This is a genomic window from Zhongshania borealis, from assembly GCF_039539625.1.
GTDB lineage: Bacteria > Pseudomonadota > Gammaproteobacteria > Pseudomonadales > Spongiibacteraceae > Spongiibacter > Spongiibacter borealis.
In genome coordinates, this window is sequence record NZ_BAABDM010000001.1 from 403,219 (window position 1) to 864,591 (window position 461,373).

The 461,373-nt window shown below is 49.4% G+C and carries 432 protein-coding genes, 11 tRNA genes and 1 riboswitch (2 of these 444 cut by a window edge); of the genes, 216 read left to right on the forward strand and 227 right to left on the reverse strand.

All coding sequences use genetic code 11. The annotated features are described in order from the left end of the window. The 10 genes from ABD836_RS01895 to ABD836_RS01940 form a co-directional block, all read right to left on the reverse strand. Positions 1-3,020, reverse strand: the 5' portion of a protein-coding gene (locus tag ABD836_RS01895; protein WP_344932057.1) for a DEAD/DEAH box helicase. The gene continues 31 nt to the left of window position 1, outside the view; the window shows 3,020 of its 3,051 coding nt (coding positions 1-3,020); the start codon lies at positions 3,018-3,020; the stop codon falls past the left edge of the window. Positions 3,021-3,029: 9 nt separating this feature from the next. Then, positions 3,030-4,220 (reverse strand): restriction endonuclease subunit S, encoded by a 1,191-nt coding sequence (locus ABD836_RS01900; RefSeq protein ID WP_344932058.1) that lies wholly within the window; start codon positions 4,218-4,220, stop codon positions 3,030-3,032. Next, positions 4,217-5,791: a type I restriction-modification system subunit M gene (locus ABD836_RS01905; protein WP_344932060.1), complete on the reverse strand. Its 1,575-nt coding sequence runs from the start codon at positions 5,789-5,791 to the stop codon at positions 4,217-4,219. The genes ABD836_RS01900 and ABD836_RS01905 overlap by 4 nt, the downstream gene beginning before the upstream one ends. Before the next feature lie 59 nt (positions 5,792-5,850). Further along, a complete protein-coding gene (locus tag ABD836_RS01910; RefSeq protein ID WP_344932062.1) occupies positions 5,851-9,303 on the reverse strand; it encodes a DEAD/DEAH box helicase family protein in 3,453 nt (1,150 codons plus the stop codon). A 308-nt stretch (positions 9,304-9,611) separates the two neighbouring features. Further along, positions 9,612-12,113, reverse strand: coding sequence for a MobF family relaxase (mobF, locus tag ABD836_RS01915; RefSeq protein WP_344932064.1), 2,502 nt, complete (start codon positions 12,111-12,113; stop codon positions 9,612-9,614). Between the two features lie 5 nt (positions 12,114-12,118). Beyond that, positions 12,119-13,870 (reverse strand): type IV secretion system DNA-binding domain-containing protein, encoded by a 1,752-nt coding sequence (locus tag ABD836_RS01920; RefSeq protein WP_344932066.1) that lies wholly within the window; start codon positions 13,868-13,870, stop codon positions 12,119-12,121. Further along, the gene (locus ABD836_RS01925; protein ID WP_344932068.1) at positions 13,870-14,151 is read right to left on the reverse strand and encodes a hypothetical protein; all 282 of its coding nucleotides are present in this window, start codon (positions 14,149-14,151) and stop codon (positions 13,870-13,872) included. Before ABD836_RS01925 ends, ABD836_RS01920 begins: the two co-directional genes overlap by 1 nt. 705 nt (positions 14,152-14,856) lie before the next feature. Then, positions 14,857-15,201, reverse strand: coding sequence for a helix-turn-helix transcriptional regulator (locus tag ABD836_RS01930; RefSeq protein ID WP_344932070.1), 345 nt, complete (start codon positions 15,199-15,201; stop codon positions 14,857-14,859). 6 nt (positions 15,202-15,207) lie between these two features. Beyond that, positions 15,208-16,389 carry a hypothetical protein gene (locus ABD836_RS01935; RefSeq protein WP_344932071.1) on the reverse strand — a complete coding sequence of 394 codons (1,182 nt, stop codon included), beginning with the start codon at positions 16,387-16,389 and terminating at the stop codon, positions 15,208-15,210. 647 nt (positions 16,390-17,036) lie between these two features. Next, complete coding sequence (locus ABD836_RS01940; RefSeq protein WP_344932072.1) at positions 17,037-18,284, reverse strand: YncE family protein; 1,248 nt, start codon at positions 18,282-18,284, stop codon at positions 17,037-17,039. A 351-nt stretch (positions 18,285-18,635) separates the two neighbouring features. Here ABD836_RS01940 and ABD836_RS01945 point away from each other — a divergent pair, with 351 nt between their 5' ends. Genes ABD836_RS01945 through ABD836_RS01960 form a run of 4 tightly spaced genes read left to right on the forward strand, consistent with a single transcriptional unit; the run spans position 18,636 to position 23,504 of the window. After that, a complete protein-coding gene (locus tag ABD836_RS01945) occupies positions 18,636-19,175 on the forward strand; it encodes a MarR family winged helix-turn-helix transcriptional regulator (RefSeq protein WP_344932073.1) in 540 nt (179 codons plus the stop codon). Next, entirely contained in the window at positions 19,172-20,749 is a 1,578-nt protein-coding gene (locus tag ABD836_RS01950) for an efflux transporter outer membrane subunit (protein ID WP_344932074.1), read from the forward strand. Before ABD836_RS01945 ends, ABD836_RS01950 begins: the two co-directional genes overlap by 4 nt. Beyond that, positions 20,742-21,938 carry an HlyD family secretion protein gene (locus ABD836_RS01955; protein ID WP_344932076.1) on the forward strand — a complete coding sequence of 399 codons (1,197 nt, stop codon included), beginning with the start codon at positions 20,742-20,744 and terminating at the stop codon, positions 21,936-21,938. The genes ABD836_RS01950 and ABD836_RS01955 overlap by 8 nt, the downstream gene beginning before the upstream one ends. A gap of 12 nt (positions 21,939-21,950) precedes the next feature. After that, positions 21,951-23,504, forward strand: coding sequence for a DHA2 family efflux MFS transporter permease subunit (locus tag ABD836_RS01960; RefSeq protein WP_344932077.1), 1,554 nt, complete (start codon positions 21,951-21,953; stop codon positions 23,502-23,504). A 222-nt stretch (positions 23,505-23,726) separates the two neighbouring features. Here the strand turns inward: ABD836_RS01960 and ABD836_RS01965 are convergent, their stop codons facing one another. After that, positions 23,727-25,259, reverse strand: coding sequence for a fatty acyl-CoA reductase (locus tag ABD836_RS01965; RefSeq protein ID WP_344932078.1), 1,533 nt, complete (start codon positions 25,257-25,259; stop codon positions 23,727-23,729). 469 nt (positions 25,260-25,728) lie between these two features. Here ABD836_RS01965 and ABD836_RS01970 point away from each other — a divergent pair, with 469 nt between their 5' ends. The 8 genes from ABD836_RS01970 to ABD836_RS02005 all read left to right on the forward strand — a co-directional run bounded on the left by ABD836_RS01970 (position 25,729) and on the right by ABD836_RS02005 (position 33,534). After that, on the forward strand, positions 25,729-26,394 hold the full coding sequence (locus tag ABD836_RS01970; RefSeq protein ID WP_344932079.1) for an outer membrane beta-barrel protein: 666 nt from the start codon (positions 25,729-25,731) through the stop codon (positions 26,392-26,394). 232 nt (positions 26,395-26,626) lie between these two features. Beyond that, positions 26,627-27,136 carry a (2Fe-2S)-binding protein gene (locus ABD836_RS01975; RefSeq protein ID WP_344932080.1) on the forward strand — a complete coding sequence of 170 codons (510 nt, stop codon included), beginning with the start codon at positions 26,627-26,629 and terminating at the stop codon, positions 27,134-27,136. Then, a complete protein-coding gene (locus tag ABD836_RS01980) occupies positions 27,136-29,298 on the forward strand; it encodes a xanthine dehydrogenase family protein molybdopterin-binding subunit (protein WP_344932081.1) in 2,163 nt (720 codons plus the stop codon). The genes ABD836_RS01975 and ABD836_RS01980 overlap by 1 nt, the downstream gene beginning before the upstream one ends. 60 nt (positions 29,299-29,358) lie before the next feature. Continuing rightward, the gene (locus ABD836_RS01985) at positions 29,359-30,459 is read left to right on the forward strand and encodes an MBL fold metallo-hydrolase (protein WP_344932082.1); all 1,101 of its coding nucleotides are present in this window, start codon (positions 29,359-29,361) and stop codon (positions 30,457-30,459) included. 53 nt (positions 30,460-30,512) lie between these two features. Then, positions 30,513-30,962 (forward strand): HIT domain-containing protein, encoded by a 450-nt coding sequence (locus tag ABD836_RS01990; RefSeq protein WP_344932083.1) that lies wholly within the window; start codon positions 30,513-30,515, stop codon positions 30,960-30,962. A gap of 213 nt (positions 30,963-31,175) precedes the next feature. After that, positions 31,176-31,337: riboswitch (FMN riboswitch) on the forward strand. Between the two features lie 96 nt (positions 31,338-31,433). After that, positions 31,434-31,901 carry a 6,7-dimethyl-8-ribityllumazine synthase gene (locus tag ABD836_RS01995; RefSeq protein WP_184463651.1) on the forward strand — a complete coding sequence of 156 codons (468 nt, stop codon included), beginning with the start codon at positions 31,434-31,436 and terminating at the stop codon, positions 31,899-31,901. A 238-nt stretch (positions 31,902-32,139) separates the two neighbouring features. Continuing rightward, positions 32,140-33,009 (forward strand): amidohydrolase family protein, encoded by an 870-nt coding sequence (locus ABD836_RS02000; RefSeq protein ID WP_184463653.1) that lies wholly within the window; start codon positions 32,140-32,142, stop codon positions 33,007-33,009. An 81-nt stretch (positions 33,010-33,090) separates the two neighbouring features. Beyond that, a complete protein-coding gene (locus ABD836_RS02005) occupies positions 33,091-33,534 on the forward strand; it encodes a nuclear transport factor 2 family protein (RefSeq protein WP_344932084.1) in 444 nt (147 codons plus the stop codon). 63 nt (positions 33,535-33,597) lie between these two features. Here the strand turns inward: ABD836_RS02005 and ABD836_RS02010 are convergent, their stop codons facing one another. From ABD836_RS02010 to ABD836_RS02020, 3 genes are all read right to left on the reverse strand, one after another. Then, positions 33,598-34,512: a haloalkane dehalogenase gene (locus ABD836_RS02010; RefSeq protein ID WP_184463657.1), complete on the reverse strand. Its 915-nt coding sequence runs from the start codon at positions 34,510-34,512 to the stop codon at positions 33,598-33,600. Then, positions 34,509-35,117 carry a TetR/AcrR family transcriptional regulator gene (locus ABD836_RS02015; RefSeq protein ID WP_344932086.1) on the reverse strand — a complete coding sequence of 203 codons (609 nt, stop codon included), beginning with the start codon at positions 35,115-35,117 and terminating at the stop codon, positions 34,509-34,511. Before ABD836_RS02015 ends, ABD836_RS02010 begins: the two co-directional genes overlap by 4 nt. A 125-nt stretch (positions 35,118-35,242) precedes the next feature. Then, entirely contained in the window at positions 35,243-37,057 is a 1,815-nt protein-coding gene (locus ABD836_RS02020) for a cation:proton antiporter (protein ID WP_344932088.1), read from the reverse strand. Positions 37,058-37,223: 166 nt separating this feature from the next. Between ABD836_RS02020 and ABD836_RS02025 the strand changes: the two genes are divergently transcribed. The 12 genes from ABD836_RS02025 to ABD836_RS02080 all read left to right on the forward strand — a co-directional run bounded on the left by ABD836_RS02025 (position 37,224) and on the right by ABD836_RS02080 (position 52,493). Continuing rightward, positions 37,224-38,861 carry a hypothetical protein gene (locus ABD836_RS02025; RefSeq protein WP_344932089.1) on the forward strand — a complete coding sequence of 546 codons (1,638 nt, stop codon included), beginning with the start codon at positions 37,224-37,226 and terminating at the stop codon, positions 38,859-38,861. A gap of 119 nt (positions 38,862-38,980) precedes the next feature. Next, positions 38,981-39,919 (forward strand): recombination-associated protein RdgC, encoded by a 939-nt coding sequence (gene rdgC, locus ABD836_RS02030; RefSeq protein ID WP_344932090.1) that lies wholly within the window; start codon positions 38,981-38,983, stop codon positions 39,917-39,919. A 243-nt stretch (positions 39,920-40,162) separates the two neighbouring features. Further along, positions 40,163-40,936: an SDR family NAD(P)-dependent oxidoreductase gene (locus tag ABD836_RS02035; RefSeq protein WP_184463668.1), complete on the forward strand. Its 774-nt coding sequence runs from the start codon at positions 40,163-40,165 to the stop codon at positions 40,934-40,936. Between the two features lie 75 nt (positions 40,937-41,011). Then, positions 41,012-41,794, forward strand: a complete 783-nt coding sequence (locus tag ABD836_RS02040; RefSeq protein WP_344932091.1) for an enoyl-CoA hydratase/isomerase family protein — start codon at positions 41,012-41,014, stop codon at positions 41,792-41,794. 55 nt (positions 41,795-41,849) lie between these two features. Beyond that, entirely contained in the window at positions 41,850-42,614 is a 765-nt protein-coding gene (locus ABD836_RS02045) for a crotonase/enoyl-CoA hydratase family protein (protein ID WP_344932092.1), read from the forward strand. Between the two features lie 74 nt (positions 42,615-42,688). Continuing rightward, positions 42,689-43,930 carry an acetyl-CoA C-acetyltransferase gene (locus tag ABD836_RS02050; protein WP_344932093.1) on the forward strand — a complete coding sequence of 414 codons (1,242 nt, stop codon included), beginning with the start codon at positions 42,689-42,691 and terminating at the stop codon, positions 43,928-43,930. 266 nt (positions 43,931-44,196) lie between these two features. Next, the gene (locus ABD836_RS02055) at positions 44,197-45,504 is read left to right on the forward strand and encodes a homoserine dehydrogenase (RefSeq protein WP_344932094.1); all 1,308 of its coding nucleotides are present in this window, start codon (positions 44,197-44,199) and stop codon (positions 45,502-45,504) included. Between the two features lie 106 nt (positions 45,505-45,610). Continuing rightward, positions 45,611-47,008 carry a threonine synthase gene (gene thrC / locus ABD836_RS02060; protein WP_344932095.1) on the forward strand — a complete coding sequence of 466 codons (1,398 nt, stop codon included), beginning with the start codon at positions 45,611-45,613 and terminating at the stop codon, positions 47,006-47,008. Between the two features lie 16 nt (positions 47,009-47,024). Beyond that, positions 47,025-48,752, forward strand: a complete 1,728-nt coding sequence (gene recJ, locus ABD836_RS02065; RefSeq protein WP_344932096.1) for a single-stranded-DNA-specific exonuclease RecJ — start codon at positions 47,025-47,027, stop codon at positions 48,750-48,752. 93 nt (positions 48,753-48,845) lie between these two features. Then, positions 48,846-49,944 (forward strand): peptide chain release factor 2 gene (gene prfB / locus ABD836_RS02070; RefSeq protein ID WP_344932097.1). Its coding sequence is split into 2 segments (ribosomal slippage): positions 48,846-48,920 and positions 48,922-49,944, totalling 1,098 coding nucleotides; the frame shifts between segments, so codons are not numbered across the junction. Between the two features lie 170 nt (positions 49,945-50,114). Next, on the forward strand, positions 50,115-51,611 hold the full coding sequence (gene lysS, locus ABD836_RS02075; protein WP_344932098.1) for a lysine--tRNA ligase: 1,497 nt from the start codon (positions 50,115-50,117) through the stop codon (positions 51,609-51,611). Positions 51,612-51,839: 228 nt separating this feature from the next. Beyond that, positions 51,840-52,493: a Crp/Fnr family transcriptional regulator gene (locus tag ABD836_RS02080; RefSeq protein WP_344932099.1), complete on the forward strand. Its 654-nt coding sequence runs from the start codon at positions 51,840-51,842 to the stop codon at positions 52,491-52,493. 36 nt (positions 52,494-52,529) lie between these two features. Here the strand turns inward: ABD836_RS02080 and ABD836_RS02085 are convergent, their stop codons facing one another. Then, positions 52,530-53,831 carry an OmpP1/FadL family transporter gene (locus ABD836_RS02085; RefSeq protein WP_344932100.1) on the reverse strand — a complete coding sequence of 434 codons (1,302 nt, stop codon included), beginning with the start codon at positions 53,829-53,831 and terminating at the stop codon, positions 52,530-52,532. 148 nt (positions 53,832-53,979) lie between these two features. Between ABD836_RS02085 and ABD836_RS02090 the strand changes: the two genes are divergently transcribed. Beyond that, entirely contained in the window at positions 53,980-54,567 is a 588-nt protein-coding gene (locus ABD836_RS02090) for a TetR/AcrR family transcriptional regulator (RefSeq protein ID WP_344932102.1), read from the forward strand. A gap of 34 nt (positions 54,568-54,601) precedes the next feature. On the opposite strand, the gene xseA is transcribed toward ABD836_RS02090, so the two are convergent. After that, positions 54,602-55,954 carry an exodeoxyribonuclease VII large subunit gene (xseA, locus tag ABD836_RS02095; RefSeq protein ID WP_344932103.1) on the reverse strand — a complete coding sequence of 451 codons (1,353 nt, stop codon included), beginning with the start codon at positions 55,952-55,954 and terminating at the stop codon, positions 54,602-54,604. Positions 55,955-56,064: 110 nt separating this feature from the next. On the opposite strand from xseA, the gene guaB reads away from it, so the two are divergent. The 3 genes from guaB to ABD836_RS02110 all read left to right on the forward strand — a co-directional run bounded on the left by guaB (position 56,065) and on the right by ABD836_RS02110 (position 59,551). Further along, positions 56,065-57,531, forward strand: coding sequence for an IMP dehydrogenase (gene guaB, locus ABD836_RS02100; protein ID WP_344932104.1), 1,467 nt, complete (start codon positions 56,065-56,067; stop codon positions 57,529-57,531). 66 nt (positions 57,532-57,597) lie between these two features. Beyond that, on the forward strand, positions 57,598-59,220 hold the full coding sequence (gene guaA / locus ABD836_RS02105; RefSeq protein ID WP_344932105.1) for a glutamine-hydrolyzing GMP synthase: 1,623 nt from the start codon (positions 57,598-57,600) through the stop codon (positions 59,218-59,220). Positions 59,221-59,365: 145 nt separating this feature from the next. Next, entirely contained in the window at positions 59,366-59,551 is a 186-nt protein-coding gene (locus tag ABD836_RS02110) for a hypothetical protein (protein WP_344932107.1), read from the forward strand. A 60-nt stretch (positions 59,552-59,611) separates the two neighbouring features. Here the strand turns inward: ABD836_RS02110 and ABD836_RS02115 are convergent, their stop codons facing one another. Then, the gene (locus tag ABD836_RS02115) at positions 59,612-62,866 is read right to left on the reverse strand and encodes a mechanosensitive ion channel domain-containing protein (protein WP_344932108.1); all 3,255 of its coding nucleotides are present in this window, start codon (positions 62,864-62,866) and stop codon (positions 59,612-59,614) included. Between the two features lie 977 nt (positions 62,867-63,843). Here ABD836_RS02115 and ABD836_RS02120 point away from each other — a divergent pair. The 4 genes from ABD836_RS02120 (at position 63,844) to ABD836_RS02135 (ending at position 66,051) form a co-directional block, all read left to right on the forward strand. Beyond that, positions 63,844-64,074, forward strand: a complete 231-nt coding sequence (locus tag ABD836_RS02120) for a hypothetical protein (protein ID WP_344932109.1) — start codon at positions 63,844-63,846, stop codon at positions 64,072-64,074. 43 nt (positions 64,075-64,117) lie between these two features. Beyond that, positions 64,118-65,101 (forward strand): permease, encoded by a 984-nt coding sequence (locus ABD836_RS02125; RefSeq protein ID WP_344932110.1) that lies wholly within the window; start codon positions 64,118-64,120, stop codon positions 65,099-65,101. A gap of 9 nt (positions 65,102-65,110) precedes the next feature. Then, a complete protein-coding gene (locus ABD836_RS02130; protein WP_344932111.1) occupies positions 65,111-65,353 on the forward strand; it encodes a thioredoxin family protein in 243 nt (80 codons plus the stop codon). A gap of 146 nt (positions 65,354-65,499) precedes the next feature. Beyond that, positions 65,500-66,051, forward strand: coding sequence for a cytochrome b/b6 domain-containing protein (locus tag ABD836_RS02135; RefSeq protein ID WP_344932113.1), 552 nt, complete (start codon positions 65,500-65,502; stop codon positions 66,049-66,051). Positions 66,052-66,101: 50 nt separating this feature from the next. On the opposite strand, the gene ABD836_RS02140 is transcribed toward ABD836_RS02135, so the two are convergent. Continuing rightward, on the reverse strand, positions 66,102-66,239 hold the full coding sequence (locus ABD836_RS02140) for a hypothetical protein (RefSeq protein WP_344932114.1): 138 nt from the start codon (positions 66,237-66,239) through the stop codon (positions 66,102-66,104). Between the two features lie 161 nt (positions 66,240-66,400). Between ABD836_RS02140 and ABD836_RS02145 the strand changes: the two genes are divergently transcribed. Then, positions 66,401-66,664 carry a hypothetical protein gene (locus ABD836_RS02145; protein WP_344932115.1) on the forward strand — a complete coding sequence of 88 codons (264 nt, stop codon included), beginning with the start codon at positions 66,401-66,403 and terminating at the stop codon, positions 66,662-66,664. A gap of 64 nt (positions 66,665-66,728) precedes the next feature. Here the strand turns inward: ABD836_RS02145 and ABD836_RS02150 are convergent, their stop codons facing one another. Then, on the reverse strand, positions 66,729-67,517 hold the full coding sequence (locus ABD836_RS02150; protein ID WP_344932116.1) for a VOC family protein: 789 nt from the start codon (positions 67,515-67,517) through the stop codon (positions 66,729-66,731). 233 nt (positions 67,518-67,750) lie between these two features. On the opposite strand from ABD836_RS02150, the gene tadA reads away from it, so the two are divergent. Next, a complete protein-coding gene (tadA, locus tag ABD836_RS02155; RefSeq protein WP_344932117.1) occupies positions 67,751-68,239 on the forward strand; it encodes a tRNA adenosine(34) deaminase TadA in 489 nt (162 codons plus the stop codon). A gap of 341 nt (positions 68,240-68,580) precedes the next feature. On the opposite strand, the gene ABD836_RS02160 is transcribed toward tadA, so the two are convergent. Beyond that, on the reverse strand, positions 68,581-70,137 hold the full coding sequence (locus ABD836_RS02160) for a sodium/sugar symporter (protein WP_344932118.1): 1,557 nt from the start codon (positions 70,135-70,137) through the stop codon (positions 68,581-68,583). Positions 70,138-70,179: 42 nt separating this feature from the next. Then, positions 70,180-72,657 (reverse strand): glycoside hydrolase family 3 protein, encoded by a 2,478-nt coding sequence (locus ABD836_RS02165; protein ID WP_344932119.1) that lies wholly within the window; start codon positions 72,655-72,657, stop codon positions 70,180-70,182. Positions 72,658-73,309: 652 nt separating this feature from the next. Here ABD836_RS02165 and ABD836_RS02170 point away from each other — a divergent pair. Continuing rightward, entirely contained in the window at positions 73,310-76,003 is a 2,694-nt protein-coding gene (locus ABD836_RS02170) for a TonB-dependent receptor (RefSeq protein ID WP_344932120.1), read from the forward strand. Positions 76,004-76,238: 235 nt separating this feature from the next. Here the strand turns inward: ABD836_RS02170 and ABD836_RS02175 are convergent, their stop codons facing one another. Continuing rightward, positions 76,239-77,045: a LytR/AlgR family response regulator transcription factor gene (locus ABD836_RS02175; protein WP_344932121.1), complete on the reverse strand. Its 807-nt coding sequence runs from the start codon at positions 77,043-77,045 to the stop codon at positions 76,239-76,241. Between the two features lie 102 nt (positions 77,046-77,147). Beyond that, on the reverse strand, positions 77,148-78,293 hold the full coding sequence (locus tag ABD836_RS02180; RefSeq protein ID WP_344932123.1) for a sensor histidine kinase: 1,146 nt from the start codon (positions 78,291-78,293) through the stop codon (positions 77,148-77,150). A 395-nt stretch (positions 78,294-78,688) separates the two neighbouring features. Between ABD836_RS02180 and ABD836_RS02185 the strand changes: the two genes are divergently transcribed. Beyond that, positions 78,689-81,211 (forward strand): TonB-dependent receptor, encoded by a 2,523-nt coding sequence (locus tag ABD836_RS02185; RefSeq protein ID WP_344932124.1) that lies wholly within the window; start codon positions 78,689-78,691, stop codon positions 81,209-81,211. 185 nt (positions 81,212-81,396) lie between these two features. Here ABD836_RS02185 and acnB read toward each other — a convergent pair whose 3' ends face one another. Then, the gene (gene acnB, locus ABD836_RS02190; protein WP_344932125.1) at positions 81,397-84,024 is read right to left on the reverse strand and encodes a bifunctional aconitate hydratase 2/2-methylisocitrate dehydratase; all 2,628 of its coding nucleotides are present in this window, start codon (positions 84,022-84,024) and stop codon (positions 81,397-81,399) included. 217 nt (positions 84,025-84,241) lie between these two features. On the opposite strand from acnB, the gene ABD836_RS02195 reads away from it, so the two are divergent. Continuing rightward, the gene (locus tag ABD836_RS02195; RefSeq protein WP_344933558.1) at positions 84,242-84,700 is read left to right on the forward strand and encodes a DUF1289 domain-containing protein; all 459 of its coding nucleotides are present in this window, start codon (positions 84,242-84,244) and stop codon (positions 84,698-84,700) included. A 108-nt stretch (positions 84,701-84,808) separates the two neighbouring features. Beyond that, positions 84,809-85,417, forward strand: coding sequence for a MiaE family protein (locus ABD836_RS02200; RefSeq protein ID WP_344932126.1), 609 nt, complete (start codon positions 84,809-84,811; stop codon positions 85,415-85,417). 34 nt (positions 85,418-85,451) lie between these two features. Here ABD836_RS02200 and ABD836_RS02205 read toward each other — a convergent pair whose 3' ends face one another. The 4 genes from ABD836_RS02205 to ABD836_RS02220 all read right to left on the reverse strand — a co-directional run bounded on the left by ABD836_RS02205 (position 85,452) and on the right by ABD836_RS02220 (position 89,400). Continuing rightward, positions 85,452-86,021: an ANTAR domain-containing response regulator gene (locus tag ABD836_RS02205; protein ID WP_344932127.1), complete on the reverse strand. Its 570-nt coding sequence runs from the start codon at positions 86,019-86,021 to the stop codon at positions 85,452-85,454. 8 nt (positions 86,022-86,029) lie between these two features. Further along, positions 86,030-87,328 (reverse strand): CmpA/NrtA family ABC transporter substrate-binding protein, encoded by a 1,299-nt coding sequence (locus tag ABD836_RS02210; RefSeq protein WP_344932128.1) that lies wholly within the window; start codon positions 87,326-87,328, stop codon positions 86,030-86,032. 832 nt (positions 87,329-88,160) lie between these two features. Continuing rightward, a complete protein-coding gene (locus ABD836_RS02215) occupies positions 88,161-88,898 on the reverse strand; it encodes a UDP-2,3-diacylglucosamine diphosphatase (RefSeq protein ID WP_344932129.1) in 738 nt (245 codons plus the stop codon). Between the two features lie 7 nt (positions 88,899-88,905). Further along, positions 88,906-89,400, reverse strand: a complete 495-nt coding sequence (locus ABD836_RS02220; RefSeq protein ID WP_344932130.1) for a peptidylprolyl isomerase — start codon at positions 89,398-89,400, stop codon at positions 88,906-88,908. A 152-nt stretch (positions 89,401-89,552) separates the two neighbouring features. On the opposite strand from ABD836_RS02220, the gene ABD836_RS02225 reads away from it, so the two are divergent. Continuing rightward, complete coding sequence (locus ABD836_RS02225) at positions 89,553-91,229, forward strand: glutamine--tRNA ligase/YqeY domain fusion protein (RefSeq protein WP_344932131.1); 1,677 nt, start codon at positions 89,553-89,555, stop codon at positions 91,227-91,229. 135 nt (positions 91,230-91,364) lie between these two features. After that, positions 91,365-92,768: a cysteine--tRNA ligase gene (gene cysS, locus ABD836_RS02230; protein ID WP_344932132.1), complete on the forward strand. Its 1,404-nt coding sequence runs from the start codon at positions 91,365-91,367 to the stop codon at positions 92,766-92,768. Positions 92,769-92,783: 15 nt separating this feature from the next. On the opposite strand, the gene ABD836_RS02235 is transcribed toward cysS, so the two are convergent. The 3 genes from ABD836_RS02235 to folD are packed head-to-tail and all read right to left on the reverse strand — an operon-like array spanning position 92,784 to position 94,659. Beyond that, positions 92,784-93,152, reverse strand: a complete 369-nt coding sequence (locus tag ABD836_RS02235) for a VanZ family protein (RefSeq protein WP_344932133.1) — start codon at positions 93,150-93,152, stop codon at positions 92,784-92,786. Then, positions 93,149-93,799, reverse strand: a complete 651-nt coding sequence (locus ABD836_RS02240; RefSeq protein ID WP_344932134.1) for a lysophospholipid acyltransferase family protein — start codon at positions 93,797-93,799, stop codon at positions 93,149-93,151. Before ABD836_RS02240 ends, ABD836_RS02235 begins: the two co-directional genes overlap by 4 nt. A 14-nt stretch (positions 93,800-93,813) precedes the next feature. Then, positions 93,814-94,659, reverse strand: a complete 846-nt coding sequence (gene folD / locus ABD836_RS02245) for a bifunctional methylenetetrahydrofolate dehydrogenase/methenyltetrahydrofolate cyclohydrolase FolD (RefSeq protein WP_344932135.1) — start codon at positions 94,657-94,659, stop codon at positions 93,814-93,816. A gap of 170 nt (positions 94,660-94,829) precedes the next feature. On the opposite strand from folD, the gene ABD836_RS02250 reads away from it, so the two are divergent. From ABD836_RS02250 to ABD836_RS02280, 7 genes are all read left to right on the forward strand, one after another. Further along, positions 94,830-94,906: transfer RNA gene (locus ABD836_RS02250), tRNA-Pro, on the forward strand. A 29-nt stretch (positions 94,907-94,935) separates the two neighbouring features. After that, positions 94,936-95,012, forward strand: a tRNA-Arg gene (locus tag ABD836_RS02255). A 38-nt stretch (positions 95,013-95,050) separates the two neighbouring features. Continuing rightward, positions 95,051-95,126 (forward strand) — tRNA-His (locus ABD836_RS02260). Between the two features lie 430 nt (positions 95,127-95,556). Continuing rightward, complete coding sequence (locus tag ABD836_RS02265; RefSeq protein WP_344932136.1) at positions 95,557-97,050, forward strand: OmpA family protein; 1,494 nt, start codon at positions 95,557-95,559, stop codon at positions 97,048-97,050. A gap of 85 nt (positions 97,051-97,135) precedes the next feature. After that, on the forward strand, positions 97,136-98,851 hold the full coding sequence (locus ABD836_RS02270) for a ShlB/FhaC/HecB family hemolysin secretion/activation protein (RefSeq protein ID WP_344932137.1): 1,716 nt from the start codon (positions 97,136-97,138) through the stop codon (positions 98,849-98,851). A 724-nt stretch (positions 98,852-99,575) separates the two neighbouring features. Then, on the forward strand, positions 99,576-101,252 hold the full coding sequence (locus ABD836_RS02275; RefSeq protein WP_344932138.1) for an OmpA family protein: 1,677 nt from the start codon (positions 99,576-99,578) through the stop codon (positions 101,250-101,252). Positions 101,253-101,369: 117 nt separating this feature from the next. Further along, positions 101,370-103,055, forward strand: a complete 1,686-nt coding sequence (locus ABD836_RS02280) for a ShlB/FhaC/HecB family hemolysin secretion/activation protein (RefSeq protein WP_344932139.1) — start codon at positions 101,370-101,372, stop codon at positions 103,053-103,055. Between the two features lie 67 nt (positions 103,056-103,122). On the opposite strand, the gene ABD836_RS02285 is transcribed toward ABD836_RS02280, so the two are convergent. The 5 genes from ABD836_RS02285 to ABD836_RS02305 form a co-directional block, all read right to left on the reverse strand. After that, positions 103,123-103,881, reverse strand: coding sequence for a pyridoxine 5'-phosphate synthase (locus ABD836_RS02285; protein ID WP_344932140.1), 759 nt, complete (start codon positions 103,879-103,881; stop codon positions 103,123-103,125). Positions 103,882-103,909: 28 nt separating this feature from the next. Further along, positions 103,910-104,485, reverse strand: coding sequence for a peptidylprolyl isomerase (locus tag ABD836_RS02290; protein WP_344932141.1), 576 nt, complete (start codon positions 104,483-104,485; stop codon positions 103,910-103,912). A 2-nt stretch (positions 104,486-104,487) separates the two neighbouring features. Beyond that, the gene (locus ABD836_RS02295) at positions 104,488-105,159 is read right to left on the reverse strand and encodes a TIGR04211 family SH3 domain-containing protein (RefSeq protein ID WP_344932143.1); all 672 of its coding nucleotides are present in this window, start codon (positions 105,157-105,159) and stop codon (positions 104,488-104,490) included. An 84-nt stretch (positions 105,160-105,243) separates the two neighbouring features. After that, complete coding sequence (locus ABD836_RS02300; RefSeq protein ID WP_344932144.1) at positions 105,244-105,543, reverse strand: YciI family protein; 300 nt, start codon at positions 105,541-105,543, stop codon at positions 105,244-105,246. Continuing rightward, positions 105,544-106,254 (reverse strand): VC0807 family protein, encoded by a 711-nt coding sequence (locus ABD836_RS02305; RefSeq protein ID WP_344932145.1) that lies wholly within the window; start codon positions 106,252-106,254, stop codon positions 105,544-105,546. 142 nt (positions 106,255-106,396) lie between these two features. On the opposite strand from ABD836_RS02305, the gene ABD836_RS02310 reads away from it, so the two are divergent. The 5 genes from ABD836_RS02310 (at position 106,397) to rluB (ending at position 110,474) form a co-directional block, all read left to right on the forward strand. Then, positions 106,397-107,233 (forward strand): PHP domain-containing protein, encoded by an 837-nt coding sequence (locus tag ABD836_RS02310; RefSeq protein ID WP_344932146.1) that lies wholly within the window; start codon positions 106,397-106,399, stop codon positions 107,231-107,233. A 21-nt stretch (positions 107,234-107,254) separates the two neighbouring features. After that, positions 107,255-107,884 carry an L-threonylcarbamoyladenylate synthase gene (locus ABD836_RS02315; RefSeq protein WP_344932147.1) on the forward strand — a complete coding sequence of 210 codons (630 nt, stop codon included), beginning with the start codon at positions 107,255-107,257 and terminating at the stop codon, positions 107,882-107,884. Between the two features lie 63 nt (positions 107,885-107,947). Further along, the gene (locus ABD836_RS02320; RefSeq protein ID WP_425582998.1) at positions 107,948-108,895 is read left to right on the forward strand and encodes a segregation and condensation protein A; all 948 of its coding nucleotides are present in this window, start codon (positions 107,948-107,950) and stop codon (positions 108,893-108,895) included. Then, the gene (scpB, locus tag ABD836_RS02325) at positions 108,895-109,686 is read left to right on the forward strand and encodes an SMC-Scp complex subunit ScpB (RefSeq protein WP_344932148.1); all 792 of its coding nucleotides are present in this window, start codon (positions 108,895-108,897) and stop codon (positions 109,684-109,686) included. Before ABD836_RS02320 ends, scpB begins: the two co-directional genes overlap by 1 nt. Beyond that, positions 109,686-110,474: a 23S rRNA pseudouridine(2605) synthase RluB gene (gene rluB, locus ABD836_RS02330; protein ID WP_344932149.1), complete on the forward strand. Its 789-nt coding sequence runs from the start codon at positions 109,686-109,688 to the stop codon at positions 110,472-110,474. Before scpB ends, rluB begins: the two co-directional genes overlap by 1 nt. A 75-nt stretch (positions 110,475-110,549) precedes the next feature. Here rluB and rmf read toward each other — a convergent pair whose 3' ends face one another. Further along, the gene (gene rmf, locus ABD836_RS02335) at positions 110,550-110,753 is read right to left on the reverse strand and encodes a ribosome modulation factor (RefSeq protein ID WP_344932150.1); all 204 of its coding nucleotides are present in this window, start codon (positions 110,751-110,753) and stop codon (positions 110,550-110,552) included. A 247-nt stretch (positions 110,754-111,000) separates the two neighbouring features. Between rmf and rlmKL the strand changes: the two genes are divergently transcribed. Beyond that, entirely contained in the window at positions 111,001-113,172 is a 2,172-nt protein-coding gene (gene rlmKL / locus ABD836_RS02340) for a bifunctional 23S rRNA (guanine(2069)-N(7))-methyltransferase RlmK/23S rRNA (guanine(2445)-N(2))-methyltransferase RlmL (RefSeq protein WP_344932151.1), read from the forward strand. Positions 113,173-113,253: 81 nt separating this feature from the next. Here rlmKL and ABD836_RS02345 read toward each other — a convergent pair whose 3' ends face one another. Together ABD836_RS02345 and ABD836_RS02350 are read right to left on the reverse strand one after the other, a co-directional pair. Further along, on the reverse strand, positions 113,254-113,460 hold the full coding sequence (locus tag ABD836_RS02345; RefSeq protein ID WP_344932152.1) for a cold-shock protein: 207 nt from the start codon (positions 113,458-113,460) through the stop codon (positions 113,254-113,256). Positions 113,461-113,662: 202 nt separating this feature from the next. After that, entirely contained in the window at positions 113,663-115,813 is a 2,151-nt protein-coding gene (locus ABD836_RS02350; protein WP_344933561.1) for a YgiQ family radical SAM protein, read from the reverse strand. 174 nt (positions 115,814-115,987) lie between these two features. Here ABD836_RS02350 and ABD836_RS02355 point away from each other — a divergent pair, with 174 nt between their 5' ends. From ABD836_RS02355 to phoU, 10 genes are all read left to right on the forward strand, one after another. Next, positions 115,988-116,458, forward strand: a complete 471-nt coding sequence (locus ABD836_RS02355; RefSeq protein WP_344932153.1) for an NfeD family protein — start codon at positions 115,988-115,990, stop codon at positions 116,456-116,458. Between the two features lie 39 nt (positions 116,459-116,497). Then, positions 116,498-117,346, forward strand: coding sequence for an SPFH domain-containing protein (locus ABD836_RS02360; protein WP_344932155.1), 849 nt, complete (start codon positions 116,498-116,500; stop codon positions 117,344-117,346). Positions 117,347-117,366: 20 nt separating this feature from the next. Continuing rightward, a complete protein-coding gene (gene purU / locus ABD836_RS02365; protein ID WP_344932157.1) occupies positions 117,367-118,221 on the forward strand; it encodes a formyltetrahydrofolate deformylase in 855 nt (284 codons plus the stop codon). 85 nt (positions 118,222-118,306) lie between these two features. Next, positions 118,307-119,014, forward strand: a complete 708-nt coding sequence (phoB, locus tag ABD836_RS02370) for a phosphate regulon transcriptional regulator PhoB (protein WP_344932158.1) — start codon at positions 118,307-118,309, stop codon at positions 119,012-119,014. A gap of 9 nt (positions 119,015-119,023) precedes the next feature. Further along, positions 119,024-120,316, forward strand: a complete 1,293-nt coding sequence (gene phoR / locus ABD836_RS02375; RefSeq protein ID WP_344932160.1) for a phosphate regulon sensor histidine kinase PhoR — start codon at positions 119,024-119,026, stop codon at positions 120,314-120,316. 109 nt (positions 120,317-120,425) lie between these two features. After that, on the forward strand, positions 120,426-121,394 hold the full coding sequence (locus tag ABD836_RS02380) for a PstS family phosphate ABC transporter substrate-binding protein (protein ID WP_344932161.1): 969 nt from the start codon (positions 120,426-120,428) through the stop codon (positions 121,392-121,394). A 122-nt stretch (positions 121,395-121,516) separates the two neighbouring features. Continuing rightward, the gene (locus ABD836_RS02385; RefSeq protein WP_344932162.1) at positions 121,517-123,748 is read left to right on the forward strand and encodes an ABC transporter permease subunit; all 2,232 of its coding nucleotides are present in this window, start codon (positions 121,517-121,519) and stop codon (positions 123,746-123,748) included. A gap of 40 nt (positions 123,749-123,788) precedes the next feature. Next, positions 123,789-125,495 (forward strand): phosphate ABC transporter permease PstA, encoded by a 1,707-nt coding sequence (gene pstA / locus ABD836_RS02390; protein WP_344932163.1) that lies wholly within the window; start codon positions 123,789-123,791, stop codon positions 125,493-125,495. A gap of 37 nt (positions 125,496-125,532) precedes the next feature. Further along, entirely contained in the window at positions 125,533-126,375 is an 843-nt protein-coding gene (gene pstB, locus ABD836_RS02395) for a phosphate ABC transporter ATP-binding protein PstB (protein ID WP_425582999.1), read from the forward strand. A 57-nt stretch (positions 126,376-126,432) separates the two neighbouring features. After that, entirely contained in the window at positions 126,433-127,155 is a 723-nt protein-coding gene (gene phoU, locus ABD836_RS02400) for a phosphate signaling complex protein PhoU (protein ID WP_344932164.1), read from the forward strand. A gap of 27 nt (positions 127,156-127,182) precedes the next feature. Here the strand turns inward: phoU and ABD836_RS02405 are convergent, their stop codons facing one another. After that, the gene (locus tag ABD836_RS02405; RefSeq protein ID WP_344932165.1) at positions 127,183-128,682 is read right to left on the reverse strand and encodes an AbgT family transporter; all 1,500 of its coding nucleotides are present in this window, start codon (positions 128,680-128,682) and stop codon (positions 127,183-127,185) included. 572 nt (positions 128,683-129,254) lie between these two features. Between ABD836_RS02405 and ABD836_RS02410 the strand changes: the two genes are divergently transcribed. From ABD836_RS02410 to ABD836_RS02435, 6 genes are read left to right on the forward strand one after another with little or no spacing between them, the layout of a single operon-like run. Further along, positions 129,255-131,405, forward strand: a complete 2,151-nt coding sequence (locus ABD836_RS02410; RefSeq protein ID WP_344932166.1) for a type IV pilus assembly protein FimV — start codon at positions 129,255-129,257, stop codon at positions 131,403-131,405. Further along, positions 131,383-132,114 carry a TIGR01621 family pseudouridine synthase gene (locus ABD836_RS02415; RefSeq protein WP_344932168.1) on the forward strand — a complete coding sequence of 244 codons (732 nt, stop codon included), beginning with the start codon at positions 131,383-131,385 and terminating at the stop codon, positions 132,112-132,114. Before ABD836_RS02410 ends, ABD836_RS02415 begins: the two co-directional genes overlap by 23 nt. Positions 132,115-132,157: 43 nt before the next feature. Continuing rightward, the gene (locus ABD836_RS02420; protein WP_344932170.1) at positions 132,158-132,472 is read left to right on the forward strand and encodes a DUF2288 domain-containing protein; all 315 of its coding nucleotides are present in this window, start codon (positions 132,158-132,160) and stop codon (positions 132,470-132,472) included. Then, a complete protein-coding gene (locus ABD836_RS02425) occupies positions 132,469-132,765 on the forward strand; it encodes a hypothetical protein (protein WP_344932172.1) in 297 nt (98 codons plus the stop codon). Before ABD836_RS02420 ends, ABD836_RS02425 begins: the two co-directional genes overlap by 4 nt. Next, the gene (locus ABD836_RS02430; RefSeq protein ID WP_344932173.1) at positions 132,762-134,861 is read left to right on the forward strand and encodes a GNAT family N-acetyltransferase; all 2,100 of its coding nucleotides are present in this window, start codon (positions 132,762-132,764) and stop codon (positions 134,859-134,861) included. The genes ABD836_RS02425 and ABD836_RS02430 overlap by 4 nt, the downstream gene beginning before the upstream one ends. 9 nt (positions 134,862-134,870) lie before the next feature. After that, positions 134,871-135,269, forward strand: a complete 399-nt coding sequence (locus tag ABD836_RS02435; protein ID WP_344932174.1) for an HIT family protein — start codon at positions 134,871-134,873, stop codon at positions 135,267-135,269. On the opposite strand, the gene ABD836_RS02440 is transcribed toward ABD836_RS02435, so the two are convergent. Next, positions 135,266-137,200 carry a B12-binding domain-containing radical SAM protein gene (locus ABD836_RS02440; protein WP_344932175.1) on the reverse strand — a complete coding sequence of 645 codons (1,935 nt, stop codon included), beginning with the start codon at positions 137,198-137,200 and terminating at the stop codon, positions 135,266-135,268. The genes ABD836_RS02435 and ABD836_RS02440 overlap by 4 nt on opposite strands. A 222-nt stretch (positions 137,201-137,422) precedes the next feature. On the opposite strand from ABD836_RS02440, the gene ABD836_RS02445 reads away from it, so the two are divergent. Continuing rightward, a complete protein-coding gene (locus ABD836_RS02445; protein WP_344932176.1) occupies positions 137,423-137,848 on the forward strand; it encodes an SRPBCC family protein in 426 nt (141 codons plus the stop codon). Between the two features lie 7 nt (positions 137,849-137,855). Here the strand turns inward: ABD836_RS02445 and ABD836_RS02450 are convergent, their stop codons facing one another. Next, complete coding sequence (locus tag ABD836_RS02450; protein ID WP_344932177.1) at positions 137,856-139,124, reverse strand: CinA family nicotinamide mononucleotide deamidase-related protein; 1,269 nt, start codon at positions 139,122-139,124, stop codon at positions 137,856-137,858. Between the two features lie 145 nt (positions 139,125-139,269). On the opposite strand from ABD836_RS02450, the gene ABD836_RS02455 reads away from it, so the two are divergent. Further along, a complete protein-coding gene (locus ABD836_RS02455; protein ID WP_344932178.1) occupies positions 139,270-139,644 on the forward strand; it encodes a hypothetical protein in 375 nt (124 codons plus the stop codon). 190 nt (positions 139,645-139,834) lie between these two features. Here ABD836_RS02455 and ABD836_RS02460 read toward each other — a convergent pair whose 3' ends face one another. Both ABD836_RS02460 and ABD836_RS02465 read right to left on the reverse strand, forming a co-directional pair. Further along, positions 139,835-140,068: a DUF2789 domain-containing protein gene (locus ABD836_RS02460; protein WP_344932179.1), complete on the reverse strand. Its 234-nt coding sequence runs from the start codon at positions 140,066-140,068 to the stop codon at positions 139,835-139,837. A gap of 130 nt (positions 140,069-140,198) precedes the next feature. Beyond that, the gene (locus tag ABD836_RS02465; protein WP_344932180.1) at positions 140,199-140,972 is read right to left on the reverse strand and encodes a glucose 1-dehydrogenase; all 774 of its coding nucleotides are present in this window, start codon (positions 140,970-140,972) and stop codon (positions 140,199-140,201) included. Between the two features lie 119 nt (positions 140,973-141,091). Here ABD836_RS02465 and ABD836_RS02470 point away from each other — a divergent pair, with 119 nt between their 5' ends. Then, positions 141,092-141,514, forward strand: a complete 423-nt coding sequence (locus ABD836_RS02470) for a hypothetical protein (protein ID WP_344932181.1) — start codon at positions 141,092-141,094, stop codon at positions 141,512-141,514. Between the two features lie 89 nt (positions 141,515-141,603). Here the strand turns inward: ABD836_RS02470 and gltA are convergent, their stop codons facing one another. Beyond that, entirely contained in the window at positions 141,604-142,887 is a 1,284-nt protein-coding gene (gene gltA, locus ABD836_RS02475) for a citrate synthase (RefSeq protein WP_344932182.1), read from the reverse strand. A gap of 520 nt (positions 142,888-143,407) precedes the next feature. Here gltA and sdhC point away from each other — a divergent pair. The 15 genes from sdhC (at position 143,408) to ABD836_RS02550 (ending at position 161,663) form a co-directional block, all read left to right on the forward strand. Then, positions 143,408-143,782: a succinate dehydrogenase, cytochrome b556 subunit gene (gene sdhC / locus ABD836_RS02480; RefSeq protein ID WP_344932183.1), complete on the forward strand. Its 375-nt coding sequence runs from the start codon at positions 143,408-143,410 to the stop codon at positions 143,780-143,782. Next, positions 143,776-144,144 carry a succinate dehydrogenase, hydrophobic membrane anchor protein gene (gene sdhD / locus ABD836_RS02485; RefSeq protein ID WP_344932184.1) on the forward strand — a complete coding sequence of 123 codons (369 nt, stop codon included), beginning with the start codon at positions 143,776-143,778 and terminating at the stop codon, positions 144,142-144,144. Before sdhC ends, sdhD begins: the two co-directional genes overlap by 7 nt. A 3-nt stretch (positions 144,145-144,147) precedes the next feature. Beyond that, positions 144,148-145,920 carry a succinate dehydrogenase flavoprotein subunit gene (gene sdhA, locus ABD836_RS02490; RefSeq protein ID WP_344932185.1) on the forward strand — a complete coding sequence of 591 codons (1,773 nt, stop codon included), beginning with the start codon at positions 144,148-144,150 and terminating at the stop codon, positions 145,918-145,920. A 17-nt stretch (positions 145,921-145,937) separates the two neighbouring features. Next, positions 145,938-146,654, forward strand: a complete 717-nt coding sequence (locus tag ABD836_RS02495; protein WP_008249937.1) for a succinate dehydrogenase iron-sulfur subunit — start codon at positions 145,938-145,940, stop codon at positions 146,652-146,654. 266 nt (positions 146,655-146,920) lie between these two features. After that, a complete protein-coding gene (locus ABD836_RS02500; RefSeq protein WP_344932187.1) occupies positions 146,921-149,755 on the forward strand; it encodes a 2-oxoglutarate dehydrogenase E1 component in 2,835 nt (944 codons plus the stop codon). A 59-nt stretch (positions 149,756-149,814) separates the two neighbouring features. Continuing rightward, positions 149,815-151,020, forward strand: coding sequence for a 2-oxoglutarate dehydrogenase complex dihydrolipoyllysine-residue succinyltransferase (gene odhB, locus ABD836_RS02505; protein ID WP_344932189.1), 1,206 nt, complete (start codon positions 149,815-149,817; stop codon positions 151,018-151,020). 84 nt (positions 151,021-151,104) lie between these two features. Continuing rightward, positions 151,105-152,541 carry a dihydrolipoyl dehydrogenase gene (lpdA, locus tag ABD836_RS02510; RefSeq protein WP_344932190.1) on the forward strand — a complete coding sequence of 479 codons (1,437 nt, stop codon included), beginning with the start codon at positions 151,105-151,107 and terminating at the stop codon, positions 152,539-152,541. A gap of 140 nt (positions 152,542-152,681) precedes the next feature. Then, positions 152,682-153,848 (forward strand): ADP-forming succinate--CoA ligase subunit beta, encoded by a 1,167-nt coding sequence (sucC, locus tag ABD836_RS02515; RefSeq protein ID WP_344932192.1) that lies wholly within the window; start codon positions 152,682-152,684, stop codon positions 153,846-153,848. Then, positions 153,848-154,720, forward strand: coding sequence for a succinate--CoA ligase subunit alpha (gene sucD / locus ABD836_RS02520; protein WP_344932193.1), 873 nt, complete (start codon positions 153,848-153,850; stop codon positions 154,718-154,720). The genes sucC and sucD overlap by 1 nt, the downstream gene beginning before the upstream one ends. 127 nt (positions 154,721-154,847) lie before the next feature. Beyond that, positions 154,848-155,447 (forward strand): TetR/AcrR family transcriptional regulator, encoded by a 600-nt coding sequence (locus ABD836_RS02525; RefSeq protein ID WP_344932195.1) that lies wholly within the window; start codon positions 154,848-154,850, stop codon positions 155,445-155,447. A 19-nt stretch (positions 155,448-155,466) separates the two neighbouring features. Next, positions 155,467-157,146 (forward strand): acyl-CoA dehydrogenase family protein, encoded by a 1,680-nt coding sequence (locus ABD836_RS02530; protein ID WP_344932196.1) that lies wholly within the window; start codon positions 155,467-155,469, stop codon positions 157,144-157,146. Positions 157,147-157,247: 101 nt separating this feature from the next. Then, complete coding sequence (gene htpG / locus ABD836_RS02535; RefSeq protein ID WP_344932198.1) at positions 157,248-159,152, forward strand: molecular chaperone HtpG; 1,905 nt, start codon at positions 157,248-157,250, stop codon at positions 159,150-159,152. 97 nt (positions 159,153-159,249) lie between these two features. Beyond that, positions 159,250-160,266 carry an NAD(P)H-dependent glycerol-3-phosphate dehydrogenase gene (locus ABD836_RS02540; RefSeq protein ID WP_344932200.1) on the forward strand — a complete coding sequence of 339 codons (1,017 nt, stop codon included), beginning with the start codon at positions 159,250-159,252 and terminating at the stop codon, positions 160,264-160,266. A 36-nt stretch (positions 160,267-160,302) separates the two neighbouring features. Next, positions 160,303-160,782, forward strand: a complete 480-nt coding sequence (locus tag ABD836_RS02545; protein WP_344932202.1) for a SixA phosphatase family protein — start codon at positions 160,303-160,305, stop codon at positions 160,780-160,782. A gap of 14 nt (positions 160,783-160,796) precedes the next feature. Next, positions 160,797-161,663, forward strand: coding sequence for an alpha/beta fold hydrolase (locus ABD836_RS02550; RefSeq protein WP_344932204.1), 867 nt, complete (start codon positions 160,797-160,799; stop codon positions 161,661-161,663). A gap of 66 nt (positions 161,664-161,729) precedes the next feature. Here ABD836_RS02550 and folE read toward each other — a convergent pair whose 3' ends face one another. Next, the gene (gene folE / locus ABD836_RS02555) at positions 161,730-162,278 is read right to left on the reverse strand and encodes a GTP cyclohydrolase I FolE (RefSeq protein WP_344932205.1); all 549 of its coding nucleotides are present in this window, start codon (positions 162,276-162,278) and stop codon (positions 161,730-161,732) included. 143 nt (positions 162,279-162,421) lie between these two features. Here folE and prmB point away from each other — a divergent pair, with 143 nt between their 5' ends. From prmB to ABD836_RS02580, 5 genes are all read left to right on the forward strand, one after another. After that, positions 162,422-163,342, forward strand: a complete 921-nt coding sequence (prmB, locus tag ABD836_RS02560) for a 50S ribosomal protein L3 N(5)-glutamine methyltransferase (protein ID WP_425583000.1) — start codon at positions 162,422-162,424, stop codon at positions 163,340-163,342. A gap of 106 nt (positions 163,343-163,448) precedes the next feature. Then, positions 163,449-164,549 (forward strand): chorismate synthase, encoded by a 1,101-nt coding sequence (gene aroC / locus ABD836_RS02565; RefSeq protein ID WP_344932207.1) that lies wholly within the window; start codon positions 163,449-163,451, stop codon positions 164,547-164,549. Between the two features lie 7 nt (positions 164,550-164,556). Then, a complete protein-coding gene (locus ABD836_RS02570; RefSeq protein ID WP_344932208.1) occupies positions 164,557-165,714 on the forward strand; it encodes an MFS transporter in 1,158 nt (385 codons plus the stop codon). A 71-nt stretch (positions 165,715-165,785) separates the two neighbouring features. Continuing rightward, complete coding sequence (locus ABD836_RS02575) at positions 165,786-166,217, forward strand: hypothetical protein (protein WP_344932210.1); 432 nt, start codon at positions 165,786-165,788, stop codon at positions 166,215-166,217. A gap of 48 nt (positions 166,218-166,265) precedes the next feature. After that, complete coding sequence (locus tag ABD836_RS02580; RefSeq protein WP_344932211.1) at positions 166,266-166,490, forward strand: hypothetical protein; 225 nt, start codon at positions 166,266-166,268, stop codon at positions 166,488-166,490. 24 nt (positions 166,491-166,514) lie between these two features. Here ABD836_RS02580 and ABD836_RS02585 read toward each other — a convergent pair whose 3' ends face one another. Further along, positions 166,515-167,033, reverse strand: coding sequence for a glycine cleavage system transcriptional repressor (locus ABD836_RS02585; protein WP_344932212.1), 519 nt, complete (start codon positions 167,031-167,033; stop codon positions 166,515-166,517). A gap of 78 nt (positions 167,034-167,111) precedes the next feature. Between ABD836_RS02585 and ABD836_RS02590 the strand changes: the two genes are divergently transcribed. From ABD836_RS02590 to tusA, 4 genes are all read left to right on the forward strand, one after another. Further along, a complete protein-coding gene (locus ABD836_RS02590) occupies positions 167,112-167,429 on the forward strand; it encodes an MTH1187 family thiamine-binding protein (RefSeq protein ID WP_344932213.1) in 318 nt (105 codons plus the stop codon). A 19-nt stretch (positions 167,430-167,448) separates the two neighbouring features. Beyond that, the gene (locus ABD836_RS02595) at positions 167,449-168,276 is read left to right on the forward strand and encodes a class I SAM-dependent methyltransferase (protein WP_344932214.1); all 828 of its coding nucleotides are present in this window, start codon (positions 167,449-167,451) and stop codon (positions 168,274-168,276) included. Next, positions 168,269-168,493 (forward strand): YheU family protein, encoded by a 225-nt coding sequence (locus ABD836_RS02600; protein WP_344932215.1) that lies wholly within the window; start codon positions 168,269-168,271, stop codon positions 168,491-168,493. Before ABD836_RS02595 ends, ABD836_RS02600 begins: the two co-directional genes overlap by 8 nt. A gap of 74 nt (positions 168,494-168,567) precedes the next feature. Then, on the forward strand, positions 168,568-168,801 hold the full coding sequence (gene tusA, locus ABD836_RS02605) for a sulfurtransferase TusA (protein ID WP_344932217.1): 234 nt from the start codon (positions 168,568-168,570) through the stop codon (positions 168,799-168,801). A gap of 29 nt (positions 168,802-168,830) precedes the next feature. Here tusA and ABD836_RS02610 read toward each other — a convergent pair whose 3' ends face one another. Then, positions 168,831-169,514 (reverse strand): hypothetical protein, encoded by a 684-nt coding sequence (locus tag ABD836_RS02610; RefSeq protein ID WP_344932218.1) that lies wholly within the window; start codon positions 169,512-169,514, stop codon positions 168,831-168,833. A gap of 172 nt (positions 169,515-169,686) precedes the next feature. Between ABD836_RS02610 and ABD836_RS02615 the strand changes: the two genes are divergently transcribed. The 3 genes from ABD836_RS02615 to ABD836_RS02625 all read left to right on the forward strand — a co-directional run bounded on the left by ABD836_RS02615 (position 169,687) and on the right by ABD836_RS02625 (position 171,910). Then, positions 169,687-170,181, forward strand: coding sequence for a gamma-glutamylcyclotransferase family protein (locus ABD836_RS02615; RefSeq protein ID WP_344932219.1), 495 nt, complete (start codon positions 169,687-169,689; stop codon positions 170,179-170,181). Further along, positions 170,174-170,737 (forward strand): elongation factor P hydroxylase, encoded by a 564-nt coding sequence (locus ABD836_RS02620; RefSeq protein WP_344932220.1) that lies wholly within the window; start codon positions 170,174-170,176, stop codon positions 170,735-170,737. The genes ABD836_RS02615 and ABD836_RS02620 overlap by 8 nt, the downstream gene beginning before the upstream one ends. A gap of 69 nt (positions 170,738-170,806) precedes the next feature. After that, complete coding sequence (locus ABD836_RS02625; RefSeq protein WP_344933565.1) at positions 170,807-171,910, forward strand: 4-phosphoerythronate dehydrogenase; 1,104 nt, start codon at positions 170,807-170,809, stop codon at positions 171,908-171,910. Here ABD836_RS02625 and ABD836_RS19475 read toward each other — a convergent pair. Further along, a complete protein-coding gene (locus ABD836_RS19475) occupies positions 171,876-172,061 on the reverse strand; it encodes a PA1571 family protein (RefSeq protein WP_425583001.1) in 186 nt (61 codons plus the stop codon). The two genes, ABD836_RS02625 and ABD836_RS19475, sit on opposite strands and share 35 nt — an antisense overlap. 142 nt (positions 172,062-172,203) lie before the next feature. Between ABD836_RS19475 and ABD836_RS02630 the strand changes: the two genes are divergently transcribed. Together ABD836_RS02630 and ABD836_RS02635 are read left to right on the forward strand one after the other, a co-directional pair. Next, positions 172,204-173,325 carry an ATP-NAD kinase family protein gene (locus tag ABD836_RS02630; protein WP_344932221.1) on the forward strand — a complete coding sequence of 374 codons (1,122 nt, stop codon included), beginning with the start codon at positions 172,204-172,206 and terminating at the stop codon, positions 173,323-173,325. Further along, entirely contained in the window at positions 173,318-174,286 is a 969-nt protein-coding gene (locus ABD836_RS02635; protein WP_344932222.1) for a class I SAM-dependent methyltransferase, read from the forward strand. Before ABD836_RS02630 ends, ABD836_RS02635 begins: the two co-directional genes overlap by 8 nt. Positions 174,287-174,301: 15 nt before the next feature. Here ABD836_RS02635 and ABD836_RS02640 read toward each other — a convergent pair whose 3' ends face one another. Next, the gene (locus tag ABD836_RS02640) at positions 174,302-175,531 is read right to left on the reverse strand and encodes a pyridoxal phosphate-dependent aminotransferase (protein WP_344932224.1); all 1,230 of its coding nucleotides are present in this window, start codon (positions 175,529-175,531) and stop codon (positions 174,302-174,304) included. Positions 175,532-175,735: 204 nt separating this feature from the next. On the opposite strand from ABD836_RS02640, the gene msrB reads away from it, so the two are divergent. The 4 genes from msrB to ABD836_RS02660 all read left to right on the forward strand — a co-directional run bounded on the left by msrB (position 175,736) and on the right by ABD836_RS02660 (position 176,865). Further along, positions 175,736-176,125 (forward strand): peptide-methionine (R)-S-oxide reductase MsrB, encoded by a 390-nt coding sequence (msrB, locus tag ABD836_RS02645; protein ID WP_425583002.1) that lies wholly within the window; start codon positions 175,736-175,738, stop codon positions 176,123-176,125. Between the two features lie 156 nt (positions 176,126-176,281). Continuing rightward, positions 176,282-176,357: transfer RNA gene (locus ABD836_RS02650), tRNA-Glu, on the forward strand. 175 nt (positions 176,358-176,532) lie between these two features. After that, positions 176,533-176,608, forward strand: a tRNA-Glu gene (locus tag ABD836_RS02655). Between the two features lie 181 nt (positions 176,609-176,789). Then, positions 176,790-176,865, forward strand: a tRNA-Gly gene (locus ABD836_RS02660). Positions 176,866-176,970: 105 nt separating this feature from the next. Here the strand turns inward: ABD836_RS02660 and ABD836_RS02665 are convergent. Then, on the reverse strand, positions 176,971-177,363 hold the full coding sequence (locus ABD836_RS02665; RefSeq protein ID WP_344932226.1) for a PA2817 family protein: 393 nt from the start codon (positions 177,361-177,363) through the stop codon (positions 176,971-176,973). 127 nt (positions 177,364-177,490) lie between these two features. Between ABD836_RS02665 and ABD836_RS02670 the strand changes: the two genes are divergently transcribed. Genes ABD836_RS02670 through queF form a run of 3 tightly spaced genes read left to right on the forward strand, consistent with a single transcriptional unit; the run spans position 177,491 to position 180,085 of the window. After that, on the forward strand, positions 177,491-178,405 hold the full coding sequence (locus tag ABD836_RS02670; RefSeq protein ID WP_344932227.1) for an ABC transporter ATP-binding protein: 915 nt from the start codon (positions 177,491-177,493) through the stop codon (positions 178,403-178,405). A 31-nt stretch (positions 178,406-178,436) separates the two neighbouring features. Continuing rightward, on the forward strand, positions 178,437-179,210 hold the full coding sequence (locus tag ABD836_RS02675) for an ABC transporter permease (protein WP_344932228.1): 774 nt from the start codon (positions 178,437-178,439) through the stop codon (positions 179,208-179,210). Between the two features lie 44 nt (positions 179,211-179,254). Then, positions 179,255-180,085, forward strand: coding sequence for an NADPH-dependent 7-cyano-7-deazaguanine reductase QueF (queF, locus tag ABD836_RS02680; RefSeq protein ID WP_344932229.1), 831 nt, complete (start codon positions 179,255-179,257; stop codon positions 180,083-180,085). A gap of 49 nt (positions 180,086-180,134) precedes the next feature. Here queF and ABD836_RS02685 read toward each other — a convergent pair whose 3' ends face one another. Beyond that, a complete protein-coding gene (locus tag ABD836_RS02685) occupies positions 180,135-180,500 on the reverse strand; it encodes a response regulator (protein ID WP_344932230.1) in 366 nt (121 codons plus the stop codon). 192 nt (positions 180,501-180,692) lie between these two features. Between ABD836_RS02685 and ABD836_RS02690 the strand changes: the two genes are divergently transcribed. The 4 genes from ABD836_RS02690 (at position 180,693) to ABD836_RS02705 (ending at position 182,850) form a co-directional block, all read left to right on the forward strand. Continuing rightward, positions 180,693-181,019 (forward strand): hypothetical protein, encoded by a 327-nt coding sequence (locus ABD836_RS02690; protein ID WP_344932231.1) that lies wholly within the window; start codon positions 180,693-180,695, stop codon positions 181,017-181,019. Position 181,020: 1 nt separating this feature from the next. Continuing rightward, positions 181,021-181,266, forward strand: a complete 246-nt coding sequence (locus ABD836_RS02695) for a hypothetical protein (protein ID WP_344932233.1) — start codon at positions 181,021-181,023, stop codon at positions 181,264-181,266. Between the two features lie 127 nt (positions 181,267-181,393). After that, positions 181,394-181,990, forward strand: coding sequence for a dUTP diphosphatase (locus tag ABD836_RS02700; protein ID WP_344933566.1), 597 nt, complete (start codon positions 181,394-181,396; stop codon positions 181,988-181,990). Positions 181,991-181,992: 2 nt separating this feature from the next. Continuing rightward, entirely contained in the window at positions 181,993-182,850 is an 858-nt protein-coding gene (locus tag ABD836_RS02705; protein WP_344932234.1) for a hypothetical protein, read from the forward strand. Positions 182,851-182,867: 17 nt separating this feature from the next. Here the strand turns inward: ABD836_RS02705 and ABD836_RS02710 are convergent, their stop codons facing one another. The 11 genes from ABD836_RS02710 to rne form a co-directional block, all read right to left on the reverse strand. Next, entirely contained in the window at positions 182,868-183,155 is a 288-nt protein-coding gene (locus tag ABD836_RS02710; protein WP_344932236.1) for a 4a-hydroxytetrahydrobiopterin dehydratase, read from the reverse strand. 1 nt (position 183,156) lies between these two features. After that, positions 183,157-184,251 (reverse strand): tRNA (uridine(54)-C5)-methyltransferase TrmA, encoded by a 1,095-nt coding sequence (trmA, locus tag ABD836_RS02715; protein WP_344932237.1) that lies wholly within the window; start codon positions 184,249-184,251, stop codon positions 183,157-183,159. Then, positions 184,248-185,252 carry a glycosyl transferase family protein gene (locus ABD836_RS02720; protein ID WP_344932238.1) on the reverse strand — a complete coding sequence of 335 codons (1,005 nt, stop codon included), beginning with the start codon at positions 185,250-185,252 and terminating at the stop codon, positions 184,248-184,250. Before ABD836_RS02720 ends, trmA begins: the two co-directional genes overlap by 4 nt. Before the next feature lie 24 nt (positions 185,253-185,276). Then, the gene (locus ABD836_RS02725; protein WP_344932239.1) at positions 185,277-185,612 is read right to left on the reverse strand and encodes a TusE/DsrC/DsvC family sulfur relay protein; all 336 of its coding nucleotides are present in this window, start codon (positions 185,610-185,612) and stop codon (positions 185,277-185,279) included. Between the two features lies 1 nt (position 185,613). Next, positions 185,614-185,877: a sulfurtransferase complex subunit TusB gene (gene tusB / locus ABD836_RS02730; RefSeq protein ID WP_344932240.1), complete on the reverse strand. Its 264-nt coding sequence runs from the start codon at positions 185,875-185,877 to the stop codon at positions 185,614-185,616. After that, positions 185,878-186,231: a sulfurtransferase complex subunit TusC gene (gene tusC / locus ABD836_RS02735; RefSeq protein ID WP_344932241.1), complete on the reverse strand. Its 354-nt coding sequence runs from the start codon at positions 186,229-186,231 to the stop codon at positions 185,878-185,880. After that, on the reverse strand, positions 186,231-186,635 hold the full coding sequence (gene tusD, locus ABD836_RS02740) for a sulfurtransferase complex subunit TusD (RefSeq protein WP_344932242.1): 405 nt from the start codon (positions 186,633-186,635) through the stop codon (positions 186,231-186,233). Before tusD ends, tusC begins: the two co-directional genes overlap by 1 nt. Before the next feature lie 39 nt (positions 186,636-186,674). Continuing rightward, complete coding sequence (locus ABD836_RS02745; RefSeq protein ID WP_344932243.1) at positions 186,675-187,346, reverse strand: Bax inhibitor-1/YccA family protein; 672 nt, start codon at positions 187,344-187,346, stop codon at positions 186,675-186,677. A 90-nt stretch (positions 187,347-187,436) separates the two neighbouring features. Beyond that, positions 187,437-188,663, reverse strand: coding sequence for an EAL and HDOD domain-containing protein (locus ABD836_RS02750; protein WP_344932244.1), 1,227 nt, complete (start codon positions 188,661-188,663; stop codon positions 187,437-187,439). A gap of 252 nt (positions 188,664-188,915) precedes the next feature. Next, positions 188,916-189,005, reverse strand: a tRNA-Ser gene (locus ABD836_RS02755). Between the two features lie 150 nt (positions 189,006-189,155). Next, a complete protein-coding gene (rne, locus tag ABD836_RS02760) occupies positions 189,156-191,972 on the reverse strand; it encodes a ribonuclease E (protein ID WP_344932245.1) in 2,817 nt (938 codons plus the stop codon). Positions 191,973-192,505: 533 nt separating this feature from the next. Here rne and rluC point away from each other — a divergent pair. Both rluC and ABD836_RS02770 read left to right on the forward strand, forming a co-directional pair. Beyond that, positions 192,506-193,459 (forward strand): 23S rRNA pseudouridine(955/2504/2580) synthase RluC, encoded by a 954-nt coding sequence (gene rluC / locus ABD836_RS02765; protein ID WP_344932246.1) that lies wholly within the window; start codon positions 192,506-192,508, stop codon positions 193,457-193,459. After that, positions 193,459-194,103, forward strand: coding sequence for an HAD family hydrolase (locus ABD836_RS02770; protein ID WP_344932247.1), 645 nt, complete (start codon positions 193,459-193,461; stop codon positions 194,101-194,103). The genes rluC and ABD836_RS02770 overlap by 1 nt, the downstream gene beginning before the upstream one ends. A gap of 14 nt (positions 194,104-194,117) precedes the next feature. Here ABD836_RS02770 and ABD836_RS02775 read toward each other — a convergent pair whose 3' ends face one another. Beyond that, the gene (locus tag ABD836_RS02775; RefSeq protein ID WP_344932249.1) at positions 194,118-194,717 is read right to left on the reverse strand and encodes a Maf family protein; all 600 of its coding nucleotides are present in this window, start codon (positions 194,715-194,717) and stop codon (positions 194,118-194,120) included. 162 nt (positions 194,718-194,879) lie between these two features. On the opposite strand from ABD836_RS02775, the gene ABD836_RS02780 reads away from it, so the two are divergent. The 27 genes from ABD836_RS02780 (at position 194,880) to ABD836_RS02910 (ending at position 222,183) form a co-directional block, all read left to right on the forward strand. Beyond that, the gene (locus tag ABD836_RS02780) at positions 194,880-195,413 is read left to right on the forward strand and encodes a YceD family protein (protein ID WP_344932250.1); all 534 of its coding nucleotides are present in this window, start codon (positions 194,880-194,882) and stop codon (positions 195,411-195,413) included. Positions 195,414-195,439: 26 nt separating this feature from the next. Then, the gene (rpmF, locus tag ABD836_RS02785) at positions 195,440-195,619 is read left to right on the forward strand and encodes a 50S ribosomal protein L32 (RefSeq protein WP_008250024.1); all 180 of its coding nucleotides are present in this window, start codon (positions 195,440-195,442) and stop codon (positions 195,617-195,619) included. A gap of 8 nt (positions 195,620-195,627) precedes the next feature. Continuing rightward, positions 195,628-196,629, forward strand: a complete 1,002-nt coding sequence (gene plsX / locus ABD836_RS02790; protein WP_344932253.1) for a phosphate acyltransferase PlsX — start codon at positions 195,628-195,630, stop codon at positions 196,627-196,629. 36 nt (positions 196,630-196,665) lie between these two features. Then, positions 196,666-197,610 carry an ACP S-malonyltransferase gene (fabD, locus tag ABD836_RS02795; protein ID WP_344932254.1) on the forward strand — a complete coding sequence of 315 codons (945 nt, stop codon included), beginning with the start codon at positions 196,666-196,668 and terminating at the stop codon, positions 197,608-197,610. A gap of 25 nt (positions 197,611-197,635) precedes the next feature. Further along, on the forward strand, positions 197,636-198,373 hold the full coding sequence (fabG, locus tag ABD836_RS02800; RefSeq protein ID WP_344932256.1) for a 3-oxoacyl-ACP reductase FabG: 738 nt from the start codon (positions 197,636-197,638) through the stop codon (positions 198,371-198,373). 211 nt (positions 198,374-198,584) lie between these two features. Then, the gene (gene acpP, locus ABD836_RS02805) at positions 198,585-198,821 is read left to right on the forward strand and encodes an acyl carrier protein (RefSeq protein WP_008250062.1); all 237 of its coding nucleotides are present in this window, start codon (positions 198,585-198,587) and stop codon (positions 198,819-198,821) included. 130 nt (positions 198,822-198,951) lie between these two features. Continuing rightward, positions 198,952-200,196: a beta-ketoacyl-ACP synthase II gene (gene fabF, locus ABD836_RS02810; protein WP_344932257.1), complete on the forward strand. Its 1,245-nt coding sequence runs from the start codon at positions 198,952-198,954 to the stop codon at positions 200,194-200,196. Between the two features lie 8 nt (positions 200,197-200,204). Next, positions 200,205-201,029, forward strand: coding sequence for an aminodeoxychorismate lyase (gene pabC / locus ABD836_RS02815; RefSeq protein ID WP_344932258.1), 825 nt, complete (start codon positions 200,205-200,207; stop codon positions 201,027-201,029). Next, the gene (gene mltG, locus ABD836_RS02820) at positions 201,022-202,077 is read left to right on the forward strand and encodes an endolytic transglycosylase MltG (protein ID WP_344932260.1); all 1,056 of its coding nucleotides are present in this window, start codon (positions 201,022-201,024) and stop codon (positions 202,075-202,077) included. Before pabC ends, mltG begins: the two co-directional genes overlap by 8 nt. Beyond that, positions 202,078-202,734 (forward strand): dTMP kinase, encoded by a 657-nt coding sequence (gene tmk / locus ABD836_RS02825; protein ID WP_344932262.1) that lies wholly within the window; start codon positions 202,078-202,080, stop codon positions 202,732-202,734. Continuing rightward, positions 202,727-203,716, forward strand: coding sequence for a DNA polymerase III subunit delta' (locus ABD836_RS02830; RefSeq protein WP_344932264.1), 990 nt, complete (start codon positions 202,727-202,729; stop codon positions 203,714-203,716). The genes tmk and ABD836_RS02830 overlap by 8 nt, the downstream gene beginning before the upstream one ends. A gap of 66 nt (positions 203,717-203,782) precedes the next feature. Then, positions 203,783-204,133: a PilZ domain-containing protein gene (locus tag ABD836_RS02835; protein ID WP_344932265.1), complete on the forward strand. Its 351-nt coding sequence runs from the start codon at positions 203,783-203,785 to the stop codon at positions 204,131-204,133. A gap of 41 nt (positions 204,134-204,174) precedes the next feature. Further along, entirely contained in the window at positions 204,175-204,951 is a 777-nt protein-coding gene (locus tag ABD836_RS02840; RefSeq protein WP_344932267.1) for a TatD family hydrolase, read from the forward strand. Positions 204,952-205,057: 106 nt separating this feature from the next. Further along, positions 205,058-206,176, forward strand: a complete 1,119-nt coding sequence (gene gcvT, locus ABD836_RS02845; RefSeq protein ID WP_344932269.1) for a glycine cleavage system aminomethyltransferase GcvT — start codon at positions 205,058-205,060, stop codon at positions 206,174-206,176. Between the two features lie 11 nt (positions 206,177-206,187). Continuing rightward, positions 206,188-207,249: a beta-N-acetylglucosaminidase domain-containing protein gene (locus tag ABD836_RS02850; protein WP_344932271.1), complete on the forward strand. Its 1,062-nt coding sequence runs from the start codon at positions 206,188-206,190 to the stop codon at positions 207,247-207,249. A gap of 118 nt (positions 207,250-207,367) precedes the next feature. Then, complete coding sequence (fadB, locus tag ABD836_RS02855) at positions 207,368-209,515, forward strand: fatty acid oxidation complex subunit alpha FadB (RefSeq protein WP_344932273.1); 2,148 nt, start codon at positions 207,368-207,370, stop codon at positions 209,513-209,515. An 18-nt stretch (positions 209,516-209,533) separates the two neighbouring features. Then, positions 209,534-210,709 carry an acetyl-CoA C-acyltransferase FadA gene (gene fadA / locus ABD836_RS02860; protein WP_344932275.1) on the forward strand — a complete coding sequence of 392 codons (1,176 nt, stop codon included), beginning with the start codon at positions 209,534-209,536 and terminating at the stop codon, positions 210,707-210,709. 186 nt (positions 210,710-210,895) lie between these two features. Further along, positions 210,896-210,980: transfer RNA gene (locus tag ABD836_RS02865), tRNA-Leu, on the forward strand. A gap of 80 nt (positions 210,981-211,060) precedes the next feature. Next, a complete protein-coding gene (gene tig / locus ABD836_RS02870) occupies positions 211,061-212,389 on the forward strand; it encodes a trigger factor (RefSeq protein WP_344932277.1) in 1,329 nt (442 codons plus the stop codon). Positions 212,390-212,509: 120 nt separating this feature from the next. After that, positions 212,510-213,142, forward strand: a complete 633-nt coding sequence (gene clpP / locus ABD836_RS02875; RefSeq protein WP_344932278.1) for an ATP-dependent Clp endopeptidase proteolytic subunit ClpP — start codon at positions 212,510-212,512, stop codon at positions 213,140-213,142. 122 nt (positions 213,143-213,264) lie between these two features. Next, positions 213,265-214,539 (forward strand): ATP-dependent Clp protease ATP-binding subunit ClpX, encoded by a 1,275-nt coding sequence (gene clpX / locus ABD836_RS02880; protein WP_344932279.1) that lies wholly within the window; start codon positions 213,265-213,267, stop codon positions 214,537-214,539. Between the two features lie 181 nt (positions 214,540-214,720). Then, positions 214,721-217,147, forward strand: a complete 2,427-nt coding sequence (gene lon, locus ABD836_RS02885; protein ID WP_344932280.1) for an endopeptidase La — start codon at positions 214,721-214,723, stop codon at positions 217,145-217,147. Positions 217,148-217,293: 146 nt separating this feature from the next. Next, positions 217,294-217,566, forward strand: coding sequence for an HU family DNA-binding protein (locus ABD836_RS02890; RefSeq protein ID WP_008250078.1), 273 nt, complete (start codon positions 217,294-217,296; stop codon positions 217,564-217,566). A gap of 113 nt (positions 217,567-217,679) precedes the next feature. Then, positions 217,680-219,557: a SurA N-terminal domain-containing protein gene (locus ABD836_RS02895; RefSeq protein ID WP_344932283.1), complete on the forward strand. Its 1,878-nt coding sequence runs from the start codon at positions 217,680-217,682 to the stop codon at positions 219,555-219,557. Positions 219,558-219,615: 58 nt separating this feature from the next. Next, positions 219,616-220,419, forward strand: a complete 804-nt coding sequence (locus tag ABD836_RS02900; protein WP_344932285.1) for a 4'-phosphopantetheinyl transferase family protein — start codon at positions 219,616-219,618, stop codon at positions 220,417-220,419. Positions 220,420-220,437: 18 nt separating this feature from the next. After that, complete coding sequence (locus tag ABD836_RS02905) at positions 220,438-221,613, forward strand: phosphoglycerate dehydrogenase (protein ID WP_344932286.1); 1,176 nt, start codon at positions 220,438-220,440, stop codon at positions 221,611-221,613. Positions 221,614-221,640: 27 nt separating this feature from the next. After that, the gene (locus tag ABD836_RS02910) at positions 221,641-222,183 is read left to right on the forward strand and encodes a DUF1285 domain-containing protein (RefSeq protein WP_344932288.1); all 543 of its coding nucleotides are present in this window, start codon (positions 221,641-221,643) and stop codon (positions 222,181-222,183) included. A 78-nt stretch (positions 222,184-222,261) separates the two neighbouring features. On the opposite strand, the gene ABD836_RS02915 is transcribed toward ABD836_RS02910, so the two are convergent. Continuing rightward, the gene (locus tag ABD836_RS02915) at positions 222,262-223,917 is read right to left on the reverse strand and encodes an electron transfer flavoprotein-ubiquinone oxidoreductase (RefSeq protein WP_344932289.1); all 1,656 of its coding nucleotides are present in this window, start codon (positions 223,915-223,917) and stop codon (positions 222,262-222,264) included. 385 nt (positions 223,918-224,302) lie between these two features. Between ABD836_RS02915 and ABD836_RS02920 the strand changes: the two genes are divergently transcribed. The 3 genes from ABD836_RS02920 to ABD836_RS02930 all read left to right on the forward strand — a co-directional run bounded on the left by ABD836_RS02920 (position 224,303) and on the right by ABD836_RS02930 (position 226,722). Further along, positions 224,303-225,052, forward strand: coding sequence for an electron transfer flavoprotein subunit beta/FixA family protein (locus tag ABD836_RS02920; protein WP_344932290.1), 750 nt, complete (start codon positions 224,303-224,305; stop codon positions 225,050-225,052). Next, the gene (locus ABD836_RS02925; RefSeq protein ID WP_344932291.1) at positions 225,052-225,981 is read left to right on the forward strand and encodes an electron transfer flavoprotein subunit alpha/FixB family protein; all 930 of its coding nucleotides are present in this window, start codon (positions 225,052-225,054) and stop codon (positions 225,979-225,981) included. Before ABD836_RS02920 ends, ABD836_RS02925 begins: the two co-directional genes overlap by 1 nt. A 171-nt stretch (positions 225,982-226,152) precedes the next feature. Next, on the forward strand, positions 226,153-226,722 hold the full coding sequence (locus ABD836_RS02930) for a YceI family protein (RefSeq protein ID WP_344932292.1): 570 nt from the start codon (positions 226,153-226,155) through the stop codon (positions 226,720-226,722). A 24-nt stretch (positions 226,723-226,746) separates the two neighbouring features. On the opposite strand, the gene ABD836_RS02935 is transcribed toward ABD836_RS02930, so the two are convergent. The 3 genes from ABD836_RS02935 to ABD836_RS02945 all read right to left on the reverse strand — a co-directional run bounded on the left by ABD836_RS02935 (position 226,747) and on the right by ABD836_RS02945 (position 230,167). After that, positions 226,747-227,913, reverse strand: a complete 1,167-nt coding sequence (locus tag ABD836_RS02935; RefSeq protein ID WP_344932294.1) for a cation:proton antiporter domain-containing protein — start codon at positions 227,911-227,913, stop codon at positions 226,747-226,749. A 138-nt stretch (positions 227,914-228,051) separates the two neighbouring features. Next, entirely contained in the window at positions 228,052-228,531 is a 480-nt protein-coding gene (locus ABD836_RS02940; RefSeq protein ID WP_344932295.1) for a DUF934 domain-containing protein, read from the reverse strand. Then, positions 228,524-230,167 (reverse strand): nitrite/sulfite reductase, encoded by a 1,644-nt coding sequence (locus tag ABD836_RS02945; protein ID WP_344932296.1) that lies wholly within the window; start codon positions 230,165-230,167, stop codon positions 228,524-228,526. Before ABD836_RS02945 ends, ABD836_RS02940 begins: the two co-directional genes overlap by 8 nt. Before the next feature lie 294 nt (positions 230,168-230,461). Between ABD836_RS02945 and ABD836_RS02950 the strand changes: the two genes are divergently transcribed. Together ABD836_RS02950 and ABD836_RS02955 are read left to right on the forward strand one after the other, a co-directional pair. Then, complete coding sequence (locus tag ABD836_RS02950) at positions 230,462-230,593, forward strand: hypothetical protein (protein WP_344932297.1); 132 nt, start codon at positions 230,462-230,464, stop codon at positions 230,591-230,593. A gap of 269 nt (positions 230,594-230,862) precedes the next feature. Continuing rightward, positions 230,863-231,714, forward strand: a complete 852-nt coding sequence (locus ABD836_RS02955; RefSeq protein WP_344932299.1) for an amidohydrolase family protein — start codon at positions 230,863-230,865, stop codon at positions 231,712-231,714. 22 nt (positions 231,715-231,736) lie between these two features. Here ABD836_RS02955 and ABD836_RS02960 read toward each other — a convergent pair whose 3' ends face one another. Further along, positions 231,737-231,970 (reverse strand): DUF2970 domain-containing protein, encoded by a 234-nt coding sequence (locus ABD836_RS02960; protein WP_344932300.1) that lies wholly within the window; start codon positions 231,968-231,970, stop codon positions 231,737-231,739. A 99-nt stretch (positions 231,971-232,069) separates the two neighbouring features. Beyond that, on the reverse strand, positions 232,070-235,768 hold the full coding sequence (gene metH, locus ABD836_RS02965; RefSeq protein WP_344932301.1) for a methionine synthase: 3,699 nt from the start codon (positions 235,766-235,768) through the stop codon (positions 232,070-232,072). 149 nt (positions 235,769-235,917) lie between these two features. Between metH and nfuA the strand changes: the two genes are divergently transcribed. The 4 genes from nfuA (at position 235,918) to ABD836_RS02985 (ending at position 238,285) form a co-directional block, all read left to right on the forward strand. Beyond that, a complete protein-coding gene (nfuA, locus tag ABD836_RS02970) occupies positions 235,918-236,520 on the forward strand; it encodes a Fe-S biogenesis protein NfuA (RefSeq protein WP_344932302.1) in 603 nt (200 codons plus the stop codon). Between the two features lie 78 nt (positions 236,521-236,598). Continuing rightward, positions 236,599-237,015 (forward strand): acyl-CoA thioesterase, encoded by a 417-nt coding sequence (locus tag ABD836_RS02975; protein ID WP_344932304.1) that lies wholly within the window; start codon positions 236,599-236,601, stop codon positions 237,013-237,015. Positions 237,016-237,018: 3 nt separating this feature from the next. After that, the gene (locus ABD836_RS02980; protein WP_344932305.1) at positions 237,019-237,486 is read left to right on the forward strand and encodes a YchJ family protein; all 468 of its coding nucleotides are present in this window, start codon (positions 237,019-237,021) and stop codon (positions 237,484-237,486) included. A 55-nt stretch (positions 237,487-237,541) separates the two neighbouring features. Continuing rightward, on the forward strand, positions 237,542-238,285 hold the full coding sequence (locus tag ABD836_RS02985) for an endonuclease/exonuclease/phosphatase family protein (protein WP_344932306.1): 744 nt from the start codon (positions 237,542-237,544) through the stop codon (positions 238,283-238,285). 177 nt (positions 238,286-238,462) lie between these two features. Here the strand turns inward: ABD836_RS02985 and ABD836_RS02990 are convergent, their stop codons facing one another. Beyond that, on the reverse strand, positions 238,463-239,542 hold the full coding sequence (locus tag ABD836_RS02990; protein WP_221301721.1) for a 3-deoxy-7-phosphoheptulonate synthase: 1,080 nt from the start codon (positions 239,540-239,542) through the stop codon (positions 238,463-238,465). Between the two features lie 132 nt (positions 239,543-239,674). Between ABD836_RS02990 and ABD836_RS02995 the strand changes: the two genes are divergently transcribed. Beyond that, on the forward strand, positions 239,675-239,959 hold the full coding sequence (locus ABD836_RS02995; RefSeq protein WP_344932307.1) for a hypothetical protein: 285 nt from the start codon (positions 239,675-239,677) through the stop codon (positions 239,957-239,959). After that, entirely contained in the window at positions 239,959-241,290 is a 1,332-nt protein-coding gene (gene rlmD, locus ABD836_RS03000) for a 23S rRNA (uracil(1939)-C(5))-methyltransferase RlmD (protein ID WP_344932308.1), read from the forward strand. Before ABD836_RS02995 ends, rlmD begins: the two co-directional genes overlap by 1 nt. Positions 241,291-241,436: 146 nt before the next feature. On the opposite strand, the gene ABD836_RS03005 is transcribed toward rlmD, so the two are convergent. From ABD836_RS03005 to ABD836_RS03075, 15 genes are all read right to left on the reverse strand, one after another. Continuing rightward, positions 241,437-242,093, reverse strand: coding sequence for a peroxiredoxin (locus ABD836_RS03005; RefSeq protein ID WP_344932309.1), 657 nt, complete (start codon positions 242,091-242,093; stop codon positions 241,437-241,439). Positions 242,094-242,212: 119 nt separating this feature from the next. Continuing rightward, entirely contained in the window at positions 242,213-242,809 is a 597-nt protein-coding gene (locus ABD836_RS03010; protein WP_344932310.1) for a Tll0287-like domain-containing protein, read from the reverse strand. Between the two features lie 98 nt (positions 242,810-242,907). Then, a complete protein-coding gene (locus ABD836_RS03015) occupies positions 242,908-243,699 on the reverse strand; it encodes a sulfite exporter TauE/SafE family protein (protein WP_344932311.1) in 792 nt (263 codons plus the stop codon). Continuing rightward, positions 243,686-243,880, reverse strand: coding sequence for a cbb3-type cytochrome oxidase assembly protein CcoS (ccoS, locus tag ABD836_RS03020; protein WP_344932312.1), 195 nt, complete (start codon positions 243,878-243,880; stop codon positions 243,686-243,688). Before ccoS ends, ABD836_RS03015 begins: the two co-directional genes overlap by 14 nt. Further along, positions 243,873-246,323 carry a heavy metal translocating P-type ATPase gene (locus ABD836_RS03025; RefSeq protein ID WP_344932313.1) on the reverse strand — a complete coding sequence of 817 codons (2,451 nt, stop codon included), beginning with the start codon at positions 246,321-246,323 and terminating at the stop codon, positions 243,873-243,875. Before ABD836_RS03025 ends, ccoS begins: the two co-directional genes overlap by 8 nt. Then, positions 246,320-246,877 (reverse strand): FixH family protein, encoded by a 558-nt coding sequence (locus ABD836_RS03030; RefSeq protein ID WP_344932314.1) that lies wholly within the window; start codon positions 246,875-246,877, stop codon positions 246,320-246,322. Before ABD836_RS03030 ends, ABD836_RS03025 begins: the two co-directional genes overlap by 4 nt. Before the next feature lie 6 nt (positions 246,878-246,883). Continuing rightward, positions 246,884-248,341 carry a cytochrome c oxidase accessory protein CcoG gene (ccoG, locus tag ABD836_RS03035; protein WP_344932315.1) on the reverse strand — a complete coding sequence of 486 codons (1,458 nt, stop codon included), beginning with the start codon at positions 248,339-248,341 and terminating at the stop codon, positions 246,884-246,886. A gap of 25 nt (positions 248,342-248,366) precedes the next feature. Beyond that, positions 248,367-249,260: a cytochrome-c oxidase, cbb3-type subunit III gene (gene ccoP, locus ABD836_RS03040; protein ID WP_344932316.1), complete on the reverse strand. Its 894-nt coding sequence runs from the start codon at positions 249,258-249,260 to the stop codon at positions 248,367-248,369. Further along, a complete protein-coding gene (locus tag ABD836_RS03045) occupies positions 249,253-249,444 on the reverse strand; it encodes a cbb3-type cytochrome oxidase subunit 3 (RefSeq protein ID WP_344932317.1) in 192 nt (63 codons plus the stop codon). Before ABD836_RS03045 ends, ccoP begins: the two co-directional genes overlap by 8 nt. Before the next feature lie 16 nt (positions 249,445-249,460). Beyond that, entirely contained in the window at positions 249,461-250,069 is a 609-nt protein-coding gene (gene ccoO / locus ABD836_RS03050) for a cytochrome-c oxidase, cbb3-type subunit II (protein WP_344932318.1), read from the reverse strand. Then, a complete protein-coding gene (gene ccoN / locus ABD836_RS03055) occupies positions 250,066-251,499 on the reverse strand; it encodes a cytochrome-c oxidase, cbb3-type subunit I (protein WP_344932319.1) in 1,434 nt (477 codons plus the stop codon). Before ccoN ends, ccoO begins: the two co-directional genes overlap by 4 nt. Positions 251,500-251,608: 109 nt before the next feature. After that, positions 251,609-252,220: a Yip1 family protein gene (locus ABD836_RS03060; protein ID WP_344932320.1), complete on the reverse strand. Its 612-nt coding sequence runs from the start codon at positions 252,218-252,220 to the stop codon at positions 251,609-251,611. 207 nt (positions 252,221-252,427) lie between these two features. Continuing rightward, positions 252,428-253,180, reverse strand: coding sequence for a fumarate/nitrate reduction transcriptional regulator Fnr (fnr, locus tag ABD836_RS03065; RefSeq protein WP_344932321.1), 753 nt, complete (start codon positions 253,178-253,180; stop codon positions 252,428-252,430). A gap of 146 nt (positions 253,181-253,326) precedes the next feature. Then, a complete protein-coding gene (hemN, locus tag ABD836_RS03070) occupies positions 253,327-254,742 on the reverse strand; it encodes an oxygen-independent coproporphyrinogen III oxidase (protein WP_344932322.1) in 1,416 nt (471 codons plus the stop codon). 2 nt (positions 254,743-254,744) lie between these two features. After that, the gene (locus tag ABD836_RS03075) at positions 254,745-255,314 is read right to left on the reverse strand and encodes a hemerythrin domain-containing protein (RefSeq protein ID WP_344932324.1); all 570 of its coding nucleotides are present in this window, start codon (positions 255,312-255,314) and stop codon (positions 254,745-254,747) included. Between the two features lie 169 nt (positions 255,315-255,483). Here ABD836_RS03075 and ppk2 point away from each other — a divergent pair, with 169 nt between their 5' ends. Then, positions 255,484-256,236, forward strand: coding sequence for a polyphosphate kinase 2 (ppk2, locus tag ABD836_RS03080; protein ID WP_344932325.1), 753 nt, complete (start codon positions 255,484-255,486; stop codon positions 256,234-256,236). 21 nt (positions 256,237-256,257) lie between these two features. Here ppk2 and ABD836_RS03085 read toward each other — a convergent pair whose 3' ends face one another. The 11 genes from ABD836_RS03085 to gloB form a co-directional block, all read right to left on the reverse strand. Continuing rightward, complete coding sequence (locus tag ABD836_RS03085; RefSeq protein ID WP_344932326.1) at positions 256,258-256,770, reverse strand: low molecular weight protein-tyrosine-phosphatase; 513 nt, start codon at positions 256,768-256,770, stop codon at positions 256,258-256,260. A 27-nt stretch (positions 256,771-256,797) separates the two neighbouring features. Then, positions 256,798-257,943: a class I SAM-dependent methyltransferase gene (locus tag ABD836_RS03090; RefSeq protein WP_344932327.1), complete on the reverse strand. Its 1,146-nt coding sequence runs from the start codon at positions 257,941-257,943 to the stop codon at positions 256,798-256,800. 1 nt (position 257,944) lies between these two features. After that, complete coding sequence (locus ABD836_RS03095) at positions 257,945-258,838, reverse strand: tyrosine-protein phosphatase (RefSeq protein ID WP_344932328.1); 894 nt, start codon at positions 258,836-258,838, stop codon at positions 257,945-257,947. An 18-nt stretch (positions 258,839-258,856) separates the two neighbouring features. Continuing rightward, a complete protein-coding gene (locus tag ABD836_RS03100; RefSeq protein ID WP_344932329.1) occupies positions 258,857-259,996 on the reverse strand; it encodes an AraC family transcriptional regulator in 1,140 nt (379 codons plus the stop codon). Positions 259,997-260,122: 126 nt separating this feature from the next. Further along, a complete protein-coding gene (locus tag ABD836_RS03105) occupies positions 260,123-261,130 on the reverse strand; it encodes an ABC transporter ATP-binding protein (RefSeq protein WP_344932330.1) in 1,008 nt (335 codons plus the stop codon). Beyond that, complete coding sequence (locus tag ABD836_RS03110) at positions 261,127-262,110, reverse strand: ABC transporter ATP-binding protein (protein ID WP_344932331.1); 984 nt, start codon at positions 262,108-262,110, stop codon at positions 261,127-261,129. Before ABD836_RS03110 ends, ABD836_RS03105 begins: the two co-directional genes overlap by 4 nt. Next, entirely contained in the window at positions 262,107-263,909 is a 1,803-nt protein-coding gene (locus ABD836_RS03115; protein ID WP_344932332.1) for an extracellular solute-binding protein, read from the reverse strand. The genes ABD836_RS03110 and ABD836_RS03115 overlap by 4 nt, the downstream gene beginning before the upstream one ends. Then, entirely contained in the window at positions 263,902-264,954 is a 1,053-nt protein-coding gene (locus ABD836_RS03120; RefSeq protein WP_344932334.1) for an ABC transporter permease, read from the reverse strand. Before ABD836_RS03120 ends, ABD836_RS03115 begins: the two co-directional genes overlap by 8 nt. Continuing rightward, positions 264,951-265,982, reverse strand: coding sequence for an ABC transporter permease subunit (locus tag ABD836_RS03125; RefSeq protein ID WP_344932335.1), 1,032 nt, complete (start codon positions 265,980-265,982; stop codon positions 264,951-264,953). The genes ABD836_RS03120 and ABD836_RS03125 overlap by 4 nt, the downstream gene beginning before the upstream one ends. Before the next feature lie 53 nt (positions 265,983-266,035). Beyond that, the gene (locus ABD836_RS03130; protein WP_344932337.1) at positions 266,036-267,727 is read right to left on the reverse strand and encodes a lytic transglycosylase; all 1,692 of its coding nucleotides are present in this window, start codon (positions 267,725-267,727) and stop codon (positions 266,036-266,038) included. Positions 267,728-267,799: 72 nt separating this feature from the next. Continuing rightward, positions 267,800-268,573: a hydroxyacylglutathione hydrolase gene (gloB, locus tag ABD836_RS03135; RefSeq protein WP_344932338.1), complete on the reverse strand. Its 774-nt coding sequence runs from the start codon at positions 268,571-268,573 to the stop codon at positions 267,800-267,802. 90 nt (positions 268,574-268,663) lie between these two features. Between gloB and ABD836_RS03140 the strand changes: the two genes are divergently transcribed. The 7 genes from ABD836_RS03140 to gspG all read left to right on the forward strand — a co-directional run bounded on the left by ABD836_RS03140 (position 268,664) and on the right by gspG (position 274,734). Continuing rightward, positions 268,664-269,443 (forward strand): class I SAM-dependent methyltransferase, encoded by a 780-nt coding sequence (locus tag ABD836_RS03140; RefSeq protein WP_344932339.1) that lies wholly within the window; start codon positions 268,664-268,666, stop codon positions 269,441-269,443. Then, entirely contained in the window at positions 269,436-269,888 is a 453-nt protein-coding gene (gene rnhA / locus ABD836_RS03145; protein ID WP_344932340.1) for a ribonuclease HI, read from the forward strand. The genes ABD836_RS03140 and rnhA overlap by 8 nt, the downstream gene beginning before the upstream one ends. Before the next feature lies 1 nt (position 269,889). Next, positions 269,890-270,621, forward strand: coding sequence for a DNA polymerase III subunit epsilon (gene dnaQ / locus ABD836_RS03150; protein ID WP_344932341.1), 732 nt, complete (start codon positions 269,890-269,892; stop codon positions 270,619-270,621). Positions 270,622-270,770: 149 nt separating this feature from the next. After that, the gene (locus tag ABD836_RS03155; RefSeq protein ID WP_344932342.1) at positions 270,771-272,492 is read left to right on the forward strand and encodes a FimL-related protein; all 1,722 of its coding nucleotides are present in this window, start codon (positions 270,771-270,773) and stop codon (positions 272,490-272,492) included. Then, the gene (locus ABD836_RS03160) at positions 272,489-273,136 is read left to right on the forward strand and encodes a hypothetical protein (RefSeq protein WP_344932343.1); all 648 of its coding nucleotides are present in this window, start codon (positions 272,489-272,491) and stop codon (positions 273,134-273,136) included. Before ABD836_RS03155 ends, ABD836_RS03160 begins: the two co-directional genes overlap by 4 nt. Before the next feature lie 60 nt (positions 273,137-273,196). Continuing rightward, the gene (gene sohB / locus ABD836_RS03165; RefSeq protein ID WP_344932344.1) at positions 273,197-274,225 is read left to right on the forward strand and encodes a protease SohB; all 1,029 of its coding nucleotides are present in this window, start codon (positions 273,197-273,199) and stop codon (positions 274,223-274,225) included. Between the two features lie 11 nt (positions 274,226-274,236). Further along, a complete protein-coding gene (gene gspG, locus ABD836_RS03170) occupies positions 274,237-274,734 on the forward strand; it encodes a type II secretion system major pseudopilin GspG (RefSeq protein ID WP_344932345.1) in 498 nt (165 codons plus the stop codon). A gap of 130 nt (positions 274,735-274,864) precedes the next feature. Here the strand turns inward: gspG and nhaB are convergent, their stop codons facing one another. From nhaB to ABD836_RS03205, 7 genes are all read right to left on the reverse strand, one after another. Then, a complete protein-coding gene (nhaB, locus tag ABD836_RS03175; RefSeq protein WP_344932346.1) occupies positions 274,865-276,370 on the reverse strand; it encodes a sodium/proton antiporter NhaB in 1,506 nt (501 codons plus the stop codon). 271 nt (positions 276,371-276,641) lie between these two features. Beyond that, positions 276,642-277,346, reverse strand: a complete 705-nt coding sequence (locus ABD836_RS03180; protein WP_344932347.1) for a phosphatase PAP2 family protein — start codon at positions 277,344-277,346, stop codon at positions 276,642-276,644. Then, complete coding sequence (locus ABD836_RS03185; protein ID WP_344932349.1) at positions 277,333-278,964, reverse strand: phosphoethanolamine transferase; 1,632 nt, start codon at positions 278,962-278,964, stop codon at positions 277,333-277,335. The genes ABD836_RS03180 and ABD836_RS03185 overlap by 14 nt, the downstream gene beginning before the upstream one ends. Before the next feature lie 195 nt (positions 278,965-279,159). Then, on the reverse strand, positions 279,160-279,840 hold the full coding sequence (locus ABD836_RS03190) for a 4'-phosphopantetheinyl transferase family protein (protein WP_344932350.1): 681 nt from the start codon (positions 279,838-279,840) through the stop codon (positions 279,160-279,162). 89 nt (positions 279,841-279,929) lie between these two features. Beyond that, positions 279,930-281,258: a glycosyltransferase gene (locus ABD836_RS03195; protein ID WP_344932351.1), complete on the reverse strand. Its 1,329-nt coding sequence runs from the start codon at positions 281,256-281,258 to the stop codon at positions 279,930-279,932. Continuing rightward, positions 281,259-285,371 carry an amino acid adenylation domain-containing protein gene (locus ABD836_RS03200; protein ID WP_344932352.1) on the reverse strand — a complete coding sequence of 1,371 codons (4,113 nt, stop codon included), beginning with the start codon at positions 285,369-285,371 and terminating at the stop codon, positions 281,259-281,261. Positions 285,372-285,909: 538 nt separating this feature from the next. Beyond that, positions 285,910-286,887 carry a sulfotransferase family protein gene (locus ABD836_RS03205; RefSeq protein ID WP_344932353.1) on the reverse strand — a complete coding sequence of 326 codons (978 nt, stop codon included), beginning with the start codon at positions 286,885-286,887 and terminating at the stop codon, positions 285,910-285,912. A 437-nt stretch (positions 286,888-287,324) separates the two neighbouring features. On the opposite strand from ABD836_RS03205, the gene ABD836_RS03210 reads away from it, so the two are divergent. After that, positions 287,325-288,227 (forward strand): LysR substrate-binding domain-containing protein, encoded by a 903-nt coding sequence (locus ABD836_RS03210; RefSeq protein ID WP_344932354.1) that lies wholly within the window; start codon positions 287,325-287,327, stop codon positions 288,225-288,227. Positions 288,228-288,348: 121 nt separating this feature from the next. Next, positions 288,349-288,600, forward strand: a complete 252-nt coding sequence (locus tag ABD836_RS19480) for a helix-turn-helix domain-containing protein (protein WP_425583015.1) — start codon at positions 288,349-288,351, stop codon at positions 288,598-288,600. Positions 288,601-288,737: 137 nt separating this feature from the next. Here the strand turns inward: ABD836_RS19480 and ABD836_RS03215 are convergent, their stop codons facing one another. Beyond that, positions 288,738-289,019, reverse strand: a complete 282-nt coding sequence (locus ABD836_RS03215; RefSeq protein WP_344932355.1) for a hypothetical protein — start codon at positions 289,017-289,019, stop codon at positions 288,738-288,740. A 376-nt stretch (positions 289,020-289,395) separates the two neighbouring features. On the opposite strand from ABD836_RS03215, the gene ABD836_RS03220 reads away from it, so the two are divergent. The 5 genes from ABD836_RS03220 (at position 289,396) to ABD836_RS03240 (ending at position 292,382) form a co-directional block, all read left to right on the forward strand. After that, positions 289,396-289,983, forward strand: a complete 588-nt coding sequence (locus ABD836_RS03220) for a hypothetical protein (RefSeq protein WP_344932356.1) — start codon at positions 289,396-289,398, stop codon at positions 289,981-289,983. Positions 289,984-290,046: 63 nt separating this feature from the next. Continuing rightward, positions 290,047-290,460, forward strand: a complete 414-nt coding sequence (locus ABD836_RS03225; protein WP_344932357.1) for a hypothetical protein — start codon at positions 290,047-290,049, stop codon at positions 290,458-290,460. Between the two features lie 115 nt (positions 290,461-290,575). Continuing rightward, complete coding sequence (locus ABD836_RS03230; RefSeq protein ID WP_344932358.1) at positions 290,576-291,493, forward strand: hypothetical protein; 918 nt, start codon at positions 290,576-290,578, stop codon at positions 291,491-291,493. A gap of 157 nt (positions 291,494-291,650) precedes the next feature. Continuing rightward, positions 291,651-291,980: a hypothetical protein gene (locus ABD836_RS03235; RefSeq protein WP_344932359.1), complete on the forward strand. Its 330-nt coding sequence runs from the start codon at positions 291,651-291,653 to the stop codon at positions 291,978-291,980. 78 nt (positions 291,981-292,058) lie between these two features. Beyond that, a complete protein-coding gene (locus tag ABD836_RS03240) occupies positions 292,059-292,382 on the forward strand; it encodes a ssr3402 family protein (RefSeq protein ID WP_344932360.1) in 324 nt (107 codons plus the stop codon). A 422-nt stretch (positions 292,383-292,804) separates the two neighbouring features. Here ABD836_RS03240 and ABD836_RS03245 read toward each other — a convergent pair whose 3' ends face one another. Further along, the gene (locus tag ABD836_RS03245; protein WP_344932361.1) at positions 292,805-293,299 is read right to left on the reverse strand and encodes an AP2/ERF family transcription factor; all 495 of its coding nucleotides are present in this window, start codon (positions 293,297-293,299) and stop codon (positions 292,805-292,807) included. A gap of 281 nt (positions 293,300-293,580) precedes the next feature. After that, positions 293,581-294,321: a lipoprotein intramolecular transacylase Lit gene (locus tag ABD836_RS03250; protein WP_344932362.1), complete on the reverse strand. Its 741-nt coding sequence runs from the start codon at positions 294,319-294,321 to the stop codon at positions 293,581-293,583. Positions 294,322-294,502: 181 nt separating this feature from the next. On the opposite strand from ABD836_RS03250, the gene ABD836_RS03255 reads away from it, so the two are divergent. Further along, positions 294,503-295,372, forward strand: coding sequence for a CPBP family intramembrane glutamic endopeptidase (locus ABD836_RS03255; protein WP_344932363.1), 870 nt, complete (start codon positions 294,503-294,505; stop codon positions 295,370-295,372). A gap of 47 nt (positions 295,373-295,419) precedes the next feature. Here the strand turns inward: ABD836_RS03255 and ABD836_RS03260 are convergent, their stop codons facing one another. The 3 genes from ABD836_RS03260 to ABD836_RS03270 form a co-directional block, all read right to left on the reverse strand. Next, positions 295,420-296,154, reverse strand: coding sequence for a glutathione S-transferase family protein (locus tag ABD836_RS03260; protein WP_344932364.1), 735 nt, complete (start codon positions 296,152-296,154; stop codon positions 295,420-295,422). 87 nt (positions 296,155-296,241) lie between these two features. Continuing rightward, entirely contained in the window at positions 296,242-296,850 is a 609-nt protein-coding gene (locus ABD836_RS03265; RefSeq protein ID WP_344932365.1) for a glutathione S-transferase family protein, read from the reverse strand. Positions 296,851-296,934: 84 nt separating this feature from the next. Further along, entirely contained in the window at positions 296,935-298,092 is a 1,158-nt protein-coding gene (locus ABD836_RS03270) for an iron-containing alcohol dehydrogenase (RefSeq protein WP_344932366.1), read from the reverse strand. A 518-nt stretch (positions 298,093-298,610) separates the two neighbouring features. Here ABD836_RS03270 and ABD836_RS03275 point away from each other — a divergent pair. Continuing rightward, positions 298,611-299,063: a hypothetical protein gene (locus tag ABD836_RS03275; RefSeq protein ID WP_344932367.1), complete on the forward strand. Its 453-nt coding sequence runs from the start codon at positions 298,611-298,613 to the stop codon at positions 299,061-299,063. Positions 299,064-299,193: 130 nt separating this feature from the next. Here ABD836_RS03275 and ABD836_RS03280 read toward each other — a convergent pair whose 3' ends face one another. Continuing rightward, positions 299,194-300,372, reverse strand: a complete 1,179-nt coding sequence (locus tag ABD836_RS03280) for a TMEM143 family protein (protein ID WP_344932368.1) — start codon at positions 300,370-300,372, stop codon at positions 299,194-299,196. A gap of 140 nt (positions 300,373-300,512) precedes the next feature. Between ABD836_RS03280 and ABD836_RS03285 the strand changes: the two genes are divergently transcribed. The 3 genes from ABD836_RS03285 to ABD836_RS03295 all read left to right on the forward strand — a co-directional run bounded on the left by ABD836_RS03285 (position 300,513) and on the right by ABD836_RS03295 (position 302,811). Next, a complete protein-coding gene (locus ABD836_RS03285; RefSeq protein WP_344932369.1) occupies positions 300,513-301,400 on the forward strand; it encodes a cation diffusion facilitator family transporter in 888 nt (295 codons plus the stop codon). Between the two features lie 159 nt (positions 301,401-301,559). Then, positions 301,560-302,504, forward strand: a complete 945-nt coding sequence (locus ABD836_RS03290) for a sodium-dependent bicarbonate transport family permease (protein ID WP_344932370.1) — start codon at positions 301,560-301,562, stop codon at positions 302,502-302,504. Between the two features lie 4 nt (positions 302,505-302,508). Then, positions 302,509-302,811, forward strand: coding sequence for a P-II family nitrogen regulator (locus ABD836_RS03295; protein ID WP_344932371.1), 303 nt, complete (start codon positions 302,509-302,511; stop codon positions 302,809-302,811). A gap of 267 nt (positions 302,812-303,078) precedes the next feature. On the opposite strand, the gene ABD836_RS03300 is transcribed toward ABD836_RS03295, so the two are convergent. Next, on the reverse strand, positions 303,079-303,858 hold the full coding sequence (locus ABD836_RS03300) for an SHOCT domain-containing protein (RefSeq protein WP_344932372.1): 780 nt from the start codon (positions 303,856-303,858) through the stop codon (positions 303,079-303,081). A 313-nt stretch (positions 303,859-304,171) separates the two neighbouring features. On the opposite strand from ABD836_RS03300, the gene ABD836_RS03305 reads away from it, so the two are divergent. The 7 genes from ABD836_RS03305 (at position 304,172) to ABD836_RS03335 (ending at position 311,037) form a co-directional block, all read left to right on the forward strand. After that, entirely contained in the window at positions 304,172-304,534 is a 363-nt protein-coding gene (locus ABD836_RS03305; protein WP_344932373.1) for a TOBE-like domain-containing protein, read from the forward strand. Between the two features lie 74 nt (positions 304,535-304,608). Continuing rightward, entirely contained in the window at positions 304,609-304,881 is a 273-nt protein-coding gene (locus ABD836_RS03310) for a heavy-metal-associated domain-containing protein (RefSeq protein ID WP_344932374.1), read from the forward strand. A gap of 11 nt (positions 304,882-304,892) precedes the next feature. Then, the gene (locus ABD836_RS03315; RefSeq protein WP_344932375.1) at positions 304,893-307,358 is read left to right on the forward strand and encodes a heavy metal translocating P-type ATPase; all 2,466 of its coding nucleotides are present in this window, start codon (positions 304,893-304,895) and stop codon (positions 307,356-307,358) included. Position 307,359: 1 nt separating this feature from the next. Beyond that, positions 307,360-307,776 carry a Cu(I)-responsive transcriptional regulator gene (cueR, locus tag ABD836_RS03320; RefSeq protein WP_344932376.1) on the forward strand — a complete coding sequence of 139 codons (417 nt, stop codon included), beginning with the start codon at positions 307,360-307,362 and terminating at the stop codon, positions 307,774-307,776. A 95-nt stretch (positions 307,777-307,871) separates the two neighbouring features. Next, the gene (locus tag ABD836_RS03325) at positions 307,872-308,306 is read left to right on the forward strand and encodes a hypothetical protein (RefSeq protein ID WP_344932377.1); all 435 of its coding nucleotides are present in this window, start codon (positions 307,872-307,874) and stop codon (positions 308,304-308,306) included. An 83-nt stretch (positions 308,307-308,389) separates the two neighbouring features. Then, complete coding sequence (locus tag ABD836_RS03330; RefSeq protein ID WP_344932378.1) at positions 308,390-310,315, forward strand: copper resistance system multicopper oxidase; 1,926 nt, start codon at positions 308,390-308,392, stop codon at positions 310,313-310,315. After that, positions 310,312-311,037: a copper resistance protein B gene (locus ABD836_RS03335; RefSeq protein WP_344932379.1), complete on the forward strand. Its 726-nt coding sequence runs from the start codon at positions 310,312-310,314 to the stop codon at positions 311,035-311,037. Before ABD836_RS03330 ends, ABD836_RS03335 begins: the two co-directional genes overlap by 4 nt. 18 nt (positions 311,038-311,055) lie before the next feature. Here ABD836_RS03335 and ABD836_RS03340 read toward each other — a convergent pair whose 3' ends face one another. From ABD836_RS03340 to ABD836_RS03375, 8 genes are all read right to left on the reverse strand, one after another. Beyond that, a complete protein-coding gene (locus tag ABD836_RS03340) occupies positions 311,056-313,458 on the reverse strand; it encodes an efflux RND transporter permease subunit (protein WP_344932380.1) in 2,403 nt (800 codons plus the stop codon). A 12-nt stretch (positions 313,459-313,470) separates the two neighbouring features. Continuing rightward, positions 313,471-314,310 carry an MlaA family lipoprotein gene (locus tag ABD836_RS03345; RefSeq protein WP_344932381.1) on the reverse strand — a complete coding sequence of 280 codons (840 nt, stop codon included), beginning with the start codon at positions 314,308-314,310 and terminating at the stop codon, positions 313,471-313,473. A 163-nt stretch (positions 314,311-314,473) separates the two neighbouring features. Next, complete coding sequence (locus tag ABD836_RS03350; protein ID WP_344932383.1) at positions 314,474-315,460, reverse strand: D-Ala-D-Ala carboxypeptidase family metallohydrolase; 987 nt, start codon at positions 315,458-315,460, stop codon at positions 314,474-314,476. Beyond that, complete coding sequence (locus ABD836_RS03355) at positions 315,461-317,089, reverse strand: L,D-transpeptidase family protein (RefSeq protein WP_344932385.1); 1,629 nt, start codon at positions 317,087-317,089, stop codon at positions 315,461-315,463. 43 nt (positions 317,090-317,132) lie between these two features. Further along, positions 317,133-318,629, reverse strand: a complete 1,497-nt coding sequence (locus ABD836_RS03360) for a sensor domain-containing diguanylate cyclase (RefSeq protein ID WP_344933568.1) — start codon at positions 318,627-318,629, stop codon at positions 317,133-317,135. Between the two features lie 105 nt (positions 318,630-318,734). Continuing rightward, positions 318,735-319,541: an acyl-CoA thioesterase gene (locus tag ABD836_RS03365; protein ID WP_344932386.1), complete on the reverse strand. Its 807-nt coding sequence runs from the start codon at positions 319,539-319,541 to the stop codon at positions 318,735-318,737. 74 nt (positions 319,542-319,615) lie between these two features. Further along, positions 319,616-321,241, reverse strand: a complete 1,626-nt coding sequence (locus ABD836_RS03370) for a long-chain-fatty-acid--CoA ligase (protein ID WP_425583004.1) — start codon at positions 321,239-321,241, stop codon at positions 319,616-319,618. Positions 321,242-321,587: 346 nt separating this feature from the next. Beyond that, the gene (locus ABD836_RS03375) at positions 321,588-321,959 is read right to left on the reverse strand and encodes a nuclear transport factor 2 family protein (RefSeq protein ID WP_344932387.1); all 372 of its coding nucleotides are present in this window, start codon (positions 321,957-321,959) and stop codon (positions 321,588-321,590) included. Positions 321,960-322,129: 170 nt separating this feature from the next. Between ABD836_RS03375 and ABD836_RS03380 the strand changes: the two genes are divergently transcribed. Beyond that, a complete protein-coding gene (locus ABD836_RS03380; protein ID WP_344932389.1) occupies positions 322,130-324,253 on the forward strand; it encodes a carboxy terminal-processing peptidase in 2,124 nt (707 codons plus the stop codon). 47 nt (positions 324,254-324,300) lie between these two features. Here ABD836_RS03380 and gorA read toward each other — a convergent pair whose 3' ends face one another. Genes gorA through ABD836_RS03415 form a run of 7 tightly spaced genes read right to left on the reverse strand, consistent with a single transcriptional unit; the run spans position 324,301 to position 333,138 of the window. Next, complete coding sequence (gene gorA / locus ABD836_RS03385; protein ID WP_344932391.1) at positions 324,301-325,671, reverse strand: glutathione-disulfide reductase; 1,371 nt, start codon at positions 325,669-325,671, stop codon at positions 324,301-324,303. Between the two features lie 52 nt (positions 325,672-325,723). Next, positions 325,724-327,127, reverse strand: a complete 1,404-nt coding sequence (gene cysG, locus ABD836_RS03390; protein WP_344932392.1) for a siroheme synthase CysG — start codon at positions 327,125-327,127, stop codon at positions 325,724-325,726. A 2-nt stretch (positions 327,128-327,129) separates the two neighbouring features. Beyond that, on the reverse strand, positions 327,130-328,434 hold the full coding sequence (gene serS, locus ABD836_RS03395) for a serine--tRNA ligase (protein WP_344932393.1): 1,305 nt from the start codon (positions 328,432-328,434) through the stop codon (positions 327,130-327,132). A gap of 42 nt (positions 328,435-328,476) precedes the next feature. Next, positions 328,477-328,854: a fluoride efflux transporter CrcB gene (gene crcB / locus ABD836_RS03400; protein WP_344932394.1), complete on the reverse strand. Its 378-nt coding sequence runs from the start codon at positions 328,852-328,854 to the stop codon at positions 328,477-328,479. A 44-nt stretch (positions 328,855-328,898) separates the two neighbouring features. Continuing rightward, on the reverse strand, positions 328,899-330,161 hold the full coding sequence (locus ABD836_RS03405; RefSeq protein WP_344933571.1) for a replication-associated recombination protein A: 1,263 nt from the start codon (positions 330,159-330,161) through the stop codon (positions 328,899-328,901). A gap of 35 nt (positions 330,162-330,196) precedes the next feature. Further along, on the reverse strand, positions 330,197-330,799 hold the full coding sequence (lolA, locus tag ABD836_RS03410) for an outer membrane lipoprotein periplasmic chaperone LolA (RefSeq protein WP_344932396.1): 603 nt from the start codon (positions 330,797-330,799) through the stop codon (positions 330,197-330,199). Positions 330,800-330,810: 11 nt separating this feature from the next. Next, entirely contained in the window at positions 330,811-333,138 is a 2,328-nt protein-coding gene (locus tag ABD836_RS03415) for a DNA translocase FtsK (RefSeq protein ID WP_344932397.1), read from the reverse strand. Between the two features lie 216 nt (positions 333,139-333,354). Here ABD836_RS03415 and trxB point away from each other — a divergent pair, with 216 nt between their 5' ends. The 4 genes from trxB to infA all read left to right on the forward strand — a co-directional run bounded on the left by trxB (position 333,355) and on the right by infA (position 336,100). Then, positions 333,355-334,305, forward strand: coding sequence for a thioredoxin-disulfide reductase (gene trxB / locus ABD836_RS03420; protein WP_344932398.1), 951 nt, complete (start codon positions 333,355-333,357; stop codon positions 334,303-334,305). Between the two features lie 17 nt (positions 334,306-334,322). Further along, positions 334,323-335,048 carry a leucyl/phenylalanyl-tRNA--protein transferase gene (gene aat / locus ABD836_RS03425; RefSeq protein ID WP_344932399.1) on the forward strand — a complete coding sequence of 242 codons (726 nt, stop codon included), beginning with the start codon at positions 334,323-334,325 and terminating at the stop codon, positions 335,046-335,048. Next, a complete protein-coding gene (locus ABD836_RS03430) occupies positions 335,045-335,749 on the forward strand; it encodes an arginyltransferase (RefSeq protein WP_344932400.1) in 705 nt (234 codons plus the stop codon). Before aat ends, ABD836_RS03430 begins: the two co-directional genes overlap by 4 nt. Positions 335,750-335,881: 132 nt before the next feature. After that, the gene (infA, locus tag ABD836_RS03435; protein WP_008247839.1) at positions 335,882-336,100 is read left to right on the forward strand and encodes a translation initiation factor IF-1; all 219 of its coding nucleotides are present in this window, start codon (positions 335,882-335,884) and stop codon (positions 336,098-336,100) included. 12 nt (positions 336,101-336,112) lie between these two features. Here the strand turns inward: infA and clpA are convergent, their stop codons facing one another. Continuing rightward, positions 336,113-338,392 carry an ATP-dependent Clp protease ATP-binding subunit ClpA gene (clpA, locus tag ABD836_RS03440; RefSeq protein ID WP_344932401.1) on the reverse strand — a complete coding sequence of 760 codons (2,280 nt, stop codon included), beginning with the start codon at positions 338,390-338,392 and terminating at the stop codon, positions 336,113-336,115. A gap of 31 nt (positions 338,393-338,423) precedes the next feature. Beyond that, the gene (gene clpS, locus ABD836_RS03445; protein ID WP_425583016.1) at positions 338,424-338,750 is read right to left on the reverse strand and encodes an ATP-dependent Clp protease adapter ClpS; all 327 of its coding nucleotides are present in this window, start codon (positions 338,748-338,750) and stop codon (positions 338,424-338,426) included. Positions 338,751-338,963: 213 nt separating this feature from the next. Between clpS and ABD836_RS03450 the strand changes: the two genes are divergently transcribed. Continuing rightward, positions 338,964-339,179 carry a cold shock domain-containing protein gene (locus ABD836_RS03450; protein ID WP_344932404.1) on the forward strand — a complete coding sequence of 72 codons (216 nt, stop codon included), beginning with the start codon at positions 338,964-338,966 and terminating at the stop codon, positions 339,177-339,179. A gap of 48 nt (positions 339,180-339,227) precedes the next feature. Here the strand turns inward: ABD836_RS03450 and icd are convergent, their stop codons facing one another. Then, positions 339,228-340,484, reverse strand: coding sequence for an NADP-dependent isocitrate dehydrogenase (gene icd / locus ABD836_RS03455; RefSeq protein WP_344932406.1), 1,257 nt, complete (start codon positions 340,482-340,484; stop codon positions 339,228-339,230). A 152-nt stretch (positions 340,485-340,636) separates the two neighbouring features. On the opposite strand from icd, the gene ABD836_RS03460 reads away from it, so the two are divergent. The 7 genes from ABD836_RS03460 to ABD836_RS03490 all read left to right on the forward strand — a co-directional run bounded on the left by ABD836_RS03460 (position 340,637) and on the right by ABD836_RS03490 (position 346,999). Then, a complete protein-coding gene (locus ABD836_RS03460) occupies positions 340,637-341,287 on the forward strand; it encodes a pseudouridine synthase (RefSeq protein WP_344932407.1) in 651 nt (216 codons plus the stop codon). A 46-nt stretch (positions 341,288-341,333) separates the two neighbouring features. Next, positions 341,334-341,657 carry an NUDIX domain-containing protein gene (locus ABD836_RS03465; protein ID WP_344932409.1) on the forward strand — a complete coding sequence of 108 codons (324 nt, stop codon included), beginning with the start codon at positions 341,334-341,336 and terminating at the stop codon, positions 341,655-341,657. A gap of 122 nt (positions 341,658-341,779) precedes the next feature. Then, a complete protein-coding gene (mnmA, locus tag ABD836_RS03470; protein WP_344932410.1) occupies positions 341,780-342,895 on the forward strand; it encodes a tRNA 2-thiouridine(34) synthase MnmA in 1,116 nt (371 codons plus the stop codon). Continuing rightward, complete coding sequence (gene hflD / locus ABD836_RS03475; RefSeq protein ID WP_344932411.1) at positions 342,892-343,545, forward strand: high frequency lysogenization protein HflD; 654 nt, start codon at positions 342,892-342,894, stop codon at positions 343,543-343,545. Before mnmA ends, hflD begins: the two co-directional genes overlap by 4 nt. A gap of 58 nt (positions 343,546-343,603) precedes the next feature. After that, entirely contained in the window at positions 343,604-344,968 is a 1,365-nt protein-coding gene (purB, locus tag ABD836_RS03480; RefSeq protein WP_344932412.1) for an adenylosuccinate lyase, read from the forward strand. 5 nt (positions 344,969-344,973) lie between these two features. Next, positions 344,974-346,107 carry a JmjC domain-containing protein gene (locus tag ABD836_RS03485; RefSeq protein ID WP_344932413.1) on the forward strand — a complete coding sequence of 378 codons (1,134 nt, stop codon included), beginning with the start codon at positions 344,974-344,976 and terminating at the stop codon, positions 346,105-346,107. Beyond that, positions 346,085-346,999 carry a GNAT family N-acetyltransferase gene (locus ABD836_RS03490; RefSeq protein ID WP_344932414.1) on the forward strand — a complete coding sequence of 305 codons (915 nt, stop codon included), beginning with the start codon at positions 346,085-346,087 and terminating at the stop codon, positions 346,997-346,999. Before ABD836_RS03485 ends, ABD836_RS03490 begins: the two co-directional genes overlap by 23 nt. A gap of 15 nt (positions 347,000-347,014) precedes the next feature. Here ABD836_RS03490 and ABD836_RS03495 read toward each other — a convergent pair whose 3' ends face one another. After that, positions 347,015-347,332 carry a Rieske (2Fe-2S) protein gene (locus ABD836_RS03495; protein WP_344932416.1) on the reverse strand — a complete coding sequence of 106 codons (318 nt, stop codon included), beginning with the start codon at positions 347,330-347,332 and terminating at the stop codon, positions 347,015-347,017. 152 nt (positions 347,333-347,484) lie between these two features. Between ABD836_RS03495 and ABD836_RS03500 the strand changes: the two genes are divergently transcribed. From ABD836_RS03500 to fusA, 3 genes are all read left to right on the forward strand, one after another. Beyond that, entirely contained in the window at positions 347,485-349,515 is a 2,031-nt protein-coding gene (locus tag ABD836_RS03500; protein WP_344932418.1) for a beta-propeller domain-containing protein, read from the forward strand. 425 nt (positions 349,516-349,940) lie between these two features. After that, the gene (gene lpxD, locus ABD836_RS03505) at positions 349,941-350,996 is read left to right on the forward strand and encodes a UDP-3-O-(3-hydroxymyristoyl)glucosamine N-acyltransferase (RefSeq protein WP_344932420.1); all 1,056 of its coding nucleotides are present in this window, start codon (positions 349,941-349,943) and stop codon (positions 350,994-350,996) included. Positions 350,997-351,107: 111 nt separating this feature from the next. Beyond that, positions 351,108-353,198: an elongation factor G gene (fusA, locus tag ABD836_RS03510; protein WP_344932422.1), complete on the forward strand. Its 2,091-nt coding sequence runs from the start codon at positions 351,108-351,110 to the stop codon at positions 353,196-353,198. A gap of 90 nt (positions 353,199-353,288) precedes the next feature. On the opposite strand, the gene ABD836_RS03515 is transcribed toward fusA, so the two are convergent. Together ABD836_RS03515 and ABD836_RS03520 are read right to left on the reverse strand one after the other, a co-directional pair. Further along, positions 353,289-354,077, reverse strand: a complete 789-nt coding sequence (locus ABD836_RS03515; protein ID WP_344932423.1) for a crotonase/enoyl-CoA hydratase family protein — start codon at positions 354,075-354,077, stop codon at positions 353,289-353,291. A gap of 241 nt (positions 354,078-354,318) precedes the next feature. Further along, complete coding sequence (locus ABD836_RS03520) at positions 354,319-354,924, reverse strand: TetR family transcriptional regulator (RefSeq protein ID WP_344932425.1); 606 nt, start codon at positions 354,922-354,924, stop codon at positions 354,319-354,321. Positions 354,925-355,123: 199 nt separating this feature from the next. Between ABD836_RS03520 and ABD836_RS03525 the strand changes: the two genes are divergently transcribed. Together ABD836_RS03525 and ABD836_RS03530 are read left to right on the forward strand one after the other, a co-directional pair. Further along, positions 355,124-356,290 carry an alkane 1-monooxygenase gene (locus ABD836_RS03525; protein ID WP_344932427.1) on the forward strand — a complete coding sequence of 389 codons (1,167 nt, stop codon included), beginning with the start codon at positions 355,124-355,126 and terminating at the stop codon, positions 356,288-356,290. A 64-nt stretch (positions 356,291-356,354) separates the two neighbouring features. Then, a complete protein-coding gene (locus ABD836_RS03530; RefSeq protein ID WP_344932429.1) occupies positions 356,355-358,904 on the forward strand; it encodes a TonB-dependent receptor in 2,550 nt (849 codons plus the stop codon). 73 nt (positions 358,905-358,977) lie between these two features. On the opposite strand, the gene ABD836_RS03535 is transcribed toward ABD836_RS03530, so the two are convergent. The 5 genes from ABD836_RS03535 to ABD836_RS03555 all read right to left on the reverse strand — a co-directional run bounded on the left by ABD836_RS03535 (position 358,978) and on the right by ABD836_RS03555 (position 365,300). Beyond that, on the reverse strand, positions 358,978-359,502 hold the full coding sequence (locus tag ABD836_RS03535; protein WP_344932430.1) for a hypothetical protein: 525 nt from the start codon (positions 359,500-359,502) through the stop codon (positions 358,978-358,980). Positions 359,503-359,728: 226 nt separating this feature from the next. Continuing rightward, a complete protein-coding gene (locus ABD836_RS03540) occupies positions 359,729-360,487 on the reverse strand; it encodes a VIT1/CCC1 transporter family protein (RefSeq protein WP_344932431.1) in 759 nt (252 codons plus the stop codon). A 51-nt stretch (positions 360,488-360,538) separates the two neighbouring features. Beyond that, positions 360,539-361,633, reverse strand: a complete 1,095-nt coding sequence (locus tag ABD836_RS03545; RefSeq protein WP_344932432.1) for an ATP-binding protein — start codon at positions 361,631-361,633, stop codon at positions 360,539-360,541. 10 nt (positions 361,634-361,643) lie between these two features. After that, a complete protein-coding gene (locus ABD836_RS03550; RefSeq protein ID WP_344932433.1) occupies positions 361,644-363,902 on the reverse strand; it encodes an ATPase, T2SS/T4P/T4SS family in 2,259 nt (752 codons plus the stop codon). Between the two features lie 165 nt (positions 363,903-364,067). Next, positions 364,068-365,300: an APC family permease gene (locus ABD836_RS03555; protein WP_344932435.1), complete on the reverse strand. Its 1,233-nt coding sequence runs from the start codon at positions 365,298-365,300 to the stop codon at positions 364,068-364,070. 487 nt (positions 365,301-365,787) lie between these two features. On the opposite strand from ABD836_RS03555, the gene ABD836_RS03560 reads away from it, so the two are divergent. After that, positions 365,788-366,687 (forward strand): DUF808 domain-containing protein, encoded by a 900-nt coding sequence (locus tag ABD836_RS03560; protein WP_344932436.1) that lies wholly within the window; start codon positions 365,788-365,790, stop codon positions 366,685-366,687. 36 nt (positions 366,688-366,723) lie between these two features. Here ABD836_RS03560 and ABD836_RS03565 read toward each other — a convergent pair whose 3' ends face one another. From ABD836_RS03565 to ppsA, 3 genes are all read right to left on the reverse strand, one after another. Beyond that, positions 366,724-367,029: a chaperone modulator CbpM gene (locus ABD836_RS03565; protein ID WP_344932437.1), complete on the reverse strand. Its 306-nt coding sequence runs from the start codon at positions 367,027-367,029 to the stop codon at positions 366,724-366,726. Continuing rightward, positions 367,029-367,985 (reverse strand): DnaJ C-terminal domain-containing protein, encoded by a 957-nt coding sequence (locus ABD836_RS03570; RefSeq protein ID WP_344932438.1) that lies wholly within the window; start codon positions 367,983-367,985, stop codon positions 367,029-367,031. Before ABD836_RS03570 ends, ABD836_RS03565 begins: the two co-directional genes overlap by 1 nt. A gap of 237 nt (positions 367,986-368,222) precedes the next feature. Next, complete coding sequence (gene ppsA, locus ABD836_RS03575; RefSeq protein ID WP_344932439.1) at positions 368,223-370,595, reverse strand: phosphoenolpyruvate synthase; 2,373 nt, start codon at positions 370,593-370,595, stop codon at positions 368,223-368,225. A gap of 129 nt (positions 370,596-370,724) precedes the next feature. On the opposite strand from ppsA, the gene ppsR reads away from it, so the two are divergent. Both ppsR and ABD836_RS03585 read left to right on the forward strand, forming a co-directional pair. Next, complete coding sequence (ppsR, locus tag ABD836_RS03580) at positions 370,725-371,543, forward strand: posphoenolpyruvate synthetase regulatory kinase/phosphorylase PpsR (RefSeq protein WP_344932440.1); 819 nt, start codon at positions 370,725-370,727, stop codon at positions 371,541-371,543. Beyond that, complete coding sequence (locus ABD836_RS03585; RefSeq protein ID WP_344932441.1) at positions 371,543-372,742, forward strand: patatin-like phospholipase family protein; 1,200 nt, start codon at positions 371,543-371,545, stop codon at positions 372,740-372,742. The genes ppsR and ABD836_RS03585 overlap by 1 nt, the downstream gene beginning before the upstream one ends. 87 nt (positions 372,743-372,829) lie before the next feature. On the opposite strand, the gene ABD836_RS03590 is transcribed toward ABD836_RS03585, so the two are convergent. The 6 genes from ABD836_RS03590 to ABD836_RS03615 all read right to left on the reverse strand — a co-directional run bounded on the left by ABD836_RS03590 (position 372,830) and on the right by ABD836_RS03615 (position 381,721). Next, on the reverse strand, positions 372,830-373,276 hold the full coding sequence (locus tag ABD836_RS03590) for a YiiD C-terminal domain-containing protein (protein ID WP_344932442.1): 447 nt from the start codon (positions 373,274-373,276) through the stop codon (positions 372,830-372,832). Positions 373,277-373,293: 17 nt separating this feature from the next. Further along, entirely contained in the window at positions 373,294-374,265 is a 972-nt protein-coding gene (meaB, locus tag ABD836_RS03595; protein WP_344932443.1) for a methylmalonyl Co-A mutase-associated GTPase MeaB, read from the reverse strand. 84 nt (positions 374,266-374,349) lie between these two features. Further along, complete coding sequence (gene scpA, locus ABD836_RS03600) at positions 374,350-376,509, reverse strand: methylmalonyl-CoA mutase (protein WP_344932444.1); 2,160 nt, start codon at positions 376,507-376,509, stop codon at positions 374,350-374,352. A gap of 98 nt (positions 376,510-376,607) precedes the next feature. Further along, the gene (gene mce / locus ABD836_RS03605; RefSeq protein WP_008247763.1) at positions 376,608-377,021 is read right to left on the reverse strand and encodes a methylmalonyl-CoA epimerase; all 414 of its coding nucleotides are present in this window, start codon (positions 377,019-377,021) and stop codon (positions 376,608-376,610) included. Between the two features lie 55 nt (positions 377,022-377,076). Further along, positions 377,077-379,920, reverse strand: coding sequence for a biotin/lipoyl-containing protein (locus ABD836_RS03610; RefSeq protein WP_344932446.1), 2,844 nt, complete (start codon positions 379,918-379,920; stop codon positions 377,077-377,079). A 67-nt stretch (positions 379,921-379,987) separates the two neighbouring features. Then, positions 379,988-381,721 (reverse strand): acyl-CoA carboxylase subunit beta, encoded by a 1,734-nt coding sequence (locus ABD836_RS03615; protein WP_344932447.1) that lies wholly within the window; start codon positions 381,719-381,721, stop codon positions 379,988-379,990. 335 nt (positions 381,722-382,056) lie between these two features. On the opposite strand from ABD836_RS03615, the gene ABD836_RS03620 reads away from it, so the two are divergent. Continuing rightward, entirely contained in the window at positions 382,057-383,400 is a 1,344-nt protein-coding gene (locus tag ABD836_RS03620; RefSeq protein ID WP_344932448.1) for an anthranilate synthase component I family protein, read from the forward strand. A 14-nt stretch (positions 383,401-383,414) separates the two neighbouring features. Here ABD836_RS03620 and thrH read toward each other — a convergent pair whose 3' ends face one another. From thrH to ABD836_RS03640, 4 genes are all read right to left on the reverse strand, one after another. Further along, positions 383,415-384,032 (reverse strand): bifunctional phosphoserine phosphatase/homoserine phosphotransferase ThrH, encoded by a 618-nt coding sequence (gene thrH, locus ABD836_RS03625; protein WP_344932450.1) that lies wholly within the window; start codon positions 384,030-384,032, stop codon positions 383,415-383,417. A gap of 192 nt (positions 384,033-384,224) precedes the next feature. Continuing rightward, positions 384,225-385,199: an HTH-type transcriptional regulator CysB gene (cysB, locus tag ABD836_RS03630; RefSeq protein WP_344932451.1), complete on the reverse strand. Its 975-nt coding sequence runs from the start codon at positions 385,197-385,199 to the stop codon at positions 384,225-384,227. An 88-nt stretch (positions 385,200-385,287) separates the two neighbouring features. After that, positions 385,288-386,199, reverse strand: a complete 912-nt coding sequence (locus ABD836_RS03635) for a 5'-nucleotidase (RefSeq protein WP_344932452.1) — start codon at positions 386,197-386,199, stop codon at positions 385,288-385,290. 46 nt (positions 386,200-386,245) lie between these two features. Continuing rightward, a complete protein-coding gene (locus ABD836_RS03640) occupies positions 386,246-387,790 on the reverse strand; it encodes a trypsin-like serine peptidase (RefSeq protein ID WP_344932453.1) in 1,545 nt (514 codons plus the stop codon). Between ABD836_RS03640 and alr the strand changes: the two genes are divergently transcribed. After that, positions 387,785-388,861, forward strand: coding sequence for an alanine racemase (gene alr, locus ABD836_RS03645; protein ID WP_344932454.1), 1,077 nt, complete (start codon positions 387,785-387,787; stop codon positions 388,859-388,861). The two genes, ABD836_RS03640 and alr, sit on opposite strands and share 6 nt — an antisense overlap. A 22-nt stretch (positions 388,862-388,883) precedes the next feature. Here alr and ABD836_RS03650 read toward each other — a convergent pair whose 3' ends face one another. From ABD836_RS03650 to ABD836_RS03665, 4 genes are all read right to left on the reverse strand, one after another. Beyond that, the gene (locus ABD836_RS03650; protein ID WP_344932455.1) at positions 388,884-390,233 is read right to left on the reverse strand and encodes an alanine/glycine:cation symporter family protein; all 1,350 of its coding nucleotides are present in this window, start codon (positions 390,231-390,233) and stop codon (positions 388,884-388,886) included. A gap of 32 nt (positions 390,234-390,265) precedes the next feature. Continuing rightward, positions 390,266-391,318: a 1-aminocyclopropane-1-carboxylate deaminase/D-cysteine desulfhydrase gene (locus ABD836_RS03655; RefSeq protein WP_344932456.1), complete on the reverse strand. Its 1,053-nt coding sequence runs from the start codon at positions 391,316-391,318 to the stop codon at positions 390,266-390,268. Positions 391,319-391,369: 51 nt separating this feature from the next. Beyond that, entirely contained in the window at positions 391,370-391,708 is a 339-nt protein-coding gene (gene yajC, locus ABD836_RS03660; protein ID WP_344932458.1) for a preprotein translocase subunit YajC, read from the reverse strand. Positions 391,709-391,806: 98 nt separating this feature from the next. Further along, on the reverse strand, positions 391,807-392,577 hold the full coding sequence (locus ABD836_RS03665; RefSeq protein WP_344933573.1) for an exodeoxyribonuclease III: 771 nt from the start codon (positions 392,575-392,577) through the stop codon (positions 391,807-391,809). Between the two features lie 163 nt (positions 392,578-392,740). Here ABD836_RS03665 and ABD836_RS03670 point away from each other — a divergent pair, with 163 nt between their 5' ends. From ABD836_RS03670 to ABD836_RS03680, 3 genes are all read left to right on the forward strand, one after another. Then, complete coding sequence (locus tag ABD836_RS03670; protein WP_344932459.1) at positions 392,741-393,223, forward strand: nuclear transport factor 2 family protein; 483 nt, start codon at positions 392,741-392,743, stop codon at positions 393,221-393,223. Between the two features lie 23 nt (positions 393,224-393,246). Then, positions 393,247-394,935, forward strand: coding sequence for a class I adenylate-forming enzyme family protein (locus tag ABD836_RS03675; protein ID WP_344932460.1), 1,689 nt, complete (start codon positions 393,247-393,249; stop codon positions 394,933-394,935). An 80-nt stretch (positions 394,936-395,015) separates the two neighbouring features. Further along, positions 395,016-395,444 carry a YkvA family protein gene (locus ABD836_RS03680; protein WP_344932461.1) on the forward strand — a complete coding sequence of 143 codons (429 nt, stop codon included), beginning with the start codon at positions 395,016-395,018 and terminating at the stop codon, positions 395,442-395,444. A gap of 56 nt (positions 395,445-395,500) precedes the next feature. Here the strand turns inward: ABD836_RS03680 and bcp are convergent, their stop codons facing one another. The 9 genes from bcp to ABD836_RS03725 form a co-directional block, all read right to left on the reverse strand. After that, entirely contained in the window at positions 395,501-395,977 is a 477-nt protein-coding gene (gene bcp / locus ABD836_RS03685; RefSeq protein ID WP_344932462.1) for a thioredoxin-dependent thiol peroxidase, read from the reverse strand. A 35-nt stretch (positions 395,978-396,012) separates the two neighbouring features. Beyond that, the gene (locus ABD836_RS03690) at positions 396,013-397,473 is read right to left on the reverse strand and encodes a DNA recombination protein RmuC (RefSeq protein WP_344932463.1); all 1,461 of its coding nucleotides are present in this window, start codon (positions 397,471-397,473) and stop codon (positions 396,013-396,015) included. A 70-nt stretch (positions 397,474-397,543) separates the two neighbouring features. Continuing rightward, entirely contained in the window at positions 397,544-398,461 is a 918-nt protein-coding gene (locus tag ABD836_RS03695; RefSeq protein ID WP_344932465.1) for a PhzF family phenazine biosynthesis protein, read from the reverse strand. Between the two features lie 133 nt (positions 398,462-398,594). Next, the gene (locus ABD836_RS03700) at positions 398,595-399,176 is read right to left on the reverse strand and encodes an NUDIX hydrolase (protein WP_344932466.1); all 582 of its coding nucleotides are present in this window, start codon (positions 399,174-399,176) and stop codon (positions 398,595-398,597) included. A gap of 22 nt (positions 399,177-399,198) precedes the next feature. Continuing rightward, positions 399,199-399,675 (reverse strand): flavin reductase family protein, encoded by a 477-nt coding sequence (locus ABD836_RS03705; RefSeq protein WP_344932468.1) that lies wholly within the window; start codon positions 399,673-399,675, stop codon positions 399,199-399,201. A gap of 128 nt (positions 399,676-399,803) precedes the next feature. Then, positions 399,804-400,265, reverse strand: coding sequence for a molybdopterin synthase catalytic subunit MoaE (gene moaE, locus ABD836_RS03710; protein ID WP_344932470.1), 462 nt, complete (start codon positions 400,263-400,265; stop codon positions 399,804-399,806). Position 400,266: 1 nt separating this feature from the next. After that, a complete protein-coding gene (locus tag ABD836_RS03715; RefSeq protein ID WP_344932471.1) occupies positions 400,267-400,527 on the reverse strand; it encodes a MoaD/ThiS family protein in 261 nt (86 codons plus the stop codon). Next, the gene (moaC, locus tag ABD836_RS03720) at positions 400,524-401,018 is read right to left on the reverse strand and encodes a cyclic pyranopterin monophosphate synthase MoaC (protein ID WP_344932472.1); all 495 of its coding nucleotides are present in this window, start codon (positions 401,016-401,018) and stop codon (positions 400,524-400,526) included. Before moaC ends, ABD836_RS03715 begins: the two co-directional genes overlap by 4 nt. A gap of 37 nt (positions 401,019-401,055) precedes the next feature. Then, positions 401,056-401,706 (reverse strand): MBL fold metallo-hydrolase, encoded by a 651-nt coding sequence (locus ABD836_RS03725; RefSeq protein ID WP_344932474.1) that lies wholly within the window; start codon positions 401,704-401,706, stop codon positions 401,056-401,058. Positions 401,707-401,901: 195 nt separating this feature from the next. On the opposite strand from ABD836_RS03725, the gene ABD836_RS03730 reads away from it, so the two are divergent. Continuing rightward, positions 401,902-403,719 carry an amidase gene (locus ABD836_RS03730; RefSeq protein ID WP_344932475.1) on the forward strand — a complete coding sequence of 606 codons (1,818 nt, stop codon included), beginning with the start codon at positions 401,902-401,904 and terminating at the stop codon, positions 403,717-403,719. A 65-nt stretch (positions 403,720-403,784) separates the two neighbouring features. On the opposite strand, the gene ABD836_RS03735 is transcribed toward ABD836_RS03730, so the two are convergent. Continuing rightward, the gene (locus ABD836_RS03735) at positions 403,785-404,180 is read right to left on the reverse strand and encodes a hypothetical protein (protein WP_344932476.1); all 396 of its coding nucleotides are present in this window, start codon (positions 404,178-404,180) and stop codon (positions 403,785-403,787) included. A 378-nt stretch (positions 404,181-404,558) separates the two neighbouring features. On the opposite strand from ABD836_RS03735, the gene ABD836_RS03740 reads away from it, so the two are divergent. Then, positions 404,559-404,648, forward strand: a tRNA-Ser gene (locus ABD836_RS03740). Positions 404,649-404,725: 77 nt separating this feature from the next. Here ABD836_RS03740 and ABD836_RS03745 read toward each other — a convergent pair. Beyond that, complete coding sequence (locus ABD836_RS03745) at positions 404,726-405,889, reverse strand: Arm DNA-binding domain-containing protein (RefSeq protein ID WP_344932477.1); 1,164 nt, start codon at positions 405,887-405,889, stop codon at positions 404,726-404,728. Positions 405,890-405,981: 92 nt separating this feature from the next. Between ABD836_RS03745 and ABD836_RS03750 the strand changes: the two genes are divergently transcribed. Further along, entirely contained in the window at positions 405,982-406,335 is a 354-nt protein-coding gene (locus tag ABD836_RS03750; RefSeq protein WP_344932480.1) for a hypothetical protein, read from the forward strand. 41 nt (positions 406,336-406,376) lie between these two features. Here ABD836_RS03750 and ABD836_RS03755 read toward each other — a convergent pair whose 3' ends face one another. The 18 genes from ABD836_RS03755 to ABD836_RS03840 all read right to left on the reverse strand — a co-directional run bounded on the left by ABD836_RS03755 (position 406,377) and on the right by ABD836_RS03840 (position 415,292). Beyond that, entirely contained in the window at positions 406,377-406,730 is a 354-nt protein-coding gene (locus tag ABD836_RS03755) for a phiTE_015 family protein (protein WP_344932481.1), read from the reverse strand. A gap of 18 nt (positions 406,731-406,748) precedes the next feature. Beyond that, positions 406,749-407,183 (reverse strand): nucleoside triphosphate pyrophosphohydrolase family protein, encoded by a 435-nt coding sequence (locus tag ABD836_RS03760; protein WP_344932482.1) that lies wholly within the window; start codon positions 407,181-407,183, stop codon positions 406,749-406,751. Positions 407,184-407,241: 58 nt separating this feature from the next. After that, complete coding sequence (locus tag ABD836_RS03765; protein WP_344932483.1) at positions 407,242-407,508, reverse strand: hypothetical protein; 267 nt, start codon at positions 407,506-407,508, stop codon at positions 407,242-407,244. A gap of 12 nt (positions 407,509-407,520) precedes the next feature. After that, positions 407,521-407,769 carry a hypothetical protein gene (locus tag ABD836_RS03770; RefSeq protein ID WP_344932484.1) on the reverse strand — a complete coding sequence of 83 codons (249 nt, stop codon included), beginning with the start codon at positions 407,767-407,769 and terminating at the stop codon, positions 407,521-407,523. Continuing rightward, positions 407,766-408,044, reverse strand: a complete 279-nt coding sequence (locus tag ABD836_RS03775) for a hypothetical protein (RefSeq protein ID WP_344932485.1) — start codon at positions 408,042-408,044, stop codon at positions 407,766-407,768. The genes ABD836_RS03770 and ABD836_RS03775 overlap by 4 nt, the downstream gene beginning before the upstream one ends. Then, a complete protein-coding gene (locus tag ABD836_RS03780) occupies positions 408,041-408,391 on the reverse strand; it encodes a hypothetical protein (protein WP_344932486.1) in 351 nt (116 codons plus the stop codon). Before ABD836_RS03780 ends, ABD836_RS03775 begins: the two co-directional genes overlap by 4 nt. 1 nt (position 408,392) lies before the next feature. Then, positions 408,393-408,866, reverse strand: a complete 474-nt coding sequence (locus ABD836_RS03785; RefSeq protein WP_344932487.1) for a hypothetical protein — start codon at positions 408,864-408,866, stop codon at positions 408,393-408,395. A gap of 62 nt (positions 408,867-408,928) precedes the next feature. Beyond that, positions 408,929-409,129: a hypothetical protein gene (locus ABD836_RS03790; protein WP_344932488.1), complete on the reverse strand. Its 201-nt coding sequence runs from the start codon at positions 409,127-409,129 to the stop codon at positions 408,929-408,931. Between the two features lie 10 nt (positions 409,130-409,139). Continuing rightward, positions 409,140-409,364, reverse strand: coding sequence for a carbon storage regulator CsrA (gene csrA, locus ABD836_RS03795; RefSeq protein ID WP_344932490.1), 225 nt, complete (start codon positions 409,362-409,364; stop codon positions 409,140-409,142). A gap of 28 nt (positions 409,365-409,392) precedes the next feature. Then, positions 409,393-409,533, reverse strand: coding sequence for a hypothetical protein (locus ABD836_RS03800; protein WP_344932491.1), 141 nt, complete (start codon positions 409,531-409,533; stop codon positions 409,393-409,395). Then, positions 409,533-409,757 carry a hypothetical protein gene (locus ABD836_RS03805; protein WP_344932492.1) on the reverse strand — a complete coding sequence of 75 codons (225 nt, stop codon included), beginning with the start codon at positions 409,755-409,757 and terminating at the stop codon, positions 409,533-409,535. Before ABD836_RS03805 ends, ABD836_RS03800 begins: the two co-directional genes overlap by 1 nt. Beyond that, the gene (locus tag ABD836_RS03810) at positions 409,754-412,408 is read right to left on the reverse strand and encodes a toprim domain-containing protein (protein WP_344932493.1); all 2,655 of its coding nucleotides are present in this window, start codon (positions 412,406-412,408) and stop codon (positions 409,754-409,756) included. Before ABD836_RS03810 ends, ABD836_RS03805 begins: the two co-directional genes overlap by 4 nt. A 10-nt stretch (positions 412,409-412,418) precedes the next feature. Further along, positions 412,419-412,706: a hypothetical protein gene (locus tag ABD836_RS03815; protein ID WP_344932494.1), complete on the reverse strand. Its 288-nt coding sequence runs from the start codon at positions 412,704-412,706 to the stop codon at positions 412,419-412,421. 42 nt (positions 412,707-412,748) lie between these two features. Then, positions 412,749-413,795, reverse strand: a complete 1,047-nt coding sequence (locus tag ABD836_RS03820; protein ID WP_344932495.1) for a DNA polymerase III subunit beta — start codon at positions 413,793-413,795, stop codon at positions 412,749-412,751. Between the two features lie 9 nt (positions 413,796-413,804). Next, the gene (locus ABD836_RS03825) at positions 413,805-414,149 is read right to left on the reverse strand and encodes a hypothetical protein (protein ID WP_344932496.1); all 345 of its coding nucleotides are present in this window, start codon (positions 414,147-414,149) and stop codon (positions 413,805-413,807) included. Positions 414,150-414,194: 45 nt separating this feature from the next. Further along, the gene (locus ABD836_RS03830) at positions 414,195-414,410 is read right to left on the reverse strand and encodes an Ogr/Delta-like zinc finger protein (RefSeq protein ID WP_344932498.1); all 216 of its coding nucleotides are present in this window, start codon (positions 414,408-414,410) and stop codon (positions 414,195-414,197) included. Next, a complete protein-coding gene (locus ABD836_RS03835) occupies positions 414,407-414,970 on the reverse strand; it encodes a hypothetical protein (protein WP_344932500.1) in 564 nt (187 codons plus the stop codon). Before ABD836_RS03835 ends, ABD836_RS03830 begins: the two co-directional genes overlap by 4 nt. A gap of 58 nt (positions 414,971-415,028) precedes the next feature. After that, positions 415,029-415,292, reverse strand: a complete 264-nt coding sequence (locus ABD836_RS03840) for a hypothetical protein (RefSeq protein ID WP_344932502.1) — start codon at positions 415,290-415,292, stop codon at positions 415,029-415,031. Between the two features lie 120 nt (positions 415,293-415,412). Between ABD836_RS03840 and ABD836_RS03845 the strand changes: the two genes are divergently transcribed. Beyond that, positions 415,413-416,207, forward strand: coding sequence for a helix-turn-helix domain-containing protein (locus ABD836_RS03845; RefSeq protein WP_344932503.1), 795 nt, complete (start codon positions 415,413-415,415; stop codon positions 416,205-416,207). A 3-nt stretch (positions 416,208-416,210) separates the two neighbouring features. Here the strand turns inward: ABD836_RS03845 and ABD836_RS03850 are convergent, their stop codons facing one another. From ABD836_RS03850 to ABD836_RS03885, 9 genes are all read right to left on the reverse strand, one after another. Further along, positions 416,211-417,191 (reverse strand): contractile injection system protein, VgrG/Pvc8 family, encoded by a 981-nt coding sequence (locus ABD836_RS03850; protein ID WP_344932505.1) that lies wholly within the window; start codon positions 417,189-417,191, stop codon positions 416,211-416,213. Then, a complete protein-coding gene (locus ABD836_RS03855) occupies positions 417,188-417,634 on the reverse strand; it encodes a phage tail protein (RefSeq protein WP_344932506.1) in 447 nt (148 codons plus the stop codon). Before ABD836_RS03855 ends, ABD836_RS03850 begins: the two co-directional genes overlap by 4 nt. 9 nt (positions 417,635-417,643) lie before the next feature. Beyond that, positions 417,644-420,019, reverse strand: coding sequence for a phage tail tape measure protein (locus ABD836_RS03860; protein WP_344932507.1), 2,376 nt, complete (start codon positions 420,017-420,019; stop codon positions 417,644-417,646). Between the two features lie 12 nt (positions 420,020-420,031). Next, positions 420,032-420,166, reverse strand: coding sequence for a GpE family phage tail protein (locus ABD836_RS19485; protein ID WP_425583005.1), 135 nt, complete (start codon positions 420,164-420,166; stop codon positions 420,032-420,034). Positions 420,167-420,198: 32 nt separating this feature from the next. After that, positions 420,199-420,468 carry a phage tail assembly protein gene (locus ABD836_RS03865; RefSeq protein WP_344932508.1) on the reverse strand — a complete coding sequence of 90 codons (270 nt, stop codon included), beginning with the start codon at positions 420,466-420,468 and terminating at the stop codon, positions 420,199-420,201. 35 nt (positions 420,469-420,503) lie between these two features. Beyond that, entirely contained in the window at positions 420,504-421,016 is a 513-nt protein-coding gene (locus ABD836_RS03870) for a phage major tail tube protein (protein ID WP_344932510.1), read from the reverse strand. Between the two features lie 55 nt (positions 421,017-421,071). Continuing rightward, the gene (locus ABD836_RS03875) at positions 421,072-422,577 is read right to left on the reverse strand and encodes a phage tail sheath subtilisin-like domain-containing protein (RefSeq protein ID WP_344932511.1); all 1,506 of its coding nucleotides are present in this window, start codon (positions 422,575-422,577) and stop codon (positions 421,072-421,074) included. 125 nt (positions 422,578-422,702) lie between these two features. Further along, on the reverse strand, positions 422,703-422,975 hold the full coding sequence (locus ABD836_RS03880; RefSeq protein ID WP_344932512.1) for a hypothetical protein: 273 nt from the start codon (positions 422,973-422,975) through the stop codon (positions 422,703-422,705). 11 nt (positions 422,976-422,986) lie between these two features. Beyond that, positions 422,987-424,375 (reverse strand): phage tail-collar fiber domain-containing protein, encoded by a 1,389-nt coding sequence (locus ABD836_RS03885; RefSeq protein ID WP_344932513.1) that lies wholly within the window; start codon positions 424,373-424,375, stop codon positions 422,987-422,989. 177 nt (positions 424,376-424,552) lie between these two features. Between ABD836_RS03885 and ABD836_RS03890 the strand changes: the two genes are divergently transcribed. Further along, positions 424,553-425,221 (forward strand): DUF2971 domain-containing protein, encoded by a 669-nt coding sequence (locus ABD836_RS03890; protein WP_344932514.1) that lies wholly within the window; start codon positions 424,553-424,555, stop codon positions 425,219-425,221. A gap of 252 nt (positions 425,222-425,473) precedes the next feature. Here the strand turns inward: ABD836_RS03890 and ABD836_RS03895 are convergent, their stop codons facing one another. From ABD836_RS03895 to ABD836_RS03970, 16 genes are all read right to left on the reverse strand, one after another. Next, a complete protein-coding gene (locus ABD836_RS03895; RefSeq protein WP_344932515.1) occupies positions 425,474-427,570 on the reverse strand; it encodes a hypothetical protein in 2,097 nt (698 codons plus the stop codon). A 10-nt stretch (positions 427,571-427,580) separates the two neighbouring features. Further along, complete coding sequence (locus tag ABD836_RS03900) at positions 427,581-428,159, reverse strand: phage tail protein I (protein WP_344932516.1); 579 nt, start codon at positions 428,157-428,159, stop codon at positions 427,581-427,583. Continuing rightward, the gene (locus ABD836_RS03905) at positions 428,152-429,054 is read right to left on the reverse strand and encodes a baseplate assembly protein (RefSeq protein WP_344932517.1); all 903 of its coding nucleotides are present in this window, start codon (positions 429,052-429,054) and stop codon (positions 428,152-428,154) included. The genes ABD836_RS03900 and ABD836_RS03905 overlap by 8 nt, the downstream gene beginning before the upstream one ends. Further along, positions 429,054-429,383, reverse strand: a complete 330-nt coding sequence (locus ABD836_RS03910) for a GPW/gp25 family protein (RefSeq protein ID WP_344932518.1) — start codon at positions 429,381-429,383, stop codon at positions 429,054-429,056. Before ABD836_RS03910 ends, ABD836_RS03905 begins: the two co-directional genes overlap by 1 nt. Beyond that, on the reverse strand, positions 429,380-430,021 hold the full coding sequence (locus ABD836_RS03915) for a phage baseplate assembly protein V (protein WP_344932519.1): 642 nt from the start codon (positions 430,019-430,021) through the stop codon (positions 429,380-429,382). Before ABD836_RS03915 ends, ABD836_RS03910 begins: the two co-directional genes overlap by 4 nt. A gap of 76 nt (positions 430,022-430,097) precedes the next feature. After that, entirely contained in the window at positions 430,098-430,550 is a 453-nt protein-coding gene (locus ABD836_RS03920) for a phage virion morphogenesis protein (protein ID WP_344932520.1), read from the reverse strand. Positions 430,551-430,553: 3 nt separating this feature from the next. After that, complete coding sequence (locus ABD836_RS03925; protein ID WP_344932521.1) at positions 430,554-431,021, reverse strand: phage tail protein; 468 nt, start codon at positions 431,019-431,021, stop codon at positions 430,554-430,556. Then, complete coding sequence (locus ABD836_RS03930) at positions 431,022-431,291, reverse strand: hypothetical protein (protein ID WP_344932522.1); 270 nt, start codon at positions 431,289-431,291, stop codon at positions 431,022-431,024. 8 nt (positions 431,292-431,299) lie between these two features. Further along, positions 431,300-431,854 carry a hypothetical protein gene (locus ABD836_RS03935; RefSeq protein WP_344932523.1) on the reverse strand — a complete coding sequence of 185 codons (555 nt, stop codon included), beginning with the start codon at positions 431,852-431,854 and terminating at the stop codon, positions 431,300-431,302. Next, positions 431,847-432,488, reverse strand: coding sequence for a lipase family protein (locus ABD836_RS03940; RefSeq protein ID WP_344932524.1), 642 nt, complete (start codon positions 432,486-432,488; stop codon positions 431,847-431,849). Before ABD836_RS03940 ends, ABD836_RS03935 begins: the two co-directional genes overlap by 8 nt. Continuing rightward, positions 432,475-432,984: a glycoside hydrolase family 108 protein gene (locus ABD836_RS03945; protein ID WP_344932525.1), complete on the reverse strand. Its 510-nt coding sequence runs from the start codon at positions 432,982-432,984 to the stop codon at positions 432,475-432,477. The genes ABD836_RS03940 and ABD836_RS03945 overlap by 14 nt, the downstream gene beginning before the upstream one ends. 4 nt (positions 432,985-432,988) lie before the next feature. Then, entirely contained in the window at positions 432,989-433,195 is a 207-nt protein-coding gene (locus ABD836_RS03950) for a tail protein X (RefSeq protein ID WP_344932526.1), read from the reverse strand. Further along, positions 433,195-433,677 carry a head completion/stabilization protein gene (locus ABD836_RS03955; RefSeq protein WP_344932527.1) on the reverse strand — a complete coding sequence of 161 codons (483 nt, stop codon included), beginning with the start codon at positions 433,675-433,677 and terminating at the stop codon, positions 433,195-433,197. Before ABD836_RS03955 ends, ABD836_RS03950 begins: the two co-directional genes overlap by 1 nt. Before the next feature lie 105 nt (positions 433,678-433,782). Then, entirely contained in the window at positions 433,783-434,433 is a 651-nt protein-coding gene (gpM, locus tag ABD836_RS03960) for a phage terminase small subunit (RefSeq protein ID WP_344932528.1), read from the reverse strand. Positions 434,434-434,479: 46 nt separating this feature from the next. After that, entirely contained in the window at positions 434,480-435,523 is a 1,044-nt protein-coding gene (locus tag ABD836_RS03965) for a phage major capsid protein, P2 family (protein WP_344932530.1), read from the reverse strand. Between the two features lie 56 nt (positions 435,524-435,579). Next, positions 435,580-436,443 carry a GPO family capsid scaffolding protein gene (locus tag ABD836_RS03970; RefSeq protein ID WP_344932531.1) on the reverse strand — a complete coding sequence of 288 codons (864 nt, stop codon included), beginning with the start codon at positions 436,441-436,443 and terminating at the stop codon, positions 435,580-435,582. A 155-nt stretch (positions 436,444-436,598) separates the two neighbouring features. Between ABD836_RS03970 and ABD836_RS03975 the strand changes: the two genes are divergently transcribed. The 3 genes from ABD836_RS03975 to ABD836_RS03985 all read left to right on the forward strand — a co-directional run bounded on the left by ABD836_RS03975 (position 436,599) and on the right by ABD836_RS03985 (position 440,200). Then, a complete protein-coding gene (locus tag ABD836_RS03975; RefSeq protein WP_344932532.1) occupies positions 436,599-438,347 on the forward strand; it encodes a terminase large subunit domain-containing protein in 1,749 nt (582 codons plus the stop codon). Then, positions 438,347-439,345, forward strand: a complete 999-nt coding sequence (locus ABD836_RS03980) for a phage portal protein (RefSeq protein ID WP_344932533.1) — start codon at positions 438,347-438,349, stop codon at positions 439,343-439,345. The genes ABD836_RS03975 and ABD836_RS03980 overlap by 1 nt, the downstream gene beginning before the upstream one ends. Before the next feature lie 99 nt (positions 439,346-439,444). Then, entirely contained in the window at positions 439,445-440,200 is a 756-nt protein-coding gene (locus ABD836_RS03985; protein ID WP_344932534.1) for a WYL domain-containing protein, read from the forward strand. A 752-nt stretch (positions 440,201-440,952) separates the two neighbouring features. On the opposite strand, the gene ABD836_RS03990 is transcribed toward ABD836_RS03985, so the two are convergent. The 4 genes from ABD836_RS03990 to ABD836_RS04005 all read right to left on the reverse strand — a co-directional run bounded on the left by ABD836_RS03990 (position 440,953) and on the right by ABD836_RS04005 (position 444,617). Beyond that, positions 440,953-442,536, reverse strand: a complete 1,584-nt coding sequence (locus ABD836_RS03990) for a recombinase family protein (RefSeq protein WP_344932535.1) — start codon at positions 442,534-442,536, stop codon at positions 440,953-440,955. Between the two features lies 1 nt (position 442,537). Then, positions 442,538-442,732 (reverse strand): hypothetical protein, encoded by a 195-nt coding sequence (locus tag ABD836_RS03995; protein ID WP_344932536.1) that lies wholly within the window; start codon positions 442,730-442,732, stop codon positions 442,538-442,540. Positions 442,733-443,004: 272 nt separating this feature from the next. Further along, positions 443,005-443,259 carry a zinc-ribbon domain-containing protein gene (locus ABD836_RS04000; protein ID WP_425583007.1) on the reverse strand — a complete coding sequence of 85 codons (255 nt, stop codon included), beginning with the start codon at positions 443,257-443,259 and terminating at the stop codon, positions 443,005-443,007. Positions 443,260-443,654: 395 nt separating this feature from the next. Continuing rightward, positions 443,655-444,617: a calcium/sodium antiporter gene (locus ABD836_RS04005; RefSeq protein WP_344932539.1), complete on the reverse strand. Its 963-nt coding sequence runs from the start codon at positions 444,615-444,617 to the stop codon at positions 443,655-443,657. Positions 444,618-444,874: 257 nt separating this feature from the next. On the opposite strand from ABD836_RS04005, the gene ABD836_RS04010 reads away from it, so the two are divergent. Then, positions 444,875-445,840 (forward strand): calcium/sodium antiporter, encoded by a 966-nt coding sequence (locus tag ABD836_RS04010; RefSeq protein ID WP_344932540.1) that lies wholly within the window; start codon positions 444,875-444,877, stop codon positions 445,838-445,840. Between the two features lie 282 nt (positions 445,841-446,122). Here ABD836_RS04010 and ABD836_RS04015 read toward each other — a convergent pair whose 3' ends face one another. The 4 genes from ABD836_RS04015 to ABD836_RS04030 form a co-directional block, all read right to left on the reverse strand. Then, positions 446,123-446,731 carry an exopolysaccharide biosynthesis protein gene (locus ABD836_RS04015; RefSeq protein WP_344932542.1) on the reverse strand — a complete coding sequence of 203 codons (609 nt, stop codon included), beginning with the start codon at positions 446,729-446,731 and terminating at the stop codon, positions 446,123-446,125. 526 nt (positions 446,732-447,257) lie between these two features. After that, on the reverse strand, positions 447,258-448,751 hold the full coding sequence (locus ABD836_RS04020) for a hypothetical protein (protein WP_344932544.1): 1,494 nt from the start codon (positions 448,749-448,751) through the stop codon (positions 447,258-447,260). Between the two features lie 682 nt (positions 448,752-449,433). Beyond that, positions 449,434-450,291, reverse strand: a complete 858-nt coding sequence (locus ABD836_RS04025) for a sterol desaturase family protein (RefSeq protein ID WP_344932546.1) — start codon at positions 450,289-450,291, stop codon at positions 449,434-449,436. Between the two features lie 70 nt (positions 450,292-450,361). Next, on the reverse strand, positions 450,362-451,117 hold the full coding sequence (locus ABD836_RS04030; RefSeq protein WP_344932547.1) for a helix-turn-helix domain-containing protein: 756 nt from the start codon (positions 451,115-451,117) through the stop codon (positions 450,362-450,364). 1,214 nt (positions 451,118-452,331) lie between these two features. On the opposite strand from ABD836_RS04030, the gene ABD836_RS04035 reads away from it, so the two are divergent. Together ABD836_RS04035 and rrtA are read left to right on the forward strand one after the other, a co-directional pair. Further along, positions 452,332-452,577 carry a helix-turn-helix domain-containing protein gene (locus ABD836_RS04035; RefSeq protein WP_344932548.1) on the forward strand — a complete coding sequence of 82 codons (246 nt, stop codon included), beginning with the start codon at positions 452,332-452,334 and terminating at the stop codon, positions 452,575-452,577. A 278-nt stretch (positions 452,578-452,855) separates the two neighbouring features. After that, positions 452,856-453,470: a rhombosortase gene (gene rrtA, locus ABD836_RS04040; RefSeq protein ID WP_344932550.1), complete on the forward strand. Its 615-nt coding sequence runs from the start codon at positions 452,856-452,858 to the stop codon at positions 453,468-453,470. Here the strand turns inward: rrtA and ABD836_RS04045 are convergent. From ABD836_RS04045 to murB, 10 genes are all read right to left on the reverse strand, one after another. Then, complete coding sequence (locus tag ABD836_RS04045) at positions 453,459-454,010, reverse strand: RNA polymerase sigma factor (RefSeq protein ID WP_344932552.1); 552 nt, start codon at positions 454,008-454,010, stop codon at positions 453,459-453,461. The two genes, rrtA and ABD836_RS04045, sit on opposite strands and share 12 nt — an antisense overlap. Continuing rightward, a complete protein-coding gene (locus ABD836_RS04050) occupies positions 454,003-454,863 on the reverse strand; it encodes a hypothetical protein (protein ID WP_344932553.1) in 861 nt (286 codons plus the stop codon). The genes ABD836_RS04045 and ABD836_RS04050 overlap by 8 nt, the downstream gene beginning before the upstream one ends. Then, complete coding sequence (locus tag ABD836_RS04055; RefSeq protein ID WP_344932554.1) at positions 454,860-456,614, reverse strand: vWA domain-containing protein; 1,755 nt, start codon at positions 456,612-456,614, stop codon at positions 454,860-454,862. Before ABD836_RS04055 ends, ABD836_RS04050 begins: the two co-directional genes overlap by 4 nt. 250 nt (positions 456,615-456,864) lie before the next feature. Then, positions 456,865-456,938 (reverse strand) — tRNA-Cys (locus tag ABD836_RS04060). 132 nt (positions 456,939-457,070) lie between these two features. After that, positions 457,071-457,146: transfer RNA gene (locus ABD836_RS04065), tRNA-Gly, on the reverse strand. 134 nt (positions 457,147-457,280) lie between these two features. Next, a complete protein-coding gene (gene pgsA, locus ABD836_RS04070; protein ID WP_344932556.1) occupies positions 457,281-457,841 on the reverse strand; it encodes a CDP-diacylglycerol--glycerol-3-phosphate 3-phosphatidyltransferase in 561 nt (186 codons plus the stop codon). Positions 457,842-457,882: 41 nt separating this feature from the next. Further along, the gene (gene uvrC, locus ABD836_RS04075; protein WP_344932557.1) at positions 457,883-459,724 is read right to left on the reverse strand and encodes an excinuclease ABC subunit UvrC; all 1,842 of its coding nucleotides are present in this window, start codon (positions 459,722-459,724) and stop codon (positions 457,883-457,885) included. Between the two features lie 20 nt (positions 459,725-459,744). After that, positions 459,745-460,389, reverse strand: coding sequence for a UvrY/SirA/GacA family response regulator transcription factor (uvrY, locus tag ABD836_RS04080; protein WP_344932558.1), 645 nt, complete (start codon positions 460,387-460,389; stop codon positions 459,745-459,747). Between the two features lie 73 nt (positions 460,390-460,462). Next, positions 460,463-461,056 carry an alpha-ketoglutarate-dependent dioxygenase AlkB family protein gene (locus ABD836_RS04085; protein WP_344932559.1) on the reverse strand — a complete coding sequence of 198 codons (594 nt, stop codon included), beginning with the start codon at positions 461,054-461,056 and terminating at the stop codon, positions 460,463-460,465. After that, a protein-coding gene (gene murB, locus ABD836_RS04090; protein ID WP_344932561.1) for a UDP-N-acetylmuramate dehydrogenase crosses the window boundary here: on the reverse strand, positions 461,046-461,373 show its 3' portion. Its footprint extends 707 nt past the window's final position; only the last 328 of its 1,035 coding nucleotides appear in the window; the start codon falls outside the window, past its right edge; its stop codon occupies positions 461,046-461,048. The genes ABD836_RS04085 and murB overlap by 11 nt, the downstream gene beginning before the upstream one ends.

Below are 461,373 nucleotides of genomic sequence, written 5' to 3' on the forward strand. Positions count from 1 at the left end.
TCGGCGCTGGAACATGTTGCCATCCAACCATCTATGAGCTGATACGCTTGCAGAGATATGCCAGCGGCTTGATTACCTTGACTCATTTGATGTACAAAGTGACCCCTAGAGAACGCTCTACCAACTACGATCCATATTTCTTTTCGAACAGCGGCAGAACTCCTTCTAGAAGTAATAACTGCCAGGGCCTCATCTAACCGTTTTTCGCGAGCTGCTTGAATATCACCAGGGTTATCAAACCTGGATTTTAGAATTAATCTAACCCGTTCTTGTAATGCATTTGGTGTTGCTGTTGATGGCCATTTTCCCAGCATATTGGTTCTATTTGCAGGCAAGAGATCTGGATTGTGAGAAACTAGCATTTCAAGGTTTTTAATAGCCTGCCCACCAACCTCTGCTATCGCACCAGCTGATGATTGTGGGTTAGCACTTGATCCACACTTAACGTGAACAAAAACCAATTTATTAGGAGACGACAAAATAAAATCTGCTGGTTCTGTCCCCATATCTGAGCAGAGCATAAAGTCGATGTTTGGTATATAATCATAGAAAACACCCATCTCATTTCGTGTAGGGTTTTGTAGTGACGCTGATTTTAGCTTATCAATGAGATAGAAAATTGAAGATACACCAAAGCTATCCTGTTGAACCGCCGCATCATCTTTCTCCGTCAATCCGTTGACCTGCAACTCGGGCACAGATATTATCGCGCCTCCTAGTTTAGTTTCGCCAATATCAACTCCTAACTCACTGGGAAGAGAAACCCTATAAAACTCGCCATCGAAGTATGACAAGCCACCAGGGTAAAGTACTTTCATATTTGCATTGTTGAAGATATCTAACAGCAGACCATCATGACCGCCTTCCTGCAAGGTGGCTTCGGAAAATGCGTAAGGAAGGTCAATCTCACTGGTGAATACTAGGCACTTTTCCTTTTTGTCATATTCCAGCGACAGCTTATAGTCAGGACTCGCTGGCAGTGGGGAAATACCATTATCATAAGAAAACAGAACAAAACGATTATCGATCACAGAAACTTGATCATTATTTGTAATAAAAATTTCATGATCTAAACCACTAAGGTCAACTAGTACACTCAATGGCTCATTAGTAGGCTGCTCTTTAACAGGTTTTGCGTACGAGTTTATTAACCCACTTCTATTCGTAAGGTTTGAGCTTAAGGCAGTGTCAATGTCATCAATCCATTCACATAATTCCTTCAGCGTGAAATTTCTCTTTTTCTGGTCAGATACTCGGCCTGAACCTACGCCTAAATAATAACTACTTTGTTTTACATCCTGATTATTAATATTGTCTACAGTTAGGGTCGTAAGCGTATAAGATGCATTACCTTGCGAAGTAATCATACGTTCCAAGTCATTGCCCTTTATAGAAACACCTTCTGGCCTTCTATCGGCTGTACTTATAGCACGTGTATGAGCTTCTTTTGTACGCGTCTTATCTGATCTATTAGCAAGATTAAGAAGTTTATCCACATCTACAGCGGCACCCAAAAGCAAATCAGTTTCATATGAAAAGTCTCTGCTTCTACTATCAAATACCGCAACATAATCGCCGGCGGCCTTAGCTATAAACACTTCAAATGACGGCTGAAAAAACAGTTCATCCTTAAGGAATTTAGAATTCCTGAACGATATAGACAGTATTAACTCAGCACCTAAAACATCTTGCCTTCGTTCAACAAGCTCTCCAGCCTTAGAAAAATCCCAAAAAACCCTGTCCATCATAGAGTCTAGAGTAAAGCCAACTTTTTTCTGAACAAAACAAACAGAAGCCAAGGGGATTTTAAGCGATCGTTCAGGATCGAATGACTTAAGGTCAAATTTCTTCTTATACCCTGACTCAAAGTAGCTAACATCCGGAAAAGCTGAAAGATAGCTATCGATCAATCCTGCGGTATCAAGCGAAGAAAGAAATTTCTTCGCATTATTGGCCCTAGAGATGTAAGTATCAAACTCTCGATAATTCTCCCACATTCGTTTGTTTGATTCAGTATTAACCTCAAGAACGCTTGCCGTTGTATTATCGTATAGACGAACCACACGCCCGACGGTCTGGACTAACTCTCTACCACTAGACACTGGATATGTAAGAACCAATACTTTGGCCTGAGGGATATCTACGCCTTCATCTAGCTTCTTCTGGTGTACGATAACTTGGCAGTCAGACTCTGCAATAGTCTTGGATACAATTGCCTTTACATTTTCTCTGTCATCGCCTGTGTATCTGTCATGGATGCCCAATGTTCTGAACGATTGCGAGAATAAATCAACATATCCCTCTACATCCGCAAACTCTTTGCATTTAACGATACACTTTGTGCCAGGCTGATCTTGTAATAAAATGGACACCTGTTCAATGATTTTTTCCCTAGGGACATTCGTAAATTCTGGATCCACTAGGATTCCATCTGAAAGAGCTTTTTCAAACGTGAATACATAACTTGATAAAGGGTCGATATCGAATTGAAACAAATCGTTTCTATAAGGTGTTGCTGTAATAATGATCTTATGAGCACCAAGTCCACGGGCTATTTGACTCCAAACAGGTGAAGGCTCAGAGTGCCCCTCATCAATAATTAGAAGATCGATATCGTCTTTTAATCTCTGAAGTTCAGCCGCGCCCATGCTTTGTAATTTTTGAAAGGTAGATACATAGACGCCTTCAGCTGAAGTGTCATCAACGCTTGAAAATACTTCTTTAGAAGGAATTTTCTCACCGCCAGCAACTAATTCAAAGAACAAACCTGACAACTGCTTTATAAGCTGATCACAGACTGCTCGCCTATGACAAAGAACTAAAACTTTTTTATGTTTAGAAAAGTGAGAAAGTGAGCAAATAACACCACTTTTACCAGCACCTGTTGGAAGGGATAATAGGCACGATTTTTCCTGTACAGGCGCCTTTAAATACTTCAATCCTATTTTAATGCTATCTTGTTGGCACCCGCGTAAACCAGTCCATAGTGTGTCACTAATTGTAGAGCCGTGTACTTTCAACTGATTTTCCTATAAATTACCTGAGAAGAATTTTTGGCTTAAAGATTCAATTAATGAAAAATCGCTAAACTTGATAAGGTTAGTCTTAATTTTTTGGTGCTTTTCCTTTGCATCAGAAAAATTACTTAATACCTTATCACTTGGAACAGGAATTTCTATGTTACCAACAATTGTTTTATTCAGATTGGCCATAGTTGCACCCTGAGACTCTGACTCTAAATGTCGTTTAACAGCATCGCTTGAAAGCAACTTGTTTAAATATTCTGAAAACACTCCAGCCTTATTTGGTCGAATATACAAACTTCCAGTGCCGCACATCCATCCACTTTCTTTATCTCCTACGATAGCGCATCGTCCCATCTCTCCACGACGCCCCATAACAATATCACCAGCTTTCAGGTGGTATTCAGGAAGACTAGCATGTTTTTCTAAGCCAATGGTTAGGTTTGATTTGGGTACAATATTTCCTTTCACAATATGGGTAGGATTAATAAGAGGGATACCTCCCTCTATGTAATCTTCTTTATGTAATTGAGTCCCAAAAGGGCCGATTTGTATTCTCGCGACTTCCTTCAGAGGTTTAACTTCCCACCCTTTCTGATTAGTAACCGGGTCCCCAAACATATCCAAAAAAATCGCCCTGATGAATTTGTCGGCAAGCGCCATGGCTTCCTTTCGCCTGCGGCGTAGGTTGTCGGTTTTCTCGAGGATAGCGACGATTCTTTTTTGCTCTTTTAAGGGTGGCAGGGGGATTTCCAAAGCCTTAAGGATTTTAACTGACGCAACATTCTTTATTGCAGCACCATGTGTATTATCACTAAGAGTATTTTGGAAGGTATTACTTTCCATCCAGTATTTTAGATAATTTATATCAATCAAAGATGTCGGCGTTATTTTCAATAAGGCCTGATTTATAATCCCATCAGGGATGCCGTCCGGGACTATTGCCACTTTTCCCATAGTGCCAGAACAACTCATTATTAAATCACCAGGATTTAATGCAAACCTCGCCATATCTCGATATTTTGACTCTTCAACAAAGTAACGAATTTTCTCAAACTGATTATAAATTGCATGTTGCTGCTCATAAACCGCATAGCCTTCACTAACAAAATCATCCTTTTTTAACGCCCCCCCAAACGGCCCTCTAACAAACTCACAAACATCACCTAGCGGAACACTTTGACATACCAAGCTCACAACATCCCCTCCAACTCAAACAGGCCAGCCATGATTTCTTCTTCCAACTTCTGTAACTTCTTCAAGATAACCTTTGGAGATTCATACTGCTCTTCTTCGTAAACAACTTCCTTGTAGCGATTAATCGAAAGATCATATTTATTACTTGCGATATCAGTCTTATCCACCTTAAAAGCTTTGGCTGTTTTATCGGCCCAGAATTTCACAGACTTACCTGCAATCGCCTTGGAAGAATAATCTTTCCACTGTGCAATCAAATCTGGCAGATCATTATTACCTTTGCCTTTCAGTGGTGTGCGCTTGTCATCCAGCGAATATCCATCGGCCTGTAAATCGTAGAACCATACCTTGTCGGTCTCACCGCCTTTGGTAAATATCATCACCGCCGTACTAACCCCGGCATAGGGCTTAAACACACCGGAAGGTAAGCTGATAATTGCTTCTAACTGATTGTCTTCAATCAAGGTTTTACGCAGTTGCTGGTGAGCTTTGGAGGAACCGAACAACACACCATCAGGCACGATAACTGCCGCACGCCCACCGACTTTCAGCATGCGAAGTATCAGCGCTACAAATAGCAGCTCGGTTTTTTTGGTTTTAACGGTGCGCAGTAATTCTGGGTCTACGTCTTCTTCATCCAAGCTGCCTTTAAAGGGAGGATTGGCTAAAATTAAATCAAAACCTTCTTTAGCCGCTTGTGGGAAGCGCTCGATAAAGCTCTGGCTTAAAGTATCCTGATAGTGAATGTCAGGCTGAGCAACACCGTGCATCACCAAGTTCATGGCTGCTATGCGCAACATTGTGGCATCGAAATCAAAACCGTGAAACATATCGGTATCGACATGTTTGCGGTGTACAGCCAACAGATCACCGGTATAGATCGTTTGCTCTTCTCCCTCACCTTTTTCGTTTGTTACTACTTCAGTAAATGTGCCTTCAGGTGAGCTGTATTTTTGCAGCATGAACTCGTAAGTAGTGTTTAAGAAGCCTGCTGTACCACAGGCAGGGTCACAGATACGATCCGTTACGGATGGGTTCATTAAATCGACAATGGCGCGAATGATGTGACGCGGAGTGCGGAACTGGCCATTGATACCGGCTGTAGTGAGCTTACTGAGTAAGTATTCGTAGAGGTCGCCTTTGGTATCGCCTTTGTCTAACGGCAATTCATCCACCATGGTAACGGCCTTGACCAACAGTGATGGCTTTTGAATCATCAGCTGAGCGTCTTTCATAAACTCGGCAAATAAGGTGCCTTCATTACTCTCGGCACTACTCAATTTAAAGTAAGGAAATAATCCATCGCGAATAGTCACCATTAACTTATCAGCCGACTCGATATGCTTGAGGTTTTGCCAGCGGATATGCTGCTGCTCGTCGTTAAAGCGGCGCTTAAAAGGCTTTTTTGTGCGCAGGGATTTTTTCTCGTCGCTGGTTTCGTTCATATCCAGCAAGCGGGCGTACATGAGGAAGGTTATCTGTTCGATGACTGTTAATGGGTTGGTAATGCCCCCGGTCCAAAACTCTTCCCAGAGTTTATCGATATTACTTTTTAGTGCGCCTGTGATCATTCAGTGTTCTCAATTTGTTAGTTACTGTACCCCGACCATGCGGGGTACAGATTAATTCGTTAGGACTCAGTAATCGGCTTGGCCGTGGCGAGTGTTACTTGGTGATTAGTTTTGTTTGCGTCAACGGTAAAGCCCGAGACAAATTGGGCGATGAGTTCAGCCTGCTTATCTTGAAATAGGCCATCGATACCATTCTGGTGTAAAACTTTAAACGGTTGCTCATACAAATCAGCAATGGTCATTTGTCCTTTGCGACAGATCTCGCTTTTTAATAAGCCAAGAAAACGCTGCTGTAATGAGTCGAGGTTGATATGGTGCTCTTGAACAAAGGCCATAAATTGTTTTTCAATAGCCTCAATATCCAAACCAATAATGGTTCTTAATAGCTGATCTACCCCAGCACTGGATTCTGGAAAAAACTCCGCCAGCAGGCCAAGATCCACATTCGGGTTTTGCGTATGCACCAGAGCATTAAGTGCTACTAGCTCAGCCTCAGTGACTGGCTCGCCCGCGCGAATTTTTTGTAACACCGGGTCTTTTTCAAATAGCGGCGTTAATGTTTTCTCCACTTCTTGACGATATATTTCGTAATCCACGGTGCGAATATTGCTTTTACGCTCATCAACTTTGTATTCAGCGGGGTTTTCTTTGATATCAAAAATCAAAATCGGTTCCGGTGGTGGCTTGGGGCCTTTGTCGCGTAAATGGATAACTGACCGTAGACTTTGCCGAGTTTGTTCGAACTCATCATAGGTGGCAGTTGGCCAGTAGTCGTCTTGCTGAACGTCATTGATTTCGTTGGCTTTGGCTCTTACCTGGTTAAGATGCATGGAGAGCTGGCGCACTTTCATCAATACTTGGTCTTTGACTGGCTCTAATAAGTCAGGTTTACAGAGGCGAGCATATTGGGCAGTGATTAGATCCAGATCCCACTTTAGCGCTTCGCTCTCGCCCTGAATGTTACGCCACTGCATCAACAGTGCCATTTGTTCGTAGAGCTGATTTTTAGTGACCGGTGCAAACTGGTGAAGCACATCGATTTGGCTGAGTTGTTGTTTGAGCTTCCAGTTATCTTTGATGGCAATACTGTTGTCATCCAGCGCATCAATATCTTGCTTGATCAGCACGATCATTTTTCCAAAACTATCCATCTCGCCGCGCTTGAGTGCTTCTTCTGCATAGGTAAGGCGAGCTTCAAACAGTTTTTGGCTAAGTGATTTACTTTGGCGGGGCTCCTCCTCTTCGGGCTCCATCTCGAAGTACTCGAAATTACCCCAGTGATCGAAGATTAAAAACTTCTCTTTATCTTTACCGGGGCCAAACAGGTTTTCACAAAGGCGCGTACCACGGCCTACCATTTGCCAGAATTTCACTTTTGATTTTACTGGCTTGGCGAAGACTAAATTAAGCACTTCGGGCACATCGATGCCAGTGTCGAGCATGTCGACTGATATCGCTATGGTGATTTCTGAGTCTTTGCCATCGGTAGCTTTGAAGTCATCGATTAACTCTTCAGCACGTTCGTATTTTGAGTGGATAACTCGGCAGAAGTTACCGCCGTATTCCGGGTACATCTCAGTGAATAATTCGGCCAGTAATTCTGAGTGCTGAATATTGCGGGCAAACACCATGGATTTACCCAGGGTTTGGCCGTCCGCCAAGCGTTGGCCGCTTTCCATTAGGTTGCGCAAGATGGCGCGGTTGGTATCTTTGTTGTATACCGCTTTATCAATAGAGGTCGCATTAAAATCTAAATCATTGGGGTCTAAACCTTGCTCTTCTAACTCTGCGATTTGGTCATCGGTAAGGCTATGACCTTGAATGCCATCGCGCAGAAACTGCGTAGTATGCGTGATCACTTTGAAGGGCACTAGATTGCCTTCTTCCACCGCTTGTTCCAGTGGGTAGTTAGCGGTGGGCATTTTGTAATCACAACCAAATAGCTGACTGGTGGAACGACTAATCATTTCAACCGGTGTGGCGGTAAGGCCCAGCTGTAGGGCATCAAAATATTTAAAAATATCGCCAAACACGTTGTAGATTGAGCGATGCGATTCATCGGCAATAATAAGATCAAAGTAGCCGGGATCAAAATCTTCCATGATGGTCATCATGCCCGGATAGGTGGAAACGTAAATACGCGCCTTGGAGCGATCTTCTTTTTTGCTTTTACCCACCACATATAACGGTTCACTCAGGAACTCGTTATAGGCTTTGCCCGCTTGTTTACGTAATTCTTTCCGGTCACAGAGAAATAGCACACGCTTAGCCCAACCGGCATCGATCATGCGTTTACTTAGGGCAATTGCCACACGGGTTTTTCCGGTACCCGTGGCTTGAACGACTAAGGCTTTACGATGATTTTTTGAGTACCGCTCACAAACACGAGTGATTGTTTCAATTTGATACATGCGGCCAGCAATATCAGTATCAATAGGTGTGGCGCTGAGATCCTTACGTTCTGACCGCTGGCGAATCATGTACTGCAAACTTTCTTTCGCGTAGAAGCCGTAGATTTTGCGAGGAGCAGCATTCTGGGCATCATCCCAGATATAGATGTCGTGACCATTGGTGTAGAGAATGACGGGGCGTTGGCCGTATTTCTTCTCTAGGGAATCTGCATAAAGTTTGGCTTGTTGGCGACCTTTTTCCGCATTCTCTCGAGTACGCTTGGCTTCAATAACTGCGAGTGGTTTGCCGTTGTCATCCCAAAGCACATAATCACAATAGCCAATACCCGTATTGGTCGGCTGGCCATTCACTTCTTCTTCAAGCGTAACCTGCTCAGTGTTTTTGCCATTGACCAGATCGATGTCCCAATTACGGCTATGCAGCTCGGTATCGATTAATCGGCGACGGGTTTGGGCTTCGTTCAGTTCGAGAAGGTTAGTAGCCTCATCACTGGCTTGCTTGTAGGACTTGGTGGCTGATTCATCAATTTGCTGCTTGAGCTTGGCGGCTTGGCGCTGGGCTTCCAATTCCGCTTTTTGCGAAGTCTCTAATTCTTCTAGTGCTTGCTGTAATCGAGTTTCGTGCTCGTTTAATCGCTGCTGAAGAGCCTTGGCTTCTTTGCCTGTATCACCGGCAGGCTTAGCTTTGGCTGGCTCTACAAAGGGTTGAAGATCGGACTTGGAACCTTTTTGAAGTGATAGCAGCAACCAGGAGGCAAGGATGTGGGCTTCTTTGAGAAGCCAAAGACTACTGCCGTTACTAAAGCGACCTTCGTGAGCGGCTTTATTTCCTTCTTTGCGGATAGCATGGAGCTTATCGATAATCGCCTGATCAACTACAGAGGCAAAGGCATTATTCTCAAGACGGTCAATGAATTTTTCGTTGGGGTAGCTGGGGAGCCGCCATTGCAGGTAAACAATACCGACCAACTTCTCAGCATAGCAACGGAGCTTGATTAAGGCACTTTGGGGGTCTTCGAAGGCATATTGCTCTGCATGGGCACCTAAGTCTGCCAGCTCTGGCCAATGGGGCCTGAGGTGCTCAAAATTCTGTGAATTCATACAAAACGCTTCCATTCGTTGAATTGGTTGTTATTTGTTCTTATCTGCCTCGAAATACTTATTATCTACCGCCTAATGAACCCCCCGATCTTATAAGGAAAACAGGGTATAAATCCATTACTAAACAGGATTTGCAATTATATTGAGCTAGAATCGTCAACGAACGATAGATATGGCTTTTTGCTGGGAGGTGAGAGGGTATCAGGGCCTAGTGAAGCGAAAACCGGCAGCTACGGATACCCAATCTAAATTTCAGCCTTATCGGCACGATCAGTTGGTGCGTTGGGGTCACAAGCGCAGTCCGATATCTACGCTATTTCTAGCGTCTCCTGCTGTTCATTCTTGTGCACATAATCTAGCGTCATTTGCGGCTGACTATCCCGATTCATTAAAGTTGCTAGCGTGTTGAGCCGCTCCTGATCATTGCCGTGCTCTTCCAGTAAATCGATTGCTGTACGGTCTGCAAACCAATGGCAATAAAATTTATGGCGCGAGCCAGCGACATAGCAAGAGGCTCTGTCCATCTGTGGGTTGTACAGTACAAATGTGTTGCCATTAACCGTTGAGCCTTGGCTTGAGTACACAGTCATGGCATATCCCAACGCCATATAAACTTTACCGTGATCATCACAATACTCATCTGTGCGGATACTTAAATCACGCCCATCATCGGCCTTGATGCCAATCTGATAGGCGCCATTCCTTAGCCGCTCTATCCCGGTAATCGAGCCTAAAGTGCCATTGGTTAAATTCCGGCGGTAATCGTTGCGAGTCAACTTGATTCTATCGCCGGTGGAGAAATCAAAATCCATTGGCCGGTCAGCAACCCAACACTTGAGCGGAATATTCTCTTGGCCCACTTTTCCTTCGGCTTGGTAAAGTGCGCGGGCGCGGTTAGATAGTTGGTTGACTTGCTCCCATGTGTTAGCAAGCATCAAGCCTTGCTTGTTCGGGTTGAGTTGCTGGTAGCTATGCCAGTGGTTCACCACATCCACAATACAGCCAAGCTTTGAGTCATGCCAATGTATCAATTTGTGCTGGTCATGAGCCTGCAGGGCGGGCAGGGCATTGCCTACGCGCAGTTGCTGGACGGCTTCACGCGCCCATTTATCGCGCTGCCGCCGGATCGTTTCAATCCTGGCTGTGCCTAACTGCTCTGACAAGAACCTGAGCGAGCCGCCGTGATTGATGGCATTAAGTTGCTTGTCTTCGCCAACCAAAATCAATTTAGCGCCAGCCTTTATGACGTATTGCATTAGCTTGTGCAGGTCTTTAGAGCCAATCTGGCCGGCTTCATCCAGTACCAATACCGTTTTAGCTAAATTGGTTTGTCCACGTTCCAGCTGGTCGAAAAGCTTGGCTAGGGTGCTGCTCTGTATACCGGTTTCTCTTTTGAGTTGGTTAACAGCAGACTTTGCAATGCAGGCTCCGCGCACCTGAAATCCGGCGTGCTCGTAAACGATTTTAATTGCCTCCACTGATGTCGTTTTACCTCCCCCGGCAACACCCTGTAAAACGTCCAGTCCTGTTAAACACACGGCATGAACCGCTTGTGCTTGTTCTTTGCTAAGTGGAAAACCATTGCGAGCTTCGATTTTATCGATGGCCGGCTGCACCTGTTCCGTAGGAATCGCAAAGTTGCTTTGCTGCTGTAGTTGTTGAGCTTGTGTAAACAGTTCCTGTTCTAGTCGTATCATGGCCGGTGTGCTAAATAGCAGATTTTTAGCTTCGTCCCTGCCCAGCTCGACCAGCTGGCCATCAGTGAGTAATTGCATTACTGTCTGCTCAATAGAGTCTCGGTCATGGCCATGTTGTTGGGCCGATCGTGCTACCGCAAGATAAGCATCCTGCAAGCGAATCACGGATTGCTCAGCGACCGCATTCTCTAAAATAGCTTGGATTGGTAACGGTGTAGTGGGTTCGCGTTTGTTCTGTCGAGTGGCCTGCAAGTCCTCAAACGTAAACCCAAAATCATCCAGTTCCTGCGACCATTTCTGGAACAGCGCGGGGCGGTCTACCGCCTGTTTATGCTCGCGGGTGCTGAGCTTAATCGCATCACCGATAGCACTGGCGCTGCTGTCTACGCCCACTAGGGCTAACGCTACCCCAATGGCGGCGGCACGTTTGCTGTAATACTCACAAATGTGCTGAGGGATACCCGCTATCTCAAATGCATGTTGATTAAACTCTAGCTTGAACCCCAGGGTTTTAAGCTGTTGAGCCAGCGCATTTTGATAAATTCCATCCGCAGCCTTGCGCCAGGAAAACAAATAGCGTGACTCAATGGTGCCCCAGCTGTCATCAAAACGCGGAGCAATATTGGCGATGAGGCAGTGTGTATGAAGCTGCATTTGTTGTTCTCTGCTCGAGGAATGTTCGAACAAACTTGCTACTAAACCGGCCGATTGCTCGTGATACACGCCGTCTTTACCTCGACGGCTAATAGCCGCATGAGTTTCCATAAAGGAAATTGCTTCTCTTACCGCGTGTAGCTGGGCTTGCTGTAGCTGTCGGCGTAGTTCGAAATTTCCACGGGCAAACGCCACCGATACGGATTTGCTGGGCGAGAAGCAAAAATCGAAGCCGTGACGGTGATTTTCGCCTGCGCGTTCACATAAGGGGCTGCCGTCGGGCGCAAAGCCGGTGTAAATGTTTTGGTAATCAGCTGTATCAATCTGGCCACGTAAGCCGAGCATGGTGGCCCCTGTGCCTGCCCACAATCCAGGCGGTTCACCGCCAGCAAGATAGTAATCCTCCTTCGCGAGGTTGCTGTAATACGTAAGGTCATTGATTTTATTGACTGATAACATACGCCTTACCGCCTGCGGCCACGGCGAGCCGTGTCATTTTCTGGTGATGTGACCTTGGGCTTAGCTGAAAGCCATACAGCCGGGATATGTTCTTTAGCTACCTGTGGCAAGGGGTTAAGCGGCCAGCGCAGCTTGTACACGCCCCAGCCGGGAACCAGTAAAAATCCATGCACACCACGCCTGCCGGGTTGAGGTAATTTCTGTATCAGGTCTGCTGATGTAACCAGTGCCTGTGAGTCACCGTGCCAGTTATCGATGGGAGTGTTCTGTGGGCCTGCAGAGCTGTTTGGGCGCTCTACTTGTCGTGCATCAAAGGCTTCGGCACAGTATTTGGCGGATTTTCCAATACCAGACATGCGCAGGGCAATGAACAGGCCGAACAAAGAGAGCAGGGCATCAGTTCCTTTTTCGCCATACATCTCGTCGGTCTGCAGAGCACTGACAGACTGGGTGCCGGCGATGCAGCGGCAGCCTTTGGATCTCCCTAAACTTAACCACTCCAAGAGGTATGGGGTGGGTTTTAGGTTTGCTAGTTCATCCAGGAATAAAAATAGTTCACGTGAAAAACTGTTCTCTTGTGACAGTATGGTTGCGGTCATTAGTCCAATCATAGCGGAGCATAGAGGTGCGCCGATATGCCGAAAGCGCTTATCAGCTTGTACAATCACAGTGCGTGTTGTGCTACTCTCATTTGCTGCCCACAGCGTGATAGAAAAACCGTTTACATAAGCGGTGGGCCATGCTTTGGACAGCTCGTGAATGAAATCAAGTTCGGTAGCAATATCGATGAAAAATCCTTGGGTGGTGCGGCTATTTTCCATAATAAACGAGCTGGTGCGTGGGTAGTGCTGTTCTAACAGCTTTAGCAGATCTGTTTCTGATGTAGAGAGCAGTTCGGCCAGTTCTTCCCAGCCCCATTGGGTGCGGGTGGAATTAAGAATAATGATCATGCCGCAGAATAGAAGTCGTGCACCTTTAGAAAACACGGCATTATCACCTTTGGCTAACGTGATCATGCACTCGGCAATCAACATTGCAGCTTGGCTTGTGGTGGCATCTGCTGCGATATTCCACGGTTTGGAGCGGACATCCCAAGGGGCAATCAGGATGGTATGCTGATCGAGGAACCAACTGGTAAACTCTTTTTTCTCATCATAAATAAACATACGCGCATTGCGTTCACGTACCTGTTTAATGAGTGGCCGAACCAAGACTGTTTTACCGGCGCCTTGGCCGCCGACAAGAAGCAGGTTCTGCTCTTCAGCACCACGCCTGGGGATAGCCAGTTTAGGGTGGAGAAATAAACCTGGGGCAGTGGCATTGACTTTACAATCTTCCTTAAGCTTTCGTTGGGCATGCTTGATTGCCTGTTTATACTCATAGCGGCGTGCTCCTGCTATGTGGCGTATCAGATCGTAGCCCCCCGGCACGTAAGCAAATCGAGCACAGAAGATGGCGGGTATGAGAGCCAACAGAGCAGGGATACCCACATGCCCGGCGAAATGTAACTGTAAATCATGGTGAGCAATATAATCCTTCCAGTAGAGACGCGCCTGGTGTTGCCACATCTGCATGACACGGAGGTCTTTTACTTGGGTGAACGGCCAGTGTTCCTGGAGGCTACCCCAGCCAGTGACCCAATCCCACGACCAGATCGATAAACCAGAAAAAATGGTGGTAAACACGATGCCGAAAATAACCCAAATAGACGCCCAATGTTGTCGTCTTTGAGTCGGTGCTAGATTTTGATTGGTCATTAATAAGTTACTCCTATCATCGCCAATTTTTGTTTGCAGTCCGCTTGCTCTTCGGTGTTGAGGTTGCAGGCAAGAAAAACGGTCTCAACTATGTTGCGTGTTAAGCGTTGCTCCATAGCTAGAAGTTGTTGCTCAATTTTCATGGCTTGATGGTGCTGACGCCACGATCGCCTAAGTGTTTCCGAAACGTTGATGTTTTGGTCTTCGGCTTCTTGGCATAATGCGGCATACTCAGAGCCAGGAAAGCGCACTGATACGGTTGGTGTTTTAGAGTATCCCATCAGTTATACCTCTGTAGTACCATGTAAACACTGATGGTTATCATGTCTGCTGGTGGTGGTAGAAGGCGCTTGTCCGACAGCGTGTGTGCTGGCGGCAAAGCCAGTGGGTGTTAGCGATGACCTGCTTGCAGGTCTAGGATTGCATCCAATCGGATGCGTAGTGTCTGAGAAATAACAAGACGGTATTTTCGGATGTGAGTCATTGCGCGAAAAGTACATTTCTTGCTGCTGGGGAAGTTGCTCGATGATATTGATTATGGGTTCAAAATTTGGCTCACCAAACCCATTAATCGTAATGGCAAAGGGTAGTGCTGTAGGGCAGTGTGGGGTATCATTAAGGTCGTGTTCTGGCTTGCAGGTTGTTGGTTCTTTTTTTTCAGACACAGTAGTGCCTCCCGTCTAAATGCAAGGTAGAGCGTATCCACAGCGTATAATCGGAAGTATGAAATCCAAATTACTTCGTGAATTTCGGGCTAAAAAATCTTAATGCATAGCTAAAAAACTAGCGTCTCGATTAGATTTGTAGTCAATATAATTGACTCTTAAAAAACTAGTTGATCATGATAATTTCTCCTTGATATTATGTGTTCTGATGCCTTTTATGGTGTAGGTTTATTCTTGCGATGCGAATCGGTTCCTTTTTTTGAAATTCTAGCCTTGGTGTTTAGCTCATTTGGACAAATAACTATTCGCCATGTCTGTCTTTTAACGCTTTAGATATTCAGTCTTTATGGTTGCAGTACTAGATATTTTCCTTGGTCGGCCAATTTTTTTCTTTGCTGATATTTCGTCGTCGGTCAAGTAAGATTTTTCCGCCCATTCAACTACCTCGTCAGACCTCCAGCGCGGCTGGCTAATACATGAAGATAAGAGGGCCTTTCTAGCTTTCGGAAAGGCACCGTCTTTTGATATCCTGTCCCTCACTTGTCTCTCACCAATATCCAAAAAAGCAGCAATCTTAGATGTGCTCCACCATTCGTATGAGATATGACTCATACCTAATTGCTTGTTGTCAGCCATTCTTTCACCTAAATCGATAAGATTTTTCATCTTGATTTATCTGTGCATTGGAAATAGGGATTCATTATTTTTTGATGTAAGATTTACTTCAGGGATATCTTCCTTTAGAAGTTCTTCAACTCTGACTATCATATTAATCAGGCGCTCATGGTTATTTTCTAATCCCTGGCCTTGGTAGAATTCAAGTAAACCTTCGCATGGATTTCCTTCGTTAAGATATTTTTCATCTAGTCGCTCCATAAGACCCCTTATTCTTTTATCATTCACATTGTCATAGCCTGATGAATTTATCTTATCCGAAACCATGCGGGCTAAAAGATTTCTTTCTCTGCTGAGGTCATCAAGCTTGTAGATAGCAGCTAATAGTTTTAGTAAAGCCCGTTTTCTTTTCTCAATTCCAGTACTGCTGATTCGCTGATTAAAGGCTTCAAAAACTAAAATACGAAACTGCTCAATGACAAATTCTTCCGTTTCAGGATTGAAAGGTTTGGCTATGTGATCCATGATTCGACTAATTGCGTAACTCTTGTTTGATGCATATTTTGATGCTTGTAAACCTTTGGCTAGATCTGTAATAGCAATTTCCGTCATTTCATCTAGGTTTGAATTGAAGAGCCGTTTGAGTATCACTCTAAAATGGCTTCGAGCTTCTTCGTATCTGTTTATCTCACTAGTTACTCGGTCTTTTCCCCGCGATGCCATTACAGATGGGTCTAGGTCTGCTATTAAATACATCGCGTCACTTATATTGAGGACTGGTAAGGCGAGGTAGTCATCAACCACTGTTTTACTTGGCGTAATAAAGCTTTCACATGCAATTTCAAATAGTATCAAGTCGTGTTCTTCGAATTCATATTTATAGAAAAGATGCTTTATTTGATCGTCGTTTAGAGTGTCAGCGACGGCAATGGATTCATTCCTGACAAATGCTGAACGGGCTTCTAACCTAACCGCCTCCCAAAATACTTCCTGTTCATCCTCAGGCAAAGAGGATAGCTTAGTCCTGGAATTGGTTAGACCTTGTGTTTCGCTCCAAAGCCTTTCAATCGTTATCCTTCGTTTTTCAGCGGTCGATGAATATGTGTCTGGCTTATGAGGTAACACAATCATCTTGCTTGCTTCAAGAGAAGTAGATCCTTCACTGGCTTGTTCAGTTGTCAAAATATTATGGTTTTCTGATGCCAATGGAATCATGCGTGCTAGTATTTTTTTAAACATTGTGCGCTCCGCTTTACGTCTTGAGCTTATTCAAGACTATGACCGGTGAAATAACAATGCTTACGCGCTACGTAATTGCAATAATAATCAGATAGTTACGGGGTATTGATTAAATGGTAGAAGGCTACGTGTCACGTAAGAGATTTGCTGGTAATGGTCGTCTGAAGGCTCATTTGGTAACCCAATATATCGATTGATTTTTGATCAGGTATTTGATTTTTAGAACTGGTGGGTAAGATAATCTATATAGTGGCCAAACTATTGAAAGCAGGGTTTGCTACATTAAGTGGAAATGAGGACTTGGTTGCGGATAGTATTCTAAGGAGAATAAAAATCGTTGATTTATATAGAAGATTATCACTGCTAGATAAAATTGATGCATCCATCTAATGCCCCGTTAATGCCCCATAAGCCACGTAACTTATTGATATATATGAGCGTAAAAGTCCGGCCCCGGCACCAGCTTATCGTTTTATCTCTTCGCACTGAACCTATACTATTTTCTTGATACCAATCCTTGCCTTTATTTTGGTGGGTTTGTGTCTTTCGTTCTAATTTTTTATTTTATCCTCGGGATTAACCCGCGGCGTCATAAGTAGCTGATGATACGCTGGCCGCGGGTTGTTGCTATGCGTTGTAAATTTAATTTACTTAATAAGCAGTTTGCCGTTGCGAACGCGCTGTGGGTGGTTGCCGACCGGCACGCTTGCCACTTCTCGCGCTTCTTCAAATGATATGACTGAGACTCTGTCCTGTTCGCTGACTGATACATAGCAATATTTGCCGTCGTGACTCTCTGTCGCCCAGTAGGGTTTTGCGCCTAGGGGGTGCTCGGAAAGTTGGACGACTTTATAGTCAAAGCTTTCGCGATCGATAATAGCGACGTAGCCTGACATGGTGGCAGCGGCGCAGAGCTTGGTACCGGCTGAGTTGATCGCCAGGCCGTGGTGGGCGGAATTGAGCTGGTAGTCCCAGTACGACATGTCTTTAATCAGCTGGGGTATTGGCAGTTCGAGTTTGCGGGTGATGCGCTCGCTTTCGAGGTCGTATTCAAATAGGCCGTGAAAGAACGACACCTGCAAATAAAGGTGCTTGCCATCGGCGGGTACTGCCATGGGGCGAACGGCGGAATCGATCCAAGGGAAACCCGCTTCTTCGAGTTTCTCGCCAATGTCGACGCGCTTGAGTACCTCTAAAGTGTTGGCGTCAACAATTTCTAGCCAGCGATCACCCTTTATCCAATCTAACCAAGATGCCGTAGTCGGTACAAAGACTTTGCCGATACTGGCGTGGTAGATCAGTTTTCCGTCGGCGGAGTAGGTGTTTTCATGGGGCTGGTCGCCGGATTCAAATTCGCCAATTATCTTGCCAGTGGCTGTGTCGATGGCCTGAACTTTTCGCGCCGTAGAAGCCGACACCATAAAAGTTTTGCCGTCAGGGGATATAGCTGCGTGGTCGGCGCGGTAGCCCGCGATTGGTGTGCGCCAAACAATCTCGCCACTGTGCATGTCGATGGCGACAACATCGGCAAAGCTCGGGCGCGATACATAGACAAACCGACCGTCGTGGGAGGTGAACAGGTCGTCGACCAGCTGGTCATTGCCTTCGCCTGGCACGTGGCGAACAAACTGGAACATAAAGCGGCGCAATAAACCGCCGTCTTTGATCTCTTGCATCCGCTCGGCGCGGTCAGGTACTAGGTTGATTGTCTTTAGCGTTTCAAAGGTGTGGGGGTCAAAAATTTCAGCGGTACCGTCCCAGTTGCTGCCTACGATGACGATATCTTTCACTGAACTCGTGGTGGTTTCTGCGTTTAGGGGTAGCGCTACGGCTAGTAAAAATAAGCTGGCTAGACGTTTAATCTGTGGCGTTGTAATTGACAATATCTGCAGCATTAAAGGCCTCGCGAGTAAGTAATGCAGTTAGTTTTATTAGGGGCGCCCATTCTCTCACAGTAAACGGGTAACGGTTGAACGATTTAGATTAGCGGTATTATTTGCTGCTATCTCCGTTAAATATCAACTCTTATTCATATTTTAGCGGTTTTGGCTATATTCGCCTCAGTAGATAATCTTGTTATGCGGCACTGAGGTTAGGGTCATTCTTTGGGTATAAAGCTGGCCCGAGCTTTGGATTTTTCTTCTCGCGCTACTTGCATTTTTCTTGTTGCGAGCTCATATTAGCTGCCTAGGCAGTTATTGTCGTAGCAGCTACTGCTGTGACACCTATTTTGACGGGCAAAATTTATGACTCCCCAGAATATTCTCGATCTTGTCGTTGATGACCCCGATGGCGCTTACAATTTGGCCAATTACCAGCAAAACGAAAGTATTGGATATTTGTTAAAGCGCTGTTTTGGTGTTTTGACGACGGCTATTGATAAGCAATTAGCTCCCTACGATTTAACCCACCCGCAATTCGCCTTTTTAATGACACTTAAACAGCAGAATTGCACGACTGCGGCGCAGTTGGCGCGTGAATCTAATTTAGATACTGGCGCTACAACGCGAATGCTTGACCGTCTTGAGGCCAAACAGATTGTGCGTCGTGAACGCAGTCTCGAAGACCGCAGGGTGGTAAAAGTGGTGCTCAGCGACTATGGCAAGCTGGTGGTAGAGAAGATGCCTGTTATTGCAGTAAATGCACTTAATCAGCATTTGCGAAATTTCGACGCTGATGAGATTGCAGTGTTAAAAGGGCTGTTGGCGAAATTAATTTTTGAAGCCGATGCGATTGCCAGGGCTGATAATGACGAACGCGGCAACGGCGGGGAGGGCGGCGCGTGATACTACATAGTCCATCGTTAAAACTTCGGATCGGCGTGACCTTATTGATCGCGAGTCTTAGTGGCTGTGTTAGCTACGGCGGTATTAATAGTAGTCAGTCGATGCTTAATGCAACTGAGCTTGCCACTGAAAAAAGCTATGAATCGGTAGCTCCGGAGATTGACGAGTGGCCGACACTGTCGTGGTGGCAAAGCTTTAATGATCCGCAGCTCGATGCGCTTATCAGTGAGGCGTTGCAAAATAGTCCCAGTCTAGCATTGGCGGCAGCCAAGGTCGGGCGTGCTAGTGCCGCGTTGCAAAATGCCCGTGCACGGGCTTTGCCTGCGGTGGCGTTATCTGCCAACGCGAATCGCCAGCGATATACTGAAAACGGCATGTATCCGGCGCCACTGGGTGGCTCAATTCAAACCAGTGGGAATATTGGCCTACAGGCGCAATACGAACTTGATTTTTGGGGGCGTAACCGTGCAGCAACGGCGGCTAGTCGGTCGCGTATTGCCGCTGCACAAGCCGAGTCAGCGAGCGTGGAGTTGTTGCTAGCGAGCGCGGTTGCTAAAACGTATTTTCAATTGGCGCAGTTACAAATGTTTTTGCGGATTGGCGAAAGTGCGCTCGAACAGCGCCAGCATATTTACGCCTTAACAAAACAGCGGGTCGATGCCGGCCTCGATACCCAAGTTGAGCTGAAACAAGCCGAAACCCAGTTACCGCTAACGCGTACAAATATTGCGATGGTTAACGAAAACATTGTTAACACACAGCATGCGTTGGCGGCATTGCTCGGCGCTGGTCCAGATCGCATGTTGACTTTACAGGCCTCGCTTGTCGACGTTGGCGGCAGTAGTGATCTTTATTTGGCACCGCAAGATTTACAGATTGCCTTAGTCGGTCATCGGCCCGATTTGGTGGCGGCGCGCTGGCAGGTTGAGGCGACCTTGCAGGACGCGGATGCCAGCAAGGCGGCGTTCTACCCCAATGTAAATTTGCTAGCCTTTGCTGGGCTTTCTAGTATCGACTTAGACCAATTACTGCGTGCAGGGAGCGAAAATTACAGTGCGGGCCCGGCTTTGTCGCTGCCCATTTTTGATGGTGGTCGTTTGCGTGCGGCTTTAAAAATGCGTTATGCCGACTATGACGCGGCGGTTGCCAACTATAACCAAACCTTGGTGGCGGCGCTGCGTGATGTAGCTGATCAGCTAAATAGTTATCGTTTTTTGCAGACTCAAATTGAGCAGCAGGCCCTGGCGCTCGATGCCGCGAGCGAAGCCTATGATTTGGCCTTGGCGCGATACGATGCTGGCCTCGGTAATTATCTAACTGTACTCAACGCGCAAAGTATGGTCATTCAGCAAGAGGCGTTTCGGTCGCAATTGCTGATGCTCATACTGACGAATCGTATTGAGCTGTCGCGAGCGTTGGGTGGCGGTTATCCCAATCTTGAGGTCCGCGCCGACGTTACCACAGAGCAATCGGCAAGGTCTGAAACCAAGGCGCAACTAGCTGCTGGCAAGGTGATTACTAACAACAATCTTTTAACCCCAGGGAATGCCCGTGTTGGAGCCGAATATGACTAATTCAAGCGCCGTTGAGGCAGGAAACCCAAGCGGCGTGCGCCGCCGACAAATACTTATTGCCGCTACGATTTTTCTTTTGATTGGAGCGCTGTGGTTTGCATATTGGATGCTGCATGGTCGTTACCACGAAGACACTGAAGATGCCTATGTGTCCGGAAATATTGTGCAGGTTACGCCGCAAATGTCGGGTACCGTCGTCGCAATTTATGCCGATGACACCCAACGTGTTAAGGCCGGACAAATCCTCATTAAACTTGATGATAGCGATGCCCTAATTGCTTTAGATCAGGCGCGGGCCGAACTGGCGCAAACGGTGCGCAAAGTCCGTTCGCTGTTTACCGGCAATGATGCTCTTAACGCGCAAATTGAATTGCAGCAAACCTCCTTGAGTCGCGCGGTGGCTGATCTTAAGCGTCGCAGCGGTTTGGGTAAAACAGGTGCTGTGTCGTTTGAGGAATTACATCATAGCGAAGTAGCGGTGAAATCTGCGCGGGCAGATTTACTTGCCGCTCGCGAGGCGCTTGCCGGTAACGAGGCATTGACTGAAAATACTGTGATTGACACCCATCCAGAGGTGTTGGCGGCCGCGGCAAATGTGCGTGCCGCGTATTTAAGCCTGCAGCGCACGCGCATACCCTCGCCGGTAGATGGGTATATTGCAAAGCGCGGTGTACAGCTGGGGCAGCGTATTGCTCCTGGGAAGCCGCTAATGGCGGTTATCCCACTAGACCAAGTGTGGGTAGATGCCAATTTTAAAGAAAGTCAGTTGCATCATATTCGCATTGGTCAGCCTGTTGCTTTGGCTGCGGATATGTATGGTAGCGATGTGGAGTACCAAGGCGTTGTAGTTGGACTCGGCGCTGGTACCGGCAGTGCGTTCAGTTTGCTGCCTCCGCAAAATGCCACCGGAAACTGGATTAAAGTTGTGCAGCGTTTGCCTGTGCGTATTTCACTAGACCCAAAGCAACTTGAGCAAAATCCACTGCGTATTGGTTTGTCGATGACCGCTAATATCGATATCAGCGATGATAGCGGCGCGCAGTTAACGCAGTCCAGCGATATTCTGCAGGCTGCCTATGTAACCACTGTTTATGAACATGCTGGTCACGCTGCAGAGGATTTGGTGGAACAAATTATTAAAGCGAATATTGGCACTCACTCTAGTGTTGCCACCGTGACCGCACACTAAGAGGATTTGCTTGTGGCTACCGCCAAAGCGACTTTGCCACCCTTGCAGGGCGCAGTACTAGCAATTGGTGCTGTTTCGGTTTCGCTCGCGACCTTTATGAATGTGCTTGACTCGTCTATTGCCAATGTTGCAATACCGACGATAGCTGGCGACCTTGGTGTGTCTGCAAACCAAGGTACTTGGGTGATTACCTCGTTTGCCGTATCGAACGCTATTGCCATCCCATTAACGGGATGGCTGTCGCAGCGCTTTGGCCAGGTGCGTTTGTTCTTAGCGTCTACCTTGCTGTTTGTGTTCGCGTCCTTTCTGTGCGGCACAGCCCAAAGTATTGAAATGTTAATTGCCTTTAGAGTTCTCCAGGGCGCAGTTGCTGGGCCGATGATACCGATGTCGCAGTCGCTATTGTTGGCCAGTTTTCCGCGCGCCAAGGCGGGTACGGCGATGGCGGTGTGGAGTGTAACTACCTTAGTGGCGCCCGTGGTTGGGCCAATATTGGGTGGTTGGATTTCAGATAATTATTCTTGGCCGTGGATTTTTTATATCAACGTACCACTGGGAATTTTAGCTGCTTATTCGACATGGACGATCTATCACAAACGGGAGACGGTAACCAAAAAACTCCCCGTTGACACCATCGGCTTGTCGTTATTAGTGTTGTGGATCGCCGCCCTACAAATCATGTTAGACAAGGGACGCGAACTCGATTGGTTTAACTCAGCGCAAATTGTTGCCTTGGCTGCAATTGCGATTGTTGGATTGGTGTTTTTCTTGATTTGGGAACGCAATGAAAAACACCCGATTGTGGACCTGTCGCTATTTCGTAATCGCAACTTTACCGGCGGTGTCATCGCGCTGTCGTTGGGCTATGGCGCGTTCTTTGGTAATGTGGTGATTTTGCCGCTGTGGCTGCAAACCCAAATAGCCTACACCGCGACCTTAGCGGGATTGACGATGGCCCCCGTCGGTTTGTTCGCAATTATGCTTTCGCCATTTGTAGGCCGGAATATACACAGAGTAGATGCGCGCATTGTGGCTACCTGTGGCTTTTTGATTTTCGCCCTGGTTTTGTATATGCGCTCACTGTTCACTTCTGGTGTCGATAATTGGACTGTGATGCTGCCGGCTTACATACAAGGATTTGCAATGGCGATGTTTTTTACGCCGCTGTCGATGCTGATGTTCTCTGGTTTAAAACCAGAACAAATACCCGCTGCCAGTGGCTTGAGTAATTTTGTTAGGGTGCTCTGTGGCGGATTTGGTTCGTCCATTGCCACGACTGCATGGGACAACCGCTCTGCGCTGCATCATAGCCAGTTGATGGAGAACGCCAACCCCTATAACCCTATTTACACTGATAACATGGACAGCTTACGGCAACTTGGCTTTAGCGCTGACCAAGCTAATGCGGTGTTCGAGCGAACGCTGTCTGTGGAGGCTAGCACTTTGGGGGCGAACGATATTTTCTATTTTTCATCGATGATGTTTCTTGTTCTGATCCTTGCGATCTGGAGCACCAAACCTGTTCACGGTAAGCACGCGGCCGTAGATGCGGGTGGTACGCACTGATCAGCTTGGCAATCGCTGCAATATTAATTTGGAATTCAGTGTTGAATTCTCCGGCTACACTAGGATTAGTGCGCGGTGGTGACGGAGCGAATAGCTGAGTGGTGGTGCCTGAAGTCATGGTGAGGCTTGGGTAAATGGTGCTAGTGAGGGGGCGCTAGGCAGCTGCCTGCATTGCATGAAAATAGCGCCGGCAAAGCGCGGCTGAGCCGCGCTGTATTGTGATTAAGCCGCTTGCTCTTGGGCGGTTGCTATTACGGTTCTAGTCGTAGTTTGTTTTTTGCCTTTTAACGCGTAGCAGTTGAGGCCGGCCATATGCACTTTGCGCAAATAATGCTCCCAATTTATCGCGCGGGCATCAACCGGGAATAAGGCTTGGTCGGCTGGACCCATACGTTTCGCCAAGTTGATGAGTTTGTCGTTGTGGAAAATATATTCGGGCTCGGTGTAGAACGAGAAAATAGTCGACAAGGCGATGGCGGCGTCTAGATTGCGGCGTGCTTTCAGTTTGCGCTTTAAACCCAGTTTAGACAGGGTTTCGCTAACAATAAGCAGCGCAAAACGCATACACATAGTGATGGCATTGAAGAGTCTCTTATTTACCGCAATAAAGGGTTTACGTGGCCGCCGTAAAAAGAGCTTGTCGTAGGCGGCGTGATTCTCTTTGGCCTCAGCCATAAGGTGGTCGATAAAAGTACCCAGTGTGAGTGGGTTCGCCGCACCGCTGCAGCATTGATAAACATGGTGGCTGCCGGGGGATTTAAACTGTTCTGCCAATGACAGCAGAATGCTATTGGCGACTAAGTCGGCGGGAATAACGTCGATAACGCCACTGCGCTTGCCGGGGAAAAACGTCACTTTTTCTTTGGCATAGGCCAGTAAAATAGCATCGGCGACTTTAACGCCCTCAATCCAGCCCGGTGATGGTTCATTTAAGGTGCTTTCAACGATCGATGGCCGAAGAAGGGTGAGCGAATAGCCACGCAATGATTTGAGTAGAATTTGTTCGCCTAACCATTTGGTAAAGGTGTAGGTGTCGTTCCAACCCAGGGCATTGGCTTCACGAATGCCAAGATCGATAAGCTGGGCTTTGAGTTCTTTTCCTTGGTATTTGCTGTAAACGTCGGCGACTTTCAGCTCTAATTCTTCAATTAAGCTACCAACCTCGAAATAGCCGTCTTTGTGTAATGGGAGTTCGCCAAGTGCGGGTTTAACCAGGCCTTCGTGAATTTGGCCTTTGTTAAAGCCATTAACATAACAAGTAGAAACTTGAATGACCGGAATATTGCCAGCGACGTCGGAGAGCTCAACAATATTGCGCAGACTGTAGGTGTTTATGGTGAGTGCGCGGTCTAGCTCCTCACGGAAATTGACGCTGGCGGCGCAGTTTACAATGGCATCGAGTTTACCGGCGAGGGAGTGGAATTCCTGACGCGGTAGGCCAAATTGTGACTCGCTAATTTCGCCGCTAATGCAATGCACGCGGTTATCACAGAAGTCATTAAAGTAGTCTGGGGAATTTAGTTTTAGGTGTTCGAAAACCGACGAGGTGGCAATTTCGTTGGCGAAGCGGCTACCGGCATTGGCGTGCTTTTTATTGCCGCGAATGACTAAATAAACTCCGCCGATGTCGGGTACGGTGCGCATGATTTTTTCTAGCATGACTTTGCCAACAAAGCCGGTGGTGCCAGTAATTAAGATGTGCTTTCCCTTGAGGAGTGGCAGAGTCTGAGAGACAGTGCTACTAGAAATATCCATGTTTGCGTCCTCGTTAAGTATAGATGTGTTGAAATAGCGGTTAAGGTGCTCATCCTTTAAGCATCCTAGCGGTAATACTTGACCCTAGTGTTACAGCTAGGTTTTAACTCATTACCTGCGCAGTTAATTCCATTAATGCATCAAGTAAGCCAAGTCGTTATGGCAGTGTTTTATTTACTTAATCCGCGCTGCGGAAGTAGTGGTAAACGTTTGTTTGCCCGAGTTGGCAGGCAAATTCGTCGAAAACAAAGTGACTGTGAATTAGCGGTAACAAAGGTATATTTTGTCTCGCACCACTGTTAGGCGGGGGATGCTAAATTGGTGCACGATACTGCACTCAGATGTGGAGCTGGGGTGGCACTCACTGGCTTTACTGTTTTTTAATTTACCGACAAAGCTCAAATAACTGTTCAGGCGGGATTAAGTTAGCAGTGAGCATACTGCGGCCATACTTAAATGGAGTACGGCCATGAAAATACTGTCTGTTGTTACGCTTACCACCCTCGTAGTCTTGCCTAGTTTAGTGCATGCGGAACATGGCGCTAGCAATCGTTACCGCAGTGGGCCAAGCATGTATATGTTTGGTGGTCTGAGTGCATCTGAATACGATTTTGAGGCTTCGGACTATCGCTATAGTTTTGGTGATGGGTCGCTGTCGGATGTGCAGGTCGATAATGAAAGCTACGGCCTGCGAGCGGGTGTCGGCTTCGGGTTTAGCCCCCAGTTGGCTCTGGAGATGGGGTTTGTCGATTTAGGTAAAATAACCTCTACCAGTATTTCTGACGGCTCGCAGATAGCAAATAAGGGTTTTGCTGCGGGTAGGGTTGATATGGATGCTGATGTTGACGGCGTTTTCTTTGGTGTAAAAGTCCATACTCCCATTGAAGACCCAGTGGGCTTGTATGCGCGCTTTGGTGTGTATTCTTGGGAATTTTCTGGCACGTTAGAAGACAATAGTCACCAAGGTGAGTTTTCGGTAGAAGGTACCGATCCCTATGTGGGCATCGGTCTGCGTTTTGCGGTAGCGCACAATGCTGATTTACAAATCGGATACGACCACTATGTATTAGATGACGATGAATCGGTGAATATGTCGGCCAATACCTTGTCTGCGGATTTGGTTTTTCGTTTCTAATCTGGATAAGGCCTCGGTACGGCGGCAATCTTTGTGATTGCCGCCTTTTTTTTGCCCATGTATTGGCGCCGGTATGCTGTTTGTGGCGGGAGGGAACATCTTTGTGAACAAGAATTAATAAGTGTAGCGGCCAACATTGGTCATAATCTATGACCTTTGCGATTCAGTGGCGGGACATTGTTTTTGCAGATCGGTATAGTGTGGCATATTGCGAGATGTATTCGGAGATAACATGGCAGATTTAGAATTTACCTTAAACGGTCAGCAGCAAACCCTGAACGTTGATGATGGCACACCGCTTTTATGGGTGTTGCGTGACCATCTGGCCATGACAGGCACCAAGTTTGGCTGTGGAATGGGCCTCTGTGGCGCATGCACCGTGCATCTAGATGGCAGCCCTATTCGGAGTTGCAGTTACCCTGCGGAATTCGTAAATGGCAAAGCCATTACCACTATTGAAGGCTTAGCGAGTTCGGATGAGAATTTGCATCCGGTTCAGCAGGCGTGGCTAGAGATGAATGTGCCCCAGTGTGGCTACTGTCAGTCAGGTCAGATTATGTCCGCAGTGGCCTTGCTCGCCAATAATAGCGCGCCGAACGACGCAGAGATTGATGCCGCGATGGCGGGCAATATATGCCGGTGTGGTACATATCCTCGTATTCGCAAAGCGATTCATCGTGCTTCTGAACTTGCGGTGGTGCAACACTATCAGCCGGCCAATACCGTCAAGGAGAATGTGTAATGACTATCTCCAGACGTAGTTTTATTAAAGGTGGTGCTATTTTTGGCGGTGGCTTGGCGATTGGCTTTAATCTTAGCGGTTGCGCCCAAACTGAATACCCACATTTCTCGGCAACTGATTTACAGCCAAATGCCTATTTGCAGGTTACCCCGACTGGGCAGGTGATTCTTCAGCTCTACAAATCAGAAATGGGTCAAGGTGTGTACACTGGTATGGCAACCATGGCTGCTGAAGAATTGAATATGGATCCGAGTCTGATTGTTGTTCAACACGCTGAATTTTATCCGGATTTTCGTGACCCAGAATTTTATGTGATGATCACCGGCGGCAGCTCCTCGATTAAATACGGCTACACAATTTTGCGTGAGGCGGCGGCCACCGTGGCGGCAATGCTAAAGACTGCGGCTGCACAGCATTTATCTATAGCAGAGTCGGCGCTTAATCTTAAGGATGGCAAAGTGGTGTATGCCGGTGGTGAAGTAGATTTTGCGACATTGCTGCCTATTGCCCGCAGTTTAGCGACGCCGACTGAAGTGACGCTAAAATCGCCACAAGACTTTCAATATATTGGTCGCCACAGACAGCGTTTAGACGCTTTAGGCAAAGTCACGGGTAAATCTGAGTTTGGTATTGATGTTCAGTACCCCGGTGCGATGACCGCTGTGCTGCTACGTTGCCCGCATTTTGGCGGCAAAGTAAGCAGCTTTGATGCGAGTAACGCGCTGAAAAAGTCGGGTGTTAAGTCTGTCTTTGAAGTTGACGGCGCAGTTGCGGTTTTGGCAGAGACTTATTGGCAGGCGCGCCAGGCCGCGGGCGTTGTGAACGTCGTTTGGGATAAGGGCCCGTTGGCGGGAGTTAGCAGTGAGTCGCTGCGGGTTGAGCGCCACGGCATGTTGACTAGCGAAGCCGGCAAAAACGTTGAGGAAAAAGGCGAGGCGAGCGCAGCAACCGGCGAGTTGTTCGAGGCCGTTTACGATGTGCCTTACCTCGCCCATGCAACGATGGAGCCGATGAATGCGGTGGCGGTAGCCACTAAAGAAGGTATTGAAATTTGGACTGGCAATCAGTCGCCCGACATTGCATTGTCAGAAATCGCTGATGCGACAGGGTTTAAACGCGAGCAAATCCGTATTCATAACCATATGCTCGGTGGCGGTTTTGGTCGGCGTATCATGCCGGATTACTTGGTTGAGGCGGCGCGTATCGCGCAACTTAGCGGTAAACCAGTGAGATTGGTGTGGAGCCGCGAAGACGATATGCGCGGCGATTTTTATCGGCCTAATGCGACTGTGGCAATGAGCGCGATGATAGATCAGTCAGCCGTAACCAGTTTGCAGGCCAAAATTGTTGCACCAAGTATATTGGGTGGCTTTGTACAATTTGTAACCAATACGTTGCTGCCCCAGTGGCTCCCTAACGGGCTTCATAAAAAGATTGGCGGTATGGCCAGCGGATCTGACCCCGCGGCGGCTGAAGGCATAGCGCATTCGGATTATGAGTTTCCCTATATGCGCACCGATTATGTGGAGCAAAAGACCACTATTCCGCTAGGGTATTGGCGCTCGGTGGGGCATTCCCAAAATGGCTTCTTTATAGAAAGTTTTATTGACGAGCTTGCTCATCAAACCACCCAAGATCCGGTTGCCTTCCGTCTGGCGCATATGGCCAAAGACTCGCGTCGTCGTCAAGTTTTGGAATTGGCGGCGGCCAAGGCGAACTGGGGCAATCCTCCGCGGGGCCAATTTCAGGGCGTTGCCGTACATGAATCCTTCTCTACCGTCGTGGCTCAGGTTGTGAATGTGTCGATAGCCGACGGCAAAATCAAAGTGCATAAAGTGGTTTGCGCCGTGGAATGTGGTATGGCGATTAACCCGGATATTGTTGTTGCGCAGATGGAAGGTGGTATTGTATTTGCCTTAACGGCGGCCTTGAAAGGCGAGATTACCATCGAAGATGGTGCTGTTCAGCAAAGTAACTTTCATGATTATGAAGTTTTGCGAATCAATGAAACGCCGGAAATCGAAGTGTATCGTGTCGACAGTGCTAACGCGCCAACCGGCGTAGGCGAGCCGGGAGTGCCGCCACTGGCACCTGCGCTTGCGAATGCGGTATTCGCGGCAACCGGCCAGCGCCTGCGCAAATTGCCTCTGCGTTTAGCTTGAGTTGCCCAAGGCAGCGGCCTCTGGGCTGTTGCCTTTCTGCACGTCTAATATGGAATACCTATGAGTAGTGATGCCAAAGCAGGAATATCTTATCCTTTTCCGGATGCACCGGAAAAAGGCCAATGGTTAGAAGTTGCCAAAGGGATCTATTGGCTGCGAATGGTTTTACCAATGGCACTGGATCACATCAATCTGTATGTGCTTGAGGATGATGCCGGTTGGTGGATAATTGATACGGGCATAAATCTTGGCGACACGCGCGAGCGCTGGGAGCTGCTACTTGCTGGCCCAATGGCGGCAAAGCCGGTGCTAGGGGTGATTTGTACGCATATGCACCCTGATCACGTTGGCCAGGCGGGCTGGTTGTGCGAGCATCTGCGGGTGCCGCTGTACATGAGTTACAAAGAGTACTATGCGGCACGTACATTTACCGGTGCGAGTACCGACCGTGTCAGTTGGACGACAGAAGAGTATTTCAGTAGGGCCGGCGTAGATAAAGATTATCAGAAAGAAATGGCGTCACGTTTTAAGGGCTTTGGTTCGGTTGTTGCGCCATTGCCTACCGCTTATCGGCGCTTAGAAGAAGGGCAGACTTTACGCATCGGCGGCCGGGACTGGCTGATTATGACTGGTGCCGGTCACTCTCCTGAGCATGTGTCACTGTATTGCGCTGAAGATAAGCTGATGATGTCTGGCGACCAGATTATTCCTCGTATTACGTCGAATGTTAGTGTTATGCCCTCAGAGCCAGAGGCGAACCCGTTGGCAGATTGGTTTAGTGCACTGCGGCGTTTCCGTGCCGATATCGATGCCGATACGCTGGTTATGCCTGCGCATAATGCGCCGTTTTATGGTGTGCATGCGCGACTAGATTATTTGATAGCTCACCATGAAGGACATTTAGAGGAAATTGAAAAGGCCTGTGTTGAGCCGAAAATTGCCCTCGATTTGTTTGGTATTATGTTTGCTCGGAAAGTGGGCATGGATCAACTCAGTTTGGCCCTAGGTGAGGCGGTTGCCCATCTTCATTATTTGTGTGCGGAAGGGCGAATGCAGCGAGAGCTGGATAGCGAAGGCGTGTATCGCTATCGGAGCATTGACCCGTCAAACTGTCCTTATCATGGCGTGTATGAACCCGATACCGGGCCGATGGAAGTGTAGCTTGCCGCCGGTTTTACGCGTTAAATTCAAAACTCGACAAGGGTAGGGTAATCATGCAGCAAGGCTTGTTTGGCGATGAGTCAGTGGCACAAAATTGTATTTTTTGTAAAATCATTGCCGGCAAGGCGCCTGCTCATATTCTTTACCAAGACGAACAGGTTCTGAGTTTTTTAGATATATCGCCAGTCAGTGCTGGCCACAGTTTGATTATCCCCACCAATCATCATGACAATATATTTTCCCTCAGCGGGGAGGAGATCACCGCGGTAGCGCTGCATGCCAAACGTCTTGCCCCAGTGGTTAAGCGCGTTACCAAGTCTCCAGGTTTGGCGATCCACCAGCTCAATGGCCGCGCCGCCGGGCAGACGGTATTCCACTATCATATGCATTTAATTCCCTGCCAACATGATACTCCTAAACAACTCCACGGCCGTCGCGCAGCGTCTCAAAGTGCATTGGCTGAACTGGCGGTGGAAATACGGCAAGCTTTAACTAAAGCTTGAGTGTCGCGTGACAGAGAGGTGGTAGTGTTAGGCTTCGCCAATACTCTGTATTCCGAGTGCACGAAACAACTCACTGCTGACGCCATCTCAGCTAGCCGTTTTTTTCGTCATTGTTCGTTCAAATATAATGTAAATAACCGCCTCAATTGCGCCAGCTCGTATACAAAGCTGTGGCAGATTTGCTAGTATCTGCACCCTCGAACAATCGATCGTCGAGGTTCTCAGGGCGGGGTGTAAGTCCCCACCGGCGGTAATCATGCGTAGCATGTAGCCCGCGGGCGCTTGGTCAGTATCTTTTTGCAATGATGTGACTAAGGACAGCAGATCTGGTGAAATTCCAGAGCCGACAGTGAAAGTCTGGTTATGAGAATAAAGAGGGTTACATGCTATCGGTCGCTGTTTCTTAACGGTGTTGCCAGACGGTTTGTTACTCACTTTTGCCGCCCTGTTTTATTCACTCGGGGCTAAACCATGATATCGAAAACTACCGCATCAACTGATACACAAACCATCGCGTTTATCCAAGCCTGTTGGCACCGTGATATCGTTGACCGCTGCAAAGAATCCTTTCTGGCTGACACAGCCAAGCATAGCAATCTAAAAGTCGAATTATTTGAAGTGCCCGGTGCCTTCGAAATTCCACTGCACGCTAAATTGCTTGCCCAAACAGGTAAATACGCCGCCATCGTCGCGGCGGGCTTAGTGACTAATAGCGGCATTTATAAACATGAATACGTCGCGCAGTCCGTTATTTCTGGCCTTATGCAGGTACAGTTAGAAACCTTGACGCCGATCTTTTCCGTGGTTCTAACACCGCACAACTTCCACAGCAGCGAAGAACATGTCAGCTTTTTTCGAGAGCATTTCGTCGTTAAAGGTGCAGAAGCAGCATCAGCCTGTATTAGCACGCTAGAGAGCCTTGGCAAACTAGGCGATTAACCTCTCTACTTAGCCCGCGATGTCAACATGGTGGGCTAAGTATCTCCTAAGGCCGTGTGCGCTATCGCGGACTTCGTCGTCGCGCGCTATTTAGACGCCGCCATTTCGATTTACTATTGACCGTTTTTGCTATCCCGGTGACGCCTTATGTTATTGAGGGCAGCTGGTATATCGTGAAGAATGCTAAGTCTTAACTGGTGTACACGGCCATAGCGAAATAATTAATAGGAGCCGATTCATGGCAATGCCCGACGACATTAAAGTAATAGACCTGATGCTTAGCGTACCGGGCGAAGACAATAGCCAGTGGTATGAGTTTATGAAGCCACTGCTGATGGATGAAGAAAGCCGCACTATGTTTAAAATGCCTGCTCAATATATGTTTAAAGACATTCCTGAGAGCGGTAAGAAAGAAGACTACATTGCCTATACCATTGAACAAATGGATAAGCACAATATTGAACGCGCCATGCTGGGCATTGACGACCACAATGAGATTGCCAAAGAAGCGCTACGCCGTCATCCAGATCGGTTTTTTTGCTCGCTTGAAGTCAATCCGAATAATGGCATGGACGAAGTCAGGAAAATCGTGCGTCTGCACAAAGAGTTCGGCGTTAAGGCAATAACCGGCTTTGCCTCAGGTCTTTGTCCACAAGTGCCTTACGACGATAAAAAATGGTATCCAATTTACGCTAAGTGCGTTGAACTCGATATTCCATTTTGCCCTTGCGTCGGCGTTCCTGGCCCACGTCTACCAATGGCGCCGCAGAAAGTGGAACTGCTTGATGAGGTATGTTGGTTTTTCCCCGAACTCAAAGTTGTTATGCGCCACGGCGCCGAGCCTTGGGAAAAATTAGCGTGGAAACTGATGCTGAAATACCCGAATCTGTATTACATGACCAGTGCGTTTGCGCCCAAGCATTACCCCGAAGAGATTGTGAAATTTGCGAACAGCCGCGGCGCCGACAAGGTAATGTATGCGGGCTATTTCCCGATGGGCTTGTCTTTAGATCGTATTTTTAAAGACATGCCGAATGTGCCGTTTAAAGATGAGGTGTGGCCGAAATTCCTTAGCGAAAATGCGCGCAGGGTTTTTAAACTCGATTAATTTTTGCAGTTAGCGGTAGGGCTGCAGTTCAAACGGTAGAGTAGTAAAACAACAATAAGAACCTTAACAAGGAGATATGCCATGGCCCTATCTTTAGAAGAAATGTCGGATCGTTTTGAAATTCAAGACATGCTGTACCACTACGCCGATATTATAGACCGACAGGCGGCTGAGGAATTGAGCGATATTTTTACCGCTGACGCGCATATTGATTACAGTGCATTTGGCGGCACGATTGGTGACTTACCGAGCACCATTGCGTTTCTCAAGGAGGCTCTGCCTGCGTTTAGTGCGACGCAGCATCTTAATGCCAATATTCAAATTACGGTTAGCGGTGATACTGGCACTGGTCGCGTAATGTGTTTCAACCCGATGGCGATGCCACTGGGCGACGAAACACAGGTGTTTATGCTCGGTCTTTGGTATGTGGATACGTATCGACGCACTGATACGGGCTGGCGTATAAGCAGTCGCAAAGAAGAGAAAAGCTGGGTATTTAATGTACCGGACTTTATGGCGTTATAGGTAGGTGCTGCTAGAGGAAAAGTGAATGCATTGGGGAGGTTTGCGCCTCCCCGTAAGTGTCGCTTAGCTATTGGCTGTTGCCGCAATGAATTCTAAAATAACCTCAACCAAACGCTCGCTTTGGTCTTCTTGTAAAAAATGCCCTCCGTCCTTAATCGTTGTGTGAGCTTGGTCTGCACAACCGGGAATCATCTTTCTGAATATTGGCTCGCCACCTGAGGTGATCGGGTCTTTATCGCTAAATGCGGTTAGAAAAGGTTTTTGCATTTTACCGAGGGTTTCCCAAGCGCGTCGATTCGGTACTGCCGCGGGGTCTTCAGGCGAAATGGGGACTAGCATTGGAAACTGGCGTGCGCCGGCTTTATATGTTTCGTCAGGGAAGGGCGCATCGTAGGCCGCGATCGTCTCTGCAGATAGCTTTTTAACGCAAGCGCCGGCAATCAGTTTACCTACGGTAAACGTTGGTATGTTTTGCGACAGCTGCTGCCATTGTATAAAGGCTTCACCGGGATGATGGTCGCCCGTTGGTAGCATGGTGTTCGCGGCGACGGTGCGGCTAAAACGGTTATTTTCTTCGGCCAGTAAGCGCAGTCCAATCAGTCCGCCCCAATCTTGGCAGAACAGGGTGATGTCTTGTAAGTCGAGTTGATCTAACAGTGCACGGAGCCAATCTACGTGACGCTGGTAGGTGTAATCACTGCGCTCGCTTGGTTTGTCTGAACGGCCAAAGCCAATTAAGTCTGGGGCGATAACTCGGAACCCTGCTGCAGCCAAGCCTGGAATCATCTTGCGGTATAGGTAACTCCACGTTGGCTCACCGTGCATCAGCAAAATCGGCGGTGCGTCTTTTGGGCCTTCATCAACATAGTGCAGGCGCAAACTGCCGCCTTCGGTATCGTCAACGTTGATGTAGTTCGGTGCAAAAGGGTAGTCGGCTAAGTTCGCAAAAAAACTATCGGGTGTGCGTAGTGGTGTCATTCGTTCGCTCCAGTTGTTGCTGTTATAGGTAGGGTGGCGATAATGTGCCTGGCTTTATCGGCCAAACTATGGTGTTCGTTGTTTAAGCGGCTACTCACGAGTAAGCCGAACAATTGCAATTGCAGATTATCAGCAAGCTGGTCGATCTTGGCATTAGGTGCCAATAGATGCTGAGCTTGAAGTCGTAATAAATTGCTGCGCAGCGCCAAAAATATTTTGTGGGTGCCTTCATGCAGGCAAGCTTGTATTTCCTCATCGGCTGATGCGCGTTCAAGGCTAGTGTTAACCAGTAAACACGAACTAGGCTGCTGGAAGCGCTTGGCATTTTGAGGAATGGACTCAAAAAATGCGCATAAGCCGGTCAGGGCATCCTCAGCGTCAAGATAGTGGCGAATACGCCAGTCAATTACGCTCTCAATATAGTGACGAAGGCTGGCACAAAACAAACCGTGTTTAGAGTGAAAGCGGTGGTAGATGGCTGGGGACTTTAGCCCAAGGGCGAGTTCAATCTCGCGGGTTCCGGTCGCGGCAAAACCTTGCCGCCAAAATAGCTGGGTTGCGGCGTCAAGTAACTGCTTGGTGTCTTGTTGTCTGGGACGGGCCATGTGAACTCTATTTTGTATCGATTGATACAAAATAGAGTGTGTTGATTGCTAGGTCAAGTTTTTGGATAACGTTTAGTAAAGGATTTGCGCGGTGATTGCTTGCAATGCACCGCGCTTGAACAGGTTTATGCCGGTAGGGAAATTGGTTTCTCGACAGACTCGTCGCTTGGTTCTGGCGGCACAAAACTAATGACGATATCGCCAGACTGCAGTTTGCGGGCTTTTTGGCTTAGCCATTCCAATTTGCCGCTTTCGGGAATGATGGCCAAGCGCACTGCGTCGTCTGGTAGTTTGGCCAGAAAGTCAGCTTCGGTATAGGTGTCGGTAATACTGGTTTTGCGAATTGCCCAGCCGCGAATCATTCGCGTCCATAACTCAGCGTAAGATATATTTGCAGAGAAGGCGGTAATCCCGCGCCGGGTTTCTGAAACTACGCGGTTGTGGCGTTCAATGCCGCTGTCATACGGCTGAAATACCCTGTGACGGCCAAGGTGTGGGGCAAAATGGTTGCAGACCATTGAGTTGTAATGGTTGTTGCCGGTTGCCGCGAGCACGGTGTAAATATTGTCTAAGGCCATTGCTTCCTCAGCTAGGTCAGAAAGCACCTCACCAAACCATGTATCGATACCCTGTTGACGGGCAGATTGCAGACGACCCCATTCAGTGTCGGCAATGACCACGTCTTGATTGATTTTTTTCAAGGCACTGGCGAGTTCAATGGTCCAGGGCGAGGCGCCAACAATCAGGATTCGGCCTTTACTCGCGGAGCCCAACTTTAGCAATTTGGTCAGTGGCCCGAGCGAGAATCCGTGGGCAATGATGGTGGTAAATATCAGCATAAACACCGCGGGCACTAAATATTGCGCGTCGCTAAAACCCGCGTCGATTAACGCGGGTGCAAAAGCGCCAGCTGATGCGGCGGCGACCACTCCGCGCGGCGCAATCCAGCCCATCAATACGCGATCTTGCCAGCTGCAATCCGTGCGGATTGTGGCGAGGAACACCGCAAGCGGCCGCACCACAAAAACAAAGCCAAGCACCATGGCAATCAACGGCCAGTGAATGGCGCGTATCGACTCCATAGTGAGTGACGCGGTAAGCACCACAAACAAAAACGACACCAATATGATGGTGATGTACTCTTTGAATCGACGCATTTCGTCCAAGCTGCGCAAACGCATATTGCCCATTACCACGCCCATTAGGGTGGTCGCGAGCAATCCAGACTCATGTTGGGCAAGGTCGGAGAGGGCGTACACCGCGAGAACCGCCGCAATAACTGATGGCGCTTTTAGGTATTCAGGAATCCAGCCTTGTCGAAAGCTATAGCCCAAGCCGTAGGCAACACCGCCCCCGAGTACCGCAGAAACGCCGAGTGCTAAGGCGAGGCTGGCAATAACTGACTGTATGGCTGGACCTTCGCCGGAATAAAGCAAGTATTGATAAACCAGTACCGCCAATAACACCCCAATAGGATCGTTTATGATGCCCTCCCATTTTAAATAGGAGGCCGTACGGCGGTTGAGTTTGGCGTGTTTAAGCAGCGGCATAATGACCGTTGGCCCGGTAACCACCAAAATGGCGCCGAGTAGGGCTGACACGGCCCAGCTTAATCCGCCAACCCAGTGCGCCATCGCGATACCAATGCCCCATGCTAGGATTACGCCGATTGATGTTAGGCGCCGCGTTACTTGCGCTGTTTCGCGCAATTCATGGAACTGAAGATTGAGTCCGCCCTCGAAGAGGATGATGGCGACAAATAATGAGGTTACCGCGGTGAGCCCGGTGCCAAACTCAACGGCGGGGTTAATCCAGCCGCTTATTGGCCCGAGTATTAAGCCGCAGGCCGCGAGAAGTACAATTGCCGGTAGGCGAAACCGCCATGCCAGCCACTGACAAATGATGCCAGCGACTAAAATACTTACTAAAGCTATGGTCATTGTTAAACGGTTTCCCTTGCTAATTATTTGCGGAGCTGAAGATGTCATGGTCAGCCCTGTAAAGTAAAGCTGGGAACTGGGTCAAATCAAATTAAACTGCTTGGGTTATGATTGTTTTCCGCGCAAACTTGCGCTTTTAGGGGTCATTAGGGGTATGGGGAAGTGAATGTTTAAGCAATTCAGCGGCATCGTTTGGGGATGTTTACTTGTGCTCGGACTAAGCGCCTGCGCGCAACACGCCGAACAGCGTCGCTTTAACGCCGACGGTCAGCCTTCGCCGCTGTTCAGTGGCAAATACCGCAGCGGAATATTTCAAGAGGGCGAAGTGAGTTTTGGCGACGCCGCTCAAACCACGTTTACGGGTAGTTTTGACCGCGCTGGTTTTCCCCAGCACGGAGAATTGCGCCAGTCTTATCGCGATCGCAGCGGCGAGTGGTTACAGTTGGTGCTCAGTGGCGATTTTTCGCTGAACCCGACGACAAGGCGTTTTGGCTTTAGCGGTGGCTTTGCCATTTTGGATACTGAAGCGCGCGTTTTAGCCAGCGCCGAGCGCAGCCATTGGCAGTCCGACTATATTGAGGTTCACCCGTTTCAGGCGCCGGCGCAATTGATGATGCAAGGTGAGAATAGCTACACTCAGTACCGGCGCGATATTAGTCCGGCGGTATCTCCGAGTCCGTTCGTGAAGATTTATCGCCCCCTCGCTGGGCCCTTTACTGTGGACCTTAATTACCAAGGTGGTATGCCGCGCGGCATCGTTAAAATATCGGCTGCCACCAGTGACGGCAGTCAATACGTGGTTGAGCGCCAATATTATAATTACCAAATAGAGAGTGAGCCGGTTCATTATTTTTACTACGAGCCAGGCAGCTATAGCGACGTTGATCTATTAAGTGGTTGTGATTCGATGCCGAATTTAACTGCACCGCAGCAGATGCTGAGCGTGTATGCCTATGATTGCGAGAAGGCCTTGTTTTATGCCCTAAGCGATAATTTTCCCGCTTCTGTGTTGGCGATTTCCGTCGGTGATATTGATAATGGCGGTGCGTTTCATCGTTTTACCCTCTATCACCACGGTGAAGTGAGTCATATTAGTATCAGCGTTGATGCGCTTTACGACGGTCAATGGGTGCGTCATGGTGACGTTCGGCAAATGCATTACGGTAGTCTTAAATCCTTTGCTCGCTATCAGCTCGGCACACCAATCGGCATTGGTATTGCGGTCGACGATCGCGGTGGGCGATATACCCGGTTTGATAATCCAGCAAATGAATCGGAACAGCTGCCGAGCGCAGAGTTGTTTGATCGCATTAATGCCCGTCACGAATGGCAGGTATCGCGTTTGAATAGTCATTTTTCGGCATTGCTCAGCGCCCGCATTGTCTCGGCAGAGGACTTCGCCACTCTTAAAGCAACCTTGTTAGCTGATCTAACAGATAACAAAGCGATTGCCCAAGATGGTCAGGTGCCTGGATTAACGGAGCTTTGGCAGAGCTGGCAGCGGCAGAGCCGCGCGCGAGTTGTTAGTTGGAAACTCCATGGTATTGATACACGCACGAAAACTCTCGCGGCCATGCATCTTCAGTTGAAGGCTGACATAGATAAGTGGGCCGCGCAGAGTCAATCCTTATTGACCGATGAGGCTGCGCGCCGCTGTGAACTCGGCGGGCAGAGCTTCACGAGTGAAACCTGGCAATGTGATAGGCAGCCAGATGTTCGCCTCGCCGCCTTGTGCGCCAAGTATTTAGGCGAGTCTACGTGCGCGACGATGGCTGCGCAATACACTAGCGAAACGGCACACTGAACGCGATCGGGTCACTTAAAAATCGGCAGTAATTTTATCTTCTTGGGTTTCTCCCCAGACAGAAAGCACTACAATGTCCGGGGACAATTTCTTTTATCGTTACATAGGCAACACGATACATGTGGTTTAAAAATCTACTTATTTACCGTTTTACCAAGCCATTCACCCTTACTGCGGACGAGGTTGATGAAAAATTAGGCGAGAACGCATTCACGCCCTGTAATAGTCAAGATCCTGCCAGCTATGGTTGGACGATGCCGCTAGGAAGCCAAGGCAGCCAGTACGTTCATAGTGCTAACGGCTATATAATGATTTGCGCTAAAAAGCAGGAAAAAATCCTGCCAGCAGCAGTTGTAAATGAAGTGCTGGCCGACAAGCTTGAAGAGATTAAATCCCAAGAAGATCGCAGACCCGGACGTAAAGAGCGGACTGACTTAAAAGAAGAAATTATTTTTTCCTTAATGCCTCGCGCCTTTACGCGCTCGAGTCGAGTTTTTGCCTATATTGCGCCAGCTGAGGGCTTATTGATTGTGGATGCGGGCTCTCACAATAAGGCGGAGGAGCTAATGGTACACCTGCGCGAATCGCTGGGGAGCTTGCCGGTTATTCCAATTAAGGCCAAAAATGTTGCTCAGCACGCAATGACCGAGTGGTTGACTAATGGCAGCGCGCCGCAGGGCTTTGAATTGGGTGGCGAGTGCGAGCTGCGCGATAAGGCCGACGACAGTGCAGTAATTCGTTGTAAGAACCAGAATTTGTGTTCAACTGAAATCAATAATCACATCCAAGCTGGCATGTTCGTCAATAAATTGGCCTTACACTGGGTTGGCGATATCGACTTTATTGTTGATGATCAACTCACCATCAAACGCTTAAGCTTTGGTGATCTCGTTCAGGAAAAAATAGGCGAAACCAATGCCGATAGTGCCGCCGAGCAGTTCGATGTGGACTTTAATATCATGACCGGCGAGTTCGCTAAATTCATTCCGGCGGTATTAGACGCGTTTGGCGGTGAAGACACAGCGGAGCAAGACCCAGTCATCTCTAGCGCGGCTTAATTGCCGCGCTCCTCCAATCGTTCCCGTCTTGCCCTGCGAACCCTCTCTATAGCCTTAACTTATGGGGTTTCGTGGCGGTAGTGTAAGAAAATGTCATATTTTTTGTTCTGAAGTGACATGTCGTCTCGATTAGCTATGGCACAGAATATGGCCAATTTCGAATTCTGGGTTCAATCCCACTGTTACGGTGTGCTTGGGTCTAGGGGTTTTGAAAGTTCATTTAATAATACTGGGAGTGAGATAATGGATATTACTGGCAAAATTGCAGTGGTTACTGGTGGTGCATCTGGTCTGGGCGAGGCCACTGTGCGTGCCTACGTTGCTAAAGGTGGCAAGGTTGCTATTTTTGATATGAACGCCGATCGCGGCAATGCCATTGTCGCTGAGTTGGGTGCCGACAATGTCAGTTTTCATAACGTCAATGTTTCTGACGAAGAGTCAGTAAGCACGGCCATTGCCGAAGTTATGGCCAAGTTTGGTGCTATTCATATTTGTAATAACTATGCCGGTATTGGCAACGCAGTAAAAACGCTAGGTAAAAACGGCCCGTTTCCATTAGATGCTTATAAGCACGTAATCAACGTGAACTTAATTGGTACCTTCAACGTTGCCCGTTTAGCGGCTGAGCAAATGGCCAAAAACGAAGCCTACGACGGCGCGAATGCCCGTGGCGTAATTATCAATACGGCCTCAGTAGCGGCTTACGAAGGTCAAGTCGGTCAGTTGGCTTACAGCGCATCTAAAGGTGGCGTGGTCGCTATGACCTTGCCAATGGCGCGTGATTTAGCGTCTTACGGTATTCGTGTTAATACTATTGTACCGGGTTTGATTCACACGCCGCTGTTCGAAACACTACCTGAAGAAGCCTATAAGTCTTTAGAAAACAGTGTGGTAAATCCGCGCCGTCTTGGCCGTCCGGAAGAAATCGCGCACCTCTCAGTCATGATTGCTGAGAACGAATATATGAATGGCGAATGTATTCGTTTGGATGGCGCAATACGCATGCAGCCGCGTTAATTATTGGCCTGCACACTCAGCCCTGTGTCAGACGGGGCTGAACGATGTACCGCATAATAAAAGTAGAGGCGCGCGATGAACGTAAATTCCACGGTTGAAATGACCATCAATGGTCATGTTGCCACTATTTGCTTAAATAGACCCGATTCCCTGAATGCCTTCAACCGCGAGATGCGGGCAGCGCTACTTGCGTGCTTTACGCAAGTGTCAGCAATGCCTCAAATTCGTGTTGTTGTGCTTGGTGGTAATGGGCGTGGTTTCTCGTCTGGTGCCGATTTGTCACAAGGTCCATTGGACGGCCAAAGCGTCGAGCGCCAGTTGCTCGATGAGTACGGCCCCATTTTGCGCTTGATTGAAACAATGGATCAAACTGTGATCGCTGCGATTCCGGGTGTTATGGCCGGAATCGGTGCCGCGTTTGCCATGCACTGCGATTTAGCGGTAATGGCCAATGACGCAAGCATGGTGATGGCCTTTACTAATGTGGCGCTGGTGCCGGATGGTGGGGCGACGTGGAATTTACTGCAGCGTTTGGGCTATCAGCGTGCTTTTCAGCTTATAGCCGAGGGCGGCAGGCTAGACGCGGCAAGTTGTTTGGAGCTGGGTCTGGTTACTAAGCTCGCTAATGCGGGTGAGGTTTTAGTAACAGCTCAGGCCTGGGCTGAAGCATTAGCCCAGCGTGCGCCAATAGCGCTGCGCGAAGCAAAAACCCTGCTTCGCAATGCTGGTACACAGTCCTTTAGTGAAACCATGGCCGCCGAGGCGAAAGCCCAGAATCAGTGCTTTGCTAGCGAAGACGCGGCCGAGGCAATTTCGGCGTTTATGGCGAAGCGCAGCCCGATTTTTAACGGGCGCTAGTGATCGATTTGGGCCGACATTAAATATTCAAATAATTGATTAGGAGATTCTGCAAATGAGCGACGAAGTATTAGTAAGTGTTGAAGACGGCGTAATGCTTATAACGTTAAACCGTCCAAAGGCAAAAAATTCAGTAAATTTGGCTGTTGCCAAAGGTGTCGCTGCGGCAATGGACGAACTCGACAGCAATGACAGCATTCGCTGCGCAATTATTACTGGCGCGGATAATACTTTTTGCGCGGGTATGGATTTAAAAGCTTTTGTCACTGGCGAAATGCCAGTGATTCCTGGTCGCGGTTTTGCTGGCTTGGTTGAAGCCCCCCCGAAAAAGCCACTGATTGCTGCGGTAGAGGGCTATGCGCTGGCGGGTGGTTTTGAAATTGCAATTACCTGTGACTTGGTTGTTGCTGCTAGCAATGCCAAGTTTGGTATTCCTGAAGTTAAGCGCGGCTTGGCTGCAGCCGCTGGCGGTTTAATGCGCCTGCCTCGTCAAATTCCCTCACGTATTGCTAAAGAAATGGCACTGACCGGCGAGTTTATAGATGCAGCTCGTGGCTACGAGCTCGGCTTGATAAATAGAGTGGTTGAGCCAGGCAGCGCACTTGAGGGCGCAAAGGCCATGGCTAAATTGATCGCAGCCAACGGTCCTTTGGCTGTTATTAAGAGTAAGCAGGTTATCGACGAGTCTCAGGACTGGACTAACGAGAATATGTACACCAAACAAACCGAAGTGGTTAATGCGGTATTTACTAGCCATGACGCAATTGAAGGTGCAACGGCCTTTGCCGAGAAACGTGCGCCCAATTGGCAGGGTAAATAAAATCCCCCTAGCAAACTAGGGTAAATATAGCGCGGCGGGGACTCGTTTTCTCGCCCACAAAGAGAGTTTTGAATATGAACGAAGCATGGATTATAGATGCCTGCCGTACCCCACGCGGTATCGGTAAAGTAGGAAAAGGCGCATTGGCGGGAATTCACCCTCAGCAGTTGGGTGCAACAGTATTAAAAGCGATTGCCGAGCGCAATAATTTAAACACAGCCGATGTCGACGATATTATTTGGGGTACCAGTGCCCAGCGCGGCACGCAAGGCGGCGATTTAGGACGCATGGCGGCACTCGATGCAGGCTACGATATTCGCTCCAGTGCGGTAACCCTAGACCGCTTCTGTGGTTCAGGTATTACGGTAGTCAGTATAGCTGCGGCCAGTATCATGTCAGGTATGGAAGACGTGGTGATTGCGGGTGGCACTGAAATGATGTCGACCTACGCAGAGAATAGTAAAGGCATGTCACCGTTTATGGATGCAGGCAATACGCGTTTACGCGAGAGCCACCCGCAGCCCCACCAGGGCGTGTGTGCGGATGCGATTGCGACGCTGGAAGGTATTAGCCGTGAAGCCCTTGATCAATTGGCGGTCACCAGCCAGCAGCGCGCAGCCCATGCTATTGCAAACGGCCACTTCGATAAAAGTTTGGTGCCGGTTTACCATGAAGATGGCACTTTGGCATTAGATAAAGAAGAGTTTCCGCGTCCAAGTACTACCTTGGAAGGCCTGTCTCAGTTGAAACCGGCATTCCCAGACTTGGCGAATTATCCATTGAATGAAGAGGGTACTACTTACGCAAGTTTGGTTGCTAAGGTGTATCCGGATTTAACAATTAGTCACGTTCACCACGGTGGTAATTCTTCCGGTGTGGTAGACGGCGCTGCGGCTCTTTTGCTGACTTCTCCAGAGTATGCCAATGCTCATGGTTTAAAGCCTCGCGCTAAAATCGTGGCCATGGCCAATATGGGCGACTCGCCAACCTTAATGCTTAACGCACCCGTGCCTGCGACCCTAAAAGTACTGAAAAAAGCGGGCTTAACCATCGATGATATCGACTTGTTCGAAATCAATGAAGCCTTTGCCGTCGTTGCTGAAAAGTATATTCGAGACCTGAAACTGGATCGCGACAAGGTAAACGTGAATGGCGGGGCAATGGCCTTGGGGCACCCTATCGGCGCAACTGGTGCGATCTTGATTGGCACATTGTTAGATGAGTTAGAGCGCCGCGGTCTTAAGCGCGGTCTGGTGACCATGTGCGCAGCTGGCGGTATGGCACCAGCGATTATCATTGAGCGTATAGACGGCTAAATTTACGCTGAGTGATACTTAGTCAAATGGAAGGCCGCATTCGCGGCCTTTTTTAATTTTGCGTAGCTAAAAAGCGCTATTGCGGCGTCAAAGTGACATTGACAGAGAATAAACCCGTTTGAATCCCTCCAGACCATAGCCTTAGCGCCTCAGCTTGACTAAAATGCACTCCTTTCGGCTTGGAATTTAACAGTTTCCCTGCCTGTCCCAGTATTGTCGGGCGTTTAGTGCTCGAGATATTGCCTGATGTATTCAAAGGAGCAATAGTGGATTCGGTCAAAGTAGGAATATGTGGTTTAGGAACCGTGGGCAGCGGTACGTTTGCTGTATTGAAGCGCAATGCAGCAGAAATCTCTGCTCGGGTTGGCGCCGACATCGTGGTGGCCCAAATTGGCTCGCGCCGCGATAACCCCAAGTGCGACACCGGTGATGTGGCGATTAGTCGCGATGTGTTTGCCGTGGCTGAAAATCCTGAAATCGATATTCTCGTTGAATTGATTGGCGGCACTACTATTGCTAAAGAGCTGGTCTTAAAAGCGATCGCCAATGGTAAACACGTGGTCACAGCGAACAAAGCGCTGATCGCTGAGCACGGTAATGAAATTTTCGCGGCTGCAGCAGAGCAGGGTGTGACCGTTGCCTTTGAAGCTGCCGTTGCCGGTGGTATTCCCATTATCAAGGCGCTCCGTGAAGGATTGGCGGGCAATAAAATCCAGTGGCTAGCCGGGATCATCAACGGTACTGGTAACTTTATCCTTTCTGAAATGCGTGAGAAGGGCCGTGACTTTGCCGATGTGTTGGCAGAGGCGCAGGAGCTGGGCTATGCCGAAGCGGATCCCACGTTTGACGTAGAAGGCATTGACGCCGCGCATAAGCTGGTTATTCTGGCTTCCTTGGCTTTTGGCATTCCCCTGCAATTCGACAAAGTCTTCACTGAAGGTATTAGCCGTATTGCCCAAGAGGATGTGATTTACGCCGAAGAACTTGGTTACCGCATAAAGCATTTGGGTATTGCCCGTGATACCAGCGAAGGTATCGAGCTACGAGTTCATCCGACCTTGATTCCTGAAAAACGCTTAATCGCGAATGTAAACGGTGTCATGAACGCGGTGCTAGTGCAGTCAGATGCCGTCGGGCCGAGCCTTTACTACGGCGCTGGCGCTGGTGGCGAGCCTACTGCTTCAGCAGTGGTCGCTGATATTATCGACGTGGCGCGTACCTTGAGTTCGTCGCAGAGTAGTCGCGTGCCTTATTTGTCGTTCAAAACAGAATCACTCAGCGCCCATCCGATTCTGCCAATAGACGCCGTAGAAACCGCTTATTACTTGCGGATGGCCGCAGTTGATAAGCCCGGTGTGCTGTCGAAAGTGGCTCAGATTCTCAGTGACGGTGGCATTAGCATTGAAGCGCTGATTCAGAAAGAACCCGCCGACGGCGCGAACTTGGTGCCGATGATTATTCTGACCAACCGCACCATTGAAGCCAAATTGTCGGCTGCAGTAAGCCAAATCGAAGGTCTGGAAAGCATCGTAGGTGAAGTGACTCGGATAAGAGTGGAGTCATTGGCGGGTTAAGGCCGCCTTACGCGGCACGGGAGACGCCAGTGCGGCTTTTGCGTCTTCCGTCTTCAATCAAGCGTTTAACTACTATAATTTAACGAAAATTGAGAGCTAAAAGCACGTGAAATACATCAGCACCCGCGGCAAAGCGCCCGCCCTGAATTTTGAAGACGTCCTGCTAACTGGCTTGGCGCCAGACGGTGGTTTGTATGTGCCAGAGTCTTTGCCTAAATACAGCAAAGAGCAGATAGCATCGTGGTCTTCACTCTCCTATACCGATTTAGCGTTTCAGATCATTCATCCCTTTATTGGCGGCTGTATTCCCGATGATGATCTCAAAGCGATCATTGACGATACCTATGTGGATTTTCGTCACCCTGCGATTGCGCCGTTAGTGCAGTTGGATCGCAATGAGTGGGTGCTGGAATTATTCCAAGGGCCGACCCTGGCCTTTAAAGATTTTGCCCTGCAAATGCTGGGTCGTTTACTGGATTATGTGCTTGAGCGGCGTCAGCAGAAAGTGGTCATCATGGGCGCGACCTCAGGTGATACTGGTTCAGCTGCGATTCAGGGCTGTAAACGCTGCACCAATATCGATATTTTTATTTTGCATCCTTACCAGCGCGTATCAGAAGTGCAGCGCCGTCAGATGACGACCGTGGTGGGTGACAATATCCACAATATTGCGGTGCGCGGTCACTTCGATCACTGTCAGGCAATGGTTAAGGCTAGCTTTGCCGATCAGAGCTTTCTGCCAGAAGGTCGTCAGCTCGTGGCGGTTAACTCGATTAACTGGGCGCGGATTATGGCCCAGATCGTTTACTATTTTTACGCTGCCTACGCCGTTGGTGCGCCAGATCGCGCGGTAAGCTTCTCTGTTCCCACCGGCAACTTTGGTGATATCTACGCTGGTTATTTGGCTAAGTGCATGGGCTTGCCCATCGAACAGTTGGTTGTGGCAACCAACCAAAACGATATTCTGCATCGCTTTATCAGTGGCAATAAATTTGAGAAGCACGAGTTGCAGCACACCTTGTCGCCGAGCATGGATATTGTCGTTTCTAGTAACTTTGAGCGCATGCTGTTCGACTGCTACGATCGCGATGGCGCTGCCATAGATGATTTAATGACGCGCATGAACACGGAAACGGTTTCGATTCCCGACACTGCTTTTGCCAAGGTGCGCGGGCTGTTCGACAGCTACGGTGTTAATGACGAAGAAACTGTGGCCATGATCGCCTCGGTTTATGAAAACAATGAGTACCTACTTGATCCTCATTCTGCGATTGGGGTTAAGGCCGCGCGTGAATGCCGCCGCGATACCGCTACGCCAATGATTACCTTGGCCACGGCGCACCCTGCCAAATTCCCTGAAGCGGTGATGAAGGCGGGCTACCCAACGGCGCCGGCGCTACCACATCATATGAGCGACCTCTTTGATTTGGATGAGCGTTATGAGGTTGTCGATAATAAGCTTGAAGACGTGCACGCCATGATCGCCGCGAATATTCGCGCATGATCAGCCTTTAATTTCAGTGGCTGATTTTCCCAAAATAATCCTCCGTGAACCCGCCGCCGCAGAATTTTCTGCGGCAGTGCCAACTCTCCTGCAGCGACTCTACGCCAGCCGTGGTTTGTCTCGTGATGCCGATCTGGAATCTGGCTTAGAACATTTACCCAAGCCAGAAATGAAAGGTATGCCAGAGGCCTGCGCTTTGTTGGCTAGCGCCCTAGAAAAGCAGCACCGTCTATTGATCGTCGGCGATTTTGATTGCGACGGCGCCACCAGTACTAGCCTTGCGGTATTGGGCTTGCGCGCTTTGGGCGCGGTAGATGTCGATTACCTTGTGCCGAATCGCTTCGAGTATGGCTATGGGCTTACGCCTGAGATAGTCGCCGTCGCCGCGGAGCGTCAGCCAGATCTGATCATTACCGTGGATAACGGCATCTCCAGTATCGATGGCGTTGCCGCTGCGGCTAAACTCGGAATTCCAGTACTGGTCACTGATCACCATTTGCCAGGCGACACATTGCCCCGAGCCGCAGCGATTGTGAATCCCAATCAGTATGGCTGTCCCTTTGTCGGGAAATCCCTGGCAGGGGTAGGTGTAATGTTTTATGTCTTGCTCGCGCTACGCAGTGAATTACAGCAGCGGGGCTGGTTTAACGCTGAGCGAGTTAAACCCAACTTAGCCGAATTCCTCGATTTGGTGGCGCTTGGCACCGTTGCGGATGTAGTTCCATTAGAGCAACTCAATCGCATTCTCGTCGAACAGGGCTTGCGCCGAATTCGCGCTGGTCGCTGCCGCCCGGGTATTCAGGCCTTGTTGCAGGTTGCGGGGAAAGAGTCAGGACGCTTGGTGGCCTCAGATATGGGTTTTGCCATCGGCCCGCGCTTGAATGCAGCGGGGCGGCTAGATGATATGAGCTTGGGCATACGCTGCCTGCTGACTGATGACGCCGACACGGCGCTTAGTTTGGCAGCCGAGCTAGACGACTTAAATCGTGAGCGTCGTGCTATTGAGCAAAGTATGAAAGACGATGCCATGCGGGTATTGGCGCACCTACAGCTTGACCCTACAGCGGTGCCGAACGGGATTTGCCTTTACGACCCCACGTGGCATCAAGGTGTGGTCGGGATTTTGGCGTCACGGATTAAAGACCGTTATCACCGGCCCGTGATCGCCTTTGCCGACGCCGACGATGACGAGATTAAAGGCTCGGCGCGTTCTATTCCCGGCCTTCATATGCGTGACGCTCTCGACTTAATTGCCAAGCGTAACCCCGGCTTGCTCAACAAATTTGGTGGCCACGCTATGGCCGCAGGAATGAGTTTAGCCAAGGCTGATTACGGTCGTTTTACCGAGGCCTTTGACGCTATTGTGGCGGAGCTAACGAGCCCTGAACAATTGACCGCTGCGGTCTACAGCGACGGTGAGTTGACCACGCAGGACCTTTCATTAGAACGCGCAGAATTGCTGCGCAGCGCGGGCCCTTGGGGGCAGAGCTTTCCAGAGCCGCTTTTTCACGGGCGCTTTAAGCTAATGCAGCAGCGTATTGTTGGCGCGCGCCATCTGAAAATGGTCTTGGCGCCGGAGCAGGGCGGTGAGCCAGTTTTTGATGCAATCGCATTCAATATCGACACCGATGTGTGGCCGAACCCTGCTACCGAGTACGTCGAACTGGTGTATAAACTCGACAGTAACCTGTTTCGTGAGCGACTTAGTTTGCAGCTTATGGTTGAGCACCTGCGCCCACTGTGACGCCCTTGTTAGTAATTGCCGTCGCGAAGCTTTGCGGGAGCTGGTGCATCAGGTAAAATGCCGCCCTTTCCACGAGATACCGGATAATCGTCAATGTTAGAAGTCAATGCCATACGTCAGTCCCTAAAAAGCATGAGCGATAGAACCGACGTGCTTCGGGGGTATCTTTGACTACGCTAACAAGAAAGAGCGCCTATTTGAGGTAGAGCTTGAGTTGGGCGATCCAAAAGTGTGGGATGACGCTAAGCGTGCCCAAGAGCTGGGTCGCGAGCGTGCCGCACTCGAAGCGGTCGTGGCGACAATTGATGAGTTAGACAGCGGCGTTTCTGACTGCAAAGAGCTGCTGGACATGGCGGTTGAAGAGGGTGACGAAGAGACCATTAGCGGCATGCAAGTTGATGTTGACCGCATGGAGGCGTCTCTCAGTGCCTTAGAGTTTCGCCGTATGTTTTCTGGCGAAATGGATCCAAACAACTGTTATCTGGACATTCAGTCTGGCTCTGGTGGCACAGAGGCTCAGGATTGGGCCAATATGGTCTTGCGCATGTATTTGCGCTGGGCGGAAGCGAAAGGCTTCAAAGCAGAGTTGGTGGAATTATCTGACGGTGAGGTAGCCGGTATTAAAAGCGCGACCATTCATATTCAAGGCGAATATGCTTTCGGTTGGCTGCGCACCGAGACCGGCGTGCATCGCCTAGTTCGCAAATCACCCTTCGACTCGGGTAACCGCCGTCACACCTCATTCTGTTCAGTGTTTATTTCGCCAGAAATTGACGACGATATTGAAATTGATATTAATCCGTCGGACGTGCGTACGGATACTTACCGGGCCAGCGGCGCCGGTGGTCAGCACATTAACAAAACCGATTCTGCGGTGCGTTTAACCCACGTGCCCACCAATATTGTGGTGCAGTGCCAAAACCAACGCTCCCAGCATCAGAACCGCGACAGTGCGTGGAAAATGCTAAAAGCAAAACTCTACGAGCTTGAAATGCAAAAGCGCAATAGCGCAGCGCAGGAGCTGGAAGACAGCAAATCGGATATCGGCTGGGGCAGTCAAATTCGCTCCTATGTGCTCGACGATCAACGCATTAAAGATTTGCGTACCAATGTGCAGACCAGCAATTGTAATGCGGTGCTGGATGGCGATTTAGATCAGTTCATTGAAGCGAGTCTTAAATTTGGCCTGTGAGTGGCGAGTCGGACGTCTGGTGTCGGACGTCTGACGCAAAATCCCGCCTTTAGGTTTGTGAGTGTGAATTAAGGTGCAGAGGTCTGCGCTTTAATTTAGAAATGTTATGTGCAGAAATCTGCTTTTAATGTCCGACGTCAGACCTCCGACGTCCGACCCAGGAACTAAAAATGTCTGATAACCACAACGAAGTTGAAAGTGCCCAGGAAGAGAACCGCTTAATCGCCGAGCGTCGTGCCAAGCTGAGCGCGATCCGCGAAAAACGCAATGCCTTCCCGAATCACTTTCGTCGTGAAGACTATGCTCAGCGCCTGCAGGAAGAGCTCGGTGACAAAGACAAAGAATCGCTAGAGACCTTGGGTCGTCAGGCAAGCATTGCAGGTCGTATTATGGCCAAGCGTGGGCCGTTTATGGTGTTGCAAGACATGACCGGGCGTATTCAGGTCTATGTTGATAAAAAGCAGTTTCCTGCCGAATTGGCAGAAGAAATTAAAACGTGGGATATTGGCGATATTATTTCGGCGACCGGCCCAGTGCACAAATCTGGTAAAGGTGATCTCTATGTAAACATGACAGAGACCTCGCTGCTTACCAAATCTTTGCGGCCGCTGCCGGATAAATTTCACGGCTTAACAGATCAAGAGACACGCTATCGTCAGCGTTATGTCGATTTGATCATGAATGAAACCTCGCGTCGAACGTTTGCAATTCGTTCAAAAATGATCAGTTCCATCCGCAATTTCTTGCAGCAAAAAGACTTTGTGGAAGTTGAAACCCCAATGATGCAAGTCATTCCTGGTGGTGCCAGCGCGCGTCCCTTTGTGACTCACCACAATGCCCTGAGCATGGATATGTATTTGCGTATCGCGCCAGAGCTGTACTTGAAACGTTTAGTTGTTGGCGGCATAGAGCGGGTGTTTGAAATTAACCGTAACTTCCGCAATGAAGGGCTTTCGACTCGGCATAATCCAGAATTCACCATGATTGAATTCTACCAAGCCTATGCCGATTACAAAGACATGATGGATTTGACCGAAGCCATGTTGCGTAATACCGCGCAGGAAGTTTTGGGTACCACCACTATCACCTACCAGGGCAGCGAATACGATTTCGGTAAGCCATTTACTCGTCTGTCTGTATTTGACTCTGTATTGCAATACAACCCCGAAATCACCGCTGAGCAGTTAAGTGATATGGCGCAGGCCACTGCGATTGCCGTAAAACTTGGCGTGAAGGTTAAAGACACTTGGGGGCTTGGTAAGATTCAGATTGAGATTTTTGAAGAGACCGTTGAGCATAAACTTGATCAACCGACCTTCATTACTGAATACCCGACCGAAGTCTCGCCACTCGCGCGCTGTAGTGACGGCAACCCCTTTGTGACTGACCGCTTTGAATTCTTTGTCGGTGGTCGCGAGCTGGCTAACGGCTTCTCGGAGCTTAACGACCCAGAAGATCAGGCTGAGCGCTTTATGGCTCAGGTTGCAGAGAAAGAGGGTGGCGACGACGAAGCCATGCACTACGACGCCGATTACATTGCTGCGCTGGAATACGGCCTACCGCCAACTGCAGGTGAAGGTATTGGTATTGACCGCCTAGTGATGTTATTCACCGACTCACCATCGATTCGGGATGTATTGTTGTTCCCACATATGCGGCCTGAGTGACGGGAGAGGCTTGACGGGAGACGGGAAACGCTAAGAAAAGACGCCGCAGCGATTTTGCTCTCTTGTCGTGCCTGCGAAGGCAGGTACCCAAATGAGCGAAGCGATTGCCCTAGCGTCTCCCGTCTCCCGTCTTCCGTCCAGCAATATGCTTCTTTCGTTGCTAGACAGTCACTTACGCAACTATGCTATAGTGACCTCCACGTTTTATCGTCCTTGGGGAATGTGGTAATGAGTATCGAAAACGTCGATTTATTTGACGGCCTGATGCCGGAAGAAATCCAAATTTTGCGCGACACCAGTGTGTTGAGAGACTTCGCCAAAAATACGGTTTTAATTCACGAGGGCGATGTCGCTGACTCTCTGTATGTCGTGGAATCAGGCCGCGTTAAAGTCTATTGCAGCGATAAAAGCGGCAAAGATTTCGTGCTGAATATTCTGGAAGACGGCGACTATTTTGGTGAGCTAGCACTGCTGGATGACGACAAGCGATCCGCCTCGGTACGCGCGATGGAAGCCACAAAGGTGCGTATAGTTTACAAAGAAGATTTCAAAGCTATTTTGGATATGCATCCAAATATTACGCGTATCCTCAATAAAAACTTAACTCGCCGTATACGCAAACTCACCAATGATGTGAAAAGTTTAGCGCTGCAAGATGTTTACGGTCGCGTGGTTAAAGTTTTGACGAATTTGGCCCAGCCTGCCGGTGAAGATGGCTGTATGCGGATTGATGAAAAGCTCACCCAGCAGGAAATCGCTGACCGGGTAGGCTCCTCTCGCGAGATGGTTGCTCGTATTCTAAAAGACCTAACAATCGGTGAATATATCGATGTTGAAGGTCGTCATATTGTGATTAGGCGCAAGCTTCCCGAAAGCTATTAGACCGCGCGTCTGGTAAAGAGCGGCTCCCGCCGCTTTTTACCAGTGATAATCTAACTCCAAAACAAATTGATAACTGTTAAAGCCCACTTCGGCTTCGCTGCCGAGGGGTAGGCTGGTGTTGGTGTATTTGCGCGAATTCTCTGGGTTAGCGATGAATATGATGCTTGTTTGCCAATGTTGATTGATGCGGTGTTCAATACCCCCGCCTAGGTGGTATTTGGCGGTGAGGTTGTTTAAGGGGTTACTCGCACCTTTTTCTACCGCATAGCCAACGTGGTTTATGCCGCTGTAAATGGTGGTGGTCTCGCTATAATCATATTCAAGACCAATCGATTGCATATATTGATCTTGCCCGCCGAAATCATTCACCGCGACAACGTGTTCAGGCGCTAAGAGATTGTTTGGGCCAGAAAGTGTTGTTGTGATTTCACCGAGTGCCTTGCTCCATTGGTACCAATTAATGTCGGCGCCGATAGTGAGTTTGGGGCTAATTTGCCAAGCAATGCCTACTCCAACTTCTTTGGGAAGGGATAAACCCTTTATTGCCGCAGACTGATAGTTGACGCGTCCGATGCCGATTGCTTCGAAATTAACGCTCGCTTTACCGTCATTTAATTTTAATTCTGTGCTATGGCCGTATGCCACGCCAAGGTGCAATGTGTCGGTGATTTCATATTGAACGCCGCCGCGCCAAGAAAAACTTGTGCCACTTACATCCCATAGCGCGAGGCCATAAAAACCGGTGGCAAGATCAGAGGTGTTCGGCAAGATGTTTTGCTCTGCTTCGGCGTAGTTGATGGACGCGCTCAAGCCGAATCGAAGCTTATCGCTGGCTTGCCAGGCGATGGCCGGCGCAAATCGAAAAACCCCAAACATTGCCGACAATTCGTCGCGATTGCCGTAGGTCGTTTCAAGTTCTTGATAATCATAACCGACACCACCCTGCGCGAACAAACCAAGGCCAACGGTGATATTGGGTGCACTTGCGAGTGGTTTTGACCAGCCTAGGCTCACTAAGAGCATGCGGTCGAGTTGGGAGTCCTGGGAGTTGCCTAATGAGTCGCGGTAGTTAAGACCGGTTAACAGATGAGGCTCAAGCGCTAAATATAGTGCAGGGCCGTCCACTTTAGTGAGTCCGGCCGGGTTGTTGTTGATGCTCAGCGGACTGTCTGAAAATGCCATGTCGGTGCCAAGCATGCCTATGGATTTGGCGCCGTAGCCTATCGGCATAATGGCAACCCCGGCAGCGGCGGTAAAACTCATACTGGTTAGTAGGCTTAACAGTAATAGCTGGTTATGGATGCGGTGATGTAGGTCGCATTTAAGCTGGGTGATCATGACTAACCTCAATAAAATATACCAATTGGTATGTTAGCAATAAATATACCGGATAGTATGTTATTTTTTCAATGAAGCAGCCGTGGTGTATTGATTGTCGCATCGGCATTGCCTTATAAAGGCCATCTAATAACGATCGGGAAGGGCTATGACAGTAAGTTCCGGGAAGCGAGAACGTACTCGCGCCGCAATTTTATTAGTTTGCGCGCAGCAATTTGCTAAATATGGATTTAACGGCGTCAGTATGGATTCCTTGGCGAAAGCAGCGAAGCTAACGAAAGGGGCGCTTTATGACCACTTTTTGGGCAAAGAAGATATTTATGTGCAGAGTACGGCACATTATCTTGAGCAGGCGATGGCGGATTTAATCGATGTCCCAGATGTTGATCAATCGAAAGAAGAAGCGCTTTTCACCTTTCTAGCTAAATTCTTAGACCGTTTAAATGAAAAGCCGGTACTGAGTAGATTAATACTAAGGGTATTAACAGAGGAGACCGGTAAGAATACTCGTGAAATTGCTGAAAAAGCCTTATATCTGCCCTTTAAGCACACTATCGAATTGGTGTCAGCGTATCGGCCGGATGTGAATGCAAGTGATTACGTCTACTCGTTTTACTGCAATGCGATTCTTAGCGAAGACCTTAAAAATGTGGTCGATGTACTGAGTCCGAATAGCCCCTCACTGTCAGTGCACACCTCGCTGTTACAGCATTTTCGGGGTATTTTGGCGGCTTGAGCTAAAGCGCGCCAGCGCTACATTTTTTTATAGGCTAGCCGCTTTTCGGTTCAACGCGGAGTTCGGCTTCGCCATGGCCGAATTTTGCGCGTAGTAACTGCCCCGGATCGAGCTGCTTGGTGTCGCGAATAATGGTCCCGTCGACATTTTGCACAATGGCGTAACCTCGGTTTAGCGTTTGTTCTGGACCAAGGTTGCGTAGTTGGTGCTCAAGGCTTTGGCTCGCTGCCTTGCTCTGCTTCATGTTTTGTCTGATCGCGTTGAGCATGCGTTTGCGCAATTGGCTCAGATCCCGCTGTTTATTGCTTAGCTGCCGTTGTGGGTTGAGCAGAGCCAGCTGCTGATTGGCCGCGTTTAGCCGCTGCTGGCGACGGCGTTGGCTCTGTTGCCACTGCCGGTGCAGGCGTAGCTCTAAATCATCTAGGCGCTGACTTTGCTCGCGTAACTGGCTGCGGGGATCGCGAACGCGACGGGTCAGAGACAGTAATTGTTCCTGCCAACGGCGTAGTCGCAATTGCTGGGCCTTGGCGAGGCGGCCTTTCAGAAGGTGGAGCCTTGATATTAATTCCGCTTGGTCTGGGCTGAGAAGTTCTGCCGCTGCCGACGGCGTGGCCGCACGTATATCGGCAACAAAGTCACTGATACTGAAATCCACCTCGTGCCCCACGGCGCTGATGACCGGTAGCTCAGAGTCGTGAATTGCCGCTGCAACGATTTGTTCGTTAAATGGCCATAAGTCTTCTAGCGAGCCACCGCCGCGGGAAACCAAAATAACATCAAAGTCCTGCTGCTTTGATCGCGCCCAATGGTTTGCCCAGGCAATGGCGTTGGCGATTTGGCCCGCAGCGTTATTACCCTGAACTAACACCGGCAGTACGCTGATCCGCATGGCGGGCCACCGGCGGTTAAACACGGATAAAATATCGTGAATCGCTGCGCCGGTGGGGGAGGTCACTACGGCAATGTGTTTAATGTTACTCGGTAAGGCCTTTTTGTGTTCGGGGTCAAACCAGCCCGCGGCAAGCAGCTCTTGTTTGAGTTTCTCAAAAGCCAGAGCCAGTGCGCCGGCGCCCGCTTGCTGCATGCTGTCGACAATCAGCTGGTAGTCGCCGCGGCCCTCATAGAGACTCACTTTGCCGCGCACACTCACTTGTTGACCGGGTTCAGGATTAAAATTGACCCGCATATTTTTCCCCTTAAAAAAGGCGCAACGGATTTGGGCGCGATCGTCTTTAAGGGTGAAATACCAGTGGCCGGAGCTCGGCCGGGACAAGGTCGACAGTTCGCCGGTGACATTGACCTGAGCAAAGCAGTCTTCGAGTAATTGTTTGGCCAAGCCGTTTAATTGGCTGACAGTAAGGGATTGTGGCGGTTCTTGTGTAGTCATCGCGATATTATAGCAAGATATAGGGGTTTGTTCGCCAAGAATCGGTTTACTAAGCGTCGCCCATCGCTTAAAATTGCGAGGATTCTAGCCACCGGCATTGGAATCTATTTATGCTACGTATTGCCCAAGAAGCACTCACATTTGACGACGTACTTCTGCTCCCAGGTTACTCCGAGGTTACCGCTAAAGACGTTAGCCTAAAAACTCAGCTGACTCGTAATATTTCGCTGAATATTCCCCTTGTGTCCGCCGCAATGGATACCGTCACTGAAAGCGCTCTGGCTATTGCCCTCGCTCAGGAAGGTGGTATCGGCATCATTCACAAGAGCATGACCATTGCCCAGCAAGCTCAAGAAGTACGTGCGGTTAAAAAGCACGAAAGCGGCATTGTTAAAGACCCGATCACCATTGAAGCCAGCGCGCCACTTAGCGAATTGTTTGAGCTACGTCGTCGACACAAAATCTCCGGTGTTCCGGTGCTGGATAAAGGCGAGCTGGTTGGTATTGTCACTAGCCGCGACGTGCGCTTTCAAGAAGAATTAAACGTTCCTGTTGCCAGCATGATGACCCCGAAAGAAAAATTGGTCACGGTGAAAGAGGGCGTTGACATGGCAGTGGCACGAGAGCTGTTACACCGTCACCGCATTGAAAAAGTCTTGGTGGTCAATGACGACTTTAAATTGACTGGCATGATTACCGTAAAAGACATGAATAATGCCCAGACTTATCCGCACGCATGCAAAGACAGCTCCGGTCAGTTGCGGGTTGGTGCATCTGTAGGTACAAGCGCCGACACCGATGATCGTGTAGCAGCGCTGGTTGCCGCTGGTGTCGACGTATTGGTGGTGGATACTGCTCACGGTCATTCCTTGAATGTATTGAACCGCGTGCGTTGGATTAAAGAAAAATACCCACAGGTTGACGTGATCGGTGGCAATATTGCCACCGGCGCAGCGGCTTTGGCCTTGCTCGAAGCCGGCGCCGATGCGGTAAAAGTTGGTATTGGTCCGGGTTCTATTTGTACTACTCGTATTGTGACAGGTGTTGGTGTTCCGCAAATTAGCGCCATTGCTAATGTCGCCGAAGCCCTCAAAGGCACAGGTGTACCTCTCATTGCTGACGGCGGCATTCGCTTCTCGGGTGATTTGTCTAAGGCTGTGGTTGCTGGTGCAAACTGCATCATGATGGGTTCAATGTTCGCGGGTACCGAAGAGGCGCCGGGCGAGGTTGAACTATTCCAGGGCCGTACCTACAAGTCCTACCGTGGCATGGGCTCACTCGGCGCAATGACCAAAACACAGGGTTCGAGCGATCGCTATTTCCAAAGTGCCGACGACGGCGCGGAGAAATTAGTACCCGAAGGCATTGAAGGCCGCGTTGCCTACAAAGGCCCGCTGGCTGCGATTGTTCACCAGCTAATGGGCGGCTTGCGCTCAGCAATGGGTTATACCGGTAGCCTCGACATTGAAGCCATGCGTAACAACCCAGAGTTTGTGCGGGTGACCTCGGCGGGTATGAACGAAAGCCATGTGCACGACGTGAGCATCACCAAAGAAGCGCCTAATTACCCTACCTAGGGGGCAGTGGCCGTTATTTTTTTGAATTAACAAACCCGCTACCGCAGCGGGTTTGCTGTTTTATTTATGTTCACATTTACCGTGAACCTTGTTGAGAGAATTGCCGTGTCAATCCCAGATATCCACGCCCACCGTATTTTGATTCTAGATTTTGGCTCTCAGTACACCCAGCTGATTGCGCGGCGTATTCGTGAAATTGGCGTGTACTGCGAGATTCGCGCCTTCGATATCAGCGATGACGATATTAAGGAATTCAAACCCTCAGGCTTTATCTTGGCGGGTGGTCCGGAGTCGGTAACAGAGGCAGACTCGCCACGGGCGCCACAGCTGGTGTTTAATCTCGGTGTACCGGTGTTGGGTATTTGCTACGGCATGCAGACCATGGCCGAGCAAATGGGCGGCAAGGTAGAAGGCTCGCCAGTTCATGAATTTGGCTATGCCCAAATCAAACTGGAAACCGCTGGCGCGCTAACTGCAGACATTGCTGACCATATCGACAGTAAAGACGGCAGGGCGTTACTTGATGTGTGGATGAGCCACGGCGACAAAGTTATTCGTTTGCCTGAAGGCTTTGAAGTTTTGGCCTCCACGCCATCGTGCCCAATTGCGGCGATGCAGTGTGAAGCCAAGAAATTTTATGGTGTGCAGTTCCACCCAGAAGTGACTCACACGCTACAAGGTCAGCGCATATTCGAACATTTTGTACTGAAACTATGTGGCTGCGAAGCACTGTGGACACCGGCCAATATTGTTGAAGATGCGATTGCTAAAGTGCGCGCCCAAGTCGGCGATCAAAAAGTATTGCTAGGTCTTTCCGGCGGCGTAGATAGCTCGGTAGTGGCGGCCTTGCTACACAAGGCCATTGGCACTCAGCTTACCTGTGTTTTTGTTGATAATGGCCTGCTTCGTAAAAACGAAGGCGATCAGGTGATGGAAATGTTCGCCAAAAACATGGGCGTGAAAGTGATTCGCGTCGATGCCGAAGAAGCGTTTCTAAGCAAGCTGGCCGGCGAAGCCGACCCCGAGAAAAAACGCAAATCTATTGGCAATACCTTTATCGAAATCTTCGATCAAGAAGCCACCAAACTAAAAGACGTAAATTTCCTTGCGCAGGGCACAATTTATCCCGACGTGATTGAATCTGCGGCCTCTAAAACAGGTAAAGCCCACGTCATAAAATCGCACCACAATGTCGGCGGCCTGCCAGACGATATGGCCATGGACTTGGTTGAACCACTGCGTGAACTCTTTAAAGACGAAGTGCGCCGCATCGGTTTAGAGCTAGGCCTACCTTACGACATGGTCTATCGCCATCCTTTCCCTGGCCCAGGTTTGGGTGTGCGGATTTTGGGTGAAGTGAAAAAAGATTACGCCGATATTCTTCGCGAAGCTGACGCCATATTTTTAGAAGAACTGCATCGCGCCGACTGGTACCACAAAACCAGCCAAGCCTTTGCCGTGTTCCTGCCCGTGAAATCGGTCGGTGTCGTAGGGGATGCGCGTCGCTATGAATACGTGATTGCACTGCGTGCCGTAGAGACTATCGACTTCATGACCGCGCGCTGGGCGCACCTGCCTTACGAACTGCTAGAAACCGTATCTAACCGCATTATCAATGAGATAAAGCAGGTTTCACGGGTAGCCTACGACGTAAGCAGCAAGCCGCCAGCCACCATTGAGTGGGAGTAAGCTGGTTTGAACTAAGGTTGTTCTGTATTTGATTCAGAATCCAGTATTGCAGTTTCTGGGTGCCGGCTTGAGGCCGGTATAACTGAAGTTCATGATTTGTTATTTTGCGGCCAATTTTGTATAGGACAGCAACTTGATATTAATCATGAAAACCGAGTTCGAAAACCTGCAGAAGAATGATGCGCATTCTTATGATGTGGATACGAATTCCGATAAGCAGGTTGTAAAAATCTATTGCGGTGAGGTGTTGATCGCCAAAAAGATCAAACAGAAAAAATCGATTCGCTACTTTGGGGTTCGAGATTACCAGAAGTACCTAAACTCCGTTTGATCGCTGCTTTTCTCTAGCAGGAAATCGGGTAGCCGTCCTTGACCGCTGCCATCGTATTGTCTATTTTTCTTCCTTAGAGCGAACCCATATATCCCGTTGTGGAAACGGAATTTCTATTTCGTATTTTCTCAGCGTTGCTTCTATTTCGACGTGAATCTCGTGAATTACGGGCATGATATCCAGCATGCTGGGCACAAACACGCGGAGTTCGAAGTTGAGACTGCTGTCGCCAAAGCCGACAAAAAAGACCGATGGCGGCGGGTCTTTGGTAATTCGACGGTTGTCTTCAATCACTTTAGAGAGCAATTTATGCACGGCAATCACATCAGAGCCGTATGCAACACCAACTTTTATAATTTGCCGGGTAATAGAGTCGCTTAATGTCCAGTTGGTGAGCTGCTGGGTAATAAAGGTTTTATTGGGAATTATCTGTTCTTTACGATCCCAGTCAGTGAGCGTTGTTGCACGTATGCGAATGCGGGTAACCGTGCCTGTGTGATCGCCTACAGTGACGGTATCGCCGACGCGAATGGGACGCTCGAATAAGATGAGTAAGCCGGAAACAAAGTTCGCCACAATTTCCTGCAATCCGAAACCAAGGCCGACACCTAGCGCGGCGACGAGCCACTGTAGTTTTGACCATTGAGCGCCGATTATATTCAGCGAAACGATAATGCCGACCATCACGATAATATATTTCACCACCGTGGTGATGGCATAGCTACTGCCGGCTTCGAGGCGCAGTTTACGTAGGATCGAAATTTCTAAAATACCGGGTAAATTGCGCGCGCCCAAGTAGGTTAGTGTCATCATGATGATGGCTATTATACCGTCGGCAAGGGTGATCGCCTTGTTACCCATCGCGGGGTTGTCGCCTGTTACATGCCAAAGTTCGAAAGTATTTAGTATGCTCAGCGCCGGTAGTATTTCTGCCCATAGCCCCCAGACCAAAACAATTGTCGCAACGCCCGTTAATAAACCTAAAAACCCTCTGGTTTGCTGGGTAATCGTGTCCATATCATATTCGGTGGCGTCTATGGACTCCGGCATCCCTTCACCCGCCGTATCAGCCGCTTGGCGATTCGCGTTTTGTGCTTGCTCGGCTTTGCGCCGTACGCGCAGTCGCTCAAGTGTCATACGCCGTTCAACTACCGAGAATATGCGTAAGGTTAGAGAGTAAAGTATAAACAGTACTGCCATTAAGCATGCAGTTATAAAGAGCTTGTTTTGTATCATGAGTGCTGAGAAATGATAGCCGTACCACGACAGTCCGAGCAGTATCAAGGGTATGCAAACCGCGAATGCGTGAACAATATATTTAAAACTTATTTGACGGCTAGAGACGTGATTTCTCAGTAGAAAGAGTTGCCATAATACTCGGTGTGTCACGTAGGCAAGTGCTAGTGACGATACGCTGAACAGTAGACGGCTAATAATGGTATTGCCGCCTGCACTGTGGTCTGCAATGGGTATGAAAAGTGATACAAAAACCAGTGTTAAGGTGAGCCAGCGTAGATTTTTTCTGGTGACATTAATGATGTCGAGACGCCATTTAAAGTGGAATTCGGCAACCCCGTCTGGCCGGCATATTTCGCGAAAAACATTTAGCAGAAGCCATAGGGCGGTCGCATTCTTCAACCCTTGGTGGATCTGCTCTGTAAAGGCGCCGCCGTCAGATGTTAAGGCGGCAAGAAAGGCAAGTAATAAGGGGCCGGGCGAGGCCAGTAGTAAAGAGATTAATAGTGCTAGCGCTGTATCGGAAAATCGGTCTCGGTTTACTTTGCCGACGTTAGTGGCGAGAGTTTTTAGTAACCTGAGTAAACGCGCCTTTAGTAAAAGTATTAGCCCCGGAATGGCGAGTAAAATCAACTGCCACTTATTATGCCACTGTAGGTTTTGCGATAAGGTGTTTGCTTGCCATTTTGGCAGACGCTCTGACCAAGGCGCGTCTTGTTCTATTGCTTGTCTTAGCTGAGTCCATAGTGGCGTTGTACTGGGAATCCAAAGAAGTCTACTATTCAGTAGCTTCATGTATTCCGCAGTTTTTGTTTTTAAAGCAAGGTTTTCACTTCGGGTAGTCATTATTGTTTCAATGTACCGTCGGTAGATTTTAGTGGCGTTCTGAAGCATTTGGCCTTGTTCTTCACGTAGCTTATCGCGCTGTGATCCGAAGCCGGTGATATCGGCCTTGGTCATTAAATACTGATGGTCTTCTAGTCGAAGCTTGGTCAATTGGGCGCGAGCGAGCTCTTCGTCTAGGTCTTTTGTATTAAGCGTTAGCGCTGAGCGCTGAAAAAACTGTTGGCGCTGCTCGAGTAGATCGACACCTAAGGTCGATAGGCGATCGGCGCCTGTAATGGCAAGTTGCTGTGCCATGCTGTTGGAGTAGCGCTCAACAAAAGATCGTTCATCTCGTAGTACCGCTAGTTTACTAAGTAAATGGTCTGTGCGTGCGGTGATACTGGCGATATCGCTCGCGAGCTCAGCATTGTCTTTGGCAATTTTTTTAATGTCGTCATCCGCATGGTCCAACTGATCAAGGCGTTGTTGGGCTTGTTCGGCGATGGCATTCGCTTGATCGCGGCGGGCGCTGCTTACTGCCTCCTGTAGCTTTTCGGTAGATTGATTGGCAATATTGATTTTTCGTACGACCAAACGCTGCTGAAGGTCTAAAGTTTCAAGTCTTGAATCCCTTGAAATTAATCGTTGGCGTAGCAATTCAACTCGTGCGCCTGCGGCATCGCTTTCGCTCTCGTTAAACGCCCTGCGTGCTTTGGCTAGGTCTGTCGTTTGGCTTTCAGGACTCTCTGCCAATTGCGTTTCAGCATTCGACTGTTTCTGTAAGGCTGCCTCAATCAAAGGGGAAACGTCTTGTTGCGCAGTTAGAATTCCAGTGTTTATAGCAGTTTCTTCACGGTGCAGTTCTAGCAAGGTGGCCTGCTGATTGAGCAAACGCTTTTCGAGAAGACCAAGCTTGCCGTTAACATCGACGTCTGAGAAGCCTTGGTTAAGTTTTTGCTGTAGCTCCGCCTGGCGAGATGCGGTGTTGGCTATCTGATCTATATACCCCTTCGCTTGATTTCGATCTGCTGTTGCTTGCGCAAAATTGTCTAGGGCTTGCTGGTAGAGTTGCACGACAAAATCACGCTGTTCAGGACTGATTTTTTCTGAGGACTGCACCGTATTCAGCCGCAGTTGGATGTCATTGACCGCTTGCTGGCTTATTGCGGGAGCAGCATAGCTTGGGCTTGCAGTAAAACTCAGTAATAAGAAAATTGCGCGTATCGTGCTTAAAGGCCAGCCCGATTGACGCATTGATTGTCTAGACTTGTAATGTTCGTTGAACGCTAAGGTGTTTAGTCTATTTAGCGCTGAGGTAAGCACGTGAGCCCTCCTTGAAACGATGAAGGCGTGTGTAGTTATGAGATGATTTTGTGGATCACAGAACATGTGTTGCCTTTTCGATGTGCAGAGCGCGTTCTAAACGCTGCGTTAGCTTAACGGGCATTATGAGTTGATATGGCCATCCAGCCTGGCAAGGGACGTTATGTTGAGCGATTGCAAAAATGCAAGATCCGACGTTACCAGAAATATCGCTGACGCGTACAAATAAAGTGTGGCGCCGCACCAAATATACTATTGGAAAGGATCGGTGGGTGTGAGTCGCTCTGTATAAATAGTCCGCCAGCGTGATCCCGTCCTGTGTATGGTGATTTATTGTTAATTTTCAATGCCTTAATCTTAGGCTGTGCGTTCGAAGTGGGCCGTGGTCTTGTGCTTGATCACATAAGGGCATATGTCACCGACCTGTACGCTGCCGAACAGATCGCATTCATCTATTCGAGATACGGTTCCTCGCCGGATATTACTTATAGATAAGTGGTTAGTGGCGCGGAATATACAAGACGTCACTGTTGTTATCGCTAACGCGAATTTGATATTTGAAGCGGAAATTAAACACTGTTGAGTAATAGCAAGCGACGCTTGATCTGCATCAATCTTGAAAGAAGTTTATTGGTGTAGAGTTTAGGCTACTTGTGCTGGGTAGATTTTGGGCTTGCTATACGCTTAGAAAGTTGATTGTGTCTTATAGGCCTACGGTTGCTTCACTTCTAAATCTGTAGGTTGGTTGCTGGTGCGTTTGATGACAATGGAAAATGTCTGGTTGAAGCGCGCTCGCCGTTAACCGCGTATGCACTTGCCACTTATAGGGCCGAAGCCTGTGTGGCGGCGGTTGAACCTAGTATACCGGTTCTGCAGGACGTCTGTATCGCTTGATTGTTGAGTCGCTCATGGGACTTAGTCGCGAGGTCGCCAGGCTGTTTATCGAGCCCTGCTTGCCCGCGGAGTGGTATCACTGCGCGATTGTCTATCGCTTTGGTGAAACGGTGTACCACATCAAAACTGAACAACGTCACGCAGCGGGTAGATTAGTGCAGCAAGGATTTGCCTTAATGGCGTTGATGTTCGCGCAGCGGCTGGTCTTGAACGCGAGAGTGTGCCTCTGGTTGACGATCAACTAGCGCATAGCATTGAAGTTTTTATATCAACGGAGCAGACCATCTGATGCTTGCGATCTTTACACAGTTAGCTAACTTTATTGCTTATACGCTTTTCGGCCTGACGCCGCATTCAAAACTAGGCGATGCTGTTCAATTTTTTATAGAAGATACCAGCAAGATATTTTTCCTGTTATTGGTAATGATTTATTTTATCGCACTTTTTCGCGCGTCTCTCAATATTGAAAGGGTTCGCGATTATCTTGCAGGCAAAAATAAATTTATCGGCTATTTTATGGGGTCTATTTTTGGCGCCATCACGCCGTTTTGTTCATGCTCAAGTATTCCGATTTTTTTAGGCTTCACCTCAGGTGGAATTCCCGTGGGTATCACGATGGCATTCCTCTTGACCTCGCCGCTCATTAACGAAGTCGCAGTACTGCTTTTGTTAAGTCTAGTGGGTTGGGAGATAACCTTTATTTATGTCTTAGTTGGTGTGACGATTGGTGTTGCAGGCGGAATTTTTCTGGATCTTATCCACGCCGAAAAGCTGTTGCAGCCCTTTGCACGCAAGGCTTATGAGGCGGCAAGTTCGGTCGCCGGTAGCGAAACGATTAAAGTCAGGATGTCGTTTAACGAACGACATGAATTTGCCAGGCAAGAGTTAGGGGAAATTTTCGGCCGCGTTTGGAAGTGGGTCTTTATTGGTGTTGGTCTAGGTGCCGCTTTACATGGTTTTGTGCCGGTTTCTTGGATAGAAAATAATCTTGGCGACGGTCAGTGGTGGTCGGTGCCACTGGCAGTTGTGCTAGGTATTCCGCTCTATTCAAACGCGACAGGTGTTATCCCTGTCATGGAAAGTTTGATCGGCAAAGGTCTGCCGATAGGGACCACATTGGCTTTTTGTATGAGTACCGTCGCCGCCAGCTTTCCTGAGTTTATACTGCTAAAACAAGTGATGACCTGGCGCTTACTCGCGACTATTTTCACGCTGCTACTTGTGTCGTTTACCGTAATGGGATGGGTTTTAAATGCAATTAATGTTAGCTAGGAGACGTGTATGAAAGAAATTAAAGTTTTAGGTAGTGGTTGCGCTAAATGTATAAAGACCGCCGAGTTTATTGATGTGGTTGCTAAAGGCTGCGGAGTTTCCGTCGACGTGCAAAAAGAAACCAGTCCAGAAGTGATGATGAGTTACGGTGTAATGAGTACGCCGGCGGTGGTTATTGATAATGTCTTGGTGCACTCAGGGTCGATTCCTAGCCGAGAAAAAATAGAGAGTTGGTTGAGTGCCGTGGGTTGATCATGATCGAAATCAATTCCTGGCGCGGTGATTAGCGTTATGGTCAAGGCTGAATTTAGCAGCGAACGCGTGCGAAATTCATGTCACGCGACGAGCGTCGCGTCAGCAAGAATAGACCTAGACCTCTTGGCTACTTGGAATTAATCATGGTTGAGCATGCGCACTCTTACCCAACGTACGCAAAAGTCATTCACTTGGGGATTGCGGTATTCGGTATCACAGCGTATCTAACCGGCGACTGGGCGGACGGAGACGGAACGTCGCTAGGCTATCTAATGCATACCTACTTAGGACTTTCATTGGCCGCTTTTATGCTGGTTCGCATCGCTGTAGGGCTGAGCGGGAGTCAATCACTTTCTTTCTGGGGGCGGTCGCCATTTTCGCGGCAACAGTGGCGATTTGCCTTGGAGGATATTAAAACCGTTGCGAAGCTAGGTCTGCCTGAACGTGATCCGCATCAAGGCTTGGCCGGTATTACCCAAACATTTGGCCTAATCATATTCACGTGGATGGGCATTACGGGAACAGGTATTATTCTGTTAGCGAGCGAAGAGGAGAGCAATGTCTTTGAATTTGTTGAAGAGGCTCACGAACTGGGTGAGTCATTAATACCAATTTATTTGGTTTTGCATGTAGGCGCGGTGGTGCTCCATACGCTTAGCGGTAACCCAATTTGGAAAAAAATGTTTATGCGATAAAAGTCAGGCATTCAGCTGTATTGAAAGGTTTTCAAAAAATATTTCTGAGTTTAATTAAAGCTCCGTAAATTATTTCTCTCCGCAATAATATCGAACATTTCTGCATCAATTCCGGCTTGCCTTAGTCGGTGATAATTTCGCTCCAGCTCGATCAGTAATTCGTCGATATTTTTGTTGGTTCGTTGCATGGCGGTTTTCTGTGGCGAGTTGCAGGAATTTGCTATGCGGATGATTTTGTTTTGAAATGCCTCTGTTGTTAGTGTTTACTTGATTTGAATCAATTCACTTTTATCTAGGATCGATAATATCGACTTAGCGCATTTTCGCAGCCTTGCCGTATGGAGAATGGATGATGAGTACTAAGCAAAATGTTAACGATATGATCGAAAAATTGCGCGAGCAGCGTGATGATATTAACGTGAAAATTCATTTGGCTAATATGGAAGTGCGTGACGAGTGGCAGGAACTAGAACAAAAGTGGGGCCAGCTCGTGGATAAAACCAAGCGCCTCAATAAAGAAGTGGAACCGGCTGTCGAGAGCGTGCACGCCGCAATATCCCTTTTAGGCGAGGAGATTAAAGAAGGCTATCGTAAGGTTAAGCGCGCTTTGTAAGGTAAGTCTAAGAAGGCGACGACGGTGATTTGAGGCCGTCTAGTTTCGTCAACAAGTTACTGACTTATGCTCCGGCTTTCCGTTGACCTACGAGTGAAAATACCGCGCCCTGTGGGTCGAGTCCTTGAATGGTGTATTCGTTGCCTGGAATTGGGTCTGGGCCAGTTAATATCGTTCCGCCGCCAGCCTTTACTTTTTCGACCGCGATATCAATGTCTGCAACTCTGAAATAGTAATTCCACATTGGTCGTGGCATAGCGTCTGGACTTGGCATTATTGCGCCGATCATGTAATCGTGACGTAAAAACTCGTACGTACCCATTGGCCCCATATCCATTTCGCCGTCTTTAATCCAGCCAAATTCCTTGCCATAGAATGAGCGCGCCCCAGCGGGGTTGCTGCTCATTAACTCGTTCCACGCGCAGTGTCCGTCCCTAGGGTAGTCAGCGGCAAAGGCAAGACTGGCTTCGTCGCTAAGCCCCCGCATAATATAAAACAGCGCGCCCTGGGGGTCGCTTACCATCGCGATACGGCCAACATCAGGAATGTCAGTTGCCGGCATTATCTCTGTGCCGCCGGCGGTGATGATCCGCTCAATACAGGCGTCAACGTCGTCTGCGGCGAGATAGCCTAGCCATATTGGTTGTGCGCCGCCTGCTTTCATCTCTGGCGTAATCTGTAGCATGCCACCAATGTCGGCGCTGGCTTTGGCGGTGATAATCGTATAATCCATCTCGGCTTGGCCGCTATCGTTGAATTCCCAGTCGAGTACATTTCCGTAGAATAATTGCGCGAGATCAGTATTGTCTGTTAGCAGCTCGTACCAGATGAAATCGCCGTGTTTGTTGGCCATGCTTATTCTCCTTATAATTTAGTCCATTGCTTAATGCTACTCGTCGCCGACGCGAGGGCCGAGGGCTAAATCGACATTAGCACAGAATTTTTACAGTTTTTAGTATGTTCTCGGCTAACAGTGGTACTGTCATTTATAGGCTAAAATAGCGAATGCATATAATTTGGGGTGAAACCCGTGGAGGCGAAGAATGCTGGGCAGTAAGCGCGAGGTTTTTCAGTGGCGTAGTATGCATGTCTGAATTTTCCGACGAGTATTGGATGCACCATGCTTTGGGATTGGCGCAGCAGGCTGATTTGGCGAACGAGGTGCCAGTTGGCGCGATTATCGTTAAAGATAATGAGCTTATTGCCGAGGCATTTAATCAGCCAATCAGCAGCGCAGACCCAACAGCTCACGCGGAGATTGTTGCGTTGCGCAGTGCAGCGCAAAGGTTAAAAAATTATCGCCTGCCGGACACGACCCTCTACGTGACGGTTGAGCCCTGTGCGATGTGCGCTGGCGCGATTATTCACAGCCGTATTCAACGGCTTGTATATGGCGCGGCCGAACCAAAAGCGGGGGCAGTGTGTAGTCATTTGCAGCTGTTCGATCAGCCACAGATGAATCATCGCGTGGAATGGCTTGGCGGTGTGCTGGCTGGGGAGGCCACGGCTGTATTGCAGGCATTTTTTACGCGCCGCCGTGAAGAAAAGCGGGCTTTGAAGAAGCCGACTGTTTAGCTTCTATATGGTGGCTTAGTTTGCTCCGGCTAGGCCACAACGGTTTGATTCTTTCATGCAGTATGTGGGATACCGCGTTTTGCGGGGGTGAGGACTAGATTTACGACGCAATGAGTTTTTCGGCCTTGGTGATGCGAATGATAAAGCTGGTGGCCTTGTAGGTAGCGTGAGCGGAGTCGAACATTGCGCGGAGCGTATTCAGTTTTTCGTCGCTCCTCAGTTAGTACAACGTTGAGGTTTTCTGGTGATGGCAGCGGCTTTATCGAAGCCGCTGCCATGTATTTAGGCCAATTATTTAGCCAGTTGGCCATGATATGACGAAATGATCTAGCTAAAAAGGCCTACCACCATGTTACATATAATCCCGCCAGTATTAATATTATTAATAAGGCCGAGAGATTAAAGCTAGAAGTGGTTTCGGTGCTGATACCCGCTAGGTCAATTACTTTATCCTGATGTCGTGGCCACAGGTGAGAAATAATCAATGCCAGTACTGTGCAGAGCAAAAATACCAAACCAACTCGATCGATAAATGGGAGGTCCGGAAGCGCAAGCTTAAACGCGAGTGATAAGACGGCTGAGCCCACGCCTGCGGCCAGTGCTGCCTCCGCAGTGGTGCGTGAATAAAATATCCCGAGGAGAAAAATGACCACAATGCCTGGTGTGAAAAAGCCAGTGAATTCTTGAATGTACTGAAATGCTTGGTCAAAATTCCCTAGCAGCGGGCGCGCAATTACGATGGCTATTAACATGGCGGAGATCGATGCTAAACGGCCGACTAGGACAGATTTTTCTTCTCTGGCGTTGGGTATTAGGTGGCGGTAGACATCCATCGTGAAAATAGTTGAAATGCTGTTGGTCATCGATGCAAGTGAGGACACAATAGCAGCCAGAAGTGCAGCGAAAACCAATCCTTTGATACCGGTAGGTAGCAGCATCATGGCGTGTGGGTAGGCTTGATCTGGTGAAGTTAGCTCCGAATTAAGGACAAACATAGCAATGCCGGGCAGCACTACTATGATCGGCATTAAAAGTTTGAGAAAGGCAGCTAAGGCGATACCTTTTTGGGCCTCGTCTACGCTTTTAGCGGCGAGCGCTCGTTGGATAATATATTGGTTAAAGCCCCAATAGGATAAGTTCATGATCCACATTCCGCCAATCAACACTGATATCCCTGGAAGGCTCGCGTAATGAGGGCTATCTCTGCTTAGAATCATGTCGAATTTTTCGGGCGCCTGCTCCATTAGTGTAATGAATCCGGCAAGTACTCCCTGGCCGTCACTTACTTGTTGTAGCAAAATCCACGCGATGAGCACGCCACCTAACATCAATAGTACAACTTGTATAATGTCGGTAAGTGCTACTGCTTTAAGGCCGCCATATAAAGAGTAGGCGAGGGCGAAGAGGCCTAGAAATGTCAGCCCATAGAATAAATCGAGACCCGTAATAGTGTTGATCGCGAGTGCACCTAACCAGAGTATGGATGTTAGATTTACAAACACATATACACCTAGCCAAAATAGCGCCATTACCATGCGAACGCGGTGATCGAATCGATGCTCCAAAAATTGCGGCATAGTATAAATACCGACCTTAAGAAATACTGGTAATAAATACTTACCCACTAGGATCAAGGTGATGGCGCCCATCCATTCATATGACGCAATGGCCAAGCCAATTGCGTATCCTGAACCAGACATACCTATAATTTGTTCAGCCGAGATGTTGGCGGCAACCAAAGAGGTGCCAATTGCCCACCAGGGTAGTGATTTGCTGGCGAGAAAATAGTCGTTGGCATTTTTTTCGTGACCGACTTTTTCTCTTGATACCCACTGCGCTAGTGCAAGCAGTGAAACTCCGTATATAAAGACAATACTTAAATCCAAAGTAGCTAGCATAAATAACCTCTTATTAGAAAAATTAGCAGTTGATCGTGCGACTTAGGATGGGCAAATCAATAATGCTTCAGCTGGTACATTGGTTATAACGGCGGCTTCGCTCAACGTCATTTTGAAGTGACCGTCTGCGGAAAGAACAAGGGGGCTATCAATTTTACTTAGTGCGGCGCCGGCAGATTCTAAGCAGGCCATTGGCACGGCTATCTGTACCCACTCACCAATTGAAAAACTGTTTACGATCGATGTAATGTCAATGGCGGCAGTGCAGGGCAGGCCGCAGTCCATTTGCAGAATAACCTTGCTGGTTGCAGCCTCGTCAACTCGCATTTTGAGTGAGAGGGCGCCATCCATGTCGCGAAGCTCTGTAAAATCGACCGGTGAATCTGATTGCCAAAAGACCTTGTTGAAACTCCCTATTTGGCTTTTCCATGTAAGTTGGCGCGCGTCTTCCTGCACTTTGAAATCTACCGCGATCACCGATAGCTTACCTGAGGCCAATTCTGCGCGGCCGGCTTCGACCATTTGCGGCGGGTTTTGCGCGTCGGCAATCAGCATTCCCCAAGGTGCCTTAGAGCTTCGATGGAACACCACCTTGTCTACGTTTTCTACTTTGCCAACAGGGGTTTCATTTAAATTGTTCGCGAGTTGGTGCTTACTACTGTAGTCAAGGCCGTAGCCAAGTGGGAATAGCTGCTGGTTTATAGGGGCATCATGATTGTCGGTATTTAGGTCAATGGCCGGCCAATCAAAGCTTAATCTACCGCGGAAATCGTAGCGGGCTTTGCCATCTGAGTCGCTAAACAAAACATCGGCAACGCCTGCGCCTTCGCTGCCAGGTAGCCATGCGACCACAAATGCATCTGAGGCATTTAACTCGGCATTAACCCACATCGGCCGGCCCGTTAACAGTACCGCGACTACTGGAATTTTAGCCTGCTGTAAGCTTTGCAGTAATTTTAGGTCGGTCTTGTGCCCCTGCTGCCAAGCTAACGAAGGTACGTCACCTAGCCCTTCAGCGTAGGGCTTCTCGCCAAAGACAACCACCGCAACATCTGGCTTGTTTTGAAATTGACCTGACTCGCTGAGGATCGCTTTACCGCCGGCCTCAACAACAACGTCGCTAATACCTTGGAAAATTGAGGTGCCTTGGGGGAAGTCATCGTTGCTATTCCCGGTACCCTGCCATGTAATGGTCCAGCCGCCGTTTTGTTGACCAATGTCGTTTGCACCACTACCGGCAACAAGCACTTGTTGATGTGGGTGAAGCGGTAAAAGCCCTGAATTATTTTTCAGTAGAACTAGGGATTGGCGTACTGCCTGTCGAGCAAGTAGCCGGTGGGCTTCGGAGGCGATCAATGCGGATGAATTCGCGACGCGTAATGAGGGTTTAACCGCGTCTAGTAGTCCGCTACGGAGCTTCACGCGCAGGATACGACGTACCGCGTCATCAATACGTGCGATTGGAATCAGGCCAGTTTCTACTTCGCGTACCATATTGTTATGCAGGGCGCGCCAGTCGTCTGGAACCATTACCATATCAATGCCGGCGTTAATTGCCTGGGGGCAACTATCATTTGTACAGCCGGGCACTTGGCCTATGCCATTCCAGTCGCTAACCACAAAACCGTCGAATCCTAATTGGTTTTTCAGTACATCCGTTAGTAGGGTTTTGTTACCATGGATTTTGTCGCCGTTCCAGCTATTGAACGAGGCCATTACGGTCATCACACCAGCGTCGATGGCCGTCTGGTAGCCTCGGCCGTGCTGTTCTAAGAGGGCGTCTAAAGTGAGGCGAGTGTCACCTTGATCCACGCCGCGAAGGGTGCCGCCGTCCCCAATAAAATGTTTAGCTGTTGCCACAATGCCTTGGTCTTGAATGCCATGGACAATCTCGCCGGCATAGCTCGCTACGAGTTCTGCTTGGTCACTGTAACCTTCGTAGGTTCGGCCCCAGCGATCATCTTTTACAACGGCAACCGTTGGCGCAAATATCCAGTCGATACCTGTTGCCGCTACTTCTACAGCAGTCGCTTTTCCAATGGCACCTACTAGGGCCGGATTATTAGCCGCGCCTAAACCAATGTTGTGTGGGAATAGGGTGGCGCCTACAACGTTGTTGTGACCGTGAACAGCGTCAGTGCCCCAGCTGATAGGGATTCCAGCGTTGCCGCCAGACTGGTCGATAGATGCCTCAAAATAGGCATCGGCCAATTCAAGCCATTGCGCTGGCGATGCATGCTTGTTATTGAATGGGAAGGAGCCGCCGCCATTGAGAATGCTGCCTAGTCCGTATTGGCGGACGTCTTCGGGGGAAACATGCTTAATTTCGCCTTGGATCATCTGCCCAATTTTTTGCTCGAGCGTCATGTTTGCCAAGATCGCGTTGATTCTATTTTCTTGAGTGAGAGCCATACTGTTGGCAGTGTCTTTCGGCAGTGTTTTATCGCTCATACAGCCAGCGATTGCTATGGCAACAGCTGTTAAAGTCCCTAGGCGAACAATTGCTTTCATGTTTTTCATCTATGACGCTAAGCCTCTTTTCGATTATTGTCTTTTTACAGTCACCACCCTAGATGGGTGTCCACTTGTGGGGCACCTTAGAAAAAATATCGTATATATTGAACTCTAATGCGATGAGGCGGGGTTAAGGTGCGATGAATAGGTCTTAACGGCATATTTAGGCTTATAATTATAATGTTGCACTTCTCATCTAGTCGCATCGATGCAAGCGCAAAGTTGCGGTAATTTTATAATGGGAGTCTTTGTGCAAGAGCTGGCTTATTTTCCACCGTTCCTTGGTGTGATAGACGCGGTGAATCTGCCGATAATTGGATTTCGGCTTTGGTTATGTCAAGGTGCGGAGTAGTGCATTTATTCAAACGCCGGCGATTAAATCTAAGTTTTTCTCGTATATGGGAGTCCACTATGCATGTTGATATATACTAATTTCGTTAAATACGTATAGCGTTTGTCCTGTTCATCTCAATGTTGATCCGCTTTGCCGCATAATCCTATTTTGCTTTCGCCGTTTTTGAGATTGTATGCTCGAAGTCTATTGCGATAACTATTTTAAAATTCTGCAATGGTCTTTTCGAGCTAGAAAATAAAAAAGGAAGACAGTTTCCGCAATTGGAAAAAGTTTTCGCAATGATCCAAAATCTGGAGATAGTAAATGATAATGCATAAACCACTCGCTTTAGCGGTGAGTTTAGCAAGTACGGCATTGGCGATGCCTGTATTTGCTCAAGACACTACCGACGAAAAATCAACATGGGCGCTTGAAGAAATTATTGTCACCGCGACCAAACGCGAAACAAACTTGATGGAAACCCCTGTAGCGATATCAGCCTTCAGTCAGAGTGAGCTCGATCGGCAGGGTATTACCAATGTTAAAGATATAGCCAATTTAGTACCAAACTTAGATATCGCATATGACCAGGATCAGAGCTCGCCTGTTATCGCAATGCGCGGCGTTCGATCTACAAATACATCTGAGCTAGGGGACCCATCAGTCGGTCTACACATGGATGGGGTCTACTCTCCACGTCCACAAGGCGCGATGGCGTTAATGTTCGACGTTGAACGTGTCGAAGCCTTGCGCGGCCCGCAAGGTACTCTGTTCGGCCGAAATTCAACGGTTGGCACGATTAATGTAATTTCAAAACGCCCGGTTATAGATGAACTGGAGGGTTCGCTCGGTATCGAAATTGGTCGCTGGAATCAACGGCAAATTAAAGGAATGATTAATATTCCAGTCTCTGACACGTTTGCACTGCGGGCGTCTGCAATGAAAGAGACCCGTGATTCCTACCTGAATGGATATTATGACGCAAATCAGTGGGATCGCCGCCGGCTTCCTGCAGAAGCGCAAAATGCGCCGCTTCTCACCGGCGAACCACAGACCTTAACCCAACGCGCGAACTCGTGGACGGCCCCGCGCGAGTTAGTCGCCGCTGATCCTGAAACGTTTTATAACAATTCAGACCAATATGCCTACAGATTGTCGGGTTTATGGGAGCCTAGTGATACGTTGTCATGGATGCTTACTTATGAAAAATACCAAGACAGCAGTGCGGGTGGCATAAACACCATTGACTGTGATAAGGCGGATCAACGGCTATCAGAAAATGCCGATGGCGATATGGTTCCTGGCCTACTTGGTTGCGAATATATTTATGGTCCGGGAGCAGATGAATATACAGTCGCGGTAAATACACCTGGAAAATTAGATTTGTCTATCGATAGCGTCCGTTCTAATCTCCGCTGGGACTTTAGCGATACGCTGTCTTTTATTTATAACGCCGGATATGCGAGCCAGCAGCGATCGGCTTTGATGGATATTGATGCCGGCGTTACCGATTGGGATATGGCACTGAATTTTATTGATACTGATTATGTGTCGCAATCCCATGAATTCCAGTTGCAATCGATGACTGATGGACCGCTACAATGGATTGCGGGGATATTCTATTTTAAAGAACAAAATGGAATGGAAGGGTACTTTAATGCCGCGATGAATGACTCCACCTTTTGGGACCAGCCTGATCGCACGCTTGAATCAATTGCATATTTCGGTCAAGGGACTTATGACCTGAGTGAAAAACTGCATTTAACGTTGGGGTATCGTTGGAGTAAGGACACAAAACAAGATAAGGGTGGGCATAATAAAAGTTGCTTGCGAGACTATTCGCTTGGGCCTGACGACGAAGGCTATCCGGGATGTTACCCAGCTTGGGTTTCTGACGCGCCGGGCTATGAAGATGACCCGAATGGATACTTTAATTCTTACTCAGCGGATCATTTTGATGACCCCTCTATTTATACAGATACGACCAATAATGACACAAAAGGTAGCTGGGCGTCCGCTACCTATCGATTTGGGTTTGACTACGATCTAAGTGACGAAGTAATGCTGTATAGCTACCTAGCCAATGGCTTTAAGTCTGGTGGTATTGGCGATGTGGTAGTGGAGTATGAGCAAGATCCTACCACGGCAGAGTACCCGCTAGATGCGGATGGCAACCGGATCGTTAAGACAACGCATGCGTCGGATTATGATCCCGAGGAAGTAGTAACGTTTGAAATTGGCGCGAAGGGCGATTTTTATGATGGAAAATTGAATCTATCAGGCACATTCTTCTTGTCTTCATATAAAGATATGCAGTTAGCGGCGCCAGAATCGGTTTATAACGTTTATGCGGTACAGATGAACCCGAACGAAGAGCACTATGGGGAGGTGGAAACAAACGGATTTGTAGTCTATCGAACTAAAAATGCCGCAAAGTCTGAGATAAAAGGTGTCGAGTTTGAGTTTGACTGGGCCCCTTATCGCAATGGTCATGTCAGTGGTTTTGCTACGTGGCTAAAAACCGAAATTACTTCTGATTTTGTAACCCGATTTGATTATGCTGCATCGGATCTCTTTGAGATGGATTATGGCCCAGCGCATGATAATGAAAATCCTGATTTGTACAGAAATCTGAAAGGGAACGAGTTAGCTGCAGCACCTGAATTTTCGGTCACAGTGAATTACGATCACACCTTTAACATTAAAAATGGTGCTAAAGTCATTCCATTCATAGGGATTCACTGGGAAGACGAGTCATATTTGACATACTGGAACGTTGATAAACATGAATTCCCAGTTGGAAGTACTGGGGCGTATGATGATACGCGGGCTGCATTTCATGTTGTGAATGTGTCAGTGAAATATTTGAGTGCGGACGAGAGCTGGAATCTGGAGGCGTTTGGCTATAACGTTACAGATGAATCAATCCCTTATTGGGCTGGCGGCAGTGACGGCGTGGTTCGCGGGTCTCGGTCAATGCCTGCAAATTACGGTGTTCGCCTTAATTATAGTTTCTAAATATATTCCCTGAGTCTCGTGGGTTTTGGCTGAGAAATTTATAATTTGTCAGCCTTTTTTTTGTAAAAGGAAAAATGATATATTATTTATTTTGTGAGGTTAAATAAATTTATCTTTAGCACTTTTAATTAAATATACGTTTTTGAAATTGCATTATTGAATCTAAACAATATATATAATATAAGTTTTGTAATATATTTTATTATACTTTCTGTGCTTTTTATTGAGTGTGTCGCTAGTTAGTATTTGCAATAAATGATTTTATTTCGTCTCGAAAATTACGACTTACCTTTAGCTGTTCTCCGCAATCTAAGTAAAGGAAGTACTCACCTTTAGTATGGGACTTAACTTGTTCTATTTTTTCAAGATTCACAATAGTGGATCGATGAATTTGTTTGAATATTGTGCTATCAAGTTTTGCTAGTAATACCTTTAGCGTACAGCGCATGATGTGGGTTGTGCCATTAACATGAATACACATGTAATCACCTGCGGCATCTACCCAGTCGATATCCTTCTCTTGCACCATCATTATGGTGTCTGAATCTTTAATAGCTAATTTTTTAATATCAGATGTTGTGCTTAGTGTGCCTTCGGTAACCTCTCTCGCGTGGATTTTTTCCGCGATCTCTTCAATGGCGCTTAGCAGGGGTTGCTTGGACTCCTGAGCTTGTGTCGCTAGGCGCGCTCGAGCGCGATCAACCGCTAGAAGCAAGCGCTCTTCGTCTAGTGGCTTCAGTAAGTAGTCTACTGCGTGTACGTCAAATGCATGTAAAGCATACTGTTCATAAGCAGTTGAGAATATAACCATCGGCATTGCATCTGACTGTAGCGCCTTTATAACATCAAACCCGTTCATTCCGGGCATTTGGATGTCTAGGAAAATGAGGTCTGGGTCAAGCTCCATAACCGCGCGCACGGCATCGCGGCCGTTGCCACATTCCCCAAGTATTTCAATGTTGGGTATGCTGCCTAGACAGGTGCGTAATAATTTTCGGGCGAGTGGCTCATCGTCGACAAGTAAAACGCGTAGATTTGTCATTTTTTTACCATTATTAAAATATGATTCTTATTGTTGGCGACGCTTTTTTCTAATATCAAAATGGATGCTAATAGGATTCTGAACTCGAGGTAAGTAGATAGATTAATTTGCCGGCAAGTAGCGGTCGGGAAGCGCTCGCTCGGCCTTAAATGGAAGGCGCATCTTTATTCTCAAACCAGAGGAGTCTGACTCGAGTAGGTCTACTGTTTGGCGGTCACCGTGTAAAAGTTGTAGTCGCTCCAAGGTGTTACGTAGGCCGATGCCACGACCTTGTGGTTGCTTACGCATGTGGTCTTTTAGGCCTGGACCGTCATCCCAGACCTCGAGAATAAGTAAGTCCGCCTCAATTTGTGCCTCAATGCCAATGGTTCCACCGAGTTCGTTCATGGAAATGGCGTACTTAATTGCATTTTCTACCAAGGGCTGAAGAAGGAAGCTCGGGATTTGAGCTTTACGGGCCGCAGTGGAGACATCGATTATAAGATTTAGGCGGTCTCCGAAGCGCGCTTTTTCGATATCCAGATACAGCATTACGGCGTCGAGCTCTTTTTCAAGATTGACAAGGTGGCTGGGGTCATTGTCTAAGGAGTAACGTAAAAACTTACTCAGCTTTTGTATCATAAGTTGCGCGGTAGCGTTGTCGCTGGTGCGGATCAGCGCATATATTGCATTGAGTGTGTTAAATAGGAAGTGTGGGTTGAGTTGGTAGCGAAGCATTGCCAGCTGGGCTTCTCTGGCGGCAGCTTCTGCGTGTAATCGTTTGTTTTGTTCTGATTGAATCTCTGCTTCACGTTGCAGGACTTTTCTGTGTTCAAGCTGCATTAAGTTGTAATATTTGGCGCAGTAATACATTGCTGTCCAGCAAAAGAATATGAAAAAACTCCCGAAATACCATCCTCCAAAATCCAGCCATACGTTCTTCTCTTCATGGACGATCCAAACGAATGTGATCATGCGCATTCCGGTCCATGCGGCAGAGGTGAACACTACTGCGAGCACGGTCACAATAGTGCGTAAGGGAAAGCTCCTTGCCCAAATAAAAGTATAAAGATTGCGTAACGGAAATGAGATTATCACTCCTAGTGCAGCTTGCACGCTGGTGTGGAGGATGTAGGTGTGCTCTGCGGTGTTATACCACAGCGTCAAGGAAAAGAAGGTAAATAGCATTAGCCCTAACCAGAATATTAGCTGGAATAGGTAAAACATCGCGTTAGGACTGCTGTAAAATGCTTTTGCAATCGGGTTCATTCGGGTACCCCGTTGTAATGAGCCGCGCATAAACTGTAATTGTATGTGATCTTGGTTTCTTTGCGTAGTACCGTTTAGCTCGTTGGGGGCGTACTGTCGTGAAATTCGTCCCTTTGGCCGCATTTGCTAAGCTCAGGCATGAGTTCTGCTTGTTCTGTGCAAATATCGAGAGCTAAAAACCGAGTTACGCTGGTGCGGTAATATGCGAGCGATCTATTTGATTGTTAAATTTATTGCGATGACGGTTACCATAGGTTAAATTTATCGCTGTTGGCTGTGCTGGATGTGGGCTCGTTTGGCTGTTTAAATGTTTTACATACGCTCCGAGACGACGTAAAAAATCGTTTAATTTGGTAAGCAGTTTTCGTTGCTATGATTCGATCGAAGAGGCTTGGATGAATCTCCTTCAAATTATAATCCGTTCAATCGCTTTTTTGTGTCTGTTAATTATTTTTACTACACCCGCTGTGACTGCTGCAACGATCTCGGTACATAAAAAGCTCCAGAAGAAAAAGGGGGCTGACGAGATTGCGTTATTTTCGAAAAAGCGTAAGCCAGCTTCAGCTTCCGAGCTGATTTCGATTGATTCTACTCGCATTAGTCAAGAGCTTGTCGAGCCGACTCATGACGCAGATTTTAATAATAAATATCTACCGGTATTTGGTGTTGGCAATGACAATGAGATTCGCCCCACCTCGCTCAGAACCCGTGGGCTTAGTCAGTTTGCAAACGCGATCGGCTTGCGTTCTTCAAACTTGATTGTCGTTGATGGTGAGGTATTACCGCGGCAGTCCATGAAAAACTTGTCGATTGCCGACGTTGTTCGCGTGGAAGCTTGGCGTGGCCCTCAGGGTACTTCGTTTGGTCAAAATGCCTCAGCAGGGGTTATTCAGTATGAGACTAGGCGTCCTGAAATTGGGGAGTTTCTAGCAAGGGTTTCTGTGCAAACCAGCCAGTACAACGATTTTGAAACAAAGCTTGCAGTTGCTATGCCTCTTGGCGAACGGTGGGCTGCGCACCTAAATGCTCAGCGTCGCGATGTCGAGGGGTGGATTCGAAATGTATTTCCTGGTGGCGAGGATGTGGGTGCCGAATCGGCGCAAGGGCTGCGTTGGCAACTGCTGTTTGATAGCGATGAGAATTATAGCTTTCTGTTCCGTATGGACTATTCTGAGGGCGCGAGCAATTGCTGCGGATCTGTTGTTGACGAGGTTGATTTCGATTTTGGGCCGAATCCCGTCGTTCGTATTGACGACGGCGTAGTTTCTGCGTCGTCTTATAATAAGATTGATCCGGAGCCAAGTTTTCAAGATTATGGTTATTTGGTGACATCTAAAAATACAGCGGCAAGCTACCAATATTTTGAAAATACTGGCTTTTCGGCAGAGTTAAATTACACCTTTGGCAATGGAATACCACTAAACTATTTAGCAAGTTATCGTGATTATGAAGTGCACAGTAATCTTGCGTCATCCCCTTTTAAATTCCCGCTAGAGAGGGAGTCGAGGGCTGGTGCTGAAGGGGTTGCTGTCATACAGCAGGAACTCAGTTTAAGTTCGATAGGTGATAAAGTCCTGAGCTGGGTTGTCGGGGTCTTTTTTCATGGCATGTCTGGCAGCCGCTCTGAAATTACTGATGCCTGCGTGAGCGGTGCGGGCGCTTCAGCTCACGGGGTGATAGAGGACGGTCAATTAGTTGGCTGTGTAACGCGTGATTCTGCATTGGCGTTTATTGATGATTATGAATTGAATGGGCGCGAGGATCGCAGTCTGCTCCGTGCCGACCGTAATTTATCTTCCGCATATTTCACGTCTGATTTTATGAATACAGCGATCTACGGGCAATTTGGCTACCAAGTTACGCCGCGGTTAAGTGCGACATTCGGATTGCGCGCGCTATACGAGAAAGGGGCCGCGAGTTTTGCATCGCTGTGGCTGCGTCCTCCTGAAGACGGAACTGGCTTAGAAAGTTTCGCGGAGGTAAGTGATATGGCAAGCGAAGATTGGTCACTAATACGTAGAGATTTACTTAGCGCTGAATTTTCCGACGCTAATAGCAGTTTCGTTTACAAGTCTGTTTTAGGGTATCACTTTAGCGATGGTGTTCGAGCTTATGTTAATTATTCCACTGGTTATAAAGGCCCATCGTTTCATGTAACGAGTAATACGAATGTGGACGAAGTAGTGGCTTTTCCGACGCGACCTGAAATATCGACTAACTTTGAAATGGGATTGAAAACGGCTTTGTTTGCTGATCGTGTTCTCTTTGATATTACCTATTTCGATATGGCAATTGAAGACTATCAGGTTCAAGCGCAATTACTTGCCGGTGACTCGAATGCGGCTTTCGGCGGCTACACCAATGCTGAGGAAGTACGCTCGAGAGGAGTTGAGGCTGATATGGTTTATAAATTTACCGATCGCGTGAAGTTGATTGGTAGTTACGCCCAATTTGACGCAGCATATGAATCATTTGTAGGTGTCGGGCTGGCTTGCCCCGCTGGTGATTTGCAGAACCGCTGTAGTGTGGAAAATGGCAAACATGTGTTTGATCAGACCGGTCTGCCATTAGCGAATAATTCTGAAGAGCAGCTGCAGATGACAATTAATTACAAGAAGGAGTTGGGGTGTTCTGGTTGGAATGCAGACGTGCGTAGCGTATGGCGTTATGAAAGTGAAAAAACGCCAAATACGTCATTGCTCGCACTAAATACTGCACCAAATCCCGCCTTTAGCGTGTGGGATCTCTATCTTGGGTTGGGCAATGCCAAACTGCGGTTTAATTTGTTTTTAAAGAATTTACTAGATGAACGCTTTACAACATATAAAGGTGTTTCTTCCGATGGCGCACGCGTAGCTTATGGCTATTCACGCGACTATCAGCGTTATCTTGGTGGAAGTGCGAGTTATATTTTTTAATCCTTGTATTAGCGGCTTGCTACTTTAGTAAATTTTGGTTTTTGGTGCGATTACCATGTGAAATAGTTACTGTGGGGCAGCGGCAAGTTTCACTAACACGATGCAATTTTGAGCGCATTACAGATACAAAAAAGCCGCCCGAAGGCGGCTTCCTCAACAATGTAAGTCTAAGACTTACATTGTTCTTACATGCTTACTTCAGTAATTTCTACTGATGCAATGCGCTTACCTTCTTCTGCGCCGGCCTGGAACGACGCGATCTGGTCGAAGTTCATGTAGCGATAAATCTCGCCAGACATGGCATCCAGATCTTTACAGTATTCCATATACTCAGCCGGCGTAGGCAGGCGGCCCAAGATCGCACCAACCGATGCTAGTTCAGCAGAGGTCAGGTAGACATTGGCGCCATTACCAAGACGGTTAGGGAAGTTGCGGGTAGAGGTAGACAACACAGTGGCGCCGTCGGCGACACGCGCTTGGTTACCCATGCACAGTGAACAGCCTGGCATTTCGGTGCGTGCACCAGAAGCGCCGAAGATGTTGTAGTAGCCTTCTTCCATCAGGGTGTGCTGATCCATCTTCGTCGGTGGCGAGATCCACAGGCGGGTATTCAGCGTGCCTTTGTTGGCGTCGAGCAGTTTACCCGCGGCGCGGAAGTGACCGATGTTGGTCATGCAGCTACCGATGAAGACTTCGTCTACTTTGTCGCCAGCAACTTCAGACAGCAACTTAGCGTCGTCTGGGTCGTTAGGGCAGCAAACTACAGGCTCTTTCAGTTGGTCTAGGTCGATTTCGATAACCGCAGCGTATTCGGCGTCGGCATCGCCTTCGAGCAGACTTGGGTTAGCCAACCATGCTTCCATATTGGCCGCGCGGCGCTCTAGGGTACGTGGGTCGCCGTAGCCTTCGCTTACCATCCAGCGCAGCAGGGTGATGTTAGAGCGCAGGTATTCAGAGATCTCTGGAATGCCTTGTTTGATGGTACAGCCAGCAGCTGAGCGCTCTGCAGAGGCGTCAGACAATTCAAATGCCTGCTCAACAGTCAGACCAGCCAAGCCTTCGATTTCAAGAATACGGCCAGAGAAGATGTTCTTCTTGCCCTTTTTCTCAACGGTCAAGTGACCTTCTTTAATCGCTTGGTAAGGAATGGCATGAACCAAGTCGCGTAGGGTAATACCAGGCTGCATTTTGCCTTTAAAGCGAACCAATACAGATTCAGGCATATCCAGTGGCATAACGCCGGTGGCCGCAGCGAAAGCAACCAAACCAGAACCCGCAGGGAATGAGATACCCATTGGGAAGCGCGTGTGTGAGTCACCACCGGTGCCGACCGTGTCAGGCAGTAACATGCGGTTCAACCAGCTATGGATGATACCGTCGCCGGGACGCAGTGAAACACCGCCACGGGTCATGATGAAGTCTGGCAGGTTGTGCTGGGTGTCGATGTCGATTGGCTTGGGGTAAGCCGCAGTGTGACAGAACGACTGCATGGTCAGGTCGGCAGAGAAGCCGAGGCAGGCCAAGTCTTTCAACTCGTCGCGGGTCATTGGGCCAGTGGTGTCCTGTGAACCAACGGTGGTCATTTTAGGTTCACAGTAAGTTCCTGGACGAATACCGGTACCTTCGGGCAGACCACAGGCGCGACCAACCATTTTTTGCGCCAAGGTGTAGCCTTTGCCAGTATCGGCGGGCTGCTCGGGCAAACGGAATAGGGTAGACGTGGGCAGACCCAAAGATTCACGGGCTTTCGCGGTTAGGCCACGACCAATGATCAGGTTGATACGGCCGCCAGCGCGAACTTCGTCAAGCAGTACGGGTGACTTCAGTTCAAAGGTGCTCAGGGTAGCGCCAGTTTCAACATTTTTAATCACGCCGTCGTAGGGGCGGATTTCAATCACGTCGCCCATGCTCAATTCGTCAACTGGGGCTTCAAATACGAGAGCGCCAGCATCTTCCATGGTGTTGTAGAAGATGGGAGCTACTTTACTACCGATACAAATGCCGCCAGAGCGCTTATTAGGCACGCCAGGCATATCGTCGCCAAAGAACCAAAGTACTGAGTTGGTCGCAGATTTGCGCGAAGAGCCAGTACCAACAACATCGCCAACGAAGGCAATGGGGTGGCCTTTTTCTTTCAGGGTGTCGATCAATTTAAGTGGGCCAACACTGCCTTGTACGTCGGGCTTAATACCGTCGCGTTCCATTTTAAACATCGCTAATGCGTGCAGCGGGATGTCTGGGCGTGACCATGCGTCTGGCGCAGGTGATAGGTCATCGGTATTGGTTTCGCCGGTGACTTTAAATACTGTGTTAACAATGCTTTCGGCAACTTCAGGGCGGTTGGTGAACCACTCTGCATCGGCCCAGCTTTGAATAACTTCTTTAGCCAGAGCATTACCGGCTTTAGACTTTTCTTCTACGTCGTGGAATGCGTCAAACATCAGCAGGGTGTGCTTAAGCTCTTCTGCGGCGAGTTTGGCTAGATCCGCGTGGTCGAGGAGGTCAACCAGAGTCACAATATTGTAGCCGCCGTGCATATTGCCCAGCAGTTTAACTGCTTCTTCTTTGCTCAGAAGTGGGCTGCTGGCTTCGCCTTTAACGATAGCTGACAAGAAGCCGGCTTTAACATAAGCGGCTTCGTCGACACCGGGTGGTACACGGTTGGAGATCAGGTCAACAAGGGTTGCTTCTTCGCCTGCAGGCGGATTTTTGAGCAACTCGATTAGGCCCGCGACTTGTTCAGCGTTGAGTGGCTGGGGAACAATGCCTTGCGCGGCGCGTTCGTCGACGTGTTTCCGATATGCTTCAAGCACAGTGTAACTCCTCTTTTCAGTTTCGGTACCCGCATCCGCCGGGATCGCCGGGGCCGGGGCTATCGATGCCCATCATCGATGCGAAATAGGGGGCAGCAAGTATACTGAAAAACCACACGGAGGTTAAGCTTATTACCGCGCTTGCCAGCCTATGCGGTGCTGGCTTACTCTTTACGCCCTATATTTGCCGCTTTCTTTGGAGTCTAGTTTGGCTGTTGTGCGTCCGCGTGTTGTAACTCCTTGTATCGGTGTCTGTTCAACGGCGCTGGGTGATGAGGTGTGCCGTGGCTGCAAACGTTACAGTCACGAGGTGATTGACTGGAATAGCTACAACGACGACCAAAAGGCGATTATTGATGCGCGTCTGGACGGTTTTTTGGTTCAAGTCATGGAAAATAAACTCCGCATTCACGACGTAAAGCTCTTGGAGTGGCAGCTGCAGACTCAGCGTATTCGCTACCCAGTGCATAAAAGCCCCTATGTTTGGTTGTTTCAGCTATTGCGAGCGGGGGCTGGGCAGATCAGTGATAGTGCCCAATTTGGCTTTAGCGTTGATGCTGAATACCGGACGGAGCCATTAATATCGCTACGTGAGATGATTGATCAGGAGTTTTATCTGCTGTCAGAGGCGTATTACCAGCGCTATATCGGTCGGTATTTACATCGCGACGTTTAATTTTTCTGCCGTGTGTGGTTATTCAGTTGTATTGCGTCTGAAATACGCTGCGATTTTGCTATACTGCGGCCGTTTTCTTGCCCCGTTTTAGATTGGATATGCATTCTCATGGCCGTTGATATCAGTGAAATACTCGACTTTCTTCCTTGCGAGACGCCACAGGGCTGGGTCGATGCCGCCTTGCGTTTCCCGGAAGAAATGCTGATTGATCACGCCAATTGCGAGAAGAAAGCGGCGGGTACCGCGCTTAATCTTATGTTTCGCTACGTGGATAAGCCTGATTTACTGATGAAAATGTCTAAATTGGCACGGGAAGAGCTGCGCCATTTTGAGCAGGTTATGGGGATTATGAAAAAGCGCGGGGTTGCGTATCGTCATTTATCGTCCGCCAATTACGCAAACGGTTTACGCACTGGTGCTCGGACTAGCGACCCCCACAAATTGGTCGATATTTTAATTATCGGTGCGTTGATTGAGGCGCGGTCCTGCGAGCGCTTTGCGCGTATAGCGCCTTTGTTAGATGAGGAGTTGGGGGCTTTTTATACTTCCTTGTTGAAGTCTGAAGCGCGGCACTTCAAGGACTATCTGTCATTGGCTGAACGCTATGCGGTGGAGCCAATAGCCCCGCGCGTGGCCTTTTTTAAGGCCAAAGAGCAGCTCTTGATTGAGACCGTAGAACAGGAGTTTCGCTTTCATAGCGGGCCTATCGCCGCTTGACGTCCTCCTTCGCAATTTGACCCTGTGGTAGCGCTTAAATAAATGAGCCGGTATCCAGTAATTGGCGAGCTATCTCGGTAACCGGCCGGCGCTGGCGATCTGCATTTTTACTGAGTAAGTCGCTGGCTTGGTCTTCTGCTAAGCCGTAAGTGTCCATAATGAATCTTTTGGCTTTGTTTAGCACTTGCCGTGCGTCGGTAGTGGGCTTGAGACCCTCGACTTCATTGCGCAGCTGGTCAATGCTATGAAAATAGCTTATTGCAATGTCGATTAAGGCTTGTAACAGAGCGGTAGGGACAGCATCGATGGCATACAAGCTAATACCTGCTTCAGCGGCAAGGCGGTTGATGCCTTCGGAGCGACTGTTCTCTAGTTTTATCACGGTGCGAGGCGCACTTTTCTGCAGTTGGGCTAGGTGCTCGAGCGTGTCGCGATTGGGGGAGTTAGTGTCAACTAATATGATTTCTGGGTGCATTTCGCCGACTAATTGATAAATATCCGCGTTGCTATCATTAACAGTAATAACCTCAATTCCCGCCCAAGCGATGATTGGCTCGACCTTATTGGCGCGGGTGTCGTCAATATCAATCAGTAGCATTTTCATGAAGCGGCTTAAACCTCTTTTTGAATATTAATTAGCCGTAGGGCTGGGATGTCGGCCTTGGAAAGGTTCTGTTTTTCCAGGTATTTAATAATGCCGCCAACGCTAATAACCTGGCCGTCCAAAAATTGATTGGGGCCGATATGTTGCGACTTCGTCAAAATCATCTTTTCGTGCAAATTACCCTCAGTTTTGCGGTCGATACTGGGGCTTTCGAGGCCAAGGGCTGACGCCGCAGTGCGGAATAGCCCCGGTTTGTAAACAGCGGCTACGGTCTCTTCAATATTGACAGGTGTTGTTAGCTGGCCCCAGCGATACATTTGTGAAATAAACCACTCGGCGTGATTCAGCCAGGGAAAATTAGCCGAGTAGCGGTGAAATACATGGAAGTCTTCGACCTTTTCAGGGGGCAGGCCATAGTGTTTTAGTGACGAGCCCATGAGTGATAAGGCAACGGTTTCTTCGGGCAGTGCAATATACGCCGCTTGGCTAATGATTTTAGCGGTGATTCGGCGGTTATCATTTTTGTCTAACCAAATACAGGCTTTAATGAGCGCTCTAAGCAGCGCTTGGTGGGTGGCTGGGTGTTCCTTTGACCACGCCTCGCTGACGGCGAATACTTTTTCCGGACTGTTATTCCATAGCTGGTATTTGGTGGCCACCACGTGGCCGATTTGTTGCTGAACTGCCAGGGTGTTCCACGGTTCGCCAACGCAGAAACCATGGATGTCACCATCGGTCATGGCGGTCACCATTTTAGGGGGCGGTACAACGACGATCTCAATGTCGCGGTCAGGGTCGATGCCGGCGCTTGCCAGCCAGTAACGTAATTCGTAGCTTTGGGTTGAGCAGGGGTAAACTATTCCAAAACGCAATTTAGGACGCTTGCTACGTTTATTTTCTTCAATAAAACACTGCAATGCTTGTGCGGCTATTAGCGGGCTGAATTCACTGCGTGAATCAATCTCATATAGGTGGTTGTACAGGTGGTTGTTCAATGTAATGGCATTGCCATTTAGGTCGAGCACCATCGCGCTGACTAGATCAATTTTTGGGCCGCCTACGCCTAAGCGCGAAGCCACTGGGATCGAGGCTAACATTTGCGCGCCATCAAGAATGCCCAAGCCTACCTTGTCGCGAATACCGGCCCAAGACACCTCTCTAGAGAGGGTAACGTTAAGCCCTTCGCTGGTGAAATAACCCTTTTCTTGTGCGATGACCAGCGGTGCACAATCGGTTAGTGGAATAAAACCGAGGGTAATATCTGTTTTTTCCAGTTCGAATCCGTTTCGGTTATGGGTAGCCGCCATATTATGCTCCTGCCGTCTGTTCTGTGTCTGCTGCGGGTTAGTGTTCCCGCTTTGATTGAATGAGTTAAGACTCGGTTTGTATTTCTTTTTTTCCCGTGACGCTGGATCTCGCTGCGCGATAAGGGCCGGGACTCGCCTTTTCTGCTAATGCCGCGGGACTTATGTTCCCAAAGTGCTTGAAACTAGTGTCTTTCGCTGCAGCGGTGTTGCTAACATTGACTGTAATAAGAAGCTTGGTGCTTTGGCCGTAATTCTTTTGGATTCTGCTGGTAAATTTAATGAAGTTTGCTGAAGCGCTGTGAAAGGGTGCGTACAAATACGCGCTGCGGAATACAAATAATGCACCAAAAGGCATCGCCATTGATCGAACGTTAGGCTTCCATCTTGGTGCCGTGTGAGTGTTTAGTTGTGGGTTCATATCGCAAGAATCTCAGTCGAATGGCTGCAAAGGGCATGGCGCATCCGAGCTGACGGGAGCTTGCAAGCCTCTTTTTGATCCACATTAAGGCATGATTTTATTGCTGCTATGGGCATGTTCAATTGCCAATTCGACATTTTAAAAGTACCGATTACCGCGGGAATAGAGGTGTTGCTGTAAACTAAAAGCACGATCTGGGCCAGATGCGCCAAATTTGCGGATTTTAGTATAACTAATCGAAAATGGTGTGCGAGTGCGCGGGGGAGCTCGATGCGCATAATTACTTGACGTGTTCGTGGTGGGACCGCTGAAAAGCATGGCGAGGCAGGTCTAAATTGAGCCCACATGCTGGCAGTGGCAGTTAATGCTGATTCTGCTGTGTGGGCTGTGTTGCAGTGCGATAAACTTTTGGCGCTATTCGGCGGTGATAGAAAAGGGGATTTCTTCGAGTTTTAGGCCGTCTTGATTCGCAATTAATACCCACATTGCGCGATCCCAGTCGCCGAGTACAATTCGCTCCGCCGGGCGCCCTGCAATATTCAGTGGGTGCCGCATTGGGCGGTGCGTGTGGCCGTGGATCAAACGGTAACAATCGTGAGCCTGCATTTCATGAAGTACATCGTCTGAATTCACATCCATGATGTCTTCGGCTTTATTGCTATTCGCCTCGCTGCTTGCCATTCGCAAATGCTGAGCAATGGCGCGTCGCTCTTCCAGAGGCTTGGCTAGCGCCTCTTTTTGCCACGGGGCTGACCGTAGCATTTTACGAAACTGCATGTATTCTTTGTCGTCGCTACACAGGCTGTCGCCGTGCATGAGGAGGGTTGCTTCGCCATTTAATTCAATAACTGTAGGGTCGTTGAGTAGCTGGGCGCCAACGGACTCGCAGAATTGCGTGCCAATCAAAAAATCGCGATTGCCATGCATGAGATTCAGCGTCACACCGTTGTCAGTCAGGGCTTTTAATTCCTTGCTCACTGCGTCGAGCAGTGGTGATTGGTCGTCGTCGCCAATCCACGCTTCAAAAAAGTCGCCAAGGATATACAGCGATTGCGCATTCCGGGCATGATTGTGTAAGAAGTCAAAAAACGCCTGGGTAATATCCGGGCGTTTTTCATCCAGATGGAGATCTGAGATAAAGAGGCTAGTCATGGGGAGATCAGTCTACCCAAACAGCTTTTTCGATGATCACATCTTCAGCTGGCACGTCTTGGTGGCCGGCGACGCTTGTGGTTTTCACCGCTTTGATTTTGTTGACCACGTCCATGCCGTCAGTAACTTTGGCAAAAACCGCGTAGCCCCAGCCCTGCATAGTTTTGCTGCTGTGGTTAAGAAAGTCGTTGTCTTTAACATTGATGAAGAACTGTGAACTGGCTGAGTGTGGATCGGAGGTGCGAGCCATAGACAGGGTGCCAACGTCATTTTTTAGGCCGTTGTCTGCTTCGTTTTCGATGTTAGCGCGAGTGGTTTTCTGCTTCATACCTGGCTCAAAACCGCCGCCCTGCAGTACGAAGCCGTCGATAACACGATGAAAAATAGTGCCATCGTAGTAACCATCTACAACATACTGCTTGAAGTTCTCGGCGGTTTTAGGGGCCTTTTCGAAGTCCAATTCAATATTGATGTCGCCAAAATTCGTTTTGAAGATAATCATTTACGCTGATCTCGCTTATAACCGGAAATTAAAGCCGCTATAATACGGCTTTTGGCCCCGAGGCGAAACCAGCCTAGCACTTGGGGCATCAAATCCGTCAGCGAGGTGTTTGCATCCGCTTGCAGAAAAATGACGATTAACGGAATGAATCAATGACTGACACAGCAGTAACCGGCAATAATTTTCTGCGTACTATTATTAAAGAGGATATCGCCAGCGGACGTTTAAGTGGTGAGCTGGTAACACGGTTTCCACCCGAGCCTAATGGCTTTCTTCACATTGGCCACGCTAAATCAATTTGTTTAAATTTCGGCTTGGCCGAGCAATTTGGCGGTCGCTGCCATTTGCGCTTTGATGACACCAACCCCGCAAAAGAAGAGCAGGCATATATTGATGCAATTCAGGAGGATATTCGCTGGCTGGGATATGAATGGTCGGGCCCGATTCGCTACGCCTCGGATTATTTTGATACCTTATTTGAATATGCCCTGCACTTAATAAGCACTGGCAATGCCTACGTTTGTGATTTGTCTGCCGACGAGGCGCGTGAATATCGTGGCACATTGACCGAGCCTGGTCGGAATAGTCCCTACCGTGAGCGCAGTCCGGAAGAAAACCTGGCCTTGTTTACGGCCATGCGTGACGGCGAATGCGATGAAGGCAGCCGGGTCTTACGCGCAAAAATCGACATGGCAGCGCCGAATATTAATTTGCGCGATCCGATTATTTATCGTATCCGCAAGGTCAGTCACCATCAGACGGGTGATAAGTGGTGTATCTATCCAAACTATGACTTCACTCATGGTCAGTCCGATGCACTAGAAGGTATTACCCACTCAATTTGTACCTTAGAGTTTGAAGATCACCGGCCATTGTACGAGTGGTTTTTGGTTAATTTGCCAGTTCCGGCTCAGCCCAAACAGTATGAATTTGCGCGCTTAAATATCAATTACACAGTGACCAGTAAGCGTAAGCTGAAGATGCTAGTTGATGAAAATGTCGTTGATGGCTGGGACGACCCACGGATGCCGACCATTGCGGGTATGCGTCGCAGGGGTTACACGGCCGCAGCACTGCGTAATTTCTGCGATATGGTTGGTGTCGCGCGCAGCGAAGGCGTGGTGGATATGGCTATGCTGGAGCATGCGATTCGCGACGACCTCGACAAGAATGCACCGCGCGCCATGTGTGTTATGGATCCGCTTAAGTTGGTGATATCGAACTATCCTGAAGATAAGATTGAAAGCTTGCTAGCGCCAGGTCACCCAAATCGCGATGACCTCGGTGAGCGCACCTTGCCGTTTAGTCGGGAAGTGTATATCGAGCGTGACGATTTCCGTGAAGAAGCCAATAAGAAGTTTAAGCGCTTAGTTCTAGGTAAAAAAGTGCGGTTGCGCAGTGCTTATGTGTTGCAGGCTGAGTCTGTTGTTAAAGATGCCGAAGGGAATATTACCGAAGTACATTGCAGTTACGATGATGGCACCTTGGGGGAAGATCCCGCTGATGGCGTAAAGCCAAAAGGGGTTATCCACTGGGTTTCGGCCAGCCACGGTAAGCAGGCAGTGGTGCGCTTATACGATCGTTTGTTTACGCACGAAGCGCCGGACCGTGGCGGTGAAGAGTTTTTAGACCATGTGAACCCGAGCTCGCTCACCGTATTAAACAACTGTTGGATTGAGCCTGGGCTTGCAGATGCTGTTCCTGAAACTTGCTTTCAGTTCGAACGCACCGGCTATTTTGTTGCAGATCGTCACGAGCACCGCAGTGAAAAACCCGTGTTTAACCGCGCTATTGCCTTGCGGGATACATGGGGTAAAGCGGGGGAGTGATGGGGCGAATGTCGGGCGTCTGACGTCCGACGATTACTCTAGCGCGCAGTATTGCGCGCATCTGGAAAACTAAACTTATACCACGGGTCTTGGCGTTTGTTCTCCCGTCTCCCGTTCAGCATTAAGCGATAAACTATGAGCATACAAATCTACAACACCCTAAGCCGCAGTAAGCAGCCTTTAAAACCGTTGCAAGATGGCAAAATTAGTATGTACGTATGCGGTATGACGGTATATGACTACTGCCATTTGGGGCATGCGCGGGTGTTGGTGGCGTTTGATGTCATTACCCGATACTTGCGTGCTAAGACGTTTGATGTGAATTACGTGCGTAATATCACCGACATTGATGACAAAATTTTGCGTCGTGCTGCAGAAAACGGCGAGGCGTATGAGGCCTTAACCGAGCGTTTTATTGCGGCAATGAACGAAGATGCAGGACGTCTTGGTATTATTGCGCCGAATAGCGAACCGCGGGCCACCGCGCATATTGGCGATATTATTGCCATGGTTACGCGTTTAATTGCCAGTGGGCACGCTTATCAGGCAAGTAATGGCGATGTTTATTATCGCGTCACGGCCTTTGCTGACTATGGTAAATTATCTGGAAAGAATCCGGATGAGCTTTTGTCTGGTGCGCGTATTGCGGTTGATGAGGCCAAAGACGATCCCCGAGATTTTGCTTTGTGGAAGGCGGTGACTGACGGCACAACCAGTTGGCCTTCACCGTGGGGCGAGGGCCGGCCGGGTTGGCATATTGAATGTTCCGCGATGTCTACTTGCTGCTTGGGTGACACTTTTGATATTCACGGCGGCGGTCCCGATCTCGTTTTTCCGCATCATGAAAATGAAATTGCTCAGTCTGAAGCGGCGACGGGTAAGCAGTATGCGCAAACCTGGATGCACGCGGGTGCGGTTCGGGTTGATAATGAAAAAATGTCTAAATCGCTGGGCAATTTTTTTACGATCCGTGAAATTCTCGATAAATATCATCCTGAAGTAGTGCGCTATTTTTTAATCTCTAGCCACTACCGCAGTGCCATTAATTATTCTGAAGAAAACCTGCAGATAGCCAAGCAGAATCTAGAGCGTTTTTATCACGCCTTTAAAGGCCTGCCCGCGGTAACACCGATTCCCTACGCGGAATTGCCTCAGAGTAATGATTTTGTGCAGCGCTTTGATGCGGCAATGGCAGATGATTTTAATGTGCCACTTGCCGTGGCGGTACTCTACGACATGGTGCGTGAACTGAATACGGCGAAGGAAGCTGGCAGCGCTGAGGCGATAACGTCACTTGCGCAGATATTGAAATCACTCGCCGCGGTATTGGGTGTTTTGCAGCTGGAAGCTGATGATTTTTTACAAGCTGGTAGTGCAGATCAATTAGATGCCGCGAGTATTGAGCTGTTAATTGCGGAGCGCGTGCAGGCTAAGAAAGATCGCCAATTTTCACGTGCCGATGAGATTCGTGATTCACTTAAAGCGCAGGGTGTTATTTTAGAAGACAGTCGAGAAGGCACTACCTGGCGGCGGAATTAGGCCGGTAGTTTAGATCTATGGCTGTGCTTGGCGTTTGCGCGTTACAAAATACATCATAATCCATGCGAGCAAATAGCCGCTAATTACGCCTAGGCTGTTGGCAAACACATCTTCAATGGAGGTGTGTCGCCCAGGTGAGAGCCGCTGTGCATATTCCACAGCGCTGCTGTAAAGGATAATGCCAATACCGCTGGCCAGGCGCCATCGGTGGTTATGAAATAAAGGGAAGGCCAGCATCATAAAAAGCGAATAGGCGCAAAAGTGCTCCAGCTTATCCCATATATTCAATGTTGGCCCTTGGTCGGCGGGCAGCAGTGATAGAACGGTAATGACGATGGCGTAGGCCAAAAACAATAAAATACGATAGCGGCGGCTTAAGCTCATTTAGTGCTGCCGTAATCGTCTACCTGTAATGCAAGTAGCCGCTTTTGGGCTTCAGCAACCACAATGTTTATATCCGTTTCATCGGCATAGTCTTCCATGGGGAAGCGTTCATAATTAAAACTGATGTCAGTAAATGGTTTTGGTAGCTTGGTTTTATCCCAGGTGTTTTCTAATCTCACGCCGCGGTATTCCGCACGTATCAAATAAAGGGGAAGTTTGGTTTTGCGTGCCAGCATCACAGCGCCCTGTTTCATTTCATGGCGTGGGCCGCGGGATCCATCGACGGCAAACGCAATGGTTTTGCCTTTGCGCGCCGCTTTTAATAATTGAAAAAAAGCATCCATGCCGCCGCGACTGCGCGAGCCTAGCGCCACTTCGTAGCCATAGCGCTCCATGACTTTGGCAATGGAGTAACCGAAGTGATTCTGCGAGGCGATGGCAGTGACGTCTTTGTCGCGGAAATAATGAATCAGCGGCAATAATTCATCGTGATAAACCGCCATTACACAGGGCCGTTCAATCTCGAGCTGATTCTTAAAGCGCAGGGTATTCATTACCCAGAAAAATAACTGCAGGATCTCGCTTAAGATTCTGCGGGCTATTTTTTGGGCTGTACCTATCTTTTTGGGGGGTTTAACGCGTCCCATGATTCAAGTCCGGCTTAGGCTAGGGCTTTTTCGCCGGAATCGACACTCTGAAAGATCAGGGTGTTAATGGTCATTGGGCCGACGCCGCCGGGCACGGGCGTGTAAGCGCTAACGCGGTCGACTAAGGGAACAAGCTCGATGTCGCCAACGCCACCGGGGTGGTAGCCGGCATCAACTACAACGGCGCCATCTTTAATCCACTCGGCTTTTATGAATTCGGGTTTGCCAACGGCGCCAACCAGAATATCGGCCTGTTTTATAAGCTCGGGTAAGTTCTGGGTGCGTGAGTGGCAAATGGTGACGGTGGCATTGGCCTCTAATAGCATCATTGCCATAGGCTTGCCGAGAATGGCGCTGCGTCCGACGACCACGGCATGTTTACCCTCAATATCTATATTGTAGTGTTCAAGGATGCGCATAATGCCTTTTGGGGTGGCGCAGCCGTAAGCATCTTCGCCCATTGCCATACGGCCAAAGCCAAGGCAGGTGACGCCGTCGACGTCTTTATGCAGGGCGATGGCATCAAAGCAGGCGCGCTCGTCAATTTGCTCAGGCACTGGATGCTGGAGCAGAATGCCATGAATGTCGGGGTTGCTATTCAGTTCGGAGATTTTGGACAGCAATTGCTCTGTGGTTGTTGAACCTGGCATTTCGACCGCAAGCGACTCCATGCCAACGCGGCGGCAGGCATTGCCTTTCATCTTTACATAGGTGGCAGAGGCGGGGTCGTCGCCCACTAGTATCGTTGCTAGGATTGGCGTTCTGCCCGCAGAGCTATTCTTAAGGGCAGTAACCCGCGCCGCCAGTTGTTCTTCCCAGCTTGCCGCCAGTGTTTTGCCATCTAAGATCAGAGCTGCCATGTCAAGTCGTCTCGTAAAAAAGGTGATTCAAATTAAGGTGTTATTGTCGCATGGCGCGAAACGGCAGGCCAACAAATGAAATGAAATAATTTCTCTAAAAGCGTTGACGGAAACGGGACTGCTGCGTATTATGCCCACCTCCTGTAGCGAGGCATACGGGAAACGAAAAACGGGGTATAGCGCAGTCTGGTAGCGCGCCTGCTTTGGGAGCAGGATGTCGGGAGTTCGAATCTCTCTACCCCGACCATTTTTCGTATCTCAGTTAAGGCGATTTTTGCGCCCGTAGCTCAGCTGGATAGAGCAACGGCCTTCTAAGCCGTCGGTCACAGGTTCGAATCCTGTCGGGCGCGCCACTTACAGGTTTGTAGTACCCTCTAGTAGTACCCCAATGGTGGCCGTAGCTCAGTTGGTAGAGTCCAGGATTGTGATTCCTGTTGTCGCGGGTTCAAGCCCCGTCGGCCACCCCATTATTTTGTCTAGCTCCTCTGTTTAAGAAAATCCTCAGTGGTTACTGCGTAACGTTGAGAAGTATTTCCTCCAAATTAAAGCGTCTTTCTGAATTCCCCTGCATCAAGTTTATTCGCCGCCCTTGGTCTTTTCTCCTACGTCTTTAGCTCTATGTAATATTCACACTTTATATCGTGATTGGGCCTCTTGTGTATTTTAGCGCTTAACCTATGATGTTCGCATTCTGGCGACTGTGTGTAAAAGGCGCTAGGGCTCTGTAAATAGCGCATTCGTCGCTGTAGCTTGTCATTTTTGTAACTGTTTTAGGGTATCAAATAACCGTTTTTATAACGGGAGTTTGCGGTGCCTAGCGTTCCTGTGTGAGTGGCGGTCTTGGCTAAATCTCAGCAAGAACTTTATCGGTGTGGGTTTTAGGGTATGGAGTTTGGCATGAGCGCTTTCCGTCGGTATCTAATAGTTTTGCTTGTGAGTGTTTTCTTGCTGGGGCCAATATTGCTCAGTGCAAATGTGGCCAAAGCAGATGCAATGACTGATTTTTTAAATTCTCTGGGCATTTCTGCGCTGTTTTCTGAATTTGGTAAAACAGTCGGCACCGTTGGTGGGTCGGTCTTAGACCCAGTGGGTACCGGCGACAATGATTTCTTAGGCATTGATGTGCTCAACCCAGAAAACGATTTTGGTTTGACTGCCAATTCTGCTGAGTTGACGGGAACTGGGAATAAAACGGGCTCAGACACCGCGATACCCTTGGATGCGCTCGGAGTTTCTGATGCCGCGGCTGAGCACGGTTTAAATTACGAAAGCGGCAGCGCAGATCAAATTCGCGGCGTAATTGGGCCGAATGGTTCGGTGACTACTGCGGCGGTATCAGCCGTGAAGGAAGGCAGTGGCCAACTCGGGTCAGCGGTGGGGGCCGGTGCGCCATTGCCAGGCCTGAATGATCAACCGGTTGGGCTATCGGTGTTGGGTACGAGTTCTTCGGGTAATGGCGATGCAATTGGCGTAGCTGTTTTATCTGGTGACAACTCGGGTAATGGCGGCAGCGCTGGCGTGGCGGTGTTCTCGGGAAACGGTTCTGGTAACGGCGATAGCGCCGGTATTGCCGTGCTTAGTGGTGCAAATTCAGGGAATTCCGAGTTTAGCAGCGTGGCAATATTAAATGGCGACAATTCGGGGAATTCCGGCACCATCGCATTTGGCGTTTTAAATGGCGCCAATTCTGCTAATGGCGGGGTTGTTGGTGCCGGGATTTTAAACGGACCGGGTTCTGGGGCGGGTGGTTTGATCACGCTTGCGGTTGCTAACGCGCCGGCGGGCCCCAGTAATACAGGCAATGGCGCTGCTAATAATGCTAGCTGCACGGCTTCTGGCGGTGTTGGTTGTAGCGATATTACTGCATTGGCATTGCTGGATACCTGTAAAGATGCCGACCTTGATGGTGTCTGCGATGAGCGAGACGAGTGTTTAAATACACCTGCCGATATGCCGGTATTTTTAACCGGATGCCATCTGTCCGAAGATGCGCCGTTGGTGTTGCGCGGTGTTAATTTCGAATTCGATAAGTGGGACTTAACTGCGGAGTCTTATCCAATTCTGGCGCATGCAGTCAAGGTGCTAAATGCTCAGCCTGACTCCCTTGTGGCGGTGGACGGTCATACCGATTGGATGGGCAGTGACAGCTACAATATTCGCTTGTCTTATAAACGAGCGCGAACGGTTTATCACTATTTAATCGATGCGGGAATACATGAAAATCGATTGGTTTTCCGTGGTTATGGTGAAAGTGTGCCGGTGGCGCCGAATGCAAATGACGATGGCAGCGACAATCCCGCGGGTCGAGCTGAAAACCGTCGGGTGGAGTTAAATGTATTGCAAGTCGATGTTTTTGAGGCGGTAAAGGAAGAGAATTTGGCGCAACGCTGAAGTGAGTATCAGCGCTAGGGTGAAGCCCTAGCGTCTATTTTTCGGGATTGGTCTCCCTTGGCTTTTATTGTTTAGAGACGATGATATGGCAATTGATTTTCCTTCAGCACTTCCTCCGCAGCAAGCGACAGTCGTACAGATTGCCGAATGGGCGGGCGCGAGTAATATTTACCAAGGCGTGGTAAATGGCTATCAGATACGGGTTTCTGGCGATCACTATTTAAGTCGCGAGCAGTTGGATAAAATTTTTAAATCAGCAACTACACCGTCACAAGCAATTTTTCTAATGAGCTCGGCAGCACTTAGAAACGGGCATATGTTGGTGTCCATGCAGTATGCCCCGGACGGGGAGGCGATTTATGTGCACGCACTTCAGGCCCGTGTTGTGGAATTAAAGGGCGGCGAAATAAGTACGTTTTTTACTGATCTAAAAGATAAACCGAGTCTTAGCCGTGCTGAATTCGACCGAGCCAGAGTGATGGCTAACGTTCGCAGTGAGCGCACGGGTATTGATTATTCTGTTAGTTATACAGTAGATGAAAACACACCAGAGCGTGTTGCTATGGTCTTTTCTGGCGAGCCACGTGAAGATCATGATGCGACGGATTTGGTCTTTAAATTTGGTAACCAGGGTAGTCGGTATGTGGGCCGGTATTTTGGGGATGTAGGGCTTAGCCACAACTTTGACGATGGTAGTCGTGCGACCGCGATGGTTGAAACGGCATTTACTGATCTCGGTGAGTCACGTGGTGGGGAAGATTACTACCGTGTTCAATTAACTGCAGATCGGCCTTTTGCGGCGGGTTTGTATGGCGTGAGCGCCGGGCATACTGAATATTCACAAGACCTCGGTAGCAGTAGCACCAGCTCAACAACGACAGCATCAAACTCTGGTTTGATCTGCGATGTGTTGGGCGTGCTGGGTTTATGTAGTCCAAGTTCTACTGCAACGATAAGCACTCAGAGAGTAGGCCTGGACGCTAAAATTAATACCCTGGGTATTTCCGGCGAGCAGGTACTCTTTAGTGATCTAAGTTCTAGGCTAAATGTATTCGAACGACTCGACTATATTGATTCACAAATTGATGTCGGCGTTTTCGGGAATTTACAAGACGAAAAATACGCCACACTTGAGCTAGGTGGGAAGTATTTCTCTGCAGATTTACGTGGACCAAAAGCGTTGCGTTGGTCGGCGCAGTTGTCATTAAAGGCTGGAGTGACAGGGGATACCGGTAGTTTAGGTACTTACAAAGAGTACCGCGCTCAGTATTTGGCCAACAATGCTGGCGCGACAACTGCACCCCAAGTTGTGCCAAGTGCTAGGACCGCAGAGTTTATAAGCCTTATGCCGCGTTTTACGGCAAAACTGCCGATAGCGGGTGCTGGCGATCTACGCTTAAATGCCATGGCACAATTGGCAAATGAGCAGTTGCCCCAGCAGCAGCAGTGGGTGTTGGGCGGTATGGGGTCGATCAGTGCGTATTTACCTGGCGTTTTGGCGGGTGATTCTGGCTACTACGGTAAATTAGACTACGCCCAATCCCTTAGGGTTCTGAGTATCGATATCGAGCCTGAGGTTTTTGTTGAATACGGCGCTGCGTGGTTTGAAAATGCGGCGGGTGACGACGGTGAAGCCCGCAGTATTGTTGATGCTGGCGTAAAATTTAGTGCGGATTTAGCGTGGGGCGTGCAAGTTGATGCGGTTATCGCACGCGCCATAGCCGATGATGGCTTTGCCAATTCGTCTACATTAAAGCCCTATGAAACGGATTTCTATTTCTCCCTCAAAAAGATATTTTAAACTTCCTTGCGATGAAAGGAATAGCTAGTGCGTTTAAACGTGCTGGCGATTCTGTTCATCGCATTCGGCGCGACTTAAATCTATTGATGGCTTGGCTATAACGCCTTACGATTCCCTTTTCCCGCCAACTCAGTGTAAGTGTTAGTGCCTCTTTGTAATCCCGATTAGAGTAGTAACCTTTCTGGTAATAATTAAAAATGCCAGTGCGTAATTATTACGTCTCATAATTATCAGCTTGGGAATTAGTCAATAATTTCACTGAGTTTAAATGTGACCTCTGTCACAATATTTGTTTTATTTTGTAATTAAATGTGTCGTTGGCTGGATTCTTAATACAGAGGACTTAATATGCCGCCAATATCGCAATATTAAGCTAAGTACTCGTTTCTGATTGAGACTGTTCGGAGGTTTTGTCGTCATTGAGTAGATATGGAAGCACATGCTGCATCGTAAAGTAATGCTGTGTACTCGGAAGCTTGTAATGGATTGCGAAGGCAAAAACACACAAATTCTCCCTACGTCCTGTTTGCTTATCTTGATGTCCGTTGAGACGGAATTTATGTGACGTTTTGTACCTACTTTTTCCAGAAAATTAATTGTTGGCCACCGTGCTGTTTCGCACTGGGTGAAATTCCCTTGTTGCGAGTTTGTGATCTCTGAGCACGGTGGGCAAGAATATGAAATATAAATTGTAGTTTACTATCTTTACAAATGGAGTTGCCAAATGAAGTCTATTCGCAGGCTGTTGTCTGTTTCGCTTATTATCTCGGCAGTAATGTCGGCATCATTTGCGTCTGCAGATGCCTTAACAGATCTACTGAATTCCCTCGGTTTACCGCAGTTGTTCTCTGAAGTTGGATCGACTGTGGGCACGATAGGTGCGTCGGTGCTTGACCCTGTCGGTACTGGGGATAACGACTTTCTTGGGGTGGATTTATTAAACTCGGAAGATGATGTTGGCGCTACCTTGGGTGGTTCTGACGAACTCACCGGGACCGGCAATAAAACCGGCTCAGAAACGATGCTACCGTTGGATGTGCTCGGTCTAAGCGAGCTGTTGAGCGCATTGGGTTTAACTTATGATGCCGGTTTTGCTACCCAGCTTCGCAGTTTGGTCGGGCCTGACGGCGTAATAACTGAAGGCTTGGTTGACGTGCTTGGAGGTATACCGGCGGGTTTTGAACTTCCTGGTTTAGAACAAAGCTCTGGTCTGGTGATTGACGGTGCTGAGAACGGTTTGCTCGGGCTGTCTTTGCTTGATTCGGGCTCTGGCGGTAATGGCGGCGCAATTGGCGTGGCGGTATTGTCGGGCGACAATTCAGGTAACGGCGAATACGCTGGGGTTAGCTTGCTGGGTGGCTCAGGCAGCGGGAATGCAGGCCTTCTTGGTCTAGCTGCATTGTCTGGCAGTAACTCTGGAAATAGCGGTGCAATCGCGGCTGGCGTTTTGGGTGGTGATAATACTGGTAATGGTGGCAGCGTTGGTATTGGCGCCTTGAATGGTGACAACGCAGGTAATGGCGAAAGCGCCGGTATCGCGGTGTTAAATGGTGCAGATTCCGGTAATGGCGACACCGCAGGCATCGCGGTTTTAAATGGTGATAATTCCGGTAATGCGGTGCTTGCCGGCGTTGGCGCCTTGAACGGTGATAACTCAGGAAACTCAGATACGATTGCGGTCGGTGCGCTCAATGGCGAAAACTCCGGAAATGGCGGTGTTATTGCTGCTGGGGCGTTAAATGGCGCGGGTTCAGGTCAAGGCGGATTAGTTTCCGTTGGTGCGCTAAATGAACCTGCAGCTGAAGCGAATGGAAATGGCGATGATAACAACGGAAGTTGTACTGCGGCGGGTTCTGTTGGCTGCGCGGCGCCACTGCAATTGGCGATGCTAGACGCGTGTGCAGATGTTGATGGCGATGGCGTGTGCGATGAACGTGATGAATGCCTTGATACTCCCGCAAATATGCCAGTATTTTTAACCGGCTGCCATCTAACGGCGGATGCTCCGCTGGTTTTACGCGGTGTTAATTTTGAATTTGATAAAGCGGACTTAACGTCTGCATCTTTACCAATTTTGGAACACGCGGTACGTGTTTTGGCGGCTCAGCCTGCGGCACTCGTTGCAGTAGACGGACATACCGACGCGAAAGGCAGTGATGAATATAATATGCGTTTGTCGTACCTGCGCGCACGTACTGTATATACCTACCTGATTGATGCTGGAATTGATAACAAGCGCTTAACTTACCGTGGCTTCGGTGAAAGCGTGCCTGTCGCGCCAAATGCCAACGAAGATGGTAGCGATGATCCGGTTGGCCGGGCAGAAAATCGTCGTGTTGAACTTAATATACTCGATGTGGAAACCTTTCAATCAATCAAGCAAGAAAATCTAAGTAAATAGACGATAGGGACGAATTAATTGAAGCTGATGGTAGGGGGCGTTCGTCGCTCCCTGTTTGCATGGCAGGCTTCCTTTGTTAATAAATACTTAATTCAAAGCATATTTAAGGAATAGATTATGGCTATTGATTTTCCGCCTGCGTTACCGCCGCATTTGACGACCGTCACCGAGATTACAACTGCGGCCGCTGGTGCAAGTGCGCCCTATGTTGGCTTGGTAAATGGTTATGAACTGCGGGTAACTGGGGATCACTATTTGAGTGAGGCGGAGCTAGAAACAATTTTTAGTACCGCTAAAACGCCGTCACAAACCATCTTTTTGATGAGTTCTTTGGTACTGCGTAAAGGCCACTTATTGGTGTCGATGGAATACGCGCCAGAGGGTAGTGTGGTTTATGTTCATGCTGTTCAAGCCGCATTGACTTCGGTAGAAGGCGAGGGTGTTGCTCAGTATTTTAAAGGCTTAGAGGGTGATGGCGATTTAACCCGCGCTGAATTTGAGCGCGCTCGCGTAATGGCAAATGTAAAAAGCCAGCGCACCGGCGTGGATTATTCTGCACGCTTTGTTGTAGATGAAAATCAGCCAGACGTTGCTAGCCTGGTATTTGATGCAACGCCAGTTGAAGATTTTGATGCCACCGACGTCTATCTGCAATTTGGTAACCAAGGTAGCCGCTATGTTGGCCGTTATTTTGGCGACGTTGGCGTAAGCCATAATTTTGATGACGGGAGTCGCGTTGGGCTTGGCTACCAAACGGCTTTTACTGATTTGGGTGAGTCGCGTGATGGTGAGGATTACCATCGTATTCAAATTTCCGCGGACAAACCGTTTTCTTCCGGGCTTTATGGAATAACGGCGAGCCACACAGAGTATACCCAGCAACTTGGTTCTAGCTCAGGCAGTTCGACGACTGGCGGCACCGGTGCGATCTGTGACTTACTTTCAGCTTTGGGCTTATGCGCTCCCGGGGCATCTACCCCAGGGCAGAGTTATGATTTGGAAGCAGATATCAATGTTGTTTCGCTGAGTGGCGAGCAAGTATTAGCCAGTGACTTAACGTATCGCATAAATTTGTTCGAGCGCCTTGAATACATCGATTCTCAGCTTGATGTTAGTGGTGTCGGTAGCTTACAAGATGAGAAATACGGCACGCTCGAATTGGGTGCTAAGTATTTCTCCGCGGAAACGATGGGCGATACTAAATTTCGCTGGTCAGCGCAGTTGTCGGTAAAAGCGGGGATCACTGGCGACAGCGGCACACTCGGCACTTACCCGGAATATTTAGCAGCGAACCCAACGTCATCATCTGTGGTTCCTGCAGCACGCACCGCTGAATTTGTGACGATTCTGCCGCGTATTGCCGCAAAGCTTCCCTTGTCAAAAGAGACTGAGCTGAACGCCAGTGTTTTTGCCCAGTATGCCGATGAGCAATTACCTCAGCAGCAGCAGTGGGTTTTAGGCGGCATGAAGTCTATTAGCGCCTACTTGCCCGGCGTAATGTCAGGGGACTCGGGTTATTTCGGTGACCTGAGCTTGCAACATAAAGTGGTTGTTGCGGGTATTGATGTAACTGCCGCTGTATTTGCTGAATACGGCGCAGCATGGTTTGAGAATGCGGCAGGTACGGCAGGTGACGAGCGCAGTATTGCCGACGCCGGTGTACGTGTTTCAGCTGATTTGGGCTGGGGCGTTAACTTGGATGCCGTTGTAGCGAGACCGCTGGCAGATGATGGTTTTGTGTCCGATGATGAACTTGAGCGCTTAGAAGCAGACTTCTATTTCGTCGTGAAAAAGGTCTTTTGATCTTAAACTTCGCTGCAGCTACGCATTTTGCTGGTAGCTGTAGCGAGGTTGTTTTACCGAGTACGATTTAATACAGGCAGCGTAAATAAGCTTTAATGCAGGCATCCAGGCCCATTTCAATGGCGTCTACGGTAAATGCATGGCCAATAGACACTTCGCTTAATTGGTTTACGCTGTTTTTAAATAATAATAAATTGTGTAAGTTTAGGTCGTGACCTGCATTCAATCCGAGGCCGATATCGCCGGCCAGAATGCTCGCATCAATGAATTTCTGTAAGACCGCATCTTGTTGTTTTGTGCCGAAGGCTTCAGCGTAGGGGCCGGTGTAGAGCTCTATTCGGTCTGCGCCCACGGATTTCGCTAAGCGGATTTGCTCTAACTCTGGATCCATAAATAAGCTAACACGCACACCGAGGTCTTTCAGCTCCTCTATTATTGGGCTTAGCCGTTCACCGTCACGATGCAAATCAAAGCCATGATCGGACGTTAATTGCGCGTCGCCATCGGGTACGAGTGTGCATTGTGCGGGGCGAATTTGACGGACTATTTCCATAAAACCCGGGTAGTCGCTAATGCCTTGGCGGGAGGATTTCATCGCCGGGGCAAATGGGTTGCCTTCAATATTAAATTCAACGTTTAGTGTTTCAGCTAGCTCAAAACAGTCGCTGACCCGAATATGACGTTGATCGGGGCGAGGGTGCACTGTAATGCCGTGGGCGCCTGCGGCAACGCAGCGGGCGGCGTGCAGTGTGACACTGGGGTAGTCGGTGTCTCTGGAGTTTCTGATTAGGGCTATTTTATTCAGATTAATGCTTAGGGCTGTCAAATTAGACCTCTTGCGCTAAGCGCATGGTTTATTGCTGATCGACGTGGGCATTAATAAGTAGAATAGGTTCAACTGGAACATCGTCGAAGTGACCAACGCTGTGAGTGCGGCTTACAGAGATGTCACGGAGTACATCTTGGCCTTCTATTACTTTACCAAATACTGCGTAACCGGCTTTGCCCATTCTGGCGTCGAGACTCAGGTTCATGCCCATATTAAAGTAGAACTGGGAGCGAGCACTGTCTGGCTCATTCGTTCGCCCCATGGCAATGGTCCAGCGTTCATTGCTTAATTTGCTGGTTCTGGCTTCATTGATTATCGGCTCGCCGTTTTCTTTTTCGACCATGTCAGCTGTCAAACCGCCTCCTTGTACGGCAAAGCGACGAATAACACGGTGAAATATGGTGCCATTGTAAAAGCCGCTATGCACGTAGCCTAAAAAATTCGCAACGGTTATTGGTGATTTGTCGGGGTATAGCTCAACTGAGATATTGCCTTTGCTGGTCTCTAGAATTACAACCGGATTACTGACGGCTTCCTGTGCATAGCTGCTTGCAGGGAATAGCCATGCGAGGGCAATAATGAGTGAAAGATAACGTAGCATTCTTAGCCCCAATCTGAACGTCGTTTAGGCATCATTTTCGGAATAATCAATGTGATCATAACGCCGATTAAAACAGCAAAGGCGCCGTTAAGGAAAAACTCGTTTTCTTTGTCTTCACGCAAGCGGGTGTTGTCGGTTTTTAAGACGTCTACTTCGCTGCTAAGCATTTGATTAGATTGAAGCAAGCGGCGATTGTCCTCGTCGAGCTTTATCGCGCTCGCGGAAACGCGTTTAATTTCCGCCAGTTCTTCGCTAAGCGCGGTATTTTCCTGTTCTAGGTCGCTGACGGTGTTGCTGGTTTCTGTGCTGCTTTGGGTGGTGCTTTTAAGTTGTTCGCGAAGTTCTTTATTCGATTTGGATAATTCAGCGACTTCCTGCTTTGCAGCGTTTAGCAGCGAACGCGCTACTGGGCTTTCGACTAAATAATGGCTCGGCAGCCAACCTTCGACGCCGCGATCCGTTTTTACTCTTGAATAGCCGCTATCTTCATTTGTTTCGAGTAGTTCCAGCTTTTCACCACTGGGAAGGCCACGATGGATAATGCGGTGTTTAGTGGTATCGCCGACGCGCAGAGGCACATATATTTTGTCGCTGATATAGCGAGTTTCTGCGAAGGCCATGCTACCTAGGCTAAGTAGGAGGATCGATGTGCCGACAAGAATCGAATTTTTCACTGGATTTTCCACGTTAATAAGCTGCGATAAACGGTTAAAAATTAAGAATAAAGCACTTGACGGCTTACTTCAATTTTATTGCTTTTAGGGCAAAACCTTTTTATAGGGTTTTACGCAAACTTTGGCGTAAACCCCTGCGTCAATATAGGGGTCGGCGTCGGCCCACCGTTGTGCCTCTGCGAGGCTGGGAAATTCCGCAATAATTAGGCTGCCAGTGAAACCTGCTTCGCCGGGATCATTGCTGTCAATTGCCGGGTGCGGCCCTGCCATAACTAGCCGACCTTGGCTTTTTAGTTCTTCTAAGCGGGCAATATGTGCTGGTCGTGCTTCAAGGCGCTTGGCTAAGCTGTTTTCGACATCTTCGCTGATTACGGCGTATAGCATTTAGGATTCCTGATTGATTTTAAATATATCTTCGAAGCTGAGTGCGGTGAGTTTTTCAATGCGCTTCACAAGGTAGAACATGGCGCCCAGCATGACGATTGTGCAGGGCAGGGCAATAACGGGAAAGCTAAGACCGGTCATTTTGCCCAATTCCGCGCTGTATTCGGCGCTCCCCGGCGGACTGACAAGCAGAATTTTTGCCAAGGCATAGTTAAGTGTGGCAGACAGAAAGAATGAAAAAGCGATCATATAGGTGGCTGTCTGCAACGCTTTTTGGAACATGGCGCCGCTATTGTGCTTGTTTAGCGCGCTGGTGACTTTTTCGGTATCAATAATTTCATCGTTAAAGATAAAGGTTTTTATCAATGGGTAGGGGGTATACAGTGAAATTAATGTGGCAATGCCAATTAGAGCCGGAATGCTGGCTTCTTTAATAGCTATATATTCAGCGTCGAGTTCTAATAGGCTTATACCGCCTGTTAGCAAGACGCTAATAAAACCCAAGATCGCGAACATATTGGCGCGACGGGTTTTTACGAAGTCGTAGACACCGAAGCCGAGTGGGAAGGCTAAGGCAATCACGATACTATAGCTAGGGCCGAGGTAGGCTTCGCTGCTGAGTTTGGTCAGTATCAATGTGGGAATGATGATATTGAACAGCAGATTAACGATGACACTGTGTCGTGGTTTATTTGGCGCCTGCTCCGGCATATTGGATCCTATTTGGCCTTGCTGTCGATGGGAATGGCTGATGTTAGTCAGTGTACTGTTGCACCACTACGACGCGGCAGTGATAATCCGCCCCACTATACCTATTTTCAAAATTCATCACTAGCCTCCGAGGGGAATAGCCTTGATTGTTGATTTACACACTCACACGACAGCGTCTGATGGTGGTCTCTCTCCATTTGAGTTGGTTCAGCGTGCTCGTGAGCGGGGTGTGCAACTGATGGCGATTACCGATCACGATACGGTTGCAGGTTTTGCAGAGCTCCAAGCCGCTGCGGGGGATGATTTACGTTTGCTAGCGGGAATTGAGCTTTCGTGTACGTGGTCTGGCGTCAATATTCATGTTTTGGGCTTGGGAATTGATATTGCTGCTCCAGCCTTTGTTTCTGAGCTGGAAGGGCAGCGCAGTGCGCGCGATTCCCGAGCGAAGCTTATCGGCCAGCGTTTAGATAAACTGGGTTTTGCAGGCAGCTATGAGGCCGCTGCAAAATTAGCAGAGGGGCGGGCAATTGGTCGTCCGGATTTTGCGCGTGTTTTGGTGGCAGAGGGTCATGTAGACTCGATGGCGACGGCATTTGATAAATACCTTGGCGCTGGAAAAGTCGGTGACATCAAGGCGGTATGGCCGTCTTTAAGTGAAGTGGTTAGTTGGATTCGCGGCGCCGGTGGTGTCGCGGTCATCGCGCACCCGCTTCAGTATAAAATGACCAATGCTAAACTACGCCGTATGTTGACGGAGTTTAAGGAAGCGGGCGGCGAAGCCTTGGAAGTGTGCAATGGTCGGCCGTCACCGCAAGATCTAGGTTATTTGCGCCAGCTTTGTCAGCAGTTCGAGCTAGAGGCTTCTGCGGGCAGTGATTTTCATCACCCAAGTAGCTGGTCTGAGTTGGGTTGCGACGCCAAGGTTGTTGCCCCTTGCACACCGGTGTGGGCGCGTTGGCAAGCCAGCGAGCCGCTTTAAAATTATTAACGGAGGCTTCACGTGAGCCAGCTCTTTCAGATACACCCAGAAAACCCCCAAGCCCGCCTCATAAAGCAGGCGGCAGATATTATTCGTGGCGGTGGTGTGATTGCCTACCCGACGGACTCGGCTTACGCCTTGGGTTGTCATTTAGGGGATAAAAACGCCCTCGAGCGGGTGCGCGCAATTCGCCGCCTTGATGACAAGCATAATTTTACCCTCATGTGCAGTGATCTCTCGGAGTTGGGGGCCTACGCGAAGGTAGATAACACCGCATTCCGTTTGCTGAAGGCACTGATTCCTGGGCCGTATACCTTTATTTTGCGCGCCACACCCGAAGTACCTAAGCGCTTGCTCCAACCTAAGCGCAAAAGTGTGGGGCTGCGAGTGCCGGCCAATCAGATTTGCTTGGATTTACTGGCTGAGCTGGGTGAGCCCCTAATGAGCGTTAGTCTCATCCTGCCGGGCGAAGAACTGCCAATGACGGACCCCTATGATATTCGAGATACCTTGAGGGGCTTGGTGGATTTAGTCATCGATGGCGGTTATTGCGGCATGGAGGCGACTTCCGTCATCGATTTGGTTGACGAAGTTCCGGTAATAATACGCAGAGGCCTCGGCGACGTCAGTCAATTCGAGGATTCGCTGTGACCGGCGGCCAGATGCACGTATAATCTCGCCCTTGGTGAATGATATCGTGAGATCTCAGTAATAGTGCAAGACGAGCAGACAGAACAGCAGCCCAATGTGGCGGCGCAAACCGCGGCAGACGATGTCTCAATAGCGGCAGAACTCCGCACTGGGCGATTAGAGCCCGTTGTCGAGTTGCCCGCTGCACCACTCGAAATCGTCAGTTTGAAAGCCATTCGCCAGCAACCACAGCAGGGCGAAATGCCTTTTGCCGTGGTTCAGGGCAAGGCGCTCACCGAAATTCCCAAAGACCTTTATATTCCCCCAGAAGCCCTTGAAGTATTTCTGGAAGCTTTTGAAGGCCCGCTGGACCTGCTTCTATACCTCATCAAACGTCAAAATCTGGATATCCTCGAGATTAACGTCGCGCAAATTACCGAACAGTACATGCAGTACGTGAATATGATGAGCGCGATGCAGTTTGAATTAGCGTCGGAATATTTGCTGATGGCGGCTATGCTCGCGGAAATTAAATCGCGAATGCTGTTGCCGCGTTCGGCGGAAGCCCTAGACGATGAGGAAGACCCTCGCGCTCAGTTAATACGGCGCCTGCAAGAATATGAGCGGTTTAAACAGGCCGCAGAGAGTATTGACCAACTGCCAAGGATTGGTCGCGACACCTATATAGCCCAAATTGATCCGCCAGCGGCCGAAAAGCGCCGTGCCGAGCCCGACGTTGATCTCAAAGAGTTGATGTTGGTGCTTGGTGACGTACTGCGGCGCGCTGATTTATTTGAAAGCCATCAAGTTCAGCGTGAGAAGCTATCAACCCGTGAGCGTATGTCTGAAGTGCTGGCTGTTTTGCGCTCAGATAGCTTTGTGCCCTTTGTAAGTTTGTTTAGAGCCGAAGAAGGCCGCTTGGGTGTGGTCGTGACATTTTTGGCTATTATGGAATTGATTAAAGAGTCGCTGGTTGAGATCGTTCAATCCGAGGCTTTTGGCCCCATTCACGTGAAAGCGAAAGTAATCTAATGCTCGAACAATCACAATTAAAACGTATTTTAGAAGCCGCGCTAGTGGCGGTCGGTCGGCCGCTTTCGCTGCAGCAGTTAAGCGAGCTATTTGACCCGGAAGATCGTCCCATCACAGGCGATCTGCAAGACGCATTAAAAGCCATAGGCGAAGATTGTGAAGGACGGGGCTTTGAACTTAAAGTCGTGGCCAGCGGTTACCGCATACAAGTTTGCGAAGATCTTGCTCCGTGGGTCGGGCGGCTCTGGGAAGAAAAGCCCCAACGTTATTCCCGCGCCATGCTCGAGACCTTAGCCTTAATCGCTTATCGCCAGCCGATTACTCGGGGCGATATCGAAGATATTCGCGGTGTTGCGGTAAGCTCTCAGATCATTAAAACCATGCTGGAGCGGGAGTGGGTGCGTGTGGTCGGCCACAAAGACGTGCCTGGCCGTCCGGCCATGTATGCGACTACGCGTAAATTTTTAGACTATTTCAATTTGCGCAATTTAGATGAACTCCCCAGCCTTGCTGATATTGCCGATTTAGATACCCTTAATGGCGAGTTAGATCTCGATACCGGTGAATTTAGCCCGAATGCAGATACGGCCGAGGGTACAGAAACAGACGCGGAGATCAGCGCAAGTGAAGACCGTGGCGACGAAGTGCTAAGTGATTTAGCCCTGGAAGCTGACACTGAAATTGATAGCGACGCAGAATTTGAATTCGATACCGCTGAAGACCAAGACCAAGACCAAGACCAAGACCAAGACAGCCGCGACCTTAATTCCTCCTCCGAGACCCTTCTTTAATGATACCAACTGATGAAAAACTACAAAAAGTACTGGCCCGTGCCGGTTTAGGTTCGCGCCGAGAAATGGAGAAAGTCATCAGCGAAGGCCGGGTGACAGTTGATGGTCGTGTTGCAGGTTTGGGCGATCGCGTTACTGCTGGCGTTAAAATTCAACTCGACGGCAAGCCGCTGCGTATAGAAGGCGCCGCGGCAAAACCGCGTATTTTATTGTACAACAAGCCCGAGGGCGAAATTTGCAGCCGGAAAGACCCGGAGGGCCGGCGTTCAGTATTTGATCGTTTACCGCGGCTGCAGGGCGAGCGCTGGATCTCAGTTGGCCGACTCGATTTTAATACGACAGGCTTGTTGTTGTTCACCACCGATGGTGATCTCGCCAATAAATTGATGCATCCATCGACCACCATTGAACGCGAATATTTGTGCCGGGTAATGGGTACGGCTACGCCGGCAGTTATGCAGCAACTGCGTGATGGCGTGCAGCTAGAAGATGGTTTGGCGCGTTTTGCTGACATCGTCGATGGCGGCGGAGAGGGTTTCAATCATTGGTATTACGTGGTGATTATGGAAGGCCGTAACCGCGAGGTAAGACGCTTGTGGGAGTCGCAGGACCTGCAGGTTAATCGCTTGAAACGGGTTCGTTACGGCACGGTATTCATTCCTTCTAAAGTCAAAGTCGGGCAGTGGACTGAATTGAACGATGACGATATTGCCAGTGTTTATCAAATGGCTGATTTGCCTGCGCCCCTGAGCGCACCGGCTGGTGGTCGAGGCCGAAAGTCGCGTTAAGTTTTGTGAGGTGAGGCAAAAATCAAAAAGGCCCTTACGGGCCTTTTATAGTAGAAAATTTGGATTTTTTGAGGGTCAATGAATCGCTTGTTTCTCAAGCGCGGTCGCGGTGTCGATGCCATCCCAGTGGTCGGTTCGGCCTTCTCGCCAGCCTGTGAGCCATTCTTGTTTGAGTTGATCTTGATTATGCGGGCAATTGTCTTTCTGTTTTCCAGCTATACCAGCTTGATATCCGCGTTGGTAAGCTCTTTCAGTCATGTCGCGTTTCTGTCTTCTCATTGGGCATACGCCTCCAGCAGTGTAGTCAACATATCGCTCCGGGCTTTGATAAGTGCGTCTAACCCGGTTTTCTGGCACCATCGCGTGACTTACCGCGATAGGAACTCCATGTAATCAAACTTTCATAGTGTTCGTCGAAGACCTATTGCTTATATGTATCCAACTCTTTAGATGCATGCCGTATAAGGCGGTATGCTATTGTTTATAAACAATTTTAAATTTAACACTAGTTCTCCCCAGAGGTTTTATGAGTCAAAAGCGTTCTTTTATCGCGACCTGTCCTAAGGGATTAGAGCAATTACTTGCATCTGAAATCGCCAGTTTAGGAGGCGAACCCCTTCGGGAGACCGTGGGTGCGATGATGTTTAATGCCGATTTAGCAACGGTGTATCGCCTTTGTTTGTGGTCCCGTCTGGCTAACCGAGTGTTATTGATTTTGTCGGAGTTTCGCGGCGAAAGCGCAGAGGACTTATATCAGGGCTTGTCGGCGATTGATTGGCAGGCGCATATGCTGGCCACGAATAGCATTAGCGTGGATTTTAACGGCCAGACAGACGAAATTCGCAACAGTCATTTTGGGGCGTTAAAGAGTAAAGACGCCGTAGTTGATTATTTCTTGGCCCGGGGCGAAGCGCGGCCGAGTGTTGATAAAAGTGCACCAGATATCCGTATTAATATTCGCCTCAATCGAGGCCAGATTACCGCTTGTCTCGACTTGTCTGGGGAGAGCCTACATCGCCGTGGTTACCGCAGTAGTGGGGCAATGGCGCCATTAAAAGAAAATTTGGCGGCGGCATTATTGCTGCGCGCCGATTGGCCGGGGATTGCCAGTCGCGCAGGTGCTTTGATCGACCCCATGTGTGGCTCCGGAACATTGCTTATCGAAGGCGCGATGATGGCAATGAACATTGCGCCGGGTTTGCTGCGCCAGCGCTGGGGTTTTCGGGGCTGGTTGGAACATGATCAATCGCTGTGGGAAAGTATTGTCGACCAAGCTGAAGCTCAGCGTAGTTTGGCTTTGACGCGCGAGTGGCCAGAAATTCGAGGTTACGATGCAAATGGTAAAATCGTCGCACAGGCGCAGGAAAATATTGAAAACGCAGGCTTAGAACGTTTTATTAAAGTGTCGAGAAGGGAGCTGGCTCAGCTGGCTAAACCAACTCACCGAGAGTTGGATCACGGCTTACTCATCACCAACCCGCCTTATGGTGAGCGATTAGGAGAGCAGGCGGAGCTGTTGCATTTGTATCGTCATTTGGGGCAGTCGATGCTGGCGCATTTCAGCGGCTGGCAGGGTGCGGTGTTTACGGGTAATGCCGATTTAGGTAAGCGCATGGGGATTCGTAGCTATAAGCAATATCAATTGCTCAATGGCACCATAGCCGCGAAATTATTGCTGTTTAATATTGGCCCCGACGCGCAGGTACGTGAACGCCGTCCTGATGTTCAGCAAGAGAGTGCAGCTGAATCATTACAGCTCACTTCTGGTGGGCAGATGTTTGCCAATCGCCTGCGTAAAAATTTAAAGCGCTTATCTAAATGGCGCAGCAAGAATGGTATTGAGTGTTTCCGGGTATATGATGCCGATATGCCGGAATACGCTGTAGCAGTCGATTGCTACGGGAGCGCAGTGCATATTGCGGAGTATATGGCGCCGATTTCTGTGCCGGAAGAGGATGCTGAGCGACGTTTACGCGAGGTTATCGAGGCGGTGAGTCAAGTATTCAATCTCTCGGCTAATAATATTGCAGTCAAGGAGCGGCGTAGACAGCGCGGCAAAGATCAGTATCAGCGCCAAGCGCCGCGTAATACCGTAATGGAGCTTCAAGAAGGGCAGGCCAAAGTCTTAGTCAATTTGTATGACTATTTGGACACCGGCTTATTTTTGGATCACCGTCCTGTGCGGCTGGATATTGCAGCGCGCGCTAAAAACAAACGTTTTTTAAATTTGTTCAGTTATACCGCAGTCGCATCAGTGCAGGCGGGAATTGGTGGCGCTAAGGTGACCACCTCTGTTGATATGTCGCATACCTATTTGCAGTGGGCGCGGCGCAATCTGTCGCTCAATGGTTTAAGTGAGTCTCGGCATCGTACTGAGCATGGTGATTGTCGGCGGTGGTTGAAGGAGTGCAAAGATCAGTACGATCTCATTTTGCTTGATCCACCAACATTTTCCAATTCTAAGCGTATGGACGATGTGCTGGATATTCAGCGCGATCACGGCGAACTAATCAACGATGCGATGGCATGTTTGGCGCCCGACGGATTGCTGATTTTCTCGACGAATAAACGTGATTTTATATTGGATCAAGAATTGACGAGCAAATATAAAATGGAAGACCGTACCCGCTGGTCGCTCGATGAGGATTTTTCGCGCGGTGGTAAACCAATTCATTATTGCTGGTATATCACGCGTTAAAGCTGCGTACCTTATTTTTGTTTTGCGTATAAAAAAGCCCGCCGTGATCGTACGCGGCGGGCTTTTTGCTTTAAGCTTTTCTTAAAGAACGGTGACGTTAGCTGCTTGTGGTCCTTTCTGGCCAGTTTGCACGTCAAACTCAACTGCTTGACCTTCAGCTAGCGTTTTAAAGCCGGTGCCGCCAATAGCGCTGAAGTGTACAAAAACATCTGGGCCCGAATCTTGTTCAATAAAACCAAAGCCTTTTGTTTCGTTGAACCATTTTACTTTTCCGGTGCTTCTAGACATAACATGTGCCTCGTTGTGTTAATAAATGCCTTTTATGGTGCTTGAGCTGAGATAGGCAGGGACTTATGAAACAGAACGAGGTACTTAAAACGACTTCGTGGTGCTTATACATAAAACCAAGCTGCATCCGTAGCCAGCATGATTATTATATACATATAAAAAAGCCGCTTTGGAAGAGCTTAGCGTTGCGTAGCGCGATTTTTTATTTCGTTCGCCGTGGTGGTAAACCCGTGTGCTGAGTTAAAACTCTACGACCTTTGCCGTGCTTTGGCGTCCAATTGACGGGCTGCCGGGGCGGAACCAAATGTTTTTTACCATAGCCAATCAAGTCCTTACGTCCCATTGCTAGCAATGCTTCACGTATCGATGGCCAGCCTTCAGGGTCGTGGTAGCGCAATAATGCTTTGTGTAATCGACGCTGTTTCAGGCCCTTGGCACTCACCACATCTTCGCTGGTCCGCGATACTTTCTTAAGCGGATTTTTTCCGGAGTAATACATCGCCGTGGCATTCGCCATTGGCGAGGGGTAAAAAGCTTGCACCTGGTCGGCGCGGAAGCTATTGCCTTTTAGCCACATGGCTAAATTCATCATGTCTTTATCAGTAGTGCCGGGGTGGGCGGCGATAAAGTAGGGAATTAAATACTGCTCTTTACCCGCCTGTTTGGAATATTTATCAAACATGGCTTTGAATTTGTCATAGCTGCTCATGTCCGGCTTCATCATTTTCGATAGCGGACCCTCTTCAGAATGTTCTGGAGCAATTTTTAAGTAACCGCCAACGTGGTGGGTCACTAATTCTTTGACATATTCAGGGGTTTCGATGGCCAAGTCATAGCGCAGCCCCGAGGCGATTAATACTTTTTTAACGCCTGTTAACTCGCGCACATCGCGGTATAAATCAATGAGAGGTGTCTGATCGGTATTGAGGCTTTTGCATATGCTGGGGTAAACACAGGATAGGCGACGACAGCGGCTTTCGATTTCAGTACTTTTGCAATTTAAGCGCCACATATTGGCGGTGGGGCCACCTAAATCCGAAATCACGCCGGTGAATTCCGGGGTTTTATCTCGGATTTTTTCGACTTCTTTTACAATTGATTCGTGGGAGCGGCTTTGAATGATCCGCCCCTCATGCTCGGTAATTGAGCAGAAGCTACAGCCGCCAAAGCAGCCGCGCATGATATTGACCGAGAAACGAATCATCTCGTAAGCGGGAATCTTGGCATTGCCGTAAATGGGGTGCGGCTTGCGTTGATAGGGTAGCTCAAATACCCAGTCGAGTTCTTCCGTTGTCAAAGGGATCGGCGGCGGATTTAGCCAGACCTCTTGATCACCGTGCCGTTGCACTAAGGCTCTAGCATTGCCAGGATTGGTTTCTAAATGTAGAACGCGCGCAGCGTGGGCATAATTCACTGGATCGTTTTTGACGACATCATAATCGGGTAAGCGGATTACGGTTTTGGCAGCATCCGTTCCTGATTTGCGGGCTTGTAGTGGATCGACAATTCTAACGGTCTGCACGACGTCGGTGGCACTTTCCGTGTCGGGATTTTCCTCGTTCTTTTTGCAGCTCTCGGTGGCGCTAGTGTCAACGTAGGGGCTGGTGATCTTGTCGACCTTGCCGACTTGGTCAACACTGGAGGAATCGATGACAGTCCAGCCGTCAGGGACATCACGGGTAACAAACGCGGTGCCCCGTAGATCGCGAATACTGTGGATGGTGTCGCCGCGGCCAAGGCGGTGTGCCACGTCGATAATCGCCCGCTCGGCATTGCCGTAGAGCAATAAGTCCGCTCTAGAATCGAGCAATACTGAACGTCTAACTTTGTCGCTCCAATAATCGTAGTGGGCGATACGGCGCAAACTGGCTTCAATCGAGCCAATTACAATGGGTGTGTCTTTATAGGCTTCGCGACAGCGCTGAGAGTAAACGATAACGGCGCGGTCTGGGCGTTTGCCTCCTTCATTGCCGGGCGTGTAGGCGTCGTCATGACGTAGGCGACGGTCGGCGGTGTAACGATTGATCATGGAGTCCATATTGCCAGAGGCAACCCCAAAAAATAGATTGGGTTGCCCAAGGGCTTTAAATGGTTCGGCGGATTGCCAGTCGGGCTGGGCAATGATGCCGACACGGAAGCCCTGCGCTTCCAGCACGCGGCCAATAACGGCCATGCCAAAACTGGGGTGGTCGACATAGGCGTCGCCCGTCACAATGATGATGTCGCAGCTATCCCAGCCGAGCGCGTCCATCTCTTCCCTCGATGTCGGGAGATATGGCGCGGTGCCGAAACACTCAGCCCAATAGGGGCGGTGGCTAAATATGGTTTTTGGGGTTTGCATAGCTGAAGACATGGCGATAACGCAGTAATCCGAAAAAAGGGGCATTATACTTGATAATGTGCCCACTTGCTGGCTGTAAAGCGCCTGCTGGTAAATATAAATAGACGGACTAAGTGCTTGAATTTTTTAAGGAATAGAGAGTAAATGAGTGCCTGCGGCGCAATCGATTATTAAAAGGGACTACAAATGGAATGGTTGAACACGAATATAGCGTACTGGCACTGGATGGTTTTTGGTATTTTGCTGGTTGTGAGTGAGATATTTATTCCCGTTTTTGTAATGATTTGGTTTGGCGCCAGTGCGATTGCCGTTGGCTTGATACTGTCCGTGGTAGAAATGCCGCTCAGTGTTCAATTATTATTTTGGCTCGGTTTGTCGATTGCTGATTTGGTGGTGTGGTTTAAGTTTATTCACCCCAAAATGAAGAACCGAACTTTATCTGGTATGTCGCGGGAGCAGGCAATTGGTCAAGAAGGTATGGTAATTCGGCTTGGGCCAGAATTGGAACAGGGTACAATGCGCTTTTCCATACCGCTGCTGGGGAGCGACGAATGGCAATTTATTTGCCGAGAGCCGATTGCTGTCGGTGACCGTGTAAGCGTTGAAGAAATATCAGGCAATACCTTAATCGTTCGTGCCGCAAGTAAAGCCGCGTAATGTTTAATATAAACTGATTCAAAAAGCAGGGAGTTTGCGATGGATGGTTTGGCAGTAGTAATAGCGCTGGCAATTTTAGTGATCGTTACCTTATTTAAAGGGGTACGAACCGTTCCCCAGGGTTATAAGCATATTGTTCAGCGTTTGGGGAAATACCACGTTACCCTAAATCCGGGTTTGAATTTTATTATTCCCTATATTGATGATGTGTCATACAAACTGACCACGAAAGATATTGTGCTGGATATCCCGTCGCAGGAAGTGATAACCGAAGACAATGCAGTGATCATTGCGAATGCGGTTGCCTATATCAATATCGTGGCGCCAGAAAAGGCCGTGTATGGTGTAGAGAACTACACCTTTGCAATTCAAAACTTGGTGCAGACGGCTCTCCGCTCGATTATTGGTGAAATGGCTTTGGATTCGGCGTTGTCATCGCGGGATCAAATTAAAGCTAAGCTCAAAGCGGCAATTTCTGAAGATATTGCGGATTGGGGCATTACGCTGAAAACGGTTGAGATTCAGGATATCAATCCATCGCAGACTATGCAGGCGGCGATGGAAGAACAGGCGGCGGCCGAACGCCAGCGCCGCGCTGCTGTCACAAAAGCAGAAGGCGAAAAACAGGCCGCGATCCTAGAAGCCGATGGCCGCCTGGAGGCATCGCGTCGTGATGCCCAAGCTCAAGTGGTTTTAGCTAAGGCCAGCGGCGCAGCAATTTCCCTGATTTCTGAAGCGGTAGGAAGTGAAGAATTGCCGGTATTGTATTTACTGGGCGAGAAATACACTGATGCCTTATTGCAGCTATCTTCGTCAGATAATGCCAAAACAGTGGTATTACCTGCTGATTTACCGCAAGCACTACGTGGCATTTTAAATAAAGTTTAAGTCGGAGTTGAGCGTTTTACATGGATCATACTTATCGTTTAGTGATCAGCTGCCCAGACCGCGTGGGCATTGTTGCGCGGGTTAGTCAATTTGTTGCAGAGCAGGGCGGTTGGCTCACCGAAGCCAATTACCATGCCGATGCGGAGAGTAACTGGTTTTTTATGCGCAATGAAATTCGCGCTGAATCCTTAAAAGTCAGCGCCGAGCGCTGTCGGGACGCTTTTGCACCAATCGCTGCCGAATATGGCATGCATTGGGCATTGGTCGATTCCGCAGTAAAGCGTCGGGTAGTGATACTGGCCAGTCATGCCTCGCATTGTCTTGCAGATATACTACACCGCTGGCATAGCGGCGAATTAGACTGTGATATTCCCTGTGTTATCTCCAATCATGAAAATTTGCGTAGCATGGTGGAATGGCATGGTATTCCCTTTGAGTACGTGGCAATTGATCCAGATAATAAAGCGCCTGCACATGCAAAAATTATGGCGATGGCACAGTCTTATCAAGCCGATTGCGTGGTGCTAGCGCGCTATATGCAAATTATTCAACCTGAGTTTTGCCAAGCCTACGCCGGCCGAATGATTAATATACACCACAGTTTTTTGCCTTCGTTTATTGGTGCAAACCCTTATCAGAAGGCATTTGATCGTGGTGTTAAGCTGATTGGCGCTACTTGCCATTACGTCACTGAGCGGCTAGATGAAGGTCCGATCATTGAGCAAGACGTTATTCGGGTATCTCATCGGCATAGCAAAGATGATCTTGTACGTTTGGGCAAGGATGTAGAAAAGTCTGTGCTAGCAAGAGCCCTACGTAATCATCTTGAAGACCGCGTACTGGTTCACGGAAACAAGACTGTAGTGTTTGATTAAACAGGCAAAATTTAAACTGTCATAAAATTGTCACTAAAAATGGTTTTAATGCAGCTAACAAATTTTGCAAAAAAAGGTTAATGGAATGACGTCAGCCACCATATTGATTGTCGATGATGAGAGTGCAATCCGCGAAATGATACGGGTTGGGCTTGAACTGGCGGGTTATAACTGTCTAGAAGCGAGCAATGCCCAGGACGCACATGGGATTATTGTCGATCAACGTCCTGATCTAGTCTTGCTGGATTGGATGATGCCAGTGACCAGCGGCTTAGAGTTATTGCGCAGGTTGCGCCGTGATGAGCTGACTAAAGATTTGCTGGTAATTATGTTAACCGCGAAAGACGATGAAGATAATCGTGTGCAAGGCCTTGATGTCGGCGCAGATGACTACATTACTAAGCCATTTTCATCGCGGGAGTTAATGGCCCGCATAAAAGCCATCATGCGGCGCTCTAGTAGTCGTGACGAGGAAGTGAGCATCGAAGTGGCGGGCCTGAAACTCGATCCTAGCAGTCATCGCGTGTTTGTTGACGCAACCCCCTTAGATATGGGCCCCACCGAGTTTAAATTACTAAAATTCTTTATGACCCACCAAGAGCGAGCTTATAGCCGTGGTCAGCTTCTAGACCAGGTTTGGGGAACCAATGTGTATGTTGAAGAACGCACAGTAGACGTACATATCAGACGACTTCGTAAGGCTTTGCAGACCGAACTCCGCGACTGTGGGCTATTAATTCAAACCGTTCGCGGAACCGGTTACCGGTTTTCAACTACAGGTGTCTGCGCGTAGCGCAAAATAATGCGGTATTACAGTTGGAAGGCAGAGTTATTGCGGGTTGGCGTGCCACTCTCATTGGTCGCCGGAACGTGTGCACTATTTGATCTTGGGGTTTTACCCCTATTGGTAGCGGCCGTGCTTGCCTGTGCGTGGTTATTGCGACACTTACAGCGCTTATCTGACTGGTTGTACGGCGGTGCCAAGGATGATCCACCAGAGGCTGTAGGGATGTGGGGACAGGTTTTTGACGTAATTTACGAGCTGCAGCGGGATTCTTCGCAAAATAGCGACCGCTTGCAAGCTATGATCGATTATTTACATTCGTCATTTGCATCCATGTCAGATGCTGTGGTGATGCTTGATCCCCATGGCAATATTGAATGGTGTAATTCGTCGGCTCACGACTTGCTGGGACTGCGTGAAGTAGACGACAAAGGCCGGCAGTTGGTGAATTTGCTCCGAAGTCCCGCCTTCTTGCGCTACTTTGAGGCAGAGCGTTATCAAGCCCCCTTGGAGATGGTGTCACCCGTCAATAGCTTGATTAATTTGAGTATCAGCGTCAGCTTTTTCGGTAGGCGTAATCGACTTTTGTTTGCCCGTGATGTTACTCGCACCCACCGGTTAGAACAGATGCGCAAGGATTTCGTTGCGAATGTTTCCCATGAATTGCGCACACCGCTTACCGTTATCAATGGTTATCTGGAAACCTTTGCCGAGTACGGTGGTGAAAATGGTCGTTGGGATCGAGCCGTAGATCAGATGCTGCAGCAATCTCGACGTATGAATCTATTGATTCAAGATCTTATGCTGCTATCGCGCTTAGAGTCTGTGCCCAAGCTGGCCGACGAAAGCCTTATTCGCTTGCGGCCATTAATGGAAATGATTAGAGAAGAGAGTGGTACCGCCGCAAAAGGCCAGCGCCGTATAGAAATCGAATGTGACGATAATATTGCAATCAATGGTAATGCCAATGAATTGCGCAGTGCATTCTCTAATTTAGCAGTCAATGCCGCGCGATATACCGCTGAAAATGACCGAATAATTCTGCGCTGGTATCAAGATGATTATCATGCGTACTTCGAAGTAGAGGACACGGGCATTGGCATTGAACCTCAATATATTCCCCGTTTAACCGAGCGCTTTTATCGCGTGGATCAGAGCCGATCCCTTGATACTGGTGGCACTGGCTTGGGTTTGGCAATTGTGAAGCATGTGCTAATTCGTCACCGAGCTGAATTGCGTATTCGTAGCGCGCCCAATCAAGGCAGCGTCTTTACCTGTGTTTTTCCGAAATCTGCCGCGGTTGCTGTCTAGCCTCAGCGGGCTCTCTTCGCCAGTAATTACAGTACTGTCACAAAGTTGTCATAATTCGCCTATAAAGTGGCCTCACTGAAGTAGCTTATATTGGTTTAGGAGTATCGAAGTGAAGATTAAACACATAGCAGTAAGTGCACTTATGACTATCTCTGCAGCGGTCGCTGTAGCTGAAGCCAAGGTTGATAGCGCCTTACCAGACTACGCTATCGTTTCCGGCGTATCAGGTAATTTGTCTAGTGTTGGTTCAGATACCCTAGCCAATTTAATGACATTGTGGGGTGAAGATTTTAAGCGCAATTACCCCAATATAAATATCCAGATTCAAGCCGCGGGCTCGTCTACAGCACCGCCAGCATTGACCGAAGGCACGTCGAATATTGGGCCTATGAGCCGGAAGATGAAGGATAAGGAGTTAGAATCTTTCGAAACTAAGTTTGGCTACAAACCTACTGCTGTGCCGGTTGCGATTGATGCCTTGGCGGTGTTTGTTCATAAGGATAACCCAATTGAAGGCCTGACCATGGCACAGGTCGATGCCGTGTTCTCTAGTACTCATAAGTGTGGCCATAGTGCCAATGTTGATACCTGGGGCGGCCTCGGTATGACAGGAGCTTGGACTGCGCGCGATATTCAAATGTTTGGCCGTAACTCGGTGTCAGGGACTTACGGCTACTTCAAAGAAGAAGCGCTATGTAAGGGTGACTTCAAAAACGGTGTGAATGAGCAACCAGGCTCTGCGTCAGTTGTGCAGTCTGTTTCAACCTCTATTAATGGTATTGGTTACTCAGGCATCGGTTATAAAACTTCGAGCGTACGCGCGGTGCCATTGGCAAAGGATGAAAAGAGCAAGTTTGTTGAAGCTAACGCCGAGAACGCGACTAAAGGTAGTTACCCGCTGTCACGCTTCCTCTATGTATACGTGAACAAGGCACCGAATAAGCCCTTAGCGCCTTTGGAACGTGAATTCATTAAGCTCGTACTGTCTAAGCAAGGCCAGCAGGTTGTGGTCAAAGATGGCTATATCCCGCTACCGGCAAGTGTTGTAGCAAAGATCGAAGCTAAGTTGGCCCTTTAATAAGCTGTAGGTGCCGTTGATGAATGCCGTAGATTCAAATCGCGGCATTTTTTGCTGCAAGTGTCATATTAATGTAACAAATTTGTCATATTGTGTGCGCAGGTTTTAAGAGAGCGAAAGAAATGAGTCAGTCCGAGGTTCGAGCTACCGCTTCCGCCTATCGTCAGTGGCGAAAAGTCAAAGACGGTATGGCTACCGCGACCATCACCGCCGGTGGTATCAGTGTACTGTTTGCAATATTGCTGATTTTTTTCTACCTGCTCTTTGAAATTATGCCGTTGTTTGAGTCGGCATCGTTGGAAGATGGCCAGCAATACCCCGCGACGAGCGAGGCTCCAAGTATCTACTTGGCAATGGAAGAGCAAGCTGAGGTTGGTTTTAGCTTAGACCGATCCGGCCGGGCTGACTTTTTTCAGGTAAGCGATGGCAAGTTATTGCTGAGCAATGCACTTCCACTCGATGGCGCAGAGATTAGCAGTTTTGCTTTGGACTCTGAGGTAAGCCGAATTTTCGCGCTGGGCTTAAGTAACGGGCGAGTATTGATTGCCAAGCATGATTATCGAACTAGTTACCCAGATGATAAACGTTTAATTAGCCCGGAGCTTCGTTTCCCCTATGGTGAACAAAGCTTAGTGCTTACTGAAAATGGTCCAATAGACCAGTTGGCGATCAGCGACAGTGATGATGAACTGCTTTTGATTGCGGTGAGTCAAGGCAAGCTTATTGGCCGTCGCTGGGTGAAAGAAGAAGACTTCCTCAGCGAAGAAGTTAGTCTAGTCGAAGAGCCCGTTGAGCTACCAGTTTTAGACATTAGTGCTGATCGCGTAGTGGTAGGCCCTGATCAGCGCTGGCTGTATGTCTTAAGTAATGACGGCGGCTATCGTCTGATCGATCTTGGCCGAGTGAATGTGGCAGATCGAGGCTACCTTTTTGACAGCGGTAAGCTGAATGAGGCGCGGTTTTTATTGGGTGGAATTTCTTTGCTGACGGCTAGTGATCAGGGCGAGGTCGGTCAGTGGTTTGTGGTTCGCGATGGCGAACGCGAATCGGGATATCGTTTGCAGGCGGTTAGGCAATTTGACGTGCCGAAAGGCAGTGGCGCCACACTCGTCACCGAGCATCGCCGCAAAGGCTTTGCAAGCGTTAGTAAACAGGGCCACCTGGATCTTTTTTACACCACCTCACATCGGCGTTTGCTCAATGCTGACCTAGATATTGGCCTTGTTAGTGCGATCGCGATTTCGCCACGGGCTGATAAGCTGCTGATCGAAAATGAGAGTGGTACGCGGTACAGCTACGAACTCCACAACGAACATCCCGAGCTTTCGTGGTCGGCATTGTGGAGTAAGGTATGGTACGAAAGTTACCCCGAGGCCGATTACGTTTGGCAGTCATCTGCCTCGAATAATGATTTCGAAGCAAAATACAGCTTTGCGCCACTGGCTTTCGGTACCTTAAAAGCGGCATTTTACGCGATGTTGATCGCCGCGCCGCTAGCAATATGCGGCGCAATCTACACCGCTTATTTTATGGCGCCAGCACTACGCAGAAAAGTTAAGCCACTTATCGAATTAATGGAAGCCTTGCCGACGGTTATCCTCGGTTTTCTCGCGGGCTTGTGGTTAGCGCCATTCATTGAAAAAAACATGCCTGCGGTTTTCTCCATGTTTTTGGTGATGCCATTTGGAATTCTGCTATTTGCCTGGGCTTGGTCTCAAGTACCCATCGGCATACGACGCCTTGTGCCAGACGGCTGGCATCCGGTGTTGCTAGTCCCGATTATTCTTGGGATTGTGACGGCCTGCGTCGCGCTCGGCGCGCCGATGGAACGAGCATTTTTTGGCGGCGATATGCGGGCGTGGCTAACCAGTGATATGGGTGTGTCATTCGATCAGCGCAATGCCTTGGTGGTAGGTATCGCCATGGGCTTCGCGGTCATTCCCACCATTTTTTCGATTGCCGAAGATGCCATATTTTCTGTTCCCAAACACCTCAGTTACGGCTCTTTGGCATTGGGTGCAACCCCTTGGCAGAGTCTTGTTGGGGTAGTGATGCCGACTGCGAGCCCAGGTATTTTTTCAGCGCTGATGATTGGTATGGGTAGAGCCGTTGGTGAGACGATGATTGTACTGATGGCAACGGGTAATACGCCGATTATGGATGCAAATATATTTGAAGGTATGCGGACTTTGGCGGCTAATATCGCGGTTGAAATTGGCGAGACCGAAGTTGCTAGTTCCCATTATCGGATCTTGTTTTTGGCAGCCTTTGTATTGTTTATGTTTACCTTTTTCGTTAACACAATTGCGGAAACAGTGCGTCAGCGGCTGCGCATGCGTTACGGAAATCTTTAATCTTGCTGTCGCATTGGGCTGAAATACAGGAAATTTAACAATGTCTTTGCACGATGATAACAAGCAGGGCCTAGTCGAGTGGTGTAAGCGCGGCGAACCAATGATTTGGTTGAACGCCGCCGCCGTTACCGTGAGTACGCTTGCCGTTATTGGCTTGTTGCTGCTGTTAGCGGTTAGGGGCTTTGGCCATTTCTGGCCGGCGTCGGTGGTCCAAGCGCAATATAATTTGCCTGGTGAAACCTCGGTGCCGATTTTGGCTGAGCGGGTGGAAGAAGAGAGTGTACCCATTGAGCAGCTTTTAAGTGCGGGTTTTAAAATTAACGCCGACGAGCCATTTGTAAAGCGTGAGCTTGTTAAGGTGGGTAATCGTGATGTCGGTGGTGCAGATTTTCAGTGGGTGATAACCCGGCATTTAGAAGATCCAAGCTACCCAATCGACGCCGTGGTAGTGGAGCGCCGAGAGTGGGGTAATTTTTACGGCTTTTTGCGTGAGGTAAAAGAGCAGGGGCAGGTCGTTGCAAATGCTGAGCAAGACGGCGACAAAGCCTGGTCTGCGTTTATTGATCGAATTGAGCGCGCCAGCGATATACACGATAAAATTGCGAAGATTGAGAAAAAAGACATTGGCAGTATTAATTATCAATTTGAAAAACTGCGTTTGCAGGAGCGCGGCTTAGCGTTAGACACAGATCTTGATGCGTCGCGCCGGCAAGAGATTGAAGCGGATATTGCGCTTTCGCGAGCGGAGTTAGACATTCAATACAAGGCATTGCAAGCGCAGTTGGCCGATCTCTACACGCAATGGAATCGCGATAGCTTTACCATAGAGACCAGCGGTGGACAGTTACGCGAGCAAGCTTTAGCGACAGTAGTCAAAGCCTATCGGCCCAACGCCATGCATCTTGGGCAGAAAGTAGTATTTTATTTCCAAAAATTTGCTGAGTTCCTCACCGATGAGCCTCGCGAAGCTAATACTGAGGGTGGAATTTTCCCGGCGATATTCGGCACGGTGATTATGGTGTTGATTATGTCTGTTCTGGTAACGCCCTTTGGTGTTGTTGCAGCAGTTTATCTGCGTGAATACGCCAAGCAAGGATTAATGACGCGCATAGTGCGAATAGCGGTAAATAACCTCGCCGGGGTACCGTCGATCGTTTACGGTGTATTTGGTTTAGGCTTCTTTATATATTTTCTTGGTGCAGAAATGGATAAGGCGCTGTTTGCTGAGGCGCTGCCTGCCCCTACTTTTGGCACGCCGGGCTTGCTGTGGGCGTCGGTTACATTGGCGTTGTTAACTTTGCCTGTGGTCATTGTGGCGACGGAAGAGGGCTTGGCGCGCATTCCTCGGAACTTACGTGAAGGCAGTCTCGCTTTAGGTGCAACCAAGGCTGAAACGCTATGGCGGGTTGTACTCCCTATGGCCAGTCCCGCAATGATGACCGGGTTGATTTTGGCAGTGGCCAGAGCAGCGGGCGAAGTGGCGCCACTGATGTTGGTGGGGGTGGTGAAATTAGCGCCGTCGCTACCTGTGGATGGCAATTTTCCGTATTTCCATCTAGATCAAAAGTTTATGCATTTGGGTTTCCATATATATGATGTGGGTTTCCAAAGTCCAAATGTTGAGGCAGCGCGGCCATTGGTATACGCGACGGCGTTGCTACTGGTAGTGATTATTGCGTTACTTAATTTGAGTGCGGTGGCTTTGCGTAATCATTTACGTGAAAAATACAAATCACTGGAAATGTAAGCGCGTGAATAAAGTGAATGAAAAGGCGGCGAATTTTATGACGACAGATAAAGCGGCAGTGAAGTCACATGCCATCAATATGGAATCACTGGGTCGCAATCGGGTAGAACAATCTATTCACGATGAAGATATTACCCTGTCGGTGGATAACCTCGACCTTTATTACGGCGAAAAACAGGCGCTGTTTGATGTCAATATGGTCATTCCGCGTAAAAAAGTGACAGCCTTTATCGGGCCTAGCGGCTGCGGTAAATCGACACTATTGCGCTGCTTCAACCGCATGAACGATTTGGTTGATAGCTGCAGAGTAGAAGGGGGCATCTCACTCGATGGTTCCAATATTTACGATAAACGCGTGGATGTCGCTACATTGCGCCGCCGGGTTGGTATGGTGTTCCAGAAACCCAATCCCTTTCCAAAATCGATCTATGAAAACGTGGCTTATGGCCTGCGGATTCAGGGTATAAATAAAAAACGTGTTCTGGATGAAGTCGTTGAACGCTCATTGCGCGGCGCGGCACTGTGGGATGAGGTTAAAGATCGTTTGCATGACAATGCACTTGGTATGTCGGGTGGGCAGCAACAGCGTCTTGTTATTGCGCGTACTATCGCTGTAGAGCCAGAGGTGCTGCTATTGGATGAGCCTGCTTCGGCACTGGATCCAATTTCCACATTAAAAATAGAAGAATTGATTTACGAACTTAAAGATAAATACACCATTGTTATTGTCACACACAATATGCAGCAGGCGGCGCGAGTATCTGACTATACGGCGTTTATGTACATCGGCAAGCTAATTGAATTTGATAATACCGATGTACTGTTTACTAACCCGACGAATAAGCAAACCGAAGATTACATTACCGGACGCTATGGTTAAGCTGGCGCTGGCTGATTCTAGCTTGCTGTTTGCTCGTGCATTAATGGGAGAACTGAGATGAAAGAAAAAAATTCGCATACCCACCATATATCCCAGCAGTTTAATACTGAGTTAGACGATATTAAAACTCGGATGCTGGAAATGGGTGGCTTGGTTGAAAAGCAGGTCGCGGATGCAACGAATGCTTTTATGAGCCTCGACACCGGTTTGGCCGAAGAGGTTAAGAAAGGCGATAAGTTGGTTAACGCCTTAGAAGTATCCATTGATGAAGATTGCACAATTATTCTAGCGCGCAGGCAGCCTGCCGCCAGCGATCTGCGCTTGGTTTTGTCGATCAGTAAAATACTGAGCGACTTAGAACGCATGGGCGATGAAGCGAGTAAAGTTGCAGAGAGCGCTATTAAGTTGACTGAGCTTGGTGGCTTGCCACGCAGTGTTCTTGAGATTCGCCACATCGGTGATCATGTTGCTGGCATGGTGAGGGGATCATTGGATGCATTCGCACGCTTTGATATTGATCTCGCTCTTGAAGTAGCTGAAGAAGATAAGGCGGTTGACCTCGAATACGGCACCGCGATGCGTAGTTTGGTGACCTATATGATCGAAGACCCACGCACTATTTCGTCTGTACTACAGGTAATGTGGGCGCTTCGTTCTTTAGAGCGAGTAGGTGACCATGCCCGTAATATTGCCGAACACGTTATTTATTTGGTGAAGGGTGCTAACGTTCGCCACGTTAATATTGAAGAAATGGCGGCCACTGTCCAGGATCAGTCTTAAGCTGTTTGGGGGGGATGCCCCCCGCGCTTAACTTGGCCCCAGCGGCAGCCCTGCCGCTAGCCACACTCCTAATAATACCGACCAACCGAGCAAAAAACTCAGCGAGTAAGGCAGCATAAGGGCCATCAGTGTGCCCATGCCGGCAGTTTTGTCGTGTCGTTGCACAAACGCGACAACCACCCCAAAGTAGGGCATTAGTGGTGTAATAATATTGGTGCTTGAATCACCAATACGGTAGGCCATTTGCGCTGATTCGGGGTCAACACCGAGTAGAAACAGCATTGGAACGAAAATCGGCGCCATAAGCGCCCACTTTGCCGATGCGCTTCCGATCAATAAGTTAATCATGGCGCTAATCAGTATAAAACTGATTAACAAACTGGTTTTTGATAAGGCGAGTCCGGCGAGCCAATGCGCACCATTGATGGCGGCAATTGCCCCTAGGCCCGTCCAGTTAAAATAATTAACAAATTGCGCAGCAAAAAACATCAATACTAAATAGCTCGCTAGACTGCCCAAGCCCGTTTCCATGGCGGTTATCCAATCGTGCTGGGCTTTGAATTTGCCCGTGCTGTAACCAAAAATGACCCCGGCAATAATGGCGTACAGCGCGATAAACACCACAATGCCGTTAAGCAAAGGCAAGGCTGCGAGGCCATTGGGGTCAGGGTTGCGCATAATGCCGTCAGCGGGGATCACTAAGGCGAAGAGGATTGCGATAAAGATCAGACTAAAGATACCGACCCTGCGCAGCGCTTTGGTGTGCAGCGTGCTGTCGATTACCGGCAATTGCTCAGCGTCTCCCTCCGGTTTCGGTAGTCGAGGCTCGACGATTTTTTCATTTATCCAAGCGCCAACTACGGTGATGAATAGAGTAGACGTGAGTGTGAAGTAATAGTTAGCGCTAGTGAGAACTTGCCGGTCTGGCGCGACTAAGCTAATGGCCTCGCTGCTAATGCCAGATAAAATGGCGTCGACAGGACCGAGTAACAAATTGGCGCTGTAGCCACCCGATACGCCGGCAAAGGCTGCGGCGATGCCAGCCAGCGGTGAACGGCCGGCGGCACGGAAGATTAAGGCGGCAAGTGGGATTAGCACAACGTAACCGGAGTCAAAGCCGATGCTCGACATAACGCCAGCGAACACCACAAAACTGCTAAGAAATGCTTTAGGCGCCTTGCTTGCTAATGAGTGGAGGACACTGGCGAGTAGTCCTGACTCCTCGGCTACGGCAATACCGAGTATGGCAACAATAACTGAGCCGACGGGCGCGAACTGAATAAAATTATTTACCGAACTGCTAACCATCCAGCGCAAGCCATCGCCAGACAGTAATGATTTGGCGAGGATGTTTTCACCGCTAATCGGGTGCTCGGAATTTACGCCAAATAGGCTGCTCACTGCCGAGGCTGCAATGACAGCAAGGCAGAAGTAGATAAACAGCATGACGGGATGGGGGAGGCGATTTCCTGCGGCTTCAAGCCTATTTAGCCAACGTTGGCTGCGGGTATTGCTGGTATAGGACATTGAAAGTGTTATTCCTGGCTGGTTTTTGGGGTAGAGTTATTTCAGCGGCTTTATAAAACCGCGAGCAGCGGCCACGGGTGTGAGTGTATTACTCTGCCAGATTCAAACTGTGATAGGAATGCTTTACTACTGTGTCACTTGCTAGAAAGCGGCGTATCCGGTGGTTGAGAGGCGTTGTTACTGTCATGTTTATAGGCGTTTAGAGGCGTTTCCTTGGCGCGAAGTCAAGACAATTTGCTAGCGGAGTGAGTTTGGTTAATTTTTATCCGTAAGCTGGCAGTGCCCATGAATACTCGTTCAAGGTAGGCCTGTACAATGTTATCCACAAGCTTATTCACGTGAATTGGGGAAAACTTTTACCGCTGAGGTGCTTGGCTAGGTTTTGCCTATACTTACCAACACGCATTTAAATCGAGTGTGGAATAGCCGATTCAGGTGTTTTTGCCATTGTTTTCATGTTTTTACCGGCATTTAATGGCAAGTGTTAGAGTTTCTTGCTAAAAATTAAGAGCAATAAGGTATTATACTAATACTTGCCCGTAGGGGCATGACGCACTGAATGAGATGTGAGTATGGCTAAATACAAATTGCCGGCAATGTTGCCGCTGTGTTTCGCGGTCTTAGTTGGTCAGAACGCCATGGCGTTAGGACTTGGGCCGGCAAGTTTGGACTCTGAGCTGGGTGAGCCGCTGTTCGCGCGCGTTCCAATCTTTCGTGCCGATGGCCTCGGCAGCGAACAGTTGTTGGTAACATTGAGCCCGGTGAAGGATGGCGATAGCGGTATTGACGTCGGTTCGGTGGATACGCGTTCTATTTCTGCTGTTGGCGAAGTTGATCTCAGCGGTAATGGTACGATCTATTTGCGTAGTGACCGACCATTAATAGAGCCATTTTTGCATTTCATGCTGACTGTGCGTTGGCCAAATGGTAGTTTGAGCCGCGCTTATACACTATTGTTTGATCCGCCAATTAACGTCGCCCAAGATTCGCAGTCCGGCGTTACCGCGCTGAAAAATATCAATCTAAGTTCGAACTCCTCAATTACAAGTCGCAGTGAGCCTCGCGCGACTCGGTCTGTTTCAGTTGCTGAAGTCATTACCGCTGACTCGAGTTTGTATACTACGGTTCGTGGTGACAGCTTGTGGAGTATTGCGCTGCGCCTAGCCAAAGTTAAAAACGGCTCGATTGCTGTTTGGATGGACCGCCTGTACGCCAATAACCCCAAGGCCTTCATACGGGGAAATCGCAATCTACTCAAAGAACGCATGACCTTGGACTTATTTGAGAGCATTCCAGAGCCACTTGATACCGACCCAGTTGCGATGCCTGCGGTAAAACCTAAAGCATCTAAGACCGAGGTTGTAGCGACCAGTTCTGCGGGGCAGCCTGGCAGAAAACTTGCTCAAGACAAGGTTATTTTAAATCGTCGCGAGGATGATGCTGAAAGTTCGACATTGCCGGACAATAGCGACGAGGTCTTAAGCGAAAAGCAATTTTTGCAGCAAAGCTTGGGTGAGGTTCGGAGCGAAGTAGATCGGGTTTCCGAAAATATTACCGCGATGACTGAGCGCCTTGCGGCCCTGCAGGCTCAGCTTGAAGGCCTGAATAACCAATACCGCGAGCTCCAAGCCGTTGATATTAGCGGTAATACATTACCGCCAGAAAGTGATGCTACAACTGTTGTTGCACAGCAGAGTGATATTGCTGTGGCTGCAGATACTGTAGTTGACGGCGGCGAGCAAGCGTCTTCGCCGGAAGCCGATGTGGCGACAACAGCTGTGGTTCAAACTCCGGCATTGCCGGTGCCTAGCGTGAGCAAGACGTCGTTAGAAAGCTCCCTGATCAGCTGGCGTTGGTTATTACCGCTTGGGGTAATAGCGCTGGGTTTGTTGTTCTGGGTGCGTCGCCGTCGGGAGCAAAAAGACGCGGCGTTTAACGTTGATTTGAGTGACGTGAATGCGGCAGTTGCCGCCAGAGCCACAACAAAGGACGCCTTTAACGATGTGTTTTCGTCATTGGATTCTAATGCGGCTGTAGCTGCAAAATCTGTTGTGCAGCCTAAGGTCGATCCAGTGTTGGCAAAAGCGGCTGACGAATCTGAAATATTTGGTGCGGAGCATCCGCCCACTGAGGTAGCCACGACACTTAATAAGCGGGGCTCGGTGTTAGATGACGAACTTATTGCGGCGTTAAACCTGCAACCGAATGATTCATCTGCAGGCCACACTGACGAGTTATTTATTGATTCAAATGGTACTGCAGGCGATAGCGCCATTGATGAAATTGAATTTGATGATGAGCTTTTCGCCAATTTAGATGACAAGCCAGACACCGCGTCTGACGAAGTTGAAACGATGGATTTCGATTTGGCCGCTATCGATGATGGGTGGCTATCAGATGACGCCGATGACGGTTTACATAGCGCTGAAATAGTTGATGAGGCTAATGACGTAAGTCATCGCGCTGCAGCGGCGCTTGAGCTAGGCGATTATACTGGCGCTAAGTTGATACTCGAAACCGCGATTGTTGAACGTGACGAGATCGAGCTTAAGATGCAATTACTCAACGTTTTAGCGCGTAGTGGAGACGGTGAGGCGTTTGAGGAATTGGCAATACAGTTAGAGTTCGCCGAATCTGATGATGAAGTACTCCGCGAAGTTGATGTTTTACGCGGGCTACTTGATGGCGCGAGTCTTGATCATGGGAAACGCCGCGCTGATTAATATGAGTGGCGTAGATTCGCAAGATAGCTATACCTTAATTGAAGCCTCCTCGGATTATATAGTCATTGATAAAAGCCCCGGTGTTAACCTGCATCGCAACTATGCCAAACAAAGCTTGGTGGATATTCTTAATGCTGATTTTCCGGGTATAAATCTGCATTTAGTGCATCGATTAGATGACGCAACGTCGGGGCTGTTGTTACTTGCCAAAAACCCGGAAGCAGCGGCAGAGTTGGGTGCACTTTTTGCCAATCGCGAAATAGAGAAATACTACCTAGCTCTTGCCGACGGTAAGCCAAGTAAAAAGCAGGGTAGCGTGGTGGGCGATATCAAAAAAAGCCGCAGCGGTAGTTATCTGCTTAGTCGGACGCGCAGTAACCCCTCTGTTACACAATTTTTTAGTTACAGTCTGGGGAGCGGCCGGCGAGCGTATTTACTCAAGCCCCATACGGGGAAAACCCACCAACTGCGTGTCGTTATGAAAAGCTTGGGCACGGCAATTATCGGTGATAATCGCTATGGCCCCACAAGCCAAGAAAGCGATCGAATGTATCTCCATGCCACTGCGTTGCGTTTTCGCTTTCGCGGCGAACAGCGTGTTTATGTTTCGCTACCCAAATTCGGTGAGTTATTTGCAGATGGAGGCTTGGCGACAGCTTTGTTAGACTGCCAATCACCTTGGGCCTTGCCGTGGCCTAGTCTAAATTAACCAATAACCTTGGTATATTCTTAACGGGGTATGGATTGTAAAAATGAGCGATTTGCCCTCTGAGCTAATGATTAAGCTCAATCGAGAAACTTCAAAAATTGACTGGCAAGCCCTACAACGCTTCTATGCTCAGGGGGCTGTGTTAGTGGTTGCGCCAAGCTTAGATTTGGTCGCCACAGCTGCTGCTGTAGCAGAAGATAATAGCGCGTATATTGCGGACTTACTTAAGCAAGACCTACTCAAGAAAGCAGATGAAGCGCAGGCCGCAACGTGGCTTGCTGATAAGTGCGAGGTATGGGCCGTTGTGGTTGCGCCTTGGGTTCTTGTGCAGCGCGAACGTAAATTGGCGGATGAATGACGTCTGCAGCGGATTACCGTGCAGAGTTGTCACAGAAAATAGCGCAATTTTTTAGTGATCAGCAGCAGGGTTTAGATATACCTCCTGCACTCTTGTACCGCTTTGAGGGCTTTGTTGAGGCGGGGCTGTTGATGGGTTATATCACTGAAACTGAGGTGAAGCGCGAACTCGTTGACGGTGCCCAGTACTATATCAGCACCGCGATCGCTGAGTTCTATCAGCAGGATTTCCGTTTAATATTACATATGCGCATGCGTGAGGCGCCGGTTTACGCTAGTAGCCCTGAGTCGTGAATACCACCGTAGAAACCAGTCTGTCAGTGCCTGAGCTATACGCGCAGTTGCGCGCTACGGGCTTGCTTAGTGGTCACCGCAACTTAGTGTTTGTTTCTGGCTCAGCGGCGTGGTGCGAGGCGCAGCTGTTGAGTTTACCCGGCGCGCTAGATAATGCTCTGCTGGTTGCGAATCAAGGGTTGTGCGGTTTAGCGCCGTGCCAGTCAGAAAACTTTCTTGGCGATGAGTTTTCGTCGCTGATCATTAATGCTCACAACCATCAAAACCTCAATACCTGGCTAGCGGCTGCGGGGTGTTTAACCGCTGGCGGTGTATTGCTGCTTATGTGTCCTCGTTATGATGAATGGCCCGGGCAATTTAGCGTCCGGTCACGCTTCGAAACAACGTCCGTGTCATACTTTATTTCTCGACTGCAGCGTATTGCGGCGGCGCTTGATGGCGTCTATCGCTGGTGCCAGGAAGATGGGCTCAGTGGTCGTGCTGCCGTTAATGCGCCGGCTTGGTCGCAAACACTGCCAAGTAGCGACCAACAGGCGACTATCGCCGCGATTAGAACCGCTGCGATCGGTCGAGCGAAACGGCCCCTTATTATTCGCTCGGATCGCGGACGGGGTAAAACCAGTGCATTAGGCTTGGCTGTCGCGGCCCTAATTAAAGATCAAAGGTTTTGCAGTAGCGGTTACCGAGTATTGATTACTGCGCCTAGCTTTGCTGCAGTAAAAGCGGCATTTGCGCACCTGGTTACGGAATTGCCCGAGGCACAATGGTTCGAGGATGTTTGTCAGTTCGATTCTTCCCGTATGCAGTATTTGCCCTTTGAAAATGCGTTAAAAAGTCGTGATCAATGGGATTTGGTTTTGGTAGATGAGGCCGCTGCACTGCCGGTGGCGGGTTTGCATAGTTTATTGCTTCGTCATTCTCACATCGTCTTTTCCACCACGGTTCATGGTTACGAGGGGAGTGGGCGTGGTTTCGATATTCGATTTAAAGCTATTCTAGACGCCGAGCGCCCACAGTGGCGACGTCAAGCTTTGCACGAACCGATTCGTTGGGCTGCTGGTGACCCTTTGGAAAAAGCGCTAAATAGGCTTTTTTTACTGGATGCGGAGCCGCGAAATACCTGTGTGGACCGAAATGAATTAAGTGTCGATATCGTAAGTCGTGACGAATTAATTGATGAGGATTTACTGGCACAAGTTTTTGGTTTACTTGTGCAAGCCCATTATCAGACGACACCCCAAGACTTATTGTATTTACTTGATGGCAATGCGGTCTTGGTTGTGGCTCGTCGCGGCGACTGCGTTCAAGGTGTTTGCCAATTATTACCCGAGGGCGGATTTGCCAAGGATTTATGCACAGAAGTTGTTGCGGGCCGGCGGCGCCCACGTGGGAATTTGGTCGCCCAGCGTCTGGCTCAGCAAACCGCTGAAATACAGTATTTATCAGTGAATAGCCTGCGCATAAACAGAATTGCAATCGTGGGGGGAGCTCGGAGACAAGGGCTGGGTTCCGCTTTGTTGAAGACCGCAGCAGTTTATGCCAAGAGTAAGGGGCTGGCGTACTTGTCATCGAGTTTTGCGGCCGACCCGGGAGTTATCGACTTTTGGTTGAATCAGGGCTTTTCCCCAGCGCTGCTTGGCAGTCGTCGGGATAGCGCTAGCGGCTTATATTCGTTAATTGTATTGAAAAGTCTTAATCCAAGTCTGGCTGCTAATGTTAATCAGCTAGCACGTCAGTTGAATAGCGATTTGGGCTTTAGTTTAGCGAGTGTTTATAGCGAGATTAGTCCTGAATTACTGCTTAGGCTTTTGGTCGCTAGCCGTGATCCCGCGTCGATAGTGGCCGAATCTACGATTGCAAATGTGCAACGTTATTGCGACGGTGAACTGTTTTTTGAGCAGGCAGCGGCGAGTTTGGCACGTCTTTGTTTAACTTGTGATTTAACAAGTGTTGATGGCGCGGGCTTGGCGATTGCGCGGGTATTGTTGGCGTATAGTTGGTCAACATTAGCGGAACAATACGATTTAAGCGGCAGGGCCGATGTTGAACTGGCTTTGAAGCGTATTTTTCGAAATTTAATTGCTACTTTAGAGTGAGGATTAATTGTGTCGACTCTTTTTACTAAGATTATTCAGCGTGAAATACCCGGGCATTTTGTGTGGGAAGATGAGCAAGCGGTAGTCATTATGACAATAGCGCCGATACAGGCCGGGCATGTATTAGTTATTCCGCGCCAGGAGGTGGATCACTGGGATGATTTGCCAGATGTGCTTGCGGCGCATTTGATGACCGTTGCGAAGACTGTCGCCAAAGCTCTCAAGCAGGCATTCGCCTGCGAGCGGGTTAGTCTTATGATTGTTGGTTTGGAGGTGCCGCATACGCATTTGCACTTGGTACCGATCAATACCATGGACGATGCGCATTTTGGTAATGCCAAGGTGGCTGACCAAGCCGATCTAGCCGCAGCGGCAGAAAAAATCCGAGCAGCACTCGCCGTTGCCTAGGTTTGCAAACTGACTTCCTCGCTAAACTGCGGTTTGACGTTTGGGTGCATAATTCGCACGGTTTGCAGTTCGACAGTTGGGGTGACGATTTCGCCCCGTAACCAGCCGCCACCATCGGGATCTTTGAGGATAGTGCCGACACCGCCGGGACTTTTTACGGTGAAGTGTTGGGCTTGGGGTAAGAAGTCTTCCGGTGCTGGTAGGTTAAGGCAGTCAAGTGCGCTCTTGCTGCTAAGAGCATCAAAATTGAAGTGGTAATCGGTTTGACTTGGCCCGCCAGTACGCGGAGAAAGAGCTTGGTCAAGATCAATAATATTGCGAATTGCCGGGATATGCTGGGGGCAATTGTCAGTTTCTAAGTACGCGAAAATGTGTTCCCGAAGTAGGGCGTATAGACGTTCCGGGTCTTGCAATATTACGGTGTACAGCCGCGCTCTATTTTCGTAAACGACCATTCGGTCATTTAAATCAATATCCTTGAATTCGCTCTGGTAGGCCGCGCAAACTGCGCGGAGTAAATTTCGTAGGAGTGGCGCGGTGGTGATGTTGTCTTGCAATGCCAAATAACGAATGGACAAGGGTAGTAAATGACCGTGAGCAAAAAGGATGTGTGCGGTTATTAAGAAGTAGCCTTCAATACCTTGGTCGCGATCAAAGGTATGGCAGGCGACCACGTACTCACCTTTGGCTTTGCCATAACCGGCGACCGGAATTGTTTCAATTTTGTATTCGTCCCGCCGTTCGTAGAACTCAGTGCCCGGCAGCAAGGTGTAGGCAAAGATATTAAGATTAGGAAATGTGCGTAGTAACTGGTCTAGATTACGCTCAAATTCTGGAAGATTGTCGCCGGGTAGCCCCCAAATTAACTCCGCAGCAATAGGTACCCCTTCGCTTGCCATTTGCTTTGCTATGGGCTCATATTTATTAGCCCCCATGTTTTTGCGATTGCTTAATTCTAGCGCCAAGGGCGTGAGGGTTTGTAAGGCGAGCTGGTAGTGTGGGAGCAGACCGTTGCGGTGCAGTAGCAAAACAATATCTTGAACTCTTGGGCTATGCTTTTTAGACCACGAGGTCGCAAAACTATTGGGTAATCCGGTCTCTGCTTTTAGTTCACAGATCAGCTGGGCTTTTTCTAAATCTTCCTTTAACGCGCCAAAATTTGAGTCGGCTAACCATATATCTTTGATTCCCGCATCAACTATACGGCGCCAATCACTGCGAACTCGGTCCATCGAGAATTGGTACATTTTGGTCCCAATTGCGCCTGTGCCCCATTCGCAAAAAGCGCACTTAAACGGACAGCCACGACTGGTCTCATAGGATATAGAGTCGTAGAGGCAATTGCCCTGGGCGTCGACCAAATCGATGACATCGAGAGCGGAGGGCAGGTCGTCTAAATATGTGCGGCGCTGACGTTCGGCTGTTTTGTGTAGCTCGTCATCGCGTAAATAAGCAAGGCCAGAAATATTTGCCCAATCGGCGCTAGCAGGTGCGTCGAGAATCTCTTGAAATGTTGTTTCACCTTCGCCAAGAATAATGAGATCGATCGGGTCGTCGTACAGGTAGTCTTCGGCCTGCTGAACATGGGGGCCACCAGCGATACATAGAACCTCTGGGCAGGCAATTTTAATTTGGTGGATTAAGCTTAAAAACTCGGCGGCATTCCATGTGTACATACTGAAGCCGACCACGGGCCGGAGACCTTGACTTAACGCGGCCTGCATTCGTGGTAACACCGTTTCTTGCCATTGTTGTTGCCATGCATTGACTGCTTCGCTATCCCGGAAATGAACCAGCTCTAGTTGGTGTTGTGATTGCCGTTTACCGTAGGTTTGGTAGTAGGCTTTGAGGCCGCCTGTGGTTGTTGGTGCGGCCCAAAATTGGTCGGAATCCATGCTAAACAAGAATACGGGGCAGGGTAATACATTCATTATTATTTGATTCCGGCAACGGCCTTGAGTGGATCATGGCACGGCGTAATTAGACGTTACAGATGCTTAACTCTACACAAGAGTAGCAGCCTTTTGAATCCTGACCTATTAAGTATTTTCATAAAAGCCCCTAGCGGAGCTAAGCCATTCGGGTGAGGTGGTTGCGCGGTTATTCCGGCATGATTGCCGGAATAAATAAATGCTAAAGGCTGGGCTAATAAAATGGTAAACGTACATCTGGCGCGTGATTTTGATATTTCAGCGGAACGGGTTTGGGCTCTGCTGGAAAATTTTGGCGATATTAACTGGGCGCCGGGAATTGATCGAATTGAAGTGATTGGCGACGGCATAGGTATGACGCGGCGCCTTCATATTGCCGGAATGGACCCGATAGATGAGGTCTTAACCGCCATGGATAAATCTGCTATGACGTTCGCGTACGACATACCTAGGGGAATTCCAATGCCGGTTACGCAGTACTCCGCGAATGCCAAAGTCACTTCGCTAGGTGAAGGCCGCTGCCATGTTGACTGGTACGGCCGCGCAGAACCCGCTGGCGTGAGTGAGAAGGATGTGGCAGAGATGATCAGTGGTGCCTATGAAATGTTACTGCAATGGATTAATGATCATTTGTCAGTGCCAGCATAAATGTGAATTAACGTCGGTACCTTTTTAATAAGTCAGGGCCCTCGGGGAGTCCGAGCACATAGCGTCGAACTAAGTCGAGACTTAGTGCAGCCACCCAGTTTTGAAAGCCATTGCGTTCAAAGGGGAGGTGAAAGCGCTGCGTTTTTAGATTTTCGGCACTGCCCCAGGCGATCCAGACTGTGCCGACGGGTTTGTCGTCGCTGCCACCGTCGGGACCCGCGACACCGGTGACAGCGATGGCTATGTTAGCGCCGGTGCAATCGAGTGCGCCGAGTGCCATTTTCTTGACTACCGCTTCGCTCACCGCGCCTTCCTGCGCTAAGAGCGCTTCCGGTACCTTAAGTATATTGGCCTTTACTGCATTGGAATAACTGATAATTGCGCCGGGAAAAACCTGAGAGGCCCCGGCAATACTGGTCAATTGGGAAGCGATAAGGCCGCCAGTACAGGACTCAGCCGTACAAATCTGTAGGTTGTGCTGTTTTAATGCATTGATCGCTGCTGAGGGAAGGTTAATTGGAAACTCCCCGAGTAGGTGGTCGCCCATGAGGTTTTCGACTTTTTCACGCCACAGCTGCAGTTTCGCGTCGGAGTGTGCGCCTCGGGTGGTGAGTTTTACCTCTAGCACTGGCATTGATGCTCGGAACCCTAATTCGATATCGTCAGGCCAGTCGGCTAAGTGTTCGTTAACGAGTTCCTGAATACTTGATTCGCCTAGGCCAAACACGCCTAAACGAATGGTTTGAATGTGGTCTGAATGGAATAGTTGTTCCAGTTGGGGAATGATTTCATTGGCGAGCATGGGTTTTAACTCGCTAGGGACCCCAGGTGTTGCCATAATCAGGCAGTTGCGATGTTTTAGTTGTATGCCGACGGCGCTGCCGCGTGAATTCGCAATGATTTCACAATTTTTTGGCAGCATAGCTTGTTTGTGGTTTGATGCGTTCAGCGCAAAGCCGCGCGACGAGCACCACTGATGGAGGTGCGCTAATGCCAGCGGGTGCTCGGTGATGTCGGCGTTAGTGACCTTGGCTAAAGCGACGGCGGTAAGGTCGTCAACGGTCGGACCGAGGCCGCCGTTGATAATGAGTACGTCTGCATCAATGCAGAGTTGATCGATTTCTTCGCAAAGCATGGCAAGCTCGTCACCGACAGCGACTTTTTTGTTAATGCGCCAACCAAAATGTTTAATTTGTTCGGCGATCATGGCTGAATTCGAATCAATAATATCACCAGCCATTAGTTCATTGCCGGTAAGGAGTAGGTTTAACTTCATTCAGGTATTATCCAGTAAGGGCGTTGATGGACGTAATCGCGAAACTATATATTTAGCGACTTTGCCAGTTTAGTCATTAATAGCATAGTAATGTTTTTTGGAAGCATGCTCTAATAATTGTCAAAGTTTTCCTTGGGGGAGTGATATGAAAATATCGACTGGTGAGTTTCTCGCTGGATTTCTTGTGCTGGTATTGCTTGTTTTTGAGGTTTGGCAATACTTTGATGCTAAGGCCTACCGCGAGACTATGAATGCCCAGTTAGTGATGCTCTCAATTCGCGTTGATGAGGTTGATGAGCGGGTGCAGCAGGCTAAGCAGGAAATGGAGAAATTAGAAGGCGCCTCCATAGGCGGTTTGATCGAGAATGCTAACGACGCCCTAATTCAAGGTTGGTCTGCAATGCTCAACTCGGTTGAAAAGGAGTTGCAGCGCGCAAAGAAAGGTTTTGAAAAACAGGGTGACCCCGGCGCAGACCCACAAGCAATGCCCGCTACCCCCGATGGCACTGGCCCGCTTTAGCCGTGGTGGTAATGCTGGATATTATATTTGATCCCGTAAGTCTTACGTGGTTTGGCTGGTATGGCGTTGCGGTCTCATCAGGGAGCTTGAGCTAGCAAAGCAACACGAACAAGGTCTTAAGGGTGCCGGTAGTAAGCTGGGCTTTAGACCTAGGTCAGCTTAAGTCCTGTTCGTGCTGAAGCTCGTGACGTTAGTATCGTAGGCGAGCATCCAGTTCATCGACTAATTCTGCCCACTCGGCATCAAGGTCGATGGACTCTTTGAGTAATTTCGCCTGTGCCGGTTTCCAAAAACTGGCTTCATGAATCATGAGCCCGCGGGGCAGGGGGCGGTGGCGAACAATGAAACGTTCCACTTCTTCGTCGCTGTCGGGCAAGCCGAGCTGCTGAAAAAGCGTGTTCATTGTGTGTAATTCGGTTTCCATTTTGTCCTCCGTAAGTGAGAGCCGTAGCTACTGTGCAATATAGAAGACCCCGCGCTGGCTTTCCAGTATTTGCGTAAAGCCTTATAGATTAAGTCTCACGTCGATTTCCTTTGTGTCGAGTTGAGCTTAATTAAGAGGTCGGTAGCATGTCTAAGCGCATTCCCGCGCTCCAGCCGCCATCGACAATAAATTCGGCGCCAGTTGAATAGCTGCTGTCGTCGGAGGCAAGAAAAAGGGTTGTGTTCGCGACCTCAATTGGCAGGCCAACTCGTGGGAGGGCGTGATTCGCGTAAAAGGCATTATCTTGCTCAGTTGGTGTGGTTTGCCCTTCTGCACCATGCATTGCGGTAAATACGCCACCAGGATGCACTGTGTTGACTCGAATTTTGTAAGGGCCGAGCTCTAGTGCTGCAGATTTGCTCATGCCGCGCACCGCCCATTTACTTGATACATAGGCCGATAAGCCGTTTTTAGCCTGCAGTCCATCGATGGATGAAATGTTAATAATAGACCCGCTTCCTGCGCGTTTCATGGGTTCAATTACCGCACGAATACCGAGGTAAGTACCTAGCTGATTTATTTGAATGACGCGCATATAATCCGCGGCGTCGGAGTCTTTGATCGCGGCAATATGAAGAATACCGGCGTTGTTTACCAGTGTGGTGAGCGGGCCGATGGCTTCGGCGCGTTCAATTAGTGTGGCCCAGTCGGCTTCACTTGAGACGTCGGTGTGAACGTAGTGAGCATTGTTGCCAAGTTCCTTGGCAAGTTGTTCGCCAGCTTCATCGAGAATGTCGGCGATAATCACACTGGCGCCCTGTTCAATAAAAAGCTTAGCGGTGACGGCGCCCATGCCCCTTGCTGCGCCAGTTATAATAGCAACTTTTCCTGTGAGTCTTTTCATGGTTTCAGTATCTAATTTTGAGTGGTTGAGATTAGTTACTTTAGCGGTGGAATTTTATATAGACCATGCCTCATGTGGACGATGTTGGGTCGAGCATTTAGGTTTCTTGGGGTGTTTGAATGCGTTTGCTAGCAGTGGTATTTCTGTTTGGCGGCTTGCTCGCCTGTCAGTCGCGGGAGTCGCCGCCAAGGGACTTAAATGCGCTAGCGATATCGTCAAAAGTTGAAAAACCTGAAGCGGCTAATATAGCCGAATCTACTGAAGGCAGTTTGTCTGCAGGTCATGAAACACGGGCTTTGAACTTAAGCTTGGACTTGCTGGTTCCCCTATATAATGGTGGTGCGGAGGCTTGGGACGATGAGACTCAAAGCCGTTATCAGGTGGGGGAGTGGTTTAAAAGTAGCGCTGGCGGGGAGGAATCCCGTTTGAAAATGAAACCGAAATTGCTGCTAAAAGAAGAGAGTAAATTTAAAGGGTCTGTTAGTGCTTATGCCGATAATGTGAGCGGCGCCGAAGTTGGCTTTGAGTACAAAACTCGATGAATACACTTCTAGTTTTGTTTCGTTATACAGGCAAAAATTGGTCAATAAAAAAGGCCGCCGAGGCGACCTTTTTTAGTAATACCAGCAGGTTAGCGTTTGTCTAAGCTGACAAAGTCACGCTGAACTGGACCGGTATAGAGCTGGCGCGGACGGCCGATACGATAGCTGCCGCTGATCATTTCGTTCCAGTGTGCGATCCAGCCTGGGGTGCGGCCTAGCGCAAAGATTACGGTAAACATGCTGGTCGGGATGCCAATAGCTTTAAGAATAATGCCTGAGTAGAAATCAACATTTGGATAGAGTTTACGCTCAATGAAATACTCATCTTCAAGTGCGAGTTGCTCTAAACGCTTGGCAATTTTCAGCAGTGGATCATTCTCAAGGCCAAGCTCCGCTAATACTTCATCTGCTGCTTGCTTCATGACTTTTGCGCGCGGATCAAAGTTTTTGTAAACCCGGTGACCAAAGCCCATTAAGCGGAATGGGTCATCTTTATCCTTGGCTTTAGCAACAAATTCGTCGATGCGTGATGCGTCGCCGATTTCATTAAGCATGTCCAGTACCGCTTCGTTGGCGCCGCCATGCGATGGTCCCCACAGTGCCGCAATACCTGCTGAAATACAGGCAAATGGATTGGCGCCTGTAGAGCCGGCTAAGCGCACGGTTGAAGTGGATGCATTCTGTTCGTGATCTGCATGCAATAGGAAGATCTTGTCCATGGCTTTTGCCAGGACAGGGTTTACATTGCTCGGTTCGCAGGGATTGCCAAACATCATATGCAAGAAGTTTTCTGCATAGCTCAGATGATTCTGAGGGTACATAAACGGCTGACCGATGGTGTACTTGTAAGTCATTGCGGCCAGGGTGGGCATTTTAGCTATTAGGCGGATTGCAGAGATTTCGCGGTGCTTTTCGTCAGTAATGTCGAGTGAATCATGGTAGAACGCAGATAGCGCGCCGACTACGCCACACATAATGGCCATCGGGTGAGCGTCGCGGCGGAAGCCTTTGAAGAACGTGCTCATCTGGTCGTTGACCATGGTGTGCATGCGTACTTTGCTGAAAAATGCTTCTTTCTGATCTGCATTCGGCAGTTCGCCGTACAGTAATAGGAAGCAAGTTTCGAGGTAGTCAGATTGCTCTGCTAACTGCTCAATTGGGTAGCCGCCGTGCAGCAGAATGCCCTTATCACCATCAATATAGGTGATTTTTGATTCGCAGGCTGCAGTAGATACAAAGCCTGGATCGTAGGTGAAGTAACCATTACCCGTCAGGGCGCTGACTTCGATGACGTCAGGACCGATGGTGCCGGAGTGGACCTTAAGGTCCAGCGTTTTACCATCGATACTCAGACTTGCTTTCTTATCGCTCATTGTGACGGGCTCCTGTAACTTTTAGCTAGCTTTTGGCGTTAGCTTCCAATATCTAGCATTCTGCATGGTATTGCGTGAATGTAACATCGGAAGGTCCGCTTACGCGGGAGTGACAAATATAGAGAGATGAAATGGTTTGTCAACGGTGATGACATTTTAACGTGCAATTAGCTTAGATGGAATTCTAATTATTACTCGGATTGATTATTCGTCGCTTTGATACCTCGAATTGCAATATTTTTGTGCTGCACGAGCTGGATAAAACAAGTTATATGGCGCCATAATGGTGCGAAATGGTGCCTTAAGCCCTTGATATTGGTGTTTTTTGCCGGCGTTGATGGGCACTTGCTAGGGTTTGTAATTGCACTGGCTTGGCCCTATAATGCGCGGCGTTTCTTGTTGGGTTTATGAACCCTGTGAATACTGAAGCACAGCCGAATGATAGATTCGGAGATTGATTGATCCACTCCCTTTAAACCCGCTCGTTAATTCGGGCCAGAAATTAAAAGTGTGGCAAACCGTGAACGATAAACGACCTGTAAACCTGGATATCGGGACAATCGCTCTGCCGATTACCGCATATACCTCAATTTTACACCGCATCAGCGGTGTGTTTCTTGTGGCTGGCGTAGCTCTGCTATTTTGGTTGCTTGGTACTAGCTTGGACGGTCCCGAGGGTTTTGCTCAAGCAAAAGCTTGCTTAGCTTCGTTCTGGGGTAAATTAAGTATTTGGGCCGTATTAGTTGGCTTGATCTATCACTCCGCTGCTGGCGTTAAGCATTTGGTAATGGATGCTGGGATTGGCGAGTCGATGGAAGGCGGTGAGACTGGAGCCAAATTGGTGTTAGCCGTTTCGGCTGTGTTGGCGGTGCTTGCGGGGTTGTGGATATGGTAAATTCAGTAACGAATTTGGGCCGGAATGGCTTGGCTGACTGGCTCATTCAGCGTGTTAGTGGCGTGGTTTTGCTGGCATATATGCTGGTGGTTGGTTTCTATTTGCTGTGCAGTGGCTCAGAGTTGAATTATCAGCAGTGGAGTGGCTATTTCGATAGTACTTTTATGCGTGTGTTTAGCACTGCAGCAGTTTTGTCCATTGTGTCTCATGCATGGATTGGTTTGTGGTCAGTATCAACTGACTATTTGACCGAACGATTGATGGGTGGCCGCGGCACCGTGTTGCGCTTGGCTTTTCAGGCGGCCTCGGCCGTTGTGTTATTCACCTACCTCGTTTGGGGCATCCAGATTCTTTGGAGTTAAGCAATGGCTAATATTCGTACAATTTCTTTTGATGGTGTGATTGTTGGTGGTGGCGGCGCAGGTATGCGTGCGGCATTACAGTTAGCGCAATCAGGCTATAAAACAGCAGTAATTTCTAAAGTATTCCCTACGCGTTCACATACTGTGTCGGCGCAGGGCGGTATCACCTGTGCAATTGCTAGCTCAGATCCACAGGATCAGTGGCAGTGGCATATGTATGACACCATTAAGGGCTCTGATTACATCGGTGATCAGGAAGCCATTGAATATATGTGTCAGGTTGGACCTGAAGCAGTTTACGAACTGGATCATATGGGTATGCCATTTTCGCGTACCGAAGAAGGTCGTATTTATCAGCGCCCCTTTGGTGGTCAGTCTAAGAATTTTGGTGAGGGCGGTCAGGCTGCTCGTACCTGTGCTGCTGCGGACCGTACCGGTCACGCGCTGCTGCACACCCTTTATCAGGGTAACCTGAAAAACAATACTGTATTTTTCAATGAGTGGTACGCCACTGATTTAGTGAAAAACGAAGACGGCGAAGTCGTTGGTGTTATCGCCATTTGTATTGAAACCGGTGAAGTGGTTTACGTTAAGTCAAAAGCGACGGTATTTGCCACTGGTGGTGCAGGCCGTATATATGCCTCTACTACCAATGCGCACATCAACACTGGCGATGGCGTTGGTATGGCTCTGCGTGCGGGTTTCCCAGTACAAGATATCGAAATGTGGCAGTTCCATCCCACCGGTATTGCCGGCGCGGGTGTACTTGTTACTGAAGGCTGCCGTGGTGAGGGTGGTTACCTCGTCAATAAAGACGGCGAGCGTTTCATGGAGCGTTACGCGCCAAACGCGAAAGATTTGGCCGGTCGCGACGTTGTTGCCCGCTCAATGACTTTGGAAATTCTTGAAGGCCGCGGCTGTGGTCCCAATGGTGATCACGTTTACCTGAAACTGGATCACCTTGGTGAAGAGGTTCTTGAAAGCCGTTTGCCAGGTATCTGCGAGCTGTCTCGTACTTTTGCTCACGCCGATCCAGTAAAAGAGCCAGTGCCAGTTGTTCCTACTTGCCATTACATGATGGGTGGTATCCCCACCAATGTTAACGGTCAGGCATTGACTGTTGATGCAGATGGCAACGATACCGTTATTCCAGGCTTGTTTGCCTGTGGCGAAGTGGCATGTGTATCAGTACATGGTGCAAACCGTTTGGGCGGTAACTCACTGCTGGATCTTGTGGTATTTGGTCGCTCTGCTGGTTTGTTCATTGAGAAGAGTCTGCGTGAAGGCGTTGAAATGCGCGATGCTTCAGAGGCCGATATTGACCGCGCAATGAGCCGTTTGAACAAAATCAACAACACTACCGGTGGCGAAAGTGTTTCGGCGCTGCGCACAGAATTGCAGACTATCATGCAGAATCATTTCGGCGTTTTCCGTCGCGGTGACTTTATGCAAGAAGGTATCAAAAAGCTGGCTGAGCTGCGGGTGCGTATTGATAACGCGCATCTTGAAGACAAGAGCAACGCCTACAATACTGCGCGTATTGAAGCACTTGAGTTGCACAACTTGTTTGAAGTGGCAGAGGCTACAGCGATTGCTGCTGAGGCGCGTACCGAGAGCCGCGGCGCTCACGCTCGCGAAGACTTCACTGATCGCGATGACGAAAATTGGTTGTGCCACTCGGTCTACTTCCCCAATGAGAAGCGGGTAGGTAAGCGGGCGGTTAACTTCACGCCTAAAACCCGTGAAGCATTTGCACCAAAAATTCGCACGTACTGATTCAGGGGAAAACGAATATGTTGAAAGTTAGTCTCTATCGTTACAATCCTGAAGTAGATCAGGAACCGTATATGCAGGAAGTGGAGCTGGATACCGGTGGTAAAGACCTCATGGTATTGGATGTTCTCGAACTGCTAAAAGGCAGCGATCCGTCGCTGGCTTACCGCCGCTCATGCCGTGAAGGCGTGTGTGGTTCTGATGGTATGAATATCAACGGTAAAAATGGCTTAGCCTGCGTTACGCCGATTTCAGAAGCCCTGAAAAATGGCAAAGGCGGCAATAAGCTGGTTTTGCGTCCGTTGCCGGGTCTACCGGTTATTCGTGACCTTGTTATCGATATGAGTCTTTTCTATAAGCAGTATGAAAAGATTAAGCCTTTCTTGCTGAATGACACGCCAGCGCCAGCCATTGAGCGTCTGCAGTCCCCAGAAGAGCGCGCTAAGCTTGATGGTTTGTACGAGTGCATATTGTGCGCGTGCTGCTCTACAGCTTGCCCGTCTTTTTGGTGGAATCCAGATCGCTTTATCGGCCCAAGCGGCTTGCTGCAGGCTTACCGCTTCTTGGCGGATAGTCGTGACACCGCAACAGAAGAGCGCCTAAGTGATTTAGATGATCCATTTAGCGTGTTCCGCTGCCATGGCATTCAGAACTGTGTGAACGTTTGTCCTAAGGGGTTAAACCCAACGAAGGCAATTGGTCACATTCGGAATATGTTGCTAAGCAGAGCAACCTAAGTATTCCCCCGGCCTTGGCCGGGTATAACACTCTGCGAAAAGTAAGTCCTAAGGCGCTGTTCACGAGCAGCGCTGGAACAATACAACTCGGTGCTTACCGGCACTTTACGAGCTAAAAAACGTATTAAGAGGGAAGGGACGTTCCCTGTGGTGCGAGTCGGTTCTGCGGCGTACACTGAATGCTGCAGGACTTCACAGGATGAAAAAAGCCTTATCGGGCAATGATCATTCGGACTGCCACTTCCCTTGTTACTAGGTGGACAGGAATGCAGAAAAACTCAATGGAGCTGCTTTGGAAAAGCTCCCATATATCTGGCGGAAATGCGACTTACGTAGAAGAGTTGTATGAAGCCTTCCTCACTGATCCAAACGCCGTTTCTGATGAATGGCGAAGTTATTTCCAACAATTGCCCCGCGTAAGCGAAAGCTCAACTCACGATATTCCCCACTCGCCCATCCGCGAACATTTTGCGCAATTAGCAAAGACCCCAGTTCGTTTTAATGGCGCAGTCAATAACGAAGTTAGTGATCACGAACGCAAGCAGGTTCGGGTAATTCAGTTGGTTAGTGCCTACCGGCAACGCGGCCATCAGGAAGCTCAATTAGACCCATTGGGCCTTTGGCAGCGTCCTCGAGTACCTGATCTCGAATTGCAATATCACCAGTTAAGTGAAGCCGATTTCGATACTGTGTTTCAAACCGGTAGTCTTTACATCGGCAAGGACCAAGCGACGCTGCGTGAAATCTATGACTCCTTGCGCGCTACCTACTGTCGTTCAGTAGGGACTGAGTTTATGCATATTGTGGATACACGTGAGCGTACGTGGATTCAGCAGCGCATGGAGAGTGTTCGCTCTCAACCTCAATACGGCTTAGATACACGCACCCACTTATTGGAGCGTTTAACGGCCGCAGAGGGTTTGGAAAAATCGCTGGGCTCTAAATACCCTGGTACCAAACGCTTCGGTCTGGAAGGCGGCGAAAGCCTTATCCCGATGATGGATGCTATGATCCAGCGCGCTGGCGCGTATGGCGCGAAAGAGATCGTCATTGGTATGGCCCACCGTGGTCGTCTTAATCTCTTGGTCAATATCCTCGGTAAAAGCCCTGCAGAGTTGTTCGACGAGTTCGAAGGCAAAGTTAAATACCAGGGCTCGGCTGACGTTAAATACCATCAAGGTTTCTCGTCAAATGTCATGACGCCCGGCGGTGAAGTGCATTTAGCGCTGGCGTTTAACCCGTCGCATTTGGAAATTGTTTCTCCGGTCGTTGAGGGGTCCGTGCGGGCTCGCCAAGATCGCCGAAATGACCCTATTGGCGACAAGGTTGTGCCAATTGTTCTGCACGGTGACGCGGCATTTGCCGGTCAGGGTGTGGTCATGGAAACTTTTCAAATGTCGCAGACTCGGGCATACAAGACCGGCGGCACCGTTCATATCGTTATTAACAACCAAGTTGGTTTCACCACGAGCTTGCAGGAAGATGCCCGGTCAACCGAATACTGTACCGACGTCGCGAAAATGGTTCAGGCGCCGATCTTTCATGTGAATGGCGATGATCCAGAAGCGGTGCTGTTTGTTAGCCAAATGGCTGCCGACTACCGTCAGGAATTCAAAAAAGATGTGGTTGTTGATCTGATTTGTTATCGCCGTCGTGGACACAATGAAGCTGATGAGCCGTCAGGCACGCAGCCGTTGATGTACAGTAAAATCAGCAAACAAAAAACGACTCGCGAACTTTACGTCACCAAGCTGGACGCTGAGGGCATAATAGAAAAAGCCTTGGCGGATAAAATGGCCGAGGACTATCGACAGGCCTTAGATAACGGCGAGCATGTTGCCAAAAGTTTGGTGATGCAGCCGAATTCTGAGATGTTTGTTGATTGGACACCGTACTTAGGTCATGCCTGGGATGTTGCTGGCGACACCTCAATAGACGCCAAGGTACTTAAAGAAGTTTCGGAAGCGGTTAATGCAGTTCCAGAAGGCATTGTTGTTCAGCGGCAGGTCGCGAAAATATACGAAGATCGCCGCAAAATGGCCGTTGGCGGTATGCCAATAAACTGGGGTTTTGCTGAAGTGCTTGCTTACGGCTCGCTAATTAAGCAAGGGCATAAGGTCCGCTTAACTGGTCAGGACGTAGGACGGGGTACTTTCTCTCACCGCCATGCCGTGTTGCACAGTCAGAGCGATGGTAGTCGCTATGTGCCACTGCAGAATATGAGCGCCGATCAGCCGAGTTTTTCAATTTTCGATTCGCTGTTGTCGGAAGAGGCAGTGCTGGCTTTTGAGTATGGTTATTCCACCACACAACCTGACTCGCTAGTAATTTGGGAAGCGCAGTTTGGCGATTTTGCCAATGGTGCCCAGGTTGTTGTTGACCAATTTATTAGCAGTGGTGAACTAAAGTGGGGCCGTTTATGCGGTCTTACCATGTTATTGCCCCACGGATATGAAGGTCAGGGGCCTGAGCACTCCTCGGCTCGCTTGGAACGTTTCCTGCAGTTATGTGCGGAGCACAATATCCAAGTTTGCGTTCCTTCGACGCCAGCTCAGGTTTACCACATGATACGTCGCCAAGCGATTCGCCCGCTTCGTCGTCCGCTGGTGGTTATGTCACCTAAGAGTTTGCTTCGTCATAAAGAGGCCGTGTCGACGCTTGAGGAATTAACCACAGGTCAATTCCAAAATGTGATTGACGAGACCGACGATATTGATAAGTCGAAGGTTACGCGGATGTTATTGTGCAGTGGCAAGGTCTATTACGACTTGCGTGCGGCCCGTCGTGAACACGGTAAGGACTCCATTGCGATTGTGCGTTTGGAGCAGGTATATCCTTTCCCGTACGACGATTTGCGCAATGCGATTGCCCAATACCCTAATCTGAAAAAGGTGGTTTGGTGTCAGGAAGAGCCGCGTAACCAGGGTGCTTGGTATAACAGTCGTCATCGTATGACTCGCGTAATTCGCAGCTTTAAACCTGAGAAGAATTTATTGCTGGGGTATGTAGGGCGTGAGCCTTCAGCGTCGCCAGCAGCAGGTTACATGGCATTGCATTTGGCGCAGCAGGAAAAATTCATCACGCAGGCACTGAAGCTTTAATAGTGTCTGGAAATTTTAAAGACTGTCTCGTACAGCGACATTAATTGACAGGAAAGATAATGAGCATAGAAATTAAAGCGCCAACATTTCCAGAATCCGTCGCCGATGGTTCGATTGCGACATGGCATAAGCAAGTAGGCGAAGCAGTAACGCGTGACGAGCCGCTGGTAGATATTGAAACCGATAAAGTGGTTTTAGAAGTTGTTGCACCCGCTGACGGGGTATTGAAAGAAATTTTGAAACCTGAAGGCGATACCGTATTAAGTGATGAAGTTGTCGCCTTGTTTGAAGAGGGTGCCGCAGCGGCGCCCAGTGCGGCAGCTCCAGCTGACGCGCCTGTGGAGCAAAGCAGCCAAGACTTAAAAGTAAGTCCGGCTGCTCGCAAAATGCTCGAAGAGAAGGGCATTGACGCTGCAGCGGTCACTGGTACAGGCAAGGGTGGCGTTATCACCAAAGAAGATGTTGTCAACTACACCCCAGCTGCGGCGGCTAAAGCAGCTCCAGCGGCAACTGCTGCAGTGGCCAAAGCCGCACCGGCTGCGGTTGAAGTGCCGGCCGGCGAGCGCGTAGAAAAGCGCGTAGCAATGACGCGTTTGCGTAAGCGTATTGCTGAGCGTTTGCTTGAAGCGACCCACACAACGGCGATGTTGACTACCTTTAATGAGGTCAACATGAAGCCGGTTATGGATCTTCGTAGCCAGTATAAAGACCTATTTGAAAAGTCGCACAATGGCACACGCCTCGGTTTTATGGGCTTTTTTGTGAAAGCCGCCTGCGAAGCCTTAAAACGTTTCCCTGCGGTAAATGCCTCTATTGACGGCGATGATGTTGTTTATCATGGCTACCAAGACGTTGGTGTCGCGGTTTCTACCGAGAAGGGTTTGGTCGTTCCAGTATTGCGCGATGCAGAAAACATGAGCATGGCCAAGATCGAAGAGAAAATTCGTGAATATGGTCTGCGTGCAAAAGACGGCAAACTTAGCATGGAAGACATGACTGGTGGTACCTTCACCATCACAAATGGCGGTGTGTTTGGTTCGCTACTTTCTACCCCAATCCTTAATCCTCCACAAACCGCGATTCTGGGTATGCACAAAATCCAAGATCGCCCTATGGCGGTAAATGGTGAAGTCGTTATTCAGCCTATGATGTATTTGGCGTTGTCCTACGACCACCGCCTGGTCGATGGCAAGGATGCTGTTCAGTTTTTAGTGGCGATCAAAGACCTAATTGAAGACCCGGCGCGGATTTTGCTCGAAGTATAACGAGCATTACGCAAAATTCAGGCTATTTGATAGTTGGGCGCGGTGGATGCTTGCGCTCAACAAAAAAGGAAATAGGACAAAGCAATGTCAAAATTTGATGTGGTAGTTATTGGCTCTGGCCCAGCGGGTTATGTTGCCGCCATTCGCGCAGCGCAGCTGGGCTTAAAAACAGCGTGTATCGAAAAGAATCGTAATAAAGAAGACAAAATAGCATTGGGTGGCACTTGCCTAAATGTTGGTTGCATTCCATCTAAAGCGCTCTTGGATAGTAGCTATAAATACCATGAAGCCAAAGACTCGCTCGGCGTTCACGGTATTTCTACTGGCGATGTTGGCATTGATGTGCCAGCGATGATCAAGCGTAAAGATGGCGTTGTAGCGCAAATGACAGGCGGTATAGGTGGTCTGTTTCAAGCAAACGGCGTGACCGCGATTGAAGGTGCCGGCAAAGTTTTAGCGGGCAAAAAAGTGGAAGTTACTGCCGCTGACGGCACTGTTTCTATTTTGGACGCTGACAATATCATTATTGCTGCGGGCTCAGTACCCGTTGCTATCCCACCCGCGCCAGTTGATCAGAACATTATCGTCGACTCCACTGGTGCATTAGATTTTCAAGAAATTCCTGGTAAGTTGGGCGTAATCGGCGCCGGCGTAATTGGCTTAGAACTAGGTAGTGTTTGGTCACGCCTTGGCAGTGAGGTCGTTCTGTTAGAAGCCCTAGAAAGCTTCCTGCCTGCTGTTGATGGTCAGATCGCGAAAGAGGCTGCTAAGGTCTTTAAGAAGCAAGGTCTAGATGTACGTTTGGGTGCCCGGGTTACCGGTACTAAGATCGTTAAAAACCAAGTTGAAGTTAGCTATACCTTTAAGGATGAAGAGAAATCCGAAACCTTTGATAAGCTGATCGTTTGCGTTGGTCGCAAACCACTTAGTAGTGGCTTATTAGCGGCCGATTGTGGCGTAAACCTCGACGAGCGTGGTTTTATCTTCGTTAATGATTACTGCGAGACCGATGCTGCGGGCATTTACGCAGTGGGTGATGTTGTTCGCGGCCCAATGCTCGCACATAAGGGCTCCGAAGAGGGCGTTATGGTAGCCGAGCGTATCGCTGGCCACAAAATAGCGATGAATTACGATTGTATTCCCTCGGTTATCTATACCCATCCTGAAATTGCGGGTGTAGGTAAAACCGAAGAACAGCTTAAAGCTGATGGCATTCCTTACAAAGTGGGTACATTCCCCTTTGTTGCCATCGCCCGTGCAGTAGCGGCTAATGACACTACTGGTATGGTGAAAATGCTGGCCCACGAAGAAACCGACCGTATTTTAGGTTGCCATATTATTGGTGCGAGCGCCGCTGATTTGGTGCAACAGGTTGTAATCGCTATGGAATTCGGCTCGTCAGCAGAAGACATTGGTCTGACCGTATTTGGTCACCCAACGCTTTCTGAAGCTGTCCATGAAGCTGCTTTAGCTGTTAATGGCCACGCTATACATATGCCTAATCGCAAGAAGCGTAAATAGATTTGCGGTAGTGCGCGAAATTCGGGAAAATACGCATCCCGATTTCGCGTTGTTATTGCAATGTGCAGAGGGAACGGGCCAAGTCACTGACAGGATTTTACTCGTTTAACACTTCCACAGACCGAGATGGTAATTCCAACATGAACCTTCACGAGTACCAGGGCAAACAACTGTTTGCTGAATATGGGCTGCCTGTATCTTTAGGATATGCCTGTGATACCCCGGAAGAGGCTGCAGCTGCAGCTGATAAAATTGGTGGTGACAAATGGGTTGTTAAAGCCCAAGTTCACGCCGGTGGCCGCGGTAAAGCTGGCGGCGTAAAGCTGGTTAGCAGCAAAGAAGAGATCGCGGCATTTGCTGAAAAATGGCTGGGTAAGAATCTGGTAACCTATCAGACTGATGAGCACGGGCAGCCAGTATCGAAAATTTTGGTTGAATCTTGCACTGATATCGATCAAGAACTGTACCTAGGTGCCGTAGTCGACCGTTCGTCACGTCGCATCGTTTTCATGGCATCTACCGAAGGTGGTGTTGAGATCGAGAAAGTTGCAGAAGAGACTCCAGAGAAGATTCTCAAAGCAATTATCGATCCCATGACTGGTGCGCAACCCTACCAAGGTCGCGAACTTGCGTTCCAGTTGGGCTTAAACCCAACTCAGGTTAAGCAGTTCGTTAAGATTTTCTTAGGCTTGGCGCAATTATTCCAAGACAAAGATTTAGCCTTAATGGAAATCAACCCTCTGGTTATTACCAGCGAGGGTAACCTTCACTGCCTAGACGCTAAATTGGTTGTCGATGGCAATGCCATGTACCGTCACCCTGAATTGAAGCTGATGCACGACCCTTCTCAGGAAGACGAGCGCGAAGCGCGTGCGGCAGAATGGGACCTTAACTACGTTGCCCTGACCGGTAATATCGGTTGCATGGTAAACGGTGCTGGCTTGGCCATGGGTACCATGGATATCGTTTCCCTGCATGGCGGTTTCCCGGCTAACTTCCTTGACGTTGGTGGTGGTGCGACGAAAGAGCGTGTTACTGAAGCCTTTAAAATTATCCTCGAAGATCAAAATGTTAAAGCCGTACTGGTTAACATCTTTGGCGGTATTGTGCGCTGTGACCTAATTGCCGAAGGTATTATCGGTGCAGTGAAAGAAGTGGGCGTTAGCGTACCGGTTGTGGTTCGCTTAGAAGGTAACAATGCGGAGCTGGGTACTAAACTGCTGTCAGATTCTGGTCTCGATATCATCGCGGCAACCAGTCTAACCGACGCGGCTCAGCAAGCTGTTAAAGCAGCGGGGGGCAAATAATGTCTATTCTTATCGACAAAAATACCAAGGTAATCTGCCAAGGTTTCACTGGCGGTCAGGGTACTTTTCACTCTGAGCAAGCTATTGCTTACGGTACGCAAATGGTTGGCGGTGTAACGCCAGGTAAAGGCGGCACTGAGCACCTTGGCCTGCCTGTTTTCAACACTGTTAAGGAAGCAGTTGACGCTACCGGTGCAGATGCATCTGTGATTTATGTCCCTGCCGCTTTTTGTAAGGACTCTATCCTTGAAGCCGCTAATTCCGGTATCAAACTGATCGTATGTATCACTGAGCACATTCCTGTAATGGACATGCTTGAGTGTAAAGTAAAATGCGATGAGAACGGTGTACGTTTGATCGGACCTAACTGTCCTGGTGTAATTACACCCGGTGAGTGCAAGATCGGTATCATGCCTGGCCACATCCATTTACCTGGTAAAGTTGGTATCGTTTCGCGTTCAGGTACCTTGACCTACGAAGCGGTTAAGCAGACTACCGATTATGGTTTTGGCCAGTCTACCTGTGTTGGTATTGGCGGAGACCCGATTCCTGGTTCTAACTTCATCGATATTCTCGCGCTATTCGAGAAAGACCCAGCGACTGAAGCGATTGTAATGATCGGTGAAATTGGTGGTTCGGCTGAAGAAGAAGCTGCAGCCTACATTAAAGATCATGTCACTAAGCCTGTCGTTTCTTACATCGCTGGTGTTACTGCACCTGCTGGTAAGCGGATGGGGCATGCTGGTGCAATCATCTCTGGTGGCAAAGGTACTGCAGATGAGAAGTTTGCTGCCTTACAAGATGCTGGCGTAAAAACTGTTCGTTCACTTGCGGACATCGGCAAAGCACTTAAAGAAATTACCGGCTGGTAAGTTCTGCAGGCTTTGTTAGAAAAGGCGGCTTCGGCCGCCTTTTTGCATTCTGTTGTTTTATTTTTGGAATGTTCTTGTTTAAAGAAGTGAATAATGATTCACTTCTTTATCTGTTTAGGTAAATAATATGGCATACCGGGAAACGGATTTAGTTAGGCAGCGTAAAGTCGCGCAAAAATCGGGATTACTGCACGCCGCGGAAACCTTGGTACGGGAGGGCGGTTTTGGCGCGCTCACTATACAGGCTGTGGCAGAGGGCGCCGGGGTTGGAGTGGGTACGGTTTACCGCTATTTTAGCGGCAAGGACGAGTTGGCGACTGAAGTATTTAAACGGGCGACCACCCGTGAAGTTGCCGCTGTAAGAGAGGCGCTGAGTGGTCCCGGTGGCGCAGCGACTCGATTGGCCGTTGCCACAGAGGTCTTTGCGCAGCGGGCTTTTAGTGCGCCAAAGTTGGCGTGGGCGCTGATCGCAGAGCCGGTTGATCCGGCTGTGGACGTAGCTAGATTGCAGTATCGCAAGACCTACACTGCGCTATTTGAAACGGTCGTTGCGAATGGCGTGGCGACTGGCGAATTTGCTCCGCAAAACCCAGGGTTATCGGCTGCAGCACTGGTTGGCGCGATGGCTGAAAGTATACTGGGACCGCTTGCGAACCCTGTCTGTAACGCTGAGACGATCGCGGCGTTGCGATTATTCTGTATGCGTGCCGTTGGTGCGCAATGTTGATGTTATAGAGGATTAAATTATGTCAGTGACTGATTCAAATGTGGATATCAATAAATTAATTCCCGTTGAGACCCACGAGGTGTTTAATCAGTCTCTGGCCCTAGAAAATTACAATCTTTACCACTGTGACGTGGCTTTGCAGGAGGCCGTAACCGTGAATGGCGGTGTTGACGACGGCGCGCTAAGCCACCATGGTGAGCGCTGTGGCCGCGCTGATGTCATCAACTGGGGCTTTGAGGCGAATGAAAACAAACCTCAGCTCGACACCCACGACCGCTTCGGCCATCGAGTGGATCTGGTTAAATTTCACCCAAGCTACCACAACTTGATGGATATGGCTTTGCGTGCGGGGGTTCATTCAGGTCCCTGGCAGGTAAATGCTAAGCACGCGCATGTGCAGCGCGCTGCGCTCAGTTATATGCAGTCGCAAGTTGACGCCGGTCATGGCTGCCCTTTAACGATGACCTTTGCTTCAGTGCCGACCTTGAAGCTAACGCCAAGCTTGGCGGATACATGGCTGCCAAAAATTCTTGAAAACGCTTACCAGCCGGAAAATATCCCTTATTTTGAAAAACGAGCATTGACGATTGGCATGGGTATGACCGAGAAACAAGGCGGCTCAGATGTTCAAGCAAATACGACTTATGCGACGCCGTTGTGTGACCGTGGGAGTGGCGCTTTGTATGCGCTAAATGGCCATAAATGGTTTTTGTCGGCGCCGATGTGTGATGCCTTCTTGATGTTGGCGAAAACAGATGGAGGGTTGAGCTGTTTTCTGGTGCCGCGCTGGCGTGAAGATGGTCAGAAAAATGGCCTGTATTTGCAGCGCCTTAAAAACAAAATGGGCAATGTTTCGAATGCTTCATCCGAGGTCGAATTGCGCCAAGCTCACGGCTGGATGGTTGGTGAAGAGGGGCGCGGGGTTCCGGCAATTATCGAAATGGTCGCGCTAACTCGCTTTGATTGTATGGTTGGCTCTAGCGCTGGGCAACGTCAGGCGGTGGTGCAGGCCGTTCATCACGCTCGCAGGCGGCAGGCCTTTGGCGCGCGCTTAATTGAACAGCCATTGATGCGGAATGTCTTGGCGGACTTGCAGCTGGAGATTGAAGGCTCCCTTGCGTTGACCATGCGTATGGCGCGTGCGCTTGATAGCAGCCAGGATCCCGCCGAGCAATTGTTAATGCGTTTGGGTACGGCTGTAGGTAAATTCTGGATCTGTAAACGTACACCGGGCCATGCTTACGAGGCCATGGAATGCTTGGGTGGTAATGGTGTGATTGAAAATTGCATACTACCGCGACTGTATCGCGAGGCCCCAATCAATGCAATTTGGGAGGGGTCAGGGAATATACAGGCCTTAGATGTTTTGCGCGCCATCGCTAAAACCCCGGCGGTATTAGCACAGTGGTTTACGGAATTGGGGATGTCTAGCGGTCTGTTCGCTGATCTAGACCGCGCGGTAAGTCAGTTACAAGACGCGTTTAAAAATCTGGGTGACCCCGCTTATCAAGCGCGGCAATTGGTCGAGCAGCTCGCGTTGACCATGCAGGCCTCGCTATTGGCTCGGCACGCCCCCAGCGCAGTCGCTGAAGCCTTTGTGCGCTCCCGGTTAGGTGGGCGGCAGGCGATATATGGCTGTCTTCCAGAGGGGGTTGATCTGGCTGCTATTTTAGATCGAGTGCTGCCGGAGCAATATTAAGTCTGCTTATCTCTTGAAAAGCGTCTAAAAGTCCCCATCTTTCAAACACTGTCCGTCTAAAGCGGCGGACATACTTAATTCAGTGTAAAAAGGTGGAAATAATGTCAACAGCAGAAAAAGAAACTCTGGGTTTTCAAACCGAAGCTAAGCAAATGCTTCAGTTAATGATTCACTCAATGTATAGCAATAAAGAAATCTTTCTTCGCGAGCTGGTTTCTAATGCCTCAGATGCCGCAGATAAGCTTCGCTATGAAGCGCTTGCCGATGGCGCACTTTACGAAAATGACCCCGATTTACGCATCCGTATCACCCTCGATAAAGAAGCGAACACCCTGACGCTAAGTGATAACGGTATTGGTATGTCCCGCGAGGAGGTGGTTAATAATTTGGGCACCATCGCTCGCTCTGGTACAGCCGAATTTCTGAAGAACCTCAGTGGTGACGGCAAGAAAGATTCACAATTGATCGGCCAGTTTGGTGTCGGTTTCTATTCGGCATTTATTGTTGCCGAACGGGTTGAGGTGTTTACTCGTCGGGCGGGATTAACTGCTGCAGATGCTGTGCACTGGGAGTCAACTGGTGAAGCAGATTTCTCCATTGAATCGTGTGAAAAGGCCGATCGCGGCACCACCGTCGTTCTGCATTTGCGTGAAGAAGATACAGAATTCGCGGATGACTGGCGTGTGCGCTCAATTATCAAAAAATATTCTGATCACATCAGTATCCCCGTGCAGATGCTGGAAAATGTTCCAGCGGATAAAGACGTTGAAGAGCAGAAAGTCGCTGAGTTTGAAGCGGTAAATAGCGCTACTGCGCTGTGGACGCGTTCGCGTAGCGAAGTGACAGATGATGAGTACCAAGCTTTTTATAAGCACGTAAGTCATGACTTTAGCCCAGCGTTGCACTGGAGCCACAATAAGGTCGAGGGTAAATTAGAGTACACGAGCCTGTTGTATCTCCCCGGTCAAGCGCCGATGGATTTGTGGAATCGCGATGCGGCACGGGGTTTAAAACTCTATGTGCAACGCACTTTTATTATGGATGACGCCGAGCAGTTTTTACCGCTGTATCTGCGTTTTGTAAAAGGCGTTATCGACTCTAATGACCTGTCGTTAAATGTCTCGCGTGAGATTCTTCAGCAAGACCCCGCCGTTGATGCAATGAAGAGCGCTTTAACTAAGCGTGTGCTAGATATGTTGGGTAAGCTGGCCAAAAGCGATGCCGACAAATACCAGCAGTTCTGGAAAGCCTTTGGTCAAGTCTTGAAAGAAGGCCCGGCTGAAGATTTTAGCAATAAAGAGAAAATCGCCAAGCTGCTACGATTTGCCACCACCCACGACAATAATGCTGAGCAGACACATTCGCTCGAAGATTACGTGACGCGAATGAAAGAGGGGCAAGCCAAGATCTACTACGTTGTAGGCGAAAGTCATAGAACCGCTTCGAGCAGCCCTCATCTTGAAGTGTTCCGCAAGAAAGGCATTGAAGTGTTATTGCTATCTGAGCGGGTAGATGACTGGTTAATGAATCACCTTTCAGAATTTGACGGTAAGGCCTTCCTTGACGTTGGGCGTGGTGAGCTGGATCTTGGTGATCTTGAGGGCGAAGAAGAGAAAAAAGCTCAGGAAGTTCTCGCCGAAGAGCATAAAGATTTGGTTGAACGCGTAAATGCGGTTTTAAGTGAAAAGGTTGAAAAGGTGCGGGTAACGAGCCGATTAACGGAATCGCCAGCGTGCCTAGTCGTTACCGAAGACGATATGGGCGCTCAAATGCGTAGGATGTTAGAGGCCGCTGGGCAGGCGCTGCCGCCGAGTAAACCTATTTTTGAGCTGAACCCAGAGCATCCCTTGGTGCTTAAATTGGACAAGGAGGCTGATGAAGACCGCTTTGCTGACTTGGTTGATGTTCTCTTTGATCAGGCCCATTTAGCTGAAGGCGCTCAGCTGGAAGATCCGGCGGGGTATGTCCATAAACTGAATAAGTTGCTTTTAGAGTTAAGTACGTAAACAATGATTTAAGGCGGCGAAAGCCGCCTTATTTGTATTAGGGCCTATTACAGCAGTGGTAGACTCACACATAATAAATCGTGAGTAGAAGTAAGCTATGGCTAAAAAACATAAGGTTGCCATTATTGGCGGTGGTAGTTTTGGTACGGCAATTGCCAATATTATCGCAGATAATGGTCACGATACTTGTCAGTGGATGCGCACGCCAGAGCGGGTCCAAGAGGTTAACGAACAACATACCAACGAAGTCTACCTGCCGGGTATTAAGTTAAATCCAGCGCTCCATGCAAGTGCTGACTTACGTGAAACGGTGGCCGGTTGTGACACGGTGTTTTTCTCTATTCCCAGCAAATCTAGTCGTGACGTGGCTCGGCAACTCGCCGATTGTATTGCGCCAGGAACGATATTAATCAGTACCACCAAAGGTATTGAATTCGAAACCAATAAGCTAATGAGCGAAGTGCTGCAAGAGGAGCTGCCGCAGGTTCGTTTAGGTGTCTTGAGTGGACCAAATTTAGCCAAAGAGCTCGCGGCGCGAACGATTACGGGTACGGTGGTCGCGAGTAAAGATCCGGATGTAACCAGCACGATTCAAGACTTGCTTCAGTGTTCGTATTTTCGCGTTTACGCAGGTAATGATATGTACGGCGTTGAGTTGGCTGGGGCGCTGAAAAATGTTTACGCGATTACCGCCGGTATGGCGGCAGCTTTGGGTTGTGGCCATAACACCATTAGTATGTTGATTACCCGCAGCCTGGCCGAAATGAGCCGTTACGCCGTAACCAAGGGGGCTGATCCGCTAACCTTTCTTGGTCTAGCCGGCGTTGGTGATCTATTTGTTACCTGTACATCGCCACTCAGTCGCAATTACCGCGTGGGTTTTGAGTTGGGTAAGGGGCGTGATTTAAATGAAGTAGTAGAGAGTCTTGGCCAGGTCGCCGAAGGTGTCAATACGCTTAGGCTCATGAAGGAACAGTCCGAGCTTCTCAATATTTATATGCCGCTGGTACATGGGCTATATGACATTATTTACAATGGCTGCAAGGTTGGCGATGTCATTGGCACAATGATGTGTGCGGAGCAAAACCGCGATGTAGAATTCGCCTTGCAATAGGTGATCAAAACTTAAAAGGCGCATGTTTAGATTCTTATGGAAATTTTGTTAGTTCGCCACGGCGCCGCGTCGTGGGATACCAAAACCGATATTGAACGAACCTTAACCGACCTTGGCAGGGTAGAAATTAATGCTGCTTCCGCATGGTTGACAGCCTCAGAGTGGCAGCCAGATGAATTATGGGTAAGCCCTTACAAGCGCGCCGCTGAAAGTGCAAAAATTCTTAATCAGCAATGGCAGCTCCGACCACGTTTAAAGTCTTCGCTTACCCCAGATACGCCGCTGTCAGAATTAGAGGCCATGTTGGCTACGTTTCGCGGTGATCGGCTAATGTTGGTTTCCCATAATCCGTTACTGAGCAATGCCATAAATCATTGGCATGGCGGTGAAGCTCAGAGTTACTGGGGTATGCAAACGGCGAGTATGGCGATGTTAGACGCGGATGTTTTTAGTCAGGGCTGCGCTAGTCTGCGGTGGCTGCGTCACTATCCGAATTACGACCACAACGGTCGCTGAGCTAAGTTTATTACATGATGAAATTTGAAGAGCGCCAGTTTACCGTTGATGGCATGACAATATGTGCAAAACAGTGGGGTGATAGCGGAATGCCAGCCATCGCCTTGCATGGCTGGCTCGATAATGCAGCGAGTTTTGATGCGCTAGCGCAGACGCTACCTGAGCTTCAGTTACTGGCACTGGACATGGCTGGCCACGGCCTGAGCGATCACAAACCGGCCTCGGGGAATTACGCCATTTGGGACGATTTGCGCTTTGTTATGGCTGTCGCTGACCAAATGAATTGGCGGCAATTTGTGCTTATTGGTCACTCGCGCGGCGCGATTATGGCGACCTTGCTCGCCGGTGCAATACCTGAGCGAGTGTCCCATTTGATTTGTGTGGATGGTTTCATCCCAGAGCCCGAGGACCCGGCTAAGTTTCCTGAGCAGCTCGGTCAATATTTGCAAGATTTTGCTAAAGCCGGGCGTGGCGATAAGGGGCATCCTGACTTGGCGGCAGCAGTTGCTGCGCGGCGGAAAGCGACACCGATGACCGAGCCGGCCGCTAGGCTGATTGTTGAGCGCGGCAGTTACCGTGATGCCAGCGGCCGGGTATTTTGGCGAAGTGATCGTCGCCTAAAATTGGCGTCACCAGTAAAGTTAAGCTTTCCGCAGCTGCAGGCCAATATGGATGCGATACGTGCGCCTCGCCTTTTAATTATTGCTGATCAAGGCTTTGGTCGCTGGTTGCCAAAACTACCCGAGGCCTTGGTGTCAAAGTTCGAGCTTAGACATATCGAAGGGGAACATCATTGCCATATGGACGAGCAGGCACAGCAAATAGGCCAATGGATTAGCCGCTTTATTGCTTTGGAAGCAGAGCTAGGTGGAGGGCGGTGAACTAATAAGGTCACTTCGGACACAAAAAAGCCCCTTTCCAGGGGCTTTTTTGTGTCCGAATCAGATTTAGCTGGGCCGATTAATCAGCGCCAAAAATTCGGTGCGAGTCGCGTTATTGTCTTTAAACACACCGAGCATAGCGCTGGTCCGCATCACAGAATTTTGCTTTTCTACGCCGCGCATCATCATGCACATATGGCGGGCTTCAATAATAACGCCTACACCTTCAGAGCCAGTGACGTCCATAATAGTTTTAGCGATTTGGGTGGTTAGGCCCTCTTGAATTTGCAGGCGGCGGGCGTACAAATCAACGATGCGCGCTACCTTAGAGAGTCCAAGCACCTTGCCGCTTGGGATATAGGCAACATGGCACTTTCCAATAAAGGGCAGTAAGTGGTGCTCACACAATGAATAGAGCTCAATGTCCGAAACAACGACCATTTCATTACAGTCGGACTCGAAAAGGGCGCCATTAACAACGTCGTCGACATTGCGGCGATAACCTTCGGTCAAAAATTCAAAGGCCTTGGCAGCGCGGGCAGGGGTGTCGATCAAGCCGTCTCTGCTAGGGTCTTCGCCAATTTTTTTTATGATATCTGCAAACGCTTGTTCCACAGGACTTCCTTCGCGCGTTGTCGGGGAGCGAATAGTACCAAACAGACCCTCAGCTGCCAAACGCTGTGATTAAGCCGATTACACTATGGGCAGGATTATTCGTGCGAGGCAGTGTAAAATTGCTTTTTGTCTACAGGTACACCGTGGTGAGCAACAGGAATGAAATAAGTGGCGAACTCTATACGCTTCGCGACTATTTACGTTGGGCTATCAGTGAGTTTGGCCGTGCCGGTCTGTTTTTTGGTCATGGTACCGATAATGCCTATGACGAGGCTCGGGTATTGGTGCTGCATAGTTTGAACTTACCCCTCGATATTGATCCCGCACTGCTTGATGCGCGCCTCACGTTAGCTGAGCGAGAGGCAGTTCTGCTGCTTATTAAGCGACGCGTAGATGAGCGTGTGCCTGCGGCCTATCTTACCCATGAGGCATGGTTTGCCGGACTCTCGTTCTACGTCGATGAGCGTGTATTGGTGCCGCGTTCGCCAATTGCTGAACTTATTGCTCAAGACTTTGAGCCTTGGCTTGGCGGCATGCAGCCGCGGCGGATACTGGATTTGTGTTCGGGTAGTGGGTGTATTGGTATTGCATGTGCCTACCAGTTTCATGAGGCCCGCGTTGATTTGGTGGATATATCTCTCGACGCCTTAAATGTTGCCGATATCAATATTGCGCGGCACGAGCTCGCGGATAGAGTTAGTGCGGTTCAGTCAGACGTGTTTGATTTGTTGGCGGACCAAAAATACGATCTGATTGTAAGTAATCCGCCGTATGTGGATGCTGAGGATCTCGCCGCCATGCCTGCGGAGTATCAGCGCGAACCGGCGCTGGGCTTAGCGTCTGGCCCAGATGGCTTGGATATTACACGCCGTATTTTGCGGGATGCAGCCGACTACCTTAGCGAGGACGGTGTATTGATCGTTGAAGTCGGCAATAGCTGCGTAGCGCTAGATGATGCATTTCCGACAGTGCCTTTTATGTGGCTTGAATTTGAACACGGTGGGCATGGTGTCTTTGTGATGAGCCGTGAGCAATTAATTGAAAATGCAGAGAGTTTTAGCTGAGCTTCTGACGCTGTCAGGACTTTGCCGTATAATTGGCCTCTGGGTAAATTGGCCTGCGCGATCAAATTGCGTTGCAGGTATGTAATGAACAGTGTTGGGATATTCAATGTCAGGAAATAGCATCGGTAAATTGTTCTCTGTCACCACCTTTGGTGAGAGTCACGGCCTGGCCTTGGGTGCAGTAATTGACGGCTGTCCGCCGGGCTTGGCCTTGTGTGAAGAGGATTTACAGATCGACCTTGATCGCCGTAAACCGGGTACCTCGCGGTATACAACGCAGCGTCGCGAAGATGATGTGGTTAAGATCTTATCTGGTGTGTTTGAGGGCAAAACGACAGGCACCTCAATTGGTTTGTTAATTGAAAATACTGACCAGCGCTCTAAAGATTACGGCAAGATCAAAGACCGATTTCGGCCAATGCATGCAGACTACACCTACCAGCAAAAATATGGCGCGCGGGATTACCGTGGTGGCGGTCGGTCGTCGGCAAGAGAAACGGCTATGCGCGTGGCGGCCGGGGCTGTCGCTAAAAAGTACTTAGCCAGCCAATGCGGAATTGAAGTGCGCGGGTATTTATCGCAACTCGGGCCCATCGCTATTGATACGGTGGATTGGGCTGTTGTGGAAAACAATCCCTTTTTCTGCCCAGATCCCGACAAAATCCCACTTATGGAAGACTATATGCAGAAGCTGCGTAAGTCTGGCGACTCCGTTGGTGCCAAGCTAACGATTGTGGCTAGCGGCATGCCGGTAGGTCTAGGTGAACCTGTATTTGACCGTTTAGACGCAGATATTGCCCACGCCTTAATGGGCATCAACGCAGTGAAGGGCGTTGAGATCGGCGCCGGCTTTGATTGCGTTGACGCGCTTGGGAGTGAACACCGCGACGAACTCACTCCAGAGGGCTTTACCTCTAATAATGCCGGCGGTATTTTAGGGGGCATATCGAGTGGCCAAGATTTGGTCGCGCACCTCGCTCTGAAGCCCACTTCGAGTATTTTGGTGCCGGGTAAAACCGTTGATATCGACGGTAATCCCGTTGAAGTTATTACCACGGGTCGTCATGACCCCTGCGTAGGTATTCGCGCAGTGCCTATTGCTGAGGCCATGGTTGCGATTGTGTTGATGGATCATCTTTTACGTAACCGTGGTCAGAACGGTGGCGTGCACTCGACTACCCCGGTTATTCCCGCAGCGCAATCTTGATCCTGGCATGAGTGCCGCGCTGCCGTATTGGCGTCTGTCGGGCTTTTACTTTTTTTACTTTGCGCTATTGGGTACATGGGTTCCGTATTGGACCTTGTATTTGAAGTCATTGGGCTTCCGCTCCGAAGAAATAGGTGTTTTAAGTTCCTTGGTGATGCTCACTAAGATCTTGGCACCAAGTCTTTGGGGCTGGCTTGCAGACAGCTATGGCTACCGCAGTCGAATTATTCGGCTTGGTGCATTCATGGCCATGCTCGCATTTACCGGAGCGTATTTGCGATCAGATTTTTGGTGGCTGGCTGGGGTTATTATTAGCTACAGCTTCTTTTGGAATGCGGTGTTGGCGCAGTTTGACGTGCTAACTCTCTCGCATCTTGCGGGTCGCTATGGGCGCTACAGCCTTATTAGGGTATGGGGCTCGGTCGGTTTTATTGTCGCGGTACTTGGCGTTGGCTGGTGGCTGGATCATCATCCGATAGCGCAGCTTCTGTATCTCATCTCGATCTTACTCAGTGGCATATGGCTGGCTAGTTTGCTGGTTGCAGAAAAGCCGGGGGGACTGCGCCAAGATGCGCAGCGGCAATCACTTAAGGGTATTTTGCAAAAGCCGGCGGTGATCGCCTTTTTTGCAGTAAGCTTTTTTCTGCAACTGTCGCACGGTCCGTATTACACTTTTTTTAGTATTTACCTCGAAGCACAGGCTTATTCGCGAACTTTGATTGGCGGTCTGTGGTCTTTGGGGGTAATTGCCGAAGTGCTCCTTTTTCTGTTTATGCATCGCGTGCTCGCGCGCTTTAGTCTGCGTGTTATCGTGCTGTGGAGCTTAGGGTTGTCTGTGCTGCGGTGGTTGCTCATCGCCTATTTTGTCGAGTACCCAGCCGTGCTAGTGCTCGCGCAGTGTTTACATGCAGCCAGTTTTGGTAGCTTTCATGCTGCCGGTATTGAGATTATTCGCCATTGGTTTACTGGTCATCACGGCCAGGGCATGGCCTTGTACAGTGGTTTAAGCTTTGGCTTGGGCGGCGCCTGTGGTGCGCTGTTAAGCGGCTGGGGGTGGGACTTCAGTGCGCAGCAGTGTTTTCTAGCTGCCGCAGTGGCTGCCGGGGTGTCGTATGGCGTAGCGTGGCGTTGGTTTGACCTAAAAACCGAGCCAAGTCCGGTTTAAGTCAATAATATGCTGGCTGCAGAGCCGGACCTTTTGTAGACTCGCTGAGAGTTATTAATACAGGTAAGACCATGGCCCAGGAATCCGTCGTTTACGGTTGCATTACCGATATGCTATTTGCCCGTGACCTCAGCGAGCTCGATAATCGCCGGGATAATAACCAGCTGGTCACAGCGCTGTTGCCGGCCGCTGAAGATTGGCCGCTGTTGTGTAGGGAAATGTTTTCGGCGCCGCGGCCAGCGTTTGATTTTGGTGATTGCCAGACCGACGTTATTCATTTTGGTAGTTCCTATAAAGCGATTGAACACGAGTGGGACGAGTGGCTCCGGCAATTTGAAAATATGTTACTCAAAATGTACTGGGTTAGTGCTACGGTGCACTTACAAACGGCCTATAACGGCAGTCACACCTTTGTCTGGCAAGCTGAAGAAGATTTTCATGCGCCGGGGCAGGGCACTGGCAAATTGCGTTGTGAGTGGGTGCGCGAAGATACTTTGGGGTGAATTTTCGCATTCGCGCCGATTCAGAAACTTCTAAATAATAGGCTCAGTGTGGATAGCAGTTTACTTCAGGATTATATAAAAACCGCCAAGCGTTACCGCACCCCGGTTTTGGCGGTACTGGCAACGTTGATGTTGGTCTGCTCTGCCGTGTGGAGCTTTGATGTACCCTGGCGGGATATTGCCGAGTACTTTTTACTCTGTGTGCTTGGGGTCGGTTTTGTAGCGATGCTATCCGCTGTCTTGGTATTTATTCTAAAACGTCTGCGGGCGTAGCGTGTTAAAGCCAGCCACAGGCCCTCAGCTCAATACGATATCGACACTAAGTTGCTCGGCAATTTGATCAAGGCTGTCCTCTAGTTCGTCCAAGTCACAAGCTGCAGGCATTTCTGCACTGACGTGGGCTTCAAATAGCGGGTCACCGCTCATCGCGGCACTTGTGATATTTGAACTCATTTCAATCACGTTAATTTGCTGCTGTTTAAGTGCGCGACTGACCTCACGAACAATGCCGGGTCGATCATTGCCCAAAATGTGCAGTTTGCATAATTTATTATTCGCACTGGGTGCAGTGGAGCTCGCACCCGGCTGAATGTGAATGGTTAAGCCCTCAATATTTAAACTACTAAGGGCGTTACTGAGCTCGTCGATATCGGCTTCAGCGACGGCGACTCTGACTATCCCCGCGAACTGTCCCGCGAGCTGGGTCATTCGACTTTCGAGCCAGTTACCTTGGTGGTCAGAAACAATATCTGCTAAGCGTTCAACGAGGCCAGGGCGATCCTGGCCGAGAAAAGTAAAAACCAATGAGCTATTCACGGCGTACCCTTATTCTTTATTGGAGTGTTAATACTAGAGTATAGTCTGGCCAGATTGCGAGTGTAAGTGAGGATTGCGATGAAGGTAATTGTGGATTTTTGCATCATTCCCCTTGGCGGGGAGATATCGTTAACACCTTATATTGCAGCGTGCCAAAAAATTCTTGCCGGAGCGGGCTTGCGGCATCAATTGCATGCCTATGGCACCAATATTGAGGGAGAGTGGGACACGATAATGACAGCGGTTAAGCATTGCCATATGCGTGTGCATGAGATGGGCGCGCCGAGAATATCGACTCAGTTAAAGATTGGCAGTCGCTGTGATCGTGAACAAAGCATGATCGACAAAGTCGAACATGTGCAGGACTTTTTGGCGCAGTCCAAAACCGAATATTAATCAATAGAGGGATCAGTTCATGGCAAAGAAGCGAGTATTACTTGGTGTAGTCGGCTTATTGCTTATTGGCAGCGTGCAGGCTGAGGTGCTTAATGATGACGTTAATTGGCTTGGGGTGGTGGATGGCAGTCACCGCAGTGCAGAGAATCGTGCGCGAGACCAATATCGGCACCCCGTGCAAACCTTGACGTTTTTCGGCGTGCAACCCTGTGACCACGTCGTTGAGTTGTGGCCAGGTGGTGGCGGTTGGTATAGCGAAGTATTGGCTCCCTTAGTACGCGATTGTGGCAAATTCTACGCCGCGCAATTTTCAGCGAACAGCGATATTGGCTATTACGTTAAATCACGGCAGTCCTATGTGGACAAATTGGCTGCTAGTCCTGCAGTCTACGACCAGACTGTAATTACCACTTTAGAGGCTCCCGAATATCTTGCTATTGCGCCAGAGGCAAGTGTTGATAAGGTTCTGACCTATAGGAACGTCCACAACTGGCTTAAAGCGGGTGTCGCCGAGCAGGTGTTTGCTGCGGCCTTTACCGCGCTGAAACCTGGCGGTGTATTCGGCGTGGTGGAGCATCGCGCGGATAGCGATGCGAGCATGGCAGAGATGGTGAAAAGTGGCTATGTCAGTGAGCAGGCCGTTATAGCGCTTGCTGAAGCGGCTGGATTCTTGCTGCTTGATAGCAGTGAAGTCAATGCAAACTTAAAGGATAATCACCATCATCCTGCGGGCGTTTGGACATTGCCGCCAAGTTTACGTTTAGGCGAGCAGGACAGGGCAAAGTACTTGGCGATTGGCGAGAGTGATAGGATGACACTTAAATTTGGTAAACCTGTACATGAATGATAATGATTACGTTGAAATCCCTTGGCAAAAGCTCAGCCCTGAAGCGTTTCAGGGCATGCTAGAGGAGTTGGTGAGCCGAGACGGTACTGACTACGGAGAGCAGGAGCTTAGTACTGATGCCAAAATAAGCCAGTTGCGAAATGCACTGGCGCAAAAGCGCGCTGCGATTGCTTTTTGTCCAGACAGTGAGAGCTGGACGGTAATTGATAAAACTTAGCATGCTGATAGGCGCTTTTTATTAAAATTACAGCGACGATTTCGTCGCTTTTTATGTTTCATTTGGACGTGTTAATGACGATAGCCGTAGATCACACCCTGGATACCTGCGGATTGTTCTGCCCGGAACCAGTGATGATGTTGCACAATAAAATCCGCGATATCGCCTCGGGCGAGGTGCTGGAAATTATTGCCACGGACCCTGCGACGACCCGAGATATTCCGAAGTTTTGTAATTTTCTCGGTCATACCTTGCTGGGCAAAGAAGAGACCGAGAAACACTACCGCTATTTTGTACAAAAAGCCTGAGGCGTTGGCCGTTTATTCACGCTAGCTAATTACGATTGCAACAGTTGCGAAAGGGCGCGGGTCGCAACTGGGCCGCCAGCTTTTATCTGGTTGGCGATGTGATATTGGAAAAAGTAACGGAACGTCGGGTTTTTCTGTACGGCAAATAGGCATGGGTCGCCGGCAAGGATGGGCGAATGCCTTGCGAGGCGAATATTTGCCACCATAGCGTCTAAGTGTCCATTTTGCTCCAGGCGCCAACTAATTACCGGTTGAAGCTCAAATTCCTTGTTCTCGCCAAGTAGTGCGGCGTGGCTGCCGATAAAGTCGGGGAATTCCTGTACAAAGTCATCTGCGGCAGGCTTAGGGTAGGTCATCATTATATCTAAGGCGGCTATATGGTGTGGCGGTACTTCATTAAATCGGCGCTCCTTCGCTGGGTCGTAATAGCCTTGGGATTGACCGGCCTCTGGATCAACTAAATCAATACAGCGTGAAATCGTGTTCAGCCAGGGAAGTAAGGCAACGTTTTCGCCACTGGCGAGTCGAGCCCAGCCTAGAATTTTTACGGCGTAGAGCTTGTCGCGACTCAGCGCGTGGTGGGCATAGAGTAGGCAGAGGCCTTCGTATTCGGGGGATACGCGGAGAATTCTATGTTGCTCAACGCGAGAGGGGCGTTGAGGAAACGGGATAATCTTCGCTGAAGAATATTTGCCAAAGTTACGTGGAGCCATAACATCATTCCTCACGTAGCGGGCGGTACATCGCGCGGCTATGGTCTGAAACATGTGGCTTGAGGCGCAAAATCCACCTCATTGCTCGTCATGCTTTTTCGCAAAGACGGTGCGTGGATGTCCCTTTCTGTTAAAATTACTCTCTGTTTTCGGTTTTGCCAAGTGCTATGTGATGAGTCTTTGTTATTTTGCTTATGGTTCCAATATGAATCCTGCCCGAATGAAGGCGCGGGGTTTATTGTTCAGTAACGCAGAAAGCGCACGTTTGCTGGGCTACCGTCTTACGTTTAATAAACGCTCTCACTGTACCCCCGGCGTTGCCTATGCCAACGTAGTCCATAGCAGTTTAAGTGCAGTAGAAGGGGTGTTATATACCTTGGAAGACCACCGAGCGCTGAATGTTATGGATGGCTTTGAAGGTACGCCTGTGCGCTATAGTCGAGAGTGTATGTTATTGCATACGGCATCGGCCCCAAAGTCGGCGTGGATTTATGTCGCCAACCCCGCTTTTGTTGAGGACGACCTTCTGCCTGAGAGTAATTATTTAGCCCATTTAATGGCTGGCGCACAGTATTTGTCGCCTGAGTATTTGGCTATGCTGCATGCTCAGCCTTGCCGACCGTCTGTTGTTACACTTGGTGATAGTGGGTTGCTATACAATGCCTGAGGCGTGCAGGGTCACTGCGAGCTCTGAGAGTGAGGTGATCAGCGCGGTGTTTGCCGACTACTTTGCCGAGACCTACAAGACCATGCTGGTTGGTGGCGGTGATGAGCCATTTTACCAGCCGTCTAGTGCAGGCCATGAATTCCATCAAATTGTCTACCGCGCTGACTACGCCGCAAGTGCGCTACATGAGGTAGCTCACTGGTGTATCGCTGGGCAGGCTCGGCGGCAGCTTGCTGATTATGGCTATTGGTATGAGCCGGATGGTCGCAATATTGAGACTCAGCGAGTATTTGAGCGCGTGGAAGTTCGTCCGCAAGCTTTAGAATGCTTGTTTAGCATTGCTGCAGGGCGCTCCTTTGGTGTCAGTATAGATAATCTTGGCGGCGATGAAATTGACCCATTTCCCTTTCAATTGGCAGTTTGGCAGCAGGTGCAAGTGTATTTGCGACAGGGCTTGCCGGCCCGCGCCGAACAGTTTCGTTGCGCATTAGCTGACTACTTTGGCACGGTTCGCATACTTCGGGAGCTAGAGGTACCTCTCATTTATATTTTATAAATCTTATTAATTTCAATTAGTTGTTTAGTATTTGCTTGGTAAATTCTATAGGGTTTTTCATTGAAAATAGTGGTGGACGAAAATATTCCCGGCGCGGTGCAGTGCTTTGGGCAATTTGGTCAGGTAGTGACTCGCAGTGGTCGCCAGATTGGTCCAGAGGATGTATTAGATGCGGATGCCTTGATTGTGCGGTCGGTCACCAAGGTGAATCAGGCCTTATTAAACGGCTCGTCTGTTAAGTTTGTTGGCTCGACCACGATCGGCAGCGATCACCTCGAGATCGACTATTTGCGCGCGCAGGGTGTTCGTTTTTGCACTGCGCCGGGCTCCAATGCCGAATCGGTAGTGGACTATGTTCTCAGCGCGATTTGTCGACTTGATGGCTTATTAGAGAAGCTTTTAGCTGGCGGCCGTGTTGGTATTGTTGGTTATGGGAATGTGGGGAAGCGATTAGGTCACCGGCTCAGCGCTCTCGGTATTCCTTGGCTAGCCTATGATCCGCTGTTGGATCCTCAGTTGTACACCTGCCTGCGGCCACTTGACGAGGTACTTTGCAGTAGCATGCTATGTCTACATGCGCCCTTGACGGTTTCTGGGCCGTTTCCGAGCGTTCATATGCTCGACGCCTGTGCTTTGCAAACAATGCCGAAGAATGCCGTGCTTTTAAGTGCGGGCCGCGGTGAGGTTGTTGCCACCGCCGAGTTGTTGGCTTTGATCGATAGTCGGCCAGATATTCGTTTAGCTTTGGATGTGTGGGAAGGCGAACCGGAGTTCGCGTCAGCGTTGGCTCAGCGCTGCGCGATAACGACACCCCATATTGCAGGGTATAGCGTTGACGGCAAAAAGACTGGTTTACGCATGGTTGCCGCCGAGCTGGCTGATTTCCTTGGCCGGGACTTGAGTTTGGATGATGGGGGGGAGTCGCCAGTGCCCGTTGTCAATTGTGTGGGTGATAGCGCCGCGATGGTGATTCGCGAGGCGGTTTTGGCCGTTTATGATGTAGCGGAGGACAGTAAACGTTTCAGCGAGATAATTCATGCTGCTGAGCGCGGTCGTCAGTTTGATTTGCTACGTAAGCACTATCCACCGCGCCGGGAACTTGCCTATTGTGATCTGCGCGCTGCAAATCCCGCGATGGCTAGTCTGCTGCGCGCCGTGCAAGGTGGCATATAAATTCGGCTGGAGTGTCTTGTAAATCGTGTAGCGAGTTTTCGATCATGTTATTGCTAATCGGAATTTCACGTCCATTTTCGTCAATAATTGCGCCGAGGTAGTCAGTGTTTCGGTCGGATTGGCAGGTGTTTCCCGTGTTTTGGCGACTCACAGCGTTTTCCCTCAGTTTTAAAGTGTATTTATGCGTTCATTTGGCCACGACGGAAGGCTGCTGTCCCTAGGTATTTTACGAAATAGAATTTTTCTTCTTGCGGTGGTCGATCCATGCGCGCGAGTTACTAGAAAGGACGATCATGTTTAAATTGGGCTTAATTGTTAATCCGGTAGCTGGCGCGGGCGGCCCCCTTGGTTTAAAGGGGAGTGATGACCTAAAGGGTAGCGATGGCCGTTCGGAGGCACGGGCTTTACGCTGTTTGGCGCATCTTGCTAAGTGTGGGCAAGATCAACTATGTATTTTTGGCTATAGCGGCGCCATGTCCGCGCAAAGTAAGGAAAGCAAAGAGTTAGCGGGATTCCCCTTTGTGTCGGTGGGAGCACCGTTACCCGGTGCCGCGACTCAGGCTGCTGATACGAAAGCTGCAGCGCAGGCCCTAATGGCAGCAGGGGTGGATTTACTGTTGTTTGTCGGTGGTGATGGTACAGCGCGCGATGTCTTTGCTGCTATTGGCACTGGTGTTCCGGCGTTAGGTGTTCCTGCAGGCGTGAAAATGCATTCTGGAGTCTATGCGGTGAGTCCAGAGAGCGCAGCGGAGATCGTACTGGCGTTGATTAATGGCCGCTTAGTTGATGTCGATTTAGCGGAGGTTCGCGATATTGATGAGGCGGCCTTTCGCCAGGGTCGCGTGAGCTCGCAATACTATGGCGAATTACTGGTGCCTCGTGTCGGCGGCTATTTACAGCATGTTAAAGCGGGTGGCCGCGAAGTTGAGGAGTTGGTGGTGGCTGATATTGCTGAAGAAGTCATTGCCGAGATGGACCCCAAGGCCTTGTATTTAGTGGGACCCGGTAGTACCACTCAAGGTGTCATGTTGGCCCTTGGTTTAGACAATACCCTCCTAGGGTTCGACCTGGTCTGTGATCGGCAGCTGCTGGCTAAAGATTTAAACGCCAATGCTATTACTAAGGCGATAGCAGGTCATAGTGGTCCGGTTAAAGTGCTGATCACGGCAATTGGTGGTCAGGGGCATATCTTGGGTCGCGGCAATCAGCAGCTAAGTCCAGAGTTGATTCGCAATATTGGTCGGGGAAATTTTATGGTGTTGGCGACTAAAACAAAAATCAGCGGCTTGGCCGGGCGACCGTTGTTGGTGGATAGCAATGACCTAGCGCTTGATAAGTCCTGGGAGGGCTATATTCGTGTGGTTACTGGTTATCGCGATTCCATTATGTATCGAGTGAGTGCGTCTGGTGAGTGATTTTAATAGCTTTGCTCGGTTCAGCGAATTTGCAGGGTGGCCTGAAAAGATTCGGCAGGCGGAAGGCGCTGTGCGTCTCTTTCATGGTCGGGGCCAGTGTTACGCAGGATTTGAATACTTCAGCGTCGACTACTTTGCGCCGGTGTTGTGGATAGTCCTGTACCGGGAGCCTGAGCCTGAATTTTGGTCGGCATTTTGCGCGGCGCTAAAGGCAGAGGTTGGCGCTGATTGCGCTGCGGCAGTTGTTCAGAGTCGGTATCATGACTCACCAGCAAGCTATTGTTTGTGGGGAACTATTCCGAATAATTTTTCTGTTCGCGAGGGCGCTGCGGAGTATTTGGTCGACCTAAGTGCCAAACAGAATATTGGCTATTTTATGGATATGCAGCCTGCCCGTCGGTGGCTAAGTGAGCGGGCTGAGGGTAAGCGAATTCTAAACCTGTTTGCCTACACCTGCGCATTTTCGGTAGCGGCAGAATTAGCTGGCGCAAAAAGGCTTGTAAATATCGATATGAGCAAGGGCGCACTGCAAGTTGGCCGTGAAAATCACCGTCGCAATGGGGCACGATTAACCATCAGCGGCGAAGACGCCGAACTTAAATTTTTAGGCCACGATATTCTAAAGTCGTGGGGACGTTTACGAAAATTAGGTCCTTACGACATTGTGATTTGTGACCCACCTTCCCTGCAGAAGGGCAGTTTTAATGCGGTGAAAGACTACCCAAAGTTAGCGCGGCGATTCGGTCCGCTGCTGCCGGATGGCGGGGACCTATTGGCTTGCTTAAATGCGCCGTATTTAGATGAGGCCTTTTTACGTGAGGTAATGGCGGAGTATTGCCCAGAGGCTGAATTTATCGAACGATTGGCGGGGCGGCTCGACTTCCCGGAGCAAAATCTTGATCGCTCATTGAAAGTATTGCATTACCGGCTCAAGCCGCACTCCAAGGGGGGAGTGGTTTGAGCCGGTAATGTCTGGTTAGCTTGTTTTGAGTTGCTTGCGGTAGCGCGCGAGGAAGTTACCTAGGCGCTCAATAGCATCCGCTAGATCGAGTTTGTTAGGCAAGAAGACGAGGCGGAAGTGATCGGCGTCCGGCCAGTTAAATCCTGAGCCAGGCACCAATAATATTCTTTCCTGGTTCAACAGCTCAAGAATCATTTTTTCATCATCTTTAATTGGATAGACCTCTGGGTCTAGCCGCGGGAACATGTAAATTGCGCCCTCGGGTTTAGTGCAGCTAAGCCCGGGTATCTCATTGAGCATTTTATGAGCTAAATCGCGTTGTTCTAGCAGGCGGCCGCCGGGCAGGATTAACTCATTAATACTTTGATAGCCACCCAATGCGGTTTGTATCGCGTGCTGTGCGGGAACGTTGGCGCAGAGGCGCATAGAAGACAAAATATTGAGGCCTTCAATATAGTCGGTTGCGCGGTCCTTGGCGCCTGACACGATCAGCCAGCCACTACGAAAACCCGCCAAACGGTATGCCTTGGATAGGCCGTTAAAAGTCAGGCATAAAATATCTGCTTTTAAGCTGCCAATGGGGATATGCACTGCCTCGTCGTAAAGAATCTTGCTGTAGATCTCGTCGGCAAATACCACCAGATTGTGTTCTTCGGCAATAGCGACGAGTTGTTCTAGCAATTCCCGACTGTAAACTGCGCCCGTCGGGTTGTTAGGATTGATAATAACGATGGCTTTTGTGTTTGGTGTTATCTTGCTGAGGATATCATCAATTGATGGTTCCCAGTTTTGCTCTTCTTGGCAAAGATAGTGCACAGGCGTTGCGCCAGATAGGGACACAACTGCTGTCCATAGCGGGTAATCTGGCGCAGGAATCAAAACCTCATCGCCTTGGTTTAGAAGGGCTTGGGTCGCCATACTGATTAATTCGCTGGCACCGTTACCTAGGTAAATGTCGCCGACTTCAACGCCGGGTATGCCAATTTTCTGGCATTCTTGCATAACCGCTTTGCGGGCGCTGTATAAGCCTTTAGAGTCACTGTAACCCTCGCTGTCGGGCAGCATTCGAATAACGTCTTGAATGATTTCATCTGGGGCGTTAAAGCCAAAAGGGGCGGGGTTACCGATATTGAGCTTGAGGATACGGTAACCTTCCTCTTCTAATTCATTGGCGCGCTCTAAGACTGGGCCGCGAATGTCGTAGCACACGTTATTTAATTTTTTAGACTTATGGTAGAAACTCATTTCCTGCCTTCTTAATAGGCTGCAATGCCTGATTTTTTACTTGGGTTGGCCAACGCACTCGGGCGTCGCGCGGACTGTGCTAATTCTAGGGTGCTAATTTTGTTTCGGCGATGTAATACTGGTGGCGTATCGCTTTCGAAACATAATAGATTGATTATACGGCGTTGTAGTGCACAAGGTGGAGAGGTTTTCGTGGAAAAAATAGTGAAATCAGATCAACAATGGCAGGAACTTCTCTCAAATGAGGAGTTTCAGGTTTGCCGCCAGAAGGGAACCGAGCGCGCATTTAGCGGTGAGTATGACGGGGAAAAAGCTGAGGGTGTCTATACTTGCCGGTGCTGCGGCTTGGCATTGTTTAGATCCGACACAAAATATGATTCGGGATCTGGGTGGCCCAGTTTTTACCAGGCTGCCGACGGCGAAGTGGTTGCAGTGAATAGGGATGTTAGCCACGGGATGGTGAGGGAGGAAGTGGTTTGCGCCCGTTGTGACGCCCATTTAGGTCACGTTTTTCCGGATGGTCCGGCGCCAACCGGACTGCGGTACTGTATTAATTCGCTATCGTTAAAGTTAGACAAAGACAAGGTTGGCTGATTGTCGTGCAGATTGCTTATTAAATAACCATTATTGGGCTCTATTTTGATTTATTTCACTTTAGAGTCAAATGCGACTTGACGTCGGCGCCTAAGGTTTTTAGAATTCGCGCCACTTTCAGACAACAAGTGACTCGGAGTCTGGAAGGTTTGCGGCGTCCCCTTCGTCTAGTGGCCTAGGACACTGCCCTTTCACGGCAGTAACAGGGGTTCGAGTCCCCTAGGGGACGCCATTATTCCACTGTGTTGATGCGTCGACACGGTTAAAAAAGAGAAGCAGAAATGCTTCTCTTTTTTTTTGAAAAAATTTGATATTGGCATGAAAATATCCTTGACGGGGTGGGGTAGTCGCTCTAGAATGCGCGCTCTTTCAAGGACAGCAGCATTGTTCTGGAAAGAGCTCGCGGCGTCCCCTTCGTCTAGTGGCCTAGGACACTGCCCTTTCACGGCAGTAACAGGGGTTCGAGTCCCCTAGGGGACGCCAATTAATTTGCGTCACAGCGCGTAAATTTGTCAGTTTGCAGAGTAGTCTGTTTATTGACAGCTTGATGAAAACTTTTTATCATGCAGACCGCATTGGTTTGAGATAAAAACTCTTTTTAATCAAGGCTGTACGGCATATGTGGAATTGATTTAAGCTTGGTTTAAATCTAATGTCGTGATTTGCGGGAATAGCTCAGTTGGTAGAGCGCAACCTTGCCAAGGTTGAGGTCGGGAGTTCGAGCCTCCTTTCCCGCTCCAAATTCTAAAAAGCGAAGCATCTGCTTCGCTTTTTTTTTGTCTGAGGTTTTTGTGTCGACCGATAGATTACACACTCGCGGTAATGCGCGAATGTGTGGCTAGCCCTTAATGCAGACCAAATTGCTGAGCCCTGATGTTTCGATAAGATGCCTCAGGTGTTTCAACGCATTGCTCGTAGTACAGCTCTTCAATTGTTTGGTAGCGTTGTAACTCATCATCACCCAGGTAATGCAGGCAGTCGCCACCAAAGAACCACAGTAAATCGCGGTGTACCTGCGGGGTAATATCAGGGTAGTGGCTGATAATGTGGGTTATGATGTCTTGGCCAAGCGCAATGTAGTCGTCGCTTTTGGCAAAGCTGTCGGTAAGGCGGCTTATTTTGTCGAGCAATTCAGTACTACTTTCTTCGCTGTGCGCGGGGTGGTTTGGCAGTATTTTTGCGCAGTGCCCGTGTAATTCGGCACAGAGCTGGAAGTAGTAGTCATTTCGTTTTGTCACGGGGTCTCCAAAGCGGATTAATGCAGATTGCTTCTGCGTACTGTCGTCTCTGCGCTAGTGTATTCCATCACGCTAGCGTGGCAAAATAGTCGGCTTTTCACACGATGACCAAATTTAGGGAACTATTATGGCGATTGCCTTAGAAATTAAGGGATTACGCAAGGTTTACGACAATGGTTTTGTGGCGCTGAAAGGTATTGACCTTGAGGTACAGCAGGGTGATTTTTATGCGCTGTTGGGACCGAACGGCGCGGGTAAATCCACCACAATAGGTATTGTGTCATCACTCGTTAAAAAAACGGCCGGCGAAGTGCGTATTTTTGGCCATTCGATCGATGATAATTTGGCTGCCGCGAAACGCGAAATTGGTTTGGTGCCGCAGGAATTCAATTTTTCGAACTTTGAATCGGTCTGGGATATTGTTGTAAATCAGGCTGGCTATTACGGTTTAAGCCGGAAAGTGGCTAGCGAGCGCGCCGAAAAATACCTTAAAAAGCTCGGTTTATGGGATAAGCGTCAAGTCGCTTCGCGGATGTTGTCTGGTGGTATGAAGCGGCGTTTAATGATTGCGCGCGCTTTAGTGCATGAGCCGCGCCTCCTTATTTTAGATGAGCCGACGGCAGGTGTGGATATCGAATTGCGGCGTTCTATGTGGGAATTTCTTACAGAGATTAACCGTAGTGGCACAACAATTATATTAACCACCCATTATCTGGAAGAGGCGGAGAGTTTATGCCGCCACATTGCGATAATTGATGCTGGCAATATTGTCGAGAACACGACAATGAAGTCATTGCTCAAGCAGTTGCAAAAAGAAACTTTTATCCTCGACGTTCGCGATGGCATTAGCGCTGACGCTACGGTTCCTGGTTTTGAAACGCGCGTGGTTGATGATCATACGCTTGAGCTTGTGCTTAAGAAGGGTACTTCGCTCAATGAGGTGTTTGTTGCGCTAAATAGTTGCGGGATTGAGGTGAGCAGTATGCGGAACAAGGCTAACCGGCTTGAAGAATTGTTTGTGGCGCTATTGGCAGCAAAGTAGCTGACTCCATATTTAAAAGGGTGAAACAGGAATGACAGTAGCAGAGCAGTGGATAGCGTTTTACACAATTGTCCGAAAAGAAATTAGGCGCTTTCTACGTATTTGGATGCAAACCTTGTTGCCGCCGGCGATTACAATGTCCTTGTATTTCGTGATCTTTGGCGCCTTGATTGGCTCCCGCATCGGTCAGATGGGTGGCTTTAGCTATATGGAGTTTGTGGTTCCCGGCTTGATTATGATGTCGGTGATCACCAATGCATATTCCAATGTGGTGTCGTCGTTTTTTGGGGCTAAATTTCAGCGATTTGTAGAAGAGATCTTGGTGTCACCCATGTCCAATAACACGGTGCTTTGGGGCTTTGTTCTCGGCGGTGTGACGCGGGGCTTATTGGTTGGCTTAATCGTCACCGCCTTGTCCTTGTTTTTTACCACGTTGCATATTCAGCACATTGGAGTAACGATTGCGATCGTACTGATGACCTCGATTATGTTTTCGCTCGCCGGTTTCATAAACGCTGTTTTTGCAAATAATTTTGATGATGTTTCTATTGTTCCTGTATTTGTACTAACGCCGCTTACCTATTTGGGTGGCGTATTTTATTCTATCGATTTACTGCCGGATTTTTGGGCAGGGGTGTCGCGCCTTAATCCGATGCTTTACATAGTCAATGCCTTCCGCTACGGCGTGCTAGGCGTGTCTGATGTCAATGTTGTTACGGCGTTTGTAATGGTTGGGGTGTTTACCTTGGCGGCTTACGCATATTGTATGTATTTATTACGTAGCGGTACTCGACTGCGTCAGTAAGGGTATTTTGGCGCCACCAGTGAAAATAGCTAGGACTGGATAGTATGAGCAAACACCCGGGGCATGGCCCGCTAGGCGAGCAGGTTAGTTACCCTGGTCAGTATGATCCTGGCTGTCTCTATCCTATTCCTCGGCAAGCGGGGCGAGATAGTTTAGGTATTGGCGCGGCGTTACCGTTTAGTGGTGTTGATATTTGGAACGCTTATGAATTGTCTTGTTTAAACGAAAAAGGCAAACCTTTGGTGGGCTGCGCCGAGTTTCGCGTTCCGGCAGATTCGCCAAATATCATCGAGTCAAAGTCCTTCAAGTTATACCTAAACTCCTTCAATCAAACGCGGCTTAGTGGCCTCGATGCGATGGCGCAGATCCTAGGTCAAGACTTGAGCCGAGCAGCGGGTGCCGATGTGGAGGTGGTGATTTACTCCCCAGATTCCTGGTGTGCTGGTTACGGTATTGCGCCGCCACAGGGTGAGTGTATCGATAATTTAGACATCAGTCCCGACGCGTATCAACCGAGCCCCATGCTGCTATCAACAAATGCCAAGGAAATCGTCACTGAAACCCTCTATAGCAATCTGCTGCGCTCGCGCTGCCCAGTTACCTCTCAGCCGGATTGGGCGAGTATTGAAATTCAATATCGTGGTTCCCGCATTGATCGTGAGGGCTTATTGGCTTACGTGGTGTCTTTTCGGGAGCATGACGATTTTCATGAGCAATGCGTAGAGCAAATTTTCTGTGATATCAGCCGGTATTGTCGGCCAGAAACCTTAAGCGTGTATGCGAGATATTTGCGGCGTGGTGGTCTGGATATTAATCCTTGGCGTAGTAACGACTCGTCCGCGCAGGCTGAAAACAGCCGTGGAGCCCGGCAGTAAGGGAGGATTAGGTGCTAGCCTGCCATTCAGACACAACCGAGGAGAGTTTTTAAAGGTAGGCGTCGAAATTGGTGGATTTGCTTATGAAGGCGTCCGCGCCAAGGCTAATGCATTCATTCATTTCGCGGTACGAGACTGTTTGCATAACGATATAAATGTGACTGTATCTCTTGTCCTTACGGATTTTCTGCAGAGCAGTTTTGCCATTCATACGCCGCATACTAATATCTAAAAAAATGACGTCAGGAAGTTCAGCTTTCTCCTTTCGCTGAAGCTCCTCTATTAATAGCTCGCCGTCTTCGATTTCGCACAGCTGTGATTGTGTGCCAATGCGATTGAGGGTTTCTTTAAAAATGATCCGGTCGGCCGGAGAATCATCGACAATCCAAAAGTTAGGGTTTCGGCGCTCTGTCATGAAGGTTCTCACTCACTACGATGTTTCATTTAGGATAAAGGTGGTGGAAATATTGAGATGTAAGTGTTTTCCCGTATGCAGCTGATGTGTTTTCTGCCGATATTTACGTGATGGTAGGTAGTTGAACGGATTTCACTGGGCGTAGTGGGGGGGCATAATTGCGAACATAATTCATGCGCTCAGGAGTATTGCATGCTTATCGCAAGTTACTTACTTGGCTACGATGACGATGACAACGTATGTCATTTAGCAGTTGATAATATTTTGCCGGATGCAAAGCAAGGTTTTGATTATACCCTCTATCCTCGAAAATCAGGATCGGGGCAGGAAATTCAGGATTTAGTCTTATTGTTTGGCCAAGAAAATGCGCCCAACAAGCTGGTTTGTCTTCCAAATATCCCGCCGTCGGTGATTGCCCATTTACATTCAGGCGAGCCATTGCAGATTATTGACTTTGCTTATGGCCGTGTTATCCGCCTGCGTTTGGCGGTTCCTTTATACCAGCAGCAGTGTGCTTAATATGAGTTTTTGGCGTAAAAGTAAATCGAGCGCGTTGGAGGCCAAGCATTATTCCATGCACGGCCCCCAGTCAACGATCACATTGTGCCCCATTAGCCAGCGCATGAGCTATTCGGCTAATTTTTCTGCACAAACTCCCGAATCCATTGCGGACCGTATTCAAGCGGACTACCGCTTTTCGCCCGACACTGAAATGCTGAATTATTTCAGCAAGCTGTCCGTGCGCCTTTCTAAAGCGGAAGAGTAGGTTCTAAGCCCAGTTAAACCATAAATTTCCGCTGCACTCCTTAGCTTCCTTGTTTATTATGTCCCCCAGATTTTCATTTGCTGGGGTTACTGTGTCAGATATAAACAATCGCCAGGCATTTATCACAATGCTTGGTTTACAAGACCGAATGAATGCTAAAGTTCACTCCGACTGGAGGAATCAGGGTTTTGCTTGGTGTCGTGCTGCATGGATAGAATGCGCCGAGTTGATGGACCACTACGGCTATAAATGGTGGAAAAAACAAGACGCTGATATCGAACAGGTTCAGCTTGAAATTGTAGATATATGGCATTTTGGCCTGAGCGCCATGTTTAGACCGGGGGCGGATATTGACACCCTGGCCGGCGAAATTGTCAGCGAACTCAGCAATTATGAGCCGTCTAATAAAGGTGTGCTGGAAGCTACTGAGTCACTTGCGGCTTATTGCTTACGCTCGAAATCCTTCTCAGTGACGCTGTTTTGGGACCTAATGGCTGCGGCTGAACTTAGTTTTGATCAGCTGTATAAGCAATATGTCGGGAAAAACGTACTTAATTTCTTCCGGCAAGATCATGGCTACAAGGATGGCAGCTATATTAAGGTTTGGCAGGGCGAGGAAGACAATGTGCATCTTGTTGAGATTCTTGCGAGTGCAGATATCGCGTCGCCGCAATTTGCCGATGACGTATACCAGCGTCTTACTGCTCGCTACCCTGCGGCTTAATTATGCCTTCAGATAAAGTCTCTACTTCTGCACTTGCCAAACTGGGTGAAATACCGGTTCAGCAGCTCTTTTCGGTGTTAAAAGACTATACGTGGATACGTAAAACCGACGACGGCTGGGCTTTAACGGCCAAGGGTGAGTTTGAAGGCGGGAGCTATGTGAATAGTAAGCGTTATGGCCGCTATATCGTGTGGCCCACATCGTTACTTGATCACCCGCTTTTTCAAGCAATCGATAGCAATAAGTTATTGTCGGCGGCGGCATTGGGACGGGCTGAGGGGTTTAGCGGCCGCGAGATCAATAGGATGTTGGTCGAAATCGCTTGGCTAAAGCCTAGCTCGCGTGGGTGGGAGTTGACTGCGCAAGGCGTAAAAGAGGGTGGTCAGGTTTTTGAAAGCCAGCAAAGTAGCCTGAGTTACGTACTTTGGCCGGAAGATATACGTCATCGGCCTGGTTTTAAGGATATTGTTGCAGCATGCCGGGGTGATGAGATAGAAGTCGGGGGGCTGTTTGCAAACAGTGGTAATGAGCTGCTGAGTATTGACGGCAAGGCCTGTAAAAATCGCGCGCATTGGTCACTTGCACAGTGGTTGTATTTAGCCGGTATACGCTATGCGATTTACCGGCCGTTGCCGGTCGGCGAGTGTTTGATTAGTGATTTTTATCTACCAGATAGTGGTGTGTATATTGAGTACTGGGATGCTGAAGATCACTCGGATGCAATCTCGGCCCGTATGCGGCGAGCGGAACTGTGTAAAAAGCTCGGCTTTAGTGTGCTTGATGTACATCCGGAAGATATTGCCAATTTAGACGATTACCTTAATCGTCACCTGCAAAACTTAGGTGTCGATTTTTTCTAAGATTGAAGTTCAACAGGCTAGCGGCCGAGCTCCTGATCAATGGCATGGGCCAATGCGAGGTCTTTGGCGCTTAGCCCCCCAGCGTCATGCGTGGTTAGCGCAATGCTTAGGTTCCTGTATACATTGCGCCACTCGGGATGGTGGTCTATTTTTTCGGCGTGCATTGCAATTTTAGTCATAAAGGCAAAGGCGCTGATAAAGTTTTCAAACTCCAGGTCGGCGCAGAGTTTACCCTCACGTAACTCCCATCCTTTTAGCTGCGCTAGTGCATCGCTGATTTCTTGATCTGTTAGCTTAATAGTCATGTCAGGCCCTTTTTGTCAGAAATACACCAGATTCCATATGGTGAGTGTAAGGGAACTGATCAAACAACGCGAAGTCCTGCACCACATGTGATTTTGTTAGTATTTCCAAATCCCTGTGCAAGGTTTCGGGGTTGCAGGAGATATATACGATGCGTTGGAAGCCGGCAATAAATTCACGGCTCGCCTCGTCTAAGCCCGCTCGCGGCGGATCAACTAATACGGTGTCGATTGCGTAACTGTCTAAGTCGACGTTGGCCAAGCGTCGGAAGCTGCGCTCTTTGTTTAAGGCAGAGGTGAGGTCCTCGCTGGACATACGCAGCATAACTGCGTTGTGCACCGCATTCATGGCAAAGTTCTCGTGAGCGGCCTTTACCGAGGTTTTAGATATCTCAGTGGCTAGAACCCGGCGGAAATGGCTGGCCAACGGAATGGTGAAATTGCCGTTGCCACAATACAGTTCTAACAAATCAGTTTCTGGATTCTGTCCGCAACGGGCCTTTGCCCAGCTCACCATTTTTGCGTTCACTTCGCCATTCGGCTGCGTAAATCCGCCTTCGTATTGATGGTAGGCGTAATGTTTGCCATCGACGGGTAATTGCTCGAGAACATAGTCCCGGTCGAGTACTATTTTTTGCTTTTTACTGCGGCCGATAATTTGAATTTTAAACTTTGCGGCGACTGCTTCGGCGGCGACTTGCCATTCGTCATCTAGGCGGCGGTGGTAAATAAGGGTTACCAGCATGTCGCCACTGAGCGTGCTTAAAAAATCAATTTGGTACAGGCGGGTACTTAAGATCGCTTGCTCGCTTAAGGCTTGGCGCAGCGGCTCCATAAGCGTACAAATAGTTTGTGACGCGGTAGGGAAATGGTCGATCCGAACGGGGACTTTCGGCGCTGCAGGGTCAAACATGGCGTAAAAGAAATTCTCGCCCTCATGCCAAATGCGGAACTCGGCTCGCAGTCGATAGTGCTCTGGCGCGGAGGGGTAAATCTCGGCTTGGGGTAGCTGTAGGTCTTCAAATCTAGCGCTAACCGTATCAACCTTCTCTGTTAATAATGTGGGGTATTCTGCTGGGTTTAGCGGGCTAAAACTCATACATTTTCCGTAGCTGTGGTATTGAGTCGCAGGCGATTGCGCTGTTGCCAAATGGCGTCGGCGCGGGCGAGGCACTGCTCTTGGCTTAATTCTGGGCTTCGTAGCTGCAGGGTAATGGCGATTGTGCCTTGTATGGCAAGGCGGCCGTAGTCACTGATTTTGTCATCGCACCAAGCGCTGAGTAGATCTTTTATTGGCAAGAGGTCTAGTTTATCTTGGCGACCATCCAGCATTCTCGGCCATTCGGTTTCCGCCAAAACGCCGTTATGCACAGTTTTTACGCGGCAGGTAGCCTCGGGTTTGCGTTCAGCTTCCCCGGCTTCTCCTTTAAAGACGACAGCATGTGCCTGCCCTAATAAGGCGGCTGCTTGTTGGTGATTGTCGGCATAGGCGGGGTGAAAAATACTTTGAATGGAGTAGTCTGCCGCCAAGGGGTTTAGCAGCCGCGACAAGGTGTGTACTGGTGATCGTAGGCCAAACTGCGCGCGCAGATCGATCATGCGCTGCAGTGGCGTAGAGAAGCAGCCTAGCGGCAAATAGGCAAAGTTGCGGCTATTTAATCTGTCGCTCACCGTGTGCCAGTCGCTGGCGCAGGGTTCGCCCAGCGCATCGAGCACCTGCTCACTATAAACACGCTCCGCGGTATGGCCGGCCGCGCCGTGCATAAACACGCGCAGGCCACTGTCTGCCAGTGCCAGCGCCGCCAATAAGTACCAAGGCTGCTGGCGACGTTTTCCCGCGTAGCTAGCCCAATCTAGATCGACCGCAATATCTGGGGCATTGAGGGTTGTGCGAATTGCGCTGACAAATCCGGCGAGCTCTTGGAAGCTTTCCTCTTTGACTCGCAGCAGCATAAGGAAAGCCCCTAACTGCACATCTTCTACTTCGCCGCGCATAATCATGCCCATCGCGTCGTAGGCTTCATCTTGGCTGAGGGAGCGCGAGCCAGTCTTACCTTTGCCGAGAATGCGGACATATTGCGCAAATGGATGTTCGGTCATAGTGCGATTAACTCGGAAGTAAAATTACAGGCAGTTGTCGGGGCGAGGTAGGCCAGCGATTTTACTGAGTGACTTTGCCGGGCTGTCGGGAAAGTACTTAAGAAAATAGAGGCTGTTGCCTTTGTCGTCGCCGAGCTCTAGCTTGGCGTATTTTACCAGTGGGCGCATCGCCGGGGACAGGCCAAATTGCTGGTAATAACGTTGTACTAGGTGAATTAACTGCCAATGGCCATCACTCAGCTGAATATCGCAGTTAGTCGCGAGCTGTTCGGCAACGGCTGGTGACCAGTCATTTAAGTCTTTCAAGAACCCATCTGGGTCGGTGGCAATATCAAGGCCATTTACGGTGATGCTAGCCATATCACCAGCTCAAACAGTGGGCGTGTTGCGCGCAGAGATTCACAAAGCCGGCGTAGTCTACGGTGTTGATTTCAGGTGCTGGGGTTATGCCGCGGCGATCTAGGTCATCTTGCAAAGCGGACGTCGTTATATTGGTATGCGCTAGCGGTAGTGAAGACGCAGCGAGCAGGACAGCGTTCTCGATAAGAATAATGGCATCACCGTCGTTTAGGCTGAAGCGGCAGCGGTTGAGGCTGGCGGGACTATTTAAGATATGTAGGCTCACCTAAAAACTCTGTATTCGGTCAGCGCTGCGCAATAAGTCAGCGAGTTGTGTGGAGGAAAGTGCTTTTGCATGGGGTACCAGCATCGCCGGTGAAATATTACGCGAGCTGCAATCCTCGCTGATGAAATAAAGGTCTTCGACTTCATACAGCGGCAGCGCGTTAATAACCCCGATATGGGGCTTCTTCTCTGTATTACCGCGATTTTGCTCGCTGAGCAATTGGTAAATTGCGTCTTGGGCAAAAACGAGGCCGACTTGTTGGTCAAAAGCCGCGGTTGCCAATGCCATGTCAAGCGCCTCCCTAGCGATGCTTTGGCCATAGGATGCTTGTGTAAACAGATATAGGAACTTCACTAGGCGATACCGCCAAAGCGAATGATACGGTCAGCGTGGAGGCAGGCATCAACCCACTGGCCTAGGCCACCGATTGTGAAACCCTTGGCCAGATTGTGACCGTCGAGTTCATAACGCGCAGCTTCTTTGTCGTCAACTATACCGCGCCGCAATGCGCTGGATATGCAGACCACAAGATCGAGTTCATAGCGTTCTTGTAAGGACGTCCATTGAATTGGCACTGCGATTTCATCTTGCGGGGGCGTGATAAATCGATTGGCACAATGCACGCCATCATTGAAAAAAAAGACTCGGTAAATTTGATGGCCACTATCAAGTGCCGCTTGGCAAAAGCGTAGGGCGGTTAAACTGGCTTGATCGGTGCAGGGTTGTCCGCTTACGAGTAAGGCGAAACTAAGGCTCACAGGAGCCTCAGTTTCGTTGCGGAGGTCATCGCTTGGTATTTAATCATCGCTACCGAATATGCCGAGTAAATGCAGAAGGTGGACAAATAAGTTGTATATGTCTAGGTAGAGCGCAACCGTGGCACGTATGTAGTTGGTTTCCCCGCCGTGGATGATTCTGCTAGTGTCAAACAGAATTAAACCAGACATGATAAATACCGCTGCCGCCGATATGGCCAGTGATGCTGCGGGAACTTGGAAAAACATATTGGCGATGCTAGCCACGACCATAACCAACAAGCCGATCATTAAAAAGCCGCCAAGAAATGAGAAGTCTTTGCGGGTAGTAAGCACGTAGGCAGAAAGACCAAAGAAAACCAGCGCCGTACCGCCAAGCGCCTGCATCACCAGTTCGCCTCCGTTTGGTAGTGCTAGGTACATTTTCAACATTGGCCCAAGAGCGGCACCTAAAAGACCGGTAAACACAAATATGGCAATGATGCCTTTGCTTGAATCAGCCGTTTTATGCACCACGAATAACATGACAAAGCCAAGTATCGACAAAACTAGGCCAGTGCCGTGGCCGATGTTTAGTGCCATTGCTAAGCCAGCACAGAGAGCACTAGTGACAAGGGTCATGCCAAGCAGCATGTATGTGTTACGCAGCACCTTATTGGTTTCGAGAACGGGCTGGGCGTGCGCGCCTGTCTGAAAGACCGATTTGTCTTGCATGGATAACTCCGTAGTAAAAGAAGGGTTTAATCTTGGCAATCATACTTCGGGGGGTGTGACGACTGCAAGCTTGTGCATTGGAAGGTTAAATTAGTTTAATCCCGACAGAATTAGTTGCTGGCTGACTTCCGAAAAGGCTTTACTTTGAATGTCGGCAAGGTCGGGGACGCTTATATTTTGCGGTAGCGTATTTATTTGTGTCCAATTGCCTTTGTTGATGGCTATGGCCAGCTGGAGTATTTGGCCATAGCCGCCTTCGTGGTTTAAGAGCGCGTCGGTCATTGTTGTCGATAGTTCGAGTGTCGTGCAAACCTCGGCAAGAGGTAGGTCAATAAAAGCATCTAGTAGAGAAAACATACCGGTAGTGTAGGCGGTGTGTTGGTCGAGAATATTCTGTTTTTTTACTAACATTTGGCAAATATAGGCCCGAGAAAGGGCTTGTTCTAGCAAGGCGCGCGGTTTGTTGTCTAATCGCCCGAGCGCCAACATATTTGCCCAAGATTTTATGCGATCGACGCCGGCCATGGTGGCTGCATGATGCACCGAGGTGATCTCGGTGATTTTGGCGACACTGGCCGAGTTCATGAACTGCAGGATTCGGTAGCTTAGCTGTGGGTCACTTTGGATAGCATTGCTGATATCCAGCATGGTGTTTTCTTCGTTATTTATGGTTTTCAATAATCGCATTACCGCAAATTGGCTATCATTTTTACGGGTGCCAAAAAGTGGCGCTGGGCGGCTGAAAAAATATCCCTGGAATAGGCTGTAACCTTCCGCTGCACAGCGTTTAAATTCTTCAAGCGTTTCAACTTTCTCTGCTAGCCAGACTAATGTGTCGTTTTGGTGGCGCTGAATAAGCGAGGCAGAGCTTTGTCCTTCGACGATGTCGCTAATGTCGACTTTAACGATATCAACGTATGGTAGCCATTTACTCTGCTCGGCGTCGCCAGTGTAGTCATCTAGCGCAACCTTAAATCCCTGGGCTCGTAATTGTTGCACAGCTTCAATGTTGGTGGTGTTGGGAGGGATATATTCCAATACTTCGCAAACCAGTTTGTTGGCTTTCACTGGCGGCGGGCTGCTCAACCACGATTCAGTAAGGTTTACAAAAGCCGGCAGACCGCTAGTGATGGTGTCGATGCCGAGGTCATGAAAGGCGCCAATGATGACTTCGCCAGTAGCCATGGTGCCGTCGGTATCTTGTGATTCGAGTGAATTGATTGCAACAGACCTGCAAAGCAATTCGTACGCGACTGTTTTACCTTTGCTGTTTAAAATTGGTTGGCGGGCCATTAACAGGGTGGGGGTGTCGCTCATTGATGGCTCTCTGGAGGCTGTTTTCTTCGTTTTGTTGTCCGTACTTTCAAGTTTTGCGAAGCGCGGCGGGTGCGCAGGTGAAAAATTAGGCCAAGTGCATCCAGCTCAAAGCTTAAAGTCTTAAGCACAGCTTAGTGTGATATTGGGATATTGCGAGGGGAGGCAGTAAAAACTTGGTTTTTCAGATAGCTTTAGGAGTTGCTAAGTATTAGCAAGAGTTTACTCTGATGTTTTTGCGGCGAGCAATTAAAGTGGCGGAGGGGCAGGGATTTGAACCCTGGGTTGGGATAAACCAACGCCGGTTTTCAAGACCGGTGCATTCGACCACTCTGCCACCCCTCCGCAGCAGTTGCGAATTATACATAGCTTGTTAGGCGAAACAAGCGCTATTAAGAAAAAGACTTATAAATCAGCTTGATGTACCTGTAGTTGGTTGAATTTTAGACAACAAAAAGCCCGGCACATGGCCGGGCTAGTAACTTTACATATTGCTTAGTTGCGCGGATCGTTCGCCGCGCGTGGCATACTCGGGCGATCCGGGCTTGGCTGAGCAATAATGCTTGGGTCCAGTTGCGGTGCCTGTGGGTTCCCGTTAATGATTTCAGGAGCCTGCAATGCCTTAGGCGCAATCCGGGGGTCGTTACTAGCACGACCAACGGGACGCGGCTTCGCTACGCTAGGTTCTTTAGCGGCTTCTTTTTTAGCTGCTGGCTTTGGCGCTGCTTTCGGGGCAGGGGTAGCTGCAGCTTCTACTTCAGCTGCGGCAGGCTCCGGGCTTGGCTGGGCCAATGTAGGTGCTTCTTGCGTAGCTTCTACTGCAGTGACAGGTGGAGTTGCTTCTGCTTCCGCTACAGGTGCGCTTTCTTCGGCAGGTGCGGGCTCATTGTTCGCCGCGGCCTCCTCTTGCACCTGGGTTGGCCTGCTCACTGCGTCAGCTGTGCTTTCGGCAGTTTGAACGCTTTTGGGTGCTGCAGTCTCTGTCGGCATTTCGGTAGGTGCAACGTCGATGATTTCAGCTTTTGGGCTTTCATCTGCCGCTGTAACACTCGATGCAGGAGTTGGCTCCGGCGTGAAGCTGGCTGTGGTGGTTGGCGTTATTGCGGTAAATTCGCTTTCCTCCGCCGTTGGCTTCTTCGCAGCAGGCGCCACATTTGCAGGCTTGTTCGCTTGCGGTGCGGGCACAGTGTCTTTTGCAACGGCTGTTTTTTCCCCCTCGTTGGTGTTTGTCGCTACCTGGCCTTCAGTAGAGGCGGTATCACTCGGTGCTGGCGTACGGCGACGTTCTTGCTGGTTGCGTGGGCGGCGATTACCGGGACGACGCTTTGGTCTCGCTTGGCCGTCATTCTCAGTATTGGCCGGAGCGTCAACGGGCTCTGCTGACGCGTCCTTCTTAGGTATATCGTTATCAGCACGATTGCTTCGGTTGTCAGTTACCCGGTTGTCGTCGCGAGTTTGACGTTGGTCTGGGTTCCGGCGGCCGCGGCCGCCACGATTATTGCGGTTACCCTGGCGTGGGTTGTTACCGTTGCGGTTGCCCTCGTTGCGACGCTTAGGTGCTGGCTTTGGCTCTGGCTCGGGTTCGGGCTCAGGGGATTGAAATAGGGCGCTTAGGCTTTTGCCAAGTTTGCTGAAGAAACCTTCGCCTGCAGGGGCAGGGGCTTGCGCTTTTGGTGTGGCGGCCTCGGCCTCGGCCGGTGCAGGGGCTTTGGGTGCCAAAGTACGCACTACAGCCGCGGCAGGGGCCGGTGTTGAGACTACTTCGTCAGAAATTTCTTTCTCGGCTTCCAAATCCGCGACAATTTTGTAGCTTATTTCTTGTTCGTCACCCAAGTCGCTTTCGCGTAGCCGAACCACTTCAAAATGAGGCGTATCTAATGCTGGGGTGGGGATAACCATCACCCGAACGCCGCTGCGCTGCTCTATATCGTAGATCGCAGTGCGTTTTTCGTTGAGCATATAAGAAGCGACATTTACTGGCACGATGGCGCGTACTTCTGCGCTTTTCTCTTTGTTGGCTTCTTCTTCAACTAAGCGAAGAATCGACAGTGCGAGAGAGTTGGTGTCGCGGATAGTGCCTTGACCGCTGCAGCGTGGGCAGACTTTGGCGCTGGTTTCGCCCAATGATGGACGCAGGCGCTGGCGTGACATTTCCAGTAGGCCAAAGCGAGATATACGCCCGATTTGAATACGGGCGCGATCTGGCTCCATTGCGTCACGGACCCTGTTTTCGACTTCGCGCTGGTTTTTTGCCGCTAGCATATCGATGAAATCGACAACAATGAGGCCGCCGATGTCGCGGAGGCGCAGTTGTCGCGCTATTTCGTCTGCCGCTTCGAGGTTGGTTTGCAGTGCTGTTTCTTCAATGTCGCTGCCTTTGGTGGCGCGTGCAGAGTTAATATCGATAGAAACCAGTGCTTCGGTAGGGTCAATAACGATTGAGCCACCCGATGGTAGCTGAACTTCGCGCTGGAATGCTGATTCGATCTGGCTTTCTATCTGGTAGCGATTGAAAAGCGGAACTTGATCTTTATACAGGCGTATTTTGTTCTTGAAGTGCGGCATGACCTGCTCAACGAAGTGCATTGCCTCGTTGTAGGACTCTTCAGCATCGATTAATACTTGGTCAATATCGTCGCGGAGATAGTCGCGAATAGCGCGGATAATGACATTGCTTTCTTGCAGAATCAGAATTGGCGCTTTGCGCTCTTCTGAGGCTTGTTTAATAGCTGACCAGAGGTGTAGTAAATAATCCAAGTCCCACTGGAGCTCTTCTGAGCTACGGCCAACGCCGGCGGTGCGCACAATTACGCCCATTGCGTCGGGAATATTGATTGCGTTTAACGCATCACGTAATTCACTGCGTTCGTCGCCTTCAATGCGTCGGGAGATGCCGCCTGCACGGGGATTGTTCGGCATTAACACCATGTAGCGGCCAGCGAGGCTAATAAAAGTAGTAAGGGCGGCGCCTTTATTGCCACGCTCCTCTTTTTCAACCTGAACAATGACCTGGGTGCCTTCTTTTACTAGATCTTTAATTTTTGCGCGGCCACCACTGCCGTCAGCAGGGTTACGGTAGAAGTATTCTTTAGAAATTTCTTTGAGGGGCAGAAAGCCGTGGCGCTCCGCACCAAATTCGACGAAGGCAGCTTCTAGGCTTGGTTCTACGCGAGTTATGGTACCTTTGTAGACGTTAGCTTTCTTTTGTACGCGTGTGCGGTTTTCTATGTCCAGGTCAAACAGTCGTTGGCCATCTACGAGGGCAACGCGCAACTCTTCTGGCTGAGTCGCGTTAATAAGCATTCTTTTCATGAGCTAAAATCCCAAAAGCCGGGATTTGTTTGGCCGCTCATGCGATCGAGCATCTTTAAGCGTTCTGATATCGGGCGCTTTACCTTGTGGGTGCTGACGCAAATCTCGTCAGCTAGCCGCCGTTGTCAGTGTGGCCGGGTTGCCTGGCCGTAATATTCCAGTTCGCTTAGTCTGGCCGCGAGGCCGTCTGCGCTGGGCGTCTTTCATCTATTACTGTTGGGCGCTAAATTGATGCGCCAGTATTGGTAACGTTCTGTACGTCGCTTTCTCAGAGTTCTATCGCACTAGCGGTGCTAACAAATATCGGCAGCACTATTATTTAATGTACCGACACTACGGTAGAATGCCCGCCGGTACACTGCTATTCACTTATGTAAATAAGGCTATGCGAATGTGTCGCAATCTTTGCCTTAGTATTAAGCCGGCGGTCTTCCCTCTCGTCACAGCCCTGCTGTGGTGGGAACCGGACCCGGTTGCTACCGGGCGACTATATCAGTATTCAATAACTAACTCAATGAGTTACAGGAGTGTACGTGGAATCAGAAAGTGTCATCAATCCAGTGGTGCGTTTGGTGGCGGTCGAGGCTGATTATGTCGGTCAGCGGATCGATAATTTCTTGATGCGGGAGTTAAAAGGCGTTCCTAAGTCTCGGATTTATAATCTTTTACGTCGTGGCGAAGTGCGGGTGAATAAATCCCGCGCCAAGCCGGATTACAAGTTGCAGGCGGGCGATGTCGTGCGGGTGCCGCCGGTGCGAATTGCGGTCCGGGAGGAGGTCGCGGTTTCTGTCGGTTTGGACGCTGGATTGCGCTCAGCGATCCTTTATGAGGACGCAGGCTTAATTGTCATCAATAAGCCTTCAGGTTTGGCGGTGCACGGCGGCAGCGGGATTTCTTTGGGTTTAATCGAGGCGCTGCGGCAAATGTACCCAGAGCAGCGTCACTTGGAGTTGGTTCATCGTCTTGATCGCGATACCTCTGGCTGCGTTATGGTGGCTAAGAAGCGTAGCGTTCTGAAACAGTTACATGAGCTGTTAAAGGCGCGAAAGGGTGTCGATAAACGCTACCTTGCATTGGTCGGAGGCAAGTGGCCGGCGCGCAAGCAACAAGTTAACGCGCCGCTGCAAAAAAATGTGTTGTCATCAGGTGAGCGAATGGTGCGGGTTGAGCTAGAAGGTAAAAAATCGATTACCGAGTACACCTTGCTGCGCCGAGTGGCAGGGGCGAGCTTAATTGAAGCGCGGCCGGTCACTGGGCGCACGCATCAAATTAGAGTGCACTGCCAATATGCGGGTTACCCCATTCTGGGTGATGACAAATACGGAGATGATCAGGCGGATGCGCATTTTCGTAAGTTAGGATTGAAGCGTTTGTTTCTGCATGCTCACTCGCTGGCGTTTAGTTTGGACGGTAAGCGTGTTGAGGTGGTGGCGCCGTTGCCGCCCGAGCTAGAAAAGGTCTTAGAAAATGCAGGTAGTGAATTGTAATGCTTATAATATTTGATTGGGATGGCACGATATTAGATTCGAGTAATAAGATTGTTGCTTGTGTGCAGGCTGGTGCGCTTGAATTTGGCGTGGAGCCGCTTGCGGCGGAGGAAATTCGCAACATAATCGGTCTTGAGTTAAGTGTTGCAATAGCCTCCTTATATCCATCGTTAAATGCTCAGGAAGTGGAGGGGTTCCGGGCGGCGTACGTGCGTAACTTCATTCTAGCCGATCGAGAACCTTGCAAAATGTTTGTTGGCGTTGACGATAGTTTGCGTGCGCTGAAGGCGGCGGGGCATGATTTGTGTGTGGCGACGGGGAAGAGTCGGCGCGGCTTGGATCGCGTATTCAGCGGTTTGCCTATAAGTAGTCTGTTTAGTGCAAGTCGTTGTGCTGATGAAACCGCATCAAAACCCAATCCTATGATGCTTGACCAGCTTTGTACTGAGCGCGGCGTAGTGCCGGAATCGGCGCTAATGGTTGGTGATACTGAATATGACCTTGAGATGGCGCATAAAATAGCCATGCCGAGTGTGGGGGTTTCCTATGGGGTGCACAGTGTGGAGCGGCTGCAGCGTTGGCAGCCAGTAGCGGTTATCGATCGGTTTGCTGAGCTATTGTCTGTGGTCGAAAGTCTGCGCTAGGTGTTTTGTGTGGTTTAAAGCAGCGGGAATTTCTCGTTAATTAAAAAATCAATTAATCGGATGAGAGGGAGGCCGATCAAGGTATTGGGATCGTCGCTGCGAATGTGGCGAAATAGGCTGATACCTAGGCCCTCCATTTTAAAACTGCCGGCACAGTCGAGCGCTGGTTCTCTGTGTACGTAATTTTGGATTTCGGTGCTACTTAGTGAGCGAAACGCAGTAGTTACTGTTTCTACGCAATCTTGCATGTGCCCAGTTTGGCTATTTAATAGGCATAGGCCGGTGTGGAATATCACTTCGCGGCCTGAGCATTGGCTGAGTTGTTGTCGAGCTCGCTCTGCAGTGCCGGGTTTGCCGAGGATCTGTTGATCTAATTCTGCGCATTGGTCGCTGGCAATAATAAGCGAGTTTGGGTGTTGGCTTGCCACTGCGTAGGCCTTGGCGATACTTAGGCGGCGCGCCAGTGCTGATGCGCGTTCGTTCGCTTGCGCAGATTCGTTAATATTTGGCGCTTGGCAAAGCGGTCGTATGCCTATTTGTTCAAGTAGTGCTAGGCGGTAGCGTGAACTCGATGCTAATACCAGGCGAGGTTTGTTTACCGTTGTTTTCGGCATATTGAATATTTCACTTTGTACTTGCGAGGTTCGCAATCTTAGCTTTTGACGGCTTGCCTGGCCAGTCAGTGCGCGACTCAGCTTAGTTAGCCCATGCCTTGGGCTTGTGGGCGTTGTTTTTGCTTTGACAATACGGGGTGAAGTCCCTATTATTGCGCGCCTATGCAAAGACAGCCCCTACCTAAGTTCGTTGATGCTCGGAAATTTGTTACTGGCGGCATGGAAATTCACGCCTTCAAGCAGGTTGCTGATCTCAGCCGGTTTACTGCCGGACTCGCTAATACTAGCGGTTCAGTAGATGTAGACTTGCGCTTTTTTCGAAGTGAGCAGGGGTTTAAGTGCATAGAAGGCACGGCTATCGGTCAGGTTGATGTTCTTTGTCAGCGCTGTATGAAGCCTATGCCTATATGCATTGAGGCTGAATTTAATTTAGCCATTGTGTGGACAGAGGAGCAGGCCAAAGCGCTGCCGAAATCATTGGATCCTTTGATTTTAGGCGAAGACGAAGATTTGGTTTTAGCTGATTTGCTGCAGGATGAGCTAATCATAAATACTCCTTTCGTCAGTTATCACGATGACGCTGTATGTAAAGTGTTTGAGCTGGAGTCAGAAGCTGAGCCAGTTGACGTGGTAAGTGGCACCGAGGAAGGCGATACGCGGTTTGCTATTTTGGGGCAGTTAAAGCCCCGCGATTAATCTCTATTATGAGGAATTTTTAGGCCATGGCTGTTCAAAAAAGTAAAGTGACACGTTCACGTCGGGGTCAGCGTCGTTCGCATGACGCATTGACTGGTCCAACTTTGTCGGTGGATCAGACCAGCGGTGAGAAACATCTCCGTCACAATATCACTGCGGATGGTTTTTTCCGTGGTCGCAAAGTTGTTGCTGGTAAAGACGACTAAGTATTTGCGTGGCATCGCTGCGACTCGCCGTTGATGCAATGAGCGGAGACCACGGTCTCCGCTCTTCTATTCCTGCCACTGTAAGTGCGCTGAATCTAAATTCAGACCTTCATATTCTATTGGTTGGCGACAAGCCCTCCATTACGCTGGCGCTCGCCGGTGAAAAATTCGACTCAAGCCGCTTAAGTGTTCAGCACGCCCCCGACGTGGTGGCTATGGATGACCAGCCGAGTCGTACTTTACGCACCCGTAAATCCTCTTCAATGTACCTTGCTTTAGAATTGCTTCGCGATGGTCAAGTGTCGGCTGTTGTTAGCGCCGGTAATACTGGCGCGCTCGTTGCTATGAGTTGTGTGGTGCTCAAACGTTTGCCCGGGATTAAACGTCCGGCTATCTGTGCGCCTGTGCCAGCCCTGAACGGTTATACCTACTTGCTTGATCTTGGTGCCAACATTGATTGTGATGCACAACAATTGCATCAGTTTGCGCAAATGGGTTCGGCTTTATGTAGGGTGTTAGACGGTCGCGCGGCTCCGCGATTGGCACTGTTAAACATCGGTTCTGAGTTGACAAAGGGTACTGCTGCCGTTCGCGACGCGGCGGTGCGTATCGCCGCCGATGCAAAACTAAATTATTGCGGTTTTGTTGAGGGGGGTGACCTTTTTTCTGCCGATGTGGATGTGGTGGTGTGCGATGGATTTGCGGGTAACGTTGCATTAAAAGTATGCGAGGGTACCGCAAGCTTTATTGCTAGCCAGTTACGAGCGCGGTTTAAAAAGACCGTATATGGCATGTTGGTTGGTTTTCTTGCGCGTCCGATTATTGCGGCGTTTCAGCGGGATATTAATCCTGACCGCTATAACGGCGCTGCACTCCTGGGTTTAAAGGGCGTCGTCATTAAGGCACACGGCGGGTCAGCTGCGCTTGGATTCCAGTCGGCAATCAGGCAAGCGGCTAGCGCTGTACGATATGACCTGCAGGTACAAATTGAAAAGCAGTTAGAAATCTAATCATCTTATAAAACTTACTGATTAAGGAATAATGGAATGAATAGCCAGCAATTTGCCTTGGTTTTCCCCGGTCAGGGTTCGCAAAAAGTCGGCATGCTCGCTGACCTTGGTGCGGCTTTCCCCACTGTCAAATCCACTTTCGCAGAAGCTTCTGCGGCATTAGGCTACGATATGTGGGACTTGGTGCAAAATGGTACACAGGAGCAGCTTAATCTTACTGAAACGACTCAGCCGGTATTATTAACCGCGAGTGTTGCTGTATGGCGCTTATGGTGTGAGCAGGGTGGTTTGCAGCCGTCATTAATGGCGGGTCATAGTCTTGGCGAGTTTTCTGCGTTGGTTTGCGCCGGTGCGCTGGATTTTGCTGATGCTGTTCGCCTGGTGAGGGCCCGTGGCCAATTTATGCAGACTGCGGTACCGGTTGGCGAAGGCGCGATGGCTGCCGTATTAGGCTTGGATGATGCGAAAATAATTGAAATATGTAATCAAGCTTCGGCAACCGGTGTTGTAGAAGCGGTGAATTTTAATTCTCCAGGCCAGGTTGTTATTGCGGGTAAGGTTGCTGGAGTAGACAAGGCTATTGAATTACTTAAAGCGGCTGGCGCGAAGCGCGCCTTGCCATTGCCGGTAAGCGCGCCTTTCCATACCTCATTGATGCGGCCTGCGGGTGAAAAATTGGGAGAGGCATTGGCGGCACTGAACTTGCAGACACCCGCAATTCCAGTGGTTCACAATGTTCACGGTCAAACCGAACGTGATCCTCAGGCAATAAAAGCCTTATTGGTTGAACAAATTTACAGTGCAGTAAAATGGGTGGCCTGTGTCGAGACCATGACGGAAGCCGGCATTACGGCAACCTTAGAAGCGGGGCCTGGCAAGGTTTTGAGTGGTTTGAATAAGCGTATTGATAAAAGTTTAAACTGCTTAAATATCGAGTCACCAGAAACATTGGCAGCGGCACTGGACGCCGTTGCCCAATAAATTTAATTGAATTAGGAGCGGGATAATGACAGAGAAAGTAGCATTGGTTACTGGTGCGAGCCGAGGTATCGGTCAGGCCATCGCGATTGCCATTGGTAAAATGGGCTACCAAATTGTGGGTACTGCAACCACAGAGGCTGGCGCAGAAGCGATTACCGCACATTTTCAGCAAAGTGGTATTAGCGGCGTTGGTATGATGATGAACGTCTCGAATACAGAGTCAGTTGATGCGACTTTAAAAGCGATCACTGAACAGTTTGGTGCGCCCGCGGTATTAGTTAACAACGCCGGTATTACTAAAGACAATTTAATGCTGCGCATGAAAGATGATGAGTGGTACGACGTAATCGATACCAACCTCAATTCGCTGTATCGCTTGAGTAAAGCCTGCTTGCGCGGCATGACTAAGGGTCGCTGGGGCCGTATTATTAATATTAGCTCGGTGGTTGGCGCGATGGGGAATGCGGGTCAAACCAACTATGCTGCGGCCAAGGCCGGTATGGATGGTTTTACGCGTGCATTGGCACGTGAAATCGGTTCACGAGGCATTACCGTGAATGGCGTGGCACCTGGTTTTATCGACACTGATATGACTAAAAAGCTCGGTGACGACCAGCGCGACGCCTTGAAATCGCAGATACCACTGCAGCGTCTAGGGAGTCCAGAAGAAATAGCCGGTGTCGTGGCTTTCTTGGTAAGTGATGCTGCAGGCTATGTAACGGGCGAAACTATCCATGTTAACGGCGGCATGTATATGGCGTAAACATATGTTCATTAGAGGGTTTTTCCTTTTTTGACGTGAATTTTTCATAATTTTCTATGCACAAGCGGTGTCAGTCGCGGTAGAATGACCGCCGAAGTGCTGGCGATATGAAACACAATTTCGGTGGTCATGCATTTGGCTAAAGTTTTAAATCTGCGGCCATCGAAAGCAGGCCCAAAATTTTAATATCAACTAGGAGTCACCAACGACCATGAGTAGCATTGAAGAGCGCGTCAAAAAGATTGTTGCAGAGCAACTGGGTGTTAAGGAAGAAGATGTGTCTGAGTCTGCATCATTCGTAGAAGACCTCGGCGCAGATTCTCTGGACACGGTTGAGCTGGTAATGGCTCTGGAAGAGGAATTTGAAACTGAGATTCCTGATGAAGAAGCCGAAAAAATCACTACTGTTAGACTGGCAATTGATTACATTAAAGCCAATCTTCAGTAAGTAGTATAACGGCCTAGCCGTTTAAAAAGCCGTCTCTATGTAATGTAGAACGGCTTTTTTTATGCCTGTACGTGTGGCATCCGTATCTGAAATAGAACGTATAATGCGTACTTAGAGTCGGGAGAATAGGATGGATAAGAGAAGAGTTGTCGTTACGGGCATGGGAATGATAAGCCCGTTGGGAAATTCTGTGGCAGAAACATGGCGCCAAATTCTTGCAGGGAAGAGTGGCATTGCGGCGATAGACCGCTTTGATGTCAGTGAGTTTTCGACCCGGATTGGCGGAGCCATAAAAAACTTCGACATCAATGAATATATGTCGGCCAAAGAATCCAAGCGGTTTGACCCGTTCATTCATTATGGTGTAGCGGCTGCGGAAGAGGCTTTGCAGGATTCCGGTATTGCCGTGACTGAGGCGAATGCGCATCGTATCGGTACTGCCATCGGTTCCGGAATTGGTGGAATTGGCCTGATTGAGAATAGTCGGCAAATATTGAATAACGGCGGCCCGCGTAAAATATCGCCGTTTACGGTTCCTGGAGCGATTATTAATATGATTGCAGGGGTGCTCGCCATCAAGCACAACCTACAAGGCCCGAGTATCGCAATTGCGACTGCCTGTACCACAGGTACACACAATATTGGCATGGCGGCGCGGATGATCGCCTATGGCGATGCCGATGCGATGTTGGCCGGTGGCTCAGAGATGGCGACAACCCCTGTTGGTTTGGGCGCATTTGCTGCGGCGCGCGCCATGTCGACCCGCAACGACGATCCTGAACAAGCAAGTCGTCCATGGGATAAGCATCGAGATGGCTTTGTCTTGGGCGACGGTGCCGGTATGTTGGTGCTTGAAGAATATGAGTTTGCCAAGCGTCGCGGCGCGCATATTCACGCTGAGTTACTTGGCTTCGGTATGAGTTGCGATGCATTTCATATGACCTCGCCACCGGAAGATGGCCGCGGCGCCAGGGCAGCGATGCAGTGCGCATTGGATGATGCGGGGATAAATGCAGAACAAGTCGACTATATCAATGCCCACGGTACATCGACTCCCGCAGGAGACATTGCCGAAAGCCGCGCAATTGAAAGTCTGCTAGGTGGCAATGCGTCAAAAATCGCGGTGAGCTCCACCAAATCAATGGTTGGTCACTTGCTTGGTGCATCGGGGGCTGTGGAGGCGATATTTTCGATTCTCGCTCTGCGCGACCAAGTTGCACCGCCGACCATAAATCTAGATGAGGTCGATGAAGGCTGTAATCTAAATTACGTGCCGCATACCGCGCAGCCGCGCAAGCTGCAAAAAGTATTGTCAAACTCATTTGGTTTTGGTGGTACTAATGGCAGCTTATTGTTTGGTCAGCTCGATAATTGAGCCACGCAATGATGCCGAGTAGTTTGCTTGACGGTCAATTAGCCCCCGGTGTTGCGTTTGATAACCGGGGCTTGTCCTATGGTGATGGGCTGTTTGAAACGGTATTGATTCGGGGTGGTAAGCCGCTTTGGCTTGATGAACACCTTCAGCGCTTGGCGCAGGGTGCGCATCGTTTGGCAATTCCATGCAATTTGGCATTGGTCAAACGGGATTGTTCGCGTCTTTTGGCAGATTTGGGTCCTAAAGATGCTATTTTAAAAATAACCCTGACGCGTGGTTCGGTTGCTCGTGGTTACAGTCCTTTGTCTGCCGATTCACATCGAATTGTAAGCGTGTCGCCGACTTCACCTAGTTCTAAGGAGCAATGGCAGGAAGGCGTGGCTATTGGTCTGTGTAATACTAAGTTAGCGCGACAGCCATTGTTGGCGGGTATCAAGCACCTCAATCGTTTAGAGCAGGTACTGGCCGCAGGTGAGATGCGGCGCCGTGGTTTCGTCGAGGGTTTAGTGCAGGACGACGCCGGTAAAATCATTGAAGCGACTCGCAGCAATGTGTTTATTGCTAGGGCTGGCAGTATAGTTACCCCTTTGTTGAATGATTGCGGCGTTGACGGCATTATGCGCCAGCAGATTATTCTCGCAGCGAAGCGTTTGGGTTTAAAAATAAAGGTGGCTGCCGTAGAAATGTCGGCGCTGCGCAATGCTGACGAAGTGTTTATTTGCAATAGTGTTATCGGTATTTGGCCAGTAACAAAAATAGAATGTATGCACAAACATATTGGGCCACTATGCCGACAATTACAGCGGGAGTTTGAGTCACATTTCTATGCTTAAAATATTTAAGGCCATAGTGGCACTTATATTTCCCATTATTCTCACGGCATTAGCCGCCGTTTGGTACATCAATTCCCATCTGAATAAGCCATTACCCCTACTTGAAAGTACCGAGTTGTTTGTATTGCCGCAGGGAACAGCCTATTCAAGTATGGTGAATCTTTTGGCTGATCGCGGCTGGGTGTCAAAACCTATAATTTTGAAACTGTACGGCCGAATAAATCCACAGGCCACAGATATCAAAGCGGGAGAATATCGTTTTGAAGAGGGAATGACCCTCGCTGAAAGTCTGGCAATGATGCGTTTGGGTGATGTAGTTCGACATCAGTTGACGCTCGTAGAGGGGTGGACCGTGGCGCAATTGCTGCGGTATTTGGACGCTCAGGAATTATTAGAGAAGCAGGCCTTGAGTCAAAATGAAGCGCTTTGGGCTGAGCTAAATATCGCTGAGCCAATGTCGCAAGAGCCGGAAGGTCTGTTTTTCCCTGATACCTACGATTATTATCGCGGCGATAAGGCGAGTCTGATTTTGACCCGTGCTTATCGGCGTATGCAAAGAGTGCTGGCTGAGGAATGGGAATCTCGCGCTGAAGATTTGCCTTATGCTAACGCCTACGAAGCATTGATTATGGCGTCGATAATTGAAAAAGAAACCGGCGTTGTCGAAGAGCGTGCCGAAATTGCGGGGGTATTTGTCCGGCGTTTACAGACTGGTATGCGCCTGCAGACTGACCCAACCGTTATTTATGGTTTGGGTGACAGTTATCAAGGTAATCTGCGGGGCTCCCATTTGCGTGATGACAGCAATACATACAATACCTACCGTCAAAACGGCTTGCCTCCCAGCCCAATTGCCTTGGCTGGTCGTGAGGCAATTCATGCGGCACTGCACCCAGCGCCCGGTAAGGCGATATTTTTTGTCGCAAAAGGCGACGGCACGCACTATTTTTCGGCCACATTGAAAGAACACGAAGCGGCAGTAAGACGCTATCAAATACAGAAACGTCGTGCGGACTACCGTTCGGCGCCGCCGCGTCAGGAGAAATAAGTGAGTTTGCCAAGAAAAGGGCGATTTATTACCGTTGAAGGCACTGAAGGAGTGGGTAAGTCGACGAATATGAATTTTATTCGCGAACTGCTCGACACAGCCAATATCCCCCATATTGTCAGCAGGGAACCCGGTGGGACACCTTTGGCTGAGGAAATTCGCAATGTATTGGTGGTACCCCGCGAAGAGAAAATGTGTGAGCTGAGCGAGCTACTCCTCGTGTTTGCAGCGCGCGCCCAGCACATAAATCAATTGATTAGACCGGCTTTGGAGCGTGGTGAGTGGGTTTTATGCGATCGATTTACCGACGCAACCTTCGCGTATCAGGGTGCGGGACGTGGTTTGTCGACCGCAGTTATTAGCAGTTTGCAAGATATGGTGCAGGGGGAGTTACGGCCGGATTGCACGGTGCTCCTAGATGCGCCGGTGGATGTGGGTATGGCGAGGGCTGGGGCGCGCGGTGAGCTTGACCGATTTGAACAGGAAAAACATACTTTTTTCGAAAAAGTGCGAGCAGGGTATTTGGAGAGAGTCGCGGCCGAGCCTGAGCGTTTCCGCTTAATTGATGCCAGCGCAGAGCTGGCCAGCGTGCAGCGTGAAATCGCTGCGGCACTGCAGCCGCAAATTACCGCTTATCAGGCCGGCAGTCATGTCTGAGCCACAACACGCCTATGCGTGGCAAATGCCTCAATGGCAGGATTTGCAGCGCTTGATTAGTGTTGAGCGCCTTCCTCACGCGCTGTTGCTGAGTGGCCCAAGTGCGATCGGTAAGTTGCGCTTTGCTCAGGCATTGGCTGGGTATTTACTCTGTGAGTCGCCGGGTACGTTAGCGGCTTGTGGGGAGTGCCGTAGCTGCCATTTTCAGGGCGAGGGTGCTCACCCGGATTTTAAAGAAATCTGCCCGGAAGAGGGCAAACGCCAAATTGGTGTTGATCAGGTGCGCAGCTTGCACCAATTTTCCGCCCAACATGCGCATCGCAGCGGTGGCCGAAAGATCGTGCTGATTCACCCCGCAGAAGCGATGAATGCGAATACCGCCAACGCATTATTGAAAACGCTAGAGGAACCGGCAAGCGGTACATTGCTAATACTCGTGAGCCATAGCAGCAGTCAGTTGCTGCCTACTATTCGGTCCCGTTGTTTACAGCTTAGCTTTGGGGTTCCTCGGCCTGAACTGACCGAGCCCTGGCTGCGCGATTACGTTGGCGACCAAGTAACAGCGCTGCGCCTTTTGGCAGAAACAGGCGGGCGGCCTCTCGCCGCACGGCAGGTTTTTGACGACGACGGTTTAGCGAGTCGGGAGCGTTTTGATCAGGGTTTGATCGCGCTAGTCGACGGCCAGAGTAGCCCTTTGCAATTTGCTAAAGAGATGCTCGATGCCGATTTGCTGGGGGTGCTGGATTGGTGGGTGGCGCGTTTGCTGTCGTTATCTCGCCACCAATTAGCGGGACAAGCACTGACCGCACCGAGCTGGCAGCGCTTTAAGTCGCTTCCTGAAAAGAGTGTCATTACTGGCTTAGAGCGTGCGTTAAAACTACGGGCAAGTTTTTCGCGCGGAGTAGGCTTGAATAAGCAGTTGATATTGGAGAGCTTATTCTTAGAGTGGACACAATTGTGCCAAAATCGTGCGGTCGCTTAAACATATTGCTATGATGCCTGTATTAAAGGTCAGTTACCTTTTAATCCGCAGTGTGGAGTTCGGTTTATGAGTGGTGCGCAAGGTGCACGCAACGGTATTTTGTCACTGACAATTCGTGATAAGGCCGTGTTGTATGCGGCGTATATGCCATTTATCCGCGATGGCGGTCTATTTGTGCCGACCACCAAGCCCTATAAAGTCGGCGATGAAGTTTTTATGCTGCTGACCTTAATGGATGAACCCGAGAAATTGCCAATTGCCGGCAAGGTGGTGTGGATTACCCCTCGTGGGGCGCAAAGTAACCGTGCCGCAGGCGTCGGCGTTCAATTTGTGGGTGGCGACGGAATTGCCAATAAAAAGATAGAGTCTTATCTTGCCGGCATTTTAGAGTCAGACAAACCCACGCACACCATGTAAAACGGCGTATTGCGCCAATCTTCCCCCCAAGCGAGAATTTCATGCTTGTAGACAGTCATTGTCATCTTGATCGTATTGATCTAAGCCCCTATGAAGGTAGCCTTGATGCAGCCGTTAATGCCGCCACTGCCCGCGGTGTAGAACGTATGCTGTGTATTGGTATAGATCTATCTAATGCACCGACCGTGGTGGCGATTGCTGAGAAGTTTCCACAAATATACGCCTCGGTTGGCATTCACCCGCTCGATATTGCCGATGAGATTTGTTCTAAACAAACCCTATTGGAATTGGCAGATCATCCAAAAGTTGTCGCAATTGGCGAGACTGGTTTGGACTATTACTACAGTAGTGAACGTAAAACCGATCAGCAGCAAAGCTTTGCGCAACACCTTCAGGTTTCGGCCAGCTGCGGTAAACCGACAATTGTACATACGCGCGACGCTCGCGCTGATACCTTAACACTGATTGCTGAACATGGTGCACCAGAGGTCGGCGGCGTTTTGCACTGCTTTACTGAGTCCTGGGAGATGGCGGAAGCTGCACTGGATATGGGCTATTACATTTCCTTCTCGGGCATCATTACGTTTAAAAATGCCGCTGAGCTTCGTGAAGTTGTCCGCCGTGTACCAATGTCACGCATTCTGGTTGAAACGGATTCCCCTTATCTTGCTCCGGTGCCATACCGAGGCAAGAAAAACGAGCCGAAGTATGTCGTTGAAGTTGCCGAGTGTGTGGCTGAATTGAAGGGCATGTCATTTAACGAGGTTGCCCAACAGACCACGGCGAACTTCGATCAATTGTTTTTTTCAGGGCGTTAATCGCCCTGAGTATAAATAAATGAGTTTGTTCAATTAGTAACGTGGTTATGTACTTATAGAATCCTGCCCGACCACGCGTAAGTCTACTACCTGTCCGGAGTTGTCAATGACCGCCGAAGTTTTAAAAAATACCGCATTAAACGCACTGCATCGCGAGCTTGGTGCCAAGATGGTGCCTTTTGCGGGATACGATATGCCTGTTCAATACCCGCTTGGTGTAAAGCAAGAGCATCTGCACGTGCGCAGCGCTGCAGGTTTGTTTGATGTGTCGCATATGGGGCAAATTCGATTGCGCGGTGACAATATTGCGCAAGCGTTAGAGGCTCTAATGCCGCAGGACGTAATTGGCTTAGCGGTTGATCGTCAGCGCTACGGCTTGTTGACGAATGAGCAGGGTGGTATTCGTGATGATCTAATGTTCGCGAATTGCGGTGACAGCTTTATGTTGGTTGTGAATGCGGCCTGTAAAGATCAGGATTACGCTTGGTTACGGGAGAACCTGCCCGAGTCTATTCAGATGGAAATGCTGGTTGACCGGGGTTTATTGGCATTGCAGGGGCCTGCAGCGCGTAAGGTTATGACGCGCTTGGCACCAGAAACCGCGAATATGGTTTTTATGGATACCCGGTCTTGCGAAGTGGCGGGAATTGACTGCTGGTTAAGCTGCTCTGGTTACACCGGTGAAGATGGCTTTGAAATCTCAGTTCCGGCTGCCGATGCTGAATCCTTGGCGCGCAGGCTGCTGGCTGAGGCTGAAGTGGAGTTTATCGGCCTCGGTGCGAGGGACTCTCTGCGTCTTGAGGCGGGTTTGTGTCTTTACGGACATGATATGGATGAGAATATTTCGCCCATTGCTGCGAATTTGCTGTGGGCAATCTCCAAGGTTCGTCGGCCAGGTGAGGCGCGAGCGGGTAATTACCCCGGTGCTGACGTGATCGCGAAGCAGCTGACTGAAGGAACCGCTGAAAAACGCGTATTACTTGACGTAGATGCCCGTGCTCCGGTGCGCGAGGGCGTTAATATAGTCAATGCAGACGGCGGGGTGCTTGGGCGGGTGAGTAGTGGTGGTTTCGGCCCTAGCATAGGCCGTCCTTTGGTGATGGCTTATGTGGCAACGAGCCCACTTACTAAAAATGAGCCGCTATTCGCTGATGTTCGCGGTAAATTGCTGCCTTTGTCGCTTCGGCAAAAGCCATTTGTCGAGCAACGCTATTATCGCGGCTAAAGGGAAAAATTATGGCATTTTCGCTCGGGGTTATTGAAGGCTTTTACGGTCGGCAGTGGACTTGGGCACAGCGCTTTGCTTTGCCTAGTTTGTTGAGACAGTGGTCTTACGGTAGTTACGTCTATGCGCCAAAAGCGGATGTCAGTTTGCGCAGTGATTGGCGTAGCGAATTTTCGGCCAGTCATCGAGATAATTTACTCGCACTGGGAACTGAGTGTCGTCGGGCTGGGGTTTCATGGGGCTTGGGTTTATCCCCCGTTGGGCTTCAGGCGGATTACACGGCCGCAGATAAACAAGCTCTGGAACGGAAAATTGCTGCAATTGGCGAGCTCCGGCCAGATGTTCTTTGGGTGTTGTTTGATGATTTGCCCGCCGGCAACCCACATCTCGCGAGAAACCAACTGGCTGTCGTTGCGGATATACGTCGTCAGTTGCCCAATCTTCAGCTCGCAGTTTGCCCAAGTTACTACAGTTTCGATCCAATTCTTGAAGCACTCTTCGGTGCATGTCCAGATAATTACTTTGCGGATCTCAATGCCGGTTTAGATGCTGATATCGATGTGCTGTGGACCGGAAATCGGGTAATCAGTGATGCTTACACTGAAAGCGATATGGCTCGTGCGACCAAGCTGCTGGGTCGTAAGCCCCTGTTGTGGGATAACTACCCGGTAAACGATGGTCGTAAAACCAGCCGGTTTCTACATTTAGCACCCTTTGATGGTCGCCCGAGACAGCTGGCGGCTTGGTGTACTGGCCATATGATTAACCCCATGAACCAGTTTCATTTATCGGGATTGGTCTTGCCGACGTTAGCAGAGCTCTATACTGGCAAAGGAGACTACAAGTCTGAACAAGCGCTAGAGTCAGTTTTGAATACGCTGCCGTCCGTGCTAAAGGTGTTATTGCAGCGCGATATGGTGCAATTTCAGCTGAAAGGCCTCGACGGCATAGCGGATGAAGAAAAACAGCATTATCTTAAAGAGTATGGCGCGATATCTCACCCAGTCTCGGATGAGATTTGCGATTGGCTGAACGAGGGCTACCGTTTTGATCCGGCCTGTTTAACCGATTAAATAGCGGCTTCGCTTGCCAAGGTTTTGTGAATAAGGTAGTTTTAGCGCGCGATGTTTACATGGAAAACATGGGCGTACGGCAAATGCCGTCGTCACAATCTCAATTTGAGGAACAACGATGATTTATCAAGGCAAGGCGTTAACTGCAAAATACCTAGAAGATGGGATTGCAGAGCTCTGTTTCGACCTTGAAGGCGATTCAGTTAATAAATTTAACCGTCTGACTTTGCAGGAGCTGGGTGAAGCCACTGCAGCGCTTGCAGGTGAAGCCGGCCTTAAAGGCGTGTTAGTCACTAGCGGCAAGTCGGTTTTTATCGTTGGTGCTGATATAACCGAATTTACCGAATTATTTAAGTTACCAGACGCGGAGTTGCGCGGCTGGGCAACGCAGGCAAATGACATTTTCAATGCCTTTGAAGATTTGCCGGTACCGACCGTTGTTGCGATTAACGGCGTTGCTTTGGGTGGCGGCTATGAAATGTGTTTGGCCTGCGATTTTCGCGTGATGTCGACTGCAGCTATTGTTGGTCTACCAGAAGTGAAGTTGGGTATTAATCCAGGTTTTGGTGGCACGGTACGTCTGCCTCGCGTAATTGGTTGCGACAATGCTATGTTGTGGGTCGCGACGGGTAATCAGCAAAAGCCTGACGCTGCCTTAAAGGACGGCGGTGTTGATGCAGTGGTCGCGCCAGAAGTTTTAAAAGACGCTTCGCTCGAGTTGCTTAAGAGCACTATTGCAGGCGAGTTCGATTATAAAGCGCGTCGCGTAGAGAAAACCTCACCAGTTAAGCTGAATGACATTGAGCGCATGATGTCCTTTACCACAGGTAAAGCGATGGTTGCTCAGCAGGCCGGTCGCCATATGCCTGCACCGCTGACCGCCGCTAAGTCAATGGAGCGCAACGCTGGCCTTAGTCGTGCCGAAGCAATTGAAGTTGAGATTGATCACTTTGTTAAGTTGGTGCGGACGCCGCAATCTGCTGCATTGGTCGGCTTGTTCTTAAGTGAACAGGCTGTCAGTAAGGCTGCGCGCGGTTTTGCAAAAACAGGTGGTGACGTTAAACAGGCCGCCGTTTTGGGCGCAGGCATTATGGGTGGCGGTATTGCTTACCAATCCGCCTACAAAGGCACGCCTATTCTGATGAAGGATATCGCTGAAGCGGGTATCGAGCTAGGCATGAAAGAGGCTGGCAAGCTGCTTGCGAAGCGCGTGTCTCGTGGTCGGATGACGGCAGATAAAATGTCTGCGGTATTGAATAGCATTCGCCCTTCGCTTAGCTATGACGGTTTTGACAAGGCAGACGTAATCGTCGAGGCCGTAGTCGAAAACCCGAAAGTGAAGCGCGCAGTACTTGCTGAGACTGAAAAGCACATTCGCAACGACGCGGTTTTGGCCTCAAATACTTCTACAATCTCCATTACACATTTGGCCGAAGCGCTTGAAAGACCAGAGAATTTCTGTGGTATGCACTTCTTTAATCCAGTGCATGCAATGCCTTTGGTTGAGGTTATTCGCGGTGAAAAAACCAGCGAGTCAACTATTGCTAAAGTTGTGAAATACGCACTGCAAATGGGTAAAACCCCGATTGTTGTTAACGATTGCCCAGGCTTCTATGTAAACCGCGTGCTGTTCCCTTATTTTGCGGGCTTCGACATGCTTATTCGCGATGGTGCGGATTTCCGCAAAGTCGATAAGGTGATGGAAGGCTTCGGTATGCCAATGGGTCCCGCTTACCTGATGGACGTTGTTGGTATTGATACCGGCTACCACGCAGCTGAAGTTATGGCGGATGGTTTCCCTGATCGTATGCGTCACGACTTCACTGGCATTTCTGAAATGATGTATGAAGCTAAGCGCTTTGGTCAAAAAAATGGCATTGGCTTCTATCGTTATGAAGAAGACAAGAAGGGCAAGCCTAAGAAGTGCGAAGATGACACTGCGCTGGAAATGGCTGCTAAAGCCAAACAAGCTAGCGTTGAACTGAGCGATGAGGATATCCAGGCGCGGATGATGATACCGATGTGTATCGAAACTGTACGTTGCATTGATGAAGGTATTTTGCGCGATCCAGCTGACGCCGATATGGGCTTGGTGATGGGTATTGGCTTCCCTGTATTCCGCGGTGGCGCGCTGCGCTATATCGACCAGATGGGTGCTAAAGCATTCTGTGAAATGGCTGACCGCTATGCAGATCTCGGACCCTTGTACCAGCCAACTGCCAGCCTTCGGGCTATGGCGGCTAATGGCGAAACTTTCTTTAAATAATCGGGCGGAGATACCACAATGACTTTTAAAGCAAATGATGTAGTAATTGTCGATTGCGCCCGTACTCCAATGGCGCGCTCTAAAAACGGCGTGTTCAGGAATGTACGTGCTGAGAATTTATCGGCTGCCTTGATTGATGCGTTACTTGCGCGGAATCCTGGTATTGACCCAGCCAGTTTTGAGGACGTGATCTGGGGTTGTGTCAACCAGACCAATGAGCAGGGTTGGAATATTGCTCGGATGATTTCCGTGTTAACCAAGCTTCCCCATGAAGTTGCAGGTCAGACAGTGAGCCGCTTGTGTGGTTCTTCAATGTCTGCGTTGCACACGGCAGCTGGCGCAATAATGAGCGGTTGTGGCGACACTTTTATGGTCGGTGGCGTTGAGCACATGGGCCATTTGGCAATGAATCACGGTGTTGATCCTAACCCACAGGCCAGTAAATATGTTGCGCGCGCCGCAGGTATGATGGGTATGACCGCCGAAGCCCTTGGCATGATGCATGGCATTAGCCGGGAGCAGCAGGATGCTTTTGGTTTACGTTCACATATGCGTGCAACTGAGGCCCAAGCCAATGGCCGTTTTGATAATGAAATTTTCGCGATGGAAGGTCATGGCGAAGATGGTCGCAAGATTTTAGTTAAGGCAGATACCACTGTTCGCCCAGAAACGACGCTTGAGAGTTTGGCGCAGCTGCGTCCAGCATTCGATCCTCGAAACGGTACGGTAACAGCAGGTACTAGCTCTCAGATCGCCGATGGTGCTTCTGCGATGATCGTAATGTCTGGCCAGCGTGCGATGGATCTTGGTTTAACGCCGCGTGCTAAGATCACTGCGATGGCCGTTGCTGGTGTTGATCCTTCAATTATGGGTTATGGTCCGGTACCGTCCACTCATAAAGCGCTTAAGCGCGTTGGTATGAGCATGGATGATATTCAGACCGTAGAGCTTAACGAGGCTTTTGCCGCGCAATCTCTGCCTGTGCTTAAAGATTTGGGCTTGCTTGATAAAATGGACGACAAGGTTAACCTTAATGGCGGCGCGATCGCCTTGGGTCACCCCTTTGGTTGTTCCGGTACCCGTATCGTCACCACGCTGTTGAATGTTATGGAGCAGCGCGACACGTCAGTGGGCTTGGCGACCATGTGTATTGGTATGGGGCAGGGCATTAGTACTATTATTGAGCGCGTCTAAGCGCTCATATGGTGTGTTCTGAATGGTTGGATTGTCATTAATTTAGGATACATCTGAAATTGTGTCACAGCTTCGCTTGATCGCGGTCATAGGCTGTGGCACAATCTCGTTCCTCGCGGGACAGAGCTCCTGCGATTTTGTTTGTAAACCGAGATAATTCAATACCTTAAGTCGGTTTACGGGTGTGCGGATGTGGTGAAATTGGTATACACGCCAGATTTAGGTTCTGGTGCCGCAAGGCGTGAGAGTTCGAGTCTCTCCATCCGCACCATTTCAAAGAATTCTTATGAATGGCCGCTTCGATGCCGAAGTGGCCATTTGTGCTTATAAGACCTGTTTTGAGGATCATCGATGCAAGTTTCCGTTGAAACGACTTCTGGCCTAGAGCGCCGTCTGATTGTAGGTGTTCCTGCTGCCCGTGTAGATGGCGCAGTTGATAGCCGTCTGCAAAAAGCTGCAAAAACTGTAAAGCTTGATGGCTTCCGTCCCGGTAAGGTGCCAATGAGCGTTGTGCGTCAGCGTTTCGGTGAATCGGTGCGTATGGAAGTACTTGGTGAAGTAATGAATGAGTGCTTCTACGAAGCCATTCAGCAGCAAGAACTTAAGCCTGCAGGCCGCCCTGAAATTGAGCCAAAAAGCTTAGAAGCGGGCAAAGATATTGAGTTTGTTGCCACTTTTGAAGTTTTTCCGGATATTGAAGCCAAGGATTACAGTTCGATTGTGGTGAAGAAGCCTGTCACTGAAATTACCGCGGCTGATGTCGATAAAATGATTGAAAACCTGCGTACTCAGCGAGCTAGCTGGGATGTGGTTGAGCGTGCAGCAGCGGATGGCGATAAGGTTAATATCGATTATCTTGGCACTAAAGACGGTGTTGAGTTTGACGGTGGCAAGGCTGAAGGCTCCGATTTAGAACTTGGCTCTGGACGTATGATTCCTGGCTTTGAAGCCGGTGTTGAAGGTATGTCAGCCGGCGAAGAGAAGGTTGTCGCGGTATCATTCCCTGATGATTATCACAGCGAAGACTTAAAAGGCGCTGCAGTTGAGTTTAAGATCACCTTGAATTCTGTTAGCGCAAAAGAATTACCTGAGTTGAATGAAGAATTGTTTGAAGCTTTTGGTGTAAAAGAGGGCGGTATAGACGCTTTTCGCACTGAAGTTGAAAAAAATATGGCTCGGGAGTTGAAAAACGCAACGAAGTCCCGCATTAAGAATCAAGTCATGGAAGGTGTGCTGAAAGTACACGCTGATTTGCAGGTGCCTAAAGCGCTTGTTAGTCAGGAAATCGAAGCGCTTCGTGGTCAGCAAATGCAGCAGTTTGGTGCAATGGCTGAGAAACTGAATGCTGCAGACATCCTTCCCGATGAGCTTTTTCGTGATAATGCGGAGCGTCGTGTGAAATTAGGTTTGGTGCTTAATGAGCTGATTAGCGCAGAAGGTATCAAGGCTGACTCCGACAAAGTTCGCGCTGCTCTAGAGGAGATGGCCGCTAGCTTCGAAGACAAAGACGAGATTATCAATCACTACTTGAGTAATCCACAGCAGCTTCAGCAGATCGAAGGAATGGTCATTGAAGAGGAAGTTGTTGAAAAATTGCTTGAAAAATCTAAGGTTAGCGAAGAAACTTTAAGTTACGAAGAAGTTATGTCGCCACCGGCGGAAGAGGCAGACGAGTCTTAATTTGCGAGACAACTCTGGTTATCTGCGAACAAGCGACTGAACCTTTGGTTCCGTCGCTTGTTTTATTTCCGGTAGATGAAAAATCTGCTTACTAATTTACGATACGGAAGAGTGTTTACTATGTCGCGCAACTCGATTGACGGTATCAATAATAGTTCTATAACCAACCTGGGCTTGGTGCCTATGGTCGTCGAACAGACGGCGCGGGGCGAACGCTCCTATGATATCTATTCCCGGCTGTTAAAAGAGCGAGTGATTTTCTGTGTTGGTCAAGTTGAAGACCACATGGCGAATCTGATTGTGGCTCAGTTATTGTTTCTTGAGTCTGAAAACCCCGATAAAGATATTCACCTGTATATAAATTCACCAGGTGGTTCTGTCACTGCGGGCTTGTCTATTTACGACACAATGCAGTTTATTCGCCCGAACGTCAGCACGATGTGTATTGGTCAAGCGGCCAGCATGGGTGCATTTTTACTAAGCGGTGGTGAAAAGGGTAAGCGTTTCATCCTCCCAAATGCCCGTACCATGATTCATCAGCCGAGTGGCGGTGCTCAGGGGCAAGCAACCGATATTGATATTCAGGCGCGTGAAATCCTGATTATCCGTGAGCGCTTGAACCATCTGATGGCGCAGCACACAGGTCAAACCTACGAAACCATTGCCAAGGATACTGAGCGTGATAACTTCATGAATGCTCAGCAGTCTTGCGATTATGGCCTTGTTGATCAAGTATTGACTGACCGGAAATAATAGCCCGACATTTATAGCGGCAGCTTTGCACAGAGTGCGCAAACTTGCAAAAACAGCGAAAAGGCGTCATCTTTAGTTATAAGGTGGGTAATCGCCATGCAAATTGAACAAGGTAGGTATTGATGAGTAGTAAAGATGGCACAGATGACAACGGCAAACTGCTGTACTGTTCCTTCTGTGGTAAAAGCCAGCACGAAGTCCGCAAATTAATTGCTGGCCCGTCTGTCTTTATCTGTGACGAATGTGTCGACCTGTGCAATGACATTATTCGCGAAGAAGTTCAGGAAGCTGCTAGTGAAGCGGGTCGAGATAAACTGCCAACGCCGCAGGAGATAAACCATACGCTAGATCAATATGTTATTGGCCAAGTGCGGGCTAAGAAGGTTCTGGCAGTAGCGGTATACAATCACTATAAACGGTTGCGCTTTGGCGACAAGAACAAAGACGAAATCGAGCTAGGTAAGAGTAATATTCTTCTTATTGGTCCTACTGGTAGCGGTAAGACCTTGTTGGCGGAGACTTTGGCGCGGTTGCTAGATGTACCTTTCACTATCGCTGATGCGACGACGCTAACCGAAGCTGGTTATGTTGGTGAAGACGTTGAAAATATCATCCAAAAACTGCTCCAGAAATGCGATTACGATGTAGAGAAGGCCCAGATGGGTATTGTCTATATTGATGAGATCGATAAGATTTCCAGAAAATCTGACAACCCATCAATTACTCGCGATGTGTCTGGTGAGGGCGTTCAGCAAGCCTTGCTGAAGCTCATTGAGGGGACGGTTGCTTCTGTGCCGCCACAAGGCGGTCGTAAGCATCCGCAGCAAGAGTTTTTGCAGGTTGATACCTCGAATATTTTATTTATCTGTGGTGGCGCATTTGCTGGCTTAGATCGTGTTATTCGGGACCGTTCTGAAAAAGGCGGTATTGGATTTAGCGCTGAAGTGAAGAGTAAGAGCGAAGCTCGCAATGTTGGTGAAATATTAGCCGATGTTGAGCCGGATGATTTGGTGCGCTATGGCTTGATTCCGGAGTTTGTTGGTCGTCTTCCAGTGATCGCAACGCTTGAAGAGCTAGATGTGGATGCCTTGGTAAGCATTTTAACCGAGCCCAAAAATGCGCTGACTAAGCAGTACTCCAAACTTTTCGATATGGAAGGTGTTGAAGTGGACTTCCGTGAAGATGGCTTGCGTTCTGTTGCTGAAAAGGCAATGACTCGCAAAACCGGCGCCCGTGGTCTGCGTTCGATCTTGGAGTCAGTGCTGCTTGATACGATGTACGATCTTCCTTCAATGGAAAACGTCAGTAAGGTCGTTATCGACGGCTCTGTAATCAAGGGCGATTCAGCGCCAATTTTGGTTTACAGCGAGCAACGCAAAGTCGCTCCAGAAGAATAAATCCTCGCTTCAAAGCCACCGCGGGAGTTATTTTCGCGGTGGAATCCTTTTTTGTCACAATCTTTATAGTCAAGTCTTGTTTTTACCGCGCTAAGTCCCCATCTTTGGCTTAAGCTGTCTGTATTGCAGGCGAATCGTCCGCTGTGTGCGGATTGTACAAAAATTATGCGAGGCAATTTTAATGGCCGATAAGCGAGAAATACAGGAGCTACCACTGCTTCCTCTGCGCGATGTGGTGGTTTATCCCCATATGGTGATACCGCTGTTTGTGGGGCGTGACAAGTCAATTCGTGCCCTAGAGCTAGCGATGGCCAGCAATAAAGAGATTGTACTGGCGGCGCAGCGTAATCCAGATTTGGATGAGCCGGGTACCGATGATCTATACGATATTGGCACTGTGGCAAATATTCTGCAGCTGCTGAAACTTCCTGATGGCACTGTAAAAGTCTTAGTTGAGGGCAGCTATCGCGCCGTACTCAATGCTGTTACTGCCGAAGAAGATTACTTCAGCGCTGAGATTGAAGTTCTGGAAGAGAGTAAAATTGGTGAAGAAGAGTCCGAAGTGATGTTGCGCTCGGCTATCTCGCAATTTGAAAAATACATTAACCTTAGTAAAAAGATTCCTGCCGAGGTGCTAACGTCGCTGTCTGGTATCGATGATCCGGGCCGCCTTGGCGATACGATTGCTGCGCATATGAATATGGCGCTTGAGCAGAAGCAGGCTGTCTTAGAAATGGTTGACGAGCGCGAGCGACTCGAGCACTTAATGGGGCTTATGGAATCCGAAATCGACTTATTTCAAGTTGAGAAGCGGATCCGTGGTCGTGTTAAGAAACAAATGGAGAAAAGTCAGCGCGAGTACTACCTCAATGAGCAAATGAAGGCTATTCAGCGCGAATTGGGCGAGTCGGAAGAGGGTGTCAACGAACTCGAAGAGCTTGAGAGTCGGGTAGATAAAGCGGGCATGAGCAAAGAGGCGTTAGACAAGGCTAAAGCGGAGCTGGCTAAGCTTAAAATGATGTCGCCAATGTCTGCAGAGGCCTCAGTCGTGCGTGGCTATATCGACTGGCTGGTGAGTATACCTTGGCAAAAACGCTCGCGTGTTAAGCACGATTTGGCGCGAGCTGCTGAAATTTTAAATGAAGATCATTATGGCCTTGATGAAGTTAAAGACCGGATTTTAGAGTATCTTGCCGTTCAAAAGCGCGTTAAAAAGGTTAAAGGTCCCGTATTGTGTCTTGTGGGGCCGCCGGGCGTTGGTAAAACCTCATTGGGCGAATCAATCGCGCGAGCCACTAATCGCAAGTTTGTGCGTATGGCACTTGGCGGCGTGCGTGATGAGGCTGAGATTCGTGGCCATCGTCGAACCTATATAGGCTCGATGCCTGGAAAAGTAATTCAGAAAATGTCCAAAGCGTCGGTTCGCAACCCCCTATTTTTGCTCGATGAAATCGATAAAATGGGGATGGATCACCGCGGCGATCCGGCATCAGCGTTGCTGGAAGTGCTCGACCCGGAGCAAAACCACGCGTTTAATGACCACTACCTTGAGGTCGATTACGATCTTTCAGATATCATGTTTATCTGTACATCTAACTCGCTGAATATTCCGCCGGCGTTAATGGACCGTATGGAAGTTATCCGGATTCCTGGTTATACCGAAGACGAGAAAATCAATATTGCGCGTCGCTACCTAATACCGAAGCAGCTAAAGAATAATGGCCTAAAAGAGACTGAGGCCAGTATCGATGAGGATGCTTTGCAGGATATCGTGCGGTATTACACTCGTGAGGCTGGGGTGCGAGGCCTTGAGCGGCAAGTGGCGAAAGTCTGTCGTAAAGTCGTAAAAAATCTCGCGCTGAATGGTGAAAGCGGTGCAATTGAGGTTGGTTCTGCTAACTTGGAAGACTACCTCGGTGTTCGTCGCTATAACTACGGTAAGGCTGAAGAAGAAAATAAGGTGGGTCAGGTTACTGGCTTGGCGTGGACACAGGTGGGCGGGGAGTTGCTTACCATCGAGGCGGTGTCTGTTGTTGGTAAGGGGCGGCATATAAAGACTGGTTCGCTCGGTGATGTCATGCAAGAGTCGATTCAAGCGGCTACCACTGTCGTTCGAAGTCGTTCGAAGCGGCTTGGTATTCCTGCGCGGTACCACGACCGCCACGATATCCACATTCATATGCCAGAGGGTGCTACGCCCAAAGACGGTCCATCAGCTGGCGTCGGTATGTGTACTGCGCTGGTTTCGGTTATAACGGGTATTCCAGTGCGCTCTGATGTCGCCATGACGGGGGAGATTACTTTGCGTGGTCAGGTATTGGCCATTGGTGGTTTGAAAGAAAAACTACTCGCGGCGCACCGCGGCGGTATAAAAACCGTTATAATCCCATCGGAAAACGAGAGGGACCTTAAAGAAATACCTGAAAACATAAAGGCTGATCTTGAAATCCGTCCTGTAAAATGGATTGACGAAGTGCTGAATATCGCACTGGAAAGTATTCCTAAGGAAATTTCGGAAGAAGCTTATTTGGCAGGTATTGACGACAACCACAAAAGTGTCGACGGTAACGATGATATCTTAGGCGAAGCGCGTGCAAACGCACACTAGACGCAGAGATTTCTTGACCATACCTAGCGCAGTTGGTATAAATCCCACTCTTTGCGCACGCGGCCGTCACTGCCGCAGCGCAGGTTTGTGACTGCCAGCAGTGACACGTTTAAATTTTTTTATAACAATTTGAAGGGGAAGAATAAGTGAATAAATCTGAGCTAATCGACGCAATTGCAGAATCAGCAGATCTGTCCAAAGCAGCAGCTGGTCGTGCTCTGGATGCAACAGTAGAAGCCATTACCAATGCATTAAAGTCAGATGATTCTGTATCACTAGTCGGCTTTGGTACTTTTAGTGTAAAAGATCGTGCAGCTCGCACTGGCCGTAATCCACAAACTGGTGCGCCAATCGAAATTTCAGCTGCTAAAATTCCAAGCTTTAAAGCAGGTAAAGCGTTGAAAGACGCCTGCAATTAAGAGTTATAGCCATTCCCGCGTTGCTGGGAAGTCGCTATAGGGGTTAAAGCCTCTTACAGAAGGCGCATCGAGAGGTGCGCTTTTTTTTATGATTCAGAGTCGGATTCGCGTCAATGCTGCAAAATATTCGCAATAACATCCAGGGAGCGGCGGCCAAGTTCATTATCGCGCTCATCATAGTGCCGTTCGCACTGTTTGGTATCGATAGTTTGTTTGGTGGTTCAGGGCAGGTGCCCGCTGCAGTCGTTAATGGTGAAAAAATATCAGAAGCTGAGCTACAGCAGGCTATTAGTCTCCAAAAACGGCGTCTACTGGGAATGATGGGTGATCAAATTGATCCCGCTATGCTTGATGATGCTATTTTACGCAAGCCTGCATTAACTACCTTGATCAAACAGCAACTGCTGCTACAAGCGGCGGCTGAAACCGGTATTGAAATATCGACAGCGCAATTACATACAACTATCGCTGCAATGCCCCAATTCCAAGAAGATGGTCGTTTCTCTCAAGCACGCTACGAGCAGGTATTGCGTGCACAGGGTTATAGCGGCGCCTTCTTTAAGCAGCTTCTTAGGTCAGATCTGACGATCCAGCAGCTTTCGAGTGCTGTTGCAGGGTCCGCATTTGTAGCGGGACCTGAATTGTCACGGGCCATTGGTTTGCTCCACGAGATGCGCGATTATCACTTTATTACAATCGCACAAGCGCCGTATCGCGATAGCGTTAAGGTTAGCGACGAAGAAGTTGAATCCTATTATCAAGAAAATGCTCAGAAATTTCTTAGCGAAGCAGCCGTTCGCTACTCTTACATCGAAGTTTCTGAAGAAGACTTCTTTGAACCTGTCTCGGAAGATCAAGTAGTTGCTGAGTATCAGCGCCTTGTTAGTGCTAGCAATGATCAGGTTGAGCGAGAAGCTGCGCACATTCTAGTAGAAGTTACTGACGATATGAGCCGTGAAGACGCTCTCGCAAAGCTAGAGGGTATTCGTCAAGTGATACTGGGTGGCGCTGATTTTGCCGAACAAGCTCGGCAATATTCTGCCGATGCCGGTTCAGCCGCTGACGGTGGTGCTCTTGGTTTTACTGCCGGAGAAAGTTTCCCTGCCGAGTTTGAGGAAGCTTTGGCTGCTTTAGGCGATGGCGAGGTTTCGCAAGTAGTAGAAACTGAAGCGGGCTTACATTTAATTAAGTTGCTGAGTGTGCGTCAGCCTGATGTCCCCAGCATTGATAGTGCGCGATTGGAAATTACCGAGCGTCTCCGTCGCCAGCAAGCAATGCCGCGTTTGATTGGTGCGGTCGAAGATTTACGCGACCTCGTGTTTAACGCGGAAAATCTGACGATGCCGGCGAAGGAGCTGGGGCTTGAAGTTAAGCAAAGTGAATGGCAAAAACAGTCTGATGAAAGTGGGCTGTTTGCGCACGCTGCGTTAAAGGCGGCTGCTTTTAATGGCGAATTACGCAGTCAGGGCCTCAATAGCGAAGTATTTGAATTAACCCCTGAACGCTTTGCTGTGATTCATGTCGAAGAGCACAAGGCTCCGCAAACACTGCCCCTTGCTGAAGTGCGTGCCGCAATTGTTGCAGATATAGAGCAAAGCAAGGCTGAGTTGGCTGCTGCGGAAAAGGCAGCGGTAGTCCAGGCAGAGTTGAGCAGCGGAAGGCGTGCTGAAGAGGTCGCTAAAGCTGAGCAGTTAACTTGGAATGCTGTTGCCGCGGGTAAGCGAAGTGATATTGCTGTAGATGCGCAAATTCGTAATCGTGCCTTTGCAATGGCCCGCCCAGAGGTTAAGCCCAGTACAAGTGTTCTTCGCCTGAATAATGGTGACCGAGTTGTTGTGCAATTGCTTGATGTTAATTACGGCAGCCAATCTGGCTTAGATGTAGCTCAATATAAAGAGGCTGAAAGTAGCTCCTACAGAAGTCGCTCATCACAAGATTTTTCCGCTTACTTTAATGGCTTGTGGAAAGACGCCAAAATTAAGATTAATTGATATAGGCCCCAGCTGTCATCAAGACAGCTGGGGCTGATTAACTGGATATATAAAAATAATGACTTCCGTTTTACGAAGGTCGCTTGATGAGGGCATTGTCGATGTTTGGTTTAGTTTTACCAATGACAATCGCCTAAAGTCCGCGAAGAAAGGTTACGAGGATATGCTCTCGGTAGCCGAAGTAGAGCAATACCAGCAACTAAAACACGTTGATAATGGTTGGGATTATTTGGTGAGCCGTGCGTTGTTACGCACTGCCTTAGCTGAATATTGCGAACTGGCGCCTCAGGTGCTTGAGTTTCGTGCCAATGATTTTGGTAAGCCAGAACTCAGTAATTCAAGCGTATCGCCAATTATTCAGTTTAATACTGCGCATACCAATGGTCTTACTGTGTGTGTTGTAACACGGGATCACGCAATTGGTGTTGACGCTGAGAGTCGGGCCGAAACCCCGGGGATACTTGACGTCGCTGAAGATTATTTTTCGGCCCTAGAATTACAGGCGTTGAAAAGTCGCGAAGAATCCCAGCAGCTTGATTATTTTTATCGTTACTGGACCTTGAAAGAGGCCTATATAAAAGCCCGTGGCGAAGGTCTTTCAATTCCCTTGCATGATTTTTCGGTAACGCTCGGCGATGACGGTGAGTTCCGTGAGTTTGTGGGTCCAGAAGCTGAGTCCTGGGATTTTCGCTTGCTTGGTCAAAATTCTGCGTACACCGCCGCAGTAAGTATGAATGCGCAGATTGCGGGTTTGAAATTTATCCATAGCGTGCCATTGGGGCCGCAGTCAGAGCAACGTGCTGCGGATGCCTTTAATCAGGGTGCAATACAGGCCGATGAACGTCGCCGCGACATCGGTTAACAATAATAGGAGTAGACCTTGTATAAAGTATTAACGTTGAACCAAATTTCTACTAAAGGCTTAAGTCGTCTACCCGCTGACCAGTATGAATTGGCGACTGATATTGCGGCGCCTGACGCAATCTTGCTGCGTAGTCATAAATTGCAAATTGCAGAGATATCGAGCAGTGTTAAAGCCATAGCCAGAGCGGGTGCGGGTACTAACAATATTCCTATTAGTGCTTGCACCGAGCTGGGTATCCCCGTTTTTAATAGCCCTGGCGCCAACGCCAATGCGGTGAAAGAGTTGGTTATTGCTGGGCTTGCGCTAGGCTCGCGCGGTATTTTGGCAGGGGTCTCGTATGTAAATACCCTTGCTCATATGACAGACGCCGCTGAAATGGCTAAATTACTTGAAAAAGAAAAGAAGCGTTTCAAAGGCAATGAGCTGGCTGGCCGCACCCTCGGTGTTGTTGGTCTAGGGGCGATAGGCTCAATGATCGCAAATGCTGCGTTGAACTTAGGGATGGAAGTTATAGGCTATGATCCTGCCTTGTCGGTTGATGCCGCTTGGCGCCTGCCCAGTTCTGTTAAAAAGATGGATAACTTAAGTACGCTGTTTGCGAAAGCCGATTTCATTACCCTGCACTTACCTGTACTGGACTCGACGCGTGGCCTAGTTAATTCTGAATTGCTTTCCAGCTGTAAACCTGGTTGCTGCTTGCTTAATTTTGCCCGTGAAGAAATTGTTGATGTCAGTGCGGTTATTGACGCTTTGGACGGCGGTAAGTTGCGTCAGTTTATTACTGACTTTCCGGTTCCCAGCTTGATCGGCCGCAGCGATGTGATATTAATGCCGCACATTGGCGCGAGCACTGATGAGGCAGAAGAAAACTGCGCGATTATGGTTGCCGACCAGCTGAACGACTTTCTTTCGAACGGCAATATCATGAACGCAGTAAATTTCCCTAATTTGCATCTTGAGCGCAGTGGGCAGTGCCGTTTAGCGATTGCCAATAATAATGTGCCTAAAATTTTAGGTAGCGTGCTGGGTATACTTGCCGACGCAGATATCAACGTTGTTGATATGTTAAATAAAAGTCGGGACGAAATAGCCTACAATCTTATTGACCTTGGTAGTGAAGCCTCACCTGCGCTTTTAGAGCAGTTGCGTGCACTCGAAGGTGTTATCAATGTTCGCTTGATTCAGTGGTAAAACGGGCGACTTAAGCGAGTAAGGCTAATGACTAGCTTGGATCAATTGCAGGCACACCTGAAAAATCAGCCCAGCGCGCCGCCGATAGAGGGCTGGCACCCAGAATTAAGTGGCGATATTGATATTGTCATTAAAGCCGATGGTCGTTGGATTCACGAAGGTGGGGAGATAAAGCGTCATGAACTCGTCAAGTTGTTTGCTTCGATCCTGCGCAGGGAGGATGACGGGGAATACTACCTGGTGACACCAGTTGAAAAATGGCGAGTGCAGGTTGAAGACCTTCCATTGTTGATTATTGATTTTGAAATTGAAGAAGGAAGTGATTCGCGGCGTCTAATTTTCAAAACGAATGTCGATACCTGGTTTGAATTGGGGGGGCGGCACCCGATATCGATAGATACTGGGGAGGATGGCAGCGAGCCGCAACCTTCGGTATTAACGCGTCATGGTTTAGCGGCAAGAGTGAGTAGGGCGTGTTTTTATCGCTTGGTGGATATTGCTGAGCCTGTTGGCGATTCTATTGTTCTTCGCGCAGCCGGCGAAACCTTTGTGCTAGGTAAATCTGTATAGTTGTTTCAAGCACTTAAAGAACAGTAGTAAAAACGCAAAAAGGGCAGCTTTCGCTGCCCTTTTTGCGTTTTTACTTAGCTACATATTTGGATAGTTGGGGCCGCCTAGGCCTTCTGGTGTTACCCAAATAATGTTTTGCGCCGGATCTTTAATGTCGCACGTTTTACAGTGAACACAGTTCTGACCATTGATCTGGAACTTAGGCGTGCCCTCAGCGTCCTCTACAACTTCATACACGCCGGCAGGGCAATAGCGCTGCGCGGGTTCTGCGTACTTGGGTAAATTGTCGCGGATTGGCAGCTCTGGATCTTTTAACGTCAGATGGCAGGGCTGATCTTCCTCGTGGTTGGTATTAGATAAAAACACCGAGGTCAGGCGGTCAAAGGTGATTTTATTATCCGGTTTTGGATAAGTGATTTTCTTTGATTCGGCAGCTGGTTTCATTTCTGCGTGGTCTGGGTGATCGTCACCTAAGGTCCACGGTAGTTTGCCGCCGAATAAATTGATGTCGACAAAAGCGTAAGCAGAACCGAAGAAATTGCCCCATTTGTGTTGTGCTGGACCAAAATTACGCTGGTCGTAAAGCTCTTTATAAACGGAGGAGTTTTCGAAGGCTGTAGTGTATTCGCCCAGCTCTTGACCAGTTGCCTCATTTTCAGTGATGGCTTTGTGAACCACTTCGGCGGCGATCATGCCAGATTTCATGGCGGTGTGACTGCCCTTTATCTTGGCAAAGTTCAGGGTGCCTGCATCACAGCCAATCAATAGGCCGCCGGGGAAGGTCATTTTAGGTAATGATTGCAGGCCGCCCTTGGCAATGGCGCGGGCGCCGTATGAAATGCGCTCTCCACCTTCCAGGTACTGCATAACAGTTGGGTGCTTTTTAAAGCGTTGAAATTCTTCAAAAGGCGACAAATACGGATTGTCGTAGCACAGGTCAGTTATCAGGCCGATTGATACTTGGTTGTCTTCAATATGGTAGAGGAAGCTACCACCGGCGGCGCCATTTTCGGCCAAGGGCCAGCCCGCGGCGTGCATTACCTTGCCTTCAACGTGTTTGGCTGGGTCGATCTTCCATAGCTCTTTAATGCCGATACCGTAATGCTGGGGGTCTTTTCCGGCATTTAGGTCAAATTTTTCCATTAGGCGTTTGCCTAGGTGGCCTCGGCAGCCCTCTGCAAATAATGTGTACTTGGCGTGCAATTCCATGCCGGGCATGTAGCTGTCTTTTTGGCTGCCGTCCGCGGCAATGCCCATGTCGCCAGTTACAACGCCTTTTACGCTGCCGTCGTCGTTGAACAAAACGTCTGCGGCGGCAAAGCCTGGGTAAATCTCAGCGCCCATGCCTTCTGCTTGTTCGGCCATCCAGCGGCATAAATTACCAAGGCTAATAATGTAGTTGCCTTCGTTGTGCATGGTTTTTGGGACAGCAAAACCGGGGACCTTTATCGCTTTTTCAGCGCTGGTCATATAATAAATGTCGTCGCCAGTAACGGGCGTATTGAGCGGGGCGCCTTTTTCTTTCCAGTCAGGAAAGAGTTCGTTAAGTGCCGTGGGCTCAAATACTGCGCCAGAGAGAATGTGGGCACCAACCTCAGAGCCTTTTTCAACAACGCAGACACTGATGTCTTTGCCAGTGCTTTCGCTCAATTGACGGATTCTACAAGCTGCCGCTAATCCGGCGGGGCCAGCCCCGACGATCAGGACATCAAATTCCATTGATTCGCGTTCCACAGACGTTCTCCTATTTATGCTGAGTAGCATTGCCCCTAAAGAGGGCGCTTTACGGCTAATTAAAACGATGAATTATAAAACTACGGGCGTTAAAAGGCTACTTTAAGCGGGGTTTTATTGCATGTTGCCTAACGGTATTTGTTTTTAACAAAATTCGAAAAGTCATTAAATAACAATTAGTTGTGATATGGTCTTGGTGGGGAGCATACTTTGCCTATAGGCGATATTCGCACTGTGAATACCCCACTTTTATTGACCTTGGCGCTCAGACACGTCAATATAACCGCGCTTTTTACCGAGGCATTGTCTGCTTGAATCTGAATGCAGGTTCGCTGCGTAGGGACAATAGCCATTTCATTCCATTTACGCGAGTACTGGGGAATCCATGAAGGTTCTGGTTGCTGTCAAACGAGTAGTTGACTACAACGTCAAAGTGCGTCCGAAATCGGACGGCACAGGCGTTGATCTGAATAATGTCAAAATGGCGATAAACCCATTTTGTGAAATTGCGATTGAGGAAGCTGTTCGCCTTAAAGAAAAAGGCGTAGTGACTGAGATTGTTGCCGTGTCTATCGGTGCAAAAGTCAGTCAGGAGCAAATCCGTACAGCTCTCGCTCTCGGCGCTGATCGCGGTATTCTGGTAGAAACTGACGTAGAAGTTCAGCCACTGGCTATTGCCAAGCTGCTGAAAGCCGTTTGCGATAAAGAACAGCCACAAATGGTTATTCTTGGTAAGCAGGCTATAGACGGTGATAACAACCAGACCGGCCAGATGCTCGCTGCCTTAACAGGTATGTCTCAGGGTACTTTCGCCTCTGAAGTTGTTGTTGAAGGCGACAGCGTCACGGTAACCCGTGAAGTTGATAGCGGTTCACAGGTTGTTAAATTGTCACTCCCGGCGGTTGTTACCACCGACTTGCGCTTAAATGAGCCTCGTTACGCATCGTTGCCTAACATCATGAAGGCCAAGAAAAAGCCAATGGATGTGCTGACTCCTGAAGAGTTGGGCGTTGATGTCACTCCTCGCGTCACTACGTTGAAAGTAGAGCCGCCAGCAGAGCGTAAAGCCGGTATTAAGGTTGCGGATGTCGCTGAACTTGTTGAGAAGCTGAAAAACGAGGCGAAGGTAATCTGATGAGTATTTTAATTCTTGCAGAACACGATAACGCCTCTATTAAAGGCGCTACGCTAAACACCGTTACTGCTGCTAAAGCAATCGGCGGAGATATAGTTGTATTGGTTGCCGGTGAAGCCTGCGGCGGCGCAGCAGAAGCTGCAGCTAAAATCGACGGTGTTAGCAAAGTATTAGTTGCTGATAACGCGGCTTACGGCCACCAGTTGGCAGAGAACGTCAGCTTGCTCGTTGCTGAACTAGGCAAAGATTTCGCCTACATTCTGGCGCCTGCGTCTACTTCTGGTAAAAACACCTTACCACGCGCCGCGGCGCTGTTAGATGTAGCCCAGATTTCAGAAATTATCAGTGTTGAAAGCGCGGACACATTTAAGCGTCCAATCTATGCTGGTAACGTTATTGCGACTGTTCAATCTTCTGACGCCATTAAGGTGATCACTGTGCGTACTACCGCATTTGATGCCGCTGCAGCCGAAGGTGGCAGTGCCACTGTTGAAGCTGTTGCAAGTGCGCATGACGCTGGTACTTCAATCTATGTTCGTGAAGAAGTGGCGAAAAGTGATCGTCCTGAACTGACTGCTGCAAGCATTGTGGTATCCGGTGGTCGCGGTATGCAGAATGGCGATAACTTTGCCATGCTGTACTCGCTAGCAGACAAACTCGGTGCTGCTGTTGGTGCTTCGCGCGCAGCAGTTGATGCGGGCTTTGTGCCTAACGATATGCAGGTTGGTCAAACAGGTAAAATCGTTGCGCCAGATCTATATATCGCCATTGGTATCTCTGGTGCAATCCAGCATTTGGCCGGTATGAAAGACTCTAAAGTCATTGTTGCCATCAACAAAGACGAAGATGCGCCTATCTTCCAAGTTGCCGACTACGGTTTGGTTGCCGACTTGTTTAATGCAGTACCTGAGTTAGATTCCAGCCTGTAAGCTGTAATTTACTCAAAAAAGCCCGGTTCTTACCGGGCTTTTTTTTGCCTGTATATTTTTTGGCTATCTGGAATCATTGTCTGTAATACTTGTCTGGTCTATAGCAGAATGTAAAACTCGAATTCTGGCCGCATGGCTCACATCACAAATGACATCGAAGAGGGTAGGGATATGAAACAGTTGGTGTATGCATTAGCACTTTTTATGCAAATCGGCGCACTTAACGCACTGGAGTTAAATACCGATAGCTCCGCCCTGAGCTTTGTCGCGGTGAAAAATGATGCCTTTGCTGAGGCCATGACCTTTTCTAGCCTCACAGGCAATATCGATACCGAAACGGGTAAGGCCGAAATCATTGTCGGTTTAAATAGCGTTGTTAGCGGTGTGGATATCCGCAATGAAAGAATGCGTAAGTATCTTTTTGAAACTGATAAATTCCCCGCAGCAGCTTATACTGCACTGGTGGATGTTCCCGCGTTATCGGCAATGGCAATTGGTGAGCAAAGCGCGGTTAAACTGAAAGGCGCGCTCGTTATGCATGGTGTTAGTTCGCCGCTTAGCTTCGATGTTATTGTTACTAAGCGCGCCGACGGTGCCTTTCATGTAATGACGGTAGCGCCCGGTTTTGTAGATGCGCAGCGCTTTGGTTTGGTTGCCGGCATTGGTAAATTGCGCAGTTTGGCTGGTTTGAAAAATATCGACACAATAGTCCCGGTCACTTTCTCGGTAATATTTCAATAATCTGAGATGACGTTGTGCGACGGTTTAATCCCGTCGCAGTTTGTCGGAGATTCCAATCGGCGTGGGATAGTTTAAAACCACGATATACGATGACACGACAAAGCTGATAATCGCAGTGGCCTGAATTAAATGAGAGGCTTCTCGACCGATTAAGGCCATCTCTGTAGCAACGTAGGCAATAAGTAAAGAAAACTCGCTGATTTGCCCCATCCTAAAGCCCAGATCCCAAGCCAGTTTCTTGGTCTCGCTCATACCATGGATTAAGTAGCGGAAAATGACGGGCTTGAGCACCAGTACTAAGGCGGCGAGAATTAACGCAGGGGCGATGATCTCGCTCAGTAAACCTAAGTCGAAGCGCGCCCCGAGTGAAAAGAAAAACAAGATAAGGAAAAAATCCCGCAGGGGTTTAAGGTTAATCGCAATGTATTGCGAAATAGGGCTAGTTGCCAGACTTATGCCGCCAAGAAAGGCGCCAATTTCTGCCGACAGTCCAAGCGCGTGGGCAGCCTCGGTCATTCCTAGGCACCAACCTATCGCGAGCAAGAAAATATATTCGTGAAACCGGTCAAAGCGACTTATAAGTGGCAGCAGAACAAAGCGAACCGCTAAAAAGGCAAATGCAATTAAGGCTGGGAGCGCGATAAGTGCCTTAAACAAGTTGGTGCCGGAAAATTCGCCTAAGCTCATGCTGAACAGGATCATCAGCACGAAAATCGCGATTAAATCCTGTAGCAGCAGTAAACCGACCATTAGCTCACCGGTGTGGCGGTGATGTAGGGCTGTGGTTGGCAGTAACTTGATGCCAATAATCGTGCTGGAAAACATCATCGCCGCGCCGACGACCAGACATTCATTGCGATTAAAGCCAAAGCTTGCAGCGAGTGCGTAGCCGATTAAGGCAAAGGCGAATGAGCTAACCAGGGCGACTACCGTGGCTTTTTTTAAAGTTGCTAATAGCGCTTTAGGCTGCATGTCTAAGCCGAGCAGAAACAACAGGAAGATAATGCCAAATTCGGCAATTTCAGCTAGTAAATGAACGTCGGTGACCCAGCCGGTGCCGTGGGGGCCAATTATCGCGCCCAAGGCAATATAGGCAATCAGTAAAGGTTGGCGAGTGAACAGAGCAATAGACGCGAGGACGGCGGCGCCGCTAAATATGAGAAAAAACGATGACGTTAAACTCGCTTCCACGGCTTAAACCTCATAGTGGGCCGGGTGGATGTTTATAATCACATAAGCGCCTGTGGCTAAACAATAGATATGCTGGCTATTAGCCCCTATAACGCAAAATGCCGCCAGATTGGCGGCATTTGTACTTCCTACGTAGCCTTAGCGACGACGGAAAGCGGGTAGGGCCTGATCAATTGATGGCTGGTAGGCATCGCTAAAATCATTAAAACTGGCCAGCGCCTCGTCAAGTTCATCGCTTTCAAGTGCAAAGCTGTTAAAGCCGCAGCGCTTGAGGAAAAATAGTTGGTCGCGCATAAAGTCACCAATAGCACGCAGCTCGCCGGTAAATCCGTGCTGTTCACGCAATTCGCGACCATAGCTAAAACCGCGCCCATCGGCAAACTTAGGGAAGTCCACCGCGATCAGGGCGAAACGATTAATGTCTGCGCCCAAGAGCTTAGGCGATTGGTCGCTTGCCAAAAATACCGCGATTTCGCCCAGTGCTTGCAGTGCGTCTTTGTGCGTCTGCCAAAGTGCTAAAGGCACTATGCAACCGCCAGTGCTTGGCAGGTTTTCGGTGTCGCGCCAAACCTGCCAGCTATCCTCGACAACATTGAGGTCTTTAATGATCTTAGGCATATGCACGCTCCTTGAATGGGTCCATACCAACGCGGCGGAAGGTGTCTAAAAAGCGCTCTTCTGGCTGGCGAAGCGATACGAAGGTTTTTAGCACGTTCTCAATAATGTTAGGTACTTGATCTTGGGCGACAGATGGCCCGAGTATTTTACCGATTGATGCATCTAAACCTTGACTGCCGCCGAGCGATATCTGGTAAAACTCCTGGCCTTTTTTATCGACACCAAGAATACCGATATTGCCAATATGGTGGTGACCACAGGCGTTCATGCAGCCGGAGATGTTTAGCTCTATTTCGCCTAGGTCGTAAACATAGTCTAGGTCCTCAAAGCGACGCTGAATGGCCTCCGCAATCGGAATAGACTTGGCGTTCGCTAGGGAGCAAAAATCGCCGCCGGGACAGCAAATAATGTCATTTAATGTGCCGACTACCGGCGAGGCTATCTCTAATTCAACTAACTCTTTCCAAAGTGCAAGCAAGTCTTGTTGACGAACATCTGGGAGTACAATGTTTTGCTGATGGGTGCTGCGAATTTCGCCAAAACCATAGCGCTCGCCCAAATCTGCGATTGCTTCTAGTTGTTCTGCAGTAACGTCACCAGGCGCGACGCCGGTGGTTTTTAGCGCCAAGGTCACGATGCGGTAACCTGTTACTTTATGCGCGTGAGTGTTGTGCTGCAACCAGCGGGCAAAATCGGCATTTTCTAGCGCGAGAGCCTGCATATCTTGTTGCGGTAGTGACTCGTAGGCCGGTGGCTGAAAGAAGGATTGAGCGCGAGTGATTTCTTCGTTGGTCAAACTCAGTGCGCCATCTTTAATGTGCGCCCATTCTTTTTCGACATCGGTTTTAAACGCTTCAGCGCCCATAGCGCGCACTAGAATTTTGATCCGCGCCTTAAACTTATTGTCGCGGCGACCAAGTTGGTTATAAACTCGCAATATCGCTTCAAGGTAGGTCAGTAGGTGTTTTGGTTCAAGCGCTTCGTTAATCACGCTGCCAATAACTGGAGTGCGGCCTAGGCCGCCACCGACAATAACTTTAAACGCGGTATTGCCTGCGGCATCTTTAACAATTTGCAGGCCGATATCGTGAACCATCACTGCTGCGCGGTCAGCTTCAGAGCCGCACACGGCAATTTTGAATTTGCGGGGCAAAAAAGCAAATTCAGGGTGGAATGTCGACCACTGGCGAATAATTTCGCAGTAGGCGCGCGCGTCTTCAACTTCATCAGCCGCGACACCTGAGAACTGGTCGGCGGTGACGTTACGAATACAGTTACCGCTTGTTTGTACCGCGTGCATTTCAACTTCGGCAAGCTCTTCTAAAATATCGGGTACTTCTTCCAGTTTGGGCCAGTTAAGCTGCACATTCTGACGGGTACTAATGTGCGCGTAACCTTTGTCGTACTTGCGCGTAATAGAGGCTAGCTTGCGTAGCTGCTCGGCGTTTAGCGTGCCGTAGGGCACTGCAATTCGCAGCATGGGTGCTAGGCGCTGAATATAGAGGCCATTTTGTAAACGCAAAGGCAGAAACTGCTCATCGCTAATTTTACCTGCGAGATAGCGCTGGGTTTGGTCGCGAAATTGCGCAACGCGCTGACTGACAAGCTGACGGTCAAATTGGTCGTAAGCGTACATAGGAACCTTTGTCGTAAGTGTTTTGGCTGGTCAAGATGCTATCGGGTGCAGTGAATTCCGTGCCTTTGGCGGGCAAATAATTGCGGGCTGCTAGTTGTAGCGCGGTAATGGTAAAGGCAGAAAGGGGTTTTCGCTAACGAATTTTCTGGGTAATGCTTACGCGCAGCGTCGATAAGCTCGCGCTTTGGGAATAAATTAGCTCAACGGCGCCGATAAATCTTGCTACAATGCGCGCTGAATTCAGCTGCCGGATTTCGGCGTCCAGTAACCAATCATTAAATCTAAGAGGCCTACATGTCTGATCATACGTCTGAGCAAGTTGAAGAGCAACGCGGCGACGATTTCGCAGATGCCTGCGCGGCAATCGCTATTTTGGCTATTGTAGTGGGCACCGCAGTATATTGGTTGTCGGGCATGCCGACCTAAGTCGGTTTTGTATTGCGGGTCGCCGTCCTTATAGGCTTTCCCGAATCCGATAAAATCCTCGCTGGTTAGCGGGGATTTTTTGCTTCAGGGGTGGTGTAATACCTTAATCGAATATTACGAATCTAATTATTTATTCCGAGCTTCAATGATTTTTTGTCGTGTCTTTAAAATATTATGCTTCACGTAAATTTCTGTTGGTGTGATTTAACTTGGGGTGTATTTCCTGCAGGTGAATCTAAGCAAGGATTATTGCGGCGGAGCTGAAAAATATGATTGAACGAAAATTATGCGGTGATGTGCCCCTAACTGCTTTGCCACCAGGGTCGATTGATACCCATGTTCATCTCTTGCATGACGGATATCCCGCTGTTGCTGGTGGCCCTGGATTACCTCCAGCACCGTTGCCAACGCCTGATATGTATCGCCAACTTATGGCATGGCTGGGTATTGATCGTCTTGTCATTACCCAGGCGAATGCCCATCAAACGGATAACAGTTGTCTTTTGCATTGTTTGCGGGAAATGGGCGATATCGCCCGTGGCGTGGCGGTTATTACAGCGGAAACAAGTACCGCTGAAATTGCCGAGCTAAGCGATGCCGGTGTCGTCGGCGCGCGCATTATGGATTTGCCGGGCGGGGCAGTTGGCTTGGACGCACTTGAAGACATCGACGCACTCTGCGCTGACGCAGGTTTGATGATGGCAGTGCAGTTTGATGGTTCAGCTTTACCGCAACTAGAAAGTCGATTGGCGCGCCTGCAATCACGCTGGGTTTTGGACCAACACGGTAAAATCTTCTGTGGTGCAAATCAAGAGCATATAGACAGCCTGAAGCGACTGCTTGATCAAGGTGAAATGTGGTTTAAATTTGCAGGCTGCTATGAAAGCAGCCGCGAGGGCGCACCGTATGCAGACATCGCCAAGGTAGCGCGTGAAATTGCCAACTATGCGCCAGATCGCATCGTCTGGGGTAGCAACTGGCCGCACAATCTTGCAAAAACCACGGCAGATTACCCTGATGATGGTGAACTGATGGATACCGTATTGGCTTGGTTGCCCGACGACGATGTTACACGCTACAAGGCCTTGGTCACGAATCCTGTTGAGTTGTATGGGTTTTAAGAATTAGCGACCAGGTGCGGCGTTAGCCGGCTTGTTTTAGCACTAGCTGTACGATTGTCACCACGCCGCCGATAAACAAACCGACGAATATAAGGGCAGTAATGATGTAGTTGCGTAGGCGCCCGTGCTTAAAATCGCGCTCGCGATTGCGGCTACTTTGTACCCCAAATGCGCCGGAGAGAATACTGCCTATGATAGTGATGGTGCTTGGTTTGCTTTCCTGCTGTTCGTCGTCTTTTTTGTGTTCGTCGCTCATGGTTTATATCCTTTAAAGCCGATTCGCTCGATGAAAATTCTGGGCCGCCTAGAGGGTTTTGGAAAACCGATCTAGGCGACAGTGAGAATTTCTACGACGCTATGGATCGTAGTCCAGGTTAGGTGACAACCAGCGTTCCATCGTTTTCATTTCCATGCCTTTGCGGGCGGCGATGTCTTCCACTTGGTCTTTGCCAATTTTGCCCACCGCAAAGTAGCGTGAATTTGGGTGCGAGTAATAAAAACCACTCACTGCTGCCGCGGGGTGCATTGCCAAACTATCGGTTAGAATGATGCCGGTTTCACTCGTCGCATTGAGTAAGCGGAACAGGGTTTCTTTCTCCGTGTGGTCTGGGCAGGCAGGATAGCCTGGCGCGGGCCGTATACCACGGTACTTCTCTTTGATTAGCTCCTCATTGCTTAAGTCTTCGTCACTCGCGTACGGCCAGTATTCTTTACGCACACGCAAATGCAGGTGTTCTGCAAATGACTCGGCCAAGCGGTCCGCCAGTGCTTTAACCATAATCGCACTGTAATCATCATTGGCCGCAACAAACTTCTCAGCTAGTTCATCGGCGCCTAAGCCGGTGGTCACGGCAAAGCCACCGATATAATCGGTTTTGCCGCTGTCAGCGGGGGCTATATAGTCGGCCAAACTCATGTGCGGCTTGTCGTCGGGCTTCTGCGCTTGCTGGCGAAGTTGGTGCAGTATCTCTAGTGGCGCGGTGCCCTCGGTGTTCATTACAGTAATATCGTCAGGGCCACTGCGTTGCGCAGGCCAAAAGCCAATAATACCGTTAGCTTGCAGTAGCTTTTCTTTAATGATGCGGTCGAGCATACGCTGGCCATCATCGAATAGATTGCGCGCGGCTTCACCGACGGTTTCATCGTCAAATATTTTCGGGTATTTACCGGCGATGCCCCAGGAAATAAAGAAGGGCGTCCAGTCAATGGTTTCACGCAGTGTTTCGAGCGGGTAATCCTCAAAAGTCCGCGTGCCTAAGAAGCTTGGCGCTGGCGGCGTATAGTTGGCCCAGTCGGTAGCAAAGCCGTTTTCACAGGCCAGCGGGTAGGTAAGTAAACGTTTTTTACCCTGACTACCGGCGCGGCGAGCGCGAACTCGCTCGTATTCGTCTTTGCGCTCGGCGACAAAGTTGACTTTCATGTCTTCGCTAATGAGCTGGGTAGCAACAGCTACACTACGCGAGGCATCAGGCACATAGACCACTGCATCGTTTTGGTATTTGGGCTCAATTTTAACCGCGGTGTGGGCCTTGGAGGTGGTTGCGCCGCCGATCATCAGTGGAATGGTAAAGCCTTGGCGCTGCATTTCGCTGGCGACGTGCACCATTTCGTCAAGCGATGGTGTAATGAGTCCGCTTAAGCCAATAATATCCACCTTTTCGCGTTTGGCGGCTTCTAAAATTTTGTCACAAGAGACCATGACGCCAAGGTCGATAACCTCGAAGTTATTGCACTGTAGTACCACGCCAACGATATTCTTACCGATATCGTGAACATCGCCTTTTACCGTGGCCATTAGCACCCGGCCGTTGGCCTTGGCACCAACCGCTTTACTGGCTTCAATATAGGGGTTTAGGTAGGCCACGGCCTGTTTCATTACCCGGGCGGATTTAACCACCTGGGGTAGGAACATTTTACCGTCGCCAAATAAATCACCAACCACGTTCATACCGTCCATCAGTGCGCCTTCAATGACGTCGATGGGTTTCACTGCAGCGGCGCGCGCCACTTCAGCGTCTTCTTCGATATAGGTGGAGATCCCTTTAACGAGTGCGTGCTCTATGCGTTTTTCTACCGGCCATTCGCGCCATGTCAGGTCTTCTTTGTTTTCTGCGGTAGAACCGTCGCCGCGGTATTTGTCGGCGATATTTAGCAAGCGCTCGGTGCTGTCGTCTCGGCGGTTGAGAATAACGTCTTCAACGTGGTCGCGCAGTTCCTTTGGTAAATCGTCGTATATCGCCAATTGGCTCGCGTTTACGATGCCCATGCCCATACCAGCTTTAATAGCATGGTAGAGGAATACGGAGTGGATCGCTTCGCGTACCGGGTTATTGCCTCGGAAGGAAAAGGAAACATTGGAAACGCCACCAGAGACCATGGCGTAGGGCAGCTCTTTCTTGATAAAGGCAGTGGCCTCTATAAAGTCGACAGCGTAATTGTTGTGTTCTTCAATCCCAGTGGCCACGGCAAAAATATTCGGGTCGAAAATGATGTCTTGCGGCGGAAAGCCAATTTCATTAACGAGAATTTCGTAGCTGCGTTTACAAATTTCGGCTTTGCGCGCAAAGGTGTCGGCCTGGCCGTCTTCATCAAAGGCCATAACCACTACAGCGGCGCCGTATTTCATGCAGGCCCGAGCACGGTCGCGAAACTCAGCTTCACCTTCCTTCATCGAAATTGAGTTGACGATGGGCTTGCCTTGAATGCACTTTAGGCCAGCCTCGATTACGTCCCACTTCGAGGAGTCGACCATAATCGGTACCCGGCTTATGTCCGGTTCCGAGGCGATTAGGTTCAAAAAGGTGACAATGGCGTGTTCGGCGTCGAGCATGCCCTCATCCATATTGATGTCGATTACCTGAGCGCCGTTTTCAACTTGCTGACGCGCAACGGAGAGGGCGGCGTCATAGTCGTTTTCTAAAATCAGACGCTTAAACGCGGCTGACCCGGTGACGTTGCAACGTTCGCCAACATTCACAAATAAGGAGCTGCCATCAATGTGGAAGGGCTCTAAGCCAGATAGACGGCAAATTGGTTCCCGCACAGGGAGTGGACGAGGAGTGATTCCGTCCATTGCCGCGCCGATAGCTTCAATATGTGCTGGGGTGGTACCGCAGCAGCCGCCGACTAAATTCAAGAATCCACGCTGGGCAAATTCTTTCAACTCGCCGTGCATGTCCTCAGGGGTCTCGTCGTATTCACCAAACTCATTCGGCAAACCGGCGTTAAAGTGACCGCTAAAATAGCAGTCAGACGCTTCACAAAGCTCTTCAACAAAAGGTCGTATCTCACTGAATCTTCTACCACAATTGGTGCCAATGATTAGCGGTTTGGCATGCGCTATGGAGTTCCAAAATGCGGTTGGCGTTTGTCCTGACAGGGTGCGACCGCTGGTGTCGGGAAAGGTCACCGAGATCATTATGGGACGCTCGTCGCCGGTATCTTCAAAGTATTGGAGTACCGCGTAAACGGCCGCCTTGGCATTAAGGCTGTCGAATACGGTTTCAATCATTAGGATGTCGGCGCCGCCCGCAATAAGCCCTCGGGTGGCGGCATAGTAGTTTTCTACTAGCTCATCGAAATTGGTATTGCGCGCGCCCGGATCGTTTACATCGGGTGAAATAGAAGCGGTGCGTGGGGTGGGTCCGATAACCCCGGCAACGAAACGGGGTTTGTCTGGGTTGAGTGCGGTTGCCGCATCTGCAACCTCCCTCGCCACGGCTGCGCCAGCGCGGTTTAGCTCCTCGGCAATTTCCTGTAGTTCATAATCGCCTTGGGCAATGGCGGTAGAGTTAAAGGTGTTGGTCTCAATGACGTCGGCACCAGCGTCGAGGTAGGCCTGATGAATCTCCCGAATGACATCTGGGCGGGTTAGGGTTAGCAGGTCATTATTGCCCTTGAGGTCGGTATGGAAGTCGGCAAAGCGGGCGCCGCGGTAGTCGGCCTCTTCTAGCTTGTAGCTTTGGATCAAGCTGCCCATCGCGCCGTCAATCACCAGAATGCGGTTTTTGAGGGCGGTAGTAAGTTGGGCGATGCGGGAAGTAGACTGACTCATGGATATCCTGATAATTTTAAGCGTAAGAATCAAAAGCGCTGCGCGGACTGTGGCGGGCATGGGCTTCGTGGTAAACTACGCAATTCTACCAGATACTCGGCCTTGCATAGAAATTGTTTGGCAAAACAGCGGGATATACAGAGGTTATTATGTCTACAGAACAAACAGCCGTTAATTTGACGATTACAGAGTCCGCCCAGGACTATCTGGCCGAATTGCTTGAAAAGCAAGACGACGTCATTGGGGTGCGGGTGTTTATTACGCAGCCAGGCACGCCCAAAGCGGAGACGTGCATCGCTTATTGCCGAGAAGGCGATCTAAATGAAGCCGATATTATTCGGGATTACCCCAAGTTTAAGGCTTATTTTGACGGTCGGAGCGTACCGTTTCTCGATGAAGGGTTTATAGATTACGCCAGCGATCGCATGGGTGGCCAGTTAACTATTAAAGCGCCAAATGCACGCCTACCAAGGGTTAACGAAGACAGTCCGCTTGAAGATCAGATCAACTACGTGTTGTATAACGAAGTAAATCCCTCTTTGGCGGCCCACGGCGGTGAGGTGTCTCTACTCGAAATTACGGAAGACAATCTAGCGGTGTTGAAGTTTGGCGGCGGTTGCCAAGGTTGCGGCATGGTGGATGTCACGCTTAAAGAAGGTGTTGAGAAAACTTTGCTGGAGAAAGTGCCCGGCCTTGCTGGCGTCAAAGACAGCACAGACCACAGTAATACCGATAATGCTTACTTCAAATAGTCATAAGTCTGTCGACTGATTCTGACTTTGCAATGCCTAACTCGACCCTCATGGGTCGAGTGTCTTAAGGATACCTCAATGAAACTTAAACACGCTCGCACTGAAATTCAGGTGCGCTTTTCTGACCTTGACGTACTGGGTCATGTTTCTAATAGCTATTATTCCCAGTACTTTGATCTCGCGCGGATCTCTTTCTTTAAAGGTGTTGCCGAACAATATACCGGCGAGATTCCTAATCATGTGGTCGCCAGCGTGAAAATGGATATGTTGAAAGAAATTCGCTTCGATCACACGGTCATAGTTGATACCTGGTGTTCACGGATGGGCAATAAAAGCATGACGATCGAACATTGCATTTATGGCAATGGCATTAAAGCGACCACCTGCCAAACCGTGTTGGTTGGCTTTGACCGCGAAAGTCGCAGTGCCACTGCGCTGCCCAGTGAGTGGGAACCGAGCGATATTAGCGCCGTAACACCGCCAATTCATGGTTAAGCATTGAGTTGTTATTGCGGAAGCGGGCTGAGCTTCCAGAGCTGCTGCGAGCCGTATATTAAGGGGCACAAAACGGCGCCCACGGCAGAAGCATTGATGCGGTCGCGCTACAGTGCCTTTTCTATTGGTGATGCCGACTACCTTTTGGCTAGTCGGCATCCCAGTAAACGCAGTTCGGAGAGCCGCGAGAGTTTAGAGCAGAGTTTCTCTAATACTCGCTGGTGTGGTTTGAAAATCGTGTCTTGCCGCAATGGCGGGCTGGGTGATACCGCGGGTGAAGTCGAATTTGCCGCCTTTTATCGCCATGATGAAAACCTTGGCCAGTTGCATGAGCGCTCACGCTTTGTCTACGAGAACAATCAGTGGCTATACTGTGACGGTGATATGCTGCCCGCGCTAAAATTAGGCAGAAACGATGCTTGCTGGTGTGGCAGCGGCCGCAAAATAAAGAAGTGCCATCCGGAATCCTGAACCTCCAGTCATAACAAGGGGCTGAATAAGTCCCTTGCGACAGAGTAGCGAATTGATGACAGTAATAAGAGTTTTATCTTATAACGTTCACAAGGGCTTTTGCTCAGCAAATCGGCAGTACTTACTCGATCAAATCCGAGAAAGTATTCGCAGCGTCGACGCTGAATTGGTCTTCCTGCAGGAAGTGGTTGGCGAAAATAGCCAGCACGCGGCTCAGCTCGATGATTGGATTGACGAGGGCCAGTTTGAATATCTTGCCGACACTGTGTGGCCTCATTTTGCCTATGGCAAGAATGCGGTTTACGACCACGGTCACCATGGCAACGCGATTCTCAGTAAATACCCCATTATAAGTAGTGAAAACATCGATATCTCGCTATACAAACGCTCCCAGCGGGGTTTGTTACTCAGCGTCATTGAGCCGGGTATTTACGTAATTTGCGTGCACATGGGGTTGTTGGGCTGGGAGCGCCATCAGCAATTTAATTTACTTACCAAATTAATTAGAGAAAAAGTCCCCTTAGACGCGCCGTTAATTATTGCTGGGGATTTTAATGATTGGAGTGGCGCTCTGCATTTACGTTTTAAACACGGCCTTAAATTGCGCGAGGCATCGCTGCAGGCCAATGGCAAACTCGCCAAAACATTTCCGGCCAAGCGGCCAATGCTGCGTTTGGATCGTATTTACTTTAGGGGGTTTCAGGCACTATCGGCTAAGCGCCTAAGCGGCGAGCCATGGCGGTCGCTGTCGGATCACTGCGGGCTATACGCCGAGCTCAAACTGCACTTGCCAATATAAGAGTACAAACCCAAGTCAAAAAAAAGCCCCGACAAGTCGGGGCATAAAAGCCTTGAGCATCAAGGTGTAGAAGCACCTGTCTTACGCTTCGATGCTTATCTTGGATCACCTAGATGACGTAAAAATGAAAAAAGCGCCCGAAGGCGCTTTTTATACTGCTATGTGTGATCGTTGCTATTAACGTGCGCGTTTTGGCAGTACGTCTTTCAAACGCTCGCGCATAGTGCGCAATGCGGTTTCGGTTTCGTCCCAGCCAATACAACCATCGGTAACCGACACGCCGTAAGCAAGCTTGGACAAATCTTCAGGGATACTTTGATTGCCTGCGTTGATGTTGCTCTCAACCATCAAGCCAACAATCGAGGTGTTGCCCTCGATTACTTGGTTAGCCACATTTTCGATAACCAGCGGCTGTAATTGCGGCTGCTTGCTTGAGTTCGCATGGCTGCAATCGACCATAATGTTGAGCGGAATGCCGGCCTTGGTCAGTTCTGCTTCGCATAATTTAATATGCACAGAGTCGTAGTTGGGGCCTTGGCTGCCGCCACGAAGTACTATGTGGGTGTAGGCATTGCCGGTGGTGTGAATAACCGCGACCTGGCCTTCGCCATTAATGCCCAGAAAACGGTGGGGTTTAACGGCTGAGCCAATCGCGTTAACCGCAACGGTTAAGCCACCGTCGGTGCCGTTTTTAAAGCCAACCGCAGAAGACAGGCCACTGGCCATTTCGCGGTGGGTTTGTGATTCGGTAGTGCGTGCGCCAATCGCTGACCATGCAATACAGTCTTGCAGGTATTGAGGCGAAATTGGGTCTAGGGCCTCAGTTGACGTAGGTAGGCCAAGTTCACTGATGTCGAGCAGTAGTTTACGACCAATATGTAGACCTTCTTCAATTTTGAAGGTGTCATTCAAGTAAGGATCGTTGATTAAACCTTTCCAGCCCACAGTAGTGCGGGGCTTTTCAAAGTACACCCGCATAATAATAACCAAGGTGTCGCTAACTTCATCTGCCAGCGCTTTTAAGCGCTTGGCATAATCCATGGCGGCGTCGACATCGTGAATTGAGCAGGGGCCAACCACCACAAACATGCGGTGATCTTTGCCGTCGAGAATATCTCTGACGGTATCGCGGCCCTGATTAACAACCTCTTTGGCGAGATCGCTCATGGGTAACGCGGCTTTTAAACGTGCTGGAGTAATCAGCACTTCCTGTGCGGTGACGTTTACATTTTCAATTTTTTTTTCGATGCTAGACATAAGCCTTCCGGTTAGGCGGAGAGTATAAAATACGCTAAGCCGCGTATTCTAACCGAAAAGAGTGGTAATTGAATATCCACAGCGGACGTGCCTAGGTAAAATACTTCGAAATTCAAGGGAATATAATTGCTGATGCGAAAATATAGCCGTGTCTGTCTATTGCGCCTTTTAGCGGTGGTGCTATTTGCCAGTCCTTTTCAATTGCTGGCAGCGGAGGAGTCTGAACTCCCGGTAGTGAAATTGTCGCCGCAAATACGCAGTAGCGCAGCGCAAGACGAGGAGTATTCCGAGCTGGGCTGTGAGCAGCTATCTGGTGTAAAAGCGGAATCAGCAGTCCAACAGCGTGCTTTAGCGACCCGAAAACAACAGTGTCTGCAGCAATATCGGCAGTTTATTCCCAATACAGGTTTGCGTTAATGAGTAAGCAGCGTCACCACATCAACACCTTTAAACCGGCTAAAAAGCCCAAGCCTGCCCTAGATACCGCCGTACTAAAATTGCATATCGACAGTTTGGCCGATGACGGCCGCGGTGTAGCCCGTCACGATAATAAGGTGGTTTTTGTTGGCGGCGCCTTGCCCAATGAAACCGTAGACGCCCAATATGTTCGCCGTCATAAGCGCTATGACGAAGCTAAGTTACTTGCCGTATCTACGCCGGCCGAGCAGAGAGTAGACGCGATTTGCCCGGTTTATCAGCGCTGCGGCGGCTGCCAATTACAGCATTTAAACTACCCCAACCAAGTGAGCTTTAAGCAAGAGCGTCTGCAGCGGGTATTGGCGGCAGCGTCTGCGAATACCGAGACCGCTACCTTGCCTGCGGCAATCACCGGCTCAGAATTTGGCTATCGTCACCGCGCACGTCTTAGCTATCACAATGGCATTTTAGGGTTTAAAGCCCAGGCCAGCCACAATTTGGTCAGCGTTGAGAGCTGCCCCTTATTGGCTGCAGAGTTGAATGCCGTGTTAAGCCAAAGCACCGCAGCCATCGCCGAGTTTTTGGGTGACAAAGCCACCGCCGAGGTGGTGTTAAGCCTAAGTGACGATGGCCGCGTTGCCCTAAAAATAAAGAAAGAAGGCTTTGTTGACGCAAAGCGCAGCGCGGTTTTGGCGGAGAAACTCGTCGTCCCGGCGTTTTTACACAGCATTGAAGGCAGCAAAGGCGCAGCGTGGCGGGGCGATAATGCACCCTTAAGCTACCCAGTGAGTGAGGCGCTGTCGCTGCCATTTCAGCCCAGCGATTTCACTCAAGTAAATATCGCGGTGAATCAACAAATGATTCAACAGTGCATGGCATGGCTAAAGCCGGAATCTGGCGAGCTTATCAGCGATTATTTTTGCGGCTTAGGTAATTTTAGCCTGGCTTTGGCCAGTGCCAGTGCGCACGTTATTGGCGTTGATGTTGGCGAGGCCATGTTGCGGCGCGCCAGCCAACAAGCGGAAACACTGGGTTTAGCGATTGAATACCGCAACGCCGATTTGTTTGATGCAGAAAATATTGTATTAGATGTCGCTAGCCACAAGGTGCTTCTCGATCCACCCCGCGCTGGCGCCAAGGCGCTGTGCGAAGTGTTGGCGCAAAGCAAAATCGTGCAAACCATTGTTTACGTGTCTTGCGACCCAGCAACCTTGGCGCGAGATTTAGCGATATTGCAGGAGGGCGGTTTTGCAGTGGCAGATGCCGTAATGGCAGATATGTTCCCGCAGACCTATCACTTGGAAAGCTTGGTACATCTCGTCCGGAGTTGAACGGCATTTGCGGTGGTGGTCGGGTATATACTAGATTGTTTAGATGCGAAACAGTGATCTGTAGCGCGCTGATTAGTCCCAGCTAAGCCGGTGCGCTACAGGTTGTGTTGGCGTGGAGCGAATATATTCTCGACAACTGTTCAGCCTTAGTTAGTTGGAGCTTTGGTTAGTCTCAAGTAGGGCAGTTTTACATCTAAGGCGCCAAATTTTTCTTTAGCCTGCTCATCATTTAAGCTTAGCCCGACAATCACATCTTGGCCTGGAACCCAGTTGGCTGGTGTCGCAATAGGGGCGCCATCAGTAATTTGGATAGCATCTAGGGCACGTAGAATCTCAGCGAAATTACGACCTACAGACATTGGGTAGGACATGGTTAGGCGAACTTTTTTGTCAGGGCCGATAATAAATACTGTTCTTACCGTAGCGCTGTTCGCAGGCGTGCGATTGTCGCTTAGATAGGCACCAGCAGGCAGCATGTCGTAAAGTTTAGAGACCGTTAGCGATGTGTCATCGATTATTGGGAAGTCTGCTGGGGAACCCGAGAAAGCCTCAATATCGCGTTTCCATTTCAGATGTTCTTCAACATTATCAACAGAGATGCCCATGACTTTTGTCTTCCGTTTAGTAAATTCTGGGGCAAGCTGGGCGACTGCGCCAAATTCTGTGGTGCATACTGGCGTGAAATCCTTTGGATGTGAAAACAGTATGGCGTAGCTATCACCGATCCAGTCGTGAAGATTAATCTTCCCAGCAGTAGAGTCCACGGTAAAATCCGGTGCGATATCATCTATGCGAATTGACATAATATATTCCTCGGTTGTGGTTGGTTTAGCGGTGTAAACCATTATGTGCTGTCAGTATTGAATAACAGCTGTTGATATAAGGCAGTTTTCAGTATCGAACTTCCGTAGTGGAAACTGCTCTAATTTTCGCTTGAAACCTTAAGACTCTTTTGAAATGTGTAGGCGCCGCGAATATCGCCAACATTAAATCCAGTCGCCTTATCATCTGGGTATAAAACCTGTAGTTTTTTTGTCACTTCACTATTTAAGTTACTGCCGTGGCATGAGACGCATAGTCCGGCAGTGATTATTGGCTTCATGTAGCGGAAAACGGCTTCATCGCCATCATTAACCACTTCTGAGTATTCCGCCTTGCTTAGATCATTTCCTGCAGATCGTTGTTCTTCAAATTGTTGTAGTATCTTTCGCTCCCAAGCGTCGGGGGCATTGTTAGTATTTCTGACTTTTAGCGAAGTTCTTGCCACACGCCAGCCAGATGCTATTGCGTTACTTTCAGTAATTGCTTGCGCTTTAATATTGCACTCTTGCAGGGCTGCAATTGGTCCACCAGTTTGCATGGCGCTTACTAGAACAGACTTTAGGTCTGCGCCAAATTTTTGTGTTAGCAAGCGGGCTTCTTGTACGTTGTTGCTAGATTCTGGTTCATGGGCATGTAAATTTAGTGCTAACAATAGTGATGTGCCAAGGAGTAGCACTTTTATATTTAATAAATTCATAATCCGCCTCGGGAGTTACTTATAACTGTGTATTATTTTTGATTAACGCAGGGGTAATTTCTCTTCAGTAAAAATGTGCTCATTGGAGTCGATTGCCCTTATGGCACGGTAGAGTGATCTTGGTGATTGTGCATTGTTTGCCCGTGCTCACGGCTGTGTGAGGACATGGTGTATAGAGGGTAGAGTGCTAATAAGATCAACAGGCTGGCAAAGCCGTAGCGGGTGAGGGGTTTTTTAATTGCGCTGCGCAGGCCGCCACTCAAACTTCCTATGCTTAATACCGCTGGTGCAGTGCCCAAACCAAAACAGGCCATGAGTATGGCGGATTGGATGGCACTGCCGCTCAGTGCCGACCATGCCAGCGCACTGTAAATTAGTCCGCAGGGCAGGAAACCCCATAATCCACCGATCGCGATCGCTTTTGCTGGCGAGTCGATTGGAATAAGTCGTTTGCGCACAGGTTGTAATTTCTGCCAAACACGGCCACCTAATTGTTCAAGGATCGTTGCAATGCTGCTCCAGCCGGCAATGGACAGCGCCATAATGATGAGCATCACACTGGCGAGTATTCGCAGTGCTTGGCTTATAGGCATAAGTTGCGCGGTGGACAATGAACCTGCGGCCGCCACTGAGCCGCCGAGAATTGCGCCGAGTAGGGCATAACTCGAAATACGACCGAGCTGGAAGAGTACGCTGTAGTAGATATGCTGAAGATTCGCGGCGGTTTTTGTGCTGCTAATGATGGCGCCGCCTGGGTGTAGTGGCTGCGGTGGCGTAGTAGATGCGCCCAGCAGCCCCGCGATTCCGCCACACATACCGACACAATGCGGGCTGCCGATTAAGCCCAGTAAAAATGCCGCAGAATAGCTAAGCACTTCAGGCATCATCATGTGTGTCTCGCTTTATAAGCTGCTCTGAATCGCGAGATTTATTTTCTTCGTCGAATAATATGCGTTGTCCTTCGCGATCTAAATCGTCAAATTGTTTGTTGCCGACCGACCACCAAAACAAAAATATCGCTAAGCCGAAAAAAATCAGCGCAATGGGTAACAGAATAATTAAGCTAGCCATTGTAAGCCCCACTCGTTGTAAGTGTATTGCGTATTGGTGTGGCCTCAGCGGCATGTAAGGTGGAATCTGTTTGCTTTGCACCAATTCGCAGTGCATTTAATACCACAACAAGTGAGCTGGCAGACATGCCCAGTGCCGCCAACCAAGGTGGCACCAAGCCCATCGCCGCTAAGGGCAGTGCCATCAAATTATAGAGCAGTGCCCAGCTGAGGTTTTGTATCAAGATGGCTCTACTGAGTTTTGCTTTGCTAAACAACACAGCGATATTGTGAAGTTTATTATCGAGTAGTACCACGTCTGCTTGGGTGCGTGTTAATTCACTGGCGCTGGTCATGGCAACCGAGATGTCGGCGCTGGCAATGACTGGCGCGTCGTTAATACCGTCGCCGACCATCATGACAACAGCACCCTGTGCTTGCAGGTTTTTAACATGGGCGAGCTTTTGCGCTGCGCTACACCCAGCCTGATAAGCATTTATGCCGAGTGCGCCGGCGACTTCGGCAACTTGTCCGGAGTTGTCGCCGCTGAGAATTTCAAGGCTAAGGCCGCTATTTTGCATGGCTTGCACCAACGACAGCGCGTCGGAGCGAATTTCGTCAGCAAGTTGAAAGTGGGCTAGGACGTTACTGTCGTCGGCGAGGTAAACATTCAAATGGGCGCTATGGTGTTGGCGGGGCACGTTACAAAATGCAGCGCTGCCAATGCGGTAGACCTTGCCGTTGATGCGGCCGCGAATTCCGGCGCCGCTGACCACTTCGCCGTTTTCCACGTTATAGCGGGTACTTGCTACTTTACTGCTTTGTTTAAACGCATGGGCAATGGGGTGGTGAGACAGCTGTTCTAGGCTAGCCGCAATTTCCCGCGCGGTTTCGTCGCTGATACCACCGAAGACGCGACACAACAAGATATGTGGGCGCCCCTCTGTGAGGGTGCCCGTTTTGTCAAATACAAGGTGACTGACGTTACGCATCTGTTCGAGAACGCGGCCATTTGTAAGCAAGACGCCTTGTCTACTAAGTGCTTTGATTGCGGCGGTATAGCTTGTTGGGGTTGCGAGTGATAGGGCGCAAGGACAGCTAACAACCAATACCGACAAGGCAATAATAAACGCTGATCCACCCTCGTGACTGTACCAGTAGGCATAGCTGACACCGGCTAATAGCATAACTAACATCACAAAATGACTGGCCATTCTGTCTGCTAGCTGCGCCACGGCGGGCTTGCTGGCTTGAGCTTGTTCTAATAATTCGGCTATTTTGGCCCAGGCGGTATCGCATGTCGTTTGGGTAATTTCAATGTCGAGGTTACCATCGATATTGCCGCTTCCCGCCATCACGCTATCGCCAATACCACAGTGAATGGGCAAAAACTCGCCGCTAAATGCACTGCTTTCGATACCGCTTGTTCCGCGGCGAATAATGCCGTCAACCGCTAAGGTTTCCCCTGGTTGCACGCTTATAAGGTCGCCGACCTTGAGCGATTTTACGCCCACCCATTCAAATTTGCTGTCGCCAAGCCGCGTGATTTTTCGGGCAGATGTCGGCAGGGATGTACCACGATGCTGATACTGGCTTACCCGCAATTGCAAGTAGCGGCTCAGCAATAAGAAAAAGGTAAACATACTTATGGTGTCGTAGTAAACGTGGGCGCCTTGGCTAATAGTGGATACAACACTCGCGGTATACGCTGCGGTTAAGGCAATCGAAACGGGTACATCCATGCCAGGATGGCCACGACGCAAAGAGCGCCATGCATTTTTAAAAAAGGGTTGTGCGGCGTAGAGCAGTACCGGCGTGGTAATGATTAAGCTAAAGACCCTGAGCAGGGTGCGGCTACTATCGTCGATCCCCTGAAAGTCTCCAGCATAAAGACCAATGGCAACCATGCCTACTTGCATCATGCCGATGCCGGCTACACCCAGCCTGCGTAGAAGCCCCGTCATTTCTTCCTGCAGTTGAATGTCGCGGGTGGTCGCGGACCAGGGTAAGGCTTGGTAACCGAGTGCGTTAAAGGCCTTAAATATAGCGCTGGGGCTGAGTTGTTGCGGATTCCACCTTACCGTGGCGACAGCATTTTGAAGATGTACACTGACCGATTCAATGCCGTCTATGCGCAGTAGATGTTGTTCGATCAGCCAAGCGCACGCGGCGCAGCGCAAGCCACCAACACTAAAGCGGCTGACCCACGAGGAACCGTCTTGCGTGGAGAAATCTTCGAATAATTCTTGTTGATCAAAACGGCAGTAATCGTCAATGCCTTCGCTGGGGGTAATAGCGGCGGCGGAACGCAAACGGTAGTAGTCGTTTAAACCTGCTGTAAGTATGCATTCGGCAACGGCCAGACAGCCGCCACAGCACATATTGCGTTGGGTGCCATCCACTAAGAGTTGGAAGTTGGCGCTGGCGGGAATAGTTTCGCCACAGTGAAAACAGGCATTTGTCATGGCGTCTGCGCGCCTTGATTGTTGGCCTGATCGTCCATGACAAATTGCTGAGTGTGGTCAGTGTCAAACTCAGTTTTTAGACGCCAGTCACTCGCTTCATTGTTGTTGAATGACGCTAATGTAAGATACCAGCGCCCGGTAACACTCTGGGTGAGTTGCGCGCTGTAATGGTTTTCGCCGTCGTTGATAAGAACGGTTTGGAAGTCTAACTCTTCACTGGTCGGGTGCTGCCATTGCAAAAGCAGATGACTGTATTCGCTTAGGGCAGTGCCATTAAGGGTGATTTTGATATTGTCACCAGCTAGCTGCCCGCCAGCGCTGAGTTGCATTTGGCTCGCAAAAGCATCTTGCTCAAGGTAGCGATTTATCGCCAAGCCGTCTTTGTAATAGTCGTCGCGCACCAAGTTGTCACTGTGGATAATTGCAATGACCAAGGTGATGATGCTGGCAATGACGACGGTGCCAGGCAATACAATTAAAAACCAAGGCCAGAATTGTCGATACCATTTTTCTGACGCGCCGTGTTTGATCTGCATAGATACATTCGCTGTCATGGTGGATTACTCGGCAGGCGCAAAAAAGCGACTTTCATGGCTAACAATGTCATTCTCGGCATCTAATCGCTGGGCGCGAAATTCAATATTAAAAGAACCGTGAACCTGCTGCTGGGCGTTAAGACGTAGGGTTATGGGAATATCAACAACCTCGCCACTGAGTATTTGAAATTCTACCGAACCAATGATGTCGACCGGGTAGGGGGCAGACACAGACAGTTGGTAGCGGTGATTCGCTTGTGTTTTATTTGCGACTTTCAGAGTGAAGCGATTGTCGATGGCGCCTTGCTCGTTTTGATAGTACAGCGCTTGGCGATCCCTTAGCACACTGACCTCAATCGTTTCACGGTCGATTATGCGGTAGGCTAATAAACCGCACATCACCACAACCGCAAGGATGTAGGCTAACAGTCGTGGTCTAAAAATCTGAGAGGGCTGGCCATTTAACGCGTTTTCAGTGGTATAGCTTATCAAACCTTTGGGATAGTCCATTTTTTCCATAACAGAGTCACAGGCATCCACGCATAGGGCGCACCCGATACACTGATATTGCAGGCCGTCACGAATATCGATCCCGGTTGGGCAAACCTGAACGCAGAGTTGACAGTCAATGCAGTCACCTAAGCCAACATCGGCTGACTTTTCATTCCGTTTGCGCGAACCGCGTTGTTCACCGCGCTTTGGGTCGTAGGAAATGATTAAGGTGTTTGGGTCAAACATTGCCGATTGAAAGCGCGCGTAAGGGCACATATACAGGCAAACCTGTTCGCGCAAATAGCCGGCGTTACCGTAGGTCGCTAAGGTAAAAAAGCCGATCCAAAAAACTGCCCACAGGTTTACGCTGAGCGTAAAAAAGTCGTAGCTAAGATCCAAAATTGGCGTGAAATAGCCGACGAAAGTAAAGCCAGTATAAAAAGCCACCGCAAGCCACATGCTGTGTTTGACGAATTTTTTGGCAAACTTGCTCGCGGTATAGGGCGCAGCATCTAACTTGATACGCTGATTACGGCTTCCCTCAACTTTTTGTTCAATCCACATGAAAATGCTGGTCCACACCGTTTGCGGACAGCTGAAACCACACCATACCCGGCCAGCAAAATTGGTTACCGCAAATAGCATAAACGCCGCAATGATAAGCACCCATGCGAGCATGCTTAGATCTTGCGGCCAGAAGGTGATGCCGAGCACATGGAATTGACGGGCGGGAAGGTCAAACAGAACGGCTTGCCGGTCATCCCATTGTAACCACGGTAACAGGAAATACCCCATTAACAGCGGCCATCCGGTTAAGGTACGAATGCGTTGAAAAAAGCCCTCGATCTTTCGGGTGTATATTTTCTCTCGCTTTTGATACAGGTCGAGTTCCGCAACTTCTGCAGGAACAAATTCCTCGACCGGAATGCGATCAGGGTCGACGCCTACTGGGTTCCCACTGCTTTGCGAACCGGCCGATTCAGCACTCATGCTATTAATGGCTCCATCGCTGCTTTCAAGGTTTGTTCGTATTTTCAGCCGACGACAATTGGTAGACGTAGGCTGTCAGTAGATAGATCTTCTCTTCGCTGAGTTTGTCGTGATGGGCTGGCATTTGTCCGTTGCGACCTTTGGCGATGCTTTGTTTTATACGACCGGCGTCACCACCATATAGCCAAATATTGTCACGGAGATTTGCTGCGCCCATCATTTGATTGCCGCTGCCATCTGCGCCATGGCACGCTGAACACATCATCGCAAATTGCTTGGCGGCGGGGCTGTCATCTGCGGTTGTCGCCTTGCTCAAGTTAACAACGTAATCAGTCATGGCAGTCAGGCCATCATGGCTGAGCATACTCTCCCAAGCAGGCATGCTGCCGCTGCGTCCATTGGTAATTGACGTGCGTATCTGCTCGGGCGAGCCGCCGTATAGCCAATCATGATCGCTGAGGTTAGGGAAACCATATGAGCCTTCAGCGTTAACGCCATGGCAAATTGCACAGTTGTTGGCGAAGATCCGCTTTCCGAGGCGCATGGCTTTTTTGTCCTGGGCCAGCGCAGGAATATCTTTGTTCATAAAGTCTTGATATAGCGACTCGGTTGCCTGTTCAGCTTGCTGAACTTCGTTTTCCCATTTGCCTACGGATGTCCAGTTAAGTAGGCCTGGGAAATTCCCCATGCCGGGATACGCAATCAAATACCCGACGGCGAATACAATACTGGCGACAAACATCTTGAACCACCAAGACGGAAGCGGGTTGTCGTATTCTTCTATGCCGTCGTAGACGTGCCCAGTGGTTTGGTTCTCTTTTGTACTTTTAATCTTTCGGTTGCTAAAAAGTAACCAGGTAATAAGGACGATAGAGATGGTCGTTAGGACGACGATCCACATACTCCAAAAACTACTCATTGTGGCTCTCCACATCTTTTGCGTCAGATTTGCGTTTGCGGCTGATGTCGTCGTCGGCAAACGGCAGCAGGGCTGCATCTTCGAAATAGCTTTTACGGCTCTTGCGGAAAACACTAACGCTGAGGCTTATAAACGTAATAAATACTAACAGTGTTGATATTGCTCTTAGGCTGTCTTGATCCATGGTTATCGTCCTTTGCCTAGCGCTTGTACTTAAGCAATGTGCCAAGCTGCTGTAAGTACGCCACCATGGCATCAATCTCTTTTTTACCCGCCACTTGCTCTGCGGCACCCGCGATGTCGGCGTCGGTATAGGGCACGCCGACTTTACGTAACGCTGCCATATTCCTGCCGACCATATCGCCGTCAATGTCATTGTTAAATAACCAGGGGTAGGCGGGCATGATCGACTCCGGAACCACCGCTCGGGGGTCGAACAGATGGGCTCGATGCCATTCGTCGCTATACCGCTGGCCAACGCGTGCTAGATCTGGTCCGGTGCGTTTTGAACCCCACAGGAAAGGGTGTTCATACACACTTTCGCCAGCAACAGAATAGTGACCGTAGCGTTCAGTTTCTGAACGAAGCGGGCGAATCATTTGTGAATGACATACATGGCAGCCTTCACGTATATAAATATCGCGACCTGTTAACTGCATAGCGTTAAGCGGCTTTAAACCCTTAATTGGTTCGGTGGTCTCTTTTTGAAACGCTAAGGGTACAATTTCAACTAAGGCGCCAAAGCTAATGGCAATGATTATGAAAATAATCATTAGTCCGATATTTTTTTCAACGAGATCGTGATTCATGCCGCTACCTCCGCTGGGCTGCTAGCCGCTGCCAGTTCTTCGCCGTTGCGAATGGTCTGCCAAACATTCCATGCCATCACCAGCATGCCGAACAGGAAGATACTGCCGCCGATGAAGCGAACAATGTAGCCGGGATGACTCGCAACCACAGATTCTGCAAAGCTGTAAGTCAGGCTACCGTCACTGTTGTAGGCGCGCCACATTAACCCCTGAACAATGCCGTTAACCCACATGGAAGCGATATACAGTACTGTGCCAATGGTCGATAGCCAAAAGTGCAAATTAATCGCCGGAATGCTGTGCATTTTTTCTTTTTCGAACAACACCGGGATCAGGTGATAAATGGTCCCGATGGAGATCATCGCCACCCAGCCAAGCGCACCTGAATGCACGTGACCAATCGTCCAATCGGTGTAGTGAGAAAGTGAATTGACGGTTTTAATCGCCATCATTGGCCCTTCAAAAGTCGACATGCCGTAGAAGGACAGTGACACTACTAAGAACCGCAAAATCGGATCAGTGCGCAATTTATGCCATGCGCCCGACAAGGTCATCATGCCGTTGATCATACCGCCCCAAGAAGGCGCTAGCAGAATCAATGACATTACCATGCCTAGGCTTTGCGCCCAGTCAGGTAGCGCGGTGTAATGCAAATGGTGTGGGCCCGCCCAGATGTACACAGACACCAGCGCCCAAAAGTGAACGATTGATAAACGGTAGGAGTACACGGGCCGACCAGCCTGCTTAGGGACGAAGTAGTACATCATTCCCAAGAAGCCCGCTGTTAAATAAAAGCCGACAGCGTTATGGCCATACCACCACTGCACCATGGCATCTACTGCGCCGGAGTATATGGAATAGGATTTGGTCAAGCTAACCGGTACCGCTAGGCTGTTCACAATGTGCAGTACGGCCACGGTGATGATAAACGCACCGTAAAACCAGTTGGCCACATAGATGTGCGACATCCGCCTTTTCATGATGGTGCCAAAAAAGACAATGGCATAGGCCACCCAAACGAGGGTGATCAGAATATCAATTGGCCATTCTAATTCCGCATATTCTTTTGTACTGGTATAACCCATTGGTAAGGTTATGGCCGCCAGCACAATAACTAACTGCCAGCCCCAAAATACAAAGGGGATCAGTGGACCGCCAGCGAGACGGGCTTGACAGGTGCGCTGCACCACATAGAAAGACGAACCCATTAACGCACAACCGCCAAAGGCAAAGATTACTGCGTTGGTGTGCAAGGGCCGAAGTCGGCCGAAGCTGAGCCAAGGGGTGTCAAAATTGAGTACCGGCCAGATCAGCTGGGCGGCAATCAGCACCCCGACAGACATGCCGACAATACCCCAGACAACAGCCATAACGGTAAACATTTTCACCGCGTGGTAGTCGTATAGGGGTTGTTGGGTTTGCGAGTCCATTTGGATTCCTTTAAACGTAAAATTAAAAGTCTTATAACGGTTTAATTCACCGTATTTTTTGGGGGATGTACGGGTGCTGCTAGTCTTTGCATCGTTCAGCTTTGTAGCGTCAACCGTCCACAAATACCGGCGCTAATCCCATTTCCCACAAAATGACCACGCCGCCCATAAGGGCCATAAAAATCACCATGCACACACCAACCACTGCGGAGGCATAGAGAAATCCGCGCTCAGCGGGAATGTTCATTACAATGGGAATGCCGACATAAAGTAGGTAAACCGCCCAGCTTAAACTGGCGATACCGACGAGCATGTCTAGCCAAAAAATAGGAAAGAAGCCGGAGAGCCCCGCAATGAAGAGGGGGGTAGCGGTATAGCTCGCCACGACCATGCCTTTGACCATGGTCGATTCGCTGCCATAGGTTTCGGCCATCCAATGAATGAAATAGCCGATAATGGCGAGGGCGCCCAGCATGGCGAGGTAGAAAGCAATCACAATGCGCAAGGCACTGGCGGATGTAAGCAATACTTGTTCGCCATTGCCGATGCTCCAGCCGATGACGGTGGTACCGTAATACCATGCGAGACAAGGCCCAATTGCGAGAACAATCGCATAAAGCAGTTTACTGGGCAGTGCGTTGGTAGGCACGCAAGCAACGGCATGCCACTGTTTATGGGGTGAAAATAGGAATCCCAGGGGATTGCTGACAAAATTAGCCACGGTTTGCTCGCTTGCGCTCATCCAATGATAATCGGCAAGATAGCAAAGCGATACCGGTAGCTAATTGATCTACGTCAACTAAACTACGCTTTATGAAAAATTTGGGAAGCTGGGGCGAATTTAAGCCCAATATAGAATTTACGAGTGCAGGCAGCGTGAATAAAAACGCGGCGTTTAAGTAGCGTTGAAATATTTTATAACGCTAAATCAATGTCCTAGAGACGCAATGTGTTTTAGCGCGTCGATATCAAGTACCACCAACTCTTTCTTATCAATTTCAATCAAGCCTTGCTTTGCAAACCGACTAAACACGCGACTGACTGTTTCTATGGTCAGACCAAGGAAGTTGCCGATATCGGTGCGTGACATAGGTAAACGAATGTTTAGGGGCGATAAATTGCGGCGCGCATTGCGGGCAGAAATACTCACGATGAGTGAGGCTAAACGTTCCTCGGCAGTGTGCTTGCTGACGAGCGTGATATGGCGCTGATCCTCTACGATTTCTTGGCTAAGTAACTTGAAAAAGTGCTTTTGCATATTTGGGAGCTTACCGCTGAGGTCCTCGATATTTGCGAAGGGGATTTCGCAAATTGCCGATACCTCCATAGCGACGGCGGAGCTGGCGTAACGATTGTGGCCAATGCCGTCCATGCCGAGGATTTCCCCTGGCAGATAAAAGCCGGTTACTTGCTCTTCGCCGCTATCTGACATGCTATAGGCTTTCACTGCGCCGGAGCGCACGGCAAAAACCGAGGAGAAGTGATCATTTTCGCGATAGAGGTGTTGGCCTTTTTGCAATGGCCGGCCGCGTTGGACAATTTCATCTAATTGCACAATTTCGTCTTGGGCCAGCGCCAGAGGCAAGCATATCGCGCTTAATCGGCAGCTTGCGCAATTGATTGCGGCGTTGTGCGGACAGTGCTTGTCTGACGGCGCGTTGTGCTCACTGACAGCGATCATGCTAGGCATTTCCTTATTGCGTGTTTAATAACACCGGATAATACCTACTCTTACTCACATTGTGGTCATATTTCAAGTGTTTGGCATGACTTGCTAATAAGGTGTCATAGTCTAAAAGCGGGGGAATCTCAGGTATGCCAGCTTTGTTAAATTGTTTTTGAGTAGCTCTGGGTATGTGCGTTGAGATATTGGTCAAACACCATGCAAACATTGCGCAGCATCATTCGCCCTGTTTCAGTAATGGTGATGCCGTCGTGTTCGATGATGACGATACCGTCTTGTTGCATCTCCTCGAGCTTTGGCTGAACATCGGCGAACTTTTCCCAGAGCGATATACTAAATTTGTCGGTGAAAGCCTGAGCGGAAACCCGGAGATTACAGGCGAGTTGCATAATGACATAAGCCCGTATTTGGTCCTCAGTTGATTTTATGACCCCTCTATCGATGGGGAGCTGGCCAGCGTCTAATTTCTTATAGTAGTCACTAATGTCGCGACTGTTTTGGGCATAGCTGTCACCGATGGCGCTGATGGCAGATACGCCAATGCCAAGCACATCCGGCGCCAAGGTGTTGGAATAGCCCTGAAAATTGCGCTGTAAATGCCCCTTTTTTTGGCACTGGGCTAGCTCATCCTCGGGTCGGACAAAATGGTCCATGCCGATGTATACATAGCCAGCCTCGATTAAACGCGTGGTCGCTAGGCTGAGCATGGCAAGTTTTTCACTGGCGCTGGGTAAATTGTGCCTCTCTATTGCCTTTTGCGCGGCAAAGCGTGCGGGCAAATGAGCGTAGTGGTACAAGGCGATTCTATCGGGCAATAGCGCAATAACGTCATCTAGTGTGTGGTTAAGCGTCGTGCAGTTTTGTCGTGGTAACCCATAGATGAGATCAAAACTGATGGAGTTAAAGCGGTAAGCTCTTGCCGCGCCGACAAGTGCGATAATTTCCTCGGTATGCTGCACTCGATTAATAGCTTGCTGCACATGTGGGTCAGTGTCTTGAATGCCAAAACTTAGACGATTAAAGCCCAAGCCGCGCAGTAACGCCAGGCGATCGGGGCTTACTGTGCGTGGGTCAATTTCGATTGAGTACTCTCGTTCTTGATTGGCGTCCAAATTAAAATGACTTGCGAGCAAATGTACTAACTCTGTTAATTCTGCGTCGTCTAGATAGGTAGGGGTACCGCCGCCAAAATGGAGCTGAGTTACTGGCCGCGTTGCGCCAATTTCCGTTGTCAGTAATTCAATTTCTATTGCTAGGTGATCGAGATATTCCCGCGCTACGCCGGGCTTTTTGGTGACAATTTTATTGCATCCACAGTAATAACACAGCCAGCGACAGAAGGGTAAGTGCACGTATAGCGACAAAGGGGCCGCAATCGATCGCGCTCTTAATAGGTGCCGCTGGTAATCGTCTGCGGTGAATTGATCAGTAAATTGCAAGGCGGTGGGGTAGGAGGTGTAGCGTGGCCCCTGCGTACTGTATTTAGCAATCAAGCCGGCATCTAGCGCTAGCGGAGCAGTGCGCGGCTTTACAGCGGTAGTTTGTATAAGTGTTGTCATGGTCAGTGTAAGTCGCTACTTGTCAGAATGTGGCTTTGGTTTAGCGCTTTGGATCGTGAGATATATTCAAACTGAGCCAGATCATCGTTATTGGCTGTGTTTCTGCGAAGGGCATTCGCCACGGACTGCCAGTCGGCTTCGTCGAAGCGCGAAGTAATGGCGGAAAAAACACTCCGCTCGTCGTGAATATGGGAGATTTGCTTGCTGCAGTAATGCCTGCTTAAGCGCAGAACACTTGTTGTAGGTGCCGTCGCCGTTGCGCGTAGTTCGCTGTATATCAGCGAAAGCTGACTGCTCAGCGCCTCGAGGCTAGGGTGATCACGTAATAAGCTTTGTACGGCAACAATGTTGACATTGTCTTTGCGTAAAAGCTGATGGAATAGAATATCTTCGGTCGGATGGTGCCATATTTCAGGATAGACTTGTATGTAGTCCAGAATCTCGAGAATTCGATCGCAGTTGGGCGTTCCTTTATCAAGACCTGTCAGTAGATTGATCTCTTTACTCAGTAGATACATCATTTTCAAAATGCGCTGGTGGTCTTGTTCTAGCTGACTCAGTAGATATTGCATGGCCTTTGCTCTCGGGTGTTAGCGATACTTGGCTGCGGTGATTAAATAATGCGTATAGAATCTATCAACTTACAGCCCACTCGAGTTTGATGTGAATCAACAAGCCGGTATTTAACGTTGCGCTATAATCTGCTTTTAATGCTAATTCGCGCCGAGGGTCGAATGGTCTATGGATGACTACAAAGAGATATTACGAGCCCTGCAAATTGAGTTAGTCAAACTACAGCGTCATTTTATTGCCTGTGAACACCGTATTTTGGTTATTGTTGAAGGTCGAGACGCCGCTGGTAAAGATGGTGTTATAAAGCGCTTGGTTCAGCATTTGAGTCCCCGCGAGACAAGGGTTGTCGCTCTGGGTAAACCTAGCGCGAGAGACGAGGCGACATGGTATTTTCAGCGCTATGTGCCTTATTTTCCCGCGTCTGGCGAATTCGTGATTTTTAACCGTAGTTGGTATAACCGCGCCGGCGTTGAACGCGTTATGGGCTTTTGCAGCGAGGAAGAATATCAGCGTTTTTTTCGGATGGTTGCGCCGTTTGAGCAGATGCTGATTGATTCAGGCATTCAATTGCGGAAGTATTTTTTAGATATAGACAAATCTGAACAGCAGCAACGATTTCTAGCGCGAGAACAAGATCCGCTCGCGAATTGGAAAATTAGCCCTATTGATCGCGAGGCTCAGGTAAATTGGGCTAATTACAGCCAAGCGCGAAATGAAATGCTGCGCCGTAGCCATAATGATATTGCGCCTTGGGTGATTATTCGGGCCAATAATAAAAAGGCGGCGCGCATCAATTTAATTAAAAGCTTGTTGTCTAGTCTGGACTATGAAGGCAAAGACGAGGCGCTTTTAAAAGCGGATTCAAAAATTATTCAGCGCTATAAACCGGAAATGCTCGATACCGGATTTTTGGCCGATTAATTTTGCCTTGGACCTGGGTAATTAAATACCGTGGCGGTCTATAATTGTGTCTAACAGGCCTTTTGCTGCGATTTCAATTTGCTGGATGACGCGATCAAAGCTGTGTTCGTCGTCGTAGTAGGGGTCCGGAATCTGACTATTTCCACTGTGGCCACAGTAATCCATAAGCAACTTAATTTCGCCCTCAAAGCCAGCCGGTGCCCAGGCTAATACATTGGTGAGGTTCATTCGGTCCATGGCAATAACATAGCTAGCCCGGTGGTAATCTTCGTCATTAATTTGGCGCGCGATTTGCTGAGTTATATCGTAGCCCGCTCGGCCAGCCGCCGCGATTGAACGTGGATCGGGCGATTTACCAATATTGAACGCGGCTGTGCCACAGGAATCGACCGTGATTTCGTCCGCTAACCCGGCGTCATTGATGTATTTTTCAAATACACCTTGGGCTGCAGGAGATCGGCAGATATTGCCAAGGCAGACAAAAACGACATGGATAGGCATGTAAAACTCGGGCTCAAGATATTGAGCTGCCATTAAAACACGCGGCGCCTTCGCGCAGTATCACCCGTTTGACGGGGTGGTCTTACGGGCGAGAAGGACAACAAATTTACTGTCGGAATTGATGGTCTCACAATTACCAAACAGCTTTTTCAGCAAAATATGGTAACCGAGGTGACGATTGCCGACCACACATAACACGCCGTCAGTCACTAAGTGCTCGAAGCTGTCTCGGAACATTTGCCGGGCAATATGATCGCCAACGTGGTGGTCTTGGTGGAAGGGTGGATTGCACAGAATTAAATCAAAACGTTCACCTTTATAATCAAATAGGCAGTCACTGGCGGTAAACCTAGCCGCCTGAAGGGCTTCACTTAAGTTGTGACTTACATTGCGCTGGGCACTGTTAATGGCGAGAAAGGAGTCGTCAAAATAGTGAAACTGCGCGCTAGGCCAGCGTTTTGCGGCGCTTATGCCAATAATGCCATTGCCGCAGCCTAAGTCGGCGACATGCTGAGGGGCGTCCAGTTTAGCTAAACTGTCGAGCAAGATCCGACTGCCTTGATCGAGTTTGTCCCGGGAAAACACATTGGCGCGATTCGCTAGCACCATTTCATGGTCTGCTAGTGTGATTGTTTTTGTGTCGGATTGTGCCGACCCGCTAAAAATCTCTCCGTCTAGGTGCATTAAGCGAGCTTTTTTCCTCGCTAAGCTGGGTTTAACCGTGGCGATATTTTTAGCGAAGGCAGCGACAATATGCTGGTCAATATGGCGGGCCATGGCTGCGCCAATAAATACCGCGCCCGCCTGGCACAGCGGCGCCAGACTTTGCAGTTGGTAATTGAGCAGGGAACGGCTTTTTGGTAAGCGGTATAAAATTACGTCAAAATTACCCTCAGGCACTTGTGTCGCCGGGATAAACTGCGGGGGGCGCTTGTCATTGCGCGCGGCGTTTTCAGCGCTGCACAGCTGGCTTATGGCAGAGTCTGCCCAAAGTGTGCAGGCATAATCTGCCAGCGCAGTCGTTAAGCTACCAAAGCTGTCATTAACAATGAGAACGCGGGCGTTGGCGCCGAGATCATGCTCCGAGAGATAATGGAGAAGGTAGTCGTCGGCGGCATCCCAAGCTTGTAAAGTCTCTCTTGGCCGAAAGGGTCGACGGAACAAGGTAAGTTCGCCGTAGGGGGAATTAAATAATCGCGTTTCCATCTTAGCGCCCCGGAGCCGGTTCAAGTAATAGTGCTCGTAAGCGGTTGCATTCTGACTCACCAAAGCCTAGACCAATCTCAATATACCCCGCGAAATCACCGTAGTGTTCGTCGATGCTTTTATACGCTTCATTTAAAAAGCGCGACTGAACTTTAAACAGCATACGGATCACGTCCTCGTTAACTTGGTGCATGGTCATTTCATTGATGTGATGTACGATTTGTTCGACCCGTGCGCCGGTGTAAAGGTTGGTGGCAAGGTAGTCGTGCATCACCTGATCAGGCGCTACGCCAAGTATCCGCAATAATAGTGCTGCAGCTAAACCAGTGCGGTCTTTGCCCGCAGTGCAGTGAAACACTTGCGGGTGGCTGTTTTCGGCCAGCAGGGAGTGCAGCCATTGTTTATAAACCGGGGTGAAGCGTTCGATCATTTCACGGTTAGCTTCAATCAAAAACAAGGCGATGTCTTCGGCGGTGACGTTTTCTTGCTGGAGCCGAGCCGTAACCTTTTCTATTTGAGCGGCCTCGACGGTAACAGGGTGAGCTTCGATGGTGATGCCTGTCTCCGGCAGGAGGCTATGGGGGGCTTCATAGCGCTCTTCGTCTGAGCGAAAATCGATGATTTTTCGCAAATTTAGCCGCTCAAGATAACGTTGATCTTGCAGAGATAGGCCGGCAATTTTGTCGGCGCGGTAAATTACGCCCCATTTCACTGCACGTCCGTCTGCTGTGGTAAATCCGCCTAGGTCGCGGAAGTTATGCATATTATCAAAGGGCAGCTTGCGAAGATCTTCACGATCAGAGAGGGGTACTTCGGCGGGTATTGGCCTTAACTCAGCGTCAATCGATTCAGGCTTTACGGTGGGCAGGGATCTTATAATATCGATGGGATTCATAAAAATGGGGTGCTGACCTTAAGGTGCTTCACTGCGCGCGGCATTTGCTAACGGGCTTTCGGGAATAGTATCTGGTTGACGGCTAGCGCGGTATTCTCCCGGCGTCATGCCAGTCCATTTTTTAAAAGAGCGATGGAATGCACTCGGCTCGTCAAAGCCGAGCAGGGCTGAGACGGCATTAATTTTAAGCTCGGGCTGGTTTAACCAGCGACAGGCGTGCTCTTTTCGTAGCTCATCTTTAAAATGCTGATAGGTGGTGTCTAGGTCCTTGAGGCGTCGGCGCAAGGTGCGCACAGACATGTGCAATTGCTCCGCCATGGCGACGACACTGGGGAACTCGTGACTGAGGTCGGTGCCAATAATGCGCTTCATTTGCGATAGCAATGAACTGTCTTCGTTCTCTTGTGCGACCAAAAGATGGTATGGCGCATTGCGAAGGAATTTTCGTAGCGAATCTTCGGTGTGAATCAGTGGGCAATCGAGATTGTGCTCCGCGATAAGAAACGCATTGTGTTCGCTGCCATAGTATATTTCGCAGCCGAATAGCTGTTCAAAATAATTATTCTTATCCGGTGACTGTACCTGCAAATAGACGCCGAGTAGATCGAGTGGTTTACCGATCAGCCATTGGCAAAAACGCCGCCAAATCGCCATCATCCGGGCGGTAGTGTAGCTTGCATCTAAGTCTGAAATTGCTTGGTCGGCGGTGTCGACGAGATCGGCACTCTGCGCAAAACGGTAAATAGCCGTGCCATTGCCGAGGCGCTCTACCGGTCGTTTGGGTGCAGTATGCATATCGCTGAGGCTGCGGCAAAAATTAATAAACTCCGAGGCCCGTTGCAGCGCTTGTCCAAGGGTTTCACAGTGAATGATAAAGAGGCAGAGCATTCTAAAACTGCCGGCTGGCGTGCGCCGTTGCAAGCCTAGGCCAAAGGACTCGTCTTGCAGCAAGCACATTACCCGATTGTAGATTTGGCTGTAGTCACGGCTGTCGATCAGCGTATTTAAATCGGTGCCGGGGGCCATCGGGTTGAAGGGCAATTGCAGGGTGCGCAGCAGTTCATCGCAGCTATAGCCTTGGGCTTCGGCCACCTGCAGCATACTGCGTGCATATTTTAGGGGGACACGATCTTTGTAAGGAGAGTAACTATTACGCACACGTCGCCTGCTGCAAGGGTTAGAACTTACTGACACTGAACGTTAAGTTTACCGTGTATCACCCTAAAATTGGATAAAATCTCCCCGGTAAGGCAAAAGTGGTAATGAATATGTCCGCGAGTAAATTTATGAATTAGCCTGTTTTGCCGCGATTTCGGGCCAGAAGTGACAGGCAGTTAAGTGCGGGCCGTCGTCGCCTGCTTGTAAGCTAGGTGCCTCGTGCTCACACCGTGCTTGGCGATGCTGACACCGCGTGTGAAAACGGCAGCCTGAGGGCGGTGCCATGGGTGAGGGAAGGTCACCGCTAATTTGCGCTTCAATTGGCGAGGCTTCACCTAGTCGCGGAATTGATGCCAGTAAGCCTTGGGTGTAGGGATGCCGAGGCGAGCTGTAAATGGATTCTGCATCGGCAATCTCAACAATCTGACCCAAATACATTACGGCAATACGATCGCTCATATGGCGAACGACCGCCAAATCATGAGAGATGAAAATAATACTCAATTTTAATTTTTCTTGAATATCTAAGAGCAGATTTAGGATCTGCGCTTGTACCGATACATCCAGCGCCGACACCGCCTCGTCGCAAATCAGGATTTCTGGCTCTAAGGCAATGGCGCGGGCAATACCAATACGTTGACGTTGCCCACCAGAGAATTCGTGGGGGTATTTGCTGGCCGCAGACGGCGGCAGCCCAACCATGGCCAGTAACTCGGCCACGCGCTGGAGCCGACTGTTTTTGTCACCAACCTTGTGGATGAGGAGGGGTTCTTCGAGGATAACCTCCACAGTGTGGCGGCTGTTTAATGACTCAAAGGGGTCTTGGAAAATCATTTGTAGGGCGCTGCGATATTGCCGCATTGCTCTATCTGAGAGGCCCGCAATATCGGTGTTTGAGTAGATCACCGCACCGGCGGTAGGTCGGTGTAAGTTTAATATGGCTTTAGCTAGGCTGCTTTTGCCGCAGCCCGACTCGCCGACTAAGCCCAGGGTTTCGCCCGCGTATAATTCAAAGCTCACACCATCGACAGCGCGTACTTTTGCGGCTTTGCCACGAAATACGCCGCCGCCCTGGGAAAAATGTAACTCGAGGCCGTCAATACTCAGAATTGCCTTGTCATTACTTAATGTCATGGCGTGATGGATCTCCATAAATGGCAAGCGACGGTACGCTGTTCGTCTTCGGTTTCTGATATCGGGGCGGTATTCCGGCAAATGTCTTCGGCAAATCGGCAGCGGTTGGCGAAGCGGCAGCCTGTTGGCATATTTTCGATTGAGGGTACTTGGCCTTCAAGACTGAGCAATGGCGACTTAGGCGGATGATCGGCGCCAGGTAAGGCGGCAAGCAAGCTTTGCGTATAGGGGTGGCGCGGCTGGCTAAACACATGCTTAGCCGGCCCATACTCGACTATTTTACCTGCGTACATGACCGCAATATGGTCGCTAACTTGAGATACCAAAGCGAGATCGTGGGTGATAAAGAGCATTGCCATGCCATTTTTAGCTTGGAGTTTCTTTAATAGGCGGACGATCTGCGCTTGTATGGTGACATCCAGCGCGGTGGTAGGCTCATCGGCAATTAACAGTTCAGGCTCACAGGCCAAGGCCATGGCAATCATAACCCGTTGCCGCATCCCGCCAGATAATTGATGCGGGTAGGCATTTAGCCGTTCGGTTGGCGCTGGAATGCCAACCTCCGTTAGTAATTCTAGGGCTCGCGCGCGCTGAGCAGCGATAGTCCGCTGCGGAAAGTGCAGTTTGAGTACTTCCAGAATTTGCTTGCCAATCTGCTGTACGGGATTGAGTGCGCTCATTGGGTCTTGAAATATCACGGCGATTTTGTGACCGCGAATTGCGCGCAGGGCTTTGGGGCTCAACTGGGCAATATCGCTGCCGTTAAAAACAACCTTGCCGCCACTGCGCTGGGCCTGTGGTTTTGGTAATAGGTCGAGTATTGCCATGGCTGTTAGGCTTTTACCGCAGCCCGACTCACCCACTAGCCCCATGGTTTGGCCGGTGGCTATGGCGAAGGAGATTGCGCTCACTAATTCGCGTTGAACGCCGTCGTCACCACGTATTGACACGCTGAGCTGGTCTACAGATAACAAGCTCATGGTGTGACCACCCAGGTTTTATCGATAATTAATTCTCGGGGCATGGCATCGCCATTGCTCTTTGCCTCGAGAATGTTGCGGCGAGCATCTTGATCTATCCAAAACAATCCACCACTGCCGCCGAGCGGGTCAAACAGGGAATCACTGGTGCGGGTACCGTAGTGTTTGGGTAATTTGAGCCAGCGCCAATAGGCCTCACGGGTATATGGCACCTTGAATGTGGGGATAAAAGAACCTTGGTCATGGATCATTTGCTCAAGTTCATGAGCGAGCTGCACCCGTTGATTTTTTTCGGTCCCTTTACGGTAGGCCATTATTTTGGCATCCATCAAGGGGTTGTCTGTATTGGTGACATTATTGGTTTGGGATTTATGGGCGTTTTCTGAATGGTAAAACTCCCAGTATCTAGGCGATAAGCCACCGCCGCCCCAGCCCATCCATGCGGCTTGGTGCTTGTTTTCCATGATCTGTTTAAAGGCCGCAGAGGGGTCGAGTAATTGCAGTTTGAATTCTATTCCAGCCTTGAGGGCTTCTTGGCTCAGTATCACTAAACGATCGTTGTGGCCGCTGTTGTAATAGGTAATGCGAATACTCAATGGCTTGCCGTCTTTAACGCGAATACCATTTTGATTACGTTGGCCCCAGCCGGCCTTGTCGAGGTAATCACCGGCCTTTTTTAGATCAAATTCGCGGGCGCGTATCTTGGTATTGGTGTAGTCGCCGTAACCGTCGTGGGCGCTTTGTAAGCGCTCGTAATCGCCGTGTAATACTGTGTTGATTACTTTATCGACATTGAGGGCGTGGCCGACGGCGTAGCGAACATTAATGTCGTCAAAGGGCTTGGCATCCTCGTTCAAAAACAAGCCGCTGATGGGTTGCGGTACGTCATTGTAGAATTTGATTTTACCGACGTATCCTTGCTCGTAAATATCGCCTTGGGCCTTTTTATGCCAGAAACGCGGCATGAGTAGCGGGAAGTTGTCGAGTTCGCCCTTGCGGAAATATTGATAGGCAATGTTAATGTCGCGGATGAGTTTTACACGCAAATGGTCCGGGTTATAGCGGTATTTAAAATAGCGTTTGTCGTTTGCCCACCAGTCTTTTTTGCGGCTGAACTCGATGTATTTACCTTTGCGAATCTCGCTGATGATATAGGGCCCCGTGTTCGGCTCAATTCGCCAGTTATAATCCTTCACCCAATTTTTGTCTAAGGTGTGGAAGTGCTTTGGCACCGGTGATACGCCGTACTCAAATAGCATCTCATCTTGGGGCTTCGCCACGGCGCCTTCGATACCAATAGTGTGATCGTCATACTTCACGACGTCAGTGATCACCTCGGTAAAATAGTTGTTATACCAAGGCGCTAAAATAAATTTAGAGCGCATAAATTCAAGGCCGAACACATAGTCATCGGCGGTGACGGGCTTGCCGTCTGACCAACGGGCATCGGGATCAAGCCGGAAATAGATGCTGTGGCCGTCTTCGCCAAATGCCCAGTGTGTTGCTAGCTCAGGGATGGGTTGCAGGGTGTTCGGGTGAATGCCAACGAGTCCGAGATTGTTTGCCCGCATGTAGCCGGCAAAGCTGCCATTTGAGTCGGGGCCTACTAGTCGCAATGTTAATGGAAACGTCGTGACAAACGTGCGGTAGCGGCCGCCGCGTTTTGCAGTAGGGTCAGCAAAAATTGGGTCACTCAAGTTGGTTTGCCAGTTAAGCCCCTCAGGCAGTGTTTTTGGCATGGCTTGCGCTAGCTGCGCGCTTAAAAGTAAAAATAGCAGCGGTGCTAAAAATTTATTCATAGTAACTAAATTGCCTTGGGTCATAGGCGTCACGAATGGCTTCGCCGATGTAGGCGACAAGCATTAAAATAACGGTCATGGCAATAACGACTGAGCCGACGAGCCACAGCGACTCCATGTTTTCGGTTCCTTGCTTTAGGAGCTCGCCCCAGCTGGATACTGGCGGCGGGAGGCCAAAGCCAAGATAGTCTAATGCGGTTAGTGAGGTAATGCCGGAAGCAACGGAGAAGGGCACGAAGGTGACCAAGGTTGAAACACTGTTTGGCAAAATATGCCTAAACACGATCCGGCTGCTAGATGCGCCGATGGCTCTGGCGGCCATAACATAGTCTCTGGCTACCTCTTTGTAGGTCGCAGTACGCATATACCAGGTCATGCTGGTCCAGCCAAAAAAGGCCATGATAAACAACAGTGTCCAAAACCCCGGCGTAATGACCGAGGCGACGATCATAATCACATATAGAAAAGGAATATTGGACCAAATTTCGATAATGCGCTGAAAGACTAAATCAAACGCGCCGCCCCAAAAGCCCATCATGCAGCCAATAGCGACGCCGATCGCGTAATTAAAAAATAAGAGCAACAAGGAGAATACGATCGCCGTGCGAAAACCGTAAAGCAGGCGGGCGGCCACATCTCGGCCACTGGTGTCAGTGCCAAGATAGTGGTCTTTGCTGAGTGACGGCGCGTGGGGAGGAAAATCGCCCGCAATTAAATCGGTTTCTAAGGGGCTAAAGGGAATGATGGGCATGAGCACCCAAGCGTCATCACGTTCGGCAAGAAGACTTTGTAGCTCACGGTAGTTCACCTCGTAACTGTAATCGAGGCCGAATTCCTTGCCACTATTAACATCGCTGTACGTTGGGAAGTACCACTGATTTTCATACACGACGATCAGCGCGCGATTATTGGCGATAAGTTCGGCGCCGAAGCTGCAAAGTGTTAAGGCCAACAGGATCCATGTGGAATAAAATCCCCTGCGGGATTGACGAAAGCGCTGCCAGCGTTTTTTGGCGACGGGGTTACGCAAACTAAAAAAACTCATGTACTGCTTCCTCCACCGAATCGAATTCGAGGATCAACCAGCGCCACACAGATGTCAGAAAGGATATTTCCCAGTAAATACAGCAGTGAGGAGATAACCAAGATACCCATAACAATCGGGTAATCCCGCTCAATAATGGCCTCGTAGCCAAGCAAGCCGATGCCGTCGATGTTAAAGATCGTTTCTATCAAAAATGAACCGCCCAGCAGCAGCGATATATTGTTACCAAAAGAGGTCGCGACGGGAATCAAACTATTGCGTAGCGCGTGACCACGGACACTGGCGCTGCGGCTGAGGCCTTTAGCCGTAGCGGTGCGCATATAGTCGGCAGACAGATTGTCCATTAAGGCATTTTTCATCATCAGCGTGGTAACGGCAAAACTACCTGACAAATAGGCGATGAGCGGCAACGCGGCGTGATAGAAAATATCGCCCGCTTTTCCCAGTGGCGAAAGGTCGTCGTAGTTGTCGCTGATAAATCCGCCCAGGGGAAACCAGTCCCAATACCCTGCAAATAAGGAAATCAATGCGATACCAATTACATAGCTGGGCAGGGCATAACCTAAAAACACCACTGCGGATGACCAGCTATCTAGGGTGCTGCCGTGGTACATACCTTTGGCAAGCCCCAAGGGTATACATACTAAATAGGTGAGGACGAGGGTGCATACTCCATAAAATATGGAGACGGGGAAGCGCTCTTTAATGATTTGCCATACGGGATCTTGATAGCGGGTAGAGGTTCCTAAATCAAACTGGACTACCTGTTTTAGCCAGCGCACATAGCTGCTGAGCATTGGCTGATCAAATCCGTAATAGTGTTTTAAGTCGGCGAGCTGTTCGTCGGATAAGGTTCCGCCGCCTTGACTGCGTTGTAACGAGCCAGTTTCACCGCCTAGCTGGGCTTGGATCATTAGCTGCTCGATGGGACCACCCGGAACGAGCCGGGTGATCGCAAACACCAATAGCGTTATGCCAATGAAGGTGGGGATAATGAGTAGAAAACGGCGTACAAAATAGCCTGTCATAAATGCAGCAATAACCTAGGTCGCGCAAGAGAGCGTGTACTATATCAAACCCATCACAGGTCTGCGTGGGTAATGTCTACATACAAGGTTAGAGATTGACCGGGACGCAAATACTGGCTGGTTTTAATTGAATTCCATTCTGCGATATCACGAATTCGTAGATTAAAACGGCTGGCAATGAGTGACAGCGAGTCGCCACTACGCACCTTATATCCCACTTTACGAATAATACCTTGTTTACTGGTATTCGCGGCCTTACCCCAAATTACTAACTTTTGCCCTGGACGAATGGTGGCGTTGCTCGCCAGTTTATTCCAAGTATTTACCTGTGCGCTCTTAACGCCGTATTTACTGGCGATACCGCTGATAGTATCGCCACTACTAACAACGTGCTGAAGGCGGCTCGCTTCGTTGACGGCTTGTCCGCGGTTTAGGCCACGCATAGGAGATATGCCGTTGCCGGCATCTGGGATGAGTAGCACTTGACCAACTTTTAGAAGGTCTTTATCGAGTTGGTTACTGGCCTTAAGTGTAGCCACGTCGACATGGTGCTCACGAGATATGCCAATGAGATTATCACCGCGCTGAACGGTGTAGCGCTGCCAGCGCACGCGATCTCGTGGCTCGACCTTGGCTAGGCGCTGCTTGAAAACCTTAGATTTTGTTTTCGGTATCAATAAACGGTGAGGGCCGTCTGGTGCAGTTACCCAGCGGTTAAATCCGGGATTGAGCCGGTATAGCTCATCAACGCTAACCTCGGCCAGTTTTGCCGCTTGGGCTAGATCGATCTGGCTGCCCGTGTCGACGGCAACAAAGTGCTCGCTATTGGCCAGGGTTGGTAGTGTTAGGTTATAACTGGCGGGATTTTGGAAAATTTTAACCAGCGCCAGCATTTTGGGTATGTAATTTTCCGTTTCTTTGGGCAGTTTTAAGGACCAGAAGTCGGTGGGCAGGCCTTTTTTGGTGTTTTTGTTAATGGCTTTGTTAACCGTGCCGGCGCCGGCGTTATACGCGGCGAGCGTCAGTAGCCAATCGCCGTCGAAGCGGCGATTAAGATCGCTTAAATAGTCTAAGGCCGAGTCGGTGGCAGTGATAACATCGCGGCGACCGTCATACCACCAGTTTTGCTCAATTCCCAAGTGCTTGGCTGTATTGGGAACAAATTGCCATAGTCCAGAAGCGCGGCCGTGGGAGTATGCGAAAGGGTCGTAGGCGCTTTCAACAAAGGGTAGTAACGCAAGGTCTGCGGGCATGCCTCGCGACTCAAGATTCTCAAGAATATAATAGATATATCGCGATGCACGTTTGCTGATTTTGGCGAGATAATACGCGTGTTCGGCATACCATTCTTCACGCTCTTCAACTGCTTCTTGCTTGGTTAAATCGCCAAAACTAAGGTTTTGCGCTAATCGAGTCCAAAGTTCTTCGGTGCTATCAGTCTTTGGTTTTTGTTCTGCGCTTGAAGATACTAATGCGGTGGGTATTTGTGTTTTCTTTGCAGCGGGCTCAGAGGCGCGCATCGGGAGTGCTTTGGTTTTACTTGAGTTGCTGCTGTAATACTTCGGTAATCCTCGGAGGGTATAGTTTGCGGGGTCTCCGGTCTGTTTTTTACGCTCAACCTCGCGTTCGTACTTGCACATACTTGCCGATTGATTTTCGGGCTTATCGCAGTAGCGCACATCACTTTGCGCTCGAACATAGCGACGCTGTGGTGTTTGGGCGCACGCAGCTACAAGTGATAGCAAAGTCGCACCAATAATGAACTTGTAAATGTTATTCGATATTCTCATATTAGTGCATTTAATCTGTTGTGGTATTCAAAAGTCGTCCTTCCATTTACGTAAGTTGGCAAAAATATCCTTTTCTTCCCGACACTTAAACGCGGCATGGGCATTTACACTAGCCTGCACTGCGCTTTTTCCCGTTCTCATGAACGGATTGGTCAGCAACTCTAATGCCAATTCGGACGGTACGGTTGGGCGTCCTTCTGCGCGACGCCCTGTGTCTGCTTCAATTCTTTCTTGTAAAGCCCGATTTTCGGGTTCCACCACTTGCGCAAAACGGAGGTTGCTCAGCGTGTATTCGTGGGCACAATACACCTCAGTGTTGGCCGGTAAAGCGGAGATTAGTCCTAGCGATGTCAACATTTGTTCCGCAGTGCCCTCAAACAAGCGACCACAGCCGCCGGCAAACAAAGTGTCTCCGCAGAATAACGACGGGGCAGGGCTGCTTTGTGCAATGTAATAGGCAATATGGTCTAAGGTGTGTCCCGGTACCGCGATCACATCAATTTTGTGGCCAAACAGCGTGATAGCGTCGCCGTGATTTAGGCGATGGTTAATGTCGGGGCATTGATTTTGCGGGCCGTAGACCGGCGTTTGCGGAAACCGCTCACATAGCGCTTCAATGCCGCCAACATGGTCATAATGGTGATGCGTAATAAGAATTGCGCTAAGCTTAAGGTGGTGCTGATCTAGGTACTTTAATACTGGCACAGCGTCGCCGGGGTCGACAATAATTGCCTCTCCGTCGTGGGCGACACACCAGATATAGTTGTCGCTAAAAGCAGATATGGGTGATATTGATAGCATAATCATTATCGTATAGTCGATTGCGCAGCTTAAACATTCTGTTCACCGCCTGCAATAGTTGCGGTGTAAATGTTGTGGGGGATATATAGCATGGCAAAATGGCGAGCACAGCACTCTCCAGAGGTTTTATTACCGGCACTTCGCGGCTGGTTTCAGAGTGATGTCGGGCGAACGATCCTGCTTGAGGAGCGCGCATTAATCGCGGCGGCGATCAGTGACACCAGCACCGCGAAATACAATCTGCTTAATTTGAGTGTTATCCCCGATCGCTGCCCGATTGACGTCAATGTGTATCAGCGCCAGTTCTGTCTGGGTGGAATAGGCCACTATGGGCTGAGCCAAGTGCTTGATGTGGTTTGCGATTTTGATGAGCTTCCGGTGGCAAATGAGTCGCAAGATGTTGTTTTACTTCATCATTTACTTGAATTCGTTGGTGATCCGCATCGCGTGCTACGGGAGGTCGAGCGCGTGATCGTGCCCCACGGCAAGGTGGTGATCTGCGGTATTAATCCCTATTCGCCGCTGGCAATGCGGGGATACCTTGGCCGTCTTAAACGTAGCGCCATGTGGCAAAATCACTACTTAAGCCTACACCGTATTAATGATTGGCTTTCGCTATTGGGGTTTGATGTGAATTTAGTGGAATACGGATTTCATCGCCTGCCGATTAACAGTCCTGGTTTTTTCATGACGCATAAACCCGCACCAAAAAATCTGCCAATGGGTGGTGTTTTTGTGCTGAGCGCGACAAAATACCGCGCGCCGATGACTCCCGTTCAAGAAAGACCAATGCGTCGCGCTAAAATTCTTCGCCATCCGACGATGGTCGGAGCAACTCGAACCATAAAAGCACGAGCAGACTATGAGTGAAGCCCCAGAACATGTTGAAATTTTTACCGACGGCGCCTGCCGTGGTAATCCTGGCCCGGGCGGCTGGGGGGCGCTGTTGCGCTACCAGGGTAAAGAACACAATTTGTTTGGCGGTGAACCACAAACAACCAATAACCGTATGGAATTAATGGCTGCAATCGAAGCTTTGCGGGCCTTAAAACGGCCCTGCGACGTAGTGCTAACGACCGATTCCCAATATGTCCGCCAAGGTATTACCGAGTGGATGGTGAATTGGAAAAAACGCGGCTGGAAAACAGCAGCCAAACAACCGGTTAAAAATGCCGACCTTTGGCAGCAGTTAGACGCGGCCGCCCAGCAGCATAAGGTCGATTGGCGGTGGGTGAAAGGCCATAGCGGTCATAGAGAGAATGATATTGCGGACGCCTTAGCGAATCGTGGCATAGACGAATTAAAGGCATCTTAATATGCGGCAAATAGTACTCGATACTGAAACCACCGGTATTGATCCCTCGCAGGGTCACCGGATTATTGAGATCGGTTGTGTTGAATTGATTGATCGCAAATTGACCGGCCGGCACTACCACCAATACATAAACCCTGAGCGAGAGGTCGAGGCCGGTGCGATCGAAGTTCACGGTATTACCAATGATATGCTCAAGGATAAGCCGGTATTTGCCCAGATCGCCGACGAGTTCCTGGAGTTTGTTCGCGGTGCGGAGTTGGTCATACACAACGCGCCATTTGATATTGGCTTTCTAGACGCTGAGTTTAAGTACCTTGCGCGTAACGACCCGAAAATGGCGACGATCTGCGGCGTAGTCGATACGCTCGTCATGGCTCGGCAGAAGCACCCCGGGCAGCGTAATAGTCTCGACGCCCTGTGTTCGCGCTACTATGTAGACAATTCCCAGCGTGATTTACACGGCGCACTGCTTGACGCTGAAATTCTTGCCGACGTCTATTTGTTAATGACCGGCGGGCAAACGGCCTTGTCTTTAGCGGGTGATGATGGCTCTCAACAGAGTGAGGGCGGGGTGGCTGGCGAACATCGCCGTATAAGTCGTGCTTCGCGGCGTTTGCGAGTGGTAATGGCGACCGACGATGAGCTAGCGCTGCATCAAAAACAACTGGCCGAAATCGATAAAAGTAGCGGGGGCAACTGCCTCTGGCAACAGTTACCGAGCACTGATTCCTAACCTTTTTAATAAGTCGATATATGAGAATTTCCTTAATAGTGCTGTGCTTCTCAGTTGTTTAATGCTAAATAGTCTATAAATAACCGCTAGTTAAACGACTAAGTCAAAGCAAAACTTGATGACGGCCCGGCGGGCTATAAGGAAATTAAGTGGCACTGAAAGTTGAAATAAATACCAGCTCATATGCTGTAGTGGCCGAGGAACTCGGCAAAACGCTGCAGCAGGCCACCAATGTCTTTGAAACATTTTTGTCCGAACGGCATAACCTCGGTCTATTGGAACAGTGTGAAATAGACCTTCGCCAAGTTGGCGGTACTTTGCGCCTGTTGCAGATTCCTGGTGCGGCGCTGCTGGCCGATGAAATGCGCTCCCTGTGTCACTCAATTTTACATAGTACCGAAGCAGTGCCTGAAGGGCAGTTGAACGCCTTGAGTACCGCGTTTTTTGTGGTGCCTCGGTATTTGGAATTTGTGCAGTCAAGGCATTCGGACATTCCGCTAATGGCCTTATCACATGTCAATGAATTACGCGCCGCTCATGGCCAACTGCTGTTACCAGACAGCTATTTCGACTCGACAACAAGGCCTTTGTTTAGTCGGGATTCTAATATCCGCCTGCGCAGTTCTACGCTTAGTGGTGCCGACCTTGAAAGAGACTTAAAGCGAATTGCTCATTTGTTTCAAACCGGCTTATTAGGCTTACTACGCGACGCCCAAGTTCCGCTGCAATTGACGTTGATGTCCCGTGCAATTCGTCGCCTGCGCAATTGCATTGAACCCGGACCGCAGCAGCGTTTTTGGCTAATCGCAGATGCCGTGCTGGAGGCGTTTGTCAATAACGGTTTGGAGCTTAATAGCCATCGCAAAAAAGTGCTCGCGGGCCTAGAAGGTCAATTGCGAGGGCGGTTAAAAAATCGTTTAACCCTAAATGAAGTTCTAGAACAAGAATTGAGCTATTTATTGGCCTTAAGCTCTTATCACGGCGGGATGACTGGAAAAGTCATGAAAGTGGCGAAAATCTACCCCGCAGAAATTAATGATGAGCAAATATGTTCGCTGCGCAAGCTCATGCTGGGTTTAAGCTATGACACCGTGTCCTCGGTCATCAACGAGCTGCGCGGGGAGTTGCGTCATGCTAAGGATGTTTTGGAGCTACTCGCTCAACATCAACGTAGTGACGAGGAGGAAATACGCCCTCTAATTGCGGTATTGAAGCAAAGCGCTGATATTCTGATGGTCCTGAATTTGCCTGCCTTTGCGGGCAGTTTAAATGAGCATGCTGTGGTACTTGATGGATTAATAGGTCGAGATCTTGTTAAGGAGCGCGGTCAGCTCGAGGATCTGGCGGAGACACTGTTATTTATTGACGGCAGCCTCGCGCAGATTGACCGCAGAAAATTAAATTACGAAGACCTTGGTGACCTTACGATTGAGCGCCGTGACGCGATCAGTTCAGACAACCAGTTAAGTGAAGCGCGTAGCATTGTTATTGAAGAGTCTACGGCGGCGATCGGCATGGTTAAACGGGCGATTTCCGCTTATATCGAGTCCGATTTTGATAGCAGCCATATTTCGAACTTACCTCAGCTACTGAACTCAGTACGCGGCGCATTTTACATGATGGGTGTCGCTAAGCTACCTGAAGTAACTGGTGGCGCAACAGAGTTTATGCGGAGCTTTGTTGACCGTAACAAGGTTAACCCCATTGAGGATGTGCAATCCTTAGAAACCCTTGCGGATGCCATGATCAGTATTGAATATTTTCTTACCGAGCTAGGCCGTCGTCATATTGCCGATGAACGAATTCTGCAGGTCGCAGAAGATAGTATCGCGCTCCTTCGTGCGCCACCAAGCGTCAGCGTGCAGCAATGAGTCTCGATCATACCCTTATCCTTATATCGGCAGGCGGCGTTCTACTATGCATGCTAGCGGTTTTACGCCTGCGCAAGCATCTATTTAGTGGCGCACTGGCCGTCATCATTACTTTTGGTTTTACTGCTGGCGCGGTTATAGTCAGCAAAGATGTACTGAGTTACCGCAATCTGGCCGATGAAACCATGGTGGCGAGGGTGTTTGTCGGTGCTCATAGTGAGGCGCAGCAGTATTTAGTTAGCGTCGATACGCTAAATGGCGAGCCATTACAGTCGTATTTATTGATGGGCGATCAGTGGCAAATTGACAGTCGGGTAATGCGTTGGCAGTTGCCAGCAGCGCGATTGGGTTTTGATAATCTATACCGTCTGGAGCGTCTGTTGGGGCGCTACGCTGATATTGAAAATGAGCGCAATGCACCGCGTACGATTTATCTCATCAGTCTCTCTGAACCGTTTGACGTTTGGGCGTGGCTGCGCAGTAATTCCGTGCTGAATGAATGGCTTGAAGCCAATTTCGGGAATGCTGTTTTTGCACCGATGGTCGATGGCGCCCAATATAGTGTTTATTTGGGCCGCAGCGGACTCTTTATACGTGCCGAAAACCCAATAGCAGTCAAAGCCTTACGTAATTGGTCTGCTTGACTTAGACCACCTTGCCGTATGAATATGTGGCACTTTTTAAACCTCTCTAGGAGTATGTTTTTGGAATTTCTATTGGAATACGGCTTGTTTTTAGCCAAATCCATTACGGTGGTCGTTGCCTTTGTTGTTATTGTCAGTGCCATTGCGGTGGCAAGTCAGCGCAACAAAAAAGAAGGTACTGACGGTCATATTGAAGTGACAACCCTCAATCACCGATATGAAGATTGGGAAGATTTGCTTAAATTTGAAATTCTTGACGAAGATAGCTTTAAAAAGGAACGTAAGGCCAAGAAAAAACAAGAAAAAGCCGATGCCAAGAAAAATGCCGACCAGCATCGCAAACGCTTATACGTACTGGATTTCGACGGTGACGTAAGTGCCTCTGAGGTTGAGTTCTTGCGCCATGAAATTTCAGCGATACTGACCGTAGCTCGGCCAGAAGATGAAATTTTGCTGCGTTTGGAAAGTCCGGGCGGTATGGTGCACAGCTATGGCTTGGCGGCATCACAATTGCAGCGTATTCGCGCGCATGGCATTCCGCTCACGATTGCGATAGATCGTGTCGCCGCGAGTGGCGGGTATATGATGGCCTGTATTGGTAATCGCATTATGGCTGCACCTTTTGCGGTTATTGGCTCGATTGGTGTGGTTGCACAGCTCCCCAACTTCAATCGTCTGCTTAAAAAGCACGATGTTGATATTGAACTTCACACCGCCGGCGCACATAAGCGCACGCTTACCATGGTCGGCGAAAATACCGACGAAGGGCGCAAAAAGTTCATTGAAGAACTCGAAGAGACGCATGTTCTGTTCAAAGAATTTGTCAGTGAAAATCGTCCGCAATTGGAAATTGACAATATCGCGACGGGTGAAGTTTGGTATGGCTCTAAGGCTCTTGACGTAAAACTGGTTGATGAAATTCGTACCAGCGACGACTACTTGCTGAGCCAGCGCGCTGATAGTGATATTTACGCGGTGAGCTACCGCCAAAAACGCAGCTTACCAGAGCGTTTAGGTTTTGCTGCGGAAGGCGCGATAAATCGCACACTGACGTCCCTGCTGGCTAAATTGAGCCAAAACCGTTTTTAAACGGTAGCAATTTGAGATTATTGCCATTGAACGGTCTGCTTAATGCTACTTCCTGGGGTTCTCCGGCGTCGAAAATACGCCAGCGGGGCATAAAACTTTGGGAAGTTGTCTTAGTGTTAGCGATTTCTAGTGTAATAGTTATCGTCATTAGTGTGATTGTTATGAAGCGAATCGACACGGCGCTTAAAGAGCAGGTCGACACGGATATCCGCCGCCTGTCCATGGCCTTGCACCAATACAAACTTGACAATAAGCGGTACCCCAGCAGCGAGCAGGGTTTAATTGCATTGTATGTAGTGCCTTCTATTGAGCCCGTTGCCGGCAAGTGGAATGGACCCTATATCAATCGCGAAACCTTGTTGCTTGATCCCTGGAAGAACCCCTATATCTATATTAGCTCCGATGCACCGCCAGGATTTGAAATATCCTCACTTGGTGCAGATGCAAAACTTGGCGGTAAGAATCAAAATGCCGACGTGCATATCAGTTACCAGAGTGACGAACACTAAGCAGCTTAAACATTCGGTTTAAACTGGCCTAACGCGTAATTCCAGAAACAACAAACCCCGGTTAGACCGGGGTTTGTTGTTTCTATCGCGGCGGCCAGCGAGTATTTAGCCTCGCCTACCAAGCTCGGGTTTAATCAAAGAGCCATACGGACATTAAGGCAACTCCACTCATTACAATGGTATAGGGTAGAGCCATAATCACCATTTTACCGTAAGAGAGGCGAATGAGTGGTGCGAGTGCCGAGGTCAACAAAAACAGGAAGGCCGCTTGGCCGTTAGGTGTCGCAACACTGGGGATGTTGGTGCCAGTGTTGATCGCAACGGCTAGACGCTCAAGCTCCTCGTGAGTCAGATTACCGGCATCGAAAGCCGCCTTCACTTCGTTGATATACACCGTAGCAACAAACACATTGTCGCTGATTACACTGAGTGCGCCGTTTGCGATAAAAAACATAACGGTACGCATTTGGCCTTCCATTGCTAATACGTAGTCAATGACGGGCTTAAACAAGTGCTGTTCATGAATAACGCCAACGATCGCGAAGAACACCACTAATAAGGCGGTGAAGGGCAGCGCTTCTTCAAATGCATGACCAATACGGTGTTCGTCTACAATACCGTTAAAGGCTGTTTGCAATACAATAATCGTTAATCCAATTAGCCCGACAGGCGCGAGGTGGAACGCGAGACCGATAACCAAAAACACCGCAACAAGGCCCTGCACAATCAGCATGGCTACGTCAGAAGGGGTACGTTTACGATCCTGCTCTGCGGAATACTCCTCGAGTACGGTACGCACTGAGCTCGGCAACTTAGCGCCGTAGCCAAATTTCCCAGTAACTTCCAGTAGCATGCAGGTCAGGAGGCCGGCAAACAATACAGGCATGGTGATGGGTGACATGACGCGCAAGAAATCCATGAAATCCCAGCCCATTTTTTCTGCAATCAACAGGTTCTGAGGTTCGCCAACCAAGGTACAAACGCCCCCCAGTGCGGTACCGACAGCGCCGTGCATTAGCAAGCTACGTAAAAAGGCGCGGAACTGTTCAAGATCTTCGCGGGAGTTATCGGTGACCTTATCATCGTCCCCGTGGTCGTGATCGCTGTGGGAGTGATGCCCCCCCGATGCGACGCGGTGATACACCGAGTAAAAACCGATTCCCACGGCAATTAAGACCGCTGTTACCGTTAGGGCATCTAGGAAAGCGCTTAACACTGCGGCCATCAATGAGAACACCAGTGATAAGGCTATTTTTGACTTTACGTTAAGGAGTAATTTTGTGAACACAAAAAGCAACAAATTCTTCATGAAGTAAATGCCGGCAACCATAAATACCAGTAGTAGAATTACTTCGAAGTTGTTGCGTGCTTCCATGTACACCGTTTCGGGTGAGGCCATGCCAATGATGATCGCTTCGATTGCGAGTAAGCCACCTGGCTGTAATGGGTAGCATTTTAGCGCCATGGCTAGAGTGAAGATAAACTCCGCGATCAGTGCCCAGCCAGCCACAAACGGCCCAGCGGTAAAGAAAAGAATTGGGTTAAGAATAAGAAAACCGATAATGGTTTTTTTGTACCATAGAGGCGCATTGCCTAAGAAGTTGCCAGCAAATGCTTGAACCATGCTCTGATTCATATAATCACTATCCTTAATAGTTGTCATTGGGCTCGGGGCGACCGCACGGCGCAGTCGGGTAATGACCGGCGGTAATGATAATACAGTCAGCAGCTCAGAACCATGAGAGTGTGGCAAACTATCTTAATCTATGGATAATTGTGTCTAATTGTTAAGTGCTATAGCGGGTTGTCAGTGCACTCACGCTGATAATAGTGGTCGCTCAATGAGTTTGGAGTGCGGCAACGTATACGCAGCGGTTTAATCAATCGCTCTCTGCGCTGCCACCTTTTTATGGTGGCTGCCGTGCGTTTGGGGGTGTCGCCTTATGCGGTGTCACCATTAGGGCAATGCAATTAACGACCAGCCAACAGAGCACCATGGATATTATGGTATGACTAGTAAAGTGGTGGCCGAGTAGCATTTTGTATGCGCCCATACTCCAGCCTATGGCGAGGGCGAGACCGAGCATTTGGCGACGCCGCCGCGGGGCTTTGGGTAAATAGTACAGAGCTAATAAAGCGAAGCCGCCGCTGGCATGGCCAGCGGGAAAACAGCGCTGCTGCTTTTCTGGTATTTCACCTAGTGGATAAGATTCAAAAATCTTTATATAGGGTATTTCGCCGCCGTATTGGCTTAGCGCATAGGGGCAGGCTACGTTCGTAGTGGCTTTTAGCGATGACACCACAGCAGGGCCAAGGGGGAGGGCGATCAATACAATCAGCAGGCCTTGGTGATATTGCTGTATTAGTCGGTGTTTGCGGAAAAACAAGAGACTTACGACCAGCGCAAGTTCAAGTGCCGGCAAAAGTCTTTTGGGGCCGTTGTAGAAGAAAAAATGCCGCCAAGGGTGGCCGTCGATCTTAAGTAGCCATTCCTGGCTGCTGCGGTCGTATAAAAAATTTTGAACCCATAAATCGAGGTTGCTAAGCTCAAAGCACAGCGTAATTACTATGAGCGCGCACAGTGACCACAGCACATGCTTAGTGGGTGACATTGTGGTCTTCGTTATCGTCCTCGTCTTTTAGCGCGACGAGTTTTTTGTCGGACGCGGGTAAAAGCTCAGTTGTCACTTCAAATACCGCTAAGAGCGTATCAAAGACGGCATCGTGGGAGTTAACTTGGTCTTTTAAGGCGAGCGATTGTGCAAAATCAATATCGGAAGATTCGCCGATCCAGGCAATTACGGGCACATGGGTCTGGGCTTTAGGTGCAAAGCTGTATGGCATGCCGTGAAGGTAAATACCTGACTCCCCTAGAGACTCACCGTGGTCGCTGACGTAGAACATGGCTGTTTCGTATTTTGGTGAATTGGCTTTTAACAGTCCGATGACCTTGGACAAGAAATAGTCGGTATACAAAATCGTATTGTCGTAGGCATTAATGATCTCTTGTTGCGTACAGTCTGCTAATTCTCCCGATTGGCAAGCGGGGGTAAATTTCTCAAATTCTTTCGGGTAGCGACGGTGGTAAGCCGGGCCGTGGCTGCCCATTTGATGCAGTACCACTAATATGTCGCCACTTTTGCTGTCAATATACGTTTGTAAGCCGCTAAGCATACCAATGTCACGGCACTCCTCGTCGCACACTGGGTTCAGGTCAGAGCTGCGGAAATTTTCAAAGGGCACGCGGTTGGCAACGCCTTTGGAATCGGAATTATTGTCTCGCCACAAAACGTTTACACCGGCCGCCTGTAATAAATCTAAACCGTTTTCGGTGTTGCGTGCGCTTTTTACATCGAAGCGGTCGTGAGCTGAATACGAGAACATGCAGGGTACTGAAATAGCCGTTGAAGTGCCGCAGGAGTAAATGTTGCTATAGCTAATTAAATTGGGCTCAGCTGCAAGGTGTGGGTTGGTGTCGCGCCGGTATCCATTTAAGGAGAAGTGATCAGCACGCGCCGTTTCACCGACCACGAGAATAACGAGCTCCGCGTGAGCCGCTGGGGTCTCTAGTATATTTGCAACCGCATTTAATTCCACAAATTGACGCGGTGCCGATGTAGGCGCAAAACTAGCAGCGAACTGTAGGGCTGAGTAAATCGGGTATGCGGGGCTAATATAGTAACGAACCGTTTTATGCTCCCGGAAAAAACTGGCGTATTGACTGCTGAATGAAAATACACACGCGGCCATAAGACCCGCTGCCACCAAGCCCGTAAATGCATGAGCTAACTTACCCTGTACAAACGGTTTACGACGCGACGGCAGCCACCAAATAAGCGCTGTTGGGAGCAAACCGAGGAGAAGCATCCGCAATGCCAAATTAACACTAAGTAAATCTGTAGATTCTGCCGCGTCTGTCTCAAAAATATTGCGGATCATTTCAATATCAATGACAGTGCCAAACTGGTCTGAAAAGTAAGAGCTTGCCGCCGCGATCAGCAAAAATAAACTCAGTGTTATTCGCCAGGGAAGGACCATGCTGATAACGGCCATTAATAAAACGAGGCAGGAGACCACCAGTACTGCCATCGAGATTAAGAATCCGGAATTACTGGTAAGTGGGTAGAACTCAAGGACCGCGCTAAAGAAAGTCAGATTCGCTGTCGCGGTTAGGAATACTGCGGTAAGGATAAAGATTTGATACGGTCGTAAGCGGTAGGCAAATGACATAAGGTTTCTCAATGGATCGACAAGCTGGCTTCGGGGTTGAAAATACGAGGCCATAATTGAGTTCAATATCGACAAGTGGCGTAAATAAGATTACGGCAAACAGTATCGACTAATAATTAAGAAACACTTAAGGGGAGTTAAATAAGGCATATTGCGCAGCCACTGTTGTGGCTATTGAACGGCGCAATTACCGCTTCAGGCTTGCTGCCCGATTTGGTCGTGATTGTTGGCACAGTGCAGAATCCAGGTGAGCACGCTGTTATCAATTGTTTGCCAATAGACCTTAAAACTGCAGCCGCGTTGCAGGTGTCGTGTTAGATTGCACAGTAAGCTTAGTTCTAACTCTCGGCGCGATATATTAATGTTTGACACGTTTACGTCGAGAAAATCAAAATACCGGCCCACTTCGGGATAGAGAGCCTTAAACAGCGATTCTTTCGCTGAAAAAACCACACTTAAGCCCTGCTCTGGATGCTGGAAATGCGTTGTGATCAAGGCCAATTCCGCTGGATTGACAATACTGGTGGCGAGTAATTCGAGATCTTGTGCGGGGATAAAAGATTCATAATCAATGCCGGGCCGAAGACGAGAAGGGCTGTCCACTAATTGCTTTGCCAACATACAATAAACCTGACCGCGATGGTGAGTGATCGCGCCGGCCACGCCGCTAGGCCAAACCGGGCTACGGTGACGACCGATACTAATGTTTGCTGGGGGCATACCAAGCGCGGCCATGGCGTGATTTGCCGCTATTCGGCCTGCGAGATATTCAGCCTTACGATGAGATACTATTGAGGTTAACTGCGGCGGAAAGTTAATGTCATAGTGTTTAAAAAGTGCGTCGCTGTAGTTTGCGGCATCAAAGCTACAATGCATGCAAACACCAGTAAAATTAGGCAAGGGGATGGACCGCGGCGCACTAACAAACTCTGACGTGAGCGATTTATTCGCCTTCGGTGCGGTACTTAAAACGGTGTCACCAGTGTGTCGGTGTGGGTGTTTTTAGTCGCTGGTGCGGTGCTCCTCGTAAATTTCTCTAGAACACCCCATTCTTCGAGCGTTGCAATTGCCGTCTTTACGCCGTCTTCTTGTGCTATTTTGCTGGCAAGTAGGGCTGCTGCAGTTTGCATTTCGTCAGCGCTTGCTGCGTTGATTGCTGCGGCTAATTGCTCTGCCGTTAGCGTTTTACGCATAAGTGCCGCGGGTGCAACGCCGTTTTGCTTTAGTCGCCATGCCCAGAAGGGTTGGTCGCCAAAAAAAGGAACGATCACGGACGGTATGCCAGCTCGAATGGTTGCCGCGGTGGTTCCTGCACCGCCATGATGTACAGCGAGTGCGACCTGAGGGAAGAGCCAGTCGTGGGGCGCAGCATCGATAAATAAAACGTTTGGATTGCTGTGATCTTGAACGGCCAATCCGCCCCATCCGGTAGCTATTATCGCGCGGCGACCTGTTTTCGCAATGGCTTCATTGATTATAGTGCTTAGGCCGTCGGTATCGTCACTGAGCATGCTACCAAAGCCAATGTAGATTGGTTTATCTCCGCAACTGAGAAATGCATTTAGCTCAGCCGAGGGCTGCCATTTGACTTCGCCTTGTAGGAACCAGTTTCCGGTTACTTGCACACCCGGTGGCCAGCTCGGTGACCGTGGAAGCAATGCGGGGCTATAGCCATATAAAATACGTCGGTCTTGTTTCTTCTGACGATAATACGGTCCGTACCAAGGCAGGGGGTTTAAATTTAAAGATTTACGCACGGGACCATAAGCCGCGCTGAGCATGCGCCAAGTTACGCCGCGTAATACGTGGTACAGGATTTCATTCAGTGTGCCGTTTCGCGGCCGGGCCGGGGGCGTTAACATCATCGGTGGAATATCAGGGCAGGGGGTTACCGGTTGCAAGTGGGTTTCGATCGAGGGAATGCCAAGCGCTTCACCAAGGGAGTTTGCTAGCACTGCCATCATGCCGTTGCCTAAGAGCAAATCGGCGCCCTCGGCGGCAGTAAGGCCTTCACTTGCCCAATGCTGCGACATGTCTTTAAGATGACGACGCGCGGTACTCATTAATGCCAGCGGGTTTAATCCCCGCTGAATGGCACGCGGGTCTTTTGCCATGACCTCCAGAAAATCTGCGGTGAGCGGTGAATATCGCAAGCCGTGGCTGCGAACCAATGTCGCGCAGGTTTGGCCGCTGGCAATACACACTTTGTGGCCGACAGATTGCAGCCCAAGCCCCAAAGCAATGAAAGGGCGAACGTCGCCTTGGGTGCCAATACTAAAGATTGTGATATTCATTTATATCCCGTGTAAGACCTTAGCGGATGGCTGAGCCATAAGCGTGTCTGCAATTAGGGGACCGATCAGTTCTAATGGCTGGGCATCAAACATCTGCTGGTGATGGCAGTCCACGGTATGCACACTCAATTCGCCTACATAGTCTTGCCATACCGCGGCGTTGTTCTGAATTACATCGCTAATCGCGCATTCGGCAGTTTGATTCGCAGCAACAAACAACATGTCAGCCTTGATTTTACCGGGCACAAAGTCGCGTGAAATTGCCAGGTTGTTTTCGATAATCTGCTGCACGCTAGCAATGATTTGCTTATTGCTTTGCTGCATTTCTTTTACAAATGGCAGATTGTATACATCGTATTCTTGGCATAAGAAGGCGCTGAGTTCGCCCATGTTTTGCGAATCAGCAGGTAGCGCGTTAGGGCTTAAGCCCATAAAGCTGAGGGCACTTTGTACTAGCAGGCGTTCATCGGTTGCGCGTTCTTCACCTTGTAAGTAAGGGTAGGCGTCGAGCAGCGCTAGGTATTCAATTTGTTCGCCGTCAGCCTCTAAGCGTCTGGCAACTTCGTGAGCGAGTAATCCTCCCATTGACCAACCCAATAGTTTGTAGGGTCCGGCGGGCTGTACCCGACGGATATGCTCAATATATTCTTTTGCCATTTCTGCGATGCTCTGCGGCAGTCGGCTGCCGGTGCTATGCGGATTCTCAGTTGTTAATCCTCTGGCCTGAATCCCGTAAAGATTTTGCTCACTATTCAAGTAGCGACCTAAACCGGTATAGGCCCAGCTCAAACCAATAACCGGATGGATACAGAATAGCGGCGCTACGGTACCGGCTGATTTTAGTGGCAACATGACACCAAGTGGGTCCACGGCTTTCTGTGATTGCAGTTGCTCGCTCAGCTCGGCAATTGTGCTGGCTTCAAATACTGCCGCGAGGGGAATATCCCGTTTCATTAATTCGCGCAAGCGTGAAATCATTCGTGCAGCGGTCAGTGAGTCGCCACCTAGGTCAAAAAAGCTATCATGAATGCCAATCTTTTCGAGTTCAAAAACCTCACACCAAAGGTCGACCAATTGATTTTCTAGCGCATTGCGCGGCGCCACATAAGTTTGGGTCAGCTGCCAGCTTGGTTCGGGTAGGGCGTTACGGTCCAGCTTGCCATTTACGTTGGTAGGCAGGCTATCAACACATACAAATACCGCTGGAATCATATAATCCGGCAGGGTTTGCTCCAGCTGTTTGCGCAGCGCGGCCGTATCGATATCCACTTGATTGCCGTTGTCATCGCTTACCGCAAGGATATGGGCAACCAGTTTTGGATCACCGCGGGGATCTTTACGTAGGGTGACAACGGCCTGTTTGACGGCCGCGTGTCGCTGAATATTGGCCTCAACATCTTCGGCCTCAACCCGGAAGCCACGGATCTTAATTTGAAAATCATTGCGGCCGAGGTATTCCAATACCCCGTCTGCTCGCCAGCGCGCAAGATCGCCGGTCTTGTAGAGCCTTCCTTCGCCAAAGGGGTTGCTAACAAACCGTTCAGCAGTCAATTCCGGCCGGTGTAAGTAGCCTTTCGCCACGCCGCTACCGCCGATAAATAACTCGCCGATTGCACCCAGTGGGACGGCTTGCATAGTTTGATCAAGGACATAAACCTTAGTGTTGTTGATTGGACGACCTATTGGTGGCATGTCTAGGTCGTCGCCGTCTAAGCGCATAATCGTAGACCAGATCGTAGTCTCAGTTGGCCCGTAAAGGTTAATAATTGGGTGGCCAAGCTTGCGCATTTTTTGGGCTAATTGTGCGGGAAGTGCTTCGCCGCCAACGAGTGGGCGAACGTTCTGGAGCTGGTCGGCATGGTCTGCAAGAAGAGCCTGCCAATGGGAGGGGGTTGCCTGCATCACGGTAATATTTTGATCAGTAATTAGGCGTGCTAACGCCGACGGGTCTTTGGCGACGTCACGACTTGCCATAACCACTTGTGCGCCAACAATTAAGGGCAGGTAGAGTTCAAGGGCAGCAATATCAAATGCCACGGTGGTGAGGGCAAGTAATTTGTCGCTGGCCGTAATGTGTAGCTCGTCTTGCATAGCCAAAAGGAAATTGAGCAAACCGGTATGGCTTATCTCAACGCCTTTGGGGCGGCCAGTCGACCCAGAGGTGTAAATGACATAGGCGCTGGTATCGCCGCCAATGATGGCTGCAGTATCGGCGGTATAAGTCTCAGCGATATCCAAATCAATGGTATCGAGATTGAGGACTGCGGCATTGTCGCTGAATTGCTTGTCGCTTATGGCCGTGGTTGACAGCATGAGCTGTGGTTTGCCTTCCTCTAAGACCATAGCTAAACGTTCAGCCGGCGCGTTTGGGTCTAAGGGCAAATACGCTGAGCCGGTTTTCATTATTGCTAGCAGGGCGGTAAGCATTGATTCGTCGCGGGGCAGGGCAATTGCAACAAGGTCACCTTCACGAATATTGCGTGAACCCAGTAAATTCACCAGATGATTCACACGCCGCGACAGCGATTGATAAGTGATCTTTTGCTCACCAGACACAAGCGCAATCGCATTTGGTGTCTTCGCAACTTGTTGTTCAAACAGCGTAATTAAATTTGTATCCGGTAATGCTTTGTCGGTGTTATTCCATTGGTTGAACAGCAGGTGCTTCTCCGTTTCAGCAAGCAACTCTAACTGAGAGATCGATGTTGTCGGATTGCTCAAAACAGCGTTAATAAGGCGCACGAAGCGATCTCGATGTTTGTCTAAGTCTGTTTGTGTGTAGAGAGCTGGGTTAGCGTCGAAATCAATTCGCAGCCCTTCGTTATCACCACGGTCGTAAATAAATACGGTTAAATCTTCTACTGTGCCATTGCACACGTTTTGCGCGAGGCATTTATGGCCGCCAAAATTTAAGTCGTAGTCAAAAGGCTCAATGTTTACCCCAACCCAAGAAATTTGCTGGCCTTGGCCGAGTAAACCCAGCTCACGGCGCAGATCTTCGTAGCGAAATTGCTGGTGGCGTAATGACTGGCGAACGGTCTTGGAAACTTGTTTGAGTAAGCTGGTTAAATTTAAATCGGCATTCATAGTCAAGCGGATTGATACCGCGTTGGCCATCATGCTCGGAATATTGCGCATTTCACGGTTTGCCCGCGCTGTAACAGGCATACCAAACACCAAGTCGTCAGAGCCCGTCATCCTATAAATGTATGCAGCGAATAGGCTTATTAACACCTGAGGCAAACTACCTTCCGCTTCCTTGCCGAGCTGCCGAAGAGTGCTGCTAGCGCTAGAAGATAGACGGGCAGTACTTCGGCGTAGGCCCCCAGCACGAACCGCTTTGTGCGTGGTCAGGGACACGGGGTCGGGTAGTGATTTCAGTTCTTCTAGCCAGTATGCGCGGTCACGCAGATAGCGGCTGGATTGCAAATATTTCGTTTCAAGCTCGTGTTGTAGCTTTAGCGGTAAAAATGGGCTGGGGCCAATATCCCGATCTTCGAGTAAGGCGTTATATATTTCCGCGCAACGGCGCGAAATAATACCGGCTCCAAAGCCATCTAACACGACATGATGGCTGCGTTGGTACCAGAAGAAACAATTTTCACTGATCTTAAAGAGGGCACAAACCCAAAGTGGATCGCAGGCAAGGTCAACGGGCTGGCTGAGTTCATGCATCATCCATGCTTCAGCCGTCGCCCGCGGATCATCGGCATGGGTCATATCAATATAAGGAAATGTCCCCTTATAGCTGTCGAGTATTATTTGTCTTGGGCCGTCGTCAGTATCAAGTATTTCAACGCGAGTCGTCTCTGCCTCAACGGTTATCTGATTTAACGCAGCAATGAAAATATCGGGCTGTATAGCACCAAGAATTTCGCAGTACTCAGCAATATTGTAAATCGCATTTTTAGGACCTATTTTCTCGCCAAACCAAAGTCCACGTTGCGATTGTGCTAAGGGGAGAATCCCCACATCTAAACTTGCCTTCTCCGCTTCCTTTTTAAGAAGCGCCTTAGAATTTTGATAAGCATCTTGCTCAATGGATAAATACACGTCGTTCTCAGATACAAGGGCTACTGTAGGGCGTAGCTTTGCAGTGATACTTTCGGTCATGAGCTTGATCTCTATAGCAAATTTACAATTCGAATCAGTGACACAAATTAACAAGTGAATGTTGTCGCGGTAGGCTTACGGCGAAAAGCGCGGACAAATGTTTTTCGAAAACGTTGAGTTCAAATTTATGTTCGAGCAAAACTATTCTCACTGATGGCGCGCTATTCGCTTGCCTAGCCCAAATTAAAATAGGCTTACAGCCCTAAAAATGCCCTACACCGTTTTCGTGTTCCTGCCGTAGGCTGTAAAGGTATCATACGTATTATTACTTATCATGTAGTGTGACATAGTGCTCATGAATTAATATCAATGCATTAGAAATCGATATTTCTCGCCAGTAATACACGGCATCTAAAGAGTGTGAACTTTTGGTAATGCAAGGTGGCAAATAGTGTGTATGTGTCGTAGCGAAGTATTTTGATGAGGATTTAATCTGAACAGCTAGCATAGGTAAGCGCCCCGGCTGAGGCGCTGTATACGAGAAAGAGTGGGAAGGGCTGTTCTATAAGGGTGGTGCGAGGGGCCGAGGATATCGGTATTAGGCCACTTCAGCCTTTGCGATCAAAATGTCTAACTCTTGCTGATAGTTGCGTAAAACCGGATTTATATTGTTACGCTGTTTAACTTCTAATTCGCCGAGCTTTTCGGTAATCGGCAAGTTTAAAAGCGTTTTCAGTGTTTCCATTGTAGCGGAGGGGTTGGCCACGAGGCTTTTATAGTCGATTTCGATAGCACGATCGCCAGGCATTTCGGCTATCTCATTGCGGTACGTCACAACTTGCCGGGCGACGTCCTTTGCTAATAAGCCCCTTGTCAGGCGGGCGCTATTATTACGGCCGATAGCTTTGCGTACACCGCGTAAACCCATCCACGCAATATAGCCCACTCGGTAGCCACTGCGGCCTTTACCGTTATCGAGTAAGGTCTCGAGGTAGTGTTGTGGCCCTTCTATATAGGAAAGTAAGGCATTGAGCATACTATTGAGCACGGAAATCGGCTCACGAGAAATATAAATGAAGCGGGCGTCTGGGTAGTAGCTCAGAATCCGCTTGGCGTTACCTGTGTCCCAAGGATTTTTTAATAGTACCGCTTGTTTGTCCTCTTGCACTGCCAATAGCTTCTGGCACATGGTCGAGAACAATGCTCGGTTCTTATCACATAGCTTAAATGTACCTGTTTTTTTCCGAAGCAAGAATCCATATTCCTCTACGGCATCGGCGTTAATTTCAGTGCCATCAATATTGCGATCTTTAATCCCTAAGTCTGCAAAATAGTGGTTGAGCCGATCTTTATCTTGCTGTTCAGTCCCATTCGCCTTATTGGTTAGAAGACGATCAAAATACATTAAGTGGTACAAACTCAAGTGCGCTAATGGGAATGACTTGGCAATACAATCGTATAAAAATGTTGTGCCTGAACGGTGTAAACCCATTATAAATACTGGCCTGACAGGGAGGTGTTTGATCTCGTCAAGCTTGGTAAGGTCTTCATTTGTGTTTGGGAATTGTGCAGTCATAAAACGACTCTTAAATTTAATATGCTACATAGCTGGTGTAGCTAAATGCGGAAACGCCGGAGTAAATCTTAGATGCGTAGTTTACCCAGAAATCGCTATTTAATATCAGACTGTGTTAACAGTTTTGTTTTAGCAGTCAAAGAATGGGGCGGCGGAGTCTACTGACGCGAGTACACGGTCGCCTGCCAGAAGCCCGCTACGACTGGACATAACCCCAAATGGCATCTATTCTTCGTGACGCATTGAGTCGCCAATAAAGCCAAATACACACTGTTAGTAATGTGAGTATATTGTCGTTAATTCTACTCGTTTGTATTAACGTAGGATGCCGGTCTGGTTTCTGTAAACCTCGTGAGAGTGTGTTTTGGTATCGTTCATCACTGCGGCTGTGTTGCTTTAAGCTCGCCGCTTTATAATTCACTTGAGCTTGCCCAATAATGTCCAGCCAGCATTTACCTTCTCTAAATCTGATTCGTGTATTCGAAGTAGCTGCACGCCGAATGAGCTTTAAGGACGCCGCCGAGGAATTATTTGTATCGCCACCGGCGGTCAGTCACCAGATCAAAATTTTAGAAGAAAATCTAGGTGTCGCCTTATTCAAACGAGAAAACCGGAAAATTTCCCTTACTGGAGACGGAAAGCGCTATTACCTCCACGTAAAACGGGGTTTAGATTTAATTAATAGCGCGACGTTAGCCGTGCGCAAGGAAAAGAAGAAGCGGCGCTTCATCATTAATACCTTACCGAATATTGCTAGCCTAATACTGTTTCCCAATATTCACGAATTTCAAGCTAAGCATCCAGAATTGAATATTCAGATCGATTCCGATGTGTCCCGAATAGATTTAGAAAACTCCGAGGCGACCGTCGCCATTCGCCATGAATGCGGTACCGAGCCGGAATTGACGTATCATCCACTGGTAAAAATTGCCTTAACACCAATTTGTCATCGCAGTTACCTTGAGCAGCACCCCGGCATAAAAAAAGGCGATTTCAGCAATTGTCGTCTTATTAAGATCTCCGGCGACACCTATCAATGGCCGCGCTGGCAAACGGAGTGGAATTTACTCCCAGATACGCCGAATGAGATCGTTGTTAGCACTGTGCAGGCGAGTATTGAGGCCGTAAAAAACAATATCGGTGTTGCCATGGGGTATCTGCCCACGTCATACCAATTTATGCAAAACGACGATGAACTGGTACTGCCTTTGGCTGACATGGTCACCGCGCACGGCGAATGTTTTTTGGCTTACCGCAATAATAACGCCGACGACGAGGTGATCATGGCATTTCATGAATGGTTGGTCGCTGTTATCGCTGAAGAGTGGTCGGATAAGTAAAACTAATCCGAAGTGCGGTATTTTTTCATTTGTCAGCCCCTTATTTGAGGGGGAAGATACTCGGCAGTCGCAACGGAATAGTGATAGCCAAATGCCTTTAGATAGCCCCAACCATCAGCCAATGTACCCAGAATCGCTGCCGCTTACACCCCGAGAGCTTCAGGTTCTAAAGGAACTTGCTCTAGGTCACAGCAATAAGACGATTGCTAAAATCTTATTCATTAGCACCTACACAGTGGATGGATACGTGAAAGATATTTATCGAAAATTAGGGGTTCGTAACCGTTCAATGGCCGCGGTATTTGCTTTCCAATATGGAATATTGGACATGACATCGTCGGGACTAGGCGGTTTCCGGAGTCAAAGTGCGTAAATTGCTAAGGTGGTAAGAGAGTTTAGGTGATTTCCCTAGTCGCTACAGCGATTAGGCCATGCCTCCAAATATACAAACTTTAGTTAGTGCCCTCAAAAATGAAAATCCTTCTTAACGGCAAGAGTTCAGCGTGTCAGCTATTTGATAGTTGAGTACGCTTTAAACGACGCTAACATCAATAGCCAGAACGTGAGCGACGCATGTAGCCAGTTATCGGCCATTTCAACGATCAAATCATTGGTCATCATTCGGTAAAGGCAACCTAGAATGACCGCTACCGACGCCAGAATAGCTAAAAATCTAAGCTCACCTTCATTCGATGAATACCCGAGTAAAAATGCAGGGATGCCGATGACAATATCGTTGGTTACCATCGAGTACGCCATGGTGCTCGCAAAAATAATGATGCTAAAAACCACCTTAAGTCCTATGTAGAATCGAAACACATTTCAGTATCGACATATTTTCATCTTTGTAAAGAGCGTGTTTTGGCTGTTAGATACGCTTGTTTCTGTAAAATAAACGGATAGCTTCGCAATAAGCAGCAACTCATTACCGGAGGAATTACCAAGAAATATTTGAAAATCACATGACGTTGAGTCCACGCAGCGGCGATACATTATCACCTAGCTATGGGGGTAAGGGTGCAGCGCAGGATGAGGAATAACGAAATCACGAAGTATTGTGCAGTAATGTGGATGTTTAATAATCACGGTAAACTATTGCTAGCGACGTAATGGATTGGCTAAGCTGGTCCTAACTATTTGTATCGGCAAGATTAAGATGAGCAGAATTATGAAGTATTGCATCGTACTACTCGGCATCTTGTTACCCACATTCAGCTATGCACTCGACAGTATTGAGCTATTAACCAGCGCTGAAGCCTCGCCTCAGAAAACAATCAAGTACTCTGCGCCACTCAAAAAGGCGATAGACGATTCTCTCGACATTGGCGACAGTCTGTCGAAAGGCACCTTAATATTGCTTAGTAAAAATAGGAATAACTATCGCGCTACAATTCAACTAGAAACCAGTATGTCGGTTACTGGGGAAGGCCCTCACCTCGATCTAACTGATTGGAAACACTGCACATCTGACTGGTTCAGCATTACGGAAGCAAAGGGCCGGGAGTTTTCACTGCCTGATTTCGATGCAATTAACGTCGATTGTTTTCCGACGATATCCGATGAAGAACTTAAAGCTGAGGTATTACGTGTGGGCGGCGAGGAGTGGGTAAGTATATTAGAGGGCGAGGGCTGGCCGGACGGTTATAAGCCTGTAGAAATCTCATCTAGTACCGTCCGTCTAAAGATTGAGGAGAAAACGGCTACTGGTTGGAATGTGGTAACCGTAATTAATATGAGTATTCCTATGGGGTGCTAGCGGGTGTTAATCGTGCTGCATCAGTTATTTCTTTTAAAGTACATTCTGTCCAGGGTTCATACCATGCACGTTAAGATAATTATATTACTTGTCATCAGCGTATTACTGCAGGGCTGTGCTGGCAGTAGAGCCAGTTATGAATCTCTTATAGAGACAAAAAACGATACTACGGCTATTTACCTGTCACTTGGTGAAACCAAAGAAATATTAGCGGTAAGTAATGGTTTTCCGGGGTGGTGGGGATTTTACCCCGGCGTCAGCTCGATCTCTCCCCAAATTGCGAGTATAGCCTGCAAGGATGAGCGTAGTTTGATACCGTTTCGCTCTCCTGGCGTTATTTTTGGTGGTGAGGTTTGCTATATAACGGCCAATAGCCTAGGCGAAACATGGGTATTCCCTGACAATAAAATGTCCCGAGGTATGTCAGGGCAGATCCCTCAGGAGAATAAAATAAAAATTGTTGTTACGAAGCCCTGATGGATATATTGAGATAGTGGCGCTCATTTTTAAGGCCTATGCTGCCAAAGTGCGATATGTTTTTCTTTGCTGGCTTGTAATTTCATTAATGATGCATGTCTTAGGTGATAGCTAGATGGTATTCACAGAACTGGCGAATCGCATATTGGTATTTCATTTTTTGTTTTTTGCCGTTCAATTCGGCCACGCACTAGAGGCTTCTAACCGTAATTGGCAGCTGTCCGCGCTGGGCGAAAAGGCAATGGTGATTAGCATTTCTAGTGGATTTGATGACCCCGGAAGCTTAACTCTCAGTATTGATCAAAATAATGTTTTTGAACGACCAATGAATCGCGGTGAGTTATACGATGTATGTCTTGAGAAAAGTACTCGTTTTCCAAGTTTCATCGTGACAGAAGTCCTAGAGGGAGTCGGGATTGAACAGGGCTATGTTCTGAGGAAAGACGCTAGTTGGCAATTAATAACACTTCCGAATGTAGACGGTGTAGAGAGCATTGATGAGCTTGAAGGCTGCGCTACTGCTGCCAGTAATTGGAGTTTGGATGGCGCGGCCGTTAATTGCGAATGTGATTTTAGCGGTGCTATCCGACAGCAATTGCGAGGGAATAATTGGCGTGATTTACTTGGCGAGTTTCAAACTGGCCTGTATCTAAATACATCAGCAGCTCAGCTTGATCCAAGGTTAATTGAGGACACCGCTCAGGTGGATCAGTTAGTCGCAGAAGCCCGCGCTAACGAGGTTATTGCCTTTGAGGAAACTGTAAAAAATCGTCGCTGGGTAATTATTGAACATAGAAACCCCATATACGGTTCGTTTTCCCTTGGAATGTTTAAACAGGATAAGCATTGGGCTGTTTGGTATTACGTACTGGGAAATAGCAAATCCTTTAATGCGATTAGCAATATTGACCGGCCAAGTGAAAATGTACTTTCCGGGACGCTTTGTATTACGGGCTGCGATTGGTGGGGCCGCTTAGTAAACGTTGAAATTAGTCTTGATACATTCAAGGTTGACGTTATCGAGCGCGAATGAGTACGACTTATTGCCCTTCACCAAATACAATTATCGATAGACTGCATTAAAAGGGAAGCCTGTGAATCGCTGGACTAAGCTAAAATTGAAACTAACCTTGAGTTATCTTCGATTTATGTTCAAGGCATCTTACTTTTTTAAGGCCAAGAGGGCGCTGATGGCCGAATCTCGGGCGAATAAAATATGCGTGCAACTTGAAATGAATGCGATACTCGTTAAGCAATTTGAGGATGCGAGCCGTAAACAAAAAAAATCATTCCACTGGGGTGATATTGGCTGGCAGGTTGAAAATGCAGCAACTGCCTGTGAAGTCATATTGCGGTCGCCTGAATCGGAGGATTTAGACCAATATTTTGGCCGAGTTTTACCCGCGATTTCGGAGCTGGCCAGCAGTTATCGCCAAAGTAAGCTGGACGAAAGTGGTTATGCCTTAGGGACCGTCCGTGAAATTGAACGCGCGCTGATTGAAACGTCACAACACCTATAATAATTGCTTTAGACGTGATTTTAGTTTGGAGATTAATTGTTCGGCAACTCGACACATTAAATGTAGGAACATGGAAATATGAAGTTTGTTAAACGGGTATCTATTATCATTTTACTCGGCTGGAGTAACTTCGGGTATTCAGCATTGGCACCGTCGGCTGTTCATCTAAGAGATTTAGATACGATGGTTGATTTTGTTCGCGAACACCAATTTGTCGCAATCACATTAGAAAGCATTAATCTGGTTTCGCTAACAGTTTTCTACAACAATAATTGTGAAGCGAAATTTGAGCGAAGCAAACCTAGTTTATTAAGCCTGGGACGCCCAGGCCCGCAACCGGGCGTCGAGTTTAAAAGTAGTACATGTCCATTGCGCGAGATGAGCGACGGCTCGCATGAATAATCATCGTTAGGCATATATGGCCACAGATGAGATGGATACATGAAAAAATGGTTTTTGTTTGGGCTCAGCATAGCACTCGCTGAAATATTGATAGCGACAATGTTGATCGTATTTTTCTTGTGGGTTGAACGGGATTACTGTGCGCCGTATTTTCGTGCCTCAGGCCATTGTTATGCTAATTGGTTTTCCTCGTTTGAGTTAGTATTTTATGGCATTTCGGCAGCACTAATGAGTAGCGCGGTTGGTTTAATATGGCGTTATTTCTTTCGACGTTGATATAAGCTATTAGATTCTACTTGATAGTTTTCAATCCAACCCCCTGACCCTCAGAGCTAGTTTCGCATAATGTATATTATGTTAAATAGAGTATTTTGTTTAGCTACCTGATTTCTAAAAATTACCAGGTAGCTGTTACATAGTATCTATGCGACCTTAGCGCCGCCGCGCTCGCAGGCCCAAAACACACCTTCTAATTGCTGAACACCAGTTTCGCGCGCCGCTATCGCCATTTGCTTCGCTCGTTGCTCGCCAAAACGTTGGATAGAAAATGTTGCTTTACCGAACTCACCTGGCTTTTTGTCCGGCCAATGGGCTTCCCAATACCACAATTCTTTAACACAGCCGTCTTTTAGCTTGTAACGTTTCGCGTATCGATAGACGCCCGGTATGCCTGACGTGTTGTGGCGCCTAGGGGTGCTGCAAAATTGTTGGCGGGTTGTTGGGGGGTATTGGTCAATCATTTCGTCCCGGTAGGCTTTGCTAGCGATCAGGGCTTTGCCTTTGCCACCGTAAGATTTGTCAGGGAAGTTTTTAACTATTAGTGAGTTTTGACGCCGGAGGCTAACTCTCCACGCGTGGGTTCGATAAACCTCGTCGTCGATTCTGGAAATGCCGTACATCGTTTTACTTTTAGACATGGGCCCCGATTGTCTCTATTGCTGTGGTATTTATTTGACTAAAGCAATATTGATACCAGTACCAGCTTCGTTTTGGTAAACCGACCTTAAACTCTAGTCATAGGGAGGCTTAGGGCTGCTTTGTAGAAGTTTTTTATTGCTGAGTAATATTTTTTGCGCTGTTTTGAGTGAGGATGACAACGGAAGAAATACTAGGGCGCATGAAGTTAGTGCGCGCAATTTTAGTGCTTTTGATCTGTGGGCTGGCAGAATAAGACACGGTGGTGCCTCTACTCGGCCGCCTACGTCGTTCTCGAGACCGCTAGGTGCTCGGCGATTCTCCGTATTGCTAAATGTAAGAGTGTATATATGAGTATGGTAACGGCGCCTAAAGATAAGCCTATATAAAGAAATAAATCGGGTGCTTTCATCATGGTCGACATCAGCGATTCACGGTAATAGAAGAACCATTGGTGATTATCAGGAAATATAAGTTCGTGGAGCTTGTAGAAGACGGCTACCCACCCTACTGCCGCTATGAGTACGCCTGCGGCAGCAAGCCAAATCGCATTGGAAAGCAATATCTGACGGTAAGTGGGTGTCGGCCATGACTTTGCCAAAAACAGCGCAATCAGCCCGGTCCAGAGCATAAATAGTGCGGGCTCCCATTTTTGCAGGGCGGTAATTAAATTGGCGACGTCTTGTAAATGAATGATTTCCGCCCGATGCAGAAGTGGCGCCTTGATTCCGGTGCTTGCGACCACATAGCTGATGTCGGCCAGGCCGGCGCCGTGGTTGCTAATGGCGTGGCAAATCTGCGCGAACAGCTCGATACGCTCTGCGCGACTGGTATCCGCAAAGCCGCTACGATAAATGTTTTCTGGTCCGAATTGGCGAATATTCTCTGCAATCCCGATGTTGTCGTGCCAAAACCCGTATAAAAAATTACAGGCTAACAACAAATGCCACGCTATGAATAGGCTTACACACAGTGTGAGCAGGTTGTAGATGGTGGTCCGACTAATAGTTGCAATGTTTAACACGGTATTGGCGCCATTAGGCTTGGTCTCTGCATTGGTTCGCCCGCAAGCTTAGCTGATCTTGTCGATGCTTTGTATACTCTTTGCCAGATGAAAATTGATTTACGGCAGCGCTGACCGTTGTGATTAAAACCCTTGTAGAATGGTCGCGGTATAGCGCTAAGCAAATTAATTGAGACCTTTGATGAATAAGCAAATAATGAAAGCTGGCTCATTTTTCAGTAACCGCCTTCACCCTAAGCAAATTCTACTGGCCTTAGATGACATTGACGCCACCTCACCCAGTTACACTCTAAACCGGCCTGAGGCCTTGCGCCGGGTGTTTACGGTCTTAGCTTGTGTATCGGTTTGCTTGCTAATGATCCACTATTTAAAGTACTCGTCGGTTTTTTTGGCTATGTTAAAGGCCTTGAGCGAGTTTATTGATCAACCAGCCAACTATTTTTACTTAGCTCTTCGCCAGACCGGTTTTGTGGAATTGATTAGCTACGCATGGTGGACGGCGTGGCATATCGTTGGCTATGTCTTGATCCCCTCGCTCGTTATAAAGCGATATATTAAGTTGCCCGTGGCTGATTTTGGATGGCGTTGGAATGCAACAACTGCGCATTGGCGCGGTTATGCACTGCTACTATCACCGATTTTGGTGTTTATTTTCATTGCCTCCTCGAGTCGGGACTTTGTAGCTCACTACCCTTTTTATCGCTTGGCTGGCCGCAGTTGGTTCGACCTACTCGCGTGGGAGATTCTTTACCTTACTCAATTTATTTGCTTGGAGTTCTTTTTTAGGGGGTTTTTCCTGCAAGCCCTGCGGCCCGCTGTCGGCGCTAATGCGGTTTGGATAATGTGTGTGCCCTACTTAATGATTCATTTCCCAAAACTGTGGCCAGAAGCCGGTGGCGCAATTTTATTTGGTTTGTTTTTAGGTATTTTGGCCCTGCGATCCGTATCAATATGGGGTGGTTTTTTTGTGCATGCGGGTGTGGCGGTAGGAATGGATCTGGCATCGCTGCTAAAACAAGGACGTATGCCCGAGGTGTTTTGGCCTTTCTAAACTGAGTGTAAAAAGAGAGGCCCAGCAGATTATAGGGAAGTATTCGCCTAGCGGTATTGCCGGTATATTTCGTTCACCCAAAGGCTAACAGAGTGTTCCCGGTAGCGCTCGCAAAATGCCTGTGCCTCAGGGTCAGGGATGTCTCCCCATGGAAAAGGATGCTCTGGTGGTTGCGTTAGCAGCGACAGCATAGCCGCGACAGATAAGTCGGCACGACTAAATTTGTCTCCCACCAAGTAAGGTTTTTGTTCAATTCGCTTTGCCATGATATCCATGGCAATCTCAAACTCATGGTGGGCTTTGGCAACTTTCTCGGGCGAGATGACATAAATTTGGTAAATCGCTTTGTGCAGTTTGGGCGCTAGAAACCGATAAGCGAGTTTCTTGTGGCTGGGCATTGAGTGTGTAAAACATTTACGAATGAACGCAGGGTAATCCAGTAGACTGCTGTACAAAATACGACGAATATTCACGCCCAGCTGTACGTCCATCGTTTTTTCGATTGCAGCGCAAGCCTGCCTTTCTTCCTCGGTAGCTGGGCTCAATTGACGGTCTGGGTAATTTGCATCGAGCTGGTCGATTATTGCGCTGGAGCCTTGGATTACTGTGCCATCATCATTAACCAGCACTGGTACGGAGGATTCTGCTGCAATTTTGCGTACCGTCATTAAATGAAGTCCGGGAACAATTGCAACAGCGTCATGGCCAATGCCTTTGTAATCCAGCGCCCAGCGCGCTTTCTCGCAAAAATGTGAGTGTGGGAAAATCAGCAATTTTGGCATAGGGCATCTTATTTTTAGTTTGACGCTATATCATGGCAATAATTCACCGAATTACAAGGATCAGCGCGCTGAAGTTGCCCTACGCCTTTAGCCGTAGCTGGCCGATTTAATATAGGCCGCTCGATTTTGTAACTTGTTTAAATAGGCCAATGTAGCCGTTTTGGTACTAAGTAAACAGTGATGGTCGGCGATTTCCAAAATCATACACATCATAATATCCGCTGCGGTGAACATATCGCCGGCAAAGTAGGCGCGGCTGTTCAACGTAGCTTCTATATAATTGAAATCGAGTGCTAGCTCTTTGCCTATATAGCCGTCTAACGGCTGGTTACCCGCCCGCTCCTCTTTTTTCATGATCATATTGATAATAACGGGCATTGCTAGTGAGCCTTCAGCAAAATGCAGCCACTCAAGGTAGTCATAGTAGTTTTCATCGGTTTTGGCTGGGCGTAGCGACTGTTGCGCGGCGTGATCCAGCAAGTATTCCATCACCGCAGCTGATTCACACAGGGTGCGGTCACCATCAACAACAACAGGCGATTTTGCTAGGGGATGGATTGCCGCCAGACTTGCCGGCGCGAGATTGGTCTGTCCGTCGCGTTGGTGGTGCACCACTTCGTAAGGCATCTTTAATTCTTCTAATAACCAGATAATTCGTTTTGAACGCGATTGATTTAAATGATGGACGGTAAGCATCGTTTGGCCTCGGTTTAGTGGGCTAAAAATAGTTGCAAGCTATGCCTTGGCGCGCCTAAGGCGCGCACGCAAAGCCAGCTCGATTTACAAAGCTGTTTCGAGTATTTGTCGGCTGATCTCCGGCGTAACAGCGCCTTGCTCACCGAGTTTCACCATCCCGTGTTGAACAAGATTGTTGAGCAGTGTATCAATGTGCTCCTGGCCCAATTTGATGTCGGCGAGTCGTATAGGCATGCCCATCGCAATGAAAAAGCCTTCAGTCGCCGCGATGGCTTTATCAATCGCCGCTTCCTCATCGGTCGTGTCAATGGCCCAGACACGTGCCGCATATTGCAATAGCTTATCGCGCTTAACCTCACGTCGAATTTTTAATACCGCTGGTAACATAATGGACAATGTACGAGCGTGGTCTATACCGTGCGCTGCTGTTAGCTCGTGACCAATCATATGGGTGGTCCAATCTTGAGGAACGCCCGCGCCAATTAAACCGTTAAGCGCTAAGCTCGCTGCCCACATAATATTGGCACGAACCGCTATGTCATTCTTGGTTGCTGGCGTAAGTGCTTTGGGGCCCTCCTCTATTAGGGTTTCCAGTAGTCCTTCGGCAAATCGATCTTGCACCTTGGCATTAACGCTGTAAGTGAGATATTGCTCCACGGTGTGAACGAAGGCATCGACAACCCCATTGCCTATTTGGCGGTCTGATAAGCTCAAGGTTACCGTTGGGTCAAGTACCGCGAATTTTGGTCGAACGTGCTGGCTCGCAAACGCGCCTTTATGACCATCGCGGGTAACCACCGAGCCGGTATTGCTCTCAGAACCTGTTGCCGGCAAGGTTAAGACAGCGCCAATGCTTAACGCCGCTTTTATTCTTTGGCCCTTCGCAATAATGTCCCATGGATCATCGCCTTCGTAACAGGCTGCGGCGGCTATAAATTTTGCGCCATCAATTACCGAACCGCCGCCTACCGCCAAGATGTAGTCAACTTGGTGTTCTGTAATCAAGGGCTGCGCTTTCATCAGCGTTTCATAGCTGGGGTTTGGCTCGATGCCTGAGAATTCCACTACTGAATGGTTAACGAGTACTGCGGTAAGTTGATCGTAAATCCCGTTGCTTTTTATCGAGCCGCCACCGTATAGCAATAGCACCTTTGCATCAGTTGGAATCTCTTTGGCGATTGCCTTGATTTGACCTTCGCCGAAATGAATACGGGTGCTATTGGCAAAACTAAAATTTAGCATGTAGTGATCCTTGGTGATGATACCTAAGTCAAATTTAGGTGGGTGTGATCGAACTCGTACAGATTCGTTAGCTTAGCGTATGCGGATTGCGAACGCAGCCATGAATATCTTGTTAGGTTGTTGCGGCCTGTGCTCAGGCTCTACGCGGCTTAAGGGCTGACCGTGCGCTGTATTAGCACACATTTCCTAGTGTTTGGTAACTTGCAAAGTGCCCCTCATTGGTTCAAATACGTATTGATTGCGCCAATGCATTGCGATTGTGATTTTTGCTATTTCACACTGTAATTTTGCGGTGTTTTAGGGTTTTGCGAACCCAATCACAATAAGCGATGTCGATTGTAATCATAGGAAATCGCAGAGTACCGCTATGCCTAAGTATAAAGCGTGTTATGACTTCTTTTAGGTGTATAAGGCTATCCGAGCGAGGCGATGGAAGCTTCATTGGCATTGTACTTGCTCTAACTAGGGTAGGCGCACCGGATGTGTCATAGGGATTTAAACTACACGAGGAAGTTGCAATGAAAGTACATAGTCTTATCCTAGCTTCAATCTTATCAATGAGTACCGCAAGTCAAGCTCAAACACTGGTTGGAATACTTGGCAGCCCGCTTAGCACTGGTGGTCTACCAACACTCGACATACTCGGTGGTGGTCTCCCCTCAGCTGATCTACTGGGCTCGGTAACCCCTGTTGTACTTGGCTTAGTAGACACTGTAATACCGCTGGTAGGGCAATTGCCGTTAGATTCGGTATTGCCAGTAGTTACCGATTTAACAAGCAGTTTGTTAGGCGGTGGCACACCTGTTGTTTTTAGCCTAGCCGACACGGTATTACCCATGACTGGCCAGCTACCGCTGGATACGGTCCTGCCCGTTGTTATGACAACGAGCGGTGGCGTACTCGGCGGTGTATTACCCGTTACACTTGACCTACTGAACTCTGGTGCACCCTTAATTGGTGGTGTTCTCTAGTATCAGTTTGGAGGTTCTATATTACTTTCACCGCAGTTTATAGAACCTCCAAAACACCTTGAACGGCCAAGATCATATTTTTATTGTTGTGTCATAGTGAAACTGTTTATTGGTTTTTCTGCCTTCAATCTTAGTCAGTTTGATGAAATGTCCGCCATGCCCCCTCTTCTAAATAGGCCAATTTCAATTGACTGAGTTTTTGTAAGGCATCGTCAACATCAAAGTCGAGCTGGCATTGCCAGCGTTGCGAAAACCATACTTCAATCCGCTGGTCCAATTCCTTGGCTGATAAAGGCTGATGTGCGGCCAATAAAAAATAGTACGCTAGCAGGCTTTCTTTACATTCGGATTCTTCAGCATCATCAAGCAAGCGGTATAAAACGCCGGCATTATTGTCGAGTAATTTGAAGTAGAGATTCCGCGTTAGTGCTTCTGTAAATCGTAATTTACGATTTTTAAAATTACTGAATTGCTTCCATAGGTAGGCGCCTATTGTGCCGGCACCGGCCAATAGCACTATAATCGCATTGCGATCTAATTCGACCGCCTCGCTTTGCCAGCCCAACCAAAACCCGAGTAACGAGGCGGTTAATACAAGCGTCGCGCCGAGTTTAGTGGTAAGCACGATTCCGCCGCTTACCAAGGCAGGTACGCCAATCATGAGTTTGTCCCGCAGGCGCATTCCAACCTGGGTATTGGGAAAGAGCATTTCGAGATCAGCATCAGGAACATTTTGAAATAACTTGAGCATCGTTGAACCAGGGCGGCAGCCGGCGGGCGTATCGCCTTCAGTCAGTGAAGTTTTGAACCGTAGGAAAAGTACCACTCGGTCGTAATTGATAAAATTAACGGTCCTGCGCCACAGATTAAATGGCCCCTGTATTTCCTCCTGGCGTTCACTTGCGCCGCGGGTATAGAGCAAAACCTCAGCGAAATCATCGAGGTTAACCACCAGCCGAATATCGAATAGCGACGCGGAGTCCATGGCCTTGGAGAGTATTTCTGGTGTGACTTTGTCGTAGTTTGCTCGATTCAATAATTCGGATACTTGGCTGGCAAGGTCACCGGTGTTTTCTTGCTCATTGAGATCGACAAGACGTGTGTCCGCGTCGGGATCTAGGCTTGCATAGGCATCTTTCAAGGCATGTTTAGCGCGATGAAATTCATCGCGGAAATAGCGTTCAATATGCGCCGCGCCGACTTTAAAATGGGCAAGCGCTGCGGCATCTAACTGCCCTTCTTGTTCGCACATTTGCAAAATATCTGCGCGACGGAATGGGATAAAACGGAGTAAAGCCAGTTTCGGCATGGCGACAACCCTTTCTCTTTGTATTGTGATTCTGAATTAGTGTTAAGAACTTCCTCTCTCGACATTGCCACGCAGCATAGGCTATTGTTTTTCTGAGGCCTAATCTTTTTGGCTAGGCATTTCCAAATCTAGGGTGAAATATGCACGACCACCATCATCATAGCGCCTCAGAACGCATCGGCTGGGCATTCGCTTTAAACCTTGGCTTTACCGTTATTGAATTTATCGGTGGTTATTTAACCAATAGTACTGCGATTATGGCCGACGCTGTCCATGATCTTGGTGATTGTTTGGCAATAGGCTCGGCATGGCTGCTGAATAAAGTCGCCGACAAAGAGGCCAGCCAACATTATAGCTATGGCTATCGCCGATTTTCCCTTCTTGGCGCATTAATAAATGGGGTGGTACTGATCGTTGGCGCCATTTGGATATTAAGTGAGGCTATCCCGCGCTTGGCAAACCCCCAAATGCCCAATGCAACCGGAATGCTAGGTTTGGCCGTATTGGGCGTCGCGGTAAATGGCTATGCCGCCTATAAATTAAGCGAGGGCAAAACGCTCAATGAACGAATGCTCAATTGGCATTTGTTGGAGGATGTCTTGGGCTGGGTGGCAATATTAGTATTGTCGTTGGTATTGATGGTCGTCGAAATGCCAATTTTGGACCCCCTACTCTCTATCGGATTTACCTTGTTTATTTTGTTTAACGTAGTGAAAACGCTACTTGAAACTCTTCGTCTATTCCTACAGGCAACACCAGACCCCGCCTTACGTAGTCAAATCCAAGCGGATCTATTGGGTATCGCTCAAGTCCATGACATCCACCACCTTCATCTCTGGTCGCTAGACGGCGAACACCACGTACTCACGGTCCACCTGCTCCTCAATCAGCATTACGCGCAGCCCGAGCTGGTATTACTTAAAACGGATATTGCGGCTGCAATGGCAAAATACCAGCTTAGTCACACCACTATTGAATTGGAGTTCCCTGACGAGTTTTGCCGGGATCGAGTTGAGCACTCACACTAAGCTTTTTACTTTAGGCTGCGGTGCGCCTGTGTGAATATTCCCCTGGGACAATATAGATCCGCGCCATGGAAATCATTAGCTTATTTCCCTGGCTTTCGCTAGATTGCGCGCAATCACTAAGCTACTGAGCTTGGTGTCTGCTGAGAGGCTAAGTGTGACATGCTGGATCCCGTCATTTTATTTTTCATCTTCGGACTTAGCGCCGGTTTACTGCGCTCTGAGCTGAGACTTCCCCCCGCGATTTACGATCTAGTCAGTATTATGCTGCTGCTCACTATTGGCATGAAAGGCGGTATTGAACTTGCCAAACAGCCATTCTTAGAACTCCTACCGCAAATGTTGGCGGTAATCGGTCTAGGCATCCTTTTACCCTTAATCGCCTTTCCCCTTCTCCGATACCTCGGACGCTTTAGCCGCGTGGACGCGGCGTCTATCGCTGCACACTACGGTTCGGTGAGTATGGGTACTTTTGCGGTTGCGGTGGCTTATATGAGTGCGAGAGGAATTTATTATGAGGAGCAAATGCCGCTTTTTGTGGTGATGCTGGAGATTCCGGCGATTCTGGTGGGAATTGTCATCGCCAAAGGCTTTTCGAAGCAAACCAACTGGGCCCAAGTTGGCCACGAAGTGTTACTTGGCAAGAGCATTATTCTCATGATCGGCGGCCTGCTGATTGGCTGGATTGCTGGTGCAGAGCAACTCGCATCTATCAAACCCCTGTTCTTCGATTTATTTAAAGGGATATTGGCGCTCTTCCTCTTGGAAATGGGCTTAATTACATCTAAGCACGTGGGCAGTCTTAAGAAATATGGCCTTTTCCTGATTGTTTTCGGGATCAGCATGCCGATGTTGTCGGCGGTTCTTGGTGCGGCCACTGGCTGTTTACTGGGATTCTCCGTGGGCGGCACCGCAATGCTGGCCATTCTCGCCGCCAGTGCGTCGTATATCGCTGTGCCAGCCGCAATGCGGATCTCGGTGCCAGAGGCCAATCCAACCTTGTCCTTGGCCGCATCATTGGGCATCACCTTCCCTTTCAATGTGGTGATCGGCATTCCAATTTATTACGCGATGGCTGAATACATCCACGCCTTTTTTGGAGCTTGAATAAATGAGCGACAACATAAAAAAACTCCTGACGATTGTGACGGAAGCGGCCTTAGAAAATATTTTAGTCAAAGATATTGAACGCCTCGGTGCTCAGGGCTACACCATTACCGATGCACGGGGCAAAGGCGGCCGCGGCGTGCGCAATGCGGCTTGGGATGCCAACGGTAATATTCGGATAGAAGTGATCAGTGATGCTGCTATTGCCGGCCAGATTGCCAGTCATCTTAAAGAAACGTATTACGCTAATTACGCGATGATTCTTTTTATGAGCGACGTAGAAGTGATAAGGCCTGAAAAGTTTTAGTTTTAACCTTCAGGCATATAGCTGGGTTGCGAAAAAGCGAGGAATGACATCCTGCTTTCCGCTCCTTATTATACTCCTGGCTGACAAGTGCCGATGCCATCGACTGCCAGTTGATTAATAAATAATTGCCCGCCGGTAGCACCACTTATACGACTTACGCAGTCATTAATGCTGACTTTGTCAGTAATTAAGCCAGTAACTGGATCGAGAAGATCAAGAAAGACAATATATTCAAAAAGAGGGCGCCATTTGGCAATCGAAGAATTGCTAAATGCGGCTGAGCAACTGCGCCTTTTTAGTATTAAATTCGTCTTCTGACAAGGCGCCAGCATCACGCAGTTGCGCCAATTTACTAAGCAAATCCAAGGTTTGATTGACATCGTAATTGGTGTTGTTGGTATTCGAATCACTGTTATTAGCCGCCTGGATATTTTGCGGCGCAGGCGGATTTTGCTTAAATTTATTTGGCTGCGCGAAATTTGTCTGGGCCGGAGTCGGCGCGCCTGGCCCAGAAATTAAGGGCAGGCTAAGAGTAGAGATATTGCCAAACTGGCTGCTAAATGTCAGTGTTTGGCTGCCACTTTGCTGCTGACTCACTCCACCAATATTGTGATTAAGTGTATCGTATACCGAGACTTGGCCATTTAACTCGACTGCTAGACGATTGGGGAAAATCGCATAACGGTTATTATTTTGTGCCCCGCTGCTAAACGGACTGCCCAGCTCCGCTGGCCACCATTGATTACTCCCAGGTGTGCCCGCAGGGATAACCGGAAACATCTGATTATTGGCCAGCACGCCTGCCAGCTCGTTGCATAAATTATTAACCGTTGTTTTGAGGCTGTTATTAAACATATCTCCAACCATGGTCATGCCACCGCGCATCCACTGTCCCGAGCCACCGAGTTCTGGGCAATTGAATTGGGCCATGGAGCTACCACCGTTATTAACGGCAACGAGCATATGCACAACCGCGCCATAACTAAGGCCGTAGCGCGAAGCGATACCGTTAACTAGGTTTTCGCCGACATCGGTGAGCTTTTGCATAAAAACAATCCTATTGGATAATGAGCGTATTTGACGCTTTGGTGGCAGCAAACGTGCTTGCAGCGATAATCAGTTTAATATGGCAGGCATTGAGTATAGCGCTGCAAATATGACAATCATGAATTGGGCGGTGCAGTGATAAGCCCTAGCTTTGGCAAGGCCGGAGTCAAAAATCGACGTAAAGAAAGTATGAACAAAGAAATGAAATGATAGGCATTTACTTTGCATAAAGCTATAAGAGTCGAACAAATATTGTTCAGCTCTGTATTCCGCCATAGCCTCGTCAATACGCGCTCTTTATCACCTAACTACTGTGCAGAAGATTGCCGCACTTGAGGATGACGCTGTCGATGTTTATGCTCGCCCCAGCGATTTACGCATTGCCGACGCCGAGCAAGTGGGCATTGAAGTGGTGGTAAATAGCATTCAACGCACCGGGCCGATAGTGCGCGCCGAGGTCAGTTTTGCGCATAGTACTTTTGGCCAAAGCCATTCTACGCTTCGTGTCGAGCTGCCCCATTTACACCACGATGTGCCCCGCTTTCAGATTGGCGCAACCTTGCGGCTGCGCTTAATGCAGTTCAGCGTATTTGCCCCGCAAACAATCACGCCAGTAAGGGAGCAGCTCAGCGCGCCGATACTCATTGGCAGAGAGCGTGAGCGCCTCGCCGGATAATTTCAAATTAAACCCTTGACCTTGCCATTGTGGTAAGGTCGATGATCAAGCCTCGATCAACTGAGGGCTTAATCATGAGCGTATCTACAAGTAACACCGCGAGTATTGTTCACCATAAAGCAGCTTTGCAATTGTCGATTCAGGGCATGAACTGCGGCGCCTGCGTAGGCAGAATCACTCGGGCGCTCGGTGACCTTGACTGTATTGATGGGGTCGAGATTAATTTGGCCGCTAAATTAGCAAACATCCAATTTAACGACGCCGATATAGATACTGACACCATCATCGCCGCCATTGCCGAGGCGGGCTATCAGGCTTCACCGCTAGCACTCGGCAATGCTGAGTAAAGGAGCTCGCCATGACCGCAGCCGTATCAAACACGCACCCAGCTCAGCAGGAACTTCGTTTTGGCATAGAAGGCATGAGCTGTGCATCCTGTGTTAGTCATATTGAAAAAGCCTTAAACGCCGTTGATGGCGTTAGCAAGGTTAGCGTTAATTTGGCCACCGAAACGGCGCAAATTACCCTAGCCAAAGCGGTGCCCAGCGAACAACTGAGCGCGGCCGTTAAGAACGCGGGCTACCACGTAAGCACCAGCACGATTCGCCTTAAGATTGGCGGCATGAGCTGCGCCTCCTGCGTTGGCAGAATAGAAAAAGCCTTGCAAGCAACGCCCGGTGTGCTTGCGGTGAGCGTGAATTTAGCAACAGAAATCGCCAATATTGAGTTTGCTCAAGACGCGATTAGCAACGCCGAATTAATCGCCGCCGTCAGCAATGCGGGTTACCAAGCAACGCTAGACACTGAGCAAGCCAAGGTAAAACCAGACACAAAAACCAGTGCCTCTAGCAAAGAAGCCCGCGCTGTTATTATTGGCGCGATTTTATCGGCGCCCTTATTTTTGCCGATGGTTTTCAGCGTGTTTGGCAGCCAGTGGATGGCGCCGGGCTGGCTGCAATTTTTACTCGCCACACCGGTACAGTTTTGGCTGGGCGCGCGCTTTTACCGCGCTGGCTGGGCCGCACTTAAAGCCAAAACCGGCAATATGGATTTACTGGTCGCACTCGGCACCAGTGCCGCTTACGGCCTGAGCGTATTTGAATTAATGCGGCCGTATTTTGCGGAGCAAACACATAGCGGCGGCCATGCTAGCGGCCACTATTACTTTGAAGCCTCTGCGGTTGTTATTACCTTGGTGCTATTGGGTAAATGGTTAGAGGGCCGCGCCAAACGCCAAACCACTGCAGCCATTCAGGCCCTGCAATCCCTGCGCCCCGCTACTGCGCGAGTTCGTGGTGAGAACGGTGACAAAGAAGTGGCCGTCGAAAATATCCGCAGCGGCGATTTGGTCATTGTAAAACCCGGTGAACAAATCCCAGTCGACGGTGTAATTAAAGAAGGTGCCAGCCACATCGACGAGTCTATGCTCACCGGCGAGAACCTGCCCGTTAGTAAAGACGTGGGCGATAAGGTCACCGGCGGCGCGATCAATGCCGACGGTGTCTTACTGATTGAAACCACCGCAATCGGCAGCGAATCCACCCTGTCGCGGATTATTCGCATGGTCGAAAATGCCCAAGCCGCCAAAGCGCCGATCCAGCGTTTGGTAGATCAAGTCAGCGCGGTGTTTGTGCCGGTGGTATTAGTCATTGCCCTCGCCACATTGGTCACTTGGTGGCTTTATAACGGCGATATTCAAGGCGCGATAATCAATGCCGTGGCGGTATTGGTTATCGCCTGCCCCTGTGCCCTTGGCTTAGCTACCCCCACTGCGATTATGGCCGGAACTGGGGTGGCGGCAAAATACGGCATATTGATTAAAGACGCTGAAGCGCTAGAAATTGCTCACAAAACCACCACGGTAATTTTCGATAAAACCGGCACCTTGACCGTGGGCAGGCCGACCCTAACTGCCACCAAGGCCGTGAACGGCGATGAGCGCGAATTAATTCGCCTCGCGGCCGCCGTGCAATCCGGCAGCGATCATCCGCTGGCAAAAGCGGTTATGACCAGGGCTGAAGAACAAGGCATTTCGGTAGGCCAAGCCAGCAATGCCAAAGCATTGGCCGGTCGCGGTGTAAGCGCCCTTGTCGACGGCCAGCAACTATGCCTCGGCAATACACGCTTAATGAAAGAGCTGAATATTGAGCTTGGCGATTTAGCGAAAACCGCTGAAGACTTAGAAGCGCAAGGCAACACCCTGTCATGGTTGGCCGTTGAAGGTGATAGTTCAAAACTGATTGGCTTACTGGCCTTTGGCGACGAGATCAAAGCCTCCGCTGCCCAGGCCATCGCGCAACTGCGCGAGAAGGGAATAGAAACTATTATGCTCACCGGCGATAATCAAGGCAGCGCCAGCGCGGTTGCCGCAAAATTAGGCCTGAGCGATTTTGTCGCCAATGTTTTGCCCGACGACAAGGCAAAGAAAGTTAGCCAACTGCGCAGCGAAGGCCGCGTTGTCGCCATGGTCGGCGACGGCATAAACGATGCCCCCGCCCTCGCCGCGGCCGATATTGGCATTGCCATGGCCACAGGTACCGACGTGGCCATGTACACCGCGGGTATTACCTTAATGCGCGGCGACCCTGCGCTGGTGGCAGATGCGATTGCCATTTCCCAGCGCAGCTACCGTAAAATTAAGCAGAATCTGTTTTGGGCCTTTATCTATAATGCGGTCGGTATACCGCTGGCGGCGTTTGGCTTATTGAACCCCGTTATTGCCGGTGCGGCCATGGCCTTTAGTAGCGTGAGCGTGGTGAGTAACGCCCTGCTCTTAAAGCGCTGGAAACCCGATAGCGCAAACAATCCCCGCGAGGACAACTAAAATGAATATCGGTGAAGCCGCCAAAGCCAGCGGCATATCGGCAAAAATGATCCGTCACTACGAGGGGATTGGTCTTATTGAAGAGTCCCGCCGCAGTCCGGGGGGCTATCGCATTTACTCAAACAACGATCTGCACACCCTAAGCTTTATAAAGAGTAGTCGCTCACTGGGCTTTTCTTTAGACCAGATCAAACAACTGCTGTCGCTATGGCAAGATCGGGGCCGCGCCAGCAGTGATGTGAAGGCACTTGCCTTGCAGCATATTAAAGAACTCGATGATAAAATCGCTGAACTCAGCGCCATGCGTAATCTTTTGCAAAATTTAGCGACAGAGTGCCACGGTGACAACCGCGCCGAGTGCCCAATACTGCAGGGCTTAGAGCAGCAATGTGGTGAAGCAAAAGCCAAAAAGACGTAGTATGAAAAATATCTGAGATTCACTGCATTCCTAAGGCGTCGAACTTCACGCCGACAAATGAGCCAGATCATTAAGAGATTATTAGCCCTTAAAATATGAAAAAGCTTCTTAACATTCCCCTGCTGAGTTTACTGATACTGATTTATTTCAGTAAGTCGGTGCTGGCTGCGGTGCCGATGTTAGGAATGACCCACGCGGCGAATTACGCACCAATGACGTCTGCTGCAAGTCACTGTGTTAGTGAAAACCACAGCGAACACAACAGTTCCCATCATCATTCTAGCCATAGCTCACACGCTGAAAACACTACAGATATAGGCCTGCACTCAGCGTCTCATGATTCGACCAGCAACAGTGTTCACTGCGACGCCAAATGCCAGTGCTGTATAGGTAGTTGCAGCACTCTTGCACTGCTCGCCGCAAACCTAGCTAAGCAGACCATTAAACCTTATTTCTCTGTAGCCGAGTTTGACCTTCAACTGCTGCCTCAACACCCCTCCTCACTGATTAAGCCACCCATTTTTAGTTGATTACAAGACAACTGCGCCTGTCGATTGGGAAATCAACCCTCTAGACGACCAGCGCTAATAGCAATTAATTATGGAATATGACGATGAAATACAAAATAAATCCCACTATCGCCGCTGGCGACTCGCTTCCACAGCCAAGCGTGTCACGACGTCAGTTTGTAATGGGCGCAGCCAGTGCTGGCGCGCTAATTGGTTTGAGCGGCAGCCCACTGAGCTGGGGCGCGGCCAATTCGCCAAAACTTACGGAACGCCAAACCCTCAGCGGCAAACATTTTGATTTAGACATTGGCTACCAGCCGGTTAATTTTACCGGCAAATCCAGAATCGCTACCGCGGTGAATGGCAGCGTGCCCGGCCCCATCTTACGTTGGAAGGAAGGCGACGATATCACCCTGCGGGTGCGCAACCACCTTGCCCACGACAGCTCGATTCACTGGCACGGCATGATACTGCCCGCTGAAATGGACGGCGTACCCGGTATGAGCTTTGCGGGCATTAAACCCGGCGAGCATTTTGACTATGCCTTTAAAGTTCAGCAAAGCGGCACGTACTGGTATCACAGCCACTCTGGTTTTCAGGAGCAAACCGGGGTTTACGGCGCCATTGTGATCGAGCCTAGAGATTCCGACCCAGTGAGCTACGACCGCGACTACGTGGTGCAGCTTTCAGACTGGTCAGATGAGGTACCAGAAGATATTTACGCCAAGCTTAAAAAACGCGGCGATTATTATAATTTTAATGAGCGCACTGCCGGTGATTTATGGCGCGATATTAAAGAAAAGGGGCTGAGCAATACCTGGTCTGAGCGCAGCATGTGGAACCAAATGCGCATGAGCGAGCGGGATATTGCCGATGTTACCGCCTATACCTACACCTATCTAATGAACGGCGCAACGCCGGAACAAGGCTGGACGGGACTTTTTAAACGCGGCGAGAAAATCCGCTTACGATTCATAAATAGCGCCGCCATGACTATGTTCGATGTGCGTATTCCCGGCCTTAAAATGACCGTGGTCGCCGCCGACGGCCAAAACGTTGAACCCTTCACCATCGATGAATTTCGCATTGGCGTGGCGGAAACCTACGATGTTGTTGTGGAACCCAGTGACGACAGTGCTTACTGTGTATTTGCGCAAAGCATTGACCGCAGCGGCTTTAGCCGTGGGACCCTTAGCGCCAACCCAGCCTTAAGTGCGGCCATTCCTAATATGGATCCCGCCCCCGTCCTAACCCACCGCGATATGGGCATGGCTATGGCAGGTATGAACCATGGCGACCAAAACATGGGCGGCATGGCGGGAATGGATCACAGCCAGCACAATATGGGCAGTATGAAAGAAATGGATCACAGTGGCCATGATATGAGGAATATGAAAGGCATGGATCATAGTCAACACGATATGGCCGCCATGAGTATGCCGATGCCAGCGCCTCTGGGCAAAGCGGGGTTTGGCAGCAACAGCGAAATCGCCCATGTAAAAACCGAATTTGGCCCCCAGGTTGACGCCCGCGCCAACAGCCCCCAAAACGGACTCGATGATCCAGGAATTGGCCTACGTGATCACCAGCAGCTTTATGGTCGTAAAGTGCTGCGCTATAGCCAGCTGCGCAACTTGTACCCTACCCAAGATCGCCGCGAACCCAGCCGTGAAATTCAATTGCACCTTACCGGCAATATGCACCGCTATATGTGGTCGGTAAACGGCATTCCCTTTGCCGATGCCAAGCCCCTTGCCCTTAGTTTTGGCGAGCGCGTGCGTATTACCCTAGTGAACGATTCCATGATGACTCACCCTATTCATTTACACGGCGTATGGAGCGAGCTAGAAACTGGCGATCCCGAATACATTCCTCGAAAACACACCATTATGGTTCAACCGGGTTCAAAAATTAGCTACCTCGTCACCGCCGATGCCCTCGGCCGCTGGGCTTACCACTGCCACTTGCTCTACCACATGCCGGGCATGATGCGGGAAGTGCGCATTAGCCATAAAGGAGGTGTAGCATGAAAATGACTAAGCGCGGATTCACTGTGAGCCTATTGGCTATCGCCGTAAACAATATGAGCTTCGCCCACGAAGCCGCCGACCCACTCATTAGCATGGTGTCGATAAACCAATTAGAGCAGCGCCTTAACAACGACTCGCAAAGCGACGATCTCGATATTAGCAGCTGGAATGCCGATGTTTGGCTGGGCAAAAACCTAGGCAAATTATGGTTAAAAACCGAAGGCGAATTTGTCGACGGTCAGCGCGTAGAATCTGAACTGCAAGTGCTTTACAGCCACGCTATTGCCCCCTACTGGGATCTGCAAATAGGTTGGCGTGGCGACTTTAACCAAGACCAAAACCAACACTGGTTTGCAGTAGGCTTGCAGGGCTTGGCACCGTATTTTTTCGAAATAGACAGCGCGCTGTATTTTGGTGAAGGCGGCCAAACCGCGCTGCGTATCGATGCCGAGTACGAGTTAATGCTCACCCAGAAACTCATTCTCAGCCCTGAGCTAGAAACCACCCTTTATAGCCGCAATGCCCCTAAATATGAGCAAGGCAGCGGCCTCGCGAAGATCGACGCTGGCCTGCGTCTTCGTTATGAAATTCGCCGGGAATTTGCGCCTTATATTGGCGTTAACTGGTCGAAAAAATATGGCAATACCGCCGACTTAGCTCGACATGCTACCAGTGACGTGGAAACGATGGAGTGGCTAATTGGCGTAAAGCTTTGGTATTAAGCCGCTTAGGGATTACGTCTAGGCACAATTTTTCGCTACCGGCTCGCGAACATATTTCTGTAATAGCGCCGGGAGTAAGGTTAAGTCCGCTATTAAGGCGATGAATATCGCCAGGCCAGTGAGGAGTCCGAACAGAATACCCGGCACAAAATCAGAGAATGCTAACAAGCCAAATCCTACGGCGATGATAAGGGACGTATAGATCAGGGCCAAACCAACACTGTGGTGGCTGCGCGCAATGGCCTCTTCTGGAGTATTACTTTTTAGCTCTTGTAGGTAACGGTGGGTGTAGTGGATTGTGTCATCCACTGCAATCCCCATTGCGATCGCCGCAATTGTCATCGTCATAAAATCCAGTGGAATTCCCATCCAGCCCATAACGCCGAGTACGGCAATCGCGGAGATTATATTCGGCACAATCGTGATCAGTGCGATACGCAGCGACTTAAAAATCACCCAAAAGGCAATGCCAAGGGCGAGAAAGACAGCCCCTAGGCTCAGAATTTGCGAGGTGAACAATTGATCGAGCATTGCCTGATACAGAACAAACAAGCCACTAAGCTGGTAGCTTTCAGGCGCGATTCCGAGAGCCTGTATATCTTTGTGGATATTGGCGAGTAAAACGCCGCGATCCAAATCTTTGGTGCTGTCTTTGATTCGACCACTAATGCGCAACTGGGCTGGCGGTTCTATAAAATAACTGCTTAGCAGATCCTGGCGCATGCTTTTGTCCAAGGTCCAATAAACCGCCGTAAGCTCATATTCAGTGAGCGGCTTATTGTTGTTTAGCTGTTTCGCCAGTTTTGTAAGATTAACGACAGAGAGCGTGGTACCCATCGCATCAAATTCATCCAAGGATTTCTGGATGCCGTGCACGGCTTGGATGTCCGCTGCTCGCAAAACTAAATTTTTATTGGGCCTATCGGCTTTCGGTGGCGTGTAGATCACGTCCAGCTGGGTTGTTCCGCCAAACTCAGTGTCGATGAAACTCAGTTCCTTGTGTACCGCAGTGTCACTGGCAAAGTAATTAATAAAGCTGTTTTCAACATCTAAGCGCAGTGAACCGAGCACACTCGCGGTAAAAAACACAAGGCTGAATACGATGATTAGGCCACTACGTGCGGCGCAGAAAGCCTGCGTCTTGTGCATGATAGCGCTGAATATACCGGTCGATTGAGTGGCGCGCTCTTTAGAAAACAGTAGTAACAATGCGGGGAACAACAGCAACGTACAGGAAATGGTAACTACCATGGCGATGATCATCATTAAACCAAAAGTACTTACCGGCTCAATATCACTAAGCAGTAGAGATGCAAAACCTAGGGAGGTAGTGAAACCCGCGAAAAAGCACGGTGCAACTTTCTCTCTGAGTGTTTGTAGTACCAAGTCGTTTTGGCTTAAATCCGGCGTCTTGCTGAGTTCTTCGCGATATTGAACAATCAGGTGAATGACAATCGCGAGGCTAAGAATAAGCTGCAGCGAAATAAAGTTCGACGAAATAACCGTTGCCTTTAATCCGAGTAGGCCAAAGGCGCCGACCGTAATAAATAGGTTACTAGCACAGCAAAGCACGGTAATTAGCACCCAGCTCAACCGCCGAAAAATGGCATAGATCAATACACAAATCAGTAAGCCAATTGCGGCGCCAAATACTTTTAGGTCGTGCTGAATTATATTGATGAGCTGATAGCCCAATACGTGTACCCCGCCAAGATAGAGGTCGGCATCACCGCGGTATTTTTCGATGATTTCCCTAAGCTGTTCAACCTCTTTGTTGCGGCTATCCCGTAGCGTATTTTCTAAGGGCTCGGCTTGGGCTTTTAGGTGTTTGAGCTTGGCTTGTTCTTCGTTGGTTAAGGGGCTATTAAGACGCTTCTCTTGAAGACGGAGAATTTGGGCGTCCAAGGCTTTCAGCTTTAAGTTGGGTTTAAACAAAAGCTGGATGCCGGTCGCGGTTTGCTCGTGATTGACTATAAGACCATCATAGATTGGGTGGTTCCTAAATAAGTCTTTGAGCGCTTGCTCACTGAGATTGAGCTTGCTTTGGGTGAGTTCGCTGGGATTGGTATTCGCACTCAAACTCTCTCCGCCCTTGCCCAGTAACGGTACATTCATTATCGAGCGCACAGACTTAACCCGCTCCAACTGGCTAAGTTCTTTACTTAGCTTGGCGATATTGTCGAGGCTTTGCGGAGAAAATATTCCCGTGTTTTTGGGTTTATAGGCAACAATCAAAAACTCTTCTGGAGCAAATTTTTGACTGATTTTTTGGCTATTAATAAAGTCCCGGTTGTCTTCAGAAATCAGGGTGTCAGCGGAGGCATTGATCTCAAAGCTACGGCTGTGCCAGGCAAAAAATGCAACGAGAAACGCAAACACCAATAGGATGAGCTTATGACGAGAAAATAATGACTCAAGCATTGACGGTTTCCTTCATCGAATACTCGACTGCGTGTCATCTAGGGACTTTTCATATTCCTGGTCACGTAAAATGCCTTGTAAGTACATATTCCGGAAAAACAAATAAGGATCGTCACTTTTTGAATGGAGGGTCTCGTAGCTTTCGGCCTGTGGAGCAAAGGCTTGCAAATTATCGCCAGTCATAATGATAGTGGAATCGGGTTGTTGAGCGAGATAAGGAATGGGATTAAGGAAGTAATCAGCAATCAGCCCTGTACCGCTTCGCAAATCTGCGGGCCCGACAAAAGGCAGTACAAGATAGCTACCGTAGCCGCTGCCGTATTGGACAAGGGTGTCTGAAAATCCGGTTTCGTCTTTCTTAAGGGAAAACCACGCATCAGCCGGATCAAAAATTCCAGCAATGCCAATCGTCGTATTAATCAGAAATCGTGCGGTCGTCGTCCCTGCTTTACTTGGTTGCAGTTGCAATAAGTGATTAACAATATGGATCGGTGCTTTGATATTGGCAAATATATTGCTAATTCCGCTTTCGACTGGATCTGGCGTGATGTAGCGGTAGCCTTTGGCTAAGGGAATAAGTGCGTAGCGATAACTAAAATCGTTAAACGCGAAAACAGCGCGATTAAACGACATTAAGGGGTCGTTATATTCACTCTCTTCGTAACTAACGACCGTGATTTCATCGGCGCTCAAATGTGGCGGTTGCGTATCATCTCCGGCGTGAAGTCTTGTAGCGCCGATGAATAGACACAAAAAGATCAGCGCGACCACGATAGATTTGTAGCCGTCGACGACCGATGTGTCGGCGTTATCCCTTGCTTTAAGCAAGGGAGGTAGTTTCAATAACTGCATTCATTCACCGCGCCTTATTCTCGTAGTTGCTGATATAGGGTGTACTCAGCGCTCAAATTTAGAAGGCGACGGGGCTTAATCGTTCCCTGCTGATTTGTTGATCCCGAGTTTCAGTATTTTGTCTTAAGGCTTAGTTATTAAACTAGTTAACTCAGAAACTGTATTATTGATGGCCCCAGCGGGCAGGCGTGCCGCGAACATCGACATGGACAAAGGGCCCGTGAGCCGACGTCTTATCGTATAGCCCTACTCCACCCACTAGCTCGGGATGTTTGCTATGGCTTACCAATTTATCCGCAATATTGTAAAGATACTCGGCATCCTTTAGATTTTTCATTCCTTCTTGATTAATGTCGTCCATAAAATTGTCAACTGGGCGGACATCAATAAAGATATCCGCGGCGCCGCCGTAGATATGGCGACTATTGGTGACATTGCCGATGGCCTTATTATAATAGGGGGTGCGGTACCCACTCATCACCACAAAACTGTTGGTCGCGATACCCTTGCTGTTTACCTTGCGCAGTAATAACTCGAGTTTATCTAGCAACCGTGAATCCAAGAGTAAATACTTGGGATAGGCGCTTTGCTGCTTACATAAGAACTGCCCTAAAGTGAAATGTGGTGATACGCGTAGGTTTTCCAGCTCAGCTTGAATCTCAATAAACCCTTTGGGCGGCCGGTAGCTTGCAAGCCCCTTGAGCGGGCTTGGGTAGCTGCCAATTTGATAGCCATTTAGCTTACCGTTGACAATGTGACTAGCTGGAACCAACACAAACACTTTAAGTTCAACTACTGCCTTATCTTTGTTGCGAACTACGATTATTGGGTAGTAGCCTGACTTGTTGGGGGCGACCCAGGCTATATGCCCCGCCCCGCTTAATTTGAGATTTTGCGGGCCTAGACTGACCGTAAACTCCCCTGGCTTATGCTGCTTAAGCTGGATGTTTAAATTTTCGCCTGGCATTAGGGTGCGTAAATTAATAACGTGGTGTAGCGGTTTTTTATTCGCTTCGACGCTAAACGGCGCAAGTCCAGGGTCAAAATTCAGTTTTTCTCCGGCGTGGAGCGGCGAAATAAAGAGGCTAACAACCGTGAATGCCGTTAAGACGAACACGCGATATTTACAGCCTACACGTTTCAAGAACATTTAGAGCTCGACTCGACTCAGAGGTTTATTTAAGGCTTGCCACAATGGCTGGTCACGTTCATAGATGTCGTTACGAAAATTAAGAATACCCTCACGGTCGACCCAGCCAGTCCAATATTCGATATGGATCGGCAGTGGTGTTTTTAGGCTGACCGTCGTCGTTTCACCCTTGGCAATAACTGCGGCGATTTTACTGTTATCCCAACCTTGATCTCGGAGAAGATATTCCGCGAGTTCGAGCGGATCAGACACACGAATACAGCCAGAGCTGAAGGCCCGCTCAGCTTTTTTAAACAGTTCCCGCGATGGCGTGTCGTGAAGATACACATCATGAGGATTCGGAAACATGAATTTGACCTGACCGAGTGCGTTTTGTGGCCCCGGCCCCTGTACTAGCCTAAACGGAAAGTTGCGCTTAGTAATCTCGTTCCAATGGATTGAGAAGGGATCGATCGGGCTTGTCGAATCACCGCGATAAACGCGCATACCAAGCCGATTTAAATAGCCGGGGTCTTTTTGGATTTCTGCAAGCTTGTCTTCTACCGCCAATTTAAAAGGGACAGTCCAGGTCGGATTCAGTACCAAATAGCGGATTTTATTACTGAAAACCGGCGTTTTACGGTAATTGCGACCGACCACGACCGGCTTAACTAACACTGTTTCGTTGTTGTCGATGATTTTGAGCTCAAAAGCCGCAATATTGACAAGCAAATGCTTATCACCCAAATCTTGTGCTAGCCAGCGCCAGCGTTCCATATTGACAACAATCTGTTTGGCGCGTTCCTTGGGTGAAATATTTAAGGCTTTTATGGTTTCCCGGCCAATAACGCCATCTGCGTCAAGTCCATGGCGGCGCTGAAACACCACAACAGCTTGGGCGACTACATCGGTATATACATCGGGTGAGTCTGCAAGGGTATTATTGAGCGTGAAAGCAGGGAGATCCCCCCAAACTCGCAGTCTGTCGGCAATGATGGTAACGCGGCTATCGATCGCCTTAAGCTTGATCGCGGGCGTTTCCGCGAGCTTCTGTTGCCACGGCGCGTTTGACAATCCTTCCACTTTGGCTAAGGCTATTTTTAACCGGTAATAACGGCTTTGCTTGGGCCGCAAACTGTCTAATGCAGTTGCGACATCACTACCATCCACTACCCGCTGGAGAAGCAATTGTAGGTCGCTATGTCGCCTGTTCGCTTCCCACTCTGTACTTAGCGTGAGCGGATCCACTTTGCCTGATTGCAAATGACTGGCCAAGCTAAGGAAGGCGTCGCTTAGTAGGAGGTCAAAACTGGCGATATCCACTGCCGCCAGGTCAGCGGTCAATAACGGCAGAATTTGCCGAGAATGGTAGTCGTCAGGGAGCAAGCCTTCCCGTTCAATATCGTTGATGGTTTTAAGCAGGGCACGCCCTCCACTAGACAAGACTTCCCTGTTAAACCACGCCGACTTGAAATTACGCTGAGTATAAAAATTACTGAGTATTTCTTTGTTAAGAATGAGCTCGCTTTTCACCACTGCGGGGTAGCCGCCAGTCCAGCTTTCGATGCCCTGTCTTAACTGGTCGTTTGCATGCGCGGTATTCAGCGGTAAAACGCTGAAGATTAGAATAAAAACCTGAAGTAATTTCATGAGATGAGGGGTGTCTCTAGTGTGAGTGAGGTCGGTCTCGGTCTCAATCTGAATCTTCTTCAAATTCTGCAATTCGACTCGGCGTTTTTAGTTTAGCCGTATAGAGCGCAGCCTGGGCAGCATTGAGTAGCTCTTCAGCACTACGAAACTCATGGGCTTGGCTATGCGTCGCAACCCCAATACTTGCGCTAATACTGATTTCAGTAATACCGCCCAGTGGTCCTTTTTTACTTGGGCTATGCAGTAAGCCGATCGCGTCGTATATACGCTGGCTAACCATATTTGCCTGGGCTGGCGTCGTGCCGCCGAGGATTATGAGGAATAGATCGTCGCTATAGCGAATCAATACATCGCCTGCGCGGACGTTACTTTCAAGAGCGCGAGCCATTTCGGCAATGAATGCATCCGGGTCAGCAAGGCGCTTGCGTATGTCTTTTAAATTACCCACTTCCAGCAGCGCAAAACTGATATTGCGATCTGTCCGGCAAGCAATATCAAAAGCATCAGGAATATAGCCGTCGGCAAATTTACGAGAAAATATCTTCGTATGCGGATCGTAGCGCTCTTCCCTACTTAACTTCTCTGGTCCGTTCTGGCTGGCTTTCTGTGGCGTGCGCTGCAAGCTAGCGATGTTCATGGCAGCCAGGGTAGCATTGGCTTCTTCTAGTAAGCTGGATTGGCTCGCACTTTCTGTCAGTCTGATGTCAAACAACTCTTCCATTTCTGGAATTTTGTCATGCATACGGTCAATGAGCGTGTCGATTTTGTTGTTGCTTAGCTCAAGTATACGCTGACATTGTAAAATCAACTGATTTCGCGCGTCGCTGGTTTCACCGAGAATCAAAAAGTCAGCGACCACACCAGATACAGCCACGCAGCGCACAAATAAACCGTCGCGATCGCCCTTGGCAAACGTTCCGGGCCGATGACTATTGGCGATAGCCAAGGTCGTTCGGTCGGCTAAGCCCCAGTGCTTGCTTAGCCATGCGCCCGCCTCGGCGTGGTCACCGCCCATATGCTCTATTTCGTATTCGCGAACGCGCTGATGAAATACTTGATCACTTTGCAGGGACGCATAAAAATCAGCTTGGAGACGATCGATTGCAATCATCCCTATATCTTGCAATAAACCGGCTAAGAAGAGTTCTTCAAGAGCGCGCTCCCCCGTAAGGCGGCCTAGTTCCAGCGCGGCACTCGCAGACAATAGGGATCGCCGCCAGAATAAGGGATAGTGTAAACCAGAGCCCCGAGGCTCCTTAATAGACGAGGTTAAAGAGAAGCTTAACGCAAGATTGACTGTGGTGTTTAGTCCAAGCAAGACGATGGCGCGACGTAGGTTTTCAATTTTATGGTCATTGGCATAAATCGGTGAATTGGCATATTGCAGAGTCTTAGCGGCGAGTGCCGGATCGCTGGCCACAAGGTCAGCGATATTTTGCATATCGATATCACCCTGTTGGGCTAGGGTAACGATACGGGTTACCACCCTAGGAATCGACGGTAAACGCGCGTTATTTTCGATAAACGGACTGAAATCCATTGCCACGTTCGTGTCCCCGTATTTAAACCTAACTAACTACAGATGGTATTATTTGCGGCTGCACCGCCACATAAACGCAGCGCAACTGTCGCAGTGAAGTCCGTTTCAGTGTTTTTCGAAAACCGTCGCAATTTGCCGGCTAAACATGACAGCCTGTCCATCAGGTCCCCAAATTGTCGCATTATTATGAAAATAGCCGTTGCCAGCGGCGGCGCAACGGTAATCACAATACCACCAATCCGACGCGTCGGCGGTGGGTAACTCACAGGGAAATTCCAAATACCAGCTCAGTGAGCTCCCAATACCCGGTGGTTTTATCATATTTAGACCAGGCATGGGTGGTACATCTGCCAGTGCGATTAATGCGGCTATATCAATAGGCCGGTGCTTTGGGAAACGGAGCCACACGCCGAAGTCAGCGGAGCTTGATCCACTAAAGGGTTTAGCGCCGTACTCAGTTCGCATATCAAAATGCTGAGTGAAACTCGGAGTGACACCTTCTATATAGGGTAGACGCGCCAAAGCTTCGGGATCGCTCAGTTTCGGCATTTTTGGCGAAGCAACGGTCACGGCTGACGGCCGGTCTTTGCCGTAAGCTGCGCTGACATTAACAACAACGTCGCCTTGACAGATAAGATCACCCTGCAAATGGCTCACAGAACCACCAACACGCAATTCGCGAAGTTGGATATCGTGCTCCCCGGCGGGAACTGGCCCCACAAACAGTACCGACAAAGACCGCAACCGGCGGTCGGGGGCGACGATATTATTCATCGCGGTCGCCACTAGCGCAGCACTTAAACCGCCAAATGCCGTTCTACCTTGTAGCCAAGACTCATCAACGGTGGCTTTAAACCGATTCATGTCTGCGGTTGCGGTGACACTGTTGATCACCGCTTGAAAATCCCTCATTGCATATCCTTTAGGGCTTGCACATTTTTACATTACAAAAACAGAGCCGACCTCGACTCTGTTTGAAGGCAAGCTCACGCGGGCCAGCTGTAATCTTTATAAGTTTCACGGATATCTTTCTTACTTAGCTTGCCAGTAGCGGTATGTGGCAGTGACTCAACGAATAAACAGTCTTCTGGGATCCACCATTTGGCGACCTTACCGTCAAACCAAGCAAGCATTTCTTCGCGACTTAGGTCTTCACCTTCCTGTAAAATAACTAACAGTAAAGGCCGCTCGCTCCAGGTGGGGTGTGGCATACCAACCACTGCCGCCTCGGCCACTTTAGGATGATTTACCGCACAGTTCTCGAGTTCAATGGAGCTGATCCATTCGCCGCCCGATTTAATAACATCTTTAACCCGGTCGGTAATTTTCATGTAGCCGTATTTATCGACACAGGCCACATCGCCAGTTTCAAACCAGCCATCGTCATCAAGAGTCTGACCATCGTAGCGATAGTATTCGGCAATAATCCAAGGACCACGAACTTTTACGGCTCCGGCACTTTCTCCGTCCCAAGGCAGTTCTTTGTTCTCTGCATCGACAATTTTCATCTCAACACCGAAAACCGGCCGACCCTGTTTTAGGCGCATTTTGTCGTACTCTTCAGGGGCCAGTGCGGCCACTTCTGGGGCGACAATGCCATTAAATGTTCCAAGTGGGTTCATTTCGGTCATGCCCCAACCTTGCTGAACATCTACACCGTGTTTGCGGCGGAAGTCATCAAATATCGTGAACGGACAAGCAGCCCCACCAACCGTCAAACGGTTCAGGCTTTCCACTGTCTGCTTGGTTTTTTCTAAATAATTCAGTAGCGCCAACCAGACTGTTGGCACACCCGCTGATACGGTGACTTTTTCTTCGTTAATTAAGTTGCAGAGCGTTTCGCCATCGCCCATTTTAGGACCAGGCATGACCAGTTTTGCACCGGTCATCGGCGCGCTGTACACCAATCCCCAGCCGTTTACATGGAACATTGGCACAATTGGCAGCGCAACATCTTTAATAGACAGGCCAAACACATCCGGGGCTATGCTCGCATAGCAATGCAGTAGCGTTGAACGATGGGTATACATCACGCCCTTGGGATTACCTGTTGTACCAGATGTGTAGCATAGCGCCGACGGGGTGTTTTCATCCAATTCGGGCCATTCAAACTCATCGCTTTCTGCTGCAAGTAAATCTTCGTAGCACAGTACATTTCGCAATTTTGTGTCAGGCATATGCGCCGCATCGGTCATCACGACAAAACCTTTGACCTCGGGCATGGTGTGCTGCAGCCCTTCCAATAGGGGTACAATGGTCGCGTCGACAAATACCCATTGGTCTTGGCCATGGTTAACAATGTATTCAATTTGCTCTGGAAATAAGCGTGGGTTGATCGTATGACAGATCATGCCGCTGCACGACACCCCGTAATAAATTTCTAAGTGGCGGTAATCATTCCACGCAAAAGTAGCGATTGTATCGCCAGGTTTTAGCCCAAGCTTAACCAATGCGTTTGCGAGTTTTCTGGCGCGGGCAAACGCCTCGCTGTAGGTGTAACGGTGGCGCGGATTGTCTGCGGTCACCGATACGATCTCTACCCCGCCATTCACTTTGTCGGCATGTTTCATTAAAGACGTAATAGTCAGCTGAGTGTTCATCATGGCTTGCATTATTATTACTCTCCTTGCGAAGGCTTGAAAACGATCGCTTTTATATAAAGTGTCGCGGTAGGCTTGTGCTGGGGGGCAAACGCCAAATTGTGTTCTCAGGTGTTTAGCGCCTAGGATCTATGTTACCGAAGCGCTCCTGCCGTTATTTTAATTGTGAGCTTCATCGCCGCGCAGACTTAGCGAGCACGGCACTTAGCGTCAAACTCTTTTACTCGGTATCGCTGAGCAAATATTTATAATATATATGCTCAGCTAAGTCCAATAACTTGCTGTAAATAAAGGATTTATAAGTAGGCCACCAGCCCTATCAGCAGCCGCGGCCGTGCAGGCAATTGCCGGAGCTGCCTCAGGGCGTACTCATATTCGCTTCGCTCCAAAATGCCTTCATCGCGATCACTTTGTCCTCGTCGTTGAAACTAAATTGATCAATGATCTCCATGCGGACTTCACCATTACCAGGATTCAATTCAACGACAAAGGGAAATACGGCATGATTGGCAGCTAAGCGAACAGCGCCTTCTAGTCGAGCAGATATCCCGGAACTAAATGCCACTTCATAGAATCGAAGAATGGCAGCTTTACCGACAATTAGCTCACTACCTACGGGATCTTCAATGGTGGCATTGTCAGCAAATAGATCATTGATCGCCGACATGTCGTGGTTGGTTAGAGCTTGAATGTATTGCTCCACGGCAGCAATTTTGGGGTTTTTACGCACTTTACTAACTCCAGAGGGTCAATTAGTAGACCTTTTCAGTGTAACGCGGTATATCAATTAGGAATATGTCATTTTTATTAATAAACCTCGACATGTGGCTCCGCGCTGCAATCAGTGCCTCAGCGGTGTAACATACTTAAGATCACTCGACTTATTAGACGCGGTATTTGATGCTAAATAAAAGATTTCCCCGCAGTATTTGTATTGTTTTCGCCCTTGTTCTGCAAATGAGCACAGCTTGGGCTTCAACTGAAGTAATTAAGCCCCTGTTGCCAGAACCCAGCCATATCACCGCCATTCGCGACATGGTTAAGCAGCTTGATACACGGCACTATGTGAAAATGGCCTTAAACGACGATTTATCGGCGCATTTACTAGATTCATTTTTAGATGACCTAGACCCGAATCGCCAGTTTTTGCTTCAGAGTGATATTAAAGAATTTCAGAAGTATCGAACGACTTTAGACAACGAGCTTAAGAAAGCACAGCTCGACGCCGGTTTTGCGATATTTAATCGTTACCGTCAGCGCATGATTGAACGACTTCAAAATGCACTTGATACCCTACCAGCAACTGTCGCGGCGATGGATTTCAGTGTTGATGAGGATATTCAGCTAGATCGTGCTAAAGAAGCCTGGCCCAAAGACAGTGCCGCCGCCGATGAAATCTGGCGCAAGCAAATAAAAAATCGCGTGTTGGGCTTGCAGCTCGCCGGTAAAGATAAAGAAGGCATTGTCGACTTACTGAGTAAGCGCTTTAAAAACCAGATAAAACGCATGACGCAGCTGGAATCTGAAGACGCCTTCCAGTTCTATGCGAATGCCTTTGCTTCACTATACGACCCCCACACCGACTATTTCTCGCCGCGTTTGTCAGAAAACTTCCAGATTAATATGAGCCTTAAACTAGAAGGTATTGGCGCGGTATTACAGATGGAGGACGACTACACCAAGGTCGTTCGACTAGTACCCGCTGGCCCAGCCGATAAACAAGGTCAATTACAGCCTGCCGATAAGATTATTGGCGTTGCTCAGGGTAAATCTGGGGAAATGCAAGACGTCATTGGCTGGCGTCTTGATGATGTTGTAGACCTAATTCGCGGTGCCGCAGGATCTTTTGTCCGCTTAGACGTTATTCCAGCTGTTGCACAAAGCGAGGAGGCGCGCCGTGAAATCACTATTGAGCGAAACGAGGTTAAGCTTGAGGACCAAAGTGCTAAGGGCGAGCTAATCGAGTTTAAAGACAGCCACGGCATGAGCCACCAGGTTGGCGTTATTGATGTACCGACGTTCTACTTAGACTTTGAGGCTTACCGCTTAGGCGATACCGAATATCGCAGCACGACGCGCGACGTACATCGCATTCTTGGTGAGCTCTTAAGTCAAGGCGCCGAAGGTATTGTAATTGATTTGCGCGATAATGGTGGCGGCTCCTTAGCCGAAGCCAATGGCATGGTTGGCTTATTCATTGAAGCGGGCCCTACGGTGCAAATTCGCCAGTCAAACTCTCGGGTAATTCGAGAAGGTAAGCGGCGCAGTACGCCCTACTATTCTGGACCATTGGCAGTCTTAATCAATCGCATGAGCGCGTCAGCCTCTGAGATTTTTGCGGGCGCCATTCAGGATTATCAGCGCGGTATCGTGATCGGCACCCAGTCGTTTGGTAAAGGGACGGTGCAATCGGTTAATCCGTTGAGTCACGGTCAACTCAAATTAACAGAATCAAAGTTTTATCGAGTGTCTGGGGACAGCACTCAGAACCGCGGTGTTATTCCAGATATCGCTTTCCCCCCATTATATGATCAAGACAAAATCGGTGAGAGTATCCTTGATAACGCTTTGAGCTGGGATCGTATTGCGCGTGCAAACCATCGTTACTACTTCGACCTCAAATCAGGCTTGCAAACGCTACAACGTAAGCACGACAAGCGCATTGCCAAAGACCCTGATTTTGTATTCTTACAGGAGCAAATAGGGGTTATTGAAAAAATGCGCAGCAAAACGCATTTATCCTTAAATATCGATAAGCGCCGCAGTGAGCGGGACGAACAAAAAGCCTTACAGTTGGCAATGGAAAATCGGCGGCGGGTTGCCAAAGGTGAGGAACCTTTGAAAGAACTTGATGAAGATAAGGACGATGACGAGACCTTGGCCCTGAGCGGTGAAACCCCGGTAGACGAAAGTGATGAAAAGGATAAGAAGAAAGATCCTGATCCACTGTTAATCGAAGCAAGCCATATTCTTGTTGATGCTATGCCCTACTTTCTGCCTGAACGACTGGCCAATCGACCCTAGTCAATAATTACCCTAGGCTATTTTGGCCTAGGGTAATTTCAATACTACTAGCGATTTGCTTCTCTCATCGTAACAAACTCCTCAGCAACCGTCGGGTGAATACCGATTGTGGCGTCAAAGTCAGCCTTGGTTGCACCGGCTTTAATAGCGACTGCGAGCCCCTGAATGACCTCCCCCGCCTCGTCGCCCAACATATGAGCGCCAACTACTTTGTCACTGCTCTTATCGACGATCAGTTTTAGCAAAGTCTTGGTTTTGTTGCCGCTGAGTGTGTGCTTTAAGTGCGTGAAGCGCGAAGTGTATACGGCGATGTCTGCAAATTCTTCCCTAGCCTCCTCTTCGCTATAGCCAACCGTTGCGAGGTTTGGTTTGGAAAAAATAGCCGTTGGAATAAAATTATAATCTACAGTCTTGGTTTCACCGCGATACAGTCGTTTAGCCAAGTTCATGCCTTCGGCTAAGGCAACTGGCGTTAATTCCATACCGCCGGTGACATCGCCAACAGCGTAGATAGACGACTCCGCAGTCTGGAACGTCTCATCCACGGCGATGTAGCCTTTATCATTGAGCGTGACGCCAGTGTTCTCCAGCCCTAAACCGTCTAACAAAGGTTTACGGCCGGTGGCATACAATACTTGGTCGGTAACTAGGCTTTCACCGCTTTCTAAGGTGAGCTTGTAGCGATCGCCATGCTTTTCGATGGCCATCACGTTTTCATTAAAACGCAGTCCTACACCTTGAGTACGCATGTCTTCGGCAAGTTGTTCGCGCATCTCCATGTCGAAACCGCGTAGAAACAAATCACGGCGATAGATCTGGTCTACCTCAACGCCTAAGCCATGTAATATCCCAGCAAATTCAGTTGCGATATACCCGCCGCCGACCACGACCGCGTGTTTGGGCAAGGAGTCGAGGTAAAATAATTCATTCGAGCTGATCGCAAATTCACGACCGGGTATATTGGGAATGAAGGGCCACCCCCCAACCGCAATTAGAATACGTTTCGCGGTATAGCTATTGCCGTCTACGCTGATGGTGTGGGCGTCGACAAAACGGGCATGGCCATTTATCAGCTCCACCCCAGCGTTGCTCAAGAGATTACCGTAGATGCCGTTTAAACGTTCGATCTCACGGGTTTTATTGTCGCGGAGTGTTGGCCAGTGCAGCGGCTCTACTTGGCTGTTCCAGCCAAAGCCTTGCGCGTCTTTAAAGTCTTCACCGTAGTGGGCAGCGTAGCTAAAAAGTTTTTTCGGTACGCAGCCCACATTCACACAGGTACCACCTAAATATCGCGATTCGGCAATGGCGACTTTTGCGCCGAAGCCCGCGGACATGCGCGCTGCACGAACTCCGCCTGAACCCGCGCCAATAACAAATAAATCGTAGTCGTAATCGGTATCTAAACCTTGCTGCGTCATTTTGACTCCAGTTAATGGTGTTTAGCGATGAGAGTAGATTCGACGGCGTTTGTTACATACCGCCTTTGCTGAGGTCGTGCTGTTCGAACCAAGCGAGCTTTGCCCGCAAGTTAACAACCTCGCCGACAATAATTAAGGTTGGCGCCTGCACAGGTTCCGCGGCAAGGCGCGCAACCATTGTAGCGAGGCTTGCAACGACGACGCGTTGCTGGGGTGTTGTCCCCTGCTGTATTACGGCAATAGGCGTATCAGCGTCACGACCATGGGCAATTAATTGCTCACATATACTCGGCAGGCCGACCAAACCCATATAAAACACCACGGTTTGGCTGGAATGAACTAATTCGGACCACGGGAGGTTTAAACTGTGGTCCTTCAAATGACCAGTAACGAAGCGCACAGACTGCGCATAATCCCGGTGTGTGAGTGGAATGCCTGCGTAACTGGCGCAGCCAGATGCGGCAGTAATGCCCGGCACCACTTGAAAGGGAATTTTTTCTTGGGCGAGTTCTTCAATCTCTTCGCCACCACGACCAAATATAAAGGGATCGCCGCCCTTCAAACGCGCGACCTTCTTGCCTTCTTTGGCGTATTTGACCAGGAGCTTATTGATGTCTTGCTGTGGAACTGCATGTTCAGCGCGGGCTTTGCCAACATAGACTCGATCAGCGTCTTTGCGGCACATATCGACAATAGCAGGCGCGACCAAGCGATCGTATAGAACAACGTCAGCGCGCTGTAGCAAACGTAATGCCTTGAAAGTCATTAGGTCCGGATCACCTGGACCGGCGCCAATTAAATACACCTCGCCGCCAGAATCGATGTCCGCTTTGTCGATCGCAACGGCTAGCATATCTGCCGCAACAGCGTCTTTTCCTGCAAACACCATTTCAGCAATAGGTCCTTGCAGGGTTTTCTCCCAAAAATGGCGGCGGTCTTCTATGTCGCTAAAACGTGCTTTAACGGCATCGCGAAAATCCCCGACCAATTTGGCTAAACGGCCATAAGATGCTGGTATGCTTGCTTCTAGGCGTGAGCGCATCATGCGCGCTAGTACCGGGCTTTTGCCGCCGCTGCTTACCGCAATAATCAGGGGCGAACGATCGATAATCGCGGGTAAAATCACACTGCATAGATCGGGATTATCTACAACATTAACGGGGATATGCCTTGCATGGCACGCCGCAGATACGCGTTTATTTAATGCTTCGTCGTCTGTGGCAGCTATAACCAAAAACACATCATCAAGGAGGTGATCACCGTAGTCACCGCGGATACATTCGCCACCGGCGTTAGTACACAGGGTTGAAAGCTCCGGCAATATATCATGGGCTACGAGACGTAATTTCGCGCCGGCTTTACACAATAAATTTGCCTTGCGTAGCGCGACCTGACCGCCGCCCACTAACAAACAGGGCTTATTGCGCAGGTCCGTAAACAGCGGCAAAAAATCCATACTTAGCAATCTCCGGCTTCGAGGCGTTCAAGGCCGCCCATATAGCCACGGAGTGCTTCGGGAACAGTTAGGGAGCCGTCGGCCTGTTGGTAGTTTTCAAGGATAGCCACGAGTGTACGGCCGACCGCTAAACCGGAGCCGTTTAGGGTATGAAGTAACTCGGCTTTGCCGGTTTCCGGGTTTCGCCAGCGTGCTAACATTCTGCGCGCTTGGAAATCACCAAAGTTACTGCAAGACGAGATCTCACGGTAAGCACTCTGCCCAGGTAACCACACTTCTAAATCATAGGTTTTCCGCGCAGAAAAGCCCAAATCGCCACCACATAAAATAACTTTGCGATACGGCAATTCCAGTAATTGCAGTATGGCCTCGGCGTGACCGGTTAGGCTCTCGAGCGCATCATCAGACTGATCAGCGCGAACAAACTGTACAAGCTCGACTTTTTCGAACTGGTGCTGGCGAATCATACCGCGTGTGTCACGGCCGTAGCTGCCCGCCTCACTGCGGAAACAAGGAGTGTGACAGGTGAAACGCAGACCTTTGTCCAGTTCACTGGCGTCAACAATGGTATCCCGAAACATATTGGTTACCGGCACTTCAGCGGTTGGAATGAGGTAATATTCAGAATCGCCCTGAAGCTTGAATAAATCAGCTTCAAATTTTGGTAATTGACCGGTGCCACGCAAGGAATCGGCATTCACCAAGTAAGGCACATACACTTCTTTGTAGCCGTGGCTGCGGCTGTGAGTATCAAGCATAAGCTGGATGAGTGCTCGGTGCATCCGAGCCAAGCCGCCGCGCATCACCGAAAAGCGACTACCGGTAATTTTAGCTGCCGTATCAAAATCCAATCCGCCGAGACTTTCACCCACATCAACGTGATCTTTCGCCTCAAAATCGAATTCACGTGGCGTACCCCAACGCAAGACTTCGATATTGCAGCTTTCGTCTTTGCCCACGGGGACATCGTCCGCAGGCAAATTCGGCACGGCCATTAACAATTGATCGAGTGCCTCATTAGCCTCTTTCGCCTGCTGCTTGAGTGCCTCTAACTCTGACTCAATTTTGGCTAAGGTTTCATTCACTTTGGCCTTGGCATCGTCAATACTCAGACCGGTTTTGATCAGTTCACCGATTTGCTTTGATGCTTTCTTTCGTTCTGCTAAAAGGTTTTGACTGTTCATGTCAGCTTGTTTGCGGCTGGCATCGAGGGCTTCGAATTGCACAGCATCAAAACTGTAATACTTTTTCTTCAGCGCTTCGGCAATTGCCTGTGAGTCCTGCCGAACCTGCTTAATATCTAACATTAAAATAAATCTCCAAGCATCTGTATTTATTCAAAAAATAATTCAAATAGCGCGTAAAACGACAATTCCTAACCAACATGCAATCACGCAACTGACCACCGTACTCAGCATATATGTGAGTGCCAGGAGTACTTTTCCTGCCTCAAGTAGCGCCACAGACTCCAGAGAAAACGTAGAGAAAGTAGTGAACGCGCCTAAAAAGCCCACCATTAATACGTAGCGCCAATCCGCGTGCAGTGACGATTTTTCGGTAATGAGCACATATACTGCGCCAATCACGAACGAGCCAATAAAATTCACCGCAAAAGTGCCTAAGGGCCAGTAAACCTGCGCCAAATAATGACTGACGACTCGGCCAACGCCATAGCGACTGAGCGCACCAGAAGCCCCGCCTAGGGCAATCAGTAGATAAATTTGCACGTGTAAAGGTCTCCGGACTGGGTCGCTATTCTACCCCATTCAATTCAACGATAGCGCTTGTGACTGGCACTATCATCAAGCTCTTGCAAATATCGTAGCTTTTCAGCGATTTTTTTCTCAAGCCCGCGGTTAACTGGCTGGTAGTAAACCCGGTCTTGGATCTCTTCGGGCAGATAATTTTCCCCTGCGGCGTAGGCATCCGGCTCGTCGTGAGCATAACGGTAGCCGCCGCCAAAGCCCTGATCCTTCATCATATTTGTTGGTGCATTGCGCAAATGCATGGGTACGTCATAACTCGGTGAAGCCGCGATTTCTTTGCGCACGGCATTATACGCAGTATAAACCGCGTTGCTTTTTGGGGCCGCAGCGAGATAACACACCGCTTGGGCCATCGCGAGTTCGCCTTCTGGGCTGCCCAGCCGCTCTTGGGTCTCCCATGCGTCTAAGCATAAACGCAGCGCTCGGGGATCGGCATTGCCAATGTCTTCGCTTGCCATACGCACTAAGCGACGGGCCACGTACAAGGGTTCGCAGCCGCCGTCGAGCATTCGCGCAAACCAATACAAGGCGCCGTCAACCGAACTCCCCCGCACAGACTTATGGAGCGCAGAAATCTGCTCATAAAATAAATCGCCGCCCTTATCGAAGCGCCTCGGCTGACCACTAAGAACTTGGTCGATAATGCCCGCATTTAACTCAGTGCTGCCCCTTCCCTTGCCGAGCATATCCCCCGCGATTTCGAGTACATTGAGTGCACGGCGGCCGTCGCCGTCGGCGTGCTGAGCAATGCGCTCTATTTGGTCCTGAGCGAGCTGCCAGCCTTCAGTGGTTGCGGCGTGCCGAACAATATCGACGATTGCGCCGTCGCTAAGCGCATTTAGTTGATACACGCGCGCACGCGACAGCAAAGCATTGTTGATTTCGAAAGAGGGGTTTTCAGTTGTCGCGCCAACAAAAATGACTGTGCCATCCTCAACATACGGCAAGAATGCGTCTTGTTGAGATTTGTTAAAGCGATGAACCTCGTCGATAAACAAGATAGTGCGACGCTGGAAAAATTGCTGTTGCTTGGCCTCTTCCACCGCTGCACGTATATCTTTCACGCCGGCCAAGACCGCTGAAATACTGATGAAATGGGCATCGGAAAGCTGTGCAATGAGTTGCGCTAAGGTGGTTTTCCCAACGCCAGGCGGGCCCCAAAATATCATGGAGTGCAACTGGCCTGAATCAAGCGCCCGCCTCAGCGGTTTATCGGGCGCGAGCAGGTGATCTTGCCCAAGGTAGTGCTCAAGGCTCTGAGGCCGCATTCGCGCTGCTAGCGGCGCCTTGCTAGGCGTTTCGGTCAAGACTTTTTCGCCTCAGCCTCATTGAACTCAAAATCGCGATCGCTGAAGCGGTTATTGTATTTTGGATTAACAAACTCAATTTTGGTGGTTTGCTCAAGCGTATCGGTTAAACGCATCGCGGTGAGCTTGCCCCAAGTGAACATCAGCACCATTTCCGTGAAAGAACCTGGCACTTTGGGACTTAAGATAAATTCTCGGGAATTGCCGTTCTTTTTCACGTCTACATCATATTGCGCGGCAAGTTGTTCAATGCTCATACCAATGATCATTGCAGGCGTTTGCGCGAGATTCGCGTCGAAGGGCTCAGTGTTTAGCTGCTCTAAATCTGCATCATAGCGCCACACGGTTTTACCGTTACTCACCAACAGATAATGGAAGGGCTCGGTGCTCTCCCAACGAATTTTATTGGGTCGCTTAAGAGCAATTGTGCCCTTACTCTCTTGCAGCAGCTGACCATCGATGTCGCTAACTTGTTGGATAAATTTGGCGTTAAGGCTTTGTGCGCCAGAGAGATGCAAGTGTAGCTGTGCCACGTCGCCCTCGGCGGTGGCAGCGAGTGTAAGTATCGACAAGCATAAAAATACAAAAAATTGACGCATAGATTCTACTTCTATTCAAATGGAGGTGGAGCCAGTACTTCACGACTACCGTTGCTGGCCATCTCAGTTACGACACCGGCAGCCTCCATTGTTTCAATTAATCGGGCGGCGCGATTATAGCCGATTCGCAATTTACGCTGCACAGACGATATAGATGCCCGCCGGCTTTTAGTTACATAGGCAACCGCTTCATCATATAAGGCGTCGGATTCACCGTCGTCGCCACCAGCACCTTCCGCTGGCATCCCGGGCATTGCATCGGTGGTACTGCCCTCTTCGAGCAAGCCATCGATGTATTGGGGCTCGCCACGGCGCTTCCAATCAGCCACTACGCGGTGAACTTCTTCGTCTGACACAAAGGCGCCGTGAACACGCATTGGAATACCTGCGCCGGGCGGCAAATACAGCATATCGCCGTGACCGAGTAACTGCTCTGCCCCGCCCTGATCCAAAATAGTTCGAGAATCTATTTTGGACGAAACTTGGAAACCGATACGGGTCGGTACGTTGGCTTTAATCAATCCGGTAATAACGTCGACCGAGGGCCTTTGGGTCGCAAGTAATAAGTGGATACCTGCCGCACGCGCCTTTTGAGCGATACGGGCAATAAGTTCTTCAACCTTTTTGCCGACGATCATCATCATGTCGGCAAATTCATCAATAACGACAACGATTGAAGGTAGTACCTCTAAATCCGGTGCTTGAGCCTCTTCCAGACCGGCTTGGTAGTGCTCTTCAGGTTTCCACAGGGGATCTTTGATTGGCTCCCCTGCAATAATGGCGTCTTTCACTTTACGGTTAAAACCCGCGAGATTACGCACACCCATTTTTGACATGAGTTTGTAGCGCCGTTCCATTTCAGCCACACACCAGCGCAGACCGTTGGCGGCGTCCTTCATGTCGGTGATAACTGGGGTAAGCAAATGAGGAATACCGTCGTAAACCGATAATTCCAACATTTTCGGGTCAACCAGCATCAAGCGCACTTCTTCCGGCGTCGATTTATACAGCAAGCTGATCAGCATGGCATTAACACCTACCGACTTACCTGAACCAGTGGTTCCCGCAACTAATAAGTGCGGCATCTTCCCAAGGTCGGCGCATACCGGCTCACCGGAAATGTCGTGGCCTAGCGCTAATGTAAGTGGCGATTTACAGGCATCAAAAGCTTCTGACGCGAGTACGTCGTGGAAATTAACAATCTCGCGGTCTTCATTGGGAATTTCAATCCCAACGTAAGGTTTACCGGGAATAACCTCCACTACGCGAACACTGACAACCGCCAATGAGCGCGCAAGATCTTTGACTAGATTAGATATCTTACTGACCTTTACACCGGCGTCCGGCTCAAGCTCAAAACGCGTGATCACAGGGCCGGGGAATACAGAAATTACTTTTGCCGAGACACCGAAATCGAGCAACTTTATTTCTAACAACCGCGACATAGCCTCCAGTGTTTCCGGCGAATAGCCCCGTTCTGGGTTATGAACGGCTTTATCAAGCAGGCTTAATGACGGCAAAGTGCCGGTCACAGGGCCGTCAAACAGGGATTTCTGACGTTCCTTGTCGGGTCTTGCAGACTTAACCACGGGCTTAGGTGGCGGCGCAATTTGTGGCGGCACCCTAGTCTTTTGAATTTCGGTTTTTTTCGCTACAGACTCATGGCGCTGCTGCTTTGCCGCATTGGCTTTGCGGCGTTCGTGGCGCGCCAATTTATAGCGATACAGCGCTTCACGACTGCGATCAAAAAACCGCAGCGTAGCCGCGCCAACGGAATCCATTAGCAGAATCCAAGACAAATCAGTAAAAACGGTTAAACCAAACAACAAAATGGCGATCAGCAGTAATCGGCTACCAAACTCATTAAATGACGTCATGGTGGCATTGCCAACAGCATCGCCGAGTACACCGCCAGCGCCAAAGGGCAGACCGCTATTGCCAAGATCGCCATTGGCGGCAAGTCCAGTGCTGGAAATCATCACCAGCACTAAGCCTATAAGGCGCAGCACAAAGATAAGTGTGTCGAATCCCGCAGGCCGGTAACGCTCTTTAAAAAGCCGCCAAGCCCTAAAACCAAGCATTGCTGGAAATAAATAAGCCATGTAGCCAAAAAGGGCGAAAAACACGTCAGCTAGCCACGCCCCAACAGGCCCCCCAGTATTCACAATGCGATCGCCATTGCCGGTGCGCGACCAGCCGGGATCATTACCGCTGTAGCTCAGCAGCGACACAAATATATAAATACAGACGGCAACAAAGGCAATCAATAAACCTTCGCGCAAGCGCAAATTCAAAATCTCACGGTTTTCTACCGTGGCAGCTGATGTCGGTTTTGGCAAAAGAGAACAGTTTCCTTAATTTGCACGTAAAATACACAAACCCTATATGGGCCGTTGAAATAGCGATAAGTGGCCCAATATTAGCACTATGTCATAAGACTTGTCGCCGCACACAGCTTTTGCCGCGCCTATGGAATTACCCTATGATATGCGTCTATTTTCAGTCATCCCGGTTTGAACAAAGTTCAATCCCCCTGCTTGGAACACAGTGAATCTATGAGTGACAGCCAACACCACCGCCTGATTATCCTCGGCTCCGGCCCTGCCGGTTACACTGCCGCGGTCTATGCCGCTCGCGCAAACCTAAATCCCGTGGTTATTACCGGTATTCAACAAGGCGGCCAACTGACAACGACCACCGATGTCGACAACTGGCCCGGCGACCAAAACGGCGTTCAAGGCCCTGAGTTAATGCAAAGAATGCAAGAGCATGCCGAGCGTTTTGATACACAAGTGCTTTTTGATCACATTGAGTCTGTCGATTTAAAAAACAAGCCGTTTACCTTAACTGGCACCCAGACGTATACCTGCGACGCGCTAATTATAGCCACCGGCGCATCAGCTCAGTATCTCGGCCTGCCGTCAGAAGAGACATTTATGGGCAAGGGCGTATCAGCCTGTGCCACCTGCGACGGTTTTTTCTACCGGGGCAAAAAAGTTGCGGTCATTGGTGGTGGTAATACCGCTGTTGAAGAGGCGCTTTACCTGTCAAACATTGCGTCCGAGGTAACCTTAGTCCACCGCCGAGACAGTCTGCGCTCTGAGAAAATTTTGCAAGATAAATTGCTGGAGCGCGCGGCCAACGGCAATATCAATGTGCTATGGAATCACCAGCTAGACGAAGTCCTTGGAGACGATAGCGGTGTGACGGGCCTGCGCTTAAACAGCACCAAAGGTGAAGGCAGTCAAGAAATCGACGTAGCCGGGGTCTTCATCGCTATTGGACATAAGCCGAATACCGATATTTTTCAGGGCCAGCTTGAAATGAAAGACGGTTACCTGAAAATTCACAGCGGTACCGAAGGCAATGCGACCAGAACCAGTATAGAAGGTGTCTTTGCGGCGGGTGATGTTGCTGACCACATCTACCGCCAAGCGGTAACTTCTGCGGGTTTTGGTTGCATGGCGGCACTGGATGCCGAGCGCTACCTCGACGATTTGGTCTAGCGAGCACAGATTAGCAAATGTCCGGCATCCCCTGGCTTGACCCAGCTGATCTGCACTTTCCGCCTATTGAGGCGGCTCTAGATGACCCCAACGGTTTGCTCGCCGTTGGTGGTGATCTTAGCCTGCCCCGCCTACTCAACGCCTACCGCGCCGGCATATTTCCATGGTTTGAAGAATCGCAGCCAATATTGTGGTGGTCGCCGCAACCTCGGGCTGTGGTTTATCCCGAACGCTTATATATAAACCGGAGCCTCCGTAAGGCGCTCCGGCGGAATGACTTTGAAGTCAGCTTCGATCAAGATTTTGCCGGCGTCCTTGACGGCTGTGCGCAACTTAGCCCAAAGCGACCTGGAACATGGATTACTGACGATATGCGTACTGCCTACCAAAATTTGCATAGCGCAGGCTGGGCACACTCTGTAGAAGTATGGCGCGACAAAAAATTGATCGGGGGCCTATATGGTGTGGCGATCAATCGCATGTTTTACGGCGAATCAATGTTTAGCCGTGAAGCCAATGCATCGAAGATTGCGTTCGTTCATCTCTGCGGCCAATTGCAGGAATGGGGCTACCCGCTCATTGATTGTCAGGTAAGTAACGATTATCTTGAAAGTATGGGCGCGGAGGAAATGGATCGTGCAAGTTTCAAGAAATACCTACAGTCATTTGCCAGCGGCGATGGCCACCCTCAAAAGTGGGCACTGGATTGGTATTATGGCAAGCCACTGGTATCAGCGTTATGACTGACGCCCAGCAACTGAAGCTTTATGCGACCCACCCACATCCGTGTAGCTATTTTGCTGATCGCGAAGCGAAAACAATATTCATTGATCCAGACATTAAAGTATCTAGTCCAGTCTATAGCGAATTGTCCCGCAGAGGGTTTAGACGCAGCGGAAATCATCTTTATCGGCCCGAATGTGAGGGTTGTAAGTCCTGTATTGCGAGCCGCGTCCCGGTAAATCTGTTTAAAGGGTCGCGAACCCAGCGTCGCGTAGTAAAGCGCAACAATGATTTGCGCGTGGCAATTCTGGACGCACCAAACAGCGATGCTTATCCGCTTTATGAGAAATACATCAATGGACGTCATCGAGACGGCGATATGTTCCCGCCATCCAGAGACCAATTTGACAGTTTTTTAGGCGCAGGGACCGATAGCACTCAATATATTCATTTTTATTTGGGCGAGTCATTGCTCTCAGTTGCAGTGACTGATGTATTAGACGATGGCCTATCGGCGATATACACCTTTTACGATCCAGATTACCCCCAAAGAAGCCTCGGCGTTTACAGTATTCTTTGGCAAATTTCCCGCTGCCGCGACCTCGCGTTGCCCTTTCTTTATTTAGGCTACTGGATACGCGATTGCCAAAAAATGGCTTATAAAACCGATTACAAGCCCATTGAGCTCCTTATGAGCAATCGTTGGGTGCGTTTAACGTAGCAATATTCCCGCTTTCGCCTCTGCAAATTGCCAACACGATGAAATTAGGGCAAAATGCGCGCAGTTTTGACGGCCTACTAAGGCTTCAGTGCGTAGCACTTAATTTTAAAATCTCTCGAGGATAGTTGCCGAATGGCGAAAGAAGACCAGATCGAAATGGAAGGCGAAGTCATTGATACTTTGCCAAATACAACTTTTCGCGTACGCCTAGAAAACGGCCACGTCGTGACCGCTCATATATCAGGCAAAATGCGTAAGCATTACATCAGAATTTTAACTGGTGACAAGGTCAAAGTTGAATTAACCCCTTATGACCTAAGCAAAGGCCGCATCACTTTCCGCGGCCGTTAATAAAATACCTGCTTAATCGCAGGTCTGGCCCGCCTCTTCCTCTACTGTTTCTGCAGCAAGGGCCAGTTTGTCACCTTTAACGCTGACATTAACCACTCCGCCGCACTTCTCTAAGCTGCCAAACAATACCAGTTCAGCTAACGGCTTTTTGATATGCTCTTGGATAATTCTTGCCATAGGCCGGGCACCCATGTGCTTATCGTAGCCGTGCTCAACTAACCAGCTTCGCGCTTCATCATCAACATGCAAGACGACTTTCTTGTCATCTAGCTGGGCCTGTAATTCCACTAGGAATTTATCGACCACTGTCAGTACAACGTCAGGCTTCAGCGGCTCAAAGGCAATAACGCTATCAAGACGGTTACGGAACTCCGGCGTAAACAAGCGGTTAATGGCTTCGGTTGAATCCGTTTGATTATCCTGCTCTGTAAAACCAATGGAGCGGCGGCTAATACTTTCAGCCCCAGCATTCGTTGTCATTACAAAAATAACGTTACGGAAATCTGCCTTGCGGCCATTATTGTCTGTCAGTGAGCCATGATCCATTACCTGCAGTAGCAGGTTAAACAGGTCTGGGTGAGCCTTTTCTATTTCATCAAGCAATACCACTGAATGCGGATGCTTGGTGACCGAATCTGTTAATAAACCACCTTGATCGAAGCCAACATAACCAGGAGGTGCACCAATTAGACGGGAAACCGTGTGGCGTTCCATATATTCTGACATATCGAATCGAATCAGCTCTAAGCCAAGTAACTTAGCTAGCTGACGGCAGATCTCGGTTTTACCAACACCAGTAGGCCCAGCCAGCAAAAAGCTGCCAATGGGCTTTTCAGGGGACTTAAGGCCAGCGCGAGCGAGCTTGATCGAGGCGCTAAGTTCTGACACTGCTTTGTCTTGGCCAAAGACAACCATTTTCAGATTATCTTCAAGTTTCACTAAGGATGCGCGATCGTCTGAAGACACGCTCTTAGGCGGAATACGGGCAATTTTTGAAATAATGGCTTCGATTTCAGGAACGCCAATCTTCTCGATGCGATTTTCTGGTTTTTGCAGGCGCTGGTAGGCACCCGCCTCATCAATCACATCGATTGCTTTGTCTGGTAAAAAGCGGTCATTGATATACCGTGCAGACAATTCCGCAGCTGAGCGCAAAGCACCATCGCTGTATTTTAAATCATGGTGGCTTTCAAAACGTGAGCGCAAACCCTTCAAAATCAGGTAAGTGTCCTCAACCGAGGGCTCTTCTACGTCTACCTTTTGGAAGCGGCGACTCAGTGCGCGATCCTTGTCGAATATGCCGCGGTATTCTTGGAAGGTCGTTGAGCCAATGCAACGCATCTGGCCGGAGCTCAGTAAGGGCTTTAAGAGGTTAGATGCATCCATTACGCCGCCTGAGGCCGCTCCTGCACCTATTATGGTATGAATCTCATCAATAAACAGAATGGCACCGGGACGCTTTTTAAGGTCTGCAAGCAGGCCCTTTAATCGCTTTTCAAAATCGCCGCGGTACTTGGTGCCTGCCAACAAAGCACCCATATCCAATGAGTATACAACGCTACCTATCAGTACATCAGGTACCTCGCCATCAACAATACGCTTGGCCAAGCCTTCTGCGATCGCGGTTTTACCCACGCCAGACTCACCCACTAACAGAGGATTGTTTTTGCGGCGTCGGGTTAAAATCTGAGCAACCCGCTCAACTTCTTCTGCCCGGCCTATAAGGGGGTCAATGCGACCCGCCTTGGCTTCGGCATTCAAATTGGTGGTGAAGTTATCTAGAGGCTTCTGTTCTGGATCGCCGCCCTCGCCTTCAGCATCTTGATTTTGATCGTGCTCAATTCCTTCCGCCCCTGACACTTTGGAGATACCATGGGTAATGTAATTGACCACATCAAGCCGGTTAACGCTTTGCGATTTGAGAAAGTAAACCGCTTGGCTTTCTTGCTCACTAAAGATCGCCACCAATACATTTGCGCCAGTGACCTCCTGCTTGCCAGAAGATTGAACATGAAATACCGCACGCTGTAATACGCGTTGAAAGCCAAGTGTCGGCTGTGTATCACGCTCGACATCGGTCTCGGGGATTCTGGGTGTCGTGGCCTCGACAAATTCTTTTAACTCACCCTTTAGCTGTAGTAAGTCTGCACCGCAAGCGACAAGCACCTTAACGGCGGCCTCGTTGTCTGCCAGTGCAAGTAATAGATGCTCGACGGTCATAAATTCATGCCGACGACTACGGGCCGATTTAAAGGCCTGGCTCAGAGTTGTTTCTAGGTCTTTGCTCAACATAGACTATGTTCGCCTTCTGCAATTACCAATTTTAATCATCACTCTCTTCTGTCTCAGCAAGTAGCGGATGACCGTTATCTCGTGCGTATTGATTCACCAGCGCCGCTTTTGTCTCGGCAATATCTTTGGTGAACACTCCGCACACACCCTTACCTTTGGTGTGCACTGCCAGCATAACTTGTGTTGCACGCTGGCGGTCCAAGTAAAAAAAGTCTTCTAAAACTTCAATCACAAACTCCATTGGTGTGTAATCGTCATTTAGTAGGACCACAGCATACATACGAGGTTTCTTGAGTTCTGGTTTTGATTCCTGAACCGCAATACCGCTTCCGTGATCTTCGTCAGCCTTATCAGCCATGTTTTCAATATTAATCGTCATTTTCACTTACTTTACCTGAGCTTAGCACCACTGTAACCCGACGCAATAGGGAAATTCACCAACACCTATCTTACACACCTTTACTTGACGTAGTGACCGGACTGTTTTAAAAATGGGGGCGGGTATTACCATTTACAAGGTAGTTTACGTTAACGCTAAAATAACTATAAAGACAATTAAGGAAGAAAGGCTATGCAAAGCGGTGTTGTAAAGTGGTTCAATAACGCCAAAGGATATGGATTTATCGTTTCCGAGAGCGGCGACGATGAAATTTTTGCGCATTATTCAGCTATTACAATGGAAGGTTATAAGACCCTTAAAGCTGGTCAAACCGTGATATTTAAAGCTGAGCCGGGCCCAAAGGGCTTGCACGCAACCGACATTAAATCTGCCGAAACAGCAGAGTAAAGACTACTAGAAGAAACGCCACCCGCATACGCAGGTGGCGATGGTCTTTTACGCCATGTGTTTAACGATAGCATCACCGAATTCAGAACATTTAAGCAAGGTCGCACCTTCCATCAAACGCTCAAAATCGTAGGTTACTGTTCTCGCCTGGATTGCACCGTTCATACCAGTGATAATCAGGTCTGCAGCTTCATTCCAACCCATGTGACGCAACATCATTTCGGCAGACAGAATCAAGGAACCGGGGTTCACTTTGTCTTGGCCAGTGTACTTAGGTGCAGTACCGTGAGTTGCTTCAAACAGCGCGATATTATCGCTTAGGTTTGCACCTGGCGCGATACCAATACCACCAACCTGAGCAGCCAGTGCATCAGACAAGTAGTCGCCATTCAAGTTAAGCGTAGCGATAACGCTATACTCGTCAGGACGAAGCAACACTTGCTGAAGCATTGCATCGGCAATTACGTCTTTAATGACGATTTCTTTGCCCGTGTTTGGGTTTTTAATGCTGACCCATGGGCCACCGTCGATCAATGTGCCACCAAACTCTTCCATCGCCAGCTCGTAAGCCCAGTTTTTGAAAGCGCCTTCGGTGAATTTCATGATGTTGCCTTTATGCACGATGGTCAGTGACGGCAAATCTTGATCAATTGTGTACTGGATCGCCTTACGAACAAGGCGCACGGTACCTTCTTTAGAAACCGGTTTGATACCGATGCCGCATTCCTGCGGGAAACGGATTTTGGTAACACCCATTTCTTCTTGGAAGAACTCGATGACTTTGTCCGCTTCTGGCGTACCCGCCTTCCACTCAATGCCTGCGTAGATATCTTCGGAGTTCTCACGGAAGATAACCATATTGGTTTTGCCAGGCTCTTTAACCGGTGAAGGCACGCCTTCGAACCAGCGCACTGGACGCTGACATACGTACAGATCCAATTCCTGGCGCAGGGCAACGTTCAAAGAACGGAAGCCACCACCAACTGGTGTAGTTAACGGGCCTTTAATCCCAACTACGTAGTCTTTAATTGCATCCAGCGTTTCAGCAGGGAACCAGTCGCCGTCGTAAAGCTCAGCGGCTTTTTCGCCTGTGTAAATTTCCATCCAGCTTATTTTTTTCTTGCCTGAGTAGGCTTTTGCTACGGCTGCATCAACTACGTTGATCATCACCGGAGTAATGTCGACCCCGATGCCATCACCTTCGATAAAAGGTATCACTGGCCGATCGGGTACGTTCAGGGAAAGATCCGCATTAACGGTGATTTTCTCGCCCTCTGCAGGTACCTTGATATGTTGGTATCCCATTTTTGACTCCATGGTTTATCAGTTAGTATCTGTGCTCGCACTTGCTCACAATACGAAGATTGACTGTATTAGGTACAATACAGCTTCGGTAAAAAGCGCGACATTGTAACACTTTATACCGAGATTTCTTCTATGAATGAGCCTATTTTCACGTGAGCGACATTTTTATTTTTAACAAGCCCTTCCAAGTAATGAGTCAATTCACTGACTCAGATGGTCGCGCCACCCTCGCCGATTACATCAGGATCCCCGCCATTTATCCAGCGGGAAGACTTGATTACGACTCCGAAGGCCTGATGATTTTAACCGGCGACGGTGAGCTTCAGCACCAAATTAGCCACCCTCGCCATAAATTAAAAAAGACCTACTGGGTTCAAGTTGAGGGGGATATCAGCGACGACGCCTTAACGCAGCTGCGTAACGGCATCACGCTAAAAGACGGGCCTACCCTGCCCGCCCAAGCCGCGCGTATCGATGAACCGGAGGAATTATGGTCAAGAGATCCACCTGTACGTTATCGTGCCGCTATCCCCACATCATGGCTTAGCTTACAAATAAGTGAAGGTCGCAATCGGCAAGTTAGGCGAATGACGGCGGCAGTGGGATTCCCTACCCTGCGCCTGATACGCGCCGCTATTGGTGAATGGACGATTAACGGCTTAGCCCCCGGTGAATCACGCAAAATCACCCTTGGCGCCGATTTTAAACGCTACTCTCGCCCAAAGAGGCCTGCAAACAGAACCGTAAACCACACGCAGAGAAGTAAAACTCTAAGCCCCAAGCCGCGCAAACGTAGTCCTTGAGTCGTGGCAGCTGTTACAATTCCGCTTTTTAAGGTTCGGACATCCTATGGATTGGCAGCCCCACGTCACCGTGGCGACTCTCGTCGAGAATGACGGCAAGTTTCTGTTTGTTGAAGAGATCAAAAACGGTCAGCGCGTCATAAACCAGCCGGCGGGTCACCTAGAGCAACACGAGAGCCTCATTGACGCTGCGCGGCGGGAAACCTTAGAAGAAACCCAGTGGCGGGTCGAGATACTCGGTGTCGTCGGATTCGGCCTATACACCGCACCGGCAAATGGCGTGACTTATCAGCGGACCAGTTTTTATGCCCGACCAGTGGCATATTGCCCCGAACAGCCACTGGATAACGATATCGAACAAGCCATTTAGCTCACACTAGACGAACTTAAGGAGCGCCGGGCCATGTTGCGCAGCCCGCTGGTTTTAGAATGCCTTGAACGCTATCTCGACGGCCACCGCTATCCCTTATCTATGATTTACGGAACCCGCTGATGCACACAAGTACAACTCAGGACAATAGCAATACCAAGGTCATTGTCGGCATGTCAGGCGGCGTCGACTCTTCGGTATCTGCGCTGCTCTTATTGCAGCAAGGTTACCAGGTCGAAGGCCTGTTCATGAAAAACTGGGACGAAGACGATGGTACCGAATACTGTACCGCCAAAGACGATCTCGCCGACGCCGCAGCGGTTTGTAAAACCTTAGGGATTCACCTTCACACAGCCAATTTTGCCAGTGAATATTGGGATAACGTTTTTGAGCATTTTTTGGCTGAATACCAAGCCGGTCGCACGCCCAATCCTGACATTCTCTGTAATCGCGAAATTAAATTTAAAGCTTTCCTCGACTACGCGTTGGTTTTAGGGGCAGATTACATCGCCACTGGCCACTACACCCGCCGTCGAGACGTTAGTGGCTGTAGCCAATTACTTAAAGGTCTAGATCCCAATAAGGATCAAAGCTACTTCCTGCACGCCGTTGGCAGTGAACAACTAGCAAAAACCCTATTCCCGGTGGGCGAAATTGAAAAGCCAGTGGTGCGCGCCCTAGCTGAAGAGCATGGCCTTGTCACTCACAACAAAAAAGACAGCACTGGCATCTGCTTTATCGGCGAACGGCGTTTTAAAGATTTTCTTCAGCAGTACTTACCAGCCAAGCCGGGCCGCATTGAAAGCTTAGATGGTATTGATATGGGTGAGCACAGTGGATTGATGTATCACACCATCGGCCAGCGGCAAGGCCTGGGTATCGGCGGTGTGAAAGGCGGCGGCGAGGAGCCGTGGTATGTTGTTGATAAAGATTTAACACGTAACGTCTTATTGGTTGCCCAAGGCAGCCAGCATCCAGCGCTGTTTAAACAAGCGCTGCAAGTGGGCGAAATTCATTGGATTACCGGCCAAGCACCGCAGTTCCCCTATCTATGCAAAGCCAAAACCCGCTACCGGCAGGCGGACCAAGACTGCGAAATTTGCGTTACCGCGACCGGTTTTGAGGTTCGCTTTAGTGACGCTCAACGCGCAATCACCCCGGGCCAGTCCGTTGTCTTTTACGACGACGATATCTGCCTCGGCGGCGGCATTATTGAATCAGGGTTTAATTATTTATGAATAGCGCTGCGAGCAAACCAGACCAACTTGCCCGCCAGCAAACGCTTGCCTTAGCGGCCATTGTGCAAGGCACAGTGCTGGTTGATCAAATAGCCCGCACTGGCCAAGCTGAGCCACAAGCCATTGAAGCATCAATCAACAGCCTATTTGCCTTTTCGGCAACCACAGTTGAAGAAGCTTACGGTGGCATCGAAAACCTGGAGGTCGGCATTCGCGGTCTTCGCGACCTTCTGAGCGGCAATGATTATGGCGAACGCCGCGCTGTAATGCGCTATTGCCTAGGTGTTTTACATCTCCATAAAAAGCTAAGGGGCGACGACACTACGGCGTCCTTACTCCGTAACAGGTTACAACATACAGCCAAAAATAAAGACATGAACAATATTGATATCAGTAGCTTAAGTTCATCTCTTTCTTCAATTTATCAAGATACAATTTCAAAATACAACTTCCGCATTCAAATTACTGGCAGCGCCCAAGAGCTGCAGAATACCAATAATGCGGCTCGTATCCGTAGCCTCCTTTTGGCTTCAATTCGCGCCAGTTATTTGTGGCGTCAAGCCGGTGGTAGCCGCTGGAAGCTGATCTTTCAGCGCAACCGAATTTTTGCCCAGACTAAACAGCTACTCGGCACTGAAATCCCCCGTTAACTCGTGTATTATTGCGCGCTTTCCGCAATAGCCGCCCCGCACAAAAAAGGTATTGAACATGGACTTATCCGCGCTTTCCGCCGTCTCCCCCGTAGATGGCCGTTACGGCAGTAAAACCGCGCCACTGCGCCCCGTATTCAGCGAGTTTGGCCTTATCAAATACCGCTTAATCGTTGAAGTTCGTTGGTTGCAAGCCCTCGCCGCCAATCCCGGTGTGGTCGAAGTACCGGCACTCAGCGAAGCCGCAAATACCGCGCTAGAAGCCCTTATCAGTGGCTTTAATGAAAACGGTGCACAAAAAGTAAAAGACATCGAAGCAACGACCAACCACGATGTCAAAGCCATTGAATATTTCATTAAAGATGCAATCAGCGGCAACGCGGAGCTGGCAGCAATATCTGAGTTTGTGCACTTTGCCTGCACGTCAGAAGACATTAACAACCTGTCCCATGCTTTGATGCTGCGTGAAGGCCGCGAGATTTTGCTTGCCGACGCCGACGCCATTATTAACAAGCTCGCCGAGCAAGCCCGGGAATTTTCAGCAGTACCGATGCTCGCGCGTACCCACGGCCAAACTGCGAGCCCGACTACCATGGGCAAAGAATTCGCTAATGTTGTCGCCCGTTTGCGCCGCCAGCGGGCCGCCATTGCGGACGTAATGCTCCTGGGCAAAATCAACGGTGCAGTGGGTAACTACAACGCTCACCTATCCGCCTACCCTAATATCGACTGGGAAGCCCACGCCGACGCATTTATCAGCAAATTAGGCATTAACTGGAATCGCTATACGACGCAGATTGAACCTCACGACTATATTGCTGAGCTATTTGACGCCATCGCGCGCTTTAACACCATTTTGATCGACCTTGATCGTGACATTTGGGGCTATATCTCACTGGGTTATTTCAAACAGCGCACGATTGCCGGCGAAGTTGGCTCCTCTACCATGCCGCACAAAGTAAACCCCATTGACTTCGAAAACTCCGAAGGCAACCTCGGCTTAGCTAACGCCGTACTCAATCATTTAGCCGCGAAACTGCCAATCTCTCGCTGGCAGCGCGACCTTACCGACTCCACCGTATTGCGTAATATGGGTGTTGGTATTGCCTATAGCACTATGGCCTACGCGGCGACCATGAAAGGTTTGAGTAAGCTTGAAATTAACGAGGCACGTATCGCCGCAGACCTAGACGACAGCTGGGAAGTGCTCGCTGAGCCCATTCAAACGGTTATGCGTCGCTATGCGGTAGCCGAGCCTTACGAGAAGCTTAAAGCATTGACCCGCGGCCAGCGCATTACCGCTGAAATTCTGAAAGATTTCGTTGAAACCCTTGAGATCCCTGAATCAGCGAAGGCTGAATTACGCGAATTAACGCCAGCCAAATACATTGGCAACGCCGTCGCGCAAGCGCAGCGGATCTGATCGCCGTGGCGCTGCAAGGATTTGATGCCCAGCATTTTCTGGATACTGCCTGGCAGCGCAAAGCAGTATTAATAAAGGCTGCGTTGCCCAACTTCCAATGCCCCCTCGATGGCAATGACCTCGCGGGGTTAGCCTGCGAAGATGACGTCGACAGTCGCATTATCATTGAGGCAAAAGATGGCTGGGAACTGCGGAACGGCCCATTTCAAGAAAGTGAATTCGCTACACTACCTAAATCGCACTGGACCTTGCTGGTTCAGGGCGTAGATCAATATTTGCCGGAGTTAGCCGATTTAATGGCGCAGTTCCGTTTTCTTCCCCGCTGGCGCACTGAAGATATTATGGTCAGCTACGCCACCGACGGCGGCAATGTTGGCCCCCATTACGACCAATATGATGTTTTTTTGGTGCAGGGTAGCGGCAAACGTCGCTGGAAAATTGGCGGTCATTGCAGCCCTGACACTCCGCTGCACAGTCACCCTCAGCTTAAACTACTGCAAAACTTTGAATGCGAAGAAGAGTTTTTGCTTGAAGCTGGCGACATATTGTATGTTCCTCCTGGCGTCGCTCATTGGGGCGTCGCAGAAGGCGACGATTGCATGACGCTGTCTGTGGGTTTTAGAGCACCATCGGAAACAGCGCTGCTGGGCGATTTTTGCGATGAGATCGCCAGTCGTAGCGACGAATCCCGCCGCTATCGTGACCCTCAGCTCAGCGCAGATAGTAACCCCGGAGAGATTCTGCCCGCGGTTCATGCCCAATTAAAACAGTTATTGTTAAAGCAGCTTAACGATGACGCCCTGCTTGCCCGCTGGTTTGGTGAAATGATGACCAGGGTGCCAGACCAGAGCGAATACCGTGACAACAGCACAAGCCTAGATGAGTTTTCAGCGCTATTGGCTTCAGGCTTAGAACTGCAATTGCGGCTAGGCGCCCGCCTTGCCTTTGACGAGCAATATTTGTTCGCCGACGGCGTGGCCTTCGCCTATCCACCACAGAATCGCGCCGAAGTAGAAGCGCTCTGTCGGGTCGAATGCGGCGAATCGATTGATAGTTTGCAAAATTTTAGTGTAGAAATGCTGTACGCCCTGTATTGCAATGCTACGCTTTACGTTGATGACGACACTAACGATAGCTAAAGCCGACTGGGCACACCACTCCGGACTTCTCTCGGAACTCCGCCGCCGCGTATTTGTTGACGAGCAAGGTGTGCCAGAAGTCCTTGAACTCGATGAGTTTGACGCGACTGCCAGTCACTGGATGGCGCGAATCCAGGACACCGTTGTGGCCACGGCAAGAATGCTCGATAGCGGCGTTATCGGTCGCATGGCGGTGCTCAAGCCTTATCGAGGCAAAGGCATCGGCAGCGCGCTGTTAACTGCAATGATCAAAGAAGCGAAAACGCGGAATTACCCACTCATTCAGCTTGGCGCCCAAGAACACGCAATAGCGTTCTATAAACGCGCGGGTTTCCGAGTAAAAGGCCCGCGTTTTATGGACGCAGGCATAGCACATCAGCACATGCACATGTCCTTAAATTCGGCCTTACCCCGTGGTTTTGATTTTGACATGGCTTTGCGTGCCAATCCGGCGCAAGCAATCTTGGATCTTTGTAAAAACGCGCGCTGGGAATTGCGTATTTTCAGCCATAGCCTTGAGCCCCCATTATTCGCTAATGCCGAATTCATTCGCAGTATCTATGATTTTGCCCATCGCCACCAAGACAGTGTTGTAAAATTGATGATTTGCGACGAACTGCCCCTACGCGAGACACATCACCCACTTGTGGAACTGAGCAGGCAGCATCGCCAAATTTTGAAACTTCGCACCCTTAGCATTGATTATACGATTAACGCCGACGAGTATTTTACCGTCAGCGATGAAGATCACCTGTTGGTCTATCCGCATCAATCAGAAATTGATCAGATTTTGCGCTCAGATGACGAAATCGTAGCCCGAGAATATCGCCTGAAATTTGACCACCTATGGCGCCATACCAAAGAACCCCGGTCACTTAAACCGTTTTACTGAGCTCGCACGCCCAGTTTACTCGTCAAGCATCACGCCAATTTCATTGCCACGATCAGTCAGTGAATAGCAGTGCAGATTTCTGCAAGGTTCTTCGCTTGCAGCCAATAACACCCCACTACTGATCTCAAACCGGTAACCGTGCTGAGGACATACCAGTTCGCCGCCCTGCACATCCGAACTGCGCAGCGGGTATTCACGGTGTGGACACCGACTTTCAATGAGGTAGCGCTGACCTTCAATTTGCAGCAGCATAAGATGATGGCTATCGATCTGAAACACCTTGCGATAACCGTCGTGGAGATTGATTAATTTTTCTAAGCTGTAATATCGCATTGTTAAGCTACTGATTAATTTCGAGCAGCTTAACCTAAACAACGCCGCCGCGAAAAGCCTCATCTCGACGCCCGCAAAGGCATGCACAAGCAAGGTAAAAGGCCTACACTTTACTCATGCTTAACAGGTATTCGCCGATGTCGGAGATGAACATGAGTACAGTTAAATTCAATGCTGTCATAGCCACGCCCACTCAAACAGGGGTAGCTATTCTCTGCGCCCTGGCGCTTAGCGCCTGTGGCGGCGGCTCGAGTGGCGGTGCGGCGCAACAAAATCCGAACGACGGCTTGTTACGCAGCGTGGCAAACAACGAGGAATTTGTAAGCCAGTTCCGCGCGCTGTATACCCGCCCAGCGCCTAGCAGTGACCAACAAAATAGCATGCAGCCCGTCGCCGCCGAAGGTGCCACGACCGGCGACAGCAGCAGTGGCAACAGCTACAGCACGACCTACACACTTGAAGCCGATGTCGATGAACTCGACGTATTAAAATACGATGGCGATTACCTTTATATTGCCCCTACTTTGCAAGCACGTTGCTGTTTTGTAACGCCCGGTATTGCTACCGCGGAGGACACCAGCTTCGCACCGCCTAGCCCGGATCAATCAGCCGGTATCCGCATTTTAAGCACTACGCCGAGCGATGCGACCGCCACCCAGGTAAGCACCATAGCGCTCGACGAGGGCGAGTATGTGCAGGGCATGTATATTAACGGGAGCCAATTGATCAGTATTGGCAGTACCCAATACTACGGTGCCTATGGCGACCAGTGGCTAGGGATTGCCAGCTGGCAACAACAAAATTTGCACATTAAAGTTTATGACACCAGCACAATTACCGAGCCCGAACTGAATTGGGATATTGGTATTGAAGGTGGTTTAGTTGATAGCCGGCGAATTGGCGACACCCTTTACATAATTAGCCGCCACAGCCCTTATTTTGACAATATGTATTACTATCCAAGCAATCAAAACGAGACCGACGCTAACGCCCAGCGCCTAGCCTCAATACAGCCCCAAGACCTTATTCCTCTATTGACGATAAATGGTGAGTCTCGGCCGCTTTTTACACCACAAAACTGCCTGCTTAGTCGCGACGATCAAAATCAAGACTACGCCTCCCCGGTTTATACCAGCGTTACTGCGATACCACTCGGCAGTCCTAACAATGCAAAATCACTGTGTTTTAATGAAAATAGTAGCGGCGTCTATGTGTCCCAAGAGGCCTTATACCTCAGTCAATATCGCTACACTGTCGACGGCGATGCCAGTCGTATCCATAAATTCACACTTAACGACGGTAGTCCGGAATACCGTGGCTCAGCCGACATTACCGGTCAATTATGGGGGCCGGGACAAAGCGATTTCCGCATGTCTGAGCGCAACGGTTTACTCCGCGCCGTAACAACACGTTTTACCGGCGACCAACAAGACTCACGGGACCACCAGCTGAGTATTTTAGGTGAAGCCAGCCAATCCAAGTCTTTAGAGCTTATCGCTAGCCTGCCGAACACCCGGCGGCCCGAAGAAATAGGAAAACCCAACGAAGCGCTCTATGGTGTTCGGTTTTTAGATGACCGCGCCTACTTCGTCACCTTTGAACAAATCGATCCGCTGTACGTAATTGATCTCAGCAATCCCGCCGACCCCTATATCGCCGGCAAACTTGAAATTCCCGGCGTTTCGGACTTCCTTCATCCGGTCAACAAAGAACTACTACTGGGCCTCGGCCGCGGCGGCCCATCCCAGCAAAGCATAAAGTTAAGTTTATTTAACATCACCGACATTAGTCATCCCCAAGAATTAAATAGCCTGCTACTCGGAGTCGATGGTGGCTGGAACTATTCAGAAGCCCAATATAATCGTCATGCCTTTAGCTACCTGCCGAGCGCCACGGGTGCAGATCGCTTAGCGGTGCCAGTACAATCTAACTATCAAGACGCGGACGAAAGCTACCGCAGTGAAAACCGACTCTACCTGCTGGAAATTGAGTCAAAAGCCGCGCCCGCAACCGCAAGTGTTAAACTTATAAGCAGCATTCTCGCCAGCCCTGCGCCCAATGACAGCTGGCATCCAGGCCAGAATCGCTCAGTTATTGACGGCGACGCCGTGTATTTTTTGTCCGGCGATGCAATCTGGTCTGCTCTTTGGGGGGGCGGTACAAACCAATCTGGGCCGTATTAGGCCAGCGGTTCAGACCGCACCCGTATTCCGAATCAATCAGCGGGAACCTAAACGTCTCGACCAGGCTATTTGCCCATGGGCAAATAGATTAGACATACGGCTCCTCTAGGCTTTACCTAGTGCGTTAAGATAATAGAGTATGACAACGGAGTTCGCTTACGCATGCCTAGGATAATTTAACCGGCCAATTAAACCGCCGTACCGATCTAAAACCGGTCATTTCATCTCCTTCCGAACAAATTATTCCCAAAAATAATAAAGGTAAACGCTGGTCTATTCATTACAATAGGGCACCATGTCGTCGACGCCTTGGTGAGTAATTTAGCCAACAGATAAATTATGCAGTCTATGTGAATTTGGCTGCCACTCCACTGTTCGACCTACCCAAAACTCCAATAATCTGTATATAGGCAGAGAGAATACTCATGGGCAAAAAAGAAAAAAACTTGGCTGAACTCGCTGAATATCTTGGTGCGGAACTAGTCGGTGACGCAAATCACAGTATAAATGGCATCGCCGATTTACAAACGGCAGCTGCGTCGCAACTTGCCTTTATAAACCAAGCCTCTTACGCCCAGTATCTTCCCGAGACTTCAGCCGGCGCGGTTATATTAAGTAGCGAATTTGCTGATCAATTCAACGGCAACAAACTGATCGTAAACGATGCCTACCTCGCTTATGCAAAAGTATCTGCCCTATTTGAAGCCTTATCCGTTTTGCCAACAGGCGCACACCCGTCAGCAGTTATCGCTGCGAGTGCACGGGTTCACCCCAGTGCGGCTATAGGTGCTAATTGTGTGGTTGGCGAAAATGCGCACATTGGCGCCGATGTAAAACTTTACCCCGGCGTCTCAATTGGTGATCGGGCTACGATTGGTGAAAAAACCCTGCTTCACCCTAACGTGGTCATCTATCACAGCGTTGAAATTGGTAAGGACTGCATTATCCACAGCGGCACTGTTATCGGTTCAGATGGCTTTGGCTTTGCGCCGGTGCGCGGCGGCTGGGAGAAAATTCATCAGCTCGGCGCCGTTGTTATCGGCGACAATGTGGAAATAGGCTCCAACACCTCCATTGACCGTGGCGCGCTGGGCAATACCATTATCGGTGACAATGTGATTATCGATAATTTGGTTCACATCGCCCATAACGTAAAAATCGGCAAAGGCTCTGCTATCGCAGGCTGCGTGGGTATCGCGGGCAGCGCGACACTAGGTGAAGGCTGTACCGTTGCCGGCGCTGTGGCTATTAACGGCCACATCACGATTGCCAACAACAGTCATTTTCATGGCGGCACTATTGTCACTAAGGGTAATACTGAGCCTGGCGTGTTTGCTTCTGCACCGCCGCAGCAAGATGTTAAAAAATGGCGTCGGAACTCCGTTCGCTATACCCAGCTTGATGATATGTCAGGTCGAATTCGGCAGCTAGAAAAGCAAATACAGGCTTTACTGGACCAAAACCAAAGTAAAGATAGCTAAAACACGTAAAATTTCACTTAAATAATTTAGACAAACTCATTTATAGGGGCATATCCGCTTAATATCCTGTATATTAGCGCCCTATTTTCAACCCAGCTTACAGAGAGCGCCATGACTGATTTATCCCTTTACAGAAATATTGGTATTTTCGCCCACGTCGATGCCGGTAAAACCACCACCACTGAGCGTATCCTTAAGCTGACCGGTAAAATTCATAAATTGGGTGAGGTTCACGAAGGTGAATCAACGACCGACTTCATGGAACAGGAAGCTGAACGCGGCATTACCATTCAGTCAGCAGCCGTTAGCTGCTTTTGGAAAGGCCACCGTTTCAACGTTATCGACACACCGGGCCACGTTGACTTCACTGTAGAAGTTTACCGCTCACTTAAAGTGCTCGATGGTGGTATCGGCGTATTCTGTGGTTCTGGCGGTGTTGAACCCCAATCTGAGACCAACTGGCGCTACGCGAACGACTCAAAAGTATCGCGTTTGATTTTTGTTAACAAACTTGACCGTATCGGCGCTGACTTCATTCGCGTTACCGATCAAGTCAAAAAAGTATTAGGCGCCAACCCATTAATCATGACCCTGCCTATTGGTCGTGAAGATACCTTCTCTGGCGTTGTTGACCTGCTTAGCCGCAAAGCCTATATATGGGACGAAACTGGCCAGCCTGAAAATTATGACGTAGTTGATGTACCAGCCGATATGGTTGACGACGTTGAAATGTACCGCGAGCAGCTGATTGAAACCGCGCTTGAAGTAGACGACGACCTGTTAATGGCCTACATGGAAGGCGAAATGCCTTCAGACGAAGACGTTAAGCGCTGTATCCGCAAGGGTACTCTTGAACTGGCTTTCTTCCCAACATATTGCGGTTCTGCCTTTAAAAACAAAGGCATGCAGCTGTTGCTTGATGCAGTAGTTGAATATCTACCAACCCCAACCGAAGTTAATCCTCAGCCATTAACTGACGAAGAAGGCAATGCCAACGGCGAATTCGCGATTGTTTCTGCCGACGAGCCCTTCCGCGCACTTGCGTTCAAAATCATGGACGACCGTTTCGGTGCCCTGACTTTCGTACGTATCTACTCTGGTAAGCTGAATAAGGGTGACACCATCCTTAACTCCTTTACCGGCAAGTCAGAACGCGTTGGCCGCATGGTTGAAATGCAAGCCGATGAGCGCAACGAATTAAGCGGCGCGCAGGCTGGTGACATCATCGCCATCGTGGGTATGAAGAACGTACAGACTGGTCACACCCTGTGTGATCCTAAGCACCCATGTACCCTTGAAGCCATGGTATTCCCAGAGCCAGTTATCTCGATCTCTGTTACGCCAAAAGACAAAGGCTCAACCGAGAAAATGGGTATTGCGATCGGTAAGATGGTTGCAGAAGATCCTACTTTCCGCGTTGAAACTGACATAGATTCTGGTGAAACCATCCTTAAAGGTATGGGTGAATTGCACCTCGACATCAAAGTCGACATTCTTCGCCGCACCTATGGTGTTGACTTACTGGTAGGCCAGCCACAGGTTGCCTACCGCGAAACCATCACCAAAGAAATCGAAGACAGCTACACGCATAAAAAGCAGTCTGGTGGTTCTGGTCAGTTCGGTAAGATCGACTACGTTATTAAACCAGGCGAGGCCAACACAGGCTTCACCTTCACCTCGAAAGTGGTTGGTGGTAACGTTCCTAAGGAATTCTTCCCTGCAATCGAGAAAGGCTTCCGCTCTATGATGGGTGTTGGTCCTTTGGCTGGTTTCCCAGTACTAGACGTTGAAGTCACTTTGGTAGACGGTGGTTTCCACGCCGTTGACTCCTCGGCAATCGCGTTTGAAATCGCAGCAAAAGGCGCTTTCCGCCAGTCTATGCCTAAAGCCGGCCCACAGCTGCTTGAGCCTGTGATGAAAGTCGACGTATACAGCCCAGAAGATCACGTAGGTGATGTTATCGGTGACCTCAACCGTCGTCGCGGTATGATCTCTGGCCAGGAAGCTAACGTTACTGGCGTGCGTATCAAATCTGATGTACCTCTTTCAGAAATGTTTGGCTATATCAGCACCCTGCGTACCATGACCTCTGGTCGCGGTCAGTTCTCAATGGAATTCTCTCACTACGCCGCTTGCCCAGCCAACGTAGCTGAAGCAGTAATTGCCAAAGAGAAAGAAAAGAAAGCCGCTGCTGCTAAGTAATTCTTGGCCTGCAGTAAAAAAAGCCCTGCCAGTGCAAACTGACGGGGCTTTTTTAATAGCGGACACTTTATTATTCGGACTCGATCGCGCTTAGCGACCCTTAAACACCGCCTGGCGCCGCTCTTTAAACGAAGCCACCCCTTCCGCGGCATCTTCACTCTTCATCAACGGGACCTCACGAGCGACAAGGCGCGCGCATTCATCAAGCCCATTCAACAAATAACTCCGCGATGACTCCAGACTAGCCTCTACCGCTAACGGCGCTTGAGCCGCAATGTTCGTCGCTAAGGCCAGCCCCGCTTCGAAGACCTTCTCGTCATCAACAACCTCTTGAACCATACCAATCCTTAGCGCAGTTTCAGCATCGAATTCGTCGCCTGTTAGCAAGTAACGCTGGGCATTGGCATAGCCAAACTCTTGAACCATACGCACCGTCGCACCACCGCAAGCGATGATACCGCGCTTAACTTCAATCTGACCGAAGCGTGCACTTCGGCCGCAAACACGTACTTCGGCGCCTAAAGCGAGCTCGATCCCAATGGTGTAACAAATACCGTGTATTGCCATTACTATAGGTTTACGGCAGCGATGCTCCGGCCGCAATCCGAGTGGATCACACTCATCAGTGGGAATCTCAGGCCATTCTCCTGAGGAAAACACATCGGTCCACTGGGGTAAATCCAAGCCCGCAGTAAAATGCTTGCCATTTGCATATACCAGTCCGCAACGTAAGTCTTTATTTGACTCCAGAAGCTTGTACGCTCGCGCCACCTCATGCCATGTGTCGTGATCAAAGGCGTTGTATTTTTCTGGCCGATTAAGACCAATCAACAACACGTGACCACGCTCTTCTATTACCACTTTAACCGTGCGAGTCATGCTCTCTCCTAGATTAGTTGTTATTAAGCGAGCGGATTCAGCTACTGTCCACTTAATATAGTCGCGATTGCGGAATCACGAAATTTATTTAACCCAAGAAGTAACGTAACAAGCTCGCGCCATACCTTATCAATCGCGGTTCAGTGAAGTTCTCGTCCTGCTCTCCGCGACAGACAGCAAGAGCTCCCATGAACCATGCACTTATAGACGACTATGGTTTCTAGCGACTCAGTACCTAGATCTAAGAAGACAAAATAAACTGCACCTGAAACTCAAACTGCGACAGAAGCGCATCACCTTCAGCGGATGACTCTCGTGACACATCAAGTAAATCTGGAATTAAACTTAAGCCTAAAGAAACGATGGCCGCCACCGCAGCTTGTTTTTCTGGCAGACTAAACCGCTCAAAAAGACCTCGGTCTTGAAAATCGCTGGCCATTTCCTCAACAATTTTGCGCACCTCATTACGAATCGCACTACGAATTGAGGCCGAACTCCCCGCCCGCTCTCTTGCGATGAGAATAAAAAGGGATTCATTGCCACGGATATATTCAAATGCCGCAACCACCGAAGCCTTAATTACCGCTGCTTCCGTCTCGGCATCCCGCACCCCTTTCAATACAGCTCGCAGCGTTGCACCGACCTCACTGACAAGCGCCAAGCCTAGTTCTTCCATCGAGGTGAAGTGGGTATAGAACGCTGGTGGACTTAAACCACAAGCCTTGGTAATTCGACGCAGGCTAATTCCAGACAAGCCACTCTGATCTTCGGCAAGCAAGTCTAACGCTGCGCTCATCAGCTTTTCACGATTTCCTTTGCGACTTTGCTTTGGCTTACTACCGCTCATATTACCCTCATTATAAAACACTATTATCCAGCACTATCGCACGCGGCACATTATCTGTGAAACAGCGACGCGACCGCAAACTGCAATTGATCAATAAAATTCTAAATTACGATAAAGATGCTAAACCGTATCTTGACACATGTTAAGTTATATTTTAAAGTCCAACTTAACAACTGTTAATATATGGGGACCATAATAAATGAACTCGAGTAACAAGGCACAATGGAAAGACCCAAAGCGTTATCTCTGGTCACTAGGTTTACTTGTGCCACTGCTACCGATTTTTGGCGCCGCCATATATCAATATACGGGCCTTATTTGGGGCTGGTGGCTTGCCCCCGCGATCGTATACTTGATCATCCCTGTTCTTGATTATTTAGTGGGCACCGACCGCTCCAACCCCCCTGAATCAGCTGTGCCCGGCTTAGAGGCAGATAGCTATTACCGCTACATTGTATTCGCATATATTCCGCTTCAGTATGCTGGCACCTTGATAACCGTATGGTTTGCCTGCACTCAGCTTGGCACCTGGGGTATCATCGCCGGTTTATTCAGCTGTGCTTACGTGAACGGAATTGGTATCAACACGGGTCATGAATTGGGTCACAAACGCGACGCACTTAGCCAGTTTCTTGCCAAGCTTGCACTCGCTCCCGTTGCTTACGGCCATTTTTATGTCGAGCACAATTTTGGTCACCACCGTAATGTGGCAACACCAGAAGACCCAGCCAGCTCTAAGATGGGCGAGTCTTTCTGGCGTTTTTTACCCCGCACAATGATTGGCAGCCTTCGCTCAGCCTGCGCAATTGAACGTGAGCGCCTTGGCCGTAAAGGCTTAGGCTTTTGGCATTGGCGCAACGATGTATTGCAAGCATGGGCAATGACCATTGTATTGTTTGGCGGTTGCACCTTAGTCCTAGGCTGGCCCGCACTCGCCTTCCTCGTTGCACAGGCATTTCTCGGCGCGTCTTTACTTGAAGTGATCAACTACGTTGAGCACTACGGTCTTTTACGTCAGCGTGACGAGAACGGCCGCTACGAGCGCTGCTTGCCTAAGCACTCTTGGAACAGCAACCACATTGTGACTAACCTTGTTCTTTACCAATTGCAACGCCACTCTGATCATCACGCTCACCCAAATCGGGCATTCCAAGCCTTGCGTCATTTTTCAGATAGCCCCCAATTACCGTCAGGGTATGCTTCAATGATGATGCTCGCCTACTTCCCGCCACTGTGGTTCAAAGTTATGAACCCGCGCGTTGTAGCTCACCACCGCGGGGATTTTAGCAAAGCGAATGTGCACCCTAGCAAAGCAGAGAAATTAAAAATGTACTTCAGTACGATGAATAAAAGTGTAAACGCATAAACAGCAATAAGACTGATAACTAAGTATTTGGCGGCTGACTGGCCGCCTTAATAGGAGAAAGACAATGAGAACAAATAAGTTTGGCATGATCGCGCTATACGCGACTGTACTGCAAAGTACAAACGCGATAGCCGCTCAGCTTGAAGAGGTTGTGGTGACGGCTCAGCTACGCGAGCAAAGCCTCCAAGATGTACCTGTATCAGTGAGCGCTATAAGTGGCTCAAAAATGATGGAAGCCGGTCTGTCTAAAATCGAAGACTTACAGGCTTACGTGCCAAACTTTACGATGACGGAATCTAGTATCGGTACTGATATCTATATTCGCGGTATTGGTTCAGGTGAAAACCAAGGTTTCGAGCAATCGGTCGGTATGTATGTAGACGGCGTATATTACGGCCGTGCGCAGCTTGCTAGAGCCCCCTTTCTCGACTTAGAACGCGTAGAAGTATTACGTGGCCCGCAAAATATCCTTTTAGGTAAAAACAGTATTGCTGGCGCAATTAACATCAGTACTGCATCGCCAACTGAAGAAACCGAGTTTTATGTGCAAGGTACATATGAGCCAGACCTGAACGAGCAGGTTATCGACTTTATGGCCTCTGGCGCGGTTAGCGATAATCTCAACGCGCGTTTTTCTATGCGTCAGCGCCACACCAACGGCTTTGTCGAAAACCAAGTATTGAATCGCGACGAAGCGCAACGCGACGAAGCAACTTACCGCCTTAAACTCGGCTGGGACATGGGCAACGACGCCGATGCAATGTTGAAATTTGAAATAGGCAGCTTTGATGTGGTTGGTCGACAATCAGAGATTATCAGCGACTACGCTTCCGATTCAGACATTTTCCTATTTACCGGCCGCACTTATGGCGAAATCCTAAACGACACGGTTTTCCCCGATTTAGGCGCGGCGGGCGGCATACTTGGCTCTTTGCCTGCAGGCATTCGCAACCTGATTCAGCTGCAGGATAACGGTTCAATTCTGAATATGCAGGCCGATGATTCGGTTTTGGATTCCACGGCAGACCGTCGCCGCCACTCGAATGGAGACTTTAGTAATAACGACACCCAGAACATTACTCTGAATATGAACTGGTATGTCGACGGTGATACGTTTACTTCGATCACCTCCTACATGGCCTACCAGTACGACGAAGAATGCGACTGCGATTTCACTGGCGCACCACTGTTCCAAGTCGTGATGCAAGAGGAATACGAACAATACAGTCAGGAATTCCGCTGGATCTCCGCGCCAGGGGAACACTTTGACATGATCGCTGGTGCATACTTCCAGTATAACGACGTGTATTTCTTTGACTCGATTGTACTCCCCTCTACTCTCATCCCACAGCTGATTAACGCAGCTGACATATTGGAAGGCGGCGCTCGCGGCGACCTTGATCCTGGCGCGAATGGCAGCACCGGCTTTGAACTACTCGGTATTGGCGATGCAGGTAACTCATTAATTGATATTCGCTCTCCACGGGATTTCAAGAGTGATTCAATAATTGCCTCCGCATTTATGCAAGGCACCTGGATCATGACCGACACCCTCCGTTTAACCTTGGGCGGACGTTTCACCTACGAGAAAAAGAGCGGTAGCCGCAAGCTTGAGTTTGGGCTTCCCGACGGTTCAATATTGCCAATTGGCGAAACCGACACCGCCGCCGCAGTTACATTTGCAGCAGAGCGTCATGATCTGGCAGGCAAGCGCACCGAAGCACAATTTGCGCCGTTGCTCAACTTGCAGTGGGATTTCAGCGACGACGCTATGGCCTACTTCTCAGCACGCCGCGGTTTCAAGTCAGGTGGCTACGACGCCCGCTCAAACTCCTCACCGAGTGATGAGCCCACCGCGACCAACCCCAATGCGACTGTACCTAATCCTCGCGTCCTTATCGGTAGTTTTGAGTTTGAAGAAGAGCGAGCAACTTCCTACGAATTCGGCTTAAAGACCAGTTTGTTTGATGGCGTAGCAGAATTGAATTCCGCGCTGTTCTACACCCAATTCGACAATTTGCAGGTAAGTGTGTTTGACGGAACTCTAGGTTTCAACGTTGGTAATGCTGCTGGCGCAGTAACTCAAGGTGTTGAATTCGACGGCCGTGTCGCATTAAGCGAACACATCATCCTTGGTGCCGGTCTCGCCTTCTTGGATTTTGAATTCCAGGATCACAAATTGGGAACCTGTATTCAGGACCAAGAACCTGATCACCCGAACGGTATAAACTGCGATTACTCTGGCAAAACTAACCAGTACGCCGCCGACTATTCAGGTAACGTGCTGCTTGGCTATGAGCGGGAAATTGGCGATTCATTAATATTGCGGGCCAATCTCGACGCAATCTTTAGCGACGAGTATCACCCTTCCCCAAACCTTGATGATCGTGTAAAACAAGATGCCTTCATTCAGTACAACGGTCGTATTTCAATATCTACCGATGACGGCCAATGGGAACTTGCCTTGTTGGGTAAAAACTTGACGGATGAGCTCATCATCCTTTACGCAATCGATACGCCGGTAGCGAAGAAAGTTATCGCGGGTACAACTACCCACCACGGTTTCACTAATCCACCCAGAACCTTTGCGCTTCAAGCGTCATATCGCTGGTAAGATCAGATGCTTGCCGGTTTTGGGTGCCTATGCTCAAAACCGGCCTTTTTCCCCCGCAACGCCCTATCACTACTTATCTAAATTGCACTCGTTCTTTTGACGCCCCGCCACCACTCGCATGGCTAACGCATAAAACGATATCCGCATTTTTTGGAAGCTCATCAAAAAACACGATGAGATTCCGCTCCGCCCCTCCTTCACAGGAAAGCATATAATTAGCAGAGAATTTACAGCTCAATTCACCAGACAGTCCACAAGACTTGCCAGGCCCACAATCGCGATCATAAAACTCCGTTGACTCATTGCCACAAAACACAATTGAGCCTCCCGCCTCAATCACTGACAACTCAATATCGACTGTTCCGTCAGCCTCAATAGCATAAGTAACGCTAAATTGACCGTCATTTTCATAGGGATCTATGGGCTCGGGTGAGCCGGGGATAAGTGGATTGGATGTGCCTTTTATAACAAAACTAGAGATAGAGGAATCAGTGGCGCTTGGTCTGTTATTAGCGTCATCACTTGTCCCTGAGTCACCGCCATTACAGGCCACTAATACAGAGTAAAGCAAACATAGGGCTACCGTACGAGTCATCATTATTCAGTCCTTGAATAGTTTCTCTTCCAATAAGAAATTGATGGGTATAAAGCTGAAACCAGGTGATGCTGAATCCAGCTTGATTAAAATATTACGCGAAAGCTGGCATCTAAAAAATGGGAGTATTACCATCGAATGCTAATAATTGCTCACAAACACTGCTTAGCACATGGGTTTCTTTGAACAACTAGAATGACAAGAAGCAAACGGAATGACTACGCTATCGTTAGCCACTGACATTAAAAAACTCACGTAAAAAATACGCAGTAAAATAAGCAACCGCGGCGGCGGCACCACCGGTAAAGAGTGTACGCAATCCTGATTTAATTAAGGGCTTTGCTACCGCAAGACTTTTTAGCATCCCAATAACAAAGAACATCGTTCCCGCAAGAACCGCACTCGCCGCAAATTGTTGTTTCATCTCCAACGTAGACACAATATACGGTATTAATGGTATCAAACCGACTGATAGAAACGCAGCAAAGGTGACTGCAGCAGACATCGCCGGCTTTGGAACGGATTTACTTAGGCCATGCTCTTCCATCAGCATTACGTCCAGCCATCTATTTTGGTCTGCAGTTATCGTGCTGACAACTTCTTCCAATAGGTCGCCGTCAAAACCCTTGGCCTTAAAAATCTGTCGAATTTCTTCGCGCTCACCTTCTGGAATAAGTTTTATATGGCGCGCTTCCGACTTCCTTATACTTTCAATAAATTCCTGTTCCGCCTTGCTAGACTCATAATTACTCACGGCCATGCTAAAACCATCGGCAAAGAGATTCGCGAAACCCAGAATGACTGCAACGGAGGAAGGAAACCCAGCGCCAACCGAGCCAGACACCACTGCAAACGTGGTGATACAGCCATCGATTCCACCCAACACGGCATCTGAGATATTTTGCCGCTTTGGTGCTAAGGCTAAACGTTGGCGGATTTCCTCTGGACGATGCTCTTGAATCAAGTCTTCTTGGTTATTGTCATTCAAGAAACACCTCTCTGAACACTATCTACAATACGATTTTGAAAAAAACTTATTTCAAGCTTTAAGTATATTGCTCTGCTCATAAAGCTCTTGCCAGTGGCTGCCAGGTTTACTAACTACCTCAGTATCGAAATAATGCTTAACGCGGCGGCGGTCTTGGAGGTTGTCTTTTAAGGTAGCGCCGAGGAGAAAATGAATCATATCCCCCGGCCGTATTTTACCGTCGCCGTAGTAATGGGCGTACACGCCCATGGCGTGGGCTACCGATACGGCCTCGGCTGTGGACATTACCGCCGAGGCCAAGCGGTCGGTACTTCGGCCATTTAGGGTTTGACCGTTGCGAAGCTCATGAAAAACCGTGACTAGCATGTCAATAATCATTGGGTCTAGTGTGATAGCTATGCCAGAGCGCTCGATTAATTTATTGGCTTCGCGTTGCACCACATCAATTTCATTTTGGATGTCGCTGATGGCAGCAATAGTTTCAAAATTCATGCGCCGTTTTAAGGCTGCACTCATATCATATACGCCTTTATCGAGCGAGTTAGAGGTCCCAATAATATTAAAGCCGTCCCGGGCATATAGGCTTGCATCCTCCCCACTTAGCTCAGGTATATGCAGTTTGCGTTCAGATAGTATCGACAAAATAGCGTCTTGCACCGGCGCAGGGCAACGTGCCAACTCCTCAAAACGCACTAATTGCCCTGCGGCCATGCCTCGGTATATTGGGCCGGGAATCAACGCCTCTTTTGACGGGCCGTCACGTTGTAGCAGTGCTTCATTCCAGCCATAGAGCAATTGATTGTAGTGAGAGACCGCCCCACCTTGAATGGTGAATTGAGAGTGACCAGATATTGCACAGGCCAACAACTCAGACAGCCACGACTTTGCAGTGCCTGGCTCGCCAATGAGCATTACCCCGCGATTCGTGGCCAGAGAAATAATTACCCGGGTCAGCAGTTCACGTGGCGCAACGAATTTACTTTCGATCCCGAGCTTGTCGTTGCCGAGAATGAAATGCTCAACCGCAAACGGCGACAGCAGCCAGCCTGGCGGCGCCGCCGCCGTGTCCCATTCACGAAGCATCACTAGCTCATCCCGGTAGGCATCTTCTGCCGCGAGCCGTTGTATCGCCTTCTCAACCATCATCGCTCCTCGTTTAACTCACTTGCCACTCACCGCGTTTTTCTGGTGCCATGCGTTCTTGCGGTAAAATTCGTGGCAGTTCAGTTAACGGAATATTGCCCTGCACTACGTGATCAAGTGCGCTGTCGCGCATAGTGACTAAGCCAGAATCCAGCGCCTGAGCGCGCAGCTGCCCCATGGGAATGCGCTGAGAGATTCCGTCACGGAGCTCAGCGTTCAAATGCAAATACTCAATGACAGCAACCCGTCCATGAGTACCAGTGCCATTGCACTGCTCACAACCTTTACCGATAAACGCTTTAAAATGCTTGGGAGGATCACGAGGAAATAATTCTTTTAGTATCTGCGGATCTGGCAGTGCCTCGTATTTACAGTGCTCGCAAATACGCTTAGCTAGGCGCTGGGCCATAACTGCCAACAATTCGCTGGCAAGTGAGTTAGGGTGAACATTAAGGTCAAATAAGCGCTGTACGGCATCTATTGCGTCATTACAATGCAGTGTCGACAAAACAATATGCCCAGTCTGCGATGCCCTTATGGCCTCGAGTGCGGTTTCATGATCGCGAATTTCGCCGACAAGAACTACATCGGGGTCTTGACGTACAAAGGAGCGCATTGCATCAGCAAAGTTAAACCTGATTTCGGGCCGAACCCGGACTTGTTGTATGTCGTCTATAGAGTATTCAACGGGGTCTTCAATGGTGATGACTTTGCGGCTGGTGTCGTCGGCCAGTAATTGCAATCCCGCGTTTAGCGTGGTGCTTTTACCAGACCCCGTCGGTCCAACCACCAATACAAGGCCTGCAGGATTATTCAATAAGCGGCGATACTGGCCAGCAATCATCGGCGACATACCGAGGCTGTCGATACTAATAAGCGGTGAATTCTGGGCTAGTATACGAATAACGACATGCTCGCCATGTAATGCGGGCTGAACCTGTACTCGCAAATCAAAGCGAGCATCTCCTACTCTCACTTGAGCACGTCCACTTTGCGGCAAACGACGCTCGGCAATATTCATTTCGGCCCGTAACTTAACCACATTTACAAGCCCAAGGTATTCGCTACGACTAATTTGGTAATGCTGTAAGTCGCGCAATTCGCCGTCTATTCTAAGCCGCACACGAACTCGCTCGTGGTATATTTCCAGATGTATATCACTAGCGCGGTCGGCCACGGCATCGAGCAGCAAGGCTTCATAAACCGCCACCATTCTCGCATCGGGAGGTTTACTGTCGAGTAAATCCTTATCTTGTCCTGCTGCACTAGTGTCTTTTTGCTCCATAGCTACGCGGCCGTCTTTTGCTTGACGGCTCAACGAACTCCATAAACGACGGTAGTCAACAGGAGTAACTAGTACTTTCTCGATAGTTAACTCTGGAAAAACCAGCTGGACTTCCCGCATAGGCGTGCCTGGCTGAGTACAGGCCACCACTAGACTTGTGCCTTCTATACACAGTGGTATTGCTTGCAAGTGGTCAAGAAAAGCTGTTGAAAACTGTCCGAATAGGGAGGGGTCAGCACTAGCGAGAAGCTCTTCTGTCGAGCGCAGCGGTATACCATATTGACGCGCCATTGAACGGTACAGTTTTAACTCATCGAGGTGCTGAAATTTACTTATTTCATCTACAATTAACGTATGATTTTTATCCGCAAGTTTACGCGCTTTGGCCAATAGCGCGGGGCTAACCAAACCCAATTCGACAAATACCTGATCATCACTCGGGGCCAAATCGACATAGCCGTGTTCAGTTCGCGCGATTTTATGTTGGCCTTGGTTTTTATACATCACCACGACCGTGTGGGAAGCCTTGTCTCGCTCCAAGCATATATATTGCCCGCCCACAGCAAGCTGTTCCCACAGTTTTTCGTGTTGGCTAATGTTCGGTGTAGAAACCAAAATAAGATCGAAGGGGCCGGCGCTAGGTGCGCCTTCATTGCCCTCGCCAATCCTGAAATCAATATTTTTGATACCCAGACCTGCAAGCTTTTCGCGGGCGACACCAGCAAGTATCGCATTTTTTTCAATTGCAACCACATGGCCACCAAAACCGGCCAATACCGCAGCAGCGTATCCCACGCCTGCACCCAATTGCAGTATTCGTGGTGACGGCGGTAACGTGCAAATTGCTAAACAGCGCTGGATTAGTTCCCGTGATGGAACGCTTCTTCCAATGACCAACTCATGCTGAGAATTCTGAACAAAGTGCTGCCTATCCACTTTGGCAATCACTTCCTCATATTGATGAATATTAATTGTATTTTCTTTCATAAAACAACATCTTAACTGTGATCAAAAAAATTGATTTGCAACAGAAAAACCCACTATTTGTTATCTATAAAGCCACCATCTCCGAGACACCTATAATGCAGCAACTCATTAAATAAGGACCGCTATGTCTACTCAATAAGCTGTTTTACGTAATTTGTCACCCAATTAATAATGACTGATCTGGAAAACTAGCATACCAATACAAAGGATTGCTGCCAGTATTGGATAGCTTTTTAAGCCACCAATATAAGTAATACTCTCTTTACTCGCGTCTTGATAATTTCCCCGTTGAAGCTTCCACAGGGCTAAATTCACTAAGGCAAAGATTATTAGGATAATAAAACTGGTGAATTTTGCTAAAACCACTAAAGGGAAAAACAACGCAAAGATCAGAATCGCAACACCTATGGTGAGCGTTGCGAACACCGGAGTCTGGGTCGACAACGACACGCGATGTAAAAATACAGGACCGCCGTACTGTTTAGACATCCCATAGCAAACCCGTGAGGCCATTATTAACTGAATTAACACCCCATTCACAATTGCAAACACACTAATGACGGAAACAACTTTGGCTGCGCCGAAACTTCTTTGTGCCAACATATCGGCCAACGGTGAATTACTGTGCGATAAATCTTCAAGTGGTAACGAGAAAATCGCAACTAAGGCGATGAGGACATACAAACTCGTCGAAACAAGTACCACCCAAAATATTGCTCTGGGCATGGTTCGCTGCGGCTGCTTTACCTCTTCGACAACATTTACCATGTCTTCAAACCCGATGAAGGCATAAAACGCCAAAAATGCGCCCGAAAGCACGCCAGTGAATTGCGCCACAGACGTCGGTACAAAAAGTTGTTCAAGTTTTTCTGGCAACTGTAGAAGCACATCACCGCAAAAAGCCAGCACAATGAGTAAACCCATTACCTCTATGACAGTTATCAATGCGGCTAACATTAATGATTCAGCTATGCCCCAAACCGCTACCATGGTTAACACGACAACAATACTTATCATGGCAATGGTTTCATTAACCGGAATTAGCAGTAAAAGGTAGCCGATAAAACCATTTGTCAGCGTCGCGGCTGACACAACACCAGTAAGAATAATAAGTATACCAACCGTCAAGGTAAGCCATTTTTTACCAAAGCTGTGCTCTATATAGACCGCTTCGCCAGCGCTTTTAGGGAACAATACAACAAGCTTGCTATAGCTCAATGCTGTTAGCCAAGCAATAAAAGCAGCAAAGATAAACGAGAGTGGCGCCAATAAGCCCGCCTCAGCAGCGACTTTTCCGACGAGAACATAAATTCCTGCACCAAGTATGGTGCCTAGCCCATACAAGATGAGCAAGGGCTGATTGATACGACGAGCCAACACGTTCGTGGTTCCGATCAAGAGTGTCCTCACCTCTGGTAATACGCGACGGATGACATACCAGCCCCGAAAAAGAGAAACAGGGAAGATAGCGGCGAACTCATCATCTCATAACAAGACTTTTCGCCAATTGACCTATATCAATGAGGCAGTTAGCCAAACCTATAAAGTGTAAATAAAAGATTATAGCCTAAGGCAAAGGACTCATAGTTAGTCGCTGTTATACGGTAGCTAAACACAACAACAAGAAAACCACAGGTAGTGGCACCCAAGAACTGATAAAGCACATCGCCAGCAAAGTAGGAGGACTTCTTTGCGTTACTTCTCTTAAACTTTCAGGATTTGTAGTGGCATAGTGAATTTGGCCAAAGCGACCAAAAAGACAGCCACAGCTTTATGCAAAATAAAAGTAGGACGCTGTTCAGGCCGCGACATGTAAATTTAAATCCGGCGCCTGTAGTATGCTTGCTCCTACACGAGTTAGAGTTTCCTTTTCAGGTGATTTACGATGGCAGCAGGTTCTCTATTAGCACTTTTTGACGACATTGCGACCTTATTAGACGATATATCCATGATGTCAAAGGTAGCGGTCAAAAAGACCGCTGGAGTTTTAGGTGATGATTTAGCAGTAAATGCTGAGCAAGTTGGCAGTGTTCGCGCCGCGCGTGAGCTTCCGGTCGTGTGGGCTGTGGCGAAAGGTTCACTGCTCAACAAGCTGATTATTGTGCCGGTGGTATTATTGGCTAGTTTGTTTATGCCCTGGCTAATCACGCCAGTGTTGATGATTGGTGGCGTGTATTTGTGTTACGAGGGTGCAGAAAAGATCTGGCATGCCGTAAGGCACCCCGGTGTTAAGAATCACGCCCAAAGTGAAGCGCTGATAAAAAACAGCAAGGTTGACCTGCTCAGCTTAGAAAAAGAGCGAGTAAAAGGTGCAATTCGCACCGATTTCATTTTAAGCCTAGAGATAATTGTTATCGCGCTTAGCACAGTCCAAGAGGAAACGTTCAGCAAGCAGGTGATGGTGCTGGCGGTTGTCGCGGTCGGTATTACCGTTGCCGTCTACGGCTTGGTGGCGATGATCGTAAAAATAGACGACGTCGGCCTATTTTTACTGGAGACAAAAACTGCCCTTGCTAAGGCAGTGGGTAATTTTCTTCTGTGGTTGGCACCCGCCTTAATGAAAACCTTAACCGTAGTTGGTACTCTCGCAATGTTTTTAGTGGGTGGCGGTATTTTAGGCCACGGCTTTGACCACTATGCACAGTTAGACATTGCCCTCGGTCATCTGCATATTTTCGCGAATGGCTTGGCGAATAGCGTCGCGCAGAACCTATTTAACGGCCTTATTGGTGTGGTCACAGGTGCAATTGTGGTGGCGCTAGCAACGGTATTTGATCGCAAGTAAGCGCATTAGAATCAGCTGCTATTGAAAATTCCTAGATCAACAGTGCGTGAAACGACCTAAGCGCTGCTTTAATTGCGCGTTTTCCGTGCGCAATTGTTCGATCTCTTCCAGCAAGCTGATGGCTAAAGCAATACCCGGCCAATCGATCTTAAGGTCTTGATGGAGTCGCACGGCCTTCTTTGTTTGCATGACCATATGTGTGGAAAACACCCATTGCTCTGGGCTGTCGCCATGAGGCTCGACGATACCCTGCTCGACGATCTCCAACACAAAGTGCTCTGGTAGTTCTGCAACACGGCATAGTTCGTCAAATCCAATTTTATGCGCTTTAGTGTCATTCATTATTTATCACTCCACTCTGCGCGGGCATCAAATGCAGCTTTGTTTGCCAGTTCCAGCCATATTTTGTTGATATCGTCATTTGTATTTGTGGGCATTGTCACTTTTAACACCGCGTATAGATCGCCACGCCCACTATCTGCTGGAAGTTTTTTGACTAAGCCCTTGCCACGCACGCGCAGGCGCTGGCCCGTTTGGCTATTGGCCGGTATAGACATGGTGATTTTGCCATCTAAGGTCGGCATTACCAGCTTGCAGCCTAGCGCGGCCTCCCATGGCGCGAGCGGCACGGTGATAATGAGGTTATGGCCTTCCACATCGAATAGCGGGTGCGGCACTAGGCGAATACGCAGGTAAAGATCGCCAGCTACGCCATTAGGTCCCGCCGGTTCACCCTGCCCTTTTAAACGAATACGCTCTCCCGCCTCCACACCGGCCGGAATCTTAACATTTAAGGTTTTGGTGATCTCGCTCACTCGACCGTCGGCCGAATATTGGGGAATTGTATAGGAAATGGCTTTAGATTCGTCTGACAAGGTGTCTTCGAGAAAGATTGGTAAATCTGTTTCTATATCTCGTCCTTTTCGTGTTTGCTGCCGGCGACTACTAAAATCGCTATTTTGTCCTGCTTGGCCAAACATTGATGCGAAAAAATCGGAGAAATCGCTATTAGCAGAAAACTCCTCCTGCGGATTAGCCTCTGGACGCCAGCCCGGTGGTGGCCTAAAACCGCCGTCATTGCCACCATACTGACGCACTTCGTCGTACTCCGCCCTTTTTTTGTCGTCGTACAAGACTTCGTAGGCTTCAGTGACTTCTTTAAATTTTTCTTCCGCGTCTTTGTGATCACTTACGTCTGGGTGGTATTTGCGAGCAAGCTTACGGTAGGCAACCTTGATGTCCTTTTTGTCTGCAGTGGGCTCGACACCAAGCGCCTTGTAGTAATCTTCAAATTCCATTGACTGCTATTCCTTCGCATGGACTTACCGGCGAGCATAAAGGCCGCGTAACGTTACCTGAGTGTGATCCCATTAGTTTAGCTGGTAAATGATGTAGATCAATGAATGGAGTGGAATGCCAGTATCACTAGGAACGGTAGAAAATTATTGCGAGAAAGTCGCTGTAATATTGCCGTTTTAGGCAAAAAAAAGGCCGCATACGCGGCCTCTGAACAACAATGAAATCAAAACAAGGGATCAGGCATTTAATTTCTCAGACAAGAACAACCAAGTATCTAATACCGAGTCTGGGTTCAATGAAACGCTATCGATCCCCTGTTCCATGAGCCACTGGGCAAAATCCGGATGGTCCGACGGGCCTTGGCCACAGATACCAATGTATTTGCCGTGTTTTTTGCAAGCATCTATCGCCATTTTCAGCAGGGCTTTTACGGCGTCGTTGCGCTCATCGAACAAATGCGCAATCAGGCCTGAGTCCCGATCTAAACCGAGGGTGAGCTGAGTTAAATCGTTGGAACCAATTGAGAAACCGTCGAAGTGTTCTAGGAACTGTTCAGCCAGCAGCGCGTTGGCGGGCAATTCACACATCATTACGACTTTCAGGCCGTTTTCACCGCGTTTCAAGCCGTTGGCTTCAAGTAATTCAATAACTTGCTTAGCTTCACCAACAGTACGAACAAAGGGCACCATGATTTCAACATTGGTTAAATCCATGTCGTTGCGAACTTTTTTAAGAGCCCGGCATTCCATTTCAAAACACTCTCGGAAGGAGTCTGAAATATAGCGTGAGGCGCCACGGAAGCCGAGCATCGGGTTTTCTTCTGACGGCTCGTACAAGCTACCGCCAATAAGGTGCGCATACTCGTTAGATTTAAAATCGGACATCCGCACAATTACGCGCTTAGGATAAAAGGCGCTAGCGATGGTAGAAATACCTTCCACCAGTTTCTCTACATAGAACTCTGTTGGGCTTTCATAGCCCGCAATACGACGTTTAATTGCGGTTTGCACATCCCGCGGAATATCGTCGAAATTGATAAGCGCCTTGGGATGCACACCAATCATGCGGTTAATAATAAATTCCAACCGCGCTAAACCAACGCCAGCGTTAGGGTAGCCTTGGAAGTCAAAAGCGCGATCAGGGTTGCCAACGTTCATCATCACTTTGAAGGGCAACTCAGGCATGGTGTCAAGCTTATTGCGATTAATATCGAAGTCGAGAATACCTTCGTAAACCATACCCGTGTCACCTTCGGCGCAAGACACGGTAACCGGCTTGCCGTCGGGTAGTAATTCAGTGGCATCGCCACAGCCCACTACCGCGGGAATACCCATTTCACGGGCAATAATTGCTGCGTGGCAGGTACGACCACCTCTGTTGGTGACAATGGCCGAGGCGCGCTTCATGACCGGTTCCCAGTCGGGGTCGGTCATGTCGGTTACCAGCACATCGCCCTGCTGTACCTGATCCATTTCGCTGATGTCATTAATGATCCGTACTGGACCTGCACCAATACGTTGACCGATAGAGCGACCTTCACACAAAACGGCGCCCTTCTCTTTGAGCAGGTAACGTTCCATTAAGGTAGTGGATTCGCGGCTTTTCACTGTTTCTGGGCGCGCCTGAACAATATAAAGTTTGCCGTCGTCGCCGTCTTTAGCCCATTCAATATCCATTGGGCGACCGTAGTGTTGTTCAATAATCATGGCCTGCTTGGCCAAGCCCAGCACTTCATCATCATTGATACAGAACTGATTGCGCTGCTCCTCTTTCACGTCGACAGTATCGACCGAACGACCGGCACTGGCGTCACTGCCGTAAACCATTTTAATCATTTTACTGCCGAGATTACGGCGCAATACCGCGGGGCGATCCTTGGCGAGGGTCGCCTTGTGCACATAGAATTCATCGGGATTAACCGCACCCTGCACCACTGTTTCACCCAAGCCGTACGAGGCCGTGATAAACACGACCCCATCGAAACCAGACTCAGTATCCATTGAGAACATAACACCAGCAGCGCCAGTCTCCGAGCGGACCATACGCTGAATACCCGCAGATAAGGCGACGTCAGCGTGTTCAAAGCCTTGGTGCACGCGGTAGGCAATGGCGCGGTCGTTATACAAGGAGGCAAAAACTTCCTTGATAGCGATCATAATATTGTCGAGGCCGCGAATATTTAGGAAGGTTTCCTGCTGACCGGCAAAGGAGGCGTCGGGTAAATCTTCAGCGGTCGCTGAGGAACGAACTGCAAAAGACATGGATTGATTGCCATCTACCAGTTGCTCATACGCCTCAACCACGGCAGTATTAAGCGCTTCTGGGAAAGGTGTTTCAACGATCCACTGGCGAATATTCTTACCGACCACCGCTAAGCGTTTTACGTCGTCAATATCGAGACCTTTTAGCTCAGCGATAATGCGATCATTTAAGCCGCTTTGCTGAAGGAAATCGCGAAATGCATCGGCGGTAGTGGCAAAGCCTCCGGGAACCGAAACACCGGCCTGTGACAACTGGCTGATCATTTCGCCTAGGGATGCATTTTTACCGCCAACGCGGTCGACATCATTCATTCCCAGATCGTTGAACCAGATTACGTATTCAGACACGTTTTTATCTCCCGTTATACAAGACCGCGACGCGGTTAAAAGAGTGCATAAACAAAGCAGCGGCTATACTAAGTGATGTAACTTGGAAATTCCCGTCGAGAAACACAGAGCCTTAGGTAAAAAAACTACATGATTCGAGCGGCCATATTTATTTCAGACAGTACCGGTATAACGGCAGAGACATTAGGGAGTAGTATTCTTTCACAATTCGAGAACCAAAAATTTGACCACATCGTTATTCCCTACGTTGACACCATCGCAAAAGCCCAATCGGCAGTTGAGAAAATAAACCGGGCTGCCCTCGAAACGGGCAACCAGCCTGTCGTTTTCGATACCCTTGTTGACGAGCAGCTTCGGGCGGTCATTGCCACCAGCCAAGGTTTTATTATCGATGTGCTTGGCACCTTCGTAAGCCAATTGGAGATTGCACTTGGCGAAGCGCCCTCTCGCACCGTTGGCCGTGCCCAAAGCGCTGACCGAGACGCCGAATACAAACAGCGGATCGACGCGGTGAATTACGCCTTAGACAATGACGACGGCGCGCGCTTAAATCGCTACGATCAAGCCGAGGTAATTCTTATAGGGGTATCTCGCAGTGGTAAAACCCCCACCTGCCTGTATCTTGCTATGCAATCAGGTGTGTTTGTGGCCAATTACCCCATTACCGAAGAAGATATGGAGAGCGACCGTTTACCCAAGCCATTATTGGAACACCGCAACCGCCTCTTTGGCTTAACCATTGAGGCCGAGCGCCTAGCGGCCATCCGCAGCGAACGCCGCCCTAATAGTCGCTATGCGTCGCTGCGCCAATGTGAAGATGAATTACGCCAAGCTGAGGCGATGTTTCTTCGTTTTGGCATCCCCTTCTTAGATATTACCCACGCCTCGGTAGAAGAAATTGCCACCAGAGTGTTATTAGATACTGGCTTACGGGGACATAAACGCTAGTGACCACACCATTGCAAGATACACCCGAAGATCAATTAAGCCGCTACCGAGCCAATACCGCGCTGGTTTTGCCCGGCGGCGGCGCACGCGCGGCTTATCAGGTTGGCGTTTTAAAGGCACTGGCCGAGATTCATGGCCGTCGCCCGGGTAATCCTTTCCCGATACTCGCAGGAACCTCTGCGGGGGGGATCAATGCGGCTTCACTCGCCGCTGGCGCCCACCATTTTACCGGCACAATTCAGCAACTCGAGTTGCTGTGGCGAGAACTGTCAACAGACAAAATTTACCGTGCGGATCTTTTCGGCGTGCTTCGCAATGCGCTGCGACTTGCACATTCATTGTTTAATCCGACTAGGGCTGCAGTAAAGCCCGTGGCACTGCTCGACAACAGCCCGCTACGCAAGCTATTAAGTGAGTATGTTCGCTTTGAAAATATCAGTCGCAACATTCTTAATCGCGATTTAGAGGCGTTTTGCCTTACCGCCATGAATTACACCGAAGGCGTTTCGGAAACCTTTTTCCAGGGTGGCCCCCAGTATGCCGGTTGGCAACGCTGGCGCCGACAAGGCGTGGCGACCCCGATCCAGCTACAACATTTAATGGCGTCCACCGCCATTCCGACTATTTTTCCGCCCGCCAAGATCGGTCGTCATTTTTACGGTGACGGTGCGTTGCGGCAGTTAACGCCAATTAGCCCGGTTATTCATTTGGGCGCTAATCGCGTCTTGGTTATCCCGGCTAACGGCCACAAACGGCAATACCCCAAACTGCCCAAAACCATACAATCGCCGGGCTTTGGGCAGATCATCGGCCATTTGCTCAATAGCGCTTTTATTGACAGTATCGAAACCGATATTGAGCGACTAGAGCGGATAAATGAACTTATCCGCCTAATACCCGAAGAAGACCTTGGCTTGATGGGCAAGGAACTGTTGCCAATAGATTGCCTGGTTATTAGCCCCAGCGAAGATATAGATCGGATCGCAGATCAGCACGTAAAAGAACTGCCCCGCAGCCTGAGAATGTTCCTAAGTAGTTCCGGGAGCAATGGTGGCGGCGGCGTGAGTATTTCGAGCTACTTATTATTCACCCCAGAATACTGCGGCAAGTTAATCGACTTAGGCTACCGTGACGGCATGGCGCAACGACAGGACTTGACGGATTTCCTCTACCGCCCCGAGGACAGCGACCAAGATTAAAACGGCGACGATCCAAGGGCAGCGCATCGCCGACGATTACGGCTTTTAACATCATTTGAAAATCGCCAGATCCCATTCGCCTCGCGGCTACTTTACGCCAACAATGGCATAACGCCCTTTAAAGCGCACCGCCACCTCACCATTCACTTTAATTTCTGAACACAAATCAATTTTCGCGCGACCACGTTCTTCATAATGCTGAAAAAATCGTTGCCAATCGCTTTCTTCGGCGACAAGTGACTGGGCCACGATGTCATCTGGAATCGGCTTCAAATACTCAATATTCGCTTCCGCCACCACGATGTCCGGATCTAAGCCATAATCAACACAGCGCAAATAGGTCATGCCCCAGCAGGCCATCACCGCCACGCAGTATATGCTGCCCCCAAAAGCGGTGAGTTTATCATTGATGCTAGGCCCCAGCGGCGCGTGCAATTGCAGACTTTTGCCATCATAGCTTTTCACACTAAGCTGCATGTGCTGCGCCGTCGGCAAATACAAGCCAATAAAGTCGTCTAGGGCCTTACCGTTCATCAATTCAATACCTGAGTTTACTTTGCTGACTTAAACAGCAGATCAATCAGCTTAGTGGCTGCGAGATACGGCGTGGTTTCGCCGTTGGTGACCTTATCGTTTAAATGGGGGAGTAAATCCCGCACTTCGGGATTTTGCTTGAGTTTCATTTCCAGCATTTCGTGGAGGAGCTTATTCATCCACTCCCGCGCTTGCCTTGAGCGCTTTTCTTGCAATGAGCCATTTTTGATCGCGTCAATTTTAAAGCCGCTAATCATGCCCCAAATGGCTTCGATGTTTTCATTTTTAATTGCCGAGCAGCTCATTACCTGGGGCGTCCAAAACGTGTTGTGACGCAGCAAATGCAGTGCATTTTCATAGTGACGACGAGTTTGCTGAGCAAGATTAATACTTTCGCCATCGGCCTTGTTAATAACTAAGGCGTCGGCTAATTCAATAATGCCTTTTTTGATGCCCTGCAGTTCGTCACCGGCATTGGGCAACATCAGTACCATAAAGAAATCGACCATACTGGCAACTTCATATTCAGACTGACCCACGCCAACAGTCTCGACCAAAATTACATCGTAACCAGCGGCTTCACAGAGCAGCATGGTTTCTCTGGTTTTTTGGGCGACACCGCCAAGGGAACCTTCAGACGGAGACGGTCTGATAAAGGCATCTTTGCTACGCGACAGCATTTCCATGCGGGTTTTGTCACCCAATATGGAACCGCCGGCAATGGGTGAGCTAGGGTCCACAGCCAATACCGCAACCCGCTTACCCTGACTCAAAAGATACAGACCAAAGGCTTCAATAAACGTCGACTTGCCAACACCGGGAATACCGGTAATACCAATCCGAATACTATTGCCGGTACTCGGCAGCACTTGCTCAAGGAGCAACTGCGCCTCGGTACGATGCTCTATCCGCTTACTCTCGACCAAGGTAATGGCCTTGGCAAGCGCGCGGGAATTGCCAGCTTGAAGTGCTTGAATGTCTATAGCCATAATATGCGTTACGCTGAACGGGAGACGGGAGACGCAAAACCGCTCGGTTAGCGTTTTCCGTCTCCCGTATTGCGTCTCCCCTTACTAGCCCTTATACGCCTCATTAATCGCATCCAGGACGCCGCGTGCCGCGAGTGGGATCTTAGTACCAGGGCCAAAGATACCCTTTACACCTGATTCATAAAGGAAGTCGTAGTCTTGCCGTGGGATAACGCCACCCGCGATAACGATTATGTCGTCGGCGCCGACTTTCTTCAGCTCAGCGATTAGCTCAGGTATCAGGGTTTTGTGACCCGCAGCCTGGGAAGAAACACCTACGACGTGCACGTCGTTTTCAACAGCTTGTTTAGCAACTTCTTCGGGGGTTGAGAACATTGGCGACAAATCGATATCAAAACCTACGTCTGCAAACGCGGTGGCGATAACTTTCGCGCCGCGATCATGACCGTCTTGTCCCATTTTGCACACCAACATACGTGGTCGACGGCCGTGTTTTTCAGCGAAGTCTTCAATGTCTTTGCTTATGCCCTGCCAGTTTTCGTCGTCTTGGTAAGCACTACCGTAAACACCAGACACCGTTTGCGCCTGCGCATTGAACCGACCGAATTCACGTTCCATAGCAAATGAGATCTCCCCTACCGTTGCGCGTAAACGCGTGGCCTTAACAGCCAGATCTAGCAGATTGCCTTCACCGCCGCAGGCGCATTGATAAATCGCTTCTAGCGCGGTTTCAACGGCGGCTTCATCTCGTGAGGCGCGAATTTTAGCGAGCGCAGCAACCTGTGACTCACGTACGGCGTTGTTGTCAATATCGAGGACATCAACATCGTCTTCTTCATCTAGCGTGTACTTATTAACGCCAACAATAACGTCTTCGCCTCGGTCGATGCGAGCCTGCTTGCGGGCCGCAGATTCTTCAATACGCAATTTCGGCAGGCCGGTTTCAATGGCCTTAGCCATGCCGCCCTTCTCTTCGACTTCTTGAATCAATTCCCAAGCGCGATCCGCTATGTCCTTGGTCAGTGATTCCATCATGTATGAGCCACCCCAGGGGTCAACCACATTGGTGATACCGGTTTCTTCCTGAATAATCAGCTGGGTATTACGGGCAATGCGCGAGGAGAACTGAGTCGGCAACGCTATCGCTTCATCCAGTGCATTGGTGTGCAGTGACTGGGTGCCACCGAATACTGCGGCCATTGCCTCAATAGTCGTACGCACGATGTTATTGTAAGGGTCTTGCTCCGTCAGCGACCAGCCTGAGGTTTGGCTGTGGGTACGCAGCATTTTTGAGCGCTGATCTTTGGGATTAAACTCAGAAACGATTTTAGCCCACAGCAAGCGTGCGGCACGCATTTTGGCAATTTCCATATAGAAATTCATGCCAATGCCCCAGAAGAAGGACAGACGGCCCGCAAATTTATCAATATCCAAGCCAGCTGCAATTGCAGTGCGAATATATTCTTTACCATCGGCCAAGGTGTAGGCTAGCTCGAGTGCTGCATCAGCACCTGCTTCCTGAATATGGTACCCAGAAATTGAGATAGTGTTGTACTTAGGCATATTGCTAGACGCATAAGCAATGATGTCGCCAATGATTTTCATAGATGGCAGTGGCGGGTAAATATAGGTATTACGCACCATGAATTCTTTGAGGATGTCGTTCTGAATAGTGCCAGAAAGCTTGTCCTGAGAAACACCCTGCTCTTCTGCCGCAACAATATAGCCCGCAAGCACTGGCAATACCGCCCCGTTCATGGTCATTGAGACGGAGACTTTGTCCAAGGGAATTTCGTTGAACAAAACCTTCATATCTTCAACTGAGTCAATCGCAACACCGGCCTTACCAACATCGCCAGTGACTCGAGGGTGATCTGAGTCGTAACCACGGTGAGTCGCCAAATCGAAAGCAACTGATACACCTTGACCACCAGCAGCTAAAGCTTTGCGGTAAAAGGCATTGGATTCTTCGGCGGTTGAGAAACCCGCATACTGACGAATTGTCCAGGGGCGGCCAGCGTACATAGTGGGCTGGGGGCCGCGAATAAACGGCTCGATGCCAGGTAAGGTATTGGTATAGGGCAGATCCTGAATGTCTTCCTTGGTGTACAAGGGTTTAACATCAATGCCTTCTGGCGTATGCCAAACCAAGTCGTCGAGGGTTTGGTTGCCTTTGGCGAGGACTTTATTCGCCATCGCCTTCCACTCGTCTACGGATGTCTCGGGAGCTTTGTAATCTGCCATAGGTTTACCTGTCATTGTCAGTGAGTAATGCGCCGCTTATATGTGTTAAGCGCGGCTACATTGGGGCTACTTTTCTGTGGGCTAATAATTAAAACTAATTAGTGGTGATCGTCGCCTGGTTGACTGAGTTCGATCAGCACGCCGTCGCAAGACTTGGGGTGAATAAAGATAACTTGGCAACCGTGGGCGCCAGGTGATGGCGCATCGGCCAAAAATTGATAACCCAATGCCTTTAACCTTGCCACGTCAGCGACAATATCATCTGTGCTGAAACAAAGATGATGCAAACCGCCGGGTTTCTTTTCAAGGTATTTTGCAATTGGACCTTCGCCACGCAACGGGCTAACCAACTCAATGCTAGTCGACTTTAACGGGAAAAAAGCAGTAGCCGTTTTGGCGCTTTCGACCTCTTCGCTGCCGTCGTAGTGCAAACCAAAATCTGCCATAAAGCGGGCAATCGCTTTTTCTAAATCGGGTACCGCAACAGCAATATGATCAAGACCTGTAATCATTGAAATTCTCCTTAAAAGGGTATCGCGCTGACGGCTTAGCCGCCAGCGCAGCAAATCACTTCAGCGTGGCGAGAAACTCGATGGTTTTCACACGACGCATTTCAGCAACTTCTTCAGGGGTTTCAATAACAATCATCTCATCAGGAATGATTTTAAACAGCGGCTGACCTTTCTTAATGATCACGCCGTCACCTTCAACCAACACTTTGGCGATGGTGCCAGAAAATGGTGCAATCACTTTGTTGAACATTTTCATTACTTCAACAATATACAGCGTGTCGCCGGCGTTAAAGTGGTCGCCTTCGCTAACAAAAACATCCATCCCAGGGGCTTCGCGGGGGTAGTACATACCGCCACTCGCCGCCAAGACTTCGTCTGACTTCGCTGCTGGCGGTGGCACAAGTACCTTCGCCATCTGTTTCTGCAAGTCTTTGTTGGTAAGACGCTCTGGAATGGTTATGCTCAAATCAGCGTTTACGCTCAAATCACAGAAGCCTGTCTCGGTGGCAATATACATCAGCACCGCCAGCACTTCAGTGCCTGCATAATAACCAGCATGCGCACTGCGCACTGCCAGCCACTCGTCACTACTAAAGCCTTTAGGCGCTTTATCGCTTGCTAGCAACGCCTGTAAAGCCGGGAAGTCAGCCGCAGCGACTTTTTCATTGAGCGATTTATAGAAGTTCACTGCTGCCGACAAGATATCGTTATCGTGATCCCAGATCATATAGCGCGCAGGCTTGCCTGCTTCATAATCCATGTTTAAGTAGTGGTAAAGCTTGTCGAGCATCTCAATTGGGTTTACCAGCCACTGGATCTCGCCATCGACGATACGAAGGCTGTCTTTGTTCATGCTCAGCCAACCAGACATATAGTGTGGTTCAGCGAATAAACGCTCAAGTGGGCGAATGAGCAAAAGTTTTTTAGCGTCGAGGGCATCAGCCCAAGCCTTACCATTCTCGCCACCGGCAGTCACATAACGCTGACGAATTTCAGCAAACGCAACATCTAAATCGATCTGATTTGCCTGCTCTTTCAGCAAGCCAACCGCGGTTAAATAAGGAACGATAAAGCTCGTCGATGGGCGCGCATTTATACCATTGCCAATAAACCAGTGCACCAGACCGTAGTGAAATTCAAGATTGGTCGACAGATCTTTACCGCGCAATTCCGTGCGACGCAGAATTTCCGCCAAGCGCTGGTAGCTGCTTAAACGGGTTTCACCGGTCGTCAGCAACAGGGCGATATTGGAGTCGTAGGCACCGGCCAGGTGATACTTCATAAATACATCGGTATCTGGATTGTGTGTAGAGATGCCTTGGTCATCACGGATTTCGCCGGGAATTGCATTTGACCAATTTTCAATCACACCGCCAGCATGAGGCTGTAACGCTTGGTTGGTCGCGTTCATCCGCGCCTCAACCGAGGTTTTTTCGCGCAGAATACGAGTTGGCTTAGGTAGCTGCTTGCCATGGCGAGCAAGTAAAACCATGACTTCAACCAAACTTTCAGCGATAAAATAATCACCAGAATCGTCAGGGTTCGTGAATTTCAGTTTGTAGCACAGCTCAGTCACCCTGTGTTCAACCTGAATCCGCGTGTTCATCTCCATAAAGTAATGAGATTCACCGTCGACAATACATTCAAAGGTGCCGAGGGAGTCGAGCTTAACGGCTTCACCGAAAATAGCCCCTTCCCGCTCCATGTGCTGAAGAATGACAAGGTCTTTTTTCAGTTGCTCAGCTTCCTCAGCTTTACCCGCCGATTCAGCCACATCAATTGCGGCGACTAACTCTTCTTCTGTAACAGACACTTCCAGCAATTTCTGCTCGTGCATTTGCAGTGAACAGTCGCGGCCACCCATCGTCATGCACCACTGGCCATTACCCACCACTTGAATTTCTTGGTGGCGGGTAGTGTCGATATTCATTTCGATAAGGACGTTTTTATTGTCGCCCACACCGTTGGTTTTTAGCTCGATCAAGCATTCCAGCACCAGCGAGGGTACATTGGCAGCCGCCTTCTCGACCTTTTCTTCTATGCTTGAGCCTTCATAGGAATTAGCAGACGCCAATATCCGCTGGCCTTTACCACCACCACCGGCGATCGCTTTTAAACGAAAGCGGTTATTGGGCTTTTCGGCCAACATACGCTTGGCTTCAACCTGCAGCGCAGCACCAATATCAGCGGCATTAATAATGTCGATATTGGCTTCATAAGAAGCAGCCAATAGAGCTAAGGCTTGCTCTTCGATGTCTTTGCAGGCCGCAAAATCAACGTCGAGTTTGTGGTCTTTGGCGCATTTTTCTAATCCATCTTTACCGTATTTGGCAAACAGGGCCAAGCTAGTCGCGTTATTCACACCGGGAGTAACCGATACCCCCGTTTCCAGCGCGGTACGCTTGGCCTGGTCCTTCATACCGGCCGATTTTTGAGTAAAAGAACAGGGCCCAATGAAGTTCAGCCCGGCCTTCTCCATGGCTTCAACCATTTCAGCGTCTTCTGACATAAAGCCATAACCCGCGAATATTGAGTTGTAGCCGTTGTCGTAGGCAATGCGAATGATTTGCTGAATGCGCTTTTGACGCTCTTCTTTGGTGGCACCACTGTAATCCGGCACCCGGTGTACCCGATTAGGATCAGTTAAGGTACGTAGCTCAGGGGCCAGCGCATTAGTGTAGGTAATAGAATCTTTTTCTGAGAGTAAAATACCGTAGTGAGTGATGCCCATTTCATCAAATACATCCATGGCTTCCTTGCGGATCGGGCCACGGCAAATAATCAATGGTTTCATATCATTACAGGCGAATGCTCTCACCCATTCTGATTTAGATTTAGCGAGTTTGCGGTCTTTATGGACCATGGGATTGCTCAAATAATAATTATTGCTTGCTTGCACGTCGAATATCCTCGTTAGCGAATCGTCTAATTCAATGGATTAAGAAGCCGTTGCGGACAACAGGGGATTAATGGAACTCCCGTTGCACACCACTCATTGGTTCAGGCTTATAGGCCTTCAAGTGCAGCTCCAGTTGCTCACCCAGCACCTTGCGCAGGTCTGAGGGCATGACGATCTGGGAAATAGATCCCAGGCTTAATGCTTCATTTGGATTCATCAATTCGCGTTCATAGCGTTGAGTTAACAGTAGCTCTTCTTGCTTCTGCCACGCGCCAACCGCTTCTTTTGCTGCGTTTGCAGCCTCGGCGTCAGGCATACCAGCTTTAGCATTTTGTGCTGTCGCTTCGGCGATCTTGGCTTTTATCGAGCCGCGAATTTTACGAACTTCATCTTTATAAACATACTCAACACCAGCTGGCCCCATTACTGCTAAGCGGGTGGTTGGCAGTGCACAGACAAAATCTGCACCTGTTGGGTAGTTGTTAAACGCGGCGTAGGCGCCGCCGAAGGCGTTACGCACAATCATCAAGAAACGCGGGGTACGCAGATCAATGATGGCGTCGAGCATGGCCCGGCCCGCTTGCACAATACCACCGGCCTCTTGCTCTTTACCGGGCAGGAAGCCGGTGGTGTCTTCCATAAAGATGACAGGAACATTGTAAACATTACAAAAACGGATAAAACGCGCATTTTTGTAAGCTGCATCGATATCAATTTGACCTGAGGCTACAGCCGAGTTGTTGGCGACAAAACCAACCACATTGCCACCCATGCGCCCTAACGCGCAAACGGTATTTCGTGCGCGTTCAGGCTGTATTTCAAAGAAATCACCGTGATCACACATCTGTTGAATGATAATACTGATATCAAATGGCGTATTAAAACCGGTGGGGCTGTTGAACGCTTTTTTCAGCAGCAGATCAATATCCCAGGTTTTGCGCGTAATTGGATCAGACGTCGGCTGAAAAGCGGGCGCTTCACTGCTGTTATTAGGCAAATAGTTCAGCAGCTCTTTCACTTTACGTAGCGCCGCGACTTCGTCTGGCACCACAAAATCGGTTACCCCGGACTTAGAGTGAACACTTGGCCCACCTAATTCATCCGCCGTGACGTCTTCGCCGAGTACCGACTTAACAACGCCGGGGCCGGTTAAGCCGAAGAAGGTGTCATTTGGCTGAATAACAAAAGAGCCCTGGCGTGGCAAATAAGAGCCGCCGCCCGCGTTATAACCAAACATACACATAATTGATGGTACAACGCCGTTGATTTTACGCAGAGCGGTAAAAGCTTCAGCGTAGCCGTCTAGGCCACCAACACCGGCGGGGATATACGCACCCGCTGAATCGTTCATACCCACCAGTGGAATGCCTAATTTTCCTGCTAAGCGGAATAAATTAGCCAATTTAGTGCCGTTAGTGGCATCCATTGAACCCGCACGCACGGTGAAATCATGACCGTAAATAGCCACATCGCGGCCATTTACTTTTAATACCGCGGTAACGAGGGACGCGCCATCAAGATTTTTACCCCAATTCTGATAAAGTATCTTAGGCTCAGTGCCCGCATCAGCTAAAACATCAATCCGTTCCCAGATCGACATACGTTTCTTTTCATGTTGTTTTTGAAAACCCTTAACACCGGCCATTTTACGAGGACGTTGTTGCAGGTCGTAGCCCGCCTGAAGCGCGGCTTCATAGAGTCCTGGAGCGTAGTCAATTTGACCGGGAACGGTAAATTCGAGCTCAGTTTTTTGCTCGAAGGGATTCTCTAGTGAGGGAGTGAGTTTTACTATTTTTGTCATGCCTGTCAGTTCCAGCTACATTTAATTGGTAACCCGCGAACATACCGCATGCGATGGCCCTTTTTTTGTGCTTCTGGATTCCAGAAACTGGGGGGCTTACGCCTGCAAGCATATTGAAGTGCGGATATTATGAGAATTAACCGTTCTGTGTGTTGCGTCGACGGTTTGGTGTTTCTCAAAGCGGCGGCTAACAGTACTGGGATCAGCCCCCTCTGTCAATCTGAAGAGCCTTGTTGAGCGCTAGCGAATTACCACAAAACGCTAGATTTTTCAGGCTCATAGCACGTAAAATTGGCCGCTGTCCGCAGCTTTGTATTACTTCTGAGCAACACTTCATGGCTAGCCTTTGCCGCATACCTCTACCCTACCATCGCGATAGCAGCTGCTACTTCGCGGCGATCAGGCATTTGCCGCAGCCCGTCTATTTGGACAGCGCCGCCGCGCACAGCGAGCGCGGTCGCTGGGATATTATTTGTGCCGACCCAGAAGAATTAATATCTTGTAATACATATAGTTATGACAGCAACACAAGGAATAACACAAAGTTAGATCAAGCACTGAAGCGAATTGAACTAAGCTACCTTGATGCAGTGGACCTACCCTTTAGTGGCGGCGCCGTTGGTTACATTAGCTATGACTTTGGCGAACAGGCACAAGCTGGCCTGGACGCAACATCCAGCGCTACCCCCCTATTCCAAATCGGCATTTATCCCTGGCTCGTTATCGTTGACCACCACGACAAACGCTGCGAATTCGTCGCCCAACCCCACGTCGCGGGCGAATATCTCGAACATCTACGCAGTTTGCTAGCGCTAGACAAGAGCGCACAGAAAAGTGGCACCTTTCGTCTAAATAGCCCTTTCCGTAGTTCGCTAAATCGCGAGGAATACACCACGGCATTTGAGAAGGTTAAAACCTATATCAACGCGGGCGACTGCTACCAAATTAACCTGACCCGCCAATTTACCGCAAACTACCAAGGCGACCCTTGGCTTGCTTATTTGCGACTCCGCGAAGTCGCGGCAGCACCCTTCTCTGCGTATATGGATCTTGGTGGCAGCCAGTTTTTGTGCCTATCACCCGAGCGCCTACTCGCCGCACAGAAGCGCAAACTGCAAACGCAACCAATTAAAGGTACCGCAGCGCGCAGTAGCGACCCTGCTGAAGATTTAGCGCTTGCCACCGCGCTGCAAGCGAGCACTAAAAACCGCGCTGAAAACATTATGATCGTGGATCTATTGCGCAATGATTTCAGCAAGAGCTGCCAAGCAGAGTCGGTCGTCACCGAAGCACTCTGTGAGCTACAAAGCTTCCGTACAGTTCACCATCTTGTCAGTACCGTAACAGGCCTACTGCGCGAGGACCGCAGCGAATTTAGCGCTTTATTGGATTGCTTCCCGGGCGGCTCTATAACCGGCGCGCCCAAGCAGCGTGCCATGGAAATAATTCGTGAGATTGAGCCCCACCGCCGCTCCCTATACTGTGGAAGTATTTTTTACCTCGGGGCAAACGGCAAAATGGACAGCAATATCGCGATACGCAGCTTTGTTTGCGAGGACCAGGAGATAAAAGGCTGGGCTGGTGGTGGAATCGTTGCCGACTCAGAATTAGACGAAGAGTATATTGAAACCGAAACCAAGATCAGCAAGTTACTTGACGCACTTACCGATCTTGAGTGAAGCCAATTGCAGGCTTACAGGCTAAGATTGCGCGAAGAAGCCTTAATAAACTCCAATTTCAAGGCCTCGTAGTCGTGTACCGCGGGAAACTGCGGAAATTCACTAATAACATTCGACGGCGCCTTAAACAGAATGCCTGCATCGGCTTCTGCCAGCATGGTGGTGTCGTTATAGGAGTCACCTGCCGCAATAATCCGGTAGTACAGGGTTTTAAGCGCAAGCACCGCTTGGCGTTTGGGATTCACCTGACGAATTTTGTAATCAACGACCTTACCTAGACTATCGGTTTCCAGCTTGTGGCAAAGCAGCGTTGGCCAGCCGAGTTGCTTCATCAGTGGCGCTGCGAACTCATAAAAAGTGTCCGACAAAATGACGACCTGGAAGCGCTCGCGCAGCCAATCTAAGAACTCCCGGGCGCCTTCCATCGGCTCCATATCGGCGATCACCGCCTGAATATCAGGCAAACCTAAGCCATTCTCTTCCAATAAACGCAAACGCTGCTGCATCAAAACATCGTAATCAGGAACATCACGGGTGGTTGCCTTCAAGGCCTCAATACCGGTGCGCTCGGCAAAATCAATCCAGATTTCAGGGATCAAAACCCCTTCAAGGTCGAGACAAGCGATTTCCACAAAAATACTCCTAAAAAAATAAATGACCGCGCTGAGCGCATTAAAAACCGCGTCAATCTAACGGCTTGAGCTTCAGAAAGCAATGCTGCAGGGCAAGTCGGATTTCAGATGTCTAGTGTCCGACGCAAGACCAAAATCGACACATTTCCCTTGAATCTTCGCCCCACGTCCGACACCAGACTTCCGACGGTTTCAGTACATCGGCAACTCTATATCCGCAAACAAGGCGTCTAGCTCCAATTTGGTGTGGCACTGATACGCTTTATCGACTAACTCAGGCGTCAAATGAGGCGCGAATAGCTCGACAAAGTCGTACATAAACTTGCGCATATAGGTGCCGCGCCGAAAGCCCACCTTGGTGACACTGGGCTCAAATAGATGACTGGCATCTAAAGCCACAAGATCCCCATCGGTAATTGGGTCGTAGGCCATTTCCGCTACTATGCCGATACCGAGACCCAACCGGACATAGGTTTTGATCACATCGGCGTCCGTCGCGGTAAATACTACCCGGGGTTCTAAGCCTTTGTTCAAAAAAGCTTCGTCTAATTTAGAGCGCCCGGTAAAACCAAACACATAGGTCACAATAGGATGCAGCGCAACGTCTTCAATACGTAGTGTTTTTAATGCAGCCAAGGGGTGGTCTTTAGGCACCAGTATTGTCCTATTCCAGCGATAGCAAGGCATCATGATTAAATCGCTGAACAGCTCTAAAGCTTCCGTCGCTATCGCAAAGTCGACGCCAAAATTAGCGGCAAGTTCGGATATTTGCATCGGTGTACCTTGGTGCATATGCAGCGAAACGTCTGGATAGCGATCAATAAAGGTTTTTATCACCTTCGGTAAGGCATAACGGGCCTGGGTATGGGTAGTTGCAATAGACAGGCTACCCTTTTGCGGATTTTTAAACTCTTGAGCGATGTGTTTAATGCTCTCGGTTTTATAGAGAATTTCACCCGCGGTTTTTAAAATAGCCTCGCCCGCGGGGGTAATACGCGTCAAATGCTTGCCATTGCGCGCGAAGATCTCAACGCCCAATTCGTCTTCCAACATCCGAATCTGTTTGCTTATTCCCGGCTGAGAGGTAAACAAGCTTTGCGCGGTTGCAGATACATTCATTTCATGATGCGCGACTTCCCAAATATAACGCAACTGCTGCAACTTCATACGGCACTACTCCTTAAAACCACACAAGCTAAAATCACGTAGATTTCATTATTATTGTCATTGACCATTATAAATCGGCACTAAAATGCTATTTATCGACGATATTGGCAATGCCGTGGGGAACATGCCCGGTCGAGACGTGTTCTTTTGCCGACTCACAATGCAGTGGTTGATCGTCAAAAAACACATCCGCGCCATAGGCGGCCAAAAACTCACCTTTTTCTAAGCCGCCTAAAAACAAGGATTCATCAATACGAATATTCCATTCACGTAAAGTTCTTATTACCCGTTCATGCGCTGGCGCCGAACGTGCTGTTACTAAGGCAATGCGTATAGGCGGCGCATTTTCAGGGAAGGCAGACTGCAAAGTGTTCAGCGCCGCCAAAAAAGACTTAAAGGGACCACCACTCAGCGGAGTATGTGCCGCAGCCACCTCGCTGGCAGTAAAGGCATCAAGCCCATCGCGCTTAAACACTTGCTCGGCCTCGTCGGAAAAGATCACTGCATCGCCATCAAAGGCAAAACGTAGCTCCCTATTACTTTGTGCCGGCGCCTTTTTCGATCTCGGCAACAAGGTCGCTGCGGCAACGCCGCTACCAAGGGCGCGGCGTACATCTTCAGCATCCGTAGAGAGGAACAAATGACAGCCAAAAGCAGACACATAGCGATAGGGGCTTTCCCCACCACTAAAGGCCGCGCGGCTGATATTTAAGCCGTAGTGTTTTATAGAGTTGAATACCCGCAAGCCCGTATCTGCCGAGTTGCGAGAGAGTAGAATCACCTCTACTTTTGCGTCATCTAAAACGTCATTGAGTCGCAATAGACGTTCGACAATGCCAAAGGCTTCGCCAGGTGCGAGCACTTCGTCTTCATGATCAATTTGATATTTTTGATAGGCAGCCAAGCCTTGGGATTCATACACACGATGACTTTCATCCAGGTCAAATAACGCTCTGGAGGAAATCGCAACAACAAGTTTATTCTCAAGACCTTTAGGCATAACCGTATTTCTAAGGATGACAAGCTCACTATACAAGATGCCCTCGCTAAGGCAAGAATTCCGAATTAGCCTCCGCCAAATTATGCTCAATGGCATAGCGCCTGAAATTCGCCGTTTTATTGCCATCACCAGCTATTAGTAGGCCAATATCGGCGATAAGCGCCGCATTGAGCGCTGTAAAAATTGGCTGATTTATTTCCTTATTGGAAATTCTCGACGACAGTATTCCGACAATATAGGACTCACCAGCAATATTTTGCAGTAAAGCTGCACCGCTCTGCCCCTCATGACTAAGGCAATCCAAACTATATAGATCACTGAACGCAACCCCTCCTGGCTGCCATAAACTTGCGCGGCAGCGAGACAGCCAAAGGGTATTTTCCGTCTTATCGCTAGGGTAAGCAAAGCTGTCCGCCCAGGTAGCCAACTCGCGACTTTGCGGCGCAGCAAGGCGCGATACTTCACCCTCCACCAACGGCAACTTTAATTTAAATAAGGCAATATCTGAGCCACTGTAACGGCCAACATTGCCGGTTATTTGGTCGTGCGGATCATGCATGACATGGAGCCACGCGGCGCCGATTTCGCTCAGGGCTCCCGACTGCAAAGGAGACGCAACGTAGCGCAAGCTCAGTAAATTCTGCGACCCGTCTGGGGCAAATAGACAATGCGCCGCGGAAATTAGCCATCCCGCGCTAATCGGGTTAGCAGTGCAGCGGGACTCATAGGAGCTGCCATCACGCTGCCGAAACCGGCTAATTAAAATGCCCGCATGAGGTACCGACCGCGGTAGCTGCCAAACTTGTTGACGACTATCTTGCGCACCATTCGCACCGGTTGGCGGAAGACGTTGTAGAAAGACCTTTGGGGGGGAACCGTCAGTGGCCTGCTGCTTTGAAGCTTGGCGCGCCCAAGCTAATTGCGGTTGTCCCTGCTGATCAACCACCAACAACCGAATACGCCCATTGTCGCGAGTCAACATTACAGCGCTTTCGATGTTGCTCATTGCGCGACTCAAGCGCCGGTCACTGTAAGGCTCATTACCGCTTAAGCTTAAATTTGGACGTAAATTAGCCAGCTGATTTAGTACCGCCGTGGCCTTGTCTCTGCGCAGCGACTCGCCGCTGTCAATTTCCCGTTGAAATTGCCTTAAAGCCTCCTCAGGGCTATAGCTGGCATCTAAGCCCGCAAGCACGTAGATCGCACGTAACAACCTTAAATCAAAAGGCCAATGGCCCGTGCGCCTGCTTTCAAGGGCATATTGATAGGATGCGCTTAAATTTGCGCTGACTGCCGGCGTAACTCGCTGACTACCCCAGAAATACAGCTGCGCTAAGTCTTGTAACTGCAAAGCGCAGAGTGCACCGCCACCTTCCTGACTCGCTGTGGCTTCCGCCTTACGCAGGCTGAGCACGCCGTCTGCAGTGGCAAGTAATTCTGGCGCTGCACTTTTGGGATAGATACTGTTTACGCAGTCGGCACCCGCAAAACCCGCCGCCAATAAAAAAATGCCCGACAAGCTCCACCGCGCTATTAACCGCAGGCTAAGCCCGTTAAAATTCAGCAAAGTTTTGAGTTGGTGCTTATGCATAGAACAACATGGATAGAACTCAGTAGCGAGGCGCTTCGTCACAATGTCAGCGTCGTGCGTCAGCTTGCCCCTAAAGCGGCCATTCTAGCCATGGTTAAAGCGAATGGCTACGGTCACGGAGCGAACTGGGTTGCCGAACAATTAAATAGCCAAGCGAACGGCTTTGCTGTCGCTCGGCTTTGCGAGGCGATGCGCTTACGCGACAGCAATCCCCAAGCCCGCATACTGCTTTTAGGCACCTTACTCGACCGTGAAGTATTGCAGAAATGCGCGCAAAGCCAACTCGACATTGTTATTCATGACCTCGCTTCCGCCAAACTTCTCGCTAACACCCCGCTAGCGACGCCAATTACTGTGTGGCTTAAACTTAATATCGGCATGAATCGCCTAGGCATGTCCGCTGGTGAATTTTGTGACGCGCATCATTTGCTAAATAGTAAATCGCACATCGCCGGCATTCAGCACATGAGCCATTTCAGTGATGCGGAAGAAGTCGATGCTAGCCTGACCCAGCAGCAAGCTAAAAAGCTTGCTGAGCTAAGCGCTAGTTTGGGCCAGCACCCAATTAGCATGGCTAACTCGGCCGCCATCATCGCTCACCCAACAACCCACTGTGACTGGGTGCGTCCCGGCATAATGCTATATGGCGACGACCCAACGCAGCGTTTACCCGCGGAGTTGGCGCTCAAACCGGTAATGCGCTTTAAAGCGAAAATAATTGCCATGCGCGATGTCGCCAACGGTGACGGCGTTGGCTATAACCGACGTTGGAAGGCAGCGATGCCAAGTCGCATCGCAACAGTCGCTGCGGGCTACGCCGATGGCTATCCGCGTCACGCGCCAGATGGTACGCCAGTCCTAGTCAATGACCAGCGGGCCAGTTTGGCGGGACGAGTATCGATGGATTTGCTGACAATTGATGTAAGCCATTTGCCCCAGACTGCTGTTGGCGATGAAGTAACACTGTGGGGCGAAGGCCTCACCGCCGCTGAGGTAGGCAGCCACTGCGGCACAATTAGCTATGAGCTTTTTACCCGCATTACAACACGGGTAAATCGCTACTATTCCTAAGTATACAGTTGCGGGCGCGGTGCTACTTTCCGCTAAAAAGCTCAGGTAGGCGTTCCTTGGTTAAGCTAAACACCACCGGACTTAGCAGTAGCAAGGCAATAAGATTCGGTATCGCCATTAGGGCGTTTAAGGTATCTGCAAGCAACCAGATAAAACCCAGATTCGCCATCGCGCCAAGTGGAATGGCTAAGACCCAAGCGATACGGAATGGCATCACCCCACGCTCACCAAAAAAGTACACCACGCAGCGCTCGCCATAGTATGACCAGCCCAACATAGTGGTAAACGCAAACACCGCCAAACCCACGGCGACAATATAATGACCGCCGGCTATTTGCGATTCGAATGCCGCTGTAGACAGCGCCGCGCCAGACTCGCCGGTCTGCCATTCACCTGAGAGCAGGATCACAAATCCGGTTACTGAGCACACCAAAATCGTATCAATAAAGGTGCCTAACATCGCGATCATGCCCTGCTGAACCGGGTTATTGGTTTTGGCCGCCGCATGGGCAATCGGCGCACTACCAAGGCCCGCTTCATTTGAGAAGATACCTCGCGCCACACCAAAGCGAATCGCCGCTGCGATACCGGCACCAGCAAAACCACCGACGGCTGCTGTACCGTTAAATGCCGAATCTAAAATCAAACTTAAGACGCCCGGCAACGCCGAGATATTCATCAACAATACGATCATGCCCAGACAAAGGTAGCTAATTGCCATAAACGGCACCAAATACCCCGCGACACTGGCGATACGTTTTACCCCGCCTAAAATAACCAAGCCAACGCCAACAAACATCACTACCGCGCTAAGCCAAATCGGAACGCCGAACGCGCCCTGCATTGCATCGGCAACGGAGTTCGCCTGTACGGTATTGCCGATGCCAAACCCCGCGATCGCGCCAAATAACGCGAAGCAGCCGCCAAGCCATTGCCAGCGTTTACCAAGGCCATTTTTAATATAATACATTGGCCCGCCGCTGAAATTGCCTTCGCTGTCCTGCTCACGAAAATGCACGGCGCAAACGGCCTCGGCGTATTTCGTGGCCATGCCCACCAATGCAGTACACCACATCCAGAACAGCGCGCCCGGCCCACCTAATGCGATCGCGGTTGCCACACCGGCGATATTGCCGGTGCCGATTGTGGCCGACAAGGAGGTCATAAGCGCCTGAAATGCGCTAATTTCGCCCTCTTCCCCAGAATCTTTACGTCCCGCGAGCAATAAGCGAAAGGCAGGGCCAATCTTGCGCAGAGGCATTAAACCGAGACCCAACATTAAATAGGCGCCCGTACCGAGAATAAGCACCAGCATCAATGGCCCCCAAACCACGCCATTGACAACCCCAACAAACTCGCTTATCTGCTCCATCCCTACCCCACTCTATTGTTTTTTAGTTTGGTTTACGCGCTTGGTTTGTTCAAAAATTCAAAGTGACCACGCTGTGGAAACAAGCCGTAAACACCACCGGTATGCATAAACACAATATCGCCAGTAGTGCCAAACCGACCTTGTTGCAATTGGTCTAACATGCCGTAGAACGCCTTGCCTGTATAAACGGGATCTAGCACCAAGCCCTCAGTGGCGGCGACATCTGCGATGCATTTAAAAATTTCAGCGTCAGCCTGTGCGTAGCCAGGGCCAACGTAGCCATCGATGACCTTGACCGATAAAGAATCAAGGTTTATGCCAGTTTGATAACGATCTTCCCAATCGCGAAGATCCTTATTCACTTTATTCACAAACCAGGCTTCATCGTCGCAAACGTTAACACCCCAGACCTGCGCATCAATACCGTAAGCGCTCACCCCAGCCGTTAGGCCTGCTTGAGTACCGCCAGAGCCAGTCGCGCAGATTATGTGTTTGGGGTCGATACCGCTGCGGGCAAAGTCCTGCTTCAACTCAGCGCAAGCCTGCACATAGCCCCATACACCGATCGCATCAGACGCGCCAGTTGGAATAATGAACGCTTTGTTGCCTGCAACTGCATAGGATTGTTGGCAGGCAATTAGCAATGCATTCAATTCGCGCTGAAACTGCGCAGCGGAGTAATACGAAATTTCAGCACCCGCAAGTTGATCCAGCAATAAATTACCATCAGCGCTAGCCGCCTGCTCGCCACGCAACAATAAGTGGCATTTAAGCCCTAATTGCGCGCAGAGCAACGCAGTTGCCCGGCAGTGATTCGACTGCAGGCCGCCACAGGTAATAACGGTGTCGCAGCCTTCGGTAAGCGCTTGGGCAAGATTAAATTCTAGCTTGCGGATTTTATTACCCGACAGCACGCTACCGCTTAAATCATCCCGCTTTACCCAAATTTTCGGGCCGTTAAAGCGTTCACTTAGGCGACTAAGGTACTGTAAGGGGGTGGGCAGCTGAGCAAGGTGGAGTCGAGGCGGATTATGCGAGCGAAGAAAATCAAGATGGGCGGTGTTTTGCTGTGGTTCATCAGGCATATTGTCACCTGTTGCGAATGGCGCTCCGCTCATGCGGAGCGCGGGCAATGGTTAAATTGCTTTCAGTGTGCCCTTAGGCAGAACAGCGTGAATAGATGAGCGCTGAAATTTTAATTCAACGTTATCCGTTACGCTGAGCACAACATAGCTGTCATCAATTTTTGTGACTTTGCCCAAAATGCCGCTAGTGGTCACAACTTCATCGCCTTTAGCCAGTGCCGCCACCATTGTGGCATGTTCTTTCTGACGCTTGCGCTGAGGACGTATAGCGATGAAATAGAACAAACCAAACATTAATACCAAGAAGCCAATCTGGAATAAATCGCCACCTGGAGGGCCGCCTGCTGCACCGGCAGTCTGGGCATGGGCTTGGGATATGAAAAAACTCATTACACGTCCTTCTCAATCAAACTATTGCTAAAATAACACTGCTGACATGGCGCCAACAGTACAGAAAATACGCCTGCTATAGTACACAAGGCCAAACTTCAAAGCGAGTAGTCGTAGTCCATGGTAAAGGGAGCGTGATCAGAGAAGCGCTCATCAGTGTAGACGTCGGCAGCCTGGATCGTTGGCACTAAGCCGGGTGTGATGACTTGGTAATCTAGACGCCATCCGACATTGTTCGCGTAGGCCTGCCCGCGATTTGACCACCATGTATATACGGCGTCTTGGTTGATCTCTCGGAATGCATCAACAAAACCACCTTCGTCAAAGACCTTGTCGAGCCAAGCGCGTTCATGCGGTAAAAACCCGGAGTTTTTCTGATTAGGTTTCCAGTTTTTCAAGTCGATTTCTTTGTGGCAGATATTCCAATCAGCGCATATCACTAACTCTCGGCCACTGGCTTTTAGCTCGAGAAAATGCGGATAGATCTTATCGAGGAAAATATCCTTGCGTGCCTGAGCCTCATCACCACTAGAACCTGAGGGCAGATACATCGAAATAACGCTGACATTATCAAAGTCGGCGCGTATATAGCGCCCTTCACTGTCTAAAGGATCCCAACCAAGCTCGGTTGTTACCTGATTTGGCGGTTTTTTGCAGTACATCGCCGTGCCGCTATACCCTTTTTTAATCGCATCACAATAAATAGTGGTATATCCCTCAGGATGATACAAGGGGTCTTCAAGCTGATCGCGCTGGGCCTTGGTTTCTTGAATACACACAACATCGGCATTTTGCTTTGCCAGCCATTCAAAAAAGCCTTTGCGGCCGGCTGACCGAATACCGTTGGTATTCGCGGTAATGATACGCACCAGTAAAAATCCTCTTATAAAATCCGGTGGCCAGCTTACCAAAAACCCCAGCAACAGGTTTACTTTTTTACTGCGAAGACAATTCATCCATATGGATCATGCCCAGCAGGGCTCACTAACCCTAATATAGTGGGCTGATACTGCAGCAAAAAGGACTATAATAATGAGCCAATCGAGTTTAGAAAGCCTCCTAGCCATAGAGCAAATTAAAAAACTCAAGTACACCTATCTACGTGCGGTCGACACCCACGACTGGGAGCTACTTAGCTCAACCCTTACCAAGGATTGCAGCGCGCGATACGACCAAGGCAAATACAGTTACGATAACCGTGACGAGCTTATTAGCGGCTTGCGAGGCCATATGGATTCGCCGTCGGTTCTTACCATGCATAACTGCCACCACCCCGAGATCGAGCTGGAGAGCGCAGCAACAGCAAACGGTAAATGGTATTTACAGGATTTGGTTTTCAATAAAGAACAAAACTGGATGCTTTTCGGAACTGCTATTTATACGGATCACTACCGTCTCGAAAATGGTGTTTGGCAAATTTGTCACACAGAATATGCCCGCATTATGGAAGCAGTTAACTCGCCTATTCCCGCTAGCCTCGCATTTACCCACAATATGTTTGAAGCAAAGCCCTAATCCACGCCACAAAAGTGAAAAATATGAACGATATTGCCGCCCGTCTGCACACCGCCACTGAACAGCTTTGCCAGCCGGGTGCGCCGTTCGAAATTGAAACCCGTAATAGCGGTAGCAGCGAACTACGCTTCTATAAGAATGCCCCCAATACCCTGCGCGAGCTACTCGACACCGGTCGTAACTTTGAAGAGCAGGAATTCCTTATTTATCAGGATGAGCGACTAACGTTTAATACTTTTTTTGCTCGCGCAGATGCCTTCTCGCACTATTTGGTCACTGAGCTGAGCATTGCCAAAGGCGAGCGCATTGCCATTGCCATGCGCAATTACCCCGAGTGGATGATCGCCTACTACGCCATTGTCAGTATTGGCGCCGTGGTGGTTCCCCTCAACTCATGGGGAAGTGCCGACGAGCTATGCTATGGCCTGAGTGATTCCATGGCCAAGTTGGTGATCTGTGATCAGCCTCGGTATGACGCAATCCTTTCCGGTGCAGACCAGCTGAGCTGCCAAACTATTTTAGTACGCGCCAAGGATGATCAAGCCGGACTATGCTTTGAAGATATCGTTCGCGCTAATCTCGGCGCCGCTATGCCAGAGATTCGGTGTGATAGTGACGATATTGCGCAAATTATGTACACCTCTGGCACCACTGGTCGGCCAAAGGGAGCGGTGTCGACTCATCGCAATATCTGCCAAGCAATATTCAGTTTCGAGTTTCATGGTATGTGTTCGGCGATGGCCAATCCCGAGTCCATTGGCAAAATGTTCAGCGCCGGCTTTGCGCCCTGCACATTACTCAGTGTACCGCTGTTTCACGTCTCAGGCTGCTACGCGGCTTTTCTACTCAACCTGCGTGCCGGTCGCAAAACCGTCATGATGTATAAATGGTCAGCCGAAGAAGCATTGGCTTTAATTGCCAAGGAACGCGTTACTATTTTTAGTGCTGTGCCATCAATGGTGGTCGACTTGTTGCGCCACCCAAATTTTAAGACCACTGATACCTCGAGTCTATTCTCCCTTGGCGGTGGCGGCACCGCTTGTCCGCCGAGTTTTAGTAGCGCAATTGCTGAAAATCTTAGCGACGCCTATGTGGGTACCGGATATGGCATGACTGAGACCAACGCGATATGCGCCAGTTGCACCGGGGATGCCTTTCTCTATAAACCCAACAGCGCTGGCACACTGTCACCGCTTGTTGAATGGCAAACCAGAAGCCCAGAGGGAGATGTTCTTGCCCAAGGAGATGTCGGCGAAATATGGCTGAAATCAGCCTGCAACATTTCCGCTTACTGGAACAAACCAGACGCCACCGCCGAAAGTTTTATTGATGGCTGGATGGCCACTGGGGATATTGGCTATATCGACGATGAAAATTTTGTATTCCTCGTCGACCGCGCTAAAGACCTCATTATTCGTGGCGGGGAAAACATCTACCCCGCAGAGATTGAATCCTGCCTCAGTCAGCATTCAGGCGTTGCCGACAGCGCGATTATCGCGATTCCCAATGAGCACCTTGGTGAAACACCAGGGGCAGTTATTCGAGTTCGGCAAGGCGCAGACCTCAGCGAGACTGATATCAAAGATTACCTGAACACAAAACTTGCTGCGTTTAAACAGCCCAGCCATATTTGGTTCGTCGACGAGGAGCTTCCCCGCAATCCGGCGGGTAAAGTCTTGAAGCGCGAACTGCTTAAACGCTTTATGAACTAACAATCTGATTAGCCGTGGGGTTTGCGCAATAGCCTATCCCACGTAGTATGCGTGCTATATACCGCCATCAGAGTATCGCTATGTTGTTCTTTTCCAAAAACCGCGCCAAGCATGTGCTGGAAGAAGGTGCCGCCGAGCTGGATGAGGAAAAACTACAAAAGACCCTCAGTAATCGCCAGCGAATCGTCAAGATGGTGACTGATAATGCCTCACTCTCGCCTTACATAAGCCAAGTCGGCACGCTATTTAATTTGGTCCAGGATTACGTCAAAGGTGAATATCGCGAAGTGCCTTGGTGGTCCCTAGGGTCAATTACTACCGCCCTACTCTATATCTTAATGCCCATGGACGCCCTGCCCGACCTCATCCCGATTGCGGGGTATCTCGACGACGCAGTGGTGTTAAAACTGTGTTTGGACATGGTCAGTAAGGATTTAACTAAATACCTGCAATTTAAGCAGCAAGGACAATCGCCTGTTGGGAGATCGACAAACAATCCCGAAACCTGATGTTTTTGGCCGAACGGCGATATTAGCCTCCGGCCCGGCCCAAGTTTAATAAGGCGTTACTGCGCTAGCTCATCCAACACTTCCATCAGTGTTTCGTGGTGAGATTTGGTTTTGAATTTATCCATGATCTTGAGCAAGCGGCCGTCGTCACCAATAATAAACGTGGTTCGCACTGTGCCCATATTCTCCTTACCCATAAATTTCTTCAGCTGCCAGCAGCCATATTTATCAATAACGGCGTGATCTTCGTCAGACAGTAAGGGGAAGTTCAACTCATACTTGTCGTGGAATTTCTTTACTTTGGGAACCGGATCAAAACTCACGCCAAGCACTTGAAAACCGAGTTTATCCAATTCGCCGCGCACATCTCGCAAACCACAGGCTTGCAGGGTGCAGCCCGGTGTGGATGCTCTCGGGTAAAAATACAAAACCACGCCTTTTTTACCTTTGAAGTCTTTTAGGCTAACGGTCTCGCCATCTTGATTCTGTAAGCTAAATGCAGGGGCAAGATTGCCAACTTTCGGTAATGCCATGTTAGATCTCCTCTATTAATAAGTGCGGAATCGTTTTAATTGCCTTCAAGCTCGGAATCGTCTTCAACATCCACATCCGCGCGATCGGTCAACGCCACTGGCAAGGTCTTTTTAACCTTGGCGCCAAGCGCCTCCAGCCGACTAACTCGGCCAACTAAATTACCCCGCCCCATCGTCATTCGATTCATGGTTTTATCAAAGGCATCGCGGCCGCGATCGAGATGTTTACCAACGTCCTCCAACGACTGCACAACCAGCGCAAACTGGTCGTGCAAAGCCCCGGCTTCTTTTGCGATTTTTTCGGCATTTTGATTTTGCCGCTCGTAGCGCCAAATACTTTGCACAGTACGTAACGTCGCTAACAAGGTCGTGGGGCCGACAACGATGATGTTTTTCTCATACGCATTGCGAAACAGTTCTGGATCATGTTCAAAGGCCGCCATAAACGCCGCCTCTACCGGAATAAAAATAAACACGAAATCGAGGGTGCGCAGTTCTTCAATATGTTCGTAGCCTTTGGTGCTTAAACCGTTGATATGGGCTTTTACCGACTGCGCGTGCTCTCGCAAAAAAGCCTGGCGCTCACCCTCGTCTTCACTACTGCAGTAGCGCTCATAGGCAATTAGCGAGACCTTGGCGTCGATAACAATGTCTTTATCATCTGGCAAGCGCACAATAACATCTGGCTGGCGGCGCTTCCCGCTGTCGTCGGTAAAACTCTGTTGAGTAAGATACTCATGGCCCTTGCGGAGGCCAGACTCCTCTAGCACACGCTCTAATATTACCTCACCCCAATTTCCCTGAGCTTTATTATCGCCTTTCAGCGCGCGCGTTAAATTCTGAGCCTCTTTACTGATATTGCGGTTCATTTCCTGCAAATTTTTCAACTGCTCTTTGAGCTCGCCGCGCTCGCGATTCTCGTCGCTGTAGATATGATCTACTCGGCCGCGAAACTCTGTGAGTTGATCACGAAAAGGCTTCAATTGCAGTTCGAGTGCCTCGCGGCTGTGACTTTGAAAGCGCTGGCTTTTCTCGTCGAAAATTCGGTTAGCTAACTGTTCGAATTGATCTGTTAATTGTTTTTTTGCATCGCTGAGCAAGGCGATTTGCTCTGCTGTCGCGGTTTGAAGATGCTGATAGGCACTCTGCTGACGGGCAAGTTCAGTTTTTAACTCGCTATTGATTTGTTCATGCTGACTGAGGCTAGCCTTGTTCGCGAGCAATGTTTCGGCCTGTTGCGCGACACGGTCGGCATTGACTGCAAGATCGCGCTGACTGATATGCAAATGCTCCCGGCAAGTCGCTAAACTCCCTTCCATCTCCCTGAGCTGTGCCGATAGCTGCTCAATAGTTAATTGCAAGGTATCTATTTGCTTGCCGAGTGCGTCCTGCTGCACCGCTGCAATTCGGCGTTGAATAAGCAAGCCGGCGCCAAGACCTATGAAAAGCGCGAGCATTGTTGCGCCGGCAAGCATGAGTAATAATTGTTGATCCATGTATACGTGGTCCCGATCTAGTCGCCAAAGCCACGCCGCAAATCGCTATTTTATAGCCATGCGTGGTCTATTATTCATTTTCAGGGGCGCGCATCGTACCGCTGGCTACCATCACCGCGTCACCACCGACTCTGACGACCATCGCCGCCGTTGCTTTTTTTACGAACTCGACCTTTAACACACTTTGGCGTTGTGCTTTGTGTCCCCGCTCCAACCAGAGCGCGTGGGTACCGTCGGCTAAGCCACGGGTTTCACAAAGGCCAGCGACAAAAGCAGGAATGGCCGCGCCCACCGGCGGACTTTCGTCCTGCGCGATATGGGCGCCTAGTATACGCAGGTGGAAGTCAGTCTGCAGTGATTCCGTCTCTCGGCAATATACCAATATCTCATTTACTGGCGCGGAACCGGCACTGCTGCGGGCCCAAGCCTCCAGGTTAAATCGTGCGCGGTATACTGCGTCTAAAGACCGCAGCGGTACAATTAAATAGGAGGAGTCACAGCTCACGAACAAGGTTTTGGCTTTTAGAGTTTCAATGTCATGTGGCCCTAAGCCCAATACCGCTTGCAGCTCCTTCGCATCAGGTACGTAGCGATCAATTTGCGCGCTAACCGACATCGACAGCTGAGTTAACAGCCGGCCGTCGACTTGCGATAAAACCACATCAAATATTTTATCGCTCTGCGAAAATTGTGTACTTGAACCTTGCTCAGCCACAGGCAAGGCAGCACTGTGCACCAAAGCCCGAGCAGCGGCGACAACGCTGTGGCTACCCACTGCGCGCTCACTTTGTGGCGAGAACACTTTTAGCTCTGCACTCACATTATTTTTACCCGGCAAAATAAACACCGTTTCTGGGTGATTTATTTCTCTTGCCATAATTTGCATTTGCCGAGCCGTTAAACCGTCGGCTTTTGGAAATACGGTGATTTGGGCGCCGTTAAAAGGCGTGGGAGTAAAAACATCAACCGTGTGAAATACATAATCCATAGCGCAATCCTGTACAGGGTAATAATAAAGTTACTGGCCTTACCTGGGCCTATCGCCCGCGCAAGCTTAAAAAAGCCCTATCATTACCATAGCCCGAATCAGGGAATATGCCCACAGCGATATTTTAAACGTCTTATTCTTCTACTGTTCGTTCTGAATTAGGCTTCCAGCCAACGTGTTTAGCCCATAGCGGACTTGGCGTGCTAACACGAATTGGATAGGTATCGGTTTTCCGATCTTCAAAATATTCAGTCAAAACATCCGTCACAATCGGAAAGGCGAGTTCTGACCAAGGAATTTCAGCCTCGGTGAATAATTTAGATTCTAGGCTCTCTGGGCCAATACCAAAGCCACCGTCTAAATTACCGCGGTAAAAAACATACACTTGATTGATATGGGGAATATCGAATAAGCGGTATAGCGCCTCGTCTTTGACTTTGGCAGCAGCTTCTTCCAGCGTTTCACGTAGCGCACCGGCCAACATGGTTTCGCCGTTTTCCATAAAACCTGCAGGAATCGTCCAAAAACCCAATCTAGGCGCAATAGCCCGACGGCACAGCAACACTTTATCACCGGCAATGGGCAAACACCCCACCACAACTTTGGGGTTTAGGTAATGTACTACGTCGCACTGAGGACAAACATGGCGGAGGCGATTGTCGTCTGCAGGGATCTGCTGTATTAGCTTTGCCCCGCAATTACTACAGTAATTCATCAACCGCCCTACTCCCCATTATTTAGCGTAGCTCGCCATACTTACCAGCGTGGAATACTAAGGGTTTGCTACCCGGTTTAGTATCCATTTCGATTACTTTACCAACAATAATAATATGATCGCCGCCGTCATACTTCGCCCACATCTCACACTCAAAACTCGTTAAGCTGCCGCGCAACACGGGCGCGCCACTTTTGCCTATACGAAAGTGCTCGGGCGCCAGATCGTGGTCGTTCTTTTTCGAATAAGCATTCGAATGTGTAACTTGATCACTGGCCAAAAAGTTGACTGTAAATACCTTACTCTTGTTAAAGGCATCTAGACATTCAGAGTCATTGCGCAAACTCCACAAAACCAACGCTGGATCCAGTGACACTGAAGCAAAGGAATTCACCGTCATTCCAAAGGGCTTGTAACCCTCGGGATTGGCCGTAATAACACAGACGCCTGTTGGATATTGACCAAGGGCATTTCTAAACTCACGGGGATCAAGACTCATAAGGCTTCCTGTCTATTTTGAAATTGCAGCTTTTCGCCACTTTATTTATGCGCTGCATTATACACGGCACGTACAACTTTGTTCATTGGCGTGACTACCTCAAGTGGACTACGCCTGTCGCGTGCGGGCTAGCTTTGCCAGCGCGTTAGCGCATTTTGATCTGTTTGACGGGCATCAACCCAGCGCTGTTCACCGTCCGCCTTACATTCTTTTTTCCAGAACGGCGCCTCCGTTTTTAAGTAGTCCATAATAAATTCGCAGGCTTGAAATGCGTCATGGCGATGGGCCGCGCTAACACCGACAAACACAATCTGATCCTGCGGATACAAGATCCCTACCCGATGAATAACTGTCACCGCGAATAAGGGCCAGCGATGATCAGCCCGATCAATAATTTCAAAAATACGACGTTCCGTCATACCGGGATAATGTTCTAACTCCATGGTCAGCACATCATCGCCTTGGTTGCTGTCTCGCATGAGGCCGACAAACTGAACAACCGCACCGCATTGCCTAGTTTTCGAACTGAGTGATACGCACTCGGCGCCGACGTCAAAATCAGCTTCGCTAACGCGAACCTCTACATCCATATCAACCCCCGGTTACAGGCGGGTAAAACGCAACTTCATCGCCACTTGCAACAACATCATTATCTCCGGCGAGATCCTGATTGACCGCACATAGCGTATTTTCGGCATACAAGATCTCGCGCCAGACGTCGCCTTTCGCGGCTAACACTGCTTTTAATGTTGCCACTGTGCTTTTACCTGGATCGATCTCATTTACCGCCACCGTAAATGTAGAGATCCCGAGCTGCTCGCGGTACTTTGCAAAAAAACGTACGCTGATCATGCTTTAACAGCTCCGTCAAAATGCCATTCACCTGAGCGACCACCCGATTTAGCCAATAATCGAATATCACTCACCACCATGGCTTTATCAACCGCCTTACACATATCGTAGATTGTCAGTGCCGCCACCGAAACTGCCGTTAGCGCTTCCATCTCCACGCCAGTCTGCCCCGCCAATTTACATATCGCGATAATATCAACCGCATTGCGCTCATGGTCTAACGCAAATTCGACCTTAACTGACGACAGCATAAGCGGGTGACACAAGGGAATAAGGTCTGCACAGCGCTTAGCGCCTTGAATTCCGGCTATACGCGCAACGGCGAGCACGTCGCCTTTTTTATGGCCGCCACTGGCAATAAGTGCCAAAGTTTCCGGTGACATGCTCACCGAGCCCGCCGCACGCGCTTCCCGCTGCGTCACAGCCTTGTCGGTCACGTCGACCATTTGCGCATTACCTTGAGGGTCAAAATGGGTTAAGCCCTTACTCATATATTTCTCTTACTTGCTAAATGGCTAATTTTAAAGATCAAGCAAAACGTTCGTCAGCAACAAAGGGATTGGTCGCACGCTCGTGACCAAATGTCGAGGCTGGACCATGACCCGGTATAAAGGTGACATCGTCGCCCAGCGGCCACAACTTATTCTGTATAGACGCAATTAAGGTGTCGTGGTCGCCACGGGGAAAATCTGTACGGCCAATCGAGCCTTGAAAAAGCACGTCGCCAACAATCGCCAAGCGCGCTTGTTCGTGGAAAAAAATCACATGGCCGGGAGTATGGCCCGGACAAAATTTAACTTGCAGTTTCTGATTGCCAAATTCGACGGTATCTTCGTCATTCAACCAACGGTCCGGGGTAAATGGGTCGGCATGGGGAAAACCGGTCATTTTGCACCACTCGGGTAGCTTATCAATCCAGAATGCGTCTTCTTTCTGGGGCCCGATAACCTCGACACCGTACTTTTTCCGCAACACGTCCGCAGCCGCACAATGGTCCATATGGCCGTGGGTTAAGTAAATTACGTCCAAGGTTCCGCCCAGAGTGCTTATTGCGGCCTCAATTTTTTCTATATCACCACCGGGATCAAATAACGCAGCTTTACCGGTTTCCTCACAAACCATAACCGAGCAGTTCTGCTGATACGCCGTCACCGGCACGATCGTGCACTTAATCGTCATATGCCATCAAATTTCATTCGCTAAAAAGCCAATGATAAGGAGTAACACAGAAAGTTAACAGGTTTAGCCAGTAAATCATGGCGAAGAGACCTATAACAGGGGCCGTGGCACGGTAACTGCTTATGTACTCACTACTTACATTTAAAACTTACACTTTCGAGACAGGGAATTAGTTTCACTAACGAGGTAGCTTTTATGCGAGTTCATCCCGCGTATATCTTTTGTTTATCAACACTCTTAGGCGCTTGCGGCGGCTCTAGCAGTTCTTCATCAGTGCCGCGCTCAAACACCACCGAGCCCACGCCTTTTGTCTTAGAAGAAACCACCATTGACGAGATTCATGCCGGCTTTCGCGGCGAACGAGTCCTCGCCGACGGCAGCCCCTTAAGCTGCGAAAGCCTTACGGAAATGTATATACAGCGCATATACGCATATAACGACAACCCCCAGCCGAATGGCGGCTTACCGATCCGCGGCGTCCTAGCGATAAACCCCCAGGCAATAAATATCGCTAAGGATCTAGATGCGCTCTACGCCCGCGATGGCGGCATTGGAAATCGCTACCTGCACTGCATGCCGGTGTTACTGAAAGACAACTACGATACGTTCGACTACCCTAGTACGCAGGGCTCCTACAGCATGCTTGGTCACCAGGCCGGTGTCGACGCGAACTCTGTCGCGGGACTCCGCGACGCCGGCGCACTAATATTGGGCAAGGCCAATCAGGACGAGTTTGCATTTTTCACTACCGGCTTTTCCAATCGAGCTATTCAAGTCAGCAATCCCTACAATACCAGCGAGAGCCCTGCGGGCTCGTCATCTGGCACCGGCGCCTCACTTGCAGCGAACTTTGCCCTAGGCGGCACTGGCAGCGATACCTGTCAATCAATCCGTCACCCCTCTTCAGTCAATGGCTTGGTCGGTATACGACCCAGCCTTGGCGTTATCTCACAACACGGTATTTTTCCACTGTCACATCAACGCGATACCGGCGGCCCAATGACTCGCACCGTGAAAGACGCCGCGCTAATGCTAACTGCAATGGCTGGTGTCGACCCCCGTGATCCAAAAACACTAAATTTTCCTCAGGAGTTGCGCCCAAGTAACTATAGTAACTATTTAGACCGCGACACCTATGGTGTAAAAGGCCAGAATATCGGTGTTATTAAACAACTTGGCACCTCTGCAGACGCTGCTGGCACCGGCACTCAGGGCGAGTTAATTGCCGCCGCCGCTGAAAAAATGCGAGAGATGGGCGCAAATATTTATGACGTCTACCTGCCCGACTTCGAAAGCAAAGGTGCCGGTACGCGCCACTACGATATGAACCAATACTTTGAAGCATTTGAAGCCGAGGGTGGCAGCAGCGAACGCCACTGCGTTAGTAGCCTGGCCGTAGATGCCGACACGGCTCACAACCGTAGTGAGTGTAGCGGCATAGATGGCATCATAGAAACAGGTCGAGTTGGTCCCCGCACCGCCGCGTTGTTTGCACTCGTCGCAGCAGACGATCCCAACCTCGCCCCCACTGATGACGAACTACAAGCCATTGTCGATATGCGCGACTACACCACCCAAGTAATGAACGCACTCGTTGATGCCGACGGCAATCCCGTTTTAGACAGCGCCGGTGAGCAAGTGCGGATCGACGCCTTAATTCTTAGCCCTGGCCCAAGCGGCGGCAGAACCTGCGACTTTGGCTCGACCACACAAATGGGGTCTATCGTTGTTCCGGTTGGCTTTGACGACAGCGTTGGTGTGCCTCGAGGAATGGAAATCTTTGTTCGCCAGTTTGATGAAGGCACCGGCCTAGGCATTGCCTATGATTACGAACAGGCCACCCTACATCGCAAGCCGCCGACCATCGAGGCAAGCCCACTTAACGCCAATCAAACCACAGCTGAATTTAATGCGAGAATGCAGCAGGCACTTATGGACGGCGCTGCAGTCGCACCTGAAACGCTACCACTAGAGACCTACCAGAAAGTATTGCAAGACATTAGCGGTGGCTAAACGAAAATGGCCGCGACAAAGTCGCGGCCATTTTCCAATCAACACAATATCGTTAGCTCAAGCGCTCATTTGTAGACAACCTGCCCTCTGTACATTTGTCGAGACTGACGCTGCCCTGTAGATCCTGCGGTAACACCATCCTCTGCAGCAGCAGCAGCGGAGCTCTGCGCCTTATCACGCAGCACTTTACTGCCACGATACATAATCTCTATTTGATCTAGATTCTTTTTCACAGCTGGTGTTGAAGATTTTGTCGATTGCTCTAACTCAAACGGCAAACCGCCCAATTTCATGATTTCCACTACGGTTTTACGCGTGAAAGGATCACGGCTTTTTTTGCCCAAACCTCCGAGCGTTGTAAGCAGTTCTGGGTCAGCCAAACGTATCCGCGTCCCAAATTCCGCGAAAATTCGCGAACGCAACTGCTGCAATAGCGCCACCATCTCAGGAGAATACACCATAGGATCCCTTAGAATATTTAAACACCAACTGACACAACGAGCAAAAACACACTGTATGTCAGCAATAAATGTTCCATAAGCTAAACATCTATTAACTCAAGTACTTAAATCAAAACCACCACACCACATGCATCCAAATAGCGCACAGGGAATTGAGCGCACCAACAATAAGCATCAAATTTACTGAAAACAAATTGGCAATTGCCATTGCACCCAAACTTCGTTAGAGTAGCCGCCCTTAAATCTAGCTGTAATTTGATTTAAAGAAAATTCTTGAAGAGTGCCCCGACGCTTTATCAAAGAAAGCGCGACAACGAGCATGCAGGCGTGCGGCCTGACGCTCATAAAACCATCTAAAACTGCATAACAAGCGATTTTGGTGAGGTGTCCGAGTGGCTGAAGGAGCACGCCTGGAAAGCGTGTAACGGGTCAAACTGTTCGAGGGTTCGAATCCCTCCCTCACCGCCATTTAAACGATTGATAGTAAAGGGATTTATTTCTGGCAGTATCGGTTTGGGTCTGTTTTGGGACTAAATCGGGGACTGTTAAAGGCCTAGGAGCTTGTTGGCTAGGTCTGCTTTGCTGATTCTTTCGTCTTCTCTTATATATTTTGAATACTTCCTGCGCAGCATTGCTTCGGAGGTGTGCCCCATTTGGTCCATGATCCACGACAAATCTAATCCGGCGGTTAATGCTTGCGAGGCGAATGTGTGTCTGCAATTCACTGGGCCGCGAAACCTTACCTCTGCTTTTGCCAAATGCCGTACCCAGAACCCCTGCCTATATAGCTGAATGTCGGTATACGGGCTGCCCGTTCTGGTGTTGATGAATACCGGCCTAAATTGCTCTTTTCGCGTGGTGCGGTTGTCGCGCTGCAGTACGTCTATTGTTATGGGTGCTAGGTGGCCGGTAATTTGATATTGGCTGCGCAGGGCTTCAAGTGCTGGCTTTAGCAAATCGATTTTGCGTTTAGAGCGCTTGGTTTTGGTGGCTTTGTATTGCCCGGCCACAATGGCGCGTTGCAGCAATGCGTGGGCGTTGTCTAGGTCTACATCATCCCAGCCCAGCGCCATTGATTCAGAAGGCCTTGGGCCGCTCCACATCGAAAACGCCGCAAAGTTGATTTCGCCCTGTCGGCTGGTTTTGGTTTTTAGGATGGAGTCGATTTCGGCGCGGGTGAACGGGTCTGGGTCTTCGTCGTCTGGCAACGAAACCTTAATGCCCTCTACTGGGTTAAACGCCGTTTTATTGCGCTGGCGGTAAAGGGTAAATACCTGGTTCATTAACGACACAATCTCTTTAATCGATTTGTTGGACAAGTGCTTCAAATCGTTAGCGATCCAGTCTTCTACGTGAATAGAGTCTATTTTGTCGGCTTGGCTGTTGCCCCAGCGCGGCCGAATATGGCCATTTATCCAACGGCGGTAATTTAAAATGGTACTGGGCGCCACTTGTCGGGCTTTAATCTGCAGCCACGTATCTAGCCACACCGCCACGGTATTGCCTTTAAGCTTTGCGCTATTGGGAAAACGACGGGAATAGTCGAAAGTACCGGCCTTAATCTCGTGCTTTATTGTGGCTACCAAACCCTCGGCATAGCGTTTATTCTCGGCCGTTGGGTCAATACCCAACGACTCGCGGCACTTCTCGCCATTAAAGTAAAAATACACCCGCAGCGTACCGCCGTGGACTTCCCAACCCTTCGCCATTAATATCGCCCGTTAATCAAACCGAGTGGCCAAGGTGATACACCTGCCCTACCCGGTCAAGAATTGCCAATCACAGAACAGGGAGTTCGCCCATGCGCCGCGCCATATTGTTATTTATATCTACCGTGATAACTGCCTGCTCTGGCCCCTACGATGACCAGCTCGACATTATAAACTACGCCTACGCAGAGCACGTACCCAACGCCAAAGGTGCTTGGTGCACCCACAAAACCATTAATAACCGCGAATACATTGGCTGCCCCTATCAAGTGTCAAAATACAAAAAAACTGCACTATGGATACTCCAAGGCAGCACGTATTACGCGGTAAACGGAACGGCCCGAGGCGACCGCGAAACAATTGGCACCTACACCGACTTTAAAGATATGCCCTTACCGCTGCCGGCCGATATCGACATACCGGCGGCGATTAAAGCGTTTAATTAATAACACCGCATTGCGCGGGACGGAGCCCGCGAACTGGGTGTTCAACGCCTAACCCGTTTGTTGTATTCCGCTTGGATTATCTCGACTTCTTTCCAGTCGAAACCGCCTCGTTGCGCCAACCTTTCGAGGCTCTGGCTGGTTCCGTACAGCGCGGAATACATGGCGTAAATTTTCTCAGCAGTCGTCCAGTCAATATCCAGCCCGTGTTGCATTGGGAACCGTCGCGTTGAACAACTCGGTGAACGAGACGCACACCATATTTCATAAGCGAGCTTGGTATCTTCGTTCTCGTAAGGATTGTCCGGCACGCCATTGGTGCTCATGAAAATTTGATCCAGACAAAAGCCTTTTTCGTCTGCCCAAGCTTCAAATTGTTCCATCGTTTTCTCATTCATGCGCTCGTTACCTCTAGGTTAAATTTTGCGCCCGCGAGTGCCCCGAGCTTCGTTGATAGCCATCTTGCGCAGTAGCTGGGCTTCGATGTCGATCCCCTGGGTTACGGTCAGGTCGAGTACTCGCAAGATAATGTCTGCCAGTTCTTCTCCCAGCTTGTCAGTGGGGTGGTCGCCTCGGCATTCGTTCACGGCTTCGCCCACTTCGCTAGCAATTAATGCAAGGGCTTCCAGCACGGTTTTGTTGTGCCAGCCCATGCGCTCCACCCAGTCATGTTGAGCGTGGGCAATGCCAGAAATTGTCTGTGGCGGGGTGTCGCTGCTGACCTTGCTGGCACCTCTAAGGGCACCATCAAAGTTGTGCATCACTTCTGGAAAATCGTCATCTACTGGCGCGGTTTGGCGCAGAGCCATGCCTGTTCTGTAAACTTCTCTAAGTGCTTCAAGTTCGCTCATTTGAGCCTCCAAAATTTAACAGTTCACGGCAGCGGATAAACCGCTGCATATTTGGGTTCTACAGCAAATCGGCTAATTCGATTAGTAGTCGTTTTGCTGTCTTCTCTGATAACATTCGTCGAGTCTTCTGCGTCTCGCCAAATTCATCAAGGCTTTCAGTCACCAGCGCTACGTTCTCGCCAGCTCTCCTTTCAAAATACGGGGATTGCCGATTTTCTGTAGAACAACTCGCTGTAGAGGAACTTGGCTTTCCAAGTATCGAATTAAGGCGCTCAACAGCCGCGCTTTCGCGCTCTAACATTTGTTTCCGTTCTAAATTATTCATCTTTAATCGTCCTCAAAGCTCAAGGGTTCTATGATACCTATTGCCCTTGCCGCGCTTCTTTTTTGGCCCGTATGCTGGGGAGATTATGCGCGGTGAAACATATTCAATATCCACAGGAGGGTGTGGTGTGATTTCAAGCTCACGCGCAGAACCCTCTTTTTCGTTTATCGCAATACAGTGCTCAGCTAGTGCAGCGGCAACACGCTGTACTTCGTGGCTAGACGGGCCGCTGCCGATAACAACACAAACTTTTTTGGTCACTTATTACTCCACCGCTCAATGTCCCAGCCGCGCTGCTCTAACCAATGCAAAAACTCAAATTGATCGGCGTTGGAATAATCGGGCTCGTCGGTGATAAACAGGCAGCGCTTTACCAATTCGCGATTGGATTGGTCAAAACCCACACTGATATCGAGGAAAGGCACTGATGAATAGCTGTCGTGGCACATGCTGGCGCCGATACGCGCAAGACGGCCAGCGCTGGAGCTGCTGCCCATTTGTACGATTCTTTCTTTTAGTTCGTCGAGTAGTTTCATAATTGCCCCATAAATTTCTGAAAATTAATATTGATCTTGTTAAACATCGCCGCCGCTTCGGGTTTGTGGTCCAGTTCGGCGCGGCTCTTGATATTGCATGCCACTAAAAAGAAGTCGCGGGCGTCTTCTTCGTCGTGGGTGCCGTCGGGTATGTCCATTGGATATTTGGCGTTGCGCATGCGGTCTAGCCAAAGCCGAAACTTTGGGTTTTGGCAGAGCATGGCAGCGCGGCGCGAAAGCGCCCCGCCCTTCATGGTTGTTCGTCCTTTGCCATTTGGCAGGCGGCATAAGCAAACCACCACACCAAAATCACCAGACACAAACCCAAACCCAAACCCAATAGCCATTTCACGACTGCATACCTTTGGCCGAAAACTCCAAAGCATTGCGCGCTATGCGGCCGCGATCTTCCATAACGTGGGTGTTGTCGCCTACTGTCCACGAGCCGCTGTATTTAGCTTGGGCGGCGTAGAAGTGGACGGCTTGCGACATGCTGGTGAGCTTGTGTTGCAGGGCGTCGGGTATGCGGCCGGCGGCGGCAAGTGCGGTGCGAAGTTCGCTGGCGCTGATGACAATGGCTAGGCCGTTGGCCATGTCTTTTACGTTGTCGTGGCCGTTGCCTTGCCAGTAGTACACGTCGGCGTCTTCGTCGCCGCGCCGGTGGTTGGTGAATTCTTCGGCTTTGGCAAGCCGCCCGCGCCAGTAGTGCACTTGGGTTTGCAGGCGTTGGATCTCGCCAATGTAGATGGCGAGTTTATCGCTTAAGGGAGACGTGGTAGCCTGCTTGGCGTCACGATTTACTGGGTTCATTACTGTTTGCATGGTGTTGCTCCTGTTGATTGTGGCAGGCATCGGAAAGTTGGCGCTTTCCGGTGCCACCTTTCTTAAGATTTGCTTAGCGGCCCTACAACATCACGCAGATCAACCCCAGTGCCTCTGCTCGATAAACGCATATCAATGACTTCCTGAACTGCTTTTTTCATGGGGCCAGCAGTTTGGTTAAGCGCTTCATTTCCATGCTGATCAACCATTCGCTCAGCAAAAAAGTTTCTGGCACCAGCGCCTTTTAATTTGATCGTTTTCATTAGCTACTCCTCACCCAGCAACCAAGCGCTGGCGCTCGTCGGTCATGGTGGCCACGTTGTTGCGCTGGGCTTGTTTACTGCGGTAGATTTCCTCGCGGTCTACGGCTACGTTCTTTTCTGCGGTTATGCCCAATCGCACTTGGTTGCCTTTAACGCCCAGCACGGTGACTTCGGTTAGTTTTCCGTTGTCGTCTACCATTAGGGTTTCGCCTATCCGTCTCGTTAATATCAGCATGGTGTTGCTCCTTGGTTGGTGTCGTCGTTTAAAAGGTAACGACGTAGGTAAGCCCTGCGGCAAATAGCCAGTAGAGCCCTTTTCGCCAGTCGCCAGACATCAAGTAAGGCATTGATGCTGCCGCCTGAATTACCAGCATGGTGGCTGGTAAAATCTTTTCTGCGCCCATTATTTGGCTGCCATGTGTAGGTGGTTTACCTGGGCAAATGCGGTGCGGTCGAGTAGCGCTTTCCAGTCGGCCAGCGGTTTTGCCGCGATGGGCATGCCGCCGTCGGCTGGGCTGTCGGTTTTTGCTAAAAACACCACGTCGAGTAACGCGGCGGCTAAGGCATTGCCGCCCGCGATTAACTCTTCATAGGTGGCCATGCCAGGGTCTTCTTTAAATTCGCTCACGCTTTGCGCTCCTTGTTTTCAAATATCCAGCAGCGCACAGATTTGCCGCTGCCGTTTTCGCCATGAATGGCCGAATTAACGGTTTTGTAGTCTAGGTATTTGTAGCGGCGGCTGGCTTTTAGCAGGCGCTTTAGGTCGGCCAGCGGCGGTACTTGCTGGCGGTGGTCGGCAGCCATTTCTATGTAATGGTTTAGGTTTATGGCAATTTGGCCAGCGTCTTTGCTGTGGTTTAGCTTTTGGTTAAATTCGTCGCCATTTAAAAAGTCATATTGCTCCCAAAATTCTTGCACTAGCGGGTGGTCTGCGCTGATGGCGGTTTGGCGCTCTGCGGCCATAGCCAAAAGCTCTAATTGGGTTGCCTTTATCTGCTCTTTGGTTATGGGTAATACCAGTTCCAAGGCGCTTACCAGCGCGCAGAGCAAACCGTGGTTTTTAGCGATACGCACATTTTTAATGGCTTCTTGAGCCATTAGGCGTTTTTCAAATTCGGGGGTTTTATCGGCAATAAAGGCCAGAATCTCCTTTTCTTTTTTGGCGGCCTCCACAATAAAACTGCTTACATGCTCAAGGGGCATGTGCTCCAGTTCATTAGCCAGCACCTTGCTTTCGTCAGTGTGGGCTGCGCGGGTAAAGCGCAGGTGCACTATGCGCTGCAGTACGGCTTCACTGGCTTGCACCGCGGCGTTTTGGCTAATGGCAATGGCGCCCCTAAATGGCGGTTCGTAGGTTTCGTTGCCGCCGTTCTTCATGCCACGGCTACGTACTGAGCGGCCGTTATAGGCGGTTTTTAATTCGTCCCAGTCAAATTTTTTACCGTTGGCGGTGTCTTCGTCGCGGTCACCCTCAATAAGCACCACCGGCATATTGGAAACCTGCCCCATGTTGCGAGCGCGGGCGGCGGCGGTCGATTTACTGGGGTCGAAGCCTTCGTAGTCGCGGCGGCCCAGTAGCTTCCACAAAAATTCAATAAGGGTGGTTTTACCTGCGCCCGGCTCGCCGATGACTTCAATAAACGGGAATGACTTTTGTGCGTCGCGGATCTGCTCGGCAAACAGCGAGCCAAACCAAAACGCCAATGCCACCACACCGCGCTCACCAAAACAGGTGTGAATGTGGTTTATCCAGTCGTTGCGGTAGTTGTCGGCGTCTTTGGCAATGGTGAGGTGCACAGACTGACCTAGGCTCTTAATGGCCAGTTTGCCGGTGTCGAAATAGTCTTCGTCGTTTAGCGCGTAGGTGCGGCCGTCTTTAATGGCAATGTCGTTAAGCACATACACGCCAAACTCTTTGCTGTAGCCAATGTAGTCAATGGTGTTAACGGTTTTAATGTTATAGAGCTGATGGCGCGCTATGGCGTCTAAATGCTGGCTGGTGCCGGTAAACACGCTGCCTGCCGCTACCGATAACAGACGCTTTTTAAACTCACTGGCGCTTGAAAGCTGGCCGCCGGTAAAAGTATTTTTAACCGCTGCGCCGCTGTGCGGAAAAGTAATGCGGGCGTAATACCAGCTTTCGTCTGTAATGGTGTTGGCCTGAAAATACAAAAACTGAAAGTAGCAGTTGGCAATTTCAACAATGCTGCCCGACTGCTTTAGCGCTTCGTCGCGGCGCTCTTTGTCAGTCATGCCCTCGGCTTCTAATAAGGTTTGGTAGGCCTTTTCGTATTTGTCTAAATTAAGGCTGAACCAATACAGGCGGTTTTTATATTCAAAATTAAATTCACGGCGGTTGGTTTTGCCGTAGATAAGCAATGACTTTTCGCTGGCGCTCTCGGCAATTAGCAAGCTGCCGTGGTAGCGGTATTGCTCAAAATCTTTGTCGGTTAAACGGCCCTGCATGTGTAGGTCGTTCCAGTCGTTTTTGTATTTGCCGGTCTGCTTAATGGTAACGGCAGTGGATTTTAAGCCCGCCTCTTTGGCGCGCTCGTGGTGTTTTATGGTCCATTTGCGGCCAGCGGTGTCGCCGTCTAGGCCCCACACCCAATTCACATGTTTAGCGCTGTGCTCGTCAAAAAATTTGGCTGGGTAGTTGGTGCAGCTCAATAAGGCTGCCGATTTATAGCCGTTTAAATAAAGGGCAATGGCATCGAGTATGCCCTCGACCAATATAACCTCGTCGCCGTCTTCAATTTCAACGCCGGGCGGGAACCACGCCTGCCCCTTAAAGTCGCCTTTAAACGCGGCTTTGCGTTTTTTCTTTTCACCGTTGTCGTTAATCCATAACTCTTCTACAAAGCGGTCAAAGTAAACGCCGGGGGCGATCATAAACCGCACAGTGGCGGTGCCCGAGGCGCCAATACACTGTTGGCTCCACCAGCGGTCTTGCTCATACCAGCCAGCAATACGGGCGATATCAAAGCCACGCGCCTGCATTAAGTAAGCGTCTGCCGTGGCTTTGGGGTTGGTATCTGTTGGCTGGTAACGCTCGTTAAATTTTTCAAAGGCGTCGGGGTAAAGCTCTTTAACGCTCTCTGACCAGGCACAGTTATTTTCACGCCCGCAGCGCACTACCCACGGCGATTCGGCTTTGGTGTACAGCTCTTTTTTATTGCAGCTGGGGCAGCGCCCAGCCCGCAACCAGCCTCCGCGCTCTTTAAAGTCAAAGTCGCGCAGCAGCCGGTTGGTTATGTCTTTATGTACGGCAGGAATCATGGTGAGGCCTTTACAGATCGAGTTCGCATTGAATACGTGTAGTGCTGTGTTTAATGTCGCCGCATATTTCGGTGCATTGCTCTAAAAGCGACTTAACACTTAGCAGCATTTTTTCTGCGTCTATGTTTATGTCCGCAAGTGCGTCTTCAACCCGATCAAAATCAAGGTCTTCGTTTGGCTTGTCATTAGCGTCCAGCACTGTAAGCAGTGCGTTATGCGCGGGGCTATACGGCTCGGTAATCCACAAGTGGCGCTCTAATTCGTCTGAGGTTAGGTTGCGTAACATTGCCTGATTCATGGTGGTGCCCTCTAAAATTTTAAATAAGCCGGATTAAGTCTGTTACAGCCGCATGGGTTGAATAATGTGCACAACGTCGTCACTGCTAATAAACACTTGCTGGTTGAGGCCGCCGCTGTTTATCCATGTGAATGGCCCGCTCATGGCCGCGCACAAATCAGCAAGGTAAGCGATGTTTAAACCGACCTCGGGCCATTCTTTGTTTATTGTTGCGGCGGTTTCGTCGGTGATTTCGTCATTTGGGGCAATAAATAAGGTGTCGGCAGTGGCCGTTACTTTTATGGCGCCAAATTGGGAAACAAAGCTTTTAAGGCGTTGTAGTGCAGGGGCAATATGCTCTGGGGCAATGCTGGCCTCGGCAGCGCCTTGGGGCACATTGGTTAAGCGGCGGTAATCTGGGTAACGGCCTTCTAGTAATGCGCTTCTAAACCGGCCCGCGTTGCTGGTAACCTCTATGGCGCTCTCGCTGCAGCTCACCACAGCGCCCTCTTCTTTTAGTGCTGCCACCAAATACTTAATGCTGTCGTTGGGCACAGTTACGGCGGGCATATCTGCTTTAATGGTGGCACAGGCTAAGCGGTGGCCGTCGGTGGCCACTACATCGCCCTCGTTAAAATGCACGCCGGTTATGTAAACTCGAACGTCCATTTTTGCGCTGGCGTATTGCACCCGCTCAATGGCTTCGGCCAAGGCCTTGGGGTCGGCCTTTACCACGGTCGTTTTGCCCATAGCGCCGCAATTCGGGTAGTCTCTTGCCGACAACGACGGCACCACAAAGCGGCGGCGTTGTTGGCTTACCGTGGCTTTTTCGCGGTCTGCCAGCTTAATCACCACCGGCCCCGCAAGCCCCATAATGGCCGCCTTTAATTTACCAGCGTGGCAGGTAATGGCGCCCTCTTCGTCTACCCGCTCCACGTCAATAATCACCTCTAATTCGCGGGCGCCGTCGCTGCTCACAATACTGAGCTGGGGCGGGTTAGCAGTGGCCGTTAATAGCACGTGTTCAAATATATTTAAGGTGCTGCGGCGTTCGGCCAAGTTGTTTCTTAGGGCGGCAGCTAGCCCCTGCGCGTTCACAGTAATGTTCATGATTGGCCCTTATTGGAGTGTGAAAAAGTCGGTGACGGCGTGCAAAATTTGGTCTGCCGACACAATAATTTCGCGGTGGTCCTTGGTGCGCAAAGTGACGTGGTAAGCGCTGGCGTTGCTAATATCTAACCAAACATCACCGCTGTGGCTGGCTTGCGCCAATGCCAATGCCGCCTCGCGCTGGGCGCGGTCTAGGCCAATATCAAATGTGAGCATTAAGTGGGTTGCGCAGCGGGTTTTAAGTGCCTCTGTGCCTTGCTCGTGGCTTAAATGCTCTGCGCGGTGGCGCAGCATATACACCAGCGCGGCATTGCTTACGGTGGTTTCGGGGTTAATCGGCATTACATTGCTCATACATCACCTCGCGGTTGGCTATTACTTAAAAACAGGGGTGGCCGTTTAAAACAGGCCTTTTACTATGGGTAAATTCACGCTTGGGTCTGGAATTGCCGACTCAGATAGCGTTCGCGTTGCCGACAAATGCGCCACCCAAGTGTGGCCACAGTGCGGGTTTTTACAGATCAGCTTTAATTCGCGCGTGGTGCGGGTAATTTGCTCGCTGTCACGAATGTAAGACTCTTCTAGGCAATGGGGGCATGGCACTAAGCGGCTCATTGGGCACCGCCTACGCGTAAGGCTTTTACGTGGCTTAGGGCACTGGCGGTGGCGCCTAGGGCCTCGGTTAGCTCCCGCTCGGCGCGGTCTAGCTCGCCGGGGTCAATGCCATCTAGCAAGGCCGCAAGGCTTTTGGTGGCCTCGGCTTGCTCTTGTACTAAGTGCTCAAAGGCCAGCAAGGTTTGCCCAGCATCTATTTTTAAGGCCACTTGCACGCTGGCGTTAGCGTAAACATCGTTTAAATACTGCAAGCGCATATCGGCAGGCATAGAGGCCACAATGGCTTGCTCTACATACCAAAGCTTGTCTGGTGCGGGTTTAACCTCTTCGTAGGCGCCCAACCAGCGCCACAGCTTTTGGGCGTGGGCCCGCATGTCGCCGCAAAGGTCTTCGCTGTGCGAAAACTCCACCCCTGTGCCTGCCAAAAATTCTTGCATGGCCAGTTCGTTAAATTTTTCTACTACTATCTCAGCCACAATTTGGCGGTTGTGGCGCGGCATACCAGACCAGCGATCTAAGTAACGGCGAATCAGTGCAAGGCGGTTTTGTGTGGTGGTCATTTGCTTTTTTATCCCCTGTGACTTCGGTTTCATGACGGCTTACCCAATTAACCGCACACTAGGCGCCATGTTCTGAAAAAAACTTATTGAGGCCCGCAAGGGTTGGTGGATCGCTAAGCACGCGCTCTATGGCTTCGTTATAGGCCGCAACCAATTTGGGGCAGTGTTCTATAGGCACCGAACCACGGCGGCGCCAATTATCAACAGACTGGGTATTGGCGAGCTTTGCAGCCTGGGCTACACCGCTACGACCCAAAATAGAAATGACTTTTTCTATATCGTTGGTGGCTTCCGAATCGGAGCAAGGCTTTTGCTGTGTCATCTTTAAATATTCACTTTGTTGTTTTGACAAACATATAGTTACATGACAACAAACAGAAAAGCAAACAAAATATTACTTTTAGCAAACAATTTTTAGCTCACTACAAATCGGACTACAGCCATGATTAGCGAAGAGATCACACGGATCGAAGAGCGGCTTAAGGATTTGGGTTTAACGAAAACGGAATTTGCAATAGCGCTAGGCGCGCCAGAAGACAATGCCAGCTCGTACTACAACAACTGGCGCCATAGAGACTTACCAAAATCGCGACTAAGTGCCGCGGCAGATTTTTTAAATACCACCATTGAATGGATTACCAGGGGCGAGCGCAAACTAAGCGTGGCCACCGACAGCTGCCCACGGCAAGAAATTGCTATTGAATACACCCGCCGAATGCACGCCGACGGTTTTATTACTGCCTGTGCCACCGTCAATGACCGAAACTTTTTTATTGTTGGCATGCACGAAGACATGGTGCAAGTCACCCTGTCTATTGTCACCGTGGCGGGCGGCATAAAAGCGGCGGCGATAAAAGAAATGATCGAGCTCGGCGTACTGTCTAGGCGCATCAAGTTAAGCGCTAACGAATATGATCGGTTTATCCGGGGCATGGTGTCGATCGATGATTTGTTTAAGGGCGGCCGTGAAAGTTACTGGGGCCGTATAGAAATAATCACCCACGACAGTATTTACACGCCAGAAGTGAGGGACAGAGGCGGTAATTACGTAGAGCTGCCCAGCCAAATCGGGGTGATATTAGAACTCTTTAAAACCCAGCAAATCGATTTAGACGACTTAATAACCTTAGAACAAATTGCCTGTCGGCTAGCGGCTAAAGCGGATTACATCGCGGCCAAAAACGCCATTACCCAACTGGCGCTAGAAAACCGTGAAAAAAAGGCGGCAGGTAAATAAGTTTTACTTTTTGGTCACCAGCTCCACACTTGTGACCAAGCCCCCACTGCCCGCTGTATGATTTAAGTCATCAATCACCCAGTTGTGGGCGTTTATCTCCGCTTTAAATCCCGTTAATTCCACTGGCTGACCATTGACCAGCCCAGGCATACCCGGCGCCACGCTTAAACTCATGGTGGCGTCGCCGCGCTGTATTCTTGCCCATTCTGCTTTTGCTGCCTCGGTGGCTTGCTGCGCGTCTGGCAGTGGGTCGCGGATCTGTTTGGTGTAGCCTTCTGCGCCGGCGGTCACTTTTACGGTTTGGGCGGTGTCGGTGTTGTACCAGCTGGCGGTGGCGCCGGTGAATCGGCTATTGCGGTCGGCGGTTTTGTAGCGGTGGTCGGTGCATTGGTTTTTGTTAATGTTGGCTTGTGGCAAGGCGGCGCCGCTGGCGGTGGCGCCCTGCCCCTTTGGGTAAAATAATAAATAGCCGTTTTTGCTGGTGGCCACGGCGTCGAATTGCTGGCCAATGCGGTTTAAAAATGCGCTGTCTGATTCTGCAGTTTGGTTTAGTTGCTGCAGTGCCACGTCGGCAAGGTCCGGCGCTACTTTGGGTTTTAGCAGGTAGCGCTCGGCAATGCTGGCCACTAAGTTGCCTAGGGTTGTGCCCGGCTCCCAGTGGGTAGAGCGCAGTGTTTTAAATTCGTCTCTAAAGTTTGCGCTGCGGGCGGTAATAATCAGTTTGTCTGGGGCGCCAGAATGTTCTACATCGTCTACGGTAAAGGTGCCTTTGTTGTGCAGCCCCTGCCCCATAAACCCTAACTGCAGGGTAAGTTTAGCGCCCTTGGGTGGAATGTTTAGGCTGCCGTCGCTGTCGTCTAGTTCTAGCACTAACTGGTCTGCTGTGGTGCCGCTGGCGTCGTGGTAACTCACGCTTAAAATGCGCTTATTAACCTCGCTGGCAAGTGCCACGCCGTTCGCGGTGATTTCATAAACGGGGGTCATGCTATGTTTTCCGCAAACGAGCTGCTGTTGGTGTTCATGGCTAAATCGCCAATGGTGTTTATTTCGCCGGTGTCGTTGCGCACCAACACCACGCTAAATTCTATTTTGCGGGGGCTGCCGTCGGGAAAGAAATAGCTGCCGGTTTCGTCTACTGAATCGATAAACCAAAAACCCTGCGGTTCGCCGTTGCCTAGCATTAATACCCACGCTTTGCCGGTGTCGGCTAGGTCGCGCAGGTCTTGTAGGCTTTGGCCGCCACCGGTTAGCTCGGGCGCCAATGTGCCGCTTAGGGTTATGCGGTCTTCGCCGGGGCCGTTGAATTGGTGGGCAGGCAGTTGGCCTAGGCGGTTATTGGCCGCCCAGCGCCATTGAGTGCTGCGCTGTTTACGCTCAAATGGCAGGCTGCTAATGCTAAAAACAAACATGCCCAAGGACATTAACATGGTAGCTCCTTAGCCGTGGTCGGCATATGACGCACCGCGGCGGCGAGACTTGCGGCGGTCTATTTCGTCTATGGTTTTTTTCACAAGCTGGTCGGCATTTTCGCCGGGCTGCTGCTGTACGTTTATGGTGTATTGGCTGTTGTCGGCGTAGTTTTGGCCACCGCTTGCACCAGCCGCCATAACGGGGGCGCTGGCTTGCACGGGGGTGTTGTCGCTAAACAGCCAGTTACCTACCTTGCCGCCTAACCAGTCGCCGCCCATGCTGCCAATTACAGAGCCAACCAGCCCGCCAATGGCGGTGCCAATCACCGGCACAACAGAGCCCAAGGCAGCGCCAGCGGCCGCACCAGACAGTGCGCCACCAATGCCGCCCACGTCTTGCGATATGGCCGCGCCTTTGTTTAAGTTTGCGTCGTCGCTCATCAGTGTAGAGCCAATAGACAGCGCGCCTAGGCCAGCGCCAATCAACCCGGCTTTACCAGCCAAGCCTTTGGCTAAGCGTCCCGCCTTGCCACCTTTGCCGCCGCCAGCCACAGCGCCGCCCAAACCGCCAGCGGCATTTTGCAGGGCTGCCCGTTTAGCGCTTACACCCAAACCAGAAATGGCCACGCGCAGCGCAGCAATGGCCATAAGCACCGGCGCCACGGCCAATGCCAAAGCGCCTAAACCGCCCACCAAAATCATGGCTACTTTAGTTGCACCAGGGAATTTATCGGTAAGCCAGTCGAGGGCGTCAATCAATTTAACCGCGGCACCAGACAGCCAGTTAATAACCGGCAATAGCTGTTCGCCCAACTTGGTTTGAAAGGCGTCCCAGCGCTGGGCAAGTAATTGGGTTTTGTTGGCAGAGGTATTAGCGCGGTTTTGAAATTCACGCTCCATGCTGCCCGCAAATTTAGAGCTGTCGGCCACGGTGTCTAGGGCCTTTTTGTAAACTTCTAAATTACCCGCCAGCAAAGAGATATCGTCGGCATATTCTAGGCCAAATAGATCGGTAAGCACGCCCGCGCGGTTTTGTTTATCCAACTGGCCAAGGGTGTTCAAAAACTCATCGAGTGCGCCTTGGCCGTTCTGCGCAACCATGTCTTCCATGTCGCCAGCCGATATGCCAATTTCGTCGAGGGCATCTTGAAACTTAGCGCCCTGCTTTGTGGCGGTTTGCAGTTTGTTAAGCATGGCATTAATGGCTGTACCGGCGACCTCGGGCTTTTTGCCCAGGGCAATAAACGCGTCACCCAGCGCGGCAGTTTGCACAGTAGTTAATCCAAACTGAGTAGCCGTACCACCCACGCGCATTAGCACGTCTACAATCTCTTTGGCTTTAGCGGCGGTGTTGTCTGAAAGGTGATTTACCGCATCGCCTAAATTGGTCATTTGAGCAATGGGGATTTTATACACGTTGCTCAGCTTGGCCATTGATTCGCCCGCTTGCTCGGGCGCCATGTCAAAGGCGGTAGACATTTTGGCGGCTACTTGCACAAACTCGGGCAAGTCGCTGCGACCAATACCCAGCTGCCCGCCTTGGGCCGCAATGGCGGCCAAACCCTCTTTTACAATGGGTATGCTGCGGGTCATGTCCAATAGCGTTAGGCTAAATTCTTTGAACTGTAGTGGCGAATCAAACTCCACCACCTTTTTAACATCGGCCATGGCCGACTCAAACGCGACCGCCTCGGCTAGCGGGTTCTTTAAAAAGTTAAGCGCCTTACTTCCTACGTTACTTAAGCCAGCCGCAACAATGGTGGTGTTAGCGGCTTTTTGCAGGGTTTCATTGTGGGCAGATTGCGCCGCTGCCAGCTTGCCGTGGGCTTGCGACACCGCCTTAATTTTGGCTTGGGTACGGGCGTAGGCTTCACCAAGCCGGTTTTGTGCGCCAGTTAAATCGCGGGTTTCTATACCTTCGGCTTTAAGTTTGGTGCGCAGCTGTGCGGCCCGCTCAATGGCTAGGCGGCGTTGTTTAGTGGTTTGTTCTAGGGCTTTTTCGGCGCGCTCGTGCTCGCGTATAAGGGTTTTATTCTCTTTGGCTTGGGCCTTGAGGTTGTTAATGGTTTTGGCGTCTACCTTTACCCCGCTGGCTTTTAGATCTTGCAGGGTTTTAAGGTTGGCTTGGGTAATTTTGAGCTGGTCGGCCTCTTTTTCGCGGGCAAGGCGCAGCATTTTCACTTTTTCTGCGGCTTGGTTTGAGGCGTCTTTGGCCTTTTTAGAGGCCAATTCGTATTCTTGCAGGCGCGCAACGGCTTTGCGTTGGTTGCCAATTTTATTAAGCTCGTGGCCAGTGGCTGAAAGCTTTTGGGCAAGCTCGCTGCTTATGCCCGCCAATTTTTTAGCGGGGCCGCTCCATTGGTCTACAAGTTTAAGGGTTAGCGCGGTATCTAAATTGCTCATTATTGCCACCGGTTACTGGGGTTGCGGTTTGCCAGATCGTTCCCGCGCTTTTTGTTCCCACATCACTAAATCACTTAGCGCCATGGTGTTAAATTCAGAGGGTGGCCAGTGAAAGACTGTAGCAATATTGGCTATGGCGTCTTCCACTTCGTTGGGCAATGGCGCGGCGGCGCACTGCCCTATTCGGTTAAAAAACCCACCACCTCACTGGCGCAGCTCACCAAGTCTTTAACGTCCATTTGGCTTATGTCGTGTTCGGTTAATGCCGGTTCGGTAATGCGTGGCAGCAGCATTACTAGGCTGTCTACGTCTGAATTTAACAGCATAGATAAGCGGCAACCGCGCAATGATCCTGTGTCGGGCTTGCGCAGTTTTAGCTTTGCAATTTCTTGCTCGCCACGTTTAAGCGGCTTTTTAAGCGTAATGGTTGCTGATGTGTCTTGTGTCATGATTCGCCCCGTTATTCCTACTCAATAAAAACTAATTACAAACCCAGTGCTGCGCGCTGCTCTGCCAGTCGGTCTACACCACCCACGTTTTCGATCATGTTGATAACGTCGATCTCGATTAGGGTTTCGCTGTTTACCACGTATTTAAAATAAGCGAGGCTCACATTGCAGGTCAGCATCGCGCTTTCGCCAGCTTTGTAACCGCTGGGCAGCTCTAAACCGCTGTAGCGACCACGCATAATCACTTCAATTGCGTCGGTAGTGCCTGCAGCACCGTCACTTACTGCAGCGCCTAAAAAGCGCAGTGGTACACCGTCGATTTCACTTGTGCCAAATTTGCGCAATACGCTGGCGGCCATTTCGTGCAATTTAAACGACGACGTGAGTTTATTCATGCCCATGTCGGCGTCGACCGGCGCATTAAAACCGCCTGGTCGGTACTCTTCCATTTTGCGTTCTAGATTTGGCAGAGTGATTTCGTCAACGATGCCAACAAAGTTTTCACCGTCGGCAAACAGGTTAAAATTCTTAAGCTTTTTGGGCAGCATGTTGTTGCTCTCCGGTGAGGTTTAAAAGGTTTGTGCGCGCCGCAGCGCGCAGTCATCACGCTACTAATTGCACCAAGTAACGGTCGGTAATGGTTTGTATAAACGTAAGGTCTTCGAGCGGCGGCACCGGCGTGTAGTCGTAGCTAATGGTAAGTTTGCCCGCCGCTAGTGTCTCGGTGGTGTTGAGTTCGTCATCTGTGTAGGCCAGCGCGTCAACAATGTAGCCGCTGGCTTTTAGGCTGCGGAATTTTGCGTTTATGCCCTCGACAATTTCTTTAATCAGCACTTTGCTCATGGGCTTATCCATTGCCCACATATGCGCGTCGGCAATGGTGTCGGCCAGTATGTCGCCAGTACGGGCGGCAGATTCAAAGGCAAACACGGGGTCTGCAGAGCAGGTGCGCGAACCCCAGAACCGAAACCCCGCATTACGAATAATGGTGGTGATTTCGTTACCGTTTAGGTAGTTGGCGTCGGTGTTGACGTTGGTAAGGTCAAAGTGCACCGACTTAGAAATGCCGGTAACGCCGTTCACTTCAATGTTTGAGATTGTTTTGTGCCAGCCCACTTCGTTGTCTGCGCGGGCGCGAACACCAAGCGCGCGTGCTGTGGCGGTAATAACCACCTCGGCATTGGCTGTGGTGCTCCAGGCAATAAATTCTGGCCACAACAACATAAGGCGTTTTGAACCGTAGCTGTCGCGCGCGGTTACAGCGGCTTCCATGGTCGCGGCGTTAATGTAAGCGTAAGCAAAGGCGCGTAAATCATCGGCCACGCTCACCAGCGCGGGAACCACACCTGTTAAGGCGTCTAAACCCGGCACACCTAATATGCGGGGTTTTACGCCCAGTTGGGCTTGCGCGTCTTTAAGTGCAAGCAAGCCAGTGGCCTTGCCGCCTGTTACGGTGCCAATCACGTTGCTGGCTGTGGTTTCGTCGTCGATGCCCTCGGCCACGCGTACCACAACGACCATGGCGCCAATCTGTTCAAATATCGCGGTCATGGCAGCGGGTAACGTGCCTAGACCTTTGCCGGTGCTGTCGAGCTTGGCGGCCTTGGTGCGGTTACCTAGCACCAGCACTGGCGTGTTGAGCGGGAACGGTTCTGCTACGCCGCCGGTAAGGCTTACTTTAGCTTCGGCAATCATAATGCCCGAACCGTCTGAACCTGTTGCGTTGGCGGCGGTAATGAGCGTTGAGGCGTCGCTAGTGATAATGGCAATAACGTCGGCAGCGGTGCTGCTGATATCCCCGGTACCGTCCGTGGCTAGGGTAACGGTAATGTCGTTGCCGTTTAGGGCGACTGCCAGCGCTTCGTCTACGTCGCCAGTGTCGACCAGGGTAATGGTAATGCTGTTGCCAGCCGTGCCCGCTACAGCAGCGGTAATGGCAATGCCTGTGTCGCTGTCAATAACGCCCACTTGGCCGGTGGCGGCAATGGCCGGCGTAGAATCTGGCGCAGTGCCCACCAGACCAATCACGGCGGTATTGACGGTGCGAATAGGCCGTGAGCCCTCGGTTTTTTCAATAATGCGGACGCCGTGGTGGTAGGTGTCAGACATGGTTACTCTCCAGCGATTTGTGTGTGCAATTTAATCCGTGTTAAACGCATTTTTGGCTTAATGCCATGCGGGTTAAAGTGAATAACAGAGTAAAGCGGCGCTCTACAGACAGGGCCGCTGGTTGCTTAGGCCGAAATTAGCGCAGCCACGTCGGGGTTTTGCGCTAAAAATTCTTGCAGCTTTACAATTGGGTCTTCTGGTGGCGCCGACACTGGCGCATTAACCAGATCCCACGCCGACCCAGCCCAGCGAGGGTGCTTACCCTCGGGTATTTCTGTTGGCGGCGGCGTAGCTGTGCAGCGTGCGGGCATTAAATATTTTCCCTCCTCTAGTGGCGATTCGTCGGCGGTGGTTTCGCCCAGGTATAAACCGGCGTAGTCGTATTGGTAAACGAGCATGGCGTGACTCCTTAGAATTTGATGCAGGCGAGCATTGCCCGGTTGCGGGGGCGCAGGTTAGTTACCAGCGGATCATTGGCAAAACCCAGCCAGCCTTTGTTATCGGTGCCGTATTCACCGGTGTAGGCGTACTGGCTGAAACTGCCGTTGGTTGGTACTGAATATTCTCCACTATTCACCCCGCCCGCCGGCGTCGAACTTTGTTGAATCAATTTGAACTGAGCCAGCCCACCACCTGCAGCACCTTGCCAACTGCCCAAAGTACGCCCCGCATCTACGCCCCTGCTATCATCCCAAGAACGGATAAACTCCCCACGCAAGTCCGGCAAATTGAACGTATTGAAGCCGTCGCCGGCGCCGAAGGTTGTGCCGATGGACGCGAAAAGATCCGCATAGGCGGTTCGACCAACTGCTGCGCCATTAGCCTTGAGCCAACCACTGGGCGCGCTGCTGCGTGCAAAGTAGGCAAGCATGCCAGCGGGGGCCATCTGTCGGGTTTCAGTACGGCTGAACACGTCTAAATTGGCTCGCGAGGTCGCTTTGCTCTCAACGTCTGCCAGGTTCTTGCTTCGCTCCAACGGCGCGGGTGCGTTACCGGTTGGTTCATTTTGCGCGCAGATTATTTTTGTTCCGGCGGTATAGCTTTGGCCCAAAATAATACGGGTTTCGTCATTGGGCGCCGCGGCTTTTTGCCATTGCTCTGCGCCTGCCCCTGGGTAAAGCCGTTGTTTGTCTACATACACAACCAAGCCCCGTGTGGTAACCGTGGCTAAATCGACTTGGGTTTGCGCATCCGCTAGGGTTTGTTCTTCTTCAATAGTATCGACGGTGACGTTGGTAACGTCTGGGTCTTCCCAGTCCACATCACCTGCACTATTCGACTGTTTGCGCAGCACTTGCCCCGTAGTGCCGCCGGGGGTGAGCGATGACATGGTTATGTTGTTAATGATCCATGTTTGGGTGGCTACCACCACATTCGGGTCTACCTGCAGCGTTATAATGGCGCCATTGCTTACCGCAAATTCTACCCGCACTACCGTGTCGGCAAAGGCACCGTCGGCATCGGTAGGTTTATAGGTAGTGGGTAAATTGCCCACCACCACCAGCCCGCCTTGGTCGTCAAAAACCCCCACCTCGCGCAGCGTAAAGCCCCCTTCTGTTGCAGGAATAATGAGTTCTACCGTGTAGCGGGTGTTGTCTTCTGGGTCTTGGTATACACGGTTAACCGTGTCGCGGAAACGTTCCCGCACCAAACCGGTTTGGCCCTCTTCGGGGTAAACGTCGTTGCCGTTGCTGTCGCCCACCGCAACCTCAATTAAATTAATCGGCTCGCCACTGATCTCGGCAGCAGCTAAGCGCTCTAGGCCATAGGCGGTGTGAATGGTCATAAAATTGGGCATGGGGTGACCTCGGTGTAAGCGGTTTAAATGCTTGTATGGTTACACCTAGCCGCCAATACGGTAGGGTTTTGGCAGAGTAAGCAGTGGCTTTACTGGTAAACTATGTTCACACGGCGCGGTTTGGGTGCGGGCTAACACCGGCGGCGCGGTTTATATAAAACAGGGACGACCACAAACATGCTGCTATACAAATTCAGATCACTTGAAAACTTAGAATTTGTTTTAGATATCATCATAAATGAGCGGCTTTATTGCGCCCGCTACAAGGATCTAAACGACCCATTTGAAGGGCAGCTGTTGCATGCGACCGAGAATATAAAAATGCCCGGCTTATTAGGTCCAACTACAATCCGCACCACTAAAGAGCGACGGCTAATCACTGCTGATGATATTAGCCCGGTATTTGAGCCTAAGCGGGTGTGTAGTTTGTCTAGGACGGCGAACGACGTTCGCATGTGGTCGCTCTACGCCGACAGCCACAAAGGCGTTGCCATAGAAATTGATTTGGATATTGATCACGATCCTGGCGTTGTCGCTGCATTGCGCGCAGTAACCTACACCAAAACCCTAAGTGAGCGCGGGGGCATAATAGGAATTTACGACGAAGACAACTTACTTACGATAAAAACCGACCATTGGCGTTATGAAGACGAATACCGCTTGCTGTGGCATGAGCCCTTATTTTCTATTACGGGCTGTGTAAAACGATTGGTGTTTGGGCCTAGAGCAGATCAATCTAGGATTGACCTGCTCCGTAAGATGGTGCCTAAGCACATAGAGTTTGTGCAGGCTAAGCTTGATTATGATGATGTGACGGTGGTTTTTCCCTCGGGTGAATCAAAATAAGTCCGGCATCTTTACGGGGGCGATTGCGCTTTGTTGCAAACGGCAAGATTCGAACCTGTACGGCCATGCCTAAGCAATACCGCACAAGCCCTAAGCCTTTGATTCCACGCAAGACCTGCTTTCACAGGCTCGCGCAATCTAGGGTCGATGTGGGTGAAAGTGTGGGCATCGCCTCCGGCAAGTCCCTTTGCATGTTATAAGGCTCGACTCGCGAAGCGAGCGGAGCTGAGGCGTCTGTTTTCGTCTGGCATGTTATACCCCTGGCCCTGCGTAAATCTGAACAAAGCCTAACGAGGTTCCCGCTGGGCCAAACAGCTCAAGCTTGCGCGTCTTAGTCGAGCCTGTAACATCGGGAGCAGTCAGCGAAGAGTTACCGGCTATCAACCCGCCGCTACCGCCTATCTTTTGATCGCATACCAGCAGACCAGCACCGTTTCGACCAAGCCCAAGGTCTAACGCCCCAGCCCCGCCGCCCCATAAAATCTTTCCATCCGCTCTAATAGACTGGCGGGCAAACGCCTCTGTGCCTAAAAATAGATCCTTGGCGGTTTGCGTGCTGCTACCAAAAGTCTTGTGTGTTTCGTATCCGTAGGCAGTGGACGTAAATTTGAAGCCATCGCCTCGGTATAGATTGCTGCTAGCTCCAGGTAGATTAACTTCCGTATCGTGCAAGACGACACCAATGCCGTCCGCTGTAAAAACTGTGTCTAAGTCAAATCCAACAACGGTCACGCCCTCGCCGGAAACCCTGCAATTATTAATTCGGATATTTTTGACCGCATTTAAAGACCCTAGCTCGCCGTCCCCCAAGTGCATTAGAGTACCGTTTCCTGTGCCCCCTTTACGCAGGTTCGTCTCGCAGAAATTTATATCTCTCGCGTTGTTTATATCAATCGCGCAACCGTGCGGCACTGGTGCGACTGCCGCAAGGTCTTGTCCCGGATAGTTTGGCTGCACAGGGAAACCCTCTGTCCCCGTTATGGGATGATCCATGTGGTGAAACTGGCTTCCGTAAAAGGTAATGTGCCGAGCGCCATAACCATTATTTTTATTATTGATTCGCATCAAAGAGCCAACTGGGTACGCTAAGTTTAAGCCCCAAAATCTCAGATTGTTATTACCGTCTTTGACGCCAAGTTCGTCATAAATCGACAGAGCGGCACCGGCTTGGCCGTTGTCGTAAGCCGTGGACGAAGCCCAAGTTTGACTAACACCAGTCTCGCCTGTTAGCACCCAAAACTTATCGGAGTCAATACCGATACCCGGCTCATTGCTAGACTGCGATGTATGTACTCGCTGGCAAGCGTACTCATTTAAGTCGCTACCAATCACGTAAGATGTTGTATCTTCGCCGCACAATCTTAGCGTCAAGTAAATATCGGATTCGATACTATCGGTGATTGCAAAAGCATGACCTGTACAGTACGACGCTAGCACGCGTATGTTTGAGTGACTAATGCGCTCGCAGTCTACCGCCTTACACTGCTTTGCGGTGAGTAGTTGGTTTCGTCCGTCTACCATCAAATTAATATCAAACTTTTTGGGCCACAACCAGTTTCCACCCGCAAAGTAGGGCGCACCAGCGCGGTCATTCGATACGTGGAAGCAGTAGCCAGTAAACGCGCCATAAGGCCCATAGATGCCATCAAACTCAACGTCGATTTTATCTAGATCAATTTCGACAGTTTGAGATAATAGATACCTTTCGTTGCCAGTGTAGTTAGCTACATAAGCGTGCTTAAACCTCGCGCCATCCACCAGCTTGCCGCTACCAATCACCGTCATTACATCTATGGCTTTCTGAGTCCCCGCATAACTGTCGAAGTCGCCTATTTTCGCGCCGAACCAGTCAGTTACAACGGGGCCATTATATTGACGCACCCACGCACCAACCGTTGCGGCAGTATCACCAGCTTTAGCGTAGAGGCCGCCGACATCATCAACGGCTAAAACCGCAGAGAAGTCGCCAGCCTCAAACATCCATGGGTACCCGTTAAACTCCCGCTTATCGCCAAAACTGGGAGATACAACACCCACCAACGACGCCAGCGTCGCGACGGTTTTAAGTCCCCCACTAACCGCATCAACCACCTCATCTACATCAATAATACTGATCCGAATTCGATAATCGCGCAGTAATGATTTAAACCTTAAGTCGTAACTCCCCGTCGGCCCTGTAAACTGCACTAAACCATTCCCATCTGCCTTAAACGGGTTATCAATATCATTCCCGTCTTTGTCTTTTACGCCCGTCGCTAATGTTTCCGTGCCAGCCAAATACAAGTACACGTCGCAAAATGGAATGAGCTTCTGTTCCTTGGTGAACGCAAAATAATTTTTAACTTCCATTGCGGGCCTCTTAAATCGGTATGACGAGTTCGTTGATTACAACGATGGGGTCTAGGTATTGGTCCACAGTCACTTCGGTGCCGCTGTTGCTGGCGGTGGCCATGCTGGGCTGGTTGCGGGTGGTGACGATGGGCACAATTTCTGTAAGGTGCGACCGCAGGTTTTTGGCGTTGTCGACCAGTTCTAAAATCACGGCGATGTCATCGAATTGAATGCCGGTTTGGTCGGTTTCAAAAATTAATTTAAACGTGAACGGATCGCCTGGTGGGTCTTGGTTGAACCACTCTTGTACTTTCACACCAAGGCCAATAGCGGCTAAGGCGCGCTTAACTGCGCCTATGGTGCCTTTGCGTTGGTGCACAGCTAACGAGGCTTTTATAGCGCCGCGCTTTTGTTCGTCGGTCCAGTCGGCCTGCCATGTGTCTACTGAGCTGGCGCTGGCCAGCCATGGCAATAGGTTGTATGGGCAGGTGTCGGGGTTCCAAACTTCACGCACTACTACCGGCACATTACCAATGCGGGCTGTTGTGGCTTCTAACGCCAACTCAAACGCGCTGGCGTTTTTGGGTAGTAGGCTTGTTTCAGACACCGGGCTCACCTTCTACGGTCACGGCCACGCTGGTGCAGTAAGCGGCTTCGCCGGTGGTAATACTGATATCTGCAACCGGCTGGGTAAGTGCTACCGATTGCACACCGGGCTGGTGGAGCGCGGCATACACTGCCGATAGTTTTACGTCGAAACCCAGTTTGTGAACGGTGTTGGCATAGGCTTGGGCGGCGGCAATGGCATTGTCGCGCACAGTGTTGGCGTCTGGCCCTGGGTAAACGGTGAGCACGGCCTCTATGGTGTAATTACTGATGCTGGCCGACAGTACGTTTACGGTGTCGGTCATTGGCCGTTTGTCTTCGTCGCTTAGGGCGGTGACTACAGTGGTTAATAAGAGTTCGTCGGCGGTGCCGTCGCCGGTGCGGCTAAGCACATACACGGTGATCTCGCCTTCTATGGCGCTAATGGCGTCGGCGTCTTTTACCTGGGGATCTGCACTTAGGGTGAGCGCAATATAGCTGCCACGGCTGCCGGCGGTGGTTAGGGCTTCGTCGGCGAGCTGTACGCGGCGGCGCAGGTCACTGTCGGTTTCGTAAACGGCGGGCACTGGTGGTATGGCGCTTGGATTACCGGGGTCAAGCACAAAGCGCGTTAAGTTTTTGTTGGCGGCGAGCTGGTCTAGGTCGCTGCCGCTGGCGTAGGCCAGCATGACGGCGCGGGCACCGTCGTTTACGCGCTGGCGAATGCTGAACTCGCGAAACGCCGCCACCTCTAAAATTTTATACGCGGGGTCAGATTCTAGCGGCGCATCAAAATTAGGGTCGCGGCTGCTAAAGTCGCTTAGCATTTCTTGCAGGATGGTTTCGTAGCTCAGCGGCTCTACTACATTGGGCGCAGGCAGTTGCGACAAATCAATTGCGGTAAATGTGCCAGCCATTAGATTTTTACTCCCGTCGACACAAATTTGCCCAGTTCATCTACCCCGTTAATTTCCAGTTGATATTTACCAGCTTCGCTTGTGCTTACTATTGCGCGCTGCATCGTTAGCCGCGGTTCCCACTTGGCAATGGCGTGGGCGGTAGCGGCATATAAGCGCAGCTTGGTGGCAGGGTTTAGGGGTTGGTCTATGAGCATGGGCACTAGGCTGCCGTAGTCGCGGCGCATTACTCGCGAACCCAGTGGCGTGCTAATGATGTCGGCAAGGGATTGCTGCAGGTGCGCTGCGCCTTCTAGGTGTTTGCCTGTGTTTGCGTTTAGGCCCTTCATTGCGGTTGATTCGGTGCAGCGGTATTCGGTATACCGTTTGGATGGGTGTGGCCGTTGTAAATAGTGCGGTCGTCGGCCATTGAACGGGTGCCGTCGCTTACGTCGCCGTCGGCGTGTATGTCACCTGCTGCGGCCATGTCGGCGTCGGTGGTTATGCTGTCGGTGCTGTGGGTAGTGCCGTTTATGGTTACGTTGCCGTCTATTTCGGTGTCGCCAACAATATGCAAGCCGCCGTCGGTAATAATTTCGGTGGTGGCGCCTTCCGGCAAATTTATAAGCAATTCTTGGCTGGCGTGGTTGTAACTAAACACCGCGCCGTCGGGCATATTTTTTACGGTTAGGTCTGGGTCTGTGCTGGGCGATGGGTTCGCGGTGCTGTAAAACCCCAGTAAAGCGACGGCATTGCCGATAATACCCGATGGGCACAACAACAATACTTGCTCGCCAACGTCGGCTTGCGACCAGTTGCTTTCTGACGCGGCCCGGCCCGCTTGCCATTTAATGGGTGGGGTTAAATTATTAGCGTCACCACCAATGGCTACGCGGCACAGCGCGCCGTCAACCGAATGGACTGTGCCCAGGTTGATCATATTGGCGATACGACGCTGCAGGTCGCTGATGATTTCGAGTTCGTTCATAGCCTTGATTGTTTATTATTTCTGCGCGCGCGTAGTGGTTGCGGCGGTGTAAAGCGGGGGCTTACTGCTGGCGGGGCTATCGCGCAGATAGGTGCTGGCTTACTAGGGCTTCGATTGCGCGTAGGTCGGCGTCGGACAAACCCAGCAATTCACGCTTGGCGTATTTCACTAGCGGGCCGCCCTTTTCTACCTCGGCAATTAAGCCGCGCTGGTGCACAGTGGCAATTTGCGCAATGCGACCGCTAAAGCCCACGGCGGCTTCGCTTGGGCTGCTGCGGTATTTAAGGTGTTTGCGGTTGCGAATGCGGGCAAACATAGCGCGCTGACGAATGCCCTTTTGTTTTTGGCGGGGTTTTCTGGCTTCAAAGGCGCTGCCGTCGGGGTTTTGCTGGGCGGCAATACGTTGGCCTTGGGACTTTTGCAAATGCTGGGCAATGGCGCGAAATAAGCGGTGACGCTGCGCAGGCCCTAAGGGTGCTAGGGCCGCGTTTAGCCAGTCGTTTATGCTTTGGTCGGTGTATTGCGCCACGGCCTACTCGCCTGCCTCAACCCAGCTTGCCACTGGGTCTGGATCTGGGTGTATATACAATTCCCAATTTGTTGCACTAAGCGGGCAGATATCAATGGGTTTTACGCCGTTGTGCACTAGCTGCATGCCGCCTTCTACCAGGTTGGCGCCAACGTTTTCTTCTAGGGTTAAGATCAGCTCTACATCGGCGGTTTTGTGGTCGATTATGTCGGCATTAAATCGAATTGGCGTGGTTTCGTGGTTGGCATTATTCGCAGCCAGCCATTGCAGCACAATAAAAAACAGCATGTCGGCGTGGTCTGTGTAGTCGGTAACAATGATTTTGGCGTCGTAGCGAATACTAAAATGGGCGTTTAAGTCTCCTTGGTGGCTGGTAATTTGGCCGTCGTTGGCAAAGGTTAAAAGGTTGTCTGCCTTAATTTTTAACGGGCTGTTTAGTATGTGCTTGCGCAGCTCTGCTAGGAGTTCCATTTATGGCCCCAGTAACTGTTTTATGCCTTGGGTTATGCCAATGCCTAGGGTCGATATAATGCCGGTCACAATGGCGCCCCACACTGCCATGCGCGTGTATTTGGCCACGGCTTCGCTGGCGCGGCGCTGGCTGTCGAGGTACAGCATATTGCGTTGTATATCGATAGGGTTACCGGTATCGAATCCTAATGAGGTAAGCGTGTCTTTAACGGCTTTGCTGGCCGTTTTGTCGACAAGTTCTTGCACCTCTTCTTTAGACATTTGTTGCATAAAAACCCCTAGCGCATTGCCGCCGCCATTTTGGCAACGGTTAAGGCGGTATTGAATATGGCGTTGAGTTGTTTAATGTCGGCCGCCCCGCTGCTTATTCGCTCGCGTAAATTATGGTACGCGGCATTGGCGGCAAGGGCTTGGCGGTTGAGGGCCATTAATTTTTGTTGCACCGGCGCGGGGTAGTCTTGCCAATGATCTACGGCCAAAGTGCGCAAAGTGAAATACGCAGTGTAGAGCTGCCAGTATTCGGTATCGACATTGGCAATGGCCGACAGCAGTTTTTCGGGGTCGTCGACCAGCGCTTTGTATTGGGCGCGCTTGGCTTCCAGTTGATGCACCACCATTTGAAATTTGGCTTTTTCGTCGTCGGTAAAAAACGTGGCCATGGTGTCTGCACTGTTTAAACCTTGGTCTACGGTAACAATAAACTCGGTGAGCGCGGCCACGTCGGCGGCGGTGCTTAGGGCTTTGTTACTGCTGCAGGCGGGCAAAATTAACATTACCGCCAGCGCGATAATTGAATAAAACAGGGGTTTTATGCTGATTCGGACATTAAACATGGGCTTTGTTCTCCAAATTATGAATATAAGTGGTAATGCTGTGGCCTCTGGCACCACTTAGTTGGGTGCGGGGCACGGTTGGGTGGTCCCACGGCGGCGTGAATTTAATCCAGTCGCGGGGGTTGATGTAGCTAACAGTGGGAATACGCAGCGTTTGGAAATAGTCGCGGCTTGTTTTTGAGCGGCTAGCAGGCTCGCCAAACATAACGAGCTGGCTTATGGTTCTGCCCCGCTCGGCCAGCATTTGGGCTATATGGCTAGCCTCTGCAGCGCCTTTGCTGTGGCCGCTAAGGTAAATGGGCTTGTTAGGTAATACCCGGTTGTATGTTGTAACCCAGCGCAACGCGCTTAAATAAAATCCCCTGTGCACTCGGCCACGGCGTGTCTTCATGCGGTAAAAACGCAGGTCGCGGAATATGTCACGAAGGTTTAAGGCCGCGCCGATCACCGCGCGCAGTGACCACGATGCGGGCTTAAGGTCGGCTATTTCAGTGCCGCGCACCGCTAGGTGAATGGCGTGGCCAACGTCGACCATAAGCACGTCGACTTCTGAAATGCTAAACGTGGTGCGGGTGTAGCTTAGTTCGCAAAGCTCGGCCACCGCCTGGTGATTGCAGGAGTTATTTACAGACATTGGCGCCACCCTCTACTGTGGCCATGGCCAGTGAATAGCAATCTAGGGCGCGGCCAAACCAGCCATCACCGTATTTTTTGTACATCTTTAACGTGGCGTAATGCTGTTGGCGGCTAATGGTAATGGCGCGAATGATGGGCTCGGGCCGGACCTTGCTGGCGGCTAATAATGTTTTTGAGCCTATAACCCCGTCTACTTTTACTTTTAGCGCGGCTTGCAGCCAGCGGGCGGCGTCGTCTGTGCCGCTGGGTATGGCGGCGTCGAATACGGCAATGTCTACGCCGCTTGGGAGCTCCGGGCAGCGGCAGCGGTTCCAAAATTCTGCGCGGTAAAACTCGCGGGCTTGCTCCCAACTTGGCGGGCCGTTCTCCCACATTTTGGGGTGATATTTTTTGCTTATACCGAAGCGCGTATGGCCGCCGGCGTCGTCTGGGTCGTTTGATTCGTAGCCTTCTTTTTCCATTGAAAATTCAAAGGCGGTATTAAAATTGTTCATGGCGTTAATCCCACACATTGAGCGTTTTGGCGGTTTGCTGCGCGGGGATCTCGGGCAGTGTTACCAGCAAACCACTGGGCAAAATGGGGCCTAAATCGGCTAGGCGCGGGTTTAGTTCAAACAGTTGTTCGGTAACGCCAGCCGTGCGGCCAAGTTCGCGATGGCAAATAAGGTCGGCGGTGTCGCCTTGCACTGTGCGAATTTGGCGCATTAGATAAGCTCCACCACGGTGCCGGTTTGGCCCATGATGGCGCGCACACTGCGACGGGCCTCGCGTTTAAAGTCGTCTATTGGCTGGCTAAGTTCGTCGGCTTTGTTGTGGCCTGCGCCGGTGCTGTCGAAGTTGCGCAGGTGTTCAATAATGCGGGATTTGCCCAGGTGGAATACGGCGGCTTGGTAGAGTTTTTCTTGGTGGTTTACGGCGGTTTCGCCGCTGCCATATTCTACGTAGGTAGTTTCTGCCAGTGTGGCTATGCCGTCGGCTATTTGCGCCATAGCCCAATCGTTAAGACTGCGGTTAACTTCCATGAGTGATAATTGCAACGCAAGGCGCAGGCGCTCGGTAGACACGGTGGTGTCTACGTCCATGGCGCTGCGAAACTCGGCAGGCACAATGGCTGGGTAAAAATCCAGATTGGGCAGTTCAGCTTCTTCGGCTGGTGTGGCCTCGCCACTTGGAATAAAACCGCCCATTGGTACTTCCTTATAAATTTGCCCGTTTCGCGTTAAGAAGGCCCCGACTTTCAGCTTTGACCAATTTCAAAACCTCCGGTCGGGTCTTCCGTCGGCGGGGCGACCCTAGTTACTGGCAGCGGCTTTTATTTCGCGCTCCAGCTTTTCAATGTCTTTTTTCACACCAGCGGCGGTGTTTAACTCTAGCGCCCGTTGCAGTTCTGCAAGTGCAGTGGCCTTATCGGTGTCGCGTAGCTGGTAGCCAATGGCCTTGTGCAATTTGGCGCGCACTTGGTCTGGCATATCGGATTCTTTGGTTAATTCATTGACGGCGGTAAGCATGCCCAGGGTAATTGCCTCTACACCTTTTAGGCTGTTGTCGGCAAACTCTTCGGCAATCACCGTGCCCATGGTGCGCTGGTGCGCGTCTGGGGTTGGCAGCTTGTGGCGCAGGCAATAATCCGCAATCGACAAGGCACTTTCGTAGTCGCCGGCATCGATACACCACAACAGTAAGGTGGTTACCACTTCGTCGGCGCCACCGGCATTGGCTTCTAATACGCCGCTTAAGTAGGCGGTGTATTCCGGGATAATTTGCTTTTTAAGCTCGATCTTTTTTTCAATACTCTGAATACTTTTTAACTGGCGTTTGTGCTCGGCCAGTTGCACCAACTGCCGCTCGTAGGCGGTGTGGTTTTTAGACTGCGAGGGGTCGGTGTTACGCTCCGCCTCTTGTTTTGCCGCCATGCGCTGGCGGTGCTTCTCTGCTGGTGTCATGTTCGCCCCTTGTGCTTTATTCGACTGATGTAGGACTACTTACGCTTTACGCGTAAGCAGTGCCGTTCCACAGTTTGATATTTTCCACCGCGCAGAATGCGCCAGTGTCTTCCACTACGTAGTCTTCGTTGATTGACTGATAATCTTCAACGCGGTCGCGCTTGGCGTTGTCGACGATCGTGCGGCGGTTGGTATTTTCCTGCCAGTAGATAGACAGGTTTTCTAACGTGGTAATAACAATGCTGCGGGCTGGGAAGAAAGGCACCCGCACAGCTGGCAAGCCGCCTACCCGCTTAGACGACACAATAATGTCGCTGGCGATTTTCTCGGTTGGCGTGTTGTTACCGTCGATCAACGGGAAGTATTTATCGGCTAACAGCTGGCGACCCATAATGGCCACTAGGCCAGTGTCTTCGGCGTGCCATTCGTCTAGCAGATTTTCTACCGCATCGAACACCAGTGAGTCTAAATTCTGGTAGTCATAACCAGTTTCTGTGCCGACTTTTACGGCGTCGGATGATTCCACAACCTCGCTCATAATGCGGGCGGCGTCGTTGTCGCGTACATATTGCAGCCAACCTTTAGCGACATCTTGTAATAGCGGGCTAGTGCTACGGTTAGACGTTGCCGCGCGGCTAGTGCCGTTCCAGCCAATCATTAGGCGGTCGCGGGCAATTTGGCGCACAATCGCGTCGCGCAAACGGGTCTGAAAGTCGGGGAATTTCGCCCACATATCCAGCTTGTTGTATTTAATGTGGGTGTCGAAGTTGGTTTGCTCGCAGCGATAACCAAAGGCATTAAGACTGGTTGGGTCTGTAGTAGCACGGTCTGCTGAGTCAGTGTCGGTAGTACCGGCAACGGTTGAGCTGGTGCCTAGTCCGAGGTTTTCACCCTCTTGTTCTGTGACCGGGTAAAAGCCGATTTTTTGTAAAAACGCAGATGACTCTTGAATGCGGTCTTCTAGCGTTTGAGCAATGGTTGGCACTGCCGTGAATTTTCCACCAGCGCGAATGGTGTCTTCTTCAATACCATTGAGCTTAGCCTGGTGGCCCAAGTAGCCGTTGAATTTGACGCGGGTTTCATTACGCATTGTGGTGCTCCTAATAAAAAATATGCAAAACGGTCTGGTGTTTGTTTGGGTTGGTGTTAGCAGTCGGTTAGCACTTCGCCTTCGCCGCCGCTCGCAGGGGGCCGCTCGCTGTAGTTGCTCTGCCCTGCCAACGTGGTTTGCAAACCGGTAAATTCCGCTTGCAGCGCCGTGAATTTTTCAGTGAGTTCGGTTAATGCGGTTTTGTCGGCTTCATTGCTGCCGATTTTTTCAAGCTGGGCAGAAAGCTTTACGACCTCTTCGGCAATGAGGGTAACGGCCTTGTTTTGCTCGTCGATTGCCGCGCTAAATTCGGTTTTGGTGTCTGCTTTGTCGCGCTTAAGCATGTCTTTAATTTTGGTAAAAAAGCCTTCGCTGGCAGCGGATTCGGGCGCGGCCTGCTCTTTTTCCATTTCAATTTCTGCCTCTAGGGCAGCGCTGAAAAGGTTTTCTGGGCGGGCTTTGCGGCTGGCTAGCAGTTTTTCGGCGTCGGGTTTTTGCGCGGAAAATTGCAGGGCTTCGGTGCCCAAACTGGCTGGCGAGTCAGTAATGGCAAGGCCGTACATATAAGCTTGGCCGCTGTCTGAAAACTGGGTGTCCATTTCAATAGAGGTGTAAATTTTTTGGCTCTTTTGATTAATCGCCAATAATTCTGGTGTGGGGATAATGCTGGCGTACAAGCCAAGCTTGCCTTTCAGATCGCCGTCTGCAATTTCTTCGGCTTTCAGTTCTGCTACATCGCCCAGGGCAGGAAATGAGCTGTCGGCATACAGGCCACGAATATGCTCTAGCCAAATGCGGGCGCCGTATTTTTCAGGGTTATAGGTGGCGGCCATTTCGGCGATTTGCTCGCGGGTAATCTTGCGGCCATCGGTGGTTTGGCCTTCTACGGCAACTCGGAAAAATTTGGATTTAATTTTCATTTCGGCATCCGCTAGTGTGTGTTTTCGGCAATTCAGCGCTATTGGTCCGTAGCGTTGCGGAATTGCTTTAGTCAGACAATGCGGTGCAGGGGTAAAGGGCGTGTTTACTGTTGCGCTGATTCATGGGGGTTTGGGTTTGCACGTAATCTGGGCGCATGAAAACAGCACAAGACGACAGAACAGAAGCGCGGCTACTTTACTGGCAGGGTTACCGCATACCCGAGATCACCAAGGCCCTTGGTGTGCTTGGCCCTACCCTGCACAGTTGGAAGCGTCGCGACGATTGGGACTCGGCACCGGTGGTGCAGCGGGTTGAACAATCTATCGACGCGAGACTGTGCCAGTTATTGAAGAAAAATGAAAAGACCGATCAAGATTTAAAGGAGGTTGAAGCCCTCACCAAAGCCCTTGAGCGCACCGCGCGCATTCGGCGTTATGACGACGGGGGCAACGAGGCAGATTTAAACCCTAATGTGAAAAATCGCAATAGAGGCCCGCGCAAGTCTAATAAAAAAGTTAAAAATGAGATACCACCAGAAGCCTTGGACCGCATCAAAGAAGGCTTTATGGATGAAATATTCGGTTATCAAAAAGAGTGGCTGCACAAAAAAACGTTACACCGCATTCGCAATATTTTAAAAAGCCGCCAAATTGGCGCCACCTATTATTTTTCTAACGAGGCATTGGTAGACGCGGCCACCACTGGCGACAATCAAATTTTTATCTCGGCCTCTAAGGCGCAGGCCCATGTTTTTAGAAATTACGTGGTGCAAGCCGCAAAGAAATGGGCCGACGTTGAGTTAACGGGCGACCCTATTGTGCTGCCCAACGGCGCAGAGCTGATTTTTCTGTCTACCAACTCTAATACTGCGCAGAGCTACCACGGCCATTTGTATGTTGATGAATACTTTTGGATACAGCGCTTTCAGAATTTGCGCAAAGTGGCGTCGGGCATGGCTGCCCACAAAAAGTGGCGGCAAACCTATTTTTCTACCCCCAGCAGCGTTAACCACGAGGCCTACCCCTTTTGGACCGGTTCACTGTTTAACCGTGGCCGTAAAAAAGATGACCAGATCCAGCTTGATGTAAGCCATAAAAAGCTGGCTTCAGGTCGCATGTGCGAAGACGGCCAATGGCGGCAAATAGTGACTTTGTTAGACGCAGAGGCCAAGGGCTGCGACCTGTTCGACATTGAGCAATTAAAACTCGAGTACAGCCCGGAAGAAATGGCAAACCTGTTTATGTGCGAGTTTGTCGACGATACCTTTTCGGTTTTCAGTTTTGCAGAGCTCACCGCCTGCATGGTAGACAGCTGGGTGGTGTGGGACGACTACAAACCATTAGCCCCCCGCCCACTGGGCAGCCGCGAAGTTTGGATCGGCTACGACCCGTCGCGCACTAGCGATAATGCCAGCTGTGTGGTGGTGGCGCCGTCGCCGGTACCGGGCGGCAAACATCGCATTCTTGAAAAGCTCAATTGGGTGGGTATGGACTTTGTAGACCAAGCGGCCCGCATGAAAACCCTCACCGAAATTTACAACGTGACCCACATAGGCATCGACAAAACGTCGATAGGCTCGGGCGTTTACGACATGGTAAAGCGGTTTTTCCCGCGCGCCGTGGGCTACGACTATAACCCCTCGATCAAATCCCAAATGGTACTCAAGGCAAAAGACATTATCAGCCACGGCCGCCTCGAATTTGATAACGGTTGGACCGACATGGTGCACGCCATGCTGATGATCAAACGCGCCATGACCGCTGGCGGTGGCCAAATGACTTACCAAGCCGGACGCACCAACGACGGCGGCCATGCTGATTTGGCATGGGCGCTAATGCACGCACTCGACAACGCCCCGCTTCACGAAAGCATGGCCAATACAGGAATATTGGAGATTTTCTAATGACCACAAAAACCAAAAAAGCCGAAAAAACAGAGGCCTTTACCTTTGGCGAGCCTGAGCCGGTCATGGCCGCGCGCGACATTATGGGCTATGCCGAATCGTGGTTTAGCGGTAAATGGTATGAGCCGCCTATTTCATTGCCCGGGCTAGCCAAGACCTATGGCGCCAGCCCTTACCATTCCAGCCCTATTCAGGTAAAAAAGAATATTCTGGTAAAAACCTTTAAACCCCACCCACTGCTTAGCCGCCAGACTTTTGCAGGGTTTGTGCTCGATGACCTTATTTTTGGTAATGCCTATTTAGAGCGGGTAGACAATCGCCTGGGCAAACCCATGGAGCTAAAGCACAGCTTGGCCAAATACACCCGCCGCGCCAAAGAAGACAAATACTGGTTTGCCCACAGCTACGCCAACCCCCATGAGTTTAAAGCAGACTCGGTATTCCATCTTATACAGCCCGACATAAACCAAGAAATTTACGGCGTGCCTGAATACCTATCTAGCCTGCAGTCGGCGTGGCTAAACGAAAGCGCCACCATATTTCGCCGCCGCTACTACGACAACGGTAGTCACGCTGGCTTTATCCTGTATATGAATGACGCTGGCCAAAGCAGTGAAGATATCGACGCGATCCGCAAGGCTATGAAAGAAAGCAAAGGCCCCGGCAATTTCAAAAACCTGTTTATGTATGCCCCTAACGGCAAAAAAGACGGCCTGCAAATCATCCCTATTAGCGAAGTCAGCGCCAAAGACGAATTTTTCAATATTAAAAACGTCACCCGCGACGACCTAATGGCCGGCCACCGCGTACCCGCGCAAATGATGGGCATCATACCCACCAACACCACAGGCCTAGGCGACCCAGAAAAAGCCGCCCGCGTATTCGCCGCCAACGAAATTGAACCAATGCAAGAACGCTACCGCGCCCTAAACGACTGGATGGGCGAAGAAATCATCACATTCAACAAATACGAAATCGAAGGTCTGGGCACCACCTAGCCAGCCACCAACCAGCCACCCAGCACCTAGCCGCGCCAACTGGCGCGGGTTTTTTGTATCCGCTATATTTGCGAAAACAAATATTTCAGGAGAATCAACATGGACGTTGCTGCAATTTTACTAAGCTTTGCTGTGGGCTGGTATTTTAGAGGCCGACATGACGCGAAGCGCGTCGACGAACTAGAAATCCAACCCGCTAAAAATCCCACCACCGAACCGCCTGAACACCCATCTACCCATGATCGCCTCAATAACTCCATGTACCTAAGCAATAGTCAGTGGCAACACCTTTACGGGCTATGCGAAGGAATATTGGCTGATGACGTGGTTACTGAGGCCGAAGCAAAGCGCCTGCGTAAATGGTTCAGAGATAATCCCGACGGCCAAAAGGATACTAGGTCTAAACAACTTCATAGCTTAATCGATATATTTCTAGCTGATGGTGTTCTCGATAAGGAAGAAGCCAACGAGTTGCTAACAATATTAAGTGAGTTCTGCGACCAATGGGCCGCGCCAGAACCAAAGCAATCACCTACATCAACAATACTTTCTACCAGATCTGGGCGCGTTAGTAAGCCTAAGCCAGCCAGAGCCCCAAAACCAACAAAGCCCGAACGCCCTAAATTAGATTGGACGGATCTGCTAAGCTTAATTGGTTGCGATATCGAAATATCTTACATGGGCGCCACCGGCGACATATCCGACCGAACCGTGTCTTGCAAAGATATCGATAACAATGGCGAGCACACTTACATCAAAGGTTACTGCAAATCCCGGCGAGCCTACCGAACCTTCCGGCTAGATCGCATCATCACACTGATCAACACCGAAACTGGGGAATTTATAGAAACCTAGCCCCAGCTCTAGCCAACCCCTCAACCCTTGCCCTTCGCTCACTTTTGGTGCGTGCCGACCACCCGACGGCTGGCACCACCTGGCGCGCGCAATTCGCCCCCCGCCGCGCCTGCGCGCTTTATGACATAGTTTTTTTGCGTATGCACAAACGAGCTAAGCCCAATGCTGCCACGGCTTGCGCTGTGGACTGTAAACCATTGATTTATTGCGGTTTTACGCGGCTATGCAATGAAATAGCAGGGTTTGAACGGCTGCCCTACTGTCTGAGGTATAGGGGGGGTGTCGGAAAATAGTAATTAGTGTAATCGATACCGAAAATACTATGTAAGATATTGTTTTATAAGGGTTTAAAGATTACAAAATAGTGTAATTTTTTGTAATCGTATTTGTAATTATTTTCTAAGCTGTTGATTTATATACTATTTATAATATCGTTAAATTACAAAATATAGTGTAATCGAATTACTCTTTAGTTACTCAATAATTACACTTTACAAAAACACCAAACCCTTACAGTTCGGGGCTTTCAGGGCTGTTTTAAAAATAATTACACTAATTACTATTTTCCGAACCCCCCACCTATTCTGGCAAAAAGGCTCTAAATAGGCGGTTTTACACTCCCGCCCGAACGTAATGCAAATATCGTGGGACTAACTTGGGACTGAATAGCAGCCCCAAATCGACACTTAAAATATCTAAGCTATTGATTTATAAGGGTACAAATAACAAGTGGTAGGGTTCGAATCCCTCCCTCACCGCCATTTTGATATGAATATGGGCACTTGCAAAGAGGTGCCCATATTTCTATCTACCCTCGATATAATTGCCGCAAGCGGAAGTATTCCCCCTCGAAGCTGTACCCTATCAGGATAAACAACAATATCTCTTACTGTAGCCAGTAATAGCGCCTTTGTGGCCTCCCCATCACTCCCTAGCAATACTTTTTTCGCGGCCTGTGCAAACAGAGATATATGACTTTGACCAAATTTCTTAATTGGTAGGTTGATCCGCTCCTTAAGCCCCCGAGCTTCAATTTTTAGCTGCTCTAGACGCCGTTTTAACCGAGAGATCGTGTCTTTTGTTGTTAGATCTAGTTCAAGCTCACCGTTTGCGACAAGCATTATTAACTTTTGATATTGATTATCTACCTTTGCGATACCGGCCTGGGTACCAAGTAATAGTTGCCGGTCAGCCTTGTAAGCCTCTTTATGCTTTGCTTTCAATGTCTGAACATACCCAGAGAGGGTTTCCTCAAGCATGACCTTTTCCGAGATTAGCTCCTTGACTAACATTTCTACTGGAACTTTAGGCAATATCGGACAACTACAAACATTTATATCCTCCTTTATTTGCCTAGAACACTTGTAGTACCAATAACGACCGCTCTTTCCTGAAGCTAATACAAGGTTTTTCTTACAATAACCGCATTTCAACAGCCCGGTTAAAATCGACTTACTTCGTACACCCTTGTTATCCGTGTTTTCCTGGGGAGCCCGCTGCTTAAGGTCGATCTGAACTTTGTTGAATACTTCCTCATCAATAATTGCTGAATTCTTATAGAATAAGGGGTGGTATCCAGGCTTTTTAATACGTCGTTCCGCCGCATATTCCCGCCGAGCAATATAGAGAGGGTCTGTAAGCATGTTATGGATCTTTGTTATCGTCCATCGAGCAGAATTTGCCTGAATGCCCAATGCGTTGAGATGGCTAGCTATTTTCTTAACTCCAAACGGCTGACCATGTGTGCCTTCAAGTGCCAGCCGAAAGATATCTTTAACAACGAGCGACTGCTTATAATCAACCACAAGTATTTTCTTGTTTTTATCAGAGCTCGGCGCTGCAACGGACTTATACCCATAAGGCACCTTTCCCCCCACAAAATACCCCTTTTCCACAGCCTCAGCCTTACGATCTGAGACCACTTGGCTGTTTTGGCGACTCTGATGCTCATTAACTGAGCCCAGAAGACTCTTAACTAGATGAGCCGACGCTTGGTCAGTCGGAAATGCTTCGGTTACAGAACAAAATGTGATCCCGAATTTAGCTAACAAGCTGTCGAACTCTAGCCGCTTTTCCTCCTTCCGCGAAAAACGACTAAGGGAATAGACAACGACCCCTTCATACTCTATTTCGTTAGACTTAATGTCCGAGCGCATTCTCTCAAGTGCTGGTCGCGTTCCCTTAAATGCCGAATGCCCACTTTCTATGTAATATTTGACGACAGTATGGTCATTTTGCGTGGCCCACTTCTCGATTGCTAATTTCTGACCGTCTAAAGAATCGCTCTCTTCAGCCTGCCGAGAAGTGGAAACACGAATATACGCCGCAAATTTCATTTTATATCTCCTCGCTACCTTTGCTTTCGCAACCTGTTTTTTGGTTTGTTCTTGCCTCAAACTCAAGACTATTGAACTCATGAATTATGTCTTTCAGGTGTAGATCAACTAGCTTGCATATTGCTTCGCGGGTAAACGCCAAATGAATTTCTGCATATGCATCACTGCTCAGCTGCAAAGAGATGGCGACTTTCATCGGGAACTCCCGTGATATGAATCTGCGAACCTGTGATTAAAAAATAACCAAAGCAGGATGAAAAATCAAACGCACAAACCAATAAAAACTCATTAATATCAATCACTTATTATTGGTATAATAAATTGCGCAGTAAGGCTTTGTATGACATGTCGTTTGTAATCAGCATCTTGGGTACGTTGTATTTATTATCTAGTATAATAAATACAACAGTTTTAATAGCTAATAAGAATATAAAAGCTAGGTGCTATGAAAACTTTGTCTAGGCCTTCCTAGACCCTCATCCCGGATGACACTAAAGTTATTTTCATTGGCGGTGGAAAGAAAGAACGAGGATTTCTTTCTTTTAACCTTGATGAATATGTTGCTGCCCATGAATGCAGATCATCGAGAGAGTAGCGCCTTCTGCCCGCATCGCTTTTTTTGCGACCACATTCAGGGCACCATCGTCCATTTTTAACCACATTGCTCGCGGTGGCTTCCCACTCATGCCCCTGATCGCAGCGCCATTGATATCGGCTAGCCATGTTAGTAAACACCTTGCTATCCAACCGGCCTCCGCGCTCATGCGCGACGGCAGCAACCTCAGCCCAAGATTTACCTCGACCGGAACAGCGTGGACACCAGTCCAAGGCATTAAACAAAAGTGGGGAAGCTGATTGTAAACTCTGGAAATCTCACTGCAACGAGAGGATTAAAGCATTGCAGTGGTATTCAATGGCTCCCCAAAAATCTGGAGAGATCACTGTAAGCAGCGCTGATCGTCGCTTTCTGGTAAAAAGCGGACGGTCAAAAATACGGAATTCGATGAAAGTCATAGGTTTTCTGCAGATACAACGCATTGCTTTGGGGTGACAGCAAAAACGTCCCAGCTGAGCACCCTTTGCGCTGCATCAACGGCAACTTGCTACCTTCTCTCACGCTATCCACCGACTACCGCAAAACTTAGCCAAACATATATACCGTAGCCGGCAAGAAGCATTCCGCCCTCAAGCCGGCTCAGACACCTTTGAGTGTATAAGAACAGCAGTAAGAGCAAAGACGTTCCAAGCATAACCCATTGATCAAAATGCAATATCCTTGCATGAACTGGAAGTGGTTGAAGTAGTGCGGACACCCCCAGAATTCCAAGTAAGTTGAATATATTGCTTCCGAGTATATTGCCAACAGCTACGTCAGCGTGCCGTCGAATGGCCGCGATCACCGATATGGACAATTCGGGAAGCGAAGTACCTACCGCAACCAACGTCAAACCGATGACTGCCTCTGGCACATTAAAATACTCGGCAATTCCGATGGCCCCAATCAACAAAATTTGTGATCCGCCAATTAATAACATTAAGCCAAGACCCACGGCGATTGTGATCCACAATACTGACTTCGAATCAATGGATATTTCTTCAGCTTCAGCTTGGTGTAGCTCACCCGATGGTGCAGCATGGAAGCGTTCGCTCCGATAAGCCCACACCAAGTACAAGGCTAAGGCACCAAGGAAGATAGCAGCATCGGAACGCCCAAGGGCGCTTCCCCCAACCAGAACCAGAAAAAGAATGCTTGCAGCAACTACTGTGACTGCGTCTCTTCTTAGTACCAATGGCTTGACGGCTAGCGGAGTGATCACTGCGCAAAGTCCGAGAACCAATAAAATATTCCCGATATTGCTGCCAACAACGTTGCCAATCGCGATGTCTGGCCTACCTTCAATTGCAGCATTAACGGAGACCACCAATTCCGGAGCGGAGGTGCCGAATCCAACGATGACGAGACCGCTTAGCAAGGGAGACACTCCGAGACTCTTTGCGGCAGCCAGCGATCCACGTATCAGTGCTTCACCACCGCAGGTAAGCAAGATGATACCCACTAAGAGAAATAGAATATTCAACATATTTCCGATCTTCCTGTCATGTGCGTTGATTCATTTAAATGGACTTCCCAGAGGTTACTAGACACTTTCCAGCTTGGAAATGCTGTGTATTTGTCCGCTAATGTGAGGCTAGAGCAAAGACACACGTAAGGAGGCATTTCCTGAATTGGTTAAAGACCGGGCGGTCACCCTAGCCCGTGACTTTAAGTAAATGCAAATTTGCAAGTAAATATAACGGAGAAGGAACATACTGCTAAAAACACTTAGGGGTATCTGGTATGGGGTTGGCATTAGTTGGTATCGTTATTGGTCTGGCGCTACTTGTCTGGAGTGCAGGCCGTTTTGTCGACGGTTCCGCCAGCACGGCTCGATATTTTGGTATGCCTCCACTATTGATTGGAATGGTCATCGTTGGATTTGGCACCTCCGCTCCGGAAATGGTTGTATCAGCACTTGCGGCATCACAGGGCAACCCAGGCCTTGCACTGGGAAACGCTTACGGTTCCAATATTACCAACATTGCTTTAATCCTCGGACTGACCGCGCTTATAAGTCCGATACTAGTTCATTCTCAGGTATTGCGGAAAGAACTTCCAATTCTAACCGCCGTTACTGGAGTGGCTATTTGGCAATTGTGGGATGGATTTATATCTCGGCTCGACGCTGTAATTTTGCTTGGTGTCTTTTTTGGCATAATGGCCTGGACAATTTGGCAGGGCTTGCATAATAAAATGGATGCTCTTGGAAACGAAATTGAACAAGAGCTCAGTGGCCAAGCCATGCCTCTTCGTCATGCCGTTTTCTGGTTGATCACCGGGTTATTATTACTCATTGTCAGCTCGCGAATCCTCGTATGGAGTGCAGTGGAAATTGCAAACACCTTTGGCGTCAGCGATTTAATCATTGGCCTAACAGTAGTTGCTGTCGGAACCTCTTTGCCAGAATTAGCTTCGTCATTAATTGCAGCACGCAAAGGAGAGCATGACATAGCCCTTGGTAACATCTTGGGCTCCAATCTGTTCAATACCCTTGCTGTTGTTGGTATTGCAGGAATCATTCATCCACTGGAAGTAGGAAGTGACGTACTCAGTCGAGACATTCCCGTCATGGCTGCGCTAACAGTTTCGTTATTTATTTTTGGTTATGGATTTAAAGGAATCGGGCGGATTAATCGATGGAAGGGTGCTACATTACTGGTTGCTTACCTCGCTTACACAGCCTATCTAATAACCATTATTTTTTGACTGAAATCAAGAATATTTAAAACCGCGGCTCGTCACGATTGAAGTACACCACGGGAGGCGAATCAGCGAAAGGAGAAGGAAATTTTACGCTTTAATCGTCGCAGGTGGCGATCCTCGGCCAGAAATGAAATTTGGATTTCTATTCTGGCAGCGTCGACTATCCGCTAATGGTAAAAGCGTACGTTGGAGAACTATGTGCGATCGGTGATCAGGGTGTTGAGGGCTGAAGGTTAGAGACCCTCGACTACCCGGTTAGATTTCATTGCGCATCACGCCTCAAACCTAGTGGACGAAAACGAGATAGTAAACGACGCTCAGCGTAGCTAGACCCATACACGCGGCACTTATTTTAACAAGGCCGTCTCTTTCCATGATTCCCAAACCCAACAGAACCAAAACAAGTGCAGGGCCCAAATTAGCCAATGGGATCGGAAGTGCGATAATCATACCCAATACGACGATTATTAGGCCGTTGATCCGATCAACGATGGGTGCCTCGGTGAACTGCCAGCGGGGGCGTACATACCGCTCAATCGCCCGTACTCTGGGTTCGAAGACACACAACGCTGTTCGAACTCCCTCTGGGGAAAGCTGCCAATCTAGAACCGACCTTGGCAGCCACGTCTTGGTCAAACCGACAGCCATTTGAAGGCCAAGAAGCGTAATAAGCGGCCCAACAATAAGCGAAACAAACGGGATTACGCTGAAGATTGCAACCAGCACCAGCAGCATTCCAAAAGTTCGATCACCGAACCGTTCGGTTAGGCTCCGGAGCGTGACTTTGGGATGATTCGTGAACTCAATGAGAGTCAAGAGGACGTCAGAAGTTCGCGTTCGTGGCTTGGCCGGAACGGTGAACAGCTTCGGGGCCCCTTCTGATTTATTTGTCAAAATCTTGAGATTCCTATAACACTCTGGTGAAACCTAACATTTGTATATCAAGCGCGCACGGCTAGCCCAATGTGGCACAGCACAAAAACTAGCGCAACTTATTGGATCTATATTTAAATAAGGGGAATTTGTACTGAGCCGTGCTACGACAAAGCGTGTATGTGCATATGTAATTATGCTGGGTCTCATATGCTTTGTCGCACTTCCCTATGTAATATATTTTAAAACCCATTTCGGGGAGAGCTGGCAAAACGAGCACTCTACTCCCGCAAGCCGAACATAAAGCCTAGCGATGGGAAAATATACCGTTGTATTCAGCTATACAAGAAGCCTTTAGCTAGCAGTGTGTATGACCGCTATTGTGACGCTAGAGCCAAACACTCCCAGTAACTAAGGGGCATTTCCCGACCTGGTAACAAGCGGACGCTCAAAAAAACGAATCGGATGGATTCCCCTATAGCCTCAACGCCCGCATTTGTGGTTGGGCTGGAGCCTTTTCGGTCGATTCGAGCGTCTTGTTAAGCTTCTATGGCGCACTAATACGTTCAATGGTTCCCGTAGTATTGAGCACCTGACTCCCATCTCCATCATCAATAACAAGATCCATATTTCCCGATAATTGACTACCTGACGTTAAGGTGAATACATCAGCTATCGAGCCAGAAAAAACTAATTGCCCATCGTTATTAACCGACCATGATTCTGTATCCGCAGTACCATCATGGTAAACAATATCAACAGTGCCATTTCCTTTAAATGTATATTGATGTGTACCGGCAAAGTCACCACCACTTGCGCCAACTACTTCATAGACTCCAGGTAATGTCGCCGCTTCAAACAATGCACTAATACGCTCAATGGTTCCCGTTGTATTTAACACAGGACTTCCATCTCCATCATCAATGACAAGATCCATATTACCGGACGACTGACTACCCGATGTTAGTGTAAATACGTCAGCTATCGAGCCAGAAAAAACTAATTGCCCATCGTCATTAACCGACCATGATTCTGTATCCGCAGTGCCATCATGGTAAACAATATCAACAGTGCCATTTACCTTAAATGTATAACGATGAGTACCAGCAAAGTCGCCATCACTTGCACCAACAACTTCATAGATTCCAGGTAAGGTCGCAGCATCAAACAGTGCGTCAAGACGTTCAATGGTTCCCGTTGTATTTAACACAGGGCTCCCGTCTGCATCATCAATGACAAGATCCATATTACCGGACGACTGACTACCCGATGTTAGTGTAAATACGTCAGCTATCGAGCCAGAAAAAACTAATTGCCCATCGTCATTAACCGACCATGATTCTGTATCCGCAGTGCCATCATGGTAAACAATATCAACAGTGCCATTTACCTTAAATGTATAACGATGAGTACCAGCAAAGTCGCCATCACTTGCACCAACAACGTCATATGCGCCTGGCAATGTATTCGCATCAAAGCTCAGATCAGCTATCAAGCCCTCATCTCTCAATGTGTTTTCAAAGTGCGCTATTGCGTCATTTTCCGATATGAGTGCAGAATTCGATGAACCCGAGTTTGCCACCAGATTTGTCACGGCAGGCGACGATTCAAAATCGGCTTTTGATAACTCAAAATCAACCTGAGCAGCTTGACCTTTTGCCGTGTTGTTTATCGTAATCCCATTTTCAGGATTTCCATCTTCATCTAACGTTTGAATTAACCGTAAAATATTTACAACCGTTGAGTTAGAGGTGTCGTCGCTACCAGCTAAATCTAGAGGTGTCACTGTTTTTGCGGCGTTAACAGGTGGAAATTCAAGATCACCGATAAAGAACGTGACCGTTTCACCCTCAACGTAGTCGTATTCCCCAAGGGAGTTCGTAACACCTTCCAAAGTTTCCGTTCTATATCCAATATTGGCAACGGGACTATCTAAGAATCGGCCTGTTTGGGTATTGGTTGAGCCATTTGAAGATGAGCCACCTCCCCCACACGCCATTAGCAGGGCACACAGGCCTGCTATTAAAATATTATTATTCATAATCCCGTTACCTTTGGTTCGATTGAAATATTACTCCGCAACTAAAGAACGCACATTAGGGCGTCAAGCTCGCAGGGCGAATCTGCCTTGAATTGCTATCCTCTAACTTACTCAGTTAGGCTTTCTTAATTAATGGTAGTACAACACCGATAGAAAGACACTCCTTAAAGTCCAGTCATGATCTGCAAATGTGATTATCATGACAATGAAAACCACCACAGTCCGTGCATATGTAATTTTGGCGAGGTCTCATATGTCTTGCCCCAACTCTCTATGTGGCTGAACTTACAAACCTTTTTCTTGATAGAGCTGAAAAACAAACGCACCGATACACCGAGCATAAATCCTAGCGACAAAAAAACACCGTTTTATTAAGCTAACCACGAGACCGATATACAGCGGGGCTATACGTCCGCTAATGTGACGCAAGAGCCAGACACCTTAGCGGTCAGGCTGTATTTCTTTAACCGGTAAAAAGCGGACGGCCAAACACACACAATCCAATAAAGGTCGTAGGTTTTCATAGAGGCGATCATAATACTTCTAGCCAGGTGACCAAATTCACTATGCCACTACACCATGCTTGGAAGCACATGGAGGATTAATGAACAGATTCCGATTGCGCTTCTTCTTAGCGACAAATATTTACGTAAAGTAGATGTATGTACTGTGGGTCGGCGGTTCAGCTAATACGCTTGAACGGTGCTAGCATTTGTGGAATATAAGCTACGGGATAATCCGGCGCGGTTCCGATGCCCAGATCTTCTGAACGGATAACTCTCTCTTTATCATAGTACGCAGTGCCTAAGAGATGATCCGTTAACGTTGTGAATAGACCGAAGTTGACATCGCCTTCTTTTGCCGTATTCAGGTGGTGGAAGCGATGAACTTGATTAATTGCCAGAACAGATCTGAGCGGCCCTGCGAAATAGGCAACATTGGAATGTTGCAGTAACAGCTGAATAACCACCGCAACAACCAGCAGCAGTAAGACTTCTTGTGGAGCGCCCATCAAGAGTAGCGGGACAGTACCTGCAAGGGTTTCAATGGTTTGATGCAAGGGGTGTTTCATAAGACCGTTAAACCCATACATACGTTTCACACTATGATGTACTGCATGTAGCTGCCACAGCGCGCTGTACCTATGACTGGCGTAATGTGCCAGTGTAATGCCTATATCGGCGATGATCACCGCCAACAACACTTGCAACCACAGCGGTGCGAAGGAGGGCCAAATTGAATTAAATGGGATAAAACTAGCAATGATTGGGACACTTAATACGCCGACAATACTCAGTGATTCATTGACGACGGCGTGAATAACATCACGCCCCGAGTCTGCTTGAGGCTTGTTGAATTCGGGACTAAATGGCATCCATTGTTCAATTAAGAACGACAGTACGATGAGTAAGCCGACCCATGCAACCAAGGCTAGTTTCGAATAATCTTGTTCCGTCATATAAATAGCAATGCCATTTCCTACGATCAGAAAGAAAGGCAAGTATAGGACTTTGACAAACATTACCAATGTGCTTTTCATCGTAAAAACTTCCAGAGCTAAAGAGCGCTTAGTTTGTCATTTTTTAATGGCGGCGCATTGAACGAAAAAGCTATTTCTGTAGCAGCAGTTGCTTAATAGTTGTAGCGCTTACGCCAAATGCCTGCGTAACAGCTCGGCAGAAGTGGGCCTGATCAGAAAAGCCAGATAAAAATGCTGCATCGGTGAGAGGCATCTGCCGCGATAGTTCAAATCCGACCAGTAGTTTAAGCCACTTTCTGTAACTGCGTAATGGCATGCCTGTTTGCTCTGTAAACCAATGAGAGAATCTGCTGGGCGAGAGATCTACCAAGCTCGATAACGATTTCTGCGTCGTATTGTTGCCGCTACTAATATCATCTTTAAGTGCTGTCAAAATGATATTCAATCGCTCGTCTGGAGTGTTACTGAATTGACAGCGATATTGTTTGTCGAAGCTAATCAACGCTCCCTGGAGGTTCTTTGCTTTAGCAAAGCGCATTACATACTCGGATGAAATTTCTTCATTCAGTACGGATATAGACCATGCCTCTATTGCTATCTGCGGTAGCAGTGTTTTACAAAAATCATGTGTTGGGTCGATATAGATGCATAATACATGTGCGGTTTCTAGTTGATGAGCGGTACCTGCAGGTATCCATAGCCCACGTTCGAAATATCGTGTTTTGTCAGATAGCAGCGCTATTGGTTCTTCTAGGCCAATAGCGATTTGATGAGCCCAATGTCGGTGAGGTTTGTTGTCGCCCGAGGCGCCAAGAAATACCCCCATGCCTGCAGTTATGGCCGCCGACCCTAACCAAGGCTGTGATAAAAATTGATTTTCATGCATTTTCCCGAGTCCTCAGTGCCTATCGTTGCCCCAATATTTCGCCCCGGTATCTTTAATAAAATCGTTGAGGGTCAGCGTAAATCGCTAAATTTATATAACCGCTAGCATGCGCCTTCTGCGGGCCGCTTCCTGATCTGGTAAAAAGCGGACGGTTAAAAAATACGTAATCCGATGAAAGCCGTAGGTTTATCTACGACCTTAACGCCAATATTCAGCGGCGCCCTAACAAGGGCGTCCGGTGGAGGCCGCAGGCCGGAACGACCTGGAATGACTGGTTATGCATGTTGAGGCGTTCTCCGGAGCAAAAGACGCCACCGAAACTGCCGATAGTGGTAAAAAATATTCGCGTATAGCCACACAAAAAGCGTCAGCACCCCCGCCTTGACCTCCACATCATCAGTGTAGCTGCAGGTTCCATTTCGCTCAGGAGTTACTCGAATAAGATGATTCCAAACCGGAACCAAGCCACCGCCCTCCTTTGTAAAAAGCACCCGCTTATTGTCATCAATCTCTTGGAAGGTTATTGAGTGCTTCCACCCTGGAATGAACCCAAAAAACATCAGACGCGTATTTTCTGTGGAACCTTCTCGCCACTCCGATGGAAACCGATGTGAACTCGAAAATCCAAGAAATCCACGGGTAACGAATAACAAAGTGTCGCTCCTTCTTACTAGAGCCCAAACCTTGTCGGCGGATGAACCAAAGGTAGTTGATACTTTTACTCGCATTGGACTTCCCTTAGTTTACTAGACAAATTGATGATCTGAAAATCAGTGACTGACCGCTATTGTGACCTAGCGGATAAATCCCCACTTTTGTTTAATGCCTTGACACCAGTCCCCACCCTTTAATGCATCCCGATTGACCAACCACTGATGCTTTTCAGAGCACTCTACAGTTAGTGGTGACTTAGAGCTGATGTAGCTCGAAGATATAAGAGTGCCACCTCGCTTCTCAACAAGTTCGACAGTATCGGCAAACATCTCTAACTGCCTTTTATTCATATAGCTGCCATCCTATAAAACATCCTTATACCATACCCGAAGTAACGCATAACGCTAAACTCCACAGAGAAAGGCACAGACGGCAGCGACGGTTTAATCTATTGCTTGAGCTGAGAACGCAATTGCCTATAACAAGTTTACTGTCCAAATATCATGCTTTGCCCGTACTCTTTTTGGGTACACGACGGGCTTGTACCGATAATGATACGCATGATTAAAACGATATCCTCAAAGAAATATCTACAGCTAGCGGCTTGGCTTAAAGAAGCACGAACGATGAGAGGCTATAGCATGCGAGATCTGGCAGACATCTTAGGAGAGCCACATAGCCTTGTTCAAAAGACAGAAAATCTTGAGCGCAGACTCGATATATACGAGTATGTTCAATATTGTAAAGCATTAGGTATAGATCCAAAGCAAGGGCTAGCAATACTTGAAAGTAAAGATAACCCATAGTAGTCAATGACTTAGCAAACCATTAATCATCGTTGCAGTGGCAGATCGAACTCCAGTTCCCAGTGCCCATATTCATCCCACTCGGCCCGCCATTATAAAAAAAGCCGGCCTCTGTGCCGGCTTTTTTTATTTCTATTGAATAAGACCTCCGTAAGCAAGTAAAACAAATTTTCTCCCTTTGAGGAGCGCAACTTCAGGCGGCTCTAGGCTTAGTGCAATACCGATATATGCGACAATCAATAATATTAGACGGCTCGTCTGCACAGCGAAATTCACAAATGAAATCATTAATAACACCACAAATAAGTCGTTTTACCTGGATGCGAATCATCACGGTCATTGCGACACTATGCGCATTACAAGTCGCACATACCTTTTGGGACCTCGCTTGGGATCGAGTATCTATAGCCGACGGTGACTATTGGCGACTTATCACCGGCCATCTCGTTCACAATAATAACAATCATTTGCTGCTGAATAGCGTGGGCATAACCATCGCCTTACTCTTGATCAGGGATACATTTGGAGTACGATCTTTTTGTACGCTCAATTTATTGGTCGCGCTATTAACCGGCATATTCCTCTATGTTTTTGAACCGCAGCTATATTATTACGTGGGATTTTCAGCAGTACTTCATGGCCTAGTTGCGAGTTATGGCATAAACAAAGTGCCAAGCGCGCCTTGGTTTGGTGGCGCAATTTTATGTTTGCTTGCATTGAAACTCGTACTCGAGGGGCAACCAGAGTTTACCGCGAATTTAATTGGCATTCGCGTGGCCACTGAAGCGCATTTTTGGGGGTTGATCAGCGGCCTGATAAGCGGAGTGGTTTTCATCTGCGGCGCGCATTGGCAAAAAAAGCGCTTGCCAAGTCACCGAGAATCAGCCGGTTAAACAAGGCTCAATATAGCTGCGAAGGCGAGATCGTATTTGTCGCATAAATTCCCGCGTCGCCCCGTAGCTGCGACCAAGCTGCTCCGACACCGCACGCAAGTCCAGACCATCTTCAAGCACCCAAGATAGCGCTTGAGCACCTTCGGTGTAATCCCTGGAGAATGCCGACATCTGCCCCTCAACACAGGCTTTTAAACGCGCTTCGTCATAGCTTTCTGACTCAACCAGCCAATTGTCGTCATACGCTTGGTCGCTCATTTTTACCGTTTGGCGGTAGCGATCTGCCAGCTTTGAACGCACTACAGACCATACCCAGCCTCGCCCCTGCCCACTTGCTGTAAAGCCATCGCAGCGGGCAATAAACGCAAGAAAGATATCGTGTAATAAGTCCTCCGACTCATTTTCAGGTACACCACGAAGCTGCAAGAAAGACATTATTTTTCCGGAAAACACCGTGTAAAGCTGAGTCACTGCGCGTTTTCGGCGCTCGCCACCGGCTTGCAAATGAATAATGAGCGTATCAACCTCGGCATTATTCATCCCGATCACCAATCACGGCCACATCAATTTCAATTTCTTTTTCTATCGGCCAACTCACATCGAGAGCCGAGTGTGGCAGGGCTTTACGCCAGCGCTGTTGTTCCTCCTGATTCTTTAACAACAATACCCAAGATTCACTTTCCGAATCCTGCGCAAAATCGACACCCTCTTCCGCGAGCTTACGCAGCGTCAGCCACTCGATCTCTGTAAGTACGAGCCTGCGATACTCAGTGGTAGACGATTGACTTGGAGCCGTAGTTTGGCGCGCAGCTTTTGCGGAAACGTCTTGTTGCGCAATATCACTGTCCTGCATCGCGCGCGCAGCAAGTAATGCGTGATGTCGCTCAGCTTTGGCCAACGCATTAACCGAGCGCGCGTCATCTTTTTGACCGGAATCTGCGAGATACTGCCCTCCCGCCTCGGCGTGAACGCTAGGCGGCAGTTCATCGGCTTCACGACTTGACGCTGCTTTTTCAGGCGCCGCAGCCAGCGCCTCATAGCGAGCCATCTCCGTATCCGTGGCGATGTTAGGCGCTTCGCGCATACTATGCTGATCTACAACCGCCCTATCAAATATTGACAAGTCTAAAGCCAGCGCCACGCCGACAAGCAGTGCTGCCGCAGTGCCATAACGATATAACCGCCGCCTACTGATTGCGCGTGGCCGATAAAGCCCCTCTTGCTCAATACGGTTATGCAAGCGCTGCAAGGCAAGCTGGTCGATTTCGGCCGTAGGCGCCGATGCCTGCAATCCATCCTTTATTGCTTCCATTACCGCTTTCTCGCAATCAGACTCACACTGTTCTGGCTGACGAAGTCGCGCAATCCAGTTGTCGATATCGTTCTCTTTCACTCTTGCGCAATCCTAGGGGTAGTAAGTTTTTTCAATAAGCTAATGAATTCGCTGCGCTTGTCATCCGGCAACAAGGGTAAAACCGTTGTAGCACGGCGCAACGCTCCATGAATTGTAGCCGACCCGGAATACTCTGACTGCGACATTACCAGACTAAATTCGGCTACTGCAGCCGCCCAGCGAAGATCCGGCGTCGCGCTTTCAATAAGCTTGGCGCGTGTTGTCATCGCATGAGCAAATTCCACCCCATTGTCGCCACTAGGACGCTTGTACCGTATTTTCACAAAACCAAGCTCCATGGCATGAGTCCCTGCTTTACGCACAGTTTGGTAACGGCGCTCAATATCTGGCGCCGCGGCGCTGCCAGTTGGAATAATCTCGTATAGCGCGACAACAGAATGGCCAGCGCCAACCTCCCCCGAGTCTTTCTTGTCATCCCGAAAATCCTCTGCGTTCATCACCCGCGACTCATACCCCAGCAGCCGGTACTGGGCTACGGCCGCAGGATTAAACTCTACCTGAATCTTGACGTCCTTTGCCGCTACATGCAGCGTGCGCGTTAGCTCGGCACCGAACAATCGCTGCGCCTCCGCATCGGAATCAAGGTAATGCGCAACACCATTACCCGCCTCAGCCAGAACCTGCATTTTAGCGTCTTGGTAGTTACCGCTACCCATTCCAATCACCGAAAGAAACACGCCACTTGCACGCTGCTTTTCAATCATCGTCCTCAGCTCGCCATCGCTGCTGGCACCAACATTAAAGTCGCCATCGGTAGCCAGTATCACTAGATTCGTCGCTTTCTCGTCATATTGTCTACGCGCCACATCGTAAGCTAAGGCGAGTCCAGCCCCACCAGCCGTCGATCCACCGGCACTCAGGTTTGCCAAGGCCTGTTGAATGCGACCACGTTCAGTGACCGGTGTGGGCGGCAATACCACGCCAGCGCTACCGGCGTAAGTCACTATCGCTACCTGATCATGTACTTGAAGATTCGACAACAGTGTTTGAAAGCTACGTATTAGCAATGGCAATTTATTTGCGCTGTTCATTGAGCCAGAGGTATCCAGCAAAAAAGTGATGCGGGCGCCCCGCTCGCTCGCGTCCGTGGTGTCGACTGCTTTCACACCTATCATGGCAAGGCGGTGCTCGGGATTCCACGGTGCCACGGCGTAGTCTGATATTACCGCCAGGGGGTGATCGTCCGTTGGCGACGGGAAGCTATAATCGAAATAGTTCACCAATTCTTCCAGCCGAACACTCGCCGGAACGGGGATTTGTCCTTGATTAATTTGGCGCCGCACATTGGAATAGCTCGCTGAATCAACTTCCAGCCCGAAGGTCGATAGCGGCGACAATGCGACCGACATGAAGCGATTTTCAGTTTTGGCCGCGTAGCCTTCGCGATCCAATGGCGGAGGATTTGCTTCCTTACCTATATTGCCGTAGAAATTGGTATCGCGTTTAGCACTTAATGAAAGCTCCCTCACCCCATGCATCGGCATTGAAACCATCTGAGCCTCCGCGAGTTTATCGTGTAAGGCCTTTTCCAGTTTAGCGTTCATGGGAGCTTGACTAATATGGTGAGCAGCAACATCACTTTCGTCATGTCGCGTGTCGGTTACCGCGTTAATTAAATGGTGCTCTACTTGGACGGGGTGTTCGGCAATAACGGGATCTTTCGATCCCAGCAAGGTAAATAAGCCTATCGTTAGAACAAGAAAAAACAAAATGCTGGCCGCGTATCTCATGACGTTCTCCAGGTGAGTTTATAAGATTCATGTCTATAAACGCGTCACAGAACGGAATGTCAGGGCCACCTGTAAAAAATAATTATCAGAACGCGATCGAACAGTGACCAGATGCACCGCCAACTAAGCAACATACTCCCGCGCAGGCAATGGCTGTGGTAATTCGGATTGATACGACTTGAATACGGTAAGGAAAATCTGAGGTACAGAAGATAAGTGTTTGAAGTTGGAGCTTGAGGAAATTTGTAAATGGAGGCGCGGGTCGGAATCGAACCGGCGTACACGGAGTTGCAGTCCGCTGCATGACCACTCTGCCACCGCGCCTAAAATCGTTTTTGTGTACACCCTAAAGGGGCACGCCGGTCGATACCGGTTTTCTCACTATTTAAGGCGCTGGAGCGATATGATCACTCTGCTGCCATTGCTTTACTGCCTAGCTGTAGCAAGACGATGTATTGGAGCGGGAAAGGAGGCTCGAACTCCCGACCTCAACCTTGGCAAGGTTGCGCTCTACCAACTGAGCTATTCCCGCGTCTCTACATTTGGATATTTGACTTGCTCCCACAAGTTTTTGAACACCTAGTAGCTGTGCTTCAAGAAGGCGCCTATTCTAGTCAGTCACCAAATTCTGTCAAGGAAAGTTGCTGATTTAACGTGATTTTTTTCTTAATCGCCGGCGGTATCGCGTAAATCTGGCCACGCCGCGTGAAGATAAATCAGCATTGACCATAATGTAAGCAGTGCAGCCGTGTACAGACAGATGATATTTGCGTAATACAATAAGCCCTGATGCTCTGGCGACACTAACAACAGCCCAAAAATAGCGACCATTTGCATGGTTGTCTTAATTTTGCCCAAATACGATACCGCCACGCTCGTGCGCTTACCGAGCTCTGCCATCCACTCCCGAAGCGCCGATATCACAATCTCGCGACCAATGATGATGATGGCTGGCACCGTAAACCAGGAGGCGTCGTAGCGCTCGATGAGCAGGGCCAAGGCAACGGCGACCATTAATTTATCGGCGACTGGGTCAAGAAATGCGCCAAGCGGCGTGCTCTGCCCTAGTTTCCGAGCAAGATAGCCGTCTAACCAATCGGTTACTGCAGCGACGGCAAATACGGCCGCTGTTAAAAAATAGGTATGCGCAGCTGGCCAATAAAACAAAACCACCAATACCGGAATTAGCGCGATCCGGAACAGGGTTAAAGCGTTGGGTATATTCATAGTGGTCTCATTAAGGCAGCAAAACCTATTCTATTCGTTTTCTAGGCGCTGCGCAGGTCTTCATATATTTGTAATGCAATTTTCTCGCTAATTCCCGGTACCCGTCGCAAATCTTCTACCCCAGCCTGCTTTACACCTTGCAAGCCGCCAAAATGGCGCAGCAACTCACGGCGTCGTTTGGCACCAACGCCAGGAATCCCCTCTAGCGTGGATTGACGACGACTTTTGTCGCGCCGTGCTTTATGGCCAGTAATCGCAAAACGGTGAGATTCGTCACGGATATGCTGAATCAAGTGCAAGGCTGGGCTATTGTCAGGCAAACTAATTTCTTTGCCATTGTCGCCACGAATCAATATCTCGAGGCCAGCACGGCGATCACTGCCCTTGGCAACGCCGATCATTAATAGGCCATCAATACCCAACTCTGCCATAACGCTCTGCGCTTGGCTCAGCTGGCCTTTGCCACCATCAATAAACAGTATGTCTGGCATGACGAGTTCACCGGCTTTAACTCTTTTGTAGCGCCGAGTCAGGGCTTGATACATGGCAGCGTAATCATCGCCCGGCGTAATACCCTCAATATTCATCTTACGATAGTCAGACTTGAGCGGGCCATTGCCATCAAAGACCACACAAGACGCGACTGTGGCTTCACCGCTACTGTGACTGATATCAAAACACTCTAAGCGGTTAGGCAACACATCTAAACCCAATGTCTCTTGCAGTGCTTTAAAACGCTTCAAACTGCTCGCCGACGATGCGAGACGGTTTTTAAGGTTTTGCTGCGCGGCAGTGAGCGCAAGATTCTGCCATTTTGCGCGGTTACTTCGCACTTTGTGACTCAAAACGACTTGACGCCCCGCTTGCTCACTGAGACTGGCCGCCAGTAAATCTTCGTCGTCTAGCGCAATATTGCTGATGATTTCCCGAGGCATATCGGCCGCACCGCCGCCAATTAAATAATGTTGTGCGATAAAAGCCTCCAACTGCTGTGCTAGCGGTTCATCAAGTTGGCTTTTGGGGAAGAAACTGCGACTTCCCAGCACCCGACCGCCGCGCACACAGAGCAGTTGGATACAGACCTGGCCGCCGTCGATAACGCCACCGAGAATATCAATATCGCCGGTTTCACCTTCGATACACTGCGTTGCTTGCACCTGCTGTAAATACGCTATGCGGTCGCGCAGTTCGGCGGCTTTTTCAAATTCTAGCTCTGCCGCGCTCAGCTCCATTTGACGACCTAGATCAGCTTTCACATCCAAGCTTTTACCCTTTAAAAACAGCTCAGTATGGTTAACATCTAAAGTATATTCCTGATCACTAACCATGCCGACACAAGGCGCTGAACAACGACCTATTTGATACTGTAAACATGGTCGACTGCGGCCTTTGTAATAGCTGTCTTCACATTGACGTACGCGAAAGACTTTTTGCAGCCAGCTTAAGCTATCGCGAACTGCAGCGGCACTCGGATAAGGTCCAAAATACATACCTTTGCCCGTTTTGCGACCGCGATGAATACTCAGACGCGGGTGCTGATGATCAGTACTTAGGTAAATATAGGGGTAAGATTTGTCGTCCCGCAACAATATATTATAGGGCGGCTTGTACTGCTTAATGAGGTTTTGCTCAAGCAGCAAGGCTTCCCGCTCACTGCTGGTAACCGTGACTTCTATTTCGTGAATGCGACCGACCAATGCCATGGTTTTTGTTGTTAAGCCGCTGGCACGGAAATAACTACTGAGGCGTTTACGGAGGTTTTTTGCCTTTCCGACATAAAGCACCTCGCCCGAGGTATTTAACATTACGTAAACGCCCGCCTTTACGGTGACCGTTTTTAAGAAGCTGGCAGAATCAAACTGGTTTATCTGGGTATCAGTCATTGCGATGCATTACGGTGCGCCTAGGCGCCGGGCGAGTCGATCAGGCCATGGCGAATTGCCAATAAAGTCAGCTCAACATCGCCGCTTATATTGAGCTTCTCAAAAATGCGGTAGCGGTAGCTATTTACGGTCTTGGCAGATATAAACAATTGATCGGCAATGTCCAAAACTTTTTGGCAGTTTGCAATCATCAGACTAATTTGCATTTCACGCTCAGAGAGACACTCAAATGGCGATTCTACTTCGTCGCCATAACCTTTCAGCGCAATGGCTTGAGCCACACTCGGGCTTAAGTAACGCAGCCCCTTCGCGACCTGGCGCACCGCCAAGACCATTTCTTCCTCCGAGGCACCTTTGGTAACGTATGCGGACGCCCCCGCCTTGAGCAGCCGGCTCGGCATAGGCTCTTGATCGTAGGCGCTCAGGGCAATAATACGTGTTGATGGTGATACCAGACGCAGCTTACGGGTCGCTTCTAGGCCGCCAATACCGGGCATTCTCACATCCATCAGCACAACGTCAGGGCTCAGAATTCGACAGCTACTAATTGCCTCTTCGCCGCTCGCCGCTTGCGCGATTACTGAAATACCATCCGCGTCATCGAGCATACGCACTATCCCAGTACGTACCATCGCGTGATCGTCGGCAACTAAAACTGTAATCATGTATTTCCCTGCATCCAATGCCTGTAACAATACCATCGCAACCCCAGTCTAACCAGCCTGCTGAGGTTTATGCTTATAGCGATGATAACACTTTACGAAATGTGATATTAATTCGTCCTTGGGCCAGCCCACGTCGCACTGGTAAGGCATGTTGCCAGTTTTGCTGGGTCGGCGGCAACATTAGCAACAACGAACCGGCCGCCAAATGGATTTTGTGGGATTTACTGCGTGCTCCCTTCGGCTTTAGCAGAAAGTCCCGACCGCAACCCAAGCTGATGGATGCAATGCATGGTGCCTCGCCCAAGCTCGCTTCATCGTCGCTGTGATAGCCCATGGAATCATTGCCATCACGATAGTAATTAAGGAGCGCACAGTTAAAATGATAACCAGTAGTCTCTGCAATTTTATCGCGTAGCCATACTACTTGCGGCGGCCACGCTTCAGCGCAATGCTGGTGCCCGCTATATCGATAAACCAAACCCTGTTCGCCAACAAACGCTACAAGGCGCGGCGTTCGGTGTCGGCGCCCATATATTTCCAAAGATGGCTGTTGCCAGTGGACCTCATCCCGGAGCTGCGCGTATAGCCCATCTGTATCCTCGACGTACTCGGGATGGTAACTGAGCGCGCCGCCCGCAAGCGGAATATATTCGGGTTCAATAAACACGAGGCTCAATTTCAAGCGCTATATTAAACTGCGCCAGCACGTCGGTCTGCACCGCACCGGCAAAATCCAGTACATCCGCGCCTTCGGCACCATCGTAATTGACCAAGACAATCGCTTGCCGGGGATGAATACCCACGGCGCCTATACGCCGCCCTTTCCAGCCCGCGGTATCGACCAACCATGCTGCCGCCAATTTAACGCGACCATCCGCCAGCGGCCAATGTGGCAGCAGAGGGTATAGAGCGATCAACTCCTGCGCTTCGGTCTGAGAAATTATCGGGTTTTTAAAGAAGCTGCCTACATTCGGCTCGCAACGG

Bases quoted from the DNA above. Each gene is read 5' to 3' on its own strand.
- ABD836_RS01905 (WP_344932060.1), bottom strand. From the start codon at position 5,791: ATGATCACAGGCGCACTAAAAAGTAATATCGATAAACTCTGGGAAGAG.
- ABD836_RS01910 (WP_344932062.1), bottom strand. From the start codon at position 9,303: ATGAATTCACAGAATTTTGAGCACCTCAGGCCCCATTGGCCAGAGCTG.
- mobF (WP_344932064.1), bottom strand. From the start codon at position 12,113: ATGTTATCAGTCAATAAAATCAATGACCTTACGTATTACAGCAACCTC.
- ABD836_RS01920 (WP_344932066.1), bottom strand. From the start codon at position 13,870: ATGACCAATCAAAATCTAGCACCGACTCAAAGACGACAACATTGGGCG.
- ABD836_RS01925 (WP_344932068.1), bottom strand. From the start codon at position 14,151: ATGGGATACTCTAAAACACCAACCGTATCAGTGCGCTTTCCTGGCTCT.
- ABD836_RS01930 (WP_344932070.1), bottom strand. From the start codon at position 15,201: ATGAAAAATCTTATCGATTTAGGTGAAAGAATGGCTGACAACAAGCAA.
- ABD836_RS01935 (WP_344932071.1), bottom strand. From the start codon at position 16,389: ATGTTTAAAAAAATACTAGCACGCATGATTCCATTGGCATCAGAAAAC.
- ABD836_RS01940 (WP_344932072.1), bottom strand. From the start codon at position 18,284: ATGCTGCAGATATTGTCAATTACAACGCCACAGATTAAACGTCTAGCC.
- ABD836_RS01945 (WP_344932073.1), top strand. From the start codon at position 18,636: ATGACTCCCCAGAATATTCTCGATCTTGTCGTTGATGACCCCGATGGC.
- ABD836_RS01955 (WP_344932076.1), top strand. From the start codon at position 20,742: ATGACTAATTCAAGCGCCGTTGAGGCAGGAAACCCAAGCGGCGTGCGC.
- ABD836_RS01965 (WP_344932078.1), bottom strand. From the start codon at position 25,259: ATGGATATTTCTAGTAGCACTGTCTCTCAGACTCTGCCACTCCTCAAG.
- ABD836_RS01970 (WP_344932079.1), top strand. From the start codon at position 25,729: ATGAAAATACTGTCTGTTGTTACGCTTACCACCCTCGTAGTCTTGCCT.
- ABD836_RS01975 (WP_344932080.1), top strand. From the start codon at position 26,627: ATGGCAGATTTAGAATTTACCTTAAACGGTCAGCAGCAAACCCTGAAC.
- ABD836_RS01980 (WP_344932081.1), top strand. From the start codon at position 27,136: ATGACTATCTCCAGACGTAGTTTTATTAAAGGTGGTGCTATTTTTGGC.
- ABD836_RS01985 (WP_344932082.1), top strand. From the start codon at position 29,359: ATGAGTAGTGATGCCAAAGCAGGAATATCTTATCCTTTTCCGGATGCA.
- ABD836_RS01990 (WP_344932083.1), top strand. From the start codon at position 30,513: ATGCAGCAAGGCTTGTTTGGCGATGAGTCAGTGGCACAAAATTGTATT.
- ABD836_RS01995 (WP_184463651.1), top strand. From the start codon at position 31,434: ATGATATCGAAAACTACCGCATCAACTGATACACAAACCATCGCGTTT.
- ABD836_RS02000 (WP_184463653.1), top strand. From the start codon at position 32,140: ATGGCAATGCCCGACGACATTAAAGTAATAGACCTGATGCTTAGCGTA.
- ABD836_RS02005 (WP_344932084.1), top strand. From the start codon at position 33,091: ATGGCCCTATCTTTAGAAGAAATGTCGGATCGTTTTGAAATTCAAGAC.
- ABD836_RS02010 (WP_184463657.1), bottom strand. From the start codon at position 34,512: ATGACACCACTACGCACACCCGATAGTTTTTTTGCGAACTTAGCCGAC.
- ABD836_RS02015 (WP_344932086.1), bottom strand. From the start codon at position 35,117: ATGGCCCGTCCCAGACAACAAGACACCAAGCAGTTACTTGACGCCGCA.
- ABD836_RS02020 (WP_344932088.1), bottom strand. From the start codon at position 37,057: ATGACCATAGCTTTAGTAAGTATTTTAGTCGCTGGCATCATTTGTCAG.
- ABD836_RS02025 (WP_344932089.1), top strand. From the start codon at position 37,224: ATGTTTAAGCAATTCAGCGGCATCGTTTGGGGATGTTTACTTGTGCTC.
- rdgC (WP_344932090.1), top strand. From the start codon at position 38,981: ATGTGGTTTAAAAATCTACTTATTTACCGTTTTACCAAGCCATTCACC.
- ABD836_RS02035 (WP_184463668.1), top strand. From the start codon at position 40,163: ATGGATATTACTGGCAAAATTGCAGTGGTTACTGGTGGTGCATCTGGT.
- ABD836_RS02040 (WP_344932091.1), top strand. From the start codon at position 41,012: ATGAACGTAAATTCCACGGTTGAAATGACCATCAATGGTCATGTTGCC.
- ABD836_RS02045 (WP_344932092.1), top strand. From the start codon at position 41,850: ATGAGCGACGAAGTATTAGTAAGTGTTGAAGACGGCGTAATGCTTATA.
- ABD836_RS02050 (WP_344932093.1), top strand. From the start codon at position 42,689: ATGAACGAAGCATGGATTATAGATGCCTGCCGTACCCCACGCGGTATC.
- lysS (WP_344932098.1), top strand. From the start codon at position 50,115: ATGTCTGATAACCACAACGAAGTTGAAAGTGCCCAGGAAGAGAACCGC.
- ABD836_RS02080 (WP_344932099.1), top strand. From the start codon at position 51,840: ATGAGTATCGAAAACGTCGATTTATTTGACGGCCTGATGCCGGAAGAA.
- ABD836_RS02085 (WP_344932100.1), bottom strand. From the start codon at position 53,831: ATGATCACCCAGCTTAAATGCGACCTACATCACCGCATCCATAACCAG.
- ABD836_RS02090 (WP_344932102.1), top strand. From the start codon at position 53,980: ATGACAGTAAGTTCCGGGAAGCGAGAACGTACTCGCGCCGCAATTTTA.
- xseA (WP_344932103.1), bottom strand. From the start codon at position 55,954: ATGACTACACAAGAACCGCCACAATCCCTTACTGTCAGCCAATTAAAC.
- guaB (WP_344932104.1), top strand. From the start codon at position 56,065: ATGCTACGTATTGCCCAAGAAGCACTCACATTTGACGACGTACTTCTG.
- guaA (WP_344932105.1), top strand. From the start codon at position 57,598: ATGTTCACATTTACCGTGAACCTTGTTGAGAGAATTGCCGTGTCAATC.
- ABD836_RS02110 (WP_344932107.1), top strand. From the start codon at position 59,366: ATGAAAACCGAGTTCGAAAACCTGCAGAAGAATGATGCGCATTCTTAT.
- ABD836_RS02115 (WP_344932108.1), bottom strand. From the start codon at position 62,866: ATGCGTCAATCGGGCTGGCCTTTAAGCACGATACGCGCAATTTTCTTA.
- ABD836_RS02120 (WP_344932109.1), top strand. From the start codon at position 63,844: ATGGGACTTAGTCGCGAGGTCGCCAGGCTGTTTATCGAGCCCTGCTTG.
- ABD836_RS02125 (WP_344932110.1), top strand. From the start codon at position 64,118: ATGCTTGCGATCTTTACACAGTTAGCTAACTTTATTGCTTATACGCTT.
- ABD836_RS02130 (WP_344932111.1), top strand. From the start codon at position 65,111: ATGAAAGAAATTAAAGTTTTAGGTAGTGGTTGCGCTAAATGTATAAAG.
- ABD836_RS02135 (WP_344932113.1), top strand. From the start codon at position 65,500: ATGGTTGAGCATGCGCACTCTTACCCAACGTACGCAAAAGTCATTCAC.
- ABD836_RS02140 (WP_344932114.1), bottom strand. From the start codon at position 66,239: ATGCAACGAACCAACAAAAATATCGACGAATTACTGATCGAGCTGGAG.
- ABD836_RS02145 (WP_344932115.1), top strand. From the start codon at position 66,401: ATGATGAGTACTAAGCAAAATGTTAACGATATGATCGAAAAATTGCGC.
- ABD836_RS02150 (WP_344932116.1), bottom strand. From the start codon at position 67,517: ATGGCCAACAAACACGGCGATTTCATCTGGTACGAGCTGCTAACAGAC.
- tadA (WP_344932117.1), top strand. From the start codon at position 67,751: ATGTCTGAATTTTCCGACGAGTATTGGATGCACCATGCTTTGGGATTG.
- ABD836_RS02160 (WP_344932118.1), bottom strand. From the start codon at position 70,137: ATGCTAGCTACTTTGGATTTAAGTATTGTCTTTATATACGGAGTTTCA.
- ABD836_RS02165 (WP_344932119.1), bottom strand. From the start codon at position 72,657: ATGAAAAACATGAAAGCAATTGTTCGCCTAGGGACTTTAACAGCTGTT.
- ABD836_RS02170 (WP_344932120.1), top strand. From the start codon at position 73,310: ATGATAATGCATAAACCACTCGCTTTAGCGGTGAGTTTAGCAAGTACG.
- ABD836_RS02175 (WP_344932121.1), bottom strand. From the start codon at position 77,045: ATGACAAATCTACGCGTTTTACTTGTCGACGATGAGCCACTCGCCCGA.
- ABD836_RS02180 (WP_344932123.1), bottom strand. From the start codon at position 78,293: ATGAACCCGATTGCAAAAGCATTTTACAGCAGTCCTAACGCGATGTTT.
- ABD836_RS02185 (WP_344932124.1), top strand. From the start codon at position 78,689: ATGAATCTCCTTCAAATTATAATCCGTTCAATCGCTTTTTTGTGTCTG.
- ABD836_RS02200 (WP_344932126.1), top strand. From the start codon at position 84,809: ATGGCCGTTGATATCAGTGAAATACTCGACTTTCTTCCTTGCGAGACG.
- ABD836_RS02205 (WP_344932127.1), bottom strand. From the start codon at position 86,021: ATGAAAATGCTACTGATTGATATTGACGACACCCGCGCCAATAAGGTC.
- ABD836_RS02210 (WP_344932128.1), bottom strand. From the start codon at position 87,328: ATGGCGGCTACCCATAACCGAAACGGATTCGAACTGGAAAAAACAGAT.
- ABD836_RS02215 (WP_344932129.1), bottom strand. From the start codon at position 88,898: ATGACTAGCCTCTTTATCTCAGATCTCCATCTGGATGAAAAACGCCCG.
- ABD836_RS02220 (WP_344932130.1), bottom strand. From the start codon at position 89,400: ATGATTATCTTCAAAACGAATTTTGGCGACATCAATATTGAATTGGAC.
- ABD836_RS02225 (WP_344932131.1), top strand. From the start codon at position 89,553: ATGACTGACACAGCAGTAACCGGCAATAATTTTCTGCGTACTATTATT.
- cysS (WP_344932132.1), top strand. From the start codon at position 91,365: ATGAGCATACAAATCTACAACACCCTAAGCCGCAGTAAGCAGCCTTTA.
- ABD836_RS02235 (WP_344932133.1), bottom strand. From the start codon at position 93,152: ATGAGCTTAAGCCGCCGCTATCGTATTTTATTGTTTTTGGCCTACGCC.
- ABD836_RS02240 (WP_344932134.1), bottom strand. From the start codon at position 93,799: ATGGGACGCGTTAAACCCCCCAAAAAGATAGGTACAGCCCAAAAAATA.
- folD (WP_344932135.1), bottom strand. From the start codon at position 94,659: ATGGCAGCTCTGATCTTAGATGGCAAAACACTGGCGGCAAGCTGGGAA.
- ABD836_RS02265 (WP_344932136.1), top strand. From the start codon at position 95,557: ATGAGCGCTTTCCGTCGGTATCTAATAGTTTTGCTTGTGAGTGTTTTC.
- ABD836_RS02270 (WP_344932137.1), top strand. From the start codon at position 97,136: ATGGCAATTGATTTTCCTTCAGCACTTCCTCCGCAGCAAGCGACAGTC.
- ABD836_RS02275 (WP_344932138.1), top strand. From the start codon at position 99,576: ATGAAGTCTATTCGCAGGCTGTTGTCTGTTTCGCTTATTATCTCGGCA.
- ABD836_RS02280 (WP_344932139.1), top strand. From the start codon at position 101,370: ATGGCTATTGATTTTCCGCCTGCGTTACCGCCGCATTTGACGACCGTC.
- ABD836_RS02290 (WP_344932141.1), bottom strand. From the start codon at position 104,485: ATGCTACGTTATCTTTCACTCATTATTGCCCTCGCATGGCTATTCCCT.
- ABD836_RS02300 (WP_344932144.1), bottom strand. From the start codon at position 105,543: ATGCTATACGCCGTAATCAGCGAAGATGTCGAAAACAGCTTAGCCAAG.
- ABD836_RS02305 (WP_344932145.1), bottom strand. From the start codon at position 106,254: ATGCCGGAGCAGGCGCCAAATAAACCACGACACAGTGTCATCGTTAAT.
- scpB (WP_344932148.1), top strand. From the start codon at position 108,895: ATGCTCGAACAATCACAATTAAAACGTATTTTAGAAGCCGCGCTAGTG.
- rluB (WP_344932149.1), top strand. From the start codon at position 109,686: ATGATACCAACTGATGAAAAACTACAAAAAGTACTGGCCCGTGCCGGT.
- rmf (WP_344932150.1), bottom strand. From the start codon at position 110,753: ATGAGAAGACAGAAACGCGACATGACTGAAAGAGCTTACCAACGCGGA.
- rlmKL (WP_344932151.1), top strand. From the start codon at position 111,001: ATGAGTCAAAAGCGTTCTTTTATCGCGACCTGTCCTAAGGGATTAGAG.
- ABD836_RS02345 (WP_344932152.1), bottom strand. From the start codon at position 113,460: ATGTCTAGAAGCACCGGAAAAGTAAAATGGTTCAACGAAACAAAAGGC.
- ABD836_RS02350 (WP_344933561.1), bottom strand. From the start codon at position 115,813: ATGTCTTCAGCTATGCAAACCCCAAAAACCATATTTAGCCACCGCCCC.
- ABD836_RS02355 (WP_344932153.1), top strand. From the start codon at position 115,988: ATGGAATGGTTGAACACGAATATAGCGTACTGGCACTGGATGGTTTTT.
- ABD836_RS02360 (WP_344932155.1), top strand. From the start codon at position 116,498: ATGGATGGTTTGGCAGTAGTAATAGCGCTGGCAATTTTAGTGATCGTT.
- purU (WP_344932157.1), top strand. From the start codon at position 117,367: ATGGATCATACTTATCGTTTAGTGATCAGCTGCCCAGACCGCGTGGGC.
- phoB (WP_344932158.1), top strand. From the start codon at position 118,307: ATGACGTCAGCCACCATATTGATTGTCGATGATGAGAGTGCAATCCGC.
- phoR (WP_344932160.1), top strand. From the start codon at position 119,024: ATGCGGTATTACAGTTGGAAGGCAGAGTTATTGCGGGTTGGCGTGCCA.
- ABD836_RS02385 (WP_344932162.1), top strand. From the start codon at position 121,517: ATGAGTCAGTCCGAGGTTCGAGCTACCGCTTCCGCCTATCGTCAGTGG.
- pstA (WP_344932163.1), top strand. From the start codon at position 123,789: ATGTCTTTGCACGATGATAACAAGCAGGGCCTAGTCGAGTGGTGTAAG.
- pstB (WP_425582999.1), top strand. From the start codon at position 125,533: ATGACGACAGATAAAGCGGCAGTGAAGTCACATGCCATCAATATGGAA.
- phoU (WP_344932164.1), top strand. From the start codon at position 126,433: ATGAAAGAAAAAAATTCGCATACCCACCATATATCCCAGCAGTTTAAT.
- ABD836_RS02405 (WP_344932165.1), bottom strand. From the start codon at position 128,682: ATGTCCTATACCAGCAATACCCGCAGCCAACGTTGGCTAAATAGGCTT.
- ABD836_RS02410 (WP_344932166.1), top strand. From the start codon at position 129,255: ATGGCTAAATACAAATTGCCGGCAATGTTGCCGCTGTGTTTCGCGGTC.
- ABD836_RS02415 (WP_344932168.1), top strand. From the start codon at position 131,383: ATGGGAAACGCCGCGCTGATTAATATGAGTGGCGTAGATTCGCAAGAT.
- ABD836_RS02420 (WP_344932170.1), top strand. From the start codon at position 132,158: ATGAGCGATTTGCCCTCTGAGCTAATGATTAAGCTCAATCGAGAAACT.
- ABD836_RS02425 (WP_344932172.1), top strand. From the start codon at position 132,469: ATGACGTCTGCAGCGGATTACCGTGCAGAGTTGTCACAGAAAATAGCG.
- ABD836_RS02440 (WP_344932175.1), bottom strand. From the start codon at position 137,200: ATGAATGTATTACCCTGCCCCGTATTCTTGTTTAGCATGGATTCCGAC.
- ABD836_RS02445 (WP_344932176.1), top strand. From the start codon at position 137,423: ATGGTAAACGTACATCTGGCGCGTGATTTTGATATTTCAGCGGAACGG.
- ABD836_RS02450 (WP_344932177.1), bottom strand. From the start codon at position 139,124: ATGAAGTTAAACCTACTCCTTACCGGCAATGAACTAATGGCTGGTGAT.
- ABD836_RS02455 (WP_344932178.1), top strand. From the start codon at position 139,270: ATGAAAATATCGACTGGTGAGTTTCTCGCTGGATTTCTTGTGCTGGTA.
- ABD836_RS02460 (WP_344932179.1), bottom strand. From the start codon at position 140,068: ATGGAAACCGAATTACACACAATGAACACGCTTTTTCAGCAGCTCGGC.
- ABD836_RS02465 (WP_344932180.1), bottom strand. From the start codon at position 140,972: ATGAAAAGACTCACAGGAAAAGTTGCTATTATAACTGGCGCAGCAAGG.
- ABD836_RS02470 (WP_344932181.1), top strand. From the start codon at position 141,092: ATGCGTTTGCTAGCAGTGGTATTTCTGTTTGGCGGCTTGCTCGCCTGT.
- gltA (WP_344932182.1), bottom strand. From the start codon at position 142,887: ATGAGCGATAAGAAAGCAAGTCTGAGTATCGATGGTAAAACGCTGGAC.
- sdhD (WP_344932184.1), top strand. From the start codon at position 143,776: ATGGTAAATTCAGTAACGAATTTGGGCCGGAATGGCTTGGCTGACTGG.
- sdhA (WP_344932185.1), top strand. From the start codon at position 144,148: ATGGCTAATATTCGTACAATTTCTTTTGATGGTGTGATTGTTGGTGGT.
- ABD836_RS02495 (WP_008249937.1), top strand. From the start codon at position 145,938: ATGTTGAAAGTTAGTCTCTATCGTTACAATCCTGAAGTAGATCAGGAA.
- ABD836_RS02500 (WP_344932187.1), top strand. From the start codon at position 146,921: ATGCAGAAAAACTCAATGGAGCTGCTTTGGAAAAGCTCCCATATATCT.
- odhB (WP_344932189.1), top strand. From the start codon at position 149,815: ATGAGCATAGAAATTAAAGCGCCAACATTTCCAGAATCCGTCGCCGAT.
- lpdA (WP_344932190.1), top strand. From the start codon at position 151,105: ATGTCAAAATTTGATGTGGTAGTTATTGGCTCTGGCCCAGCGGGTTAT.
- sucC (WP_344932192.1), top strand. From the start codon at position 152,682: ATGAACCTTCACGAGTACCAGGGCAAACAACTGTTTGCTGAATATGGG.
- sucD (WP_344932193.1), top strand. From the start codon at position 153,848: ATGTCTATTCTTATCGACAAAAATACCAAGGTAATCTGCCAAGGTTTC.
- ABD836_RS02525 (WP_344932195.1), top strand. From the start codon at position 154,848: ATGGCATACCGGGAAACGGATTTAGTTAGGCAGCGTAAAGTCGCGCAA.
- ABD836_RS02530 (WP_344932196.1), top strand. From the start codon at position 155,467: ATGTCAGTGACTGATTCAAATGTGGATATCAATAAATTAATTCCCGTT.
- htpG (WP_344932198.1), top strand. From the start codon at position 157,248: ATGTCAACAGCAGAAAAAGAAACTCTGGGTTTTCAAACCGAAGCTAAG.
- ABD836_RS02540 (WP_344932200.1), top strand. From the start codon at position 159,250: ATGGCTAAAAAACATAAGGTTGCCATTATTGGCGGTGGTAGTTTTGGT.
- ABD836_RS02545 (WP_344932202.1), top strand. From the start codon at position 160,303: ATGGAAATTTTGTTAGTTCGCCACGGCGCCGCGTCGTGGGATACCAAA.
- ABD836_RS02550 (WP_344932204.1), top strand. From the start codon at position 160,797: ATGATGAAATTTGAAGAGCGCCAGTTTACCGTTGATGGCATGACAATA.
- aroC (WP_344932207.1), top strand. From the start codon at position 163,449: ATGTCAGGAAATAGCATCGGTAAATTGTTCTCTGTCACCACCTTTGGT.
- ABD836_RS02570 (WP_344932208.1), top strand. From the start codon at position 164,557: ATGAGTGCCGCGCTGCCGTATTGGCGTCTGTCGGGCTTTTACTTTTTT.
- ABD836_RS02575 (WP_344932210.1), top strand. From the start codon at position 165,786: ATGGCCCAGGAATCCGTCGTTTACGGTTGCATTACCGATATGCTATTT.
- ABD836_RS02590 (WP_344932213.1), top strand. From the start codon at position 167,112: ATGAAGGTAATTGTGGATTTTTGCATCATTCCCCTTGGCGGGGAGATA.
- ABD836_RS02595 (WP_344932214.1), top strand. From the start codon at position 167,449: ATGGCAAAGAAGCGAGTATTACTTGGTGTAGTCGGCTTATTGCTTATT.
- ABD836_RS02600 (WP_344932215.1), top strand. From the start codon at position 168,269: ATGAATGATAATGATTACGTTGAAATCCCTTGGCAAAAGCTCAGCCCT.
- tusA (WP_344932217.1), top strand. From the start codon at position 168,568: ATGACGATAGCCGTAGATCACACCCTGGATACCTGCGGATTGTTCTGC.
- ABD836_RS02610 (WP_344932218.1), bottom strand. From the start codon at position 169,514: ATGGCTCCACGTAACTTTGGCAAATATTCTTCAGCGAAGATTATCCCG.
- ABD836_RS02615 (WP_344932219.1), top strand. From the start codon at position 169,687: ATGAGTCTTTGTTATTTTGCTTATGGTTCCAATATGAATCCTGCCCGA.
- ABD836_RS02620 (WP_344932220.1), top strand. From the start codon at position 170,174: ATGCCTGAGGCGTGCAGGGTCACTGCGAGCTCTGAGAGTGAGGTGATC.
- ABD836_RS02630 (WP_344932221.1), top strand. From the start codon at position 172,204: ATGTTTAAATTGGGCTTAATTGTTAATCCGGTAGCTGGCGCGGGCGGC.
- ABD836_RS02640 (WP_344932224.1), bottom strand. From the start codon at position 175,531: ATGAGTTTCTACCATAAGTCTAAAAAATTAAATAACGTGTGCTACGAC.
- ABD836_RS02670 (WP_344932227.1), top strand. From the start codon at position 177,491: ATGGCGATTGCCTTAGAAATTAAGGGATTACGCAAGGTTTACGACAAT.
- ABD836_RS02675 (WP_344932228.1), top strand. From the start codon at position 178,437: ATGACAGTAGCAGAGCAGTGGATAGCGTTTTACACAATTGTCCGAAAA.
- queF (WP_344932229.1), top strand. From the start codon at position 179,255: ATGAGCAAACACCCGGGGCATGGCCCGCTAGGCGAGCAGGTTAGTTAC.
- ABD836_RS02685 (WP_344932230.1), bottom strand. From the start codon at position 180,500: ATGACAGAGCGCCGAAACCCTAACTTTTGGATTGTCGATGATTCTCCG.
- ABD836_RS02690 (WP_344932231.1), top strand. From the start codon at position 180,693: ATGCTTATCGCAAGTTACTTACTTGGCTACGATGACGATGACAACGTA.
- ABD836_RS02695 (WP_344932233.1), top strand. From the start codon at position 181,021: ATGAGTTTTTGGCGTAAAAGTAAATCGAGCGCGTTGGAGGCCAAGCAT.
- ABD836_RS02700 (WP_344933566.1), top strand. From the start codon at position 181,394: ATGCTTGGTTTACAAGACCGAATGAATGCTAAAGTTCACTCCGACTGG.
- ABD836_RS02705 (WP_344932234.1), top strand. From the start codon at position 181,993: ATGCCTTCAGATAAAGTCTCTACTTCTGCACTTGCCAAACTGGGTGAA.
- ABD836_RS02710 (WP_344932236.1), bottom strand. From the start codon at position 183,155: ATGACTATTAAGCTAACAGATCAAGAAATCAGCGATGCACTAGCGCAG.
- trmA (WP_344932237.1), bottom strand. From the start codon at position 184,251: ATGAGTTTTAGCCCGCTAAACCCAGCAGAATACCCCACATTATTAACA.
- ABD836_RS02720 (WP_344932238.1), bottom strand. From the start codon at position 185,252: ATGACCGAACATCCATTTGCGCAATATGTCCGCATTCTCGGCAAAGGT.
- ABD836_RS02725 (WP_344932239.1), bottom strand. From the start codon at position 185,612: ATGGCTAGCATCACCGTAAATGGCCTTGATATTGCCACCGACCCAGAT.
- ABD836_RS02745 (WP_344932243.1), bottom strand. From the start codon at position 187,346: ATGCAAGACAAATCGGTCTTTCAGACAGGCGCGCACGCCCAGCCCGTT.
- ABD836_RS02750 (WP_344932244.1), bottom strand. From the start codon at position 188,663: ATGAGCGACACCCCCACCCTGTTAATGGCCCGCCAACCAATTTTAAAC.
- rne (WP_344932245.1), bottom strand. From the start codon at position 191,972: ATGAAAAGAATGCTTATTAACGCGACTCAGCCAGAAGAGTTGCGCGTT.
- ABD836_RS02770 (WP_344932247.1), top strand. From the start codon at position 193,459: ATGCTTATAATATTTGATTGGGATGGCACGATATTAGATTCGAGTAAT.
- ABD836_RS02775 (WP_344932249.1), bottom strand. From the start codon at position 194,717: ATGCCGAAAACAACGGTAAACAAACCTCGCCTGGTATTAGCATCGAGT.
- ABD836_RS02780 (WP_344932250.1), top strand. From the start codon at position 194,880: ATGCAAAGACAGCCCCTACCTAAGTTCGTTGATGCTCGGAAATTTGTT.
- rpmF (WP_008250024.1), top strand. From the start codon at position 195,440: ATGGCTGTTCAAAAAAGTAAAGTGACACGTTCACGTCGGGGTCAGCGT.
- fabD (WP_344932254.1), top strand. From the start codon at position 196,666: ATGAATAGCCAGCAATTTGCCTTGGTTTTCCCCGGTCAGGGTTCGCAA.
- fabG (WP_344932256.1), top strand. From the start codon at position 197,636: ATGACAGAGAAAGTAGCATTGGTTACTGGTGCGAGCCGAGGTATCGGT.
- acpP (WP_008250062.1), top strand. From the start codon at position 198,585: ATGAGTAGCATTGAAGAGCGCGTCAAAAAGATTGTTGCAGAGCAACTG.
- fabF (WP_344932257.1), top strand. From the start codon at position 198,952: ATGGATAAGAGAAGAGTTGTCGTTACGGGCATGGGAATGATAAGCCCG.
- pabC (WP_344932258.1), top strand. From the start codon at position 200,205: ATGATGCCGAGTAGTTTGCTTGACGGTCAATTAGCCCCCGGTGTTGCG.
- mltG (WP_344932260.1), top strand. From the start codon at position 201,022: ATGCTTAAAATATTTAAGGCCATAGTGGCACTTATATTTCCCATTATT.
- ABD836_RS02830 (WP_344932264.1), top strand. From the start codon at position 202,727: ATGTCTGAGCCACAACACGCCTATGCGTGGCAAATGCCTCAATGGCAG.
- ABD836_RS02835 (WP_344932265.1), top strand. From the start codon at position 203,783: ATGAGTGGTGCGCAAGGTGCACGCAACGGTATTTTGTCACTGACAATT.
- ABD836_RS02840 (WP_344932267.1), top strand. From the start codon at position 204,175: ATGCTTGTAGACAGTCATTGTCATCTTGATCGTATTGATCTAAGCCCC.
- gcvT (WP_344932269.1), top strand. From the start codon at position 205,058: ATGACCGCCGAAGTTTTAAAAAATACCGCATTAAACGCACTGCATCGC.
- ABD836_RS02850 (WP_344932271.1), top strand. From the start codon at position 206,188: ATGGCATTTTCGCTCGGGGTTATTGAAGGCTTTTACGGTCGGCAGTGG.
- fadB (WP_344932273.1), top strand. From the start codon at position 207,368: ATGATTTATCAAGGCAAGGCGTTAACTGCAAAATACCTAGAAGATGGG.
- fadA (WP_344932275.1), top strand. From the start codon at position 209,534: ATGACTTTTAAAGCAAATGATGTAGTAATTGTCGATTGCGCCCGTACT.
- tig (WP_344932277.1), top strand. From the start codon at position 211,061: ATGCAAGTTTCCGTTGAAACGACTTCTGGCCTAGAGCGCCGTCTGATT.
- clpP (WP_344932278.1), top strand. From the start codon at position 212,510: ATGTCGCGCAACTCGATTGACGGTATCAATAATAGTTCTATAACCAAC.
- clpX (WP_344932279.1), top strand. From the start codon at position 213,265: ATGAGTAGTAAAGATGGCACAGATGACAACGGCAAACTGCTGTACTGT.
- lon (WP_344932280.1), top strand. From the start codon at position 214,721: ATGGCCGATAAGCGAGAAATACAGGAGCTACCACTGCTTCCTCTGCGC.
- ABD836_RS02895 (WP_344932283.1), top strand. From the start codon at position 217,680: ATGCTGCAAAATATTCGCAATAACATCCAGGGAGCGGCGGCCAAGTTC.
- ABD836_RS02900 (WP_344932285.1), top strand. From the start codon at position 219,616: ATGACTTCCGTTTTACGAAGGTCGCTTGATGAGGGCATTGTCGATGTT.
- ABD836_RS02910 (WP_344932288.1), top strand. From the start codon at position 221,641: ATGACTAGCTTGGATCAATTGCAGGCACACCTGAAAAATCAGCCCAGC.
- ABD836_RS02920 (WP_344932290.1), top strand. From the start codon at position 224,303: ATGAAGGTTCTGGTTGCTGTCAAACGAGTAGTTGACTACAACGTCAAA.
- ABD836_RS02925 (WP_344932291.1), top strand. From the start codon at position 225,052: ATGAGTATTTTAATTCTTGCAGAACACGATAACGCCTCTATTAAAGGC.
- ABD836_RS02930 (WP_344932292.1), top strand. From the start codon at position 226,153: ATGAAACAGTTGGTGTATGCATTAGCACTTTTTATGCAAATCGGCGCA.
- ABD836_RS02940 (WP_344932295.1), bottom strand. From the start codon at position 228,531: ATGCCTAAGATCATTAAAGACCTCAATGTTGTCGAGGATAGCTGGCAG.
- ABD836_RS02945 (WP_344932296.1), bottom strand. From the start codon at position 230,167: ATGTACGCTTACGACCAATTTGACCGTCAGCTTGTCAGTCAGCGCGTT.
- ABD836_RS02950 (WP_344932297.1), top strand. From the start codon at position 230,462: ATGTCTGATCATACGTCTGAGCAAGTTGAAGAGCAACGCGGCGACGAT.
- ABD836_RS02955 (WP_344932299.1), top strand. From the start codon at position 230,863: ATGATTGAACGAAAATTATGCGGTGATGTGCCCCTAACTGCTTTGCCA.
- ABD836_RS02960 (WP_344932300.1), bottom strand. From the start codon at position 231,970: ATGAGCGACGAACACAAAAAAGACGACGAACAGCAGGAAAGCAAACCA.
- metH (WP_344932301.1), bottom strand. From the start codon at position 235,768: ATGAGTCAGTCTACTTCCCGCATCGCCCAACTTACTACCGCCCTCAAA.
- nfuA (WP_344932302.1), top strand. From the start codon at position 235,918: ATGTCTACAGAACAAACAGCCGTTAATTTGACGATTACAGAGTCCGCC.
- ABD836_RS02975 (WP_344932304.1), top strand. From the start codon at position 236,599: ATGAAACTTAAACACGCTCGCACTGAAATTCAGGTGCGCTTTTCTGAC.
- ABD836_RS02985 (WP_344932306.1), top strand. From the start codon at position 237,542: ATGACAGTAATAAGAGTTTTATCTTATAACGTTCACAAGGGCTTTTGC.
- ABD836_RS02990 (WP_221301721.1), bottom strand. From the start codon at position 239,542: ATGTCTAGCATCGAAAAAAAAATTGAAAATGTAAACGTCACCGCACAG.
- ABD836_RS02995 (WP_344932307.1), top strand. From the start codon at position 239,675: ATGCGAAAATATAGCCGTGTCTGTCTATTGCGCCTTTTAGCGGTGGTG.
- rlmD (WP_344932308.1), top strand. From the start codon at position 239,959: ATGAGTAAGCAGCGTCACCACATCAACACCTTTAAACCGGCTAAAAAG.
- ABD836_RS03005 (WP_344932309.1), bottom strand. From the start codon at position 242,093: ATGTCAATTCGCATAGATGATATCGCACCGGATTTTACCGTGGACTCT.
- ABD836_RS03010 (WP_344932310.1), bottom strand. From the start codon at position 242,809: ATGAATTTATTAAATATAAAAGTGCTACTCCTTGGCACATCACTATTG.
- ABD836_RS03015 (WP_344932311.1), bottom strand. From the start codon at position 243,699: ATGATGATGCCTGAAGTGCTTAGCTATTCTGCGGCATTTTTACTGGGC.
- ccoS (WP_344932312.1), bottom strand. From the start codon at position 243,880: ATGGCTAGCTTAATTATTCTGTTACCCATTGCGCTGATTTTTTTCGGC.
- ABD836_RS03025 (WP_344932313.1), bottom strand. From the start codon at position 246,323: ATGACAAATGCCTGTTTTCACTGTGGCGAAACTATTCCCGCCAGCGCC.
- ABD836_RS03030 (WP_344932314.1), bottom strand. From the start codon at position 246,877: ATGACAGCGAATGTATCTATGCAGATCAAACACGGCGCGTCAGAAAAA.
- ccoG (WP_344932315.1), bottom strand. From the start codon at position 248,341: ATGAGTGCTGAATCGGCCGGTTCGCAAAGCAGTGGGAACCCAGTAGGC.
- ccoP (WP_344932316.1), bottom strand. From the start codon at position 249,260: ATGAGTAGTTTTTGGAGTATGTGGATCGTCGTCCTAACGACCATCTCT.
- ABD836_RS03045 (WP_344932317.1), bottom strand. From the start codon at position 249,444: ATGGATCAAGACAGCCTAAGAGCAATATCAACACTGTTAGTATTTATT.
- ccoO (WP_344932318.1), bottom strand. From the start codon at position 250,069: ATGAATCACGATCTCGTTGAAAAAAATATCGGACTAATGATTATTTTC.
- ccoN (WP_344932319.1), bottom strand. From the start codon at position 251,499: ATGGACTCGCAAACCCAACAACCCCTATACGACTACCACGCGGTGAAA.
- fnr (WP_344932321.1), bottom strand. From the start codon at position 253,180: ATGATCGCTGTCAGTGAGCACAACGCGCCGTCAGACAAGCACTGTCCG.
- hemN (WP_344932322.1), bottom strand. From the start codon at position 254,742: ATGACAACACTTATACAAACTACCGCTGTAAAGCCGCGCACTGCTCCG.
- ABD836_RS03075 (WP_344932324.1), bottom strand. From the start codon at position 255,314: ATGCAATATCTACTGAGTCAGCTAGAACAAGACCACCAGCGCATTTTG.
- ppk2 (WP_344932325.1), top strand. From the start codon at position 255,484: ATGGATGACTACAAAGAGATATTACGAGCCCTGCAAATTGAGTTAGTC.
- ABD836_RS03085 (WP_344932326.1), bottom strand. From the start codon at position 256,770: ATGGCAGCTCAATATCTTGAGCCCGAGTTTTACATGCCTATCCATGTC.
- ABD836_RS03090 (WP_344932327.1), bottom strand. From the start codon at position 257,943: ATGGAAACGCGATTATTTAATTCCCCCTACGGCGAACTTACCTTGTTC.
- ABD836_RS03095 (WP_344932328.1), bottom strand. From the start codon at position 258,838: ATGAATCCCATCGATATTATAAGATCCCTGCCCACCGTAAAGCCTGAA.
- ABD836_RS03105 (WP_344932330.1), bottom strand. From the start codon at position 261,130: ATGACATTAAGTAATGACAAGGCAATTCTGAGTATTGACGGCCTCGAG.
- ABD836_RS03110 (WP_344932331.1), bottom strand. From the start codon at position 262,110: ATGAGCTTGTTATCTGTAGACCAGCTCAGCGTGTCAATACGTGGTGAC.
- ABD836_RS03115 (WP_344932332.1), bottom strand. From the start codon at position 263,909: ATGAATAAATTTTTAGCACCGCTGCTATTTTTACTTTTAAGCGCGCAG.
- ABD836_RS03120 (WP_344932334.1), bottom strand. From the start codon at position 264,954: ATGAGTTTTTTTAGTTTGCGTAACCCCGTCGCCAAAAAACGCTGGCAG.
- ABD836_RS03125 (WP_344932335.1), bottom strand. From the start codon at position 265,982: ATGACAGGCTATTTTGTACGCCGTTTTCTACTCATTATCCCCACCTTC.
- gloB (WP_344932338.1), bottom strand. From the start codon at position 268,573: ATGCTATCAATATCACCCATATCTGCTTTTAGCGACAACTATATCTGG.
- ABD836_RS03140 (WP_344932339.1), top strand. From the start codon at position 268,664: ATGGCAAAATGGCGAGCACAGCACTCTCCAGAGGTTTTATTACCGGCA.
- rnhA (WP_344932340.1), top strand. From the start codon at position 269,436: ATGAGTGAAGCCCCAGAACATGTTGAAATTTTTACCGACGGCGCCTGC.
- dnaQ (WP_344932341.1), top strand. From the start codon at position 269,890: ATGCGGCAAATAGTACTCGATACTGAAACCACCGGTATTGATCCCTCG.
- ABD836_RS03160 (WP_344932343.1), top strand. From the start codon at position 272,489: ATGAGTCTCGATCATACCCTTATCCTTATATCGGCAGGCGGCGTTCTA.
- nhaB (WP_344932346.1), bottom strand. From the start codon at position 276,370: ATGAATCAGAGCATGGTTCAAGCATTTGCTGGCAACTTCTTAGGCAAT.
- ABD836_RS03180 (WP_344932347.1), bottom strand. From the start codon at position 277,346: ATGTCACCCACTAAGCATGTGCTGTGGTCACTGTGCGCGCTCATAGTA.
- ABD836_RS03185 (WP_344932349.1), bottom strand. From the start codon at position 278,964: ATGTCATTTGCCTACCGCTTACGACCGTATCAAATCTTTATCCTTACC.
- ABD836_RS03190 (WP_344932350.1), bottom strand. From the start codon at position 279,840: ATGCATTGTAGCTTTGATGCCGCAAACTACAGCGACGCACTTTTTAAA.
- ABD836_RS03195 (WP_344932351.1), bottom strand. From the start codon at position 281,258: ATGAATATCACAATCTTTAGTATTGGCACCCAAGGCGACGTTCGCCCT.
- ABD836_RS03200 (WP_344932352.1), bottom strand. From the start codon at position 285,371: ATGACCGAAAGTATCACTGCAAAGCTACGCCCTACAGTAGCCCTTGTA.
- ABD836_RS03205 (WP_344932353.1), bottom strand. From the start codon at position 286,887: ATGACTGCACAATTCCCAAACACAAATGAAGACCTTACCAAGCTTGAC.
- ABD836_RS03210 (WP_344932354.1), top strand. From the start codon at position 287,325: ATGTCCAGCCAGCATTTACCTTCTCTAAATCTGATTCGTGTATTCGAA.
- ABD836_RS19480 (WP_425583015.1), top strand. From the start codon at position 288,349: ATGTACCCAGAATCGCTGCCGCTTACACCCCGAGAGCTTCAGGTTCTA.
- ABD836_RS03220 (WP_344932356.1), top strand. From the start codon at position 289,396: ATGAAGTATTGCATCGTACTACTCGGCATCTTGTTACCCACATTCAGC.
- ABD836_RS03225 (WP_344932357.1), top strand. From the start codon at position 290,047: ATGCACGTTAAGATAATTATATTACTTGTCATCAGCGTATTACTGCAG.
- ABD836_RS03230 (WP_344932358.1), top strand. From the start codon at position 290,576: ATGGTATTCACAGAACTGGCGAATCGCATATTGGTATTTCATTTTTTG.
- ABD836_RS03235 (WP_344932359.1), top strand. From the start codon at position 291,651: ATGGCCGAATCTCGGGCGAATAAAATATGCGTGCAACTTGAAATGAAT.
- ABD836_RS03240 (WP_344932360.1), top strand. From the start codon at position 292,059: ATGAAGTTTGTTAAACGGGTATCTATTATCATTTTACTCGGCTGGAGT.
- ABD836_RS03245 (WP_344932361.1), bottom strand. From the start codon at position 293,299: ATGTCTAAAAGTAAAACGATGTACGGCATTTCCAGAATCGACGACGAG.
- ABD836_RS03255 (WP_344932363.1), top strand. From the start codon at position 294,503: ATGAATAAGCAAATAATGAAAGCTGGCTCATTTTTCAGTAACCGCCTT.
- ABD836_RS03260 (WP_344932364.1), bottom strand. From the start codon at position 296,154: ATGCCAAAATTGCTGATTTTCCCACACTCACATTTTTGCGAGAAAGCG.
- ABD836_RS03265 (WP_344932365.1), bottom strand. From the start codon at position 296,850: ATGCTTACCGTCCATCATTTAAATCAATCGCGTTCAAAACGAATTATC.
- ABD836_RS03270 (WP_344932366.1), bottom strand. From the start codon at position 298,092: ATGCTAAATTTTAGTTTTGCCAATAGCACCCGTATTCATTTCGGCGAA.
- ABD836_RS03275 (WP_344932367.1), top strand. From the start codon at position 298,611: ATGAAAGTACATAGTCTTATCCTAGCTTCAATCTTATCAATGAGTACC.
- ABD836_RS03280 (WP_344932368.1), bottom strand. From the start codon at position 300,372: ATGCCGAAACTGGCTTTACTCCGTTTTATCCCATTCCGTCGCGCAGAT.
- ABD836_RS03285 (WP_344932369.1), top strand. From the start codon at position 300,513: ATGCACGACCACCATCATCATAGCGCCTCAGAACGCATCGGCTGGGCA.
- ABD836_RS03290 (WP_344932370.1), top strand. From the start codon at position 301,560: ATGCTGGATCCCGTCATTTTATTTTTCATCTTCGGACTTAGCGCCGGT.
- ABD836_RS03295 (WP_344932371.1), top strand. From the start codon at position 302,509: ATGAGCGACAACATAAAAAAACTCCTGACGATTGTGACGGAAGCGGCC.
- ABD836_RS03300 (WP_344932372.1), bottom strand. From the start codon at position 303,858: ATGCAAAAGCTCACCGATGTCGGCGAAAACCTAGTTAACGGTATCGCT.
- ABD836_RS03310 (WP_344932374.1), top strand. From the start codon at position 304,609: ATGAGCGTATCTACAAGTAACACCGCGAGTATTGTTCACCATAAAGCA.
- ABD836_RS03315 (WP_344932375.1), top strand. From the start codon at position 304,893: ATGACCGCAGCCGTATCAAACACGCACCCAGCTCAGCAGGAACTTCGT.
- cueR (WP_344932376.1), top strand. From the start codon at position 307,360: ATGAATATCGGTGAAGCCGCCAAAGCCAGCGGCATATCGGCAAAAATG.
- ABD836_RS03325 (WP_344932377.1), top strand. From the start codon at position 307,872: ATGAAAAAGCTTCTTAACATTCCCCTGCTGAGTTTACTGATACTGATT.
- ABD836_RS03330 (WP_344932378.1), top strand. From the start codon at position 308,390: ATGAAATACAAAATAAATCCCACTATCGCCGCTGGCGACTCGCTTCCA.
- ABD836_RS03335 (WP_344932379.1), top strand. From the start codon at position 310,312: ATGAAAATGACTAAGCGCGGATTCACTGTGAGCCTATTGGCTATCGCC.
- ABD836_RS03340 (WP_344932380.1), bottom strand. From the start codon at position 313,458: ATGCTTGAGTCATTATTTTCTCGTCATAAGCTCATCCTATTGGTGTTT.
- ABD836_RS03345 (WP_344932381.1), bottom strand. From the start codon at position 314,310: ATGCAGTTATTGAAACTACCTCCCTTGCTTAAAGCAAGGGATAACGCC.
- ABD836_RS03350 (WP_344932383.1), bottom strand. From the start codon at position 315,460: ATGTTCTTGAAACGTGTAGGCTGTAAATATCGCGTGTTCGTCTTAACG.
- ABD836_RS03355 (WP_344932385.1), bottom strand. From the start codon at position 317,089: ATGAAATTACTTCAGGTTTTTATTCTAATCTTCAGCGTTTTACCGCTG.
- ABD836_RS03360 (WP_344933568.1), bottom strand. From the start codon at position 318,629: ATGGATTTCAGTCCGTTTATCGAAAATAACGCGCGTTTACCGTCGATT.
- ABD836_RS03365 (WP_344932386.1), bottom strand. From the start codon at position 319,541: ATGAGGGATTTTCAAGCGGTGATCAACAGTGTCACCGCAACCGCAGAC.
- ABD836_RS03370 (WP_425583004.1), bottom strand. From the start codon at position 321,241: ATGCAAGCCATGATGAACACTCAGCTGACTATTACGTCTTTAATGAAA.
- ABD836_RS03380 (WP_344932389.1), top strand. From the start codon at position 322,130: ATGCTAAATAAAAGATTTCCCCGCAGTATTTGTATTGTTTTCGCCCTT.
- gorA (WP_344932391.1), bottom strand. From the start codon at position 325,671: ATGACGCAGCAAGGTTTAGATACCGATTACGACTACGATTTATTTGTT.
- cysG (WP_344932392.1), bottom strand. From the start codon at position 327,127: ATGGATTTTTTGCCGCTGTTTACGGACCTGCGCAATAAGCCCTGTTTG.
- serS (WP_344932393.1), bottom strand. From the start codon at position 328,434: ATGTTAGATATTAAGCAGGTTCGGCAGGACTCACAGGCAATTGCCGAA.
- ABD836_RS03405 (WP_344933571.1), bottom strand. From the start codon at position 330,161: ATGCGGCCTCAGAGCCTTGAGCACTACCTTGGGCAAGATCACCTGCTC.
- lolA (WP_344932396.1), bottom strand. From the start codon at position 330,799: ATGCGTCAATTTTTTGTATTTTTATGCTTGTCGATACTTACACTCGCT.
- trxB (WP_344932398.1), top strand. From the start codon at position 333,355: ATGAGTGACAGCCAACACCACCGCCTGATTATCCTCGGCTCCGGCCCT.
- aat (WP_344932399.1), top strand. From the start codon at position 334,323: ATGTCCGGCATCCCCTGGCTTGACCCAGCTGATCTGCACTTTCCGCCT.
- ABD836_RS03430 (WP_344932400.1), top strand. From the start codon at position 335,045: ATGACTGACGCCCAGCAACTGAAGCTTTATGCGACCCACCCACATCCG.
- infA (WP_008247839.1), top strand. From the start codon at position 335,882: ATGGCGAAAGAAGACCAGATCGAAATGGAAGGCGAAGTCATTGATACT.
- clpA (WP_344932401.1), bottom strand. From the start codon at position 338,392: ATGTTGAGCAAAGACCTAGAAACAACTCTGAGCCAGGCCTTTAAATCG.
- clpS (WP_425583016.1), bottom strand. From the start codon at position 338,750: ATGGCTGATAAGGCTGACGAAGATCACGGAAGCGGTATTGCGGTTCAG.
- ABD836_RS03450 (WP_344932404.1), top strand. From the start codon at position 338,964: ATGCAAAGCGGTGTTGTAAAGTGGTTCAATAACGCCAAAGGATATGGA.
- icd (WP_344932406.1), bottom strand. From the start codon at position 340,484: ATGGGATACCAACATATCAAGGTACCTGCAGAGGGCGAGAAAATCACC.
- ABD836_RS03465 (WP_344932409.1), top strand. From the start codon at position 341,334: ATGGATTGGCAGCCCCACGTCACCGTGGCGACTCTCGTCGAGAATGAC.
- mnmA (WP_344932410.1), top strand. From the start codon at position 341,780: ATGCACACAAGTACAACTCAGGACAATAGCAATACCAAGGTCATTGTC.
- hflD (WP_344932411.1), top strand. From the start codon at position 342,892: ATGAATAGCGCTGCGAGCAAACCAGACCAACTTGCCCGCCAGCAAACG.
- purB (WP_344932412.1), top strand. From the start codon at position 343,604: ATGGACTTATCCGCGCTTTCCGCCGTCTCCCCCGTAGATGGCCGTTAC.
- ABD836_RS03490 (WP_344932414.1), top strand. From the start codon at position 346,085: ATGACGACACTAACGATAGCTAAAGCCGACTGGGCACACCACTCCGGA.
- ABD836_RS03495 (WP_344932416.1), bottom strand. From the start codon at position 347,332: ATGCGATATTACAGCTTAGAAAAATTAATCAATCTCCACGACGGTTAT.
- ABD836_RS03500 (WP_344932418.1), top strand. From the start codon at position 347,485: ATGAGTACAGTTAAATTCAATGCTGTCATAGCCACGCCCACTCAAACA.
- lpxD (WP_344932420.1), top strand. From the start codon at position 349,941: ATGGGCAAAAAAGAAAAAAACTTGGCTGAACTCGCTGAATATCTTGGT.
- fusA (WP_344932422.1), top strand. From the start codon at position 351,108: ATGACTGATTTATCCCTTTACAGAAATATTGGTATTTTCGCCCACGTC.
- ABD836_RS03515 (WP_344932423.1), bottom strand. From the start codon at position 354,077: ATGACTCGCACGGTTAAAGTGGTAATAGAAGAGCGTGGTCACGTGTTG.
- ABD836_RS03520 (WP_344932425.1), bottom strand. From the start codon at position 354,924: ATGAGCGGTAGTAAGCCAAAGCAAAGTCGCAAAGGAAATCGTGAAAAG.
- ABD836_RS03525 (WP_344932427.1), top strand. From the start codon at position 355,124: ATGAACTCGAGTAACAAGGCACAATGGAAAGACCCAAAGCGTTATCTC.
- ABD836_RS03530 (WP_344932429.1), top strand. From the start codon at position 356,355: ATGAGAACAAATAAGTTTGGCATGATCGCGCTATACGCGACTGTACTG.
- ABD836_RS03535 (WP_344932430.1), bottom strand. From the start codon at position 359,502: ATGATGACTCGTACGGTAGCCCTATGTTTGCTTTACTCTGTATTAGTG.
- ABD836_RS03545 (WP_344932432.1), bottom strand. From the start codon at position 361,633: ATGATGGTTGAGAAGGCGATACAACGGCTCGCGGCAGAAGATGCCTAC.
- ABD836_RS03550 (WP_344932433.1), bottom strand. From the start codon at position 363,902: ATGAAAGAAAATACAATTAATATTCATCAATATGAGGAAGTGATTGCC.
- ABD836_RS03560 (WP_344932436.1), top strand. From the start codon at position 365,788: ATGGCAGCAGGTTCTCTATTAGCACTTTTTGACGACATTGCGACCTTA.
- ABD836_RS03565 (WP_344932437.1), bottom strand. From the start codon at position 367,029: ATGAATGACACTAAAGCGCATAAAATTGGATTTGACGAACTATGCCGT.
- ABD836_RS03570 (WP_344932438.1), bottom strand. From the start codon at position 367,985: ATGGAATTTGAAGATTACTACAAGGCGCTTGGTGTCGAGCCCACTGCA.
- ppsR (WP_344932440.1), top strand. From the start codon at position 370,725: ATGATTCGAGCGGCCATATTTATTTCAGACAGTACCGGTATAACGGCA.
- ABD836_RS03590 (WP_344932442.1), bottom strand. From the start codon at position 373,276: ATGAACGGTAAGGCCCTAGACGACTTTATTGGCTTGTATTTGCCGACG.
- meaB (WP_344932443.1), bottom strand. From the start codon at position 374,265: ATGGCTATAGACATTCAAGCACTTCAAGCTGGCAATTCCCGCGCGCTT.
- scpA (WP_344932444.1), bottom strand. From the start codon at position 376,509: ATGGCAGATTACAAAGCTCCCGAGACATCCGTAGACGAGTGGAAGGCG.
- mce (WP_008247763.1), bottom strand. From the start codon at position 377,021: ATGATTACAGGTCTTGATCATATTGCTGTTGCGGTACCCGATTTAGAA.
- ABD836_RS03615 (WP_344932447.1), bottom strand. From the start codon at position 381,721: ATGACAAAAATAGTAAAACTCACTCCCTCACTAGAGAATCCCTTCGAG.
- ABD836_RS03620 (WP_344932448.1), top strand. From the start codon at position 382,057: ATGGCTAGCCTTTGCCGCATACCTCTACCCTACCATCGCGATAGCAGC.
- cysB (WP_344932451.1), bottom strand. From the start codon at position 385,199: ATGAAGTTGCAGCAGTTGCGTTATATTTGGGAAGTCGCGCATCATGAA.
- ABD836_RS03635 (WP_344932452.1), bottom strand. From the start codon at position 386,199: ATGCCTAAAGGTCTTGAGAATAAACTTGTTGTTGCGATTTCCTCCAGA.
- alr (WP_344932454.1), top strand. From the start codon at position 387,785: ATGCATAGAACAACATGGATAGAACTCAGTAGCGAGGCGCTTCGTCAC.
- ABD836_RS03640 (WP_344932453.1), bottom strand. From the start codon at position 387,790: ATGCATAAGCACCAACTCAAAACTTTGCTGAATTTTAACGGGCTTAGC.
- ABD836_RS03650 (WP_344932455.1), bottom strand. From the start codon at position 390,233: ATGGAGCAGATAAGCGAGTTTGTTGGGGTTGTCAATGGCGTGGTTTGG.
- ABD836_RS03655 (WP_344932456.1), bottom strand. From the start codon at position 391,318: ATGCCTGATGAACCACAGCAAAACACCGCCCATCTTGATTTTCTTCGC.
- yajC (WP_344932458.1), bottom strand. From the start codon at position 391,708: ATGAGTTTTTTCATATCCCAAGCCCATGCCCAGACTGCCGGTGCAGCA.
- ABD836_RS03670 (WP_344932459.1), top strand. From the start codon at position 392,741: ATGAGCCAATCGAGTTTAGAAAGCCTCCTAGCCATAGAGCAAATTAAA.
- ABD836_RS03675 (WP_344932460.1), top strand. From the start codon at position 393,247: ATGAACGATATTGCCGCCCGTCTGCACACCGCCACTGAACAGCTTTGC.
- ABD836_RS03680 (WP_344932461.1), top strand. From the start codon at position 395,016: ATGTTGTTCTTTTCCAAAAACCGCGCCAAGCATGTGCTGGAAGAAGGT.
- bcp (WP_344932462.1), bottom strand. From the start codon at position 395,977: ATGGCATTACCGAAAGTTGGCAATCTTGCCCCTGCATTTAGCTTACAG.
- ABD836_RS03690 (WP_344932463.1), bottom strand. From the start codon at position 397,473: ATGGATCAACAATTATTACTCATGCTTGCCGGCGCAACAATGCTCGCG.
- ABD836_RS03695 (WP_344932465.1), bottom strand. From the start codon at position 398,461: ATGGATTATGTATTTCACACGGTTGATGTTTTTACTCCCACGCCTTTT.
- ABD836_RS03700 (WP_344932466.1), bottom strand. From the start codon at position 399,176: ATGAATTACTGTAGTAATTGCGGGGCAAAGCTAATACAGCAGATCCCT.
- ABD836_RS03705 (WP_344932468.1), bottom strand. From the start codon at position 399,675: ATGAGTCTTGATCCCCGTGAGTTTAGAAATGCCCTTGGTCAATATCCA.
- moaE (WP_344932470.1), bottom strand. From the start codon at position 400,265: ATGGATGTAGAGGTTCGCGTTAGCGAAGCTGATTTTGACGTCGGCGCC.
- ABD836_RS03715 (WP_344932471.1), bottom strand. From the start codon at position 400,527: ATGATCAGCGTACGTTTTTTTGCAAAGTACCGCGAGCAGCTCGGGATC.
- moaC (WP_344932472.1), bottom strand. From the start codon at position 401,018: ATGAGTAAGGGCTTAACCCATTTTGACCCTCAAGGTAATGCGCAAATG.
- ABD836_RS03725 (WP_344932474.1), bottom strand. From the start codon at position 401,706: ATGACGATTAAGTGCACGATCGTGCCGGTGACGGCGTATCAGCAGAAC.
- ABD836_RS03730 (WP_344932475.1), top strand. From the start codon at position 401,902: ATGCGAGTTCATCCCGCGTATATCTTTTGTTTATCAACACTCTTAGGC.
- ABD836_RS03735 (WP_344932476.1), bottom strand. From the start codon at position 404,180: ATGGTGTATTCTCCTGAGATGGTGGCGCTATTGCAGCAGTTGCGTTCG.
- ABD836_RS03745 (WP_344932477.1), bottom strand. From the start codon at position 405,889: ATGGCGAAGGGTTGGGAAGTCCACGGCGGTACGCTGCGGGTGTATTTT.
- ABD836_RS03750 (WP_344932480.1), top strand. From the start codon at position 405,982: ATGCGCCGCGCCATATTGTTATTTATATCTACCGTGATAACTGCCTGC.
- ABD836_RS03755 (WP_344932481.1), bottom strand. From the start codon at position 406,730: ATGAATGAGAAAACGATGGAACAATTTGAAGCTTGGGCAGACGAAAAA.
- ABD836_RS03760 (WP_344932482.1), bottom strand. From the start codon at position 407,183: ATGAGCGAACTTGAAGCACTTAGAGAAGTTTACAGAACAGGCATGGCT.
- ABD836_RS03765 (WP_344932483.1), bottom strand. From the start codon at position 407,508: ATGAATAATTTAGAACGGAAACAAATGTTAGAGCGCGAAAGCGCGGCT.
- ABD836_RS03775 (WP_344932485.1), bottom strand. From the start codon at position 408,044: ATGAAACTACTCGACGAACTAAAAGAAAGAATCGTACAAATGGGCAGC.
- ABD836_RS03780 (WP_344932486.1), bottom strand. From the start codon at position 408,391: ATGGCTATTGGGTTTGGGTTTGGGTTTGTGTCTGGTGATTTTGGTGTG.
- ABD836_RS03785 (WP_344932487.1), bottom strand. From the start codon at position 408,866: ATGCAAACAGTAATGAACCCAGTAAATCGTGACGCCAAGCAGGCTACC.
- ABD836_RS03790 (WP_344932488.1), bottom strand. From the start codon at position 409,129: ATGAAAACGATCAAATTAAAAGGCGCTGGTGCCAGAAACTTTTTTGCT.
- csrA (WP_344932490.1), bottom strand. From the start codon at position 409,364: ATGCTGATATTAACGAGACGGATAGGCGAAACCCTAATGGTAGACGAC.
- ABD836_RS03800 (WP_344932491.1), bottom strand. From the start codon at position 409,533: ATGGGCGCAGAAAAGATTTTACCAGCCACCATGCTGGTAATTCAGGCG.
- ABD836_RS03810 (WP_344932493.1), bottom strand. From the start codon at position 412,408: ATGATTCCTGCCGTACATAAAGACATAACCAACCGGCTGCTGCGCGAC.
- ABD836_RS03815 (WP_344932494.1), bottom strand. From the start codon at position 412,706: ATGAATCAGGCAATGTTACGCAACCTAACCTCAGACGAATTAGAGCGC.
- ABD836_RS03820 (WP_344932495.1), bottom strand. From the start codon at position 413,795: ATGAACATTACTGTGAACGCGCAGGGGCTAGCTGCCGCCCTAAGAAAC.
- ABD836_RS03825 (WP_344932496.1), bottom strand. From the start codon at position 414,149: ATGAGCAATGTAATGCCGATTAACCCCGAAACCACCGTAAGCAATGCC.
- ABD836_RS03830 (WP_344932498.1), bottom strand. From the start codon at position 414,410: ATGAGCCGCTTAGTGCCATGCCCCCATTGCCTAGAAGAGTCTTACATT.
- ABD836_RS03835 (WP_344932500.1), bottom strand. From the start codon at position 414,970: ATGACCACCACACAAAACCGCCTTGCACTGATTCGCCGTTACTTAGAT.
- ABD836_RS03840 (WP_344932502.1), bottom strand. From the start codon at position 415,292: ATGACACAGCAAAAGCCTTGCTCCGATTCGGAAGCCACCAACGATATA.
- ABD836_RS03845 (WP_344932503.1), top strand. From the start codon at position 415,413: ATGATTAGCGAAGAGATCACACGGATCGAAGAGCGGCTTAAGGATTTG.
- ABD836_RS03850 (WP_344932505.1), bottom strand. From the start codon at position 417,191: ATGACCCCCGTTTATGAAATCACCGCGAACGGCGTGGCACTTGCCAGC.
- ABD836_RS03855 (WP_344932506.1), bottom strand. From the start codon at position 417,634: ATGTTAATGTCCTTGGGCATGTTTGTTTTTAGCATTAGCAGCCTGCCA.
- ABD836_RS03860 (WP_344932507.1), bottom strand. From the start codon at position 420,019: ATGAGCAATTTAGATACCGCGCTAACCCTTAAACTTGTAGACCAATGG.
- ABD836_RS03865 (WP_344932508.1), bottom strand. From the start codon at position 420,468: ATGACACAAGACACATCAGCAACCATTACGCTTAAAAAGCCGCTTAAA.
- ABD836_RS03870 (WP_344932510.1), bottom strand. From the start codon at position 421,016: ATGCTGCCCAAAAAGCTTAAGAATTTTAACCTGTTTGCCGACGGTGAA.
- ABD836_RS03875 (WP_344932511.1), bottom strand. From the start codon at position 422,577: ATGTCTGACACCTACCACCACGGCGTCCGCATTATTGAAAAAACCGAG.
- ABD836_RS03880 (WP_344932512.1), bottom strand. From the start codon at position 422,975: ATGCTCGTTTACCAATACGACTACGCCGGTTTATACCTGGGCGAAACC.
- ABD836_RS03885 (WP_344932513.1), bottom strand. From the start codon at position 424,375: ATGCCCAATTTTATGACCATTCACACCGCCTATGGCCTAGAGCGCTTA.
- ABD836_RS03890 (WP_344932514.1), top strand. From the start codon at position 424,553: ATGCTGCTATACAAATTCAGATCACTTGAAAACTTAGAATTTGTTTTA.
- ABD836_RS03895 (WP_344932515.1), bottom strand. From the start codon at position 427,570: ATGGAAGTTAAAAATTATTTTGCGTTCACCAAGGAACAGAAGCTCATT.
- ABD836_RS03905 (WP_344932517.1), bottom strand. From the start codon at position 429,054: ATGGCTGGCACATTTACCGCAATTGATTTGTCGCAACTGCCTGCGCCC.
- ABD836_RS03910 (WP_344932518.1), bottom strand. From the start codon at position 429,383: ATGAAGGGCCTAAACGCAAACACAGGCAAACACCTAGAAGGCGCAGCG.
- ABD836_RS03915 (WP_344932519.1), bottom strand. From the start codon at position 430,021: ATGAACGAACTCGAAATCATCAGCGACCTGCAGCGTCGTATCGCCAAT.
- ABD836_RS03925 (WP_344932521.1), bottom strand. From the start codon at position 431,021: ATGGAACTCCTAGCAGAGCTGCGCAAGCACATACTAAACAGCCCGTTA.
- ABD836_RS03930 (WP_344932522.1), bottom strand. From the start codon at position 431,291: ATGCAACAAATGTCTAAAGAAGAGGTGCAAGAACTTGTCGACAAAACG.
- ABD836_RS03935 (WP_344932523.1), bottom strand. From the start codon at position 431,854: ATGTTTAATGTCCGAATCAGCATAAAACCCCTGTTTTATTCAATTATC.
- ABD836_RS03940 (WP_344932524.1), bottom strand. From the start codon at position 432,488: ATGTCTGTAAATAACTCCTGCAATCACCAGGCGGTGGCCGAGCTTTGC.
- ABD836_RS03945 (WP_344932525.1), bottom strand. From the start codon at position 432,984: ATGAACAATTTTAATACCGCCTTTGAATTTTCAATGGAAAAAGAAGGC.
- ABD836_RS03950 (WP_344932526.1), bottom strand. From the start codon at position 433,195: ATGCGCCAAATTCGCACAGTGCAAGGCGACACCGCCGACCTTATTTGC.
- ABD836_RS03955 (WP_344932527.1), bottom strand. From the start codon at position 433,677: ATGGGCGGTTTTATTCCAAGTGGCGAGGCCACACCAGCCGAAGAAGCT.
- gpM (WP_344932528.1), bottom strand. From the start codon at position 434,433: ATGACACCAGCAGAGAAGCACCGCCAGCGCATGGCGGCAAAACAAGAG.
- ABD836_RS03965 (WP_344932530.1), bottom strand. From the start codon at position 435,523: ATGCGTAATGAAACCCGCGTCAAATTCAACGGCTACTTGGGCCACCAG.
- ABD836_RS03970 (WP_344932531.1), bottom strand. From the start codon at position 436,443: ATGAAAATTAAATCCAAATTTTTCCGAGTTGCCGTAGAAGGCCAAACC.
- ABD836_RS03975 (WP_344932532.1), top strand. From the start codon at position 436,599: ATGAAAACAGCACAAGACGACAGAACAGAAGCGCGGCTACTTTACTGG.
- ABD836_RS03980 (WP_344932533.1), top strand. From the start codon at position 438,347: ATGACCACAAAAACCAAAAAAGCCGAAAAAACAGAGGCCTTTACCTTT.
- ABD836_RS03985 (WP_344932534.1), top strand. From the start codon at position 439,445: ATGGACGTTGCTGCAATTTTACTAAGCTTTGCTGTGGGCTGGTATTTT.
- ABD836_RS03990 (WP_344932535.1), bottom strand. From the start codon at position 442,536: ATGAAATTTGCGGCGTATATTCGTGTTTCCACTTCTCGGCAGGCTGAA.
- ABD836_RS03995 (WP_344932536.1), bottom strand. From the start codon at position 442,732: ATGAAAGTCGCCATCTCTTTGCAGCTGAGCAGTGATGCATATGCAGAA.
- ABD836_RS04000 (WP_425583007.1), bottom strand. From the start codon at position 443,259: ATGGCTAGCCGATATCAATGGCGCTGCGATCAGGGGCATGAGTGGGAA.
- ABD836_RS04005 (WP_344932539.1), bottom strand. From the start codon at position 444,617: ATGTTGAATATTCTATTTCTCTTAGTGGGTATCATCTTGCTTACCTGC.
- ABD836_RS04010 (WP_344932540.1), top strand. From the start codon at position 444,875: ATGGGGTTGGCATTAGTTGGTATCGTTATTGGTCTGGCGCTACTTGTC.
- ABD836_RS04020 (WP_344932544.1), bottom strand. From the start codon at position 448,751: ATGAATAATAATATTTTAATAGCAGGCCTGTGTGCCCTGCTAATGGCG.
- ABD836_RS04025 (WP_344932546.1), bottom strand. From the start codon at position 450,291: ATGAAAAGCACATTGGTAATGTTTGTCAAAGTCCTATACTTGCCTTTC.
- ABD836_RS04030 (WP_344932547.1), bottom strand. From the start codon at position 451,117: ATGCATGAAAATCAATTTTTATCACAGCCTTGGTTAGGGTCGGCGGCC.
- ABD836_RS04035 (WP_344932548.1), top strand. From the start codon at position 452,332: ATGATTAAAACGATATCCTCAAAGAAATATCTACAGCTAGCGGCTTGG.
- rrtA (WP_344932550.1), top strand. From the start codon at position 452,856: ATGAAATCATTAATAACACCACAAATAAGTCGTTTTACCTGGATGCGA.
- ABD836_RS04045 (WP_344932552.1), bottom strand. From the start codon at position 454,010: ATGAATAATGCCGAGGTTGATACGCTCATTATTCATTTGCAAGCCGGT.
- ABD836_RS04055 (WP_344932554.1), bottom strand. From the start codon at position 456,614: ATGAGATACGCGGCCAGCATTTTGTTTTTTCTTGTTCTAACGATAGGC.
- pgsA (WP_344932556.1), bottom strand. From the start codon at position 457,841: ATGAATATACCCAACGCTTTAACCCTGTTCCGGATCGCGCTAATTCCG.
- uvrC (WP_344932557.1), bottom strand. From the start codon at position 459,724: ATGACTGATACCCAGATAAACCAGTTTGATTCTGCCAGCTTCTTAAAA.
- uvrY (WP_344932558.1), bottom strand. From the start codon at position 460,389: ATGATTACAGTTTTAGTTGCCGACGATCACGCGATGGTACGTACTGGG.